Origin of the sequence: Vallitalea pronyensis, from assembly GCF_018141445.1 — a bacterium.
Classification (GTDB): Bacteria; Bacillota; Clostridia; order Lachnospirales; family Vallitaleaceae; genus Vallitalea; species Vallitalea pronyensis.
This window is the reverse complement of sequence record NZ_CP058649.1, coordinates 1416102-1877474: the sequence shown is the minus strand read 5'-3', so window position 1 is coordinate 1877474 and position 461373 is coordinate 1416102. Positions and strand designations below refer to the sequence as shown.

The window sequence follows — 461373 nt, the reverse complement described above, 5'->3', positions numbered from 1 at the left end:
GTTCTTATTACCATATCACTTACTTTTATATTTATTATCTACAATGTTTACATGTCATCCATCAAAAAAAATACCGACTACTTCAATAAAAATTATTTGCACCAAGTCATTAAAATGATGGATAGCCAAACATCAGCTATTAAACATGCTACCAAAACACTCTACCTGCATCCAAAAACATTTTCGCTTTTAAAAATGTCAGATATAGCCAGCCCTGAGGACCAATATACGTTATTGCAAATACAAGAGAACCTTAAAATGCATAATCTATCCAATAATCTTATTGAATCCATTCTTATCTATGCCCATAAACCCCAACTGTTGATTTTTGGGGATAGTTATTATCGGGATAAGTACTTGGACATCTTTACACAAGAAAAATACCAAATGAACAGCGTTCAATTTAAAAGATTGATGACCCAAGATTATGATGATGGAAAGATCATGCGACTGAGCCATCTGCATCCAGATATTATCCACGATAAGAAATATCCAACCACGGATGTCCTTTTTTACATACAAACATTTCCCAAATCATCTCTAACTGCTCGAGCAACCTTACTTGTCATCTTTAATGAATTCATGATTTATGAGATTCTAGAGCATGCGAAACCATTTACTTCTCAGGGTGCCCTTATTATCACCGATGAAAATAACCAATTGGTCTTTTCTTCTAACGAAGCTGTTAACCCTACTATACTCACAGAAAACATCAATGATCATGGGGCTTATACCATTCAAACCCATCACCTTCAGGATTATGCTGTCTATTTGGATGATTCCACAGAAGACCACTGGCATTATTACTGGGTGATTCCACTGGCTGTACATCAAGAAAACATTAACTCTCTGAAAGCCATCACTTTGCTTACCATCCTTTTTTTAGCATTATTTATGACTTTACTGGCTTATTATTTTTCCCATAATTCTTATAAACCTGTTAAACAATTAATGCGTACCATTGAAAACCCCTCCATTACGCATACAAGAAATGAATTTGAATACATTGCCTCTGTTTTTGACTTTGCCAAGAATAGAACCAAAAAAATGGAAACCATCATCGCCTCACAATCCAATACCTTGCTCAATAACTTTTTAATCAAGCTCCTTAGAGGGCACTACTTTGATACCATGACCATTCATGACAAACTAAAAGAATATGACGTATCTTTTACAGGTAACGTGTTTTGCTGTATTGTTTTTGATTTCCATGATGACAAGCTACCTGTAACGGATCAGCAATTGAATGCATTTATCATTATGAATGTATTTAGTGAAATCTTAAAACCCAAGTACACCTGTTATATGTTAGAGCTCACAAAACATATCGTCTGTCTCCTCAATTACACCACACAGGGTTCGTGTCTTGACCTGATTGAGCATGAATTGTACACAGGTATTGACTTAATAAAAACCCAGTTGCATATTGGATTAAATATCGGTATCAGCAATGAATACCACCATCTTAATGGGCTTCCCACTATCTACAAGGAAGGTGTTGAAGCCGTTAACTACAGCCGTATGATTAGCTTACACCAAGCCATGCGATACGATGAGATGCAATCCTTTACATCAAGATATGACCTTGATTTTGACATGGAAACCCGTCTCCTAAATACCATACGGCTGGGTCATACCATGGATGCTACACGGCTTGTGAAGAAGATCATTGGGATTAATTCTAGGAAACAATTACAATACGATACCCTGCAATGTATGATGTTTGATCTCTTTAGTATCATCATGAAGTCTTCTACTAGTACAGAAACAACCATGCCCCCTATCACCAAGATGATGCACGCTAATACCTTAGATGAGATGCAAGGTATACTTGAGACAAGCATCATGAATGCTTGCCATCATCATGCAGAAAAACTTAAGCAGAAAGATGACAACAAGCTATCTCACGAGATTACCGCTTACATACTTCGTCACTATATGAATCCCGACTTAAACGTTGCCCATTTGAGTGATGTTTTTCATCTATCCACTGCCCATCTATCCAGAATATACAAGAAAGATGTGGGGACTAATTTAAATGATGCTATCAGTAACATTCGGCTTGATCGAGCTAAGGAAAAACTGTCCACCACCCACATGACCATTAATGATGTTGCAGCATCCGTTGGCTATACCTATCCCAATGCCTTCATTCGGTTTTTCAAGAAAAAAACGAATATTACACCTGGTCAATACCGCTCTTTATATGCTAAGAAGTGATGATATGCCCATACTGAATCACTAAAAGTAACCCTCTTCTCATCATGGTCTTAGCCTTTTACAGCACCAATCATAACGCCTTTAACAAAATAGCGCTGTAAGAAAGGGTATACAAGGAGTATGGGTACTGTGGAAACAACAATGGTTGCGTATTTAATGGTTTCTGCAATGTTCACCGTGTCGATAACATCTTGATTAGCGGTCATGGACGACGTATCATTGGCAATTAATATCTCTCTTAGAACCAATTGTAAAGGATACAGGTTTCTATCGGTTAAGAAAACAGATGCCCAAAACCAACCATTCCAGATGGCAACACCATAATAGAGTACCATAACAGCTATGACGGGTTTACTTAGTGGTAAAATAATCTTAAACAAGATTGTCCAATGCCTTGCACCATCAACTTTTGCCGATTCCTCTAACGAATAGGGTATAGCTGCAAAAGACGTTCGCATAATAATGAGATTATATGCATTGACTGAAAAGGGTAAAACCAGTGAAAACAATGTATCTGTCAGATGAAGGGCCTGTACTTGTAGGAAAAACGGTACCAATCCTCCTTCAAAAAACATGGTGAACACAATCAACATCATGATGATATTCTTCCACTTGACGTTTCTTCTGGATAACACATATGCTCCCAACGACGTCATCATGACCATAAACGTTGTACCCAGAGTCAGTACCATCAGGGTATTCCTGTAACCAATAAATATATTGGGATTGTTAAGGACTGCCTTAAAAGCATCCACATTTGCTTTTCCAACGGGTTTAAATAGAAAGCCTGTATGGGAGACCAATGCTGCACCATCACTAAAAGAAGCTGCAATCACATAGATAATGGGGTATATTGTGACGAAGCATAAAGCCATAAGGATCATCCCATTAAACACTTGAAATAGACGATAGCTTTTTGATATCTTCATATTATTTTCCATATATGCTTTAACCTCCTACCACAAACTTGTTTCACTATAACGCCTGCTTAGACGGTTTGCAACAAGTATAAAGCTAAAATTAATGACTGCATTAAATAGCCCAATAGCTGTGCTGTAACTAAAATTCATTTCTAATAAACCTGTTCTGTAAACATACGTTGATATAACATCTGCAACACGATAGGTTGCTGGGTTATACATTAAAATGATTTTTTCAAAACCAATGGTCAGTATTCTACCCATTCTTAGAATGAGTAAGATAATGATGGTTGAACGAATACTCGGTAAAGTAATATGTATTGTTTGCTTCCATCGATTGGCACCATCAATACGGGCGGCTTCATATAACTGTTCATCTATTCCAGATAAGGCTGCTAAATAGATAATGGAATTCCAGCCAATGGTCTGCCATACCTCCGACGATACATAGATGGTTCTGAATACATCTGGTTTTTGTAAAAGAGCATTAGCTTCTCCCCCAAAAAAAACAATGATATCGTTAATTAAGCCGTTGGTTGATGTAAACTCCTTAATCATACCGACAATCACCACCATGGATAAAAAATGAGGAAGATAGGTCATTAATTGAATGCTGCTTTTAAACCACTTGGTTCTAATTTCATTGAGAAGTAGAGCAAAAATAATAGGGGCAGGAAATCCCCATAGTATGGTTTGAAGACTAATGATTAACGTATTCTTAAAGAGCCTGATAAAATAAACACTGTTAAAGAATCTTGTAAAATGTGTAAAACCTGTCCATGCACTACCGGATATGCCTTTAACAGGCACATAATTTTTAAATGCAATGGAAGCCCCATACATAGGCATATACTTGAATAGAATAAAATATAGTATAACGGGTAGAATCATCAAATATAAAGTACGGTTCATTTTAAAATCTTTTCTAACGCCTTGTAGAAACAATACGATTCCTTTCCCAGTTATTGACCTCTTTACTGATCGCACATTATTACACCCTTTCAAAACCTATGTAGACGTCAAGGATACCTCATCGTCACTTGACCCCTACATAGCTAACGATCTATCGACTTATCTGTTATTAAAACGTTCTAATGCCTTGGTATATAATTCAATCACTCTATCAATGCCCATATCTCTAATATTCTGCACATAGGTATCATAAGTGGATAACTCTTCCAGACCAAGAATATACAGTGTCTGCATTTCATCTCTATAGGTATTCACTTCACTGAGAATGGATGCAATCTCTGCACTTTCTTCTGGGGTTGGCGTTATATTCGGTAACGTATACTTTTCCGTTTCGGAAATTGTCCAGTTCTCTTTACTGATGACCTGCTGTTCGTAACTGTTACCATATTGCTCGTTATACTCTCGCATTTGAGGAAAAGGACCACTATAGGTGGCTCTCACATACTGACCCAATACTTCCGCTACAGGCTTTTCCGTATTTTTCATAATGAATTCTTTGTAAGTTGGGTAACCATCAATCATATCATAGGACTCGCCTTCTATACCAAAATTATGAAACATTTTTCCCTCTTCACTATAGGCATAATCAAGGACACGCATAGCTGCTTCCACATCTGTACAAGTGGTGGAAATATAAGCCCCTTGACCCGTTAACGGGAATGATCGCTGAGTGAATTTTGGTATGTCCCCTCTATGTTCGACGGGGTATTTAACACCAATGAAATCAATATCCGGGTTATCTTCTGTTGATTTAAGCCATACCCCTAGGCGGCTTCCAGTATAGCCCATAGAAGCACCTGACTCCCCAGTGGTTAACTTGGCTGCTACTTGATTTCGATCCACACTGGCAAAATCCGAATCCAGTAAGCCTTCTTCATACCATTTTGCAAAAGTTGCTAAGAATTTTTTATAGCCTGGTTGAATGGAACCGTATTGTATGTCACCGTTTTCATCCATATAAAAATCTTCTGCAATACCAAATGCGCCGATAAATGGACTACCCGTAGACGTGTTTAATAAGGCAGGCTCAAATGTAAGGGGTGCCGTTGCGCCCATTTTTTCCTTAAAAAGTGTTAACATGTGATACCAATCATCCATTGTTTCTGGGTAGTCTAAGCCCAATTTTTCTAGCCATACATGGTTCACCACAGGTCCAAAATAGACTTTCAAATAGTCATCGGTACGCACAAAAGGAAAAGAATAATAGCGACCATCATCTGTTTTGGATAACTTATCATATTCAGGATTCTCTTGATAAAATTTGTAAAGATGAGGTGCGTATTTAGGAATGTAGTCTGTAATATCCATGATCACCCCGTCTTCAAGGGCTTTTGCAGGACCTCCAATATAATTTTTAACAATGTTGTATTCCATAATATCTGGATAATTCCCTGAAACAACCAATAGATTAAACTGCTCTTTGGTTTGGCCTATGGTTGGGTGAATAAATTCAATGTCTGCCCCTGTAAGTTGTTGTAGATTCTTCGCAAAAGCTGTATCCCCTAAGTTAGAAAAATTCTGTGCAACAGATGGCGTTAATTCTAACCACCAAGTTAAATCAACATCTTTCATGGGATAAGAAAAAGCTTTATCGTCTGTAGACTTATCCTTTTTCATGTGGTCTGCATCTTGTGAAACAGTTTGTTTACCACTTCCTTCACCTGATTGACCTTGATTACCACATGCTGTCAATATATGCGTCATTAATGAGAAAACCAATATTAATAGGACTATCTTTTTCAATGTGATTGCCTCCATCATCTATCAATGTTTTTGCAGTTCCGGACTACTTAGTCAGTATACTAAATTAAAAAAGAACTGTATATGAACAGTTCTCTGCTTTGATGAACAAAATCGTAGACTATACACCATTGTTCATGGATGTTATGGATTGTTATGCATCTGCCTGATAACCTATAGCTACCCTTATCTAATGTTTTTCTTGTACTTGTTTTCTAAACACACTGGGTGAAACACCCATATAACGTTTAAATACTTTTGTAAAATATTGACTACTGGAAAATCCAACCTCAAATGCGATGTAAGTCATGGATGCCTTGGTTTCTTTTAAATGTTTAATGGCTTGTTTAATACGATACCTCTGAATATATTCACTGGGTGTCTGCCCTGTATTTATTTTAAACAAATGATACACATATGTCTGTTTTTTCCCAAGTATATTAGCTATGTCTTCAACCCGAATATCCTCCATGTAATGTTGTTTAATATAGTCATGGGATTTCATATAATCATCGGATAGATCCCTTGATTTAACGGTACTAAAGCATCTAGCCGATTGTAAAATAATTTGACAAATCATGCTATGTAAGGATGGCAGAATGAGTGTTTTATCCTGACTGGCATGGTATAATGCACATTCATCATGTAATGCATGTAACGTGGCTGACATATAGGGTGTAATATCTGATACGCCGTTACCTCTCTCAGAAAATATCTGATTCATCGCAGCAAGACTGGCTTGGGAAAAAGGTGTGTTCACATGGCTCTTCTCAGCCAAAGGTTGAAACACCATCCAAAACATATCGCAAGGCAATGTGACATTTTCTAAACCTCTATGGGATACATGGGGCGCCATCAGTGACACTTGATTACTCAAAACATGATGGGTGCTGCCATCTTCCAACTCCCAAATAACACTGCCTTTTGTCACAAAGGTTAACTCATACCCTTCATGGTCATGCCATCCCAGATAATTACCTTCTTCAAAATGATTATAGCCAAAGGATCGGACAAGAGGTAGATTAATATTAGCATCTAACCTATATTTTTTTTGCTTCTTATTCATGTTACCATCCCCCATTTTCTATGCATGTAATCTTATGGATCACCCATGCTTAGACGGTTATAACTAAATAATAGGGATTAATTGTGCTTATGTCAACCATGAATGGGTATTGTTGGTTTCTTTCATGAGATACTCTATCTGTTGGTTAATGTCCATACACTTCGCACATGGTACCTTATCTTCCCATTGCATTATTACAACATATACACTTATAATATATAAAGCACTAAATATCCTATTTAATTGTCTACAACGTTTGATACATGAAAGGACCATAAAATGATTAAAAAAAAGAAATCTTTGCTCATAGTAATATTTATTATTATTCTAATAGGTTTTATCTTCAAACCGATTAGATTGATGAACTATTCCAACATTGATAAGGTTGTCATTACCAACGAAGCAGCATGGGGACAATCACCCCTAACGCTTAATGATGATGATCTAACGAAATTGAAGACGGTTTTAGGTCATTATAATGTAATAGGTTTTACTATGTCTATTGAAAAAGCTTTACGTAATCTACGTGTAGATTTTTATAAGGATAATAAGATAAAATATTCTATGGGTTTTTATTCGGCTGATATGGCTAATCAGGAAAGAACCGTTATTGCCTTATCCCCCCAGTATTATACGATTAATCCAAGGGTAGCTAAAATATTACATGAAATACTGGAAGATAATGATTTTTCAATGGAGCCATACTAAAGTAACAATCTATCTATCATTAGATGTTTATTACCATGTGAATTAAAACAATACAAATAATATAAAAACCATCCACTGATCAAAAATCATTTCAGTGGATGGTTTTTACATGTCTATTAATATAAGTAGATACTACATTACTCTAATTCCTTCAAGGTAAATAGATACTTAAATAAACTAGCTAACACCTTAACAAGTTCAACTTTGTAACGATCACAATCTCCTTAATCAATCCTTATAAATAATCGTACCACTTTCACCTTTAATAGCTAACGGTGCTTTTTCAAGGGAAGCAATGACGGCTTTTCGGCCCTCTCCAGCTTTTACGAATGAGATGGCAGCTTGAACTTTTGGAAGCATGCTGCCTGATGCAAAATGACCTTCTTCACAATATCTTTCTGCTTCTTCTACAGACATTTTGGGCAGGTCTTGTTGTTCAGGTGTTCCAAAATGAATAGCCACCCGATCAACTGCTGTAAGGATAAACAAGTAGTCGGCATGAACAGATTCTGCTAATATACCCGATGCAAAATCTTTGTCAATGACTGCGGACACACCATGGTAACTGCCGTCCTCTTCTCTTACAACGGGGACACCGCCACCGCCGCAGGTCACCACAATAAATTCATGGTCTAACATGCTGACAACTGACTCTTTTTCTAGAATACGCACAGGTTTTGGGGAGGGTACCATTCTGCGGTAACCTCGGTTTGCATCTTTCTTCATCACCAAGGATGGGTCCGATGCCATCATGGTTTTTGCTTCTTCTTCTGTATAGAAACTGCCAATAGGCTTGGTTGGGTTTTTAAAAGCTTTATCTTCCTTATCCACTTCAATCTGTGTGACGACTGTTGCTACATACCATGGTTTTTTTTGAGCATAAATCTCCGCTTGCAACGCATTTTGCAAATGAAACCCAATGTAACCTTGGCTCATTGCTGTACATTCTGGTAAATCAAAGGAAGCAATTTTGTCATTATGCTTTGAAGCCTCTTCAAAAGCTATATTAATCATACCAACTTGGGGACCATTTCCATGGCTGATGATGATCTCATTCCCTTGTTTAATCAACTCAATTAGAGATTTTGCTGCATTTCTGACTTTTATCTTTTGCTCCTCAGGTGTTTTACCTAATGCATTGCCGCCTAATGCAATGACAACTCTTGGTATTGCGTTTTTGTGTTTCATAACAATTCCTCCCATAACATGTATTCGACGCTAGTCAATATCTGCTTCTTGTAACTCAACGGTTTGTCTAAATACCCCTGGGGTCATTAATCGCAGTTTTAAGAAATTGCGTGTAAAGGTTTTTGATGTATTATAACCCACCTCAATGGCTATATCCGTAATGCGCATATCTGTGGATAGTAATAATTCACTTGCCCGATTAATACGAACAGCATTCAAAAAATCTTCATAGTTTTTCTCCACTTGATAGAGCAGAATTTTATTCAGGTTTTTAACGGATATATTAAAGTGATCCGCAACAAGTTTGGGTGTCAGCTCTTCCATATAATAACGATAAATATAGTCAACAATCTCAAAAGAAGCCTTTGTCTCCTTTATCTTACAAATATCATTTACCTTTTGATAGGTTTTTCGATACTCATTGGCTTTCATGCCAATTCTGGCCATAAATACTTTACTAATATGTGCTCCATCCACAAAACCCAGTATTTCTGCAAGTTCTTCCATGGTAAAATCCGTGTACAAAAGGAAATTAATGGTTTTACCTATACGCATTTCGTTAAGCAAATCAAAAAAAGACAGTCCAGTGGTTTTATTAATATAATGACTGATGGACGACTCACTTAGATAGAAAATACGGGATAATTTCTTCAGGGTCAGTTTATCACTAAGATGATTATAAATATACTGTATGATTTCAGCATTATCAATGGTATGGGATGTCTCATGGTTCTCTTCCATATTATCTTTACCAAAACGATAGAACTGAATCATGATCTCCACAATTTTATTAGTTAAATAGATATTGCTTAAATCTTTTCCCTGTTTCGTATCAATGGTGGATTCCATACCAATTTCACTATGAATCTGTTTGAAAAGCTGATGCATGATGCCCCCTTGTTCCTTATCACAATGGATAACCGGCATATTGGTTAAGTCATTGGTGATATGAATAGGATCATTGCTGTTGTTGTAAAAGGATTTCATGATGTTATTGACACCATCAAAATAATATTTTAACAGAAAAAACTGTAATGGTTCGGTCACTTCAAAAATGTCAGAGGTTTGCCATGGAAGTATGGAAACCACGGTTCCTGGCTCTAATACATATTCTTTTCCCTGTAACCTTAAATGCCCATGTCCTTCATTAATTAACAAAAATCTAGACATTTGGTGTATTAATGGTTTTGTTGGCTCTTCAATGACTTCCACATCAAAACTGCATATGGAACGATGGTCATATTCTGAGCGATATTGACTTTGTATATTAATGATATTTTTCATAACAAACACCTCGATCGACTGTTTAATTTCACTATATAGGAAGGATGATTTCTTGTCAATTTTCTATGGGACATTTGGATGTTTGTTTCTTGTATTTCCATAGCAACCTGTTATCCACTTACTATTCATCTATTTAGCTAGATGGCCTAATATCACTTATTACCCATTTATTTTATGCGGTAAATTACTCAAAAACGGTACCAAAAAATACCATAGACAATCACCTTATACCTTTTATGTCAACATGAAAATACATGAATTCTATTTTCTAATGTCTAACATAGGGTCCATTTTTTTTATATACTAAGTGCAAGTCATATCAACCACCAGAAAGGCTGGCTTGAAGATATGAAATCAATAGATGATAAGGAGATTAAACATGGCTATTTCAATTAAAGGTAAACATTTTTTAACACTGCTTGATTATTCCCAAGAAGAGATTCGCTATCTCTTAGATTTATCTAAAAACTTTAAAGACTTAAAGCGAAGCGGTACACCTCACTGTTACCTACAAGGAAAAAACATGGTTTTACTTTTTGAAAAAACGTCCACCAGAACACGCTGCTCCTTTGAAGTGGCTGGTATGGATCTTGGCATGGGGGTGACATATCTTGATCCCAACAGTTCTCAAATGGGTAAAAAAGAAAGTATCGCCGATACAGCAAAAGTATTAGGACGCTTATACGATGGTATTGAGTATCGAGGATTTAGCCAAGACATTGTGACAACACTTGCAAATAACGCAGGCGTTCCTGTATGGAATGGCTTAACGGATGATTTTCATCCCACACAAATGTTAGCAGACTTGTTAACCATTGAAGAAAAATTTGGTACACTGCAAGGGCTTCATTTCACCTATATGGGTGACGCAAGAAATAACATGGGTAACTCTTTAATGATTGCATGTGCAAAGATGGGTATCCATTTCACCGCTTGCTCGCCTAAGGCACTCTTCCCAGATGAGGCATTGGTTGCTAAAGCAAAAGCATATGCAGCAGAAAATAATTGTACCGTTCACTTAACTGACAATATTCAAGAAGGTTCAACGGGAGCAGATATTATCTATACCGATATCTGGGTGTCCATGGGTGAACCTGATGATGTATGGGAAACGAGGATTAAATTACTGAAAGATTATCAAGTCAATGCTGATGTGATGAAGTATGCGAATGAGCAAGCCATTTTTATGCATTGTCTACCTGCTTTTCATGATACGAACACAACCATCGGCCATGCAATGGCCAAGAAATTTGGTATCACGGAAATGGAAGTCACCAATGAGGTCTTCCAATCCAAGCAATCTGTTGTGTTTGATGAAGCTGAAAACAGGATGCATACCATTAAAGCTGTTATCTATGCCACATTAAGTTAACCAGGAGGTCTCTTATGGGTTGCATTCTTGAATGGATTTAGATGGGATAAAAGATATAAAGCTTATGGATAGTCATCATGAAAAGACTTCTTTTGGTCATCATATAACCAAAGGAGGTCTTTTAATTGTTACCATTTAGATCGTAATGATTTTCATGGTGTCTTGTATATTCTTTAATGTTTCATGCTCATTCTCCCATTGTGTGCGATAGTTTAAGCATCTGCAACTGTATTCTTGATTATGTTTTAATAAACCAAAACGATAATGGACATGCCCCATAATAATGTGTTTGACATTTTCTTTAAACAAGTGACCATATTGCTCACTGCCCAAATACGCATTAAAATATTCCCATGTGTCGTTTGGAAGGGGCACTGTAAAATTTGAATCCGTCACCATATGGGTCACAAATATGATGTTTTTATCTTGATGTTGGGCTATTTGCTTGGCTAATTTGTCGTAGAGCTCCAAGGTTTTTTCCTGATCGGACATGTGCCAATGAATATAATTCTTATCTTGCCATTGTCGTTCTTGATGATAACCTACTTCGTATACGGTATGGTCATAATTATCGCTACCAAAACTGTAATCATACCAACCAATATCACCAATAACAACATAGTCTTCATTTAATGGATAAGGTTTTCCGCATAGACAACTGTCATGGGCTTGAAACGTATTATATATGTCATCTGTATGGGCTATCTCTTCATGATGGATATTCCATAGGTCGTGATTACCTGGTACAAAAAGGCATTTACACCCTGTTTTGCTTTCAATATAGTCAATGACCTGGATACTCTTGGTGTAGTCATTGGAAATATCACCTGCAATGATCATCACATCAATGGACATATCCTGTATCACTTTTATCAGGGCATCTTCTATTGTATCGTTTTCTTTGTAATTGATATCCACATGAATATCGGATATAACGCCTATCTTCATCTTCATTCATCCTTTCTGCTAATCATATAAATGACAGCATACATGGTGGTTTTGATTCAGTTGTCTTGCTATGGGTTCTATGTCTTTACATTTTCCTAAAGCTTCTGGACATCGATTATAAAAAGGACATCCTGTGCCTATTTTTTGATGCCTATTAATCTCACCGGCTATAACAGCTTTGTCTGGATTGCCCCTATCATGTATGGAAGGAATAGCAGCCATTAAAGATTTGGTGTAGGGATGCAATGGATTGTCATAGATATCCTCCACATGAGCCAGTTCAACAATTTTTCCTAAATACATCACCCCAATACGGTCACTCATATATTCTACCACATTTAAGTCGTGAGAGATAAATAAATAGGTTAAGCCATATTGCACTTGCAAGTCCTTCATAAGATTAAGAATGGAGGATTGAACGGAAACATCTAGAGCTGAAACAGGTTCATCTGCAATAATGAACTTCGGATTTAACATGAGTGAACAAAGAATACTCATACGCTGTCTCTGCCCCCCAGATAATTCATGGGGATACCTTTTGTAATAGGTGTCATCAAACCCAGCTTCTTCTAACATATGATTTACCCGCATTCTTCTTTCTTTTCGTGATAAGGACTGGTGAATCTTCAAAGGTTCTTCTAGAAACCAACCAATTGTCTTTCTAGGGTTCATAACCCCAAAAGGGTCTTGAAAGATCATTTGAATGTTTTTTGTCACAGCATTCCTTTTTTGCTTGTCTTTTATATCCACAGGGATACCATCAAATAAGAGATCACCTTCTGTTTTGTGAACAAGATTAGCAATAAGCTTAGCCGTTGTGGATTTGCCACAACCCGATTCTCCAACGAGTCCAAAGGTTTCACCTGCATAGATGTCAAAAGAAATGTCATTGACTGCTTTTATGGTTTTAGGCTGTTGAAAGAGCTTGGTTTTAGGTAACGTATAATATTTTTTTAGGTTCTTAACTTCCAGTATTTTTTCTTTCTTCATCATCATTAGCCTTTCTCTATCTCACATTCAGGATAAAAACATCTAACAAAATGGCCGTCGGCTACTTCGATAAAATCAGGTAATGCCTCTTGACATTTTTCAGTGGCTTTATAGCACCTGGTGGAAAAGGGACACCCCTTTGGTCTTTCATGAATATTAGGCACTTTACCTTCTATAGCATATAACCTTTCTTGTCTTTTCTTAGGATTAGGTATGGATTGTAATAGTCCTATGGTATAAGGATGGGATGGGGTTTTTAATAATTGATCCACATGGCCTTTTTCAACAACATAGCCTAAGTATATCACAAGTACTTGGTCACATACTTCTTTAATGACACCTAAGTCATGGGAAATAAAGATAATGGCTGTACGTCTGGATTTATTTAATGTTTTCATGAGAGCTAGTATTTGTGCTTGAATGGTTACGTCCAAGGCTGTTGTGGGTTCATCAGCAATTAAAATACTAGGGTTACATATCATAGCCATAGCAATCATCACTCTTTGTATCATACCTCCTGACAATGCATGGGTATAGGCATTGAACAAGGATTCCACATGTTGCAGTCCTACTTTTTCCATCATATCAAGGGCTTTCGTTTTAGCTTCATTTTTGGATAAGCCCTCATGAAGAACAAGCATCTCCACAATTTGCGGTCCTACCTTCATCAGAGGATTTAACGATGTCATAGGCTCTTGAAAAATGATGGAAATATCTTTGCCTCTAATCTTAGACAACTGGTTATTGCTTAGTTTTCTCAGATCCTGACCTTCAAAGGTCATGTCACTGGCACTCACAATAGCTGAAGGGGGCAATAAACCCATAAGGGACATGGCTGAAATACTTTTACCACATCCTGATTCGCCTACAATCCCTAGTACTTCATTTTCATGTAACGTATAAGACACATTAGAAACTGCTTCAAGAATACCTTTTTTTGTTTTGAATTCAATTTTTAAATCTTTTACTTCTAATATTTTCTTCAACTGTCAACCTACTTTCTAGGATCTCTAAGATCACGTATACCATCACCTAATAAATTGAACCCTAGGACTGACAAGGTTATCATTAACCCAGGTGCTAACGCATAATAAGGGGCTTTTAAGATATAAGTCTGTGATTCACTTAGCATTCTTCCCCAACTTGGATTGGGAGGCTGTACCCCTAAGCCTAAGTAAGACAGCCCTGCTTCTGCAAGAATGGCAGATGCAAATCCAATGGATGCAGCAACGATTAAAGGCGAAATAATATTAGGAAGAATGTGCACAAACATGATTCGAAAGTGTGACACCCCTATGGTTCTTGCCATATCCACATAGGTTAAATGCTTTGCTTGTAAAAAACCGCTTATTGCTATTCTGGCAAAACTGGGAATAGCTAAAATACCCAGCGCAATCATGGTATTCACAATACCAACACCTAAAACAGCTACAAAAAGTAATGCAAATAAAATGCCTGGAAAAGACATCAGTGCATCCATAATGCGCATAAGAATCTCATCAATCATACCGCCAAAATAACCTGCAACACTACCGATGATGACACCAACAACGCATCCAATCGTAATGGAGATAAGCCCCACATAAAAAGCTGTCTGAGAGCCTTTCATAATACGACTAAAAATATCTCGGCCAAAGTGATCTGTTCCTAGTAGATGGGCTATATTTGGTGACATGAGCTTATCCGATAGCTTCATTTCGGTTACACTATAGGGTGTATAAAAAAAACTAAGCAGCATGAGACCTAATAATAAGCTTACAATCACTAAGCCTATATAAAAATTCATTGACTTCTTTTTTGTGTTCACTTATTAACACCTTCCTATGTGATTAAATCGATTAAGTCATTTTAATTCTTGGGTCAATCAAATGGTAAATCATATCAATCATAAAATTGACCAGGATAACGATTGTGGCAATGTAGAGTACCATGCCTTGAATTAAAGGGTAATCTCTATTCGAAATGGCCATGATGAGCAATCGCCCAATACCAGGTATGGTAAAAACCTGCTCAATGATTAAACTGCCTCCAAGTACATCGGCAATGATCATACCCATAACTGTTATGACGGGTATTAATGCATTCCGCAATACGTGATAATAGATGACCCTATTTTTTTGTAAGCCTTTCCCATATGCTGTTCTCACATAGTCAGCACTCATCTGCTCAACAATGGCATTTCTTAAATACCTGATAATCGTAGCGATTTTAGGTATGGCTATAGCGATTGCAGGAAAGACCATATACGTTATACCTTCTACAAAGTTATCACCGATACTTATGTATTTACCTGGTATAAACAGCTTCAACGTAAGCCCAAAAAGAAAGGTAATCATGATACCCAGCCAAAAAGAAGGAAGGGCCATGCCTAATTGTGTGATCATGGATGTGATCACACCAATTATTTTGTTGTTATACTTTGCTACAAAAATACTTAAAGGAATGCTGATAATTATCGTAATCAGTAACGCCAGCATGGCTAAAATGGCCGTTACTTTCATTCTTTCATTAATCAATGCTGCAACCGGTTCGTCAAATCTTATGGATTCTCCTAAATCACCATTTATGGCAGAAAGTATCCAATTTTTGTACCGTATATGTGCGGGTTGGTTAAGGCCTAATTCTTTAATCAATACTTCAACCTGCTTTTCATCCGCTTCTATGCCAAGTTTGGCAGTGACTGGATCACCAGGAATAATTTCAAAAATACCAAATGTAATGATGGACACAATCAACAGTGTGACCAGAACCGATCCTATTTTTCTAAGGGTATATCCCATACTATATCATCCTATCTTTTCACAAGGGGCTGTTTTATGAAACAGCCCCATCATCTATTAGTTTACTCAAAGTACATAGAAGATAAATCTTGCACATATAGGGGATATAATGCATACCCTTTTAAGTTACTTTTTAATGCTACGATGAAATTGGGGTCCATGATATACACAGCAGGTACTTCATCTGCTAGTATGACTTGCGCTTGCTTATATAATGCAGCTCGTTTTTCTTCACTTGTTTCTTTAATGGCATCTGCAATCAACTTATCATAAGCTTCATTGGAATAGTTCATGTAATTTCGACCATACTCCGATTCATAACGGACAAGAATGTTATGGGGGTCAAGTTTACCCGTTAAGCCAATAATGGTCATCTCATAATCGCGACCTTTGTATACATCTTCAAGCCAAACACTCCACTCAACAGACTTGATACTTGCTTGAATACCTACAGCTTTTAATTGTTCTGCTATCACTTCTGCTGTTTTTACATGGAATTCATAATTGGATGGTACCGTTATACTTGTCTCAAAGCCATTGTCATAACCTGCTTCTTTTAACAATTGCTTCGCTTTTTCAATGTCCACATTGTATTTATCTTCTAGACCTGTTTCATGATAAAAGGCCATAGCTGGTGACATGTTAGAGCCTAATTTTGTACCTTTACCATCTGAAACACCATCAATGATCATGTCCACGTCCACTGCATAATTAATGGCTTGTCTCACTTTAACGTTATCTAATGGTTTAACAGCATTGTTAAAGGACATGAGCTGCACCATATTCTGCATACCTTCAATGTAATAAAATTCATCCGTTAGCATATCGATATTTTCTGTACCTACTCTAGGATACATATCTACTTCTCCAGCAAGTAAACTCATCAATGCTGTGTTGTTATCTGCAAATATTCTAAATTCAACATCTTTAATCGCTACAGGTTTACCCCAGTAACCATCAAATCTTTTAAGGGCTACCTTTTGTGATGGTACATACTCGGTAAATGCATAAGGACCTGTACCAATGGGTTGTTTATTGTGTTGTTCTTCGTCAAGTCCTGCTGGAATAACCGCTTTGGTTAGATTAACAATAAAACCTGAATTGGGCTCCGTTAAGGTAAATTCAATGGTCTTATCATCTATAACTGCCATGTCAACATTTTCAAAGGCTGTGGATACGATATCGTCTCTTATATCACCTTTTATTCTTTTATAGGAGTATTCAACATCTTCAATGGTTACCAAGTCACCATTATGGAATGTAATGCCATCTCTTAATACAAACGTGTACTTTAAACCATCTTCAGAAATGGTATAGTCCCCTGCAACAGCAGGTAATAATTTGCCTGTATGGTCTGGTTTTAATAAGCCTTCAAACACATTAAACATCATTTCATAAGTTCCAGAAGCCGCTGCCAAATGTGGGTCTAAGTAATCAGGGTCTTGAGGTACCGCTACAACAATATCATCTTGAACCACAACTTCCTCTGGTTCTTTTTCATCATCTTTCTGACCTTGATCTGTTTGCTCTTGTTCTGTTTGATTGTCTTCCCCTTGATTGACTGTTGATGTGTCATCATCAACAGCCTTGTTTGAACCGCAGCCTGTGAATGCAATCGCCATAACACATGTTAATATAATAATCATGATTTTATTTTTCATAATGTCCTCCACTTTTCTGTTATAATGTTAGGTTATTAGGTTCTTAATCTATATAAAGTCAATAATTCTCATTATCGACGCATGACCATTTGAGTGGATACCACCACATCTGGATGAGCTAAATCAATGGCTGGATGACCTAAGTCAAGCATACCATCTAATATGTCTTGATTATCCCCATAAGGGGGCAGGTGGGTGATTAATACACGCTTAGGGTTAGATTCAAGGATTAATTTTTTTACATCTACAATAGCCATATGACCTGTGATACCCTTCTTTGGCTTGTATAAACTGCATTCACAAACTAAGAGATCACATCCATGGCTAAAGTCAATTAGGCTTTGTGTCACTTCGGAATCCGATGTATACACAATTGTTTCCTTACCTTTAATAAGCTTTACTGCAAGGCCATAGATACTATGTTGTGTTTCCATAAATGCAATGGTGATGTCTTTGATGTGAATGATGGAACTCCCGTCAAGCTTTTTACTCTGTATATAATCCTTATAGGTTAATTGAGGATAATAAATAGGGTCATCAGGTCCATAGATGGTGAGTTTCTTATCCATGATACCAAGTTGGCTTTTTATCAGCACAGCATGTTGCAAGCAATAAACATCCGAAAAATGATCGGGATGATAATGGGTGATAATTAATGCATCCAGCTCCTCTATATCAATATACTCTTGCAGCTTAGATAGGCTTCCTGCTCCTAAATCAACAACGATATTCACACCTTCTTCTTGAATGAGATAACAGGAAGTTGCTTCTCCAGCTAGAGGGTAGGCACTTCTGCTACCAATTACTGTAAACGTCATGGTTCCACCTCTATTTCCAATTAAATTTAAGATCAAATAGTTCAAAAATAGCTTCAATGCCATTCATATTGTCTTTGATATCGTCTGTTGATTGGTAGGCGATTTGTTTAATTAATAAATTCATGATGGCTAATGGTGCCACATAAGAATCCAGAAACCCATCGGATCGACTTATGGCAAGGAATGCCTCATCGGCTAATTCATAAAAAGGTGATAATTCAGAATCCGTCATACTAATGATCTTCACATTTTTTTGCTTAGCTATTTCACAGATACGTATAGAGTTCTTACAATATCTTGGAAATCCCAGGCATATTAAAATGTCTTTCTCTGTCATGTAAGCACCATATTCTGCTAACTCCCCTTGAGGAATTAAGGTTGCATTACCCAATAAATAATTTAAAATATATGTAAATGGACTTGTAATGGTAAGACCTGCTCGCCAGCCAGCTAAGTAAATTCTTTTTGCAGATAGAATCATGGTTGTAGCACTTACGAATTGCTCTTCTTTGTTAAGTGCCATGGTCTCATGTATACTGTTTATTTCTTTCATAAAATGCTTTTCGTACCAAGAAGGCTCTTCTTCCTTATGCTCCACAAATTGATTGAAACGATTAATGATTCTTTTTTCATAGACATAGTCCCGCATATCTTTACACATAGACACATATTTATCATAGCCTAAACTTTTAGATAAGCGATGTAAGGTGGGTTCACTGGAACCACATCTTGAAGCAATCTCTTTTGCAGACAAAAAGGCAACGTCGTTAATATGATATTCAATAAAATGAGCCACCTTTTTTTGTGCCGGGCTTAATGAAGCAAAATTTTCCGTAATTTTATCCATAATCATAGGTATGCTTTCACCACCTCACCAATGTTGGCGTAAGCTTCACAGCTTAACTCTTCAATACCTGTACGTCCAAATCGATTAATTAATTTTCCTTCTATCCCTACTCGCTGGCAGCCTACGATGTCATCATAATAATTGTCCCCTACATAGATACATTCTGATTGATGAAGCCCTGTCTTCTCAAGGGCCATAGCAAAAATCTCTTTGTTTGGCTTGGTTATATTGACCTCGCTGGATATAATCACCTCATCAAAAAGCTCTAGCAGCTTCAATTCTTCTAGAATACGCCTAGCTGATGTATCCCAATTGGATAAAAGGCCTATACCGATGTGATGATCTTTTAGCGTGTTCAATACATCCAATGTAAAATCGTATCGCTGCCAAACAGGCGCTACTTTTTCTTCTTGATAAACGTGTACCATATCTTTATAACTGATGGGTTGTTGTGTATCTAAAAAGTGATTCAACTTCAATAAGTATTCATCCATGTACCCATGAGCACTTCCATTGAAAAAACCTAACTTTTCTCTCATAAAATACTTGTCTGTCAGATGAAAGGCTTGTTCAATTTCATTTTTGTTCTTATGTATACCGAGGCGATTCAATAATCGCTTATAGGGTTCTTCTCGTTCTAAATATATCAGGGTATATCCTAAATCAAACCATACAAATTTCATGCTATTTTCCCTTCCTATAGATGCCAAACTATATTTTTGTTTTTTTGTAGTTTATCCTTCACAACCATTCTAGTACAGTTATGTTAACTTTAGTTAATTAGGATGTAAAAATCATATATAAATCTTGTAAAACATAAAGCTACTCTTTTCCTAAATCCAGCTATGCATGATTATTGATTGATAACAGCAAAAAAAGGATACTGCCTCTGCAATATCCTTGCTATTCAACAACTGCTTTATCTGGTTTTCTTTATATAATCCTTCTTCTCTTTTATGTTGCCTCATGATGCTGTCTATAGACACTGGGAGAATAACCTGTTGCTTTCTTAAAGGCATGTGCAAAATAATGTTGATTGGTATACCCTACACGTTCAGCGATCTCATTAATCCGCATGTCACTTTCCTTAATCAATGCTATAGCCCTCTCCATCCGCAATTGGATCAGGTATTCCTTAAAACTAATTCCCAGTTCTTTTTTGATTAACCGGCTTAAATGGCTAGGTGATACGGCCAATTCATCAGCTATTTGATTCAAGTCCATGGTATTATTGGCATAATCACTTTCAAGTCGATGTATAACATAGCGTATATTCTCAGATAAGTCTGCATTTACTTTTGTGTCAAGCTTCTTGTATAGCTCATAACAATTGGATAAGTCGGTTTTCACCAGGTGTTTAACGACACGTACTTTTTGCCCCAAATATTTAAAGACTGCTTCTTCAATGGATAGGTCGATATCTTGCCAAACATGTTGGTCCTCGATGGCCGTTAAAACAAACAATTGATCCTCAAAGTCTTTTGAGACAATGGTTATTGGACCAAGATTTTCAAGTAATTCCGTTATGAGATTCTTATATGCAAAGTACAATAATTGCTCAGACCATTTCATAGCAGGTGAGAGATGCTTAACATGCTTAATGAGTAACAAGCCTGGATTTTCTCCAAAGTCAAGCTCTACTTGGCGGCATTCACTACGTATAGTATCTGTATGGTCAAAACCTCTTGTCACTAATTTATGGACAAATTTATGCTGTAGTTCAGACAGATGATTCTGCATTTGCATGTTCAGGAAGTTAATTCTTTCTTTTTCTTTTTGACCCGATAGTAATCGCTCTTTTGCACCGAGAATAATGGATAACAGCTTGGTCTCATCAATGGGCTTCACCACGTAATCATAGACACCTAATTGAATGGCTTGATGTGCATATTCAAATTCACTATAGCCTGATATAATAATATACAGCATATCTTTGTTGATGCTGTTTAACTTCTTAATCAGTTCAAGTCCACTTATTTTTGGCATACAAATATCAAGCAAAAAGATGTCTATTTCTTGATGTAACGCTAACGTGTATGCTTCTTGACCATTCTTACAGGTTCCTACACATTCTAGACCATGTTTTTCCCAATCAAATGCCTCTCTTATGCCTTCTCGCATCATCTGCTCATCATCTGCAATAGCAATTTTTATCATGGGGCACCTCCCTTAGTAACTTTTTGGAACGCGGACGGTTACTTTTGTTCCACGACCCCATTCACTCTTAATCTGTACACCATAATCCACACCATGCACCAGTTGTATTCTTTGATGCACATTCTTCATGCCATAACCAACATACGTTTTGTCCGTATAGTGAGAAAAATCTTTCACAACCTTGGCTAAACGTTCCTCCTTCATACCTTGTCCATCATCTTCTATGGTTAAATAGAGGTATTCCCCTTCCAGATACCCACTTATAACAATCGTACCTTTCTCTCCTGATTCTTTGATGCCGTGATACAAGGCGTTCTCCACAAAAGGCTGTAAAATAAGCTTTAGTACTTTATAGCTTTTTAATGAATCGTCCACCCTTATTTGATAATCCAATATATCTTTGTACCGTATTTTTTGTATTTTAAGGTAAGAAGCCACATGGGTTAATTCATCTTCTAATGGAATCATTTCTTTACCTTTGGATAGCCCTACCCGAAAGAATGTGGCTAAAGCATTGACTGTTTCTGCAATATCATCTGCTTCATATTTTTTTGTCATCCACCGAATGGTTTCCAAGGTGTTATAGAGAAAATGTGGTTTAATATTGGATTGTAACATACCTATTTCAGCAATTTTTTTAGCTTGTTGCTCTTTTTTCACTTGGCTGATTAATTTCTTGATTTCACGAATCATTTTATTAAATCCCGTACCAAGTTCATGTACTTCGTTATTAACAGTCTCTTCATATTGTACATCTAGATTACCATTTTCCACCTTTTTCATTAACTTTTGTAAGGTCTTAATTGGTCGAACAATCAAATTGGAGAAGATGGCTATAATAGCTACCAGAACAATGATGGTCACAAGGAATAGTTTGATGAGGTTGTTGCGTAGAAGGTTGATTTTTGATAACACTTGATTAATAGGTTTTACCACATGGAGGGTCCAGCTTGTTCCTTTAATAGGCGTACTATTGGTTAAATAGCCTGTCTGATTAACCTTACTTAAGGCATTGCTTGCAACAGGTGTGTAGACAACTTGATGCTGTTCATTCATGACATAGAAATAACCACCTCCACCCAAATCCACATTCCGAACAGCTTCTTCAAAAAGGATGGAACTCATCATGACATCAATGATCCCTGATTCTTCCTCACCAACATGGACACGACTCATGAAGTGTATCGTATCAATAAATTCCGATTTATCGGATATAATTGGACTGTGACCAGGCATATAATTTGAAAGCATTGTAAGACCATTGTTGCGAAGTACTTCCTGATAGATGGGTGACGATAGAAATGCATGATCCAAGTAACTGCTATCATCGCTGGAACCATATATAACGTTACCTTGCCATAGGTTGATGGATAAAACATAATCCACTTGATGACGATAACCATTTAATAATAATGGCATGTTAGCTTCTTCCAGAACATCACCATGTAGAAAATCATGTATTTGCTTATCTTTACGTAAAAACCCAATCATATACATACCTTTTTTTATGGAAGCAGCCATATTATCTTGAATCTGAGCTTGACTTCTTGCTAAAGATTGTTCTTCCACTTCAATGATACTATCGGAGTAAACATTAATAATATAGATGCTTATAATCATGACTGGTATAAGCGTTAAAAAAATTAAAGTCATCAGGAGTTGATTACGAATCTTATGCTTTGCCATACGGCCTCACCATCACCTTGTCATTATTTTCAACTTAACAGAACCTTTCTATAAGCCAAAAAAGAGCATCGTCTGCTCGTACTTAGTTCCTTTATACCATGAATTGCTTCATATGTGAAGGGAAATGCTTTCATATTATGCTATTGGTCATGAAAGCATGTAACATATAAGGGGCTAAATAGAACATCCCCCTTATATGAACCTGCATGATTTATCTTATTCCTTTTAAACAATACCCATCTCTTACTTGTAATTGGGTACGTCTTTTTTTAGTACGGGTAAGTAAGGAATATATACATTCTTATCCACTGTTTCTCCCATGGCTACACTGAGAGCTACTTCCACAGATTTGGCTCCTTGTCCTTTGGCATCTTGAAAAACAGTTCCATTCATCTTATCTTCTTCAAGAGCATTAAGGGCTTCTGGTATAGCATCAATACCATATACTTGAATCTCACCAAGTAGACCTTTTGCTTCTATTGCCATTAAAGCGCCAAGTGCCATGGCATCATTTTGTGCCACTACCGCGTCAATCTCTTTTCCAGATGACAACCAGTTTTCCATGATGGTCATACCTTCTTCTCTTGACCAATTACCTGTTTGTTCTGCTACAATTTTAATGTCTGGATAATTCTTTAGCACATTGTTTAAACCTTCATACCGTCCAATCTGAGCATCATGTCCCATTTGCCCAAACATGACCACAATGTTCCCTTTACCTCCTAAGCCATCTGCTGCAAGCTGCATTTCAATTTCACCTGATTCAATGGAATTGGAACCCACATAACTGGTAGCCAGGTCTTGATTGGAGACAATGGAGATAAGGGTAATAATGGGTATACCAGCTTCTGAAGCTGCTGCTACAGCTGGCGCACAACCATCCATGGAAATAGGATTAAGCACAATGGCATCTACTTTCTGAGCAATAAAGTTTTCAACTTGACTGATCTGCTTCTCTGCACTCATCTGACCATCTGCAATGAGAATATTAACACCTAATTCTTTTGCTTTCGCATCCACGGCTTCTTTTAAGAAGACAATGTATTCATCGGATAAACCTTGAAAACTATAACCTATGGTAATATCCTTTGCTGTTTTTCCTCCACTTGGTTCTTCTGTTTGCTTTGCTGTTTCTTTTTCATTTCCTTCCTTTTTTTCACCTTGACTACATCCCACAAAAACATTTAAAACAAGAACCATCATTACTAACCATGCTAATACTTTTTTCATTTACCTTCCTCCTATTTTTTAATCGTCTTAGCCTTAAGAAAAACCCAGACGTTATGCTTTAACTTTTTTTGTATTCACATCAAAGAAAACAGCAAAAACAATAATCAATCCTTTTATAACCTGCTGGACATAGGGTGATATATTGAGTAAATCAAGTCCATTGCTAACCATTGCAAGCATCAGAGCACCCATGACGGCACCGTATACTTTACCTATGCCTCCGGTACTGCTTACACCCCCAATAACTGCTGCAGCTATGGCGTCCAGTTCAAGTCCCTGACCCATAACGGGTGTACCGGATTGAATTCTTCCAGCTAGTAATAAGCCTGCAAATCCTGATAGGGTACCACCAATGACATAGACAATGAGCTTAATTTTCACAACATGGATACCTGATACATAGGCTGAATCTTCATTCCCACCTACTGCATAGATATGTCTGCCTAATTTTGACTTATTTAACAGCATATAGGCTATGACTAAGACAATCAACATCACAAGAATAAGATTGGGTATACCATATAATTTACCACTTCCAAGACGTATATATTCTTGTGATAACCCAAAAACAGGTCTGGCTTTGGTGACAATGAGCGCCATACCTCTGGCAATTGTCATCATCCCTAAGGTTGCTATAAAGGGTGATACATGACCTTTTGCTATAACGATACCATTTAATAAACCACACAATGCACCAACAGAAAGTGCAATGAACAATGCAATAATAAAGGGATATTCTCCTGGCAGCCCAAACATGGCGGAACTGACACCTGCTAATGCTGCTACGGATCCAGAAGATAAATCCAGCCCACCAGAAATCAAGATGAAGGTGGTACCTATTGCAATAACTGACGTAATGGACGCCTGCTTAAGAATGTTGATGAGATTGGTTACGGATAAAAAAACGGGATTTGAAAAAATCAATACGATAAAAATCAGTAAAAAAGCAATATAAATTCCGAATGTTGATAAACACTTCTTCAGCGTTAAACATTGCTTTTTTTTAGGCATTGTTTCACCTTTGATACCTTCCATAAAAAGTGCCTCCTATATGATTAACTTTGTTGATGATTTGTTGCGTATGCCATAATTCTTTCTTGTGAAAAAGCTTCTCGCTCTAGGATTCCTGTCACTTTACCTTCATGCATGATTACCACTCGGTCACATAACCCAATAATCTCGGGTAATTCTGAAGAAACCACGATAATGCTTTTTCCTCGCTTAGCAAGTTCCAGTATAATGGCATATATCTCATATTTTGCACCCACATCAATGCCCCTTGTTGGCTCATCCATGATGAGGATATCCGGTTCTGTCATCAGCCACCTGCCAACAATGACTTTTTGTTGGTTACCTCCTGATAAATGGGATACTTTTTGATGCCTTGAAGGGGTTTTAATATTCAGGCTGTTAATCTGCTGGTCTGCATATTTTGCTTCCTTTGCATGATCTAAGAAACACCTAAGTTGACATAATTGATCGAGACTTGTGATGGTCATGTCTTTCATAATGGACGTTTTTAGATTTAAACCTGTTTTTTTTCTATCCTCTGTGACCATGGCAAAACCATGCTTAATGGCTTCTGAAGGTGACCTGAATTGAAGCCGATTGCCTGCCATTTCTAGAACCCCTCCAGTTGCCTGATGTATGCCAAAAATGGTTTCAACAACTTCACTTCTTCCTGCGCCCATAAGACCTGCGAACCCTAATATTTCTCCTTTTTTTAATTGGAAATTAACGTCTTCAAACACACCATCCAAGGACAAGTTCTTCACCTCTAGGATGGTCTCACCCACTTGGTTATCTTTTTCTGGAAACATCTGGTCAAGCTTCCTTCCAACCATCAATGCAATAAGTTCTTCTTTTGGTAAATCTTCTGCTATCTTTGTAGCAATATATTGACCGTCTCGAAAGATGGTGATACGGTCTGCTATCTGATAGATTTCCTTCATTTTATGAGAAATATAAATGATGGCAACCTGTTGCTTTTTTAGACGTTGAATAATGTGAAAGAGATTCTCCACTTCTCGTTCCGATATGGCGGAAGTCGGCTCATCCATGATAATAATGTTTGAACGGTAAGAAATGGCCTTTGCTATCTCGATCATTTGCATTTGTGCAATGGATAGATCCCGCATTTTGGTGTTGGGGTCAATCTCTACATCAATGGATTTTAATAAACTGCTGGCTGTTTCATTCATCACTTTACGGTTCACAAATCCCATGCTACCCGGTTCTTTTCCAAGGGAGATATTTTCTGCCACGGTCATATCAAGAATGGTATTAAGCTCTTGATGAATCATGGAGATACCCATATCAAGGGCTGTTTTGGGCGAGTCAAGAGATATAACTTCACCATTATAAATCACTTCACCATGGTCTTGCTGGAAGATGCCTGCTAATATTTTCATTAAGGTGGATTTGCCTGCGCCATTTTCACCCATTAACACATGCACCTCACCGGGTATTAAATCAAATGAAACCTGATCAAGAGCAAGAACACCTGGAAAACGTTTTGTAATCTGCTTCATTTCTAATATGGTATCCCTCATAGGCATGCCTCTTTCGTTGGATGACTGTCGTATACCCTGGCAATCTCTTCTCTCACAATCTCAACCCATCGTGTGATGTTTCTCTTATTGTTACCTAAGGTATGGTTGTCTTTCATGATCAATTCAACCACACAGCCTTTCGTATCTTCTATGATTTTTCTTAACTCTTCTCGTACTACCGCTTCATTGAGAACAGGCCTGGAAAGAGGTGTGGGTGAGGGTTTAGCGGATATAATATAATCTCTACCCAGTTCTTTTGCCATGATGGCTTTATCTGCCCAAGGGGATGCGGAGACACGGCGTAATCTTGGAATGGTCTTCACATAATCCCATCTGACATGAATGGGTTCACAGCACCCGTAACAATTTAATCCAAATCGACTTAGAATCTTTTTTTGATAGGGTAGTATAAAGGTATTAAACATCTCTGGGCTAACGCCCACTGTTTCTTGACTCTCACAAAAGCCCCACATATCCTGGGTACGTACTTTTCCAATAATATCCCCTTGCTTAGGTAATTGACTGGTAAAGCCAAACCCTCCTGAACCCACATAGGTGCCTTCCGTATTTGTATGCAACAAGTTGTGTTCTTCTAAAAAATCTAAGCGTTTTAAGTAACCTTCTGTGAGGAAATCCATCATCTTATGTACCCATTCAGGATAGAGTATCAAATCCATCATGAATTGGTCTAACCCTCTCAGATTAATGAAATCCCATGTCATACCCAACGTCCACCACCAGATGGTTTTCCTTCTCACTTCTAGAATACCACCAAATACGTCTTCTGCCAGACGATACATGACGTCTGAGGTCTCATAATCCACCACGATTTCTGGAAACTCTAATTGCTCAAAATCCCTTTCATAATCTTTGACTGGAGGAATCACATGGTAAGCACCACCGTCTTTTCCACCTTCTTTTTTTAACGGTAAGCCCCATCCTGTATCCGTATAGCAATAAGGTACGTCAAAATAATGCTCCACAACTTTATCATCTTTTATTTCTTTTGCCCAATAGATCTGCTTACGTAAAAACATTTCCCATACCCTTGCAAGTTGGTCCACACATCTTAATTCAGAAGCATGAATAATTTCATTCCAGCCATTTTCTGGATCAGCAAACACAACAGGTTCTTGACTTATAAGATTGTTAAGGGCCTGCCACTTCATTATCTTTTGCTTATTGATATCACTAGAAGCTATCTCAGCCACTTCTTTAGCCAATTTCCTTAAAATAGCTATTTCTTCTGGTGTGAACTTAAAATGTGTGTGGATGTCTTCTATAAGTGGAAATCCTGCTGCCGTTTGCATGGTTGCAGGTTCTTCATTGGATTTAACATTCACAGACTATCCCCCCTATCGGTTTCTTTTATGCAGCCTTGTTATTCCTTCATGATAATCCTATTATATAAGATGATGACTTGACTGTATTTGTAATTAGATGATTAAAATGTATAATATTCTGCTAAAAATCACAAATATGTACAAAAAAAAAGCTGTCTCATAAAAGCCAAATAAAGAAACCTCTATCCTGCTACTTTTATGAGACAGCCTTTTTCTATTGATTGGACACCTGTTATGGATGGCACAAACCGCTAAACGGTTTGTATAATGGCATCATTATAGGTTTGTGTGATGGTCTTACCAAGGGGGAACCACAAGAAATTCATTGTCATCCCATTCCCCGTTTAACAACTTCATGAGCAAAATCGTACTTCCACTGACTTCATCATATTGCCAATGTTTTTCATCTGCTTCTTGTTTCACTTGTTCTTTGTAGTGTTTGAAATCCCCTATGTTTGTATCAATGTACGTGTATTGACTATAGTTCTTAAGCCAGTTGCCCATTGTATCCATAAGAAATTTTGCATTGTCCTCACCGTATTGTTCTACATATTCTAAATAGGTTTTATTAATGCCAAGTTGACCTGTGACACTTTGATCTGTATCATTTGGGTTTGTATCTCTTTCTATCCATCCTGTGGATTTATAGTAAGCACTAGCATGTTGGGCATGATAGGCTTTATACCTCTCCTTAGAACCCATTAACAAGGTAATGCAATCATGAGCTCTTGGAACTACCATGGGTAGAGAAGCCTTTAAACCAATAATGCCATTATTGCATAGTCCATATCCCAATAAGATTGCGTCGTATTTGTCTACATCTACCTCATTCAGTGCATTTTGCAATCTGTTTGACATATTATCTGAACCGATATCATGGAGTCCCTTTGATAAAAAAGTAATATCGACAATATGCTTGCATTGGGCTGCACAATGATAGATTTCTCTGGATAATATTTCACAAGCGATTAATTTATACCGTTTGGGTGCTATCATATCACTATTCCTTTCACATGCATACGCCACTAATAAGGTTTACATGTCAGTTGATACTTTTGTAGGATGGTTGCTTTTGAGTATCCCGTAAAAGAAATTGTTAAATACTATATTCATCCTTTTCATAGGATCTGGATAGATTTCAATAACTCTTTGATCTAAGTACATCTCTTGCACACTACCCAGAAGGTACATAAAGAATTCAAAGGTTACTTCTTCATCAATATCTCCTTGTGTGATGGCATTGTTATACATGGTCAATGCCTGTTCCCTAGATTCTTTTTGCATCTTGATAATCATGTCATTAAGCTCGGGTATGGTCCCTTCATATAAATCTTTTAAAAATCGGTTTCCATATTTTTCCATAAATTGCATTTTTACAACAGTAATATGCTTTAGTAGTGCCTCAAAAGAAACGCCGTCTTGGATAAGCTTAACGAAATCCTTAGAACTCTCTTCAAAGATACCTTTAACAATATGAAGGACGAGTTCAATTTTATTCGAAAAATATTTATAATAGGTGCCTTTACTCACACCTGACTCTTTGCATATTTCTTCAACCGTTACTTTTTTAATACCGTATTCGATAAACAGGTTCGTGGCACACAGCACCACATCGTCTTTTTTAGTTCTTTTCATATCGTTTTCCAAAGAAGGCAAAATAACCGATAGCCAGTCCTACAATTATCCAAATGATGGACATAAATGCAGGAACTTGAGCTGGATTATTATTTGCCTGTAGTCCAAGTTCTGGTACGACTATAAGTACCACACCTTTTAGGGTATACATCAATCCTAATAACGTCACCGCTATTTGAAGGGGCTTTTTCCATTGAAAGTGATTCACAAGAATTGTCATACCAATAAAGAAGTGTGTCATACCGGATAGATTAATTAAAACCGGGTCTGTACCTGTGTGAGAAATCATTTTTGTGTAATAAGCACCTGATACGAGAAAACCAAGACCTGTAATCAGTAAATAAACAGACACAATCTTGGCGATACGATATGTTTTGCTCATTGAATGTTCCATCATAAAACCTCCTTTGTCATGCGAACAAAGCGACTACACCCCATCTTGGGAAGCAAGTTGTTTCGTTAAAAAAGTATTCTTCAACATATGAAAAGCCTTCTATTTCATATGCTAAATCATGGTCTTTCTACAACATAAAAAAGTGAACGATTATAATAAAATTATACCATAATCGTTCAATAAAATCAATAGAAGGCTTATATAATATTCAAGTAATAGGCATCACTTCAAAAGTTAATACGTGTGAGAATACGGATACTTTTGTCATCCAATTTTTTATGACAGATAATACGTGTTTGAAGGGGTTTACAGGGTGTGTGATAATCATCGTCATCCGCAACATCTTCAACAGCTGTAACGGCTATACCTTCAAATGTGATATTGGATAAGTTGCCATCTTCAAACACAACAACATCATTCACCATGTGGGAATCGGTCAATTGACACTTATCAAAAACACCCAGCTCTATATGGATGGATACATATCGATGAGGGTTGTCAACATGCAACTGGTCAATTCTTTCAATATAATTGTTTGTAAAGGTATATGTAATCGTATCTTGAATCCCAAGGTGTTTGGTGGGAACGTGACCATCTATCACACATAATTCATCTTGCATATAAGTGAGTACAACGCCACAACTTGTTTCTTTAACTTCCACATGTTTGCTGTATACGATGGGAGCTATACGCTTACCATCTGCCATCTGTATCATAGGTACCATATACATACCACGGGCATTGGCTGGTCCCATCATCAAGTCAATACTTGATGGAATCGGTAAATAAGCCACATGATCATACCAGTTTCTGCTGCCATTGATAACAGGTAACATCACTACTCTACCAACCATGCGTTTAATAAAAAGGCATCGGTCATATTCATTTTGTTGAAATGGAATCATATGATATGGAGGTAAGGCTGCACATTTTTTTTGGTAGACATGCTCCTCACAAGGCTTTACTTTATGCCATCCCAATGCCTTCAGGCATTTATTTGCTCTAATCATTTTCAAGGACATATCTAAGTTCACTTCAAGTATTCTATGCTTGCCCCTATAACCGTCTGTGCGTCTGCCATCATCCCATAGATTGAACATACCTCTCTTGGGATTGAACCAGAATTCTGACATGCGCTTGCCTGCTTCCATGATGATTCCATGTAGAAATGCCAAATCATCATGTAAACCGTACTGCATGGCAAGGGGCATAATCTCTAGAATGGCTCCTGTTGCATTTGCCCCTACACTTCTTCCATAGGTAAAACCTACCCCTTGATTACCAGCCAATAGCATATGTGTTGCCATGGATTGCTTTAACATCTGTTTCAATTTGTCTGGTAAGGGGCTTCTTGTCAATCCATGGAGTTCACACAACTCACTGGCTATGGTAAATGAATACTTATCATATCGCCCTTCATCGTCACTTTCATCCATAAAGATAGAGCCGTCCGGTCCAGTATGTACATGCTCAAATAACCGATCCAGTAACACACTACTGGTTTTTTGGGTATCCCATTCAAAAAACTCTCTTAGTAACGCTATGCGATAGGCAACACCATAATAGTTATTTGCCCTAGGTCGTTTGAACCTCATGGTTTTTTCATCAATAAATACGTTCCAATGAAGATTCTTCTTCAACACCACTTCCAAATCTTCATCCACAATCTGCTGATAAACACCCATTGATTTTAGTTCATATATACTTAACAGAAATTCCAATATGCCAAAGGTGTTCATGAACTTTCCTGAATTCTTTTGAATCATTGTCTGGGTCATCGCTAACCATTCTTTATATTCTTGGGTATTCTTTGGCAAAGATTCCATAACCTGAACGAATCCACTTATAACCGTGCCATGAAGAAAATCCTGACCTTCTGGGAAACAGGTGATACCATCAAGTGTCATGGTATCACCTTCCCAATAGATTCTCCTGCATAATTCTTTCACATGTGGCAATATCTTTGTATCTACAATATCATGGAATGACTTCATCTAATCCTTATCCTTTCAATGTATTGAATCATATGGTATCCATAAGGATGCTTGTCATAAAATGTACCTTATCCTTACATAACCCATTAACAGTTGATCATAATGATAACACATGCTAGCCTATCCAACCATAGACATTATTTTTATAGCTATGCGAATCTTAGATGCCCTAAAAACATAGCCATTCCAGACCATATACAATAATTATTGTAAAACTTAAAACCTAACTTTCTTTTTTAAGCCAACCTTCTTTCACAATATAACCCCCTAAGTCACCACCTTCTGGTCCCATCTCAATCACCCAATCTGCTTGTTGAATCAGTAGAGGATGGTGCTCAATGACCATGACAGTAGCGCCATTATTGGTTAGTTCTTTTAGGATATAGATGACTTTTTTTACATCTTCATCGTGAAGGCCGGTTGTAGGCTCATCAAGAATATAGAGAACACCCTTTGTTTTACCTAGACACAACTCTTTGGCAAGTTTAATACGTTGTGCCTCTCCTCCTGAAAGGGTTGTTGCGCTCTGGCCCAGTTTAATATAGGATAACCCTACTTTATCCAACATATCAAGTATGGCAAAAATCTTCTCTTCATCTTTGAATAGCGCTTTTACCTCACCAATTTCAAGGTCCAATACATCGGCAATATGATGTTCTTTATAAGCCACTTCAAGAACTTTCTTTTGATATCGCCTACCGTTACATGCTCCACATGGGATATAGATATCTGGCATAAAATGCATGGGAACGGCTATTTGTCCAGCCCCTTTACATTCAGGGCACTGCCCCTTCTTACTATTGAAGCTAAAATGTTCCTTTGTTAATTTCATCTTTTTTGCTTGATGTAATGTTGCGTAGAATTCTCTTATCAAATCAAAAACACCTGTATAGGTTCCAGGATTGGATCTTGGTGTTTTACCGATTGCTTTTTGCGTCACATGGTAAATCTCTTGAATATGCTCCGTCCCCATGATTGCTTTATAATGCCCCATGGTATCCGTTCTCTTACCAAGTGCCTTGCAAATGGCTGGATAGAACGTTTTAGATACCAAACTACTTTTACCGGACCCACTAACACCCATGACACAGATAAGTTTTGATAGAGGCACCTTCACATCTATATTTTTTAGATTATGGGTTGATGCACCTTGTAATGTGAGTGCTTTATCCATGTGAATGCTATCACCTTTTAATGAAAACCCATAGACGTGTTTATAATCTTCTTCATGCTGTTTATGTGTATCTATTTTTATGTCTTGATTACTTAACTTCCGTTGATGCTGGCTTACTTCCTCCGCTCGTATTAATGCCCCTCCATATTTTCCTGCTCTTGGACCTATTTCCACCATATAATCTGCCATGTTGATAAAAGCCTTTTTATGTTCCACCATGATAACGGTATTGTGCATCTTTTTTAAGTCTTTTATGGTTTCTATGAGAAAACCATAATCTTTCGGGTGAAGGCCTTTAGAGGGTTCATCCATAATGTAGAGAATGTTTGTTAGCCCTGAGCCAAACTGTGTCGCAATCTTTAACCGTTGAGCTTCTCCACCTGAAAGGGATGGCACACTTCGATTCAAGCTTAAATAACCCAGTCCCACTTGATCGATTTTCTTAAGTCGACTTAAAATCTTCATAAAAATAGCTTTTGATTTATCTCTATCTTCTGGATTCAAAGCATTGTATGTCCTATGACACCATGCCCTTAGATGTGTAATGGACATTGATGCTGCTTCTGGATACCTTGTCCTATTTATTTTGACCAGACGCCCTTCTTCTTTTAGTCGCTCTCCATGGCAACGACTGCATTTCTTTTTTACAATGAAACGTTCAAGATGGGCTATGGACTTTTCTGATTTGTTATCCTTCAGTAGACGGTATATGGTATTCACCACACCCTCAACGGGTCTTGTAATGGTACCTTTTCTGCCATTGGAATTTTTGAAATTTAGGCTCACTTCTCTACCATGTGTGCCATAAAGCAGTTGTTCTTTAAAGCTATCCGAAAGCTCCTTAAAAGGCACTTCCAAATCTTCTTTCATGTCATCAGCTAGAGCAAGTGCTTCACCTTTCATCCAATTTGCATTGGGCTTTTCTCTGTGCTTTCTTAGATTTCCCCAATAGATAGAAGCCCCATCTAAAATGGATTTTTCTGGGTGACTGATAATAAGATTAATATCCACTTGCAATTCTTCTCCTAGCCCCTTGCAGACGGGACACATATAATCTGGGTGGTTATAGCTGAACAGCGCTGGTGTCAATGAAAAAAAGATGGTACCACATTGACTGCAAACAGAATGATCGGATACAGGAACATGACAATGAGGACATAATCTTTCACCAATGGTTGCAAATAATAATTTTAGATAGTCAGCCGTTCGAGACACCGTTCCAACAGTTGATCTTGGATTCATCCCTAGATTTCTTTGCTCAATAGCAATAGATGGCTGTAATCCTGTTATTTTTTCTACCTTAGAATCATTCAGGTCATCCCCTATAGGTGAACCACCTGAAACCAAATCAATGAATTGCTTTTGGCTCTCATGATAAATGGTATCAAAAGCTAAACTGGATTTACCACTACCGCTAACACCAGTGATGACTGTAATCTTCTCTTTGGGAATGCTGACTGAAATATCCTTTAGATTGTGAATGGATGCATGCTCAATGACAATTTCGTGAGCATTGAGCTTAAGGTCTTCCGTACTGCTTTCACCCTCAAGCTCTTCCATGAAGACTGTTTCTTCATCTTTGCCCATGTCTGCCTCAATAGGCATGATGTCAATCTGGCCCTTTGCTTCTTCAAACACTTTATAATCCGTCCAGTGTTCTACCCACTTGGGTACACGGGTGTCATCAAAAATGGGAACTTCATCATAAGGCATCATTTGTAAAATCATCGTATGTTCAAATCCATCAAATCCACTGACTCTCAGAAAATGATTGTGCTTATCCACAGCTTCAACCTTTACCACTGTTGACGCAAGAGGATTGGGTCTTACTGGAGAACGTGTAGCAAAAATACCGCACCTTGGAGCATGTTCATAAGGCGGTTTACACATACGATTTTTACGGTATTCTGCCTTATCAAATCGATCAAACCACCAAATTAATCTTAGATAATCGCCTTCTTGTACCTTTTCTAATGTAGATTCTATTTCAAGGCTTGTCAGGGATTCTGATTCAGAAAACTGGATGATTCCTTTGTTGTTAACATAGAGATACTCACCAATGGGATTGCCGTGAAACAAAAGGGCTGGATCTTTGAGCTGTTTAACTGGCTTTTCCAAACGTTCTTCACAGGGAAAATAAGGTTTTATATCCATTATTTCACCTTCTAGACCTTCATCAATGACCATTTGACCTTTTTTTTCGTCAACCTCTCTTATTTTTGTGCCATAACAAAAAAGCTTATCCTTCGTTTGGGTAAAAATAAGGCAATGACTAAAATGATCTAAATTAATCAAGGCTTTTTCAAAACCCTCTTGTAAACGAATTATCGTACCTTTTTCTTCTCCATCTTCTGGGTGTATCCTGTGATAATCACCAATGGGTTGACATGTTATTTTCTTCACTTCATGATTCCTCCTTATGAAAGAGGAGTTATTGGAATGAAGATATCAACCATTCTCTCCTCTTTGCCTTCACCATAATCCTGAGGTGGAAAATACTCAAAAAACATACGATCATCTGGTACACAGCCACTTTCTGGAAGCCATTTTGATAGCATATAATTCCATGCCAGTTGATACGCATCATCTTTTAATAAAAATCTTCCAACGGCATATTTCCCACCTTCTAGAATCATACTGCCATATTCACCTTCTGTTTCAACCCCTTCATGGGTAGACATGCAAGCACTGACTCTCAGCTGTTCTTCCATGGTCAGATCACCAAAATCGTGATAAACCGCATACCATTTTGAATCACTTTTTACATAATCCTTTAATTGGGCATAGGTATATAACTTGGTAAACAAACTTTTAAAAAGAGCGCTGTCTCCCTTATAAGGACCTGTGTGCCGAACATAAACCACATGGGTAGATGCCATGGTTTGGACAGATAATTCTATAGGTATAGTATACTTAATTTTTTCATCATATACTTTTCCATTCTTGCTAACATCTGCTTCTTGTATCTTATTACCATTTTGACCGTCATCAAGGCGTCTGAATTCTGATGCACTCTTTCCAAACTTTCCTTTGAAGGCTTTAGCAAAAGATGCTTGATTAGCAAAACCAAGGGATAAGGCAATATCTTGAATAGACCTTTCCTTATTACCTAATAGAAGAAATACAGCTTTTTCAAGACGTAGTCTTTTAATATAGGCATAGAGACTCTCTCCCGTTATCTGACGATAAATCCGTTGAAAGTGAAAGGGCGAAAAGGAAGCTATTGCTGCAAGTTGTTCAACAGTTAATGCTTCTGCCAAATGCTTTTCAATATAGTCTTGTGCCAGATTAATCTTATTCATGTAAACCTGTCTCGATGTATTCAGTACATAACGCATCCTATCTACTCCTTAACAATTATACTTTCTATTCCGTTTATGTGCTATTGCATTCATTATACCATAAGGAAAATAGTATGACCCTTGCACTTATGAAAATGCTACTATGTTATATGGCTAAATTATGAAAACTTTCTTCATAAGAAAAAAAGGCATCTCACCCTAGATTCTTCTTTGGGTAAGACTGCCTTTTGCTCTATCATACCATAGGCTATGCTGCTATGGTTGTATGATACTGTCTAATAGTAGGATGTCCATTAGATTACTCCACAATGAATGTGTAAGGTTTAAACTGTAACTCATCTAACGTGTTATAAGCTTCGTTAATGTTGATGGTATCCGCTAAGGTTAATGAATATCTAAACTCATTAAACCCTGCCAGATTGAGATTAAAATTCGTTTCCCAAGTATTGTTCATGATCCAAGAATAAACGGGACGCTGATTATTTGCCTCTTGATTATCACATAATTGGATGGCATGATGCTTCATGTCACCCATATAAATCATCAAGGTATCAGGTGTTGAAATCAGTACACTGCCTGCCTTGGATGTGTAGACCAAGCCTGTATCTGTACCATAATATTCCATACATGTTCCAGGTATCTGGTCAACACCAGGTCTAAAAGCTTCTGTTCCTTTTTTAATATAAACCTGCTTATCATCCAGTTCTAAAGATAATGGCATATAGACACTTTCAATGTCCGTGGAGATGGTCTTCCCTAATTGAAGTTTAAAGTCAATCTTAGGTATGTCATTAAAAAACTTCACAAACACACAGCAATGGATTGTCCCTGGCAGATCATATACAAATTTAATTGTTGTAAACACATCTCCTCTTTCTACAACACTAATTTCTTGCATCACACCGGCATGACACTGGGCATGTTTACCACGAATATTCCGCCCTAGTATCTGCCTTTCCATAAAAGGACTGCCTGTGGGGTTATCGTCAGATACTCTGGCAGGGGTGCATTCATAAATAGGGGTGAAAAAGGGTATGGTATTCTCCACAAGCATATCTTTTCCTGTCTGCTTATTGATAAAACCAGTAATACCTTTTTCATGATCATAGGTCAACTTAAACCACTGGTTTTCGAACCCATAAGGTAATGTATAGCTGATAGAATCGTAGTCATTCACAATATCTCTAACCCGTTCTGACCCAATATAAGCTCTCCTTGTGTTGATGGTTTCTGAAGGCTCAGGCTTATAGGTATAACCGTATTCTTTTGTTTCATGAGCCGTGAATGTATCCATAAACGTAATCAGTACACCTCTTGGATGGGTTGATAATTGTGAGATTACCTCTTGTCCTGTGTCTGCATTGGTAACTTTTACATCCTTCATCAGCCCTGTTTCAATATAAAATTCAACAGGCATTTTACCGGACAGGTTTGTTGGATTAACCACTTTAATTTTACCCTCAACATGATAATAACGCATGATATCGCCCATGTCTTCCGCCACACGATTGAGTAAGAAGGATGCATACTCATGGGCTTTTGACCCATAGCTGTTTTTGCGAATCTCCAAATTGGATATCATGGTTTCGTATGGGTTGGATACGGTGGCTGAATGACCACAGGTATGTTCTGCATATAAGAGTATATTGTCTTGTGCTTTTCGCGCTTCCACAGGGTATTTTTGGCATATTTTTTTGTCTAGACGCTTGCATAGATGGTAATTTCTAACGGCATCTTTATAGTGCTTTACAAGATACGGGGCCGCATTAGCACCATTTGCCCACCAATCGGTTAAATCACCACGATAAACAGGAGCATCTGCAATTTTATCTTTAATTAAAGCATATAATTCTTGTAAACTGACCATTTGTAAACGAACGCCATCCGGATACTGTTGGTTGTATTGATCAATGATGTGTATGATTTCAAGGTCTGGAGGGGCATTATCCGTGAATGCTCCTGAAACAGAGGCAACAATGAAGTCATAATCGTAGCCATTATCCTCACATTCTGTTACATACTTCTCAAGATTTGTATAGACCATATCCACAGGTTTTGAGAAATCTGTTTTTTCTCCTTGATAGAGGTTAGCCATATAGGTGTTCATTTGATTAGGTTTTATACCTAAAACATTACCTAAATTATAATGTTCCCCACTCCAAACCAACAGACTTTTGCCTTCTTCATTTTCCCAACGAAATGGGATTTGATTTTGATAGAGTGGGTACATGCCGTGATGACAATGGGTATTGGTATAGAAAAATTCAATACCGTGGTTAATCAGCGCATCCCTATGACCCATGGAAATACCGTTCACATCTGCAATCATAGCCGTTCTAGGCGTTGTACCTTCTTGTTTAAACATGGCAACCATCTCATCTAAACGTTCATTAATCACTTGGGTATCCACTAAATCATTGAAATTCAAATAGGTAGCAGATAAACCAATTTTATCTTCTTTCACCCATTGGAAAAAGGCCTTCTTTTGCTCTTCTGTGGCTCTCTTTAAAAAGACTTCTACACAAAAATAGGTTTCACAATTCCAACGAAAGCCTTCGTTTTCACGTTGTTTCATCATCTCCAAAACCGTGTTCAAGTAATTTGCTTGCACATCAATAATACGCTCTTGCAAATCCGTGTAGCCAATGTCTGTGTGACTATGATGGACAACGTACATGGTCTTAATGGTGTGTTTCATGATGTGTAACCTCCTTATATCTTCAATAATTAACGTCTATAAAATGCCATATGTGGCAAAGGCATCTGTTGCTGTCATGCCATTTTCAATGGCTTGTCTGACCACTTTTTCGCCTCTTGCTTTTTCCAATGCTTTTGTAATGGTCTCTTCAATCAAGTCTTTGGGTATGACCAAGACACCGTCTATGTCACCAAAAATGAGATCACCTGGCTCAACCCAAACCTGTCCCACTTCAATAGGGCAGCGAAAATCAACCACCTTGGTCCTTACGGAAGAATCTTGTGCATAACCGCCACGGGAAAAAACAGGCCAATTTTGCTCCAAAACTTGTGGTGTATCCCGATGAAAACCATTGATGACTGCACCTGCTGCTTTTCGTGTTTTGGCAGTAGCTGTTAATATTTCACCCCAGTATGCACAACGCATATGTCCCCCTGAAGCGATATAAATTTCGTTTTCTTTCAGTTGGTCCAAGGCTTCTGTTAAATAGCCAAAAGGTTTGCCTTGCTCACCGTATACATCAATCATGAGAACCGGCATGGCATAGCCAACCACTTGCATATCCTTTTTCATTGGCTGCACTTCCTGAGGTAAAAATTGATGATACAACCCTTTGCTATCTAAAATATCCCCAACAACAGGTGTATACAGCTCTTGTTTAATCAGTTCAAACATCTCTTGGTCTGAATTCCATAATTGTGTCATATATGCTCTCCTTTTATCACAATCATTTTTAGGTACTTTTTATGGTACTTTATATACTCTTAATACCTTAACAAATTTTCTTTATAGCCTCCATCCACATACAGGGTGGCACCTGTCATATAAGAAGATGCTTCTGAAGCTAGAAAAATAGAAGGTCCTATCATTTCGTCGCATGTTCCTGGGCGCTGCAAAGGTATCCACCGATCAAAATCCATCTGTTCTATTAAATCTTCATTCATACTGGTGGCTATAGCACCAGGTGCTAGATTGTTCACCCTTATACCTTCTTTTGCAAGTTCAAGGGCGGCTACCTTTGTATACATGGCCAATGAAGCTTTGGACATGCAGTAAGATGAATTGCTTCTCACAGGTACCACATCATGGATAGACGTCACATTAATAATGGACCCACTGGATGATTTTCTTAGTAAGGGTAACAGGGCTTGTACTAAAAAATAGGGGGATTTGCAGTTGACTTGATAAATGCTGTCCAGATAGTCATGATCCCCTTCTTCAATACTCTTATAATACTCCATTCCAGCATTATTAATCAAAATATCCACTTTCGTTTCAATGGCTTTCACATCATCGACTAGCTTTTGATAGCCTTCTTTCGTGGATAAGTCACCATAACTATAGGCATAACCATGCTGTTCAGCCTCTTGTCGTGTGAAGGCTTCCTGAGACCCATGTATCCATACCTTGGCCCCTGCATCTTTTAAGCCTTTCGCTATGGCAGCACCGATTCCTTTTGTACCACCGGTTACAACAGCCACTTTTCCTGTGAGATCAAACAAGTTATTCATGGACAGCCTCCTCATCTAAACCCTTTAACCCACTTCTAAGTGGACCTGAAAGGATGTTACAGCCATCTTTTAAGATGACAACATTATCTTCTATACGTATGCCACCGCCAATGGCGTCACCATAGATACCCGGTTCAATGGTGATAACCATACCTTCTTTTAGCACCTGATGATTATCAGGTCCAATAACAGGTGTATAATCATGATAACGAAAACCCACACCATGACCTAAAGCATGGGTAAAATTGGCTTCATAACCCGCTTCTTTGATCACATTCATTGCTTCATCATAAATCTCTGAACAAGCAACACCTGCTCTTAGCTTAGCAATGGCTTGCATTTGGGCTTTTTTTATGATCTGGTACATAGCCTCTGCTTGCTGGGTTGGGGTTCCAACATAACCTGTTCGTGTGATATCGCACCAATACCCATTGACACATACAGCGAGTTCCAGCAAGACAAAATCACCCTCTTGTAAGACATTGCCAGTAGCCATGTTATAACGGCCTGACATGGTTGTATGCTGTCCTGCTTGAACTTGTGCAAACCCAGAAGCCATAAACACATCGTCACGGTTACCTTCTAGGGTAATGGCATATTCAATACAGGCTTTTATAGAAATCTCTGTTTGACCTGCCTTCAACTGACCATAAAAAGCATCTATACCTTTTTGGGTAACCTCAAAAACTTTTTTAATGTGTTCAATGTCCCTTTTGGTTTTATAGGCAAATATCTGCTGGATGCTATGGGATATATCTACATAACCTGCTTTTGATAGGGATTCTAATCCCTCTAACCACTCATTAGTAAACGGTAAACCTTCTGCTACAGTACCTGTTATAGAAACTTGTGATGCATCTTTAACCAGTCCAACAGGCAAAGTATGATTACCATATTGATTAAAATCAGCTTTTATGGTATTCATGAAAGCACCCATGGCATCTGTACCCATCTGGAAGTTTATCTTTTTAATGTCCGGTTGTTCATCCAGAATACGATCCAGAGGCTCATATTCGGATACATAGAGAATCGGTCCATGATTCCTATAGAAAACAGCCATACCTAAACCCATATGAGGGTGATACCCCATTGACATAACCAGTGCTTCTGGCCGATAGAGGACCAAAGCAGATAAATTGTGTTCTTCTAAATAATCATGGATGATTTTCACCCGTTCTTTATGCATCCTTATCACCTTCCTTTAACGGATTACCTTGAATACTATGCATGGCTGCACGCATATAGCCTAATGCAAATGCCATGCCTGCATGCCACGGTGCGTCACAATGTATTTCAGGTGTATGGTCTGGAATGAATACACCGTCAAAATCGTATTGATGAAAGATTTTCAGCGCTTTTAACATATCAATATCCCCTTCATCAACGAATACTTCTCGATAATCAGGGACTTTTCCTTTGACATTTCTAAAATGCACATAGCTGATGCGACCTTGTGATGCGTATTGTTCAATAGCTTCATAAATATTGGAGCCTTGCATTTCCTGAATGCTTCCCATGCAAAATTCAATGGTGTTAGCTGGGCTCCTATTTATATCCATTAACTTATCATACAGCTCTTGTTGATACACTAATCTTGGTGTTTTTCTAAGCATTGGCATGGGTGGGTCATCCGGGTGGAGTGCCAGTTCAACACCTGCTTCTTCTGCTACAGGCAGCATCTCATCTAAAAAGCGTTTTAGTCGGTCCCAAATCCCATCATAACTGATGTCTTCCATAAAACCTTTTTCAGCATCTGCATCATAGGTCATGTTCCATACCTGTCCATTTGGAATAGGTGCATCAAGGTTCAGCTGGTCTGCACAAAAGCAATTACTCATGGCTCCACCTCTTGCAGCAGCTGCTTTCATATGCCCCCATACACCAGCTAAGCTAAAATTATAACCAAAGGCTTTAAAGCCTGCTTTCCCTGTGTTTCGAATAATCTCTTTTAAGTATGCCATTTGTTCATCCCTTTTGGGACCATCTAATAAAACATCATACCAATCCGCTGGGGCAAAGTTCTCAATACCGTATACGGTTAAACCATAGTTTTCTGCTTCTTCTTTTATACGTAACATACTATCCAATGACCATATGGGGTCTTTTGTCTTCGATACGCCGTAATTGGTCTGATCATCTGTTGCCGTAACAATCTGATTTTTATAATAATCCGCTAAATGAATGATAAGATGGGTACAGCCACATTGTCTTGCAAATTGATAGTAATCTTTATTGAGCATGTGACGGTATAGCCCAAGTCCAAGTTTCATCATGTTCATGCCTCCTGTGTCATCGCCAAAGGGTCTCTATTTTTTTTTGCAGGCTATGATAAAATTCATTAGGTATCGGTATCTGAGCAAAACCTTTTAGGTGTGCATCTCTTCCTTCCGTAATCATAACGGTGGTATCCTGATCCATGGCAATATTATGCCAAACCATTTGGGGTACGTTATAGGTTATGCCTTGTTGCATCACTGTCAAATACCCTTTTTTCGTTTTTTCATCATAGGTTAGCAACACTGCTCTTCCTTTAACTAATGTAAATGTTTCATCTGTAAAGTCATGTTGATCAAGCATCTTAATGTTCTCAGGGTATTGGGATTCACATGTGTTGAGTTGTGCTAATTGCCATTCTTTGGTGAGAACAAGAGGCTTATAACCTTCTCCATCATGATACAATGCTTGTAATGCCATAGAATATCTCCTTTACATGGTTTATTCATTGTCTTTCTTATGGTTTCATGGTATCATTATAAAAAAAATACTGCAATTACTTTTATATGTCGTACAAAATTATAAATTCTATCCTTATTAATAAGCTAGTGACACCTATTGTAAGCTGCTTAAAAGGAGGCTAAACCATGGATCATCCTGTGAAATGGCAAGACAGTTATGTTGCATCAAAACACATTACCATATTGACTGGTGAACAACTTAAAATTCCAGGTGTGCGTGTATTTGGGAAGCAACATATGACCAGTGCTGTATCCCCTTTATCTACCCATTATCATGAAAACGCCTATGAATTTGTCCTGGTATCTGAAGGCTCTTTTACCTTCACAGTAGGGGACGAAACATATGACGTATCTGGTGGTGATGTGTTTCTGTCCTTTCCAAATGAACTCCATAGTACTGCCCAATCGCCATTATCCCTTGGGGGATTTTTTTGGATACAGTTGGATATATCTGTCATGGACAACTTTCTATTTTTGTCTGAAGAAGCAAGGGGGCATTTAATAGAGGCATTAAGCAGTATGACAGCTCATGTGATTAAAGCAGAAAATTCAGCATTAGTTAGCCTATGTAAAAAAACATTTAAACTGGCTTTGGAAAATGAAGCTTATGCGGCGGCCAGTCACTTCGTATATTTAATCTATGCTATCTTAGAGGCATCAAAAAAAATATCCTCAGTACGCACTGAAGATATTCAACAAGTAATTAACTATATACATGATCATGTAACCCATGACATATCCCTTTATGATTTGGCTCATTTAAGCAATCTATCCCTCTCTCATTTTAAGCAAAAATTTAAGAAGCAGATTGGGGTTTCCCCAAGGAACTACATCAATATACAAAAAATAGAACTTGCCAAAAAGCTCTTAAAAGAGGGAAAATCCAAAACAGAAACGGCTATGTTACTAGGCTTTAACACCAGCAGTTACTTTTCCTCTGTTTTTAAAAAATATACCACGAAGACACCATCTGAGTACACGAAGTGATTTTCTTCGTTATATGGTCTTGATATAGGATAGGGTATAATCACGATTACCCTTATCTTATATTTTCTTTGTTCCTTATAAGAATTAAGTATGTCATTCCTATTAATTGTTTAAATAAATGTCATGTCAGGCTCATGTCGATTCATTGTTTGGGTTACATTCTCAGGATAGCCTACAATGATTGGTGCTACGATATCATCCTCATGGCCAATACCTAATGTTTGTAACATTTCTGGTGATTCAATGGCTGTTGCAAAATTAATCCAGCAGGTACCTAAACCTAAAGAAGTGGCTGACAGCATAAAATAGCTGGCAGCAAGGGCACAGTTTACCTTTGTATTTTTTAACTTTTTATCCCCTACAATAAAAACAACAGCAGGTGCATGATAAAAAATATGATACTGCTCATTCAACAGCATTTTTTCATATTTCTTAGCATAATCATTGGGGTTTAATGCTATCCGATTCAGTATGGTGTTTTTTGCTTCGTCAGACATGGCTTTCATGAATGCCTGATCTCTTACAACAATAAATCGCCAAGGCTGTTCATTGCCTGAGCTTGGTGCATATGTACTCTCTTTGATGAGTTTTATGATCAGTTCCTTTGGTACCTCTTTGTCCTTATACTTTCTTACGGACCGTCTTTTTAAAATTAGCTCCTGATATTCCATACTAACGCCTCCTATCATGGCATGATGATAACGTCATAGCTCTTTTCCAATTACTGGTCACATACCATCTATTCTCTTAAGATTATTTTACAATATTATGTTAGAATAATCAAAAAAAGCTCTCTTGCATGGCTGATTCTATTATAAAAGGAGCTATACATAAAAGCATAAGTTAAGCTTTTATGTATAGCCCCTTAGTGAGTTTGTTATGAGTTATTCAGCATCTATCTGAACAGTCAGTTCTTCTTTTAATACATAGTCCTTACCACAGATGGTTATAGCTATCTCTGGGTCCTTCATGGTCACATTCACCACTTTCACTTCCTGATGGGTAACCGTTATGTCAAGGCGGTTACCTTTCCAGTATATAGGATAAACCAATCGATCCCAATGCTTAGGCAGTCTTGGATGAATCAATAGACGTCCACCGAGCATGCGCATACCGCCAAATCCACTGATCATGGATTGCCAAAGTCCTCCTTGGGCAGCCATATGAATACCATGGTCGCTGGTTTGCATGTTGGTTCCCATGTCAATTTCAGTGGCTTTCCTAAACAACGTATAAGCCATCTCTGGATGATTCAAATCATTAGCTAAAATGGCATGAATGGCTAAGCTAAGGGATGAATCATGAAGTGTTAAAGGCTCATAATAATCAAAATTAATCTGCTTTAAAGCTTGGTCAAAACGATCTTCTAATAAATAGAAAAGCATCATGACATCCGCTTGTTTGGAGACTTTCATTTGATTTACCTGCTTGAGTGTGTAATCCTTAAACAACGAACCAACGTTATCCTGCGCTTTGTATTTGGTTAAATCAATTTCCTTTAAGCCAAGATAGGTGTCATTCTGTGGTATAATGTTATCCTCGTTTGGTTGAGGAAGATATACCTTGTCCAATCGATCCTTCCAACGTTGATAGGTAGCTTCTAAATCAAGTTTTTTATTTAATTTCTTAAATAAATCCATGTTATTGGCTTTTACAGTGTCATAGTATTCAATAGCCAGCTCCATATTCCAGTGAGCCAGATAATTGGTGAACGCATTATTATCAATGTGTTCTTTGTATTCATCAGGACCAACCACATCGTTGATATGATACACCTGAGCGTCATTGTTCCATTCCAGCCTAGAAGCCCAAAACTTAGCTGTGTCAAAAATCAGTTCATAACCATACCTATCCATAAAATCTTGGTCTTGTGTGACTTGGTAATACTGCCAAGTAGCGTATGCAATATCCGCTGTAATGTGCTGTTCAATAAAGCCCGACCATATTTTGACCATTTCACCACTGATAGGGTCTTGTCCTCCCCACTCTGGGGTTACTTCACCGTCATCTAACCACGCGGACTCCCATGGAAATTGAGCACCTTCATAACCATTGGCCTTAGCTTTGTCATGGGCTCCTTTAAGGGACAGATAGCGATATTCTAATAGCGACCTTGCCACATCTTGATTGGAGAAGGTAAAAAATGGCAGGACAAATATTTCTGTGTCCCAAAAGTAATGCCCTTTATAACCTGGTCCAGATAAGCCTTTTGCTGCAATGTTCATCCGATTATCATGCCTGGGCGTCATGCTGTTAATATGGTAGATAGCAAAACGAACCGCCAGTGAATCATAATCCGCATTCCCTTGAATATCAATGCTATAGCGATCCCAGATATGCTTCTCCCAATAGTGGGCACTTTCATTCAGTATGCCTCTATATCCCTTGGCTGCTTCTTCCTTTAAGTATGTCATGGATGCTTTCTTAAGGTCATCCAATTGATAATCAGGCTTATCCCATTCTTGATCTCTTGACGTATGAATAGACGATACTTTTTCTAAGGTTAAGTCTTGGCCTTTTTCTAAGGTTAAGGTATAATGGCATCCAATGCTTCGAACGCCAGATGCCATGACCTGACCTGGCATAAAGGGGGCATGGTCTTTGTAAAAAGTATGGGTCGTATTCACCACAAAATCAATACCTGATTGGGTTGTTGTTTCAACCAGCTGAAGTAACTTGTGTTCATAAAAGCGTACGGACTCAATGGTGTAGTGTTGTGCGCCTTCGTTGGTTACCTTGCCATCAATACTGGAGTATAAGCTAATCTGTAAATCCTTATTCAGTGCTTTCATGGATACAGATTGGGCAATGGTATGTAATTGCTTCATGGAAACAACCCGTCTAAACTTAAAAGCAACTTCGTCACCTTTTGGTGACACCCATATGATATCTCTGGACAACTCGCCCTGCTTTAGATTCATTCGCCTAGAATAGTGCCGTATTTCCCCTTCTGTTAAAGTAAAATCTTCCCCATTAATGGTTATGGCCATATTAAGCACATCCGCTACATTAGGCAACTCCGTTACTTCATATTTAGAAGCCTTATTAAACGTTCCTGCCACAAAACAATTTCTGGTTTCTTTTATATAGGATTCTTCTGTTGCGGAGCGCACACCCATATAGCCATTAGCAAGACACATAATGGACTCGCATTTACCTAAGGTATTTTTATTAAATGCAGTTTCTTCAAGAATCCAGTTTTTCCATTCTCCTGTTCCATAGTTGTAATTGATCATGTTCTCTACCTCACTCATCGATTAAATTCAATTGTTTCATATATTATTTTCCACCTGTAAATGTTACACCTTCAATAAAGTAGCGTTGTGCAATAAAGAATAGAATGATACAAGGTATAATAATCACGATATCCGCAGCCATTAACAGATTCAGTTTTGTGGCATACTGGTTCTGAAAGGACATTAAGCCCAAAGCCAAGGTTTTATACTTATCACTGTTAATGTAAATGAGCGGATCAAAGAAGTCATTCCATTTACCCATGAATTCAAATATTGCAACGGATATAAGTGCAGGCTTGGACAGTGGCATGTAGATTTTATACCATATCTGAAAGGCATTACAGCCATCCATTCGAGCCGCTTCACTTAAGTTATTAGGTAATCGCATGTAAAACTGCCTTAATAAAAAGACAAAAAAAGCATTGGCAAAAAAAGATTGGATAAAGAGGGGATACAGTGTATCAATCCACCCAATATTCCTAAAAAATATAAACAATGGTACAATCCTAACCTGCCCAGGAAGCATCATGGTCGCCAGCATTATCACAAAGAGTATACTGGAACCTGGTGCTTTTATTTTAGCAAAGCCATAGGCTACCAACGAGCAGGATATAATGGCTCCTATAATACTTAGTACGGTTACCAAGACGGTATTTTTTAAATAAGTTAAAAAAGGAAACGTGTTGATTGCTTCAACATAATTGGACCATTGAGGGTCTTTAAAGAAAATATTAATGCCGGGTCGATAGATATCATTCATACTTTTCAAAGACGTTGACACCATCCAAATAAATGGAAAGAGGAACAACATTGCCCCTAAGCTAAGTAACACATAAGCCATGATTCGTCTTCTTTTATCAGCCTTCTTTTTTGACATACTACGCATCCTTTTTCACCTTCTTTCTCTTCTTATCCTTCATTAACTCTGACTCATAGAATACCCATAAGGATGAAGATTTTAATACCAGTAAGGTAATGGCTAGAATAATGAAAAACAATATCCATGATAAGGCTGCCGCATAACCCATATTAAAATACTCAAAAGCATTCTTATAAATATGGAGCACAAAGAACATAGAAGCTCCATTAGGTCCACCTTCTGTCATCACATAGGCTTGTGTAAATGTTTGAAGTGAACCAATAATACCCATGATTAAATTAAAGAACAAAATAGGTGTCATCATAGGAATCGTAATATTTTTAAACTTATGAAAAGTGGTAGCACCATCAATCTCTGCTGCTTCATAGAGTGATCGTGGTATGTCCTGCAGTCCTGCAAGGTAGATAATCATACTGCCACCTATACCCCACAAGCTCATGATGACTAATGCCGGCATGACCGTCTGTTCATTATTCAGCCAATCAGGTCCTGAAATACCAAATAGCAATAGGAAGCGATTAATCAAACCAAAATTACCATTAAAAATCCACATCCATAACACGCTGACAGCAACCCCTGCAACAAGGGTTGGCAGATAGTATATGGTTCTAAATATAGCGATGCCTTTCACTTTTTGATTCATGAGCATAGCCACTAAAAAGCCTAATACCAGCTGTAAGGGAATACTAATGATGGCATAATAGAACGTAACACCTAGTGATCCATAGAATATTTTATCGTTAAAAAAGGCTTGTTGATAATTGTCCAGGCCGATGAACACTTTTTCGCCAATGAGGTCCCATTCAAAAAAAGATATATATAAGGAATAGCTCATGGTTCCCAATGTAAAGATAATAAATCCAAATAGCCAAGGTGCAATAAATGCATAAAAATCTTTTGTTTCTTTTGCAATAACACCAAACCTTCTCAACAACATAAGCACCATAAAGTACAAAAGGACAGCTGCTGCAAAAACCGAAACAGGTGCTAAAAATTTGGCTATACCTTCACCTACATACATCGTTAAAAAATCGAAAATCTGTTCAATAATGGGATTCATCGTGGCTACTCCTTCTTATGACATTTAGATTGATCAAGGCAATCTATTACCCTATTCTTTTCATTACTTCTTAAAAACATACCTCCACTTAAGCTCAGACCCGCTAAACACACTATTTAGGGGTCTGATTAAGGTCATGAACTAATTTAGAATGGCATCCATTTCTTTTTTTACTTCTTCCAAAACAGTCGCTACATCCTCTTTTCCTGAGTTACCCAGTTCTGTTCGATCAAATAACGCTTTATAGAATGTCCCATATACCTCTGGTTCTGTAATCATAGGTTGTGGCACTTCATAAGTCATGGCTTCAAAAAATGCTTCTAAGTTTTTATCGGGCATTCTATTGACAAAGACTTCTTTTGCATCGTTGGTAACAGGTAAGTTAGCACCATTGGCAACAACACGCTGTGCTTCTGCACTGGTGGAAACAAATGTCACAAAGGCTTCTGCTGCTGCTTTGTTTTTTGTTTTACCGGAAAGAGCAATACCAACGATTTCCATTTCACCACCTTGACCAGCTGGTGATGTAATATCCCAATTAAGTGATGTTACTTCTTCTAACAAAGGTAAGAAATATGGACCAAAATCCCCTTTAAATCCTACATATCCACCTAAGAACATATCCATCATATTCACACCACTAGACTCTGCAGGTGATGGTGCAAAACCATGTACTTTATATGCATCAATGCAATACTGAACCGCATCAATCACTTCTTTTGAATTTGCTAAAGACGTTTTTCCATCTTCTGTGAAAAGTCGACCACCATGTTGATAAATAACTTGTCCTGCCCATAAGGGGTCGGAACCATAAATCTTAAGACCGTCACGGTCAGGTAGTTTGGACACATCTGTTGCTAGCGTTACAAATTCATCTAATGACACATCTCCTACTGGTATATCAACACCTGCTTCTTGTAGTAAGTCCATATTATAAGCCATCACTTTGGTATTGACACGTTTTGGTAACGCATATTGAACACCATCTATACTTAAACCTTTGACCAATGTGTCTGAAATATACTTGGATGTATCTACATTATCCATTGTAATGGGTTGGAATGCCGCTTGGAATGTTGCAACATGACCTCCCCCAATTGCCATGACATCAGGTGTTGTGCCACCTGCAATCATGGTTTGCAGTTTTTGTTCGTAGTTGCCATCCACGTGAATATATTCTACTTCCACTTCTGGGTAAGCTTTTTTAAATGCTGCAATCATGTCTTCTTCCATTTTCTTTTCTTCAGCATTTCCCCATGCACTATAAACAATTTTTCCACTGATTGCTTCACTTGGTTGATCATCATTTGTATCTTCGTTTGTATCTTCGTTATCCACTTCATTAGTCGTACCGTTATCATTTGCTTCTTGATTCGTATCTGCTGAACCATCTTCTTTCTTTGGTTCACTGCTGCATGCTGCTAGTAAAAATACCACCAACAATAATGAAAATAACCTTTTGCCGCCATTTATAAGTTTCATAGCTACCTCCACAGAATTAATATTTTTTGATAAACCCATTATATTCCGAAACGCTTCGGTTGTCAAATAGTTTTTAAAAAATGGTATATTTTTATAATTTGTTGTGCATATTCACGCATAAGAAAGGGAAACTTATGGTCACATTTTAGAATACAATGGCTTTATATGCCATATATAATTCGAAACGCTTCGGAAAATAGATACGGAAATGCATTATGCCATCCTCAACATTTTAAGTGGATTCTCGATCAATGATCTCACATGGTACAACCTGGGTGTATGGCACCTCATTGTGTTGTATGATGTCCAAAATCAATTGAGCGGCTACATAGCCCTTTTTATAGTAATCCTGCTTTACGGTGGAAAGAGGTGGATTCGCAAATTCACTGATGACAATATCATCAAAACCAATAACTTTAATATCTTCTGGAATGCTTTTTCCTGCATGCTGTATGGCTTTCATGCAAGCTATTGCCATGGCGTCACTATGACAGAAGATACCATCTATTTCAGAATGGTTGGCTATTAATGCTAAGGTTTTATCATAGGCTGTTTGATAATTAAACATGGCATTCACCACATAATCGGGATTATACGTTATGCCTTGTTGGACAATGGCCATCTGATAGCCTGCCTTTCGTTCAATGGTCACGCTGGCATGATCATGACCACAGAGCATACCAATATGTTGACAGCCCTTTGTTATCAATAACTCAACGGCTTTTGCCGCATAGTAGGCATTGTTGATAATCACACAACCCTTATTCTCACCCTCAATAGGAATATCGTTCACAACCACAGGAAAATCTGACTTAATCAGTTCCAGATACCGTTCATCATCAAATGCCATCCCCATGACGATAACACCTGGAATATTCCTTTGCTTGCAGTAATCTGCATAAGGAATTTCAAAGTTATCCACCAAATGTAAGACTGGTTCCCAATCTCTATTGGTGAGACATTCATTCATACCTTTTAGAAAATTGACCAGCATGGTACCAGAAAACTTATTATTATCATTGATGCCTTTATGGAATAATGCTATTTGATTTGATTGTTGTGTTGCCAGTCTTTGGGCGGCAATGTTCTTCACATAACCCATGCGTTTAGCCGTTTCTAATACAAGCTTTTTTGTTTTATCACTCACATCATCTTTACCATTTAATGCTCTAGAAACCTGGGTCATGGAAATACCGCAGGCTTTTGCAATATCTTTTAAACCAACCATGTGTATACTCCTCTCTAACACTACTGCTTATGATAGTATTCTAAACTGAAGCGCTTAGGAAGTCAATAATGGATTGGTGATGGTCCCTATGAAATTAGACTCCTAGGGATATATAAAAAACAACCATATAGCGTTATCATAAAACACTTATTGCTTGCTACTCTCAATAAATTAGAGCATAACAAATTTAACATGTGTATAGGATAACGCTATATGGTTTTACTGTTTGTTCTCGTCAAGTGCATATGATGTGATGAACAGAGACTTCTATTATGATTAATGGTATTGCATTACATAACGAATGTATGAAATGAATGAGGTGCCAACAGGACAGTGTATACATCCTCTTTGTGTTTTATAGCTAGTTTCCTTGAATACTGAACATGATTGGCGACAATGACCACATGACTGCCATCTGGATTTTTGAAGGCTACTGCTGCTCCTGACCAGGGTCCTTCTACATCCAACCTTACAGCTCCTCTGTCTACAAATCTTGAAAAATGTTTCATCACATAAAACTCAGGATTATAAATAACTTGAGCTGTCTCTGGATTAATTGTAATTAAGGCGTTCTGTTTCCATCCCCAAGTACTGCTGCCACCGGGTTCTAGTACCATGTTCCAATAGGTATAACTGTTGACACCATTCCTTAAGTAATGGCGCATTAAGTTAAAGACGTAACGGGCATATACCCAACTGTTTTGCCCATCACCACATTCATTTTCTGTCTGCATGAGCTTAATATCTGGATAACTGTCACGGGTACGTTGAATGGCTTCACGTCCTGCCCACTGATACCCAATACCTTTAATGTATTTTTTAGCTTTTTCATCGAACATCACATGATCCACATAGTTGTCAAATAAATTGATTATGATTTGTCCAGGTCCAAATGACATTTGCTCAGGACCGTTAAGGGTGCCTAACCAAATCTCAGTGTCCATACCTTCTTTTGCAAACAGGGGTCCTAGGTATTCACCAATAAACCTGCGCATCTGCTCCCCTGACCATAAACAAGATGGAAATTTCTGATCTGCAAAAGGTTCATTTTGAACATGTATCTGCCCTATGGTCAAACCTTCCTCTGCATAAGCTTTGACAAATTTTAGGAAGTAAAGGGCATAAGCTTTTAACACTTTATCATCCATGATTAAACGGCCATGGTTATAGGCTTTGGGCTCCTTCATCCAAGTAGGGGGACTCCATGGTGAAGCAAACAGCTTCAAATGGTCTACATGCTTTTTTGCCTGCTGAATATAGGGAATTAAGTAGTCATAATCCCTGCTAATAGAAAACTGCTCCATGGCAAAGTCGTCATCATGCTCATTGTGGCTGTACCACTGAGCTGCATAGTCACTGGCACCGATGGGTAATCGGCAGAAGTTAAATCGACAGCCACTATCTTGGTCAAAAAGTTCCTTAATAACTGTTTGACGTACTTTTTCATCCACCTTTTGAAGCGCTATCCATCCAAGTTCATTAAAACACCCACCAAAGCCGTCCATGGTCTGACCCTGGTTATCTGTAATCCTAAGTGTCTGTATGTTCTCATCTGTTGATTGTGTGGCTTCTAATCGCTTTTCTTGCCATGGTTTATGTTCTGTTGTTTCTATCCATAATTTCTTCATGGGGGTACCTCCTCTATTCTATCCTTTAACCGATCCTGCCGTGATTCCTTTTACAATATGTTTTTGAAAAATCAAGTAAAAGATAACCAGTGGTAACGATGTCATGAGCAAGCCTGCAAGCACACTTGTCCAATCGGCTTCATATTTACCAAAAAATTTATTAGCGGACAGAATGAGCGTGTAATTTTTCGAGTTGGTAATCATCAAAAGGGGCAGTAAAAAATCATTCCATATCCATAAGACATCTAGTATGGCAATGGTTGCAGTAATGGGCTTAAGCAATGGGAATATAATGTGCCAGTAGACACGAAAGGGGCCACATCCATCGATAACTGCTGCTTCTTCTAATTCCATGGGTATAGTTTTCACAAAACCGCTGTATAGAAAGATAGCCATGTTTACGCCTAAACCAATATAAATGGTAACGGTTCCTAATAGGCTGCCTTTTACTCCTAGGTTAATGGCTGTACGTGTTAGTGAAATCATAATCGAATGGAATGGAATCAACATGGAAGCTACAAACAGCAGGTAAAAGAACCTTGCCGCTGGCAATTTACTTGTGGTTATTTTGTAAGCTGCCATGGAGCTGGTGATGACAATCCCAATGACCGATAAGGAAGCAATGATAAACGTATTAAAAGTGGTCCTCAAAAAGTCAAGCTTTCTAAAAGCAGTAATGAAATTATGAAAGCTCAGTACCTGGGGCAGTGACAAAATAGACCTAGCCATTTCCCCATCTGTTTTGAAAGCATTGATAACAGCTATATAGATAGGAAAAAGGAAAAATACGGACATGATTAAAAGCATAAACACTTGCACGCTGTTGACTACATTTTTTTTCATCATACCTTAATCTCCTTCCTCCTAGTAAATTTCAGCTGTATAAGGGTTATGACAAGGACAAAAAGGAACAGAATAATCGCTTTTGCATTGGCATAGCCATAACGATAATAACTGGAAAATGCTTCTTCATACACATTAAGAGACATGACCTGTGTGGACCTGCCAGGACCTCCTCCAGTTAAACCGTAAATCTGATCAAAGGCTTTAAAAGAATTATTGAGCATTAAGAACAGATTGATACTTACAGCATGCATAATCATGGGTAACGTTACTTTAAAAAATACCTGTAACCCACTAGCACCATCTACTTTAGCCGCTTCTTTATATTCAGCTGGCACACCTTGAAGCGCTGCAATATAAATCACCATCACATACCCTACACTGGTCCACAAGGACATCATCACAATAGCCCAAAAAGAAAAATTAGGGTTACCAAGCCAAGGCTGATCCAAAAATCCCAGTAGGTTATGACGGGCAAGCTCCCCTAAAACTTTTCTGAATATAAACTGCCAAATATACGCTCCAATGATAAAACTGATCATATTGGGCAGAAAAAATATGGTACGAAACATGTTCTTGGTCTTGATGCGCTTATCAATGAAAACTGCCAATAGAAGACCGATGACATTGGTCAGCGTGACCATAACAACCACATATTTTATGGTAAACTTCATGGAATCCAAAAAATATTTATCCCTTGTTAAGGCATCAACAAAATTCTTTAACCCCACAAACTGATAGTCAGGGTTCAAACCATTCCAATCTGTAAAGCTATAGGACATACCCATGATTACTGGAACGACCATAAAAAGGGCATAAAATATCAGAGAAGGCAGCAGAAAGAGCAGCAACACCTTCCATTCTTTTCTCTTATTTTTCTTAATCATAACGACTCTCCTTGAGGGACATCTTACGTAATGGTTATCTACCCCGCTTTCCATTATTGGTTAATTTCATTAAACATCTTCCAAGCTTCATCCAATGCCATGATGACATCTTCTTGGGTAGCAATACCTGCATAGTAGGATTGCAACACTTTACCTGCTTCATCCTTAACGGCAGGAGGAATGCTTGCATCCACATAAGATTTTCCTTGTTCCACATAGGCAATGGCCTCATTAACCCAAGGATAGATCTCAAAGGCATGGATGGATGATAAGGGATTAAACTGAGTTGCTGTAAAGAAATCCGTGGATGTGTCAGGATTAAGAAAATAAGCCACTAAATCTTTTGCAACTTCTTTGTTTTTACTCAAGGCATTCACCGCAAGTGATGTGGAAACAGATGCATTAATCATGGACGCATCGGCATTATCATTCACAGGCAGGGGCGCTACACCTATATTAAAATCAGGATCGGATTCCAGAATGGTGGATGAAAACCAAGGTCCTTGAACCCACATGCCATAATCACCCGATGCAAATTCCGCACAACCATCTGTACCACCAATTTCCAGTCCATCTGTATTGGCATTTTCATGGACCAAATCAATGATATGAAACATGTCTTGAATATCAGAAAAAGAAGCCTGATCTGCGTTCATTTGCTCTACAAAATCCGTGTTGCTTGTGTTAGAGAAAGCACCTACTGTTAAGGATAAGAAAAGTTGTGGAATCCATGCTTCATTGTAAGAGGCCAAAAACGGCATTTTACCTGCTGCTTTTATAGCCTCTATGTTACTTTTCATATCAGTCATGGTTAAAGCAGGTTGAAGTCCCAACTCATCAAATAGATCTTTATTATAGAGTATACCCCATGATAAACTTTCCAGTGGAAGAGCTATTACCTTATCATTGACCATTACTGCTTCTCGCGCACTATCGTATAAACCTTCTACCCATGCTTCACCGGATAAATCTTCTAGATAACCCGCTTTATCGTATTGTGCTTTATCATTAATGGCATGAATATTAAATATATCTAGGTCATCACTGGTTGATAGTCTTGTTTTCAAAATTTCACCTGCTGTATCTGCACTTGGCATTTCTAACTCATACGTAACCTTTATGCCTTTCTCCGCTTCATACTTTTCCACAAAAGCATCTAAATAGGTTTCATATTGCTCTCTAAAGCGTGGTTGAGCAATTAATAAGTTTAACTTTACCTTTTCAGGCTTGCTCTCGTTAGAACTGCCACCACCATTGGTATCTTCCTGAGACGTTTTTCCTGCACACCCTGTTACAACCAATATAACAAGCATGATACCTACTATCAGTTTTTTCATTGATTGTCCTCCTTATATTCCTAAATGTCGTATTTAAGATAATGTATCTTATGGTTACATTATAATGACTTGGAAAGGGATAATCATTCAAACATATTAATGTATGGGACTGTAAAATATTAATCTTCACATCTATGACTTATATTCACCCGGTGTACAGCCATAATATTTCTTAAAGACTTTATAAAAATAGGTAGCCTCTTTATACCCCAGCTGTTTTGCAATTTCTTTATGAGGTACGTCTATATGCAATAACTGGGCCGCTGCTTCCATTTTTAATTTCAGAATATATTTACCTAAGGTTACCCCATACTTGCTTTTAAAGGCATGGCTCAAATATTCTTTGCTGACAAAGAAACGCCCTGCAATACCACTGAGGCTTATATCTTCTCTATATGCTTCATCCACATAGTTTTTCACCAATTCCACAACATGTTTTTGACTGTTCATAATTAACTGTTTACGGTAGGCAATACCTTGCTTTATTAAGGTTTCAATCTCCCCCATGTATGACATAATACCACTACCTTTTTCTACATAACGTTTAAGGCTATCAAATAGCTCTTCTGTTGGTTTGTGGTGTTGTAAAACATCCATCATTTCTTCTCGAATAGCAGATAGTAAATAATCATGAAGCAGTCGTATAATAAATAATTCTTCTTCATCCATAGCACATAATTCATGGGTAAGTCTCTTGATCCATGAGGTCACTAACTGATCATCCGTTCCACTTAATAGAGGTCTTAATGTCTTAACTTGATCAATAATCTGTTCTAAGTTTTGCTGACTAATAAGGTCATAAAGAGCCCGTACAGGGGTATCATGCTCATGACTTAACGCCTGAACACAACGTATTAATGCATTGTTTAATTCAACTGGGTCCACTGGCTTTAATATATATTCAAAGACTTTTGAGCGTATGGCCTGTTTCATATAGTCAAAATCATCATAGCCACTGATTACAATAATTTTGAAAGCTTTATCGGACGCTTCAAGGGTTTGTAACAAAGCCACCCCATCCATATTGGGCATCTGCATATCTGTGATGACAATATCAGGCATTTTTTCTTCAATGAGTTTAAGACCTTGTAATCCATCATCTGCATGCCCTACAATTTCAATGCCGTAAGCTTGCCACTTCCCAAAATTGAGAATAATTTTTCGTGCCCATTTTTCATCATCTATAATCACCGCTTTTAACATCCTGCAACTCCCTTTCCTTTGATAGCATTCCCATTGACATAGTAACACACGTTCCCCATTCTTGGTTACTTTCAATGCATAGCCCATATTCTTTTCCAAAATAGAGTTTAATGCGAGCCTCAATATTTTTCAATCCTAGATTTTCTGAATGACCAAAGATCGTACCTGTTTCACTTCTTAAGTCTCCTCTTATTTGCAGTAATCTATCTTGCTGTATACCTTGTCCATTATCCCTTATTTCAACCATTAGTTTTTCTTCCCTTTGATATACCTTGATACCAATCTGCCATTCTTGTTCTGTCTTCTTAAAACCATACTTAAAGGAGTTCTCTACCATAGGCTGGATAGATAGTTTGGGAATCAAACAGGAATAAAGCGCTTGATCTACATCATAATGAACCGTTAGTTTTTTATCAAAACGTTTATCTTGTATTTGAAGGTAATGGCGTACATTTTCTAATTCTTGTTCCATTGTCACCATTTCTTCTGTCAGCTGCATATTATATCGAAGCATCTTGCTAAAAGCACCAATCACATCATAGATTTCCAATACACCTTTATCCACTGCCATTGATCCAATCATCTGAAGGGTGTTGTACATAAAATGTGGATTGATTTGAGCTTGTAATGCCATAAGCTGTGCCGATTGCATTTCAATTCTCTGTTTGTATTCCTCATCAATAAGATTCCTAATCTTTTGCATCATAAACAGATAACTTTGCTCCAGCACTTTAATTTCATCATGGGTCTTCACAATACTTTTGGGTATGGTATCTCCTTTTAGAATCACCTCTACATTTTGCATGGACTGTGTTAGGGAACGTACAGGTTTGGTCAACTTCACGCCGATGAATAAGGTTAGCAGAATAATTAAAAATCCCGTAATAAAAATAATATCCAATTGGGATTGAAAGGTTTTGAGATAGAAATTATGAGCAACACGGACAGGAATGGTTTTAATGACATACAGGTCATCTAATACTTCTTGAAAAAAAACATAATCATCATCCAATATGAATCGACTGCCTTCATCTAATCCTTTTACGTGATGCATTATTCTTTTCACTTGATAATCATCATATTGTTTTTCTACATATGGGAAAATAACCTGTCCTTCTCCATTACAAAAAAAGATTTTATTTCCTTCATCCGCATCTAAGAGCTCCACTGCTTTCTCAAACAGATTCCAATTTAACTTGACCACCAATGCACCGATGATACTTTGGTCTTCAAAACGCTTATATATTTTGGTGACATATGGTCCATCAAGTCTGTTCCTTCCTTTAGCATCTTGTAAATAGAACATTTGACCATGTTGATTAAAAAAAGGATTTTGATACAATTCGTCATCGCTTATATCTTCAGCAAGGAAATTTTCTTCATGAGATACCATAAAAACCAGCTGACTCTCAAATGTATAAAATTGCACTTCTGTGAAATCTCTATAATTCGCATATAAAAATGCATTAAGCTTGGTCATAAAAAAAGCATTACTTTTTGCCTGCCAGCTTTCACTTAGTTTTAGCTTAGAAATGTAATATTTGATATTGCTATCAAAATAAAAGGCCGTCATGGATTCTTTAATACGATTGGAATCTTCATAAAACTCCTTGTCTACCCATTCCAATTTTATATCATTCTGCCGAAAAATCTCTTTTTCCATAACATCTTTTGAATGATGGCTGAACCTTACCGTAGCCATAACAAGAGGAGCAATTGCAAGAATTGTTGTCAGTATCAAAAATTTCATACGGATACTGCGTGTTAACGGTGTCAATAGATGTTTTTTTACGAAATACTTTATCTTCATATACCATAACCTCACATCTTCTGTCTTATGCATATTATCCATTATGCCATGCATTATCTATAGTATACTATTTTACGTAAAAAAGCACCATCTTTGGCTATAACTTTCTTAGTCACTGAGCAGTTGGTGTCTAAGGGTACGTCTTCAGATTGTGCAATCAATGCCTTATTTCCCCATTTACACATTGCCAAAATTAGCCATATAGACTAAAATATAAGGGTATAAAATCTATTCCGAAAATCGGATTGAAGGAAGGCGTTTATGATGCGTAAAATACTCATCACCTATATGACCAAAACCAATACAACAAAAGAAGTCGGAGAAGCGATTGCTAAGATTCTTACTGAAAATAACCTAACTGTAGACCTATTACCTATGAGCGACGTAACCAACATGGACATGTATGATGGTATCATTGTCGGAGGGCCTATCAATGGTATGCGATGGGTGCCAGAAGCAACATCATTCATTAAAGAAAATCAACAGGTGTTAAGTCAAAAGAAAACGGCTCTTTATTTTGTTGCTTATCTATTACATGATGGAAGAAAAATATGGAAAAAAGCCATTAAGTCTAGTTTAAACGCATCGAAGAAGCTCATAAACACATCCAAAACAGGTATGTTTGGAGGTAAAATAGAAGACATTTTCCCAGGCATTGCAAGATTTATGTTTGGGGTTAAAAAGAATGCACCATTAGAAACGATAAAATGGGATAACGTTCGCAGATGGGGTGAGGAATTAGCTGATTATTTTGGTAGTAACTGAGAAGCCAAGACGATTTATTTGTTATTAATGGATATTAATAATTATACTCTTTTATGGCTTGCCTTTTCAATTTATGCAACTAAAAAAGGGCTTCTCACACTCATATCTATGAAGAGATAGCCCCTTTTATTAAATTTTTATCTATACACACATATTCATCATAAGTTCTATTAACCCATCTTTAACTTGCTCATCTTGAAACAAATCACAGATTAAGATTGTCATCTCTTTATATTTTAACTTTTTACCAACCAATAAATCTTGAAACTTTAAAAATGGTTCATCCAGTAGTGCATCTGTACTGATCATGCAATTTACAATGATGCCGTTTTTTATGGCCATTTCAATGGAGAAGTGGCCCCATGAAAAGCTTTTTTCGTGTTTTACAGTTGCTTTGGGACTTTCTGCAAAGGTCCAGTCCCAATCGTTATACTTGACCACATAGGGTGCTAGCATTTGGCTAGTAGGCATTTGGTGATGACTTAGTATCCCATTATATGTCTGGTCAAAGGCTCGTACCAATTGGTCCTTTAGATTCGCTACTGTAATTGTGGGGTTAAAAGCTTTTAAGTTGGTAACCCTTGAACGAACGGAATCAATCCCTTTACTCTGTAATTTCAATGTGGGTGGTGTCAAATATAAGCTCAGTTCATCTAATTTGGCATCCACTAAAAGTGTTCCATGATGGCAGCTTACATGGTCTTGATGCATAAAGGCATTCCCTGAAAATTTCATTTGGTTCACGGTTAAATCATTTCTACCTGTATGACAACCGTTAATACCATATTCTTTTAAAGCCCTTAGAATCACAAGAAACTGTTTTTTTTCATCATAATGTTTTTTATGGGCTATAAAGGTAAAGTTCAAATTATTAAGATCGTGAAAAACAGCACCTCCACCGGATTTTCGTCTTATGAGATGGATATGATCATCTTTCATACGCTTCATGTGACATTCTTTTAATGGGTTTTGATGCTTTCCAATAACGACTGTCTTTTCGTTCTGCCAGAGGTACATGATGACCTCATTTTCTTTGCATGTAGCCATCAAATATTCTTCGGCAGCAAGATTCACAGCTGGGTCAAAACCATTGGCCATATAAACAGTTTTATAGAGCTTATCCAAAGTGTATACCTCGATCATCAGCCATAAGGAGTGCTTCATGAATACTTTCTCCTAAAGTAGGATGGGCGTAGACAACTTTCAACGCTTCTTCAACTGTTACCTTGTCTTGTATTAGTTGGGTAATGGTTGCAATTAAATCGGTGCTGTGAGCGCCTACGATAGCACCACCAAGAAGTCTTTTGTCTTCTTCAGCTACAATTAATTTAACAAAGCCTTCTGGTTCATTCATGGCAATGGCTTTACCACAGGCAAAAAAGGGAAATTTGACAACGTTAACGGATTGTTCTTTTTCTTGGGCTTCTTTTTCACTGAGTCCAACCGTTCCCACTTCTGGCATGGTAAAGATAGCACTAGGAATCACATCATAGTGCATCTCATGTGCCATCCCTGCAATATGTTCTGCTGCAATCATACCTTGATGGGATGCTACATGGGCTAATTGAATTTTATTGGTGATATCCCCAATGGCATATATATCGTCATTGGATGTTCTCATGAATGGGTCAATGTCGATACCACTACCTTTTTCATTTAACCGCACACCTAGCTTGTCATAATCCAAACTTTCCAAATTCGCTCTTCGCCCAACTGCCATTAACACTTTATCGGAGCTAATGAGATAGCTTTTATCGTTGATATCAATTTCTGTTATCATTTTATCATTCATGGTTTTACGAATACCCATGGCTTTTGCACCATCATATATATGGATGCCTTTTTCAATAGCAGATTGACGTACCACATCACTAACATCATGATCAAGGCAAGCCAATATGCTGGGAAGATACTCCACAACACTTACTTCAACACCTAATGCATTCATAATAAAAGCTATTTCCATACCAATGATACCCCCACCTATGATGGTGATGGATGTTGGAATCTCTTCAAGTTCCAGTACTTCCTTACTTGTAAGGACTTCACATAAATCACTGCCAGGAATAGGAATTCTAATGGGTACTGCACCTGTTGCAATGATCATTTTCTGGTAATGAATGGTGGCGTCCAGTTGTTTTGTTTTCACACCTATTGTCTGATCATCTTTTACATGTGCTTCACCGTGGATGACCCGAATATGGTTATTATCCATTAAACCTTGTATACCCGACACCAGCTGCTTAACCACATCATTCTTTCTTCCCATGACTTTGTTAATGTTTATCGTAACGTCTGGCACATCAAAACCATAGTGGCTTGATTCTTTAATATGCCCTAGCACACTTACACTCTGTACCAAAGCCTTTGTGGGTATACAGCCATAGTTCAGGCATGTACCGCCTAATTTGTCTTTTTCAATAAGCACCACTTTCTTCCCAAGTTGTGCGGCTCTTATTGCTGCAACATATCCTCCAGGACCTCCACCAATAATCAGTACATCACATGCTATCTTTTCTTTGGCTGGTGTATGAATACCAAAGGAATAGGCTTGTTTTTTAGGTGCTTTTGCTGTAGATGCTTCTTGCTTACATTGATTTTCATCACCCTGTATATGGCCGACAACTTGATTTTTCTTAACGGTGTCCCCTTCATCAACATCAAGAGACTCCAAGACGCCTGTATACTTGGATGTGTACTTCATGGTTCCTTTACCTGATTCAATGGTAAAGAGCACGTCGCCTTTAGCAATGTCATCGCCAGCTTGTTTATATATTTTTCCGATAACACCTTGCTGTTCGTGACCCGAAAGTTTATCAATTTTTAGTTCTATGCTCATTGTCTTCAACTCCCTAGTCTGTTCAATTACTTAAAATCCCCTTCAAACTCATCAATGCTCTCTTTTAATAATGTAACGGAATAAGCCATAGAAGGTCCACCACCAAATGCAACAGCTACCATAGCACTTTCAATAATTTCTTGCCTTGTTGCTCCTGCTTCAAGAGCTTTATAGGTATGATAAACAATACAGTATTCACATCTGTTATAACAACCAATAGCTACACTGATGAGCTCTTTTGTTTTTAAATCAACTGCTCCTGGTTCATAGGCTGCACCAAGTAACCCCATAAATGCATTGACTGCTTCTTCATTTGTTTCACCCAAAGTACCTAAACCACCTACAAAATCATTTAACATTTCTCTTACATTATGCATTAAAAAGTCCTCCTTTAATAAAATAATTTTATTTGCTGTACATATATTTGTTATGCATATATTTGCTTATGCAATCATTAGTATAACAAACATCCTCTGTTAAATCAATAACAATCTTCTATTTCTATACTAAATTCCAAGACTTTCATATAAGAGCATAAAAAAATAAGTAATAGGTCTATTACTTATTTTTTGGATCGTTCATCTTGCATAATATTATCAAACATCTTCTGCTGCACTTTTTGGAAGATATATAGTTCATCAGGGTCAATATCTTTAATCAATAACTGACTAAAATCATCACCTATTGGTAGAAGCTTAGCAATCAATTCTTCTCCTTCTTGGGTTAAAACCACTTTCATGACTCTTCTATCCTCATTACTTCTAACACGGCTCACCCAATGCTCACGTTCCAATCGGTCAATTAATCGCATGGCGCTGGAATCATTAATTTCCATAAGCATGGATAATTCTCTTTGAGATTGTGGTCCTCTCGTATAAATAAAATAGAGAGCAATCCACTGTATTCTCGTAATATTATCTTTTTCCAACCATCTGCCAAATGCTTCTGAAATTTTCTTTGTTCGATTACTGGAAATATAATTCACACATTTATTTAGATCAAAAGGCATAATGAACCTCACTTCAGGATTTTTTATCAGTATAACAGATTTTGCTTAACACAGCAAGAGAATCCGTTATACTGCTAACGTCTGTAATCCATTATACTTCTAACACTTTTTCAATAAATATCATGCATAAACCATAAGGCAGAACCCTTTTTTATCGTTATACATCTATTATTTTTGCTTAACAGGTATCTGAATCTCAACCCTACCATAATCTTTTTGTTCATCCCAAACCATATATTTCTCATTGGTTGGCAGATTCTGTTTTACGTAATTACTATTGGGTAAAAATTCCTCTAAGATCCTGTCCCATGTGTTCACTAAAACAGTTATAACGGTTTTTTGATTAATTCATTGTTGACGTGGGGTTTACACCATGTTCTATACTCACTATGGCATCTGGTATCTTATAATAATTTTATGTTGGAGGTTCTTATGAAAATTTTTAAAAATGAAAACAATGATGTACGTGTTGGATGGAAAATAGTGATGTTATTAGCTGGTTCAATTATTGGTTCTTTAGTTGTAAGTTTAATCTTTACATTACTTATTGGAGATGTTACAGAAAATGATATAATGACGCATATTCTCTTTATCTTTCAAAAAATTGTTACTATATGTGTTGTTGTTCTTTTGTGGAAGTTGCTTGATAAAAAAGATTTAAAAGGATTGGGTTTACCAAAAATAAATACTTACGCTATGGAACTCATTAAGGGCTTATTGTTTGGAGCAGGGGCAATTTTGTTAGTATTTTTTATCCTTATCATGACAAACCAGCTTAAGCTTAATCATACTATTCGTGATTTAAATTTTAGTTGGTTAATGCTTTGGAATCTAGCTAGTATGTGTTTTGTTGGTTTCACAGAAGAACTTTTTTCAAGAGGGTATTTAATGAGTATTTTAAGAAAATCAAGTGTTTTAATCATTTTCTTAGTACCAAATTTATTATTTTCAATACTGCATGCACTTAACCCTAATATAACATTACTATCATTTATTAATATCTCATTAGTTGGTATTCTTTTATCTTACATGTTTTGGGTAAGGGGTAATCTATGGATGCCCATTGGCTTTCACATAACATGGAACTTCTTTCAAGGTAGCATTTTAGGATTTTCAGTAAGTGGCACTGATACGCCCAGTATACTATCAACGAGACTATTAAAAGAAAATCTTTTTAATGGAGGAGCTTTCGGACCAGAAGGTGGATTTGTTACAACGATAGTCGTACTATTATGTGCATTCGTTATATTCTTAGTTAGAAATAATAAAAATAGTGTAGGGTTTAAGTTCAATGAAACGTATATGAATACCACCAACGACAAGAGGCATTAACATACTTTAGACTTTCACATTCCATCATACAAGAAGTGAATTCCACCATCTTTTGATTTAATGATAAGATCATTAAATAGCAGATGGTGTTTTTTTACCTATTAAGCTATGTGCAAAGACTTTATCTCCTTCTATAAAGAAATCCTCATACTTTCCATACTTTTCAGCCGGAGGCAACAAGTCTGAATTGTACGAAGCTATCATTTCGAACCCTAATTCAGATAACTGATTGGTAATATACTTTATTGTATATTTGTGTCTACAATCTGGTGGAATGACAGGATGAGCTTTAGCGTATTTTTCAAATATTAGATAGTTGCCAATAATGGTCACATCATCCTTAAGCAGATACTTTAGATCACTCAGTAAAAAATTATCTTGGTACTCTTTTTTTGCATCAAACATAAAATTGGATGTACCTACAATATCAATGATATAATCGATGGATTTTTCTTTCAATGGTATATCATGAAACTCAGAGCTTATAAAAAGTAATTTCTTTTTAACATCATCGTGTTCAATGATTTCTTTTAGTACGATATTCAACTCATTATTATAATCCACACAAATATAGGTTGTATCCTCAGGTATTAAATCGTATATCGCTCTTAAAAAAATACCTGCTCCACTTCCTAACTCTAAGATGGTTTTACCTTTCATGTTATCAAAGTTAATTTGACTCTTGCACCATTCAAAACCTTGATATATTCTTTCAAAGTATTCTGCTGGTATCTGTTTCACATACTCAGCAAACAGAAATTTATAATTTACATCTGTCATTGAATTTAGCAAAGATGATTTCTGATACGTGATGACAATGCCATTTTGTATCTCTAGAGATTCCTCACAGCTGTTGCATTCTAGATTCCCAGTTATCATGTTATTGTCAATTATTTCTATGCTATTTGGCGATAAATTACTTTTACATAAAGGACATGCAAGTAGATGCATTGTGCTGATAGGCAGACCTATTACTCGCTGATTACTTGTTGTACTTGCATTAATCTCTCTTAATTTATACTCTAGCTTCTGGTGTGCTGTTTTTAATTGAATGATTTTCTTTTCAGTTTCGTTCATTTTATTCATAATCAAGTCATTATAAAATTGCTCTTTTTGCATTGGTTTTAAACGACATAAACGTTTATAGAATTGAAATGATCGAATTTCCTGTAATGAAAATCCTAATTCTTTCAATTCTAAAACGATTTGCATGTCCAAATAACAGTCCCTATCAAAATGATAATACCCGCCATCTTTTACAGGTAGTATCAATCCTGTATCCATATAATGCCTGACAGTATCTACTGTTACATGACATATTTTTGAAAATTGTCCTATTCGCATAATTGACTCCTTTTATGTCCATCAATTTTGTCTTTCGCCATTATCATGAATACCTTCACGGTCATCCACTCTAAAAAACGCTCAATAATCAAATGCTATACTGGAAAAACATTTCCCAGTATAGCAAACAATTAAATGCATAAAATCCTCTATTTACCTTTTGCCAATATATCCTTAATCATCTCTAAATTCTCGGTCAAATCACTTAACACCATCACTGCTTGACCCATCTTATCATCACCTTTTACCAGCTTGTTTTTCACAAATATCTTCTTGATATCATCCCATCGCTTTTGTTCATCGCAATCGATGCAACCCACAATTTCTTTCCACTTAAGCATATTGGCTTCTGCTCCAGTTGTCAGTGTTTGAGAGTCGTTTTCATAGCTTGCTAGTACCCGTTGGGACAATTCTTCTTCATTCATGATGGCAACAATCTTTTCTGCAATCTTATTCATGTTTCGATAAGAACCTTGTAGTTTAAAAGGTGGTTCATTACGATAGGCGTCTGCTTGAGCTGCGGAATAGATGTATTCCATGTTGACTTTTAATACCACATCCCTTATGACGAATAGCTTCTCAATGACAGCAATGTATTCACTAAGCTCGTCCATGGAATAGGTGCCTTCTAAGTTAACACTTTCTCTCTCCGCCCCATTAGCCATGTCAATAAGACCGTAGAGATCCTTTTGACTTCTGCCAGCTAATTTACTGAGTACAGGATTAGAGGTTAAGCTGTTCTCAATATAGCTCAGTTTGAAAGCTTCTTCATTCTCCCTGAGCATATCTCCTAGATTATAGACATCAGCCCGGTTGGAAAGCATATCGGGTATCTTGAACTTTTCGCCACTTTCTGTATAGGGGTTACCTGCCATGACAACAGCAACCTTCTTGCCTCTTAAGTCATACGTCTGTCCGATACCGTTATAGACCCCTTCAATCTTACGCTGACCATCACATAAGGAGATGAATTTCTGTAAGAATTCTGGGTGACAGTGCTGAATATCATCCACATAGATCATCACATTGTTACCCATCTTAAGGGCCAGATTAAGCTTCTTTAATTCATCACGGGCACTGGTGTTATTGGCCTTAGCTGGGTCTAAAGATGTGACTTCATTCCCTAGAGAAGGACCGTTCACTTTCACGAGAATGATACCCAGTCTGCTGGCAATATACTCCATTAACGTGGTTTTACCATAACCTGGTGGTGAAACCAGTAACAACATCCCCATCAAATCGGTACGTTTGTCCTCACTTACCACACCAATTTGTTTCGCAAGATTATCGCCAACTAATGGCAGGTAAACTTTATCTATGAGCTTATTCCGAACAAATGACGACAATACCTTGGGTTTAAAATCATCCAGATGAAGAGCATCCCCCATCTGTTTAATAAGCATTTTCTTCATCTCTTGGAAAGTGGTATAATCCTGAACAATCACTTCACGATAATGCTTTAGTTTATACATGAATTTGGTATAGGCTAATGTATAGGTGCCACCATCAATAACGCCATGGGTACCTACCAATCCCTTAATGGTTGTTTTGGCATCAACACTCATCACTCTGCCTGAACCGGCCTTATTTTCGATTAATAGCACAATGACTTCATCCAATATACCCGGTAGTTCTTCTTCATCTAAAGCTTCAAAAACGTTGATTGTCCCAATAGCATCCTCTGAATCTTGAGGTTTATGACCTGTTATATCCAATCGATAAGCATTTATCCATTCTTTCATCAAGTAAAAAAGCCCTTCAGCATCTTCATGACTGTTTTTTATAGATAGCGCGAATGTATCCTGAGCGTCTTTATCCTGCAAATAACCTATAAAGCCTTCATACACCTTTTTAGCTTCCCTGCTGACAATAAAATCTTCACCTTGCATAATCTCCATGCAAAGGTATTCCGCAGCAGCAGGGATATATTGGTTATCAAAAAAAGTAACATCCTGATAACATCCTTGAAGCTTCTCAATGATGTAAGGTACATAGCTCTGTAGATTAGGTGATGCCTTAAAGTACAGACCTACCTTAGCCAGTTCTTTTAACCGAAGCATGAGTAAATCCTTCGTATCTTTATCTGCTAAATGATGCCAGAATAATCGGGCTAAAGCTCTGGCTTCATTACTATAGGTCAATAAATCAATATTCTGGTGGAGATCAAGTAATGCCTTTAATATCTTGGCTCCATCTTGGTCATGTACCCCTTTGGTGTATCCCTCTTGATAGCGAGGTTCCATGAACTTCTGAATGACTTCAACTAATTGCGTTTCAGTCCTGCCATATAAGACATCTAAGCTTTCAAGCTCGAGCTGGCGTGCTCCTTCAAAAACCAGATACGCTAGGTACTCAGCTCGATACACATCCCTGTTCTCCGATACCACACTCTGTGAAAAAACGTGCTGATAGTTGTCTATATCTTCATGAACCACCTTATCCCAGAAATCTGTTCCTGTTATATGGTAATACAAGCCATCGTCTTTTTGTACAATGGATAAATCAATGGCTTTTGTATTCACCGAGAAGTGATGTTGACCTAATTTGATGACATTCTCACCACTTACATACAGCTCTTGCTTGTCCTTTAACTGTCGGATGGCGTCTTCTCTTAGCCGTTTTAACCTGGAGCTGATTTCATCTGCTTTAACCGTGTCGCCTAGCTCTCTTAGCTTAGAGATCACATCCCTAACCTTCTCAGCCATGATATCTGTTGCAAGGTAACCGTTAATGGCTTCTACGGAATCAAAGCTCGTTAGCCTGTTGGTTATACCACTCATAATACGTTCAGATGAATTAAATAAAGCAGTCATACGCTTATTTAACTTATCAAGTAGGGCTTGTTTTTTACTTTCAAAAGCATTATAAAGCTCTTCTCTTTTTTCAGTAAGCTGTAAGACATAATCATCAAATTCAGCAAACTTGCCTTCAAGTTCCTGTATCTGTACCATAACCTTATTCAGATATTGGTCACATTTTTCTACGGTGTCTGAGACATCGAGGTAATTGACAACCGCTTGACTGAGCAGTTTCATTTGTGAATTAAACTGTGTGGTCATTTCGCTCTTTGTGAATTCTTCTACCCTTGCTTTTAACCTTGCCTTAGCGTTATTCAATAGGGAGAATAAAGAGGAAATTTTTTCAATGATAGCCGTTGTCATGGTAGGGTCTTCTATTTTAAAGTTACCCACAATATCAATTAGAAGTTCTAAATCAGCAGATGTGTTATCCATTTTCTCAGCCAATTCTTTACCTTCTTTTGATTTATTCACTTTCTGGATGGTATCTTGCAGCTCCTGCACTTTATCAGCGTAAGGCTTAAGACCTTCTGGTTCGATTAAAAACGTCACACATTTTTTAGAGAAATCTTCATTTTTTTCTTTTACGCGGCTGTCTAATGAATCAACAATGGCCAGGTCTGTGTATCTTAGATCCCTTAAGGATACAATCTTACCACGGAGGTTTCGTATATCCGCTAATACCCGCACATATTCATCCACCGTGTCAAAGGTACCATACTCCAATTTTTTTAAGAGTTCTTCCGCTGTGCCTGATACATCCGTTATCTGCTTTTTGGTGGCATTCTTAATACGGGTCACTTTTTCAAATTCACCAATAGCAAAAGCAGAGGACTCTTTGATGTTTTGAAGGACTTCTTTTAAGTTATAGGTTTCTGCTTTATCTAGCCAAAAATACGCATCCATTATTTGTTCAGCTTCTTTTACGATGTCCACATAGATACTCTGATAACCTTCACCTTTTTGAATGAGTTTGTATACCACCTTACAATCCGCCATACAGTTGACGATATCCTTATTACCAATTTTAAATAAGATGGAATCGTTGTCACCTGCACTGACATAGTTCTTGCCCACATAAGGTGTTTGCCATATCTGAATCATATGATTTTTTCGTGGTTCATCTTCATGCTTGAACACGATCATTTCACCATTATTGAAATGGGAGTAACCGCTGCAAACAATGGGTGTATCAATGGTTTGCTCAATGATATTGTACGAATAGATCAGGTAAATGCCACTATCCATGTTATAGAAGATGTATTGATAATCTTCACCATTCGATGAACTGATTACTTGATCAAAAACACAGTTTTCAGCAGGTACATCGAATATTTTATATTCGCCATTTTGCAGGTAATAGCCTTTTGGGAAAATAAGTCCATGGTTACCTGGTAGAAGTCTGCATGTATCTTTAATGGAATCAATGCGTACAACACGCTTTAATTTGTCGTTAAAAATAAAATATCGGTCATGGTTTTCTTTGTAGGGCCGAATCTTTAAAATGATAATCTGACCCAGGTCCACATAAGCTATATCTGCATCATCAAGGTTCTGGTCTTTATCTTCCACATCTTCTGAATAGATTCCCTTACCTACAGCGGTATTATCCTCAACCTTAATGGTCAAGTCGCCACCTATGGTTTCAACAAAGACCTTATCCAGAATGGATACATGGGGATGGACACCACTGCGTTGATCATCACGTGTAACTTTCACAAAATCAAAGGCATTCTTATCTGTGAACTTCACTTCATGTTCACTTCGGCAATCCACATAGGTAAGCTTACCGCCTTCAATCAACCACTTAAAAACTTTAATATCCGTAGCATGCTTGCCTGTTTGAAAAATCATATAAAAGTAAGGTTCCGTTATGGTAAACTTTGCAAAAAAGGTGTGCTTATAATACTTATACAGCTCATCAAAATCTTTTAAGAACTGCTCGTCATTAATGAGATGAAGTGCCTGCTTTTGAAAAGCATGATCCTTATAATGATAGATAGAAAATACGTCACTCAGTTCAACCTTGGATTTCAGACCCATGTGCACATTGTACCCAAAGATGAAAGAGTCATCTACTGGTGCCATATCTCTGGGTATACAATTGTGCTCAGTGATCATACGTTCACTGCCAAGAAGCTTGGTATCAATTGAACCAAAGACTTCTTTTCTCACAGCGTTCAGCTTTTCAGTACGTGCCTTCAAGTCATTACCATGTTTTACAAGACGATTTTTAATTACTTCATATGTGCCATTTTCCATGGCTTTATTCTTATTTTTTGTGTTTAACCCTTTATCATCTCTAACATCCAATATTATCTACCTCATTTACGTGTATCCATCATTTTTGCTGGTAAATTAGCAACCCCTGCTTTATTCACTGTTTCTAATAGGTTACCTAACATGGTCTTATCTGCTCCATCAGCATGCTTCATCATTTTATTGACTGCACCAGCTATGGATAAGTTTTTCAAATCTTCTGATGTGATGTTAAATCTGCCTATTAACTCTTGTAATTGTTTCTTAAAGTACTCAGGGTCACCTGTAATAAATGTTTCTTTAATATCCGTGAGTACGTCACTGTTATCCACTAGACGGTCATAGGATTTACCTTGAGCAATAGAACCGATAATCTTATCAAAGAACATGGTTTCCCCACCAACAATATCAATCTTAGCGGATTTAAGGGCTTCACGAATTACAGAAGCTTGTGAGTCAGCAATCTCTTTCTGAATATTGATGTTAGCCAATTCAATTTCTTTTTCTTTTTCAAGTTTAAGTTTGAATTCCTCATGGCCTCTACCCACTTCATCTAATGCCTTCATGCTGGTCGCTTTCTCTTTGATACCTTCTGCTTCAGCCATGTATTTTTTCTTTAAGATATCTGCTTCTACCGTTCCTTCTTTTTCTTTTACTTCAACGCGAGCTGTATCTCCTTTTGCTTGTGCTAGCGCTTTTGCTTCGATAACGTTTGCCTGAGCGATTCCACTTGTTGCTTCTTCTTTCACTTTAGCGTCAACAATCACTTTGATGGATTCTGCTTCTTTTTGGGACGCTTTCAACTTAGCATCTGCATCAATGACGGTTTTCTCTGCTATTTTTTCTGCTGCTTGCTTGGAAGCATCTGCTGTTTTCACCTTAATAATAAGGTCTTTTTCTGCTTGTTCTTCTGCCTTTTTAATGGCTACTGTTTTATAACGCTCTGCCTCTGCAATGGCACGTGTATCTTTTATTTTTTCTTCTTCAACAACAGTGTCTTTCTCTACGGCTACTCTTTCCCTGATAACCCCTTGAATATTTTTCTTTTCCACTTCTAGATTCTTCTCTTTTTCAATAACAGCCAATTCAACCAGTTTTTCTTTTTCTGTTCGTTCCAGTAATCTTTTTCGATCCACTCTTTCTGTTTCAACAGCTTCTGTACTTTCTTTGGCTTTTAATGCAACGATAACTTGTCTCTCTTTATTCTGCTCTGCTACTTCAATTTCTTCATCGGTTTTAACCCTTGCCATCTCTGACTTAAATCGTTCTTCTTGAGCCACTTTTTCTGCTTCTGCTGTTTCTCGAGAATTGATAATGGCAATTTCTCTTTTTTGCTTGGCTTCTGCTTCTGCATTTTGTTTTTCAAGCTCAAGGATGGCTTCTCTGGCAGATACATCTTGTTTCTTAATGGTTTTCTGCTTGTCTCTTTCTATTTGATTCGCTAGAATACGCTGTTCTGAGGTCAATTCTGTAATTTTCTTAATACCCTCTGAATCTAATATATTGCTGCTATTAAGTAGGGCAACATCCGTCTGCTCCAAATAATCAATGGCCGCATCATCCATCACATAACCATTGAGGTCTGTACCGATAATCTGAAGAATCTCTTCTTTAAAGGTTTCTCTTTCGGTATAGAGCTGAACAAAATCAAATTTCTTACCCACTGTTTTTAGGGCTTCTGAAAATTTGGCGTCAAAAAATTCCATTAAGGTTGTACGGTCCGATGCCTTCTGACAGCCTAATAATTGAGCTACTTTTAATACATCTTCCCGTGTTTGATTGACACGAACGAAGAATGCAACCCTGATATCTGCTCTTAGATTATCTTTACAGATCAAACCGTCTTTACCTTCCCTGGCTATTTCAACACGTTTCACTGAAATATCCATGATCTCGTATCGGTGTATAATAGGTACGACAAAAATACCACCAAAGGATACGATGGGGCCGCCAACACCATTTCTTACGATAACTTTCCCTTGTTCCACCTTATGATAGAACCTAGAGAATAAAGCCAATAACCCTATAATGATGACAACAACTGCTCCTATACTCACCAACATAACTTGTGTTGCATGATCCATTGTATTCACTCCTTAATTTTTATTATATAATATACATTTTTTTCCTCATCTTTTCTGCTAACGAATGCAACCTCATCTTTATTAAAGGACTCTCCATCAAATTCTGACTTGACATTAATGACGATTGACGCGCCATCCCTCTTAATTTTTGCCTGACCTAAACGTCCATTGTTCACGTTGCAGGTCAGCGTGCATAGTTCTTCTATGACCCCATTTCCTCTCTCATCTTGCATGTTGCTATACTTAAATATACCTTTTAGTGGCATGGTCACAAACTTCGTTATCATCATACTCACACCGATGGCTGGTATAAACAATAAGCCATTAAGTAAACCTCCTACAGGTACAGGTATATAATACATAAACATAGCTAACATCCAGAAAATCAAAACCAACAGGCTAAAAACTAACATAAAGGGCAATTCCGCCACATTAAGAAACGCTAATATCCCATAGAATGGACCCTGTTCAGCACCGTCTAAGTCTAAGTCAATGTCTAAAAAGTCAAAATCAAGTGCACCAATAATAGCAATAATCCAGTATAACAATACTAATCCTAATAACACAGTAGGTATAACATTTACACCTGTAAAAGCATATTTTAGCAACTCTAACATAACACCCCCCCTAACTCTAGAGCAAAGCGACTACGTGGCGCCTTGCGAAGCAAGCTGTTTGTTCAATTCAAAAAATTGAAAAATATGTATCAGCAAAAATAAACAACAATAATATATATATATTATATATTTAATTTTATTACTAACTCTGTGCTTCGTCAATACATATTCATGCGTTGAAACATGACGGAACATGTAATCTTTGCTATGAATTGCATCCAATTATGGCATGCAAATAGTTGGATGCTGAACACCTCTAATTGCGATAAGCCTTAGGTGATTTTCCTGTATGTTTCTTAAAGGTATTGGAGAAATAAAACGCATCACAAAAGCCTAACTGTTCTGCGATATCTTTCACTTTCATGCTTGGTTCCGTTGTGAGCAGCATAGCGGCTATCCCTATTTTCACCTTCATGGCATAGCTGGCAACACTTGATCCAGTCTGTCGTTTAAAAGCTTTAATGTACGCACTGCGACTCATATTTGCCATATCTGCCAATGTATCTATTTTATAATTCATATGATAGTTTCTCTCTAAGCACTCTATGGAATAGAGCAGCCCCTGCTGGTGTTTAACGGCGCCTTTCTTATAAAAGCCAGCAATTTCAATGAGAATTTGCTTCAATAATACCTCCGCCTTTAACATGTTCATGTCATCATGGGAAGAAGATAAGTATAAAAGCTCATTAAACATATAATAGATGGTGCTATGTCCATTCATATCATAGATAAATGGAAGGTGTATGTTTCGTTCTAATGCTGATGCCAGCCTTTTATCGACAATATGTTCCCTCATATGACGGGTTGTAAATTGAATATTAATGGCCTTGGTCGTTTTTAGGTGGCGATAGGATGTATACGGTTCATTTGCACATGAAAACATCATATAGCCATCCCCAATATGCTTTTCCTTACCTCGTATCATAACGTGCCTGTCTGCTTCAATAAAATATTGAAGCAAATGTAATTTAGGTGTAAATAGGAAGGGCTTATCCACATGATCTTCAGGCTTTCTGTTTACAAATACTGCTCCGTTTATCTGTACCCTATCATCAATAGCATATTGAATTGTAGGCATAGAACACCTCCATTCCCCTCAATCATTATACCATAACATCTCTTTTCCTCAATCAATTTTAACACCATTCCACATGTTTCTAAATATTTACTCATTCTATTCTGCTATTCATGTGTGATAATATAGCGTAAAAGCAGATAATAAAGCAGACGGAGGTTATTATGAAAAAAAAACCAAATGTAATGGTTATCTTAACGGATGATCAAGGCTATGGGGATTTAAGTAGAACTGGAAACACCAATCTTGCAACACCTCATATTGATGCACTTGCAGAAGAAGGGGCTGTTTTAAATAACTTCTTTGTTCAGCCACTCTGCGCCCCAACCCGTTCTGAATTTTTGACAGGCAGATACTATAGTCGAACGGGTGTGAGGGGTGTAACGAGGCGAGCTGAACGAATTAATCTGGATGAAAAAACCATTGGGGACCTATTCTTAGAGAATGGCTATAAGACAGGGTGTTTTGGCAAATGGCACAGCGGACTGCAATACCCTTATCATCCTAATGGACGGGGATTCGAAGAATTTATCGGTTATTGCTGTGGGCATTGGAGTCATTATTTTGATAGTACCATTGAGCATAATGGGAAAGAATATCAATCAGAAGGTTATCTGACAGATGCCCTTACCGATGGGGCTATTGATTTTATTAAGCAAAATAAAGACCATCCCTTCTTTTGCTATATACCGTTGAACACACCTCATTCACCGTTTCAAGTGCCTGACAAGTATTTTAATCGATTCACCAATGAAAATGTCAAACTTAGAGCAGATGAACCTGAACGGGAAGACTTATTACGTACCCGCTCTGTACTTGCCATGTGTGAGAACATTGACTGGAATGTTGGCCGTCTTCTGCAAACCCTTGATGACCTAAAGCTGATGGAAGACACCATCATTGTCTATTTTTCCGATAATGGCCCCAATACCGTTAGGTGGAATGGCGGTATGCAGGGTATCAAAGGTGATGTGGAAGAAGGTGGTGTAAAAAGTCCATGTTCCATTACTTGGAAAAATCATATTCCAAAAGGGTTATCCATTGATGAAATAGCTGGTGCCATTGACTTATTACCTACTTTAACCAGCCTAACGGCAACCCCTCTAACAACCCACAAGCCTTTGGATGGGTTTGACATAACACCCTTACTTTTTGGTAAAAAAGAGTTGTATCCTAATCGTTTAATATTCGCTAAAAAAGTCACGTCTACCCATGAACAATCCATCATAAGTGTAAGGTCTAACACCTTTCGAGCAGGTGGTCGTCTTAAAGGCTTATATGACATGACAAAGGATATAGGGCAACATCAAGATATATCCCAAGAACACCCTGATACATTTGCCACTTTAACCCGTGCAATCAATGACTTTGACAACAGTCTTCCAAAAGAAGTGTCTGATCCATCCATTCCAGTAGGGTATGAAGCCTTTCCATACACGGATTTACCCGCACAAGATGCTGATCTAAAAGGTAAGCTTACATGGAGTTCTATCCACCCTAATGCATCCTATATTGTTCATTGGCGTGACATAAAAGATACCTTATCATGGGCTATTGATGTACAGCAAGCAGGTCATTATCTAGTGGAACTGAAATATACCTGTGAAAAAAGCAGCATTGGTACAGCGCTCCAATTAACCTTTGGTGATCATACCCTTCAGGGTAGGTTATTAGAAAGCTATGAATCTGAAATAAAAGACCAAGAGGACCGTGTTATGCGAGAAGAATCTTATGACAAAGCATTCTATACCATGGTTCTTGGCTCCATCTATCTTCCCCATGTAAAAGGTTTGTTAACCCTTCAAGCCACATCCATGACCGGTAACCATGTCTGTGATTTGAGAGGTATTCGCTTGGTGTTGCAATCAAATAACGCCATCCTATAGTTATCTTATGATTACATTTAGCAGATAATCTTGACCAATATAGCAGTCAATATTGACCCTATGTTTAAGTGTCACTTCCATTATGCTACACTCAACGTATGACGACTGAAGGAGGTCATGATAATGGAAAAAAAATGGTGGCACAAAAGTGTTATATACCAAATATACCCCCGATCATTCAAGGATACCACAGGTTCAGGTACTGGTGATCTACGTGGTATCATTACCAAACTGGATTACTTAAAAAAACTTGGTGTTGATATCATCTGGTTAAGTCCAGTGTATGCATCACCCATGGATGATAATGGTTATGATATCCGTGATTATTATGCTATTGATTCTCTTTTTGGAACCATGGAAGATATGGAGTGCCTTATTCATGAAGGTAAAAAAAGAGGCATTTATTTAATGATGGACCTTGTGGTCAATCATACTTCCGATGAACATCCATGGTTTCTGGAATCAAAAAGCAGCCTAGACAACCCAAAACGAGACTGGTATATATGGCGTTCTCCTAAAGAAGATGGCTCCCCACCCAATAATTGGGGTTCTTATTTTACGCGATCTGCTTGGGAATACAACGATACCACAGGTGAATATTATTTGCATCTATTCAGCAAAAAACAGCCGGACCTGAATTGGGCTAATGAAGACGTTCGACAAGCAGTTTATGACATGATGCACTGGTGGCTTCAAAAAGGTATTCGAGGTTTTAGAATGGATGTCATTAATATGATTGGAAAACCCATTGACTTTCGTGATGCTTCCATCATGGATGAAGGCGTTCCTGGATGGGAGTACTGGGCTAATAATAGCCGCACACATGAGTATTTAAGAGAAATGCATGATCAAGTGCTGCAACATTATGACATTGTAACCGTTGGTGAAACACCTTATGTGACACCAAGAGAAGGAAAATTTTATTCCCACCCCCATCGTAAGGAATTGGATATGATCTTCCAATTTGAGCACATGAACCTTGATAAGTCAACCATGCTATCTGCTAAAAAACCTCTTGATCTAATTGCATTAAAATCTGTTCTAAGCAAATGGCAAAATGAACTTCATCTAAAGGGGTGGAATTCCAATTATTGGAGCAATCACGATCAAGCAAGGACAGTTTCCAGATTTGGCAACGAAGGCCCCTATCGGATAGAAAGTGCTAAGATGCTGGGTACTTTATTGCACTTTATGCCAGGAACACCCTATGTCTATCAAGGTGAGGAAATTGGTTTTACCAATACCTATTATGACACCATTGAGGACTACAATGACCTTATGGATCATCATAAGTATGATGTGATGGTTCACGATTATAAGCTCACTGGACAAGAAGCATTAAAGCGCATCCAACCCTTTTCACGTGATAATGGCCGTGTTCCCATGTGTTGGGACAGCAGTGAAGGTGGTGGTTTCACCAAAGGCAGCCCTTGGCTCAAACTTAATCCCCATTACCAAGCCATCAATGTGAAGCAGGCACTGGATGATTCCAACTCGGTTTTTTATTATTATCAACAACTGATTCAATTAAGAAAAGACAGTGTGTATTCCCCTATAATCGTCTATGGTGATTACACACTCATCATGCCCGAACATGATACCATCTTTGCTTACATCAGACAATACCAAGAGCAGAGGCTACTTATTCTCACCAATTTTTCTGAATCTGAAACACAACTATGCCTTCCCTATAGGGCTAGCCAAGTTGTCATTAGTAATGATAACATAACCCAAATACCAGACCTATCCCATTTAACCATGAAGCCTTATGAAGCACTTGTTGTAGTCATCTAAGTCTTATCTGCTCGTAAAAACCCCCTCAATGAACGACTTAATTGAGGGGGTTACCTATTTTAATTGATGCAGCATGGCTTTAATTTTATTGATTAATTGCTCACGGTTTATCTCATTGTTTAAAAACTGCTCAAAGAATTGGTACATCTCATTGGGACTGCCTGGTGGTAAAGACGTCCAACTCCATCCATATACTTTTCCTTCATTATAATATGCCTCAATTTCAGAAGCGATGTCTCCAAGCTGCTTGCTTTTATAGTGTACATGGTTGAAGGCTGGTATGAACTTTAATTCTTCAATCATATACTGTTTACCCATATCAGATGTGACCAGCCAATTCAAAAAATCTTTTGCCTCATCTTTGACATGTGATTCTTTGTTAACCACCCAGTACATGGGCACACCATAAGGAATGGCTGCACCATCCTTTTGACCAACAGGTATAGGCATTAAACCAACGTTCAAGTCAGGATTTAGTTTGTCCAATTGAATCTGAATCCAATTCCCCTGTTGAATAATGGCAGCTTCTTCCTTTGCAAAGGTTTCAACTTGCCTGGAATAACTTGTCATAAATGGATGTTCTTGACCATAAACCATTGTTATTTCAAGTAAATCCAGCCATTCATGCATCAATGGGTCCTCCATCAAATCTATCTGGCCCGATATGATTCCCTTGATAAATGCCTCAGGGTTATGTCGATTAGCAAGAACAGCATTAAACCCATGATGGGTGATAACCCACCACTCTTGATAGCCGTTGCAAAATGGCTGATACCCCTTCTGCTGTAAGATTTTTGCAACATCTTCCAGGGCTTTTGGGGTGGTTGGCAAGTCATCTATCCCACAGGCTTTGAAGATATCCTTATTATATAGAAAGCCATATCCTTCCATATTATAGGGCATGCCATAGATGTGACCATCCTTTGTAACGGGTTCAATGGCCTCTTGATGCACATGATCAATCCACGGTTGATGGGTCAAGGGTTCCAACTCATCCAACCATAAATCTAATTCCCGTTCACCACCACAATTAAAAATATCCGGTTCATCACCCGATGCAAATTCTGATTTAATGAGTCCCTGATAATCATGCCCTCCATAGGTAGTAATTTTAATTTCAACATCTTCATGGCTGGCTTCATAAGCCCTAGCCAGTTGATCCAGTTGCTCAACGATTTCGATTTTATATTGAAAAATATGAATCTGCTTTTTTTCTACGACTTCAGAGCCTACTGTGACCCCTTGTTTTTTATCGGTCATGAACGGTTTACACCCAGTGAATACAATAGCAAATAAACCAATCCATATGATTATTTTATGGTAAAGTGTAAACCGTTTCATCTTACTCCCCCTTATTTTATTGCGCCTGAAATAACACCTTTGATAATATACTTTTGTGCAAATATGTAAAAGATGATAATGGGTATAATGGCAAGATTCAGACCTGCCATTGCCAAATGCCAGTCTTTGGAAAAAGCACCAAAAAAGTATTGTGCCGCCAAAGGTATGGTACGTATGGCTTTATCTTGCAAAACAAGTGACGGCAGTAAAAAGTCATTCCATATCCATATACCATTGAGTATGGCTACGGTCACTGAAATAGGCTTGATTAATGGCAGTACGATATAAACAAATGTTTGTACAGGGTTACAGCCATCAATGGATGCAGCCAATTCCAAGTCCAATGGAATGGTTTTCATGAAACCATGATACAGAAAAACTGACATACTGGAGCCAAACCCTATATACATGATGATTATACCCATTCTTGTATTGACAAGATTCAACTTATCAACACCAAAGAGGTTAACCAGCGGCAGCATGACGGATTGAAATGGAATCATCATTGCAGCAACAAACAGTAGAAGAATGGCGTTGCTAATCTTTGTCTTTGTTCTCACCAATACCCATGATGACATGGAAGAAAACAGAATTAATAACAATAGACTGAGAACTGTAATGATGAGTGAATTAGACAATGATTTCAGAAAATCCATCTTCTCCATGGCTCTTGGGTAATTCTCAAAACCTAAGGTTTCGGGCAGCCCTATGGTATCTACCAGTATATTGCGTTTGCTTTTAAGACTATTTGTCACAACCACATAGAAAGGTACAAGATATAATATGCCTAATGCTAAACCTATGATTTCCATAACAATCAATCGTATTCTTCGTTTCTTCATTACATCTCCAACTCCCTTTTCTTAGAAAGATATACCTGTATGATTGATATTATAGCGATAATCACAAAAAACAGTACGGCTTGTGCCTGCCCTTCTCCAAAATTGGATTCTTTAAAGGATTTTGTGATGATTTCCATAGCTATTAGCTCCGTACTTCTAGCTGGATCACCGTTGGTTAAGGATACATTGACATCATACATCATAAAGGACCTTGATAACGTTAAAAATAAACTCACTGTAAAAGCTGGTGCAACCAACGGGAAAATAATGGCTTTCGTTCTTTGCCATGCATTGGCACCATCAATTTTTGCCGCTTCCAGCAATTCCTGAGGTATACCTTGAATGGCTGCAATGTAAATAATCATAATGTAACCACCCATCTGCCATGTGGAGACGATGGCCAAGGACATAATAGCTGTTGATGATTTGGCTAACATGTTCATATCTGTGTTAAAAATAATGGGGACAATTTTTATGAAAACAAACCGCCATACATAACCTAAAATTAATCCGCCAATAAGATTCGGCATGAAAAATATGGTGCGAAGCAAATTGGCTGTTCTAAATTTTTGAGTGACCAGTAATGCCAATGAAAACCCTATGACATTAATGAGCAACATAGCAAGTAAACTGTATTTGATGGTTACCCAAAAGGACTTAATCACTTGTTCATCACTGAATATTTTACTATAATTACTACTGCCAATCCACGAAATAGCCTTACCGGGAATGCCATTCCAATCCGTAAATGAATAATAGATACCTACAAAGAATGGTATAATGACAACCAAGAAAAAAGCTGCAAGTGTTGGCGTTAAAAAGGACCAAAATAACACATGCTTTTTCATCTTCTTATTCATAATCTTACCTCGATTTCTATCCATATATAAACAATCCATTGAACGGTTGCCATCCTCTTTAGCAAATGAGGTAATAAACCTACTCAAGGGATTTCCAGATTTCATCCAGATAAGGGAATATGCTTTCTTTATCCAATTCACCTACATAATATTTTTGAATGGTCTCTTTTACACCGGGATCTGTAAACCCATCTGGGGCATACATCCACATCCAAGGTACTGTCTTACCTGCTGCACTATAGTCTTGAATAGCTGCTGAAAGCATGTCTTTTGCCGCCAATGTGACGTTACTAAATGGTGGAATAAAGCTGCAGTCTTCAACTAAAAACTTAGCACCCCGTTCTGTAGAAGCGATATAATCTAGAAACAGCTTTGCAGCTTCTTTCTTGTCATCTGTGGCGTTCTTGTTAACTGTCCAATACATAGGCACACCAACAGGGATTGTATCGTTCTTACCCCTTGGGTCATCATTAAGGGGTATTGGAAGATAGGCAAGGTTCAGTTCAGGATTAATTTCATTCAACATACCTATTGTCCAGTTTCCTTGATGCAATACTGCTGTCTTTTCAAGTGCAAAATTCCCTACTTGATCATCATAGGATACATTCATAACGTCCTCATAGGTATACTCAAAATATAAATCCAGTAAGTTGAGAAAATCAACAAAGCGATCATTCCCAGCTATTGTCTGGGTACCATCATAGATACCCTCCACAAACGCCATGGGGTCTTCTTGATGAGCAAAAGGTAAATTTATCGCATGAATTGCTGCTGTCCACCATGCACTACCACCAATTGAAAAAGATAGAACGGTATCAATACCCAGTTCCTCTTTTTTGCTATCTAGGGTTGAAAAGACTTCTCTCAAAGAGGATAACGATGTCACACTGCTAGGATCAATACCAGCTTGTTCAAACATATCCACATTAATCATAAGACCATATCCTTCAATACTGTAGGGCTGCCCATACACTTCATTATCAATGGTCACCATATCCAATGTCCCTTGATAAGCATGATTAATCCATGGTTGATTTGTCAAAGGTTCAAGAAAATCAAACCATAAATCCAGATCAACAGGACCGCCTATGTTGAACACATCGGGCTCACTCCCTGAGTTCATTCTTGCCTTGAGTGCGTCGCCATAACTTTGGCCACCACCTACTGTATCAATCTTGACGTCAATGTATGGATAAACAGCTTCAAAATCTTCAATGAGTGCATCTAGCTGCTCAACAATTTCTACTTTATATTGTAGAATATCAATGGTTACGTCATCTTTATCTTTTACTGCCTCTACACTTTCATTTGTGTTGTTCTTATCACCTGTTCCATTTTTTTCGCTAGGGTCTCCAGACTGGTTGGTGGTTGTTTTTCCACACCCCACACTACTAAATACAACCGTTAATACCAATAACCATGCTATCATTTTTCGCATTTTATTATCCTCCTATTTTTTATATGTCCGAAAAAACGAACCGCTTATTGACCTATTTATTATAGGTTTCTTAAGGAATCATTGGAACAGACAATCATGACATAATAGGGGTATAAAATTGATATTATAACTTTTTTCTGAAATTTTTAGGTGTTACGCTAAATTTATGTCTAAACACTTTAGAAAAATATTTCTCATCCTCATAACCTACCTGATTGGCAATCTCTTTTATTTTAAGATGCTGAATCTGTAAGAGCTCTTTTGCTTTATTCATACGAAGGTTTGTGATGTATTCCGTTACGGTGACACCTATTTTTTTTCTAAAGTTACGGGATAAGTGTTCTTTGGATAAATAGAATTTTCGAGCGATATCTTGTAGACTTATGGTTTCGGTATAATGCTCATTCATGTAGTTGACGATAATGTAGACCAGATCTTTTTTTAGATTATTGTAATCATGGAGGTATTTGCACAATGTGACTAAATCTTCAATCATAAAAGCTTTTACATCCTCCAAAGGATGATTCTCTATGTGTTTCAAGGATGTCACCCGTTCATCTAACACCAGTGAATTTGAATCTTTAAGGAGCGTTTCTAAGAGATAAACACGTAATATTTTATACTCGTCAATGAGTGCCATTAACATACCTACTGAAAAATAATCTTCTTGGCAGATGTCATCAAAAATAGCACTGACATATTTGGCCACTTTTTTGCTTTGTCCTAATGAAAATGCAATGGCCAAGTCCATCTTAATGGATTGAAAATAATTTCTTTCAGACGTAAACTGTCGTTTGTAAGTGGTCAAATACGTTTGATTGTCATTTAGATTTCTCTGCTCTAATGCATGCTCCGATTCACAATTAGCCCTGTAAATACGCTTTTTAAAATCATGTTCTTGACTTAGACCACAAAATAATTGACTTTTATATAAGCGTTTTACCGTCTTACAGTATTTTTGTATAAAATGTAACATACGGTTATCAGATTCCCAGAAAATAACTTTTACACTGCACCGATCCGTGTTATCGTAAAAAGCATAGGCGTGTAAATGTTCAATAACAATCCATTCTCGGCATATGTTGGTTAATGCAAAATACAGCGTCTGCATATGACCTGCGAACTGCTTCTTAACAGTAAACGATGCACCATCAATTCGTGCTGTTAAGACGAAAACAGGAGCAGTATCAGGAATATCAAATTGCTTCTTAATGTCATCCACTTCTGTTTTAATGGGATGCAGGACATGCAGCATGTTTAAAAAAAGTTTATCCCAATACACATGTTCTTTCTTATAGTGATTCAAGATTAGCTGGGTTTGCTCTTTCTCTTTCATGACCTTCTTGACTGCAAGCCCCATGGCTTTTTCAAGCTGTTTAACATCAATGGGTTTCGTGATATAGTCAACACCACCATGTCGAATGGCGTGCTGAACATAATTGAAGTCACTATAGCCGCTAATCACAATCACTTGGGTAACCCTTGTGTGCTGTGAGATCCAAGTCACCAGTTGTTTCCCATGCATATTGGGCATCATCATATCCGTAAGGACGATATCCGGTTGTTTCTCTTTTACAATTTCTGTTGCTTCTTTACCATCACATGCATCGTAGACCTCTGTAATACCATAGGATGACCAATTAATAATCATTCTTATGGCATCGATGACATGTTTTTCATTATCAACAATTAATACCTTCATCTAATCACCTACCTAGTGGTATGGTTATACGGACTGTCAGTCCGCCATACTTATTATGGCTTACGCTAAGCATTGACTTATCCCCATAATGATAATGAAGACGTTTTGCAATGTTTAATAAACCAATGGACTCGTGATGCTGTTTATGGCCTATTACTGCCTTAAAACCTTGATTCAACTGTTTTATCATGTCTTCATCAAGCCCTCTACCATTATCAGCCACATCCAATATACAATTTGATGCCATTTTAATAACGGTAATGATAATGCGTCCTAAGTTTTTAGCCTCACGAAAACCATGAACAAAACAATTTTCTACTATAGGCTGTAAAATCATCTTGGGTACATTGACATCGGTCATATCATCATCGACTTCTATATGATAACCAATGCCTTGGTTAAAGCGATGTGCCTGTAAGCTCAAGTAATTCTGGCAATAATCTAACTCATCCGAAATCTGTACAATCTGATCTTGATTCCTCATGCTGTAGTTCATCATGTTACCCAGTTGCACAATCAAGTCATAGACCTTTCTATTGTGTGATTTAATGGCTTCTGTTCCGATGGATTGAAGGACATTGTTCATAAAATGAGAATTAATCTGACTTTGGAGTGCTTTTAGTTCTGTTGTTGTATTCTCTATCTTGAGTTTATATTCCAGCTCAATATGTTCATTAATGGAGTGCATCATATGATTAAAATGCTCTTCCAACTCCCCAAATTCATCTTTTCTTTCCATGACAGCAACCGTATCTAAATGGCCATTGTTCACTTGCTTAATGGCTTCTAGCAATCGTTGAATGGGTTTTGTAAAATAGAAGGAATTTCGCAAAGATGATACAATACTGACAATAATAATCAGAACCAGCAAAATAATGATGAAATGGAGCATTTCATTGATTTTTCCATCTATTTTATTCACAGGAATCTGTTTAATCATCATGAGGTTCATATAAGGTTTTTCTATGGTTTCAATAACACAAATACCTTCAAAGGCATCTTCTGACCAGGGAAAATTATAGACCCCCTTTTCAATATGGGTTAATGATGCGTTAAGCAAAGAGGCATTTAAGGATTGACCAATCAATGTGGGATCCGATGCGTACCATATCTGAGCATCGGACTGATTGATAAGATAAAAAGACTCACTGCTGGCATCGTATAAATCTTTTAGCAGCACATCAAATATATCCACATCCAAATCAATGACCAATTGCCCAATTTGGGTGTCTTTTGGTACTTCATAAATATTACGTACAAAAGAAATGACGTGCTTATGTTTGTTAATCATATGGGGTATGTGATAATCCCGTGTTGGATGCAAGGATATGACACAAGCTTCAACATCCGTATCATAAGCATAACCTTCATTTATGATTGTATTGGCCATCATATAATCTCTAAAAAGAAACGCCCTGTTAATGTTCTCCATATACAGGTAAATCTGAAAAATGGACTCTTCAAAATCCTTAATGGTACTTATGGCATCCATAAAGAACCAATCGGATTCCATATCATAATGGGTTTTGATGACGGTTGTTAAACTTTTGCCTCGAAATTGACTTTTATAGATATTGTGGGATGCCTGATTCACCCGATCAAAATAGCTGGCAATGTTTTTTCTGCTTTCTCGAAAAGTTTGCTCAATGGCTTCGATCATCAATTCTTTAACCACTTTTTTTGAGTAGGTGTACATATAAAAGGAAGAGGCAAAAACAGGTAAGGCTAATGTAATCATAAATGTGATAAACAAACGTCCTTTTATGCTGCTTTTTTTCCATTTCATAGGACACCTACCTTTCGTCACAAAGAGGACATGTCTTTAGAGATTATGTTTAAGCTGTTGATATTCCTTCACAATTTTGACACCTGAAGACGTACCAATTCTTGTAGCACCTGCTTCCAGAAAAGCCATGAATTCTCTAAGGCTGCGTATTCCGCCAGATGCTTTTATTTGTATACCCTCATCTGCATACTGCCTCATGATGGTCACATCTTCAATACGTGCTCCATATTCTCCAAAACCTGTGGATGTTTTAATAAAATCTGGCTTAATGTCATTAGCAATCTGACATAGTTGTACGATTTCTTCTTTGGTTAAGTAACATGTTTCAAAAATCACCTTGGACACCACTTGATGTTGTCTGCATATATCCACGATAGATGCCATTTCTTTTTTAATATAATCATGATTCTTATTCTTGAGCTCAACCATATTAATGACATAGTCCACTTCACCTGCACCTTTTTTAATGGCATCTAATGTTTCAAAACATTTTGTCTCCAGTGTGCATTGTCCTAATGGAAAACTTACAGCAGCATCTACCAATACATCCGAACCTTCCAACGCCTTTTTACAAAATGCAATACCTGCATTGTTAATGGCAACGGTTTTAAAACCATAAGTCATACTTTTTTGGCATATATCCAACCAATCATCATTAGAAATAAAAGGTTTGAGTACGGTGTTATCAATCATCTTTGCTACGTGTTTAACTTGAAGATTATCTAAGTCCATGTTACGCTCCCCTTTCGGATGCATGCTGTTCAATTGCTTCTACCATACAGTCAATTTCTTGTATTGTTTCTTTTGGCATTTCCCATTCTAGCGCTTTTACATTAGCAGCCAATTCGTCCTGATTCATAACGGTAGCAATAATGGACGTTACCTGGTCTTTTGCCATAAGATAGTTCATAGCAATTTCATTAAGTGCTTTGTCTTTGAGTGGCTCTAAGTTTCTGATTTTATCTAAGAGTGTCAAATACTTCATTCTTTCCTCACCATGCAGCTTAGGATTATTATGTCTCACGTCCCCTTGGCCAAAAGTGGTGTCCTCTTTAATTTTTCCCACTAACAAACCTTGAAACAAAGGGCTATATGGGAAGAACGCCATACCCTTTTCTTTTACATAAGGGAATATTTCTTTTGATACTCTGTACTGGAGGGGTATGTTATGGTATGTGGCAGCATTTTGCTCAAACATATTGTACAATCCCTGCATGGATACAATATCGACTATGGCCGATGCCTTTTTTATATCACTCACCGAATAATTGCTTAATCCTATGTAGTTGGCTTTGCCGGAATCCTTTATGGCTTTCATAGCAGTCATTGTTTCCTCTAAAGGTACACCACTATCCGTCGGCCAATGGACTTGTAAAAGATTCACATAGTCTACCCCCAGCCGTAACAAGCTGTCATCTATTTCTTTCAAAAGACTGTCTGCTGATACATCATTTCTAGCTTCGCCTTGATCATTCCATGGGATACCTGCCTTGGTTGCAATAAATATATTGTGCCGATTACCTTTAATGGCTTTACCTAGAATCGTTTCTGCATAGCCCATCCCGTATATGGGTGCTACATCAAAAAAGTTAACACCCAATGCCATGGCTTTCTGGATGGCCTTCATTTGGTCTTGGTCATGATGATTGGACCAGCTGCCTTTTCCTGATGCACCCCAACAACCATAACCGATTGCACTAAAATCAAAATCAATCTTTTTTACGCGTTTATACTTCATTTTTTCCTCCTTCTAACCATCATTTGGTTATACTCGATTACTTTTTTTTAACATCAACCCATCATATGCAATTTTCTATGTTCTTGCCATGATGTCATAAACGGGTTCCAGGGCACGATACAATGCCTCAAAAACCTCTAGTCTACTGTTATACAGCGCCACTTGTTTTTTTCTTGGCTTAAATCGCTTGACAACCTTAATAAAATCATGGATTTTTTCAAATGAATCATAGATACCAATACCCACACCAGCCGTTACAGCAGCACCAATGGATGTGGCTTCCTCGATATAATTCGGTACTAGGATATCCGTGTTATAGATATCTGCAAATATTTGACACCAGATTGGGCTTTTGGCACCACCACCTGTCATCATCACCTCTCGGGTATATTGCCTATTAGTCACAATATCCAATATGATCTTAAGATTAAAAGTAATACCTTCAAATACGGACCTTACCATCTCCTCTTTCGTTGTATCCATCTTAATCCCAATGAACCCTGCCCTTGCGTTGACATTCCAACGGGGACTTCTTTCACCTAGCAGATAAGGCATAAAATACACACCGCCCGAACCCGCTTCAACATGAGAAATCATGTCATTAAGAATGTCATAGACATTGGTGCCTGTAAGCTTTGCTTCTTGAGATTCCATTTTGGCTAACTGTTTAACAAACCAAGATAGTGAAGCTCCTGCCGCCTGCATGGTGCCACAAGGCACATATTTACCTGGTACAACATGCACCCAGTTAAATGTCCTCAATTGTGCGTCATATATAGGCCGATTAGCTGTTGTCGCATTCCACGCAGATGTTCCAAGGGTACAAAATACATCCCCCTCTGCAATACATCCAGCTCCCAGGGCTGACATGGAACCATCCCCTCCACCACATACAACGGGTGTTCCGCTGAACAGCCCTGTATCCCGTGAAGCGGTTTCTGAAACACTGCCAACAACATCTGTTGAACCATGTATTCTTGGCATCTTATCCATATCGATCTCAACAGCATCAGCTATTATTTTGGACCATTCCAATGTATTGATATCCAGCAAATTCGTTGAAGACGCGTCGGAATAGTCGGTTACGAACTCGCCTGTTAATCGGCTAATGACATAGTCTTTTGCATGAAGTACTTTGTATGTCTTTTCGTAGACTTCTGGCTCATTGTTTTTAATCCACATGAGCTTTGCTAACGAATAGGATGCACGGGGGCGATGACCTGTAATCCGATAAAACTCTTCTTCCTCAAAAAGCTCTTTTATCCTGCATTCTTCCTTCGTACTTCGCATGTCTGCCCATATAATAGCCTGTCTTAGAGGTTTACCATGCTCATCAACGCATAGACAACCCATCATCTGCCCACTAAAAGATACACCAATCACATCTTGTGGGTTAACCCTGCTTAGAATACGTTTTGTGGTTTGACAGACTGCCTGATACCATATCTCCGCATCCTGTTCAGCCCACACACCGTTAAACCATTGTGTCTCATAAGCATAAACTTCACTGTCCAGTAATTCTCCTTCCGTAGAGAAAAGTGTCACCTTATTGCCTGAAGTGCCTAAATCATGGGCAAGTAAATACTTCATCCGTTACTCCTTTCATGAACCGCTCATAGGGAACCGGTTCCACACGCCCTAAAAATTTTTATTGACCGTGTTTCTTCATTTTTTCAGATCCTCTGGCAATCAATTTGGGTTCTATAATTATCCGTTGAGGCAGTTTTTTCTCACCTGTATGCACCATACGCGCTAAAAGAAGCTTCATCACTTGTCTACCCATATCAATAGGGTCCCGTTGTGCTACAGAAAGCTTTACATTCAAGGTTCTTAGCAATTCAATATCATCAAATCCTACAAGACTAATGTCATCAGGTATCCGATAGCTGTCTTCAATCAATGCCTGTAAAATACCAATAGTCGTTAAGTTATTCGGGGAAAAAAGTGCTGTTGGACGTTCTTCTGACTGCATCATCACTTTCGTCAGCTGATAAGCTTTTTCCGTTGAAAAATCGCCCTCAAAAATGAATGTCTCATCCACTGCCAAACCAGCATCAACCAAAGCGTTCTTATAGCCCTTTAATCGGTCTTGACCAATGGGTAAATCTAAATTACCTGTTATGGTTCCAATCTGTGTATGACCGTTTTCTATCAAGAGCTTCGTACACCCATAGGCACCTTTGATATTGTCTGTAAAAACACCATCCCATTCGGTAAATTCTACACCACGGTCAAGGAGTACAATGGGTGCATTGAGCAGTTTAACACTGTCGATAAATTGCTTCTCGTAGGCAGGGTCTTTTAATCCTCCTGAGGCGGGCGTTATAATCATGCCCTTAACGTGATAAGTACGAAGCATTTTAAGTGCTTTCATTTCTTTATCCGGTTGATTATCGGTATCACAAAACAAAATATTCATATCCTGCCCTTCTGCCACGTCACTAATTCCTTTAAAAATTTCAGCAAAGAAGGGGTTACTGATTTCTGGTATGACAACACCTATAACGTTACTGTTTTTTGTGGATAGACTTCTTGCTGTCTCAGATGGCACATAATTCAATGCCTCAATCTTAGCTGCAATTCTTTCTGCAACCTCCTGAGATACATACCCTGAACTGTTCAAATACCTAGAAACGGTTGCTTTGGATACGTGACATGCATCAGCAATATCTTTGATTGTAACACCCATGAATTCTTCTCCTCTATGGCATTCGTTAACCTAAATGATAGCATCAATATTTTGAATTGTCAACGACGATCATGAGAGGAATATGGCTTGATGAATAAAAAAATCCAAATCTTCTTGACACCATGTGGGTCTTGATATTTTACTAAGAATATGAATTCTAAAGTGCTTTGTCTTTCATTTTTTCACTTCACTTTTTTATGATTTCATGGAATATTACATTATTTCCACAACGCATAGGGTGTGAATAGTAAATAAAAAACCGTTATAACCCCTTATATTATAAGGGCTTATAGAAGCATAACGATTCAAATAAACACAAGTTTTTTAGACCTTTTGTATGTTTTTAATATATAACCCCCTATAAATTTGTGCAGTATTACGGCTAGTTTTTATATTGCTTTTGAATTATAATCGAAATTGTCATATACTTTCAGAAAGGCGGTGGAATGTATTTTAAAATTTAGATAATTGAAGGGAGGTCTTCGTTTTCTTTTAATGGGCAAATAACATACCGTAAGATTTTAGATGTTTTTATGAATAGTGTTACACGAATGAGGCATTCATTTTTTGAAAAAAATAGGTGCTGTTATACGCACTGAAAAGGAGAAATAGGATGAAAAAAACATGTAAATATTTTAGTTGTATACTGACTTTATTATTCGTATTGAATGCAATCTGTATGAACAATCAAGTCGTATATGCTTCTTCTGATGTCAATGTTTATGATAAATTTACCACGCTAAACCAATGGGACATATCTAACCAGTATGATTGGATAATTGTCAATGGCATCGCTTGCAACATTAATTGTACCGAAGAATCAACACTAACACTCTCTCAATCATTCCATACACTTGATCGTAAAACATTAACACTTAGATTTGATCTTAGAACCATTAACCTTGATTCTGATGAATATCTAGCGGTGGATGTTTATGATGGACAGGGGTGGATTCCCTTACAAGAATGGAACGGCACCGTTGATTGGAAAACCGTTGATTTTAATTTAAAGGATTACGCAAATAGCGAATTAAAAATACGCTTTAGAGCAAAAAAGGACAGCCCTTTTGCGTTCATAGGTATTGACAATTTGACCATTACGGATCGCTATGGAACGGTTCCAGCCCCAGCATCTCTTCCAAATATTATAGCTGGTGATCATTGGAAAAACCATTTTATCCATGATGTTAAACCTTTCTGGACCACGGATATTGCCATGGGTGAAAATGGAAACTTCCCCACTTATCGGGAAATGGATGGTTCAATCCCTGACCCCATTATTCACGAAGATGGCACAGATCGGTCACTCCGTTATGTACGTATGCTTTCTCGCCAAACATATGCTTATGCTATGGGCTATCTCCTAACAGGCGATGAAGAACTCTTAAAGTTATCTAAAAAAGGTTGTAATTGGATTAAAAACCATGGTAAAGATAATGTGAATGGGGGTTGGTATATGACCCTTAATCAAGATGGTACACCTGCTAACCCTAATGAAGATAAAGATGCCCAGAACTTATCCTATACTGCTATGGGTTTTGGATCTTATTATTTTGTGACCAGAGATGAAGCAATGGAAAACGAAGTATTAGGCATTCGTGATTTAATGTTTAATAAGTATTGGGATGCAACCAACGAACGTATGATGGATGGTCTGGATTACACATTAACCAACGAAATTGATTTAAGAAATGATAATGCCTATGAGCTTGTTGCAGCATTAGATAATATCAATGCTTATATGCTTATTGTTCAACCTGTGCTAAGGGATTATACGCGACGAAATCAATTCCTATCCGATATGCAAACGTTATCTGACTCCATGATTAAACACTTCTATCAAGATGGTATCTTCTGGGGAACAAGTGGTAACAAAGGCATCTACGACGGTAAAGATCATAATGATTTTGGTCACAGTTTAAAAACGTACTGGATGATGTTACAGTTGGATAAAAGGTTACCCGACCACCCCTATCATGCCCTCTTAACAGAAGGTGACAACAGTGTTAATAAATGGGTTAATCTTGCTTATGATGACAACTATGGCCGCTGGGCTCAGTATCCTACAAGCCAAACAACCCACAATGAAGATGGTGTGTCATGGTGGGTATATTGTGAAGAAGACCAGCTTACTGCAACATTAAACTTAGCCAGTCAAGACTATTCAAGTATATTAGAAAACACCTTGGACAATTGGCGTACGGATTTTGTTGATACTGTTTATGGCAATAACCGAGGCATCTTTGATGGTGTACAACGTGATGGTAGTGGTCATAATTGGCCAGCTGACAGCACTTCAAAAGCTTGGCATTGGAAAAATGCTTACCATGAAACCGAACATGCCCTTATTATGTACATCATAGGAAGACAAATGGAAGGCAAAAATGTGGAACTTTATTTTGCTGTCCCAGAATCACAAAAAGAAACATTCATCGCTAAGCCCTACATGTATGAAGGTAAAGAGGTCAATAGAGAGTATTTACATACATTTGAAGTGGATGGTCAACAATTACGCAAAGTAAAAGTAACCTTTACAGATGTTTACTAATATTTTTAACACCGTCGGGAAGTAAAAATATACATATAGCCCCTGATAACCCATTCAATGGTTATCAAGGGCTTATATTTATAATGACTTACTTCGTCATTATACCATACCTATGCATGTTTACTTTCTAACAATGAAACCAACTCACTATAGAGTTAATAGCTCTCATGCACCATTTTATTTCTAAGTGTATTATGTCAGTTCATCCATCCATTCAATACACAGTCTCATCCAACTGGCCACATGGGGTAGTACGCCGTCCTTATTTTCCGCCACCTCTGTATTGGATAAGGATAATCCATGAGAACCCTTTTGATAGACATGCATTTCAAAAGGTACGTCATATTGTCTTAATGCTGTTGCATAGATTAAAGAATTTTCTACGGGAACTGCCTTGTCCTCTACAGTATGCCAGAGGAATGTAGGTGGTGTACTCGGATGTACGCACTTATCCATGGACATGCTCATACATGCTTCTTCCTTGGCATCTTCCCCCAATAAATTTGCAAAAGAACCTTGATGCATATGTTTGCCATAGACAAGGACGGGATAAGCCAGAATGGAACCCTTGATCATCAGCTCATCCAAATGGATGCCATGTGCTTCTTTTACCCATTTTTTAGTATAGAGGTTGGAAAGACTTGCACATAGATGACCGCCTGCGGAAAAACCACAGAGGAATATCCGTGATATGTCCACATGCCATTCCTTAGCTCTTTCTTTTATAATGGTCAACGCCCTTGCAGCATCCAACAAAGGTGCAGGATGCCTTCTTGGTGCTACACTGTAATCCACATAGACTGCATGGTAACCGGCATCATTGAATGCTACAGCCACAGGCTCAGCTTCTCTTGGAGATGTAAAACCATAGCCGCCGCCAGGAAAGATGGTAACTATTCCCCGTCTCTTGTTTCCCCCTCGGATGTAAGTGGTCATCTTGGGGCGAAACCCATCATCCATTTCCCCAGAATAGTTAAGTCCTTCCCATAAATCAATTGTTGTACATATCATTATTCATTACCTCCTATTGGACCAACTCTATCTATACGATTTGTCCAAATATAGCCAGTAAAACCTTTTGGTATTTTTTCTAGCGATTCCTTGGAATCAAATCCTTCTGACCATTTGCCATTACCCTCCACAATAACAACGGTTGTATTAACAGCGTTCATTCGCTCTACAAATTTATGGGGCCAGCCCCATAAGTACTTTGCATAAGTTAAAGGTATGTGAAGTTCCATGTTATGTATGGCTTTCGGAACATAACCTGTCCACCCTATCAGCTCATATTGCAGTAGTGCCTGTTTCAATTTTTTCTTGGATAAGACCCTGAGGGTATTGCTTTGCTCTCTCAAATAGAGCATACTGCCATGACTACCATACACGTTTATCTGATTTAAACGTTCAGGCGGCTTATCCTTAAGATACGTCCATAGTATTTTAGCCGTCTCCAAATCCCCGTCTTTTAGATCAATCAATAATGCTTGATCTGGGAATTGTTCCAAGACTTCTGTTAATTCGGGCATTAAACCAACACCCTTTCCTCTAAAAGGGTAGGTTTCACCACCATCTGCTGTGTACCCATAACCAATATCCAATTGCTTTAATGCATCCATGGTTTTATCCTTCACCATACCTGAACCATTGGTTCTCATGGCTAAATCGCTATCGTGAAATACAGCCAATTGGTTATCTTTTGTTCGCTGAATATCACATTCAACCATATGGGCACCGTGTTCAAAGGCCTTTATCATGGATTCTAGAGTATTCTCTAGATAGTGATGTTCGGGTTCATAGATGATGGCAGCCGTATTGGTATCCCATTCAACTTCTGAAATGTCAAAGGTCTGAGCCAGCCCTCTATGGGCTAACCACTTGTGTGTCCCTGTCTTATCTGAGAAGAGATTCGTATTATTTAACCATACCAACATCACAAAAATGACAAAGGCAATAAGAAACTTCCATCTTTTTTTTATTTTCTTCATGATGACCTCGCTTATGGTATCCTTGATTATTTTTATTTCTTCATGATTTTCATAATAACATAGCTTATATCCTTTACTGGATGTCTCTATAATAGGTTTACATGGTTAAACTGCATTTGTCAAGTCGTATTTTATTACGGGTAACCTGATTCCGTATACTTTAAGTTTGAATGAGATTATAGGTGAACATGCAAAAAGCATTGAAAACAAGCTTATTTTCAATGCTTTTTGGGTACTCATTTGCTATGATTATTCTATAGCTGCCTTTTTAAAGCTTAGGAAATTATATGAGCTTATGGTAACGCCAACCGATAAAAACCACTGGATATAACCGAGCACCAAAGGACTTTTTTATCAACCCGATCAAATTTAACATCCGATACTTTATCTGGATTACCAATGCCTGTATTGATTTTAGTCCATTTTTTTCCACCATTCTTTGTTAAATAGATGCCTGGATTCAGACTGTCTATCTTACTTGCTTTTCCAACATGGACAACGGCTCTGTCATCGTTATTTGGATCAACAAAGGTTTCGATAACATAGGGCATATGGAAGATCTTCGTCCAAGTGACACCCTTATCATCACTGGACCAAACACCACCATTTTCTTGTTCGCCATCGGCCGTCCCACAAGATATAAATATTTTTCCACTGTCTTGTATGTGCACATCATTCACAGAAACAATGCCTGCTGGAAGGGTTACTTCTGACCACTGTTCACCTCCGTTAGTTGACTTGAACAACCCTCCAATAGAAGCTTGACTTCCAATAACCGCTGCATACAGTGTATTTTGTCTTTCAGGATCCATTGCAAGAGCATTTACATTGGCAATCTCTGGAAGTCCTTTATTCATTGTTACCCAGTTAAGTCCACCATCTGTTGTTTTATACACCCCATAATCTTCATCGTTCATATGGGAACCGTTGACACCACCCCCTGCATCATTGATAACGGATTTTGGTACTGTAAAATACATGGTATCTGGTTTATTTTTATTGATTTTTAATGTATAAGATTTAACTTTATGCTTAACGGTCATAGGAATAGGATGGGATAATACTTCCCATGTTGCACCAGCATCTGTTGATTTCATGAAATCCCCTGCATGCTGTAAACGTTCACCGACCGCATAGAGAATATTCTTATTATGAGGATGAAAAGCACTTGCTGCAGGGCATGGCAACGTATTACTTCGATCTAACCGTTTAACAGGAAGGGACTTGGTATCAATCGTATGTACTTTATTGGAAAGGGTCCAGAAACTTGTCTCTCCTGCCATAAAGTACGGCTTATTGGTCTTTGGCTGGATAAGTACGTGTTTTCCTGGTACATTACTGTTACCTCGTCCAATCCATATGTCACTATCCGGTTCCAATTCAATGGCGTCCACCTGTTTCCATGTACGTCCATTATCCCTTGATAGCAAACGGGACTTAAAAGCATGAACCATAAGATTTTTACCGTCTGGGCTAATAGCCAGATATTGATAAGCTAGCATAGGGTACCTTAATGCATATAACCATGACCAATACTTCTCACAACCAACCTCCATATTCTGTGTGGTCAAATTCACATCTTCTGGCGAATACTGAGAGCGCCAATAAGCATCTTCTGTATAACCAATACCCGGTCTTGTTGAAACAAACCAGTTAGCGCCGCCATCCTCCGATATCCATACGCCTTCTGGACCAAAGGAATTCTCTTTACGCCCACAATTAACAATGTAAATCATATTAGGGTTCGTAGGATTTATCTCCACTTCTCTGAAGCTGGGTAATATAGCTGTTGGTACATCAAAACGCTCTTCAGCTTCTGTTTGGGTTATACCAAACCATTTAGCCATGATTTTATAGAAGCCGTAGCCACCTGTAAGCATCTCTTCATCACCAATAGCGTTAAGGTCTACACTTAACTTGTCATTGACAGATACCCAATTTTCACCTTCATTGGTGCTTTTATACACACCTCCTGAGGAAAGAACGCCTTTTTGACCATCATCTTCCCACATGGTTAACTCAACAGCATAGAAAATAATTTTATTCTTTGTTTTGTTGTAATGCATAGCAACATCTCGTAGAATACCATTATCCAATCCATTGTTTCTTAATGTCCAGCTTTCACCACCGTTATTGCTAAAATAAAATCCTCGACTGGTTGCTGCATATACTTTGGATGGCTTGTTAGGATGTACAAAAATCTGTCCAATCTCCGCCTCTGGATGCATACCACTATTGCTAACCTGCCATGTCTTTCCTTTATCAGTGGATTTCCATATTGTTCCTGTTACTTTTAAACCATCTATGGATTTGTATGGATTTTTCTGGGTTCTTGGATCAATGTTTTTCCAGAACGACCCTGAACCTACATAGATAATGTTATCATCTGTTGGATCGAAGCAAACAGCTGATAATGAAATGGTATCTGGTTCTGGGAAAACATCCAGTGATGCACGTTCCCAACTGGCACCTTTATCGGTGGTTTTCCATAGACCCAGGATATTGACTGCCAATCCAAAGGTTTCATCCTGTCTAGAGAAGTCTATTTGATAGGTTTGGGCAAGGTTATAGCGATAACCTCGACTATCATCACTGCTATTGGATTTCCACGTATCAAAACTTCTCATGCCGTCTGTTGAATAATAATTCTTTTTCATGTTCTGAGAAATGTACACATAATCCGCATCTGTGGGGTGAAAAATGGTTGAATCTGCTCCTCCTTGACTGCCTGGTCCCACTTGAACCCACTCAATGCTTTGCAAGGATTTTACTTCTCTTGACTGAAGTTTCTTAAAATAGTCAGGTATGTCGGGGGTTGAAGATGCAAGTACTACGTGTTCGGATACAATCATCAACACGGACATGATAACCACCACTAATGTTGTTGCTAGACACTTTTTCATCGGTACTTTCATATTAATCCTCCTCATGATTCAACTGCTTATTTATGTTACTTCATCTTTTAAGCCTTCACATGATGTCTTTCATGAGTCATTTTCCAGTTAGGATTAGGTTTATAAGATCGTATTGTGCATCATCCATTCATCTTGATATGATTTCTTAACGTTTCATATGTTTATCATATGTCTTTTGATAAATGGATAACATCTCATGAAGTCCCATTTTTTGAAGCTCTTGGAGGTATTTATCCCACTGAGCATCAATATCCACATCCGATACCACAAATTCAGCAATTTTTTCTTCCACATATTCATTAATGGACGTGGTATATTTTAATAACTCCGATGTGTCTTCTTTTTCAAAAACAAGCATAGGCAGAATCATGTCTTCACTTGGGAAATAAGGTACCTGCTTATTTTTTGTTTCTTGGTAGAGTTTCGCTTCAATATTATCGGAGGCATCTGTATATCGACCTAATCGTAGCAATGATGGTCTATAACTATTGCCAATATTGTTCCAAGCGGTATTAGGGTCTTGTTTGGCAAAAGGTATGATTTCTTCCCATATGGCTTTTTCACCATTAATCCCTTTTTTAGTATCATCATCAATATAATCCCAAGTGATACCTTTTGGTCCTAATGTGTTACTCAAACTATACACCTCATCATATAACAAATCAGCCAATGCAAACGCAACTTCAGGATAGGCACATTTGTCAGTAATACTAAAACCTGGAGCCACTGCTCGATAGGGATCATAATGGGCATACCTTGTTCCATCAGGTCCTTTAAGAGGTGAAATGGCCACATAATCTTTCCACCTATTGCCACTTAAGTCCAATGCTGTTACTGGAGAACCACCTGGAAAAACACCCAAAATAACTTCTTCAGGATTTTCTCCCATTTTTTTCAAGCCGTCTTTTGCCTGAGTGAAACTTTCCTTAGCCAATAGACCTTCTTGACGCAGCATTTGAAGGTATTTCATACCTTCTTTCCAGCCCTCTGTGGCATAGGAGGCTGTGACAACCCCTTCATCAACAAATAAGCGTTTTGTACCACCTCTTGAAACCGTTGCATTGTAGACAAAACTATTCATCAAAAAAGCTTCGACTTGTGATTCCCATCCTTTTACAGACCCTGCCATTGGTATTTCATCCTGTTTACCATTCTCATTAGGATCTTGAGTTGCAAAGGCTTTTAACACCTTATAAAAATCTTCTGTTGTTTCTGGCATCTTTAGACCTAACTTATCCAGCCATGGTTTATAAATCCATAATTTTTGTGTGGATTTACAATGATAACAGTCGCTGATTTTTGGAAGGTTATAGATATTGCCATCGGTCATGGTAATCACGTCTAAAGCAATAGGAAAGTCTTCAAACACCTTTTTGGTATGATCACCATATTCTTCTATCATATCATTGAGTGGCAATAATGCCCCCAGAGACCCATTAAGTGCTTGTTGAGCTGTGTTTAACTGGGGTCCTAGAATTATATCTGGATAATTATCCGTTGCCAGTAAGAGGTTTAACTTTTCTTGGGCTTTATTTTCTACAGCAACCACAAATTCCAGGTTAATATTGGTTTTTTCTTCCAGTATTTTTGTAAAAACATTATCCTTATAATTATCCACATTGGGTCTTGTACAAACAAAAGCAGTTAACGTAATTGGCTTTTCAAGTGGAAAGGTCACTTTATCTGGCAACTTATCGCTTTCTACGTTAACACTTGCATCCTGATTATTGGATTGGATTTTGTCCTTCTGCTTATCACCATTTGAACACCCTGTCATCAAGACACTGATTAATAATACGCTAACCATCACCCATAATCCTATTTTTTTCATGTCTTCTTCGTCCTTCCATTCTATGATTTTATTGTGTTAAATTGTTTCAGCTTATTACCCTTATATTCTTTTTTAAAATGGTCTAATCGATTTGAATCTTCACTGTCACTGGATAAATGGTATCATATTTATCATCGATACTGAGATGCAGCCCATCTTCATTTCTAATGGTGTTAACATGATGGTCAAAAGCTAACAAGGTTATATCTTTTATGATACCTTTGAAGTGTTTACTGCCTAAAGCAAAGGACTTTAAGGTTACTTTTCCATCCTTCGGCCATTTTAACACATGGGCATACACATAGGGTGCTTTATAAGTATACCTTATATCACCTTTTACATAACCTTTTGCTTGCCTTTCCATTTTTTGACCTTCAATAATTGCGGTGGGACCTTCACCAAAAACAGACCAATAGGTGGAATCATAGAAAGCTTCCCCATTTTTTTTGAGCCATTCACCAATGGCCCGTAATATGGCTGTTTCTTCATCTGTAATGGTGCCATCTGCTTTGGGACCTACATTGAGAAGCATTGCGCCATTCTTACTCACAATATCCAGCATATCACAGACAATGTTCTCAGGTTCTTTAAAGACATTGCCTTCAGTATACCCCCATGAGTTCTTGCCAATGGCTGTATCCGTTTGCCAAAATCTTGGATTAATCTCTGCAAGCTGACCTCGCTCCACATCAAAAATGGCTGTTCCTTTTGCGTAGGCATCGTCTTTGTAGTTAATGGCCACATCTATCCCCCATTGGACAGCACGATTATAGTAATAGGCAGCAAATTTTTTAAGATACGGTTTAAAGGCTATGTTCTGAATCCACCAATCAAACCATACCACCTTAGGCTGATATTTATCTACCAATTCACAGGTTCTTGCTAACCAATCTTCCAAGTGAGCTTTTGGAATGCTGTCACCATAATCTTGCTTAGGTGTCGGGTTTGCTATGGTACCGTCTACCTTCACACGGTAACCATAAGGTTCAATATACCCTTCTGAGTCTAGTCCTGAGTCGAATGCCATAGCACCATTGCAAAACCAAACGTTTTCTGCTCGATGACTGGATGCAGTAAATACCAAGTCTTGATCTTCAACCGCTTTCTTTAAATCACCCATCACATCTCTTTTGGGTCCCATCTGTACAGCGTTCCATGTTGAAAGGTCACTGTCATACATCTGAAAACCATCATGATGTTCTGCTACCGGCATCACAAATCGTGCACCAGCATCCTTAAAAAGCTTAGCCCATTCTTTAGGCTCATAGTTTTCTGCCTTAAACATGGGTATAAAATTCACATATGGAAATTCTTTTGGCGATCCATAGGTTTTTACATGATGAGCATATACCGGATGTTCAGGTTGATACATATTTCTTATATACCATTCACTGCCAAATGCTGGCACAGCATAAACACCCCAATGAATGAAAATACCAAACTTAGCATTTTTATACCATGCTGGCTCTTTCACTTTAGATAATGAAGCCCAATTATCTTGATAGGGTCCCTCTTCAATGACTTGATCAATTAATGTTAAGTATGCTTGCACTTTACTCATATGATTTGATGAGCCAATTCTGTCTCTCACTTTGGCTCCTCTCCCTCCTCTTATTTTCATATTATACAACTTGAATGCTTATCTTTTCTTCTTGCAGCCCCTCACCTTCTACGGTTAATTTCACTTCACCAGCACAACGAGCGGATTGAATAATCCCTAGACATTTCCCACCTACTGTTTTTACACAATTGCCTTTGTAAGGGTATGTATTTGTAGGACTTCCATTATCAACGCCTATCAATTGTCCTGCCCCTTCTACATGAAATGTTAATGTATCATCCATATGGGGTACAAGGTGACCATCTTCATCAACCACCTGTGCAATGACATAGACGATATCCTGCATACCTGCCTGAATGGCATTCCGATCAGCTTCAAGCACAATTCTCTTACCTGCCCTTGCTGTGCATATGCTTTTTTCTACAACAACTTGGTCATTGTTCTTAGCTACTGCTTTCAATTCTCCTGGCTCATAGGCGACTTGCCAAGCAACATGCAAAAGGTCTGATTCATCAACCACTTTTTCGCCTAATGACTTACCATTCAGATATAACGTAACACGTTCACAATTGGTATAACACCAGACTGGGATGAGGTCACCTTCCTTTCCTTGCCAATTCCAGTGTGGAAACAGGTGCAGCATGGGTTCATCTGTCCATTGGCTCTGGTACATATAATAAGCATCTTTCGGTATTCCACATGTATCAATAACGCCAAAATAAGATGATTTAGAGGGCCATGCATAAGGTGTAGGTTCACCAATGTAATCAAATCCTGTCCATATAAACAACCCACATACAAAGTCTAGCGCTTTGGTTACTTTCCATGAATACTCCGCATGCAGATACCGATCAATGGCTATAAGTGAGGTGACATCGCCTTTAGCTTGCATCACGTCTTCATAGGTTTTATCCAATAGACCCGACTCAATGAAATCCTCATAGGACCCTCTTCTTTCAAAAGGAGAAGCTGATCTGGTTTCGCTGCCAAGAATCACCCGATTAGGATACTGAATATGTTGTGACTCGTACATGTATTCCTTATAATTGTAACCTGCAACATCTAATAAATCAGGAATACCAAGCCTGTCAGCTGCCTCAAAATGTACAATACCTGCAACGGTAGGTCTTGTTTTGTCATAGCGTTTGACAATCTGACACAGTTCTTGTGTGATGGTTGCCCCTTCTTCCCATTGATGTTCTTTGATTTCGTTACCAATACTCCACATGAAAACAGAAGGATGATTGCGGTCACGTATGACCATGGATGATAAATCCGTCTCATGATCCTCATCAAAGTATTCTGCGTAAGCATAAATAGGACGTCTGACTTGGGTACCAGACTCTGTCTCACCATCAAATACACGAGGGCATTTACCATTGCGATATTCGTCAAAAGCTTCATCCATGACCAGCATACCCATACGGTCACATAGATCTAACAACGCTGGAGCTGGCGGGTTATGACTTGTACGAATAGCGTTACATCCCATAGCCTTGAGTATCTCAATCTCCCGTTCAAATGTTCGGTCAAAGCAAGCTGCACCAAGTGCACCACCATCATGATGCATACAGGTTCCTTTAATTTTTAGGGGTTTCCCATTGAGTAAAAAACCTTTTTGGGGAGAAAACACCATTGTGCGCACACCAAATGTGGTCCAATAATCATCCATGGGCTGTCCATTCAAATAAATGGTTGTTTTTGCTCCATAGAGATAAGGTGTTTCTACCGACCACAACCTAGGGCATTCTATACTAAGGGACTGATGAACAACACCCGTTTCTCCTGATGGAATGGTTATTTCTGTACTTGCTTCTGCTACTTGTTGATGTGCAGCATCTATAATCTCCGTTTTTAATAACATATGGCTGTCACTTTTACTGGCATTGACAATGGAGGTTTCCACATGAACCCTGGCCATTTCCTTGGTGACTTCAGGTGTTGTGATATACGTGCCCCATGGTGCTACATGAACCTGTTCTGTCACGATTAGTCGTACATGACGATATATACCTGCTCCAGAATACCATCTGGACCCAGGTTGTAAGGATGTATCCACTTTGACGGCCAGTAAGTTATCCCCTTCACAATCTAAATAAGGTGTCAGGTCGTATACCAGTGAAGAATACCCGTAAGCATGCTTTCCTATCCGTATGCCATTTAAGAAGATAGAGCTGTTCATATAGATACCATCAAAAACAATCATCACACGCTTGCCTTTGAAATCTTCACCATGTATATGTTGACGGTACCACCCAATGCCTGCGGGTGCATAGCCCCCTCTGGGTCCGCTTGGATTATCTTCTAAAAAAGGGCCAAAAATACTAAAATCATGTGGTAGATGAACAACTTCCCAATCACCATCATCTATTCGGTGATCAAAACCTGCTATATCCATACCTTTTTTAAATGTCCAATCTTGGTCTAAGGGTATCATTTTTCTATTATTTAACATGTCTGTTTGCGTCATACTTGATGTTCCTCTCTTTCTTACTTCTATCCTTTAACAGAACCAATCATGATGCCCTTCACAAAATATTTTTGAATGAAAGGGTACATGATGAGTAGTGGCAAACTGGATACCACAATCAACGCGTATTTCAGCAGGACGGCAAGATTCTCCCTTACTGAGATGGACTCTGGGTCCAGGGAAGTAATCATATCCATGGATAGCTGATTTTGTACAAGAATATCCCGTAATACAATTTGCAAGGGCACTAATTTTTCCGAGTTTAGATAAAGCATGGCATCAAAGAAAGAGTTCCAATGTTGAACGGCATAAAACAGTGAGATGACTGCCAAAATAGGTTTGGATAAGGGCAGCACAATTTTACCTATAAAATTAAAATCCGTACACCCATCTACTTGAGATGCTTCTAGCAGCTCATCAGGTATGGTGGTTCTAAAATATGTAATGGTAATCATCACATTCCATACATTTAATGCCTTGGGAATAATCATAACCGCTCGTTTATCAATTAAGTTAAGACTATCGATTAAAAGGTAATTAGGGATAAGTCCTGCATTGAACATCATTGTAAAAATCAATAGTAAGGTAATGGCTTTCCCACCATAAAATCCTTTCCTGGATAAGGGATAGGCTAACATCACCGTCATCATCACATTGACACAGGTGCCAACAATCATATAAAACATGGAATTTAGAAAGCCTGTTACAACCGCACCATTTGCAAAAACTGCTTTATAACCACCTAATGAAAAATCAACGGGTAGTAATTTGACCCGCCCTTGAATTATAGCAGTGGGAGAACTTAGGGATGCACTCACCACATAGATGAGCGGATAAGCGACGACAATGAATATGAATGCTAAGATAATACCATTTACAATATTGAATACCTGATCCGTACCTGTATTTTTATATTTCATACTTTTCCCCCTAGAATAAACTGGATTCTGATATTTTTTTAGATAATTTATTAAAGGTTAAAATGAGAATTAAACCAATGACAGATTTAAATATACCAATGGCAGTGGAATAGCTAAACTGTGGTATGGCTGATGCAAGCCCAACTTTATACACATATGTAGTAATAATCTCCGATAGCTTAATGTTAATGGGATTCTGCATCAGCAGTACTTTTTCAAAACCTACATTCAGTATTTTCCCGAGGTTCAATGTTAATAACACAATAGCGGTAGGCATAATGCCAGGTAAATCAATGTGCCACATCCTCTGTAATTTATTAGCGCCATCCATAATGGCAGCTTCATGGAGTGCCGGGTCAATACCTGTCAGTGTGGCGATATAGATAATTGAACTAAAACCGAGATTCTGCCATATCTGGGACCAGACATACATATGGGGAAAGGTGCCGGCTGTGCCAAAGAAATCAATTTCTTCCATACCAAGATACGTAAATAATTGATTCACCATCCCTGTTCTCGTTTGAAAAAATTGCATGAGCATCCCCACAATGACAACCGTGGATATAAAGTGTGGTGCATAGGTTAACATCTGTATGGTTTTCTTGATTTTTTTGTTACCAAGATAATTTAAGGATAAAGCAAACAGGATGGGTAAAGGAAACCCTGCCACTAAACCATACACACTAATGGTCAAGGTATTTCGAATAACCCTCCAGAAATTATAATCATTAAAAAAGTTAATAAAATGTTTAAATAAAGGATTTGCCCATTCACTGCCAGTAATACCTATTCTGGCAACATAATCCTTTAGAGCTATTTGAACGCCGTATAAAGGAACCAATTTGAATACAATAATGTAGATGACTGGAAGAGCAACAAGAAGATACAATTGCCAATCCTTTTTTATGCTATTCAACTTCCTTTGGTTCAAAAGCCTCGTCTTTAAAAGAGCTTTCATGCCGTTTTTCATCCTTTCGAAGTAGTTTTTACACATGCATCATGATGGTCACAACGTCATCATAAATCCTTAAGACAGATATGTAAATGTGATAGATTCCATATGATAGGAATACTTCCATATTAGGCTTTGTTCCATTTTCCAGCTAGGGTGACACGTGGATAAAAAAACACCTGACAACATTGTGTCAAGTGTTTCACTTATCGTATTACTCCTTATTTTTTTCTCGAAATACAGAAGCACTCACACCATGGTGGCGTTTAAAAGCTTTTCCAAAGGAGTTGCTTGAATTATAGCCGCAAGCAATGACAATATCACCAATAAACATATTCGTGTTGATTAATAATTCTTCTGCCTTCTTCATTCGGATGGTTTGAATATAATGGATAAAACAAGTTTCATTATAATCTTTAAAAATCTGAGAAACGTACTTATAGGATAATTTAAACTCATCGGCAACATCTTGTAAACTAAAATTAGGATTACTCAGGTTTTGCCGAAGATATGCATTGATATTATCCATGACTGAGTTTTTCTTTTCCTTACGCTCAACAGCATAGATGTCTGTTACTTTTAGCAAGGTATTTCTAAACAATTGGATTTTCTCAAGGTCTGTACAGTCATACATTTCCATCACTGCACTTTGGATAAGGTTATTCATGGTATGATTGGTGCCTATGGCTCGTTCTCTTATTCGGTTAAAGATGCCCCATATATCGTGAATAAATAACCGCATAAGGTGAATTTTTAAGTTTCGTTCCACAAGATTTTTCTTAAATAATTCCCGCAGAATCTGGGTTACTAGCTGGCTGTCTCCTAATTTGACACCATTATATAATCGATTTTCAAGTTCAAAAGGAAAATAATAGGACTCTGAATTTTCCTCTATGGATTCATACCATATGATACGGCCTTCTTCACTACCAACAGATACAGCTAAGGCATCTACAGCATGACCTAATGACAATGGAAGGGCCATTATATCGTCACAGATACTACCAACGCCGTATCTTATACTTGTGAGTTGACTGGTTTTCATGGCTTCTCCTAATGTCTCTGTCTTATGTTGGATGTCTTTTTTAAAAGCCTCTACATCCCCAACCCGATCAATAAAAATAATGGCTATCTTGTCATAATCAATATCATGTACAAAATCAGACTGAAACGTATTTTCAAAAATAACATCTTTTACTTCAACCCGTTTCATCTCTAATTCCTGGAGCAACCTGTCACCATCTTCTTCAAAAATATGCATATGCTCATCGTAATCAATGACCATCACACCATAATACATTCCCGTATAATCCGTATTAAGAAGCTTGGTAATGGCTGATATTTCTTCTAAATTACTGTATTCCCCTTTTAATAGTCTTTCAAGAAAAGTCGTTTTGATATAAGGTAATTGATGATTGACTCTTTCTGTTAACTGCTCATTCCTTGTCATCAACTTGACAACGGGTGCTGAATTTCTTTTTGCCATCCATATGGATATACTAAAACCTAATACAATCATTGACAGGATGCCGATGATCGCTCGTCGTCTTAATACATGAATATCATGAAACACTTTTTCTTTTGATTGGACTAAAATGTAAGTATATGGTATCACATCCGAATTCGTTCTAACCATAACGGCATCTTCCTCAAGGAGGTTATAATCAATGCTTCCATCTTCTGATACACCATATGCTGTATCATAGCTCATCAGCATGTTATCTTGTTCATCCACTATAAAAAAGTTACCATGAAAGCTTTCTGCAAATACCGTCATGCTGTTTTTTAATTTGTCACCATCCATGATCATCAAAATAACAGCAAGGGCATCATCCATACCATGACCTAATGTAGTAACGACAGGTATCCCAACAAGGCTATTTTCATAATATTTCATCTTATTGGCATACAAAACATGACCTGAATAATACTTCGAAAACAGATCTTCCCACAGTTGTTCTTTACTTACGCCTTCAATTTTAAGGGCTTCATCATTAAAACTCTTATAAAAATACACTTCAATAGGATTAGCTACAATGGTTGATTTCTCAAAAAATATAAAATACCCTCTAATGATTTCATTTTGAAACCATTTATCTTGTAATTCATTATATAAAGTGACAGCACTATAATAATCCTTATTGACAGATGCATAGCTTTTTTCTTTAAACGCTTTAATGGTTGAAAACTCCCGTAGCTGAAAAGAAGCATCAACGGTTTCTCTAAACCTTCTATCAATAACGGATTTACTCTGGTCAATATAAGATTTCTGCATGTTGACAGCATTATGCTCAATTTCATTAAAAGCTGTCACGTAGGTAATAGAGGCAAAGACAAAGATTAACATAACAAACATTAAGTACGGCACAAAGAATTTTATAAAAAGTCTTAAAAATCCTTTATTCATGTTATCCTCCCCCGACTTCCAAAATCATAGGCATATGTTTTAATATATCTAATATAACACATGCCTATTTAAAGCTCAATCCGACATAGATTAGCTCCCTCATTCTACTCTACTTCTATCCTCTATTCATGACACACTCTGCCTATAAATTGCTCTAATTTATCTGCTAATAAGGCATGGGTATCCCCATAGGCATCTTTCCCTATGAGGTTATGTTCTTCATAGGGGTCATCCAGGACATCAAATAATTCTTCAATAACAGGTTCACATTCATAATACCGTATATATTTGTAGCGTCTTCCTCTGACATACTTGGAGCGAATGGATTGATAACGTGAAGGGTCTTTCACTTCATTTTTGGCTAAAAAATTATTATTAAAATTATTTTCACCATACACATAATCATGAATCTCATCCCTTTCACCATCAACAAGCCCCTTAAAACTTACGCCTCTATAGGCTGGATATGGCTCAATGCCTGCATAATCTAGTATCGTTGGGGCGATATCCACATGAGAAATCAGACCATCTACGGCTACATGCTGTCTACTTTTATCCAGTCTAGGATCATGCACAATCATAGGCGCTTTAATGGATTCTTCATACAGAATTGATTTGCCGTGAATCTGTCTTGAACCACAAAACATGCCATTATCTGATGTGTAGATTACTATTGTATGATCAGCAATGCCTAGCTCTTCTAAAGTATCACGGATTTTACCAACGACTTCATCAACTCCTGTAATCAAGGCGTAATATTTCTTTATGTCTGTTTGATAGTTTTCCTCTATTTCCCAAGTACCTGCTCCAAAGTTCTTCCACTCTCCCCTATTGAAATAGTACTCTGGATTACGACTTTTCTTTCGAACCACCTCTGGTAATAAATTAAAATGTTCAGGTGTATCGTTGTATTGTCTAGGCACTTGAACGTTCTGATACTTATCTAAGTGTCTTTGCTCAGGCGTTAAAGGATTATGGGGTCCTTTAAAGCTAATGGACAGGTTAAATGGTTTACCTGTTTGACTGGCTCTCTTAATAAAATCAACTGCCTTACAGCCGTTAAATGCCGTAAGATGTTTGGCATCATATGGGTTGGCATGGCCATTAAATGTGCCGTCTTCTAAAGGAAAATACCGCCCTTGCCCTGTATTGCCATACCATTCATCAAATAAGTCTTTGGGCATATTTTCTTCCAAGTCTTCTTGGGCATTTGTCCTCACATAACCATCTGCATGTATTCTTTTTCCAAGTACTTTTTCTGCATTGGTTTTTTTCTCATCTGTAACTGCATAACCAAATTTACCGATAAATCCTGTATAATAGCCTGCTTCTCGTAACAATACAGGATAGCTCTCCATGAACTCTTGTCTTGTAACCGTTTTATCTGTGGGCACATCAAATCCACACTGATGATCACTGATATACTTACTCATATGTACCGCAGCACGACTGGGCATACAGATTGGCGATACATGATAAGCCTGATTAAAACAGACACCTTCTGACGCCATTTTATCCAGATGAGGTGTTATCACAACACCATCACTTTTAAAACCAAAGGTATCGTATCGCTGATCGTCGGTCATCATAAAAATAATATTGGGTTGCTTAACCATAACAAATCCTCCCTTTCATCGTTCATGCTTATAAAATCATCATACAACTAGCCCACTTTCTCAATGTCCACATAATAGGCAGCTGTAACACATGCTTTATCATCACCCAGAAAACGACATACCAGTCGTCCTTCACCTTTTTCAAGGGATAGCACAAAAGATGCTTCACATGACGTGTCATCAATGGCTGTCACATGGGATTGTCCTTGAATTTGTATCTCTCCATAGGCTATATCTAATGGCTTCCCACCTGAATAATAAGACCAGTCCTGTGGTAGAATATACCCTTTCTCAAATACCACATCCTCATGATCGATGCCCTCTCTAATAGGTATGTTGACGACCTTTGGCCAGCGGCGTAATGAAAAACGATAATCACCTGGAGTTTCAACGTCCACTTCATAATAGCCGTCAATCCGCATACCATCACGAATCTGTTTTTGATTCCAAGCTGTATGACATTCTTCATTACGTAAATCATGACAGTTTATCTGTATGGGTTCATCACCAATAGAAAATGGAATAAGGCTATCGTACTGCTTGGAAACAATGTCCCACCACTTATCATATTCTCTTCTTAATCCTTCCACAACATCAGGGTGCTGGTAACTTACATCCTCTCTTTGCTCCCTGTCTTCCTGAATAGCGTAGAGTTCCCTACCATTAACCAGCCGCCAGTTGAAAGTCATAACAGCACTTTTTCGCCATTTCACTGGATACGCCACACGCTGAGAATCTGTTACCAGTACTCTATCCTCTGGCTTTTTTTCCTCTCGTAAATAGGGTGCTAAGCTCATACCATGACAGTGTAAGCTGTCATCTGTCACACCGCATAAATCTAATAGGGTGGGCATAAAATCAACATTAGCTGCAAGCATATCAAAATCTTTTCCATGTCCAATGCCGCCTTCTTGCCATTTCATAAAAAATGGTACGCGATGACCCCCATCATATTCAGAATTCTTGCCACCACGAAGTCCTGCATTATAGCCGTCTACTACAAATCCACTTGCATCACTGTACATACCGCAACTGGTTCCATTATCTGTCATAAATATAAATATGGTATTGTCCATGACATTTAGAGTTTCTAATGTTTCTCTTAGTTTAGCAAAATTATCATCAATATTCGTAATCATACCATAAAATCGAGCCCGTTCTGGATGGGTTTTATCCTGATAGGGCTTCGCATAGGTATCCTCAACATTATACGGTCCATGAGGTGCATTGGTTGCAATGTAGCAAAAGAAAGGCTCATCTTTATGCCGCTTTATAAAATCCAAGGCTTCTGAAAAAAAGACATCTGTACAATAGCCCTTGAATGTCTTTTCTTCTCCATTCACATAGTAGGTATCATCAAAATAATCATTTCCCCAACAATCAGGGGTTTGACTAATGCCGCCACCACCATGAACGACTGTTTCTTCAAAGCCTCTATCCATGGGACGATAGGGATACGTATCCCCAAGATGCCATTTGCCGAATATACCTGTTCGGTAGCCTGCTTGACGAAGTGCAGATGCTAAAGTCACCTCATTTTTTCTAAGTAAAGAACGCCCGCCAACAGTGTGCCACACTCCTGTACTATTGGCATAATGGCCTGTCATTAAACCAGCACGTGTTGGTGCACACGTGGGACCCACATGAAAATCAGTTAAGCGCACACTTTCTTGATAAAATTGATCGATGTTGGGTGTTTTGACTATTGAATTTCCTGTACAGCCAAGGTCGCCATACCCTTGATCATCGGTTAACACAAATACCACATTGGGTTGTTTATTCATTATATTTCTATCCTTTCGGTGAACATGTTGATATACCTTCGTTATGCCCTAGGCTCAACTTATGGGCTTTATAAGCGACAGTAAAAATCAACGTTGATTCCTTCATAAATATATGATAAATTAAACAGTATAAATATATCAATGAATAATTCACATAAATCATTGCACAAATCACAGATTGAGGTGTACTATGAGTTTTTTGAATAACATAAAGGTTCACATTGATGTGGTGAATATGGGAACTGTTTCATCGGAATGGTCAAAAAAGCGCTTTCCCTACCCTCATCATCGCATCTACTATGTATTTGATGGGGAAGCCACCCTCACACTTAATCATACTAAACTTTTGCTTCAACCAGGCTACATGTATTTATTGCCAGCGTTCAGTATGGTTGAAACCCTTTGCGAAAATTTCTTATCCCATTACTTCATCCATTTTCGTTTGCATCATCATGATATTCTTGATATTTTTACCACCTATCAACCAGCTATCCAAGTAGAGGCCCTCGCCGACTTTGTGGGTATATTTAATACACTACAGACACATTTTAAACGGGATACACCCTATTCTGTTATGCTCACTTATAGTTCGATCTACCAGTTACTTGCCCCTTTTTTTGAACATTGTAAAAAACCTTCCCATGATTTGCTACGATTTGAAACGGTACTCAATTACATTGATTATCACCTAGATACCAAATTAAGCAATGCTGTCCTAGCAAAAATTATGGATTTGAATCCTGTATATTTCTCCAACCTATTTTCAAAAACCTTTCACATGTCACCTAATCAATACATTATTAAAAAACGCCTGGATAAAGCCCAGACACTTCTTACCACAACCAATTATAAAGTAAACGCCATTGCTATTCAGTCAGGTTTTGATAACAACATGTATTTTTCCCGTTTGTTCAAAAATAGAATTGGATTAACACCGACTGAGTACCGACTAAAAGCTAAGTATGAAAATGGACAACATTAAAAGACTTTCAAGTTTTCGTTTGAAAGTCTTTTTTCGAAATTGGTCCTATTTTCTCATGCGATTTTTTAACTTAACCCGTTCAAGTCCCTCGTTAAAAATTCTTGTATTCTTCTCTATAGCCAGTATAATAGGCGTTGCCAGAATCACAATAACAGCTGCTATGAGATAGGCATGTGGATCTACTAAATACGTAATCCCTTCATATAAAACATTGATGATGAAATAGATAAGGATGATTACACCATAACTTACCAAAAACTTTAGCAGGCGGCTCCACTTTGAACTTATTAAGAATCGTGTATAAATGTACATGGTAGCAATGCCTGAAAAAACGCCGATAAAGACTGAATTAATCGAGCTATCAAATGTAATCTCTATAGGTAGTCCCATTAACCATTGATTCACTAATCGAACAATTAAACCGATTAAAAAAGACCCAATGATGACTTGCGCATAGTATTTTTTCATGTTATCACCTAATCCCTAAAAATTGCTTGAATTTGCTGACGTAGTTTTTGGATACTTCCACTTCTTTGTTAGAATCTACGAATTTTATGAGTAACCTGCGATTAAACCAGGGAATAATTTTCGTCACGTTGTTAATGTTAACAATAAATGACTTACTAATCCGAATAAAGTCTTCTCTTGGCAGCGTTGCTTCTAATTTATAGAGGGTATTACGCAATTGGAAGGTATCACTGACTGTATGACAATACACTTTGGCATCATAAGCTTCTATGTAGAGGATATCCTCAAAAGCAATCATACAGTATTCCTCATTTAAGAGACCAATTAATTTATGACCATTGGTAGGGGGCAGTATATTTTTAACCAACGCAATCAATCCCTCAATATTACTTTTTTGAAAAACAACACAAGGCATATACGCTTCTTCCAGACCCTCTTGTACCAAATAGAGGTCTGCATCTTGAAAGAAAAAGATACCCAGGTCATCAAATTGGTCTACAATACGTTTGCGTATGTCTTTTTCGCAGATTAAACTAAGCTTCATCCTACTTCTCCTAAGTCTGGCTACTATTTTTTTTATTTCTAAACAAGATCGATAATACCACAAACATTAATATGATTATATCACATAAGAGCAAGTATTTACCCACTACATGATAAATAGTCTTCTTACCTTTCATGGGTACTTGCCCTCGCATAACCCAGTTGTCGCTGGTAAAATGATTCATTTGCTGCAGAACTTGACCATGAGTATCTGCAATCATGGATGTGCCATTAATGGTTTGTGTGACCGTATTCACCCCATTTTCAATACCTCTTATCTTACCAACAATACTATGATAAGGTGTTATCTGCTTCCAATCTGCGGATGGTATAAACAGAATATCAATGTTTTTTTCACCAACTTGACGAATGGTGTGAGGAAAATCTTTATCCCAACAAATAATCCCTGATAGACGACCATATGGGGTATCCACATATTGAATCACTTCATCACCCTTAACTGTACCTTCAAAAATATTGCCTCCGTATTTATAATGGGTTATGACAAGCTCTCCATCTGGATTTATGACATGTAAGAAATTTTCATCACGTTTACCCTCTGGATAATCCACATAAGGGCATGAAACAATATATACCCCATAATCCTTAGCTGCTTTTTTGAGAGCATCTATATAGGCAGCGATATCCTGATAATGTATATAGGGGGATACTTCCGCATGTACGATGATTTTTGATCCCATTTTGGCTTCCTCGATTGTTTGAGCTACCAATAGATTTGCAAGCTTGGTGGTTTCTTCTCTGAATCTTTCTTCATCTGTATCCATAAGTGCTAGCATATCACCGGTTTCATCCTGACGCAAATCATAGACATGAATACCAGATACTTGAACCGTGGCAGCATCTTGCTCCATCTCTAATCGATACGTTCCCAACATCAACATCCCCAGAAGACATACACCCAGTATAGCTGCATATCGCCTTCCCTTCTTTTCATGATTAATGAAAATGACCCAGTAAACAACTGTTGATGTCCAAGTTACAACGAATGTGATGCCAACAACACCAATCACCGATACCCATTGTATCATGGGCAGAAAATCGTGCTGAGAGTAACCAAGAATACCGAATGTGCCATTTGGGCTAAGGTATGAGATGGCGAACTCATATAGAGCTAAAGAGGCAGGAAATATCAGTGTTGCTATAAAGTGTTTACTCTTATGAAAGGCAAGTTTTTGAGCCCAAAAAGGTATGACCATCACAAGCCCCATAAAAAAAGGTATGTAGAACATAAAGTTTCCAGGGGAGCGAGACGAAAAATATAAAAAAGAAATTTGAAATGCAACACCACAAATGATGCATAATACAAGTACACTTTTTTTGAGCCCTATGGGATGCGTAGCCATTAAAAATCCTAGAGGAAATAGCCAAGCCGCATAAGCTTGAATATAGTGACCATTACTAAGAATGAGTAAGAGTGATGATAACAAAAGTAATAAGATGGTTTTAATGTTGTTTATCATTTTATCGTTCATCATTGTATCCTTTCTTAATCCATTTAAAACGTTAAAGAAAGTATATCAAAGTAATGGATACATGTAACGATATATCCATGAAAGGGACATAATCGACCATAAGAGGTCCGTTATTAAAAATCTACCCACATGGTCTAACAGTGATGTATGATGGTACTCTGTTCCAAGGTTATCCTAATGAAAAAGACATGAAAAAAGAGACTATGAAATTTTACATTTCTAACAGCCTCTTTCCTTATAACAGTTATATATACTTTCTAATGTGTTAACAAATCGTTACGATTTCCTCATGATACATACAGTCACTGTTACAACCAACCATTAATTTCACCTGACCCGGTTCTAAGACAAAATCCATGTCATAATTGTAAATAGACAATTCTTCTATGCCCACACTCAACGTTACTTGAACAGATGTGTTTTGAGGAATATGTATCTTCTTAAAATCTCTTAATTCCTTAATTCGCCTTGTAATACAGGATTCCATATCGTATATATAGAGCTGAGCAATCTCCTTAGCATCATAGTCACCATCATTCCTTATGTGAAAACTTAGGTTAAATCTTTCGCCTTGTTCTAAGGCATGCTGTGATAAAGACTTGTGATTGAGCGAAAAATGCTGATAGACAAAACGTGTATAACTGAGTCCATAACCAAATGGATATAAAGGCTTAGCTTGCAGATCCACATAAGGGGTTTCATCTTTGCGATTATAATAAACAGGTAATTGAGCCGATGATACGGGCATACTGATGGATAATTTTCCACTTGGCACAACCTTGCCAAAAAGCATCTCACCAATGGCTTCGCCGCCTTTTTCACCCGGATACCAACCGCACAAAATCGCATCTGAATGCTGTGCAAACCAAGGAATGGCATGGGGGCGTCCTTGTATCAATATGGTAACCAATGGTTTATGAAGGACCTTTAATGCTATGGCAAGGTCTTGTTGGACACCGCCTAATGATAAATCTGCCAAATCCACCGCTTCCCCACAATCAATCTCTGTGGTAAATGCATCCATAAATAATGCTCCATTATCTTCAAAGGTCATGTTGGCTTCTCTCGTACTGCTGCCACCAAGAACTAAAACAATGACATCGGCATTTTTTGCCACCTGGATTGCTGCATCAAATTCACTTTTATCCATCCCACGAACAGAACAACCATGGGCATACTTAACGGATACATCTTTTGGTGCATGGGTGATTATACCCTCTAATATTGTAGTGACTTTTCCCTCTTCTTGCCACTGGGTATAATCGCCTAAGCTATTATAGACATGATGGCTGTTGGGACCGATTACAGCAATCTGCTTGATATGCTCATCAAAAGGCAGTATGTGATCATTTTTTAGCAATACAGGTACTTCTCTTGCTATACTTAGTGCCATGTCTTTGGATGCTTCTGAACCGATCACAGCATCCACAAGGTGTTCATCCATATAGGGTTTTTCAAATAAGCCTAACTTGAATTTTACTGCCAGTATGCGAGCAACTGCCACATCTAAATCCTTTTCTGTCAAATGGCCACTATGGATGGCAGACTCAAGTACAAGAAAGGATTCATTCCATAGATTAAGGTCTACACCAGCTTTTAATGCATAAGCACCTGATTGTTCATAATCCCCTGTAATGGTTAAGAGCCTATCAACGCCCAAACCATCGGACATGACAAAACCTTCAAATCCCATGGACTCTCGAAGAATAGTCGTCAGCAGGTGTTTATTAATATGACAGGGCACCCCATCAATATCATTGTAAGCAGCCATGCATCCTAGTGCTCCAGCCTTTGCTGCTTTTTGCATACCTAGCAGATGTATTTCATGTAACTCCCGTTGACCAATGTTGGTGGATTTACCGTTGTGCCCTCCAATGGTAGCACCTTGTGCACAAAAATGTTTGACAACAGCGATCACTTTATCATGATTTCTTAACCCATCACTTTCAGTGCCCTGGAGTCCTTTTACAGCACTTTCACAGAAGCAACTGGCCAAATAAGGGTCTTCACCATAACACTCTTCTGTACGACCCCATCTGGGGTCTGTTGCAATGTCCAGTGTTGAGATTAAACCCAGATGTCCTCCTCTGGCTCGCATCTCCTTTGCCATCACACCACATACTTGTTCATATAAATCAGGATTCCATGATGAACCTATCCCGATGTTTGTTGGAAATGTAGTGGCTTCTAAAGCTTCATGCCCATGTGGACATTCTTCTGATAAAAGAACAGGGATGCCTAATCGTGTATGTTCAATGACATATTGTTGGATTTCATTAGCAACCCGTACACTATCTTTTGGCGATATACCCATGGTAATATGGCTATTCCACCCATCAGCACGAAATAGACCATATATTGCCCCTAGTCCATCACCAAAAGCAACTTCCTTATGAAATGCTTGGGTGAGGATAATGTTATCTTGTTCGCGTTTGTATGCATTCCACCCAAGCATCTTTTGATTAAGTTGTCCAATTTTCTCTTTTATGGTCATTTTTGACAATAAATCATTTACTCTTTCATTTACGGGTTTACTGCTATCTTTATAAATATCCATCAACATGCCACCTTAATTCATATTTTATAACAACAGTATATATTGTCAATTGTCTATTGTCAACAATAATTAAGGTCCTGGTTTCTCCAGTACGTCAATCCATCCTGCTTGGGGTATTGATAGCAATGTCTCCTGTAACATAGGATCATCTATGGCTTTCATCCAGTCTATTAACTGTCTTTGCAGGTATGTTTTTTCTTCTGTGTAGGCTTCATCTGTTGCTTTGTTGTGGAGTTCATAAGGGTCCATATCCAAATCATAAAATTCATCTTTATCTTGAGGGTTATAGACATATTTAAAGCGTTCACTTCTAATGGCCCGAATGATAAAACGCATACCGTTATATTTTTCATACATGCCATAAACCATATTCTGCCAATCATGAGGCGGTTCTTCCTTTCCAATGAGAGACATGATATTCCTGCCAAACATGGGCTTTTTCGTCTCATGATTCATCATATCAAACAGGGTTTTCCCCAGATCAATTAAGGACACATATCCTTTTTGTATGGCAGGTTTCTCCTGAGGCATTTTTATCATTAAGGGTACTCGAAAGACTTCATCATAATAATAAGGCCCTTTATCAAAGCGGTTATGAGCACCACACATATCACCATGGTCAGATGTAAAGATAACAATGGTCTCATCAGAAAGCCCTGTTTCATCCAGTGTATTAAGTACTCTACCTAACGCTTGGTCCACTAACATGCGATGCATGCCTGCATAACGAATGACTTCCAGCCAATCCTCTTGGGTTAATGTTGAAGTATCCATGCTGGGCCACCAAGGGACGTTATGGAACCAAGGTTTATCTTGAAAATCATCCCTAAGGTTTTCGGGTAGAGTGACAGGAAATTCTTTTATTTTATCAATGAATTCTTTGGGTAGATAATGTGGAAAATGAGGGTCATTCACCGATACGGTTAACATAAAGGGTTGCTCTTTATCACCTTGTGCGTATTCTCTTATGAATGCACATCCTTTTTCAGCTATCTTATAGGGCAATGTTTCTTCTATGGACATACGCGTATCCCCATAAAAGTGATGGTTACTTTTTAATAATGCATCTGCTCTTTTTTTATAATTCATTTTACATGCTTCATAATTATAATCACTCTTACCAACCATATAAGGTTTTGAATGAGGCTCAATGTCATCAAAATGTTTTTTTGCTCCTCTTATGATGGGTCCATTAGGTCCCAGATGCCATTTGCCGTAATACCCCACATGATAGCCTGCTGCAACAGCCCCATCAACCCAAGTTTCTTCTGTTTGTTTTAAAGGCTCTTGTGTGGAATAACCGACGCCCATGTTATCCTCTAGTCCAGTCTGGGTATTCCATCGTCCTGTCAATAAAACACTTCTTGCTGGTGAACACAATGGGCATGTGGTAAATGCATTAATAAAATTTGTACTTTCACTAGTCAGACGGTCCATGTTGGGTGTTTTGATGGCTGCACCCCTATGACTAAATGCATCTGAAGGCCATTGGTCCACTAATAAAAACAATATATTTTTTCTCAAGTTCATCGCTCCAATCCTACTCTTGCTTATTATGTCTACTATCTTCTTTATTGTTACCCATAAAAAGTGAATTCTCTTATGACTTTTTTGAGAACTCACTTCTTATTCTATCCTTTTATAATATGGTCCGATAGGTTAATCTTATGGTTCATACGTTACATCTATAATGCGAAATACGCCTGCTGGTACTGTGACGTGAATACGGTTATTCTCAATAGCAAGGTTTTGTCCATTTAACATATCTTGACAACCTAGAGCTTCTACACTGTTTACAACCACTGTGGCTTTTTTTCTTGAGGGATTTAGGTAACCCGAATCAATAAGATAGATTCTAGCATGTGTCTCATCCACTTGAACAACATTCCAAGCCACATCACCTTCAACATAAAAGGGTAGTTTTTTCCTGGCTTCTTTCAATTTTGAAACCACTTGCCTTTTATAAACATTCGCCTTATATGCCTGCCCATTTTCATCGTAAAAATATTTTCCATCGGTGGTTATTTTGTCCTTAAAACGACTATTGGTTATATCAAAATCATCAGGAATAATGGGCATGAATCCATAAGGTGTGGTAGGCATAAAATTCAGTGCTCTTTCACGAATCCCATAGCCGTACGAAGAAAAATCATGGCTTTCTACAGGTGCTCCTGACCAATAGGAATCCAAACGGTCAAACACCATTTTATCAACTTTCTGTGAGTCATAGGTATTAATCTTTGCATGGGTTACACTGTGTTCAAAAAATGTTGGGTCAGGTTCCCGCATGGCTAAAGCCACATCGGTTATGGATAGTATGTCCTCTTTTTCCGGTACAAGCAACAAGCCCTTATCTATCATCTTATAGACCATTGCACATGGGTCACCTTCTGGTTCTCCTTTTGGATTCATGTAGGTTGACCCCAATGAAAAATTGTACACCATGTTGCGTATCCAAGCATTTTTTTGAACTTGTGTTGCCCAATGAAATTGTCTGTTGTGAACAGCATTATCTTCTACCGTTCTGCCACTCCAATCTTCCACCCGATCCGTCAACCATAACCCCACTCTACCAGCTAAACTCATCTCCTGGGTACGGCAGGTCGTTTCCTCCATGGATGGAATAATCACATCTTTATACTTTCCATTAAAAAGCGGCCGCCATCTTTCAATGTAACAATCCGATGCCCAAAAGGCAAATTTGTTTCGGAAACAGATTTTTGTTTGACTGCCCTTTGCTTGACAATAATCGGCTAAGGGTATAAATAGATGTTCAATGGCATACGTTGTGTTCTCATCCTCAAACAAACCTATCTCTGGGTAAATAAACATTTTACAATGATTAGGTGCCGCATCCATGATACCTTTTAAGGTGGATAACTGCATATAAAAGGGATCTTGCCCATGTCCAGCCCATACGGTGAAGTCTTCGCCTCTTGCTTCATAAGCCCTAGCCTGTTGGATGATTTCTTCAGCTGTCATATCGTATTTTCTTCGATTATCTCTTTTATTAGCCCAAAAATCTGACAAGACAGTTCGATCAAAATCTTCAGACCAACGCCACTCCAATGTAGCGAAATCAATGGAGCCATTTTGAACTGCATCCATTACTTCTGGAGCAAAGACACTTTGGGTTAACGAAATACCCGAAGAAGATGCTTGTTGATAAGATGGCTTGACAAAACGGTTCACTTGATTGTTAATACGCTGTATGTTTTGCTGTATCTGTGAGCTTCTGCCGATGGATTGAATCTCTTGGAACTGTTCAATCAAGCTGTTGATACCATTTTTACAATCAAGGACATAAATGGCATCGCCACCAGATGTTTCACTACCTATGATGAATTGATGGGTTATGGCATCGTAAGCTGCATTGGTGTATGCCATGGGGGCATTATACACACCGATTAATGTACCGTCTACTTTATGCACAACAATCTGATGTAACAAAAACCCCACAATATATGTGTCATTGGTTATTGGATCCACTACCTTGGTAAGAAAGTTCATTTTGTAATCCCGACCTCTCATGGTGGTCGTATGATCATATCGCTTCTCAGATAATGTACCATCTGGCTCATATACTCTTATTTTCCCTACACTTTCATCGAATCCTTGCTTCTTTAGGACTTTATTGGGGTTAAGTAAGATTTCTACTTGGTGATCATCATCAATATCTTCTAAAAGAAATCTGCCAATAAACTTTTGTGATACACCTTTTTGCATGAATACAGACCATCTCATGGATAGATCACTGCCATTGTAAAGCTGTAGATAATCCGTGTTATTGGCGCGATAAGTGGCTAGTGCAACAATGTTATGGGTCCCATCTCCATCGGTATCACCTGCTTTTAATTCCCGAATAACATTGGTTCCCTCAGCATAATCAGGTAACAAGTCTCCTTGTCCATTAAGCTTGTATATAATCCGGCTTATACCTCCTGTGTAGATGAAGGGTTCTCCATCATGGGTCGTTATGCACACGGTATAAAGTGGTGGTGCTGTTTTGGGTCTGGGCATCCCTGCCACGGTCCAAAAATCTGCATATTGATTGGCCTTAGGATCGAATATAAACAAAGTTTCACCATTATCATCGATGGTATACAAACACCCGTCAGAAGATGCCATGCACACTTCATCCAATCCATCTAAGTCAATATCCCCAACGGTTACATCATAGGGAAAACTTTTATTATCCTTGTTTTCCCATAGCTTAATGCCGTTAGCCGTATACGCAGCTACCGTACCGTCATAAGCTGCCCCCACGATTGCACGTCCTGCATTGTCTGGTAATTGTGCATGGGAGGTATGGATACCGCCTTTTAAGGTTACAGGTTTCACATGGTACATGGTATGTCCTGTTTCAAATGCTTGTGTGGCATTGTGTTCGCTATGACTTGTTTTAACGCTTTCTGTATGACTTGCCTTTATCGGTCCTGAATGACTTACCTTCATGCTTACTTTTTGGTTTATTGTATCACTTTTCTTATGACCATGGGTGATATCAAGTATTCGAAATACACCAGCTGGTACCGTCACATGGATTTGATTGTCTTCAATGGGCAGGGTTTCACCGCTCAAAATATCTTGACAGGTTATTCCTTCAATGGTTTGTAATCGGACACGGGCTTGACGTTTCTTAGGGTCTGCATAACCAGAATCCATCAAGATAACTCTGACATGTTGGTCATCGATACGGATAACATTCCACGCCACTTGACCACTTACAACGACAGGCATCTTTCTTCTAGATTTTCGCAACAGGTTTTGGACCGTACTTTTATAGGCTTCTGCTGTATGCCTGTTACCACTTTCATCATAAAAGTACTTTCCATCTGTGGAAATCTTATGTGTAAATCTAGTACCTTCAATATCATAATCATCTGGTATGATGGGAATCATGCCATAAGGGGTAGTGGGTAAAAAGTTAACCGTTCTGCTTTTTACACCATAGCCATAGTTTGAGAAATCATAATCCGCAATGGGATATCCTCCCCAATAACAATCCAGGTGGTCAAAGACATAAGAATCGTTATCTTTTCCATTAAAAGCATTTAAATAATGACCGTTGGTACCGTGTTTGATGTAATCTTCGTGAGGTGTCCTCATACCTAACGCCACACTGGGTATGGACAACACGTCTTCTCTATCAGGAACAACCAGTGCTCCTTTATCCACCAGTTTATAAACCACTGCTAACTGATCTTCTTCTGGTATAGAAGGATTGGAGTTATGAAAATACTTGGCTCCATAAGACAGGTTATGGACCATGTTTCTAATAAATGCCGTCTTGGTCATTTGAGCTGACCATTCAAACTGCCTAACAAAGGTATTGTTATCCTCTATTAATCGACCGCCCAATTCATTTACTTGTCCCGTTAACCATAGTCCTAATCTTCCAGCAAAATTCACTTCCTGAGAACGGCAATTGGTATCCTCCGTTGAAGGCACAATCACATCCTTGTACTTATCATTAAATAAGGCTTTTCCAAAATCTAAATAATATTGGCCTGCCCAAAATATATATTTATTACGCATTAAAATCTTCGTGTTGCCCTGTTCTTTGCAGGCATCTGCTAGTGGTACCAGTATGTGGTTAATAAAATATGCCGTATCTTCATCCATGGTTTCCATCTCAGAAAAAATAAGCAGTTTACAATGATTCGGCGCAGCCTTTAATATACCTTCATATGTAGACACCTGCATGTAAGGGTCTTTACCATGTCCTGCCCATATGGAAAAATCCTGTCCATTGGCTTCAAATGCTGCTGCGGCGGCAATGATTTCTTCGGCTGTCATGTCGTATTTTCTTCTCTTATCTTTGTGTTCTAAGTAGAAGGTGTCCACATCATCTGGGTATTTTTCTGACCAAACAGCATAAGCTGAAAAGGATGTGGAACCGTTGGTAACTGCCTCATAGGATGCTGGAGCAAAGGAACCTCTTACAACCACATTCCCTTTAGATATGGCATCTTGATAAGCAGGCATGACGAAGTTGTCTAATTGTTGGTTAATGACTTGTATGTTCTGGCGAATCTCAATGATTCGACCTACCTGTTCTATATTTTCAAAAGCCTCTCCCCAATCTGCTGTATCTAACTTCAAAGCATATATGGCATCGCCACCTGATACATCGCTTGCTATGTAGTAGGTATTGGTAACAGGGTCCAATGTACCGCTTGCAAAGGCATGCTTTGATGTGTAGATGCCTTGCTCTTGTCCTTCTAAATCGTGAACAATGATCTTATTTTGAAAGAATCCTAAAATATATTCCTCTGACTGTGAGGGTATGTTCACATAGGACAGAAAGTTCATCCGATAATCTTTTCCTCTTTCTTTTGAGGGGTTATCAAATGTCTTCACATACTCCCCGTGACAGTTAAAGACAATCACGTCTCCAACTGCGGTTTTACCACAAGGTAATAAAATTTCACTTTTACCGTCTTTATCTAAATCTTGAATGAGCATCTCACCAATATACTTGTACCTGGTTTTTATATTGGGTCCAAAGTCAACGGTCCATAGAGGGTTATCCATATCATCTGGGTCAATTAAGGACAAGGAGCCGTTGCTGTTATCTCGAATGACACTCACAACGACTAAATATTCTTTTCCATTCCCAAATAGATCAGCTGCCTTGATATGACGTATCACCGTTTCTTGACGCTCCGTTGCTACACCTGATAGGATAGATGAAGTACTGATGACTTGACCATCCTTGGACAACTTGTAAAGGGTCTTATCTACCCCGCCTATAACAATGTATTTCTTGCCATCACTGCCATTTAATGTGGCTACATTGTATAAAGGGGCTTTTGTTTCAAAAGTCCATAGACTATGACCTTCATGGTTCAACACATAAAGGCTGCCATCACTGGATGCTACCATGGTTTCATCGTAGCCATCACCGTCTAAATCATCAACTGCCATGTCAAATGGTATATGACCACCGGTGTTAGCCCGCCACTTCATACGGCCTTCTTCCGAATAACTGAGAATTTTGCCATCATAAGATGCTGCGATAAGTGCACGACCATGATTGTCAATGGTTGCAGGCTTTACCAATAGAATATGATGACCTGTCTGAAACCCCTTGACCCTTGACCGATTTTCTACAGGGGTATGCTTGGTAGTTGATTGACCTTTTTCTTGGGTGCCCTCTTGAAGGTATACACCTTGGTTCTTCGCCACTACTTCTCCATAGACAGGATGAACATTTAACAGGGTCAGGAGTAACGCCATGCCTAGTATTTTTGAAGCAAAATGAATCACATGATTTTTCTTTTTAACATCTAACATTTGTCAGACTCCTCTCATAAAATCTAGTTTTCATAACATCACAAGATATTTATTTGGGTCCATCACAATGTTCAACGTTGATGTCTGTCATCAGTTTATCTTAATGCTCCATGGGTTAAGCCCTATTCAGCCAAACACTCATATCTTCTTCTGATCGGTTTGCCCATGCAAAATAAGGAATGAGACGAACGGGAACCTTCTTATCTTCAACAGGTGTTCTTGGATGGTATAACCCTTGGCCTTTTGGTTTATAGTACATATGGGTTTTTAAACCAATCATCTCATAAGGTAACTCATCAATAACGACTTCTTCCATGCCTTCCTCAACAGATAGGGCAAGTTCATCCATGGCATATGCACCTTCAATATCATGCCCTTCAAGACAATATACCACGGGACCTCGTTTAACTGCCACCATACCGTTTGCTTGTTCAACCATGGGGTTGGCTTCATAGAAGACTGCTTCCATAGGTAATTGAAGGGTTATCTTGTCTCCTGTTTTTACCACGGCCTCATAAACGCCAGGGTCCTTAGCATGACCATTAACCTTAGCCTTGGAACACCAACTGGGAATGAGGTATTGAAGGGTCATCCCATCTGTTGGGGCTTGTTCAATCATGATGACCACTTCTTTATCCCATGGATAATTAGTCTCCATGACTACTTTAACAGGTTCACCATTGCGCAGCTTGGTATCCAATTCACAGCCTGTAAATAAATTAATGGACACCCCTTTATCAGAGACAGCATATACCCACCTTGGCATACCAGAAAATGTACGCCATAATTGAGGTGGACAACACCAGCAGGTAAATGTCTTGAATCGTTTATTGGGCACATGTGCATATTGATTGAAAGTTGGCTTAATGTGCTCTTTTGCTCGATGGGCTAACGGGTTAGCGTAAAAGTAACTTGTCATGTCAAGACTTGCCCCCGAGATGCCTGCGTTATACAAAATGTTTTCCATCCAGTCCCCATAGGTGGCTTCACCTGTCAGGTTATACATCCTTCTGGCCCACATGGCTATACCAATATTGGCACACGTTTCGTTGTAGGCAATACGATGTGGCAAGTCGTACTCATCCCCAAAAGCTTCATGAACATTGTCACCACGTTCAGAGATACCTGAATAAAGTGGGCATACACCACCTGTGATATAAATGCGTTTATTAATCATATCCTGCCATATTCTTTCTAGTGATGTGAATAAGGTCTTATCTTGTGTATAACCATAGACATCAGCAGCACCAGCATAAAGATATGCTGCCATAACCGCATGACCCACAGGTTTGGATTCCTTTCTAAGAGGCACCCGATTCTGATTAAAATCGCCTTTTGTTGGTTTCATACCCCGCATGGTGATAAATGTATCTGCTAATGTGAGATAGTCCTCATTCCCTGTGACATCATATAAATCCATAAGCCCCATGATTTGACTTGGATTAAAACCAAAGTCAGCCAGTTCTTCATTAATGGGTAAGAAAACAGTGCACAGATTGTCTGCTGCTTTTATGGCAACGTCAAGGAGTCGCTTATCGCCTGTAGCCTCATAATAGGTCACTCCTGCTGTAAACAAATGTCCAAGATTATAGAGTTCATGATGCTTAGGGTCTTCCCATCTTTTTATATGGGTCAAAGTTATCTGTGTATTGATATAACCATCATGTTCTTGCGCTTTTTCAATCCATGGTATGTATGGCTCCATTAAGTCTGTAATCCTTTGATCCCCTGTCACTGCATACTGATTGGCACAACCTTCAATGAACTTATAGCAGTCACCGTCTGACCAATCATTACGATAAAATGCCCCTTTTGCTTCACCTGCTGCTATGGCAAAATTAATTAATCGGGCAGCATTTTTATCGTCTAACAACGTGTTTTCCATGCTCTGAATAATGTGCATATAATTTTCTGTCCGCTCGAACCAAAATCCTGAAGTAAGCTTTGACTCACCGAGATTAGGCGGCTGATATTTTTTTATTGTTTTCATGGTTTATTCATCCTTTCATCTAGCTGTCCGTACCATATCATGCAAGCAGTATTTTACGTCGATAGGTATAACATTGCTCTACCACTTAAACAGTCTATTCACTGATAAAATCGTTATAACGGTTTTGATAGATGTTAAGCATCTCTTCTATCTTCATTTTTTTGAGTTGCTTGATATAGCTGTCCCATTCTTTTTCAATACCCCCTTCAAGCATCCAATGAGACGTTTTTTCATTAACAAAGGACAAGATATCACCTTTTAACTCTGCAATTCTGGATGAATCTTCTGGGCTTAAGTAGAAGGGTGGTAAAAATGTATTGGTCTTGTATTGTTCGTAGATTTTATCATAGCCCCTTTTTTCTAGAATACCTTTGGAAACATTGACATTCTCATAAAAGGCATTGGTTAACATGTGAAAACTGTTGGCTCCAGGTGTTTCTGCATGCCTAAATTCATCATTACTTATTCCTTCTGGAATGGGTATTGGCTGATAGATGCCTTGATCATCCTTCTCATAGATTAAGCCTTCCAGAAGTTTGAAGCTTACCTCTTGCTGTGCCATATAATCCGCCCATTTAATAGCTACCACAGGGTTTTCACACGTCTCTGTTATTAAAAAGGAACCTTTTCCTGATAAGAATGATGCATTCTTATACATGTAACCTTGATGCCCTTTTGGTCCCTTTAAAGGCGGCATAAATACATAACCGGCATCTTCATGCTGATCGCCAAACAACCAATTAAGGGACCACATGTTGGTAACACCTACATTTTTATTGGATACTTTGGCTTTAAATATAGGCATATTCTGTGAAAAGGACTCCACATCCATTAAACCTTCACTAAATAATTTATGAAAATATTGAACGGCTTCCTTATAGGCTTCTTCCATTGGTGTAAATAATACTTTATCTTCCACAACCGTAAATTTGGTCTTGTTATCCACTAAACCAAAGGACCCAAACATCCCATTAAGACCTAAAATATTGTTGTCAAATCGGAAGGTGAATGGTGTTTGTTCATTGCTGCAAATACCTTTAAACGCTTTTAGCACGTCATAAAGTTCATCGGTGGTTGTTGGTATATCCATGCCCACTTCATCTAACCATGCTTGATTAATAAACTGTGCACTTACAGCTGAACTTGCTGTTTCATTTATAGAGGGCAGGGCATATATGTGCCCATCTGGTGCCGTTATGTAATCACGCAGCCCTGGTGTCTCATCTAAGATTTTTTTAATGTTTGGAGCATGTTGGTCGATTAAGTCCTCTAGGGGTATGAATATGCCATCTGCAGCAAACTTAATGACCTCATTGTTTTCGATGATGTAGTTCCCCCAGAACACATCGGGCCAATCACCACTGGCAAGCATTAAATTTTTCTTTTCCTGCCAACCATTAATGGGCGCTACATCCCATTCAATATGTACATTGGTTGCCGCTTCAATTTCTTGTAATACGGCCAGATCTTTAAATGGTTTTTTGACGGTTTCTCTTTTCTTTGCTGCTACTTTTAGGGTAACAGGCTCATTGACAATGGGTAGTCCTGCTGCATTAATGTTAGCTAATGGATCCTTGTCAACATCCTTATCTTTTATGTCACTTGTCACTTCTTTTTCCTTTGTTTGATCTGAAGTTGTTTCCTTTACATCCTTCTTCCCACAACCAGCTAAAGCTGTCATGAGAACGATAACAATCACAAAACCCATGGTTACTATTTTTTTCATAATCCTTCTCCTTTTTTTGTTATGTCATCCTAACCTTTTACGGACCCAATCATCACACCTTGCACAAAATACTTTTGTAAAAATGGATAAATAATGAGAACAGGTAAACTGGATACGATGATAATGCCGTATTTAATAAGCTCCCCAACATCTTTTTGATTTAATGCACTGACATCATCCATCATGGCATCCTGCATCTGATTTTCTATAAGAATTGTCCTAAGGACCAGCTGTAAAGGATATAAACGCTCCTTAGTGATGTACATTAATGCTGTAAAAAATTCATTCCAATGGGCCACGCCGTAATAGAGAAGCAATACGGCTAATATAGGCTTTGATAACGGTATCACAACCCGCACTAGGAATTTGGCATGTGTACACCCATCAATAATGGCTGCTTCGTATAATGATTTTGGAATATTGCTCCGTAAAAATGTTCTGGCAATAATAACATTAAACACGTTGATGGCATTGACCAGTACCATAACCAGCCAATGATCAATGAGATTTAATTGTTTAATGATTAAATATTTTGGAATTAATCCCCCATGAAAGTACATGGTAATGAGAAGAAAAATCATCACATACTTTCCAGCTTTAAAATCATCTCTTGATAAGGGATAAGCTAACAATAGGGTTAAAACGAGATTCAAAGCTGTGCCAACTACTGTATAGATCATTGTATTTCGATACCCCACCCAAATCATTTCATCCTGTATGATACGGCGGTAACCTTCAAAATTAATCCCTTTAGGGAGCAACCAGACTTTCCCTGTATTAACCGCTGCTGCATCGGATATTGAAGCAATGACAATGAAATACAACGGATACAACACCAATAATAGTGCTAATGTTAAGGTGATGATTTTTACTGCATCAAAGATCTTATCTTCATCGATTAACCTTCTTTTCATTATCTTCCTCCTACCACAAACTATTTTCTGATAATTTTTTTGATACTTGATTGGCAAGAATTAGCAGTATGACATTAATGATGGTATTAAAGAGACTAATTGCTGTGGAATACTCGAATTCCATTTGTAAAATCCCCGTTTTGTACATATAGGTCTGAATAATCTCAGAAGCCTCTGCGTTCAAATCATTTTGCAGCAACAGGGCTTTTTGAAAACTGACGTTCATGATGCGTCCAACATTCATAATAAAGAGAATAACAATGGTAGGCATAATACTGGGAAAATCCACATGTCTTATGATTTTTAACTTGGAAGCACCATCCACTCTTGCTGCCTCATATAACTCAGGGTTGACACCAGCTAGAGCTGCTAAATAGATAATGGTACCCCACCCTGCATTCTGCCAAATCCCTGAAAAGACAAAGATACTTTTAAAGTACTGAGGCATACCTAAAAAATAAACAGGCTTATAACCAAAGCCTCGAATCACATTATTAATAAGTCCGGTACTTGGGGATAAAAAAACATGAATCATTCCCACCAGCACCACAATGGAAATAAAATGTGGAATGTACGTCACCGTCTGCACTAATTTCTTAAACCGCTGATGCTTCACTTGGTTCAAAAACAGTGCCATGATTATGGGAATAGGAAAACCTGCTAACAGCTGATACAAACTAAGCCCTATGGTATTTCTTAATAAACGAAAGAACTGATAAGAGTTAAAAAACTTCTCAAAATGTCGAAATCCTTCCCATGGACTACCTGTAATACCTAGTTTCGGATTGAAATCCTTAAAAGCTAATTGAATACCATACATGGGTGCATAGTGAAAGATAATGAAATATACAATGGCTGGTAAAATCATCAAATACAATTGATACTGGCGTTTAACATGTCTTACAAATTTACTTCTTAACCTTTGTTCCTCTTGACGTAAATGAGCATGTTGCAAATCTGTTCTCATGATCTTCATCTCTCATTCCTCTCTGGTCTTTATCAATATTTGTCTCTTGACTATTCATCATGGGTCTAAGCTTATATGCAAATCCTATTGTGTTAGAGGGTACATGTTTATGATTTTTATGCCTTATTTCTAAGCTTTTATACCGTTTCTTTATGGCATATCATGCTTACTGTATTGGATGCTATACCTAATGTTTCAGCAAATGCCTGAACCTTAATTTCTCCTGGATTACTGCCTTGAACAATTAACAAACATCTTCCTTCGCTGGTTACGATGGTGTCACTTTGGAAATCAGACACATTATCTGGATGCCCATTATCGATCCCTAATAGGATGCCTGGTCCCGTACATGTAAACGTTACTTGTGTATGGAGGTCACGAACAGAATTACCTTTTTCATCCATTAATTGAAGGGTAATATGCGCAACATCATCCGCACCACAACTTATATTTTGCCGATCGGTCTCTAGGAGAATGGCTTTGATGGGACCTGTTGTTTCTAAGTACGTTTCGGTGACCTCTTGCCCTGTTTTGCCTTTTGCTACCAGTTTTCCATGTGCATAAGGTACCAGCCACTTGAAGATCCGATCCTCAACATCTTTCAAATATTTAACGCCTAATGATTCACCATTCAAGAAAAGCTCTACTTCATGACAGTTTGAATAGATTTCCACGATTACAGGTTCATCCTCTTGATACTTCCAATAGTCGTTAACCTCCTGCCAAGCCCAAGATCGTCTCTCCCAGCTCTCACCTGGTTTATAGGCTAGATGTCCTTTATCATCCAGTTGATACAATGACTGCTCAAGGGGTACGGTGAACATTTTTATATGGGGTGCATCTGTCCATAGACTTTTAAACATGTGGTAAGGGGGCTTTGGAAATCCTGCTAAATCCAATAAGCCTAGGTTGGAGCCTTTTCTAGGCCATGGTTTTTCAACCCAAGCCTCGCCCATATGATCAATACCCGTCCATAAAAAGACCCCGCTGATAAAGGGTTTATCCAATACCGCTTTCCATTCATGCCACTGTCCTTTATTCTCTGTTCCCATTATAGGCTTGCTGGGGTAGTTTTCGTGGCAGTCATCATACATGACACGGCGATAACTATAACCCACCATATCCAGAGCATCAATATAACCGTTTTCATAACTGACGCTGGGTAAAATACAGTTGGCAATGACGGGTCTGGTGGTATCCATGTCTTTTGTCCATTGGGCTAATTTTGCAGCTGTCTTACCAACGTCATCCTGTTCTTCTGGAATCTTTGAAACCTTTTCCCGAATGACCTCTTTCTTATGAGGTGCTGTCTTCCAAAAACGATACCTGTTGCCATCATCACCGAAAAAACCAGTAGCGTGATTGTATTTTGGATAAGTCCATTCAATCTCATTACCAATGCTCCATTGTATAATACACGGATGATTGATATCCCTTTTCACGGTGTTTTGCAAATCACTTTTTGCATAAGCTTTAAAAAACTCTGTATACCCCCGTGTGATATAATCCACTGTCCGTTCATGGTTATTGCGTCGCTTATCTTTTGGGTTATCCCACTCGTCAAAAAACTCTTCTTGAACTAAAAAACCCATGTCATCACATAAATCAAGGAAATCTTCTGACATGGGATTATGTGCTGTACGGATGGCATTGCACCCACAAGACTGAAGCATTTTCAGTCGCCGCCGCCATACATCTTTTGGAACAGCTGCTCCAACACATCCTGCATCATGGTGTAAGCATACCCCCTTAATCAAGGTGTTTTTTCCATTGAGGAAAAAGCCCTTATCAGGACTAAAATGAATCATACGCACGCCAAATCTTTCACTTTTCTCTTGCACCACCTGCCCGTTTATCATTAATGTTGCAGATAGGTTATATGTATTACCTTGGTATACATCCCATAGGTTTGGGTTGTCGATCTCGAATTCAAAAGGGATTTCCTTGGTTTCATCTTTTAAGAGATGCACGTTGTATTCCTGCTCAACAATCCTATGTTGTGTGTCATCGGTGACAGCTATCTTTAGTAAAAGGCTTTCTGCAACACCACGTGTATTGCATAGGGTCGTTTGCCCTTTCATATAAGCCCTATCACCGTCTAAACGTTCTGTAAAAGCAGACATGCCCCATACAGGTATGTGTATAGGAGGTAATATATGTAGCGTCACTTTTCGATAGATACCCGAACCTGTATACCAGCGGCTATCTGCATATCTGGAATGATCAATGTTAACAGCCAGAATATTTTCATTTCCCACGGGATTTAAGTAATCTGTTACATCCACTAATACCGGAGAATAGCCGTAGGGATGAAAAGTAACCAGCTTTCCATTACAATAAATATGGGCTCGATTGTACATACCATCAAAGTTTAGGATAACCCTCTGATTTGCCATTTCTTTCTTTGTGACAAATCGTTTTCGATACCAACCAATTCCACCTGTAAGGAAACCTGTACAGGCCTCGCCTCGCTCTTGATCAAAGGAAAACCCTACACTCCAATCATGGGGCAGTCTTATATCTCTCCACTTGCTGTCAGGCGTATCAAGCAAATGTGCTCCTTCTGGTTCACCCAGATAAAATTTCCAATCCTTGTTAAAATCTATACCTCGCATAAGTCGTCCTTTCCTTTGTATTGTTATTTTTGGTTATTTGTATTATACTATCCATATAGCGCTCAAACTGTAATGATATTGAGTTTGATTATAAGGATTCCGACCTTTTTGGTTAAATATATGATATCTGATATGTCATGCAGTAAAAGGTTACCTTTAAGGAGGTCTACCATATGATACCCCGTCCCAAACAACAGCATATCACCCTTAATCCTTCCTTCCCCATTAAATCACGCAGCATGTATTCAAAACCTGACCGGGATCTATTCTACTGCCATTGGCACCCGGATATTGAGTTAATCTATGTGGAAGAAGGTATGATTGATATGCGTATTGATAAACAGCCTTATACCTTGTGTAAGGGTGACATCTGCATGATTAATGCTAATCAAATTCATCATGGCATTACCCGTGATCATGTAAACAGTCGGGTGCATCTGGTGGTTTTCTCTTATGATGTTTTAGGACAGGGCATGGATAGTTTTGTTTATAAAAAATACATAGCCCCTCTCAAAAGAGGCACCTTACTCTTACCTAACATCCTTACATCACGTCAAAACAAGGATGCAACTCCCACATGGATTCATGCATGTCAAGACATTGTTCAACAATTATTGAACTGCAGCGACCGTCATTTTATTGGAAGAGAATTATTGATACAAGGCTACTTTTTTCAGTTTCTTTCCATCTTGTATCAACATGATTTATTCAACAAAGGAAAAAGAGGCAAAAAAAAGGATCTCCTAAGACGCGAAATTGCTATTCTGACCTATTTCAAAAATCATTTTACAGAGGACATGAGCGTACCTGTCATTGCTGACTTGTTCGGATTTAATGAAGATTATTTCTATCGATTATTCAAAAACATTACGGGACAAACACCCATTCATTATATGCATCATCTACGTATTCAATATGCCAAACAGCTTCTTGAAACAACGGATCATTCCATCACTGAAATAAGCTCCAGTGTGGGATTTGATTCTGTTAGCTATTTTTCTAAAATATTTAAAAAGCTGGCAGATATCACCCCTCGTGCTTATCGTAAGCGATTCTATGGTGAAAATGCTTTATAAATTAGGCTGTTTAAGGAGAATATGGCTACACCTCATCTACAGAACGATTTGTCGTTAGGACCTTGCACAAATGTGAACCCTTCTATTCATTTGTTACATTGAGAACATTCCTATTAAGAATAAGAAAAAAAGACGATTATATTACCGTTTGGTAATATTAATCGTCTTATTTTTGATCGTCATAAGGCATCTATCATCAATAGGCTCTATTAAAAATGAACTTCTAAAGCTTTATCTCATCTATCAATAACACCCTTATAAAAACCTCCACTGCTGGTTGTACTCCATATAATATCTGGATTCTTCAAATCAAAAGCCATATCCATAACTTTTGAAGAAAGTCCTAATCCTTTATTGATTTTTATCCATGACTTACCGCCATCTTCAGATAGATAAATACCTGAATTTACATTAAGAGGTCTTACATCACTTACCGCAACAAAGGTCATGATTCGATTGGGGTCTAATGGTGAAACGATTGTATTGACTACTTTTGGCATGTGGAAGATTTTTCCCCAAGTTTCCCCATCATCATCACTAACCCAAATACCTCCTCTTGAAGCTTCTTCGTATCGTTCCCCACCTGCGACATATATTCTGTTCGTATGAGGGTCAATGTTGATTTGATTGACTTGGATAACCTCTTCTGGGAATGACGCAACCACATTCCAGTTTGCACCTGAATCGGTTGTTTTATACAACCCGCCCTTTGTTCTCAGTATAAAGCGGTCATAAAAAACCCTGCCAGTACCTTCAGTTTTATAGCCACCTATTGTCACAGTTGTTTCATCTGCTCGTGTTGTAAACGAAACGCCTTCTGATAGATACTCTGAATGGGCACAAGCTGTTTCCCCAAGAACAGTACCATCTAATCCTTTCACCATAAGCTGACCAGTTTCACCAGCATCAGCTTTTACACAGGCGGAGAGGAAATATGGCGTATTGGGTTGTAAACCGGTGATTTTTTGTTCAAATCCAACCCCCTTACCAATAATGATGGCCGCATTTTGGGTATCGCGTTTACCGATGATTGCCTGATTCATATCATCTTGATTGCCTGTTAACGTCCAGTCAAGAAACTTAGATTCAAAGCTTGCATTCTTAATGGAAAGATTTCTTCCACTTGTCACACCAGCATATAGAATACGAGAATCTTTTGGGTCAAATTCTAAATCATTAACACTCTCACCATAGGGCAGACCATGGTTTACACGCTTCCATGTATAACCCCTATCTGTTGTTTTATAAATCCCTTTATTATCACCCTTAAAAGGATGACCTGCAGGTCCATTCACTATAACATCCGGTGCACAGAAATACATGGTATCTGTATCATTTGGATTAATGATAAGGGATTCTACATATATACCATTATAAGGTAAATTGGGTACTGGTGTCGAAATCGTTTCCCATGATTCCCCTCCATCAACTGATTTCATGAATTCCCCTCTATGGAGTTGTCTAAATGGTATCGTGTATAATTCATTTATATTATCGGGTGATATGGCTAAGGTTCCAGGTGATTCAGCTGCCCCTTGGAGGTATTTCACTGCTGCAGCACCTGGATAGATGCTATCACCATCCTGTGTTTTCTTCCAAAGTCTATTTTCACCGGATACGAAATAAACCAATTCAGGGTCTCGCGTATCCGTTATAATATTGCGTCCTGGCACATTACTACCACCTCGACCGACCCAGTTACCAGCTGGTGTACCATAAGAGTCTATTTGCTCCCAAGATTTACCCTGAGTATTTGATTTCACAAATGTGCGATACATGACATATATATCACCATCAATACTGATATCCAAATCTCTTGCACCTTGGGTAGTATAGATTTCTGGATAATGCATATCTCCTACATGATGATACCCAACATTCACGTTTGTTGGTTGATCTGGATTTCTTTTCGTCCAGAAATCATCATCTCTCTCCCAGCCTTTTCCTGTTCTTGTAGCAACAATCCACGTGTCACCACCATCTTCTGTCATCCATACATCACCAACGAAAAATGACGCATCATGCTTTGCATTGTGTGCAACAAAAATTCTGTCTGGATTGGTAGGGTCAACCACAATACGGTTAAAATTCTGTAGGATATTTGTTGGAAGCTTCGGGTATTGTGTTCTTGCTTGCTGGTCACTAATGCTAAAATTTAAATATTTACGTAAGGAAAAGTAGTACCAATTTTTAACATAATTGGATGCTGAAGTCTTCAAAACCGATTGTTGAAGTGCCTCTATATCCATAGCTAAATCGCCTGTTATACTCGTCCAACTGTCTCCTAAGTCCGTACTTTTGTAAATACCGCCTTTAGCTATAAGACTACCGTTGTTATCTCCCTCATATCGCACTTGGTTGATAATATAGATGGTATATTGCTGGGTTGTTTTATCGTAATAAAAAGACATATCTCTTACTAAATCATAGTCTTCACCATTACCAGATTCAATGGATTCTATTTTCGTAAAATTTGCTCCTGCATCTATACTTTTATAAAGTCCATAGGTAGTCACAATAAAGATCATGGATGAATCCTCTGGGTGGATGTAGATTTTACCGAACTCAGCTTTTGGATGAATACCTGTTGAATGAAGCAATGTCCATGTGGTACCTTGATCAGTAGACTTCCATAATTTGCCTGGATTCTTAGGATTCTTGCCATGCTTTTTGACATGGTTTCTATGGTTGCCTTTTACATCCCAAAAAACACCAGAGCCTAAGTACCATATGTTATCATCCTTAGGATCAACGGCAATAGCTCCTAAACAACTGCTTCCCCATTGATTTAATATGCCAAAACTGCCTTCTTTCGTGTAGTCATTCATGGGATGACCTTCCCAACTTGCACCTTTATCATATGTAATCCACAAACCTGCACGACTTGCTGCCATGCCAAAATTCTCATTTTGCCTAGAAAAATCTAAATCATAGACTCTTGTAATGTGATTTAAGTTACGTCCATCATCATCATCACCGTTGACTAAGTGGAAGGATTCTCCTCTATCTGTTGAACGATAGGAGTTGAACATATCTGGAAAATTAAACACCACATCAGGGTCTGTCGGATGTGTAAAGACAAATTCTGAGTACCCAGCATTACCAGGTGCAAATTGTGTCCACGTTACTGATTCATCTGATATTTTGGGTGTCGTAATAAGTTCCTTAAAGTATGGTGGAATGTTTTCAGCATGTGATTGCATGCCAACAAGTGTGATGAGCATGGTTACTGCTAGAAACCTTGAAAACCATTTTGAATACTTAATCTTACTTTTCTTCATATCCTATTACTCCATTCATATTATTCACTTCATTGTACACGCCAATTAAATATTCTTACAATTAAATGAACGTACACGAAATAGAGGTCAATTGAACTGTCCAATTACCACTTTGTGAACACGATAGCTACTCGAATTCTTCTCATATGACGTTCTAGTTAAGCACGCTAAGATAACCAGATTGACCGGCTGAAATATACACATCCGTCACTCTTATCAACAGAATATTATTTATGACAATGTACCATTAATAGTATATAGAAAACATTGTGAATTGTCAACAATAAACAATAGTAAGATAGACGCTTGCATTTTATTCGTGGTTTTCACTCCAGCAAAAAGCATTAGCCCATGTATTGACTTTACGCTTATAGGTTTCAACTATATGTTGATAATCATCTTGCTGACTTAAATCATGCATTTCTTTTACATCTTCTTTCATGTCAAACAGCTGGTATCTTCTTTCCCCATTAACATCATAGCGGATTACTTTATAGTTTTCATCTTTGTAAGCTTTCTGACAATCCAGATAAGCAAATTGAAGATGGTTTCTCTTTTCTGTACCATATAACGATATACCATCTACCGTCTTTGGTATAGGCAGATTACATATATCACATAAGGTTGGGAAAATATCCAATAGGTAGCACAAGGTATCATTTCGTTTACCTTTTTCAATCCCTGGTCCTTTCATGATCAACGGTACTCTTATACTGTGCTCATAGAGACTCTGTTTGCCCATTAACCCATGCTGTCCCACAGCAAGACCGTTATCGCCTGAAAAGATAAGGAGGGTATCTTCATATATGCCTTTATTTTGGAGTGCTTTGACAATTGCCCCCACGGTATCATCAATATGGGTTATCATGGCATAATAATCGGCAATGTGTTTTCTTATGGCCCTTTTTCGCCTTGGCCACCATTCCAATTTTTCATCACGACTATACAAATCCCCATTGTCAAAAGGATGCATGTCTAGATAGTTTTCTGGTAATGGGACGCTTTCAGAAGAATACATGTCTTCATACTGATCCGATGTCTGTCTAGGGTCATGAGGTGCTACCAAAGAAACATACATAAAAAAGGGTTCTTCTTCCGTTCTTTCCTCAATAAATTCAACCGCCGCATCCCTGAAAATGTCATTGGAATGCATACCGCAAACAGCTTGTCTCACACCTTCCTTATGCCCATTTTTATCAAGGATATAAGCGTTTTCATGTGGATAGGCACCTGTTGGGTCATAATCATGTAATGGGATATTAAAGTGGCCACCGTAGTTTTCATACCAGCCATTAGCGAATCCAAATATACGTTCTGCCGTATCAAAACTCCGATTAAAAGAGGCCCTATCTTGATGCCATTTTCCAATACCATGACTATGATAACCATGGTCTGAAAAATACCTTGGAAACGTTACATGTGCTTCTGGGATAATGGCCCCATTTCGACGGCCTTCCCCATGAAGATGATGTAGTTCTCTGCCTGTCAGTAACATGGCTCGGCTGGGCATACAGACTGCTGGGCTGGTTGCCCCCATGATATGAGCATTGGTAAAAGCCTCTCCTTCTCCACATAATTGGTCCAGATGAGGGGTCTTAATGTCATGGTTTCCTAAGCAGTTAATGGTATCTAACCGCTGATCATCAGCAAATATAAAAACAATATTAGGCTTTTTCATACCTGTACGATCTCCTTTCGACAATCCTTCTGTTTCGTATTAATCTTAATGCCTTCATAGTGTAGACCCTTGACATTTCTTGCAAATAAACCACTTGCAGGAAGATCACCTTCATATGTATAGGCTTCTGCTCGTGTATGTCCAAGATAAGGAATCTGTCTTTCTTCATAGGTACTGTTCCCGTAAACGGTATAATGAATATTTCTTAAGACAATATCTTCAATAGTATTTCCAGGTTCAGCATCTATAATCATACAGTTAGGCAGTGCATTATTATCGAAGGTTGTTGCATAGATATCACTGACGGTGATGCGACTAAGCTGACTTTTTGTGTTAATGGGTTCATCTGCATAATTTACATTCTCCCGATAATGGTTTAATGTGATAAAAAAGGGACGCCTCACTTTATCCATACTCAAATGACTGCAATGAATGTGATGAATCAAAGCACCTTCAGAAGATTGAATCTTAAGACCACTGCACGCAATATTTTTAAAGGAACAGTTGGATACAAAGACATGTTCAATAACCCCTGTACTTAATAAACCAATACGAATGCCTGCCCATTTACTTTCAAACACGTTATGGTCGATAAAGATGTTGGCACATGCATGAGATGTTGAGGAGTTTTGTACACAGATACAATCGTCACTGCAATTAAAGGTGGAATGATGGACAAACACATTTTCACAAGCATCAAAATCAAGCCCATCACCGTTCTTATTGGCTCGACTATGGATATCAATGTGACTAATTCTAATATGCTTGCACTGTATAAAGGCATTGGTCCAAGACGCAGGGTTGATCATTTTCACTTCTTCTATTCGGATATCCTCACATCCAAGATATCGGAACATCATTGGCCGATCACCCTTAAACGTTTCTCCTTGTCCGTCAAAAACACCGCCTACTATAGAAATGTGCTTGCAGTCTTTGGCAAAAATTAGACACCGATCCATATGGGTTTCATTTCTATACATCTGTTTATGGGTATCCTGGGTGTAATCGTTGATAGAAGCACTGCCTTGAATTATGGTTCTGTTGTCCAACCTAAGATGTACATTAGATTTTAAGTAAATGGTGCCGATAGGGTATACCCCAGCTTCAAAATAAATATGACCACCCCCATTATGACTACACGCATCGATGGCCTGCTGGATATCTTTGGTTCTTAATACCGAATTGCCCTTAGCTTTTAAATTAATATCCATTAGATTCCCCTCCATTTTCTATTGAATAACATGTGCATGCATTTTTTTTATACATACTTGCACTGATACCATAATACTGCCTAAAAGCCCTTGAAAATGCACTAATCGAGCTGTAACCAATGGCATCTGAAATCTGTGAAATGTTTTTATCTGTTTCTAGTAACTGTGATGCTGCATATTGCATCCTTATCTTCTTCAGATAATCGGAATAATTCTCACCTGTATGCTCCTTAAAGTATTGGGATAAATAAGTTTCTGACATATTAAACGTTAAAGATAACTTATTAAGATTAAGCATGGCGTCCGTGTAATTATCCTCTAGATAGGCTTTAATGGCTATTATCAAGGATTCATTTCGACTGTTTTTTCTTGCTTCCACAATATCACACAATTCATCATAATAACGAACAACTGGTTCACATTCATAGAGATCTGCTTTTCTTTGATGCTTGTGCATATGATTCACTCTACTACGGATACGGGTTAATACATGATTATCTAGAATGGACATGTTTTCAGCACACTTTAATATTGAACTGTAAACATTATACACGAACAGTTGGATCATTTCATAAGATAATGCCTTGGCTATAAAATTCTCTTCATATAACCCCTCCACAAGTTCTTTTATGCTCTCCTTATCACCGGATGCTACATAATGAATAAGCTTTGTATCTGTATCAGAAGGATAATAATATACGTGATTATTTCTTATAATATCCGATGAAAACATTAGAATGGTTTGATTACTGTATTCAAGATAATTAATGGCTTGATTGGCCTCTTCGTAGGATTTGGACATATGAAGCAGACTATCATAGACTTCTCCTACACCAATATACACACGATGTGCGATATACTCACTGTTTTTTATATGGTGAAACCCCTCCCGCAGTTCATGAATAAACCTGTCCTTTTCCGATCCTGCATAACTATGAATAACGGTTATTCTTCCCGTTTCCGATTGGTGGATATGTTTGTTGCCTTTTATATACTTATTAATTAAGTCTTCTAATAGTAATTGCTGTAAATTCAAAGCCTCCACCTTCTTATCCATGCGAACATCTTGTGTTGTATTCATCACAAAAGTGGATACTGCAAAATAATGACCACTTATGTTAAGATCCATATAGTCTGCAACCAAATTGATTTCTTCTAAAGAGTGACTATTACCTTTTAAGATATTTTCAAAAAAAGCACTTCGAATTAAGGGGATCTGATTGTCTAAACGTTTTGTAAGAGCCGCATTGTTCTGTCGTATATGGTCTAAATACTTTTCTAATGTATGATAAACATTACCTGATTGCGCACCATGCATTGGTGCTTGTTTACTTTTAATACAATCTAAGATATTTTGCAAAGGTTTAGAACGTTTATATGCAACAGAAAATGAAAACATCATACCAACAATGAGATATATCATTAAGGCTAGCATCATAATTTTTCTAAAGTGAATAACTTTGCTATGTACAATCTTTTCAGGCTGAGCAACGATAAATTCCCATCCTCGATTCTCAGATATGACCTTCGTGACAATCATTCCTGTTTTATTATCCAAATCTTTTGTTACATGCTCGTTACCATGATATGCATGATTAACATCTTGTGAAGGTAACTGTATCCATAATCTTTCTCGATCATCTTTTACATGGATATAACCACCATCTGAAATATCAACACTGCTAAAAAGATTTTTGATATGGGCAGTATCCAATAAGAATACAATGGCATCATTGTTACGGGAATGAAAACTTATTTTATGAACAAAGGCCAACACATCTTTCTGGACCCCGTCTATACTTACCTTACCCATAGGGATAAAACCTCTACCCTTAATTAACGCTATTTCATCCATTAGCTGCTGATATGTGATGGTAATGTCATCAAAATACGATGCAAAGAAAGTCTCCCTCTTATAGATGGTAGTTGGTGTGATGATGGCGTTATTCTCTTGATACATAATAGAAAAATCTAATACCAACTTATTATAGATCTTATATTTTTTCATCTTCTCCGATAACCCATAAAGTTTGATGACGTTATGGTGTAGAAAGGGCTTGCTAATAAATCTCAGATTCTCGATATCTGAATCGTTGCTTATACGGTATGCCATATCATATATTTCCGTCATATCATCATCTATAATTTGACTGATTTGTTCTAGGGATAGTTTATTGTTCTTAACAACCTCTTCTTCCATCATCTTCAGGGTACTATGATAGAATATCATATACGTAAAAACAGATAAGATGAAAATCAGTAAGTATGGAATAATAAATCTTAACAGAACTTGATGCTTTACATCTATATCTTTCATAGAATCCTCCTTACCATACATATCATAAAGGTTCAGCTCAAACATAAAAGGTTATGGCTAAAAAGTCACAAACAACGTTCATTGTGTTACATCATTTCTGAAAGATATTTGATTTTTCTATGTATAAACGTTAGGAGTCTTCCATGATATCTTCTTTGACAACTTCTAGGCGACAATCTTCTTTCTTGAGCCTAATCACATTGTTCTCTAAAGTGATATTTTTCCCATGGCGAAGGAAGAAACCATATGCAGGTAATATGCCAAAATTTCCGAATTCGGGATATCTATCCTCCATTTCAGGTACTTGATACGCTTCACGAATCGTTTTTACCCCTCCAGGCATGGACAAGTCACATGAACGTATGATAATATCTTCTACAGGTTGTTCCAGTATCCCCGAAATAACAACACATCCTTTGGCATCATCCAAACCGTTTGTGCCGTTTCCAACTGCTTCAATGACATCGCCGCAAACATGTTCAATGATGACTTGCTTAATGGTTCCTGGCTCTGAACGGGCTTCATTAAAATAGGTGTTTAAGCGGTTACCTGAAGCAACAAAAATGGGGCCTGTACATCGAAGCAAATTGATTCTTCGGATTTTGACACCTTCCACATGTCCACCATCTACTGGTACGATTTTAATTGCACAGCCTTTAATATCATAAAAAAAACAGTCTTCTACTTGAATATCTCTAAAATCACCGACTGATTCTGTACCTATTTTAAACCCGCTCCAGTGAGATGAGATAACACAATGCTTAACCACAATATGCTCACAGGGCTCATCCTTGGTTGTCTTCAAACATATGGCGTCATCGCCAGTATTAATATAACAGCTTTGAATCAGAACATGACTGCATGCATCAATATCAATGCCATCATTATTGCGATTGACATGATTATCAATGGTTACATGGCTGATGGTAATGTTCCTGCTACTGTGAAGATGCAGGCACCACGCACCTGCATCCCTTAGAGTGATACCCTCTATGTCAATATCTTCACATGCTATAAATCTTACGAGGAAAGGTCTTATAGGAAAGCTATCTTCTTCTGGTACAAAACCATGGCCTCTACCACATATACACCCTTCACCTTTTACATGAACATCCTTCACCTGAAACCCAAGCAGCAAACAACGTCCTCTTTTCTGTCCAACAGCATCGGTAAAATCTGCCTGGGTCTCTACATAATCATTGATGACATCACTCCCCAAAAGAACAGCATGTTGTTTGATGTTCAGTGTCATTTTGCTTCTTAGATACACCGTACCACATTGATAGACACCCTGTGGTATGATGACTTCTCCATCTGTGTTGCTGCAAGCGTCCATGGCATCTTGTATGGCTTGCGTATCATCTGTTAGGCCATCACCTATTGCCCCAAAATCTCTAACGTTATATATCATGTTATACACCCCTTGATTTTTTATGGTGTTATCAAGACCTTCGTCCTATACATGGTTGCCTGTTACGCCTAGCTTATTACCTAGTCTCGTTACTATTCATATTAACAGAGACTTATCTTTAATTCAAATAATTGTCTAACTTTTTTACTTCCCATAGCGTTGATTGTAAGCATCTTGTACGATTTCAATATAGCGCTTTAAACCAATGTTCTCTAATTCTTGAAGATAGTTATCCCAATCTTTCTTAATATCCGCATCATTAAACACAAATCGAACCAGCATTTCATCCACATATGTCTTGATATTGGTTTGAAGATCCACTAACTCTGTTGCAACGTCTTCAGGGTAGATTAAATCCCTTGGTAGCATTTCACCATCATCCGCTGCATAGGGAAGGTAATGTTCTTTTGTTGCACGATAGAGAATCGACTCAATATGAGGTAGATCAAAAACTCTTCCAATACGGAAGGATAACGGTTGTAGTTCTGGTATGGATTGAGCCCATGTTGTGTTTCTCTCAGGTGTTTGCATAATTTTGATGACACCCTGCTTCCCATCTAACCCTTGTTCACCGTCTTCAGCATGTCGCCAATCTGTACCTTCGATACCATACTGGGCCATACGATTCACATCTTCTCTTAATAAGAAATCAATCACTCTAAATGCCACATCAGGGTGTTTGCATCTATCCGTTATGTAGGCTCTGTACTGGTCAAAGGCTGTTTCATTATAAATATTCTTTCTTCTGCCAGTTGGACCTTCAAGAATAGGGACTGGTACATATTCCAGCCATCTTCCACTATCTCCATTCACCTGTGTAAACTCGCTTACTGCTCCAGCTGCTGCTGCTCCAAGTATAGGGACTTCACTTTCTCCCATGAGTTTTAATTGTTTGCTATCTTGCGTACAGCTTTCAGGTGCAATAAGTCCTTCATTGTATAATTGATGCATATACTCAATACCCTGTCGCCATCCTTCTGTATTAAAAGATGCATAAACGGTGTTGCCATCTAAATATAAGTTATCTCTACCGGATGTATTGTTAAAAGCGAAGGCATTCATCAGAAATTTATCCACTTGGGTTTCCCAACCTTTCGCTGCGCCTGCAAGGGGTACTTCATCAGCTATACCATTACCATTGGGGTCTTGTTCTTTAAATGCCTTAAGTACATGATAAAATTCTTCTGTTGTTTGAGGTACCTCAAGGCCTAAAGTGTCCAACCAAGGTTTATAAATCCACATCTTATTTTTTGCTTTTGTATGGAAAGACTCCACAAAATTAGTAATACCGTACATGTTACCATCGTTTAATGAAAGATAAGCTATAATCTCTTCTTCTGAACCATATTCTTTGATAGCAGCTTTTATACCATCCCCATAGGTTGCATATAAATCATTCAATGGTATCAGCATACCATCTTGTGCATACATGGTCTGCTCTGCTCGAGGTATATCCAATCCAAGAATAATATCCGTATAATCACCACTGGTCATCATAATGTTAAATTGTTCTTCAGAATCGACATGATTTAATACATTAAACTTTAGACGAACACCCGTCTGTTCTTCAAGATATTTTGTAAATACATTGTTTTCATAATCATCTGTATTTTTGTTATGGACGGTTACGGTTAATGTGACTTCTTCACCTTCTTTTACAATGGGAAACACGCCTTTAGGTGTACATATTGAACCCTTATCACCGGTCTCTTTTTTTTGGCTGCTGCTTTCTTCTGTATGTCCACCACACCCTGCAAGTATTAATACCATCACCAGCAGTACACTTGTTAAATCTGTTAATCTTTTTCGCACTTGTACGTCCTCCTTATCTATTACATGATATTTCTTATTACGGTTAAAGCATATAGCGCCTCAAGCTTCCAACCGCTATCTTACCCTTTTAATGAGCCCACCATCACGCCCTTGACAAAATGTTTTTGTACAAAGGGATAAATAATGAGAACAGGAATGCTTGAGACAATCATGAGTGCATACTTTAATAACTCCTGTAAGTTCTGCTTCTCAATCATATTCTCTATATCTGTAAACATACTTTCATCCGTTTGATTCTCAACTAATATTTGTCTTAATACCAGTTGCAGCGGGTATAACTTTGTATCTTTTAAATATAACATCGCACTGAAGTACTCATTCCAATGCCCTACTACATAGAACAAGGTTATGACTGCAATAATTGATTTGGATAAGGGCAGTACGATTCGCCATACGAACTGAAAATCATTGCACCCATCTAATTGAGCCGATTCTAAAATTTCTTCTGGTATACTATTTTGAAAAAATGTTCTGGTGATAATGACGTTGTATACCGATAATGCACCAGGTATTAATAAAGCCCATCTTGTATGGTGAAAGAGCTTTGTCACCAGCAAATAAGTTGGAATTAAGCCTCCACTAAAAATCATGGTAAAAGTCAATACAAACATAAAAAAATTTCTGAACCTAAAAGACTTTCTTGATAATGGATAAGCCGCTAGAATAGTAAAAACCACATTAATGCTTGTACCTACACCAGCATAAAAAATGGAATTAGCATAGCCTGTCCATACGCCATGATGTTGAAGGATGGTTTGATAACCTTTTAACGTAAAACCTACAGGCCATAAAAAGACCTTTCCACTAATGACAGCTTCAGCGGAACTAAAGGATGCACTCACCACGTATAGAATAGGGTACAACACGGCTAAAAAAAACAATGTTAATAGGATGAAATTAACGATTCTAAAAATCCGGTCACCTTTTGATTCTTTACTCTTTACAAGCATCTCGTTATCACCTCCTGTTGTTTACCATAAGCTGGTTTCACTATAGCGTTTTGCAAAACGATTAACAAGTATAAGAATCACTAAACTAATGACCGATTTGGATAGGCCTATGGCCGTCGCATAGCCAAAATCTGGGCGACCAGCTTGCAAGCCTACTTTATAGACATAGGTAGCAATGGTTTCAGATGTTCTTAAATTCATGGGGTTTTGTAGCAACAGGATTTTCTGGAACCCTACATCCAGAATATGTCCCATCCGCATAATTAAAAGGATAATCGCTGTGGGCATAATACCAGGAATATCAATGTGCCTAATCCTTTTTATCAAGGACGCACCATCCATAATAGCTGCTTCATGGAGTTCTGGGCTGACACCTGCCAAAGCAGCCAAATAAATAATGGATCCATAGCCTAGATTCTGCCAAACGCCTGACCATACATATACGCTTCCAAAGAGACCTGGTTTACCCATAAAGTCAATGCCTTGACCACCCAAAGCAACGATTAGTGCATTCACCATACCGTATCTTGGATTGAGAAATTGCAAAATAATACCTACCATGACCACCACTGAAATAAAATGAGGCATATATGTGACCATCTGTACCAATTTCTTGTACGTTTTTTTTCGTGTATAATTCAGACTGATGGCCAATATAATGGGTAATGGAAATCCTGCAATGATGGCATATAACGATAACCTTAAGGTATTAAACACGACTCTATTAAATTGATAAGATTTAAAAAAACGCAAAAAATGGTCCAATCCAACCCACTCACTACCCCAGATTCCTTTCGATAATTTATAATCTTTGAAAGCTATTTGAGTACCCAACATGGGATAATACTTAAAGATCAATATATACATTAATGGTAATAGAAACATAACATATAGTTGCCAAGAAGACTTGAAGGACATGAATATCTTGTTGAGATATAGCTGCTTCTTTTTTGATCCTTGACTGAATGGTACAATGTGTTGATTCATTTGCATCACCCCCTTTTATATTCTCTGGACACATGGTGCATCCTTGCAATGTAAGTATATGTTAGGGTTATGCAAAAAAGCTAGAGACAATAAGATTATTTTTTTACATTACTTCATATGGCCATCATATAGCTTTTAACATGTTCTTCAGACTTTTGCATTTCTTAGGATTTTAATCATTTAGTAGAACAAACATGCTTAACGCCTAAAGATATAAGCATCAAAAAAAACGTCTCTCATCTATAACAGAGAGGCGTCAGTTAAGATACAGCAATAGCCTATCCTATGAATAGGATAGGCTATTGGTAGTTGGATATTATTTTTTAATCATTAATCAACAACAAGACCCATTGTGTTGACTCACTGGGTAAGGTCTTTTCCAATGTCTTTTAAAATAATCATCTTCATCTAAAGACGTTGTTTTATCGACTATCTTGTCCATATTAGCTTCATAGATGGATTCAACAATCCTTTTTTGCATATAGGCATCAAGTTTTTTGAAGATGTCCATGTTTTCTTGGGTATAGGCAAGATTAACCTGCTCATAAGGGTCTTTGTTTAAATTGAATAACTGTGTTAACCCCTTCTTATACCGACATAATTTCCATTCATTCATTCTTGCCATATACCCAATATCTGTAGCACCAAATAGCATACGTTCTTCGGTACTCTCCTTATAGCAGGATAAAATTTTTGAATCCTCTGTCTCAATATCTTGAATGCCTTCTATACCTGCAATCTGCAAGATGGTTGCCCGAATATCCGTCAGATTGACCACCTCTTTTTTCCTTGTGCCTGATGCTTGTACTGTAGTATCTTTAATAATTAGAGGTACATGAATAGATGGTTCATAATAATAGTGTTTGCCTATTAAACCAAAATCACCGACGAAATCCCCATGGTCTGAGGCAAATATAATCACCGTATTATCATAGATGCCTTTTTTCTTCAATGCTTCAACAATATAGCCCACACACACATCAACATCATGGATACAAGCACTATAATGAGCCTTTACTTTTTTCTTTTCTTCTTCCGTGAAAGAGGAGTAATCCACCTGAGCCCAAGGTTTTTTATAGGCGTTGACAAGACGTTCACGAAAAGACATGCTTTCAGGTGTTTCTGGCACAGAATCGGGCATTTCAGAAGATTGAAAGTGTTCAGCAAAAGATACATCTGGGTCATAGGGGCAATGAGGGGATAAAAAACCTACCATCATGGCAAAGGGCTTGTCATCACTAGAGGCTCCAATGGTGTCACATGCCTGCCTTGTTATCCACTGGTCCGCTTGATCTTCCAGTTTAAAAGGATTCATCATGGCACCCTTTCCTTCTGCATACCCTTCACAATCTATTCCTCTGTATTTTTTTAAACCTTTTGATGTCAGGTAGTCTGCATAATCATCTTCTACAAGATAATGCCTTTTATCTTCACTGATAATGCGCTTATCAAAACCTTCCATTGTATCCCATGGATAAAAGTGCATTTTACCCACAGCAATGGTATCATACCCATTATCCGATAGTATCTGTGGCCATGTTTCAATACCGCATGCGCCATGATCGGGTCTTAACCAGGTGCTGTTTTCCAATACACCATTTACAATCGCATTTTTTCCCGTTAATAATGACGCTCTTGCTGGTACACATAATGGACTGGTTGAACAGGCATTTTCATACACAACACCTTCACCAGCTAATTGGTCAATATTAGGGGTTTTTGCAAAATCTGCACCATAACACCCTAAGTAATCCGCTCGCATTTGATCTGGAAAAATAAAAACAATGTTTTTCATGATCCGTCACTTCCTTTCATTGATATAGTACAAAAATCATCCTACCTACATATAGGATAGATTAAACAGTATACATATATCAATGAATAAATCACATAAATTATTGCACGAATTACAGGTCAATGATGGTCATCCATTACTCTTCTGGACTGGCGCTTTTCCATGCCTTATCCAGTACATCTGAATCCATATCAAGATCAAATGTCATCAATTCTTCAAGATTTTCCATTTGCTGCTGATATACAGAAATATAGTTGTCCATATCTTCTTGGTGTCTCTTATACAGTTCTTGAACCATGTCTTCATTATGCTTTCTAAAAATCCTCATCAAACGATAGGCATCATATGGGTCCATACCTAACAGTTGCAAGATGTCCTGTCCTAACATTAAAGCGCTGCCAAAAGACTCTCTTCTGATCTTATCTACATGGATATCCATCAGTTCATATGTTGCTTCCAAATCCGATGCATTGGCTACAATTTTTAAATTTGGATAGTGCTTGTGAACAATATCCACAAGTTTTTTTGTGATTTCCACATCCCCCATTGTCAAAATCAGCAGTTCAGCTTCTGGTGCTCCTGCTGCTTTTAATAAATCAAGTCTCGTAACATCCCCATAATAAACCTCAAAGCCGAATTTTCTTAAGACATCTACTTTGGCAGCATTATTATCCAATATGATGGGTTTGACGCCTGCTGAAATCAGAAAACGTCCGATATCCATGCCAAGCTGTCCAAATCCTGCCAGAATAACCTGTTTTCCTTTTTCATCAATGACATCCATTTGTTGGTTAATTTCATCTGTCTTTCTAGAATACAAGAACTTTTCATTTACTTTGAATAAAAGGGGTGCTAAAAACATGGATATGACAACGGCTGAAATAAATGGATCTGTGATCTCTGCTCCCAACACACCATTGGTTTTTGCGAATTGGAATAACACAAATGCGAATTCTCCACCTTGGGCCAGTGACACTGCAAAAATAATTCTGTTCTTTTTAGCTACTTTAAAAACATAAGCAACAAGAAGCAATATCACAAATTTAATCACCATTAGTCCAAAAGCTATACCAATAATCATAAGCATATTGTCACCTATTAGTTTAAAATTCAAACTTGCACCAATGGATATGAAAAAAACGCCAAGTAACAATCCTTTAAAAGGTTCAATGTCACTTTCAAGTTCATGCCTATACTCATTATCCGCCAAAACAACCCCTGCGATAAAGGTTCCAAGTGCTGGTGACAGTCCAACAATGGTCATTAGCAAGGAAATTCCCACAACCATAGCCAACGCTGCACCTACAAAAATTTCTCTTACATGAGTTTGAGCAATGACTCTAAAAAGCGGTCGACTTATATATTTCCCAACAACAAAAACAATCAAGAGGGATGCTAAAATGATGATGAACTGAGAGGTTCCCGTAAATTGAGAAATGTCAATGAATAGTGTTTTGCTATGACTTGCTTCTTGACTTAAATCTGTGGCTAAAAAAGGCATAAGAGCAAGTATGGGTATAAAGGCTAAATCTTGAAGCAACAGTACAGAAAATATGGATCTGCCTGCTGTCGTGTTCATCATCTGGTTTTCTCTTAGGATCTGTACGACAATAGCTGTTGATGACAAAGCTAATGTTAAACCAACTGCTAAAGCTTGCTGCCACGGTAAAACCAAAAAGGTCACGGATCCTATAACAAGGGCTGTGACAATAACTTGAGCACCACCTGTCCCAAGAATAGGCATACGCATTTGCCACAACATGGAAGGTTTTAACTCCAGTCCTACCAAAAACAGCATCATCACAACACCAAACTCCGTAATATGCATGACCGATTCTACATCAGCTATGAGAGATATACCAAAAGGACCAATGACAATTCCTGCGCTCAAGTATCCTAGAACCGAACTAAGACCTAGCTTTTTAGCAATGGGAACAGCAATGGCTGATGTAACAAAGAATATGAACAGTTGCAATAAGAATACTTCCATGGTTTACTCCTTTCCTATAATGGCGTCTAAATGGGTGCTGCAGCATGGTATCTCTTTTGCCATATCTAAATTCAAACGGTTATCCCTTAACGCGACAATAAAACGGCGATAATTTTCTGCATGAAAGCGGATTTCTTCATCTGGTAATCCTCTATGAATACCCAATATAGTAAAGGGTGAAATGGATGCCATCTTACATAGGTTGGCAGTGGCTCTAAAGGGTGATGTTAACTCTGCAATGGTATATCTGTTCATACCATCTGCTTGATAGGATGCCGCATCTCCCCCTGCTGTCAACGTTTGAACAAAAAGTTTATCTTTTAACGCAGTTGCCATGGCACCGTATGCCCAACCGTGTTCCAATACCAAGTCAAACCACTCTTTGACAATAGAAGGTGCTTGATACCAATAAAAGGGATGCTGAAAAACAATCACATCATGTGCTTCACATAGCCCCTGTTCTCTGCTAATATCAATCATAAAATCCGGATAATGATCGTAGAGATCATTAATCGTAACACCATCCAGATTTTCCACCATCTTCCTTAAAGCTATATTTATTTTTGATTTTGATTTTGCTGGATGTGCAAAATTTATTAATATCTTCTTTGTTGTTTTCATAAGGTAATCTACTTATCCTCCTTTATCAACAAATGCATCATAAATGGTTATACAGTACCATTATATAGATATTTTTAAAGGTGAACAAGTACTGAGATGATGACATGTACTTGTTCACCTTCATAGATAACACTTTCCAGTAGGATGTCTTTTATAAGTTTACCTTATTTTATGAGGGTTAACACCATATATACCTTACATTAAAATAATTTTTGGCTGCTGTCTCATTTAATCATATATTTTTTTGAATGATTTAACATCTGCATAGGGACAGCTATCTTAACTTTATTTTTTTATACATATTTTCGTGAATTCTAACATCAGCTTCTTTTACGAGCTGATCAATCAATTGTTGGTATGTTTCATCTATATAACTTGACTGCACGTGATACATGACTTCATCCAAAGGGCGATAGCCCTGAGGTTCAATAGCCACAACTTTAATGATGGCTACCGAATCTTTATCCTCTATAATTGAACTCACTTGACCGATTGTTAATGTTTTGCTGATGTCATATACATGGTCCACACGCTCTTGAAGATTTGGGTCATTTTTATCAAATGTGACTTCTTCATATGTCATGTCTAAATGATCCGTATGCTTATATTTATTTAAAAAATCATCATAATAGACACCATGAGCCCATTGGTCTTTCATTATCTTTAACTGCTCTTGGCTTTTTTCCTTAATCTTTTGGTCATCATGTCCTGCTTCATCAAGTAGTGAGATGGCTATTTTATGTATCCTTATCTGGTCTTCTAATCGATAGGTTTCTTTTCTGTCTTCATAAAAATGTCTTAATGTTTCCATGCTGATGTTTTCTTCCATCATGAGCTGCTTCACTCTGAGAACCATATTGGAATGGATATATTGAAAATAACCACTTTCACTATATGTGGTTGGTCCGTAGATCACCTGATTGTTGGCAACAGCTTCTTGCCTTCTTTTATTTTCATTTTTTAGTTTCTTTAAAAAATGGGCATCATGAATATTATCCATCACCCCTTTTTCTCTTGCTAATAGCTGCTCAACTTTTATACGAACGATGGTATCTAACGCACGTTTTCGAGCAATTTCAATGGGTACTTCTCCCTCATAGTTATGTGTCCAGAAATCCTTATTATCGCTGGCACCGTATTTTCGTTGAAAATAGCTATACACGTCACTTCGTTGTTTGGATAATACTTGCTTAAATTCTCTTTGGGTAACCGGTTCATGATTAACGGTCACAAGGGTTGCATCCCATCCAGAATAACTCACGCTGTTAACCCTCCAAATGAGTATCATCACTGTAAACATACTGATGGATAAGACGATTATTTTTTTACCACTTGGTATTGTTTTCATATAAGACTCCTTAGTGAATGCGTTAAAATCGAATAAACAGACCCACCTCATAAAGAGGTTTGTCTGTTTACGCATCATTTTTAGTGGGTTATAACCAAGGTTGGCTTATTAGCCGTTGCTTCCTTACTGTTGTATTTTCCATATACCAATGTAGCAGCAGGGTCATTAATACCTATGGTCACAATTGAATCGCCTGATAGCTGGTTGTTCACATAGGATGTGATATCCCATACCACATATTGTCCAGCACTTGACACCGTTGCAGCTGTTATACTTCCTCCCAATGCAGGTGCATTATTCCACGTTATACTGCTCTCTGCCCAGCTGTCATCATGCACCTCATAGGTTGTAGGTGCATATGTACCACTGGTGGAATTGACATAAACTTTCAGCTTAGCACTTGTTATGGTACTTAATCCTTTACCATTTAAGTCAAACTTGAAATAAGCTTTTCTGCTATAAGAGTCATTGGATGGGGATTGCTTGATTTGAATTTCTGCATCTGCCCCATAATTCTGAGTGGCATATTGACCACCTCTTACATAAGCATCTTCATCTGCTATAAAGCTCTCTTCAGAAGGTGGGGTACTATCACTGGGGTACTCGTGGGCACCTCTATCCGGTGCTCCTTTATATAGAACGTTACCCCAATAGTCTTTCCCTCCATTATCAGCAATACTTATGCCAGAATTGATAGCAGGAGAACTGCTGGTTAATTGATAGCCATCACATGAATCAATGCCATATGTTGCTGATCCAGGGTTGACAAATAGTGGATCGACTGTTAGCTTATGGGTGTCGTTGGGTTCATTGGATGGATGATTGCCATAATAAAGGTTGTAATCAATGGTTCTATTATAATCGTTATTAGCCGTATAAAAATCATACGTAGCTGAAGAGCTTTCATTATAGATAATGTTATTCATAAAAGAATATTTTCTTGGTCCATTACCGCCCTTGTGTCTTTCATAGAGAATGGTTGGAGAGCGGTGAGCACCAATATACACCGTATTATTGTAGATGTCGATACCATTATTAGGGTAATTTACCACAAAAATACCGCCTTTGTCATTTTGACTGATGTTATAACGAACTTTGATACCACTGTCATTTACTGCTGTACAAGCCCAAAATAAACCATGATGATTGTTGTGGCTATAACTGTACTGCCATATTGTATTGGGGCTTTCTAAATCCGCATCATACATACAGCCATCATAGTTACTGGACCCGTTATCATATCCTTCATTATATTGCATCACTGTACCTGTACACGTACGGGTAAAAATACTATTACCTGTAAGGGACCGAACAGCATTATCTGAAACAACATTGTATTCCACTAGACCGTTTTCATCATTTCTTAAGATGATACAGTTTTTTCCAATATCATGGATGATGTTATTGCGAATAACCAAATTGGTGAATTTTCGTCTTTCAAAATTCACTTGCCCCGGATAGTTCAATGCACTTGGATCGTCATTATGAATATCCACCGTTTCCGTGACAATTCCTTGATTATCCACCGTATAAATATGGCAACCTTCAATGAGAACACCATCATATCTTGTATCCACCAGATTATCCGCTGTAACACGAATGGATATGCCTGCTGTCCTTTTCGCTTCTTTCGTGCTTCCAGTCATGCCTTTTACATGATGAATGGTAAGGTTTTTTAGGTGGACATGATGCAGTAGTCCTGCATTGGCAGCTTCCACATAGACACCTCTTCTGTCTCCTTCAGAAGCAGCATTATTGGTAATCTCAAGGTTATTAAGCTCAATGTATTCTGTATTATAGAGATAAACAACACCTTCACCAACCAAACCATTCCCATTAATTAAGGGCTTGTCTCCTGAACCATATTGATCAATGACGATGGGATTCATACTTGTTCCAGAATCATCCAATGTCAGTTGTCCAGTCCATATGCCTCCTGCTTTAAATAAAATCCTATCACCTGGATTGAAGTTCATGCTGTTTACTTTTTGAAGGGTTTTCCAAGGTGCAGAGGTTGACGTGCCGCTATTACTATCATTACCACTGGCAGAATCCACATAATAGGTGCTGCCAGCTGCATGACTTACAACAGGTATCACTGCACCGTATAAACTAAAAATTAAAACAGTCCCCATCAATAGTGAAAGAAATTTTCCTTGACCCTTTTTTATTATTCTTTTCATTGTTTCAACTCCTTTAGATTCATATTGTTATCCCTTTAAGTGAATCTCTTTGAGTCATTTAAGCCTTTTCTGTCTTATGTATGCCATTAACATGTCCCTTATCTCAGAACTTAAGATGCCTTAGTCCCCCATCACCTCTTAATATAATAGAGGATAATGCCATTGTAAGGATAATCTTCTTTTGTTCATTACGCTTCTCCTTTCTTTTTATAACAACTCTCACTTGAGAGGTTGCTTCAGAAAGCATCTGGCTTAATCAAAATTCATTCCCGATTTATCTGTAAGAAAAGCCCCCCTTATAAAAGAGCGCACCTTGATAAGCCATGGTCCAGCCATAACGTTTTTGCTTATCATCCTACCCTGATTATAACCGTAGCGTGTAAGGATAAAAAGTATATAAAATACAGATTATGGGTATACATTTTTAATCTATTTCCTCGTATGTAAGGATATGTCCTTATAGAACTTTCTTAAACAAAAAAGCTTCCCGTCAAACAGGAAGCAATAAACTGGTTTCTTCTCTATGTATACGCTTTAAAATCTCTTCATACCTCTATTGATTCTTAGAAGCTTAATGTTTAAATACTGTTAAAATCCGTATGTTCATAGGATGTGACAATATCCGTACTCTCTTGTCCAAATCTATCCGTAAAATCCTGTAAAGCTTTTTCCATAATACCTTCACTTCTACTCCCTAATTCCTGTTGAATCACATCTTTCATGGTTTTGTAGGTATGCCCACAATGGTATTCCCAATGCTTGATGACCTTCTTCCCTAATTTTATATACTTTTTATACATAAACTTTAACATGTTTTTCACATTCATGTGACCTTCCTTGAAAATAAGATCACAATAATCAGCACCATTAGGTTTGGTTTGTAAAACATCTACATGCAAGTCTTTATTAAACCCTTTAACCACACCTTTATCCACCTCCAAACAATAGAAACGACCATAGGGCATGAGATTATTTTCTTTCCATACATCATGGAATGGGCACTTAAATACATGGATCCTACTATCTGGCATCTTTTCCACTATCTTTTGATCAAAATCCCCTTTTTGCGCTACCCACTCTACATAAGTATAATAACTGTTCATGGTTAATGCATCACCATTCATTCTTGCTCTTTGAGCCATCCTTCCACCTCTTTGCATGGCATAGATTTTAGTAGCTTTTCTAATGATACGTTCACCTTCGTCATCACCTATTTCTTGCACAACAGCTCGATTAATCCATGCAATTAACAAGGCTTGATGTTTACAATTAAATTTACTCATCCTAATCCTCCTTCTAATGAATGACTTATTACCCTCTAATATCAAAAAGTCTTATGCGTATTATTGTTAATGACTATCATTATCAATAGTTATGTTCACCCTATCACCACTAAAGATGAACGATAGCCACCCTCTATACCTCATACCAACATTATATTAAGCGCCTATATCAATATGACTATTTTACGATATTCATTCTAATTAAGCTTTCAACCAAATCCAAGTATCCCTTATCATATTCAATAACACTCTTAGGTATCAATAAAGCTAATCCATGGACTAAGCTCCACATGGTTAATGTCTTTTGCATATATAGCCCTTGATCTAATTGAATTTCTTTAAAATAATTTTCTGCAGTATCCCTAAAGACTTTGAATGCAGGACTATTTTTATTGGAACTTATTGTCGCTTCATTAATTTTAATTTCAAGTCTAACAGGAAAAGTACTGTCGGATAAAAACATTAATTTTAAGTACTCTGGATTTTCCACCAAAAATTTTACATATTGTTTTCCCATTTCCACTATTTGCAACGCAGGTTCCTCTGGATATAAGTCAACTCCTTTTCGTAATGCTAAATAAAATTGATGCCATATTTCGCTAATAATGTCACGAATAAGCTCATCTTTATCTTTAAAATGCTTGTAGGGCGCATTATGACTAACCCCGCACATACTTGCTACTTTTCTTAAAGAAAAGCCTGCTATGCCCTCTTTATCTAATAATAATAACCCATTATGGATTAATTCCTGTTTTAAATCGCCATGGTGATACGTTGCTTTATCCACTGTCTATACGCTCCTATTTCATCTATTTCTATAAATTATATCATTAAATGTTGACAATGTAAACTTTGTGCTGTATAATTTTCCTATGTTTACACTGTCAACTTTGCTCGTTTTTATTACACTAACCATATTCCAGATTACAAAATGCTTTTTAAAACAATAATCATAAGATTGGAGAGAATTATATGAATATCGTGGTTTTAAATGGAAGTCCCAAAGGTGATATCAGTGTTACCATGCAATATATCCATTATATCCAAAAGAAATACAAACAGCACAGATTAACAATCATTAATATTGCTAAAAACATACATAAAATAGAAAAGGATAAAGCCTATTTTGAGAATATCATGGATGCCATAAAATCCAGTGATGGTGTATTATGGGCATTTCCTCTTTATGTTTTTACGGTTTCTTCAAGTTATCAGCGCTTCATTGAACTCATTTTTGAAAGAAATATGACGGCTGTCTTTAAAGAAAAATACACATCTTTACTGGCTACATCCATACATTTTTATGATCATACAGCTATCAATTATATGCATGCCATTTGCGATGACTTAGATATGCATTATGTGGATGATTTTTCACCACATATGTATGATTTAGAAAAAGAAGCTATAAGAAACAATCTATTATTATTTGCAAAAAACTTTTTCGATGCCATAGAAAACCAAGTCACAACACTGAAAGCCTTCAATCCAGTAAAACATGCACCAATTAACTATGTATCTGAAATTCAACAGGATAAACTAGATGCTTCCAACAAAAAAATAATAATTGTAACCGATTCTTTGGAAAACAGTAATCTAAAAAACATGATCCATGCATTTAAACTATCATTTGTCCAGTCTATTGAAGTGGTTAATCTTCAAGATTTAGATATAAAAGGAGGATGTTTGGGGTGTCTAAAATGTGGTTATGATTATACGTGCGTTTATCATGATAAGGATGATTATATACGTTTCTATAATAACACATTAAAAGCGGCTGATATCATCATCTTTGCTGGTACCATTCAACATCGATACTTATCCTATAGATGGAAAATGTTTTTGGATAGAGGCTTCTTCAATACACATACCCCCTCTCTATCCAATAAACAGTTTGGCTTTATCTTATCTGGTCCTTTAAACCAAGTACCTAATTTAAGACAAATTTTGGAGGCCTATGTTCAATGGCAAGGTTCCCATTTGGTTGGTTTTGTAACAGATGAATATGCTACCAATAGCGAACTGGATAATCACCTATATGCATTAGCCAATAATCTTATAAAATTATCCGATTGCAATTATCGTAGACCCACTACATTTCTTGGCATTGCTGGTATGAAATTATTTCGAGATGAAATATGGGGAGAATTAAGATTCCCATTTATCGCCGACCATAAAGCATATCGAACACATAACGTCTATGATTTTCCTCAAAAATATTATACATCAAGGATAAGGAATTTTGTATTGATGTTGATGTGTAAAATCCCTTTTATACGGAAAGAAATTTATTCCAATAAAATTAAACCCGGCATGATCGCATCCTTGGAGAAGATTGTTAATAATGATTCGGTTAGTTGACCTAAAAAGGGGATGACGGAAAATAATTTTCCGACATCCCCTTACTTTTAAAGCAAACACACTATCTCTTTCAATCAGCTTAGATTCCAGATTAAACTGCTGATCATAATTTGCTAAAATTCCTTCAATATTATCTAATAATACTTTTGCTGCTGATATTCTTTATGTTATTTTTTTTGAACACAATTATCTGGTTCATAAAACCACCTGCATTTTTTACAAGATATACATGGTTTATAATTAAGATCTGTTAAAGCATGATTAATGAAATTAGCATCTGCAAGAAAAGGTCTTCCAAATGCAATTAATTCAGCTTTTGTATGTTTTAAAAGATTTTCGGCTCTATTTAACGTCCTTATTTCATTTGAGAAAATCGTCGGTACTTTAATATGCTCTGATGTGCGTATTGACATTTTTACCACATCAAAATATTCTGCAAAAGCATTCAGTTCAATATGTTTAGGTTTTGGAATGCCATAGGAATAATGAATTGAGTCGATTTTCATTTCTTGAAGAAATTGAGACATCTTTATATTCTCAACTTCATCATTAGAAAGCCCTAATCGATATGTAAGCATTTTATCTCCTAAAAATGGTCTTACACTTTCAATAATTTCTTTCAAAAACGTATAGCTCATTTTTCCTAGACCAAATTGATCCTTCCTTTTATTCGTTTCAATAGCGTTCATCATATTCATAAAATAACCATGGGCACCATGTAATTCTATCCCATCCACATCCCATGTTAACAATAATTTTATACAATCAATATATTTATTTTTAAGCTCTAACAATTCCTCTTGAGAATAATTTGTGACATCCACAAAGCCGTCTTCATAATAGCTTGGACTATCATAGGATAATTGTATAACACATTTTGTACCATGTTTCTTGCAATTTTCATTTAACGCTTCTACAAACCAATGATAGGTATCTTCGAACTTCTCCATTGCTACACCTAATTTGGGCACAAAAATGGATTGACTCACCAGCATTCCAATAGGATTTTCTAATCTTTCTTGGTAGTACTGCATGATTTTATCTTTGTTACTTTGTTTATGATCAAGATGATACGTAACCATCGGCGCCATAACGATTCGATTTTTCAATACTTGTTTTCCAATTTTTACTGGTGAAAAGAGTTTCATGTCTTCACATGCTTGCAATGATTCCATTTTTGTACCACCTTTTCTTAATTTATGTTAATTGTATCAGGTTAGCTTACTATTAGCAATTAAGATAGTAGTCATAAAGGATATTTCTATCATCTAATAATTACATTAAACTGCTAGTAAAAAGCCCTATCTCATTGTCGAGACAGAGCATAATTATGATTTTGTCAATTCAGTGACCCTGTTATCAAATTAACGCTTCACTGAATTTATGTTACGTTTTGAATAAATCCTTATTAAAACTAATGATAAGATACTCATCATTGTACAGGTTGTTAGTCCGTGCTGAACAGAAATATCCGCTACCTTACCAATAATAATATTTCCAATTGATCCAATCAATCCGCCTATCATTGAATAGATAGAGAGTATGGTAGCCCTATCACTCCCCTTAATCATCTTATTTTTTACATCCAATTCAATGGGGCCAATAACAGATATACTTAGAGCAATCATCACAACACATATTACACTTAACACTGGGTTAGAGGTTAGTATTAACAATAAACCACTTACAGTTATGACACTAATAAGCATACTTATTGAAGACATGTTTCCAAACTTTTTACTTATAACATTTGCTTTAGCTGATAGCAAGCGCATACATTGGATGCCTGCTAGAATTAATCCAAAATATTTTGGGTCAATGCCACTCCTTACATACTGAGCTTGATTTAAAAAAACTGTTATCGCTTGCACTACCTCAACAACTAAGGCAATTGCCAAAACAAATATAATGATGGTTTTATCCTTAAAAGCCACCTTAATATTTGACAGAATGCTTATCTTTTCTTTTTTTTCTAATTTAACTTCAACTAAAAATAAGGTCACGATCACGGATATCCCATAAGGAAATATTGTAAACAGAGCGGTATTTTCTAGGGATACAGATACAATAAATGTTGATAAAACGGATGCTATTAGAAACCCCAAAGTTCCAAAAGCACTATATTTACCAAATACCTTTTGTGCTTGAGATTCATCTATTGATTCATATATGAGTGCTGTATCACATCCTGACATCCCAGATACAACGATGGACAGCATGACACGCTCAAGCAAAAATAATTCAAAAGAATGGGCTGAATAAAAAACAATCTTCGATACAAAAAATAATGTATTAACGACTACTAACGTCTTCTTATAGCCAAATCTATCTGAAATCCATCCCCAAGGCACTTCTAATACAATAACAAGTAGCCAAGCGATGGACTCAATCATAAAGATTTCAGACATAGAAAGACCCCTAGCTTGTCTAAATAGAGTCGCTACGGGACCATAAAAAACAAAACCTTGCAAAAAAACAATGATGTACATGAAGTACACATTTCTCGTACTATTCAATTTAGTTACCTCCGAATTTTTTAATCAACAAAAAATTGCTAATGTCATTTCTCTAGCATTTTAAATATAAATTATTAAATTCGTAGGAATCTAAATTGGACGATACATGTTGCAAGTCTCCTTATGCGTTTAGTTTTTTATATTGTATATCTAATTTCATCATTAGTCAATAAAATTTTTGTCACGATGACTGTGCTTTTCCTTAAGCATCTCTAATAGTATTCATCGAAAAAACGCTTAATTAAACACTACTACAAAAGAACGGAGCTGTACACTAGACACATACTCATATCCAGTGCAACAGTTCCACTTTATTTTACTCTCCGCAACCAGCGGCTACAAATTCAATCAACGCTTCAACAGCTTCAACTTCATCATTGCCCTCAGCTGTAATTTCTATAACAGAATCTTTATGCGCACCAAGTGCCATAATATTTAATATTGATTTAGCAAATCCAGAATTTCCTTTACAGGCAATCTTAATTTCCGATTTGTACTTATTGGCTATTTTCACAAATAGCGAAGCTGGTCTTGCATGTAAACCTTCTTCATTTATAATTTTCACTTCTTTTTTATACATAATTGCTCCTTATTCATTTAGCATGACTCATTATTCTGCATCTTCGTATAGGGCTTTTCCATTGGTTTCAATGACTTTTTTGTACCAATAAAAAGATTTCTTCTTATACCTTTCCAATGTACCTGAACCATCATCGTAACGATCAACAAAAATATAACCATATCGCTTCTTCAACTCGGCTGTGGAAGCACTTACCAGGTCAATGCACCCCCATGATGTATAGCCCATCACCTGAACACCATCATGAATGGCTTCATGAACCTGGACTAAATGCTGTTTTAGATAATCAATGCGATAGTCATCTATTACTGTTTTATTGCCTTGTGCATCAACAATAAGTTCATCACAAGCTCCAAGACCGTTTTCAACAATAAAAAGTGGTTTTTCATAGCGGTCATATAACTTATTCATGATTAACCTTAACCCTTTTGGGTCGATTTGCCATCCCCATTCAGAGGCATCCAAATAGGGGTTTTTAACACCGCCCATGATGTTGCCTTTACCATTTTTTTTGCTTTGGTCCAATGTATCGCATGTACTCATATAATAGCTGAAAGATATAAAATCAACGGTATTTTTAAGAATTTCTTCGTCACTTTCATCCCAATCAATCTGAATACCTTTTTCAGCAAACATCCGTTTGGCATATGCTGGATATTTTCCTCGTACGTGAACATCTGCAAATAACATATTCTCTCTTTCTGTTTCAAAAGCTTTAAAAGCATCATCTGGATGACATGTTAAAGGATACACCGGAATGGCAATAATCATACAGCCTATTTTGGCTTCGGGCATGATTTCATGTCCAATTTTTGTTGCAAGTGCGCTGGCCACTAACTCGTGGTGTATGGCTTGATAGAGCTCCTTTTCTTCCAGAGCTTCTTTCGGTGTCCATATACCGCCACTGATGTATGGTGCGTGAATAATGGAGTTGATTTCATTGAAGGTCAACCAGTACTTGACTTTGTCCTTGTATCTTGTGAAAATTGTTCTGACGTACCGTTCAAAAAAAACAATCATCTTACGATTGATCCATCCATCATATGCTTTAGCCAGATGTAAGGGTGTTTCATAATGAGAAATAGTCACTAAAGGTTCAATGCCATATTTGTGACATTCATCAAAGACACGATCATAAAATGCCAGTCCAGCTTCATTTGGCTCTAACTCATCACCTTTTGGAAAGATACGGGACCATGCAATGGAAAGACGAAACACTTTAAAACCCATTTCAGCAAAAAGCTTTATATCTTCTTTGTACCGATGATAAAAGTCAATGCCGATTAATTTCATGTTATCATCTGTTGGTTCATCTGTTAGTGGGGCTAAGATACCTTTAGGTAAAATATCCTGAATACTTAGTCCTTTACCATCTTCGTTATAAGCGCCTTCAAACTGGTTCGCTGCTGTGGCTCCTCCCCACAAAAAATTATCTGGAAACTGTTTTATCATACTATACTCCTTTACTCTGTCAGTTTAATGGCTTGATTGATGACATTTTCTGCTCTACCCATACCATAATCAATAGCATTGATTACATCCACGGGTTTTTCCGTTTGCTTTTTAACATGGTCTAGTTGATAGGCAATTTGTGGACCTAATAACACCACATCAAATTCTTTTTCCATTTTATCAAGCATATTCACTGGATGTGCCTCAATTCTCCAGTGTGCTCGGTCGGTTCCTTCTAAAAATTTAAGCATTTTTTTTACTAATATTCCTGTAGAGGCACCAGCTGCACATACTAATAATATATTCATCATAAACTCCTTTCAACTCTTGCATCCCGGCGCTTAGGTACTACATCCGTCGTTTCCATATAATACTTTAACGCCACCTTTTCAAATTCATGGATGAATGAAGCGTAAGCTTCATTTTCTATTTCATTGTTTAACTCGTAAGGATCCTTCTCAAGATCATAAAACTCATTTGTTTCATATAATCGGTAGACAAATTTATAGGATTTGTTTCGCACCATCAATGCTTTGGTATGACCAGGGATTTCATTCTGGACGACGGTTCTTGCCCAATATTCATTACTTTTAGTATGCCCTGAATCCGTACAATGCTCCTCACCTTCTATGCGACCACCTTCAGTAAAGACGAAATCTCTGTGTTCTTTTTTCCCTTTAAGGATGGGCAATAAGGATTGACCAAAGTGGGTATGATGGGCTTCAATATCTGCCATGTCATAAATAGTTGCCTGCAAGTCAATCAGTTCAACCAGTGCCTCTTCTCCAAGCTTTGATTCAACGTTAAAAGGCGGTTTAATGATGAGAGGCACATTGGTTAACACATCTTCAAATGTATTTTGAGATTTCTCCGCAATTTCAAAATCACCTGTATAGTCTCCATGATCACTAAACATCATGATCAAACTGTCATCATACATCCCCTTTTCTTTGAGTGCATGCATTAATTGACCAAATCCGTCATCCAGCTTCGTTCCCATGGCCAAATAAACCCGCTTGATTTCTTTTAATTCCTCATCTGACATATCATAGAGTTTCTGATTTGCCCGAATACCTCTTTCCATAGCTGGTTTCATATCAAGCTGTTCAGGTGTCAACCGAATGGGTTTAGGGATTTTATTCGGATCAATTTGATTGTAATACTTCTCATCCACTTGATACGGCGGATGTGGCAGTGCTAGTGCAAGATACAGCATCAGCGGTTCTTCTTCGTCATAATGACGAATAAACGTGATAGCATCTTGTATTTCGAGCATATCTGCATCTCTAAATCCAGAAATATCTTCAACACCATAATAGTGTGAATAGCGGAACCGCTCTGGTCCCTTCATCCGCTTTTCCCTTTCTTCTTTCATATGCTTCAACACTGTTTTTGTACGCTCACCTTTGTTATCCTCTGACATACCTCTATATGCATTGAACATCGCTTCATAACGGTTATTTCTTTCATGACAATACGCTCTTAAGTCCACATCTTCACGTAAAATATCATTTCTACCACCCCAGTATACATGATAACCATTATCCTTCATATTCTTCAGCAAGTTCGGTTCGTCACTCCCTGCCAGATGATGCATGGTACGGTAACCTTTTACATGGGGATAATAACCTGTCATAAAACTGATGCGACTTGGTACACAAACTGTATTTTGACAAAAAGCATGTTGGAAACCTAGGCCTTCCTCTGCTAATTGATTAAAATTGGGCGTCACTGCTGCTTCACACGAACCGTATCCTATTGAATCCATTCGATACTGATCGGCAACGAACATAATCACATGTGGTTTTTTCATATTATTTACACCTGCCTTTCCTTTTACATTATTTCTTTACAACGCTTATTAAGCAGCTTCCTTTTCCTGTTTTATTAATTGTATATCGTACATTTTAACGAATGGTATATAGATAAGAATCACAACAGCCGTAATGACAAACCAGGCAACAATAGCCTTCCAGTCTGTTGTTGATAAAAACACACCCAAGAACGGCGGTATAAATGTAGGTACTTGGAACGATGGCATACTTACAAGACCTACAGCAAATGTCATATATCCTAATGTTGTAGAAACCAATACGGCAATAATTCTAGCTATGGCAAGTGGGGGATTTAATACAATCGGTGCACCAAACCCAATTGGTTCCGTAATATTGAACAACATGGGTACAAAACCTATTTTTGCAACTGTTTTCAAATGGGTTGATTTAGCGACGATCAGCATTGCCAAAGCCATACCAATCAACGGCATAATATAAGCAGCGTAGAATCCTACTGTAAAGATATTGGTAGGTTCAAGACCTTGAGCGATCAATTCCATATTTTCTGTTGTATTCTTAAGCATAAACGGCATAGCAATGGGCATAACCACAGCCCCTCCGTGAATACCTAAACTCCATAAGAAATGCACTAAGAAGGCTATGAGTAAAATCCCAGCAAGAGAACCTGTAAATTGTACCAGCGGTTTGAAGATTGTAACGATTAAAGATGGAACTGTTAAATCAAATAATCCTAATATCATATTGATAACGATACCTACAACAATAATAATAAATGCTGGGATTAATGCTTCAAATGGTCGTGCTACCATATCAGGTACAGATTCTGGAAAACGTAATGTAATGTTTTTGTCTTTCAATACTTTTATTAAGAATACCGTTAATACGGATACAATCATGGCTGTAAACAATCCGAAAGAACCAAAATTTTCAATACGAATACCACCTTCAAAGGGTACGTAAGTAAAAATCATGAACAACGTACCAGCACTAATGAGATTACTTAACGCATCCTGCTTCAGTTTATTTGATAAAACTGTCGTAATACTAAATAATGTCCACAAGGATACAAGATCCATGGTGGCAAACTTAATGGCGCTAAGAGGTCCCCCAAATCCTGCAGCGATCTTGTGCCAACCCAATGCAATACCTGTAGCTTCTTCCATGGTTCCTGGAGGTGATGCTAACAAGGTAGCAAATCCACCAATAATCAACACAGATATTGTTGCCATAAAACCTCTTTGAATACTTTTAACAACCACGTTCTCAGAAAACTTTGCTAACATTGGCGCTACTTTTTTTAGCATGGTGTCAACAAACTTCTTAAACATTATTTCTCCTCCTTAGATTCATAGATTTCAATGAGTTCTTTAATCATATCAATGGCTAACATACCAGTCATCAAATGATCTTGAGCATGTACCATCAAAATGTTCATTTGAACAAGTTCACCTTTTGCTTCCATTGACAACAAACTGGTCTGAACTTTGTGAGCATCGAGAATTGACTGGTCTGCACATTTCATTTTTTCCTTAGCCAAATCAAAGTTCCCTTTTTTAGCTTCCATTAATGCTTCTTGTGCATTGCTTCTTGCCTGTCCTGAAGAAATAATCAACGACATAATCTGCTGTTCTTGTTTTGTATTGAATGCTTCTGCTCCCATAATCATACCTCCTGTTTATTCTATTTCTATCATAATGCCTAATTAACACATTGTCAAAATAGTTTTTTTGTGTATTTTTCACATTTTTAGATAGTATACTGATATTTCCAATAATGAAAATATGCATTTTATCACAGATAATTAATATCATGCATCTTATTATGTATATATCCACTACCACAACAATAAATTTCACACATCTTATATATTTTTCTCACTTTTATCTTTATCTGTGTTATTTTTATTTTTTTTTATTGATACACCAAGGGAATAATGTTATGATTAACTTAACTAAAATAATGTTTATGTCTGAGGTGATAGGATGAAAAAGGCAAAAGACAGCATATTAAACTATTTAGAAACCCATTCTAAGTTGACGGCAAATCAGCAATCAACCCCATTTACAACGAAAGAAATTGCTGACACACTTTTCCTTGAACGTAGTAACGTTTCCCGAGCACTCAATGCATTGCATAAAGAAAATTTAGTCCTTAAAGAGACAGGAAAACCTGTTATTTACCGTCTAAACCACAAAAACTATGTATCTACCGATCAATCTTTTCGTTCTCTCATTGGATATAATCAATTGCTCAAATCTAGGATTAAATCATTAAAAGCAGCGGTTAGCTATCCACCTTATCCCTTACCCATTTTTATCAGTGGAATGGAAGGTACTGGTAAAACTTTGGTTGCCAACTGTATATACTCGTATATGAAAGAAAAGAAGATCTTTGATGATGACAGCACTTTCCAAATCGTAAAGTGTGAAACAATAGAATCCAATAACCCACTAGATACGCTCTTTGATAATCTGCCTAAAGGATTGATTTTATTTGATCATGTTGATATGGCTCCAAATAGTTTCAACGCCCAGCTCATGAATAAAGTTAAACAATACTACGCCCACTCTTCTTATGCTGAGCGAAAAACGCACTTTGTGTTTATTTCAGAAGATAGCTCTATTCCTTTGTTTCAGCTTAACATCGGGATTTCTATTCGATTACCGAATATTCATCGCTATTCCCTTCATGAACGCTTTCAATTTGCCAAAAAATACTTTTTGATTGAAGCCAAAAACCTAAGAAAAGATGTGGCTATTGAAAGCAGTTTACTTGCTCTATTTCTATTATATCTTCCTCCCCAAAATATGACGCAATTGGCAAATGATATACGCACCAGCTGTGTCAATGCCTATTCTGGAAACGAAGATGATTCTCTTATGATTAATGCCACCCATTTACCAACAGACGTATTGAAAGGTTTTTTTGATTATTCAAAGATGAAAGAGCATCTGGATGACATCATTCGTCCAAAAATGCTGTATACTTTTAATGCTAACAAACAGGCTATGATCATTCATCAAAACAATTCATACAAGGACCTTGTCACTTATGCGCCTCATATGATTCATTCACAACTTAGGGTTAAATCCGTTAAGACAAGTATCCAAGTTATCATGAATCAGCTGCTTGAATCTACTAGCCAAATCTTAACCAGTCAACAGTTAAAAAGAAAAATTGGTGAACGCTTATACCGTATGGTTACAGAATTCTTCGACGCTTGTCAGGATCACTTTCAACAGTTGTATAACCAAAAAAATATTTTTGCCTTATCCATGATAGTGGATAGCAAAATACGACAAGACAGCCCTATAAAAGAACTGAATAATGACCAGTTCAATTATGTTCTCTCTCACTATCCGGATGCATTTAAGATGACAACGGTATTTGCCAAACAATTGGAAAAAATATTTGATATGACCTTTACCCTAAAGGAACTGGCTCTTTTATGCCTTACCATCTCATCCCAACATCCCACGCCCAACGACATACCTCATCCAGGGCTTTTAATCGTCATGCATGGCTCTAGCAGCGCTAAAAGCATTGCAGACGTGGTCAATCAACTTTTAAACATTGATATCGCTTACGCTTATGATATGCCGTTAAATGAATCCGTTTCAAATGCATACGAACATATATCCGACATAGTTCAGCAAATTGATCAGGGCCTGGGCGTCCTCATACTGTCTGATATGGGGTCTTTATCTTTCTTTGGCAGCATACTCTCAAAAGAGTTAGATATTAAAACCCGTACTTTGGAAATGGTATCCACACCAATTGCTCTGGAATCAGCTCAACGTATCCTTAAAGAAAATGATATCGACATTATTTATCATGATCTCATTCATTATAATTTCAAGAACTCTTCTTTCCAAACAAGCCTCTATAAACTTAACAAACCTAAGAAGAAGAAAGTGATCATCACCCTCTGTTTAACAGGAGAAGGAAGCGCCATTAAACTAAAGAATATGATTGAAGACAGTGCGACAATCGACTCTACACATATCGATATCATTCCTTTATCCATTCTTAATCATAAAGATGCATTACAGCATATAAACAAAATAGCTAAGAAGAAAGAAATTCTTGCTATCGTTGGAACCATCAATCCGAACATACACAATATACCTTTTATCTCTATTGATAAAATGCTTATGAACAATAATTATTCGGAGTTAAAACATATCATTGAAAATAATTTAAAAACCATACCTGATACAGACACCGCAACTGACGAAGAAATCTTAATCAATGTCAAAGATTATCTTGCAAAAGAGATGTCCTCTTACCCGTATACTAAAATCCATGACAAAATCATCGCTTTCATTTCTTTTTGTGGAAATCGGTTTGAAAGAGATTATTCCATTGATAAGCAAATCGGGCTTATCGTCCATATGGCCAGCTCAATTGAACATATCATACGCAACACCCATGAGAACACCATTACTAACATGTCATTATACAGCAAAGCATATAAAAAAGAACTATTCCTCATCAAGAATAGTTTATATGACATTGAAAAAACATTACACATTCAATTTCCAGAATCCGAAGTTATATATCTTCTCATCCTATTGTTAGAACTAAAGGGAGATTGATTGTAAACATTAACATTAAAAATTATATGTTACACATTAAGTACAAAAATTATTTATATTTCTGTTTCATTTTTCTACATTTTTTTAATATTTTTTATGTTATAATATTTTCCTAAAATAAGTTAGCGAAAAACAAACTTTAGGAGGAACAATTTATGAAAAAAAATATTTTATCTATACTTTTAATTGTTAGTTTAATCACTTTTGGTACAAGTACATATGCAAATAGTCATTATACTAAAACCATTGAGTTTGATCTTAGTGGATCCAGTGATCATTTTGTTTTTTACTTTACTCCCCAAGACATACAAGGTAATGATGATTTAATTTTAAGCTTTAACATCTTTGATAGTTCTACAGATGTTAGCCTCATTTATGTTCTAGTAGATATTACAGATCCAAATAATTTGAAATACATTAGTACTGGTTCTGGTATTAAAAGTTCAAAAACTATTGTAGAGTACGATGCATTTAAAGATTATCAACCTTCTGATAATGCAGTATTTCAACTTGGAGTAGCTAACAATGGCAACGATGCTCAAGGGAAGGTTACTATTCAAGTATATTAATTAATACATATCGCTAACTTCCAAAAGCTACCTATTAACGATTGTAGGTAGCTTTCTAAATGATTAATTACATGGCTCTTGAAAAATAAACAAGCTACCCTTTTGGATAGCTTGTTGGTTATTGATAACATAGCGCTAATACCTGTTCCATAAATAAGCGTTACATTATTGATATTTTTGCTTAAGAAATGGTTTATTTAATGATTTTGGCCCCGTTGCACCACCTATAAATAAGCCTAGCACAATAAGTGTAATCACATATGGCAATAAACTTAATAAATCAATAGGAATATTAATGCTGTCAGACAATTGAGCTTGAATCTTTAATGCTTCAAAAAAACCGAACAACAAGGATGCCATGACTGTCCCTTTCACACTCCATTTACCAAGAATCATAGCTGCTAAGGCTATGTATCCACGCCCTGCAATCATATTTTCTTGGAATCTATCGAGATCACCGATTGTAAGAAAAGAGCCTCCTAATCCTGCTAATCCTCCTGAAACCATCATAGCAATATACCGAATTCTCCATACATTGATCCCAACACTTTCGGCTGTTTTGGGGTCTTGTCCAACACTCATTAATCTTAAACCTATAGGTGTCTTATTGATAATATAATGAGCAGCAATAACCACGACAATGAAAATATAGATAAAGATACTTATATCTGCCAAGTATTCACCTACTAATGGAATGCCTTCCAGGAATTCGCTTGTCTTAGGTGTATTCACTTTTGGACTGCTTCCTTTTTGTCCAAAAATTGACTCTAATAAAAAACTTGTTGCACCTGTTGCAAATAACGTTATACCTAAACTACTAACGGGCTGAGGTCCACCAAATTCTACTGTTATGACTGCATGAATGAGACCAAGAATCAATCCACCTAAAATACCACATATGATACCTATCAGCAGATTACCATTGGAATAATATGCGCCTAACACAGATGTAAAGGCGCCCATTAACATCATACCTTCTATACCAATATTAACGATGCCACTTTTTTCATTAATGGTTGCACCAATAGCGGCAAAGCCAATAGGAATCATCAATAAGACTGATGAATACAAAAGCACACCAATATTCATTCCTTTACACCTTCCTTTTTAACGAGTCGATTTTCTGCTATTTTTTTTATCAAATATCTTATGACAAATTCACTTGCGATAAACAAAACAACTAATCCTTGAATGACTGAAATAACGCTTGTTGAAATACCTTGACTCTGCATTTCTATTGCCCCTGTACTCAATATACTAAAAAACATAGCAGCAAAGACAACACCTATAGGACTTCTTCTGCCTAGCAATGCAATGGGTATACCACTATACCCATAGCCAGGTGAAAATCCTGAAATTAATCGATATTGACGACTAATGACTTCAAGTCCTCCTCCTAGCCCGGCAAGAGAACCAGCTAAAACAAGACCTAATAACGAAAGAAAACCAATGTTTATTCCTGAATAATTGGCAGCAAATCTATTACTTCCTACTGCTTTTATTTTAAAGCCAAATGCCGTGTAGTTTAAAACAATATAAGTGATGACAACAGCAATGAATACATAGATAAATGCTGTTGTTATACCAAATGGCATTTTTATAACAAAGGGTAATCGAGCACTCTCTTTTATTTTATCGGTCGCTACAATGAGACCATCTGTTCTAAGGGGACCATTAACCAAGTAATGAATCAATGGTATGGCAAGGTAATTCAATAGTATTGTGGATATAACCACATTAACGTCTCTTTTTTCTTTCAGTATAGCAGCTATAAAAGCCCATGCTGCTCCACCTATAAGTGCTGCCAAGATGGCAACAAGGCTGTGTAGGAATGGTGGTAAATCTAAAAATAATCCTACAAGGGTTGCAAATAAAGCACCTACATACAACTGCCCCTCTGCCCCTATATTAAATACACCAACTTTGCTGGCAAAGGCAACTGACAAGCCTGTTAATATAAGAGGAAGCGCATTGTTAAAAGTATCTGCTAATGCATATTGACTGCCTAGAGATCCCTTTAACATAGCACCATATGTAACGAATGGATTTCCACCTGCAAATACAATAAAAATACTACCTACCAACAATGCACCAATGATGCTGTAAATGGTATAGAAATACTCTTGGTGATTTAGCAGTAAATTTTTGTTATTCTTTTTCATCATTTTCCTCCACTTGGCCAATCATCATTCTCCCAATCTTTTCTTTAACAAAAGCATGCCTTTCAAGTTCACCTGTAATTTTCCCAGCACACATGACAATGATGCGATCGCATAAAGCAATTAATTCATCAAGTTCAAAAGAAATAACTAAAATCCCTTTATTCTGATCTCTTATATGAACTAATTTTTCATGAACAAATTCAATGGCTCCGATATCAAGTCCCCTTGTTGGCTGAGCCACCAGAACAAAATCTGGATGATCCGCTACTTCTCTTGCAAAAACAACTTTCTGTTGGTTCCCGCCTGATAACATGGAACAAGGCTTTGACTCACTCGTTGTTCGAATATCATAATCATGAATTTTGTCTAGTGCATTTTTTTTAATGGCTCTTTTATGAAGTAACCCATATTTATTTCTAAACATCTTTTTATCTTCCATGCCTAGTAATAAATTGTCTTCAATTGAAAAATTAAGTATTAAGCCTTCCTTATGACGATCTTCTGGAATATAGCCAAAACTGTTATCACGTCTTTCACGAATGGACATACCTTCAACAGATTTTCCATTGATACTCATGTCACCTGTATGACCCTTATAAATACCTGAAATTAGATTAATTAATTCACTTTGTCCACTTCCATCTACTCCAGCTATACCAACAATTTCGCCATATTTCACATCCAAGTTAATGTCATGGATTCTTTTCCCTTGTTTGCTTACGAAATTCAAATCTTTAATTGTCAATGCGGATTGATTGCTTTTAGATAATGTCCGTTCACTTTTACCACCTAGCTGGACTGCTCGACCCACCATCATTTCAGTTATTATCTCAGGGGTCGTTTCTTTTGTGACCAAGTCACCAATCTTTTTTCCTTGTCTAAAAACGGTGATGTTATCCGTAAAATCCATAACCTCTTGAAGTTTATGTGTAATAATGATAATGGTTTTTCCCATTTTTTTAAGCTTATGGATAACAACGCCCAATTCTCTAATTTCTTGGGGTGTTAACACAGCAGTTGGCTCATCTAGAATTAACACTTTACTGCCTCTATAAAGTACTTTTAATATCTCGACTCTTTGCTGTTCTCCTATTGAAATATCCTTCACCTTTGCATCTGGATTGACCATCAATCCATACTCTTCTGTTAATTTATAGATAGCTTTTGATGCTGCTGCCCTATTTAAATATGTTTTTTTACCTGGCTCCATACCTAATATAATATTTTCAGTTACTGTAAATTCAGGTATAAGTCTAAAATGCTGACTGACCATACCCACGCCTATATCAATAGCATCTTTTGAGCCTTTGTAATCTACTTCTTGTCCGAAAACAAAAATTTTACCATAATTCTTTTTTGTAATGCCATATAACATATTCACAAAGGTAGATTTTCCAGCACCATTTTCACCGACGATGGCATGCACAGAATTGGTTTCTATTTCCATGCTAATATCTTTATTTGCAAAAAAACTATCATATTTTTTACTTAGATTTTCTGTTTTAATAGCTACTGACATTTTGCACCACTTCCATCTAATTTTTACCATAGCAGGTTGTATAAAAAATAAAATGATTATACTTTATTCAATAAATGATGCTACATTAATGTCACCATTTATAATTTGTTGCTTTAATGCTTCAATCTTATCTATAATCTCTTGTGGAATCTCAATATTGTTTTCTGGGTTTTGTGGATTATAGCGAAAGTCTACACCCATTTCTTTTAAACCGTATTTAACGATGCCATTGGTAAGCTTTTCGCCATTAGCAAACCTTGTAATAACACTCTCCGCTAAATCATCCACTGATTTTACGTGAGAAGCCACGATGGCATCGGATTTATCAAATTGGCCCGTAGCTGCTCCTAGTGCCGTGAAACCAATATTTTCTGCTGCCTCAAACATACCTAAGTTACATGCTCCTGCTGCTGCAAAGATAACAGTTGCTCCATTAGAATGTTGTGCTTCAGCAGTTTGTTTCCCTAGAGCTGGATCATTGAAAACACCTGTGTAAGAAACCAATACATCCGCTTCTGTTCCACCTACTGCTTTGGCTCCTTCAACAAAACCTACTTCAAACTTTTTAATAACTGCAATATCCATACCGCCAATAAAACCAATTTTATTGCCTTCACCAGCATAAAGCTGTGCAAATGCTCCTGTTAAATAAGCTGCTTCCTCTTCATTTGCCTTAATGGATTGTACATTATCATAGTCATCAATGTCCCCATCAATAATCACAAAGAAGGTGTCAGGAAATTCTTTTGCTACCACGAGAACCGCGTCACCTAATGAAGCAGCCCCTGCAATGATGAGGTCATTTCCCTCTCGCGCAAGTGATCTTACCGATGTTTCAAGTTTTGCTGCATCCCCTGGTTCTATTACCGTTAATTTTACGTTATCAAGTGCTGTTTCAGCCTTTTTTGTCCCACTGTGTATTGCATCATTAAAGGCTTGATCGCCAAGTCCTGTTTCGCTTGTTACAAAACCAACGCGAACACTTTTCGTATCAGATTCATTGGACCCATTATCGTTATTATTGTTTGTACAACCTGTTACAAAAATCATGAAGCTCACGAATAATAATACCATTACTCTTTTTTTCATTGTGCAAAACCTCCAGTTTTTTCTATTTAGTCAACATTTATATATACAATATAACAACGAAAACAACCACCGCATAGGACATGTGTCCCCATTGAAACGTTTTTTAAGAATACCATTAACTTTTCATTTAAACCCAAGCATTTTTTTCATATTGATTCATAGCTCATACCTCATCCTTATTATATCCTTACAATCTTTACTAATTCCACTTAACTTCGTGTTTATTGACTTTTATATGCTTTCTGATAAAATAGGTATCATAGAATTTTAATAAATCTTGAGAGGATATTGCCATGATAAACCTTCAAAACCTTTCCAAAAATTACCCTCATTTATCCTATACCTTCAATCGCATGCCATCGTATGTTTCTGATAATAGCTTCTTAAAACATTATAACATCGGTGACTGCATTCTTAATAAAGGTGGTAAACCGGACCATGTTTATTTATTTTGTAATGGCAGTATAAATGTACAAAACCATTTCGAAAACGGAAAATACTATATTTTAGAAGAAAATGCCAACTTGTTACTCTTCAACAATATGCCAGACTTTATTGGTAGTCTTGCTATTCTTGCAGAAGCTGCAACGTTCTCCATTACCGTTACTGCTAGTTCAGCGTGTCAAATGATTAAAATCCCGCGAAAATATTTCTTAAAATGGTACAACGATGATATTGAACTTGTAAAAAGTGTGGCTCTAATACTCGCTAAATACCTGTATAAATCTACAACCAACACAGGATTTTTAATTTCCCATTCCGTTTTATATTTACTGACCCGCTATATTATCTCCACAAATTCATTAAAAAAAGAAGCGAAAAATCTGTATGTGATTCCAGAAACCCGTCAAGCACTGGCGGATCATTTTTGTGTAACCGTTCGTACCATCAACCGAAACATTAAGAAATTGAAGGAAGATAACTATATTTCTGTAGCTAATGGTAAAATAACGTTTAATAATCAACAACTGGATCGATTAAAGAAATTTATAGAAACCATTGATTAATGCATCCCTTTGCTATATTTCTTGAATCCATGATTCACTTTTTATAAATAGCGCCTTTGCATGTCAGGGACTTTACCACTTACTTAAGTCGTTAAAGTCATCTACTTTTTTTTGCTCCTGCAGTAATCCTTTGAGCATCTTTTCCTTTATTTCAACGTATTCTTCCTTCTGTGCTAAATTGTTCATTTCATAAGGGTCTTCTCCTAGATGATATAACTCGTCAATCTGTCCTTCAAATTTGACATATTTATAATCACCTTCAACATACATACGACCTTGTATGCGCTCTACATAGCCATGTCCGAATGTCTCACTCATCAACCCTGTTCGCCAGGATTTCTTTTCATCCAAGATGAGATCTAAGAGACTCATCCCATGAACTTTATTGGTGAATGATAATCCTGCTGCATCTAATATGGTAACTGGAATGTCCATATTCGAAACCAGTTTTTCTTGTTTTTGATGAGGCTTAATGACTGAAGGCCACTTTATTGCCATAGGAATACGCATAACCTCTTCAGACATATAGGAACACTTATCAAAATGTCCACCATGACTTGCAATTGCATCACCATGATCTGTTGTCCATATGATTATTGTATTTTCATCCAGCCCTAGTTCTTTTAGTTTGTTGATAATCATGCCTCCTGCATCATCAATCATTGTTTGATGCGCATAAGCTCTGGCTAATATCTGTTGCCAATCTTCCCATGGTATTGGGCTTGGAACAATTAGCTTACTATCTTTATTACTTATTACGCGATTAACATCCATTTGATGGACTTCAGCTTTATCTGTTAAATCATCAAAGTGATTACCATATACTTCTATGTCACTGGGGTTATACCTATCTAAGTATTCTTGAGTGGGGAAAAAGGGCTGATGAGGTCCCCAAAAATCAACTCTTAAATGAAAGGGCTCATCCGATTTGCTATTGGCTATGTTTTCTAATGTCTCACAGGCTTGATGGGCTAAGAAAAATGCTTCATGGGTTTCTTTGGGTGTCACTGTGATGCCAACGGCATGTTCCCCACACCAAGTATCTTCACATTGATAGTCCACGCCCACATCTAATTTCTCAAAAAACTCACTTTGTGCTTCTGGATGAAAGTTATAATCAATTCGATGTCTGGCTTGGGGTAAATTTAACTTTTTGAGATATTGTTTATAGGCATCGGTAATATATGGATTTCCATAAGCTTCACAACTAAATCCTTTACACTGATGCTCTGTAATGGGTGTACCTGGTCCAGCATGCCATTTCCCAAAATAATAATTATCATACCCAGCTTTCTTCAACAATCTAAGATAACTTTCCTCATCATAAGGGCTCTCCGAATCATTAAAGTATTGTTTATGGGTATGGGCATAGAGTCCATTTAACATGGTTCGTCTAACTGGACCACATAATGGTGTTGCACAATATGCGTTTGTAAATGCTACCCCTTCTTCTCCTAATTGATCAAAATGAGGTGTTAACGGCTTAACGCCCCCGTCCCAACCATGTCTGTAGTAAGCTTGATGATCGTTGAGGATAAATACAATATTAGGTTTCTTTTTTTCCATTGGCCATATTCCTTTCTACATGTAAGATACAAATAGTATAGAATTATAGCAACATTGCATAAAGGACATGCGTCCTACCCCTCCGTATGACGTAGATATATACATAAAAAAAGAGTGGCATGCATATAGGACCACTTATTCAGCAGCCCTTCATTTATGATGCCACTCTATTCATTATTCTTTGATACAGAAAATCCCTAAGAGAATCCTCTTTTACACCTGAACATGCTACATGATTCTTTCGTCAAGAAATTCTATTCCATATATCCGCCCTTCATAGCAGACACGGCATTTTTCTTAAAAAGTCCTAATACCCCTTTTTCCCTTTTTACAGGCAAAGGTTTCCATTTTTTTCTTCGTTCTTCCAGAATAGCGTTCATGCTATCTTTTGTCAAGATTTCACCTTTTTGACCAATGATATTAAGGCTTCTTTTTTCAATATCAATTTCAATCATATCATCTTTTTCAACCAACGCAATGGGTCCGCCTTCCGCCGCTTCTGGTGATATATGGCCAATAGCTGGGCCTCTTGTAGCGCCTGAAAACCTTCCATCTGTCATTAAAGCCACTGATGAAGAGAGTCTTTCATCCGATGCTATGGCTTCCGTTGTGTAGAACATTTCAGGCATGCCGCTTCCTTTTGGTCCTTCATAACGAATAATCACGCCGTCGCCCGCCATAACATTGCCGTTAATCACATCATGAAACGCCTCTTCCTCACTGTCATAAGGTCTAGCCCTAAGGATGACTTTTCTCATGGCATCATCTAAAGCAGCGTGCTTAACGACTGCACCATCAGGTGCTAAATTTCCCTTCAAAATGGCTATTGCCCCATCTTCTCTCATTGGATTTTCAGCACTAAAAATCACATCACTAGCCTTAAAGTCCAAATAAGTAAAGTATGCTTTTCCTTTGCTATAATGATTAGATGCTTTAATTTTCTCCAAGTTTTCACCAAGGGTTTTGCCGGTAACGGTCATCACATCTAAATGCAAATAGTCTTTTATGGCTTCCATGACACCTGTGGTACCACCTGCATACCAAAAGTATTCGCTTGGGTATTTCCCACTGGGTCTTACATTGGCAATATAGGGAATCGACTTATTGATTTCATCAAATAATTCTGCCTGTAATTCAACATGAACTTCTCGTGCAATTGTGGGGAGATGTAACAAGGCATTGGTAGAACCACCTACTGCGGCATGTACCATGATGGCATTTTCAAAGGCTTCATATGTCAAAATATGACTTGGTCTAATATCTGATTTCATAAGATTTTCAAGGGTCTCAACACTTTTGTGAATGCCTTGAGCAATTAAGTTATTATAAGCAGGCATGGCACTGGTTGTGGGTAATGATAAGCCTAGAGCCTCTGACATGATTTGCATGGTTAAGGCCGTTCCCATAAAGGCACATGCACCACATGTTGGGCATGCATGATGTTGGTAGTGTTCAAAAGTACCTTGGGAAATTTCTCCTCTTTTAAGCTGTGCACTGTACATACCGATTTGTTCCAGGGTCAAATCCCCTTCTCCAGCTTTCATCACACCTCCTGGAATAAAAACAGAAGGCAGGTCTAATCTTGCAAGGGCTATAAGATGGGCTGGCACGCCTTTGTCACAACTTGCTATAAACAGAGCCCCATCAAAAGGTGTTGCCATGCCTTGTATTTCAATCATATTGGCAATAAACTCTCTTGAAGGCAGTGAGTAATTCATGCCGTCATGGCCTTGTGCGATACCATCACATATATCTGTCACCGTATATTTAGCACCTTTCATACCGCGTTTGGCGATGGTTTCATCTGCTAGCTGTACATATTGATTCAAATGGACACTACCTGGATGACTGTCTCCCCAAGTACTTTGAATCATAATTTGTATTTTACTCAAATCTTCTTTTGACCATCCCATACCCATTTTAAGCGCATCCATCTCCACTGCAACAGATCGCATCTTTTGACTGTTATATTGCATGTTATCACCTTTCTTAATCTATCTCATCATCTGACAAAGCTTCATGCTGTCTACTGTTTATCTTATTATACGTCAACTGGAACATGATAACTACAGTTTTTTCTAATTCGGTCATATTATTCCTTTCATTTTTTCCCGTCAAGATAGGAGTCTATATGATTCTAAATTGCTTTGATTCATTCATGCATTCAATATGTATCACAAGTGTCATATTTCGTTTTACATCTTTTGGAACTTATAGTAAAATAAATACAACTAACATTGTTACAGTATATGAGGTATTATGATGAAGAAGTATTTACAGATTCTACAAGCATGTCCTTTATTTCACAATAAGGACAGACAAGAGATTACATCCATTATAGAGCAATCAAAGCATAAAATATGTGCTTATAAAAAGAATGAATATATCTGCCAATGTTGGCAATCCTTCCCGTATCTAGGTATTGTTCTGGAAGGTAGTCTTGAAGTACATAATAATCTTGAGTCTGGTAAGATCGTTCATGTTTTATATAAAAACAAAGGTAACGTTTTAGGTGGTGCGATGGTTTTTTCCAAAGATTATGATGGTCAATTTGATGTCATTGCTAAGGAAACGTGTAAACTTCTGTTAATTGAAAAGAAGAGTGTTTTTAACGTTCTTTTAAAAGACAGCGTCATTGCTTCTAACATTTTAGACCTTTTTTCTAGAGAAATTATAAACCTCAACAAAAAAATAGTCCTGTTTTCTTATTCCCTTATAAGAGAGAAAATAGCCTATTTTTTATTGCAGAACATTGAATCTAATGCTGCCTCTGTTATTCATTTGCCTTATTCCAAAAAAGCCTTATCAGAGCATCTTCATGTATCTCGATCCACTCTTTCTAGAGAATTAAAAAAGCTTTCTACTCAAGGTATTCTTGAAATTAACCATAAGACGATTGTTATTTTAAATAAACAAAAACTAGAAGCTATTTTAAATAATAATGAGTAATTACAGAGTTCCGATAAAATCTCTTGACAAAAAAATCAGCTAAGACTATAATGAACAAGTATAAGGAATTTCGTTATATTTTTCCAACAGAAAGGGGTTTCCATCATGAATGACAAACGACTGGACATTATATATACGCAACTAAAAAAATTGGTTGACCTTATAGAAAAAGACATTATGAAAGAAATTACGGATATGGAAATTGGGAATCTTACCATTGCTGAAATTAGTATCATGGATGCCATTGGATTTCATTCTGAAAAAACGATCAAAGAAATTGCTGAACAACTAAAAGTTGCCGTAAGTACACCTACTAAAACCATGGACCGCCTTGTAAAGAAGGATTATATCATCAGAAAAACAAGCGCTGAAGATCGAAGAATGGTGGTTTCATCTCTTACTAAAAAAGGGCATATGGCATTAAGTAAAATCAATGAAATGCGACATGATAAAATCTCTGAAATAACCCAAAAGCTCACAGAAGACGAAATCAATTACCTGTTGAAAATGATTAATAGACTTATATAAATCATTTTTTTAGTTAAATATAACGAATTTCGTATTATACGAAAATACTTATTAACGAAAAGGAGATAATTATGAACAATCAAGAAAAACCATTATTACAACCAATCAAAATTGGTAATCTCACAATTAAAAACCGGGTGGCTATGGCTCCAATGAATATGAACTATACTGATCCTGGAAATTTTGTAAGCAAACAACAATGTGCATACTATGCTGCAAGAGCTATGGGTGGAACTGGAATGATTATCGTAGAAGCTATGAAAGGAACGGGTCATGAGATTAGTAATAACTACAAAAAATACAATAATCTAGCCATCTATAATGAAACCTATGTACCTAAGTTAGCTAGTTTTGTCGAACATGTTAAATCCTACGGTGCTAAAATCATCGCTCAAGTTTCCATTGGTCCTGGTGCTCAAGGCACCCGGGATGTAGGTGCAGTCCAACCAGTTGCAGCCTCCCCTATCCGATATCGTATCGTGCCTAGTAAGCTCATAACAGGTATGGGGTCACCTACAAACATTAAACCAACCCTTGCCCTTGCCAGAACGCTTGGTTATCAAGAAAAAATCAGCACGGATCTGACAAAAGCATTTGAGCAAATTGTCAATGTATCTGGCATGCATATGGTTGGTGAAATGCCAAGGGAAATAACAAAAGAAGAGATCAAAGAATTAGTTAATGATTACGGATATGCAGCAAAATGCACTAAGCTAGCAGGATTTGATGGTCTTGAAATTCATGCCCCACATGGCTATCTATTACATTCTTTTATCTCTCCAAGGTTAAACCAAAGAACGGATGAATATGGTGGTTCACTCGATAATAGACTTAGAATTATTAAAGAAAGTATTGCTTCTATGCGAAAGTATGTGGGCCCAGATTTTGTTATTGGGGTTAGAATGAGTGCATCTGTGGAAATCAGCGGGGATATAACACCAGAACACACAAATGAATCAGCAAAAAAACTAGCATCCTATGGTGCTGACTTTATTCATTTATCAGACGGTTCTTACGAATGTATGAGTGACTTCCTTCCAAATAAAGATGGGCAAGTCATAGCAAAAGCAAAAATAATAAAACAAGGACTAACGATTCCTCTCATCTGCCCTTCTGTACATGATCCTAAGTTAGCTGATGAAGCAGTAAGAAATGGTGACGTGGATATGATATCACAAGGCAGACAACAAATCGCTGATCCTGAATGGGTTAACAAATATGCTGAAGATAGAACAGAAGACATTGTTCGTTGCACACGCTGTAATGAAGGCTGTATTAAACGATTCATGGTTGCATTACCTGCACGTTGTACTGTAAATCCAGTAGTGGGTCATGAAGAAGATATTGATGTTTATGCAAAACGGTCTCCGGAATCTCTTAAAAACCGTCATTGGCAAACAATTGCTCAGATTGGTAAAGAACCATCCGCTTAATTGAGAGGAACTTTCATATGAAATATGTGATTACCGCTGGATATCTGATTGATGGTATGTAGAATATTCTTCAACACAATAGTACATATATGTTGTTCACCTGAACATTTCACTCCTTATAATCTAAAGAAAGGAGGAAGTATAACCATCAGCTTCCCCCTTTTTTTACTTCATTATCCTAACAGATGCGTCTTACTATCCAATTATCATTACTATGTGTATACATTACATAACTTCTCCAATTAAAGAACTTTAATCATTTTTTATATGTATTCTACGATGATTTGTTTAAACTTATAGTTCAATAACCAATCTACATTTTTCGCTTCCTCTTAACATAGATTCTTTTAAATCCACTTTAACAGGTTGGTTAAACAAGGTTTCGAATATAGCTTTTGTATAACCCATGGTACAATCACATAAAACTGGGTTTAATTGATTCATGGATTCTACTAAAGGACATCCACAACTGTGGTATTCTAATGTAATAACCTTCCCATCTTTTTTCAACCTATTGGAGTTTTGATAGTATTTATTTTTATAGGCTTGATATATCTGGTCTATTGATGAATTTTCAGGTAATTCTTTTCTTAATGCCTCAATTTGTGCAGGTGCATCAAACGAACTACAACATGAACGTCCACATCGTTCCAAAATTGCCTTTCTCTTTTTCTCCTCTAGTTGACTCACTTCATCTAACATGGTGTTTACCCAGTTTTCTACTTTACTTCCAGTCATTATTACCCTCCTTTAATTTACTTACAACAGTTATGTAACTCTCTTTTTTATTTAGACCGTTACAACCAATTAAAGTATAGCATAATCATCTACCCACGTCAATATCTTGACATTCATATTTATGGTAAATATAATAAAGTATACTGGATGGCGTATGAAAGGAGCAATCAACATGGACTTCTTAGTCTTTGATTTTCTTAATAGTCAATGTTTTAATGAAAAAAATAATATGGACGATGCAACTAGAAAAGAAAAAATAAATGACTTTTTAAATTACTATCATATAACGTTATTTGATATTAATTCTAAACAGTTAAGTGAATTATATGTTCTATACAATTGGATATTTGAATTGCTAGAGAAAATAACATTGCATGGAAACTTAACAAAAGAAGATATGGATAAAATAAATTTAATATTACAAAAAGAAAAGGCTACTAGACAGTTAATCAAAAAAGGTAAAGATTATATCATTGAAACGAAAACCAAAGGCTCTGGATTAGAACATTTTATACATGAAATCGTTACGTCCTTTGCCGTTACCATTGCAGAATATGATCAAGATAGAATAAGGATATGTGAGAATCCTCAATGCAAATGGGTATTTTATGATAAAAGTAAAAGCAAAACGAAGCGACATTGCGATTCCCGATGTGCCAATTTAATGAAAGTACGCCGCTATAGAAAAAAACAACTGAAAGACTAAAGATTAAGCGTTCTTTCCTATATCTAGATATGCACTTGTAGTTCTAGCCCATCTTCTAATCGGAGTACCTTATTTGATTGAACGCAGGAACCTATGGCTGAATGCTGCATGTTATTTCTGATTTGACTTCGATCATAACAGATTTTTGGTCCGTTAATCTTTCTGTACGTCTATCAGGTTGCCCTGTTCCGATAAAAATTCTATAAATGCCTTTGTATAGTGTAAAAACACCTTCCTTATTATAGAGACCAAATGCTTTTGTGGGTAATTCCATCTGGATTAACTGAGACTCCCCTGCCTTCAACCTTACCTTCTTTAAAGCTTTAAGCTGAGGATTGGGGGTATCACTTTGCATGCATTTAACATATACCTGAATGCTTTCCGCACCATTATATTTTCCTGTATTACGAAGGACCATCCTAAGAATCATGGGATTTTCCGTCGTTATGGCTTTATGACTAATTGAAACATCACTTAATGACCACTCCGTATAACTTAGGCCGTAGCCAAATGGATAAAGTGGTTCTTCAATCATATAACGGTATGTTCTATTCTTCATACGATAGTCTGACATATCCGGTAGTTCCTCAGTTGTTTTATAGAAGGTCACAGGTAACTTCCCTTCTGGAGAATACTCACCAAAAATAAGTTTTGCAATAGCTTTTCCACCTTGTGCTCCTGGGTACCATCCTTGAATGATAGCAGGTACATGGTTCTCTGCCCAATTAAGTGCCATGGCACTACCTGAAAGCATAACAAGTACTACTGGTTTACTACTGGCATGGATGATCTCAAGAACCTCCTGCTGGAGCCCTGGTAGGTTCAGGTTTGGTTTGTCTCCACTATCAAACGCATTACACTGGTCACCTTGTTCACCTTCTAAGTCTGCATCAAGCCCCAAACAGGCGATGATTATATCACTTTGTTCACAGACTCCTTTAACTTCTGATAGTCGGTCGTTGACGTTAGCAAGACTACTTGTACGGTCCTTATATAAATGGCAGCCTTCTGAATAGTGAACGCGTACATCATCACCCACATAATCCTGAATCCCTTCAACCACCGTAATATATCTAGAAGCAGTACCTTCATAGTTCCCCACTAGAGCTTTTCTATTGTTAGCATTAGGACCTATAATACCGATGGAGCGTATTTTATCCTTACTTAACGGTAAAAAGTTATGCTGATTCTTGAGAAGCACAAGAGATTTCATTGCCACTTCCAAATTAAATTCTCGATGTTCTCTACAATCAACAACTTCATATGGAATGTTATTATATGGATTATCCGAAGCATCTCCGATAATGCCTAATTTCATCTTGGCTACATATAAATTGATTACAGCCTCATCCAGCTTTGTTTCTGATACAAGACCTTCTTTAACAGCTTTCTCTAAATACAGGAACTGATTACCGCAGTTCAAGTCACAACCATGTTTAAGAGCCATAGCTACGGATTCAACGGAAGACCTAGTAACCTTATGGTACTCATGTAAGTCAGCTATACCACCACAGTCTGATACCACATGGCCTTCAAACCCCCACTCATCTCTAAGTATGTCCTGCAAAAGAGTCTTGCTGCCGCAGCAAGGTTCTCCATTAAGTCTGTTGTAAGCTCCCATAACTGCTTCTACCTTAGCCTCTTTGACACATTCCCTAAATGCTGGCAGATAAGTCTCATACAGGTCTTGTTTCGATACGACAGCATTAAAAGAATGCCGTTCATGTTCTGGACCTGAGTGAACGGCAAAGTGTTTAGCACATGCTGCTGCCTTTAAATATCTACCATCATCCCCTTGCAACCCTTTGATAAACCGGACACCCATACGTCCACTTAAGAAAGGATCTTCACCATAAGTTTCATGACCTCTTCCCCATCTAGGATCACGAAAAATATTCACATTGGGTGACCAAAAGGTAAGGCCTTTGTAGATATCTCTATCACCATATTTCTGTTGCATGTTGTACTTGCCTCGTCCTTCAGTACTAATAACATCTCCCACTTGTTGAAGTAAATCTTCATCAAATGTAGCTGCTAATCCAATAGCCTGTGGAAATACCGTTGCTACCCCAGCTCTGGCAACACCATGAAGTGCTTCATTCCACCAATTATAGGCTTTAATTCCTAGTCTCTCAATGGCCGCAGAACTGTGTATCGTTTGAAGCACCTTTTCTTCTAAAGTCATTTGACTGACCAGCTCTGCTGCTTTTATTCTATATTGTTCTTGTCGATCCTCTTTTTCTGTTGTATGCATCATATCCTCCTTGAGGTATACCTTTTTCTTAGCCACTTAAACCATGTCTTTTAGTACTTCTACTACCTCATATAAACACGCTATTCCTTTTGTTTTTCCTGAAGTTTCTTTAAGGTTGGGAAGAAAAACTGCTCCAATGTCAGCATGGACACTGTAAGAAATGATGGTATGCCGATAGCGTAGAATAACATGCCCTGATTCATGTAGATGAATATCAAAAGTGAATCAAGAACAACTATAATCAATGGTATATAAAACTTAGTTACCATGAACGTTAAGGTTAACTTTAAATTATCTATCAGCCTTAAGGATAGTTTCAGATTTAGAGCCAATGAAAATGTTAGTATGGCTATACTCATAAACGAAAGCATCATAAAACTGATGAGCAGCACAATGTATTGGCTAAATTCCAATAAATCCAGGTTGGCATCCATCAAAAATAAAGCGTAGCTACCGGATATGATCAACGCCAATAAAATAAGCGTCAAAGGTATGCTCTTTACCATATTGGACTTGTATATGTCTAAAAATACTTTAAACATTTGCCATGGATTCGCATTAGAACGCTCATGTATAAGCTGGTACACAGCTATTGTTGCAGGTAGCGCACCAAAGATAATCAGTCCCAATACTGTAAAAATGATAAAGTATATATTAAGTATAACGAGTCTATATGCCCAAAATCCAAATGTAAGGGCAGAACTTCTTAAGGAATCAACCATTTGTCTTATTACCTTTACTTTCTATCAAAATATTGTACATTTTATCAGCTGCAATGTATGGATTGTTTTCGAATAACAATATATGAAACTGCTTCTCAAAATCCTCATCAACACCTGCACCTCCGACTACTAAACGTTCGCAAAGTCCACTAGCCTGTATTTTACTCATTCGCCCAAATATACCTTTTCTCTTCCATGGCAACGTCATGCTGAGACAGATGAAATCTGCATCTTCTCTAATACAAGTATCTATCACATCTTGTTCGTCAGTATCAATACCAAGATCAATAACATGAAATCCTTTAAGTTTCAATGCCAGTATAAATATATTCTTGCCAAAATCATGAAGGTCATCTTTGTTACACGCTACAACAACCTTACCCACTGCCAGATCTTCATTGGTTTTTATAAGCGTTAATAACCGATTATACCCCTTCGTAAAAATCTCTGAAATCTTAAGCATCTCAGGTATAAAAATCATCTTTTTCTCACAGATCTTTGACACCTTTGTCATGCCAACAATCAGACCCTTATTCAACACTTCTAAAGGCTCGAATCCTCTTTCTAGAGCTGATTCTATTCGAGCCATAAATGTCACTTCATCTGATTCAATGAGACTTGTCTGAATTTTCTCGAATATATCCATGGCCAACCTCCTAAAATGCAAATATTGCTATTATACATGGGACATTAGGTTAGTAAAGGCACCCTCTCTTTCAATATAGGAGAGTACAGGCTAATCGAATATCACTCTAATGATCGATAACCCTCTAGCCTTAGCTATCAGAATAAGCTTATTCTCATTATAATTTGTTAGCTCTTGTAAAGCGTTTTCTAATACGTCAGAAAGGTAAGCCCCTTTAATTGTTTTTGGTAGTCTTAATAAGATCTTTTCATCTTGATCACTATTTAAGTAGAACTTGATGATGATGCCTTCTCCGTTTTGTGCCTTCTTGACAGAGGTAATTATTATGCTTGTTGTATCCAAAGACATAAACGACTTGTTCAACGGAAGTTGCCCTGTTTGATTAAGTGGTATATTTACAGATTCCACTGGTATATTAAGGAAACTTGCCTCCCTGTAAGCATCTGTAATGTCACCTGTTCCTATAATAAAATCTGTCAAGTGCGTCCCATTTTCCGGATGGGAATTAGGGCTTCTAGAACTACGAATGAGGCTCAGTGCCATAGAGTTCTCCAAAGTACGATAACCATATTTTGAATCACTACATACATACAGGCCACAGCTAGAAGGCTGATTAGCATAAGCGAAGTCAAGTCCTGCTAAATCATCATTTGCAGGCTCTCTATCCACAAGACCCATTGGAACATTAAAACTATATGTTTTACACGGATTCTTAAGGTCAAGTTTATATTGAAGCTGCGGTGTAAAACCCTCACAACCTATTTCATTCCAATGATTCTTTACATGTACATGAATATGTTGATCATCGCACCCGATTGTATACATCACTTCAAGAATGGACCCATTCACCTTCATTTTGAAGCTAGCTCTGGCATAAAGTGCATTGTTTTCAAATTTTCTTTCTGTTACTTCTTTCAAACAATTGTCTACCGTAACATAATCTCCTATAACCCAAGCACTGGCAGTTTTGCTGTCTTCCTTAATGTATCTAAAATTAGACCCTTTTTCTGATAACAATTCACAATCCTCTAACTTTGAGTATAACGATATAATATCCATAGTCACCGGATCAAATGTCACGCTAATATAACGGTTTTCCAAACAATATTTAGGTGGTGTTTTTGTACGAGAATCCGTGTCTATTTTAGATTTTTCATGTCCTTCCCCATCAGAAGAGATTATAATAACCTCGTAACCAAAAGCTGGTATCTCTGGCTTTACAATTAGTTTTGTAAACCAATGACCCCAGTACTGATTAAAATGGGAACCTTCAATGATGAAGTCTAATACCTTACCTTGACTATTGTAAATACAGATTTTGTCAAGGTCTTCTCTGTAATCCCAGAGCACGATTTCCACGTTTTCATGCCTTGTGTACTGTGTATGATTGAATAAGGTATATAGTCTTGTTCCACCGCTGTATCTACCTCTTTGCGTCAGGCCTGTTCCATAGGATATACCTTTGTTATCCACAAGTGCTCTCAAATCAACTCCAAATCCTGCTGACTCAGCAGTTCCTGTTTCTGCAGTCTCATGACGGATATGTCTCGTATCTATATTAGAAGCAATGGCTTCAAGTGCTTTTCGTTTAATCACATTGTTGACAGCCAATATTTCTTGAAAATTACCCAATGCATGTTCAAGTGTAAAATTTATCCCACACCCAGGTAAAATGTCATGGAACTGGTTGAACAAATGTTTTTCCCAAGATGACTCAAGACCTTTGAAATCATAAGGATGTTCATTGATTTGATTCGCCATAGTCGCAGCAAATTCTGTGCTCATGAGTGATTTTTCCCCATACTTATTTGCCATCTTAATCCTTGATGTGGAGGTATAACAGCCCGTAAAAAGCGGATTGATTTCACCTTCTACCACAGGAAGATAAGGTTCCCGCTCTGCAACAGCATCAAAAAAGTTTTTGTAGGTACTAAAGACAAGGTTAGGCATTAATGGCCAAGAGCTTATGTCTCTTATTCGTTGTATATCCTGTCTACTTGGTCCTCCACCGTGGTCACCAACACCATAAACAAACATGGTCTCATTGATGCCTATTTCTTTAGCAAGCATAGGGATATGGATAAATGACCCAGTTGTTATGGAATTTCCATACCATACAGGTTCTGAATAACCAATGATAGATGCCCCACTTGGCGAAATCCACTTATAAAGGTATGTATCATTAAGTCCTCTACAATGATAATAATACTTGATGCCTGCTTGACTTAAAACATCAGGTACAAAAGCAGAATGCCCAAAAGTATCCGGTTCAAAATCAATGGTAAAATCCTCAGGCTTCATATCAAATGTATCACAAAGATAGTTTCTTGTGTATAGGAGATGCCTGGCAAAAGATTCACTACCCACCATGTTCTTATCGTGCTCCACCCAAGTTGACGCTGATATTTCAAAACGCCCTTCTTTTACATATTTTTTGATCTTCTCTAAAAGGTTTTGGTCATAACGTTCAACGATTCTGTAAACAGATGCCTGAGATTGGGAAAACGTGAAATCAGGATATTCTTCAAGGAGATTTACCATGGTATCCAGGGTTGCAAGAACCACTTCTACTGTTTCATGAAATCCCCACATCCAGTTCATATCTATATGGGCATGGCTAACACAGTGAACCTTAATGCCTTTCAGGGGTCCTGACAATACTGTAAGACGTTTTTCTACCTCTTCACAAACCTCTTTCGAAACATAGGCATGTTTCTCCATGTATTCATTGACATAAACTGCTGTTTCTTCAACCAGATCACCATAACGATCATCCATGTGTTTGACGTATTCACCAGCCATCTTTAGCTGTTGCAGACACCGGTCTTCCCAATAAGGTTTCTGTTGTCGTTCAGGATTGTATACCTGAACCATCTGTTGCCAGTGGTGTCCTAAATCATCCCTTTTCTTCATTAAATGATTATAAGCTCTCATAAATCGTCTCTTACCTCCTTTCTAAAGGACTTACCGTAACTGTCTTTTTGTTTTATAACTCTGCCAACATGGCATTAACCCAGCTAAATGAAGGTCTTGTAAACGGATAAGGATTATCACCATTGATTGTGTTATATATGTAGACCTATAAAAAATATATTTTATAAGTCTTAATTTCATATGGTTTAATGAAACCATGAATGTTATCACCTATAGTCATCTCACCTATTTCACGCTCTATGATATTGGTTTCGACGAATCGTTCAATCCCATAGTCACTGGTCAATTCAAATGCACCAGAACCACCTTTATACTCATGAAAACGAAGAATAACAGCATCTTCATTTTCACATTTTTTAACAGCATCCACATAAATACTCTCTGAATTAAATCTAAACAATTGCCTTGATGGTGCAACCGCATTAAGCGCTCTAAGTGGATTGTTCAAAACCCATGAACGTTGTTCCACATTTGCATCACGCCAAGTGCCTGCATGTGGCAGTAAGGAATACGTAAATGTGTGTCCTCCCAGATCTGCTTCTGGATCAGGCATGATACCTGACTTAATCAGTGTTATACCAATCTTGTTGTCAAAGACATCAAAACCATATTTACAATCATTCATTAAGGCAACACCGTAATGATAATCACTTAGATCAACCCATTTGTGAGCAACCACCTCAAATCTTGCCCAGTCCCATGATGTGTTCCAATGGGTAGGACGTTCCACATTGCCATATTGAATATCAAAAGAAGCCTTCGTACTACGAATATCTACTTCAAAAGTAGACCTAAGTAGTCTTTGTGACTGCTGCCAGTCCACTTGAGTCTTAAAGTCAATGCGACGATCATTTGCGTAAAGGATCATGTCTTGTACAATGGTAGAATGAATATGCTTATACTCAAAACGCACAACGAGTCTTAGACTGCTATTTTCAATAATCTCTACATTTCTTAAATCGGATACGGCCTTACTTTTTTCCTTGTAATAAATATCAATATCCCATGCATCCCATGCTAAAGGTTTATCTTCAAAGGATTCAAGCTTATTGAGAACGTCACCTTCTCTTATGACGTGCCTATTGTTATCCAAATCAAAAAGGCTAGTAATACGTCCCCATTGGTCATAATTGATGACATAAAACGGTGTCTTAATTGTTCTGCCATCCACGTTGAAAAGGCTCTCATTATCACATGTCTCACCTGCAACGAACTGGAAGGATGTGAAGGCCATTGGTTTCAATTCTTTAAGCTGAACCCTATATTTTTTACCATCAAAGTAACTTATCAACTTCTCTCCATTTTGATAAAAAGTACCTTGTTGTTCTCTATCAATTTCAACAAGTCCATCTACTAAAAAATTGGAACTGTTATACACACAATAAACATCTTCTGATGAAATCGTCAGAACATCTAGGGCCTGATTGATTTCTTTTTCTACAATGGTTTGGGATGCTTCATACGTTTCAAGTGCATCTTCATAGACATCTTTGATTGAGGACCCTGGAATGATGTCATGAAATTGGTTGAGTAGTATCATTTTCCAACCTTTTATCAATGTATCGTTATCATATCCGCGCCACTCATGGCTTTCAAGGGCTGCTTGTGTGGCAAGAATTTCACAGTCTCGATACTTAAACTCTAATTGACGATTGAATTTCTTTGTAAAGGCTTGGGATGTCAATGTACCTCTGTGAAGTTCAAAGTAAAATTCACCATCCCATGTGTGAACATAGCCATCATGGTTATCTGCACGCTCATTCAATTTGGTAAAATAATCACCTGCTTTGCCAAACGCCACATGAGGTAATCCAGGCATCTCATCAAAACGTTTAACCATCTCAATGTTCTTGGCTGTAGGACCTCCTCCACCATCTCCAAGACCGAACTGGTACAAGAAACCATCCATGATGTCTTTATCCTTATATTTTTCCCAGCCGTTGTGCATGGTCTCTGCTGTCATATCCATAAATCCTACATCTTCAATAAGATGCGTCATTACTTTCGTTCCGTCAATCCCCTTCCAATATAAAGAATTAAAAGGAATTCTGTTGTACTGGTTCCAACCCATCTTTGTTGTCATAAAGGTATCGACATCACACTTCTTTAAAATCTGTGGCAGTGCCCAAGAATAGCCAAAAACATCAGGCATCCAAAGATATTTCGACTCAATACCGAATTCTTCTTTCATGAACTTTTTCCCATATAGAATCTGTCTTGAGAAACTTTCACCACTGGGTATATTGCAATCACTCTCCAGCCACATAGCGCCATCAATTTCGAACCTGCCTTCGTTGACACGCTCTTTAATCTGTTCAAAAAGAGTAGGATAATCTTCTTTAAGATACTCAAAAAGCTGCGGTTGAGACTGCATAAAAATAAATTCCGGGTACTCCTCCATTAATCTTAAAACAGTGGAAAAAGATCGAGCAATCTTCTCTCTTGTATGTTTAATGCGCCACAACCAAGCCACATCAATATGCGTTTGACCAACAGCTTGTACATGCACATTAGCGTTCTTCTTAATTTTAGACTTCTCTTCTACGTACACCTTATAGGCACGATACAATTCATTCCTGTAGGCTGATACATCTGTCAGTTCCAACGTGTCATCTATGACAGCATATGCTTTTTCCAAAGCTCTTAACAAGAGATTGGATTCTGTTGAATTGGATGCCTTGATTACTTTAATGGTATCCATAGCAGCAAATGCATCATAGTAAAAACTGTTTATCGTCTCATCAAGGATGCCTACATGATAGGCTTTAATCGTATGGATTGCTCCTTTAGGACCTTTCTTAGCTGCAAAAAGATTACCATCAGAATCATAACGATACTCATTAGGAACCCCGCTCCAACTTCTCAAATGAAAGACTGTTTCAGAAGTTAGCAACTCAGGTTTTAAAAGAACCTCCATATGATTGGAATCTACCCCTTTATAAGGCAGTCCGTTTACATATAGTAATGTCTCAGCACCAATGGTGAGACCTGCTTCTGAAAATCCAATATCAAAAGTGGCATACACTTTTTTATGGCGCCATTCCTCAGGAAAATCATGACTGAATCTAGTCCATAGGTATTCATCAAGGTCTCCCCATTTTCTGCCTATATTCATCTTCGTATATCCCACATCTGGAATCTGTGGGTTGACGTCATCCTCTTTTCGAATAAGTCCATCAAAGTCTTTAATAGCCACTTTTTTTAAGAAGCGGTAGTGATATAGTTTTTCGATAAATCTTTCAATCTTGTTCTCCGTATAAAAAATGTCACTTTTCTTACTTAAAGGCATAATAAACTCCTTCTAACTTAATATACAAATACAGTCGTTAGGATTAGCAGACTTCTAAAAGGGCTAATCATCTCTTCTACTGTTTCATTGACGAAGCTACTTAACAGAACCGATTGTTAAACCACCTACAATGTAACGCTGGAAATATGGGTATGCCAGAACCAGCGGTAACGTTGAAACAACCATCAAAGCCATCATAAAAGACTGCTTTGGCAGGTTCTGAACCATTGACTGTGCTTCTGGACCAATCAATGAAGCATTTTTTATCAAGAAATCAATGTTTGCTTGAATCCTAATAAGCAAGTATTGAAGGCTATTCAGATAATCCACATCAATATATAACATGGCTTCAAACCAACTATTCCAGTATCCAATCGTTGAGAACAAACCTATTGTTGCAATGACAGGCAGTGATACAGGCATAACAATTTTTCGGTAAATGGTCATCTCAGTGGCACCATCAATTTTGGCACTTTCTATAATTTCCTTTGGAACCGTCATCTGGAAGAACGTTTTGGCGATGATAATCCAATAGGGATTCACAAGGGCTGGAACAATAAGAGCCCATACTGTATTCTTAAGGTTAAGTACCCTCGTAATAATCATATAATTCGGAACCATTCCAGCACTGAACAGCATGGTCAAGAATACATAAAAGGTCAAATGTTTACTCCATCGAAAGTCCCTTCTAGAAATGACGTAACCATAAGTGGTCGTAATCAACAATACAAGTACCGTCCCTACAACAACAACAAAAATGGTTGTCAGATAGGCATTCCTAATCTCCGTACCAAAAAGACTCAGAATCTTATAGGACTCTAAGCTAAAGGCGGACGGAATCAACTGATATCCATACATATCAATGGAACTCTTTGATGCAAAAGATATCAAAAAGGCGATGAGATATGGGGTGATACAAGATATGGCAATGATTCCAATAATCACAGAGACGACGATGTTGGATCTTTTTGAAATAGCAACAACATTAAAATCATACTTTTTCTTTCTCAATTGTATTCCCTCCTTAGAATAATGATTTTTCTTCATCAATCTTCCTAACAATGGTATTGGTAATCAATACAATTAGGAAACCGACGACTGACTTGAATACACCAGTTGCGGCAGATAGTCCAACATTTCCAGACACAAGGAATGTCTTGTATACGTATACATCCAGAGTGTGTGTTGCAGTAAACAGAGGTCCACTGTTCTTTGGCAAATGATAAAAAAGACCAAAATCAGAGTTAAGAATACCACCCACAGCTAGAATGGTCAAAATAATCACTAATGGTTTAAGAAGAGGCAGGGTTATGTACTTAATCTGGTCCCACTTCTTTGCACCATCAATGGCTGCCGCCTCATATAATGACCTGTCGATGCCTTTAAGGGCTGATATGTATACAACTGTACCATATCCAATACCTTTCCAAATGTTGGCAACAACAAGGATGAATGGCCAATACTTAGGTTCGAAGTAAAAGGATATGGGCTCTTTACCTATCATAACGAGAAAATCATTAATGATCCCTGAATCTGATAAGAATGATAATGCAATATAACTGATGACAACCCATGACAGAAAATAGGGTAAGAACATAAATGTTTGGAATACTTTTTTAACCGTTTCGCCTAACATTTCATGTATCATAATTGCCACCGTAATCGTAACAACCAATCCAACGAATATAAAAATTATATTGTATCCGATGGTATTTCTGAACATCAGCAACGTATCTCCACCGGAAAACAGGAACTTAAAATTATCAAGTCCAATAAACTTACTATGAAACATATTATAGAAGAACCCACGACCCTGATGTCTGAATTTGACAAAGGCAAGATACATACCTGGTAGAGGAAGATACTTAAGAACAAATATAAGAATGATTGTTGGTAAAGCCATAATGAGCAATCCAATGTACTTTCTAACATCTCTTACAAAATGCTTAACCCATTCCATGGCCCGCGACTTATTTTTTTTGTTATTAGTGGATACTTTTATGCCATTCACATCGAAATGCTCCTTTCATAATGTAGCAAGAACCACCATGTATACAGTGGCTCTTGCTGGGAGGATAGATATCTATTTATTCGCTAAAAATTCTTTATACTGTTTATTAATTTCTTCAATCAACTTTTGTGCATTCTTATCATCTTTAAGTGCTTCTAATTCTGCCCATTTTTCTTCGAAATCAGCATTATCCAAGAAGAATAGGTTGTATTTTTCATACTCTGAAGCGAAGGCTGCAACAGCACTTTGCATATCAGGACTTGTTAAATCTAATCTAAATCCGCTAGACGCTGAGAAGTTAAGCCCTTCAAATGGAAGTTTGCCTGTTGTGTTTGGTGTATAATTTGCTAAGAATACTTCCCACTTGTTAGCAGGTTCACCTTTTTGAAGTGGTAATACAAAGAAGTTACCTTGTGTATAAACACCTACAGCATAGTCTGATTTACCTTTTTCAGTTCTTTCAAAGTAAAGTTTATCTGCTGCTGTGTATGAATTGCCGGTAATGTCATCTGTATGATCGACGTAGTTCCAGTGTACGCCTTCTACACCGTAAGCAACTGTTGTACGAACTTCTTGATCTGTATTAACAAGTTCAATAAATTTAGCGGTTTCTTCTTTGTTCTTTGAATGTACAGGAATTGCTGTTACAACCCCTGGATCTGAACCTCCAGTCCATGCAGGAACAAAACTGTATTGGCTAATTGTTTTTGTGTTTCCCTCAGAACTGTAATCATTTGTTAATTGTACACCCCAATATGGGAATGCTGCTCTCGTCTCAAATAAGAATCTGTGGTCTTTTCCATTAAACGCTGTATCATTGGTATTATATACTCTTACATCGCCACTTTTGATGAGTGTATCTAATGAACGAGCTGTTTCTTTAGCTGCTTCATATAAAGGATGCGATGTGTCAACAAGCATTTTGTATTCGGATGCATTTTTGTCAAAAGCGTTAATACCAATAAAGTTCTGAGCTTCTGGAATGGCATCAAAACCCCCAACTATATCGGCAAGGGCTGTTTTTGCACTGGCTTGATAAACGGTTACGTAATTAGGATCATTTAAGTTTGTATTACCGTTAACAACTGTAACACCAAGAGCACGATAAGCGTCAACTGCTGCATTAACTAATGGATGTATGAAGTCTTTGATACGAAGTTCAGGCGCAATTGCATGAATTCGATCTTGTACAATATATTCGGCAAATGTAACTTCTGTAGCACTACCATCAGCTGCAATTTTGTTAGCATTTGTCAATGGCACTTTTACATCACCTGAATCAAGAAATGCCACTTCTTCCTCAACGATAAATATGTAATTATCCCAACCAACTTCTTTGTTAGTAGATATGCCGTAAAGAGCACCATCAAAACTTGCACCTGTTTTTAGAGCTGGATTGACAAGGTCAATTGTTTCAGGCATATACTCTTTAAGTGTGTTTAAGTCAACAAAATAACCATCAAGTGCATTTTGAGTGAAGTTTGCTGCCCAGTTTGCTGCAAAGACCATATCCATGTCATCACCGGCTGCTAGCATCGTTCCTATCTTAGCAGTATAATCACCGTAACCAATGTGACGAATTTCAACGTTAGCACCAATTCTGTCACGCACTAAGTCACTAAGACGTTTGTTAACTGATGGCAAGTCTGCTGGTGCATCGCCGATATTGTACCAGACTACTGTTGGCAAGTCTTTTGCATCTTTGGTTTTACTTGTGGTATCTTTTTCTCCGTCATCTGTTGATTTATCTGAGCTACATGCAACAAATGAAAGTGTTAATACTAATGCAAGTAACAAGATAGATAATTTTTTTAGCATAATTTCCCTCCAAATTTAATATAAAGTTAAGTAAGCAACACAAAGATACCATCAAAATTACTTTGTTACAACAACTTTTAAAGTCTTGAGCAATATATTTAAAGACTATGGCACAATTCTTACATTATCCGTATAAATCATTGCGTAATATTTTCATCTCAAAAGGTTTTATAGTAATACTAGCCAAATCAACAGGTTCAAAAAACAACATTTTTCATCATATTTACTTCGTCTATAGGTACGACGTAAGTGTTGTGCTTTAACTCCATTTGTTTCTATGAAGTTTTCTATAATCGTTAGGCGTACAGTTATTAGCTTTCTTAAAGTGGTAGAAGAAATTCACTTCTGTATTGAACCCTGCATCAATAGAGATTTGGAAAATACTCTGACTGGTGTTCTCCAATAGAAACTCTGCATGGTTGATTCTCTTTCTAATCAAGTACTGTATTGGGGTCAACCCTGTTATTTTCTTAAACTCCTTTGTAAAGTAGTATTTGGATAAATTGGCTACCTTGGCAATATCTTCAACATGAAGATCCTCACTAAATCTTTCTTCTATAAAGGATTTGGCCTTAGAAATTAACTTCTCATTTAAACGCTTCTCCTCTACGGCCTCGACGATATCAAGTTCGGATAGGATAGTAAAGATATGTGCTGTCAGCTTATATGGCTGATACCCTTTTTCAAGAGATGCTTTAATGCGCGAATATACAACGCGAACTTTTTGAGGATTCATAACAGAAATTAGACCTTTTTCTTTATTCTCCGTTACCTTCTCAATAATCTCATCAACGGATGGCCCGTCTATATGGAGAATATAATAGGCACAATTATGACTAGAAACCTTTAGTTTCATACCTGCCTTAATAACAAGAATATTATTCTGATGAAAGTACGTGTATTTACCATCCTTTACCAGAATACCTTGTCCATTCTTAAAAAAGAACAACAGATAACCCTTCCTAAAATCTTCAGTGAAGTCAAATATATACTCATCTGTGGAGTAAACGTCTCTAAACTCCTTGACAAATAGTTGACTACCCGTTACTACCTGTGGGTTTTCGGGTTTTATATGCTTACAATATTCCTTCATTGAAACACCTCCTAAACAATTGTTTACTCACATTATACGCATATAAAGCAATATTTGAAAGTATTTGTGCATTTTTCTTAATTGATTAACCATCACACCAAGCATATAATAGTTTACAAAAGTAAATTAATTTTAACATTTGTATTGGAGAAAAACGATGACAATTATTGGACAACCCTTAAAAAACATTCCCTGGGAAGAAAAACCCGAAAACTGCAACGAACCCATGTGGCGTTACTCTAAGAATCCTATTATCCCCAAAAATGCAATCCCCTCTTCCAACAGCATCTTTAACAGTGCTGTTGTTCCATACGAAGATGGATTTGCAGGGGTGTTCCGCTGTGATACAAAAGCAAGGCTAATGAATATCAACGCAGGTTTCAGCAAAGACGGTCTTAACTGGCAAATAGAACATCATCCCATTGAATTCAAACAAGCACCTGGACATGACTTTATCCATTCTGATTACAAGTACGACCCCCGTGTTGTACAATTAGATGATAAATACTATATTCAATGGTGCAATGGTTATCACGGACCAACTATTGGTATGGGCTATACAGAAGACTTTAAAGAATATTATCAGATGGAAAATGCCTTTATGCCTTATAATCGAAATGGGGTTTTATTTCCAAGGAAAATTGATGGCATGTATATGATGTTATCAAGACCAAGTGACAATGGTCATACTCCTTTCGGCGATATCTGGCTGAGTAAATCTCCTGATCTGAAATACTGGGGGGAACATCGCTTTGTTATGGGTACTGCTTCTTTTGAAGAAAGCGCATGGCAGTGCACGAAGATCGGTGCAGGTCCTGCTCCAATTGAAACATCTGAAGGCTGGTTATTATTCTACCACGGCGTACTTCATTCGTGTAATGGCTTTGTCTATGCTATGGGCGTTGCCTTACTGGATATTCATGATCCTTCAATAATTATTGCCAGAAGTAAACCTTACTTGTTGACACCAGAAAAAGACTATGAATGTGTGGGCGATGTACATAATGTAATTTTCCCTTGCGCCGCTTTATCAGATGCTGAGACTGGACGGATCGTTGTTTATTATGGCGGTGCGGATACCGTTGTCGGTTGTGCTTTTTGTAAAGTTGATGAGCTAATTCCTTGGCTTTTTGAAAACAATTTGTAAAAAAGTATCAATATTCATTTACTCATATTGTACATCTGTAGTCAATGTGCTATATTGAATAATGATAAAGTATTAACTTACATATTTAACAAAAAGGAGCGAATTATGGGAAAAGTTACAATGCAGCATATAGCCGATGCTCTCGGTATATCACGCGTAAGCGTGTGGAAAGTATTCAACAAACAGTCCGGTATATCCGAAAAATTGAAGAACGATGTTCTGGCAAAAGCAGAAGAGCTAGGATACTTCAGAAACATGGTGTTAAAGGAGACAGCACCTCAAAGAAACAAAACCATTGCTGTCATTGTAGCTCGGCCTGAATCCGCAACTTTCTGGACTAACATTATCTTTCAGATATCTAGCGAACTAAGCCGACATAATATAAACCTTATGTATGCCACTATTCCATCTGAGTTCTCAAGCAGCTTTTCACTGCCTAACATGCTGACAGACAGAACCATTAGCGGTGTAATCGTTTTAAACATCTATGACACAAGAATTCTAAGTGAAATTAATAGGCTATCACTTCCAAAGGTTTTTCTTGATATCACCCCGGATTTTCCTATTAGAGAACTTTCAGGTGACCTGATACTTTTGGAAGGTTATGAGACGATCCGCAAAATTACTTCATCCGTTATATCAAAAGGTTGCAGTAAAATAGGGTTCATCGGTGATACACGCTATGCTAAAACGAACCAGGACAGATATAAAGGATTTGTCCGAACTTTAAAAGAAAATAACATTGAATTTAAAAAAGAATATTGCCTTATTGACCACATTGACATCTACAGTTACTATGTGCAAATGACTAAGTTCTTCGACTCTTTTAATGACCTGCCTGAAGCTTTTATCTGTGCTAATGATCATATTGCAAGTTTTCTATACCAATATTTTAGCGAGCATCCCGAAAGGCTGACCCATGATATTATGGTAACCGGCTATGATGGAAGCAGTGAATATCTTAATGTTTCAGGCCTTCTTACAACAGCCTTCGTAAACACCGAAGACCTTGGACGCAGGCTAGCTTATCAGATAAGATTCAGAGAAGAAAATCCAGCTGCCCAATATGAACTGACGTACATCTATCCCGAAATCATCTATCGGGATTACAACCTTTCACCATAGTTTACAAATATATTATGTCTAACCATATAATTTATAAGGAGACTAAATACATGGACTATAAAAATAGTAATTTATCAGTAGAACAACGTATTAATGATCTACTAGCACGAATGACCCTAGAAGAGAAAGTTGCCCAACTGGATATGTGCCTTGCCACAGATTTTGCAACAAAACCATCCAAAAAGCATATCTGCAGTATTGATGAAGATAGTGAATTCGATTACGAAAAATTGAAGGATCGGTTAGCCCATCGAGGTATCGGTTCAATGACTTCTGTATACACTGTTCCAGCAGTAACGAATCGGCTCCAACGTTACTTTGTTGAAGAAACCCGACTAGGTATACCATGCCTTTTTACAGGGGAAGGCCTTCATGGCATCGATGGTCTTCGAGGAACAGTCTTTCCATCTTGTTTAGGAATGGCTGCAACCTTTAATCCCGATCTCGTTTATCGTATAGGCGATGCCATTGGGAAAGAAACCAGGTCACTGGGCATACACGAAGTACTATCACCTAATCTAGATATTGCTAGAGAATTGCGTTGGGGACGTGTTGAAGAAACCTTTGGTGAAGATACATATCTTGCTTCAAGACTTGGTGTTTCTATTATTAAAGGTCTTCAAAAAGGTGATATAAGCCGACCAGATTCAGTTGTTTCAGAGCCGAAACACTACTGTGTCTATGGTATTCCAGAAGGAGGCTCCAATTGTTCACCTGCCCATGTAGGGCGTCGTGAAGTTAAGAGCGTATATCTACCTGTATTTGAAGCTGGAATCAAGGAAGGTGGCGCATACAATGTCATGGCAAGTTATAACAGTGTTGATGGTGACGTTATGATGTGCTCCAACAATTATTTAGATAAAATTCTCAAACAAGAGCTTGGTCTTAAAGGCTACTCGCGTTCAGATTGGGGTGGTATCGGTAAAATTAAGGGACGCCACCATCTTGTTACCGAAGATAGTGAAGCTATTCGAATGGCAATCGGTAACGGGTTAGATGTTCAAGGTCTTGATTACCCTAATGATATTTTTGAACCAACCCTTGTTGATCTTGTGAATAATAACGCTATACCCATGTCACGCATTGATGATGCGGTTAGCAGAGTTCTTCGAGTTAAGTTTGATCTAGGACTATTTGATAACCCTTACAGCAATGAAGATAACTACCTGAATTGGATACGTTGCGAAGAGCATCGATTAATTAGTTTAAATACAGCCAGAGAATCCATTACATTACTTAAAAATAACGGTGCTTTACCTTTGGATAAATCGGTTAAATCAATTGCTCTCATTGGCCCTAACTCTGCTTCTCCAAAAATTGGCGGCTATTCATCCATACCTACAGGTTATACCATTGCGTCTGTACTTGATGTGCTTAAGTCATCCGTTGGCGAAGATGTAACCATTCGTCAATGTAACGGCTGTTCAATAACTGAAGGTGAGAAAACAGAACATATAATAGACGGTCATCCTCATTTATACTCTGAGGGTGAAGATGAAATCCTTAACACTTTAGACGAAGCCGTTATGATTGCATCTGAATGTGATGTCATCATCATGGTAGGCGGTGATAACTCACTCACATCAGGGGAATGCCATGATCGAACAGAACTAACGCTGCCAGGCAAACAACGAGAGCTGATTAAAAAACTTTCTGAACTTAACAAACCATTACACCTAGTTCTACTTAATGGAAAAGCATTTGATCTTTCTTTAGAATCCCAACTCTGTGATAGCATCATGATGGCATGGTTTGGAGGCGAACATGGTTCTCAAGCCATCGTGGAAGCTCTTTTTGGCGAACTCAATCCTTCCGGTCGATTACCTCTTTCATTTCCACAAAGTTCCGGTCGGATTCCATGCTATTATTCTATGCTTCCTGGTGGTGATTTTGAGTTCTTTGAAGGTACCAAAGAGCCTATGTACTCTTTTGGTTACGGGTTATCCTATACTACTTTTGATTACAGCAATCTCCAAGTTTCAACCATAGACCAAAATACCTTTGAAGGTACAGTAACGATAGATATTACAAATACAGGAGATACTTCAGGTGATGAAGTCATCCAGCTTTATGTTAACGATCTTCAAAGTAGTGTTGCTACACCAATGAAGTTATTAAAAGGCTTTAAACGCATTCATTTAGCACCTCATGCATGTAAAACTGTCACATTTGAACTGAACTTTGACACTTTTAAATTAATGGATTTAGACTGTCAATGGGTTGTTGAGCCAGGAGACTTCAAAATAATGGTTGGTGCTGCATCAAATGATATTCGATGTGAAACTATTATTACACTCTAAGGTACATCAAAATCTAAAGATGAGCTTTGAAGATAACGCTTTAACAAAAGAAGTATGTTACATAGGAGGCTAATGTAAATATGATTAGAGCTTCTTAATTCTAGATGTAGATAATCTTGAGAAAGTAATCGTTACCACTATATTTTACCCATTATAATGAGGGCTGTCAACAGATGTTGACAGCCTATGGTTTACTCTTCTGTTGATATTCTATTTTTCCCCAACATTTGCTGTAACCATTTCTCCTCACCATATTGCTCTAAAAGCATTTGGTTTTCTATCAAATCCTGCCCATACTTCTTCCAACTCTCAGCGAATTTTTTGAATCTTGAACATGGGAAATTGTTACATTCATAACAGTAATTAAGTCCTTTTTTTTCTACACAACACATATAAATACTTTTACATTTTCTGGTTTTACAATGTGTTTCAGCACCTAGACATTCATTTTTCTTGCCTGATTTATAGCGATAACAGCCTCCACAATAAATACCACAGGGAGGAATAAACCCTTTATATTTTTTCATATACATCACCTTTTATCCATTATGTTTTTATTCTATGTCGCCTAAAAACCTATCAACTATTTTACTGAATTCATTCGGTAGATCATTAAACGGCATGTGCCCTGCACGATCCATCACCACATACTTTGCATGTGGAAAAACATCTAGATATAATTGACTTGCTTTTTCATCTTGAACAAAGTCATTGCCTGTGTGTATGATTAAAGTTGGTACTTTTACTTTTGAAATGCTTTCCGTATAATCGTATTTTTGTCCCATACTTAAATAGATAGCTTGCACCATCCACCCTCCTGCTTTAGCATTTTTGGGCGGTGTAATGCCCTCACCTTTTTCATATGCCTTATAGAAATAAGTGCCTAACTCATTGTTTAGTGCTACTAATTCTTCTTCTGATTTTTTAAATAGATTCTTATAATCAAAATATCTTTTTAGAAAGTCCGAATAATCATCAATATCCTCTTCTTGTAACTGCCCTTCTATGTTATCAAATAGCCCAGGTACTTCCAAGGGCATTTTAAGCAATGGTGCTGGTGCTACAAGAATTAATGACTCTACATTTTCAGGAAATTCAGTAGCATATAGTGAGGCGAGGACTGCACCAAAAGAATGTCCAATTAATGTGAGTTTTTCTTCCCCTAAAATTCTTCGTATACGTTCTATATCGGCTATTTGGGCAGTTAGACCCAAAGTTGATTCCAGCTCCAACATATTTTTGTAGTAATTTTTGGATGAAAACGTATTGATTGGACGGGTTGACGAACCGCTTCCTCTTTGGTCATAATAAATAAAGCGATGTGTCTTAGAAAGTTCATCTAAACCTTTCCACTCTTCTGCATAGGGCATACCAGGTCCACCATGTAATATTAATATATTATCACCTGTTCCTTGAGTAAAATAATTCAGTTTGATATCTTCTTCAACTTGAAAATACCCAATGTTGCCTGATTGGATAGGAGGTTCAAGAGGTGCTCTTAGATTTATCTCCTTTTTCACATTACCTATCGTATATAACGGCTTCCCTGTCATTCTTATCATGATAAATGCTACTACCCCTATTACTATCATCAATATAATACCTATAAATAGTAGCTTTTTTTTCATTAATTTTCACCTTCCGTCTCTACAATTGGAATGATTATTTCTGTGATATATTTATGGGGATTTCCTTTAAAGATCATACCTGGACCTTTAATATAAACTTCTCTCGTGGGCGTAGTCGTTTCTAAATTGTTCTGCTTAGCATAATCTAGCAACGCTTTATAGGCATGGCTTGAATTTTCATAACTCCCTTTATGAATGGTGCTAATTGCTTTGATCTTAGGTACCTTTCTGCAAGAAATCTTAGGATTATTTACATCTTTTTTTACAGGCACACATGTTTCAATATCTGCTATTTCAGCATACTCACTGTCATGATATAGATTAAAACATTCACCGCCAACATTGCCTTTTAGAGCTTTATAAAGTTTGCCTATATAACTTCCACAATTTTCATATCTATCTTTGTATCTTATTGAAGCCACTTTAATTTCTGGAATATCTTTTATGGTAATCTCATAACGCATAGTAACATCCATCTCCTTATTCTTATGGTCAACCGAATCCATTATTTTTTGAACAAGCTTTTCTCTAACAGCTATCTCCCTTTGAATCTGTTCCTTCTTTTCCTTCAAAATATAGTGTAAATCAGCTTCATTATGACATAAGGTTAATACGTCCTTGATTTCAGAAATTGAAAATTGAAAATCTCTTAGTTTCTTTATAAGGATTGCTGTCTCATAATTATTGCTGTCATAAAATCGATACGCACTACCTTCTTCCCTTTTGGCTGGGACTAAAATACCTTCTTTATCATAATACCGCAAAGTTTTGATGGTCATATTGGTTATCCTAGAGAATTCTCCTATTTTATACATATTAACCTCCTTGAAATAAAGTATAGACTATCCCCTGTAGGGGAGTGTCAAGCTATTTATTATAATTATTTCTTATATTTTCGAGATGATAAAATAGACTACATTAATAAGTTTAAGTTATATCTGTTCTTTTTACTATAAAAAATTATATATTAAAAATCAATTGGATTAGTCAGTACATTTATTTTACCATTAATCGTTACTGCTATGATTATTTACTCTTAAATCGACAATGAATCTACTATCTACCTAAAATCTCATAGCATAAGAAGAAGCGGTGTTCATACTACTATGAGTATTATCCACCGCCCATCTTTATCTGTTTCCGGAAAAGTCATTTCCTACTCTTATTAAATCCTTTCACCATAAGCCAAACTGCTAAAAAGATCTCATTTAAAATCACAGGTAATATGAATATGTCTATAATGGTTGTGTTAATGCCTGTAAGTTTAATGATTGCCATTACAATAAGTATAACCGTTGAACAAATACCCCAAATAGAAATAAATGTTGGAATAACACGTATTCGATAAAGTAAAATGTAAAAAAACAATGCGCCTATGATAAAAAAGTAAATAAAAATATCATCATACAGTATGGTTCTAAATCTGACAAGGGTAGGAAAAAGAATGGATATTCCTCCTATAAGCACAAGAATTCCTTCAAGAACTTTACTACCTAAATATATAAAATTAAGATGCTGGTTACCTGTAACATTGAAAACCGGGTACATAAGGACTGCTGTGCCAATAACAGCTAATCCGCTTACTATATCAGTAATCACCCCTAACATGATATGTTCGGTAATGGTGTAAGTGAGCATGCTGTAAGCTGCAATAATTAATATTCCCACCCATATGGCTCTTGATTTATATTGCATATTCCTTAACATCATAATTCTCTCCTTTATTTACTATTATTTAAATAATTAAATGGACATATAAAATAGCAAATCTCCTTTCATCCTATACCAAAGTTTTCATCCTATTACTCCACCTTCACTTCATAATCGAATACTTCTCCAATCTTAACTTCAAATGCATCCGCTATGCGAAAAGCAAGCTCCAATGAAGGAGAATACTTCCCAGCCTCTATTGCCCCAATGGTCTGTCTTGAGGCTCCAACCTTTTCGGCAAGCTGCTGTTGTGTCATTTCATTGGCAAAGAAACGAAGTCGTCTGATGTTGTTTGTCATTTGAATTTTCTTAGCCATTTTTAATTCCCCTTCTGTAAAAGTAAATCTGAGTTAATCCCTCAAACAGTGATCCAACACTGAAAGAAATAAACAATACATTAAGCAGTACTGCTGGCGAATAATTTAAAACCTGTGTTGCCAACGATACGACAAATCCTATACCAGAGATGATTAAGAATAATCGCATAGATTTAAGTTCAATAAGCTTATCCCTTTCATCACTTACCATTTCTGCATCAATGGTTTTTTCAACATCCTTATCATCACACATACCGTTGGTTCTCTTTTCTTGTATGGCTATTCCAACGGACAGTATAATATTAAAAATAATTTGAACGACAATTGTAACGCCTATGGTTAAGCCAATAAAAACAAGCATGATGCCAGCCCAGGCTTTCATATCACCTGAAGGGAGGTCGCCTGATTGATATTTTGAATAAGTATAAATGCAATAAGCTGCCAATATAAATAATTCTGTTATGATGATAACAATGGTTCTCTTTTCATGGTATGACATATATATCACTCCTTATGATGTATGATTTCATATACATATTGTATTATATATTTTACTTCATGTCAAATATTTTTTACATCCAAGATATAATAAGCTCTTTCAGGGTAAAATACAAAGATGATATCCCCATTTGCAACACTACCATCCAGTTACAACTGTAAGTAACCTTTTTATATATGAAATGCAAAAAACAGGATTTAATCGGTATCATTAAATCCTGTCTTTTATTATTAATCATATAACTTCTATGTGTAGACATGCCTACTTTTTCTAAGTACGTACTTCAATGCCAAATATTATGAGGCTTAATGCTACGGTTGTTGAATTATATAATAATTCTCCTATAATTTCATCAAATAAAAATCTCACTATCCTAGCTGGTACTGTAGCCACTACAATCTTTAACCATAGATTAATTGTCTCTTACCTTTCTAGTCTTAAAAGAATCAAATGGGTTTTATTTCGCCTAATTCCATTCTACTGTCTCTTATATAAGATTTTATTATTTTAAGTTCATTCAGTTACTAATTTTGAATATTGTCTTCAAAGTTTTCATAGTAATTATTAGATGCTAAACCTGTAACTTATATAAATTTAGGGAGGGAATTAAACTTGATAATACCAATTCTATTATTTCTCATTGGCCTAATATTAATTGTAAAGGGAGGAGATTTATTTATTGACTCATCCATTAATATAGCCAGAGCATATCATCTACCTGAAATCTTTATCGGGGCTACAATAGTAAGTATAGCAACAACAGCTCCTGAAGTAATTGTCTCTGTCACAGCCGCCGCTAATGGCCATACTACCATGAGTATAGGTAATGCGATTGGATCTACAATATGTAATACAGGTCTAATCTTAGGTATCACTAATATTATAATGCCTAGTACTATCAAAGGGAAATTCTTTAAAATAAAATCTATTGTACTCTTACTTTTCTTTATCGTTATTTCTTTTTTTGCATATGATGGTTTAATCACTAAAGATGACTCATTAATGCTTATTATGCTTTTACTAGGATATATGATGTTAGATACTTTTATATTAAAATATAAAAGAAAGCAAACTTCTCAACACAACAGAGAAATATTTTGTTTTAGCAGAAAAATTAAAATACTATTATTTTTTGTTATCGGTATATTTAGTATCATAGGAGGATCTAATCTTCTTATTAACAATGGAGTACAGATAGCCGAATTTATTGGTGTTCCAGAGTCTGTTATCAGTCTGTCCCTGATCGCTTTTGGAACTTCTTTACCTGAATTAACAACTGCACTGACAGCTATGAAAAAAGGACACACATCATTATCTGCAGGAAATATAATAGGAGCTAATATTCTAAATATAACCTTTGTAATTGGAAGTTCAGGATTAGTATCTCCACTTACAATTGAAAAGCAAAACATCTTTTTAGATTTTCCAGTATCCTTTTTATTGATACTTGTTCTTACTCTTCCTTGTTTGTTTAAAAGTAAAATTAGTAGAATCCAAGCTATTATTTTATTGATTATATATGTTACATACATAACTATATTATATCGACTATACATATAACTCATACTCCGCTAATTTAACAAGTAATTTTACTAATTAAATGGAGTTTCAAATAATTATCCAGTGCCTCTATATTATTAGAGCAATATTTACCTATAGATAGTTCACTTGAAGTCCAATTGTCATAATACTGTTTCCACCCGTCTATTTGCTTTTGTTTACCCATATTAAAAGACCATCTTGAAATTTAATTTTATTAAATCACATTATTATCTATTATGCATATCATAATTGTGAGATTAGAGGAATTTTAATAAGGGGGATTATAATGACAGAAGCACTTTTAATAGCTATAGCTATTTGTATTGACTCTTTTGCATTAGGTATAACCTACGGTATTAAACAAATAAAAATATCAAAAACAGCTATTTTAATACTAAATCTAGTGACCATTAGTATTTTAGGAATATCTATTTACTCTGGTCAACTAGTTAGACAATTTATTTCAGAAAATACTTCTTCTTTGATAAGTTGTATTATATTAGTTAGCTTAGGCTCTTTTTTTATGATAGAGGGTTATATAAAATATAAAATCGAAAAGAAAGAAGACAATAGGTTAGCTAAATTTTATATACCTAAGCTAGGAATAATAATTGACATTGCTCTAGATTCTACCAAAGCAGATATGGATGTATCAGGGGATATAAATATAAAGGAAGCTTTATATTTAGGACTTATTTTATCAATTGATGCCCTTGGAGCAGGATTTGGGCTCTCTTTAGATGGTATTAATTATCTTTACTTTCTACCTTTAGTTTTTTCTTTTAACATTATATCTATATTATATGGTCACTACTTAGGAACTAAGATAGAAAGCTATAATACTAGTTTAAAAACTTCATTATTACCTGGTGGAATCTTAGTTTTTGTAGGTCTTCTGAAATGGATGTAGCTAAACAACTCATAAAGATATTAAGTATTATCCAACTTGTTTTTTCTTATTCCTACAACGACCTCCACATGTATCGACTCCGTTATAGGAATACACAATATCATCTTTTATTACCGTGTATTCCATTAGGCTACAGTACAATCCTTCTCTAATTGCAGACCTGTTTTAAAAATAAATGTTACTGAATAAGGATTTCTTATACCTGTCTCATCGACTTTTCCAATGATGACTTTGTCGATGACATTCTCGAATATTTCTCTATCAAATTTTTCTAGTAATTGATTTTCTTCTTCTTTGAGCTTTCCAATTTCAGATGTTGTACTATGATATTTTTCTTCATAAGTTTCTTTATTAATTATACCATCAATCTTTAATTCAACAAGCTTACTGAGCTTATTTTATAAATTATAGATGTCTTGATTTATCTTCTTTAACTTCTTAGTGAGATTACTTTGACCAAATCAAGATAAACTACCTGTTCATCATCCTTAGTAATATTGCTAACACTAAAAAAGGATAACACATTGACTGAATTATCAATCAATGTGTTATCCTCACTACCCTCTATGATTGTTTTTATAGAATACATTTTACCATCTTCCTGCTCTGTCTCTATTAGTTGTCTAAACTCATTTTGTAATTCTAGCATTACGCTTTGAATGGATACATCGTTATTATCATTATATAGACTAAAGAATATATAATCAGTCTACTAATTGCCTTCTCATCAAAGCATTATGAAGTTCCACACCTCTTATCAGTACTCTTTTTTTCTTAATAATACAAAAGCCAAACTTTTCAAAGAATCCTTCTGCTGCTAAGCTCACATCAGAGGTCAATTCAGGAATCCCTCTAATTTGAGCTTGATGAATAATATGAGTCATCAACGCTTTACCTATTCCCTTATTGGATTGGCCTCCTCTAACAAAAAAATGATCAATATAACCATTATCCTGCAAATCTGCATAGCCTAAAATCACACCGTTATCAATAGCAACAAAAGGATTAATCCCTCCAATTCGTGTTACCCACAAATCAAAATCCATATCAGATGGAGCCCACGCAACTAATTGCTTTTCATTATAGTAAGGCTTTGCATTCTTATGAACAGACGAAATAAAAATCTCCATTAACTCTAATTCTTCCCCTTTTCGATACTTTCTGATTACCATTCTGCTTCCTCCAAATTTCAATTGGCTCATATTAATAGTAGCTGAGAATTTAATATAACTTAAATATTTAAGATACTAAACAAACCCACTATATCTACGCATACATATCCCATTACCAAATAAGGTACTAGACCAAACTTACTATTATAACTCAACTTTTTATACATAAAGTATAACATATTTACAATTATTGCAAAAGCAAGTCTAAAAGAAGTTCCTATAACTCCTCCTGATATCCCTAAATAAAATGAACAAGCCCCCGCTAACTTGATTATTAATATCATCACATCTCGATCTCACCATCTAATAAATCTTCATCCCGCTTGGTTGTTTCATTAATGGTATTTTCAAGCTGGTTTAAAAATGAATAGTCGTTATAAAGCCATTCTGAGTATATCTGTGTTAACGGGTATTGTAGTTTATTAAGAATTTCAAGTTTTTATTCATCTAGCTCGGTATGTTGGAATAGCATGACTAACTCTTCTTTAATCGTTATCTCATAGGCTTTTTCAATAATTTCCTCTGGCTGTAATTTCGCTATTTTATCGAGTCTACTGTCAAGCTCATCTTGCATCTTTTTATAGACACTTTTTTTCACTTCCATTTCCATCACCTTGTACTTCATATTTTTTAATACCGTTGCTAGATTTCTACATGTTGTACTCTTTGCTGTTCCTCCTTTTTGACTTGCTACTGCTATGACTTTGCACTTTTTTAAAACTCCTTGCAATTAGCTGTTTTCTTTTTCTTTAAACGCAAAAAGACAGGATTTGATCGGTACAATCAAATCCTGTCTTTTATTTATTAACATGTCTATTTTTATTAAGTACGCACTGCAATGCAAATTTCAAGCTCAGAGGTAGACAATTTATTCTTAAAATCACGCCCATCTTTCACAAACTTAAAATCCTTCAAAGCCCTTGTAAATACTGCTACTTCGTAGATTTTACTCTTTGTATGATGGTGTCAAGTTAGGACAAATTTTTATTTTGCTCAATAATATCAATTAATACATTTCCTAACTCTTCATTAATTATTCTGATTAATGATTCTTCACTCCTATTAGCACCTAATATATCTATGCCTACGTACCAAACAATCTTATCGTCTATTATCATAAATTTATGTTTATTTTTACTGATCTGTATAATATCTAATCCTTTATTGCTACTACTCTTGGTGATAATATTTGCATTGATATTAGGTATACTAGAGTCTAATATTTTATCTTTTTCGATTAGTCCTTTCAATCGTGCAATTTCTTATCTTTTCTTATTTGTCCACTCATTTTCTTCTAGAAACACATCAAAATCATCTTTTTTATGTATCATTAAGCGATGTTGATTATACTTTTCATATTCTTTTAGAGCTAATCCCTTTGCTACAGCATGTGATATATTTCCTGCATTTGTTAAGATCTCACGTTCATTAAATCTTAGAAAGACATTCAATTTTTCTTCCCATTCCTTCATGTGCATTGGATTTCTTCTTTCTGCTTGATCTTCTGCATAATCTAAATACATTGTAACAATTCTATTCAAGGATTTTAATTCTTTTTCCGTTAGATAATTCTTAGCAACAGTAACATCAGTTTTTCTGATTTTTTTACCCTTCCACGTAGTTTAACCCATATTATCTTTTGATGCATCTGCCCTTGTTTCAATCAATTCAGCAGCAGTATGTCCATGAATTGCATAATGTAGTTTGTTCTGAACTGTTGCAAAGAAGGTTTTTGCTTCGTCTGATTTAGGATTATAGTCTATCGACAACGCATAAATATCTGTAATTTTCTTATAAAACCTCTTTTCAGAAGCTCTAATATCTCTAATGCGTTCAAGTAGTTCATCAAAATAATCATCGCCAATATTTTTCATGTCCTTCAATCGTTCATCATCTATTGTAAAACCCTTAACCAAATACTCATTTAATCTTTCTGTTGCCCATCTTCTAAACTGAGTACCTCTATTCGATCGAACTCTATAGCCTATAGCAATAATCATTTCAAGGTTATAAAATTTAACAGACCTTTTAACCTGTCTATTTCCTTCATTTTGAACTATTCGGTTTTCCCGAATAGTTCGTTCTTTTTCTAATTCTCCTTCATCATATATGTTCTTAATATGCTCATTAATAGTATTAATGCCTTTTTGATACAGCTCCGCAATGGCTTTTTGTGTCATCCACACCGTTTCGTCTTCTAGCCTAACATCAATCTTTGTTCTTCCATCTTCCATTTGGTAAATCAAAATATCCGTTTTATTCTCCATAGGATTACTCCTTTATTCAAAATCTATAATGTATATCTAGAATACGCTAACTCCTTTATTTACATTTTTATTATACTGCATAAATAGCACCTCAACCATATATTTTTATTATAATCACTTTAAAGATAAACATCCCACTATAATATTGTAAAATGGGACGTCTGTTTTATTGACTATATTTACTCAATTAATAATTTGTCCTAGTTTACCAGCACCTTGATTTTGTTCAGTTAGGACAAATTACAATTTTTGTATTCCTACAACGGTCTCCACATGCCTTGTCACGTCTAGAAAGGTAGTATTTATAAGAATTGACATGTTTTTTTATGTTTCCTTTACAGTCTATTTTTATAGGTTGAGATAGTAAAAAGAATATATTTCTTCTTTTAAATTACAAATGTGTATTAATAATACATTGAATACATATCTATTAATAATTTTTCAGCTTTACTCTCATCAGGATTATCAGGAAGCTTAGTTTTGCGTGCCGCTTCTCTGAATTTCACTTCATATTCATCTACCATTTTATAAATGTCTTTATAGCTGTATTTCCCTAAACGGATTGCCATCAATAAATCTTTTTCAGTTTTTCTATATGTTTTTATTCTACCTCTCTCTAATATCTCAATTCCTGTGATTAATAATCTTATTAAATGCATGGTAAGCGGCAAATATGCCCAAACCACCACCCGGCTCACCGGCGATGCCACCATCACCCCTGCCCCGGTCAAGCAGTACCATGACAAGCTGGGACGATTGGTCAAAGCAGAAACGGACCATCACGGCAAAACCTATCAAACCACCTACAACTATGATTACGTAGGAAACAAAACAGAAGGAAAGGATGCCAGAGCCTACGACGAAGGCTGGAGCGAGCCTACCGTCACTTATGAATATGACCATGCCAATCGGGTGGTGAAAGAAACCAACACGATGGGCCAATCCATCCATACCGTATACGATCCACTGGGCAGGGTCAAAAGCAAAACCGATTACAAGGGCAGCACCACCACCTATGGCTATGACAAGCTCGGCAGGCTACTCAAGGTGCAAGCGCCCGTTGCAGCAGGACAATTTGCCCTGACGAAATACGATTACGACAAAAACGGCAATCAAACCGCAGTCAAGCAGCAGTGCAATAAACCGGGACAGCCCGAAGCATGGCGCACCACCGGATACGGCTATGACAGCCGCAATCGGCTGGTCAAGGTGGTAAAAAACGATACCGATGGCAGCCAAAGCATTGCCCAATACCACTACGACGGAGCGGGCAACAAGACCAAGATGTTTACCGGACTCAGCGCAGCGCTGGATACGTCGTCCGAAACAGGCCAGGACACGGACTTTGCGGTCACAAGGTACGGCTACAACCACCTGAATCAAATGGTCTCCATGACCGACCCGTTGGGGCAATAGAGTAGAGCAATAATAGCTAGTATTACTGCCCTCTCATTGAACCGTACGTACGGGTCTCGTATACGGCTCTACAACTTATATTCCAACACTTCCTAGATAATATTGTAAAGGATTGAGCAAACATGCTCCGTCCTTTACTTTTGTTTCAAGTAATTTTGGACTTAATATAAAATTAACTATATTCATCCCACTTCTCTTGTACCATCCAAGTCTAGAATTTGCTACTTTAATAATAGCTTCATGATTAAACCCATTATTATATTTTCTATTTAGGTAGGACAAATTTTTATAGATTGTCTTAGGTTTCTTCCATTGTTTTATGAGAATAACCCTTATTTTATGCCTTAACCATCCTCCAAACTCTTCTATAAATCCTTTCATCATTCCAATTCTAAAGTAATTTATCCACCCAACAACCATTTGATTTACCCTCTTTATTGTTACTACTATTGAGCGCGATACTGCTTTACCTCTTTTTAAGTATTCGCTCATCTTTTTATATAAGGCTTTCTTCTTTTCTGTTGTTGGTTTTACTTTCCATTGTCCTCCATTTTTTAGAAATGTGAACCCTAGATATTTACTTCTAGTCGGTCTAACTACTTTTGATTTTGTCGCATTTACTTTAAGAAATAACTTTCTTTCAATCCAACCACTAATGGACTTCATGACTCGGTTTGCAGCCATTTCGCTTTTTGTGAATATGAGCACATCATCTGCGTATCTTACGAAACGCAGTCCTCGTTGCTCCAATTCTTTGTCTAACTTATCTAAATAGATGTTGGATAGTACAACGGATAACGGTCCACCCTGTGGAACTCCTGTCTTTGTTGCTTTTATTAGTCCTTGCTCCATTACTCCTGCTTTTAGATATTTACGAATTAGGTTTAATGTTGCACTGTCATTTACTTGCTCTCTAAGAATTTGAATTAATTTATCATGATTTACTTTATCAAAGAATTGTTCAATATCAATATCTATCACCCACTCATAATCATCATTTAAATAGACTAATGCTTGTCCTATTGCATCATGACAACTTCTGTTTGGTCGAAATCCATAACTGTATTCACTAAATATATCTTCGTAAATATCTGATATTGGCCCCGCTATTGCTTGTTGAATCGTTCTATCAAGGGCAGTTGGAATTCCCAATGGTCTCATTTTTCCGTTGCTTTTTGGTATATAAACTCTACGTACTGGTTTCGGAAAGTAGGTTCTATCCCTAATAGAATTTACTATATCATCTCTATTAGTCTTAATGTAGTTCCCTAGTTCCTCTACCGTTATACCATCAATCCCTCTTGCACCTTTATTTTCAACAACTTTCTTATACGCCCGATTTAAATTCTCTTTTGTCGTTATCATTTCAATTAATTTCATTGTTGTTACTCCTCTGTTTATTACAAAATTTATACACATCACCCCTCTAGATATAGATAATATCCCTCGGTTACGTTCCTACTTTTCTTATCCATCTGATTTCTGGCTTGTGTATTATTTTATTAATAACGATTTGTACTATAAATCGTTTCAGTCCTTCGGTTATTACACCTACTATGACTTCATCTGACTCCCTCCCTAAACCTTTTTCGACCATATCTTTTGATATGTGGGTAGGGTCTCCCAGGGTAAAACACTAATCTTTCATTCCACAACCTCTTGATTTACAACTTCGGTTTACGTTTACCTTTTGGGCTTAAGTTTGTCTTGCAACCTCACCCACCTAATCGCCTTATCAAGTTTCTGTTCGTAGGCTCAAGAATTTTGCTACACCACTTCCTTCATCTATACCATTACTGATACCAACTTGTGGTTCGCTACACTTGGCGGTAAATACCCGTGGCTAGACTTTCACTAGCTAGATTAGTGCCATGCCTGGCACACAAGCACAGCCTACCGGTATGAGGCAGGCAATGTCATAGCGCAAACGGACAGGATGGGCAATATCACCACCTATGCCTATGATGGACTCGGCAAGCTGCTCAATCAAAAAGTCACAAAAGACGGGCAGCCCCAAACCACTGCCTATACCTACGATATCGTGGGGAATCGGAAAACCATGACAGGTACGGCAGGAACAACGTCATATACCTACGATGACCTGAGCAGATTGGTGACAGAAACGAATCCGGGGAATATCACAAAAGCCTATACCTATGACGCGGCCAACAACCGCAAAACATTCGTTTTAAAACAAAACGGCGTAGAAAAGCAAAGCCTTTCCTATACCTATGACAAGCTGAACCGGCTGCAGGAAATCAAAGAAAACGGACAGACCGTCGCCACCTACGGGTATGACGACAACGGCAACCGGGAAAGCTTGACCTACAATGCCGGCGGCAGCAGCACGGCATACCAATATAACCTGGCCAACCAGCTGACGCAGATAACCAACCAAAAAGGACCGGCAGCAGTATCAAGATTTACCTATACCTATTACCCGGACGGCAACCGGGAAAGCAAAACAAACTTATCAGGAAAAAAACAAGCTACGGCTACGACGGACTGGGCAGGCTGAAAACCGTAGAAGATGCCGGAAATTTAACCACTTACGCCTATGACGATTACGGCAACCGGGAAACGATGACAATCACCGGACAGCCCACGGTCACCTATGCCTATGACCGGAACAACAGGCTGCTCACCGAAACAAAAGCCGCAGCAGATGCCACGGAAGTCACAAAATACGGCTACGACAACAACGGCAATCAATTATGGAAAGCCAAAGAGACCCTCAAGCCGGCTCCCGGAGGTGCCGCCAGCTTCAATGTCTACGTCGCAGGACAAACGCCGCGAGACGACATCGAACTCTTTGAATACGACGGCTTCAATCAACTGACTCAATCCATCGTAGGGGACAAGACCACCACCTACAGCTACAACGGAGATGGGCTAAGAATCACAAAGAACGTCAACGGTACAGTCACAAACCACGTATGGGATGGCAGCAGCATTGTGATGGAATTGAACAATGCAGGAAGCATCACAGCAGAGTACCTAAGAGGCATCAACCTCATTGCAGCAGATATGGCAGGAAACAGGAATTACTATCTGTACAACGGCCACGGTGATGTGATACAATTGACCCAAGCGGACGGAACGGTTATCAAAGATTACGACTATGATGCGTTTGGGAATGAGAAGAATGCTAACCCGGCAGATATTAACCCGTTTAGGTATTGTGGAGAGTATTTCGACCAAGAGACGGGGACGTATTACCTACGGGCTAGGTACTACAACCCTGGTGTGGGTAGGTTTATCACGGAAAATAGTTATTGGGGTAGCATGGATGACCCATTGAGTTTGAATCTGTATACCTACTGCAAGAACAATCCTGTAGCGTATATTGATCCGAGTGGACATTTTGCTTTAGCACCTTTAATTCCTGTCGCTGATGAAGCACTTAAAGCTGCAGTAATTTATGGCGGAGCAGCACTAGCAACAGGAATTGCAGCTAAAGAGGCGGGCGAATATTTAGGACCGTGTCTTGGGGATGGTTTAATCCTTGATCCTGCTGAACAACAGAGTGGAGTCTCAATGGCATCAATGCCCTATAGTGGTGAACCCTCAATAGGTTTGACTACGTTACCCTTAAAACCACAAACAGTTGAAGACAGTATTCGTTCAATTCCGTTGGAATTACAATCTCAAATGAAGATTCATGTGTTACCAATGGAAGCTCAGGATAATAATATGATTATTTATTCTGAGGGGCCGGGTAAGACTACATAAGATTATCAGCCTTTAAAAACTAAGAAAGTTAAAGATAATTAACAAAAAGGTATTGATGCTCAATGAAGTTAAAACAAATGCTTTGGGTACAAATAAGGGTATCACTTGATATGACTTATATGTTGACAAAGATACAGATCAACTATGGGTTTATAGAAAAGGTGAAAAAGGTGAAGGTATCCCTACTGGTGAGTTTATTAAATAGAGGAGGTTTTAATTTCTTGGATAAAACAAATATTAGAGTTGATTTAGAATAGTAGGAAATTAATTTGAGCCTAAGAAATAACAACAGAATTATTAATATCACCTTCTTTTGCATGGAAAAAAGGAGAAAAATTCATAAGACGTATAAGTACAGGATATGAAGAATCCTATGATATTAGTATTCAACTAGTTTCTGTTATTGTTTCAATATTTAAAGGAATTTAAAAAAGAGAGATTAATACTTGAAGCATCTATGTTGCTACTCAAATTTATAAACATATTAAAATATGTTATCTAATAACTGATAATACTTTTGTAAAAAGAAAAATACGTTAAAAGGGATTATGCTCTAGATATGTTAAGAAAACCAAATGATGAAGTTGAGCTAAAAAATTTTTTAGAAACTAGTAATGAATGTTCCAAACACTAGTTAAGCGAGTGTAAATTTCTTGATAAGTATAAGTGTTGCATTGTTTAATATAATAGGAGTTGAGAGTTTGATAATGATAAAACAAATAATTAGAATAAACGAAAAAACATTAGTAATTGATGATACGAAATACAAAAGAGTTAGAAATCTTGGGAGAGGTAAATCTGGTTATGTAGATTTATATGAGTCAAATGGTGAACTTATTGCAGTTAAATTTTATGAATATGAAACGGATGATCCTAAGATTAATCCAATTCCAGAAGAGGAGATACTAAGCTATGAAGTCTCGGTGTATGAAGAATTAGTAAAGCTTGATATACCTTTAGCTCAGCTTTTAGGATATGATTCAAAATTAAAAATATTAGTCAAAGAATATATTAATGGATCAAATATTATTGATTTAGTGGCTGAAAACAAAATAGATGATGATATTTGGAAAAAAATATTTAAAATATCGAAAACGTAACTGAAAAAGGGAAAAATATAGACTATTTTCCAGCAAATTTTATTTTAAGAGATGGAAGTTTAGTTTATGTAGATTATGAATTAGAAGACTTCGACTCGGAATGGAGTTTTGAAGATTGGGCAATTTTTTATTGGATCAATGGAGAAGGGATTAGAAAATTTTTAGAAACAGGAAACGGTGACTTTATTAATAAACCTGGAATATTTAGACCTTATGATGACATTAGATTTCAAAAGAAGAGGAATATAATTTTAAATAACCATAAGTAATTATAGCTTATAGTTTAATAGGTAGAAATGAGAGTATAAGCATTTTTGTGTAAACCTCCTATGAGTAAATCGTGAATAGGTTGTTTATATTTTAGAAGTAATAACAACATCTATTTTCACACATGATAAATAGGCTGTCAACAGATGTTGACAGCCTATGGTTGATACCATCAATAAATCCCTTGCTCTGCAAGGGAAACCAAATATCGAAGACAAGTGATATACGGAAAGATTAAACAAGATATAGGGAAAATATTAAGAGAGCTATGTGAAAGAAAAGGAGTAGAGATCATAGAAGCAGAATGTTGCAAAGACCACGTGCACATGTTTGTAAGAATACCTCCGAAATTTAGTAGAATCTAGGGGACAGGTTCCTTGATTTTATAAAAAACATGTAATATAATGCTGTCAAGTAATATAAAGTGCCAAGAATAACAAGTGTAAAAGTGGGGTATATCATATCATGTTAAGAGAATCAATCGGCAGCATTTGTTTGAAGATGAATGAGGATAAATAAAAGTTTATTGCAATGTTTGCGCACTATAAAGAAAAGAGTAGGTACATTATTTATGTTTATTGCTTGATGCGTAACCGTGTTCATATATGATTGACGGGATATCGGTAATACGGATAGCAAGGATTACAAGACTAACTATCATTCGGTGCAGAAGCTGTAAATTAAGGAACCTGTCCCTGCGATTTGTGGTTTACACAAAGAATGAGACACTACTTTAATTTGTTCAATAATTGCCATATATCATATATCTCCTTTTTTATTGGCATGATGTCTATGGTGGCCAGCTTACCTTGATGGGCTAGTATGAGTACTTGATTAAGATTAGAGCCTAGTTTAGATAATTGATAGGTATGCTGCTTAAGACCTTCATAAATAGTAATATCCCTCTCAAGGGCTTGGAGTTATCCTATTCTTTGAAGTATAACATTCTATACAAGTTTCCGTTTTCAGGGTTTGGGAGCAACGCTCCCAAGTATTTAGAGGGCATGGGATACCTCCCATCAAGCTACTTTGTTAAACAAAGTAGCTTGCCCACAGGAAGGCAGAGCCTTCTGAGGACTGCGGTTTTGTTAGGTTATTGAAAAGATATTATCATTACTTCTTAATACAAGGAATGTAATAATCCAAAATTAAAACATTCTGTCCATTACTCTTAGGTACTCCGAATCGTGCATCCGTATATACTTCACAGGCAAAGTAATTTTGCCAATCAACTTCATATCCATATTTATTAATCCCTTGAACTGTTAGCTGATGTGCATTTGAGAATATGTCATATTCTTCTCCTTCTATCCATGCTTTTGCAATAGTGCAAACTGGAATTTCATAAGAAGAATAGCCGTTTGGAACAGGGTATGCGTCAAATAATCCCCACGTTGAAAGAGATGGGGATCATATGTCATAAAATATTATTCAGTTTTACAGTTTTGCGGTATGGATTCAGACCATGGAAGGAGTGTATTTAATTCTTCTGAATTATTGACATCGATATTTGGAAGTTGTTCAAAAAGATAGGTAAGATACGCTAATGGTTTTATTTTATTGGCTTTGGCTGTCTCCACAATACTTTGGACAATGGCACTGGCCTGAGCACCTTTTGCTGTATTGCAAAACAAGAAGTTCTTTCGATTGATCACAAATGGTTTCACCATTCGTTCGGCTCGATTATTCGAAATTTCTAATCTGCCATCTGCTAGTATAGTAATTACTTTAGGCCATTGATTGATGGTGTATTGGATTGCACTGCCGAGGGCACTTTTGGATAAGGCAACTTTCTTCATATTTTTTGCCCATGCAAAGAAGGCGTCAAGAATTGGTTCCATTTCTTCTTGTCGCTTTTCATGTCGATCTTCTGGAGAAAGAGCCTTCCACTTCTTTTCCAATGCAAACAGTTGATTGCAGTATTGAAGTCCTTCTTTTGCTTTGGTATGGCTAGTGGATTCCACATCTTTGATGGCAGTAAGGGCTTGGCTATACTTTCTGCGAACATGGGCAAGGCAGCCAACCAGTTTAATATTAGGGACTACATTGTATCCTGCATATCCGTCCGTATGTAAGTACCCGTTAAAGCCATGAAGGAAGTTTTTTGCATGTTTACCGGCTCTTGTGGTTCGGTAATCATATAGACAAATCCCTTCATCTGTATGTCCAGTGGCATAGACCCACATCTTAGAGACCTTATTGGCATCTCGACCATCTTCATATCACCTACTATTGCTCCATTAATATTACCGACAACAGTACTTATGGTATCCATAATAAACTCTAATAGTTTTTCTTTTGAACCTATATATCTCATGATCGCCTCCAAAATAAATCATCTACATATTATATCAAAAAATCATTGATTTTTGAATTGATTTTCAAAATTAGGGTGCCTAAATTTTGTTGAAGAATATTATTCCAAAAACTGATATTCTAAAGTTTAGAGCCTAATGCTTGTACCAGTTTGCATTAAAACTCGCTATTGCTCAGACGATTAATGCTTTTCTGCAGCTCTAACAGGCTCTAAACTTTTACATAAAGTTATTTCAATAATATTCATCAGCTAAATTAAATACACCCTTAAAATTATAGTCTCAAAATAAAACCATTATTTCAAATCTATTCTAAAGTTCAACAATTACTTCTGTAAAAAATGTGCTGCCGATAACTCTTATTATATAATTTATTGCATGCGAGTTTGTAAAGCCCTTATAAATACTAGCCTTCACAAAATTAATTGATACCTATTACATTTAAAAATTCACTGGTAAATTTATTATTGTAATGTATTATTTATTTTTCAAATACTTGTACTATTATACAAAATTAGTAATTATGTTCACTCATTCCACCTCATAAAAATCCCAACTATGCAAACATAATCCCCATACCTAATCTCCGTTCCTGACTAGCTTTACACACGTCTCCACATGCCCCGTATGTGGAAACATATCCACACACCTCACATTCTCTAATTGATACCCTCTGGCCAAACACAATGACGTTTGTTTCCCCTAATCATTATATAATAATAACCGCTACTACTTCTTTTTCTACTTACTCTTGGCGTTTTTTTATCAAATTGATATTGTCGTGTCAATAAGAACCGTCCCTAATGGTTCTAATGGTTCCTGATGGTTCTTAAGTAAACATTTAAATTAATAATTCTAATCTGTACAGCATATTATGTATTAATTGAAAAAGTAACAAGGAGGTAATTTTATGAGAAGTACACATCAAATACCCCCAGACATTTTAGCAACAGCTAAAAAACTTAATCGTTTTGCGACACTTCCAAATAAGCCAGGGTCAGGAATCGCTATAGCCAGCTATTTTATAGGTGACCAATTAAAAGGTATAATGTATTATTTTGCTACAGTCAAAGCTAATGATGGGAAATATTACTTGGTGTATAATTTTGTTGATGATACATGTGTTAATCTTTTGGCAGCAAACATTGTCATACAGTCTCCTTTTCAATATAAGATATGGGATGAAAATGGTGTCATTCGTCAATGGACTGCTGGACAAAATTATCTTTGGCCTACAGGTCAACAACCTTTTATTTAATAAACTCAAATATTTGTTTAACTCAGTTATTTCAGTGTTATCTTAGCTATAGTTTCTACATGTACCGTGTGCGGAAACATATCCACACATCTCACCTTATCTAATTGATACCCTCTTGCTAACAAGACTTCAAGATCCCTCACCAAAGAAGTCGGTTTACAAGACACATACACAATCTGCTCCACACCAAAATCAATAATCTTCTGCAATGCCTTGGGATGAATACCATCTCTTGGCGGGTCCAGTACAATAATATCAGGCTTATCCTGTAATGAATCAATGACTTTTAGGACATCACCAGCTATAAATTCGCAGTTATCAAGTCCATTTAATTTAGCATTCTGTTTAGCGGCCTCTACAGCCTCTTCTACAATTTCTACACCAACAGCCTTCTTGGCAACAGGTGCTAATATCTGGGTGATGGTACCTGTTCCGCTGTAGAGATCAAAAATTATTTTATCTTTCGTCTCACCCACATAGTCACGTACTACAGAGTAGAGCTTCTCTGCACCTAATGAATTGGTTTGAAAAAACGAAAAAGCGGATACGTGAAATTTTAGGCCCAGTAACTCCTCCGTAAAGTAATCTTTGCCATAGAGTTTTCTAATCTCATCTGCTTTTACCACATCGGCTACAGAATCATTAATGGTATGCATGATGGATACAATCTCACCCTTTAGGGGAACAGTACTTACTTTTTCTACCCATGCTGTAAGATCAATAGACATTTGAGAAGATGTTACGAGATTAATCAGTATCTCTTTTGTTTTAGTCCCTTTACGTACGACTAAATGACGCAAATAACCTTCATGGGACCTTTTAGCATAATAAGGTATATCTTTATCACCAAAATAAGCAAGTGTTGTTTTTAAGGTGGTATTAAAATCTTCATCAACAATCTTGCATGCATCCACGGTAACAATATCATGGAATGCGCCTCTTTTGTGCATACCAAGGGCTAGAGGACCATTTTTAAATGCATCACCAAAACTATATTCCATCTTATTGCGATAATGATATACATGAGGACTAGGCGTTATGCCTTCATATTCATAAGGTACGTTAAGTGTATTTAATAATTCAATGACTTGTGATGCCTTTAATTTAAGTTGTTCTTCATAAGGTAGCGATTGATAGAGACACCCTCCACACTGACCAAAAACAGGACAAGGTGTATCCTCTTCTAGAGATGATTTCTCCACGACCTCTAGTAGGCGTCCTTCAATTTTGTTTCTTCTCTTCTTAGTGATTCTGGCTTTGATTGTCTGCCCTGGAATGACGTTCTTAACAACAACCTTCTCACCATCTATATCCATCACACCCTTATTAGGGAAGTTTACTTTTGTTATAAGTCCTTCAACAACATCTTTCTTTTTCATGCTTAGAAATCTCCTTAGGTATAGCATACTGTGTTAATAATATAATCTAAAAAGTAACTGCACTTGATGTGGTAAGAAATTACCTTAATCAACTTACACCATCGTTATGTAACCTTATAGTCATTGCATATGGTTTATATAATCCATAACTTAAAGATAGCGGAGATATAATCTCCGCTGTGATTTACTCTTCTTCAGTTTCATATTCCTGATCTGTAGAGTCCTCAGATTCTTGGCTGTCTTGGTTCTCACTGTTGTTCTCATCATCTTCGAATTCTTCAAATTCTTCATCGTCAAACTCTTCGAATTCTTCAAAGTCTTCTTCTTCGAAATCCTCGAATTCGTTTGGTGCAAGTAGCTTATATAAAGCAAATGCGCCGGCTGCGATGACCACAGCACCTACTGCTACCCAAACCCAAACTTTCCACTTACACTTCTTCTCTTCCTCTTTACCCCTGTTGAACTTCTTAAGAAAGTCATTGACTTGTTTTATATTAAGCAGCTCTTCTTTCTTGAATTTCTCGATCATACTTACACCAACCTTTCATAGATATTTTGTATAATTATACCACTATTTTGTGCATATTGAAACGCTTTTTATTCTTATTTTAATAAAAAATTTAATTATGCTTTTTTCAGATTTGCAAGTCTTGCCATAAGCTTTTTAATTCCTGCACTTGGGAAGTTGACTGTTACTTCAAAATCTGCCCCACCTGGCGCTATGTTCATGACTTCACCAATACCAAATTTCATGTGTTTAACGATATCGCCAACGCCATAATCTAATTTTAGATGCGTTGGTGTTGGCATGGTGTGAACATTTTTCTTAACAGCATAGGGTTTTTCACGTAACGTGGGTCTGGCACGTTTTCGCACTTGTTCTAATGCTTTTGCATGGGCATCGTTTATTTCACTCATTTTTGGCATGTATTCTTCTAGACCCAACAATTCATCATTAATTTCTCGGACAAACCTGGAGATGGGGTTATACTGGGTCATACCTCGAATCATACGTGCACTAGCTCCCATAAGATAGAGCTTCTCTTTTGCTCTTGTGATTCCTACATAGCATAGACGACGTTCTTCTTCAATGTCTTCTTGTAAGCCAGATGATATACTCATGTAACTTGGAAAAAGTCCATCTTCCATACCCGATATGAACACATATGGAAATTCAAGCCCTTTGGCACTATGCATGGTCATCATGACAACCACATTGGTATCTTCATTATAGTTATCAATATCAGCTACCAATGCTACCTCTTCAAGAAACCCATTTAGTGTAGGTTCTTCTGCATTATTTTCATATTCTGTTAGCTTAGAAATCATCTCTCCAATGTTCTCAAGACGATTCTTAGCTTCATCGGTGCCTTCAGCTTCTAACTCTTTTATATAACCAGTCCGGTTAAGTACCTCATCGGTTAATTCTACGAGACTCATGGTCTGCATTTCAATCCGAAGACCTAATATAAAGTTGGCAAAACCTTCTACTTTCTTTGCTCCACGAGATATGCTGGGTATCTGACTAACTTCACTGAGAGCTTGGAAGAAACTGATATCATTATTATATGCATAATCTTCAATTCTATTAATGGTTGTTGCACCAATACCTCGTCTTGGTACATTAATGATACGCTTAACAGCAATATCATCGGTACTGTTATTAATGGTTTTAAGATAAGCTAGAATATCTTTTATTTCTTTTCTCTGATAGAAAGAGATGCCGCCTACAATCTTGTATGGAATGTTTTGCATGATAAAACGCTCCTCAAGTACACGTGATTGGGCATTGGTACGGTATAGAATCGCATATTGACGATAGTTATAACCGTGGTCTTCTACACCTGTTATAATTTTATTGGCAATAAAGGCTGCTTCACTTTTTTCATCAGGCATGCACCGATAATCAATACGTTCTCCCTCATCATTATCTGTAAATAACGTCTTGCTTTTTCGACCCATATTATTGCGAATAACTTGATTGGCGGCTTCTAATATATTTTTGGTAGAGCGGTAATTCTGTTCCAGCTTAATGACCTTAGCATGACCAAAATCTTTCTCAAAATCAAGTATGTTTCGAATATCTGCTCCTCTAAAACGATAGATAGACTGGTCATCGTCTCCGACAACACACAGATTACGGTATTTACTAGCCAATAAGCCAACAAACATATATTGTACATGATTGGTATCTTGATATTCGTCCACCATGATGTATTTGAACTTTTCTTGATAACTGGCTAAAACATCCGGACATAGCTTAAACAGTTCTACCGTTTTAACCAAAAGATCATCAAAATCAAGGGCATTATTTTTCTTGAGGCGTTCTTGATACAGCTTGTACACCTTAGCAACGACTTCTTCACGGTAGTCACTGGCTTGTTTTTCGTACTTCTTTGGGGTTAATAATTTATCTTTTGCTGAACTAATACTGCCAATGATGCTACTTTCCTTGAATTGCTTAGGATCAATATTAAGCTGCTTCATACATTCCCTCACAAGCTTTTTTTGATCATCAGCATCATAAATGGTAAAATAACGGTCATAACCAATTTTATCAATATGACGCCTTAGTATACGCACACATGAGGAATGAAATGTACTGACCCATATATCCTGACTACCATAACCAATAAGATTATCAACTCTTTCACGCATTTCTTTAGCTGCTTTATTGGTGAAGGTAATGGCTAAAATGTTAAATGGGGGAACATTTTTTTCTTCTATCAAGTAAGCAATACGGTGGGTTAACACCCTTGTTTTTCCTGACCCTGCTCCAGCTAATATGAGGAGTGGGCCTTCTGTATATAAAACAGCTTCTTTTTGTTTATCGTTCAGTGAATCGTATTTTTTGTCCATTATGATTCATCACCTATTCTAATATCATTTATGTATTGTCGACAACTATTTTTTCTATCTTACCATCATATCATATGGAACATAAATTCGCTAGTATTACCTACAACGAATTCACCTATTCGTCCTTCATAAGTTTATAGTTATCTAGGTATATCCCCTAGTTCCAAGATAGTCATTGCTTTAGTATCATGGAAATAATGTCTATCTTTAAAAGTAAAGTAATGCTCCGTATGTAATGGTACTCCATGAACAAATTCTTTTTTACCTTCTGAAACCCGATATAAGCTACTAACTGGTGATGCTGATGATGTGTAACCATTTTCATAATCAGATCCGTTCACCCCATATTTTGCTGATAAAAAATAGATGGCATCACCTAATCTTCTTATAGCCGTAACAGTACTCTCATCAATAATTGTCACATCATGTTCATTTCCACTTAGTGACTTGGCATATAGAGATGGTTCTATACTTCTATTATCGATGATATATAAGGTATCCTTAAGGACTTCATATTCTACATTCACATGATTGGCTACTTGTTTGATACACCCATTGTCATAGCAATACAATGTATACCTATCACTGGCTAGTTGGTAAAAAATCTTACCGTCTCTTAATTTTATATGATAGACAGGACCTTGGGCTATAACTTGTTTTTCACCTTGTTCTCTATCCAGTCTGTACAAAGTTCTTGTCTCTTGATCTGTATAAATGATGGTTGTGGAATTATAGTCATAATCATAAACATCGTCACCAATTTCAGCTAACAATGTCTCTTGTTCTTCTATACTCATTAAATGGTTTTTGTGATTTATGAAGTATAGATCATGGTTGGGCTGCTCTAATATATCCGATGTGTTTAGATTTTGAGCATCAATAGGATTCACTAACGGGTCTTCATTATCACTTCTTATTTGCTTACTTATCAAAGTATGATTATCTTGTACAAATTGTTTCCCATCATAGAGGATATCTTTTACTGTGGGCATCTTCATCTTATGAGGCTTAATATGATTTAATATATCGTACTCAAAAGTCAGCCAAGTCTTGTCCTTAGCATATATAAAATCGTATTGAAAAGCAACAGCCTGCAATTCGGGTAATATTGTCCGATGTACTTCACCTGTGACAGGGTTAAACTTGAAGAGTCTACCATACTGATTCTCATCAGCTACTTGCATACCGTATAAGCATCCATCACGCACATAATACTGTGTCATGGGTCCATCTTCTAGTGCATATTGATTCTTGGATTTGTTGTCCATATCCATAACAATAAGTTGGTCATCCTGTACTAAATAAATATGCCTGTTTTCTACGCCAATAACTTGATAATTACCTGCAATAACCTGTTCCTTTAGCTTGTTATCTAAGTGCATACAATAAACCGCTTTATCTGTGGCATAGCAAAGATCACCATCTACCATGTAAGCTGAATATACCTTATCTTCACTATCTAAAGTATAATCGGTTTTAGTAGACACATCGAAATAGCTTTGGTTATTATTCCCTGTTAAAATATAGCCATTATTGATACAGAATCCTTCATATGTATGGGCTTTAATTAATCTATTTTCATCCTTCGTTAACGCATATATACCTTTAGTGGTCATATAATATAAGCCATGAGGCGTTGTCAATTCTTCTTTACTTTCATCATGATTGAATACATGGTGATGTCCTGTTCTTGTATCTATCCCAACGAGCCCTGTTTCGCAGCCATAACTAAATATATCATACACTTCCCCATAATAAAGAATATAATCTTGATAGCTTTCGCCATGAAAAAGCTCTAATGCGTTATATGCATCGCTATCTTGATTAACTTGTTGAGGAGAACTTATTTCTTTAAGAGCTTTATCTTTTCCTTGGCATCCAGATAAAATCAAACTTATCAAACAAACGATACTCCCTAATCTCCTAATAGCCATATTACCCTCCTTATGTTTATACAGTTCTTCCACAGACATACCATAAAAAGACGCATAATTGCCCATAAAATTGACAGGATAATCCCTCTATTATTATCCTGTCATCTGTGCTTACTCCCTTATACTACTCTCATCAAAACAACCTTATTTGTTGACCCTCATCTATCATACACTACAAATAATACAATTATGTTACATAATAATTATAATTTAATATCAAATACTATACCTTTTTTACCATTCTCATGCTGTATGGTGCTAATTAACTATTTTATTTTTCATTAAGAGGTCAGAAGTCTGTACTATTCACTATCTTTTGCTAATTTCGCCTTATATTTTTTTCTATTATATGGTATAATACAAAAATTACGAAGGGAGACTTTGACAACTATGAATAAAAGAAATGACATGCTAAGTAATGAAAAAATCAGTTCCTTATTATTCAAATTATCTTTGCCTGCTACGGTAGGTATGATTGTCAATGCCCTCTATAACATTGTAGATGGTATTTTTATTGGACAGTTCGTGGATACAGATGGGCTAGGTTTAGGCTTAGCAGGTGTAACAGTAGCCATGCCCATTCAACTTATTGTCATGGCCTTTTCGCTACTCATCGGTATTGGGTCTGCTTCCGCCGTTTCACGTGCTTTAGGTGCAAAAAATGCTGATAAGGCTAATCATGTAGCTGGTAATGCTTTATTATCCATCGTCATTATTAGTTTCTGCCTATGTCTTATTGGTTTTCTATTTACAAATCCCTTGCTCAAAGCCTTTGGTGCAACGCCAAATAACTATCAGTATGCTTGGGATTATATTCGTGTTATCTTCATTGGTACCATTTACTTCCCATTTGTTATGGCCGCCAATAACTTGATTCGTGCAGAAGGTAATGCGAAAGTTTCTATGATGATCATGGTTATTGGTACAGGTCTTAACCTTATATTAGACCCATTATTCATTGGTGTATTTGGTTTAGGCGTTGCTGGTGCGGCTATTGCTACAATTATTTCGCAATTTGCTTCCTTTGTGTATATTATTGTCTATTTCGCCCAAGGCAAGAGTACCTTGACTATTAAGCTCCATCACTTTAAACCTGACTTTTCGCTATTATGGGAAATCATATCCGTTGGTTTTTCATCCTTTGCAAGAAACATTGCAGGAAGTATCGTTGCCATTGTACTGAATAATTCATTAAAAGTATATGGTGGAGATGCTGCATTAACCGTTTATGGCATTATAAACCGTGTAATCATGTTCTTATTCATGCCTCTATTTGGCGTGGTGCAAGGCATGCAGCCCATTGCTGGGTTTAACTATGGGGCAAAACAATATAAACGTGTAAAAGAAGTGCTTAAGCTATCGATGATTACAACAACCGTTCTTGCAACTGCTGGAACAATTGTAGGTATGTTGATTCCCCAGCTGATTATCAAGCTCTTTAAAAATTCAGACATCATTATTAATGACGGTACCGTTGCCCTGCGTATTATCCTCATTGCTATTCCTATCATCGGTATACAGATTGTTGGTGCCACATTATTTCAGTCTCTAGGTAAGGCTGTGCCATCCTTGATACTCTCCTTATTACGGCAAGTTATTATCCTCATTCCTTTAATCATCATACTTCCCCCACTTTTTGAGGATAAATTATTAGCTATTTGGATAGCATTCCCTATATCGGATGCTATTTCTACCCTCATTACCATCTTCCTTATACGATTGCAACTTAAATCACTATCTAAAGAAGAGAGTGAACATGAAGAACTCCAAGTTATTTCACAAACAACTTGATAAGTAGTTTTATATACTATATAATGATAATGTTAAGGAAAGCAATGATTGAAGGTCTTTCACTTTTGAAAATACATGATAAAAAAGTTCTATATATTTCAGGATAGAACTTTTTCATGGGTTTATCATCATTTAAACATGATGATTGGTTTTAAAGTATCACGCAATCTATTAGGGGTGTAAAATATGGATTATTCCAAGTATATAAAAAAAATAATAAAAGATCTTGAAACAACTGATTATGTGTATTCAAAAGACATTCCTAATATCAGTTTATATATGGATCAAGTAACAACCTTCATGGAAGATAATCTAGGACGCATGAAGCGTAAAGAACATGATAATATACTAACGAAAACCATGATTAATAATTATAGTAAGAATCATATTCTACCACCACCTATAAAGAAAAAATACACTCCCGATCATATGATGATGTTGATTTTTATCTATTACTTTAAACATGTGTTATCCATTACAGATATTCAGAAATTATTATCACCGATTATTCATAAAATAGAATCAGATGATCAGTTTTCATTGGATACATTCTATGACACCTTGTTAAATATACAAAAAGATGAATTTGATGACTTTAAGGAGCATATTGATAATACCATTCATATTGCCAGAAATAAAATTGAAGGCTTAGATACGGAAGATAAAGATATACTGGAGTTGTTCAGCATCATTCATTTACTTACTTTACAAGCGGCAGCACAGAAACATATTGCTGAAAAACTCATTGATCAATTCTTTAAAAAGCCATCTGAGAAAGCAAAAGAAAAAAATAAAAGCTAACGCGTGTGCGTTAGCTTTTCATTCTGGAAAATACCATATCATAGCCGTCATTACCATAATTAAGAGAGCGGTTAACACGGCTTATCGTTGCTGTAGAAGCCCCCGTTTTCTCAGCAATTTCTAAGTAAGTATGCTTTTCTCTTAACATTTTAGCTACTTGTAATCGCTGAGCAAGTGATTGTAGTTCATTTACTGTACAAATATCTTCAAAAAACAGATAACATTCATCAGGATCTTTAAGATTCAATATGGCTTCAAATAATTTATCTAATTCATGCGATTTAATGCTTTTGCTCATATATCCTTCTCCCTTTCTAACTTAATAACAACTCCTCAATCAAATTTTACCACTTTGAAATATTAAAGTAAAGCAAAATTTAACCCTTTAAGAAGCTTTTTAATTTTTGTATTGTTGTGTTCATTATCAGTTCTTCTGGGAATTCAATGGACGCCAACAATGGTATAGCATAATTAAAATTACCGACATCATATGAGATATGGGCATCGCTGCCAACAACAATCGGTACATGCAGTTGTTTACACTTTTCCAGCATACATAGGATGTTTTCTCTCCCCTTACGAAATCCTTTTGGGTTCATGGAACTGTTATTGACTTCTAGTAAGACCTTATGCTCTTTGGCAGCCTGAACAACACGGTCATAATCCAGTGGAAACCGTCCATCATCAGGGTGACCAATAATGTTCACATAAGGATTTTGCATAGCACCAATAATGGCATTTGTGTTTTGTTCTATATCACCAAATTGAATACATGGCGGGTGTAAGCTTGCAATAACAATATCCAGCTGACTTAAAGAATAGTCATCAACATCAATCCCACCTTCATAGTTGATAATATTCGCTTCAATACCCTTTAAAACGCGAACACCTTCAATATAATCAGGCACCACCGATATGTTATTGAAATAAAAAATATGTCCAGCTCCTGGCATGGCTGGGGCATGGTCTGTTATGGCAACTAATTCTAGTCCTTTTTTCACTGCTTCGTGAACAATTTCCTGGATGGTGCTGTAGGCATGTCCACTGACAATGGTATGGGTATGTGTGTCTAAAACAAACTTCATCTAATCATCCCTTCAAGAGAAGCATTACCAAATGATAATGCCAATAATGCCAGCTGTTACAATGTAATATATCGGATGTTTTTTATATCGTAAGACGGCGTATAAGCTAATAGCAAATAGAATAAGTGACTTAGCATCCACAAGGGATAAAAGTTCTTTCTTCTCTTTATAAGCTTGAACATCAACAATCGATACCATGGCCACGTTAACAATGGCTGTTAAAATTAATCCAATAACTGCCGCTCTTAAACCTATAAATACAGCTTTAACGATTGGTTTTTCATTAAAATGATGTAGAAATTTTGCTACAATAAATATAATGATAAACCCTGGCAGTATCACACCAATTGATGCAAATAGTGCGCCTAGAACCCCTGCTTGATCATACCCCACAAAAGTTGCCATATTAATAGCAATTGGTCCTGGTGTGGATTGAGATATAGCAATCATATCTGCAAACTGCTCCTCTGTTAACCATGCAAATTGAACAGCCTTTTCTTGCAGTAAAGGCAACATGGCTAATCCACCACCATAAGTCAATAATCCAATCTTAAAAAATTCATAGAACAATCTAGCTATTATCATTATTTTTTTCCTTTCTATAGTAGATAGCGATACTTAGAATTGTGGCACCTATAATAACCCATACAGGTGAAATACCCACAATTAAAACACTGATAAAAGAAAGGGTAGCTAGAAATATGCCCCATAGATCATGTACAATCTTTTGAATCATTTTGTAAATCGATAAAATTAATAAAGCAAGTACAGCTATTCGAATACCACGAAAAGCATTAGCAACTTCACTTACCTCTCGAAATTTGGTAAAGAAGACAGCAATGATGGTAATGATAATAATGGATGGGGAGATAACACCTAATGAGGCTGCAACAGCCCCCCAAAAGCCTTTCCACTTTATGCCAAGTAACGTTGCCGTATTCACAGCAATAACACCAGGTATGGATTGAGCTAATGCATAGCTATCCATGACCTCTTCATCTGTGGACCATCCGTGCTTTTCAACTATTTCTTTTTCAATCATTGGTAACATGGCATAACCACCGCCAATGGTTAGTAAGCCGATTTTAAAAAATACCATATAAAATTGTAAAATTTCTTTAAAGTCTTTCTTCATGTTCTTGTCACCTTTTTTTGAAAATTGTTCTTCACAGTCTTCGTGAGACAATTTCCCAACATATTCTAACATATATAGACACACTTGAAAAGGTTTAATTGACTTTATTAATAATATGACGTCACTTTATTAATAATATTTTCTTATATGCATTAATATGTTCATAAAGTTTACTTTCTATGTCGAATATCCAATTACACTTATTAAAAATCTGCAATCCATATCTTGATTTTTCATTATAACATTCACTTGATAAGGTGTAGCCATTAATTGAGCTAAGCTATTGGGTAACAGGTACAATCTCTCTTGCATACTATAATCCCATAATAAGCAAGCAGCACTTGCTGTTTGTTGCATGCCCACTATTAAGGAGGATTTTTTCGTGAAGAAAAAATGGCTTAGCATCATTGTACTTATGCTTGTTACCATGACAACCCTACTAAATGGGTGTAATCGTAACACAAATCTGATAACCGTCAGACTAAACGAAGTTGTGCATTCTATCTTCTATGCACCACAATATGTGGCTATGGAAAAAGGGTTCTTTAGAGATGAAGGACTGGATATTGAACTAACAACAGGATGGGGTGCAGATAAGTCCATGACAGCTCTCATTTCTAATAATGCTGACATTGCTTTTATGGGACCCGAAGCTTCAATTTATGTGAAGAACGAAGGCAAAGAAGATTTTGTGATTAATTTCGCACAATTGACTCAACGAGCTGGTAATTTCCTTATTGGCCGCACACAAGAAGATTTTGATTGGGATACGATAAAGGGTAAGACTATTATTGGTGGTCGACCAGGTGGTATGCCACAGATGGTTCTTGAGTACATACTGAAGATAAATAACATTGACCCTCACGCAGACGTAGAGATTCTGACAAACATCGATTATACAGCTACAGCTGGTTCCTTTATCGGCGGTACTGGCGATTACACCGCTGAGTTTGAGCCTTCAGCTTCTAAGATAGAGAACGAAGGCAAGGGTTATGTTGTTACTTCTCTAGGCATTGAGAGTGGTTTGGTGCCTTATACAGCTTATATGGCAGAGCGCAGTTATATGAAAGCCAATCCGGATGTTATTCAAAAATTTACCAATGCTATCTATCGAGGTCAACTATGGGTTGAAGAACATACACCAGAAGAAATCGCTAAGGTGATTAAACCACAATTTAAAGATACAGACATGGATCTATTGGTTCAAATTATAGACCGATATAAGCGTCAAGATACATGGCGCAAAGACCCTTATTTTGAGAAAGCTGGCATGGACCTGTTACAGAATATTTTAGATACTGCTGGCGAATTAGATGCTCGTGTAAAGTACGATGAGATTGTAACAACAGAATTTGCGGAAGAGGCTATTAAAAATATAGAATAAATAGAATGGGGTAGTTTATAGGGGGCTGTCTCATAAAAGCAAATTGTTGGCTAGAGGTTTCTGGCAACTATAAGAGGTTAAGCTTTTCAGACCCCTAAACGTCCGTGTTTAGTAGTGCAACATGTCAATGTTGCTTGAACAGGGGTCTCGCCGTCCATGGCTTCGCTTTACGCTTAACCTCTTATAGTTGCCTACGATATTGACGTTATTTTGCTTTTATGAGACAGCCCCCTTAACCTATACCAGCCCAATGAGCAAAGGGACCAGTATTGGGACAAGTAGTGAAAGAACAACACCTGATATAAATGCCACAACAGCCGTTTTGGAATCGGTGTATTTCGTAATAATGGGTAACGTTGTATCCATAGCCGTGGCCCCTGGAGGAGCAACACTTTCCATATAACCGATATATTTAGCTATCAAGGGTATGGCCAGTATGGCTATGATTTCACGCATAACATTACTTAGAAAAGCAATAGCTGATATCTCAGTGGAATAATCGGATAACAAAACCGCTGATATGGAATACCAGCCTAATCCTCCGCCAATGGCAGATGACTCATTCAATGGCATACCAATAATCGTACCCCCTACAATGGCGCCAACGATACTGCCAAGAGCTATAAGCAAAGGAAGTAATATAATGGAGAAACCCATTTTTTTGATATCTTGAAGGACATTTTTTTGACGACCAATATCTATCCCCACTAAAAGCAGTAAGAGACAGAGACCAACGTCCATAATGTAGTCTGTATACGATAACATATCCACAGGGAAGAGCAAATATCCAAAAGCTATCCCCAAAAACACCGCTAGCATGATGATAACTGTCATATGCGTTCCCCTCTCTTATTCATTTTCCTAAATCTTCTTAGTAATCCTACAAACAAGACACTAAAAGCTACAGCAAAAAATGTGATGATAAATGCCTTCAAGCCAAGATTACCCACTTGCTTTATGACTTTATCATCAGCACCAATCCGAATGCCCATGACAAACAACAAGATGACCAATGCCCCTAATTGCAGCTTGTCCATACGATCCAATATTTTTTTATGGGACATACCCTTGAAACCAATGATTATACCGATGCCTAACATGCCTAGATATAATAGAAAACGTAAACCCATTTCTTCACCTCTTGCCTTTTTTTCTAAGTTTATTGATAGCGTATTCCATAACTTGTATAGAACTTTATCTGTTTATTCACACACATTGGTAGGGGTTGTAATAGAATATAGTATAATTCTAAGCTCAGGAGGTTCAACATGTCTCCTTTACTAAAAATTGAAGATCTATCTTACATCTATCACACACCAAAAGGCGAAACGAAAACCCTAGACCATATTTATTTAGATGTATATAAGGGGGATTTCATAAGTATCGTTGGTCCTAGCGGGTGTGGTAAATCCACGCTTTTATCCCTAATTTCTGGTCTCCTTGAACCTTCCCATGGTCATATCACCCTGGATACATCTCTTCTTAACAGTGAGTCGCATAACACAGGGTATATGCTTCAAAAAGACCATCTTTTTGAGTGGCGAACAGTCTATCGTAATGTTCTGCTGGGTCTTGAGATTAATAATCAATTAACCCATGAGAGTCTTACGTATATTGATGGGTTATTAAAGCAATACGGTTTATATGATTTTAGGAACTACAAGCCTTCTCAATTATCAGGCGGTATGCGACAACGTGCGGCCCTTATTCGTACTTTAGCACTGAAACCTGATATTCTCTTACTAGATGAACCTTTTTCAGCTCTGGATTATCAGACCCGTTTATCTGCTGGAGATGAAATAGGAACCATAATCAAGCAAGAAAATAAAACCGCTTTATTGGTTACACATGATATAGCAGATGCTATATGTCATGAACAAAAAAGCAGTTTTATGTTGTCCCATTCCATACCGTGTCTAGCTTACTTAAAACGCTCTTATCTTACCTAATGGCCATAAACGCAGAACCACTTTACCTTCAATTAAACTTTGGTCCACACATCCAAAATTTCGACTGTCATTACTGGCTTTTCGATTATCGCCAAGAACAAACACCTGATCGTCAGGAACCTCTAACGGATATTCCATTTGTGTCCTTGCATCCGTATAATCCCCTTTTATATAGGGTTCATCTAATGCAATATCATTCACATAGACTTGTCCATCTCGAATATCCACCTTATCCCCTGGTACACCAATCACACGCTTAACGTAACGCATTCTTGGCATGACCCTTTTGTTATATTTATCTTTTTTAAACTTATTCTTTATGTCATCAATGGTAATACCTAATGGGTTACCTTTAAACCCTTCTGGTCTTTCTTCAAGAAAAACAACCACATCACCTAATTTGGGCTTTGTCACATGATAGCTCAGTTTCTCTGCAAATAAAAAATCATTTTCCATTAATGTATTTTCCATGGAATGTTGCTGCACCTTGGTGGATGTAATGACAAAGCTCTGTACAACCAACACACTGGCAACAACGACAATGACAAAAATAACTAATTCCTTAACATCTTTATAAAATTTGTTTGAACCCATATTAATTCTCTCCTACTCTACAATAACCTCTTATTATTTGTCTTCTTTTATAAAATCGCGATATAATAGACTGGGCTGTATCCCCTCATTATTTTGATACTTACCGCTATTATATGTGGTATAATCACCATCAATGGTGTGATAATATATCTGACACACTTCAACCTGTGGGTATATCCTAATCGGTTGCACACAAAAAATCTCAAGAGTCCAAAAACCACTGAATCCAACATCACCAAACCCAGCCGTTACATGTATAAAAAGCCCCAATCGTCCAATGGATGAACGTCCTTCCAACATGGGTACATAATTGTCTGTTTTCGTGTACTCCACCGTTCTACCTAAATACAGCTTTCCAGGCTCTAATAATAAACCCTCTTCTGGTATGACTATTTTTTGGGCTTGATTCACTTTTTTCATATCTAGCTCTTTATTTTCATAAACCAATAACTCATGATGCAATCGAAGATTATAGCTGTTTGGATTCAGCTGATCCTCATGAAACGGTTTAATATGTATGGTCTTACCTAACTGATTCTTTATCTCTCGTCCTGATAATATCATGCTCCTAACCCTTTCTTTTGTCTCCTTACGTGCTTACTATGCCACTTTTGAAATCATCTTTATGTCAATCGTTTTAGATAGCTATTAAGTATGGTATTATGGCTATCCTCTTCTCCAGCATAATAAAAAGCAATGGATCCTCCATGTTCACTGAAGCTCAGATGCTTATTCGTTAATACCCTCTTTAAATGACGAATCGTTCCAAGATTCCCATCATACACCTTAACATGCTCAGGTACAATTTCTTGTATAAACCTTTTAAAATATGGAAAATGCGTACATCCCAGTACAATAGCACCATATAAGTCAAAATCAAAGGGCGCTAAAACGTCTTGTAAATATGCCATGACTTCTTCTCGCTCAAATGTATTTTGCTCCGCTAACTCCACCAGCTTAGGTAATGCCAAAGAATCAACACGTGCCAGCGCATCATGTTTATTCACAAGATGTTGATACTTCTCTTCCTTTAAGGTCAGATCCGTCGCCGTCACAAGAATTCGCTTTTCTTTTTCTTGTTCCAATGCATACTTCACTGCCGGTTCCATGCCAATAATCGGAAAATCATAACGCTCTCGTAACTCTTTCACAGCGATACTTGTAGCCGTATTACAGGCAATAACCAATACATCAATCTGCTTCTCTTCTAGAAATTGAACAACCTGCTCAACATAATCTTTAACTTCCTCTTTTGGCTTGGTACCATAAGGCGCATGTTCTGAATCCGCATAATAAATAAATTCCTCATGAGGCATCACCTTCAATGCTTCATGCAAGACAGTTATACCGCCAATTCCTGAATCAAATATACCAATCTTCAATACAATCACCCTTTGAAACTTTATTTATATTGAACCCTAATGCCATCTTACAAAGACAACCTCAATATAAATTAACATCATGTATACGTATTCTATTCATTATATCATGTTCTATAAGAAAGTTGAATCACTTTCTTATTTTCTTAGCTCCGTTTTTTAACATCCAAACTAATCCGTTTTTACCCATCACGTTAATGAATAGAACCCCTATCCACTATAATAACCAATTTTCATCACAACCCATAACATTTACTCTCCCCTTTCCATACTTATCTTCACAAGGCACTACAATTAACCCTGAACCCCTAGCCCCATCAATACCCCAGTAGATGAATAGGCATGGAAGAAAACAGTGCCTTTTAAATAATGATTAGTAAATCTTAGTGATTGAAAAGGTGAATGACGTTCAAAACTTAAGTGTCTGAGCTTGCGAGTTCTTAAGTTTTAGTCATTCACCTTTTCAAGAGCTTAGATTTTCTTTCATTATTTAACAAAAACTGTTTTCTTCCATGCCTATCCATCTACGGATGTCTTGCACCCACCTACAAAAAACTATCTTATGTCCTACCCTACCAATAAACTCCCCTCTACACCTATCTTCCAAAAAAAACAACACCTACCTATCCTTCCGCCTCTTATACCCCCCCTTTATCTTCCTCTTCTCCTCCAACCTTAACCGTTCCAACTTCTTCTTCTCAATAAAAGCCAACTCTTTTTCAAGCTTACGTAAATTATCCAACCGTTCAACAGATAATTCCCCATCCTCAATAGCCTGCATCACCGCACACCCAGGCTCTCCCGAATGACTACAATCACTAAAACGACACTCGGCAGCTAATATCTCTATATCACTAAACACATCCTGCATACCATGTTCATCACCATCCTGCCACAAACCCAGCTCTCGCATACCCGGCGTATCAATAATCATACCACCATGATGCATACAAACCAGCTGTCTATGAGTGGTTGTATGTCGTCCACGATCATCATCTGCCCTTGCGGCATTCACTTTCAGAATGTCTTCACCACAAAGTGTATTAATCAATGTGGACTTTCCTACACCAGAAGAACCAAGAACAACTGCTGTCTGCCCTGCCATACAATATGGCTCTATATCCTCTATACCTATTCCTTCAATGGAGCTAATGGCATAGACTTTAACACCAAGTGCTACGGATTTAACCTCCGCTACTTTATCCCCCACATCTTCGCATAAATCCGCTTTGCTTAATACAATGATTGGTTCTGCGCCACTATCCCAAGCAACCGTTAAATAGCGCTCCAACCGTTTTATATTAAAATTTTGATTCAGTGCCGTCATAATGAATACATAATCAAAATTAGCAGCAACCACTTGACCTTCTATGGTGTTACCTGCCATCTTTCTAATAAATTGGCTTTTTCTCGGTAATATATGGTGTATCACACCCTTTTTCTCACCTTCTATGGGAGACACTAAGACCCAATCACCCACAGCTGGTAAAGCCTCTTTACTCATGTCATAATACAATTTGCCAGGGATAATCCCTGTTACCTCACCTGCTTCAGTCATTAAGCTAACATGCCCCCTGTGCTCAACCAATACACGGGCTGGCATATACCCTTTTTCTTCATACTCTTGTAAATATTTTTGGTGCGTGTTATTCCATCCATATGTCTCTAACTTCATTAAGTTTATGACCATCCTTTTCTTCCCAGAAAAAAAATCTAGCACAATATGATTTATTGCGCTAGATTTATGATAAGATATAGACTATCCACTATATCAAAAAAACATGCATGATAACGAAAGCATCTAACTTACCCTATGATAATCATTAAGTCACGATGTTTTCTTGTACAGCACATCCATATTCTCTTTAATAAGAATGTGGCCCGTGCATTTAACTTCGATAACCTTATAGATAAGCATACTTTATCGTTACTAATAAAATAAAAACCTAGGCAATAAATGATACTGCTCTAGGTCAATAATATCCTATATCATTGTATTTTCCTGGGAGCAGTTATTGTTTGAAATTGTCGAGTTCCATTGTTTACTACATATACTTTTTTTGTCATAATCAACCGCTCCTTTCAATATTTAATATGGATATATATTATCATATATTATTTACAATTACAAACATATAATATACTCTAGGCATATTATTTCTATTTAAGCCCAGAATATAATATGTACAACTTAATATTAAGCATTTTTAGTTACTTCATTAGATATACAATTGGTAATATTGTCATTAAAAAAAATGGCATATACATTTTCAACGTCAAGCTTTAGGATACTTATAATTTTGGTAACTTCTCTTAAATTAAAATCAACGATTCCTAATTCTTTTCTGTTGTATGTTTTCTGTGTTATGGATAACATTTTAGCCATTTCTACCTGTGTATATCCCATTGACGCTCTGGCAGACTTTAATTTATATGTATTCATACCTTCACCTCCAGCACTTACCATCCAAACAACACAATCGTACCATACCATTTGGTAAGTGTCAACCAAAAATTTGTATCTTTGGTAATACAGATTTTAATTTTGGTAAGTAAGTATTATACTATTAATGAAATATTGCGAAGGCTACGTAATTAGTGCATAAAGGGGAAAATTCACTCTAAATTGAAGAAATAAAAATCTGTACATTCAAATGCTTTACATTGTACATGGGTTTTAGAGAGCTTTTCCTGTAGTATAAAAAAATAATAAAGTGGTGTATGACATGAACAAAAATTCAATTGGTTATCGCATATTGAACCTTAGAAAAAAAAAGCAATTGACACAAAGAGAGCTGGCTGTAAAGGTGAACGTCACCGAAGCAACCATGTCTCGCTATGAAAATAATCTTAGAGAACCAAAAGGAGAAATTATCAATCGGATTGCACGAGCCCTTCATACGACCACCGATTATCTTCTAGGGAGGAGTAACCACTCTATTCCCCTTAGAGAACCGAAAGACCATAAATCCATTAATGTGGATCTGGATACCATTATTGAAAAATTAGAAGAAGTAGATGGTTTAGAATACCACGGCGAGCTGATGGATGACCAGACCAAACGCATTATATTAAAAACCCTTAAACATACAAGAGATATTGCAGAAGATATGCATAAAAACAAAATCATGCAAAATAAATAGCACATCTAAAATTACTGCTTATATGGAGGCATCTGTCATATAGTATTAATAAGACCCTATGATAGGATGATACTCATTGAATATAGCCATCTATTCTCGAAAATCTAAAGCTACAGCTTCTGGCGATTCCATAAAGAACCAAATCGGTCTTTGTCAGGAATTTGCTCACGCACATTATGACGTGTCACATTTACACATTTATGAGGATGAAGGTTTTTCTGGGAGCCATACAAAAAGACCTGGATTTCAACAAATGCTCTTAGATGTGAAAGAAAAGAAATTTGATGTATTGATCTGTTACCGCTTGGATAGAATCAGTCGTAATGTTCTGGATTTCTCATCTATTTTGGAATTATTAACAAAGCATCATATTGAATTTGTCAGCATACGCGACCATTTTGATACATCCACGCCTATGGGAAGGGCTATGATGTACATTGCTAGCGTTTTTGCCCAATTAGAAAAGGAAACCATTGCTGAACGTATTCAGGATAACATGTACAAATTAGCTGAGTCTGGTCGGTGGCTAGGTGGTATGACACCTCTTGGTTACCGATCACGTCGTACCCATACATCAAATGGTAAGTCCCATGCTGTTTTAGAGCTGCTACCTGAAGAAGCATCACATGTAAAAACAATATTTAATACCTATGAGCAATGCAAATCCCTACAAGAACTTCAAACCTATACCCGGAGGCACCATATTAAAAGCCGTCGTAACAACAACTTTAGCCTTAGTGCTCTTAAAAATATCTTAGCAAATCCAGTCTATATGACAGCAGATTTACAAGCTTATAACTATTTTTCTCATCACAAAGCCTATATGAACCCTAATCTTACCCCTGCATCCTTTACTGGCAGGCAAGGTATAATGGCTTACAACAAACATCTTGAAGAAAAGCATAGAATATCTAAGAAATCCCTAAGTGAATGGATCATTGCCATTGGTCATCACACACCCATCATACCTTCAAAACAGTGGATTTCTGTTCAGTCCATACTCCACCACGCTAATCCTAATCCTCCATTATGTCATGAAAAAGCTCTTTTCTCACAGCTGCTTCATTGCAAAACATGCCAGATTCCCTTAGAAACAAAAGGGATCTATCAACATCATCAGCTACGCTACCTCTATTATCAATGCCCACATAAGAAAAACCCCTCATGTGGTCTTCTCAATTTAAGTGGTTTTAAGGCAGAGCAACAGCTGTTCCAATATTTTGACCAGCTGATAGGCATCCCTTGCGAAAGAACAGGTCTTGAACAATTGCTTTCTTATACAGAGAAAAGAAGATTACTCATACAGCTCATTGCTTCTATGACATGGGATGGCCATACCTTAGAAGTCATCTTGCGTTAATATAAGACTTTGTTTGTTACATATAGCAGAAGCTATTAGTATGGCTGACAAAGTTGTTGTGCTGAGTAAGCGGCCGGCAACGATTAAACGTATATTTGATATTCAGCTTTCCATTGATCATCGAACACCTTTTACTTCTCGAAGTGCTCATGAGTTTGGTGATTATTTTAATGCTATTTGGAAGGAGATGGATGTTAATGACTAATCAAGTATCTCCGGAACAAACACGTTATTTAAAGAAAGCCCTTAAAAAACGCCGGCTCATTACCTTTTACCAAGTGCTTATACTCATTGTACTTATCATTGCCTGGGAAATAGGAGCTGTCACAGGTATCATTGAACCGTTTATATTCAGTTCACCTCGCCGTGTGTGGGGCGCTTTTATTGAGATGGTCATGGATGGTTCCATCTTCTATCATGTAGGCGTTACCCTTTATGAAACCATTATCAGTTTTGCTCTTGGAACGGTATTGGGTATACTCATTGCTACGCTGCTATGGTGGAATCGGCAACTGTCCAAAATCTTAGAACCCTACTTGGTTGTCTTCAATAGTCTTCCCAAGACTGCATTGGCACCCATTATTATTGTTTGGTTAGGACATAATCAAAAATCCATTATTATTACGGCTCTTACTGTGGCTATTGTGGTAACCATTATTAATGTATTTAATGGCTTTATTCATGTATCCAGTGAAAAAATTAAGTTAATTTACACCTTTAATGGCACAAAAAAAGATGTGCTGACAAAAGTGGTCTTTCCTGCCAATATCGCCAACATTATCAGTACCATGAAGGTCAATATTGGTTTGTCTTTAATCGGTGTGATTATTGGAGAGTTTATTGCAGGTAAGCACGGCCTTGGACATCTTATACTATATGGCAGTCAAGTCCTTAAAATGGATTGGGTAATCATGAGCATTATTATGTTAGCCATGGTAGCTACAGGACTGTATGAACTCATTGTTTTTTTTGAAAAAAGAGTCAATCGACAACCACATCATTTACGGTCAAGAAAACGTCAATTTTTCAAGATGTTTAAACGTAAAAAATAGGGATAGAGCTACTGTTTATCAACATTTAATTGATAATCTTATAATAGCATCAAAAAACAGCCAAGAACCTTCGTCAAGGACAAACTAATTCTTGGCTGTTATCACCACCATATGTTATTTGGAAGGTCAGCTATATATGAGGTACCTTCTTAGTAGGCAATCACAATACCGCCATCATTAGCATAAACACTGGATATACCTCGCATTTCTACAACAAATATATCTTTAAATCCGTATAAGACCTTTGCTTTTTCTTTTATTGCCATGGCACGTTCAACACAGTTACAATGTGCAATCACAAGAAATTTCTCTTCTAAATTTACTTTTTTGTCATCAATTATCTCTATCATTTTATTGATAGCTTTTTTGATGCCTCTTGCTTTTTGCAGCATGATAATCTCACCTTTACCGTTAGATGCTAAGATAAGTTTAATATTTAAGACATTGGCAATAGCCGCTTTTACCAGACTCATACGGCCTGTTTTAACAAGGTTATCTAATTTCTCTAAAACGAATATTGTCTTCATTTCTTTAATATATTGTTCAATGCTGCTAACAATCTGAGAATAGGTTTTACCCATTTTAGCTAAGTAATCCACTTTCAATGTTAATAAGACTTGGCCTGCTGATGCACTTAACGAGTCAAAGACATGAATCTTTTTCTGTCTATTTTCCCCTTCATATATTTCTTTGGCAACCTCAGCACTGTTATAGCTGCCACTCAGTTTACTGGATAAAGTAACAACAAATACATTATCTTCCTTACCTTGGTAAGAATCCATATATTCTGCTGGTGATGGACATGCCGTCTTAGGTATAGCATGACTTAAGTTCATCTTCTTTACAAAGGTTTTTCCATCAAAGGTATCATCATCAATATGACGATCCCCTTCAAATTCAATGGTAAGCGGCACAAGCTTAAGAGACATCTCTTCAATCATCTCTTTATCAACATCACAGCCACTATCTACTATAATTTTGTAATCCACGAAGCATCCTCCTCAATGTAATAACTACGACAAGTAGTATCTATTACTACATACATCATAGCATATCTGTCATGTAATTAAAACCCCTATTTCTATTTACACCCTATTTGTTCATCTTTCTTGGTATCACATATAATTGAACTTGGTTAAATATGATAAAAATTATTAAACATCTGATCCATCACCACTAAATCTTTTATACCTATTAATTCCCGTGTTGAATGCATAGCCAGCATGGGAAGACCCACATCTGCTGCTCTTACTGGCACATAGGAAGAGATAATAGGTCCAATGGTTTTTCCTCCTAATGCCCCAGAACGATTAACAAACTTCTGATAGGGTAGATCTGACGCATCACATAATTGTTGTATAGCAGCCGTTGACTCACAATCTGTGGCATAACTTTGTTTGGCACTAAGTTTTAATACAATACCTTTATTGAGTACTGGGCGGTTTGTTGGGTCATGCTCCTCTTGTGCATTCGGATGAAGGGCATGGGCACCATCTGCTGATATAATAAATGATGTTTCAAACATACGTAAATGTTTGGCTTTACTGCGATTAAGTGCAAGAGAAAGACGTTCCAAAATATTGGCAAATAAGGCCGAATCTGCCCCTGCTTTTGTACCACTGCCAATTTCTTCACTGTCAAAACATGCTGCGATATTAATACCATCATAACACTTGGACTGAATGATGGACCTTAGGCTACCATAGACCATGGCTAAATCATCCAGCTTAGGTGCTTGTAGAAATTCATTATCAAATCCTATCATATGCCCTTCTTCAGCTACATACAGATAGAGATCAAAGTCTAGGATTTCTTGAGCATCTACCTTCATTTCTTCTGCCAGATAATGCAACAAATAATTCTCTTTTTCCAAGGCATCATTGATTTGTCCAACCAATGGTAATGTATGTTTTTGAGGATGTATTTCAACACCTTTGTTTACTTGACGGTTCATATGAATGGCCAAACTTGGTATGGTCAATAACGGTCTCTTAAAATCCACATAGCTTATTTCTGGCTTTAAAGGGTTCTTGGATTTTAAGGCAACCTTACCAGCAATGGATAATGGACGGTCGAACCATGTGGAGAATATAGGTCCTCCATAAACTTCCGTATTTAAACTCATATAACCGTCACTCACTATTTCAGATTTTGGTTTTATTTTAAAGCATGGGCTATCTGTGTGGGATGCAATGATTTTGAAGCCCACATGGTCAATAATCTCTCCCACATCTATAGCAAATAGCGCTGTTGGATAGGGGCTGACATAGTATTTGCCATTTCTCTGTATGTGCCATTCCTGGCCCATTTTTAATTCCCTGAATCCTGCTTCTAAAAGCATACGTTTCCCTTCCATGACACTGTGATAAGGTGATACACTTTTGTTAATAAATGCCAATAAATCCTTGGCATAATCCATTGAATTTTGACGCATTTTAATCATCCTCCATTATCGTATTGATGGTTATCCATAAACTGCCTGTTACTTATTTATATAAAAACGCCAGAGATAGTCTGCGGCTTCTTCTGCATAATCAATGTTAATACGTTTGGCTTTATGTATAGCATATCCTTTTTCTTCCCCACTATCATAAAAATAAAATTGATCGGACAGAAAATCCATGCCATTTTGTTCTTTTGTAAGACCTAAGGCAAGACATAGCTTACCGGGTCCATTGGAAAAATTCTTTTTCTGGTAATTGGTAAGTGTGTCGTATGATTTCTGGTATCGATTCAGACACATCTGCTCTCTATTTTTAACGGGTACGGCTCCTCTTATTAACACGGCGCAAGGGTTACCCGCTTCTTCTGTCACCACATTTAAACAAGCGTACATGCCGTATATCAGATAGATATAAGCATACCCAGCCTCACCCCACATGACTTCTGTTCGAGGGGTTCGCTTACCACCGTAGGTATGACATGCTTTATCATGAATGCCCGTATAAGCTTCCACATCCGTAATCTTGACCACTAAATCAACGCCATTATGGTTATAGACCATGTATTTGCCAAGCAGCTCTTGAGCAACGACTAAGGTATCTCTTTGATAAAAACGTCTATCCAGTTTTTTCATACATCTATCCTCACGCTCTTCTAATCTTCATTCTTTCATTTATCATTTTTCGCATTTTTTTTACTTTATGACATATCCCTCTACCATATTACAATAAAAGCATTGAAAGTTCTACCTCTATTTTGTATCATATAACATAGAGAATGGGTTCATCTATCATACATGCCCATGGAAGGAATGTTAAATCATGATATCTTTTGAAATAACCGATATAAAATGCTTCATGAAAAACCTCTTAAAAGAGCAGATGTTTGATGATTTCGAAGTTTCTGGTGTGGATATTACCACCTTTACAAAGTTCAGTATCACCTGTGATATAAATGATAAATACCTTTCCTCAGATGAAAAAGAAATACTGGATAAGCGTTCCCTGGTCACTTGGTCAGAAATTAAGGATGTTCTATATCACATTATTAAAGGAAATCGGGTACCTACCAAATTTAAAATTATATTTGTCTTACCTAAAGACCGTACCAGACAGCTTGTTGAAAAGAATCAACTGCCAGTCAAAGAAGATGGTGTTCATGGTTTGTTTATCAACATTAATTTTGAAGATGGTCTCCTTAAATGCACCACAGGAACTTCACTTAAAGTTTTCACACTGGATAAAATTCTAGAAAATTATTGGGATGATACGGTTAAAAAGTTTTTTAAAAAGCATGGAATCGCTTTATAACCCCAATTCATGGGAAAAGTACCCGTTACTTTTTCCTTCTTGTTAGCACTCCTCTTAGTTGAGTGCTAGTTTTTTCTTGACAAGTGAAATATTTCGATTTATTATACTATATAAGGTGGATAAGCATCATTGTACATAACACACATCATGATGAAGAAGATTCACCTCCATAACATTAATCCAGGTATGTTGAAGGATTGAACTTACGATGTTGTTTCAGCATATAAATATATATTTACTTAGGAGGCGTTTAAATGAATACAGAAAAAGGTAATCTATCCATTCATAGCGAAAACATATTTCCCATTATTAAGAAATGGCTTTATTCTGATCATGATATTTTTGTGAGAGAGCTTATTTCCAATGGATGCGACGCTATAACAAAATTAAAAAAGTTAGAAGTTATGGGTGAAACCACACTTGCTGATGATAATGTTTTCAAAATTGAAGTGATTGTGGATGATAAGGCAGGAACCCTTACGTTTAAAGACAACGGTATCGGTATGACTGCTGAGGAAGTGAAGCAATACATTAATCAAATTGCATTTTCAGGTGCTGAAGATTTCTTAAGCAAGTATAAGGACAAAGCAAATGAAGATCAGATTATCGGACATTTTGGTCTTGGTTTCTACTCTGCTTTTATGGTAGCGGATCAAGTACAGATTGATACTTTATCCTTCAGTGAAGGTGCACAAGCCGTAAGATGGATGAGTGATGGCAGCAGTGAGTATGAAATGAGTGACGGTGACCGTACAGAAAGAGGTACAACCATCACCCTTACAATTGGTGAAGACAGTAAAGAGTTTTTAAATGAATATACTGTACGCAGTACCATTCAAAAATACTGTTCCCTAATGCCCATAGACATTTTCTTAATGAATCCAAATAAAGAAGAACCTAAAGATGAAAACGGTGAGCCAAAAGAGCCCGCTGAACCTACACCACTTAACGATACACACCCCCTTTATCTTAAAAAGCCTAATGAATGTACCGACGAAGAATATAAAGAATTCTATCGTAAAACATTCATGGATTTTAAAGAGCCATTATTCTGGATTCATCTAAATATGGACTATCCTTTTAACTTAAAAGGTATTTTATATTTCCCTAAATTAGGCAACCAATTTGATACCATGGAAGGGCAAATCAAGCTCTATAATAATCAAGTGTTCGTTGCAGATAACATCAAAGAAGTTATTCCTGAATTCTTGCTATTATTAAAAGGTGTACTGGATTGCCCAGACCTGCCACTGAATGTATCAAGAAGTTTCTTACAAAACGATGGTTTTGTGAAAAAGATTTCTTCCTACATTACCAAGAAGGTTGCTGACAAACTTAATTCCTTATATAAAAACGACAAAGAGTCCTATGAAAAATTCTGGGATGATATTCACCCCTTTATCAAATTTGGTTGTTTAAAAGATGACAAGTTCTTTGATAAAACTAAAGACATTATCTTATACAAAACCACAACAGGTGATTATGTGACGCTTCCTGAATACCTTGAGCGTAATCGCGAGAAGCATGAAAATAAAGTGTACTATGTGACGGATGAATCACTGCAAGCACAGTACGTTAAAATATTTAAAGATCATGACATGGAAGCTGTTATCATGAATACAACCATCGACCAGCCTTTCATTTCTCATATGGAAACGAAAGAAACGGAAACTAAGTTTGCTCGTATCGATGCAGACCTTACGGATACACTAAAAGACGAAGATGACACCAGTGAAGAAGATAACAAGCAGCTTGTAGAAGAAGTACAAGAGATCTTCAGAAAAGCATTAAGCAATGAACAACTGAATGTATCCCTAGAAAACCTGAAAGCTGAAGATATCTCTGGTATGATCCTTTTACCTGAGGAATCTCGTCGTATGCAGGATATGAGTAAAATGTATGGTATGTTTGGTATGGATAATGCCATGATGCCAACTAATGAAAGCCTGCTTCTTAATAAAAAGAATAAATTGGTTAAATATATTATTGATAACAAAGACCATGAAAACACAGCTATCTTCTGTGAACAGATATATGATCTTGCTATGATTAGTCATAAGCAATTGGCACCTGAAGCCATGACTAAATTTATTGAAAGAAGTAATAAAATTCTACAGAAATTAATTTAATGGTGTTTTGGCGTTGACAAATATCACATGAGATGATATGATAATAATCAAATTTAATACGGTATGGTAGAGGCGCATGTTTCATGAGTAAGCAATTGGATTCGTACAGGCGAAAGAGAAGATTGGTAAAAGGGTAACATGCCGAAGAAGAAAATACCTGTTTCTATTTTCTGTCTGGGTATATAGTGAATAACTATATAACTGTCATAGACTAATGATGGCTATGGTGTGCTACTTGTGATTCTTTAATAAAACTCACAGTCGGCATACGTATGCCGACTGTTTTTTATATCTGCCAATACCTACATGAAGCAGCATTATATGTATTAGGGAATGCCCAATAAGAACTCCCCATAATATACTATAGTATCACTATCTTTTGCATACGATAGGTTTAAGAGCTTTACTTATTGATGTTTAGCCCTAAAAAAGATATACTATAGAAGTTGAATATAATAATATACGTTCATGCATGAAGTATTATCACTTTCAGTGAGACGATTAGCGTAAGATAAAACAGGATATACATTGGGAGATTACCTACAATTAAATGATATGACTCTAGAGGAGGTTTTTAAATGGCTATTTTTACAGGATCTGGTGTAGCGATTGTCACACCTTTTACGAAAGATATGCAAGTGGACTATGCAGGTTTAGAAAAACTAATTGATTTTCAATTGGATGGTGGTACAGATTGTATCGTTATCTGCGGTACAACAGGTGAAGCATCCACATTGAACGATGAGGAACATCTAGAATGTATTAAGGTGGCTGTTGATCGTACAAATAAACGTGTACCCGTTATTGCAGGTACCGGCAGCAATGATACAGCTCATGGTATAGAATTATCTAAGAAAGCTGAACAGTTAGGTGTGGATGGTTTGCTTCAAGTCACACCTTACTACAATAAGACAACACAAAAAGGTCTTATTCAGCATTTTACTTCCATTGCAAATAGTGTAAATGTACCCGTAGTCTTATATAATGTACCATCCCGTACAGGTCTTAATATTAATGCTGCAACTGCTGCTGCATTATCTCATGTGGATAATATTGTTGCTATAAAAGAAGCAAGTGGTAATATCACCCATATTACCGATTTGATGCACAAGTGTGAAGGACGCCTTGATCTCTATTCTGGTAATGATGATCAGATAGTACCTCTTCTCTCACTAGGTGGTAAAGGGGTTATTTCTGTTATCGCTAATATGCTTCCACAGGAGACACATGATATTGTCATGAAATACATGGAGGGTGATACAAAAGGCAGTCTTGATTTACAAATGAAACTGCATAATCTGATGGGTGCCCTATTCTGCGAAGTTAACCCTATTCCAGTAAAGACCGCTATGGGTTACATGGGTCTTCCAGCTGGTCCATGTCGCTTACCACTAACAGATATGGAGCCTCAAAACATCCAGATTCTGAAAAAGGCTATGCAAGACTACGGTATCAATATCTAATCCATAAAGCTAACCACTGGGTTCATTTAAGAAGCATCATGCGTCTATGAATGGCTCAGTGGTTCTGTTATAATAAGGTTAGCCTATCGTAAAATTTATTCTATGGATTGACATACATGAAACTAGATATACATGAAGACAAAAATGGTTACATGATGAAAGGAGTATTACAATGACTAGAATTATTATGCATGGTTGTAATGGTAAAATGGGACAGGTGATTTCAGGGATTGTTGCAAACGACCCGGAAACATCCATTGTTGCTGGAATTGATATTTCAGACCATATGGATAATCCCTACCCTGTATATACGCGTATAGAAGATCTTGATGTGGACGGTGATGTAATCATTGATTTCTCTATTGCAAGTGCCGTACCCACTGTACTTAACTATGCAAAGTCAAGAAAAATCCCTCTTGTGCTCTGCACAACAGGGCTTACAGAAGAACAGATTGCTACGGTTAATGAAGCCAGTAAAGAAATTGCTATTCTATTATCAGCTAACATGTCACTTGGTGTTAATCTGCTTCTTAACCTTGTAAAAAAAGCGGCTAAGACATTAACCGGTGCGAATTTTGATATTGAAATTGTTGAGAAGCATCACAATCAAAAGATTGATGCGCCAAGTGGTACTGCTTTGGCTTTTGCAGACTCTATTAATGAGTCACTTAATCATGAGTATACGTATAATTATGACCGTTCCACCAGTCGTGTGAAGCGTGAAGGTCAGGAGATTGGTATTCATGCTGTAAGAGGCGGGACCATTGTTGGGGATCATGCTATTATATTTGCAGGACAAGATGAAGTGGTTGAACTTCACCATAGTGCATTGTCAAAAGATATTTTTGCGGTTGGGGCTGTGAATGCTGCTAAGTTTTTGAGTCAGAAGTGTCAGGGAATGTATGATATGCAGAATGTGATTGAGAATTATTGATTTGTGATATTCAATAACAAAAACTACAAAAATCAAAACGCCCAACGGAAGTATTGTAAAACCATATAGCGTCATCATACTCTCTCGTTGCATTTGTTGCTTTTATCTGTTTAATAAGGTGAGCAACAAGCTGCAAAAGTCGATATGATGACGCTATATGGTTTTTTGTGTTGCTGCCACTTTGATGCCGGTAGAACCGCTTAGTAAGCCTGTAAAGTGGTAATATCTAGTGATTCTATGGAAAACCGTTTTTTTATATTGTTAGCCTTAACTTATAGGATTAGATTACCTGAATTACAAAGTTGGGTGTTATGTAATTAATGGTATTGTAAGTTTTTTGAGATGCTAATGGGATGCTTACATCATGTAGGGATTATTTTACTTTGGTTCCGAATGAAATAATGAGGCATAGTGCTTTTAGGATGGATAGATTGTGTTGATGTTCTTTTATATACTGGGTTATTTTTTCTTCGTCTAGTATATAGGACTCGGCTTCTTCTCGTGATGTGCCTCGGTTCATAAATAAGGTGATTATCTTTTCTTTTTCTTGTGGGGATAGTGTGTGACCATGGTGATTTGCTTGTATGAATTTTTCTTTGGTGGTATGGTAGGAGGCTTGTTTTGGGGTGATAAATTTGACTTTGTCGTTCATGCGTACATCAATATCTGTTAGACCTAGGTCTTGCATGTAGAAGGGTAGTTTCATACCGATAGCATGATCCCGTCCTTCTGATGCCATTTCACAGTGCCATAGTTTATGTAGGGCGTTGTTTTTGCTGAGGGAGTTAAAATGCAGACCATCCAAGTACATACTGGCATTTTCTAAGGCACGATTTATTTCAATACAGATGACTTTGCCGCCAATGGTTACACTACTTATCATTTTCTTTAAGATCTCATAAGGATTGTTTATGTGTCGTAGTACAGCTTGGCAGATAGCTATATCGTAATTTTGATTTGTTGTGACTTGGTTAAAATCACCTTGAATAAAGTGGGTTTTATATGGGCTATCTTTGAAGTTATGCCTTGCTTTGGTAATTAAGGTCTCACTGGCATCTATACCTGTATAGCTGCTCCCCTTAGGTAATAATGGCAGCATAAGTTTGCCTAAATAACCATAACCGCATCCAAAATCAAGGATGCTAACTGGCTGATGAAGCCTCCATACCTGTTGTATAAGGAATGCCATATAATCCTCATTCCATAGTTCATCCCTTGTTTGTTGTAAATATGACAGCTGATTATCCCAGTGTGCTACTGTTTTTGTTGTACGGTAGATGTAATCGCTTTTGAGAGGCTCTAAACCTAACAGTTGGTCTACAGACACCTGAAAGTAGCTTGCAAGCGCTGGCAGTAAGCTGATATCTGGTAGGGTTGTACCATTTTCCCATTTACTGACGGCTTGGTATGTTATACCGAGATAGTCAGCTAATTCACCTTGCGTAATGCCCTTTTCTTTTCTTAATTGAGTAATGGCTAATGTAATCTGCTTCATATTATCCCCTCCTGTACTTTCTAAGTCTATTCTAAAAGATTGTAACAGGATTCACAATAACTTTACTGTGGAATTTATTCAACCAGGGATTTAGTGCTGGTTCATTTCTTTATCTATAAAAGCTTCATATCGTTCCTTTATATCTTTATTTTGATTCATAAAAGCATTAAAACACTCTAGGTGATGTAACAGTTCTGGACGTATATAGTGCTCAATTAGTTCTGTATCTTTAAGAACGCTACCTTGATTCCCTATAAGTTCTAGAAATCTTTCGATGACGTGATGACGATGATAGAGATATTCTCCTAGAATTTTACCTTTTTCAGATAACTCAATGAGCCCATATTTTTCATAGTGGACCAAGTCAAGGGCGTTAAGCTTTTGAACAATCTTGGTGGATGATGATGTGCGCACATTTAATTTTTCAGCAAGTTGATTCATACGTACATAGGGACTATTCATACATAGTCTATAAATCATCTCCATGTAATCTTCCATACTTGGCGTCAACTTCTTTTTTTCACGATCAAGTATTTCATAACCTCGAAAGGTGTGAAAATCAGATAAATGCATCCCTAATCCCCTCCTTCTTATTCAATCTATTATCGCCTATTCAAAATTATGTCTATCATATTCTTTCCTCTTTTTGCCTTGTTAGAAGACCTGGGTTATCTATCACGAATAGCCTTTAATTTGGACTATTTCTTCAAGAAATGCTGTACCCACGAAAAGCAAGCGCTTACTATGTGTATGGGTAAACTGAAACTGTTATACATGATTATAAAAATATCAACAAATAGCCCATATTTAGTACATTATAATGTCTCAATTAATTATCTCGAACAACTTATTTTTTTGTTTAATGCGCTCTATGCCTATCACGTCTAAAGATAATTCAGTATGATAGCATTCACTTAATACAATACTCATCTCTTTTAGTGCGTAAGAACACCATAAGTCATTATTGTATGAAAGTTGCCCATAATGGTCATCTTTTTCATATAATTCCTTAGCTTGATTATAATATTTAAGAGCTTCATCATGATCTATTAGTAAATAAACATCACCTAATAGTTCAATATTCATTGCATAAATATAAGCGAACTTAGGGTCAGTATTTTTATATTGGGCTATTATGCTTTTCTGAAAAGATGCATTATACTGCGCTAATATACTAGCGTATTCATTATGTATATATTTATAATAGTAACAACCTACATTAATTAATGTATTAGCATGGTAATTGCAAGTAAGATAGTTATTAAAAAATAGTTCATTCATATTTCTATAATGCATTCCAATAAGTTGATACATAGATGCTAATTCTTCATACTTGCGTTCACTCAAGAATCGACTTCTACTATTGTTTATAAAATCATCTAAAGCAATTGGATAAATCAAATCATTATCTATAGCTTCTTCAGACCCTTTAATTAATGCATCTAGATAAGCTTTATAATAATCTCTATCTATATTAGTTATATTTTTATTCATTACATTATCACCCACTTATATATTATAAATAGAATTATATATCACCTTGTAGAACTGTACAAGATGGTATAATTTATTTAAATTTCACCTATATCTGATTATTTGAAAGGAAATAAAAAAGCCACAACCATATTATAATGAAAATATATCAAAGATAAAAAATATCTCATAGATAATTTATCTACCTATATTTTTGTTAATGCGTTTCTCAATTATCTCATTCAATCTATTATTACCTATTCAAAATTATGTCTATCATATTTTTAGAAAAAAGAATAGTACGTGCACACATTGAGTTGTACCCTCCATATAGTATTAAAGACAGTTGAAAAAGTTTCTTACGGCTAACTTTTTCAGTTATGAATAATGAAATTAGAGGTGACTCGGTTTATGAATCCATTGATTTCCCTTGATAAACTATCTGTTGGCAAACATGGTACCCTTCGACAATTGCTAGCTGATGGTGTTACAAGAAGGCGACTCCTTGATTTAGGATTAGTGCAAAATACACCTGTTAAGGCCCTTTATAAAAGTCCTGCTGGTGATCCTATTGCTTATGAAATACGTGGTACAGTCATTGCGCTTCGCTCGGAAGAAGCGTCACAGATCATGGTTGAATGTCAAATAGATAAGGAGGAAACAATCTAATGGGACTTACAATCCAATCCACGGGACTTAATACATTAAAAGAACGCTTTGATGTTGACCTGCATTCACCTGATGATGTGGTAATCGCCCTTGCTGGTAACCCTAATACTGGCAAGAGCACTGTTTTTAATGCTTTGACGGGACTTAAACAGCATACAGGAAACTGGCCTGGAAAAACCGTTGTTAACGCCCGTGGTACATTCACACATAAGAGTAAGAACTATGTTGTTATTGACTTGCCAGGTACATATTCTCTCTTATCCAATTCTGTGGAAGAAGAAATTGCTAGGGATTTTATATGCTTTGGTAAACCCCATGCTGTTGTGGTGGTAGCAGATAGCACGTGTCTTGAAAGAAATCTTAATCTTGTTTACCAGATTCTTGAAATTACCAACCAAGTGGTTCTATGTGTGAACCTCATCGACGAAGCTGCCAAAAAAGGCATAACGGTTGATTGCAATGCACTTTCAAGGGAATTAGGAATTCCTGTTATACCTACAAATGCTAGAGAAGGGAAAGGTCTTGATCGTCTAAAAGATACTTTACATACCGTAAGTCATAAGCCTATAACGCATTCACCTGTTACCATCCATTACCCTCCTAGCATTATACAAGCCATTGATGAACTGACGCCTTCTGTTACTGATATTTTAGGAAACAGTGGACTTGATCCTAGATGGACAGCTCTTAGGCTACTTGATGGGGATACAACGATTATCAAGACCATTGAAGCTTATCTTGGCATTACGTTGTCAGATAACGAAACGTTAATGAAAGAAATCCATGCCATGAAAGAAAATCTAATCCATGAGCATGGTCTAGATATGAATCATTTTCGTGAACAGATTGTTCATAGCATTATAAAAAAAGCTGAAAAGACAGCAGCATCCGTTGTGTCCACAAAAGAAAATAAACGTCGTGATTTTGACCGAAAAATTGATAAAGTGATTACCTCTAAGCTGTTAGGGGTGCCTATTATGCTATTGTTGCTTGGTTTAATTTTCTGGATAACCATCATCGGTGCTAATTACCCATCTGGACTGCTATCAAAGCTGTTTTTTAACATTGAAGACCAGTTAACTGCCTTTTTTAACTGGGCAGGTTCACCTGATTGGCTCCACGGTATTCTTGTCCTTGGTTTGTTCCGTACGTTGGGTTGGGTTATTTCCGTTATGCTGCCACCTATGGCTATCTTCTTCCCTCTATTTACCTTGTTAGAAGACCTGGGTTATCTACCACGAATAGCCTTTAACTTGGACTATTTCTTTAAAAAATGCTGTGCCCACGGAAAGCAAGCACTTACCATGTGTATGGGTTTTGGCTGTAATGCAGCAGGTGTTACCTCTTGTCGCATTATTGATTCACCAAGAGAGCGTCTTATTGCCATAATCACCAATAACTTTGTGCCCTGCAATGGCCGTTTCCCAACCCTCATTGCATTAGCTACGATTTTTATTGTTGGTATTGGTAGTAGATTCTCCTCTGTGATTGGAACCCTTGTCATTCTCCTAACCATTATATTAGCTGTCATGATTACATTCGGTATATCAAGACTACTATCAAAAACACTATTAAAAGGCATGCCCTCTTCTTTTACACTGGAATTGCCGCCTTATCGAAAGCCTCAGATTGGAAAAGTCATCGTGCGTTCATTAATAGACCGTACCTTATTCGTACTTGGTCGAGCCATTGTGGTAGCGGCTCCAGCAGGTATTCTTATCTGGGTGCTTCAAAACATAATGTTTGGTGACATCAGTATACTGACCCACTGTGCCAATTTCCTTGACCCATTTGCCTCACTCATTGGTTTAGATGGTTATATCTTAATGGCTTTTATACTTGGATTTCCTGCTAATGAAATTGTTATCCCTATTCTCATTATGAGTTATATGTCCACTGGCGCTATGTTGGAACTTGACAGTTTATCCGCTCTGAAAGATCTGCTGGTGAATAACGGTTGGACTTGGTTAACGGCTGTATGTACCATGCTATTTTCCCTTAACCATTTCCCTTGCGGCACGGCCTTATTGACCATAAAAAAAGAGACGAAAAGTACCAAATGGACCATTCTCTCTTTTATCATCCCTACTGTTACAGGTATTTTAGTTTGTTTTATCGTTGCTCAAGGAGCTCGATTATTGGGTTTAGTATAAGTGGCATAGTAAATGAGGCTGTTTCTATAATAGCCTCATTTCAATTCTCTTCCACTTCACTTTCGCTTTCTTCTTCATATTTTTCTATTTTAGAAATGGACACTTCATAAGCTATTTTACTGATGCTATCTGTTTCACTGACTTTCTTTTGATACTCCCTGCTTTGAATGCGTCCCCATATTTTTATACGGTCACCTACTGTAAATTTTTCTGCAAAACGAGCGTTACGTCCCCAACATATGGAAGGAATATAATCGGATTTATTATATGGGCGATTGACTGCCAGCAATATATCCGTAATTTCACGTCCAAATGGTGTTGTACGATACATAGGCGGTTTACATATGTACCCATCTAAGTATATGTAATTGGGATTACGCTTAATTTCATCTTCATTTAATATATCTATTTCTCGAGCAAAAACAGTTAAAACCAACCTATTTTTGCCATCTATCTGCCTGTTATAAGAGCGAAACTGCCCTTGAAGTTCAACAAATTGCCCTCGCATATCCTGTGTGACATCCAGTAGACGTTCTGATACCATGACAGGAATTTTATCGGAGTTATCGCTTAACCTAGATATTTCAACTACAAAATTATAAAACCCTTCCCCATATACTTCATGACTAAAATCAAATGTTGAGTATATTTTCCCAATGAGGTTAACCTGATTGTTTCTGATAACATTATCTTCCATAAACCTTATCTCCCTTCTTCTTTATCGAATGACTAATTGTAAGGTTTCTCTTTATCCTTGTGCATTCAATAAATTTCCTATGTTAAAGTTTTTCTATATCTATTTTTATTCCTATTGACTGATTTTTAGAAGTAGATTTTGGGGATTTATCCTTCCTTTATGGAATTTAACTTATCATGAATTTGCCGATTTATGAGCATGGCTGCTGTTACTGCTGACATAATATTATAGACATCGCGACCCCAAGAAGCCTTGATAAATACAGGGAATTCTTGTGGTTCTATGAGTCCATCACCTTCACCTATTTCTCGCTGTATGCAATAGATCATCGTTTGATTGGTATCACTATCGGCTTCAAGGCTGGATATGGTTACACTGGATTTCTTATTCAGTCCAAGTGTAATAAACCTACAAAGAGGAATGTGCTTTATAGGTATGTGTTCCAACTTATTGTCCACGTTAGCAATTGCGTAATAGATAGAGGACTTCTGCTCATCTGTCACATGAATCATCAGTGTCTTATCTGTTAATATTTCGATATGGTATTCCACATCGATTATGGCTATAATGTCTTCAAAAATGCTGATTAATTGAGATACTTTATTCATGCCCGTGATGAGGATTTTCTTCATGGATAGCAACCTACCTTTAATCTTATCAATCTTTAAAAATCACTATAGCATTATTATGGTCGAATTTCTCATGTATCATCCAATTAAATCATTATTTTCTTTTTTCGATCATCATTTTCCACTTACCAATGGGCTCAAATCCAATACGGTGATACACACTTCCAGCGTCTGGGTTATGATAAAATAGACATAGTGTTTTACCTTCATCCAACACTTCACCACATAATTTGGATAAACAGCGTCCCATATAACCTTTTCTACGATAACCTACTTTTGTAGCCACACCTACAACCATGGCTGATTTACTGTTTTCTGCTGTGGTTTGAGCCAATGAAACCATGTCACCTTGTTCGTTTTCTATATAATACATACGCCCTGTTTGATGTTCCATGTTAAGCCTAATACGCTGGACGCTATTGGTATCTGTCATTAAAAATTCTTCAATACTTTGTAAGAGTTCATATATCCTTGGGGCATCTTCTAATCCTGCTCGCTTAACACCTTCTTCATAGCTTAAAAGTTTATCTTTATGGGTTATTTCACAGAAATAAGATGATTTTACATGACAGTCATCCAGTACACCTTTGAAACGATCCACCACATCTTCTTTGCCACTTATCATTTTTCGGCAGTCATAAGACTTAATAATGTTCACATACCCTTGTATATCACAACTCTTATCTTTAAAATAAGGGATAAAATTCTCATTGTATCTTAGCAAGACACCTATTAACTGATCATGGTCATCAAAAGAGCCCCATACTTCTTGAAAATCTTTATCAAAACCGAATTTCTCAATATCACCAATGATAAACAGGTTAATGGATGGTTCCTCACTAACAAATGCTAGAACTTGCTTTCTATCATTTTCTGTTAATTTTCTCAACATATACATCATCCCTTCATTTTGTTTTTCCTTCTATTGTATTACTTTTTCAGACAATGTCAATACTTTTTACAAAAAAAGAGTAACCCACTGGCTACTCTATTTATCTATATCATATGTTGCTGTATCTTCTGCAATTTCCTTGACGTGTTTTAATGATTTTATGATAACCCTTCTGGTACGTTCTCTAATGGGTTCACCATGGAATAGAAGATCATCATCAACTTCTAACTTTCTCACTAATTTATTCAATTCTTCATCAATCTCTTTGTTATCATGCAGCTTGGCTACTGGTGTAGAATGTTCTGTAATGCCCATGAGATAATCCATGGATACATTAAAAAATTTAGCTAGCTCTTTTTTCGTATCGTCATCAGCTTGCCTAGCATTACGTTCATATTGAGATATATTATTTTTTGATTTTCCAACGATTTTTCCTAATTCTTCTTGGGTAAGTCCCTTATTCAATCTTAACAACCTTAATCTATCATGGAATCCTGGCATGCAAACCACCTCTCATTTATTTTAGAGTCCATGAACGCCACTGTAAATACTAATAACCAATAAGATAACCAAAGATAGAAGAAACTATTGACAGTAACCATCGTGTGTACTATAATATAAGTACACATTTTGGTTATTTTTGTGGCAACACATGTATTATTAGTATTGTTTTTGTGTATTTTTATATACTTTATAACTTCTTCCATTTAATAATTAGCATGTAAAGGGTATGTAAGAGGGTTCTACCCTTTTACAACATCAATACGTATTAAATACTCTCCCCTTATCATGTTTAATTATAAAATTACCACCTCTTATATAGGTTGAACAATATAATCAGTTTCTAAGATTAATGATTGCATTGAGGGCTTCAACGTATATAACAAGGTAATCATGTTGAATGAACAGTGTAAGAAAAGCATGTCCAATTCAATATGAGCATGCATCACCCAGTGAATTCACAACCAGCATCCAGTGTACATCAGGTTACATGAAACAGATCTGTCATACATGTTAAACAGCTACCAGCATGGTACTTATATAGACTGTTGATAAACTCCCAAGAAATGCCTAAGAAATGTAATGCCTATACACATTTCTCTATCTTTATCTACACCTAAGTATGCTGGTAGCTGTTGATATGATCATGTATACCTGTTCATTCGGTGACCTCTTGCAAATCCAATTAATACAATACCCGATGCCTGTGCTGTATCAATGGCTACATTGGTAGGTGCAGAACGTGAGACGAGTATGGGTATGGCCGCTTTAGCTACTTTCATCACAATTTCAGATGTGAGGCGACCTGTGGTTAATACCATCTTGTCATGTAAAGCCATCTTATCTAACATGCTCTTACCGATGATTTTATCAAGGGCATTATGTCTTCCAATATCCTCTTGAAATAGCAATATCTTCTCTGTATCACATAGCGCACAACTATGAACACCACCTGTTTGGTTAAAACGTATGGATTTTTTACTAAAGCTTTTCATCAGGGTCTGGATTTGTTCCATATGGACGGATTGATTTTGAATAACCGTATGTGTTGGCGGTGTATCCATGACTTGATAAGCGATGGTTCTGGCTTGACCACATGCAGTGGTGACGGTCTTTTTCGCACTTAAGTATTGACCAATATAATCAAACTGTTGATCCTGTAACAATTCTACGTATGCTTTGCCCCTTTCTAGATTGACAGTTAGTGACTTGATATCATCGGTGGACTTAATGACACCTTCTGCATAGAGAAAGCCCACAACCAGTTCTTCTAAGGCTTGTGGTGTACACTGCATGGTCACAAAAGCTCTATTATGTAACATCATGGTTAGGGAAAATTCAATAATCACATCATCAAAAACCTTTATTTGTTCTTGTCCATTAAATTTTATTATAGGGTAAGTTTTAATGCCATCCATTGCCTACACATCCTTTTGCCGTTGATATTTTTTTACTTGTTCCATGGTGTTAAGGTTAAGAAACATATTCAGTTGAGGACTAAAGTGTCGTGCTTGCTTTTCATCCACCAAATAGGCTTCACATTGTGCTATTAAACCACATACAGACCTCTTGTCCTTAAGTAAATATCTTTCTATCTTTTTCACCATGCTCTTGGCATAAAAAGCGTTAAAAGGTTCCATCCTTTTACTCTCGTGTTGTGTTAGGCAGACATCCACTTCATGGATGCCTATCCTTTGTTGCATATACCGAATATAAGCCCTATTGATGTGGGGCATATCACATGCTAACACATACGTATATTGGCTGATTGCATGCTTTAACCCCACATGAATGCCTGCTAAAGGGCCTTTTTCTTTCAGCTCGTCACATACGGTTCTACACCTAAGGTTTTGATAATAATGGGGATTGTACGTAACGACAATGATGTCCTCAAATAAATGGGATAACTTTTCAATTTGTTGGTCTATTAATTTCATATGTTTAAAGCTTAATTGCTGTTTATCAAAACCCATCCGCTTACTTTTACCACCAGCTAATATCATGGCACTCCCAAATCTATTCATGCATTCTCACGTATTTCTATTGGAGGAAGCACTTTTTCCAAACGGACTGCACTTACCTTTAATTCCGGTATTTTAGCGATGGGGTCAACAGCCGTATTGGTCAAGTAATTGGCTGCCCCATCTGCAAAATGAAAGGGCATGAAACACACATCTTCTTCAACAATATCCGTGATACTTGCTGTGGTTATCACCTGTCCCCTTCGGGACGTTACTTGGACACAATCACCATCTACTAACCCCAAGCGGTTAGCTGTGGTTGGGTTAATCTGAATAAAGGAGTGTGGGTACATGGCTTGAATGGCCTCAACCCGTCCTGTCATGGTTTTTGTATGGAAATGATAAAGCATACGGCCTGTGGTTAGGATATATGGGTAATCTGCGTCTGTTACCTCAGCACTTTCCATGTAATCTGCTGGTTTAAATAGACCTAACCCTCGCATACACGTATCTTTATGCAAATATACGGTTCCAAGATGCTCCTTGGTTGGACAAGGCCATTGTAAACCTTCTTGTTCAATTCGTTCATAGGTTATGCCCCCATAAATGGGTGTAAGCGCTGCTATTTCTTCCATGATTTCCGATGGATGATTATAGGTCTTAGGGTAATCCAGTTTATACATCAGGTCCATGATAATCACCCAATCAGGTTTACTGTTACCTATAGGATTAATGGCTTTTCTAACCCGCTGAATCCGCCTTTCTGTATTGGTGAATGTGCCTTCTTTTTCTGCAAAAGATGCAGCTGGTAATATCACATCTGCCATCCGAGCCGTTTCCGTTAAAAATATATCTTGAACAACGATGAAATCAATGGTTTCCAAGGCTTTCTTCACATGATTGATATCCGGGTCTGAAATCATTGGATTTTCACCCATGACATACAGAAACTTAATGGTACCTTCTTCACCTTTTTTTATCATCTCTGTCACGGTAAGACCTGCTTGATCAGGTAATTTCTTGCCCCAATGTTTTTCATATTTATCGATAACATGATCATGATAGACCTTCTGATAACCGGGTAAATCCCCAGGCAATGCGCCTAGATCACAAGCTCCTTGAACATTATTTTGCCCTCTTAATGGGTTAACACCGGCTGATGCCTTCCCAATGTTCCCACATAATAAAGCAAGATTAGACGTTGCCATGACACCATGGGTACCTGTTGTATGTTGGGTAACCCCCATGGAATAAAAAATACCCGCTTTGTCTGCACGTGCATATAAGCGTGCGGCTTCTTCTATGTCTTCTGGACAAACACCACAGATATCAGCTACATATCTTGGGTTATAGGACGCAACGGTTTTCTCTAATGCTTCAAAATTCTCTGTTCGGGTGTCCTTATACTGCTGATCCATGAGACCCTCTTTAATGATGACGTGCATCATACCGTTAAATAGAGCCACATTGGTGCCTGGTTTAATCTGTAAGAATACATCTGCTTCTTCAGCTAATTCAATTCTTCGAGGTTCTGCTACAATGATTTTAGCCCCTTTATCTTTTGCTTGTTTCATAAATGCACCAATAACAGGGTGGGTTTCTGTGGTATTGGAACCTGTCACGAAGATTACATCCGCCCCCAGTACTTCTTGAATGCTGTTGGTCATTGCACCACTGCCTAACGTGGTTGCAAGACCTGCAACTGTAGAAGCATGGCATAGTCGAGCACAATGGTCCACATTGTTCGTACCTAGAACAGCCCGCATGAACTTCTGAAAGAGATAATTCTCTTCATTGGTACATCTGGCAGAAGATAAGCCTGCAAATGCTTCTGAACCGTATGCTTCTTTGGTGGTTTTAACCTTCTTAACGATTAAAGCTAAAGCTTCTTCCCACGACGCTTCTTCAAATGTTCCGTTTTTCTTAATAAGGGGACTTGTAAGACGGTCTGGATGGTTAATAAAGCCATAGCCAAACTTGCCTTTTACACAAAGCAAGCCTTGATTGGGTACTTCATGACGAGGTTCCACACCAACCACTTGCTGACCTTTGATTAATAAATCCATCTGACAGCCTACACCACAGTAAGGACATGTGGTCTTTACACGTCTTACATCCCAAGTTCGGTATTTCACCTTTGATCTAGGTGTCAGTGCGCCTACTGGACATACGGCTATGCAGTTGCCGCAAGACACACAACTGGACGCTTCAAGACCGTCTTCAAAAGGTGTGGTCACATGGGTTACGAATCCTCTTAAGCTACGACCAATGGCACCATTTTTTTGAAGTTCATGGCACACCCTCACACAATTACCACATAGAATACATTTATTAGGCTCATAGGTATAGAAACGATTGGTGGTATCCATGGGTAAATTTCTTACCTGACCATGAGCAAACCTGGATGTTTTCACATCGTATTCATAACAATAATCTTGTAAACGGCAATCCCCTGCTTTTTCACAAGTCATGCAATCAAGGGGGTGATTGGCTAATAATAATTCTAAATTAAGCTTACGGGACTTTATTACCCGTTCTGTATCCGTATGTATGACCATCCCATCCCAAACAGTTGTTGCACAAGCTGGTAATAAACGATTTCTTCCCTCCACTTCCACAACACATAAGCGGCATGCTCCACCCTTTGCTACCTCTAGTAATTCACTATGGCATAAGGTTGGAATAAAAACATCCCCTTGTTTTGCAGCCATTAATAGGGTGAAATCTTCAGGGACATATCGTTCTTGCCCATTAATGGTAATCTTCACCTCATTCATCTATTACACCTCCCTCTATTGTCTCTGGATAGCATTAAATCCACATGTATCATAGCAGATACCACACTTATCACATTGTTCTTGATGGATAAAGTGAGCTTTTTTTACAACACCTGTTATGGCCTGAGATGGGCATGCTCTGGCACAAGCTGTGCAGCCAATACATGCATGGCTATCAATGGTATAGGTTATAAGAGCTCGACAATATTTTGCTGGACATGCTTTGTCCACTACATGAGCCACATATTCCTCATAGAAGTTCTCCAAGGTAGATAAGACTGGATTCGGTGCTGTCTGCCCCAAACCGCAAAGGGATGCATCCCCAATCATATGGGATAATTCTCTGATGGTGTCTATATCTGCCATGGTGCCATTACCTTCTGTAATTTTCTCCAATAACTCATATAGTCTTTTTGTACCTTCTCGACAAGGTGTACATTTACCACAGGATTCTTCTACGATAAATCCCATGTAGAATTTGGCCACATTGACCATACAATCTTCTTCATCCAGAACAATCATACCACCTGATCCCATCATGGACCCTGCTGCAATGAGACTGTCAAAGTCAATGGGTGTGTCCAGATCCTTTTCTGTCAGACAACCTCCTGATGGCCCTCCCGTCTGAACAGCCTTGAAGGCTTTTTCATCAATAATACCGCTGCCTATATCAAAAATAACCTCTCTAAGTGTGGTACCCATAGGCACTTCAATGAGTCCTACATTTTTAATCTTACCAGCTAAAGCAAATACTTTCGTTCCTGTTGAATTACTTGTACCGATATGACTAAACCATTCGCCGCCTTTTTGTAAAATAACAGGAATGTTGGCTAATGTTTCTACATTGTTCACGTTGGTGACCTGTCCCCAGTACCCAGCTTCAGCAGGAAATGGCGGTTTCATGGTTGGCTCTCCTCGTTCACCTTCCATGGAATGAATCAGAGCTGTTTCTTCGCCACATACAAATGCACCTGCCCCATATTTTATCTGAACTTGAAAATGAAAGTTTGTTTGAAAAATGTTTTGACCAAGCATACCATAGGACGTGGCATCATCGATTGCTTTTTGTAAGCGTTTTATTGCCAAGGGGTATTCTGCACGGATATAAACAATCCCCTGTGTGGCTCCAATGGCATAACCACATAGGGCCATGGCTTCAATAACAGAATGGGGATCACCTTCTAAGATGGAACGGTCCATAAAAGCACCTGGGTCACCTTCGTCTGCGTTACAGATCACGTACTTCTCTTTGGATGTATTCTTCTTAGCAAATGACCATTTTCGACCTGTTGGAAAACCACCACCGCCCCTGCCTCTAAGCCTGGATTGATCTATTTCTTTAATGACTTCTTCTGGGGTCATCTTCGTCAATGCCTTATGGAGTGCCTGATAACCATCATGGGCTATGTAATCCATTATCTGATTAGGGTCGATAACACCACAATTTCTCAGGGCTACCCGCATTTGCTTTTTATAAAACGTCATATGATCAGAATCTGCTATGACATCTGATGTCTCTGGGTCCACATAGAGTAGTCTTGTTACTTTTCTTCCATGACATACATGCTCTTCAACCAGCTCTTTTACATCTTCAGGTTTAACTTCCACATAGAATGTATTGTCGGGTATCATTTTAACGATCGGTCCTTTTTCACAAAATCCAAAACAACCGGTTTGGATAACCTTTACCCTATTTTCTAAATGGTGGTGTTTGACTTCTTTTTCTAACTGATGAATAATCTGGTCGGCACGAGACGATTTACAACCTGTTCCACCACAAACTAAGATGCTTCGTTCGGTTTGGGCTGCTTCCTTCATAACCTCTCGTTTTATGGCTTGTAACATAGCTAATGATTCTATTTTCACGTCTCGTCACCTCCTTGTTGATGCTTTGACAGCATGTCAGCTACTTTTTTAGGTGAAACTTTCCCATAAACCTGTTCGTCAATGACCACGACTGGAGCAAGCCCACAAGCACCGACACATCGCAAAGCCTCTAGTGAGAACTGTCCATCCACCGTGGTCTCACCTTCATGAATACCCAGTAGTTTTTTAAATTGCTCCAATACTTTTTCTGCCCCTTTCACATAACAAGCAGTACCCATACAGACTGCTATGCGATGCTTCCCTTTTGGTATCATGGTAAAGAAAGAGTAAAATTGCACGACGCCATACACTTTGGACACTGGAAGCTTTAACTTCTCTGAAATAAAAAGTTGAACGTCTTTTGGCAGGTAACCAAAAATGGTTTGTGCTTTGTGTAACACGGTAATGAGTGCTCCTTGTTTTTCATGTAATGCTTGTATGTACGCTTCTAATTCATCAAAACCTTGCTCTAAACCCTTTGAAGTATCCATGCGTTACCCCCTTGTTTATTAACACTTACGCGCCTTTTTTGACATAATCTTCATACTTAGAGTATTCTTCTTTGCCCTAAGTAATCCTTTTTAGGCGGGTTATATGTTATCGGTGTATTCTATCCCAATAGAGACATTTTTTGAAATTAATTTGGATAATTACCTATATTATCCATTCTCTTGAACTAATTTTTATTTTCCAACATTTTATGCTATAATGTGACCATGAGTAAAGATGACAAATACTTTCCCATGTACAGATTAACATACCGTAAGTAAGGCAATTATACTAAAATGCCTCTAACCCAATATAAATAATGCCCTTAACATGTTACTGCCAATAGGAACAATACAAATAGAAATAATTATAGGAGTGGGCTGAACAATGCGTGATAATATGATAAGATTCTACGACACATCTGGTAATGAAATGTATGTTACAAAAGAAAAATATATTGAAACGATTTTACCACATAACATCCAACAATCTTGGCATAACAGCGACAAACTTTATCAATTAATCGTTATGTCACTTACGGATGAAATATACCAAGAAATGATTAAGCCTGCTAAACGTTTAAAGGCGATTGATACCATACCTGAGAGAGCTTACACCATACTGGGTATTGTCTATATGAAAAACAATCAATTAAAAAAAGCTGAAAAGATACTCAAGAAGTATTGTAGAAAATATGAAGAAACAGGCTCTATTCTTACGAACCTTGCGAAAGTCTATTATGAGATGGGTAACGAAGCATTAGGGATAACCACTTTGGAAAAGGCTATTCAAATAGATCCTAATCAAGATAACGGTTTGGCTTGGTACCTGTCCATTCTCAACCAAAAATATGATAAGGCATATGTTCAATCGGTTTTAGAAACACTATGTGAACTACCTAAAGCATGGCGTCCTAGACTCTATCTTGGTTCCAATAAGTTAGCAGATGGTCAATTGGAAGAGGGTTATGACATCTTCCAATCCATTATTGAGGACAAACATATCTATCCTGAATCCTTGAAGGTTATCGCTGGAGAATTGGGTAAAGCGAAGCTATACGAGGAAGCTCTTGAATTGCTTGAACCCATATACAACATTCAAAAACATGATGTAGCAACAGGACTTAACATGCTCAATATCTATTATCATTCTAAACATTACAAAAGTGCGCTTATTCTCATCGATAAACTTAGAAATTCTGGCAGGGTAGATCTGTATAAGTATCTGGATGAATATCGTGAGAAGATTGAAAAGGAGCAAGAATAATGATGTGATATGGAGCACTAAATGTCTTGTACCAAATCCATCATTTGACTAAAACTTACCTTATGGTCATACCTGATTTCTCTATCAGCCCCATAATCAAAAGAATTATTATTGGATGCAATAATCACCTGAATACCTCTTTTCTCATTCCACATACGTCTAATTGTATCCATATCTTGTTGAGGCATACCTGTTGTATCCACTAAATCAATGATATCCTTATCTTGTAACTTTTTACATGTGCTCATAAAGGCATCAAATTCACTACTCAATGTATCGTTAATAACTTGTTTGATAACCGTTATCCCCCCAAAACAAAAGGATAGTTCAATAACTTGTCCTATGACTGCAACAACGATATATTGTGTCTCATATCCCCTTTTTTCTGCTGCTGCAACGGCTATAGGTCCAACGTCAATATGAATAACAATGCCAAAATTAGCTTGATATAAGGACTCCTCAATTAAACGTTTTCTCAGGTTAGAATGTAAAGAGTCGATAATAAAGAGTAAAAGACGATTTCTTGTGGTCAGTAACCTTCCGAGAGAACGTGGGATGCGTTTCATTATGGCTTTCATGACATGAAATAGCACTTCCGGTTCGTCAAATATATCCTTAAAACCCCAAGGTAATTGATCAGGATAATAATCTTTGATTTCAAAAACTTGTAATGGTTGCTGTTTAACTTTAATAAGTACATGCTCATGGGTCATGAATGCGATACCGTTATGCTTCATAGGGCTTCTCCTTATTTTACTTTTTTATAAATTATTGCATTATATTATTATGGTTTATTTTGTTTTAAGCTATACGTATTGAAGGCTTAGAGATTAAAGTAATTTTAATAATTTATAACTTAAAAAAAGGAGCAACGTAATCGCTGCCCCAATAAATGTTTCTTAAGATTTTCTTTTAATTGATTTCAACATGACAATACATGTAATTTCTATAAAAACTATGTACTTCCTTTCTATTCCTTTTTCATCTGCCTACCCGTATGATCCATGTAATAATCATCCCGAATAATGATTTCAGAAATAGGCACAATCTCATAACCTTCATCTTGTAATCCCTTTAAAATAGCTGGTAAAGCTTCTGGTGTATACTTGGCATCATTATGGAATAAGATAATGGAGCCATTACCAAGGGCTTTGTGTTGGAGGACTGTTTTTACTTCATGGTCAGCGCCGTATTCTTTCCAGTCAAGACTATCAACATCCCACTGAATCGTATAATACCCACAATCCTTAGCCGTATCCACTAACTTATCATTATAGTCCCCAAAAGGTGGCCGAAATAGGTCCATCTCATACCCTGTAAGATTCTTGACCGCATCATGTGCATCCATTAGTTCTTTTTTTATACCCTCTTCTGATAACTTTGACATGTGTGGGTGTGTGCTGGAGTGATTACCTATGTCGTGACCCGCTGCAATCATTTTTTTAACATCTTCTGGGTATTTATCCACCCACATCTTAACTAAGAAAAAGGTGGTCTTTACATTGTATTCATCTAATATGCTGAGCAAGACATCTGTATCATCATTCCCCCATGCTGCATCAAAGCTTATAGCAACTTTCTTTTCATCCGTTTCCACACAATATATGGGTAATGATTTTTTACTTGCTGACAAGGTAGCAATTGTCTTTTCAATTAATAAATTACTAAGCATCATAATAGCTAAAACAATGAGTAGTATACCTATCACTTTGGTTATGGTTCTTGTATCCAGGTTTGTTTTCCTCATAATCCTATCACACTCTATAAAATCTTTATTATATTCTATTCCTAGGGCATGAAAAACATTAATAAAAATGTTCGTAATAAGAAAATAAAGGCATTATATAAGAAAGGGGCTGTCTCATAAAAGCAACATAACATTATTATTGTTCCAAAAACGTCTAACCTGCAAAATTACTTTTATGAGACAGCCCCTTAAGAAAAATATTTCTATTACCTTTTTTTATGATTTCATCTAATGATACCCATAAAGGCCATGATTAATCAAATAATTGTATAGAAGGATCGCCAAATACGGTCCACGTGTTGAAAGTTAGTATATCGCTGTAGCCACCATTATCTAACATTTTACTACCACCTAAATAACAAAGGCCGCCAAAGGTTCCTATTGTTTTATTGACAATTAAATCGTTTATAGCGTCTTGCCCTGTCATTGGTGGTACCCAAGGTTGGTTGACTGTTGACATATACGTTCCAATAGCCCCAATAGGTTCACCTTGATTATCTGTTGACCGAAGCCATACTTCAGCAAAACAAGTTCTATCAAAGAATTTACCATTGACACATGCAACGCTGATGATAAATGGCAACATGTTATCATTGTCTAAATTTCTTATATCGTATACATTGAATCCTGTTGTTGAAAAAGATGTGGTACTGCCATGACCACAGTAATTAATAATGCCTCTTCCTGCATTCAGACCATTAGTCACCGTTGAAGCTCTTGCTCCTGGATCATAGACACGGTCGATTGCCGTATAACCAGCACCTAATAGCTTACTTCTAATATTATCAATATGCTGATAATCATACTCATTGTTGTGTCCTGGTCCTTCATTTGAAGCAATACCGATGCCTTTTTTGAACCAAGACATTTTGTTATAACCATTTTTTTCAAAGTCTAAGGTCCGTTCTACTTGAGTTTCTACATCAGCAACGGATTCTGCTGAAAAACGTCCTACAAAGATATCTGGGTAATTATCATTACCTACAATCTTCGTATATTCAGGGTCAGACACACCATAACCGTAGCTAGGTGAAGAGATATGGGCATAATCACCCACTAATAAAACATACACTAAGTCATTATTTTGATTATAATAGTTCTTAATATAATTCTTTATTTCTGTAGAGGAATTCCTTGAGGATACCTGAGAGATATTGACCATTTCCGTATCAATGCCTTTTTGATTCTTCCAATTAACAAATGGTTCCATGGCTGTTCGATAAGCATCATTGGTAATGACCAACATTTTTTCATTACCTGGGGCTTTCGTTGGCATTGATTGATAATTTAAAAACAGATAATCATACATACTGTCAAACTCTTTATTCACTTGGCTTTTTGTAGCATTTAGCACATTTTTTGAAGCTGAATGTGTTTTAACAACCTCAACAGTAACCGTATCATATACCCTTAGTGTTTGGGTTGATGGTTGATATTGAAATGCATGAACATAGACCGTAGCACCGCGTACATCGCGCATGATAAAAGGTTCACTTAATTGCGCTAGATTTTGTGGATACCATTCTGTACTATTATAAATATCGTTAAATTCATAGGGTACAGTTTCAGGATTAACGTCCCTTGTTATGGTTCCTTTGGAAGGCACAATAGGTGTTAGGGTGTAATCCGTATACACCGCTTCCACAATATTTAACTGTACATCGGAATCATTTGGGATAATAATATTACTACACAGACGTGGAAGTTCTGGAAAACCAGCTTCATCCATGAGTCTCGTATCTTCACATTTAATTTTATAGTAGCTTTCTTGATCAATCATGACGGGTTCTATTGAAAAATTCTTAATATCAAACGTAATCACTGTACGTGCATCATCGGATGCCTTAACTGTCGCTTCAATATCATTTTCATGATTTATACTTGTCCCAGTTTCTCTGGAGTGTGCATCTGATGTTGAACCATGAACACCCATTGATAATTGAGCAAAGATGAACACCCATACACTCATAATAACTAAATTTTTAAACCATACTTTTTTTCTTAACTTAAAAAACATTGATAGACTCCTTTTCTAATATGATAAAATGACGTGTTAAAACAACCCTCCTATCCTGTTAAGCCGTGCTAAAACACTGGAAATCACTTCAAATTAAATTTCCAATAACATCATATGTAAAAGTTATAAAAAGCGTTACTTTTTTGATAAATTATTACATTATAAAAAAAATCAAATGATTTGGTATCATTTGATTTTGGTGGAGACTCTTACCCCAATTATATGCATATGTATATCCTATACTATTAAGTAATTACATGTAGCTGATGATAAATAATAAGATAACTACTAATACGATAATAGGTATCATTTTAGGCAATAAAACGTAAACAAACCATTTCTGAAAGTATTCGTTTAACCGATCACGGTATGTTTTTTTATTAAAATATTGTATGTTATCATTCCTGTTTTTACGTTTATTTTTTTTACCACCTTGGAGCTCTTCTATTTCTTTTTGGAAATTTTTTTGGGCATCATTTTTTTTCACTTTATCACCTCATTATGTTAATTCATTATACCATAAGTTAAGCTCATACGATAATCAATAAACCTAGTTAAACCATTATTTAATGAAATGATACGTGTCTTTTAATAAAATCAATGATATAGATAATGTTTAATGCTGGATTAATAATCATACTGAAAGCAATGAGCATTATAATCTGTTGTTGATTCATCTTATTCATCATTATATTGCTCTTTTCACGGTACATCATGCCTATTTTTTTATTATACTTTATCTTGGGTTGATAAAGACGTCTAAAAATAAGCCACATGCTTAACAATAATGCAGCATGTACGCCATTGATGAACGCTATTAAGACGGCATACTTTATGGAATCCCATTTAGTGGTCACGCTTAACTCATAAACCAACATGATGATCGTGATGGATAATATAACGATATAACCATATTTTGCCCACTTTAATATCCTGATGACATCTTCACCTGAAAGTTTATAAACCATGTATGAAACGGATAGTACAACAATCATGAAAATAACGATAAAGAGTATCTCCATTCTATCACCCCTTGTATCTCTTTCATTTCTAGATCAATAAATTTATAACAATTAGAAGTTATAAGCCATATACATAATGCTACTTAAACCTTTATGTTATTTAGTATGGTGCCCACTTAACAAAATATACTTCTTTATGACTTGGAAACAAGTTGTTCACTTACACATATAGAGGTAAATGTCTATAGAATATTTTACTATAAGATAAAAAATGGAACAGGTCTTCACCTGTTCCATTCATCACGCTGTACACATACAGTTCTACTATGCAATTCTAACATATCCTGCTCTTCTTAAAACGGGTATGATAACTGTTGCCGTAGATGCTGCAAGAATAAGTAATACAAAGTCTTTTAGCATATATAAGCCCATTGTATTAAAAACAGCAAACAGTGTAATTGGTTTTTTTAAGTACAGATTTAATACACCGTAGAAATATACATTACCAATGATATAAACCGCTAAATAACCCATAACGGATACAGTTAATATTTTTATAAACGTTACTTCCTTCATATGGTCCACCATGAGTCCAATGATGAATGCAGCAAATGCAAAACCAATAATGTATCCAAAAGTGGGTTTGAGTACATAATTAATGCCACCGCCAGCTGTAAAGACAGGAAGGCCTGTAAACCCGATTAAAATGTAGACAATCTGTGATAATAAACCTGCCTTAGCACCTAATAATAAACCTGCATACACGCAGAAAAATAATTGAAACGTAATGGGTACGCCAAAAGGTGTTGGTATACTTAACGTTCTAGCCGATACAATCATAAGGGCTGCAAAGATACCACTCATAATCATTTGTCTAAGTTCTATTTTCATGAAACGCTCTCCTTCTCGTCTATGTATTGTTACCTCTTAATATTATAAGGTTTACAATTTCAATTGTCAACCACATTCTTTAATCAGTTAACATCATATGTTTTTTTCTACAGGTTACCATTACATAGACACTGAATCTTAGACTCATCTATATCCTCTGTAGCGGATGCTACTTATTATGCACTACCTCTAGCGCTTTCATTAAGCGCTTTATCCATCCCATCGTCAATCACTCGGCTATTTCTCTCAAAACGATTAATACCAAGCATACCAATGGTGGATATACCCACTATTACTGCACTTACTTTCCATGCAAAGGCAAAGCTTGTTGCTTCCAGGACAGACCCCATCACAAGGGGTCCTGCAGTAAAACCGAATCCCATGATTAAGGGTAAAACAGAACTCATACGTCCTCGATGAGATGAGGGTGTATGGTTCATAATAAACGGCATGATACTTGTAGCCTCTAATATTTCCCCTAGTGTAAAGATGAAGACACATGCAAAAAATGCTTCATATGTGGATATAAAACCTAACAGACCAAAACCTAGAAAAAATAGTATCCCCGCATAGATGACACGTTTTACATTGGTTTTCTTTCTAAATAACGCTGTTAATAATGGGGTTAAACAGACAACAATAACTGCATTGAACGCACCCAGTGTACCATATAACATGGGTCCTGCTTCTTCACCAAAATTAAATGCTGTATGAAGTGGCAGCATAAATGACCATTGAGAGTAAATAAAGCGATAACCAAATAGTGCAACGGCAAACATAATGAGTATCGGTCTAGAAAATAACACTCTGAAAACAGAGCCCTTTTCAGATTTCTCTAATACACGTTTTTCTTCTTTCTTTTCCTTTGCTGTTTCTTGAATGGTTTCACCCACAAATAAACCAATTAACGCAACACCTATTAAAGCGGTTACAGCATCTATAATAAAGAGCAATTTCAAGTGATGAGCAAATAAATATCCTGCAAATAATTGTGCAATGGCATAGCCAAAGTTAAAGCCTAAGTAGTTAAGTGAATAGGCACCTGTTCGTTGTTCCGGTGTGGTAAGATCGGCTACCATGGCATCGTGTGCAGGTCCAGCAATACCAAAAAACACACCCGACAGAATAAGTAAATAAGCCATTGGTATACCAGGTTCTAGCATAAAGCAAGAGCCGTAACAGAATATGGCCAATGTTTCAAATATGATAATAACCTTTTTTCGTCCAATAACATCAACAATTTTACCACCGATTAAGCTGGATGGGATAACCAATATACCACTTGCTGCAATATACACCCCTGCTTCTGCTTCTGTGAGTCCAATTTTTTTCGTTAGCAACAATGTCAAAAATGGAAAGACAAATGCACCCATTGCATTAATGGTTCTTGAAATAAAAATAATATAGATTTCTTTTCTTAGGCCTACATATGGTTTGATTAATTTTTTCAGCATCCTTTTTCTCCTTTGTGTGTCAACCCTTGTCCATTCCAACCTTATATGTATCTTAGATCACATACCGTTCCATGAAAAGATAGTTTACGAGTCATCTCATTTTGTGCGCAAAAAAACCATGTGGCGTTTATCTACGCTCCATGGCTGACCTATCTACTCAATGCTTCAAATAGACGAATAATTAACATCACAATAATTAATCCCATCTATCCTGCATAATAGAAAGCAATATAAAAGCCACAGATAAATACCTGTGACCGAATAAATATCATAAACTATCATTTCTAAACTACGACACAGGTTGTTTGCGTATGAAGTTGCATGTTATGAAGTCTTGAATGATGTTTATCATTTCTTATATTATTGTTACTTAACATGCAGACAACCTCCTTTTCGTATCAATATTAATTCCTATAAAAGTATATATAATTTCATCACGTCTGTCAAGAATTTTTTGTACACCATCAATAATCCATTTCCTAGCTGGTTATACTATCTAATACTGACATAATTTTACACCAATCATAAAGCTTTCGCATAATGGTATAGTATAAATAAATCTTAGGAGCATTCTATGAACAAATCATTGAACCCATACCTTATTGTTATCAGCATCGATGCACTTAATGCTCTCGATTTTGATTATATAAAGACGCTGCCCACATTTAAAACATTCTTTGATGAAGGTTCTTATGTACGACAGCTTATGAGTATCTACCCCAGTTTAACCTACCCCTGTCATACTACCATGATCACTGGTATGTATCCTAATCGTCATGGTATCGTATCCAATAAAATAGCGCAACCCAGTCGTTACTTGCACGAATCCTGGTATTGGTACTATAACTATATAAAAGCACCCACCTTATTTGATTACGCCATGAAAGGGGGCTATACTTGTGGAGCCATCATGTGGCCTGCCATGGCAGGTGCTCCGATTACCTATAATCTGCCGGAAATATGGCCTGTAAAACTCGAAAATTTCATCAAGGTTTATTTAAAAAATAGTACCAAAAACTTGTTTTGCTCCATCCTGAAAAATTTTAAGCCTCACTTAAAGATTCAGCCTGGAGTGGATAATTTCTCGGACAACATTGCCAATGAACTTATTATACGAAAACAACCCCACCTGCTATGTATACATTTTACAGAGCTTGATCTTACAAGGCATCAGCTGGGTCTTTACAATGATAAAAATAAAGCCATCTTAAGAACAATGGATGGACGTCTTGCTAAAATTATTGCCTCAACCAAACAAGCCGGTATCTATGATAAAACCACCTTTATGGTTCTTGGAGACCATGGAACAAGCAACTATAACAACTATATTTGTTTGAATGGTCTATTTAAGAGGAAGGGTTGGATTAAGACCAATCCCAATAAAAAAATCATATTCTGGAAGGCATTTGCCAATGCGTGTGGCGGTTCCGCTCATATCTATGCCCGTCCACAAAACGATACCACATTTCTCAGTAAGGTATACCAGACCCTTACTGGGCTATGCGCTGATCCTCGAAATGGTATTAAATGTGTGTATACCAATGGTGAAACCAATGATCTTTATGGCCTAAACAATGACTTTCAATTTGTTTTAGAAGCTGCTGATGGCTACGCCTTTCGTAACAATATTTGCAACAGCCTTGTGGTACCTATTTCTCACTTTAAACGATCCAATGTAGCGGATCATGGTTTTCTGCCTAGCCATCAAACCATGCGTACCATGCTTTTAGCCAAAGGAAGGGGTATATGCTCCAACATCATGATACCAAGAGCTAGTCTCATAAATATTGCACCTACAATAGCAAAGCTTCTGCACCTTCCCATGAAAAATATGGCAGGTACTTCTCTGAATAAGCTTTTAACCTAAGTTGTATACTAAGACACATCATGGGTGGCTGTCATTCATACACGCACAAGTGTATTTGCATAAAAAAAGCTATTTATTCTGTAAGCTGTAACAAGTTAACAAACCTGTTAGCAGCCAGAATAAACAGCTTTTGTTGTACTATTTAATAATTATCACATAACACTTCAAAATAAGCTTTTGGATGGGCACATGCAGGACATAATTCAGGTGCACAAGTACCTTCATGGATATAACCGCAATTACCACATTTCCAGAGAATAGATTCTTCCTTTTTAAAGACCGTATCCTTTTCAATATTACTTAACAACTTTCGATAACGGGCTTCATGATGTTTCTCTACTGAAGCAATCTTTTCAAATACCGTTGCAATGGCATCAAAACCTTCTTCCCTTGCAACTTTTGCAAAAGCTGGATAGAGATCATCCCATTCTTCATGCTCACCTTCTGCGGCTGCTAGAAGATTATCCATGGTATTACCAAGGGTAACTGGAAAATCTGCTGTTATGTTAATGGCCTCATGCTTATAGGTTTCTTTTAAAAACTTAAAGAAACGCTCAGCATGCTCTTTTTCATTATCTGCTGTTTCCATAAATAGACGTGATATTTGAACATAGCCCTCTTTTTTGGCAACTGAGCTATAGAAGGTATAACGGTTTCTCGCCTGTGATTCGCCTGCAAAAGCCTTCATTAAGTTCTCAGCCGTTTTTGTTCCTTTTAATGATTTCAACACATTTCCCCCTTAGATATTATTATAAATCTTTTCGCCATAAACCATGGATGTTACAGTATTCTCTCGCGCTCACTTGATCTGCCTTTGGCACCTTAAATGTAGCGATAGGTTTATCTGTTGGTGATAAATCTTGTCTATAAATATGATGACCAGCTACCAATTCAATAAATTGAATATAATGATCTTCATTCATTGGATGCTCTTGATTTTCACCAATTCGAACCGTATAACCATCTTCAGTTTCTTCAATAAATGGTACATGTTTTTCCATGGATGTATCTGCTGTTTGTTCTTTAAGAAGTTCCATTTTCTCACCACAACATACAATAGGTGCTCCATTACCAATCATAATTTCAATGATATTCCCACAATGTGTACATCTGTAGATTTCAAGTTTCTTAGTCATCTTATTTCCTCCTATTTTTTTAATGCAAGTTTCAATGAACAATGCCTACATTATAATATTCTCGTAATAACCTATAATATCCTCTTATTTTATCAACTATTTTTTTCTTTTTCCATGGCAAAATATTGATTTTACCTATACATCATCATGCTACATGGATGATTCCACATGTAATGTAACAATAAACCTTGCCCCACCCTTTTGATTATTCGCCACTTGGATATCGCCTCCCAGCTTATGAATAATGGACTGGGTAATGGTCATACCAAGACCTGTACTACCATTACTCCCTTTATAAAAACGTTCAAATAAGTGAGCCAAATCTTCATCGCTGAATCCTTCTCCATCATCATCTATGATGATTTGACATGTGTTTCCTCTTCGTACTAAATCCACATGAATATGCGCTTTTGCATGTCTTATACAGTTGGATAGGATATTAATAAAAGCTTGAAGGAGTTTATCTTCATCTGCTTGTATATGGATGGTCTCATTAACCTGAAACTCAATACTGACGGAATCCTTCAATGCAGAACCCTTCACTTTCTTAACCGCATTGTTTAATAAATGGCCTAAATCACATGTTGTTATCTTAAAAAATTCATGGGTTGTCTCTACTTTGGATAAGAAAATAATCTGCTCAACTAATTTTTTTAACCGCAAGCTCTCATCCATAATAATATCTAGGGCTTCCTCCTTGTTTTCAAAAACCCCATCTTTTAAACCCTCTGCATAACCCCCTATGGAGGTAAGAGGTGTTTTTAATTCATGGGATGCGTTCTGCAAAAATCTTTTTTGAGCCAGATCGTATTGTTTAAGTTCCTCAGCCATGTCTTCAAGGGATTGACTCAGTTCCTGAATTTCATCTTTCGTGTGAATAGGTTCTATGGCATCAAAATCTCTTTTAGATATACGATGAGCTCGGTTTTTTAATTTGATAATAGGTTTTGTTATAGATTTTGCAAACAGGATAGCCATGATAGTAGCTATAAGACCAACAATGATCATGATTAACATGTTCAAGCGAAAAATATTATTCGTAAAGGCAGAGACTTCTTTGGTGGATGTGTAAATAATGACCCAATGTTTTACCTTTCTATTGTTTTCAATGATTCGGTTAATGGGCATTGCCGCTATATAATATTTATAATTGTCTTCATAACTGTCCAGAATAATCTTATCTTTTCCTTTTTGCAAGCGATTGACAATCTGCTTCAGCATCTGTTCATCAAGCTGGGATTCTTTGGCTACAGATTGAAGGGTATTATTGGGTAATTTTTTGATGATTTCTAACTGACTCTCGAGTCCTATTCTATTCAATCGACGGGTACGAGCTACAGCTTCTTGATAGACCTGTTGATTAATTTGTCTTTCGTCACCTAATTCACTAAATAAAAAATTTCTTACAATGACAGCTTCATTTTTAAGATCTTCCATGACCTCTTTTTGCATATAGATTCTTGTAACAATATTTGAAATGATACTGCTCACCAGCAATGCTCCGATAATAAGTGGTATATAGAGTAATATCACTTTCTTAGTTATGTTTAATTTCATAAGTCACCTCAATCAACAATTTTATAACCATAACCCCAGACGGTTAATATCTCCACCGTTGAATTCACAGACCTTAGCTTTTTTCTAACCCGTTTGACCAGATCATCAACGGCTCTGTCTTCCCCAAAATAATCATAGCCCCAAATATTATTGAGTAATTGTTCTCTTGAAAAAGCTTTGTTTTTATGATTGACCATAAAATGCATAAATTCAAATTCTTTGTTGGTCAGTTTTAGGTCTTGATTATTGGCCACTACTTTTCTTTCACTTGTCATGACCATGACATCTTTAAGGGATAAAGGTTGTTCTATGGGTTCAGGTACGGTGTTGCTTCCAGATTTATCCATTCTTCTCAATATATTTTTCACCCGAACAACCAGTTCCCTTGGACTAAATGGCTTGGATAAATAATCATCACTTCCTAACTCTAAGCCAAGAATTCTATCAATTTCATCGTCCTTTGCGGATACCATCATAATGGGTATATCACTTACTTTACGTATTTCCCTGCATAACCCATAACCATCCATACCTTTCATCATGATATCAATAATCATCATATCACATGTTGTTCTATGATATGCGGCTAATGCCTCTTCACCACTTTCATAAGTTTTAACGTGATAACCTTCTTTCACTAAGTATGCCTTAATTAAATCACGTATACTTTTTTCATCATCCACAACATAAATTAACTTTTCGCTCATATCGTCTTTACCTCTCTTATGTATGTTATGTTTTTTTCCTATGTATTTTATACATCTTGTTAATCAACTTACTTTTTTACACACTTTTTACACATTTTAAATAATCTTTTGCCATAATTTTATTTTACACTATAACTGTAAACAAGTTAAGCAAAATATCGAAAGGATGATGAACATGAAAAAACTATTAACCATGATGCTAATGATGGGGATGCTAATCTTTACAGGTATAACTGTACTTGCTGAGAGTGACCCCACGGATACGGCGACAGAAAAAACCAAAGCAGAAGTCCCTGAAAACATTAAAACATTGAAAGAAAGCATTAAAACAATCAATGAAAGTATCAAGACCGTTAAAGCAAACATCGGTGATATCCGCTCGACAAGAAAAGAAACTTTTAAATCACAAGCAGGCGGTATTAAAGACACCATTGGTTCTAAAAGAGAAGAAAACAAAGCATTACGCGAAGAATATGCATTGGCGAAAGAAAACTTTATGAGCTTAAAATCAAGTTTGACAGAGCAGGTGAAAGCAGCCAGAGAAGCTGGAGATACAGAAACAGTAGAAGCTTTAAAAGCAGAAATAGAAGCTGCAACCCTTGTATTTGAAGCTACAAAAGCAGACTATCTATCTAAAAAAGTAGGTTTTGATGATGAAAAATTGGCCTACCAAAATCTAAAAGCTGAATATAAGGCTTTAAAAGATGAAGTTCTACCCTATCTTGAAGCAATTAGAGAAAAACATGCTCAAGTTGTATCCCTAAGAGATGAAGCAAAAGCTGCTTTATCCAATCAAGATTTTGATACACTTGAAGGTATCCTAACTGAAACACTAAGTCTTAAGGAAGCTATTTACGACGATATGTTAACACTTCAATCTGTTGTTGAATAGTACACTTCTAAAAGGCAGTCTCATCACCTGTTGATGAGACTGCCTTCTTTTAGGTGATTTTATATGTCATGTAGGGTGATTTCACCGTCACCATGTTCACCATAACACAGCCCATGGTCCACAATCTCAACTACCCCACTGGTCAAATCCATCATTTTCTTAACAAATGCTTCATGACGTGGATAGTCCACCAATACTTTGTAGACAACTTGGTCAAGATACGCTGTATGATGGATGGTATAATCCTCTTGAAGCAGTTCATATTGGACTTTGCCGCTTAACGTATAATCTACTTTTATGTCCATGCAATAATACAGTATATTTTCAACGATAGCAGCTGTAGCAATGGCTTCTTTTGTACTGCCGCCATAAGCACGGACAAGACCTCCGGTACCTAGTAACGTACCGCCAAAGTACCGTGTAACCATGACCATCACATTACGAAGTGCATGACCTCGAATGACTTCAAGTACGGGCATACCTGCTGTACCACTAGGCTCACCATCATCACTACAGCGCTCGTATGGCTGTTTTAAACCAATGGTATAAGCAAAGACATGATGATTGGCATCCCAATACTTCTTTCGAAAGGCATCCAGAACCGATTTGACCTCCTCTTCCGTTTCCACATGCTTGATAACTGCTATAAAACGCGATTTTTTCTCCACAATTTCTGCTTCGTGATCTTCATATATGGTGGTATATTTTTCTACCATATGACATAACCCCTATCTATCTGTCCATTAGAATCCTAATTCAAGTATCCACATGGCTAAATCATCCATCATCTCTTTCTGTCTACCTTTGATAATGGATTCTTTTAAATGATTTGCAAGACTTTTGGCTTCATATTTTTTATCCACAAAAAATACTGGTAATTCTTCAATAAATTCTTGATCAAGAGCATCTGAGTAGATGGCTACATCTTTAATCATGGCATTTTTAACATTGAAGTGTAACTGAACCTCACCCCAAGGAAAGCGTATTTCATGTAAAATATCAAATTTAGCACCCTTGCCAAAACGCCAATCCCATGATGCGTTCTTTTCGTAAAGCTTGTTGATGGCTTCCTTGTGAAACCATACAGGGTCTATCTCAATGGGTATCTCCATACTATTCTGGCTATAAGCTTCCTGGAAGCTCTCTATACACTTCTGAGTGATGATATCCGTGTCTAACCCTTCATAATAGTTACTTAAATTAGTAACACGGGATTTGACCGATTCAACGCCTTTTGAGCGCATTTTAGCCTTGGATGCCGTTAAATATTTACCTAAGTTCGTCATATTTTCATTAACCAGTAAGGTACCATGATGCAAGGAGACATCTGATCCATGATAAAAGGCATTACCAGAGAATTTCTTTCCGTCTACCGTTATATCATTACGTCCTGATAATTGACCTTCTATGCCAAGTTTCTTACACATGTTTAATATGACTTCCATTTGGCGTTTCACATCATAATCTTCCTTTGGCATAACAAATGAAAAGTTGATATTACCAAGTCCATGGTACACAGCTCCTCCACCTGTCATTCGTCTAGCTAACGTGACATGCTCCTTCTCTAATAAGGACATGTTGCACTCTCGCCAAGGATTTTGATGTTTCCCAATAACAACGGTTTTATCATTTTTCCATAAGAAGAGCGTTACAACCCCTTTTTCAAGCTGACGTACGAGATACTCTTCTATGGATAGATTTCTCCATGGGTCCAGACCCGTACTGATTACAATCCTTGCTCGTTTCATAAAATATCCTCCTACATGATAAACATTCATTCAACCTATCACCATTGTAAGGGTTTTATGTATGAAATACAAGCTGCTCATAAGAAAACTACCATTAAACAAGGATGATTTCATATGCTAAAATCAATAACTTTCATATAAAACAAAGAAATAATGCAAGTCATTTTATAGAACTTGCATTATTTCTTTAATTTTCGTTATTCTACTTTTACATATTCTCATATTTTCAGCGAGCATAATTCATCAATAGCTATTACCATACTCATTGGTGTAACCGTATTTGCGATTAATTTGTCCATGATTTGCATAGCTTCATCTTTATGGCTTGTTATTTTTTGAACAATATCAGTCTCTACCTCTCCGTTAAATTCCTTCATAATCTCAATGCCATATGCGGTATTAGATGTGCCCTGTTCAACATAATTGGTTTCTACTAAGTAATACTCAAGGTTTAAATAATGGTTGTCCTCTGTGATCACTTGTCTAGTGCCTTTTAGCAACTTCTTCATAAAACCATCCCCGCTTTCTGCATAATATGATGGACATGTTCAAATTATCCCCTAGCATATAAGAATAATCTTCCCAATAATTCAAAAAGCACAATATATTGTAGTTCTATTTTTTTATCACAATACATATTGTAGTTTCATGCCTCAACATTATTATATATAACATGCATGGTTTTATCTATATAAATATATCGCATAATCTTAATATAAAACACTTCTTTCGACGAAAGACCGCATATCTCCTAACCATCTCTGTATAATACCGTCATATCAATGATATTACTGCGATATTTTTTTTTGCAATTTATTCGATGAATCCTTGCTTTTTGTTCATAATCTCAGTTACTTTCACTTTATTGTAGTAGCAATCAATGTCTTTTCTATGACAAATGACCGGATATTTGGAATTTTTGACTGCTAAACTGGTGGCTAACATGAGTTTTGCCATCTTCTCTTGCTCATATTTTCGTTCAACAGCTATGGCAAATGCTCCAACAAGAGCATCACTGCTGCCAATACCATCTAGAATTTCCATAAATCCTCGTATATCCACGTGACAGATTTTATTTTTAGAGAGCATGTAAATACCTTCATCGCCAGCATCATAAACCAGATAATGAATTTTATGTTTAATTAGTACTTCATGCAATGACCTAATGATATACTTCGTATCGTCATTGATTGGGTCTAACTGCACCAAATCCATAACTGTATCTTTATTAACTTTCACCCCATATGGGCTCAACTCCAAAGCTTTTCTCAACTCTTCACCTTTAAGGGAACATATGATTTTAAGCCCCTTTTTATTAGCCATGGCAACACTTTCTTCAATAAGACTAAATTCAGCCCCAGAAGGCAAATCACCACCGATAACCATTACTTTTGCATCATGGATGTGGTTTTGCAATTTGTGTTTTAGATTCTTAATATTCAGCTCATCAACGACCATCCCATTATCCAACAAGGTCGTCTCTGTGCCATGGATAGAGTCCACAATGCGGTAGATGGACTTGCTTTCTGCCAAATTAAACACCAAATCAGATTTAATACGGTTCTTGTCCATAAAGTGCTTAATATATCTGCCTCCAATACCACCTAGAAATCCTATTACATGAGGTTCACCTTGGAGCAATTTGATAATATAAGCCGTATAGATGGTGCTTGCACCAAGACACATACGGTAATCCTGTACCGTATTAATACCATTCACTTCAAGTCCATCAATAACAGCCAGTTTATTAACTGATGGATTAAGTGCTATTGTAACAATCATCTTTTCACCTCATAAGACCTTTCTAAAATCTTCTTATCAACGTCAACATAACGAATTGAATATATCTAAATATTATAACAGAACTCATGAAGATAAACAAATACATTCTAAAATCATACAATACCCATGGTTTTTAAATGACAAAAAACAAAACCCTTCAATCATGATTGAAGGGCTCTTTTCATCATATTACACTCTAAATAATAATTCGTCGTATGTTGGGAATGGCCATTTATCTTTTGCCACGATTCTTTCAAGTTCATCACAAGGCTTCCTAAGAGCTTCCATAGCGAAGAAGACCTTTTGACGATAAGCAAATGCTTGTTCTTCAATATCCTCAATTTCTTTGGCTTCTTCAATGGTTTGATCAAGAGCTGCAACCTTCACGCGTACATCAAATAATAATCTTGAGATATTGGATACAATCTCTTCTTGTACAGAAAAATCGACTGTAGGGCAAACAGCTTTTACCTTACTAATGGATTCTGCTACGCTGGTCATATACTCAATACATGCTGGCATAATTTCTTGTTTTGCCATCTGTGACATGGTCAAACCTTCTATATTAATTACTTTTGCATATTCTTCATACACAATCTCTTTACGAGACGTAATCTCACAACCTGTAAATACACCATGTTTTTCAAATACTTCAACAGATTCAGGGCGGTCAAAATGAGCATAAGCCTCAACTGTAGAAGCTAAGTTAGGTAAGCCTCTCCTTGCCGCTTCTTGTACCCACTCATCGGAGTAACCATCACCATTGAAAACTACTTTTTTATGATCTTTGATTAATTGAGCAAGTATTTTTTTAAGTGCTTCTTGGAAATCATCTGCTTTTTCTAACTCATCAGCAACACGGTTCAAATATTCAGCAACGATGGTATTCAGCACAATGTTTGGTCCTGCAATGGATGCAGATGATGGACACATACGGAACTCAAAACGGTTACCAGTAAAAGCAAATGGTGATGTTCTATTACGATCCGTTGCATCTTTTGGCAATGTTGGTAAGGTGGATACCCCTACTTTAATTACCCCTGCGTCCTTCGACCCGTTTAAGTCACCAGCTTCAATTTGCTCAAATATGTCCATTAACTGGTCACCTAAGAAAACAGATATAATGGCAGGTGGTGCTTCATTTGCTCCTAATCGATGGTCGTTACCTGGATTAGCTGCTGATAAACGTAGTAATGGTGCATACTCATCAACTGCTGCAACGATCACCGCTAAGAATAATAAAAACTGTGCATTTTCATGAGGTGTTTTACCTGGGTTAAGCAGGTTAATACCATCATCTGTTGCGATTGACCAGTTATTATGTTTTCCTGAACCGTTGACACCGGCAAAAGGCTTTTCGTGAAGGAGACATACTAAGTCGTGACGCATGGCTATCTTCTGTATAACTTCCATCATTAATTGGTTATGATCTGTTGCAATATTCGTTGTAGAGAAGATGGGTGCTACCTCATGCTGTGCTGGTGCAACTTCATTATGTTTTGTCTTAGCTGAAACACCTAATTTCCATAACTCTACATCTAACTCACGCATAAATTTAGCAATTCTTTCTTTTATACTACCAAAGTAGTGATCATCTAATTCTTGACCTTTAGGTGGTAACGCTCCGAATAATGTTCTACCTGTGAAGATTAAATCTTTACGGGACTGATAGTATTTCTTATCCACTAGGAAATATTCCTGCTCTGCACCAACAGTGGTCAGCACTTTTTGAGAAGTCGTATTTCCAAATAAACGAAGAACTCTTAAGGCTTGCTTTGAAATAGCTTCCATGGAACGAAGTAATGGTGTCTTCTTATCCAATGCTTCGCCTGTATAAGAATAAAAAGCTGTAGGTATACATAATGTGACCCCTGCTGAATCTTCTTTTAGAAATGCAGGTGATGTTGGGTCCCAAGCTGTATAGCCTCGTGCTTCAAATGTTGCTCTAAGACCACCATTTGGAAATGAAGAAGCATCTGGCTCACCTTGAATTAACTCTTTACCGGAGAATTCCATGGTTGCTCTTCCATCAGATGTTAATGAAATAAACGCATCATGTTTTTCTGCTGTTTTACCTGTCATAGGCTGGAACCAATGGGTAAAGTGTGTTGCTCCCTTTTCAATGGCCCAATCTTTCATGGCATTAGCAATCACTTCTGCCGTTTCTTTTTTTAATGGTTCACCAAGTTCTGTTGTCCTTTTTAAGGATTTATACGTTTCCTTTGGTAATCTTTCTTTCATCACACAGTCGCTAAAAACATTCTTTCCAAATATTTCTGTAATACTTTTCATCATTCATATCCTCCTATTCAACAATTATACTTAATAGCACTTATCTGACTTTCATCTTATAGCACTTTATCCTTCCTTATTGGAAGATGCGAACCCGTCGCTCTTATCTTTATATGTATCTCACTTTATGCTCGCAATACTTTACCAGTGCAAAGTGATAAATGATTTAGGTAATAAAAAAGCGTACTAAGGGAACTCCCTAAGAACGCCATTGCTCTTTAAAAGTTTATACTTATCATGGACGCCATTGTCCAAATGATATTATACAATATACCACAGATTTTACACTTATGCAAGTGAAAAATACTAGACCATTATCATTCAGAATCTTCTGCCTTCAGCTGTATTTTTGGATAATCTCTTTTGCTATCATTTCTTTTGAAAAGCCTCTATTCATACTTTCTCTCAATATGCGTTTATGGGCTTCACCTTCTGTCAAATGCAACTGTTTCATCAACAGCTGCTTGGCATGATCAAGGATGGTTTTACTATCTTGCTTCTTCTTGAGATGTTTCACTTCTTTTTGTAAATGTTGAATATTTCGAGACGTTTTAACCATGATATCAATGGTACTCAATAAAACCATTCGATTAAGGGGTTTGACTAGTAATGTAAAACCTGCCTCTTGACTTAAATTCAAGAAATAATGCTGTTCAGCAGATGTCACCATGGTAATAACAGGACATAGATTATCTGAAATAATCACTTCACTGACCTCATGACCATTTAATCCTTTCATGTTAAAATCCAAGATACATAAATCAGGATACATGTCATGGACTTTCCTCAAAAAATCATAACCATCGGTTGTTTCACCTATTACATTATATCCCTTTTCCTTAAGAAAGTGTGACAACTGCTTCACGATATTCTGTTTTGATGACCCAACGACGATTCTCGCACCCATAAGCAACACCCTTTAATCTAACTCTTAAGCTAACGACTAATATCTTGCAATGTATTTTTTAACTTCCCAAGGATGAACCACTGAAATATATTCATCCCATTCCATACTTTTTGCTTTCGTATATCGACGATATACATCACCCAAAGCTTCTTTTATGACTTCATCTTTTGATAGTTCAATAAGCGCTTCCTTAAGGCTACTAGGTATAACGGATTCAACATCTAATGTATGGAGAGCTGATTTTAATTCCTTCTTCTCCATCATCTTAGGCGGATCAATCTTACGTTTTATACCATCAAGTCCTGCCTTTAACATAGCTGCTATAGCTAAGTAAGGATTACAGGATGGGTCGGGACTTCTAAGTTCAATAATAGGATCTTTTTTACGCACACTTGGTACGCGAATGAAAGGACTGGCATTGATGGTTGACCATCCAATACGCACTGGGGCTTCGAACCCTGATACCAATCGTTTATAAGAATTAACCGTTGGATTTGTCACTGCCGTCAATGCTTTTGCATGCCTCAGTAAGCCACCAATAAAATAGTAAGCCTCTTTTGATAACTGTAATTCGTCATCAGGGTCATAAAAAATATTATTGCCTTGACGATCATACATGAGCAGGTTACTATGCATACCCGATCCACTCACACCTTCTATAGGCTTCGGCATAAAAGTAGCATGCAAACCATGTTTTCGTGCAATGACCTTTACCACTAATTTAAACGTCACAATGTTATCTGCTGAGGTTAATGCATCACTGTATTTAAAATCAATTTCATGTTGTCCTGGTGCTACCTCATGGTGAGATGTTTGAATATCAAATCCCATTTCTTCAAGTGTGAGAACAATATCACGCCTTACGTTCTCCCCTAGATCAATGGGTCCTAAATCAAAATAACCTGCATTATCATGGGTAATGGTAGTGGGCTCACCGTTTTCATCCATATGGAATAAAAAGAATTCAAACTCTGGACCCATGTTAAAATTGTAGCCCATGTCTGCTGCTTCACTAATCACTTTTTTTAACACGTAACGAGGGTCACCTTGAAAAGGCTTACCATCTAAATGGTAAATATCGCATATCATGCGAGCCACCTTACCTTGATGAGGGCGCCATGGAAATATCTCAAATGTATCTAAGTCAGGTCTAAGATACATATCCGATTCTTCCATTCGAGCAAAACCTTCTATGGATGAACCATCAATCAATATTTCATCATTTAGAGCCCTTTCAAGCTGTTCATCTGTAATAGCAACATTTTTTAAGGTTCCAAGTATGTCGACGAATTGTAGACGTATAAATTTTACATCTTCTTCACTCACGATTCGGATTATATCATCTTTGGTATATTTGCTGTTCGTAGCTTCCAACATCGCATTGCCTCCTTTTCACATAATTATCTCTTTTTTCTATTTTATTTTTTGCTCTTAAATTATCTTTAATCTATTTTATCCTTTTAATAAATATAGTATAAAAATAATATTCTGGCAACACTTTTCTGTTTTGAGTGATGTAAAATAATGTCTACATACTTAATGAATAGGCTCTTAGACAAGCTTTAATGGCACACTTTTTTGTAATTTTATGAAAGGTTGTAGTTGTTGATTTTATGGGGTGTCGAAGTGTTTTTACTACTTTGGATGTATAAATATGCATGCTTAATTTTAGTGATTGATGGGTGATGAAAATATTTTGTGCATTTATTGTGGTGGAATAGGCTTAGCGTGCTTGCTTAAAATTTGGTATATGGTTTTTGGTGCACTTATTGAGTTTCCGTAGATATAGGGTTAGATAGAAATGCGTTCCTGTTAAAGAATGAAAGAAATGCTAAACTCATCCTTAGATAACGACCTAAAACTTAAGAACTCGCAAGCTCAGACACTTAAGTTTCTTAACGGTCGTTATCTAAGGATTCATTAAGCGTTTCTTCTTCATTCTTTAAAAGTCACGCATTTCTATCTAACCCTATATCTACTAGGCTATTAGCAAGGGTTGGGTATAGCGGTAGTAACCCCTTAGCACTAAAACCCTGGTCGATTCACGATACCAGTTGGGGGTGGAACAGCCCAAGTTAAACCCTTAGCCCTAAACTCCCGTTCAATTCACGACACCAGTAGGGGGTTAGGTATACCATTGTAGCTTCATTTAAAAAATGAAATAGAAATACTTAGTGAATGGCATGATAAATTGCGTTAAGAAACTTAAGTGTCTGAGCTTGCGAGTTCTTAAGTTTTAGCAATTTTTCATGTCATGAGCTTAGTATTTCTTTCATTATTTAACAGAAGCTACAATGGTATACCTAACCCCCTACGGCGTCTTGCACATAACATACCATAATACTAACTAACCTCCCCCATAAAAACCACTGGTATAGAAAATGCTACCTATTTTTCTCCATACCTAAGAAAAATACCTAGCATAAATCTACCAATTAATATAGATTAATCTAACCTTATCTTTAACCCTTAACTGCTCCAGATGTCATCCCTTCTACAATATGCTTTTGCAGTAATAGGTATAAGGTTACAATGGGAATAACCGTTAGAACAAGAGCCGCAAAGACATAATGCCAATTACGTGAGTACATACCAAAGAACCCATAAACCGTTAACGGTACTGTCCACTTACTTGACGTTCCAAAATAATAAAGTGGTATAATAAAGTTATTCCAAACACTAATGGTGGTGATTATGAGGTTTGTAATCATAATCGGTTTAAGAATTGGTAGTAAAATATGAATGACTAAGCGAATGGGTCCACAACCATCCACAATAGCTGCTTCATCAATTTCCTTAGGTACCCCTTTTACAAAACTGGCAAATGTCATAATGGTAAAGGGTAACCTGACTGCCACAAAAATGAGAATAACGCCGATATACGTCCCATATAATTTCAGTACTTTTAACAAGGCAAAGGTGGTTACCGTTTGCAAGGTCATGGTCAGACCGAAAACAAAGAAATAATAGAGGGCATTACCCTTCCAGTCTTTCCTTCGTGAAATGATAATCCCTGCAAAAGAACCAACGATTAACGTGATAATCACGGCACCCCCTGTTGTGATAATACTGTTAATATAACCTCTTAGTATGTTTCCTGTTTTAAAAACATATGCATAGTTGGAAATCAACCATTCCTTAGGTAAACTCAAATCAAAAAGCAGTGCTTCTCCTTGGGTCTTAAAAGAGCCTAAAACCATCAATAAAATTGGAATAATATAGACTAAAGATACCAGCGCTAAGATGACAATGAGTACGATTTTATTGACTAATTTTTTATTCATTACATTTCAACCTCCTTGGACTTGAGTTTTAAGTTTAGAATAAATGAAATGGCAACGACGATGATGGATAAGATGATGGCAGATGCAGCTGATTCCCCAAGTAAGCCTAATCCAAATGCTCGATACGTATACGTATTCAATACTTGTGTATCAAAGCCAGGACCTCCATTGGTTAAGACATAAATGAGGTCAAAAACTTTCAGTGCACCGGATATATTCAGGGTAATAACCACAGTAAAAGAAGGCACCAGCAACGGTAAGGTTATTTTAAAGAACTGCTGGAATTTGCTGCAACCTTCAATATCCGCACATTCATAATAATCTTTTGGAATGGCTTGTAATCCAGAAATAAAAATAAACATACAAAAACCAGCCCATATCCATGATTCAATTAAGATGACCGACGTGATTGCCGTACCATAACTGCCCAACCAGTTGGTGGCCACTTGTTCTAATCCGATGGCTCCAAGAAGGTTATTCATTAAACCATCCGTATCCAATATTGCTGTAAATAGAACACCGATAACCACTGTACTGAGTACACATGGTAGATAATAAAGGGTCCTTAAAATACTGTTGCCTCTAAATTTCTTAATCAGTGCTAAAGCAAGAAGTAATCCAAAAACTGTTTTTAAAACAGTTGTTGTAGATGCAAATAAGAGTGTGTTGAATATGGCCTTAACAAAGATGCCGTCTTTAAATAGTATGATGAAATTTTTAAACCCAACAAAGCTGGGCGACATAATCCGATGTAAGTTCCAGTCTGTAAATGAGAGAAATAGTGATAAAATAACTGGAACGATAAAAAACAACGCATATATGACAACAGCTGGTGAAACAAGCCACATTGGATAAAATCTCTTGCTAATATCTTTTTTCATTAAATTTCCCTCCACATTTTGCTGACATTGAAATGGTTTGTACCTCTCTATGGTAACCCGTCACCATAAAGAGAACAAACCATATCTATTTCAAGGATTCTTAGAAACCTGGTGCTTGTTTTTCTTTCATCAACTTTTCAACATCTGCTTGAAATTTTTCAAGTAACTCTGCACCATTCATTCCTTTTCCAGGAGCATCTAAGTAATATACCCATAGAGTGGATCTGTATAATGGTTGAATAGGTGTTAAGAGCTGATTCATCTCTGGTACTGTTTTACCTGTTTCAATATAATCTCTTTGAATATCTAACATAAAGGCATATAATTCTCCACCATCTACATCTTTAAATGCTGGGAAACCTGGCTTTGTTTCAAAATAAAGATTTTCATATGCGGGTGTGGACCATAGTTCTAAGATCTTTTTCGCTGCGTCCATTTCTTTTGCATTTTTGTTAATCACTAAACCAACAGAATAAGCAGCCACACTGACTAAATCTTCTGTTTGATAAGGCATTTTGGGATTACACATGTTAATTTTTGCATCTGGAAAAGCTTCAACAATGGAGTTGGCAACACCATTACTGCCGTAGAGCATAGCTACTTCGCCCTTCGCTAATTGATCCAATCCTTTATCTAAACTTGCAGATAGATAATCTTCGTTCACATAACCTTTATCAAACACTTCGATGTATGTATCGATAACTTGAGCCAGCTCTGGATGGTCTGTGAATTTGGTCTGATTGGTTAATAATTGTTCTGCAAATTCTTCTACTTTGTCTTGCCCTAATGCTTTCGAATAACCTGCTGTCATCCATATTTGAGGCACCCATGAATCCTTTGGTGAGAAAAATGGTGTAATACCTTTTTCTTTTAAGATTTCACATGCAGCTAATACATCATCCCACGTCTTTGGCACTTCTATATTATTTTTTTCAAATACTTCCGTGTTATAAATGATGCCTTGGAATCCTGTTAATTCAGAAAATGGAAATGCATATATCTTATCATTAAATCGTACATTACTATCATTTTTTAGCTTGGCAACCCATGGTTCATTGCTTAAATCCTCTAGATTTTTTTCTGCATCAACAACACCATAGATAGCAGGCACATTATAATCAATGATGTCTGGTGCCTCTCCTGTAGCTAATTTCAACGTCATTAAATTATCGTATTGATCATCTGGAATGATCTGAGCCTCTAAAGTGATATTTTCCTCATCCTTAAGTTTTTGAATCATGTTTTTAAGTCCTTCTGTGTATCTTGACTGCATGATCATGGCTGTAACCGTTACGGGTTTGTTATTGTCCACATTAGGCGTGTTACCCCCACTTTGATTGTCATTAGAATCAGTCGTATCTTTTGAACATCCCATTAATGTTGTTGCTAACATGAATACAACCACGATGATCGATAAGACCTTAAATCTACTCTTCTTCATAACGCTACCTCCTCTTTTTTGTAATGTTATTTTACTTTATCTCTGATCATTAGGAAATGGACTATTCAAAAATGCAACATGGAATTTTTTTAAATGTTTTATGGAATCCTTAATATATCTAGACTTTCACTTGTTTTTAATCACAATATACTTTATGATGAATATACCTTATTCAGCAAAGGGTGATGACCATGATCCATGTGTTTAAGAAAATAAAATTTCAAACAAAGGTTTTTTTATCTAATGTCATCATGATTTTTATCATTATGATATTCTTTACCACATACTTCTATTCATTTGTTGTCCAAGTTGAATTAGACAAAGCCCAAAAGAACCTTAATGTTTATGCTTCTAAAGTATCCGATCAGTTAAATGACATGGTTTATAGCATGGATCGAACAGCATTGCAATTGGCTTCTAACCCTTCCATCATTCAACTTTTTAACGATATGCCAAAAAATCCATCATCCAATTATTTTGCAAGAGAACCCCATATAACAAAACGTTTAACGTCACTGGTGACGTCTTATAATTCAAAAAAGAACTTTTTAGGTCGGATCTGCTTATATAATGACTACAATGATTTTTTTTATAGTGGTCATTTAGCTGCTAACCAAGACCATATTGATGCCTTTTTTTCTGGTGATGGGTTTTTAGCCATACAAGAACAATTTCGTAACGGTTCCTATAGTTTGTTTATCCCTCCCCGAGAAGACCCTTTTAGCGTAAAAGGTTATAATTATGACGATAGCCCTCTATTTTCTATTGTGAGGCAAATTATTAACTTTACACTTTTTGGCACACCTACTTATGGCTATGTGGAAGTGCAGCAGCCCATAACACGCATTACTGAGATGTTTGGTTTTCTACCTGCTTCCATTAATGGGTATGTTCTAGATGATACTGGAAGCATTATTTATCCAGGTAACTCCGAACAAGACGAAATGTCTGATGCATTGAGAGATATGTTAGAGAAGGCTTATGCAAAGAGTCAAGCCAATACACCTGCTTCTTCCTATCCGTCATCTCAATATTTAGGTGCTTATTCCAACGTCACTGAAATGGAGGGTTTAGTTGTCTTAATACAGCCTTCTAATGAGGTCATTGCTTCTTTAGTCAAATTCAGAACGCTCATTCTATTGACGGCAGTACTTATTATAGTCTTTGTTACAGCCACCCAGTTTCTCATTATTCGGAAACTAACGACACCCCTTCGGGATCTGCGGCAATCCATTAATGAAGTGAACTTAAATAACCTATCCATTCATATTGAGCATGATGAAGGGTATAACGAACTTAATAAATTGAATATCGCTTTTAATAAAATGTGTGAAAAATTAAAGGAATCCATTGATGAACGGGTTAAAGCTCACACCAGTGAATTAAAATCCCATTTGTATGCTCTACAATCCCAAATGGACCCTCACTTTTATCATAATATATTAACGGTCATCAGCATCATCGCCGAAGAACATGATGTGATGGAAATTACTAAAATATGTAATAAGCTATCCAGTATGTTAAGATTTTCAACCTCCTATAACATATCCCATAGTACCATTCATGAGGAGATACATCACACCATCAATTATCTGGAGTTGATGAAAGTCCGGTATGAAAATCTCTTTACATTTGATGTGACCATGGATGAACAGTATAAGGATATTGTTGTACCCAAACTCATCATACAGCCTTTAACAGAAAATTGTTTTGCTCATGGTTTCAAGAATAAAAGACCCCCTTGGCATATTGGCATTCATATGTTTACTGCTGAAGATAAATGGGTCATTGAAGTGGTGGATAATGGGACAGGGTTTGATAAGGATTCCCTGGCATCATTAAATACATTTATTTCAGAATTTAATATCGACCAAACCTCTGTGCTACTGGAGGACCTGAATATTGGAGGGTTATGTTTATCCAATATCTATGTCAGACTCAAAATCTTGTACGGTGATGACATGCTTTTTAACATCACATCTGAAAAGGAACAAACAAAAATGACGATTGGAGGAAAATTACATGTATAACGTACTCATTGTTGAAGATGAACCCCCTATACTAAGAGGTATCTGTAACGCTGTTCAACAAGCAGACTTAGATTTTACCGTTGCTGCAACAGCATTAAATGGACAAGATGCTGTAGACCTATTAAAAGAAAATACCTATGATTTAGTCATTACAGATATTAATATGCCCATCAAAGATGGCTTCTATGTCCTTGATTATATCGCAAAAAACAACTTAGATACGGTATCCATTATATTATCCGGTTACCAAGAGTTTGACTATGCCAAAAAAGCCCTTAAGTACAAAGTCTATGACTACTTAGTAAAACCCATTGATAAACAACAGTTAAAAAAAATACTCGTGTCAATTGATCAGTATATCTGTGCACAAAACAAAGAAAAAAAGCGAGAAAAAATGTTTTCTTCATTACATACCAATGGGTATATGAACCATATGAATGAAGCACTGGCTGAAAAATGTTTTATGCTTTTATTGTGTGCAGGCTCTTTTCCTATAACTGGTTTTGATTCCATGACACCAGGCAGCAGTTTATGGCATAAGTATCATCTTGAGTCCATACTCCATCATATGATAGACGATAATTTTACTTGGGTGATTAATGGTATAACCCCTGCTGAACAAATCATGATTATTGCAGGTAATGCCACCACATGCAACAGCTTATCAAAAAGCATCTTTAACGTCCTTACCCAGCAAGAAATACCCATTACAATGGCGATAAGCAAACAGATTGATAACTATTCCCAAATCTATGCTACCCAGAATACCTTAAGAAACTTTATGTGTCAGCATATGATTTTTGGAAACTCTTCCATTATGCACTATAATCCAAATACGGAAACTCCTGCCCCATTGCCTCTATTTGATGAGCAGAAATTACGCATTGTACTGGATTACAATGATGTGACTAAAACAAGAAAAGCTGTTCATCATATTATAGCCACATTCAAAGACAAACAAATTACGCAACAAGAAATGCAGAATGAATTAAGGAAAATTCTCTATCTCATTCATGCATCTTCTGACCATAGTAAGCTAAACATCGAAACCGTCTTAAATGAAGTCATCGTCAATTCATTTAACTATAACTCTTTAACCAAAAATATGGATGTCCTTATTTGTAGCGCTTATAACAAAACAACCCTTTATTCTTCCGATAAAAAGATTCTTGTGAAAGACATTCAATTATACATTGAAAAGCATTTAGCCGATCAAATAAGCAATCAAATACTTTCTGAAAAATTCGGGCTGGTACCATCCTATATCAGTACAATCTTCAAATCCTTTACCAACACAACCCTTTCAGAATACATTATTAATAAACGTGTTGAAAAGGCAAAAGAACTCCTCTTATCGGATGCTAACTTGCTGGCAAAAGATGTAGCTAAACTTGTGGGGTATACAGACCCGTTGTATTTTTCAAAAGTTTTCAAGAAAAAAACAGGTTACTATCCATCCAAATACAAAGATAGGCATTAAACCTTATATGTGTTTAGTGCCCTCTTCAAATAAAGAAACTTTTGCCATGTATGCACTTGGACTAATCCCTTCAAAACGTTTGAAGGTTTTACTGAAATAATAAGGGTCACAAAAATGAAGCTTTTCAGCGATATCTTTCATTTTTAATTGCTGTTGAAGAATCATTTCCTTTGCGCGATTTATTTTGGAACGGTTAATATAATTCATCAACGTTTCACCTGTGGTCTTTTTAAATAAAGTGGATAAATAATCTGGTGATACCTTGAATGTTGAAGCTAGCTCACGTGTGGTTAATTTTTCTTGAATATTGTCCTGAATATAGCCCATGATGGCGTCCATTTTTTTGCCTTTGCCAAAATGATAGGCATTTTCAAAGAGCACTTGATAAATGGTAGCCAACAAGACACTAAACAAACCATTATAGTGGACTTTGTGAAACATATCCTTTTGTTGATAGATTGCATGGATCTGGCAGAAGTAGTTGATTATCATCTGTTTATTGGGCAGTAAACTATGATACGGCAGGGGCAGCTTATCACTGCCTATCACTTCCCAATGATCATTGACATAGTCAAGGTACGTATAACTAAAATGAATGGCATAAAAGCGTAGAGGATTCTGAGGGTCACTCTTTATGGCGTGTTCCATACAGGGATGAAAATAAAATAACGCCTTATCCATAGCCTTATAGACCTCCCCATTCATCATCACTTCGCCCTTACCTCCCGTAACATAGACCAATTCATGATCAGGTATGGTACGTTTTTTTATAGCCCATGGTTCTGTTGGACATTCACGGTAAACACTATATCGTATATACGCAGATATATGATGGTTTATATGACTTATCATAGCACATCAATCCTTTCCTCTTCATATATATATCAGAATAATACATGTGTCAAGGAAATACCCATTTATTTTACGTGTTTATTTGTGTATACTACCCATAAAATAGTAAATTCGTTGACCTGTTAGGCGAAAATTACTGTGCAGATGGAAAGTTTAAGAAACAGAATTTTCCATGGCATAAATAAGGAGGATACTTATATGAAATGGACAAGAGATGCTTATATTGAATTGATGACCTTTGGGGATGTTCCAAGGCAAATGTTTGTGGAATTATTTGGACCTTTGGTTGGCTTAGAAGATGAATGGTTAAAGCAAGGAGCAACCCACGAAGAACTGACGCTTACTGGCTTTGATTTTGATTATGTGCATCAAGTGGATTGTGGCGGCAATTTTAATGTGCTAAGTGGTATTAAACCATCCATCATTGAAGATACTGATACATATACCATTAGTATTGATGAATTTGGAAGAAAAACCAAATTAATAAAGAATTCTGCTACCATACCACTTCCTCTCAATCATCCGGTTACAGATATGGATAGCTGGTTGAAAATAAAACATTGGTTTACCTTCTCTGAGGATAGGATTAATTGGAAGCAAGTAGAAAAAGCCAAGCATGAGCAAAAGCATGGCGCACTTATTACAGCCGGTATTCAAGGCGGTTTTGACTTACCCAGACAGTTAATGGGTGAAGAAGCCATTTGTTTTTGTTATTACGACCAAAAAGAGTTAATGCAAGACATGATGGATACACTGATGGATACAACCATAAAAGTTTTGGACAGAATCAGTGACCATCTTGTCATTGATAATTTATGTGCCCATGAAGACATGGCTGGTAAATCAGGACCTCTTGTTGGACCAGGCATTGTCCATGAATTCATTAAACCTTATTATGCCAAGGCTTGGGATGTGGTCTCCTCAAAAGGTACACGGTTATTCAGTCTAGACAGTGATGGTAACATGAATGCTATTATCGACCCCTTATTAGATGCAGGTGTCAATATCCTATACCCTATAGAACCTGCTGCCGGTATGGATATGGTAGAACTCCGTTCAAAATATGGTAATCGACTAGCCTTCAAAGGCGGTATTGATAAATTTGTTCTATTTAAGAACAAACACGCTATACGTCAAGAACTGGAATATAAATTACAACCCTGTATGCAAAAAGGTGGTACTGTTTTTGGCATAGATCATCGTATTCCTAACGGTGTCCCTCTTGAATCTTATCGCTATTATGTAAAAACTGCTAAAGAAATATTGAACATTCCAGATAAAAAGAATGGTCGTGGTTGGGCAAGAATGGCATTTTAACAAAAACAACCCTCTCTTGGGAGATTCATTTGGTGATTATGATTTGTTTGAGCAAAATAATCCAAAAAAAGAAAAAATAATACAACTAATAATTTTAGAAGTATGATAATATAGATATAACTACTAAATGCATACATATAAATAGGTGATGAACATGCATGATTTTTTTCAATCTGAGGAATTAGATATTATAAAAAAGAATATGGAGTTATTCTATAAAATAACGGAAATTAATTGTATGCTCATTAATGATACAGGCGATATGATTTTTCATGAAGGCGAACTCTTTAATTATTGTACCAAATTTATGGAGTTAACAGGTGATAATTCACCTTGTTCTGGCGCTCATCTTTATGCCAGTAAACAATCAGAGTCCCTTGGTGAATCCTATATCTTCTTCTGTCCTGGTGGATTGGTACATATTACCTCTGCCATTGTCATTGGTAATGTTTTTCGTGGTGCTTTAGTTGCTGGTCCTGTACAGATGAATATTACAGACCCCTATGTGATTGATAACTTAATCAAGGTGTATAATATACCCATATCTGCAAGGGGTATCTTGCAATCTTATTATAAGATAACCCCCATTATTGCACCAGAAAAAGTGCGCTACATTGCTAATCTCCTCCATATTCTTACTAAGGATATTGTAGGGGATCAGAAATATGAACTTAAAAAGAAAAAAGATTTCTATATGGAGCAGAAAATAATCAATGAAAACATCCAAGAAATAAAAGAAGAAGAAAACATATCAGAAAAAACATATCCCATTGAATTGGAGCGAGAATTAAGCGGTAAAGTTAGAAGAGGCGATCTTGAAGGTGCAAAAGCCATTTTAAATGAAATCCTTGGCTATATTTTATTTAAACACAGTGGCAACAATGATATGGTGATTTCTTATATTATTGAGTTGGTGGTTGTCATGTCCAGAGCGGCTGTTGAAGGTGGCGGGAACTTTGAAGAAATATTTGCACAAAATATTAAGTTCTATCAAACGGCCTTTAGCACACAAAGTATGGAAGAACTATGCGTGTGGATTATTGGGGTCTTAGAGAAATTCACGGAGCTTGCTTTTAAATTAAACAAAGACAATGTGGAAAGTACCCATGTGATTAAAAAAGCTTTACAGTATATTAATCAGCATTTTGATACGAATATATCTCTGGATGAAGTGGCGAAGCATGTTAACCTCAGCCCCACTTATTTCAGCCGTTTTTTTAGTAAGGAAACGAACATGAAATTTTCTGAATACCTGAATATGGTAAGGATTGAAGAAAGCAAAAAATATTTGCTTGACCTTAATTATAGTATTAGTGATATTGCTGTTATGATGGGTTTTAGCGATCAAAGCTATTATACAAAAGTATTTAAAACATTTGAAAATATTTCTCCTGGGAAATACCGTAAGATGTATAATTAATATAAGAAAGGAACAGACCCATATTATAAAAGGTGATGCTATGAATAATACATTAAACGAAATATCCAAATATCTTCAAGAAGGTCAATCCATAAAAGTTCGTGAATTAACCATTGCTGCGCTGGATAATGGTTATGATTACAAAAAGATACTTGATACACTCATTGAAGCCATGGACATCATCGGTAAAAAGTTCAAGAAAAATGCCATTTATGTGCCAGAGGTACTCATTGCATCAAGAGCTTTTAACATTGCTTTAGATATCATCAGCCCCCTAATAGACCCTAACACAAGAACCTATTTAGGAAAAGTTGTCATCGGTACCGTCAAAGGTGACTTACACGATATTGGTAAAAATCTCGTCAAGATGATGTTTACAGGTATGGGATTTGAAGTCATTGACTTAGGTGTTGATATCTCAGAGCGGCAATTTGTTGATGCAGTTAAAGAACATGAGGCGGATATATTAGCCATGTCTGCTCTGCTGACCACCACCATGGTGAATATGAAAAACACCATTAAACTCTTAGAAGTTGAAGGACTTAGGGATCAAGTTAAAATCCTCATCGGGGGAGCCCCCATCACTTCCAATTATGCCCGAACAATTGGAGCAGATTATTATACCACCGATGCAGCCAGCGCTGCCGAGATGGCCAAAGAAATCATGAACAACAACCTTGGAACATAGGTTGTTTTTTTTATGACACAGTACATCTTAGGATAATTTTCCATGAATTATTCAGCAATAATCTTGTTAAAAGATAAAATAGTACAAAATTAACTATGATTTTTCTATAAATATTTCTCAGAATCCTATAATCTATTACTATAAAACAACTAAAAAAGATAGGGAGTGCTATTACATGAATGAATTATTACAATCAATATCTGAAAAACTGCAACAAGGAAACATGCCTGAAGTTGTTACGTTAACAAAGCAAGCTGTATCAGACGGTTTACAACCATCTGACATACTTGACGGATTACTTAGTGGTATGGGTATCATCGGAGAAAAATTCAAAAACAACGAAGTTTTTGTTCCAGAAGTGTTAATTGCAGCAAGAGCCATGAACGCAGGTCTTGATGTGATTAAGCCTTTATTAGAAGAACAAGGTGTTGAACCTATTGGTAAAGTAATCATTGGTACTGTAAAAGGTGACTTACATGACATTGGTAAGAATCTTGTAAGAATGATGATGGTTGGTGCTGGTCTTGAGGTTATTGACTTAGGCGTTGACGTATCACCTGAGAAATACATCGCTGCTGTGGAAGAAAACAACCCAGATATTATTGCTATGTCTGCTCTACTTACGACAACCATGCCAAATATGAAATTAGTCATTGAAGCTCTTGAAGAAAAGGGTCTAAGAGACAAAATTAAAGTCATGATTGGTGGAGCACCTGTAACAGACGATTATGCGGCAGAGATTGGTGCTGATCGCTATACCGTGGATGCTGCTTCAGCTGCAGAAGTTGCTAAAGAATTAGTCCTAAGCTAGAAACCGACTTCATGTCAATACATGATTGAGCAACATCATAAATAGAAAGGTAAAGGTGTAATAATGACAGGGAAAGAACGAATACTCACGATTATGCAACATCAATCAACAGATCGTATACCTTGGGTTCCATTTGTCGGCGTTCACGCAGGATCCATTAAAGGTTATACCGCAGAAGAAGTACTAAAAGATGCCGATAAATTATATGACTCTTTAATGGAAGCACATAAATTATATCAGCCAGATGGTATGCCCGTTATATTTGATTTACAAATTGAAGCAGAAATACTTGGTTGTGAACTCGTATGGGCAGACGATTGTCCCCCATCTGTAAAAACACATCCATGTGAAGAAGAAGCAACCCTTCCATGTAAATGTAAACTCCCTACAAAAGAAAGCGGCAGAATACCTCTCGTATTAGACGTTATGAATAGAATGAAAGCATCTGTTGGTGATACCACTGCCCTATACGGCTTAATCTGTGGACCTTTTACCCTTGCTTCTCATCTTCGAGGTAATAATCTTTTTATGGACATGATTTTGGATGAGAATTATGTAAAAGAGCTCATGGAGTTCTGTACAGAAGCTGCTTTAAAAATGATTGATTTCTATACAGAAGCTGGCATGGACATCATCGCTGTTGTTGATCCACTTGTATCTCAAATATCACCTGAACATTTTACATCTTTATGTCATGAGTCTTTCACGACTATATTTGACTACATAAAAATGAAAGGCGCAAAATCATCCTTCTTTGTTTGTGGTAATGCTACAAGACAAATTGAGGTTATGTGTAAAACAGAGCCGGACTCCATATCCATCGATGAAAATGTGGATATTCAAGCAGCAAAAGAAATTACAGATAAATATAATATTACAATCGGTGGTAATATTCCATTAACAACCCTTATGCTTCATGGTACACAACAAGATAACATGAAGTATGTGGTGGATATGATTGATAACTTGACCCATGATAATCTGATTATCTCTCCAGGTTGTGATATGCCTTATGCTGTACCAAAAGATAACACCATTGCCATTGGGCAAACTATTCGAGAGACAGATTCCGTAAGGGAAATGATTAAAAACTATGAAGCAAAAGATGAAGAAATTGATGTTGAATTACCTGATTATGACCATTTAGAAAAACCATTTATTGAGGTATTCACATTGGATTCAGCATCTTGCGCGGCATGTACTTATATGATGGCTGCTGCTGATGTAGCCAAAGAACATTTTGGTGATAAGATTGACCTTATTGAGTACAAATTCACAGAAAAAGTGAATATTGCACGATGTAAAAAAATGGGTGTAGCCAACCTCCCTTCTATTTATATCAATGGGCAATTAAAATGGTCATCCATTATACCAAGTAAAGAAGAATTATTTAATGTGGTGGAAAGTTATCTAAAATAAACATCATGCATCAATGAATTTCTGTTATATTTAAAGGATTGTAAAGTGAATGTTTTTCATGTTTACAATCCTTTCACATATACGTTTATATTAATCTATATCATGAATAATGTGGATTATATTGATTAAACTTCATATATCGTATAAAATAACAAGGAAAGTATGCTTGATAGAAGGAGTATCCCCTTTCCCTCTATCATACAAGAATAATCTAATCAGCTTTTAGAATTACATAGGTGATAATATGAAAATAAAATTAGAAAAGACACAAAATAAAAAAATAGTCATGGATATGATGCAATGCTATGAAGACAGTCCTAATTATTCGGAGTATAGCCAAATCTATGATGATGTGATAAAGGAAACGCTGGAGCATATCTCACCTGTAGGCTACTATACGGAACGGGATAATGAAGACTATATCGACAGTTCATGTGAGAAAGTTATTTTTTGTATCGTTTCACTTGGCTGTTATTTAGATGAAAAAGTTAAAGAATACTTTGCTGATAACGACTTTTTAAAAGGCATGATGTTAAATACCATTGGCGATCAGATGCTGTTCGACAACAGTAGTTCACTTTATAACCGGCTTAAAAAAGAATATACCCGTCAAGGTATCCATCTCACATCAAGGGTTGAACCGGGTACATGCGAAATAGATATTAAATTTCAAAAACATATTTTAGATGTTATCAACGAAGAAGAAAACACGGACATTGACTTGACATCTGGCTATATGTTTTCCCCTGGAAAAACCCTCTCCTTTTACTATGGTGCCTCTGCTAATATAGAACCAAGCCTCATTGACCATGATTGTCGCAAGTGCAGCAATACCACCTGTGCTTTTAGGAAGATCACCTTAACCATTAGACAGGGTCAAGAAGTGCATGAGCTGCAAGTAAAAAAAGGTGTGAATCTATTGAACATATTACGCACGCATGAGTTCCCTATTGATGCTTATTGTAGTGGAAAAAAATCATGTGGAAAATGCAAAGTAAAGCTTTTAAGTGAACCTATGCCTTTATCCGATGAGGAGAAAAAATTATTAACGGATCAAGACATGGCACAAGGTATTATACTGGCATGTTTTCACCACCTATATGAAGATACCACCATTGAAATCAAGCCCAAAAAAACAGCATCCAAGATTCAAAGTGATTATCATATCAACGCTACAGCTCAACCCAAATATACCTTATTAAACGTTCCTGGCATAACTGAAAGTGCTGATAACAATAAAAGTGCAACAGCATTAATCAACGCATGTTTACAGCATCCTTATGACTACACATTACATGGCTTAAAAGATCTTTCTCATATTAAAAACTTAAAAAAAGATATGCAACTGTTATGTCGAGATAATCAAACCATTTTAAGGGTTCATGATGAAACCATCCGTGCTTATGGCGTAGGTATTGATATTGGTACAACAACTGTTGTGATAACCCTTATTGATTTGATTCATCATCAAGAGATCGGTATCTATAAGCATGTTAATCCACAAGCCCCCTATGGTGCAGATGTTATCAGTCGTATCAATTATGCTGTCAAAGACCCAGAGTCTATTCAAACATCATTAATACGTAAAGAAATAAGTTCAGGTATCCATACATTATTAGAAAAGCACCATATAGCATCAGAAGACATTGTTGATATAACCATCAGTGGTAATACCACCATGCAGTATTTATTAATGGGTCTTAATCCCTATAAACTCTCTATAAGCCCTTTTACAACCATGGATTTATCCTTACAACAATATCACACAAAAGAACTCTTTGAGGATAAAGACCTTGATTGTCAAGTCACCTTATTACCTGGTATATCCGCTTATATTGGTTCAGATATTACATCGGGTTTTTATTACAGTGACTTACTTCATCAAAAAGGTAATGTTCTTTTTATTGATATCGGTACCAACGGTGAAATTGCCTTAAAAACAGACCATAAGATTCTGTGCGCTGCAACAGCTGCAGGTCCTGCTTTTGAAGGCGCAAATATTAAGTGTGGTATGGGCAGCATTGAGGGTGCCATATGCTCCATCACATCTGATAACGATACCCTATCTTATGATGTGATTGGTCATAGCTCCCCCAAAGGCATATGCGGTTCAGCCCTTGTGGATATCACTGCGGAATTACTGAATAACAACCACTTGGATACAACAGGTAAATTAGTCGATAGCGATAAGTTCGTGATCTATAAAGATCATGATACAGAAATAGCCCTATATCAAGAAGATATACGGCAATTACAGCTTGCCAAATCTGCTGTAGCCGCAGGAGTCAGTGTCCTTGTTAAAGAAGCAGGTCTTACTTTTGACCAGATTGATACACTGCTATTAGCTGGAGGCTTTGGCAGTAATCTCAATGTAGCCAATGCTGTAACCATCGGTCTCATTCAGAAGGAATTAATAGATAAAACTCGAGTCATTGGAAACAGCTCACTAGGCGGCAGTGTGAACTACATGATTGAACAGAACAGCGACGATATATTTGATGTCATTGCTTCAAAATGCCATTATATTGAATTATCAACAAACATGGTATTTAACGAAGAATACATCATGAATATGTACTTTTAAACACCTATTAGTACAAAGCGACTCAATTATAAGGGGCTAATCTACCAAACATTCTATACGATGTTTTGTTGATTAGCCCCTTTTCTTTTAAACTGACTATGAAACCATTCAGCCTATTAACTGTTATCTCAATACAAACTAAAAAATAAATTCAACTTGGGATAAACGTCTATAAATTTCGTCAATAACTTTCTTCTCTTCATCTTCTCCATTGGCAAGGAACGTCACTGAAAACCTTACAAAAGCCCCTGCATCATCCCAAGGCACTGTGGAAATTAACTGTTCACGAATGAGATACTGTGAAAAATCTTCAGCAGTCTCAAAAGTAATACCACCTTTAACACCTTTCGGAATCTTCACATACAGATAAAATGAGCCCTTTGGCTTCTTCGCCTTGAATCCAAGCTTATTCAGTACCTCCACAAGCATATCATGCTTTCTTGAATACTTCGTAGCTGTAGCCTCTGTAATCTCTGTATGCTGTAACGCGTAAATACACGCTTTTTGAATGGCTTTGAACTGACCTGAATCATTATTATCTTTTACTGCTGCAAAGGCACTAACAACCTTCTCGTTACCCACAACAAAAGCCATACGCCATCCTGTCATGTTATAAGCTTTCGATAATGAGTGAATCTCTACACCAACCTCTTTTGCCCCTTCAATACTTAAGAAGCTCAAAGGCTGATACCCATCAAAGGTTAAAGCTGCATAAGCTGCATCATGAACAACCACCAGCTGGTGCTTCTTCGCCAATTGAACAACCTTCTCAAAAAATGGAATCGTAGCCACAGCACCCGTAGGATTATTAGGATAATTTAAGTACAATAACTTGGCACGGTCTAAGATGTCCTCAGGAATAGCATCAAGATCCGGTAAGAAATTATTCTCCTCTAACAACGGCATGTTATATGCTTCGCCACCAAGCCATTTGGTCATAGTACCCATTATGGGATAACCTGGAACCGTCATTAAAGTCACATCACCCGGATTAATAAATGCCTGTGCCATCATCGCAAGAGCTGGCTTGGAACCAATAGCGTGGTTCACTTCTCTAACACCATCAATACCCTTGACACCATATACACTCTCCATGTACTTGGCAGCAGCCACCTTAAACTCTGGCACACCGTTATCTGCATAATTACGATTCTCCCACTTAGCCGCTTCCTCTGCTAACGTACGAACAATCCCTCTATCCGCCATAGCATCCGGCTCTCCAACACCCATATCAATAATCTCCATATCCGGATGTGCCTCAACAGCCGCAGCCTTCGCTCGCTTAATCTTCTCAAACTTATAAATCACCGTACTCTTCCCAAACTGATTCCCACCAATTCGCTCAGCAATCAATTCCTGAATATATGTCTCCATTCCTTTATCCTCCTTATTTTATGTCATCATCTATATCTTCAATAATGATATCCATTATCAAATCTCACTATCACACTCAACTATAGCACATCAATCTCATAAAATCCACAACTAAATTTTTATTACGATATAGCATAAATTTATTATCATCATCAGCTAACCCTATTAAACTCATATAATTATCAACCACTACTATCAAGTACCAAATGTACTAACTAAGAAAACATAAAAACCATAATAGTTGCTACTTCACCACTCTACCACTAACTAACATTGTTCACTAGCCCAGTAAGTAGATAGGTATAAAAAAACAGAGAAGTTTAAAAATCGTTAGCACATCTTAGGGCGGCGATATAGCCTATGCCGTTAAAAAACTTAATTGTCTGACCACCGGGAGTTTTAAGTTTTAGGTATAGGGTATGTCGCCACCCTTAGATGTTCTTCGATTATTTAACCTGAACAGTTTTTTTATACCTATCCACTTACGAACCTCCCCACTAAACCAATTTAACCCAACATCCACTCCCCCTCAAACACCGTCACAGCAGGACCACTCATAAACACATGATTACTGGCTTCATCCCACTCAATAATCAAATCACCACCTAATAACTTAACTGTCGCCTTACGACCAACCTTCTCATTAAGCACCCCAGCAACCAACGTCGCACAAGCACCTGTACCACACGCCAAGGTCTCCCCTGACCCTCTTTCCCAAACACGCATTTTAAGGGTCTCCTGGTCAACCACTTGCACAAACTCTGCATTTACTTTCCTAGGAAACTTCTCATGAACCTCAATAATTGGACCAACCTCTTCTAATGGAAAATGATCCGTATCATCCACAAATGTAATGGCATGAGGATTCCCCATGGACACACATGTAAAGGCATAAGCAGTCCCTAACGCTTCTACAACCTCACCCACAACAGGCTCAAGTGCACTAACAACGGGAATATCTTCTGCCTTCAAAATAGGTTCGCCCATATCTACTTTTGCATATGTAACCTGACCATCTTCTACTGTCATATCCAATATTTTAACCCCTGCTAACGTATCAATGGTAATATTGGTTTGATCTGTCATCTTCTTATCATATACATACTTACCCACACAACGTATAGCATTGCCACACATCTCTGCCTCTGAACCATCTGCATTAAACATACGCATTCTAAAATCTGCTTTTTCTGAAGGAAGTATGAGTACAATACCATCGGAACCTACTCCAAAATTACGATTACTCATCCTAATGGCCAGTTCAGATGGGTCAGCTACATCTATTTCAAAACCGTTTAAATAAATATAATCATTTCCACAACCATGCATTTTTGTAAATTTCATATGAACACCTCACTTTGCACTTTTTATAAGACACTTCTTATTATATATGTAATAAAAAACCAAAGCCACAACCAAATAGTAGTTCTAATTACAAATACTATTTAAATTATACCTAAAAACCAACCAAATTTCAATAACTTTACCTCATTTAATTACAATATTTTTTGTATTCCTAATCCATGGCACTCATTTATTCACTCTTACATAGTTTATAGTAGAGCATAACTTTGAAAGGAATATCCTATGTCAAACAATAATATCGAAATAGATTCTATCTGTTATCCTGAAGATGATTATCAACCAAATGCTTTTGATGACGATTTAGGCATCGCTAATTGGCAAGATACTTTGGCGGATTCCGGTCAAGACCCCAGTAAGCACCAAGTTTGTAAGCACCACAAAAACCAATACCATGCTTGCTGCTGTAAAAAAAACTTTGCCCAAGTTCTAGACCCTAATTTATCCACAGCTTTATCTGCTGCTGGTCCTATTCCATTAGCAACAGACCATCAATCACTCTTACAAGAGGGCGGCTTTACCCTGTCTACCCATACCGTAAAAAATGACACGTTTAACTTTCCATCTGCTGGGGTTTATTTAGTTACCCTTAATGTACGCTATACGTTTCTACCACCGACTTTCATTGATCTTGGTCAATTTTATCAAGTTGTCGTTCACATAGAACCTGTCAACATTGCTAACGTCTTGCCAAAGCTTATTCGAGATACCGGTATTGTTACCAAAGGGACCATTAGTGATAGCATCACAAGCACTTTTCTTGTCAACATGACGGAATCGTCTGCTGCCATTAGACTCAACTTCGTTAACTTTAATTATAATGTTTCTTTTAACCAAACCATTGCCTTTAGTCCTATTATAACCGTTACAAAATTAAGTGATAGACCACTTACCTAGTATACGCTACATGGAAGGTAAGATGAACCACACTAAACAACGACAAATAGACAATATAAGAGGTTAAGCATATGCGCTGCCCACTCATGGTGACAGCTACCCCACTATATATAGGGGGTATTAAAAGCTTAACCTCTTATATTATTTAACACCTTATATTGATAAAAACCTAATCACATCTTTTTATATCATAAACGCTTACTAATATTTATTGAACTCTCCTGGAGCAACATCCAAGAGATTACTTCCCGGTACATTCACATAGTTTGGTGGTACAACACCATTAATGACTTGATCAACTAATGTTACCTGTTGGGTAACGGTCACTTTTTCTGAAGCTAATGGAACCACCACTTGCATGGTTGTTTCAATATTCAACCAAACACGGTGATTTAACTGGTTAATACCTGTGGAACGAAATTCACGGTCATAATTAATGGTAGCTGTGCCATAAGGCATAATCTGTACTTTTATGTATGGTCCTGTATTCGCAAAAATACTTGCACCTATTAGATTACCCGAAGGTATTGGTATACTTTCATCTGAATAACGATCCACTTCTTCAGATATTTTATGTATGACTTCTGCACAGATTTGGTTAATCCGAATGGTATCAATACCACTTGATATAATCTCGCCTTTTTCATTGTAAAAGTACTTTACCAATTCATCTGTGTCGATGTTCTTTTCTTCCAAAGTTTTTTGAACAGCATCGTTAATGGATTGGGTTGCTATGGTCTGAATCTTCATCTGTGACATGGCCACGACAATAGGTAATATTTTATCATCTAGATATTTATACGTTAACACAAATAGAAAACAACTTAGTGAAAGAAAAAGGAATACATAGGCTAGGATACGCCTCTTTCGACTTCGACAACGGGGCTTTACCCCTTTTATATTTCTTCTCATATACTACTCCTATGTCATTGAAAGGCTGTTATCACAGTCATTTCAAAATTTCTTATACTAAGTATATGATAGCCATACGGATTATGTGTCTGTCTACATGATGTTCATTCAATTATATTTCATATGATAAAGCCTTCAAAACGGCTATTTTTCAGGTTTTACGGCCATTTCTTAACGTATCATTAAAACTTCTGTCACATTATCGTATACCACCTGGTATCCAAGTTGCTCTAATTGTTTCAACCCCCTTATAAACGGCGGGTTACGGCGGTATTGCTAATATATGAATAACATTAAATAATTATTAAATTTATACCAAATTGCCTGAATCCCTTTCTATATAGCCTTACATTTGATATAATAGCTTCTGTACAAAGGAGGCAAATTATGAATTTTAGTAAGGAATCAAACAAAAAAAAGCAGAAGTCCCTTGATTCTAAAAAGAACAAGGCATCCAAAACCGTCAGTACATCATTTGTAAAAATTTTGGCTTTTGCATTTTTACTCTTTATCATCGTCGGTGTTTGTGCAGGCATAGGTTTTGTGAAGTCCATCATTGACGCAGCCCCAGCAATCAGTGTGGATGACATTGTTCCAGAAGGTTATGCATCTTTTGTTTATGATCAAAATGGTAATGAAATTGCCAAATTATATGGAACAGACGCAAACCGTATACCTAAAGAGCTTGATGAAATACCTAAATATCTTCAAGATTCATTTATTGTTATTGAAGATGAACGCTTCTGGCAACATAACGGTATTGATTTAAAAGGTATCTTTAGAGCCATTTTCACCAATTTAAAAGAAAAACGTTTGAGCGAAGGTGCGAGTACGATTACTCAGCAGCTTATTAAAAATAATGTATTAACCAACGCAGAAACTTTTGAACGTAAGATACAAGAACAGTATTTGGCTATGGAAATAGAAAAGAAATCCTCTAAAGAACAGATACTGGAAAATTACTTAAATACCGTAGCATTAGGCCGAGGTACCAATGGTGTACAATCTGCAGCCAATAAGTACTTCAATAAGGACGTTAGTGAACTCACCATTGCAGAATCAGCTGTACTTGCAGCCATTACCCAGCGACCTACTTATTATGACCCTGTGATTAACCCAGAAAATAACAAAGTACGTCAATCCATTATTCTTCAAAAGTTATTGGATTATGAAAACATCACACAAGCAGAATATGATGCTGCCACGAAAGAAGATGTGTATAATAACATACAAATTGTAAAAAATAACATGCCTTCTAGTTCTACTCAGTCCTATTATGTGGATGAGGTCTATAAAAGAGTCAAAGAAGACCTTATGATTCAAAAGGGTATTACAGAAGCGCAAGCAGAGAACCAAATATATCGTGGTGGACTCAGTATCTATATTAATCAAGACCTTGAAATGCAGAAAATACTTGATGAAGCTTATACCAATGAGGATAATTTCCCTAAAAAAAATGAAGATTATGGTATTCGTTTGCATTATTCTCTTTCTGTAAAAAAAGCAGAAGGTACCAAACATTACTACAAAGAAAAAGAATTTGAAACTGATCAAGAGCTTGACGCTTTTATAGAGCAGTATAAAAAAGATATGATCGGTCCTAATGATGAAGTGGTAGGAGAAAATAAGACATTAATTCCTCAGCCACAATCCGCTATGGTCATCATGGACCAATATTCCGGTGAAGTGAAAGCCATGGTCGGTGGGCGAGGCAAAAAGGAAGGGAACTTAATCCTTAATCGAGCTACTGATTCACCTAGACAGCCTGGTTCAACCTTCAAAGTACTTGCAGCTTATCTTCCTGCTATTGATACAGCAGGCTATACCCTTGCAACCGTACTGGATGATGTACCCACTAAATTCCCCGGACAGAATAAAATCTGGCCCAAGAACTATTATAAGCAATTCAAAGGTTTATCAACGGTTCGTGAAGGTATTGTCCATTCCATGAACATTATTACCGTTAAAACCTTACATGACATAGGACCACAAACAGGCTATGACTACTTAATAAAACTTGGTTTTACAACACTTGCTGACCGTGAAGAAAATAATGGTCAGATTTATTCAGATAAAGTTTTACCTTTGGCTCTAGGTGGTATTACACATGGTGTAACTGTGCTTGAATTAACAGCTGCTTATGCGGCAATTGCTAACAATGGTGAATACATCGAGCCAACATTCTATACCAAAGTTTTAAATCATGATAATAAGATTATTTTAGAAAAACAGCCTGCTAGACGACAAGTCATGAAAGAAACAACGGCGTTTCTTCTAACAGATGCTTTAGTGGATGCTGTTGTAAGGGGTACAGGTAGAAAAGTGAATTTTAAAACCCAACCCATTGCAGGCAAAACAGGCACCACATCTGATGATAAGGATATCCTCTTTGCAGGCTATACCCCTTACTATACGGCTGTCGTATGGCAAGGTTTCGATTATGCTAAAACATTAGATTCCTATGCAGGCTATCATAAAACAATGTGGCGTTACGTCATGGAACGTGTTCACAAGGATTTACCGAGAAAAGAGTTTACTAGACCTTCAGGCATTGTAACTGAAACGATTTGTACAGAATCTGGTCTGAAAGCCGTTGAAGGGTTATGTGATTTAGACCCAAGAAAGGGTACTGTTCGTACAGAATACTTTGCAAAAGGGACTGTGCCTAAAGAGGAATGTACAACTCATTATAAAGTAACCATGTGTAAAGTATCTGGCTTACCTGCTTCTGAGTATTGTCCGGAAGAAGATAAAGTTGATCAAGTATTCATACAGCGTGACCCAGCTGTTGTCATCTGGGATCCTAATAACCCTCCTGACATTGCAGACCTTGGCTATGAAATGAAGCCAACCATGATTGGTGAAATCTGTCATATTCATGGACCTGTTATTGAACCACCTATTAATCCTCTTCCTCAAGATTTAATTGATGATGGTAATGAAGGTAATACCCCGCCAGACAATACAGATCCACAACCCTTTAATCCTTTAGAGCCAAATGATCCAGTAAGTGTCAATGAACCTGAAAATGATGACGATGAAGAAGATGATTAAATGATTACACACGGTGAGTAATTATACCAAAAAGATAATGAAATGGTCTATCTTCAAAATTTCATTGAGTTGTTTTAAAACTTAATACAATATAAGTGGTTGTTAGCCATAACAACCTAGCAAAAGGGAGCAAAATTAGTTTTGCTCCCTTTTCGTATCCATATTTTTTAAATCACCAAGTAAAATCATATGTTCGTTTTTTAAAGATTGATTGTGTATGATACCCTGTTTTCCAACTATAAAATCCCTCTACCGTCTTATCTGCAAATTTTTCTTCTTGTTTTCCCACTCACATTGCTCCACCTTATGACAACTATAGCAAGTTCTGGACATCTTATCTCCTCGATACAAATAGCCTGCTAAATTTTTATGTTCCTTAACTGAAGGGTTACAATGGGATAAAATGGCTTCTTGGATACATGCTATCTCTTCTTCGTTAAATTGACACGCCTGTAGAATAGGTACACATATGGCTCCACCCGCTTTATCATGAGGTACCTCTTCTTCATATTCCATGTGCCTGCCAATATCATGTAGTAATGCTGCTGCATAGATATATTCTTTGTTAATGGCTACATCCTCTTCAAGTGTCAAAATATAAGTAATCCTTGCCACATCTAGAAAATGGGTCAAATCATGTTTACAATGGCTCCTGTCTTTTTCCCATGCTGCAATCTTATCATAACATTGCTTATATGTAGGATTCTGTAATATTAAGTTAATTCGCCCTGTCATGTCAATCACTCTCCATCTCATTCATTCATTAAGACACATTCATTTTGTATATGCTGACTTATTCTTATGACGTCACCTGTGTAACATCATCTTATTAATGATTCATGCATAAATTTCGTACTCACCTCTTTCTAGTATACTGAAAAATACAGGAAAGAAAAGTCCTAAATGAAAAAAATCTGGTCAAAGAATGAATCCCAGACAACGGATGAATTCTTGAATAATACAATCTAAAAAATGCCATCCTTTTACTATACAGGAAAAATCATCTTATGTTGTTGAAGGAGCGCCCGTTTATGAACTATGGTCATGATTCTAATCACAAAAAAGAAAAGAATTTGGATTCAAAATCCACTAAAGTAAAAAAGTCAATCAGTACATCGTTTATACGTATTGTTATCCTAACCCTTCTTTTCACCCTTGGGCTTATGGTGTGTGCGGGTATTGGGCTTACCATGGCTATTATTGATTCTGCTCCTACGATTGACTATGAAAAAGATTTTTTACCAGAAGGCTATACAACCTTTGTTTATAACCAACGTGGTGATGAAATAGCTAAACTGCATGGAGCAGATGCCAATCGTATCTATGCACCAATTGATACGATGCCCCTCCACCTCCAAAATGCTTTTGTTGCCATTGAAGATGAGCGCTTTTACGAACATGGCGGCATTGATATGAAAGGTATTTTTCGAGCCATTATTAGCAACATAAAAAACAAAGACTTAACGGGGGAAGGTGCCAGCACCATCACCCAACAAGTTATTAAGAACAATGTACTTAACAATGACCAAAATTTTAAGCGTAAGATTCAAGAACAATATCTAGCAATAAAACTGGAACAACATGTGGACAAAGACACCATCTTAGAATCTTATCTCAACACGGTAGCATTAGGGCGGGGCACTAACGGTGTACAAGCTGCAACTCATCGTTATTTCAATAAAGATGTATCGGAGTTGACCTTAGCAGAATCCGCTGTATTAGCGAGTATTACCCAATACCCTGTAAGGTATGATCCTATTTCCAACCCTGAACATAATAGAGAAAGACAGGTACTTGTTTTATCAAAGATGTTAGAACAAGGGCTCATTACGAAAGAAGCGTATGATGCTGCATACGCAGAAGATGTCTATGCCAATATTCAAGCGGTATCGGATAACCATACCAGCCAATCTAAATACTCCTATTTTGTCGATGAAGTCATCGTTGGTGTAAAAAATGATTTGGTAGAACAACACGGTTATACCTCAGAAGAGGCCTATGACCTCTTGTACCGAGGCGGATTAAGCATCTATATTACACAAGATGTGCATATGCAAGAAATCGTGGATCAAGCCTTCCTAGATGAAAGTAATTACCCGCCAGCTCACGAGGATTATTCTGTGAAAGTGATGTATAGCTTATCTGTGAATAAAAAAGATATCGGAACCAAACATTATTATAAAGAAAAAGAGTTTGATACTAATCAACAAGCAGATGCTTATGTTGAAGAACTGAAGAAAACGTGGGTTGAAGAAGGTGACGAGATACTTGAAGAATCTAAGATTCTTGTTCCCCAACCCCAAGCAGCCATGGTTATACTGGATCATCATACGGGCCATGTAAAAGCCATTGCGGGAGGTCGTGGGGAAAAATGGGGCAATCAGCTTCTAAACCGAGCAACCCAAACCGCAAGGCATCCTGGTTCTACTTTTAAAATATTAGCAGCTTATCTGCCTGCTCTTGATACAGGCCGCTATACATTAGCAACTATCCAAGATGATGTACCCTTTTCTTATGCACCCTCCCCTAATAGTGAGCCTTGGACAGTGCATAACTGGTATGACAGCAGTAAATATAAATATAATTATAAAGGGTTATCCACCGTAAGAGATGGTATTACATGGTCCATGAATATACATGCTGTTAAAACCTTATTGGATGTTGGTGTGGATACAAGCTTTGATTATCTAAAAAAATTAGGGTTTACCACCTTAGTTGAACGCGAAGTCATAAATGGAAAAATCTACACGGACAAAACACCTTCATTAGCTCTAGGAGGTGTAACCAAAGGTGTTAATCTCTTAGAATTGACAGCCGCTTATGGTGCCATAGCCAATAACGGCACGTATATTAAACCCATATTCTACACAAAAGTCTTAGATCATGATGGGTCTATCCTAATAGAACATACACAACCAGAAACAAGGCAAGTCATGAAAGAAACAACTGCCTTCTTGCTTACAGATGCCATGACAGATGTTATCAAAAAAGGTACTGCAACCATTGCAAAATTTAAAAATGTCAGCATGCCCATTGCCGGTAAAACGGGTACCTCAACCCTAAAGAAAGACCTAGTCTTCTCAGGGTATACCCCTTATTATACAGCTTGTATATGGATGGGCTATGATACACCAAAAGGACAAGTGTACAATCGCAGTTATCATAAACTGCTATGGCGTATAATCATGGAGGAAATCCATAAAGGACTTCCCCGTAAAGAATTTGAACGACCTGCTGGTATTATACGTGCATCCATATGCAGTGAATCCGGTAAGTTAGCTGTTACGGGTTTATGTAATCGTGACCCCAGAGGTTCTACCATACGTCAAGAATACTTTGTAAAAGGCACCGTACCCACTGAAACATGTGATGTCCATATAAAACACACCATGTGTTCAGCTTCAGGACTCTTTGCCAATAAATATTGTCCTGCATCGGATAAATACACCAAAGTCTATATCAAACGACCAGATCCTCTTGTACCATCTACTTGGGACCCACGTAAGCCACCAAGAATACAAGATCGCAGATATGAGCTTCCCTATAGTATGACAGGCGAGTATTGTCATATCCATGGTCCTCAAGTAGCCAAACCCGACATTAAATTACCAACAGACTTCTATGAGGAAGCTTTAGAAAAGAATGAAGACCATTATTTTATCCCATCTGAGGATAAAGAACCGGATGACAATGTTATACCACCTTATCTGAATAATGATTATTATTCACCACCACCATTTATATATAATGAATAGTCATTAAGACGACAAAAAATAGGGCTATTCTATCAAGTAACTTAAGGAAACTGTATCTTGATAGAATAGCCCTTATTTAGATGGTTAACCCACTATCAGTAAGGATAACTAAACTTGCTACAAGCTATAATATACCCTAATAACTTTGGCAACAACATCTTGCAGCAAGGTGTATTAAACTGCTTTTTGTGTGGTTTAACCCTAGGTTTCTTACTTTGTATCTTTTGGATTAAATAAAATAGCAGCCAGATATCCGAATATTAATGCGGCAGTAATACCTCCTGCCGTTGCTGTTAACCCACCGGTAAAAACACCTAGAAAACCTGCCGTTTTCACTTCTTCCATGACACCAACACCTAGAGCATAACCAAATCCAATAAGGGGTACCGTTGCTCCTGCTCCACCCCAATCCACTATATATTCATACAAACCAAGACCTGTAAGGAAAGTACCTACGGATACGTAGATGACTAATATCCTTGCTGGTTTAAGTTTTGTTTTATCCATGAGTATCTGACCAATGACACAGATAATACCACCCGTCACAAAGACTTTTATATAATCCATCATATTATCCCTTCTTTCCTAACCCTTGTCCGTTTTCAATGGCAACTGCATGGGCGATACCAGGTATGGTTTCTCCTTGAAAATTACTGATAGGGCTTAATAAAGCACCTGTTGGTACAAATAATATTCGATTAAACGTACCCTTTGCCATTTCTTTTAGAATATAACCTGTTAACGTAACGGCTGAACAACCACACCCACTGCCACCAGCATGGGTATCTTGTTTCTTATGGTCAAATATTTCCACACCACAATCTGTATAGTTCCTAGATAAATCATAACCTTCTTTTTGGACTAAATCTTGTATTAAGACCTTACCAACACTACCTAAATCCCCTGTAGCAATGAGGTCATAATCCGTTGCTGTTCGACCTGTATCTTTAAAATGCGTAATAATGGTATCTGCTGCTGCGGGTGCCATGGCAGCACCCATGTTCATTTCGTCTTTTATACCTAAATCAATAATTTTACCTGGTGTTACATGGGTAACCCTAGGACCTGTGCCTGTTTGACCTAATACAACTGCTCCACTACCCGTTACGGTCCATGTGGCTGTTAAAGGTCTCTGGTTACCTAACTCTAATGGGAAACGAAATTGTTTCTCAGCGCCACAGAAATGACTGGATGTAGCTGCTAAAGCATAATTCGCATAACCGGCCTCAACTGCCATGGACGCTAATATTAAAGACTCGCCCATAGTAGAGCATGCACCATAAAGACCAAAAAAAGCTCTGTTCATATCCCGAATAGCAAAGGTACTCGCCGTTAACTGATTGAGTAAATCACCTGCAAAAAGATAACGTATATCTTGCTTTGTTATTTTGGCATTATCAATGGCTAACTGAATAGCTGTTTTTAGGATTTTACTTTCTGCTTTTTCCCAAGTTTCCTCTCCCCACAGTGAGTCTTCAAGTATTTGATCAAAATATTGCTTTAATAAGCCTTCTCCTTCTTTTGGACCAACTACATTTCCATAGCCAACGATAATCGGTGGTTTTGTAAAGCCAATGGTTTGTTCGCCCAGTTGACTACCCATATACTTCATCCTTTCTTACCAAGTTCTTATGTTATAATGCGCAAACTATTCATGTTTATCTGTCAATTCAAGTTAGACTACCAAATAATAACTTATCAACCATCTATTTTTTCAACATCGTATTATGTCTATTTGTATACATCATTATACCCCTACCATAAAATAGATAAGACCAACAATAACCGACGATAGAACACCGTATAATATAACCGGTCCTGCAATGGTAAAAATCTTAGCCCCTACACCAAATACATACCCTTCTTTTTTGTACTCTATAGCGGGTGAAACCACAGAATTGGCGAAACCTGTGATAGGGACAACAGAACCTGCTCCTGCCTTTTTACCAATACTGTCATAGAGATCAAGACCTGTTAATAAAGCACCTAGAAAAACTAATATAATACTGGTAAAAGTAGCAGCTGTATCTTTTGATAAGCCAGCATTATACATCAACACATCATTGATGACTTGACCGATACAGCAAATAAGTCCCCCAACACCAAAAGCCCATAAACAATTTTTAAATAAATTAGGTTTGGGTGATGTTTGGTCCACTAACTTTTGATACGCTTTTTTTTGTTCATTGATATTTGGCATTTCCTCTATCTCCTCTCATAATATATCCTTTTATTTTTTCAGGGAATAAAACCCCGGAATGATAAAATATAATAAAGACCCTGTTAACTTACCAATAGCTAATGCAACAATAAAATAGGCCATACCTACTTTTAGGCTTAAACGCCTTGTAATAATGGGTATAACATCAAGTATCTCAGCAAGTGATACTGCTAAACAACCAATAAAGATACCTGCGAAAAAACCATATAGAGCAGCAAAAAAATGACCTAACATAACCCGAAGCCCCGAAACCATAATAATGGTTCCAAAAACACCGCCTAACATAATAGCGTCTTCATAAATGGAAATGCAGTCTTGCGTTTGTGTCTTTTGCGCGAGACGAGGTACAATACCAATAATGGCTATGAATGCAAAAACACCTCCAGAAACAATGACACCTCCACCAAACCCCATAATGATTAATATAATATAGCCTAAGTACCCCATTACTGCTCCCTTTCTTGGTTAAGATTTTGAATGATACAATCATCGACATCTCTTTCATATAGTCGCATCTCTACTTCAATAGGTGTTGGATCATCTGTTAACCGTTTTGATGAAAAATGATTAAAGAAAACAATGATACCAGTAGCTATACCGATTGAATAAGGTATCTCAATAATAATTGGATTAAGGTTTTCATGTCCTAAGAATAAACTATAGAGTCGTACAAAAACATCAGGAACGGCTGCATCAGTATGAAATGTCATAATAGCAATACCACCACCAGTAAATAAAATCAGACAGACGAATGCAACCTTCACCACTTTAATCAAAAGCTTATGTTTGGATTCTTTTTTAAAGGGACTGTAGGAAATAATCGTCTCCTCTTCACCCACATTATGAATGGCTGCATCAGGAAAAACCTCTTGGATCTTTTTAATGATTTGTAAAATGGACAATAAATAATTCTTTTTTTCATTCCCATTTACCTTCATTATTCTTAATTTATAGATACGATCCACAACTTCTTTTTTCCCTTCAATCTTTGCTATATCTCGTATAAGAACATCTTTTGTGCTAATAATTTGTACTTTCCTATCAGCTTTAATATAAATATGATCCATTGTCACCATCCCTTACAAGATGCGGCATAAAAAAGTTCCTTGGTACGTAATATTGGTCTCCCTCTGCATATAATAATAAGTCACTATGGATACCATAATGAGTAATAACATAAGCAAAGTAATCCATATTTTTTTATATTTCATTTTCTCCACCTCTAATTTAAAAAATAGACTATTAATATTTTTTCTATGTTTCAAGATTCCTATTCTGGTAATAATAAGAAACCATTTTTCGTATATTGATAAAACAAAAATCACAAAAAAAAATCTTTGATAAACAAAGATTTTTTTATGCTTAGGTTAATCCACAAAAGGTAAGCATGACTATAACTGCTACAAGATATCGTATGCCCCAAAACTTTGGCAACACGATACTTATAAATAAAAGTCATACACAACTAATTTTTATGGTTTAAGTTGTACTTTACGATAATTTTTCTTTTATTTGGCTGAGTATTTTTTTCTCTAGCCGGGATACTTGTACTTGTGAAATACCAATTTTCTCAGCAATTTCTGTTTGGGTCTTATCTTTATAATATCTTAGAATAATAAGTTCCATTTCTTTTGGTGATAATTGACGTATCACTTGACGAAGGGCTATCTTATCAATCATTTTCACATTTTCATCAAAATTTTTCTCTAATTTGTCAATTAAAAAGATAGGATGTCCATCTCCCTGATGGATGGTTTTGTAGAGTGATTCTACTTCTGCATTGGATTCCATTGCCATGACAATTTCTTCAACGGACGTACCTATTTCCTCAGAAATTTCATCGATGGTAGGCTCTCTGCCTAATTTTTTATTTAAGATATCTTTATGAATACGTACCCGATTGGCGATTTCTTTTAGTGAACGACTCACTTTAATCATACCATCATCACGCATGAATCTTTTAATTTCACCCATAATCATGGGTACAGCATACGTAGAAAATTTTACATCATAAGATAAATCAAATTTATCAATGGCTTTTAATAAGCCAATACTACCTATCTGGAATAAATCATCAAGATCATAACCTCTATTGGAAAATCGCTTTACGATACTCCATATTAAGCCAATGTTCTCTTCTACAATCTGTTCTCTAGCTCTCCCATTCCCTTCTTGGGATTTCTTTACTAATTCGAGTGTGTGATCCATTTTTACACCTTCTTACACATTCTCTATGCTAGCGATTTTTTTTCTCATGATGATTTTAGTCCCTACGCCTGCCGTTGTTTCTACTTCCACTTCATCCATGAAGGTTTCCATCACGGTGAAGCCCATGCCTGATCGCTCTAATTCAGGTTTTGATGTATAGAGCGGTTCTCTTGCTTTTTCAATATCGCTAATACCCTTGCCAAAATCTTTTATTTCAATGTATACCTTGTTATCTGTTATTTTACAATACATATGGACATGACCATGATATTCGTCATAACCATGAATAATGGCATTGGTTACAGCTTCTGATACGGCTGTTTTTATATCCGATAGTTCTTCTAGGGTAGGATCAAGCTGTGCCACAAAAGCAGCGATAACAACCCTAGCAAAAGATTCATTCTGTGACTTACTACTGAATTCAATGTTCATTTCATTTTCGTATTTCATTATTATCCCCCTAAACTTCATATTCCTATAGTTCATACCTGGACCTGCTCATGCAGGTTATTTTATCCGTTATATTTATTATAACATGTCCTAGGATACATCATTCAAGGCTTCTTTTACGTTTTCGTAGCGATTAATGATGCGGTATAGACCTGACATATTGAAGATCCGGTCCATCCTAGGTCCCACACTGGCTACGACAACGTTTCCCCCTCTATTTTTAATATTCTTGTACCTGCCAATGATAACACCTATACCCGAACTATCCATAAATTTTGTATGGGAGAAATCAAAAATAACGCATTTTATATTCTCTTTTACAACGATTTTATCGATTTTATTACGAATGATTTCAGCATTATGATGATCGAGTTCTTCGGATACATGGACAATTAGATTTCGTTTGATGATTTTGCAGTTCATCCCCACCATTTCTCCTCCTTATTGTAAAATTTTTACATATTCATATATTTCACCATTTATTTCCATTTTCCTTTTTATTTTCTAATCTTTTTAACAAAGATACCCCAGATGTTAATTTTCTACTGGAAAAACCCACTGAAAGAACCATGGTGCAATCACAATCACCCATAAACCAAGGATAAAATAGGTTAGAAATGTACCCATTAAACTTGTAGACAGTAGATCAATTAACATGGACTTTAACAGTATAAGCATATTAATGCCAAATAAGTATTTAATCAATTGCTGCCATAATTTGCCTTGAGGATTATAATGAATATATGTGGACTCAATCATGTAGCCCATAATAAAACTGATTAAGACACCTGCGGTTTTATAGAAACTCTCTGTTCTAAAAATAAACATACCAATGATAGCAGGTATTGCAAACAAATATAAGATGTTTTTTTTACCGGATTCAAACATATAATTCATTATTCTATTGACAACTAGCACCCAAATAACACCTATGATAATACCTGCAATACAATCTATTAAACGATGTACTCCTAGATATAGGCGTGAAACCAGAACCAGAAAAATCATGATTGATCCTACAATAGTAAACCATTTTCTTCTGCAATAGAGCATCATGGAAGTAAAGAGTGATGTGGCCCTCTGAACATGACCGCTGGGGAAGGAAAACCCCTGAGCTGTTTCTAACCTGAGGGAACGTATGCCTGGTTCCCCAACAGGTCGAGGTATTCTAATGATCTCTTTTAAATAGACATTAAGCATAACGTTGGTAATATAAGCAAACCCAAGTTTATAACCCATTTCTTTATTCACACACCAAAAAAATAGCGTCATGACAAGGAAGAAAAACGTATCTTCTCCCATCATCGTAACCAGCTGAAAAAACTCATCTAAAAATGGATTAGAAAATGATTGAATAAATTTAATAAGTTCCATATGTAACAACACCCTTTCCTCTCATTACCGCATATAAATAGCATTAATTTTATGATGTCATCCTATTGGGGCATAAGCCAACGACTTAAGAACCTGCATAGAGACTTTTTGTATACTATATATATATAATAATATGAGAAAAACATGTATTATACTTATCAATTACCCAAAAAAGCTGTCTCATCATACATGACGTTACAGCCCTATGTCAAATTATCATCTGCCTTCCCACTTCACACATTTTTCCGATGGTTCATGACATGTGCAGCAAGATAAGCAATAATAGATGTCTAAGCAAAATTTACCAGTGCATATGGTATGATTGGAACCAATGGCAATAAGCTCTACTCTTTCCATACAAGACACAGACATAACCCGCTCTTTATAAGGTAATACCATCATGGTTACTTGTTCTGGGTCACCTTTTCGAGTAATGGTAATTTCCATTGCACAATCAGATGTATTCACAACTTTAATGTTACCTGATGGATCGATACCAATAGCTCGCCATAATACCTGTGAGCCGGTATTGGCTTCTTGATGTATAGCGCCCTTGATCACATCTTTAATTAAATTCGATTGACATTCTGTTTTTTTATAGACCATGGTGATGCCTCTTCATTCTCCGTACTTACTATACCATATTCATATGGTTTGTATTAAGATACTCCTTTACTTAAATTATTACTTCAACAAATGTTCCTACCATTAGTTAGATAATGCATAATTGCAGCGCCATCATTGTGGACCAAATGACGCGTATTACAAAGCATATTATATAAATAGATACGATAGTATTCATTGTAACATTAGAACCTGATGATATATTGCTGAAAGGGCTGAGTCACAAGATAATCCAAATATCTGTTTGTGTTTATCGAATCTATTTATAATCCTGTTTTGCCCTTTTATCTAGAAACCCTTTCTATAATGCTATGATCTATACATGTGTAACCCCTTACACGATAGCTTGTCTACTTAATGCCAAAACCCTTGGTGAAAAGCAAGCCACCATACAAACTCACTATCCCAAAAGCTTTTCTTATCGGTCTTAACAACTTTTTCTAATTTGGGTTTTCTCTTAAAGCACATCTTTATCTCCCCCTTTCCGTACTTTCCTCAGCTTGTCCCCAACCCCTTCTCTGTCTTATTAGGGTTTCTAATATACTATATGTATGAAAAAACTATGTGTTACAACTTGGCCATTTTTATGTCAGACAATTCAACGAGTCAAAGCTCTGCTATCGGTGTCTCCCTAGCTCCATAATCCCTTGTAACATGGTCGCTTGGAATATGTACTACCCCTACGTATGGGATCCATTAATCTTTACGCATTAAAAAAGCCTATTGTACATTTCTGTACAATAGGCTTTCATTTATAGGATTGAACACTTAATTGCTTTGTAGTTGATTGAGGAAAAACTGCGCATCCTTTTTATACTTAGAGTCTGGATAATTGGTTAACATTTTATTGTAGTAATCAATGGCTTGTTGGTTTTCTCCTAAGTAACCATAGCTTCTTGCAATAAAATACATCACCTTATCATCAATATCCGAATGACTGCCAAATCGATGGGCTGCTTGAAGTTGCACCAAAGCTTCTTCAAAATAACTGTTATTTCTGGTTCGCTTTCCAGTACTATAGAGCTTATAGCCTTCATTATAGCCCTTTACAGCAACTTTGGGATAGGTTTCTGATACGAGTTTTTGATAAAGTTCTTTGGTTGCTGTGGATGTTAAGTCATTGGTATTAATCTGAATAAGTTCATTGGCTGAAGCTAACAAATCATTCCCCAAGTAATAAGCCGTAGCTTTTTGAAGATAGTCCACAGCATCATAGAAAACATCTTTTTCTTGTAAGGATGCGATAAGTGCTGTTTTCTCATCCACATCTTTCTTAAGTTGTCCATTTTCATTGGTTAATGTGCCCACTTGCTCTTCATATTCGGTTTCACTGGAGGCAATAAGTTTCTTTAAATCATCAATCTCTTTGGTTTTTCCCTTAACCTGACCAGGATTAATTAAAAATATAGCAACAGCTAATCCGATAACCACGCCAAAAATGACGTAAGCAATCTGCATGATGGACGTACTCATTCTATTTTCTTTTTTTGCTGTTGGTCGGGAATAGGCAACTTCTTGTTTTTTCTTATCTGGTCTATGATGCAATGCTTCATCTGCATCTTCTTCATCTATTGTAATGGATTCATAATACTTAAGGGCCACATAATTATTCTTATCAATAGACAATACTTTTAATAAATAGCGTTTTGCTTTGCTATGACTATTCTGATGGATATAACATAGTGCCAAGAGACAGTACGCTTTTACAAAGTTAGGATTAAGACTAATGACTTTTTTAAGTTGAATAATGGCAAGGTCTTCACTCTGCTGTTGAATATAAAGAATCGCTTGGTTATATTTCTTAACCGCTGTATTTAATGTATCCAGCTTATGTTGATTATGATGAATACGTTCAATATAGCCTACAGCAATATTGTCTGTTTCCTTCATATGCTTGCTAATAACCCATTGCTGAAGTGCTGATACCACTTCTCCTAATTCAAAGTATATAAGACCTAGTAAGTTCCTTGCATCAATGTTGTTCTTATCTAATTTCAAACTACGTTTTAATATATCAATAGCGCCACTTAAATCCCTAAGTTTCGCTTTCTGTAATCCTTGGTTATACAATAGTTTTGAAGCGTTTTGTATTTTCTCATAGATGTCGATTTTCAAACCACAGTTTGTGCATACACGGTCACTATCCAATTTATTCCCACATTTTAGACATACATCTTTCATTATAATCCCACCACTTTACTTATCATCATTTTTAATTTCCCGAATCATTTCTTGTAAAATATCCGATACGTCTTTTGAATCATAGGCATATATGGACTCTTCCGCTTCTTCAATTTCTAAACATGGTTTAAACTTTTTAATTTCTTCCTCAAAATTAATCATTGTCAATCCTCCTCTTCAATTTCACCCTTGATATAACCTGCCAGATAGAGTGAGCCTATACAACACACCATAGAACCTTCTAGACTTATTTGTTTTACATAGGCTAATGCTTGGTCAATCTGTTCTATACACTGAATGTCCAAGAAACCTTCTTTTTGGAAAACATCTTTTAGTTCATCCACAGAAGCTGCTCTATCATTTTCTATCTGCGTTAAAATCACCTTATTAATATTATGACATTTTTTTAGTTCCTTAATCATGTCAGTATATGGCTTGTCTTTCATACTAGCAAATAAAATGGTCAATTCTTGGTTTTTATAGTGTGTATTTATCTCATGGGCAAACATACGCATACCTAATGCATTATGAGCCCCATCTATTAGAATATTATCTGTTAAAAATTCCATTCTACCAGGCCAAGTAAATGCAGCAAGACCTTCTATCACTTTCTCTTCTGATAATGATAAACCCCAGTCAATCAACACTTTTACTGCTGTAAGAGCTATAGATACATTAATCAATTGATAATGGGCTATCGTTCGTAAATAAACCTTTTCATACTTATAATACTTGTTATTTATGGAAAAATCAATGTTTTTCTTGTTTATTTTCAAAATATGGTACTTAAAATCACCATAACTATATAATTTTGACTTTTTTTGTCGACACACCCTTGAAACCACATCATAAACTACCTCTTTGTTATAATACAGAACAGTCGGCCGTCCCTCTTTAATGATGCCAGCCTTTTCTTGCGCGATAGCTTCTATGGTATCTCCTAATACAGCCATATGGTCCAGCCCAATAGGTGTAATAATGGTTAATACTGGCTTCTCTATTACATTGGTGGAATCAAGCCGCCCACCAACACCCGTTTCTAAAACAGCATAATCCACTTGTTCTTTTTTAAAATACAGCAACGCCATGGCTACTAAAACCTCAAAAAAAGTAGGGTGATTATGACCCTTCTCAACCATTTCTTGAATTTTCTCATAAATTTCATGAAACACTTGACAAAACATATCATCACTTATATCATCTTGATTGATTTTAAGGCGTTCATTGATTTTCATCAGATGCGGTGATGTAAAAAGTCCTGTCCGATAACCATGAGCAGTTAAAATATGGGATAACATGCTGCAAACCGATCCTTTTCCATTGGTCCCTGCAACATGAATAATTTTAAAATCTTCCTGAGGATTTCCTAATAACTCTAGTAAAACACGTATGTTATCAAGTCCAGCTTTCACAGCGAATTTCGGAATATCGAGTATATAATTAACTACCTGATTATAGTTCAAAAGTCGTTACCTCCAAGTCAATGATAAACCTCTATGTAAATGGTATCATATACGTACTGAGGTTTCAATATGTATAAGTAACTATAGGATTAAGATTTGATTAATTTAACGCATTATGTTTTTTAACATTTTGTGTTAGTGAAAAGATATGTGCTCAACAGATGGGTTGTAAAAAGCATATAGCATGTTCATATGCTCTTATTATATTTGTTGTTTTGATTTGTTTTAGTTATTGTGGTATAGTGAGGTTGTTTTTACCCAACGGATGGGTCGTAAAAGCATATAGCATGTTCATACACTCTCGTTGCATTTGTTGCCTTGATTTGTTTTAAAGGAATGGCAACAAGCTGCAAAAATCGTTATGAACATGCTATATGCTTAGTGAATTACTGCCACTTTGTAGCCATTTAAAAACCGCTTATTATGCCTGTGGAAGGATGATTAAACTTAGCTAATCGATGAAGATTATTTGTTTTCTGAGAATAGGTATAGTACCCATTATACTTCTTCCATCTTTCTCTTATAGTTCTTCTTATTAAGTATCTCTTCGTATTTCTCTAACATCTCTCTACCTTACTTTTTCACTTAACTAAACCATTCTATATGCTATATACACGGTTCTTACTCACTCGAAAGTGGCACCCAATACAATAACCCTATATCATGTTCATAACGACTTTTGCAGCTTGTTGCTCTCCTCTTAAACAGATAAAAAGCAACAAATGCAACGAGAGTGTATGAACATGATATAGGGTTTACACATAAGTTCCGTTGTCGATTTTAACACACAATTAAACATGGCTCTACAATAAAACATAACCTCTAATAAAACATAACCGGTACTAACAGCTTACTTCCTCAAATGCACCAATCTCTCTTTCACCTGCTCCATCATACTCGAATACTTCTCAAGCTTAGCCTTCTCCTCAGCCACAACTTTTTCAGGAGCTTTACTCACAAAACGCTCATTGGCTAACTTCTTGGTTACACGATCAAGTTCACCTTGAAGCTTCTTCTCTTCGCCCTCTAAACGCTCAATCTCCTTCTCAATATCCACAAGTTCAGCAAACGGCATAAAAATGGTTGCATCATTAATCACTGCAGATACAGCGTCCTCATCAATACCCTCTTCACCTGCTTGAATCATCACTTCATTAGCATACCCAAGGGTAGCAAAGAATACTTTACCTTTTTCAAAGGTATTTCTTACATCTTCTTTATCGGAAACTACAAACACTTTTGCTTTTTTAGAAGGAGGCACATTCATCTGTGCACGGACATTACGAATACTACGTACTGCCTCTTTTATCAGCTCAATCTCACCTTCTTCTGTCTTGAAACTCCATTCATCTTTGTATTCTGGCCAACTGGAAATCATAATGGATTCTTCTCTATCTTGTATAAATGTAAAAATTTCTTCTGTAATAAAAGGCATGTATGGGTGTAATAACTTAAGAGATGTAATTAACACTTGCTTAAGGGTCCATAACGCGGCTGCCTTGGTGGTATCCTCATCGTTATAGAGTCTAGGCTTCACCATTTCAATATACCAATCACAGAATTCTTCCCAGATAAAATCATATAACTTGGATACACCAATACCTAAGTCATATTTCTCCATGTTGTCTGTAACTTCTTTCACTAAGCTATTGACCTTAGATAGAATCCAACGGTCTGCTGGTATTAATTCGTCAAGCGCTACTTCGCGATGTGTATGATTTTCAAAATTCATAAGGATGAATCTTGATGCATTCCATACTTTATTGGCAAAATTTCTACTGGCTTCTACTCGTTCATCATAATAACGCATATCATTCCCTGGTGCATTACCTGATATCAATGTTAAACGCAGGGCATCGGCACCATACTGATGAATGACTTCTAATGGGTCAATACCATTTCCTAAGGACTTACTCATCTTACGCCCTTGTGAATCCCTAACCAATCCATGGATAAGAACGGTATTAAAGGGCACGGTTCCCATAAATTCCATAGACGAGAAGACCATTCGCACTACCCAGAAGAAGATGATGTCATAACCTGTTACAAGAACGTTTGTTGGGAAGAAATACCCCAGTTCATCGGTGTTTTCTGGCCATCCAAGGGTTGAAAAGGGCCATAAGGCTGAACTAAACCAAGTATCCAATGAGTCTTCATCTTGACGGAACTTGGTAGAAGAGCATTTTCCACAGGTTGTAGGTGCTTCTTTACTGACCACAACTTCACCACAGTCTTCACAGTAATAAGCTGGAATACGATGTCCCCACCATAACTGTCTGGAGATACACCAATCACGGATATTCTCTAACCAGTGTAGATATATCTTCCCGTAGCGCTCTGGTACAAACTTTAACTCACCGGATTTTAATGCACGAATAGCAGGTTGTGCCAACTCTTCCATTTTTACAAACCATTGTTGTTTAATGAGAGGTTCAATAACCGTTTTACAACGGTCATGCATGCCTACATTATGCGCATGGTCTTTAACTTTTACCAGTAAACCAAGGGCTTCAAGATCTTTCACCATACGTTTTCTAGCTTCATAACGATCAAGACCTTCATAGACACCACCATGTTTATTAATGGTTCCATCATCGTTCATCACATTCACTTGAGGTAAATCATGTCTAGTCCCAACCTCAAAATCGTTAGGGTCATGGGCAGGCGTAATTTTTACAACACCTGTTCCAAAATCTTTATCTACATATTTATCTGCAATCACAGGAATTTCTTTATTGACTAGTGGTAAAACCACTTTTTTACCTATAAGGTGTTGGTATCTTTCATCTTCTGGATGAACAGCTACGGCTGTATCACCCAGTAATGTTTCGGGTCTGGTTGTAGCGATTTCTACAAAACTATCTTCCCCTACAACAGGGTACTTAATATGCCAGAAATGTCCATTCTTCTCCTCGTGCTCCACTTCTGCTTCTGAAATGGTGGTTTCACAAACTGGACACCAGTTCACTAATCGAGCGCCTTTGTAGATATAACCTTTTTTATAATAGCGGATGAACACTTCTTCTACAGCTTTTGAACACCCTTCATCGAGGGTAAATCGCTCACGATCCCAATCACAAGATGAACCTAGCTTTTTAAGCTGATCTACAATGACACTACCATACTCTTTTTTCCAATCCCAAGCACGTTCTAAAAATTTCTCTCGTCCCAGGTCTTCTTTTGTCAGACCTTCTTCAGCCATCTTCTTAACAATCTTAACTTCAGTAGCAATACTGGCATGGTCAGTTCCAGGCTGCCATAATGTGCTATAACCCTGCATTCTCTTAAACCTTATTAAAATATCTTGCATGGTATTATCAAGAGCATGTCCCATGTGTAACTGACCCGTAATATTTGGTGGGGGAATGACGATAGAAAAAGGATCCTTTGTTCTATCTACTTCTGCATGGAAATATTTTTTCTCCATCCATTTTTCATATAATCTTCCTTCAACCTTGGAAGGATCATAGGTTTTGTCTAGATTTGCCATAACGTCCTCCTTGTATTTTAATGGATATATTGTATAACCCATTCTTTTATTTCCTTTTAATATGGTATCTGATTACTTCTTTATTGAAATGCTAGAATCATAATTGCTCCAGCTACCACCAATAGAGCACCAATGACTTTGGTCACAATAGCCCCATTGTTTAGTAGCGTTAGAAACTCATCATTACCTGCTTTGTCAGGGTTAAATTGTCCCTTCTTTTTGCTTCTTTTATACATGAGCATGGTGCCAAAATAGATAATAGCACCAACAACTACTAATATCATACCGATTATATCCATGTTATCACCTCGTTGGTATTTATTTTATACTTTGCTTTGTTCTTATCATGGCGTATTTTACAAAAATCATTCATTCTAGCAATACATGAAAAAAACAACTTCATTATAATGGACCCATGCTGCGTATCCATTACACATTTCAATAAAAGAACAGAGCGACTACGTCGCGTCTTGCGAAGCAAGTTGTTGCGTTAGGAAAGTTTCCTTGAGGCATATGAAAACGTTTCTGTTTCATATACTAAGTTAAGAGGACTTTCCTAACAGAACAAAAAAGGTCTTATCATCCTTAGATAAGGACGATAAAACCGTGGTACCACCTTAATTCTTATATGCATCACATATAAGCACTCTTATACTTGTAACGGAGCTACCCGACTCATCCTACTACCATGTTCAGATGAACTGCTAAAAAGCTACTTCTGTTTGTCATCTCCTAGAAAACCTCTCAGCAAAGATTGAATCTCCAGTTTTCCTCTCTAAAGGCTGTTACAAACATACTCCTCTTTCTAACTGCATTTAATCTGCTTGTATATGCATGGAACATACATGATTCACTCATATCGTATAAGTCAAACACTTTCTTAATCTTATTATATGGTATAGTAATCCGATTTATTTGTCAAGGTTAATTCTTTTGTTTTATCTATGGCTTGCAGCCGCTACTTCACTTTTTGCAAGCCGTTGCATAAATTCCCCATTCACCACATTATTTTCTATTTTATACGTTGGTATCATCTTAGCCAATGCTTGTCTAATCCGTTCCCGATTATCTGCTGACATGACTTCCAACAAGCCATCTAACCCTTTAAATAAAAGGTCATAATCCACATGGGATGGCTTTCCAATGAATATCTTTTGATGAGCCGTTGATGATAGACCTTCTTCCATCATTAAAAGCTCCTCATATAATTTTTCACCAGGTCTAAGTCCTGTTATTTCAATAGGAATATCAATATAAGGTTTTAATCCTGACAATTTAATGAGGTCTTTCGCTAAATCCATAATCTTCACAGGTTCGCCCATATCTAACACAAATATTTCACCACCCTTGGCCATGGCTCCAGCTTGTATCACCAAATTTGCGGCTTCAGAAATCGTCATAAAGTAGCGAATAACATCCTCATGGGTTACTGTAAGGGGTCCACCTTCCGCTATCTGTCGTTTGAAGAGAGGAATCACACTGCCGTTACTACCGAGGACATTTCCAAAACGTACAGCAACGTATTCCGTTTTAGAACGTTTATTGATAGCCTGAATAATCAGTTCACAAGCCCTCTTAGTGGCTCCCATAACATTGGTAGGGTTAACGGCTTTATCTGTTGATACCAAGACAAACCGATTCACCTTATAGGTATCTGCCGCCTGGGCTACATTAAGGGTGCCAAATACATTGTTTTTTATGGCTTCTGAAGGGTTATCTTCCATAAGTGGCACGTGTTTATGAGCCGCTGCATGAAAAACCACATCGGGTTTAATGGCTCGAAATATCTTATCTAACCGTTGCCGGTCACGGACAGAAGCAATGATTACCTTTAAGTATATTTTACCTTGGTGATAGACTTTTACTGTCTGATCAGGGCTGACCATTTCCACATCATAAGTCCTGCACAGTTCATGCTGTAAATCATAGGCGTTGTTTTCATAGATATCCAGTATAATTAATTCTCTAGGGGTAAAATTAGCAATTTGTCGGCATAATTCTGAGCCAATAGAACCGCCTCCACCTGTTACAAGCACTTTTTTGTTTTTCAAGTAACTGCTAATACCATTCATATTGAGTTTTACTTGTTCCCTACCAAGTAAGTCTTCTATTTGAACGTCCCTTACATCACTTAATTTGACTTCCTTATCCGATAAAGTATATAAAGTAGGTAACATGCTTAATTTACACTTGGTACGTTTGCATTCTTCAATAATGGCTTTTATATCTTGATTGTCGGCTGATGGTATAGCAATGATAATTTCATCAATTTTTTTCTTGTATGCCACACTTGCTATATCCAGTCTCTGCCCCAATACAGGTACATTATTAATGACTTGTCCTTGTTTTTTTATGTTATCGTCAATAATCGCTACGGGTTTTCCTATGGGATTATAATTATTTTTAAGCTCTTTAATCAGCATAGCCCCAGCATCACCTGCACCAATAACCATAATCTTTCTGGTTTTATCCCTGGATAAGGCCGAACGCTGATTGATACGTCGCATAATACGGTAAGTGAATCGTACACCACCTATTAACATGATTTCAATAATGGGCACTAATATAGAGATGGATCTTGGCATGTGCTGTGGTTGAGACAACATATAGGCTAGTACCACTATATTGCCTACAAGGACACTTACCACCACTTGCAGTAACTCTTCTATACTTGCGTATTCCCATAAACTTTGATAGATTTTAAATAGATAAAGTACCGTTAACTTAATCATCATGATAATTAATATATTTGTTAAGTATACATCTATATAGGTTGGATCTGTCTTCCATTCAAATCTTAAATGAAATGCTAAAAAATATGCTAAATGTATGAACCATGCATCGCATAACATAAATGCTATTACTTTAAATCTTTTCATGGACATTCTCCTCCATCATTACCTGTTTAATCACCTTTTGTCTTTTTATTGTACGAATGCTTATCTTTTAAAGATGATTAATCCTTTAATTTGGTGAACATTTTTATCACGTTTATTATATCTGCTTTACTTATACATACTAAATTAACTGCCTTCAAATTATAGGTATTTTTAAAATCAATGAAAAAAGCCAGCCCAGCAATGGTATAAGAAAGAATGGATGAAGCCGCAGCGCCGTACATGCCCCACTTAGGTATGAGCAGCATATTCATCCCTATATTGGCAACAACGGATAAGGTTAATACCTTAGCGTAAAATGCCCACTGACCTTTTGCAATATATAGGGTGCCTATTATCTTGCAGTAAATCATACTATAGATGCCAATAAAAATAATAACGGTTACCGCATACGCTCCTCTAAAAGCTGAACCAAATAGAAGCGTTAATATCTGCTTGCCAACAACACTAATCACTATAAATACTATTATCATCATGGTAGATGACATACGTAATGAAAATGTCATGTTTTCTATATCATCTTTCTTAGCTGTTTTATTGATCATGACATCTTTAAATATATCCGGTATCAGCCATCCATATTCTGCTAAGGAAACCCCAACGGTATAGAGCCCAATTTGAATCAAATGCACATCAAAAAGCTTCAGCAAAATAACATCCACTTTATAATTAATGGATATCAGCAACGTGGTGTACATAGGTATCAACCCAAATTTAATAATGTCTTTCCATATGACCATGTAACCTTTTATGCTGTTTAACTTAACCCCTAGATTGCATAATGAAAAAACTATGATGATCATATCTTTGGCTATGTAAATGAAATAAGCTATGATAATATTGGTGTCTGTCAATAAAAAAACAATCAAAAACATGGCAGCATTTCCTATGGCAGAAACGGTTGTAATGATACTGTGATACTTAATATTTTCTACAAGATTTATATAATTTAACTGCATTCTAAAAACACTCACTGTGGTCATGAGGCACACAAAAAATAGTCGTATATTCTGGATAAAAAAACCTAAGCATACCGTCAAAATGAGTAATATCACAAATTCAACCATGACTAACGATAAAAAAATAGGAAGATAATCCAGATCCTTCCTTCTCTTGAAGTTTGGATACGATAATGTGATGCCCATATTGAATACAACCACAAGTATGTTGACCATGCTCAGTACGTAAGCATACTCGCCTTTAATGGCAGGACCTAGATATCGATTCAATAAGGCTGTTGACAGTATGCCAAAGGCGATGACGTTACATTTTTTTATGAAGGAGCAGGTATACGCATTGGAAAAAAGTTTGTTTATAAAAGTCATCATAACCCTCTTTTTCTAAATCTTATTCAATTCTACATGTTTTTTATGGATTACTTGTCTTTTGGTCAGCTTATTAAGAGAATAAACACCTAAAAACAGTACTAAATTCATGCTCATATCATTAATCATATTCATTGTATTTTGACCCATAAAAAACCCTAAACGGACAATGGCCAGATTGACAAAGTAAAATATCTCAACACTTTTTGTTATGGCTACTTTCTTTTCAAAATAATAGTGTAAACGAATAAAAAACAATGAAAAAAGCGGCGCTAATATAAAGCCGAAAAAAAGATTGCCTTGTCCAATCATGGGTAGTATTTGTGACCTTCTATCAATATCCAACCACAACCGTTTATTATAGAAGATATTGGAATATTGAAAGGGTAACTCCTTCACTAGAAAATTAACACCAATCATGGGTCTGAATATATCAAAAAATAATACCGATACATCATTCGCCTCAGGAAAGTACGACTTGGTCTCTACAGCAATAGCTACATTATATGGACCACCTGTATAGACTTGAAATGTATCTGTTATGTCTAATAAACCATTAGTATGACCTGAGATACTTGCATTGTCCCTTGCACTTGTCACCAGCATGATCAGCAACACTAATGCTATACTGCCTAGGGCAAAATATTTCTTCATGATTTGACCATATAGCTTGTAAAGTAAGAAAAATGAAACGATAGCAGAAATAACAATATCTGAACGATTGGTTCCAAAGTATGTCAGTATGTTCAATAAGGCAACCAAAAAATTGTAGGTGATGTATTGATGCTTCTTACTTTGTTTAAATAAATAGAACAGCTTTTTGGTAACCATGATAAATAACAGTTGTTTAAACACCACCACAAAGTAAATGACTAGATTTTGTGTAAAACTGTACTCAATGCTCTTAGCAAATACATTTGGGATGATAAAATTAATGGATAGCAGTACGGTAGGATGTGTTACAACACCTACGACGGTTAATACGCCAAAGCATATATAGCCTATATCATACCCTTTAAGTGCCTCAAAGGATGTCTCAATGATAGGCTTCTTTATGGCTCCCTTTTTTCCCTTTCTCCATTCCTTAAACCCTATAAATACTGAACATACAATCAGTTCATAGTTCATGAGCAAAATCGCTTTCAAAAAAGATGCTTGGTCCGGTTCAATAAAGGACCGACCACCATAATGACCGGATAAGACAATCAGCAGCGGTAAGACAACATATCTTATTGAAGCGATACCCATAAAAACCATAAAAAATAACTTTTTATTCCCTTGATGTATTTTTTTACTTAATACGAACAGGTAAGCGATGCTAAAGGTAAGTGGATGAAGAAAAAGAAGTTTATACCCATCATGGCTATGATCGAACCATATGATAACGCTGGTTATGATGCATAGACATACAACAATTGTATTGACAAATGCTATCCGGTACCCTTTATTTGTTATATGCGTCACACTTCCACCCTCTTCCAACACGATGCTTATTGTAAAGTCTTAATGATTTTAGCCGGTACACCTCCTGCAAAGGTGTAGTCTGGTATATCTTTTGTTACAGATGAACAGGCGCCTATGATGCACCCCTTTCCAATCGTGCAGTTCATGGAGATGGTACAATGGCTTGTAACCCACGTACCCTCCCCGATGTGGATTGGACCATTTTCTGATTGACTATTGCTGATGGCACCATTGTCATAAACATGTTTTGTTGTGGCTATCACCACTTTCGGTGACACAATAACACCATTTCCAATGGTTAAACCACCTGTGCCGTTTATCCATACATCATGGGCTAGATACACATCATCACCTATTTCAATATTTCTTGGATAATTAATAACAATCCCCTTAGCAATCTGGAGATTTTTACCACACTTCTTAAAAAATGGTTTGACCAAAAACCCTCTGATACGATTGGATATCTTCAGATTAGGCAGAATGGCTGTGATGCCTAATATGGCTTGCATCAGTAGGATATAACATAAAAAATTAAACGCTTTTCTAAACATCCTGTTAACCTCCATGTGGTGTTGATTCACAATGCCTTCAATTCATGTTGGTTTTGCCTAACACTAGTTTTAAATTCATGTAAAAAACGATGCCTTACCTTTTCAATTCGAGGCTTATAGTACTGTTTAGCGCTTTGAAAATTAATCATGGCTTGATGAAGCATGGCTTCTTTATCGCTTATTAAATGCTTTATTTTTGTGGCTAAATCCCGATAATCTTTTGGCGATATAAGCCATGGGTCGTCTATTAACTCACGGATGCCGCCAACTTTGGAAGCAATAACAGGACAACCGCGACTCATGGCTTCAATAATGCATCTTCCTTGGGCCTCAGCAGTACTTGGTTGCAATGCTATATCAAGGGTATCCATCCACGCAAAGACATCTTTACCACTGGGCAGCGTTCCCATAAATGTAACATGGTCCTCAAGGGAACATGCCTTAATTAAGGATTCCCATCTGGAAACATCGCCTTTGCCAACAAACTCTATGGTGAATTCAGGGATTTCTTCTTTAATCAGCCCAAGTGCTCTTATGACGGTTTCATGACCTTTATAGTCCACATTAAGAGAACCTATTAAGCCAAATTTCAAGTTGTTTTTTTGACCATATATTTTTTCTTTACGACGTTTAAGGGTTTCTGTTTCCACCCAATCAATAACCACATTAGGGCAAATAACAGACTTTCCTTTGGAAGGATATCTGGACTGTAAAAATTTTTTTGTAATATAGATGGTATAATTGGATTGGGCAATATAACATTTATAGGTCATGGCTTCATAAGGTGCAATGATTTTGCCAAGTACTGACCCGTGATTCATATTTGCATCCCAAGCACATCCAACCACCTCAATTAAATAGGGCTTTTTATGGTGTTTTGCATATTTTACCGCCATTTTTCCAATGGAGCTTGGTAAGCGTGCAATCAGACAATCACAATCTGCTATTTCTCTTTCAACAATTTTACTTGCTTGATGTATGGTATGTAACTTTTTAAGTGATCTAAAATTAGGCACACCAACAAAGACAACACCTTCTGTGGAGGCTAATGACATATTGGTTGGCATCTCTTCTAATGCTTTTTGTCTGGATAAAAACCTTACTTCACGAAATATTGTCGTATAACGCTGTAATACCATTTTGGAAAAAGACCCGTTACTATAATAATGATGATGATAGTGATGCATCACATGGTCATGGGCATAAGCTACTTTCAATCCATATCCCTCCCTTCACTAGATATTATCTCGATACCAATTGACGGCTTCTACAAATCCTTTCGTAAAATTCCAATCTGGATGATAGCCTATACATTTGCTGGCTTCTGATATATCTGCTAAACTATACTTGATGTCCCCTTCTCTTTCTTCAACATATTGAGGACTGGATAGGATACCTAACTGCTTACACATCAGCTTGTACATCTGATTGATGGTACAACACTGACCATAAGCAATGTTGTAACTCTTTCCACATGCTTCTTGACTTGCCAAACAGGATTTTAAGTTGGCTTCTATAACATTGTCGATGTACGTAAAGTCTCTTGACTGCTCACCATCACCATGTATGTCAACTTGTTCCCCAGAATAGAGCGCTTTCACAAATTTCGGGATGACTGCTGCGTATTGGGAATCTGGATCTTGTCGTCTTCCATACACATTGAAATAACGAAGGCCAATACAGCCTAACCCATAGACTTCTGTGTAAAGTTTCCCATACTGTTCGTTCACCTTCTTGGTCAATGCATAAGGTGATAAGACATCACCTTCTTGTCCTTCTTTTTTTGGCAGTGTGGAAGAATCACCATAAACAGATGAGGAGGATGCATAGACAAATCTTTTAACGCCTGCCCTTCTAGCCGCTTCCATCATATGGGATGTTCCTTGGATATTATTACTTTCATAGATTAGAGGCTCCTTCATTGACCTTGGTACGGAGCCAAGTGCCGCTTGATGCAGAATATAATCAACCCCACTTGATGCCTGTAAACAGACCTCATAATCCCTTATATCACCTTCAATAAAGTCATAGTTGGGATGATCCATAAATGCTGCTACATGTTGTTTTTTACCTGTTGCATAATTATCAAGACCTCTCACTTGATAACCTAACTTTAGTATGGTCTCCACTAAGTTGGAACCAATAAAACCTGCTGCACCTGTGACTAAAAAAGTTGTTCCTTCTGGAAAATTAATCGTGTTATATCCCATACTTACAATCTCCAATACACAACATTCATGTTTTCAACTTCTTCTTTATCAAATATGCCTTTTACATCAATTAGGACTGGATTATAAGGAGGAGAAGTTGTCTCAGAGGTTATGGCTACTTCATCCATTAGCTGGGAGTCGTGTTCCCTTGTGGTGCGATACATTTTAAGGGTATTTTCTATTTTGATGGCTTTAAATGCTTCATGAGGAACAGCAAAAATCAGTGCATCCATGTCCTTAATTTCATCCATGGGACAGGGATGAATACGATATTCATGCCACAAATCTTCTTTATCAGCTATGGGGTCGACAACCTTCACATCAATACCATATTTTCTTAACTCGTTAATGACATCCACTACTTTTGTATTTCTCACGTCCGGACAGTTTTCTTTAAATGTCACACCGAATATGGCTACTTTTGAACCTTTTATTTGTTTATCTGCTTTTATCAGCATCTTGACTGTTTGTTCAACAATATATTTGCCCATGTCATCGTTGATTTTTCTTCCTGACAATATAATTTGAGAATGGTAACCCATTTCTTCAGCTTTGTACGTTAGATAATAGGGATCAACGCCTATACAATGGCCTCCTACTAAACCCGGGATAAAATTAAGGAAATTCCATTTTGTTCCTGAAGCCTTAAGAACCGATTTGGTATCAATGCCCATTTTATTGAAGATAATGGAGAGTTCATTCATGAAAGCAATGTTGATATCCCTTTGAGCGTTTTCTATCACTTTAGCAGCTTCTGCAACTTTTATACTTTCGGCGCGATGGACACCAGCTTCAATAACCATCTCATACACATTGGCAATTACCTCTAGTGATGCTTTATCCATACCGGATACAACTTTTATAATGGTTTCTAACCGATGTACTTTATCCCCTGGATTAATTCTTTCTGGTGAGTAACCTACTTTGAAATCAACACCGCATGTAAGCCCAGATTCCGCTTCGATAATGGGCACACATATGTCTTCAGTAACGCCTGGGAAAACAGTGGATTCAAACACCACAATGGAACCTTGCGTTAGATTTCTCCCAACGGTTCTACTGGCTCCCATAACAGGTCTAAGATTAGGGGTTTTATCCTTATTAATGGGTGTTGGTACAGCTATAATATGAAATTTACAGTCTCTCAGATATTTCTCTTCCCATGTGAATAGAGCTGTTGTTTCCCTAATGGCTTGATCCCCAACTTCTTTTGTCACATCTGTTCCCTGTAAGTATTTTTTCACTTTCGATTCACAGATGTCAAAGCCTACTACATGAGCTTTTTTAGCAAAAGCAATGGCTAGTGGCATGCCAACATAACCTAAGCCTACAACGGATATTTTTTCTTCTTTTGATTTGATAGCATTGTCTATACGCATATATCAATTCTCCTTACAATTATCTATTTCTTCAAGGTAAGCATTCATTACAATCCTTCGATCAAACACTTTTTCCATTTTTCGACGACCAGCTATTCCCATGGCTTTTTTTTGTTCATAAGGTTTCTTAATAAATGTCACCATGGCTTCTACTAAACAATCAACCCGTTTGGCTTCAAAGCTTATACCGCTGATAGCATCATCAAAGGTTTCTATACAGCCAGTAACGTTTGAAGCCAATACAGGTCGTCCTGATGATGCGGATTCCAGTAAGACATTGGCCATTCCTTCATGGTGTGACGGCAGTATGATGGCATGAGCACGTTTGATAAAGGGCTTAACATCTTTTTGTTGGCCATGGTATGTAATGATACCTAAGATTTCATGTTCCACTAATTGCTGAAAATAATCCTCTTCACTACCACCAACTAAATCAAAATGCACATGTGCATACTGCATCTTGACTAGTTTAGCCGCTTCCAATAATTCATCAATACCTTTAGCTTTCATCATACGCCCTATAAACAAGAAGTTAATCTTTTCTTTATCTTCAGGATAAGGTTCAAACCCATACTGTGACACATTCACACCTGAACCAGGAATTAATCTTGTCTTACTTTTAATCATCTTTCTATCCATAAACAATTGTTTATTGGGTTCATTTTGGAAAAAAATGCAGGATGCTTTTTTGAGACCTATTTTATATAACGCAAGTGATAATTTTTGTATGAAACCTTTATTTTCCACGGATGTACCAAGGCCTGTAATGTTTGTTATGTACTTTTTATGGGTTATCCTGCATGCTATACCCCCATAAACATTGGGCTTAATGGTATAAGTCAGTACAACATCTGGTTGAATACGTCTTATCAAATGTATGTACTTCAACAATAGTCTTACATCCTTAAGGGGGTTAGTTCCCCTTCTATCCACAGGGGTTTTGACACATTTACAACCTATTTTTTCTAACGCTGAGACATAGTCATCATGGGGAAGTGATAGGTATACCTCATGACGTTCATTGATCAATGCCTCAAGCAGTTCCTTTCTAAACTTGAAAAGACCCATACCAAAATTTGCTAGAACAAGTATTGTCATCCCTCTACTCTCCTCACCGGTGTCCCTACATAAGTTCCCGACTTATGAATGTCCTTAACCACTACAGCGCCTGCACCAACTTTGCAACCACTGGTAATGATGATATTATTGATCACCACACTTCCAGTACCTAACCATGTGCCTTCCCCAATATGTACGGTACCGGATATGTGTACCCCTGGTGATACATGTACATAATCATCTAGAACACTGTCATGGTCGATTGTAGCTCCCGTATTAATGATGCAGCCATGCCCTATTTTTGTACAACAATTAATCACGACGCCCCCCATGACTACTGTCCCACAAGCTAATATAACCTGCTTGCCTATAACCGCTCTGGGATGTATAAGTGTCGGCATGCTGACACCTTCTGATTGCAGCGTCATCATGATGTTTTTTCTGGTTTTATTATTACCGATAGCAACAAAAATGTCATAGTCTTCTATGTATGTGTGGTAATCCTTTATCGTCCCAAGGACATGTAATCCCATGGGTTTTTTAGTATTCTCTTGGTCATCTAAAAAGGCAATCTCTTTCCATCTATCCATCTTTAAAGCGATATCTGCCACGACTTTTGCGTGACCACCAGCACCAAAAATTAATAACTTATCACTCATTTCTTAGCTTTTCCCTCATTTCTTCTCCTTTCCCTCATACTTCATGAGCATTTGACATTTTATCTTGACGATCTTTTTTTAATGATGCATACTTTTTTTCTTGATTTCCGTTTGGTTGTCGTATTGGTAGTATTGGTAGTAGTATTTGCTATTCTTGGACATATCAGCTTTGGATAAAACAACACCCAGTATGTTGGCATGTATTTTGTCAAGTAATTTCCTAGCTAATCGAACGGATTCTATGTTGGTTTCTCCAGAAGCTACAACCAGTATAACGCCATCAACCTGGCTTGAGAGAATGGCTGCATCTGTTACGCTGCATATAGGTGGCGTATCAAACAAGATGGTATCATAGGTCTCTCGTAAATTAACGATAAGTTCTTTCATCACTTTGGATTCTAATAATTCGGTTGAATCCGGTGGTATAGGTCCTGCTGTCATGATCTCCATATTGGGTAACTCTTTGACCTTCTGAATCACATCTTGAACAGGCACTCTTTCAACAATCACATTCACGATACCCTTGGTATTGCTTACATTAAACATCTTATGTACTCTTGGTTTTCTAAGGTCACATTCTACAATCAGCACACGTTTACCTGTTTGTGATATGGTGAGGGCTAAGTTGGCTAAGGTGGTTGTCTTCCCTTCTCCTGGATTGGAACTGGTGACAACAATGGTTTTATATCTTTTATTAATATTAAGGTAATGCAGATTAGTCCTTAGCATGCGATAGGATTCCGATACTTGGTGTTTGGAATCGTTGTACGTAATAAGATTATCATTCATGGCTATCGTTCCCCTCCTTTGAATTTAGGTATAACACCAATAACCGTTAGACCAAGGTGTCGTTCAACATCTTCTTCGCTTTTCATTGTATGGTCAAAGAGCTGGATGATGAAAATGATGAGTAGACCAACCATGATGCTTAGAGCACCTGCTATGGCAATATTCTTCCTCTTATTGGACTGAATAGGTGCACTTGGTTCTAAGGCTTCATCAATGACTTGCACATTTTTGACATCAATAATCTGAGCCACTTTCTCCACCAGTACAGTAGCAATCTCATTAGCTACGTCAGTGGCTACCTTGGCATTAGCATGTTTTACTTTAATGGTAAATAGGCGTGAATCTTTTACTGTACTTATGGATAAATTGTATCGAAAGGTACTAATTGGCATGTTTAAACCAAGGTTAGTAATCACCTCTGTAGCGACTAGGCGACTCTTGGCTATCTCCCGATAATCTGTAATTAACTTACTATTTAGCTGAAAATCACCAATGGATATACTTCCGATATCTCCCTTTTCCTTCCCGATGAAAAGAGACGTTCTTGCTTCATAGACAGGCTGTATGTACTTGGTTGTGATGATATATGTTGCTACCGTACCAACGACAAGGCATAAAACAATAATCCACCATTTTTTCAGTATGACCGATAGGAGCTTTCTAAGCTCTATTTCTTCATACTCTTTTTCCATTAGCTAACCCCCTTTACTCTTGTCATGTAATGGTTATTCGGTATAATAATTTCGTCATAGTATCTAAGGACCGTTAATGGATTAATCATAACCTGTGTAATGTCTTTATGATAGAAAATATGATTGAGACACATTTCAACCTCATTGACATTGGATAATGTTCGAAAATGGGTTGTACCAGAAAATCGGCTATTAATCTCAAATATTTTAACTTTCCTTCCAGAAATTCTAAACTGTAAATTAACTGGACCGTAGGGTTTCAGCTTTTCAGCAACTTTTTCAACATATTTATTTAATGGTGAATAAGGTTCTGCATAGGCTCGAAAGGTGTTGCCATCACGTAAATCTCTTCTCATGATAATGGAGGACTTAGCCATGTCATTAAACACAAGGACACCTGCTGTATATTCACTATCATCTGTTCCCACACACTCCTGAATGATGGGGTTCTTAACATCCTTAATGGCAGCCTCCAAGGCTTTTATCGTATTGACCTTTTTCACCGATACCGCTCTAGCACCAACTCTGGGCTTGACAATCAAGGGAAATCCAACTTTTTTGACAAGCTCTATTTCACCACCTGGTAAACAAGATTCAGGATAGTCTAGCCCATTATTCTTTAGAAAATTGTACGTAAGCCATTTATCATCTGCAATTTCAATAACGGATGTATCGCTTACAATAACTTTTGTTCCAAAGGTCCTTTCTATTTCTTTCTTGTATTGAGCGTATATCAATAATTCCACGTCTGTCCCAATGAATAAGACATCTGGTTTTTCTATTTGTAATATTTTATAAACTTCATCCATATACCTAGGTTCCACAGCCATTGGTACTAAATAGTGTTTATCGGCCCAATACAGACCTACTGCCAGTGGACTAGGGTCAACTGCTACTATCGTTAAATCAATGTGTGAACTTTTAAGTGATTTTATGATTGCTTGTCCCAAAACTGCTCCTGCACCTGTTACTAATATTTTCATTGTATACACTCTCCTTTTTACCCCAATTGTATAATTGACTAATTAGCTTCGTGCAACTCCCAATATTTTCTGCTTGATGAGCATCTGATCCTATTGATATTTTAGGATTTATTTCGCCACAGACTCTCATGAAATCAAAAGTATTCTTTATGTACTTTGAATTCAGTTCAATCGCTTTGTCATAAGCATTGGCTGTTATCATCATCTCTTTTAAATACCCAATAGGATATCCTCCATACCTTGATGAATACATACCCCCTGGATGGGCCAATACATCGATAGGCGATTTTTCTAACATCTTGATTGCCAATTCCAATTCAATAGATGCTAATGCCTGTGGTGTTAATGTAGCAAAATCAAAAAATCCTCCTTTTCCATTTGGTATTCTATGTACACTCCCTAATACAATATCGCTTCGATAAAGAACCTTATCCGATACATCCAGGTTCCCTTTTCTATCCAAAACTTTTGTTTCACAGCCTACATATATCTTAATATCTGAGTAGCGGTCTGCTGATTCACGTACCCTGTCAGCAAATGCATCAAACCACATGGTATCTTTTCGAACATGTTCTGTGAAAGCGATCTCAGCTATATGGTAAGCTCTTGCTTTTTTTATCATCTCTTCAATGGTATCTAAACCATCTGTTTGATCCGTATGCAGATGATAGTCAACGTTAAAATCCTTTGTTGTTAAATCATTAAACCGTTTCAAATTAACTGGCATCACGTGCTCCTAATTGCTTCTGCTCACTACCTTCAAAACTGGGCATCATCTCATCTGATAAGGTGTTGATACCAGATCTCTTGAAAACTTTATACAGGGTGAAAAAAATGATTTTCCAATCCATAACAAAGCTTAAGCCATCCACATACTGCACATCTAATTTGAATTTTTCCTCCCAGCTAATGGTATTTCTGCCATTGATTTGGGCTAGTCCAGATAATCCAGGTCTTACGTTATGACGTCTTTTTTGTTGTGAGTTATAATGTGGTAAATATTTCACAAGCAAAGGCCTAGGGCCGATGATGGACATATCACCTTTTAAAATATTAAAAAGCTCTGGTAGTTCATCCAAAGATGTGGCTCTTAGGGTCTTTCCAAACTTTGTCAATCGCATATGATCTGGTAATAATTCGCCCTGCTCATCTCGCGCATCTGTCATGGTTCTGAACTTATATAACGTGAAAATTTTTTCATTTAGCCCTGGGCGTTGTTGTTTAAAAATTACTGGACTACCTAGTTTACATCTCACCAAAGCAGCTAGAATAACCAAGAATGGTGATAGTATCGTAAGTGCTAATAAGGACAATATAAAATCCATCGGTCTTTTTATGAATCTCATATACACTTTCATCTTAACACCACAATTCTTTGATTGTATTGACCACAGTGAACAAGGCTTTGTCGGTCATCTTTGAATCACTGGGTAAACAAACACCACTTTCATAGATTTCTTTGGAAACGCCATCACCAACATAATGATATTTTTCAAAAAATGGCTGCATATGCATGGGTTTCCAGATGGGCCGACATTCAATGTTTTTTTCTTCCAATGCCTCCATAATGTCCATTGGTTTTACTTTACCTTGTACGGTGATACAACTTAACCAATAATTAGGTTCATCCCATGGATTAATAGGCATCATGCTGATATCTTCCATGTCGTGAAATGCATTCTCATAATAAGCATTGATGTACCTTTTTTTTGTTATTCTACGCTCTAATACCTTAAGCTGACCTCTTCCAATGCCTGCTACGATATTACTCATTCTATAATTAAAGCCAAGTTCACTATGCTGATAGTGTCTTGCTTGATCTCTTGATTGCGTTGCCCAAAACCTTACCTTGGCAATACGCTCTTCATCATTAGAAACAAGCATCCCCCCACCCGATGTGGTAATAATCTTATTTCCGTTAAAGGAATAGATGCCGTAATCGCCCAGTGTACCTGTATACCGACCTTTATATTTTGAGCCTAGGCTTTCAGCAGCATCTTCAATAAGCGGTACGTTATGCTTCTTGCAAATTGCCATTATTTTATCTAGATCTGCTGATAAACCATATAAATGGACCACGATCACTGCTTTTGGTGTGTATTGTTCAAATGCCTTTTCCAAAGCTTCAGGACACATGTTCCAAGTTTTATGATCACTGTCAATAAAAACAGGTGTGGCATGCTGATAAATAATGGGATTAACTGTTGCAGAAAATGTTAAGTCTTGACAAAAAACAATATCACCTTCTTCAACATTCACAGCTCGAAGTGCCATGTGTATAGCGGCTGTTCCTGCTGATAGAGCTACAGCTGAACTAATGCCTACTTTTTTTGCTAACTCTAGTTCAAATCCATCCACGTTCATACCAAGAGGTGCAATCCAATTGGTATCAAAAGCCTCCTTGATATAGGCCATTTCGTACCCTTCATAGCTCATGTCTGGTGATGAAATATATATCCTATCTCTCATAAAAAACTCCCTTCCATCTTAGATTTTGTAAAAAGCATGCCCCAATTCTCTCTAAAAACGATTTAAGCATAACCTTCCCGATTGGAAGTCATTTAATACATCTAATGCGTCATTGATTGTATCATCATTGCAACGGCCATCACCCCTTATATCTTATGACATATTCTCTAAAATGTCGCCTAACGTACCTATATTGTACCAACTTTCTTCTAGACAGTGAAATCATATCATTTCCACTTTATCCCTTCACCGTATAGGCGTGTTAAGCGCTACTTTATTTTCTCTTCTTGTGCCATCATAGGGTAGAAGAGTATGTCACCACTATGTTTGGTCAGTTATAAATTGTCTCACAATTTGTCGACTAATAATAATGTGCAAAATAATTGCTGGTGATGGAAATTATTATAGTATGCAGCCCTATTATTTGTCAATGATACATATGAAAATATAAAATAAGTCAAACATTCAGATTGTTTTTGGCTATCTTTTGATTTTCCCCAAAATATTAAGTATTTTTTGTCCATTTTTAAATAGTGCAAATTCAACTATTATCAACATTATCTAAGCTGAGCAACCATCTTTATACCTTATTTTTATTGCATTCTCATCCCATTTTAATTGTCGCGATTTTATCGATCCATTAAGACACATATCTGATACAAATCAAGCCCTATGTAGCTATTCCATTTCTTAATACGTATGATGATTATCTTTTGTAGATATTTTACTATAAAAGTATATATTTAAAATAAATATTATAAATAAATTTTTTATTTAATTTATAATCAAATATTCATAATTAAATTCTCTAGGAACAACAAAAAAAGTTCATCCAATGTATAATTACATTTTATGAACTTCTTATAAAAGGTTAGCCCTAAAAAAATGACTTACCGGCATGAAGTTTTCTACTTAAATGAAATGTTTTTTAAGATTATCAACTGTAACAAAAATATTGCTATTTTTTTTAAGAATTTTCTTTTGTTTTTCATAACATATAATCCACGTGTGATTTAAATAATTGTTTACTCTTTTTTCATCTTATGATAAATTAAGTCGCTCAATCATCTTTGATATTGCTTTATCGTTGCTATCATCTTTTTCTTTTACATCTTCCAATAATTTGGTTATTAAAAGTATCTCTTTATCGTATTCATCCATGGTGTTTCTTAAGGTTTTTATGTTGTTCTCTATTTCTTGCTTATAGGCATGTCGTTTCGTTTTAGAAACATGGTATTGAATATCATCAAAAAACGGATCATCTACCTCCACTTGATGTTTGCTTAACAACTTTCCTATGTCTTCTTCTGCTGAAATGATGTTTCGCGATATGTGATGTATATGATGTTTATCTTGTTGATTTTGATGGTAATGATGATACCGTTCCTCAAGCATATCCCCACTTTTGACTTTATACTTCTTATATGCATATGCTAAGAATTGTTCATGGTGAACATATTTCACTTTTATTTTATTCAGTAGTTCCACAGCTCTTTGCCTTAACATATTATTTTTCTTCATTTCATGTGCCACATATCGTCTAAAAATGTAGATCCACATTCCAAAAAATCCGATAATCACCATCATGGTGATGGATGGTATCATGATATCTATATCATTTGTCTTATATAACGTAGCTAATATAAAAGCTGACAAGGCAAAAACCATTAAGAGTATAATCATCAGTATCTTAACCGCCTTTTGTGTCTTAACGAGACGAAGGGCTTTATAACCTAATTCTGCCTTTTCTCCTTCTATGCTATGTATGTCATTCTTAACGGCTCTCTGCTTATCTTCTATGTGTCGTATGTTCTCAATAACATGAGGTATGTCCTCATCATAATCCTCTAAATAATTAAGTTCTTCTCCAACACCTTTAATACGATTAACATATTCATCTTTATGTTTTGAGGTATCCATATACGTATGGGCATACTTTTCTAATGCAGCGAGGGTTTTTTTGGGTAGACCTTCAATTTGTTGAATGCCCGAATACTTTTTTACATTTTTCTCGTATTCTTGCACCACGCGTTCTTTATCTCGTTTGGCAGATATCAGTTGTTGACATACCTTATATGTGTTATCAGCATCATTGTAAACATCTTGAATATTGACGCCCAGGTAATTTTTTTCATCAATATGTTCAAGTTTTCTTTGAAATAATGCTTTTATCTTTTTCAGTAGGTTCATATACTTACCTCGCTTATCTCTTGTAATACGCCCCGACATATTCAGCTAAAACTTTACACGTATCATCTACATTCATTATAAAATGCCCTAACTCGTGTGTCAACTTCAATTCAATAATTAGCCTTTTAGCCCTAGAGAGTACTATGCCCACCTTGCATTTTTAATGGGAAAAGGTATAATGATAGTAGTTTATGAATTCATCAAGAAGGATGTGAAAACGATGCCCTCAAAAAAAAGCCATTTTCATGGTAGTGATATAGAGAAAATTGCATCAATGTATGATATACAGATCAGTGATGTGGTTAATTATAGTGCTAATGTTAATCCTATAGGCTTATCACCTACACTGGTTAAAGCATTGGCTCAGAACGTATCCGTTATTGAATCCTATCCGGATCGTGATTACACAAACTTAAGACAACATCTTAGTGACTATACAGGGACACATATGGAGCATGTTATTGTTGGAAACGGCTCAACAGAGCTCATTGCACTCTTTATCCAAAGCGTCAAGCCTAAGAAGGCTTTGATTATAGGACCAACCTACTCGGAATATGAACGAGAAATCACCTTAAATGATGGTACGGTAGACTATTTTGCTCTAAATGAAGCCCATGGTTTTCGTCTGGATATAGATGGGCTAAAAGAAGCCCTTAGTGAACATGTTGATATTCTCATTATATGTAATCCCAACAACCCTACATCTACCACCATACCAACTTCTCTTATGGAAAAGATTGTGGCCATGTGCCACGAAAAAGCCATTGATGTGATGATCGATGAAACTTATATTGAATTTACTGAAGATATGAGCCTATATTCATCATCTTCACTGATTGATACCTATGATAACTTGTTCATCATTAGAGGTGTATCCAAATTTTTTGCAGCACCAGGATTAAGGCTAGGATATGGTCTATGCGGTAATACAAGGTTACTTTCACACATGAATCATGTAAAATTTCCTTGGACCATTAACAGCTTAGCCAGCTACGCTGGTGAAGTGATGTTCACCGATAAAGCTTATATGAAGCAAACCAAAGAGCTTATTATAGAAGAACGGAAACGCTTATACGACATCATGTCCAAATGGAAAAGCGTACATGCATACGAACCAACAGCGAACTTCATGTTGGTCAAACTTTTAAGAGATGATATAGATGCTAGGGATGTATTTGAATACCTCATTGCTCGTCATATGATGATAAGAAATGCCTCCAGTTTCAAGTTTCTTGATGAGCGATATTTTCGATTTTGTTTCATGAAACCTGCTGATAACGACCGCTTAATTGAAGCTTTAAAGGCTGTATTAAGTGAAGACATGTAGCCAAAAAAAATACCAAAAAAAAATTTTTTATTTTTTGTATATAAAGTGGTCTATTGGATATAATGAATATTACAGGGATACAAAAGATTGATATATGGAAGCTTTTTTATGGATAATAAATTAGCCTTTATATATGGATCAAAACAACCTGATTCTGGTCTTTATATAAAGGCTAGTTATAGATTGGTTGGATAGTAACATTACTAATGTATCCCTGTTTACAATATGTTCTCCCCCACATAGAATACTACGGAAGTAGTATTCTTTTTTTTATGAACAAAGGGCTTACGTTGCGTCTTACGAAGCAAGTTGTTTCCTTAGGAAGTTACCTTAGTACAAATGTGAATGGGCCTATTTCATTTGTTAAATTGAGAACTTTCCCATAAGAACAAGAAAACTTGTCTATTCATATACTAAAAGTAAGTAATGTGGCATAGGTAAGTTATGCCCAAATAGTGAGGAGAATTATGAGAGCAAACAGAATGTATCCTGCTGAAATGTCAACGCAATCCCTTGGAAAATTATCTGTTAATGCAGTTACTCAACTAGGTTTTAAACCCATCACCAATGCTAAGGTAACCATAAAAAAAACCACACCTGGTAATGAAACTGTTGATATATTGGAAACAAATGAATCCGGGCAGACAGCTCCAATTGATTTAGAGACACCGCCTCTTGAGTATAGTCTAGAACCAGGTAGTCCTAAGCCTTATTCAGAATATAATCTAATCATAGAATCCCCTGAATTTGAAACGGTTAACATTGCTGGTACACAATTATTACCTAATGAATTAGCTTTACAAGATGTCTCCATGATACCCATTGTTGAAGTATCATCAAGAGGTATTCGTAACCAACAAACTGAAGAAGTCGTTATTGGTCCCCATACCTTATACGCGGATTACCCACCTAAAATTCCTGAAAGTGAAGTAAAAGAGGATGTGGAAACCAGCTTAATTGTATTGGAATCTGTTGTGGTCCCTAGTACCATTGTTGTTCATGATGGAGGACCCGATGATACCAGCGCACCAAACTATTTTGTGCCATTTACAAGTTATATTAAAAATGTGGCATCTTCTGAAATCTACTCCACATGGCCAGAAAGTACTATTCAAGCTAATGTATTTGCCATATTATCCTTTACACTGAACCGGGTCTATACAGAATGGTATCGAGGTAAAGGCAAGAACTTCACCATTACATCTTCAACCGCTTTTGATCATAAATGGATCTATGGACGTAATTATTTTAAAAACATCGCCGATATTGTGGATCAATTGTTTATTAACTATATTTCACGCCCAGGTATTAAGCAGCCCTTGTTAACCCAGTACTGCGATGGTATTCAGGTACAGTGCCCCAACTGGATGACACAATGGGGCAGTAAGTTCCGTGGTGACTTGGGTGAAAACGCCATCGAAATACTTCGCTATTTCTATGGTAGTGACGTCTTTATTAATACAGCTGGGCAAGTATCAGGCATCCCTTCTTCATTCCCAGGCTTTAACCTGCAACGTGGGTCTACAGGGGGACCTGTAAGAACAATTCAGCAACAAATAAATGGTATTTCCAATAACTATCCTGCCATTCCTAAATTAAGGGTTGATGGCATTTATGGACCACTTACCGAAGCATCCGTTGAGAAATTTCAAGAGGTTTTCAACATGCCTGTAACAGGTATTGTGGATTACCCTACGTGGTATAGAATATCCGATATCTTTGTAGCTGTTACTAGATTAGCGGAATTAGTATAGCATCAGATTTATTCAGATAAACGCATCAAAAGGGGCTGCCTCATCAACTATTCTTCGTGAATGATTTGGAACATATGAACTTCCTATGTTCCATCATTCATAAGATATTTGATGGGGCAGCCCTTGTTGGCTTAACTTTTAATCCTCTTGATTACCGATGCCAAATCTTTTTTCCAATTCGCTTGCTTTTTCCTTGGTTAACAAAGCGTCTATGTCACAGTTTTTAAACTTAACAATATACGTCCAACGTCCATAAATGGATATGGTGGATATCTTATCAATACGTAGAATATAGGACTTATGACTACGTATAAAATCATCCTCCGGTAAGATATGTTCCATTTCTTTTAATGTTTTATTGGTGACATATTTGGCTTTATCCGTTATAATCACCGTTGATCGGTTCTCTCTTTCAACCAATATAATATCCTCTGGTTTTAACAGAACCATACCATCTTTTAATTTAAATAGGAGTTCGTGTTGATGGACCTTCTTAGGTATATCTGATTGCCAGGTATTTTCCATCAGTTCTTTTATACGATTAATTGTCTTATGTAAACGTTCTAATTTAAAGGGTTTTATGATATAGTCGTAAGCATAGAGTTCAAATGCCTGTGACATATAATGTTCATGTGCCGTGACAAAAATAATCTTACACCTTGGTCGAATATCTAAGATTAACTTTGCTGTTTCTATACCATCTAAACCTGGCATATCAATATCTAAAAAAGCCACATCAATCGCTTGTGCTTCTAAAAGACCTACAGCTTCATGCCCTGTTGTTGCTTCTGCCACAATCTGAATATCTTCTACTTTATCCAGGGCTTTTTTTAACACAAACCTCATATGCTTATCATCATCTGCGATCATTATTCTTATCACGATGGTTTAGCTCCTTTTTTCGTAAGCTGACAGGTTTAGAAAGTATCTCATGCATCACAACGGCTTTTTTTAAGTCTTTTTTGGTTAGATTCTTGATGTTCATGGAATCATCCCTTTCTATTCGTCTGTACTGATGGCTTCTCGCATGGCTGTATCTGCTTTGACATTTTCAATTTTATAATAATCCATTACACCAAGATTCCCCTTCATAAATGCTTCTGAAATAGCCAATGGAATCTTCGCCTCTGCTTCTACAACTTTGGCTCGCATCTCTTCTACCCGTGCTTTCATTTCTTGTTCGCGAGCAAATGCAATGGCTCTCCGCTCTTCTGCCTTGGCCTGAGCGATTTGCTTATCTGCTTCTGCCTGTTCTATCTGCAATCTTGCACCAATATTTTTACCTAAGTCAATATCCGCAATATCAATGGATAAAATTTCAAATGCTGTCCCAGCATCCAAACCTTTTCCAAGAACCCTTTCCGATATGGAATCTGGATTTTCCAAAACTTCTTTATGGGATTTTGCTGAACCAACTGTTGTGACGATACCTTCACCAACCCTTGCAATGACCGTCTCTTCGCCGGCACCACCGATAAGTCTTTCCAGATTTGCACGTACGGTTACCCGAGCGATGGCTTTTACCTCAATACCATCTTTGGCAACGGCAACAACGGGTGGTGTTTCAATAATAATGGGCTTTACACTCATTTTTACAGCTTCTAGCACATCTCGTCCTGCTAAATCAATGGCTGCTCCACGTTCAAAACTAAGTGCCATCTCTGCCCGATGAGCTGCAATAAGAGCATCTACAACCCGATCCACATTACCACCTGCTAATAGATGTGATTCCAGCTGATTCACTGATAATCTTAACCCTGCCTTGGTGGCTCGTATAAGTGGTAACACGACACGGCTAGGCCGCACACGACGTAATTTCATACCAATTAACGTAAACAGACCAACTTTTACATTAGATGCAATCGCTGCAATCCATAACCTGACAGGAATAATACTTACAAATAAAGCAATAAATAAAACAATAGCGCCAATAACAATTAAGATACCTTTTAATTCTTCCATACATAGTCCCTCCTAATTATGATATGTTAGACTCCTTGATCTCACTAACAATAATACTATTACCTTTTACCTCACCTACAACAACTGGGCACCCTTTTGGGATAAATTGCCCCTTTGTTATGACATCGATACTAACGCCATCAAAATCTGCATGACCACTAGGTCGAAGGGGTGTTTTGGTTATACCTTGTTTGCCTAAAAAGAATTTTAAATCATCTTCTTGTTTATCCCATTTTAAGTCTTCATGCAGTATGACAGACCTATTTTTTTTCTTCAATACTTTATAGATAATAATTAACAATAAGATGGTAATGACTAGGATAATCAAGAAGGTGATGATACCTCCACCAATGGATTTTGCAGATATAACAACTCCCGCAACAATGGAAACAATACCTAAACCACCTATTATTCCAAAATTAGGGACAACAATTTCTATGGTTAATAAGATAATCCCAAGAACAATTAACCCAAACGAAATGATACTTATCGTATCCATTTACTCACCTCCTATGCTTGTGCCTATAAGCATGTATATTGACTTACATCTTATAAGCTTATCATACGCTTTCACCATTAACTTTCAATCCTTTTTGTCTGTGTTATACATTTTATTGCTTGTAATGTCAGGTTTTGGCACCTGCATAACAAGGGAGGTATGGGGACTTGTATGATTAATGGATACTTCGCCATTGTATTGCTCCAGTACACTTTTAACAATGTATAACCCCATACCGTGCTCTTCTTGATTATTTTTTGTTGTCACACCACGTTCAAACATAGATGCTAAGAGATGTTCCCCTATAGGGTTACCCGTATTGCTTACCGTCAAGATATAATCCTTAATGTTCTCTTCTATGTGTATGGACACCTGCTTACAGTCATGGTATTGGAGGGTAGCTGTAAAAGCATTGTCAATAAGGTTGCCCAAACATCGGCATAATTCCCAATCGGGCATGACCAGATCGCTTAATCTTGAACGTATAGAAACTTGGTAAAGGATATGTAAACGTTGTGCTTCATTTGCTTTCGCCTGAAGTAAAGCATTAATGGCAATTCTATCTGTTTTTATATTCTCACTTAGCTTACCTATATGTTCATATATTTTGTTTAAATAATCGCGGCAAGCTTCATATTCCTCTAATTCATTAAGGCTATAGATAATCTGAATATGGTTAAGAAAGTCATGACGCTGCATTCTAAGGTCTTGATTAAGCTTTTGCACGTAATCATAAGCCTCATCTTTCATCTTAATCCGTTCTTTCCATCGTTTCAAATCCACCACATCTTTTATGACGAGATAACCATTAATAAGCATTAAAAATGCAATAAATAAGAGGACTATATCCATGTTTATGCGCCAGTTGAATCCAAGTTTTATAAAGCTATAACGACTAAATAAACGATACAGCACCATGGCAATGAGTAATAACACTTGAATCAGATAGAGTAATTGTATGTATTTCCCAATATTCGATAGCTGACGTTTCTTTCTGTTTTTTATAGCCATAACCCCCTTATCTAAAAATATGTCATTTCTATTATAAAGCACTAGTCATGATAAATCAAAAGCTTATGTTGTACACCACTCTATATTCTATTTCATGTTTCAAGATAATATCAGCTTCCGATACACTTTTATACTTAATACTCATATACATAGTATAAAGAGTTATTTTAGGGGATATTGTATGGGTATTTTAGATGATACAGAAATGGTATCGCGTTTTTTTGTCAACACAGACCCTTGTACAAGAGATTTTGTTTTTCGACTACCTGCCGATTGGTGGAGTAGGCATTACGAATACATTTGGACCAGTCATTTTATCCAAGAAGATGATATTTGCTTGGATGCAGCCTGTGGTGTCATGCATCCATTAAAATTTTATCTAAAAGATCATTGTAAAGCGACCTATGCGTGTGATTTGGATAATCGGTTATTTAATGAAGCGGTGTTAAAATCAGAAATTAACCGTTACTTTGGCAGCAGCGGTTTAACATTATATGAGCAAAAATATAGAAAGGGTATACATTACAGTAAGCAAAGTATAATCAACTTAGATTATGATGATCAGACATTTGATAAGGTGTTTTGTATCTCTGTCTTAGAGCATTTGGACCCTTCTGATATGGCTTTATCCCTTCAATCCTTTAAGAGGGTTATGAAGGATGATGGTCTATTGGTGATTACCTTGGATTATCCCACAGTGAATTTGAATGGGTTTGTTGGGATGTTGCAGGCAGCAGGATTAAAGTTTGCTGGAGATTATGATTTGACTTTGCCAGTTGATGCTATTTATACGCGTATTCTTGGAGGTTTGTATTGTTTTAGGGCTGTTTTGAAGAAGGATTTGTAGTTTTAGAAAAGTAATCTTTGGGTTAGGGGTGTTGGGGGCTATCTTAGAAAAGCAATTTTTGGGGCTAGGGCGGGTGCTATCTTAGAAAAGCAATGGTTTGGGCTAGAGGGTATCGGGACTATCTTAGAAAAGCAATGGTTTGGGCTAGGGGGTTTTTGGAAAATATAAGGGGTTAAGCTTTTCAGACCCCTAAACGTCCGTGTTTAGAGGGTCTGCGCTTCGCCGTCCATGGCTTCGCTTTACGCTTAACCCCTTATATTTTCCTATGATATTGACGTAATTGCTTTTCTAAGATAGCCCCTGTTGTATTTGACGTTGATTGCTTTACTAAGATAACCCCTGCTGTATTGACGTTGATTGCTTTACTAAGATAACCATGCTGTATTGACGTTGATTGCTTTTTCTAAGATAGCCCCTGTTGTATTAACGTTGATTGTTTTACTAAGATAACCCTGTTGTATTAACGTTGATTGTTTTACTAAGATAACCCTGTTGTATTGACGTTAATTGCTTTTACTATCATAACCCTGCTGTATTGACGTTAATTGCTTTTACTATGATAACCCTGTTTTATTGATATTGATTGCTTTTACTATGATAACCCTGCTGTAATGAAATGTTTATTGCTATTACTATGATAACCTCTACGAGATATGAAAAGAGTATCACAGGGGTAACTGTGTCTTATTATCTACTGTCCCCGATACATTTCATAGTACTTATCAATCTTCTTTTTCATTTCATCATCAATCAATACTTTACCTAAGACTTCTCGATTCCATAGATGCTCAACGACTTCGTCCATGGTGACGATGGCACAGGTTTTCATTTGAAATTTGTGGGCTAACTCTTTTAGAGCGCTTACTTCTCCTTGCCCTTTTTCCATCCGGTCAACGGATATGATTAAGCCTTTTACATCTACGTCGCCGTTAGCTTTAATAATAGGCATTGTTTCATAGATAGATGTTCCAGCGGTGGTCACATCCTCAATGATGACAACTTTATCGCCATCCTTAAGCTTGCTGCCTAATAAAATCCCTTTATCTCCATGGTCTTTAATCTCCTTACGATTCGAACAATAAGCCACTTCCTTATCATATGCCTGACTTAAAGCAACAGCCGTTGTCACACTAAGAGGAATCCCCTTATACGCCGGACCAAACAACACATCAAAATCCCCTTGAAATTCCTCCATAATTGCTTTCGCATAAAAAACACTCAGCCGACTTAACTGACTACCGGTACGATAATTCCCCGTATTCACAAAAAACGGTGTCTCACGTCCACTCTTCGTCACAAAATCACCAAACGTCAACACACCACACTCCACCATAAATTCAATAAAATCCTTCTTATATTGCTCCATATCCTAACCTCCTATATCAAACATTGTCATTATACTTCACTATTAATCTATCTACTATCCATTTTACTCCATATAAAAAGTTATTATTCAACTCTCATAATAGACTTCATTTGCACACAGTATGATGAATCATAGCATACTAAACAATTATATTTCTTTACCAGCAAATGAAAATTATCCCACTTAACCCTATCTATCTTTCTAACCAAACCAACCCTATCCTTCACGACAAACCTCATACACCACAACCCCAACCAACGTAGCCCAGTAGTTGAATATAGGGGTATAAATAAAGCGATTTTTAATGGGTTATTAGAAAATCTTAGTAAGTGGAAGTCATCATTTCCGTTAAAAACCTTAATTGTCTGACCGTAGGGAGTTTTAAGGTTTAGGAAATGATGACTGGAACGTACTTAGTTTTTCTTATAACCCATTAACATGAGCTGTTTTATACCCCTATATTCAACTACGACTGTCTTGCACAATACTCTATATTCCACTACGACCGTCTTGCACAATACTCTATATTCCAATTCCACTACGACCATCTTACCCTAAACCATAACTCCTTCAAATCTCAACAAACCTACTATAATCTACTCCAAAGCCCCAATCAACTCACGCACATCTTCAACCCCAGTCTCATCCATAAACCTCTCAATACCCTCAATCACATCAACTGTTGCCCTAGGATTCATAAAATTAGCAGTTCCGACAGCCACCCCCGTAGCCCCTGCTAACATAAATTCCACTGCATCTTCACCCGTACATATACCACCTAAACCTATAATCGGTAACTGAATACTCTTATACACCTGATGCACCATTCGAACAGCCACGGGCTTAATAGCGGGGCCCGAAAAGCCACCAACCCTATTGGCTAGAACAGGTCTTCGCTTATAAATATCAATCTTCATCCCCAGTAACGTATTAATCAAAGATACCGCATCCGCACCACCAGCTTCAACAGCCTTGGCAATCTCCGTAATATCCGTTACATTAGGACTTAACTTCACAATCAAAGGCTGTTTTGCATGCTTTTTCACTTCTTTGGTAATGTACTCTGCCATACCCGCATCTGTACCAAAAGCTACACCGCCTTCTTTAACATTAGGACAAGAAATATTCAATTCAATCATATCTATATCTGCCTGTTGTAACCGTTTTGTCACATCCACATACTCTTCCACTGTTTTTCCAGCAATATTCACCACAATATTGGTATTGTATTGTCTCAAGAAAGGAATATCTTCTTCCATAAATACATCCACCCCAGGGTTTTGCAAACCAACAGCATTCAACATGCCCCCATAGGTTTCCGCTATACGAGGTGCAGGGTTTCCTAACCATTCTTTGCTGGCAACCCCCTTGACAATGATGCCACCAAGTCCATTAAGGTCCATATATTCTGCGTACTCTTTACCTGAGCCAAAAGTACCCGATGCGGTCATGACTGGATTATCAAATGTTACACCTGCTATGGTCACGCTTGTATGCATCATAAAATCACCTCCTTAGCATCAAAAACAGGCCCATCCTTGCATACTTTTTTATAGGTAAATCCTGATTCCGTATCTGTTTTTACCTTGCACACACAACCAACACATGCACCAATACCGCAGCCCATCCGTTCTTCCAAGGATAGCTGTGCAGGTATGTCTCGCTCATTAGTCCAAGTCTTTAAGGCGGCTAACATAGGTTTGGGTCCGCAAGCATATACTTGCTGTCCCTTAGCACCTACAGCATTCATTAGATCAATCACTGTACCTTGTTGACCAACAGACCCGTCATCTGTTGCGATATAGACCTGAGCATATTGTTTAAAAGCATCAACAAGATAAGAACCTGTCCGAAAACCTAAGAAAACATGTTTTGTACCTGGCAGCTGTTTTACTAATTCCAGTAAAGGCGGCGTGCCAACACCTCCACCCACAAGAATGCTCTCTTCACATGCAACGGGACTAAACCCATTACCTAATGGCCCAAGAACGTCAATGGTTTGGCCTGCTTGTAAATTGGAAAATTCCTTGGTTCCTTGTCCAACAACCATATACACAATGGTAACAAGACCTGCCCTAGGCTCTACTTGGCAGATACTAATGGGTCTTGGTAATATGCGACTATCAGCCTGACAATACACATTAACAAATTGACCTGGTTTTGTTCGTTCTGCAATCTCCTGCTCTCGAAAAACCATCTGATAAACACCTGCTGCTATTTCTTCGTTGGCTATAATGGATACTGTTTTCTTGGATTTTATATTATCTTGGCACATAGTTCCTCCTAGTTATTAAATTTACCTGTTATATGTTCAATGTCTATTTTCAACACATTTGTTTTTTGCCATGCTTCATCAATGCCTGTATCCTTAACAGCTGGAAAGAACCGTTGCATGAGTGCCATAAGGGCATCTTTCTTTTCTTCTTCCTCATGAACCGTTTTAGCTTGACCAAACAAGATAACACTTTCATACTCTGTGGATATTTTTTCTTCTATGGTATCATAAGCTGTAACAACACAAAAAGACACGTTGGCATGATCCGAGATGTTATCAATCTTATGCCCTTCATAAGCACAATGTAAATAAATACAGGATTGATGATAGACATAATTCATAGGAACACCATAAGGATAACCTTCATCACCTACGGTGGATAGAACACCATACTCACCTTTTTTAAGAATCTCCATACATGCTTCCTTGGGTAATTCTCTTTTGGCTCTTCTCATCTTTCTAAACATATGACCCCTCCTATTTATTTTCTTACATTATAACACATGTACCCTATAAATTATTGTTTACACTGTATTATAATGATAACTCGACTGCATTACGTCTGCAAAGTAAGTTGTTACGTTAGGAAATTTTCTTAACACATTGAGAACACTCCTATCGCATTTGTTAAATTGAGAACTTTCCTTAAGACCTAAAAGTATGCTGTATATATGTTTTAGACAGTATAAAAAGGTATCATTCATTGCCAGCAAGATGCCATATTTTCCTATTATATTTAAATCATCATCAGATGTATTTCATGAGCTTTAGAGACCTAGATTATAAATCTGAGTAGCTTCATGTTGTAAATTGGCTTGTAGTATACCTAATAACCCGTTTGCCGTATCCAGTGATGTTAAGACAGGTACGGAAGCTTCAATGGCAGCACGTCGAATTCGGAAACCGTCTCGGGTCACGTCATTCGCTTTTGTTGGGGTATTAATAACAAGGTCTATCATACCGCTACGTATAAGATCTAGGATATTGGGTACACCTTCACTTATTTTCTTCACTTGATTGACGGATATACCATGTTGTTTCAACAGCCTAGCTGTTCCTTCTGTGGCTACAAAACGATAGCCTTTTTCTGCAAACCCTTTTGCTAAAGGTATAAATTCTTCTTGATCATGAGGTTTTATGGTTGCTAAGATGGTGCCGCCTTCTCTGGGTATACGCATACCAGAACCTAAAAACCCTTTAAATAATGCTTCTTCAAAGTCCTTACCTATGCCGAGAACTTCCCCTGTTGAACGCATCTCTGGTCCAAGACTGACTTCAACATCGGGTAGCTTCTGAGTGGAGAAAACAGGTACTTTTATAGCGACCAGGTCTGCTTCTTTATATATACCAGTACCGTATCCCATGTCTTTTAGCTGCTTACCTAACATGGCTTGTGTAGCCAGATAAGTCATGGGAACACCTGTTACTTTACTAATATAAGGTACAGTTCTTGATGATCTTGGGTTGACCTCAATGATATAAAGTGCTCCTTCATATTCAATATACTGGATGTTAATCATGCCAATCACTTTTAATGCTCTTGCTATCTCTCTGGTTTGTTTTAAAATCTTGTCTTTCATATCATCTTGAATATTTTTGGATGGGTAGATGGAGATACTATCACCTGAATGGACACCCGCTCGCTCTAGGTGTTCCATGATACCTGGTATTAATATATCTTCACCATCGCATATAGCATCCACTTCAATCTCACGCCCTATTAAGTAGCGGTCAATTAATACAGGGTTTTTAGCATCCCGTTCAAAAGCTTGTTTCAGGTATCTGGTTAATTCTTTTTCATGATAAGTAATCTCCATCCCCTGGCCTCCAAGGACATAGGAAGGTCTTACAAGAACAGGATAACCTAACGTACTGGCTTCTTTTAACCCTTCTTGTAAGCTCCATACAGCTTTTCCCTTTGGCCGGTCAATACCCAAGGATTCCATGAGTTCATCAAATTTCTCACGGTCTTCTGCTTCATCAATTTGTTGAGGCTTCGTCCCAAGTACGTGGACACCCATGCCATCTAAGTAGTTGGCTAGTTTAATAGCTGTCTGACCACCAAATTGAAGGATAACGCCTTCTGGTTTTTCTTTTTCAATAATGTTCATGACATCTTCTTCTGTTAATGGCTCAAAATAAAGCTTATCAGCTGTATCAAAATCTGTACTGACTGTTTCTGGGTTATTATTAACAATGATGGTTTCTATACCTTCTTTTTTAAGAGCAAGAATACAATGGACGCTGCTGTAGTCAAACTCTATGCCTTGCCCAATTCTTATGGGTCCTGAACCGATAACCATTACTTTCTTATGATTGGATACAGCCACTTCATCGAATTCATCGTAGGTAGAGTAGTAATAAGGGGATACCGCTTCAAATTCGCCCCCACAAGTATCCACCATCTTAAAGACAGGTTCAATATGGTATGCTTTTCTCAGCTGATAGACTTCTTGAGATGCACAGCCTGCAAAATCAGCGATGGCTTGATCCGAAAATCCTTTTTTCTTAAGGGTAAGCATCCACTCTCTGTCCACGTCTAGAATACCTTTGGTACGGAGTTTTTCCTCTTCATCGACAATACCTTTAATCTTGTTTACAAAAAATGGATCCATGCCTGTAATACGACATACTTTATCCATCCGGTAATTTCTTCTTAGCATTTCCGCTAAGTCGAATAACCGTTCATCATCTGGAATCTGAACCCGTCGCTTTAATTCATCAAGACTTCGTTTAGCCGCTTTCTTATGGTATAAACCGTATTGGCCAATTTCTAGTGAACGCACAGCTTTTAGAAGGGCTGATTCAAAATTATTTCCTATGGCCATGACTTCTCCTGTAGCCATCATCTTCGTTCCCAGTGTTTTCTTAGCCCGTCGGAACTTATCAAATGGCCACTTAGGAATTTTAATAACACAGTAATCAAGGGTTGGCTCAAAACAGGCTTTTGTTTTCTTTGTTACAGCGTTGCTAATTTCATCTAACCCATAGCCAAGAGCAATCTTCGTACTGACTTTGGCAATGGGATACCCTGTTGCTTTCGATGCTAGTGCTGAGGAGCGACTAACACGAGGATTAATCTCAATAATGGCATATTCAAAACTGTCTGGATGCAGGGCTAATTGAACGTTACAGCCGCCTACGATGCCTATCTCATTGATGATATCAATGGATGCTTTTCTAAGCATCTGGTATTCCACATCAGATAAGGTCTGGGAGGGTGCAACAACAATACTGTCACCAGTATGTACACCTACCGGGTCGATGTTCTCCATGTTACATACAGTAATACAATTACCATAAGCATCCCGCATGACTTCATATTCAATTTCTTTCCATCCTTTGATGGATTTTTCAAGAAGTACTTGACCCACTCGGCTTAGCTGTAAACCTGTAGCAAGGATTTGCTTTAATTCTTCACGATCTTCGGCAATCCCACCGCCACTGCCTCCAAGGGTATAGGCTGGTCTTACAACTACGGGGTAACCTATCTTGCTGGCAAAATCAACGCCTTCTTCCATACTGGTTACAATACGACTTTCTATAATGGGCTGACCTATTTTTTCCATAAGTGCCTTAAAATCTTCTCGGTCTTCCCCTTCTTTAATGGCTTCAATGGATGTACCAATAACCCGTACATTGTATTTATCCAGTATACCACCATCATATAACTCCACAGCTAGATTCAATCCTGTTTGACCACCCATGCCTGCTATGACGCTGTCTGGGCGTTCTTTTTCGATGACTTTTTCTAAATACTCAATGGTTAAAGGTTCAATATAAACTTTATCTGCTATTTCTTTATCTGTCATGATTGTCGCTGGATTACTGTTTACCAGAACCGTCTCAATTCCTTCTTCTCGTAATGCTTGACAAGCTTGGGTTCCAGAATAGTCAAATTCTGCCGCTTGCCCTATAATAATCGGCCCTGAACCAATGACCAATACCTTTTTTATACGTCTATCCTTAGGCATGTTATTTCCTCCTTATACGCATGGTTAACTATTATCCCTCATTTATTGATTATGCTTCATCACGTCTACCATTTCGTCAAAAATACCATCCGTATCATAAGGTCCTGGACAAGCTTCCGGGTGAAACTGGATACTAAAGATACCTTGATCTTTTAAAGCCATGCCTTCTACGGTATCATCATTCATATTCAGGTGGGTAATGGCTGCTCCCTCTGGTAAACCATCTCTTGTGACCACGTAACCGTGATTTTGTGATGTAATCATAATACGGCCAGTATCCATGTCTTTGACAGGATGGTTAGCACCTCGATGACCGAATTTCATTTTATCTGTATTACCACCAAGGGCTAATGCAAGTAATTGATGGCCCAAGCAAATGCCTGTTATGGGCCTCATTCCAATCAACTTTTGCACCTCTGTTATGACCTCTTCCAGATCTTTTGGGTCCCCAGGTCCATTGGACAAGAAGATACCATCTGGCTTATGAGCTAGAATATCCTCTGCTTTTGTAAAAGCTGGAAATACGGTTATTTTACAGCCTCGCTTATGGAATGAATCAATGATATTCTGCTTAATACCAAAATCCATGATGGCGATATGTAACCCTTCACCCTCTAAAGCTTTCACATGATTTGTCGTTACCTGCTTCACTGCACTTTTATTACTGTAACCATCCAGCTGCATCTTGATTTGACTATCTGTTAGGTCTCTAACCGTAATAATGCCTCTCATGGTTCCATGATTACGAATTAACTTGGTTAAAGCCCTTGTATCAATTGCTTCAAGTCCTAGTATCCTATTTTCTTTTAGATAAGTATCCAGTTCGAACTCACAGCGCCAATTACTAGGAAAATCACATTTTTCTCTAACAATAAAGCCTTTTACTGTGGCTTTTTTTGACTGCATATCATCAAGGTTAATGCCATAGTTACCAATTAATGGATAAGTCATGGTAACAATCTGACCATAATAAGATGGGTCCGTTAACACTTCTTGGTAGCCTGTCATGCCTGTATTAAAAACAACTTCACCCACTGTTTCCTTAAGGTAACCAAAGGCTCGCCCATGAAAAACAGTCCCGTTCTCAAGAATTAATCTTGCTTTCATCTGTTAACTCCTATCTGTACTAGAAAAAATTGTACGTTATAACCAATTAATAGCATCTCTCTATGCTTTACCTTACTCTATTCAGATCATTTCTCATGGCAATGACTGCTTTTCGAGCAGCGCTTCCAAACTCTTCTGCCTTGAATGTTTTCTTATACTGCTCCTTTGTATAAGCGGCTATGATACCTCGAGATGAATTGACAATAGCACCTAATCCATCTTTGTTGAAGCATCCTGCTAAGTCTTCTGCGGTAGCACCTTGGGCACCGTATCCAGGCACTAAGAAGAAGGTCTTAGGCATCACCTTACGAAGTTCTTTGCTTTGCTTAGGGTGTGTAGCCCCTACTACAGCACCTATGCGACTATAACCAAGCTCACCCATTGCTTCTGTGCCCCATTGATTGACCAATTGTCCTACTTTTTTATAAATGGTATCGCCTTCTACAAGAAGGTCTTGTATTTCCCCACTATTCGGGTTGGATGTTTTGACTAAGATAAATAATCCTTTGTCATAGGTGTTGCAGTTACCTATATAAGGTTCAATGGAATCGTATCCCAAATAGGGATTCAGTGTAATAAAATCTTCTTTATACACCTCAAAGCATTCATCTTCCACTGTAACCCTTCCAATATGACCGTCCGAGTAAGCCATAGCCGTTGATGCAATATCACTTCGCTTAATATCACCAATAATGACAAGGCCTTTTTCTTTAGCATACTGTATGGTATCCATATAAGCTTGTAAGCCTTCTACACCGTATTGTTCATACATAGCCACTTGCGGTTTAACGGCTGGTACAAGGTCATGAACATGGTCGATAATTGTTTTATTGAATTGTAATAGGGCTTCTGAAGCACCCTTTAATGTCTTGCCATATTGTGCATAAGCTTGTTCTTTGATGTGAGATGGCACAAAGTTCAATCTTGGGTCTAGTCCCACTACTGTAGCGTTATTTTTCTCTTGGATACTTCTAATTAATTGATCAATCATGATAATTCCTCCTATTTTACTTATTTATTCTCTCTATATTAACCTTACTTGTTAGGATATTTCTTTCTGCTGTTTTATCTAAGTGACAGAAGTCAATGTACATGTCTACACGACTACTTGTATAAGCTTACAGGTTGCCATCGGTATACACCATTTGACCTGCTACGATGGTATGTGTAACTTTTCCCATAACTTGCTTTCCATGAAATGGACTGTTATGGCTTTTTGAGTGAAACTTGTGCACATCAATGGTATGTTTAGCACTAGGGTCAATGATGGTGACGTCTGCTATCTTACCTTCTTCCAGCACACCTTTGTCAATACCTAGCATCTTCGCTGGATTATATGTTAGCGTCTTGATAAATGCCATAGGGGATAGGATATCTTCTTCCACAAGTTCCGTAATACCCAGTGGTACAGCCGTCTCTAACCCAACAATACCATTTGCCGCTTGTTCTAATCCTCCTGCTTTATCCTCTATAGCGTGAGGTGCGTGGTCCGTGGCTATAATGTTGATGATACCGTCTTTTATCCCTTCCTTGATGGCTTTTAGATCCGCTTTACTTCTAAGGGGTGGATTCATTTTAGTGTTGGTGTTATCTGCTGTCACAGCTTCTTCTGTCAATGTAAAATGGTGTGGGCAAACTTCTGCTGTCACATCCATGCCTTTTTCTCTGGCCTGCCTTAACAAAGCTACACTACCAGCCGTACTGATATGACAAAGATGTAACTTCGCTCCTGTTAGGTTAGCTAATAGGATGTCTCTTGCTACAATGATATCTTCTGCTTCTGAAGGAATACCTTTTGCACCTATGGCCTTAGCACGCTCGCCTTGATGCATGCAACCGCCTTTTGCTAGATTAATGTCCTCGCAATGGGACAAGATAGGCAACCCCTCTTCTTTGGCTCTTATCATGGCATCATATAACACTTTTGAGTCCATAACCGATTGACCATCTTCACTCAAAGCACATATGCCTACTTGGGCTAAAGCTTTTACATCAACGACGGTTTTCCCTTGTTGCCCTATGGTAATGGCACCTACAGGCAGCACATGTACATGGCTTTCTTTTTTTATTTTAGCGTTTATTTCTTGAACAAGCCTGGCATTATCCATAACTGGCTTTGTATTGGGCATGGCACATATGGTGGTAAACCCTCCTGCTGCTGCACTCATGCTTCCTGTTTCTATGGTTTCTTTGTATTCAAATCCTGGTTCTCGCAAATGCACATGAACATCGATTAACCCTGGTGTTACCCAACAGCCTTCTGCATCAATGATATGCTCTGCTTCTTGATTGATATGGTCAGCAATTTCTTTCACACAACCTTCAACAATCCATACATCTTGTTTTTTCTGAAATCCTGTTCTTGGGTTGAACACGGTTCCATTTTTGATTAAGGTCTTCATTTTCTTCCTCCTTATCTAGCCTCTTAGGAAAGCCACCAGAAACATAGCTTTGTTTCCTTAACATGACAAAAGGGAATATACACGATATCTGCATATCATGTATATTCCCCATATAGATTCATATTTTTCAATTCAAAAGGAGGACAGTGTTTTTCTTTAACACCTGTCTCCATGCGGTTCATTATGAAGTGGTTATTTGTGTATTTTTGTACACAATAAAAGAACGCATTGATGTCTCGCATCATAATTCCTCCCTTGCTGGTCTCTCTGTACCAAATTAAAGGTCGACTTGCGTACTGTCGAATGTCTGTTATTAATTTTATATAGAATAGCATATTTTTATAGCAAAGTCAAATGTTTATGCTATTTTTTCATGGGTAAAGTTACACTTATTTCTTCTGCATAAATATGCTATGTACATGAATGATACACCATTGTCGGGTACATATAAATATACTGAAAAAGTGACTAGCCATAAATAAGCTTTCTTCCTTTATTTTCGTACACCATGACTGCGATAAATAGGTACTGTAAACATAATGCCTTTGCCTGTTTGACCTTTGCCGATGTTTAGCACTTCTTCCATTTCATCCATGACCTTAAGTACCATTTCTTCAGAAGGTAAGGCTACAAAAATGGTTTTATTGTATTTCTTATTATCAACATTACCTAATGACCCAAGGACCATGGACCGATGAACACCACAGCTTTCTAAGGCTGATACACCAAAGGTATCGATCATGGTATATCTGGATATATCCAACTGAGCTAATTTCTTTTTAACATGCTTAACTTTTTTCACGTCATTCATAACGATAAATAGAATATACTTACATGCTATCATATAAAACCCTCGTTTCTATACCATTCTAATAATATTCACTTTCAAATTCCTTAGCCATAACCTTTTTATTCTCACGGCTCTCAATATGGCGTTCAAGCTCTCCACCACGCATATGTGTCACAGGTAAGACAAACATGATACCTTTATTGGGCCGCTTCATATCGCCACCTAATATTTTTTCAATATGATTCATAGCAAGTTCTACTTGTTCTTCACGCTCTATCACTGAAAAAATGGTTTTATTATACTGTACATCACCATCTATACTCTTCATGAGACCACCAATAACGGGTATGTTATAGATGTCCTTATTAATGGCTGTTGCTCCCATACTATCAATAATTGTTGCGCCTCTAATACCTAATTGCTTCATTTTAAACAAAACCTCTGATAAGTATTCTGTTTCATTTAATACGATAAACAATACATACACCACAATCACTCCTTTACATCATCATCTATGCGTATCTAAAAGCCTTAGTGGAAAGTCTACCTTTATGAAGTACCCTTTTTACGAGATGACTTCCTTGGTATGGCTTTTATTTAACTCTTTCTAATATGCTATCCTGTATTATACCATAAATAGTCAAGGATACCTACGCTTTTTAAAAAGTAATTACACTATTCTCCTGAACAGACTTCAACAGGTTTTTCACCCTTAAATAAAATTTTCAGAAGAGGGGGTGTCACAATGGTTGATATGACAACCAGTAAAACCACACTTGTAAAAGTCTGATTGGTAATAATATGGCTTTTGAGTCCTTGGTTGGCCACAATCAAGGCGACCTCAGCTCTTGCAATCATACCAATACCTATCTGCATGGAATGCTTGCCGCTGAAACCTGATAGTCGAGCGCCAAGACCACACCCAATGATCTTTCCTCCTATGGCTAAAAGAACAATCACCAATGCATAGCCTAAATATTTCACAATATCACTGGTGATAACAGCACTAAGACCGATGCTGACAAAAAAAATGGGTGTAAATAACGCAAAAGCAAATGATTGGATTTTGTTAACCACACGATGACGATAGGGTGTTGCTGCTAATGCTACCCCTGCAAAGTAAGCACCTGTGATGGCTGCTACACTGAATAATTCCGCTGCAAATGCCAAGGTGAAGCATAATATAATGGCAAAGGTTACAATACGGTCTCGCCATACAGAACCCTGAGCAAATCGTGTAATACCTTTTGAAACAATGGTACCAATCACAATGGATAATATAAAGAATGAGACGATGTTAATCATCAGCTGTAAGACACTTGTATGGGAGTTTGGGTTCACCATACCGGATACAATGGCTAATAAAATGATACCAACAACATCATCAATGATAGCTCCCCCTAAAATGGACACACCTTGACGACTTCCCATTTGTTTAATATCCCGAAGTACAGACACAGATATACTCACTGATGTGGCCGTTAAAATCGTTCCTATATATAGCGCATACATAAAATGCTGACTCTCTGTACCCGCTGGTAAATACTGGGTAAAAAAGTATAATGGGACGAATGTCCCAAGAGCTAACGGAAAGACGACTCCCCCTAATGCTATCATGGAAGCACCTTTCCCCGATGCTTTTAATTCTTTTAAATCTGTTTCTAAACCTGCTAAAAACATAAGAAAAACCACACCAATCTGTGAAATCTTATGTATAATATCATTATTACCATCAACCAGATTGAAGACCGTTGGCCCAATCAAGATACCTACTAGGATTTGTCCAAGAACCGGCGGCATGGATATCTTGGCGGCTAGCCATCCTCCAATTGAAGCAGCAATTAATAATATTGCTAACTGTAATAAAAATTCATATTCTCCTGCATGTGCCCACATAGCTGCAAAGTCCATGATTATGCCCCCTAAACGTATTTTATAAATTGCACTAAATATGATTCTACTCCTATTATGATCATTATGCAATGGTAATAATGTTGATAATGACTAAAAATACATGTTTTTTTTGTACATAGTATACAATATATAGGTTCTGTATGGCTACTTTACAAATTTTTAACCCATGAGCATCTGCGAACTTTAGGTGGTACATAGCGACTACGTTAAGCCTTACGAAGTAAGTTGTTTCGTTAAGAAAGTAACTTTGACGCTTATGAGAATACTTCTATTTCATATGGTAAATTCAGAGAACTTCTTATAAGATAAAAAAAGAGCTCCTAAGAGCTCTTTTGCTTAAATTACTTTATTGGTTTTGCATATTCTTTAATTTTTCAGCCTGATCTGCTGTGATTAAACTATCGACGATCTCTTCAATATCTCCATCTAGGATACTATCTAAGCGGTGTAATGTCAATTTGATACGATGGTCTGTGACACGCCCTTGTGGGAAGTTATAGGTTCGAATCTTCTCGCTGCGATCACCTGTACCTACTTGACTTTTACGGTTATCGGCTTGCTCCCTTTGTACCTTCTCTTGTTCAATATCGTATAAACGTGATCGTAATACTTTTAAAGCTTTGTCTTTGTTTTTCAGCTGGGATTTTTCATCTTGACAGCTTACAACCAGTCCTGTCGGCAAGTGGGTAATACGCACGGCTGAGTCTGTGGTATTTACACTCTGTCCCCCATTACCAGATGAACGGAATACGTCTATACGCAAATCGTTCATGTTAATCTCTACATCCACGTCTTCTACTTCCGGCAATACAGCCACCGTTACTGTGGACGTGTGAATCCTTCCACCTGACTCTGTGACAGGTACTCTCTGAACACGATGTACACCACTTTCATATTTTAGTTTGGAATAGGCACCATTTCCTTGGATCATAAAGACGGCTTCTTTAAAACCACCTATACCACTTTCACTAAGGGATATGGTTTCGACTTTCCAGCGGCTTCGTTCAGCATAACGGGAATACATACGAAATAGAGAAGCTGCAAATAGAGCTGCTTCATCCCCACCTGCACCCCCACGAATTTCAACAAAAACGTTCTTGTCATCATTAGGGTCTTTTGGAAGTAACAGCACTTTTAGTTCTTCTTCTATCTGCTCTATACGCTCTTTACTTTCATTTAATTCCTCTTTTGCCATTTCTTTCATTTCTGGATCATCTTCCTCATCCAGAATGGCTAAACTATCTTCTATATTTTGTTGCGTATCCTTATACGCTTTATATTTTTCAACGACAGGCGCTAGATCACTATGCTCTTTCATTAATTTACGCCATTTATCTTGCTGACTAATGATTTCCGGATCATTAATCATGTGGGATATTTCTTCAAACTTACTCACGATTCCATCTAATTTACCAAACATGCTTGACACCTCACTGTATTTATATTCGGTTTGTTTTACTTTGATACTTTTCACCTGTGACAACCCGATTAATGCCTGCTAAATCCTTTATTATCTTTACATGGGTATAACCTCGTTCCTCTAAAATGTCTTTTACTTCTATACTTTGATTATGTCCTACTTCATAAAAAATATAGCACCTATGACTGGCAACCTCCATCACATCCGTAGAAATTCTCCGGTAGAAATCTAATCCATCCATACCCCCATCCAGGGCCCTCATGGGTTCATGATCTTTTACTTCTCTCATTAACCCTTGAATATCTTCTCGCTTAATATAGGGTGGATTGGAAATTATCAGCTCATACCGCTTGGTTTTATCCACCTGTTGCAACAGATCACTATGGATGAATGCTATACGATCTTCTACACCATGTTGTCTTGCATTTTCTTTTGCCACCTCTATGGCCTCCTTGGATATATCCACTGTGGTCACCTTAATAGTGGGGCATGCGTGACAAAGGCTGATGGGAATACACCCACTGCCAGTTCCTATTTCCAATATATGTGTCACTTTATTTTTTTGTATACATGTGATCGCTTCTTCCACAAGAATTTCTGTATCTTGTCTAGGAATTAACACATGTTCATTGACTGTAAAATTAAGTCCCATAAATGCCACATGCCCTATAATATATTGAAGGGGTTTTCCCTTGGCACGTAACATAATACCATGACGATACAATTTATATGCCTGCTCTGTTATCACTTCATCATCATGAATAATAACATATACCCTATCAATATCCAAAAGGTGTTCCAGTAATAAAGTGGCATCAATCTTGGCGTGGGTTATGTGATTGTCTTGTAAGGTTTTGATGCCTTCACTGAGCACATACCTGATGGTCTTCTTCATCTTTCTCCAAGACCTCCTTCAGTGCAGCTATGGCTACTTCTATCTGTGAATCGTCTGGTTCTCTTGTTGTTAAGTTCTGTAACCACAAACCTGGAACAGCGATTATTTTAGCAATTTTGGACTCTGACCGACCTAACCATTTGATAATTTCATAGGAAAGACCTGCAATCAGTGGTAAACATAATAAACGCACACCAAGCCGTAACCAAAATGTTCTTACATCAATAATCATCAATACAATGATACTCATCATCACAACGATTAGCAAGAAATTGGTGCCACAACGCTTGTGTAAGCGTGAATGTTTTTTAATGTTTTCCACGGTTAAAGCTTCCTCATGTTCCAAACAGTTGATACTCTTATGTTCTGCCCCATGATATTGAAATACCCGTTGTATATCCTTCATAAGGGATATAATTTTTAAATAGGACAGAAAGATTACCACTCTTACAACCCCATCAGCAAGGTTAATGAGGTTCGGATTTGGTAAGTAATCCTTTAATAATTGGGATATAAAAAGTGGTAACAAGATAAATAAACCCATAGCTAATAAAATGGATAACACCACGGAAAAGCCAATCACCACTTTGTCTAATTTATCACCAAATACTTTATTAAAAAACTTATCCACCTTACCAGGTTCTTTGTCCTTTTCATCTTCTACTTCAAAGAATTCGGCTGAATAAGTGAGTATTCGCATACCGATAATTAATGATTCAACAAATGCAAGCATGCCACGAAGTATGGGAAGTTTAAACAGTTTTACTTTTTCTGCAAAACTCGTAAACTCTTTTTTGTCAATAACAATCTCTTTGTCAGGCTTTCTAATAGCTACAGCATAGGCACTTTTCTTTTTCATCATAACGCCTTCTATAACAGCCTGTCCTCCTACATCTACAGGTTTCATATGACCACTTCCATCTTCACATATTTTTATAATATTATTGTTATAGATAAACAAAAAGTTGAGGAAAATCCTCAACTTATGATTAATTATTTTCTTGTTCAATACCGTATTTACGGTTGAATTTATCAATACGTCCACGTGCAGCTACTGCTTTTTGAGTTCCAGTATAGAATGGATGACATTTTGAACAAATTTCAACATGGATGTTCTCATCTGTAGAACCTGTAACAAACTCGTTTCCGCAGTTACATTTCACTGAAGCTTCATGGTATTTTGGATGAATGCCTTCTCTCATTTGTTTCACCTCTTTCAACAGCCTTTAATATTATATGCCGGCTATTGCCGATCTTATATCTCTAAACAGCTTTTATATTATATCATATGATAATACAGTATGCAATACTTTTCAAGGCTTTTTTATAGATTGACGCAATTTGCCTTTATATGTTATACTTCCAACTTCCAATTCATATCATCTTTACATAAACCTTTTCTATCCCTATGTATACGGGTTTACATATATTGACTGCATACCGTTATTAATCTCTAGCGGTATTTCTCTAATAAATTGCTATTAATGGTTTTAAAGAATTCCCCATTGTTATTGGACTTAACAAATACACGTAAAATACTCTCAATGACTTCATCTGAGCGCATGTTACTGCTTGCTTTTCGTAAGCGATAGATGGCATCCATTTCTTCTCTTGTGTAGAGTAAGTCTTCTCTTCTGGTACCTGATTTAGCAATATCGATTGCTGGGAATATACGTTTTTCAGATAATTTTCTATCCAGCACTAATTCCATGTTACCTGTACCTTTGAATTCCTCAAAGATAACTTCATCCATCTTACTTCCTGTCTCAACAAGAGCCGTTGCTAGGATGGTAAGGCTGCCGCCTTCTTCGATGTTTCGTGCTGCACCAAAGAATTTCTTAGGCATATGAAGTGCTGCCGGATCAAGACCTCCTGATAAGGTTCTGCCACTTGGTGGAATGGTTAAGTTGTATGCACGTGCTAATCGTGTAATACTATCTAATAAAATAAATAAATCTTTCTTCTGTTCTACCATACGCTTAGCTCTTGCAAGGACCATTTCTGAAACACGTTTATGATGATCTGGTAATTCATCAAATGTGGAATAGATAACTTCTACATTTTCACCATGTATTGAACGTCGAATATCGGTTACCTCTTCTGGCCGTTCATCAATTAATAAGACAATCAGATGGGCATTGGGCTGATTTTCCGTAATGGCATTGGCTATTTTTTTAAGTAAGGTTGTTTTACCTGCTTTTGGTGGCGCAACAATCATACCCCTTTGACCTTTTCCTATAGGGGCTACGAAATCAATCAGTCTTGTTGAATATTGGGAAGAAATGGTTTCTAGACGCACTCTTTCATTTGGAAATATCGGTGTAAGGTCTTCAAAATTAGGTCTTCTAGCTGCATTAGCTGGCGAATCACCATTAACGGACTGCACATAGAGTAGTGCCCTAAATTTCTCATTTTCTTTAGGCACACGAATGTTACCAATGATTAAATCACCTGTTTTTAAGTTAAACCTTCTAATTTGTGATGGGGATACATAAACGTCATCTTCACCAGGTAAGTAATTTTCACAACGAATGAATCCAAACCCATCAGGAAGCACCTCTAAAACACCGTAGGCTATTTCACCACTATTAAGGTCTTGAAAGTCAGATGGTACCGTTTTAGCTGGTCGTTCACGTACAACTTCTCTTTTTTCCGGCTCTTCTGCGCGTTTTTTATCGTCCACACGATTGTATTCCACTTTTTTCTTGTCTTCTGTTTTCTTCTCAGCAACTCCCTCTACCTTTTTATTCACAAATTTCTGTTGGGTGGGTTGCTTTTTCTCTACACTTGTTTTGTTCTCAGCTTTTTGCTTATAGCTTTCTTGTTTCACTTGTGGCTTTACTTCTTTGGTATTTGATACATGAACCTTTTTGGTTTTTACTTCTTTTGGTTTGGCCTGGACAACCTTTGATTGAGGCTTTTCGTCTTGCTGCTTATTTTTTTCCTCTACTACAACAGTCTCTGTCTCTTGTTTTTCTTGTTTCTTTGCTTCTATTTCTGTCAGAATCTGTACAAGCTCTGCTTTCTTGAAAGTCGTTATACTACGAATGCCTATTTCTTTTCCTAACTGTCTAAGCTCAGCCAACTTCATCTTCTTGAAATCTGTACTCATATTACGAGCACCCCTTCCGTTTTCTTTTTTCCCCTTCATCTGGCTAATGTAATTTAGCCTATCACCTCGTAGAAATCATTCTATCAGGCAAGTAGTCCTATTCCCTTGAATATATCTATCAGGTTTCATCCTTTATTAAAGGAATATACGTCATATGCATTTCAATTATTAGTAAGCATCTTCATTCAATAGTGCACACCTACGCATTATAGAATAAGCTGCTAGTACTCTAATAATATGATTTAATCCTACAAAAATAAAAAACAAAATTTTTTATATTGGGAATATTAATGATAAGTCTCACGAATACAATTAGGATATGCTATAATGAATGGACCTAATGGTTTGAGAATTCTCTCACTTATAAATGTATCACAGCAGGTAAAAGAATTCAATGATTTTCTGAATTGAATTGTAGATTTATGTATATCTTTTTCTATTTACTTATAATAGAAGGGACTATTGCATGAAAAACATCTTGTTTAGTAAGTTTTTGGATAACACTTGTGTGACATTTTCATTATCCTTTCATCATGTCCAGGATGCTTTTCATACAACAGCCCCTTACTTATCTATTCATCGTGGTTCTCTTATATGCTACCCATAAATAGAAGCATTATACACGGTCATTACTACCGAACATACGAATTTTGGTTTTTACAACTTCTTTAACAGCCTCTGACGTTGGTTGTAACATTTTTCTTGGATCATAAACATCTGGTTTTTCTTTTACCACCTTGTGCATAGCTCTTTGGAAAGCTTGGCGCAGGTCCGTATCAATATTGATTTTGTTAACGCCTAATGAAACAGCTTTCTTAATATCTTCTTCAGCTACACCGGATGCACCGTGTAATACGATTGGCATGTTTAAACGAGACTTAATATCTTTTAGACGATCAAAGTCAAGTTCCGGGTCACCTTTATAAACGCCGTGAGCTGTTCCAATAGCAATAGCCAGATAATCAACGCCTGTTTTTTCCACGAATTCTACTGCTTCTGCTGGATCTGTCATGGTAGCATCTTTTGCATCTACTTTTACATGATCTTCAACACCACCGATTTTACCTAGCTCTGCTTCAACCGTAACGCCCATAGGATGAGCAATGGCGATGACTTGCTTGGTGATGTCAATGTTTTGTTCAAATTCATATTTTGAACCATCAAACATCACAGATGTCCATCCATCTCTAAGGCATTTCATCACAACATCCCAATCGGTACCATGGTCAAGGTGTAAAGCCACAGGTACAGAAGCTTTTTCAGCTAATTGTCTTACAATCATAGCGATTTCTTCACTACCCGCATACGTAATTGCACTTTGGCTTGTTTGAATAATAACGGGTGATTTTTCTTCCTCTGCTGCCTCAATAATTGCTCGAGTCATTTCAAGATTACTTGTATTAAAAGCACCTACAGCGTATCCTTCTTCATGAGCTTTTTGTAATATTTCTTTTCCTGTTACTAACATATGTTTTCCTCCTCATAAGCATATTGTTCCTTTATTTATGGTATAGAATAAGCATGTTGGACATACTTTTCTTGTCATGTCATGTGTCATGTTTTATTATCATTTAATGAAATAATTCTCTATAATACTAGGTAAAATTCCCTTTTTTGACTTATTATCCAAGTTATTGTATCACAGTTAACTTTTATAATCAAATATTTCTATGCCAAAATTAAGGTAGCTATACGGAAAAATATTAGTAATGTTGTTACATCCACGATGGTGGTGATTAACGGACTTGCCATAATGGCTGGGTCAAGCTTTAATTTTTTAGCAACTATTGGTAATGTACCGCCGATAATAGCTGCAAAAGTTGTGGTACAAATTAACGTTAAACCGACCATAACAGCTCGATAGATATCACCATTAGTTATAAAAATCCGAATACAGTTAAGAACACCTAAAGTAGCTCCCACCATAAGCCCTACACGTATTTCTTTCCATAACACTTGAAAGAAATCTTTAAATTTGATATCCCCTAATGTGATGCTACGAATGACCAATGTAGCTGATTGTGCACCTGCGTTACCACCTGTTGACATGAGCATAGGTGTATAGATAGCTAAAGCAAATTGGACAATTAAATGATTATTGCCGTTCATGACCATTTCGGTTAAATAAGCCGAGAACATCAAGATAACCAACCAGGGTAGACGCTTCTTAGCCAAAACCGTTGTAGATGCTTCAAGATAATCAATCTCTGTTGGTTCGATGGCAGCCATACGTTGAAAATCCTCTGTTGTTTCTTCTTCAATAACATCCACGATATCATCAATGGTGATGATACCCACTAGACGGTTTTCATTGTCTACGACAGGTAGGGATAAAAAATCATATTTTTTAAATACTTCTGCAATATATTCTTGGTCATCATGGGTATTTACAAAGATAACATCTGTTTCCATAATATCCCCAATGATAGCTTCTGTATCACTAAGCACTAAGTCTTTTAGGGATATAATACCTTCTAGAGTCCGTTTATGTCCTGTGACATAACTGGTATAAATGGTTTCTTTATCCACACCGGTTTGTCTAATTGTTGCCATGGCCTTACTGACGGTCATCTCTTTTTTTAACCCGACAAACTCGATGGTCATTAGACTACCAGCGGAGTCATCTGGATAGTTAAGGAATTGATTGATGAGTGTTCGCTCGGTGTCGTTTGAGTGTTGTAAAATACGTTTTACCACGTTAGCAGGTACTTCTTCTATTAAGTCAATTTTATCATCGAAATTAAGTTCATCCATGAGTTCAATTAACTCTTGATCACTGACCAGTGACGATAATTTGGACTGTCGATCCACGTCTAAAAATGAAAAAACTTCTGCAGCAATCTCCTTAGGTAATAGTCGAAATACCAACAGCGACTCTCTTATACGAAGATCTTCTAATAATTCTGCAATATCTGCTTCTTGCATATCTGAAAGTTGATTTCTAATCTCGGAAAATCGACGAGTGTCCAATAAATCTTGTAATGTTTTAATATCCATTGTTTTCAGCCTCCCTTTATGTATTTCTACCATATTTACGCATCAAAAAGATACCAACATAAAAGAAGTTACATTGTTTAATACTTTTTCTTACGGGATGGTAGAAATATGCTTATTATATGACTACTACTCCCAGGTCCTGAATCCATACTACCATCTCCTTTTTTCTATGAGCTGTTATGACAAGTTTTACACGCATAAATTAGATCACACATGTTTACATAACAGTCTTGTTATTATTTCCTTTTCATTGATACTTTACTACACTCTATGCTTAATGTCTAGAATTGTTTTCTTTTATGGTCAAAAAATAATCAATCCCCAATGATTTTATGGTATAATTTAGATAAATATGTAACATTTGCTTACCAATATACAGCACTAGAGGGGGTAGCCTATGCAGTTTTTCATCACGATTTTTAAGAATCTACTAGGATATGACGGTTTAATCCTATTACTGGCTTTAGGTAATGGTTTTTATTGCTTGCCAAAATTAAAGCATACCACGGCGTTACTGGAGCATGGTTTGAAACCAACCATATATGTACCTATACAACAAATTATACTCATGATTCATCCATCCAATAAATCTGAATTAGATTTGCATAAATTACGCAAACTAAAGGAAAGTGAAACAAAACAGTATCACCGTTTCGCTTCCATAACAAATATGTTTCCACTTATGGGCATACTTGGGACCATTATTTCACTCCTAAGACTGGCATCCCTTTCCAATGACAGTATTATGTTTAATTTCACAACAGCTCTGACTTCGACTTTTTGGGGGCTTGTATGTGCCATTGTCTTCAAAGCAATTGACGGTACCATCTATCCTAAAATAGCACTTAATGATGATAGCTTTAACCTTCTCATTAATCGAATCGACCAATATACAAGTAAGGGTGATGCAGATGAAGCAAAGAACATTTCTTGATCTGACACCATTATTGGATGTGGTACTTATTCTACTCTTTGCTTTTATGTTAAATGTGAATGCCGCCAGTTCAGAGACAGAAGCCCAACTGGAAAATGAGACTGAAACCAGTCAGAGTCTACGCCTTCAGTTAGATGAGAAAGATAATGAGATAAAAAAACTCCAAGATGAACTAGAGCATTCACAGGTAAAAATAGCAGCTCTAGAAGCATCATTGGATGACTTGCAGTCGGCTATGACTGTTGAAAAAGAGACCCTTACAGCTATTACCCATCAACTGACCAAATGGTTTGGTCGTCAGCCGCTTAAAAAAATAGCCAACACAAAAACCATTGATAAATTTTTAGATGAAGCGTCTGTTTATGAACAACTATATAAGTATGATACGCTATCCAAGCGCTACTTTTTTGTAGACATAACCTTACAAACTTCAAACAATCAACTCTCCATTAATGATGAACGTACTGGTATTTACATTACTTTTGATGATGTATCCAATGATGACCGGAAGCACCTTAAAATGGAACAAATAAAAGAAAGCATAGAAAAAGTTCTAGAAAACCGTGAAGGTGGTTATACCTTTGTGCTGATGACATTAAGTGAAGAAGGCAATGTATACCGCTACGCTTATAATCTGGTATGGGATGCAATCAAAGAAATTGAAGCCAAATATGGCGCGGATAAAATGTTTAAGACCAAATATAAATCACCTAAAATGACCACTTCTGAAGCTGATTAAGTAAAAACTTCCTAAAGATAAGAAATCTTACGCAAGAAAGGATGAGGAAACATGTCAAGATACCGTCGTAAACCTCGTAAAGGACCTCGTTTATTGATTACGCTTATTATACTCGGATTATTGGTAGTTCTAGGGGCTGACAACTTTGGATTTGATTGGTTTAATTTCAAGTATGATCTCAATAACGCTTCTAACTCCACAGAGTCCATCCACAGTCCTTCCGATGATGACTCCAAAAAAACATCTAACAGTCAATATGTCAACATTGTTATAAAAGATGATGACATTACGCTTAATGAAACGGCTATAACACAAGATAAATTATCTGAAGCACTGGCTCAACTAAACAAGGACAAAACCATTGTGAATCTTATGGATAATGGTGCATACAACACGGCTTTTACAGACGTTGAGGACCTAATAAAAGAAAAGAATATGAAATACATTGTATCAACCATCAAAACACAGTAGCGATCAGGGAGGATTGTCAAGTTACTCATGCTAACATATTTTCATAAAGACATGGTCAAACGCTGGCAGATAGTGTACAATGAAGGAAGAAGATTATCTTTACAAAAGTTTGTTTTATAAAAATATCCCAAGGAGTGATAAGAATGAATGTGAAAATTATTACCGATAGTGCTTGTGATTTACCGCAAAATATTATAGAACAATACAATATAGATGTCTTACCCATTGTCGTTTTTATGAACGATAAGGAATATAAAGATAGCGTGGATATTCAACCCAAGGAACTTATGACCTATATGCGGGAAGGTGGTATGACTAAAACCGCTCAGGTAACTTATGAAAACATTGATAAAATGTTACGTCAGTATGTGAGTGATGGTATACCTTGTATCTATATCGCTTTTTCGTCAGAACTGTCTGGTACATATCAAACGGCTAAACTTGTCGAACAAGATATTAAAGATGAGTTTCCCGACTATGATTTAACGGTAATCGATTCTAAGTCAGCTTCTCTTGGCTTTGGTCTCATGGTCTATCTCATTGCTGAATTAGCCGAAAAAGGTGCTTCCAAGGATGAATTGATTGAGAAGATTAATTACTATAAACAACATATTGAACATATTTTTACCGTTGAAAACCTGGAATACCTCTATCGAGGGGGACGTGTATCTAAGACCGCAGCTGTGGTGGGTTCTGTGCTTAATATTAAACCCATTCTTCATGTGGATGATGGTAAACTTATCCCAATTGAACGTGCAAGAGGACGAAAAAAATCCCTCAGTCGTATGATTGATATCATTGGCGAAAGAAGTGATAGCAGCATTAGCGATCAAGTGATAGGCATTAGTCATGGTGATGACCTTAAGGCTGCTCTTTGGGTGAAAGAAAAAATTGAGGCAACCTACGGTGCCAAAGAATTCATTATTCGTGATGTGGGCTGTGCCATTGGTGCCCATTCGGGTCCAGGAACTTTAGCTATCTTTTTTATTGGTAAAGCATAATAAGAAAATTAACGTGTTATATCAAAGTTAAATGGTAAAACAGATTAAGTATTAAGGCTTTAAAATTGGAGGGGCACTTACAGCCCCTTCATTATTTGTCCATTTTTGACATGTTACCCTCTTCATTTATCGTTTTTGATTCTTAGGTACATTGATATGATTGGTCTGCGCATCTACATTATTCTTATAGTAATTTACTTGTCGTCGTACTTCCTTAACCTCATTTAAATGGTCTCTTTTTGTCACACCGGTGTCATTACTGAGATGCATAATACCACTCCTTTTATTTTAATCCTGTACTATTAGTATTGATTTTTTTGCCTTATATATTCGGTTTAATCCATACCAATAAATGATATAGACGAATCTATCACTTGCATGTGTAGCTGTAATTTTTTCATGCATAGTTGCCTCTGATTTTGGAGAAATTAACATTATGGTTAGCATATAAAAGATTATTTTTTATGTGACCAAAACAAAAGAGGTTTGCCTCTTTTAATCATTATCTATTATAAAATTATTTGAGAGGAGCTTACTAATGGATTTAAACAATAATGCCAACACAAGTATCGGATGTACAGTCAATGAATGTCGTCATCACACAAACAACGATTACTGTTCACTTAATCACATTAACGTTGTAACATCTTCAAATTCTAGTCATGCTGATACCATTCAATGTACAGATTGCGCTAGTTTTGAAAAAAAATAATGATTCTACAAGAAGGGACTGCCATGGTAGACAGTCCCATTTTCTAGTTATTCAAAATCATCAGGGCTTAACTCTTTTGCAAACTCATCATAATCCATATCCGTATCAGGATGATGGGATTTTTTATCCCACTCATGATGTTGTTCTTGATGATGCCCTTGCTTATACTTATTATCTTTTTGACGCTTATCTTTATTATCTAACATATTATGACTCCTATCTCATCAAATTCTTAGAAAGTTACCTTAGTATTTTATCCAATTCGCCTTATATTATTACCTGCATCTTGCTATAAGAAAGTGTGAAAATAATCATATTTTTTTAGAAATAACTTATCCCACTTTTATAGGCTTTTCCATATGATGAATTAGGAGGTGATTTATGTGAGTCCTAATTTAAGAATTAATCAAAAACAACAAAGAAATCATGGTAACGGGCAAGCTAACTTTAATCCTTGGAGCATGCCTCAAACTCCACCACCTATGCAAGCTGCTTATTACCAATCATCAAAAAATTTCAAAAATCCGTTTAAGCCGCCACCTCAAAAATCAAAACAAACACCTCAGTACCCACCTAGCCAACAACCTCAGTATCCACCTCAATACCAACCCATGCAACCTCCTCAGCAACCACCGCAATATCAGCCCATGCAACCTTCTCAGCAGCAACCCCAATATCAACCCATGCAACCATCTAACCAGCAACCTAGGCAACAACAGCCTCAGCAGCCACAAAAGCAACATGATACTCAGCCTCAACAACCCTTTGACCCATGGCATGTTTTTACAGGATTAAGACCTGTGGTTCCACCAGAGTATGGGGCTCCTCCACAGCCTAAATACCCTAATCAACCGGAACCACCAGAAGCGTCACAACCATCTCAGCAACACGAACAAGCACCTGACCAAATGCCTTTTAATCCATGGCATGTATTACCTGCTTTTGGAGCACAGCAACCCGTACAGCAAGAACAACCAAAAAAGAGTAAAAATACCCAAAATAGTGGGTTAACCATTCAAAAGATTCAAGAAAATATAGGGAAAGTTATTGGTACTTCAATTGCTGGTTATGGTAGGATTAATGTTCATGTAAAAGGTGTCGATCATCAAGGGATGGTGCATCTCGTTCTTCTTGATACAAAGCCAAATGACTACATTCATATTCATAATTCGGATATGGTTGGCATTTATCCACCTACCTTCTAAAAAACGTGTGCTTCAATAGCACACGTTTACTCTATGTATAATATTATTTTTTTATATGGTTCTGACAGTATATGGCATAACAAGGTATGACGCTTATATTAACCGTTATTGCGGTATCATGATAAAATTTCACAAGCCCGAGGTATAACAAGCTACATCCGTTATTGTGGATTAGACATATATAGCGTACAATGATATCATAACCGCTACTATGAAAGGAGAATTTATCTTATGCAACCATTAAATATAGGCATTCTTGGCGTTTCCAATCATTTTTTCAAACGCTGTTTTACACCCTTAAAGCATTCCAAGATGATTCATGTCTATGCCATTGCATCCCGAAATGAAGAACGTGCTAGAGAAGCATCCACAAAGTGGCACATACCTAAGTACTATGATTCATATGAAGCTTTGATAGCGGATAAAAACCTAGATGCTGTTTACATACCACTACCTAATCACATGCATTTAGCGTACATTAAAAAATGTGCTGATGCTGGCAAACATGTTATCTGTGAAAAACCGATAACCCTTAATGCTGATGAGGCAATAGAGGCTAGTCATTATGCAGATAAACACGGCATTAAACTGATGGAAGCGTTTATGTATCGTTTTCATCCCAAATGGCAACGTGCGAAAGAACTGGTTATGCAAGGTGAGATTGGCCCAGTTACATCCATTCACACCATTTTTTCTTATCACAATACCAACCCTGACAACATACGAAATGTAAAGGCTTATGGTGGTGGTGCACTATACGATATTGGCTGTTATGCCATCTCTACTGCTCGCTTTATAATGGACAAAGAGCCTATTCGTGTTATGGGACAAGCTCATATTAATCCAACGTTCCATGTAGATGATCTTACGTCGGGCATTATGGATTTTGGTGGACCACGTTGTCTTTTTACAGTAGGTACGCAGACCTTTCCTGAACAGGAAGTGACGATTCATGGTACAGCTGGTACAATTACTGTTACTATACCTTTCAATGATATTCCTGAAATACAAGGTAAGATTCTTGTGAAAACAAGTGCCGGTGAGCGGGTTATCACCTTTGATCCCATTGACCAATACCAGTTAGAATTTGAAGCTTTTGCCAAAGCTATAAGAGAAGATTTACCTGTCCCTCTTAGTCCCACCGATAGTATTGGTAACATGAAGGTCATTGATGCTCTCTTCCAGTCTGCCGAAACAAGTCAATGGGTTACGCTGTAAAACTACTTTCATTATTTGCCACTAGCCTAGTAGATAGGCGATAGGTGTCTCTAAAGTTGTGATTTTTAAAAGAGTCTTAGTAAAGCTTAGTAAGTGTAAGAAGTATTTCCGTTAAAAAGCTTATTTGTCTGACCGTAGGGAGTTATAAGCTTTAGGAAATACTTCTGAAACGAACTTTAGCTTTTCTTAGACTCTTTTAACTTGAACCACTTTAGAGACATCTATCGCCTATCTACGAACGTCTTCCTCTTACAATATCATATCATCAAAATCAAATTCCTCTGCATATGCCATAATACGTTCAAGCATAACCACCCCAGCTTCTTTAACCTTATCAAAATCCATATGAGGTATATATAATGTCTCCATATAATCATGAGATTTCTTCGCATCATGAATTGTACGAATAGCACTATCTAATAATTCACTATAGACCTTGAAGTCATATTGTAACACATCAAAATATTGGTCAATAATGGCATAGTTCAAATATTTATTCATGTCAATGCATTCTGCATCCACCACATCTATATTGTGAAAATCATTAGTGGTTATAAAAGCAACACCTAACTTCTTAATGACAAGGTGTTCAAGTTTATTAGCTGGGTCTATTGGACAATAAAACGCTTCAACATCAAAGCCTTTACTTATAGCACTTTCCTTAACCAGTTCTAATAACTTAGACGTCTGTGTACCAGGCTCTCCTATCACCCTATAGATGGTTTCATTACCGCCAATAACTGTCTCTAAATAGTTGACCAGACCTTTTGGTGTAATGGCGCTGGCAAAAAGTTTTCTCACGTAACCTGGCTTGTTACTTGCCTTATGTTTTTTAAGATGTTTGTTGATCACTTTTTCTGCTTCAATATAAACGCCTGAGTGATCAAGGGCTTCATCATGAATGGTAGCCATATCATCATAGACTGGTTTAGCCGCTTTCAGGTAGCGATAGGCTCTGGCGAAGAGCTTTCCTACAACTTTGTTGACCAGTAGTATTTGCTTACGGTTTTTTCGGATGCCTTCTTCGTTCCAGTAGTCTCCCAGGTGGATGATTTCATCCACTGCTCCTGGATTCTTAGGGTCAACCACATGAGGTGCTGTTCCATCAATAAGAGCCACCTTAATCTGTGGGAAAACCACACCATCTAATGAATGAGGGTCTGATGAGCAATGCATATATTCCACTTCAAAACCTTTTTCCTCCATGGCAGTACCAAGACGTTTCATATAGGTTGATTTTCCTACACCTGGGCCACCTTTTAAACAGATAATACGAGTCGCTTCTTCTTGCGGTAAAATATAATCATAGTATGAAAAAAATCCCCTAGTTGTATTTCCCCCTGGAAAATAATGCCTAACTTTACATGACTTTTCCATAAAATTAACCTCTCTATATTTATTATTATAGTAATAATATTATTAGAGAGGTTGTGTTTATGTGTATAGAAATATAAAATTGTTATGTTGTTGTGGATTATTGACTAATAATCTACCTCTAAAAAATCCTCTAGTTATATAAATAACTCATACATCCGTCTGATGGACTGTATTTTGATTTCAAAAGCATCTTAATACTCAATGATGAAAACATACAAAAGGTTCATTGATTTTAGTTTTTTATTGCTATATACTTATATTATGATACATATAGTGAGTAACACGATAAAAAGGAGGCGTTCCGTTTTATGTCCTATAAAATATTACCTATAAAAGTACCTCCCATTATCACTTATCAATTTCATGCTTTTCCATTATCCGTTTTGCTATGTTACGAGGACGCTCATCCCTGGATTCATAGTAATTATGTTCAGCTTTACTGCAATAAAAATTTACATAGAAATATCGATGACTTTTTCCTTGATTTCTATCTCCCTGAACAAATTATGGGCACGGGTGATTATATCGTTAATATACCTTTTTTTCACGTTAAATGCTTAGATAAAGATATTCTAGATACATTTAATTTAGATGTTAATACATTTATTATCAACTGTTTAAATCAGAACTACTATGTGATGACAGTGGTTGATGAATACTATGTAAATTATAGTTATCATTATAAAAAAAAGCATTTACTTCATGATATTCTTATACATGGGTACAGTGACGAAAATGCTTGTTTCTATACATCTGGGTTTAATAAAAATGCCCAGTATAAAATAGACCATTCATTAAACTTTATATGTTTCAAACAATCATTTGAGAATAACGCTAATAAATTAGGTAAAATGAGTGACCTTACTATTTTTAAATATCAACCAGATCCTCTGAGAAAATATACTTTTGACATACATAACGTTATTGACTTACTAGAGGATTACTTGCATTCAAAAAACACTAGTAATCGTTACAGAATGTATTACAATCCTATAGAGAGAGGCTTTGGCTTAGATGTTTATCACTATTTTATCCACTATCTACAGGCATTAATTGATTGTAAAACATTTAAGAACGTGGACATAAGAGCTTTTCATTGCTTATGGGAACACAAAAAATGCATGTTATCACGCATTGAATACATGCAAAAACATGGCTATCTTCACGCTGAAGATATACTGAGTACATATCAAGAGATTGAAAAGAAATGCTTACAATATCGTAATAAAATTCTGAAATATCATTTCACCCATCATAAAAAAATTATAAAAGATATCGTCTTATCTTTGTCAAATACCTTAGAAAAAGAATATGAAGTATTAAACCATTTATTAAACAGTATTAAATAATAGTACTACTCTACGCAATGGACTTGTGTCAACAAAACTGACATAAGTCCATTTTTCATGATACATCTATCATTTAATAAGATACCCTATTATGGCTATTACAAAAGTATTTCTAACATAAAATGTAGATAAAAATAAAATTTGTATAAAGCAAGTTAAATCCAACTATAACATTTGTACATCTAATAATTATTGAATATTTAAAATATATAACCAATAGGTATATAATGGATGTACAAGCAAACCACTACGCTATAGCGGATATTAACAAGTCGGTATGCTTTTAAAGAAAGGGGGTTCGTTTTAATTAAACTCTAAAGCGTAATATGACAAATTGAAGAATGAAAATAAAGGTTAAGAAAGGGATGGAACATGAAACGTTATTTTGGTAGTAAAAACAGAATGAAATTAACTGCAATAATCATATGTTTTACTTTAATGATGACAACCACGCACCTTAACATCTTAGCTGCGTCAAAAAAAGTGGGAGACCCTCATGTAACTTTTGGTCCAAATGATAGTCGCTATAATACCTTAATGAATAAGTGGAAAAGCGCCGGCGTAGACCCGGGTATTCCTTTTGAAAGCAGTATACGCAATAACGTAAAAGTGACACTTACTGGTGGTAACAGCCGTGCGATTAACAATGCCATAACAGAAGCTAAAGGAAAAGGTGGACATGTATTACTTAAGAATGGTAACTACAACATTGATGCTGCCATAAAAATGAAAACAGGTGTTAGCATTGTTGGCGAAAGTAGAGATGGTGTCATCTGTACCATTAATAAAAGCATGACAAGAGGTGGTGCTTTTGAATTCCTAGAAGGTGTTCATAACAGTGGTATTTATGATATTACCATTAAAGGCGGTTGGTTCATTATGAACAACGGCAAGAAACAATTTTATCCAAAACATAAATGGAATATTGGTTCAAAGACTGAAAACAATGAGTTAGATGGTAATTCTACCCGATCTGTATCCATGGTGAAATGCTATAACTGTTGGTTAGATAATGTTAAAATATTGAACAGTGCTGACCATCCACTATGGATTAATGCCAACCATAACACCATCCGAGACGTGAACATTAAAGGGGCTTTTAATAAGCATGGGGGCTGTCATGGATACTTCATGGTAATGGGTGCTTATAATCTCATTACAGGTTGTAATGCAACCCAAATCCGCCATATATCCATACAAGGTCAAGGTGCAGAATATAATGTGTTCTATAAAAATGATTTCAAACAAGAAATCAGTTTCCATACCCATGATAAAGGGAATAACTTGGTGGAGAAAAATACCATTACATTACCAGCAGATATGCCTGCTGGCAATGGCGTCCCTAACTACTATGCCATTATGGGCCCATGGTCAATAAATCACCAATTATCAACCAACAAAAGTTTTGTCTATAAAAATACCGTTAAAGAGCTAAATCATGGTGGGGCTACACCTTGGTCCGATAATAGCGTTGTGTACAAAGGACCCCATTATGTCAAACCAGCTAATCCATTAACCAATTTCAAACCAATCGCAGAAAATTTATCACCCCAAGGGGGTAGCTTTTACCCTGTAAGATTAAACTAAATATTGAACCTTATTGCAAAATCTTAGTACCATCTGACACGGAAAGAGAACATTCTTTGTTCTCTTTTCATATGTTCTTTCATACAAGCAGTGTTTTCATGTGTAATAAAAAAGGCTTTCTTATAATAGGAAAAATTCGCTTTTTGGAACGAGGCTTAGCCTCTATTGTTCTCACAAGAGTAGATGATCTAAGTGCCTTGTTCCTCCTTTAGCCTATCCAAGCATCGTTGACACCAATACATATTATTGCTATAATTATAATAATATTGCTATTTATTTGCAACATTTGTAGATATTTGTATTTATTTGAATAGAAGTCATTCATTTATTCATGCAATATTTCTAACTCAATGAATCAAGGAGATTATATATGAATTGTAAAAAACTACCCATTACTAAACCTCCAATTATCGGCTATGTTGTCCATGCCTTCCCATTATCCATTATTTTTAATTATGATAAATGTCTGCCTTGGTTTTATAACAACTATATGCAATTAGTCTGTCATAAAGGGCTTCAAAACAACTTTTTTGATTTTTTTTCATTGTGTATGCCCATTGAAGACATTCAATGGGTTAATTCGGTATATCCTGGTATACCATGGCTCAATACGCATACAATGGATAATTACTTATTGATTGACTGCAATATTGATATAAAACAAGCCATTATTCATGCATTAAAGCGAGAAAACTATATGGTGTGTCATCTGGATGAATTCTATGTACCTAATCGGATTTCATTCCAAAAAGAACATTATTTTCATGAAAATATGATTTTTGGTTTCGATCATCATAAAAAGGCATTTGATATATTAGGTTTTGATCATAAAGGAATTTTTAGAAGTAGTACAATAAGTTATGATTTATTTGACCAAGCTTCCAGTCAACTGGCTTCAAATAACCATGACCTAAAGTTTTTACATTTGAAGGATGATTTTATATATGCATTGGATTTAACGTGTATTAAAAATGGACTACGTGACTATCTGAATGGCGAAAACTCTAGCCAGCAGTATACGATTATCAGAAATCCTACCCATAACTATGTATATGGTATGGATATTTATAACCAGTTAATTCTATATCTTAAACGGTTATATAACCTTGCAGCAGTAAGTGATATTCGACCTTTTCATCTCTTATGGGAACATAAAAAATGTATGGTTCTAAGAATTGCATACATCCTAGCTGAATATAATGAAACAATTACGGATTTAGAAGAAATCCATAACACTTATTTAACGATTCAGCAAACGAGCCAATCCATTCGCAACTTATTCTTAAAATATAACTTAACAAGACGTGGTGACATTATAGAAAGAATTATACCTTTATTACAAGATATGTGTATGAAAGAAAAAACAATCTTACCTAAATTTATTTCCGTAATAGAGGGCTTAGAAAAAAGAGGAAATCCTAAATAGGAATGAAAGAAAAGGGTTACAGGCCCTAAACCGCCTTAATCGATCATCATATGTATGTGATCGATTAGGTGAGAATAGGCAGTATGTTATAGGGCTGCTTTATTTTTTTTGTTCTTCAACCCATTTTATTAATTTTAACCATCTTTCATGTCCAACGCCGACACATCCAGAGACAACGTTATCATGATCAAAATGATAGGTTTTACTAAACTTGTTGCCGTGGTAATTAAACGAAGCAAGAGCAATCTCTCGTCCATCAATATGTACGATTAATTCTCGCTTCATGTGATTCATTAACTGGAATTTCTTCCATGCCTTCAACTCACTATCTGAGCCAAAAAAATGGTCAAAAGCCGGTTGTATGGTTGCTTCCTTATCTATGGTTAAGATATATTGAAACAACCATTCTTCCATCTGTTTTAAGCAGTTCCTGACGTATGATTCTGAACCAATAAAGATACACTCTCTAACGTTGAATTCCCATACATGCTGTAATCCATCATGATCTCCGCCTTCATAGCGATACCCTTTTGCTTTTGCAGTGAGGCAGAATGGTTCTGATATAATCTGATTTTCAAACATAGGATAGACATGCAGACAAACAGCTGGTGTTAAATAGAACTCACTTAATTGTGACGTTTCATCTGTTATATTACCTTCTTTTTGAATGTGATCATATTTATTTGGATGAGCCACTGCAACGGCAGTTAGCTGCTGTTGACTATTACGAAAATAGCCGCTCTTTTCAAGGATTTCTCTTGTGATAAAGGTAGGTATTGTGATATTCTTAGCTTCAAATACTTTCAAAAATTCACAGATTTTGTTATCCAGGTCTTCAACATAGCGTGTATCTTTTTCGTCCAAACAAAAGTATTCATGATGGAATATACTATAATCGTTATGCATATACAAGACTCCTTTTCTTATAAGCATGATCCTTTACATGTTAATCACTCGATCGGCTATTGCCAATGTGGATTCCCTGTGGGTAATGGCAATAATACATTTCCCTTGGTCTCTAAGTTCTTTTAATGTCTCTAAGATTATTTTTTCTGAAGTGCCATCCAAGGCAGCAGTTGGTTCATCCAGAATAATAACGGATGCTTCCTTTAATAAACTCCTAGCAATAGCCACTCGCTGCTTCTGCCCACCTGATAGATTCATACCCTCGGCACCAACAGCATAATCAAATGCAAGTTCTTCATAAATGGCAGCCTTTGATAAGGCCTCCATAATCTGCTCATCGTTTGCTTCAAAATCCCCATAAAGAACGTTCTCAATGACTGTCCCTTCAAATATATCTGATTTTTCTGGTACATAAGAAACCTCTTTCCGTAACTCTTGTATAGAAAAATCTCTAATATCAACGCCTTTAAACAATATCTTGCCCGTATAGTCTGCAAAACCAAGGAGCGCCTTCATTAAACTTGTTTTGCCACAACCGCTTTGACCACAGAACATGACAATTTCACCTTCACAAAAATCCAAATTGACATGATCAACAATGCATTTTTCTCCATAGAAGACACCCACATTTTCATACCTTAGTAACGGTTCACTGTCATTTTGGTACATGAAAGCCAATTGGTTGTTTTCATCATCAATATCCATCATGTCTATAACGCGGTCTAAGGATATTTCATGAGATTTTAAATTCGATACCGCTCTACCAAATCCAGAAATATGGACCACAATATCCCGACATAGCTGGGTCACCAAAATCACTTCTGGAATAGACATATAGCCTCTAGCACTAAATAGGCATGCCACAGGAATCATCAGCGTAGCACATATGGAGGTAAATAAATCTAATGTAATAATCTTATAGGATTCCAGTTTACCGATTTTATCTTCCACCCCTTTTAGTGCCTCTGCCCTGTCTTCTAACATGGAAGAAATCTTTTCCCCAGCATTAATCAAACGTATACTTATTTTCCCTCGAATGGTGTTTTGATACAAATTCATGAAATTGGACTCGGCATGTAAGTGCATACGATTTAGCTTTCTATGGCGTTCAACAAAATACTTGTTAAAGAAAATAATCAGCGTACCTAGAACAAAAACCATTAAGCCGATATAGATATTCACCAAAAAAATAGATACAATATAGCCTAAGCCAACAATAATGGGGTAGATGGATGCAACTACATCATCTGACACCATGGCTGCAGCTAAATCCGAGTCTTTATTATACCTTGTCAATGCTTCACCGTTATCATATACAGATGTTTCCATGACTGAACCATGCTGCATTTTTGTATAGATTTCCTGCTGTATGTTGGTTCGTGCAGATAGTCGGAATAGTTTTATCAAAAATGCTGTTATGTACTCTAATAAATTGGCAACCAGTAATCCTACAAATACCAAGCCTAAGATAAAGACAATATCGCTTATGGTAATGCCAGATTCTTCCAGCTTATTCACATATTCTTTAAATCCATAAGCATAAATCAACCTAGCAACCAAGGTTGTCACGGGATAGCCTAATATACCAACAATCCAACGTATTGGATGCTGTTTAATCACTCTTATCATTTTTTTAATTGTTTTCATCCACATATACCTCTCTACTCATCATCTATACTTAAAATCATCACATTTCTGCAAACATCTTGCCATACTCTTCATTATTTTCCATCAGTTCCATATGTGGTGCATAACCTGCAATCCCAGCATCCTTGATATATAAAACACGATCAAACCGTGTAAAATCAATACCACTGTGACAGATTGCTATAAACGTCTTATCCTTTAAATCTTCAAAGAAAACATCCATCACCCCATTGGTATTTTCTTCATCTAGGGCTGATGTTGGCTCATCACATAGATAGACTTCACTATCCTTTAAGAAAGCTCTTGCTACATTCAGTCTCTGGTTTTGGCCATTGGATAACATATGTTTACCACTACCTATATCTGTATCTAATCCATTTTCCAAAGTGTCTATGTCATCACTAAGCTGGGCTTTATCTATAGCATCCTTCACATCATCCAGTCCTTTGTGTTCATCTACAATACGTATATTATGTAAAATGGTATCATCTAAAACAAAGTTTTCCTGAGTTACAACAGCTATCTTCTTGTAGTATGCTTCCTTACTCACCCCTTTAATCCCTTTACCCATGAAGGCTATGGAACCTTCCTCTGGTTCGTAGAGATTACATAAGAGCTTCAGTAAAGTGGATTTTCCACAACCACTTTTCCCTACAATGGCAATCTTTTCACCTTTGTTCACATGAAAACTAATATTTTTGAGAACATGCTCATCCTTATAGCCAAAAGATACACCTTTTATATCATATACTGTAGGGTTCGTATCCTTAGCCACAAAACTTTCTTCTGAGTACTCTTCTTGTTGCTGGTTTTTTAATGCTAACAGACTACTTACTCGGTCAACAGATACCTTTACTTTTTGATAATTGGTGGGTATGGATTGAACAATGGAAACACCTTGTCCAAAAATATCCATTAAAAACATCATGGATACCAACTGCCCTAACTGTAACGTACCATTGATAATATTCTTAGCCCCTAATCCTAACACAAACAAAAACATAAAATAGCCATTCATGACACCATAATAATTCATAATCCTTTGAAAAACATACGCCTTACGTTCTGATTTTTTCAAGGCATTTAACTTGACACGATTGTCCTCTAAAAACTTTTTTTCCAGGTTATAGGACTTGATCATCATCCTAAAATTTAAGGAATTAATGAAATAATTGATCACATGTCCTTTATGTTCCCTTTCCTTCATGCTCAGAGCATACAATCTTTTTGCCCAGATATTGTTAAGGAGTAACGAGATAACAAATAGGACGAGGATGGCTATTAAATCCATTAAACGCCAGCTCCTATAAAACATAAAAATGATATAGACAAAACAAAAACCCATTTTTACAGGTACCTCTCCCAAGACAAATAGTGTTTCAAACCAATGTTTAAAGCCTTCCACATCTGCTGACATGATGGATAATATTTTTTCATCATCCTGAGCTTCAATTTCTTTATAGTCTGCATGACACATTTTCTTTGTCACTTTATTTCTTAGCCGATATAAAAAATTATTTTGTACACGAAAAGAAATTCTTTTTTTCATAAAACTGGTGAGAACTTGTACGATAACAGCAATACCAATAAGAACGGTATTCCACAAAATTTCCTGATCATTAGCTAAATCTATGACAACACCAATTTCGTATGTATAAAAAAGCTGTGCCAAGGCTGAAATAAATGCCCCTAAAAAAACAACTGCCAACATCCTTTTATAGCTTTTACCGTATATTTTAGATAGTTGATAACTTACTCCTTTTTTCATATGCACCCCTCTGACTTATCATTATTATTTAGGATAGTGAAATAGATGAGGTTAAGCATTAAGCTAGTCACAAACGGCAGCGTACCAACGTTATTTAACATGTTACACAACTGTACTGCCTATTTCATATCTAAAAAGCTTAACCTCTTATATTAAATATTTCTAGCTAAACTGTTTTATAAGACAGCCTCTTGGTTATTATCTTTGTTTCTTATGACTAACGCCACAATGGTTGCTACATCTTTATAATTTTCCATACCATAATCTTCATCTGAAACTTCAAGATCGAAATTCTCTTCGATGAATAAAATGAGCTCTACAACAAAAATTGAACTAAATTCTCCAAGTTCTTCCAGCTCCGTTGTATCCGTGATATCATCCACTTGAAGTTTTTCTTTGATATACGCTATTAGTTTTTCTTTCATTTCATCGTGATTCATAGTCCTTCTCCTCCCTAAAGTGAGAAACGCAATTATCTCTCTTGGTACAACGTTACCTAGTTAAGTCAAGTTATGACCACATTAAAACAAAGCGACTACGTCGCATCTTGCGAAGCAAGTTGTTGCGTTAGGAAAGATTCCTTGACGCATATGAAAACGTTTCTATTTCATATGCTAAATTCAGAGGACTTTCCTATAAAAATGAAATAGTCTTATTGACTTGATGACTGTTTTCTAATGCATCTGATACAAAATTACCGATGGTATCTTCTGCTTTCATATGCGTCATGTGTTGTAATATGTCCAGATACGTATGGATGAATTCTTGAACCTTTTCTTCTCTAAATGCTTTGGTGAAATCAACTTTCAAGACCAAAGAAGCATTCTTATTGGTGATTTGAATATCCATATCGTATTTAGCAAAGCTAATGGGAAGGACAATGTCCCCAGAGCCTCTTCTTTCCCCCTCTACAATATCCATATTGGGGCTTTCATAATCAAACATGATATTAAACAGATTAGAACTGCCGTCTTTATGGGCCTTTTTATAAGTATCCACCATCTTATCATAAGGATAGCTTTGGTTAGCGAGGTCATGATGAATGGACTGTTTAACCTCAAGTAGAAAATCACAAATCTTCTTGTCTGCCACCGGGTAATTCCTCATTGGAAGTGTATTGGTAAACATACCCACAATACCCATAACATCCTCGTGAACACGTCCTATACAAGGCACACCTAATACAATATCTTCACTTGAATCAAACACATGTATCGTTAGATTAATCCCTGTTAGAAACATGGAGAATAAGGAGGTATTATTATTCTTCGCCACCCTTTCAAGGTTTTGAATAAGTTCATGGCTAAGGGTCAAACTGAAGTTACCATCATGGTCTTGCAGGGTATCTGTCCTGAAGTCTTGCAGGTAATTCTTTCTAACATAACCTTTTAAACGTTCATGCCAATAGCCTTCCATTTCCTTATAGGCTGTGGACTTCACAACATCTTTTTCATAAGCCACGTAATGGTGATATTGATAGGCCACTGGTGCCATAGGCGTATTGGTAATGATATCATTCAGCTCTCGATTAATAATACTGGACGAATAGCCATCAATGATAATATGATGCATATCAAAAAACAGGACACAACGACCATCCTTAAGTTCAATAATGGATACTTTGAATAATGGCGCTTTTTTCAAATCAAATGTTGTCACCAATGCTTGATAGTCAATATCCTCTATACGCTCTTGATAATAATAGGTTATATCCGGCTCTACATGCTCTTCCACTCTTTGACAAACAGATTTTCCATCAAAGTAAAAGCTTGTCCGCAACACATCATGACGATCCATTAATGTCTTAATACAATGATAAACATCCTCTTTGGACTCCATTTTATCTAACTTAAAGGCAAAAGGATTATTGTAGATGTTCTTGTTCTTACTCATCTTGTAGACCACATACATCCTTTTCTGTGCAAAACTCAATTCACCTGTCATAGGGGTATCTAAATATTTACCCAGCATCCCTATGTCGATAGTCTCTTCCTTCACTTCAGGGGTAGGTGACTTTTTGAGTAATTCTTGATGAATATATTCTGCTAATGTGTAGATGGAGGTATATTCAAATAAATTAGCCACGTTGACCATGTCTGGATACAGGCTGTCAATATAGCCATGCATTCTGGTTAGTAAGATGGAATCGCCACCCATTTCAAAGAAATTATCATAGATGTCAATTTCATCATATCCGAGAATTTTGGCGTATATTTTACATAAGTTTTCTTGAATATCTTCCACATTATTCGAAAGGTTGCTCCCTACATGCCAGTCATGCTGGAAATCGAAGTTTTTGTCTTTTTCGCTATGGGGTAATATGAGCAGCTTTCCTTTTTTTACTTGGGCTACTTCGCGGCCATCTTCCGTAAGTAAACGATCTTCATGATCATCGTGCTTATAGATTTCCTTTAACTGATCCATCTTCTGTTGAAGGTCTACGGCAATTCGGTTTCGGCTGTAATCGCTGATGGTCAATAAATTTTTGTTCACATTATATTGCCCAATGATAACTTTCCTAACAGAACTCTGCAACAATTGATCAAGATGGTGTATGGCCTGTTTAGTGGTGATTGCTTTGGTAATGGTATCTACATTGATACCATACCTTACAGACATCCCTGTCTCTTTCCAAGACACCCAATTAACCACATAGGTCCTATCCCCTCTGGCATTGCGAAAATCAGCAAAGGCATCTAAGAATGCATTGGCACCTACATAGTCACTTTGTCCTGCTTCACCTGAATAGGTAACCGCTGAGGAATACAGCATCATAAAGTCCAACGGTTCATCTTGTGTGAGTTGGTCCAATATCCACGTTCCTCTAACCTTAGGCGCTAATACGCTGGCAAATTCCTCTTTGTCTTTTCTCACAATAAAACCAGCACCAGCAATACCGGCGGAATGGAAGATACCATGAATGCTACCCACTTCATTTTTTATCTGTTGATAGACCACTTGCATACCTTCATCATCTGCCACATCAACGGCGTAGATAAAAACCTGAGCACCATTATCTTCTATTTCTTTTAACATCGCTGCTTTCTTTTTATCCACATCATCCAGTTTAGGTGATTGCCAGTCTTTTCGAGGATGAAAACCGTTTCGTCCTAGTAAGGTAATACTGTTACATCCTTTTTCAGAAAGGTACTTGGCTGTCTCTATACCAATATCACCTAAGCCCCCAGTAATGATATAGTTACCATCTTCTCGTATACAATCTGTCTGAGGTACGACTGTTTCTTCAGTAAAACATTCCACATAACGTATGCCATCTCTAAAACCAATAAGATAAAGCTTTCTATCCATTCTTAGGATTTCATCAACGACACGTTCAAGGTCTCCAGCATCTTGAATATCCATGGCTCGACATTCAATATTTGGGTATTCTTGTTCAATGACTTTACCAATGCTTAGTACAACCGCATGCTGTGGGTTCAGTCTTGTTTCCTTTTTCGTGATACCATAAGTCCCTTGGGATATAATAATGAATTCAAGGTTTCTGCTGTAATGGGTACTTATCATGGCTTTTACTAAGTTGATAATGTTATAAAAACCTTTTTCAATGCTATTGTCAATGGTTGAATAATCGGATAGATGATTGTTACCTTGGGCTTGTATCTCTTTATCTTCATCAATGGACGCAAGATGGATCATTTTATCAATATCATAACCATAAATGGCTTCAAAAAGTTGTTCACAGGATGCTAATGAGCTGCCTATGACATAGCGTTCATCATCTATTTTTTCATAGGCTTCTCCCAGATAGACCTGAATCACATGGATGCCTCGTTCCACTAAAATATCTGAGATTTTATGCAAGGCTGTGTGACTGCTGTGGAATATCATATAAGTTTTGCCCATCTGGCTATTATCCAGATTAATAGCCTCTTCCTCTTCTTCCATCCACTTCATGGTGTAATAAAAACCATCAAAATTAATACGCTCTATGGCATCCAACGTAGTAGGTGGTGCCATCCAGCAGTGTTCCTTCTTATAGGGATACGTTGGGAGGTGCAGATGATAACCTTGTTGACAATATAGCTGATGCCAATCGATATCAGCACCCTTTGTATATGCCTGCAATAAGGCATCCGTGCGCTGTACATCCTTATAATCTGTGATGCTTTCAACAAGTTCTGCTGTAGCCTGATTTAACGCATTATGCTCTTCTACCGTCATTTCATGGTCTTCTCTATTTTTTTTGTTTTCAGAGACAATGGCATAATGCCCCTGATAAATCGTATGGGTATCTTCATCAGCAAGATAGGCCTCTAATAATGTCTTTAGTTCTGGTATGCTGCCAACTTGAAAGCCTACCCGATAATGATAATGCTCTCTTCCAGTTGCAAGGGTATATAGGATGTCGTATAGATGACTGTCTTCGTGTTTATATAGCCATGCAAGTAAATGACTTGCAATAAGTCTTAAACCCTCTTGGTATTTTGCTGAGATGATACACATGGTGGGTATGTCCTCCATGATATCTTCATGGTCAACCTCTGGCGGTTCTTCAAGGACAATATGACAATTGGTTCCGCTCATACCTAAGCCAGTAATCCCTGCTCTTCTAGGGATATCACCTGTTTCCCACACTGTTCTTAATGTGGACATATACACGGGTGAGTCCATGAAATCAATGTTTTGATTGGGCTCTTGGAAAAATACTGTGGGAGCCAGCTCCTTGTAACGCATCATCATAAGTACTTTTATAAAACCACTAATACCCGATGCCTCATTCAGATGGCCTATATTGGGTTTTATGGTGCCTAAGGCACAAAACTGTTTTTGATCGGTAAATACTTTGAAGGCATGGGTAATGCCTTTTACTTCAATGGGATCCCCTAGTGCTGTGCCTGTACCATGGGCTTCTATATAGCTGATTGTTTCTGGTTCTACTTCTGCTTGCAACCAAGCCTTCTGTATCACTTCAGATTGAGCCAGGTAATTAGGAGCAGCTATACCAAAAGAACTGCCATCCTGATTAGAAGAACTTCCCTTGATGACACCGTATACATTATCCTTATCCTCCAGCGCTTTGGACAATGGTTTTAATAAAATAGCTGCAACACCTTCCCCTACTGCTGTACCCATAGCACCTTCTGAAAAGGATCTTGTCTTTTCTTCCAAAGATTCAAAACCGACTTTGAACCCGCCAGCTAATGGGGCCATGGTAATGGATGCACCTCCAACTAAGGCCATATCACACTCACCATTGCGTATGTGCTGGCATGCTGTATGAATAGCAACCAATGACGAGGAACAAGCTGTATCAATAACCATACTCGGTCCTTTTAAATCATTGACATAAGCAATACGGCTAGCTGCCATACTGACTTGATTAACGGGTAGGGATTCTCCGAATAATCCTGCATCAATTTCATACAAAATACGGCTGTACAGGTTACCCAGATTAGCTGTGTAACCAAGAAATACGCCAGTGTTACTCCCTCTTATCTTCAAGCCGCCATAGCCTGCATCTTCAATGGCACTATGACTGCATTGTAAAAAGAGCCGATTAATGGGATCAATCAGTTTAGCCTCTCTTGGTGACATGTTAAATAACCCGTAATCAAAGGTATTGATTGCATCTAAGTAAGCACATTTATTAAAGATGATATCCTCTTTATCCATGCCTAAATAATAGAAATGATTCTTCAAATCTTTCGCCCTGTTTTTTGGTATGTCCCTGACCACGCTGACACCATTAACAATCAGCTCCCAATACTCATCCACGTTTTTTGCACAGGGTAAATCAAGTCCTATACCAATAACAGCAATGTCTTTTTCACCATGATGCACAGGCATTTTATTAACCCGTTCTTTGGATTCTCTATCCCGCTGTGAGGCTACATTTTGTTTTGAACTCATGTATTCCGATAACTGTCTGACACTTGGATACGCAAACAAATCCGTTAATTGCAACTGGTCAGGGTAATCATCGTTAATGTGTTTAAAAATATGTCCCATAAGAATCGAATCTGCACCCATCTCAAAAAAGTTATCATGAATATCGATTTCTTCATAGCCTAATACTTCTTGACATGCATGAGCAATTTTAACTTCAATAGCCTTATACGCTGAATCACCACTATAGCTTATAGGTGGTTGGGAAGATGCCTGCTTAACCGTATCTTTCTTATTCTTTGCTTTCAAAGCGTCTAACTTGTCCATGATGTAATCGGAATACTTAACGGGATAATTATGCAGCATCAAAGCTATTTGGCTCTCCAGATTTAACTCACCTATAATAACGGCTGTTTCATCACAACCTAGCACATCTAGGAAGCCTTTTATACCATCTTTTATGGTAATGGTTTTAAATAATGTATCAATGGTAAAGCTATGTTCCACAGACATACCTATTTCTGACCATGTTGCCCAGTTAATGGTATATGTTTTACCACATCGATTAGCATGCCGATACTGACAAAAATAATCAAGGTACGTATTTGCAGCCGTATAAGCTGATAATTCAATGCTGCTAAAAACAGTGGCGATAGAAGAAAACAATACAAAAAATAGTAGATCGTCTTCTTTTGTCAGCTGGTCCAAGTTCCAAGCACCATATACTTTGGACTGAAGCATGGCATCCAAATGCTCTGTTGTAGTACTTTCAATTAACTGACCGCCTCCAATGCCAGCCGCGTGAATGATACCATTAATTTTTCCATACTTCTGCCTTGTGGTATCTATAATCTCTTTCATTATATCATATTGGGATACATCCACACTGTAATACTCTATATTTTTTGACAAATGACGCAATGCAGTATATCTCTCGTATTTTTCCCTCACCTTATTGTCTGCTGATGCCATGTCCGTATTAAATGGCAACTTCGTCCGACTTATAATAATGAGTGTCACGTCTTTTGCCAGTTCGCATATTTTCTTCGCTGTTTCATACCCGATACCACCCAAACCGCCGGTTATGATATAAACACCTGAATCAACCAGTAATGCTGAACTATCTTGTCCTGTAGGTACAATTTCTTCTAAACACTCAACATATCTCACATGATCTCGGTACACAACAACTTCTTCTTTATTTTCTGAATACACTTCATCCATCACATGTTTGAATGCTGTCGCTTCATCATAATCCAGATAACAACATTTAATATGCTTAATCTCTTTAGTGATACATTTGCCTAGTCCCATGGCTGTGGTGTTTTGTGGGTTCAGTAAGGCTTCATTTCCTGTAACGGATAGGCTATTCATCGATAGTATCACTAACTTTACTTTGGATTTACTATCTTGCTTTTGTATCCATTGAGACAATGTCAGTAATGTATGCAGATTATTTTGCTGCATACGTATGAGCTTCCTGATATCTGTTTCTTCTGAATCACACCCGTATAATTGAAAAATAATATGGGACGTTTCATGGAGTTTTTCCATGACTTCTTCTTTTTTCTGAGCTAGTGTATCCACATCCTCTAATAAGATGGTTTCCACATTGCTTCCGTGCTGGGCAAAAGCTTGCTTCAGCTCTTCTAATGCTTGCTGGTGCCAAGCAACTATCAAAGTCCTTTCTGCAACCTCTGATTGATGGATCATGTGCTCACTTTTAAAGCCTTTTTTATAGAATAATTTCTTCTTACTGTTATAGACCTTCTTAGGTAACCATAATCGGGTGCGTTGAAATGGGTATACAGGCAAGGGTATATGTGTCCCTTGATAACCATCATACATAAGCTCCCATTGCGGTGTCCCACCTAAAACAATCTGTTGACAGATGTTTTCTAAGTCATGGATTTCAAGATTCACGGACTTTAGCATCTTATTTAACCCATCGGTTAAAGCTTGCATTTCCTTTAATTGCATTTTACGACTCTGATAATCACGATTATCCCTTACAATAGCATGATGGTATATCTTCTCTTCTGGATAATCGCTTAATCCATGCTTGTGAACCCACTGCAATTTATAACATAACTCTTCCTTGTTTTTAACTGTAAAGGCAATCCTTCTATCATACATATCGTTATACCGATTAATGTTATAACAAAAATTGTAATAATCTAACGTATTATTATTTTCCTCAACATAATGTACGTATTGATTAATTTTTTCACTTAAACTATCATCTGATTTTGCAGAAATACTTATGAGAGTTGGTTTATTCTCTGCTGTTACTTCCTCTTGTTTTGGCGGATCATATGCTTCCACCACAACGTGACAATTAGTACCACTTAAACCAAAAGCACTGACACCAGCAATACAAGATTTACCTTCCCTTTTATCCCACCTCTTTGCTTCTGTGTTCACATACACAGGAGAATTAATAAAATCAATGTTGGGATTAGGGGTTAAAAAATTAATGGTGGCAGGAATGGTTTCGTGTCGCATGGACGCAATGACTTTTAACAGAGCCGCAATACCTGCACATTCATACAAATGTCCCAGATTACTTTTGGATGACCCAATAGCACAGAACTGCTTCTTATCCGTAAAGCGACTAAAGGCTTTTTGGATGCCTTGTATTTCAATGGGGTCTCCTAACCCTGTAGCCGTACCGTGTGCTTCAATATACTGGATATCTTCTGGGTTAATCCTTGCTTTGTCCCAAGCATCCATAATGACTTCCGACTGTGCTGCGGGATTCGGTGCTGTTAGACCTGAAGCTGTACCATCGTGATTAATGGACGTTCCTTTGATGACAGCATAGATAATATCCCCATCTTGTTCAGCTAAGGTTAAGGGTTTTAGTAATACCGTACAGCATCCTTCTCCCATGGAAGCTCCATCTGCTCCCGAATCAAATGTTCTTGTTTTACCATCAAGGGATTCAATACCAAGTTTCATTGTATCCAAGATGATGGGCAGTACATTTAATTTCATGCCTCCAGCAACAGCCATTTGACAATTACCTGACAGAATATGTTCGCAAGCCTCATGAACTGCAACAAGAGATGACGAACAAGCTGTATCCATGACCATGGTTGGTCCAGTCAGATCAAGTAAATGGGAAATTCTTGAGGGGATTAACGGCGCCATATTGCCAGTCATCGAATAGGGTAATAGCTCTGGATGATTAAAAGCAATATCAACAATATAGTTATCCTTTAAGGATGAAGCTGTGTAGCCCAAAAATACACCTGTCTTGGATTGTTTCAAGCGCTCTGCCGTATAGCCAGCATCGTCAAATGTATTCCTAATTGTTTCTAAAAATATACGCTGAACAGGGTCCATTAAGGAAGCTTCTCGTGGTGAAATATTGAAAAACTCATGATCAAATTCGTCGATTCTTCCAATATAGGAGCCTTGATAAAATGCAGGGTCTTTATCGCTGTCATGGAAGATGTTGACTAAACCCTCAACTTCCTCCTCCCTATATTTTGGGAAATCTTCAATACAGCCAATTTTATGCTTGATGATTTCCCAATACTGTTCCAAATCTCGAGCACAGGATATCTTCAACCCAATACCGATAATAGCGATGTCTCTGTTTTCTTCTTTCATTTTACTAGCCATACTTTTCTCTCCCCTAGCTGATTAGCGTTTCAGATTCTTTTCTTCCATCTACCTTTTCCACAATGTGTTCTGCCAGTTGTTCGATGGTTGTATATTCAAAAAGGTCCGCAATGGAAATACAATCACCATATTTTATATTGATTGCCATATGTAATTTTGCAATTTCCATGGAGTTCAAACCCATTGAAACAAAGGACCCGCTATAGTCAAGATCATGGTCCACAACTTCTGATAAGGTTTTAGCCATAAAATCCCCTACGCTGGATGCATCACAGTCGATAATTTGGTTTACTTTATCCATTTCTACAGCCAGTTCAGATAATTTTTTATCATATTCTCCATTGAGATAATTTTTAAGAAGCTTATACCGCTGTACCTTCCCGCTTACTGTCTTTGGAATAACATCCACTAAAACAAAATCGTTAATATAGATGCCCAGTACATTGTTAAGCTGGGATAACACCTTTTTAATTTTACTCACAATAGTATCCATATCACGGCAGCCTTGAATAAAGCAAATCACACTATCGTTCACATCGTCTATATGTTTACGATACCCATGTATAACAACCCGTTCATCTTGAAAAACACCTAACTTATGGATGTATTTTTCTATATCATTATCATAATAATTTTTACCGTTATAGATAAACATCTCTTTATAGCGGGCAGTAATATAAAGCCGTTCATCATGAATAAACCCAATATCCCCTGTATTAAACCACGTATCAACAAAATTTTCATCTCGTTCTAAATTATAATAATTCTTTAATACACATTTACCTGCAATGTATATCAAACCAAAATGTCCATCCTTCAATTGATTACCAGCCAAGTCAACAATTTTGAGTTGAAATGCTGGAAGTACCTTTCCAACACTAATAATATCTGAGGCTAATGGATCATCATCTGAGACAATCTCTAAAGGCTGACCGATGCCCATACTCTCCTTATTAACGGATAATTTCTGTGCACAATCGTCATCTGTTGTAGCCGAAACAGCTAATGTACCTTCTGTAAGCCCATAAGCTGGCGCCAGTGCTGAGCGTCTAAACTTACACCCTTTCATATAGGCTGCAAATTGATTACATAAGGTGATGGAGATGGGTTCTGCTCCTAGGAACATGGAATGGATACACGATAAGTCCCAATCTTCTCTAATACCTTTTTCCTGTAACAATTTAATAATAAAGTTAAGGTAGAAATTCGTTCCAGACGTGACGGATCCTCTCACTTTATGACAGTAATCCAGATAGAAAACGGGGTTTTTTACCACATATTTTGTGTCTATAATATGAGCATTTTGCTGATAGCGTATAGGCATGAATAAATTGAAGAACAAACCAAAATTGTGGTATAGAGGAATCCACGTCACAAATGTTTCTTCGCCATGTATATCCCGACTTCCAAGAAGGTTATCCACATTGGTTAAGATACCCAGGTTGGTTATCCCCACACCTTTTAAACTACTTGTTGATCCGGAAGAAAATTGAATATAAGCGATGTCCATGCCACTTTCTTCCTCTGATAAGACAAAGGTATCTCTTTCAGTGGGTGTATCTTGTGGTGACCCACCCATATTTTCTAACATGTCTAAATCCCAACATATGCATGTTTTAAATCCAAGGGCTTGCTGATTAATATGTTGGTACATCTCTTGATTGTCTGTAACAAAAACCCCCTGATGACAAACCTCCAAAACACCTTTAAGTTTATCCAGGTCATCAAGGCTAAAACTCAAGGGTACAGCAATAAAATCACCTAATAAACAAGCCCAAAATGTGATATAAAAACACTCTGTGGTATCCGTTGTTATAATAACCTCATCGTTTTTTCTAACACCTTGATGACATAAATATTCCTTCACACAAGTAGCTTTTTTAAATAAATCCTCATAAGACATAAAATGAACGTGTTCATCGGAATGAACAAAACTTACACCTTTTTCTTTTTCCTGACGCATACCATATAGCAGTTCTTTTAATTTTTTCATGTGATACCCTCCTACAATTTTAGAGCATTGCATGTTACCTTAATTGATGGCTATCCACTTAGGCATTATGCAAACCTCTTAATTTTATTTGTAATAATATGAATCGTATCTTCCATGTTTTCCAGATGAAAAAAGTGTCCTCCCTTCACCTTACATATCGTGCACGTCCCACTGGTGGTCTTCTGCCATTCAAAGAGCTCTGCACTTGTAATCGAACTATCTTGTGTTCCGCTTAATACCGTAATATCACTTTCAATTAATTGAATGTCTGTAGGATTTTGATAGTGATCAATGATGTTAAAATCACTTCTTAATATTGCTAAATACTTATCTAGGAATTCTGTCGTATTCATTATTTTGTCACTGGTACCACCCATTTCCTTAATGCTCTCCAAAAATTCTTGGTCGGTCATTTCTGTACTTTTAAGCCCTTCCTTATGGGTTAATGGGGACCATCTGCCAGAAAAAAACAGATGTACGGGTGGTTTCATGCCTTTCTCTAGCAATCTAAAATACAGGTGATAAACCAACCAACAACCTAAGCTGTGACCGAATAATGCATATTCTTCTTCTGGGTTATCATGAAGGATATCATCCACCAAATCGTCAACCGCTTCATGAAAATCTTTATAGAGTGGCTTATCTGATTTGGAGCCCCTACCTGCCAATTCCAGAGGCACAATTGTGATACCCTTCATCATATGCAATTTCCATTGATAATAATTAAGTGCTGAACTACCAGCATGAGGCACACAGTATAGCAGCATACTCATCCGTCCTTTCCAATGACTTACACATAGTATTCCTTCAGCAGGTAGTAATGGCTTGTTTCGTCCAGCAGTCGTTTAATCCAGCTCTTTTGTTCATTCTCTGGTACCATTTTTGTCTTCATGATATTTTCGAGGTACTGAAGAGCTATTTCCATATCGGTTTTTAGAACCTTACGATTGGTATCTTGAATGTCTTTTTGAATCTTTTTAATGGCATTATAGTTATCCACGACGCCTTTTTGATACGCTTCTGTGGATGGATTAGCATTTTTTGTGGCCACTGCAATACCTAAACACCGGCTCATAAAATCTGGAATATCCTTTTTATAGCTTTCATCCGCTATAAATTTCTCATGAAAGTGCTTTCGATCCATTTTTTTGCCGAAGCAATAAGCTGTCATATCCGGTGCAATATTGCCAACAAGGTTCGTGACCAGATTTTTAGGTCCCATTTCTAAGGCAATGGACACACCGTACTTGTCCATGCACTCTATGATTTTCTTCCACTTAACAGGATGGGTCAAATGCTTGGACATCACCTCTGGAATCAAATCAGGGTCACTAAAAGGTGTGCCGTATAGATTGGTTATGACAGGTATTCTAAAAGGATAGAATTCAAAGCCACATAAATAATCATAAAATGTTTTCTCAATGCTTCCCATTAAGGGACAATGCATGGGTGTACTTGTGATCAGTGGGGTTATTCTCGCTTGATGGTCAAGAAGCTTCTCTTGAATCATCTCAATACCTTCATCCGTTCCACTAAGTAATATTTGATTATGGGAACTCTCACAAGATATATAGACATCCTTATGTAGCTTAGACCCTTCTATTAATCCCTCCACTGCTGAATAATCAATCTCTTCCGCAATGAGCATCGTACCCACATGTTGATGATAAACTTCCTCTAACAGTTCGCCTCTCTTCATGAGTATTTGAATACCATCTGAAAAACCAATAGCACCTGAAACAATGAATGCTGCTATTTCCCCTACGCTATGTCCTGCACAGAATTGTGGCGTCATGCCATACTCATAAAAGTAAGCACGAGCAATGGCTACACAGGTGGTTACAACGGACAATTGCATATTTTTAATCTGACTTAAAGCACCAAGGCTGCTTTTGAAACACAACTGTGCAACATCCACACCAGATATATCACTGGCTTCTTCATAAGTCTGTCGACATACTAAATAATTATTGTAAAACGATTCTCCCATTCCCACATATTGGGTCCCTTGTCCAGGAAAAACCAACGCTATTTTATCCATGTTTCCTCCTTATCTGGTCATCCTCATATACCTCTAGCTCTGACAGTAACTTAACATAGTCTGGCATTTTTTGTATATGACCAAAGTCATTGTGCATTAATATATAGTCATCTTTTTTCTCAAAGATTTTAAAACCTGCTAAGTTGTAGGTGAGCTGCATCATCTTATTCTTGGACGTGGTAATAAACTTCGCATATAATGCCATGTTTGAACGGTACGCCACTTCCATGATGTGATTTAATAAGATGGTTCCAATACCTCTTGACATGACTCTGCATGACATAATAAATAATTCCAATGTCCATCGATCCATCCTTGTATCGATTAGAATAATACCTATTTTCCCATAGGTGCCATACTTATCATCCAATCCAACAATTAATAACTTATGGGTATCGGAATTCTGCATGGCTTTTAATTGCTCATAAGAATAGGTATAGCCCGTTGTATTTAATTGATTGGTGCGCTCTGTTAATTCTATGACCCGATCTAAATCACTATCTCTTGCATACGCAATATGAATATGCATATCTAAAGAAGCTAAGAAATCTTCATGAGGTCCTTGATATGCATCCTCCACTTTTTTGCGCTTATAATCTGCCTGATACATTTCTCGTCTTCTCATGGTATCCTTTGTGATAAAATCTGGATTAAACATATCTTTTTTAAGTAAGTTCACTACTTCACATGCATCAAAGCATGCCACCTCAGGTACAGCACTCTTTACCTCATCCCGTTCAAAATGCTGATCATCAATAAAGGCAATGGTATCGGCTCCAATGTTTAAACAGCGAATAATTTCTTGTACAGCTTGGGACTTACTGCTCCAACTGATCTGCGGATACAAAAAATACTCTTTGATACCGAATGCTTCTAATTTCATCATGGCATCTTCATAATTGTTTTTGCTTGAGATGGACTGAAGAATACCTCGATGGTCAAGCTCCTGCATCACATCCAGGATGTAACTTTTTAAAGTCACTTCTTCGTCCTCCACAAGAACGCCATCCCACAACGTATTGTCAAGGTCCCATATGACACACTTTATTTTTTTCGTTTTTTTGGACATCTAAGGACTCCTTTCTACTAAATATCGATTATCGTTGGCTTATTTTTTTATCAATTGTATCCACTATTTTATGTAAGGTATTAAAATTATCCATGTTCAATTCTGCCACATCAATGGTGACATCAAATTCACTTTCAATAAAGGTGATAAGCTGCATGGCAAATAGTGAATTCACGAAGCCCAGTTCAAAAAAATTATCATCATCCCCTAAGGATTCAACACCTTTTTCACCAAAAAACTTACCTAAAAACGTTTTAATCTTTGTACGAATTACATCCCTATTCATTGTCATTTCTCCTTTTTATTATTTATAGTTATAGAAGCCTTGCCCACTTTTTCTGCCAAGCAGTCCTGCACTTACCATTTTCTTTAATAAGGGACACGGTCTATATTTACTATCACAATAGCTGTCATATAATACTTCAACTGAAAACAAAATTGTATCAAGTCCAATTAAATCAGCTGTCTCCAATGGTCCCATCTTGTGTCCAAAGCATTGTTTAAAAATCTTATCCACGTTCTTAGGTTCTGCTACTCCCTCATGTACCAAATAGATGGCTTCATTAACCGTTAGCATTAAGACACGGTTGGATACAAAACCAGGCAGGTCATTGACCACAACACCTTCATTGTTAATACTCTTTAATAAATCAAGTGTCAGGTTAACAGTTTCTTCAGATGTGTGGTACCCCTTGATGACTTCCACCGTAGACTTGATGTGTGCAGGGTTCATATAATGAGAACCTATTACATTTTCTGGTTTCTCCATAAGGGCACCAACCTGGGTAATGGAAAAACAAGAGGTATTCACCGCATAACGAGTGTCTTCTCCACATATCGCATCTAGTTTTAGATAAACATCTTTCTTAATATCCCAATTTTCAGTTACATTCTCAATGATATATGTACATGCCTCTACATCCTCCAGTCTTGTTGTTAAGGTAATACGCTTTAGTATATCTTCAATTGTATCGTTACATTTCTTACCATACATGCCTTGAAAGCGATAATCTATCATGATTTGCTGCTTGGCTTCTTCCAATACGGATTCTTCTATATCCACTAAAACAATAGAATGACCATACTGGGCATAGGCTAAAGCAACACCTCGCCCCATGACACCTGCTCCAATAATGCCAATGTTCATAGGCTAAACTCCTCCTCTATTTGTTTGTAATACATGTTGTCTTTGAATAGTCTATCTAATTCAGCTTTTGCAAAGGGTGAGAGACTATTAAAATACATCTTTGACTTAATTTCTAATTTCTTACACTCTCTTTTATCTTGCAAGAGCTCTAAATCTCTTATTTTTAGATGAATATAGTAAAAGATCGCTCTCACAGATAGAAGGTGAGGGTTATAGTCCCTAACCAACTGGTCAAATTCGCCTTTGGTATGCCACATACTAAAGCTGATATTTCGTTTTAATGGTGACTTTTTACCATAAGCTTGATGATTTTTCAATGCAATCCGCATCCCATCGACATACATGATGTCAATGTTTTTTCGGAGGGCAAAGTTAAATGCTTGTTCTATATTATTGATAATGGGTTCTCCTTTATCATTTAAGGATGTGTTACATATAATGGGAACGCCTGTCCTATCGTAGAAACTTTCCATCACTTGAACAATTTTCTTCTGACGGCTTGTTCCATCAATGCTTTGAAGCCTTGCTGTCTTGTCCTCATGGACGATAGCTATGACTTCATTATCCTTATCTTCCTTGATCTTTGACGCATGAAGCATATATGGTGACTCATAAGGGTCCTCAAACCATTCATGTATCTTATCCTTCATCACAATGGGTGCAACGGGCCGCCACCACTGCCTTTTCTTAATATGGTTAAGTGCATCTTTGGTTTTCATGGTTCTCGGGTCCCCCAGTAAGCTTCTTGCGCCAAGGGCCCTGGGTCCAATTTCAGCACCATTCTCAATCCATACAATGGGATTTTCTATGATATCCTTAGCTGCTTGTTCAGGATCAAATGAACTTGTGCCTTTTATGAACGCATGAAAACAATCCATATTAAAGGCCTTTAGGTCATTCTTATCTCCCCAATAAGCATCTTGTAACGTGAAATTAAAATCTCCTTTCAACCGATCATAGAACACATACAGACCAATGCCTAAAGCCATACCCGTATCGCTGACACATGGTGGTGCAACAAACCCTTTGAACTGGTATTTATTCATTAGATGGGTATTGCACGGACAGTTCAAAGCAAATCCACCTGAGACGGCAAGATAAACATCCTTGGTATCCATGTTATATTTTTTTATAAATGCATCAATATTGTGATCCATGATGTTCTTAGACATTTGTTCAATGATTTTCATCACCATGCTGATTTTGTTTTCTTCCTCACTAAACCGTTCATCAAAATAATTAAACTTAACCCCTGCATCCTCATGGGTGAGGTTATCAACAAAAGCTGTTAAGTCAAGAATACGCTCATGGACATCCTTGGGTACTTGTATGTTGCTGTGTAGTAAGATATCTTCCATGGGATAATAGGCAACACTCTTACTGGCACTAGCAAGTGCCATCAAGCTGCCTTCCCGCATGGTAAAGTGAGAACTCATAAAATCCCATAAAATAGCAGGCGAACACACAGATTCTAATGCAAACTGTCCTTGCTGATAGTCCGAATAGCACCCTACAAATGGATGACGTGTATGGGCTTCTGTATCCGACACAATATCTGAGCCTCCATCAACAGAAAATGCCAATACTTTTTCATGATGATAGATGTTGGTATCCATCAATAAACAGGAAGCAAGATGACACATTGAATGATAGGAGAACTCTGGATAACGCTTAATGGACATATACCCTTCACCATCACCCAGTTCTGGTGTGCCCCATACTTCTACAATATCTTCCATGCTTAATCCATAAGGCTCTAGTAACCCGTCCATTAAGGCATTAAATTGATGTTTGTCAAAAAATGAGTACTGATGTTTCTTTACACCACTTAGTCGTTCAAGTTCCCAATAATGAATTAACTGGACTTCCTTCTGTTGAACCTGCCATAATGCAATATTTTGGTCATGTCTATGAGCAAATTTATATATATTACCCAGCTGATCAATTTCTACATAAGCTGATAGATAATAGCCATCTAATTGTGTTTTCATCTCTTACCCTTCTCTCTTATCATTCATGGTATAGTCTTCTTCTACTTGGTGAAACTGCAATTCTTTTTCTTTTATATGCTGGAATATGCCATAAATGAACTTCATTTTTTGCTTTCTAATAGGACCTACCTTATTCATAAACATCTTTGTTTCAATGACACTTCTCATGGCATCTTTTTTATTATCAGCATCCATAAGTCGTTCCATGGGCAATCCCCATATGATTCTCGTTACCATTAACTCATCATTCACGTTGTGGGGATTATACTGTTGATATAATTGCATGTATTCATCCGTATTTTTCCATATACTTAAGGTTAATTGTCTGGGTAATGGTTGTGTGCCTGTATAATTTTTATGATTTTTTAATTGGATGCGATAGCCGTTCACATACATCACATGTATATTTTTTCGCAAAGCAAAATTGAAGGCTTCATCGATGCAATTAATAATAGGCTCTCCCTTATCGTTGAGAGACGTATTGCATAGGATGGGTACGTCTGTCATCTTATAAAATTCTTCCATAAGCTGATAGAGTCTTATCTGTCTCGTCTCCTTATCCATTGTCTGTAACCTTGCGGTGCCATCTGCATGGGCAATGGCTATCACTTCATTGGCCTTTTCATCCTTTATTTTTATAGCATGCAGCATGTAAGGTGACTCAAAGTTGTCTTGGAACCAATCACCCACATACTCCTTTAATACAATAGGTGCAACTGGTCGCCACCACTGCCGCTTTTTAATCTTGTTAAGGGTATCTTTTGTGGCCTGTTGTCTTGGATCTCCTAATATACTCCGTCCGCCCAAGGCCCGAGGACCAATTTCCGAATGACCATCAAACCATACAATGGGTTCCTTCATCAAGTCCATAGCCGCTTTTGCTGGTTCATAGACATCCATGCTATGAATAAACTGATCAAATGTGTGCTTTTCCAAAAAGGCTTCTAAGCTGTCTTTCTCACCATAATAGGCCGACTCCAATTTAAAATGAAATGCACCATTTGTCTTGCTATAAAATGCATACAACCCTATACCTAAGGCCATGCCGCTATCACTAACACAAGGTGGTGCTATAAAACCTTTAAAATGGTACTTGTTCATTAAATGGGTATTACACGGGCAATTCAAAGCAAATCCACCCGACATGGCTAAATACGTTTCTTCTGGCTTGATATGATAGGCCTCAATAGCATGCTCTATATTCAATTCCATAATGTCATAGGACATTTTCTGTATAATTTTCATAACCATGCTGATTTTGTTTTCTTTTTCACTAAATCGGGTATCAAAATAATTAAATTTGACACCAGCATCTTCTTGGGTATAGGACTCAATTTCCTTAACAAGTTTTAAGATTTCATCTTCAGCATGATCTGGGCTTTCCAGTGGGCAAGCTTTATTGGAAAGAATATTCTCAACTTCCAAATATGCCTTACTTTCACTTGCCTCAGCAAGAGCCATTAAACTGCCTTCTCGCATATCAAAATATACAGCTAAGTATAACCAAAAGACGCCTGGTGAATAGGCTGGATATAGGGACATATCCTTGCTTCCCTCCATTGAATAAGCACCAACAAATGGATACTTATCAATCTCACCTATCTCATCTTCTTTTTTGTAGGCATCAACGGTACAGTCTGAACCACCATCCACATTGAAACCTAGAATGCTTTCTTTTTTAAACAATTCAGTATCCATAAACATACAAGAGGCTAAATGGGACATGCTATGATAGGAATACTCCGGATACTGATGCTTGGATAAATAACTATCATCTGCTAACAATTGGGGCACACCCCAAATTTCGATAATATCCTCTAATGTCAGCCCGTCTTTTTTTAAAAGATCACCAAGAATCTCTTCGCAATGTTCTTTGTTATACAACGCAAAGGCATTCTGTTTATGCCCTGTTAAGCGTTCTAGCTCCCAATAGCGTATAAGTTTCACATCTAAATCTCTCTTTTCCCATAGAGCAACACAGTTATCATGTCGAACGCCAATAGAAAACACATTACTGGCTTCATCAATTTCTAAATACGCTGATACATAATATCCATTTTTCAATGGGCCTCCACCTTTCTAACTAACGTTTTTTTTACGATTCATGTTGGCATTCGTTATTCTTGTGAGAAGGATCTGCTTATTGAATAATTGATCTTTTTTAAGGAGTTCTTTTATACGCTTTGCAATATCCTTCTGCTTTTCATCATCTAATTGAAACAATTCAATGCTTTTATTCAAATTGGTGAAGATATACACGTAGATTTCTTTTGCAGAAATATGATAGGGGTTATATTGGTCAATCAATGCTTGCTTTTGGGACGGGTCTTGCCATATTTCCATGTTAAGTTTTCTCTCTAGAACATCTTCCTTTTCATACTGTTCGTGGTTCTTAAAGCAAACGCGATAACCATTGAAATAACCCACCTTAATGTGTTTGCGTAATGCAAAATTACATGCTTCTTCCATGCGATTGATGATGGGCTCTCCTTTATCATTTAATGAAGTATTACAGATAATGGGAACACCTGTTTTTCCTTCAAATGCCTTCATCACTTGATATAAGTACTTTTGAGGGCTATCTTCTCCAATGGTTTGCAGCCTTGCTGTACCATCTTCGTGGATGATTGCCGGTACGGCTGCTCTTTTATCTTCTAACACCTCTAGTGCATGTAGCATAAAAGGTGATTCATACCCATTGTGAAACCAATCACCGATTTTTTCTTTCAGAACAATAGGCGCGACAGGCCGCCACCATTGTCTTTGTTTCACTTCGTTCAGCCGATCTTTTGTCCGTTCCCAACGAGGATCACCAATTAAGCTTCTAGCTCCTAAAGCTCTTGGTCCAATCTCAGCACTTCCCTCGAACCACATGACAATATCTTCCTGCATATCCTTGACCACTTGGAACGGATCAAAGGCTTCAACACTTTCTATAAAGTCACTAAAGGCTTTTTCTTCTAAGAATGCTTGGGTATTGTAGCCATCACCATAATAAGCATGACTCAATTTAAACTTAAAATGCCCATGGGTTCTCACATAGAAAGAAGATAATCCAATACCCATGGCCATACCAGAATCACTGACACATGGTGGGGCGATAAATCCTTTAAAATGGTATTTATTCATTAAATATGTATTACAAGGGCAATTCAAAGCGAAACCACCTGACATGGCTAGATAAGTATCCTCTGGTAGAATGCCAAATCGCTCAATAGCATCATCAATACTCTTTTCCATAATCTTATAAGACACTTGTTGAATGATTTTCATCACCATACTGATACGATTTTCTTTGATACTGAAACGTTCATCAAAATAGTTAAATGTCACCCCCACGTCCTCTTGGGTATAGTGGTCAATTTCATCCATCATATCAAAAATCCTCTGACGAATGGTTGTCCCCATGATGTATTCATCAAAAGGAAACAGTTGCTCCATATCATAGTAGGCTTCACTTTCACTAGCGGAGGCCAGTGCCATCAATGAACCTTCTCTTATGTTGTACCGGATTAATGCCCATCCCCATAACACGGCTGGTGACACAACTGGGAATAAATTCAATGCATGATCCTCTGCTTTTGAATAGCACCCAGCAAAATGGTAACGGTCATATTCACTTCTACCTTGTCTATCATAGGCATCTATGTATGAATCTGAACCACCATCTACAGAAAAGGCTAATATTTTTTCATGCCGAAACAGGTCCATGTCCATCAATAGACAGGAAGTCAAATGAGCCATGCCGTGCAATGTATATTCTGGAAACATGTGCTTTGACAGATAACTGTCATCCTCTTGGAGTTCTGGTACGCCCCATATCTCCACAATATCATCTAAGGTAATGGCATAATCCTTTAATAAATCATTGATGATGTTCTTAAACTGGGTTATATCAAAAAAAGATAGCCTTTGTTGTTTTAGACCTGTTAATCTTTCCAATTCCCAATAATGCACCAGAGATACGTCCTGTTCTTCCTTTTTCCATAAAGCAATACACGCATCATGCCTGTGCCCTGCATGATAAAGATTACCCAGTTTAGAAATATTAATATAAGCAGAGATATAAAATCCATCCTTCATAATGTTTAACCCCTTTCACAAATTTTTATATCATTTATAGTGCAAGTTCTTGTAATATATGTTCTCCTTTATCCACTATCACATAATCTGCATATTCGAATATGGGGGCATTTTTGTCAGGATTAACAGCAATGATCAGCCGTGCTCCCTTTATCCCAACCACATGCTGACTTGCTCCTGATACACCAAATGATAGGCAGATATCGGGACTAATGCTGATACCCGATTGACCAATTTGACGATTCTCGTGGATCATTTTTTCCTCAACGGCTGCTTTGGTGCCTACAATGACTGCACCATATTTTTGTGCAACAGTCTGACACAGGTCCATACAGTGTTTCATGCCTCTGCCAACAACAAAAACAATTTTGGCTGACTTAATATCCACCCGCTCTTTCAGATTCAATGCCTTTCGTTCTAACACCTGAACCTTTCGCATGGCTTCTTTTTCTTCATAGGTATAATCAGCTATATTCCAACATATCTCATTGGTTACAAAAGCTGAATCAAAAATATTTTCTTTGATGGTACACATTTGTAATTTATCGTTAATACATGTTATCTCAGCTAACACGGATTCACTCATAGCAGGTCTGATAAATACATACCTGTCCATGTCATGATCATACTGTATATCTGTGCAGCAAGCGGTTAAACCTGCCCGATAACGTACGGATAAGATTGCAGCGGTTTGCTTTCCTGTTATAGATGCCGGAAATAAAATCACATCCGGTTGCTTATCTTTCAACAGGCTTGCTATACATTCTACAAAAAAAGATATACTGTATTCTGATTTTTGTTCACAAAAAATAATGCGATTAGCGCCGTATTGAAACAAGGTTTTGAACTGTTCTTCTCTATTGAGCCCAACACAAACCACGGATACTTCATCCTCTTGACTTTTCTTTAATTTAAGGGCTTTATGTAAGATTTGCAGCACATGCTCCGTTGCATATGCTTCATGTTGATCGCTAATAATCCATAGTTTTTTATTCCCCATATAGACATACTCCATTGTCTTTTCCTAATATGATATTCTTAACCACATGAACCGTATCCTTAATGTCACCATCCAATATGGTTTGCTCTTTTTTTATAATGGCATGATGCTTTTTCACCGATTGAACAATGGTCTTAGACCCCTTTTGTCCACACATGGATGGATCAATCTGCAAATCGTTCATATTCCAAACAACAATTTTATGGTTTTGTGCACGCTTTAATCGCAATAGATTTATTTTTTTATAGATGGTTGTACAATTCCTGTAAGAAATGACTGCAGGTAATCCTACCTGTATCTTTTCAGAACAATCACCATTCACCCGTTCAATGGATATTGTATCTTGATTCAAGTCCGTTATGGACTCTACCTGAGATAAACAAGGTATGTTAAGTTGTTCTGATAAAGCATAGACAACTTGTCCTGTTTCCCCGTCTACTGTTTTTTGCCCACAACATATGAGGTCTACATTACCTATCTTTTCAATGGCTTTTTTTAGAACATAAGAGGTAGCAATGGTATCAGCACCAGCAAAATGCTTATCACTTAACTGAATGACTTCATCAACACCAAGTGCAATGCAACGTCTTAAGGTATCTGTAACAGCCTCTGGTCCCATGCTCATACATATCATTTCTGTACCTTGTTTTTTTGCTTCAATGATGTTTTGCAATGCATACAAATCATATGGGTTCATGACGTAATTTTCCTGATATTCATCTTCTTGATAGACAAGTTCTTTCTTAACCGATTTAATACACATAACGATGCGCATAAGTCTTTTCATCCTTTCGTAATCCTAGAGTCATAATCTTCCTGATCTTATCTACAAAGCTCGACTACGTATCATGTTATAAATGGTATTTTTCTGCATTTCATTGGTACCAGAATAGATGCTACATGCCAATGCATCTCTTAATTCCCGTTCAATGTCGTATTCACAGGTATACCCGTATGCACCAAATATCTGAAGGGCATCTCTACATGTCTTGATGTAGTTTTCACTTATATATAATTTAAAAATAGACGTTTCCATAAAAGCACTTTTACCTTGATCCTTAAGCCATGCTATTTTGTAAAGCATTAACCTAGACAATTCAATGCTTACCTGCATGTCAGCAATTTTATGAGAAATGGCTTGATTATCACCAATGAATCGGCTAAATTGCTTTCGACTATTGGCATGCTCGATACACCTTTCCATGATTCTCTGCATGACACCCACATGAGGTGCAAATTCATAGCACCGCTCCCATTCAAGAGCTGCTGTTAAAATATTCGCTCCCATATTAAATGTGCCTAGAACATTTTCCTTAGGAACCTTACAATTGTCCATCACTATTTCTGATGTAGGACATGCCCCAAGACCCATCTTTTTAATATCTTCACACACTTGAAATCCTTCAAAATCCTTCTCCACAACAAAAGCTGTATAGCGTTTAAAACTATCTTCACTTGTCACAGCAAAAACAATAAAAATATCTGCTATAGGACCGTTGGAGATAAACATTTTTGTACCATTTAAAACATAATAATCGCCTTTATCCTCTGCATGGGTTGCCATGTTCATGGCGTCAGAACCAGCTTCTGCCTCTGTAATGGCAATTGCACCAATTTTTTGTCCTGCAACCATGATGGCTAAATACTTATCTTTCAAATGCTTGTTTCCATAGAGATAGATCAGGTTTTGACTTACCCAAATATGATTGTTGATGACAAAAATAAATCCATTATTATGGCAGGCATATCCTAATCCTTCAAACATTAATGCAGCAGTAAGATAGCTCTCTCCTAACCCTCCGTACTCTTCCGATACTGTCACACCTAATAATCCAAAATCACATATCGCCTGCCACATGTCCTTTGAAAATGTTTCCATACTGTCTTTGTCATTTAAGTGATTTTTTGCAAATGTCATCATTTCCTTTTTTAGCATGATTTGTTCTTCTGAAATCAAAAAATCCATTGTATCCTCCTTTGTCATAAATAATCCTAGGCATATCTGACGTCGATATTTAAGGTTTCTTAAAACACCTATTACCACTGTTAGTAGGATTTTCTCTTTTGATAATTATTCAATTTTAGGTAGCCATTTGATAAATTGGGAGAAGGGGTTCTAGCTGAACCTATCAGAAGCCCATGCCTATGGAATAAAACCTATTTGGTCATAAGTTTTTCCTATTACAAGCAACTTAGCATGGCACTTAGATCCTTCAAGTAAGAAGCAGTAGCCCCATTGATGTTAAAATATAGAAACATGTTGTCACTAGAAGTGTATTTCATTGAATTTATTATATTAATGTAATAATATCATGAATTTATATATTTTTCAATGTTTATCATATTTTTAAATATATTTAGTTTGTTTTTTGATTTTAACCTGTCTATTTCTACAAATTTCTAAATTAAAAGTATATTTTAGGCTATTTTTGATATTTTCACGACCACTGGCCTGCTTTTTTGTAAGTTTATGCCATAAAATAGGAATTTATAGCTATAAATACTGTTCATGACCATGTTGTACCGGACTATCCATTATGCTTATGATGAGAAACAAACCATAACAAATCCTTGGTGCTGACCAATAAAAAAATAGCATGCATATCATAGCTCATGATACACATGCTTTCTTTATTAATAGAGATAGATACCCATTAAAATCAGTATGATAGAAAATAGAATAACGCCCATATTGAGCTGTGCCATCTTTTTCTTATGATTTAATGTATTTTTTGCAAAAGTACGAAACTTATTATAATTAAAGAGGATGACACTAATTTTGATAAGTGTAACGGTGGTTAGGGCTGCAATAATCCAACTGTTCCCTATATCACTATCAAAGACCTTATACCATGTGAAACCAACTAATGCATAGCCAAGTAAACCAATAAACGTTAGGATTTTTGGTTTGTCTTCTGAATAAGCACTGTTCAGTTCCCAAGTTTTCCATTTGTCACCCATAATACCCATTATGATTCTTGAACCTACCCCTATAAGAGCCCATATGAAGCAAATAACTTGAAAATAATTTAATGTCATGGTTTAACCCTCCTTGTCCGATTTAAGATGATTTCACCCTTCATTTTGGTATTATCGTTCCTTACACATGTAGGGTACTTTATAATTACCAAATACACATGACCATTAGTCATATGACTTATAGTCATATTATTGCATAGTTTGTATCCAATGTCAAGTGGATACAAAAAAGAAAGTCATATTTATGATGCTCATTTACCAAAAAAAGCCAACAGATGATGCATCTGTTAGCTTAGATAGTAAGTTTTGTGCTGTATTTAATAAACTTAGAAAAAACAAGGTTAAGAGGCACTATAAAGCTTCTCGATACTTCTTAGGGCTTGTTCCTGTAATGCTTTTAAACATCTTACTAAAATGACTTTGGTCGTGGAAGCCAACGGCTTCGGAAATATCGGCCAGAGACATGTCTTTATCATTTAAGAGTTGCTTGCTATTAGCAATACGTACTTTATTTAAATATTTATTAAAGGTAATACCCATTTCATTTTTAAAAATCCTACTAAAATATGGAGGACTAAAGAAAACGTGTTCCGCTACTTCTTCAAGGGTTAATTTTTGCATGTAATGACGCTTTATATAATCCATGGCTTTGTAAATAGCATCTGTATGTTTTGCTTCACCAAACTTAAAGACACTATTGGTAAAGCGTTTACAAATCTCTGAAAGCCAGCAGCTTAAATCATCCACAGAATGATAGTGATGAATATCGTTAAGGTAGGAATAATTCAAACCAAATATTTCTTCTACTTGAGCACCACCTTCTAGAGCTGCTCTGGATAGGAGTACAACCAGTTCCAAAGCCCGAGATTTGAGTTTATCAAAGTTTGTACGGTAGCTGATGTAAACATGAGCCATGATTTCATTAAGTAATCGGTTAGCCCCCTCTTGATCCCCAATAGATATGAGCGATAACAAGTCTTTTTCTTTATCTAACGGGTAATCTTCACCTTCTGGAACGGTTCCCCCCATGGTTTTTAAATACCCTATATAGTGTACAACCTCTGATCGCTGTGACATGAGTTGTTTAGCCTTGTCAAACTGTTCATGTTGTTCAGGAGACGTAAAGGAATTACTAATAAACAGTAAGTCCGCAAGGTATTTGACCCTTTTCGTTGGTACGTATGGAACCTTAGCCATGGATGATTTAACTGAAGTAAGTTCTAAGGTTTGATCCAGACTTTTACGAATAATGGTTTGATAGAGATAGTCATCAGGAGCCATCATTAATAAAGGTCCACCTACAAATGCACCAATGATGTTTTGATGGTGCATAATGGGCGTGGTGAAATACACCAACCCATAAGGACCAAAAAATATATACGATCCTCCAAACTGAACAGCTTGATAAGCACTATAAGCAAAACTCTCTTCATTGGGTTTTTCATCCAGGCTTAGTTTGCCATATAAAAATTGACATTTGGGGTTCACATGATGGATGGTTTTTCCATCTTCATCAACAAGTCTGCACTCAATATCTGTGCCATAGGCAAAACTTTCAAGAATAAATACCGCTTTCTCATAATCATACACAAGGTTTTTCACACTTGACCACTCCCACCGTCTTTTACGGTTCTACAAACACAATTACTGAGATTATATCATATCTATGACTTTTTCATCTCATCAATTAATGGAAGAGGTTGATACCTCTTCCATTATTAATAGGGTACTTCTGCTATTGATCGACTCGTAAAATGCTCTACATTCATTTCTATTGTTATTATAAGTCGTATTTTTTAGGATCAAATTTACCCGATGTACTTGTTTCAATCATCTCTTGGGTAAATGCGTCATCATCATCTGAAATGGATTCAATATCATTTTGAATCATATCCAACCAGGATAATTCCTTATCATCAACCATAACAGCATCCTGCTTAATGGCCTCTCGTATTTCATTTACGGCTTCGTTTGCTGCAATCTTGCTTCTTTCAAAATGTGTTTTCCCTTGAACAATTTTATCGCTCAAGCGTAATACCACATCTGGCCTTAATACATAAGCTTGCGGATCAAAGCGACTATCGGACTCGACCATCCAATCCCTTAATCTTATGGCATCCTCAAAGCTTGAGTGCTTCGCTGTATTCATCAAACGACAATCATAAGCCAATTGTTCCATGGAAATCGTAGGTGCCATACCACCTAATAGTTTCACATTTTGTACCGACTCATTACTCCATAAATCTGCTACTGCCCCTGCAATGTTGCCTAATGGGCTAAGATGAGCACATGCACTGGATTTACCTTCCATGGAAATAGGGGTTCCTGTGATGGCTTTGATATAAACACCTTCATAACCACAATCTTTATGGGGTCCACGAGCACCTTCCTCGTAAGCAACGAGACTTCTTACTGCTGCTAGGACTCTTATGATAGCTGAGAATACTTTTGGAATGTATCCTTTATCTGCCAATACCATAGCTGTATTAGCAAAACCACAAGCGGTATCACCTGCTGACACACGACCTGTTTTATTCGCTATGGAGGTTATTGAAGACCATAACTTGGACATGTCCATACAGCCTAATACACCAAGTCCAAAGATGGCTTGTTTCATGTTACAAAACATGATAGCCTCATCATGGACATCTTTACCGCCAATGGATTCAATGGATAAAAGATCAGCACCTGCTAAAGCACCTTTTTCAAAAACAGTCATGACTTTATCCCAATATGCACCATGCCACATATGTTCTGATTTTAAATCCTCACGAATATCAACGGGTGTTAAGCGTAAAGCGCTTTTCAACTGATGCTTTTCTTCATAGTGCCACATAATCTCTCTTACAACTTTGGTTATGTCAATTCCCCACTCAGGATTATATGTGGCTTGAGGTAATAGTTCAATCTCTGCAACAAAACCAGGTACAGATAATTCTACTGCCCTCTTACATGCATCTTCTATAATACTCTTATATTGTTCAAGTACCTCTGGCATGGTATCTGCATTAATGCTCATACTGGGTAATGTGAAATTAAGTTCTGGATATATCTGTCCACCGCCAATGGTTAAACCATTTTTAAGTGTGACTGGATGAATGGACTCACCATAGATAAACTGATTCAAATCATAGACCACTTTCGAAAAGCTCTTAGACATAAAACCACTCCTTTTTTTGTTTCTTATCATGGTTTTATTATAGTTGATTCGCCTATTATCTTATAGGATATCCTTATGAACCTTGGTATATTTTTGTGTCCTACTATTGTGTCTACATGTGTTGGTCGTATTTAAAATGCTTATAATCGCAAAAAGGGCTGTGTTTATCAAAGTAAAATTAACGTCAATATCATAGGAAACTATAAGAGGTTAAGCGAAAAGCGCAGCCACGGACGGCGAAGCGCAGACCCTCTAAACACGGACGTTTAGGGGTCTGAAAAGCTTAACCTCTTATAGTTTCCAAAAACTTCTAGCCAACAAAATTGCTTTAATGAGACCACCCTCTTTTTTATCCTATTTACTTATTTCATAATAACATCTTTTTGGTGAAGAGATAATCGCTTCATCTTTTAGCTTCTTAATAATATTACCCACTTCTTTTTTATCTACCCCTGTTGCTTCTGCCACTTCACCTGCTTTAAGTGGTTGTCCCGCTTCTTCAAATGCTTTGATGATTATTTCTCTGTTATCCATTGTTCCTTTCCTCCTTTTTTTTGTCATGTTGAAACAAATTATAAATACGCCTATTCTGTGTCCTTACTTTCTATAACGCCTAGCTAAGCCTTTTAGGAAATGCCTAGCGTACTTATCACCACATACTTTATAATGCTTATGCCCTTCTTTTCTAAACAGTGCACCTAATTCTCCTTTTGTCACATGAATACCAGCTATCTTAAATATGTCAAGCATATCTTCACTGGTTAACGACAAGGCAACCTTGACTTTCTTTAGTAATATGTTGTTCATACCTTCACTATTTTTGATAGGCGGTGTTGGTCGTGTTACTTGTCCTTGTTTGGTATCTTGTTTACCTCTTTTAAAGGTGATAAAACCATTCAAAAATGCATCAAGATCACTAATGGTACATGTAAGATTTTCTTCTTTTTCTTCCACTAAGTCCAAGTCATCTCTTTCATCGTCATAAGCATCCTTAGATTTTATAAGCATTTTTCTCACATGTTCTTTTGTGATGGTTATGCCACCTAACTTAAATATATCTACCATATCTGTATCTTTTATATCTAATGCATACCTTAATCGAATAAGTCTGTCGTTATTATCCATTATGATCCTCCAACATTGTCTATTATACCCATATATTATAGCATATAATGCTTATTTAAACATCTTCCAAACACCATGAAATTTCTTAAGTATATAATATAGCTATTACTTCGTTCATTATACCATAGCTTCTACAGACAAGACATGCTCTAAGCAATATAGGCTTATGCTGTCTTCCCTTTTCTTATAAGAAATAATTGACAGTCTCCCTATTACAAGGTATCATCTATTATGTTGCAGTTATTGATGCGTATATATACAGAGAGAATGACTCATCATAATGACTAAGTTCTCTTAATTTAAACATAAAGGAAGATGAAACATGGCAGATGATAAATTTAGCTTTACCCAAGAGGTGGAAAGAAGAAGAACCTTCGCCATCATCTCTCATCCAGATGCTGGTAAAACCACCTTAACAGAAAAGTTTCTTTTATACGGAGGTGCTATTCGTTCAGCTGGTTCTGTGAAGTCAAGGCGTTCTCAGAAACATGCTGTATCGGATTGGATGGAGATTGAGAAGCAAAGAGGTATTTCCGTTACCTCTAGTGTGATGCAATTTGAATATGATGACTTTTGCATTAATATCCTTGATACACCAGGGCATCAAGATTTTAGTGAAGATACTTACCGCACACTGATGGCAGCCGATAGTGCTGTCATGGTTATTGATTGTTCAAAAGGTGTAGAAGACCAGACCAAGAAGCTCTTTCAAGTATGTAAACTTCGTGGCATTCCCATCTTTACGTTTATTAACAAGATGGACCGTATGGGTAGAGACCCTTTTGACTTATTAGAAGATATTGAAAAAGTCTTGGATATTAAGTCTTGTCCCATGAATTGGCCTATCGGTTCTGGAAAGGACTTTAAAGGTGTCTATAACCGTTACGACAATCAAATTGAGTTGTTTATGGATGGCAATCATGGTCAATCCATTGCAAAGGCAGTGAAAGGCCAGCTGGGTGACGAAAAATTCAACCCGTTAATAGGTCATGATTTACATGAACAATTGTTAGGTGAAATTGAACTCTTGGATATCGCTGGTGATCACTTTGACCAAAAAGAAGTGTTAAAAGGTAACTTAACACCTGTTTTCTTCGGTAGTGCGCTGACCAACTTTGGTGTTGAACCCTTTCTTCAATCCTTCTTAGACATGACACCTCCTCCATTAGCACGCTTAAGTAATCAAGGTAATATTGACCCAAAATCAGAGAACTTCACAGGATTCATCTTCAAGATTCAAGCCAACATGAACCCTGCTCATCGAGACCGTATAGCATTCCTTCGTATATGCTCTGGTCAGTTTGATAAAGGCATGACCGTTAATCATGTTCAAAAAGGCAAAAAGGTCAAATTAGCTCAACCTCAACAATTCGTGGCGCAAGACCGTGTCGTTGTGGATTCCGCTTATCCTGGTGATATCATCGGTATTCATGATCCTGGTATTTTCAATATTGGCGATACCTTATGCAAGGATGCTTCCAAGATAGAATATGCTGGCATCCCACAATTTGCACCTGAACATTTTGCTAGAATCTCTACAGTGAATTCTCTTAAGCGAAAACAATTCTTAAAAGGTGTAACCCAGTTAGCTGAAGAAGGTGCCATTCAAGTATACCGAAGACCTAATATGGGTGTAGAAGAGCTTATTATTGGTGTGGTCGGTGTGCTCCAGTTCGAAGTACTTGAATATCGTCTCAAACATGAGTATGGTGTGGAATTGTCCATGCAGCAGTTACCTTATCGTTACCTGCGTTGGATTGAACAGGATAGCTATGATGTGACAAAATTGGCTTTGCCAATGGACACCGTCTTAGTGGAGAATAAACATCAGCAGCCTGTACTTCTCTTTCAAAATGAATGGTCCATTAAACATATCTTAGATCGTAATGAAGGCATCGTTCTAAAAGAACATTCTTAGAAAAATATTACTTTTTCTATCACATATAAAATAAACCTTACAAAAGCATGTATCCTATATGCTTTTGTAAGGTTGTTTATTTCTGCTGTAACGATATTTTTCTATTATCATTTCGCCTTTTATTCGCTTAATCAATATCTCCCACACATATAGTAAAATTTTTAAGCATCGATATTGACAAAATTAAGAAATAGGTGTAACATATACATATTCCCATATGTGCATATGACAATATAGAAAGGTGACGCTTATGAAACTAACCCCTATATTTAAATTACTATCTGACGAAACAAGACTGCGTGTCATTTTATTAATTAGTCGTGAAGAACTTTGCGTATGCGAGCTATGTGGCATACTTAATGAACCACAACCAAAAATATCAAAAATACTATCCAAATTAAGGGACATGGATTTGGTGTCCGACCAACGGAAGGATAAATTTGTTTTTTATATGATTAAGGATAACAATAAGCTACTCAATCATACCATTCAATTTATATTGAATAATATGGATGCTTATCCAAACATTTTAGAAGATCAATCCAGACTAAAACATAAAGAACAATATATTGACAAATGTGCTCTCGAAGCACTTAGAGACATATCATAAAGAAAGGACTTATCCCTATGCAAATTGGAACGATTTTTAAATGGCTCAACGATCAATTCCTTAAAATGGATTGGTTGTCACATCTGATAAAACGCTTGGTTGAAGATGTCTTTGGTTTAGACATCACAACACCATTAGGTGGCAGTATTCATTTTTTCATTTACGATGTGATAAAAATATTCATTTTGTTGTCCGTACTTATATTTGCAATTTCCTATATTCAAAGTTTTTTTCCACCAGAACGAACTAGGAAGATATTAGGCAGGTTTAATGGTATCACTGCCAATATACTTGGCGCTTTACTAGGTACCGTGACACCCTTTTGTTCCTGCTCCTCCATTCCTCTGTTTATTGGCTTTACAAGTGCTGGGTTACCCATAGGTGTTACGTTTTCTTTTCTTATATCTTCACCCCTTGTTGATCTTGCATCGGTTTTATTGTTAGCAAGTATTTTTAATTGGCGTATTGCTATCACTTATGTGGTTGTGGGTCTCATATTAGCTGTTATCGGCGGCACATTAATTAGCAAATTCAAACTTGAAAAATATGTTGAACCCTTTGTATTTAAAAACAAACTTATGGAAATGGAACAAGCCAGTTTAACTAAAAAAGACCGTGTTGTCTTTTCCAAAGACCAGGTACTGAGCATCATAAAAAAAGTATGGTTATACATACTCATTGGTGTGGGTATCGGGGCAGCCATACATAATTGGATTCCCGAGCCTATCATTAGTGCTGTTCTTGGTCAAGATAAATGGTATTCTGTACCCCTGGCTACAATAGTGGGTATACCAATGTATGCGGACATTTTTGGTACACTGCCTATTGCTGAAGCACTGGTTCTTAAAGGTGTTGGCATTGGTACCGCGCTAGCTTTTATGATGGCCGTTACTGCTCTATCCTTACCATCCATGATCATGCTCAAAAAAGTTGTGAAAACTAAATTACTTGTTATTTTTGCAACCATCGTTACCATTGGCATCCTTATTATCGGATTTGTCTTTAATGCCTTTGGTTATCTATTGATTTAACAGATTTCAATCTTGATTAACGAGCAACACCGTATCTTTATAACCCAAATACCGCATGTATTGAAAGGAGATTATAATGATTATTAAAATTTTAGGAACAGGATGTGCAAATTGCAGAAAGCTAGAAGCCAATACCAAAAAAGCTGTTAAGGCCCTTGGTATAGAAGCAACCATTGAAAAAGTTGAAGATCTACAAGATATTATGGCTTATGGTGTGATGAGTACACCAGCTTTAGTGGTTGATGAGCAAGTTAAAATAATGGGCCGTGTCGCTTCTCCAGACGAAATTAAAAAGCACCTCTAAACATGCTAATACCCTAACACTTCCTTATGCTAATGATAAGAAAATGTTAGGGTATCTTTAACGATGATCATTGATCGCATTTAGTTTTCTTTTGTTGCATAACGCAGAAACATATCACAAAACTGTTGATACATCTGTTCATAAGGAACATGCTCTGTCTCTACAACCATTAAAAAGTGAGTTCCCTCAAACCACCCCAAAATCATGTTGGCAGCTACATCAGCATCAATAGGTCTAAACTCTCCCTTTTCAACTCCCGTTCGAATGATACTTGCAAAAGTGTCTTTAAGTTTTCTATAAAAACCATGTAACACTTTAGAAATAGCTGGATTCGTCTTAGAAAAAACAAATATTTCAATCCAAGCCCTTGTTAAATCAGCACCAAAACTTTCAAAACTATATGTCTGAAATGCTGACTCTATTTGAGCGATACATGAATCATGTTTATTTATATCCTCTTGAAGCCTGCTCACATATTCATCCATCAGAAAATCCACAGTACACTTAATGAGACCCTCTTTGTTACCAAAATAATGACGTAAAATACCATGATTGCATCCAACTGTATTGGCAATTTCACGGATGGAAGCATTAGCCAGCCCTTTTTCTGAAATTACCTCTAAAAAAGCATTCATGATTTCTTCTTTTCTTATCTCTTCTATACTTCGTCTACTCATCTTTAACATTCCTCATTCTTATTATTTAGATACGATTTGTGATGGTTTTACATAATCCTGTTCAATTTGCACCTTCATACCTAGCCGTTTTATATCTTCAACATACCGCTCAGGATCAACATGATGACCCATGATGATAACACCGGGTTCTTTAATAGACCCATCCAATAGTTGAAGCACACCAGCAACCGTTGTAATAGCAGTACCTATCAATCCATCTTCATGGCTTATGCCGACTTTTAGTTTTGCATTATAGTGATTCACTTTACCCCTAGCTTCCATCAAGGCAATTGTGATATAAGGTGGCTTTGAGTATTTTTTTATGGTTCTAAGAATCCATTTTGCACCTAATTGCCTGCTCCAGTTAAACTTATGTAAACCTAAACCCATAACTAAAAATAAGATGATATTGGCAACCTTATTTAGACCCGCAACATAGAAATTGACTTCTTTAAAACCCAGATCGTCCGGTAAAGATCTTAATTCATTTGCATCCATAGGGTAGCATGTTATATCCTCAAATGTGCAACCAAAATCGATTTTTTTAGAAGCGGATTTGGGGACTACACGCCATTCACCATTTTTACATGCATACACTGGATCTGCTGCATAAATGAGTAGATCCACAACACTGCCATAAGTGGCATGCTTATCCTTAAGCATGCCAGCAAAATCCAAGCGGTCTAAAGAATCCAGTTGTTTAGCTGCCAAAAATGCCATGACAGACAACACACCGGGTATAAATCCAGCCTCAATCATAAAATATTTTCCAGAATTTTTAATTGGCTTTTCCAATTGTTTTAGTAATCGCAGTTTATCATTATCCCAACATAAATCAATATAATGAATATCCGCGTCAAAGGCAGCTTGAACAATACCTCCTCCAATGCCTAAGGATGTTATAGGAATACATGACATGACGATATCGCAGTTTTTAAAAGCCTGCCTTAATGCTTTTTCATTGGATGCATCTACTTGCATACCCTGTACCCGATCCCCATTAAATTTGGTATTAAGTTCTTTTGCCACCCTATTGGCTTGCATATGGTTTCGACCTGCTAGAATAAGATGTAAGTCCGTTTCCTGTAGTAGTAGTTCCGCAATACACACACCAGCACCGCCATATCCTCCAAGAATCATCATTGTCTTACATTTCATTTCTTATCGTAGTCCCCCTCTATTCATATAATCATTTAAAGTTCCCTCGTGTTATATATTAGCATTATTTATACGTTTGTATTATTTATTATACGTACGTATAATTTATCATATAAAGACAAAGCTGTCAAGTTCATTCACCTGTTTAATTTATCAAAATATACATTATTCCGCCCATGCTATCTCTTTTTATTGAATGATTCAAAGATATTATCATTCTCGTTCATTTATGTTATAATTTTTATAGAACATTTGACTTGTATTTTTTGTAATACTTTGATATCAATCAAATTCTATGGATTCAAACTTAAGATACTATTGTTTTTTGGGGATCCTTAAAAAATATATGGTATGATGTATATTTGTAAAAAAACGTAAAATAAAGGTATATGAAAGAGGCTTTAAAAATGACGAATAAGCGTATTTATTTTAATAATATTATAAGGTATATAGAAGCTCACTTATACTCGCCAATAACCACACAACAAATTTCTCAAGTAGGTTTTATCTCTTTAATGCAACTGTATAGAGACTTTTATGCTTATACAGGTCATTCCGTTAAGGAATATATTCGAAAGCGTAGGCTCTCTAATGCCCTTGCGTTAGTTAAATCTTCAAAAATGACCCTTGCAGATATTGCCTATTACTGCGGTTATAGTTCTCAACAAGCATTTCATAAGCAAGTTAGATCAACAACTGGTCAAACGCCTCTTCAATATAAGAAAAGTGACCACTATTACTATTATCCACCCTTTAAAGGCCCTTTCAAAACTTATATCAACGTTGCAAAAGAAAGGATTCCAGCCACCATATACTTGAAATTTTATGACAGTCAACTTAAAGGTATAGAAAACAGAGCTATTGAACATCTTTTTATGTTATTACCAGATTTCCATGGAAGACTATTTGGTCGTAATGGAACACAATCTAGTCATAAATTCACTTACGAACTTTATCTTGAATTGAATGATGATACTCAGCATTTGGTAAATCTAAACGCATCATATGGAGACTTAATTTGCTATGGTAATACATATCATCATCCCGTTCATACATATGCAACAACCACCGTTAACAATCATGAAGAAGCTATTCATCAGGCTTGGGATTATCTATACACGGATTGGCTACAATCAAGTATGTTCCAGCAAGCTCATGAAAACTTTTTTGAAGAATACATCATTAAACATGGTAAACCTATAAAATTAAAACTTTACTTACCTGTTAAAAAGAAATCAAATCCTTATGAAATTACAATAAAGCATGCACATCAGATGACCTTTCTTACTGCTCAACAGGAGGGTATCTATGCAGAAAAAAAAGCATCTAAACAGATTGCTCATTATTTTGGCATTTACTATCCAGATATTCTAGAAACAGCTCAGAATTTCATTGTCTCTAAGCATAAAGATAGGTATCTGTGCGGTATTCAGATAGATAAGCATCAAATTCATTTCCCTCTACCAACATATATTCAAACCTTAACACTTGCAGAAGGGTATTATGCTATTTTAAAAGGAGATTCTTGTGTGAATAGTTCCATATATGAACAAAGACTTATTTCTTGGCTTAATGATAATGGTCTATCAACACATTCTAGAACACCATTTACACTCTATCATTCTTCTTGCAGCAAAAATAAGTATGTGAGCATGTCTATATACTGCCCTTTAAACATGTTAAAAACGGATAATACAGTTGTATAAATCTACTGTAAAATAGTCCATAACATCATTAACCTAGACATTTGATGCTGTAAAATAGAAACAATACGAGAAAGGTGGAAATAAAAATGAGTACCGCAAAGAACCAAAAACCTCAGCATACACCAGAAGGATATCGTCCTAACAATACACCAACCATTATAAATATGGTAAAAGAAATAAAAGATAAGCAAAATGTAAAAGAAGTGTTTATTGAACAAATCAATCCACATACCCATATCGTCGATAGGGTAGAAACCAAAATTGTTGGTATTAAAATTGTTTTTTCTGCTGAGAGTAGAGGCTTGCCCATGCGTATAGGTACTAATACAGATAAAACCATGGCAGAAAAATATATTAGCAATGGTACTATTAAACTTTTATCAGATATTATAAAAATTGAGAATCCTGAAGTGATAGGTGTACGTACACATATTGAAGGTGCTGGTGCTTATCATTTAATTATCGGCATCGTTGTAGAAGACTTTGAACAATTACCTGAGCATTTACCAGAAGACACGGTTACTTTTGTTTGCCCACCATGTCGATATGCTAAGTTCAACATAAATGAACGAAATCTTAAACACAGAACAGGTTATGGCGAACGTATGATGGCTGACGAATATTTTGTGAATGGATTTCGAACTGACACAAACTACGTATACAATAAACAAGGATTTCCATTTTATGTGTATGATGACACAGGTGATGTCTTAATGAAATATGAACCCATCAAAACACCAAAAAGTCCTGCTGAAAAATTTGACAGCACGATTTTTAAAGTTGTAAGTATACCTGACATACTCTGTGCTTGCAGTATGACTCCGCCTGATTCAGAAGAGGATGTCATTTTCAAATATTTTAGTATACAGAATCAAGTTTCTAAGCTGGAATGTTCATATATGTATAATGATGATTATTATGGTTTTCCAACAAACACGCCTATAAAGGGCAAATATAATAGTTATTTTGGCAGTCGTGTTAGTAGCTTCGATGGCTTACCTGATACTGTTGAAAAAATGATTATCTCTGGTGGCATCTATCTTCACATCAGTCAGCTAGAATTTAATGGTGATAATCCTATAATGCTTTATAACATTGCATTCAATCATCTCGTAGAGTTGTTTTTAAATAAAAATCCTGATTATGAGCAAGATCAGAGCAAACATATTTTCGCTCGCTTTCGACAGGCAAATGCTGCCTCTATATTTGTACCATTAACCTATAAGAGCGTATAATAATAACCCTTCTACCATTCAATATGTATGGCATGCCTATATAGGTAGGAGGGTTGTTTTTTTACAATCTTATGACGTCCTTGCACTTAACTCATAAACAATATTGAGCAATCTGTTTAATGCTTCCAATTGAGAATTATCAAACAACCCTAAGATGCTTAATAATTCCTCCGAAAGCTCCTGATTATCATTACCTGTCAGAATATACTCTGTTGTAACACATAATCCTTTTGCTATGCGGTATAAAGTATCGGCAGAAAATCCCTTTTGTCCTGTTTCAATTTCATAAAGAAATTTTGGAGAAATATCAGCTATCTCAGAAAAAGCTTCTCGTGTCAAGTTGTTTAATTCTCTAAGCTTCCTAATCCTTAATCCTGCTTTCTTATAAATATTATCCATCATTACCACTCTCCCATTAACATCTTAAGTGTTTTGAACTGAAAACAAAACGGCCTATAGTGCCAATATTGTCAACTTATAGCAGCAATAGTCTGTTTATGTTTTATTATATCAATTATATAAATGCTTTATTAGAATTTATTTATCAATACTTTATGAAAGAGTTTTTTTGTAAATTATTGTCATTATTTATATAATTTAATTATGTTATTTCAGTATTTAATATTACATTAATATATAATCATTTTATTATTTTAAAAATAATGTAAGTTCACCATTTGCATATAAGTTATGATGAACATAAATTTTACATTTGACATAATAAAAGGGTTTTTTTATACTCACCATGCTACATTTAACATGAATGATATCCTTAGGTAAAACTGCTTTTCTAAACTTAGCGTTATGTATACCTACTAAATAAGGCATACTGTCATGATGGGAATCCAAGAATAATCCACAACTGGTCTGAGCCATTATTTCGCATAAAATGACGCCAGGAACAATTTGTTTTGAAGGAAAATGTCCTTTAAAAAACCATTCATTGCCTGTAAAAAAGTATTTACCAATGATACTATCATCTTCTAATATATTGATTTCATCAATAAGTAGCATTGGCTCCCTATGTGGAATTATTTTTTTAATATCTTCCTTATATAAAGTTTTCATTAGCTAATCCTCCTTACATTATTATCCTATGGCATCCTAATAAGGCATTTCATGTAATCCTATACACATTTTCTTTTTTAGAGGTGATACATTCTTGAATATAGACCCCATATAATCTGCACTTACTAGACCTTGATGGTATAAGCCTTTTGAAGTTAAACCGTATCCATCTTTATTTTCATAGATAAGATTTTTACTTATTTGATTGTTAATCTGACTAGAAAATTCATCTGTTACCCGTGTATGAAACGTTTTGAAAAACATTTCTTTGGATACAAAACCCTTCCTGAAACCAATAACCATTGCTCTTTCCTTTTGTTGTGTGTAGGTTATTTTTGGACTTATTCTTTCTATGGGTAGTTTATTGTCCCTTACTTTACTAATATAACCATTAATCGTCCTTTGATTTTGGTAGCAATAGCCATTGATATAACCAAAACTAGAAGAACCAAATGATATATTATTACCATAACCATCATATATTAAATCCCAGAATTTCACCGTCTTCCCCTTTTTACTGTATTCCTGAGTACTTTGAATGCTATAATTATGGTTTAATATATACTCATGGGATTTGCTAAACATGTCATACATTTGCTCTTGTGTGGGCAGGGACATCTTTTTGTTTTTTTGAATATCTTTATATAACTTGGTATAAGCAAATAGAGTGAGTTTATAAATGGATAGATGTCCTAGGTTCAACGCAACAGCTTTTTTTACATCATTTAAAAAATATGCTGTATTGGTTTCTGGAAATCCAAAAATTAAATCCATGGATATATCGTCAAAACTCAGTGTCTTTACCTTCTCAAACCAATCCATGATAGCATGACTACTATTTTGTATATGCAATCGCTTACGCATATCATCATTAAAGGTTTGAACACCTGTACTTACTCTGGTTATACCTAAGTTTTTTAGTCGTTTAAGCTTTGAATAATCAGCATTATGTGGGTTACACTCTATACTCATCTCACAATGATTAATATTGAAACATTTTTTTAGTGTGGTTATAATGCTATAAAGTTGTTTTTCCGATAATACTGTTGGTGTGCCTCCACCAATAAAAACAGAACCGATTCTTTGTTCTTTTATATAATCATGAGATGCATATAACTTTATTTCTCGAATTAAGGCATCTACATATGACTGAATCATATCTATTGACTTAGGTTTTAACATCCTATTGTAGATACAAAAATCGCACAGGCTATCACAAAAAGGTATATGTATATATATAGGAACCTCAACATCTTCTTGAATGGGTTGTTCAAATATGTTTCGAACATGATGGTCAATATTGGTTTTATTAAACAATGGATAATTCATAACTGCCACATCATACGTATTATAATTCATCTTTTCACCTTCTATTTTCAAAAATAACAGCTTGGGCCATGTTGCCACCTGCGGACATAACACTAAGCCCATATTTTGAGTTTCTCCTTAACATTTCATGTATTAATGTGATGTCCATTCTTAGTCCAGTTGCACCAATGGGATAACCAAGAGCTAGATTACCACCATTAACATTTACCTTTGATTTATCTAAACCTAAGCTATCAATGGTTACCATGGCTTGCACAGCAAAAGACTCATTGATTTCATACAAATCAATATCTGATTTTTTCAAAGCACTCTTTTTCAAAATACGCTCCACACACTTAGCCATTGCATGGCCCATTCTATCATTTGCTACACCAATCGTTTCCATTGCATGTACAACTACAAGAGGGTTTAATCCCATATGTAACGCTCTATCATATTCTGCTATTAACATAGCTGCAGCACAATCACACATGGTTGCAGCATTATATTGTGTCAGTACGCCATCTTTTAAGAACATTGGAGGAGCACTTATGATGTCATGCTGGGATCGATCACTTAACAAGAGTTCGTCCATATACAATTCATGTTCTTGCTTATCTTTCTTGTACCTTATTGGTACAATTTCATCTCTAAAATGCTTTTGCTTATTTGCATGAATCGCTTTTTTCATACTATCGATTGTATACTCATCCTGCATTTGTCTTGTTATATTATGTGTTCTTGACAAACGCTCACATATATAAGTCATATCGTTTTCAAGAATATTATGACGGATATCATTAAAAGTAGGCATTCTATTACGTATTGTTTTTTTAATGTTTTTCTTCATATAGTGAAGTGCATATGATGAGTTACTAACTTTTTCTATGCCACCTACTAACATGGTTTTTTCATTTTCACATTGTATTTTATGACAAGCAATAGCTAATGCTTCATCAGATGATGCACATGTTTTATTAACTGTTGTAGCGCTAATTGTAGGGGGTAATCCCACAGATAGTATCGCTTTTCTACTCAAGTTATCTCTTTCAATAGGAAAACTTGAACCAACAATTGCTTCATCAATCGTTAAAGGTTTATTTATCTTTATAACAGCTTTAAATACTTCTGCTAATAATTCTATTTCTCCAATATAATTGAGCTCCCCTGGTATCTTACTGATTGGACTTCTACATGCTGCAATCACCGCTGCTTTTTTCATGGCTTTCCCCCTTTTCACAGTCTATTATTTATATCGATACTTCCCATACCTTGATATTATAAAAATTGTAACATCTGATTCAGCGAATCCACCATTGTCACATTATACGCATTCACGTCATGATCTCTGTTTACCCATATGGCATTGATTCCTTGTTGTTTAGCACCTAATATATCTTCTTGTAAAGAATCCCCCACCATTAATAGTTCATTGTTCTGCATATGCATGTCCTGAAGAGCCTTATCAAAAATAGCCTTTCCAGGTTTGTTACACCTTGCATCTTCAGAAGATATCACATAATCAAACGCAAAACCCTGACTATCCATGGATTCATACAATACATCATTATCAGCATTGGTAATTAGCGCCACCATGTATTTATCTTTTAATTGTTCTATGGTATGTCTTGCGTCCTCATATGCTTGAGGTGATCGAAACAAATGATAAACAAATGTATTAAATGCATGCAAGGAATGTTCTACATTGTATTTTTCACAAGTTCTACGATAGCTTTCTTCTAGTATGCTACTACCTGTCATAAAATCTGAATGACAAATATATTTCGCTCGTTGTTTCGTAAAGCACATGTTAAATTGTTCAACTGATATTTGGTCATTCTTACTTTTTAGAAATCTCTCAAACCAATTTCGAATATCAGTAAACGGTTGACCAATATTGACCAGGGTATTATAATAATCAAAACAAATAGCTTTTATCCCTAAGAACTTCATTTATCCTCCTACCAAAATTCCTGCTTAACTTTTCACTTCTCTGATCGTTAAATAAAATAGACTCTGACTGAAACTCATTGGACATGTTATCCAATCGTCTTAATAGTCTTTCCATTATTTTTCTATCTTTTCTTGTGATTTTATCCATAACTAATTTACCTGGTAAAGACTCTACCAGAATAAGATGATGTCCTTTAAAGTGAAACTTAAGCATATCCAAAAATTTTTTACATTCATCGCGATATATCGTAGACTCAGCCCATGAGGTAATAAATAAAAATAGGGGCTTATCTTTAAAATAATGCTTATTTGCATGACAAAAATCAATAACGCTTGCCATAGGTTTACCTATAAAAATAGGGGTACCTATAATGAAATAATCAACATTATGTTTCATTCTTTCTGTTATGTGGTTGATCGTAATCTGGCCTATGGTAATTTCAGATACAATCCATTGACATACTTGTTTCGTTGATCCATATTTAGAATCATAATATAGCATACCTTTCATCTATTTATCCTCACAATTTTTTAAAATAGTTTATTACCCTATTTAAACGTTCTTTAGAATTAATTTTATGTATTAACTCAACATACTTTTGTAAAAAAACCTTTTTTGTCATATGGGGTAAATCATATAATAAAGAGAAGCCATCGTAATCACTCCAAGTTGATGATAACGTTTGATTTTTCTTCAAATTATTATAAAAGCGCGTACCTGGAAAAGGTGTCGCTATGGTTATATTGGTACCATATATACAGGTATCTATTATAAATTCATATAAGTCATCAAAGGTTCTTTCATTATCTTCATGAAGACCCAATACAAAACTTCCAATGACGCCAATCTTATGTTGTTGTATGGTATGAATTGCTTTTTTATATTCTAGTCTCTTAGATGCTTTAAATCCTGAGCTATTTAATTCAATGAGATTCTTATCATTTAAGCTTTCAAAGCCAATAAGAAGTTTTCGACAGCCAGATGGTGCCAAACGATGTAACAGATCTTGTTTCCTATAGATTGAAATATCCGTGAAAGCATACCATTCAAGCTTCAATTCCTCCAGAATATCCAGAACTTGGTGACTATCATGTTGGCTAACCAAAAAGTTATCATCTGTAAAAAAAATAAAGGGATTTTTCCATAGTTTTTTTATAACTGTTAATTCATCTCTAACTTGCGCCATATCTTTTCTTCTAATCATTTTTCCGTATATGGTGGAAGATAAGCAAAAATTGCATTGATGGGGGCACCCTCGAGAAAGCTGAACTGGAACACTTTTGTAAGGATACTTTCTGGCCAATTCATACATGGGTACGGGTGATTTTTTTAAATCTGGCTTAGCGGTTGATACATACATTGACTGGATGCTGTTTGTGGTCAAATCATGCATAAAGCTTTCCATTGAATCTTCTGCTTCTCCGATAAAAATTGCGTCAGCATGTGCCAAAGCTTCATTTGGCAACATCGATACATGTGAACCACCCATGAAAACTTTTATCCCCCTGCGTCTTAATTTGTTGGCATAATCATATGCTGTTAGCGCTTGTGATGTTGTAGGTGACATGAAAACAAAATCGACGTTATAGGACGCTATTTCTTCATAATTCAAATCCACATAATCAATGTTATGACTAATTTTAGATAACATACTTCCTATGGTTAATAGTCCAAGTTGAGGTGTACTCCAAAGACGATTTCTGGATTTAAATTCATAAAGTGTCAAATCGTAAAGACTTGATGAACAACTGGAAAGACTTGGTAAAGCTAATAGTAATATTTTATACATCATGTTACTCCCAAAACTTATTTATGGATACTTTATAGACACTGTTTTTTATTGTATCTGAGAAAACAAATTCTTGATTTGAAATCGATACAAGAGCTCCGATATGACAAAGCTTGTCATAGCCAAATTGACGCCATTTGTGATTATCTAATATTAATTCCAAGACTCTAGATCGTTGATGAAAAAGATATATCTTTCTATGTTCACTGATGTAAAGATCACCATCTTCATCAACGGTAATAGCAATAGGCGTAAAATCACTTCTAACAGTAACACCATGGCCATTTGTTTTTACATCAAACCATACAATTTGCTTATGACCCGTATCCGTTACATAAAGGATACCCTCATGTAAGTATATACCATAAGGCTTGCTGCATTTTATTTCTTTTAAGACGGATACTTCTTCCTTCAAGTTTATTTTGCATATTCGATTATGAAGAAAATCAGAAACATAAATATTTCCCTCAAAATCGCTTGCTATGCTTCCTGGTAAATTAATGGCTTTTTCCATGTTATTCGTTATGTTTACTTCTTCCCAATATTCATGGGCATATTTAAATATACAATGATGTGCTGCATCTGTTATGTGTAATTTATTGGAACGATATGCGATTGCTAATGGCTTTTTCAAGCATAATTTATCACGATTACACATAACGGGTAGTTCTTCAACTACCTTATTATGATACTTGATCACACGTTTGTTTTGCATATCTGTTATAAACAATGTATTGTGCATACCATCGTAACATATTCCAGATGGATTGGATAATCCAGCATCTTTATTAATCAGTAATTCAATCTGTAGAATTTTACTCATTTTCTATACAACTTCTTACTAAATCTGCAAACGAAGCGATATCTTTTATTTTATCCATATTTAAATCGCTATCATCAATTTCTATGTCATAGGCTTCTTCAATCTCAACCAAAATAGATAAGGCTAATATAGAATCTATACCCAGTGACAATAATGGTGTACTATACGTTAGGGTTTTAACTTTTGCTTTATCCTTTAATCGTGATACGATTATTTCTTTTACCTTTTCCTCAATTTTCATTCCTATTCTCCTCTCAAAAAAGTTAATTTTATTTTACAAATACGATTATTTCCACCATCCAAAATATACAGCATATTATCATATACCGCTAATCCATTAGGATTTGTAAGTTTATATGTGCGAATATCTTCTCTTTGTCCTGTTCCGCTACCACACCCTCCTACTAACGTCAATATTTTATTTTCCTTTTTGCTTACCACACGAATACTACTATTACCTGCTTCTGCAATATATAGATTACCTTCAGAATCAAGACATACTGCAACTGGACGATTTAACGATGACAATAGGGGATCCTCATTATCTACAGTGTCATGAGATAGACCATTTCCTACACATGTTTCAATGATATTGGTATTTAAATCAACTTTCCGAATTCTATGATTTAAATAATCGACGATATATAAAAAATTCCCTTTATTATCAATCGCTATATTATAAATTTCATTAAAAGATGCATTAGAGGCTAAACCACCGTCACCACTAAATCCAAAACGACCATTTCCAGCGAAGGTTGATATGATTCCATTGGTATCTATTTTTCTTATGACGTTATTTGCAATGTCATTGATATATATATTATTTTTTTTATCCACTACTATACCACCTGGTTTATTTAACTTTGCATAGACAGCAAGCCCACCATCGCCACTATATCCTGCTTGACCCCTACCACAAATAGTCGATATTTGATTGGTTATTAAATCGACCATGCGAACAGCATCATTACCTGTATCGGTAATATACAGTTTTTGATCCCATATACATAATCCAGTTGGTTTATTCAATTGGGCTTTATCCGCATAACTGCCATCTCCGCTATAGCCATAGGTACCATTACCAGCAATGGGGCTTACATAACCATTATGGTAACAAAGTATCTGATGATTATTTTGATCGGCAATGAACAAGTTACCAAGTCCACCCATAGCAATGGCTTGTGGCTCCCACAATAAACATGTTGAAACAGGTGTGGGCGTATGCGTATGACCTATTTCACCCCATCTACCAATGATTGACTTGATTGAAAGGGATTCATTGAATAGGATTCTATTAACATGATCCTCTGTGTTCTCCATATAACACGACACATGATTTCTTCTAAGTGATTTTGCTAAGAATAATGCGGTCACTGCTTTTTTACATAAAATATCTTTCCCGCCATTTTCAGGAAATGTCGCTATCCCTGCACTAAAAGTCATTCTTACATGTTTATAATCTTCTCCTAAATGTGTAAGAAATCTTTCTTTTTTGAACCTTGTTAGCGTATGATTAATTCGTTTCTCGGTACTCCTAATAGAATGATTATGTAAAATAATTGCAAATTCATCGCCACCTAACTCATAAAACACATCTTCTGTTTCAAACGCTTGCAAGAAAAACGCCATGATGTTATTCATGGCTTCATGGCACTGTTCTTCAGAAAATCGTATGCAATAACGAATAAAAAAATCAATATCAATTAAAGCAATAGAAAAATGATGATCGATTTTAGACAATGCTGTTTCTAACTTATTGAGTAATTGTTTCATGTCTCACACCCACACTTCTCGTAGTTTGTTTATTTGCCTCTTAACACATTTGTATTATTTCGCTTTTAATCAAAACTCTGATAGAATTGCTGTTCATCATTGGTCATCTTTTTCGTACCAAAAAAACTTAAATAACGATTTATCTTTTTCTGCAACTGATTAGTAACCCATGGCGTATTCACTTTATCATAGGTAAACTTAGACCACTCTCCTAAAGAACTTGGGAATAACATGCCATATTCCTTGGCAATATCATAGAGTGGGGTTCCTAAGTAAGGTGAAAAGATAAATAAAAGTATTTCTGTTTCGCTATATAGCGTTTTTATTTTCTCAATAAGTGAAATCGTATGTTGGGTATCCTTTTCGGGATGCCACGGAAAACCTACCATAAAGGATAGCGATGGGAATAGTCCAAATTCCTTACACCTTTTTATAAGTTCTAAAATTTGTTTATTGGTATGCTTTTTATTTATCTTCTTTAATACCTCTTCATCACCTGACTCAACGCCAACAATGATACGATAAAAACCACTTTGCTTTAACATCTCAATTTCCTGTTGCGTAAGTTTTAAAAACTGATTGGTGACAATGGTGCCATCCCATCTTAGCTTTAGATTATTTTTAATAAAAAGTTTAGCTATTTCCATAGCTCTTTTTTTATGCACAAAAAAATTATTATCAAAAAAGTGTAATGCATCAATATGATAATGATCCTTTAGCCATTGAATATCATGAACTATGCTTTTTGCTGCTAAACCATACCACTTTCTGTGATAAAGTGCGCTAATGGAACAAAAGCTACAACTGGATGAACAGCCTCTACTTGATTCATAGCCCAATAATCGTTGATTTCCCCATGCCTTGTGTATATATCTATCAATATCGACGCACTTATACCCATCTTTCATGCTATGGGGTATCTGAGAGCTATTGAATACCATCTTATATGTTGTTATACACTTACCATCCTTGGTTTTATAGATTATATTTGGTACGCTATCTAAATGCTCATTATTCTTGATACACTTTGCAAGTTTGGTTATGGTGTGTTCGCCTTGTCCAATAACAACAATATCCACTAGCGGATGTTTAATTGTTTCTTCAGGCATTAAACTAGCGTGCCAACCGCCCCATATAATTTTAATTTTTTTGCTATAGGATCTTACTTTTTCTGCGAATTGCAGCCCGTTAAGTATCTGGTAGCTGGTTGTAGCACTAATACCTACCATAAACACATCGTGCAATTTTTCTATAATTTCCTCCTCTTCGTAGTGATCTAATCGTTCGTCAATAACCTCTATATCATAGTTGTTATATAACTGAGAAGCTAGTGCAATGATTGATAATGGTAAATCTGTATATAGGGTTTTTTCACCTTTATTAACTAAAAAGGACGGATAGAACAGGATCACTTTATTCATACTATCTCTCCTATCAAGAACTGTTTAGTGAGTTTATTTAGAATACGATACATGTAATCATAGTCAAGCTTATTATCAAGTATCAATGATTGAATATGTACAACGTCACTGATAAGGGTTAAAAATATACCAAAGGCAATTAACGCATTGTATGGTATATGCTGGTATCCCATATCTTGTACTATGTGGGTAAACTCCGCTATGTAAAAGTTATAGATTGTTTTTAATCGCATCTTAATGTACTCGTCCTGTTTATCTTTTATCAGTTTCCATAAATCAATATACGTTGAAAGGGACTGTGGATACTTTTTAGATCCCATGGTATAACCATAAATAAGTGTATTCAGCTTTTGATCCTTATTCGGCACTTTATGTATGCTCGCTTTTATTTCATGCACCCATTTTTCACCAGCATATTCGATAACATCCATCAAAAGTTCCTTATCACCAAATAGAAAAAAATCATTAAGCCTATCCTCGTTCAACCCTGTCTTCTGTGCCATCTTTTTTATTGTAATGTGTTCAATACCTTTATCTAGCATCTCACTTAATGCTATTATAATGATTCTTTGCTTTATCATCATTCACCAACCATCTCTCAAAAAATTGAATAACATAATCATCATACTCTTTGCGGAGTATGGTTCTGTTTGTCATATGATGTGCTCTTTGTACTGTAATAAGTTTTGATTTATTAGCGTTAAGTGTTTGATAGACGTACTCAGCATTTTTATAAGAAATAGTACGATCCCGCTTACTATGTATCATTAAAATGGGTATGTCATCCATGCTGAGCAATCGCTTCTTCATCCTTCTACTCATTTTATAGAAACCTATGACGTATAGATAATAAAATAAAAAGACGATTCTCCTTATAGGCTCTTTCACTTTTTTACTTCTTAATACATGATTGAAATACTCTTTCACAAATATAAGGGGTCCACTATCAACCATAACTGCAGCTATTTCTGATGTTATATCAAGAGCACTTATTGCTACGGTAGCACCCATTGAAAACCCCATAACACCATAGGGACCTTTTATATCTAATGCCTTTAATTTATAAAAGAATCGTTTCATATCATCTTCTAATGTATATTTATTACCTCTTCTTGATTCACTTTCCCCATGGTTAATGTAATCAAAGCTTACAACAGTATAATTTTCTTTCAATAGTGGTTCAATATAGGCATATATGGATGTTTTAGAACCACCTAGATAATGACAGGCAATAATCGTTCCTTTAGGCTTTTGATCTGGTATATATTCAATGGCCCACATCTTAAGATTATCTTGTGATTGAAAAGTAAATTTTCTATATCGATAAGGAAGGTTATTTTCATTAATTAAATGGCATCTATTTGGATGACTACCTTCATATACCAGTTGATAACCTTTTATCACATTATGTATTATATAGATGATTAAAACTGCCAAACTTATTCCTACCATATTACATCACAATTCCTTTCAATTATCACACACTACTTTTCTTATGGCATTATTTCCATAATCTGCAATATATAAATGCTGTTTATGTTTGATAATCCCAGCTGGTATATTCAATCTTGCATTGGCTATATTAACCCGCTCATCCACATAACCCGGTTCACCATTACCTACGATAGTCGTTATGATTTTGGTTGACAAATCAATCTGACGTATACAATGATTATTTGCATCTGCAATGTATAATTTGTTATCATATATGCAAAGCCAATAAGGTCCATTTAGCTTTGCCTTATAACAACTATCATGGTCACCAGAATAACCTGCTTCACCATTACCACACAATGTTTCTATGATACCGTTTTCTAGATTCACTTGACGTATACAATGATTGCCATAGTCTGCAATATACAACATTTTCCCATCAGGTTTGACACATAGCCCGTAAGGTCTATCCATGCTAGCCTCCACAGCGCTAAAGTGATCACCTGTATAGCCATAGTCACCATTTCCAGCTATTGTTGTAATGACGCCATCCACATTAATTTTTCTAATTACATTATTTCCATAATCATTGGTATATAGATTACCCTGGTTATCAACTACAATACCCCCTGGTCTATTTAAATTTGCCTCTAAAGCATTGGCTCCATCCCCACGATAACCACTTTCTTTATTGCCAGCCACAGTAAATATGACATCATTTTCTATTTTTCGAATACAGTGATTACCTGTATCCGCAATGTATATCTTACCTGATTTATGTACGGCTACACCGCTAGGTTTACAGAGTTTAGCATATATGGGGTTTTGTCCATCACCATCATACCCACACGCTCCACATCCTGCTATAACATGTACTCTACCATTTGTCACTCCCTTAACCTGATGATTGGACCGATCAACAAATAATAAACACTGATTCACATCCATATCCACACCATAAGGTTGAGCTATTGATGCTAAATAAGCCATGGTCTTATTCCTTGATTGACCTTTTAGACTTCTCCCAATAACTGTTGTACAAACGCCTTCATGCTTAATAAAGTGCATTTTTTTAGCTTGAGAAAAGGCTACTCTATTTCTCCCATTTTTCTTGGCACTTAATAAAGCAATCTCAGCTGATTTTAGCAATAAAAATGTACCATTTAACGCTGTTGATGATAGGGCTACACCCATGCTAAATGTTAAAGGTACTTTTTCATATGGCGATACATGAATAAATTTTGTTTTTCGAAAATCCTTTTTTAAGGTATTCACATGTTCACGAATAAAGGTATCCTGTTTGTTGACATAGAGTATGCCAAATTCATCCCCACCATATCTGGCAACAAAAACGTCTTTGTCTTTTGATAAAAACGCTCCGATTTTCTTTAATACATCATCTGCATTCTTCTTGCCAATCTTTTCATTAATATTTGTAAAAAAATCAATATTCAATAGCGCAATGGCTATATGATGCTTTTTCTGTAATGATTTACCGATGAACTGTTCTACCCATACCTTATTAAAAAGGCCTGTTAGTACATCATGATTTTTTTGCATACTATATCCCTCCCCCACCATCAAGGGTTATTACCTGACCCGTTAAATACGGAGGTGATAGCTCTTCATTTGCGAGAAAATTAACTGTCATTGCTACTTCTCTAGGTGTACACATCCGTTTCATAGGAATACTTTTCAGTAATTTGTCCAGATGCTCTTTGGCTAAGCCTTTTAGCATGTTTGTTTCTACTGGTCCTGGGGCAATGGTGTTTACACATATATTGTAGGTGGCTACTTCTTTTGCAAGTGCCTTTGTAAATCCTATGATACCTGCTTTTGAAGACGAATAATTGGTCTGACCCGCCAACCCACTTATACCACTTACTGAACCCATGTTTATGATGCGTCCCTTACGTTGCTTTAATAAATATGGCATAGCTGATTTTACAACATTAAATACACCGGTTAGATTAGTATTCATCACATCATCCCAGTCTGAGGGCTCCATATATAATAGCGACTTGTCTTTTTTAATGCCTGCATTATTAACGATGACATCTATGTGTTTATATTCTCTTATCACCTTATTGATAAGCTCTTTGACATCTCGATAATCTTTCACATCAACACCATATGCTTGTATATGACCTGCATTACCACGACATGATGCAACTATTTTCTTTGCATCCGCCTCATTTTTAAGATATGTAAAGACCACATTTGCTCCTTTTGCAGACAATAATTCCACGACTGCTTTTCCAATGCCACATGAACCACCTGTAATGATTATTGTTTTGTTTACTAAACTCATTTCTTCTTCCATAACTCCTTTAAATTCTATTTTATGGTTTTCCTAAGTTATATTTTTTAAGCCTCTTAGGCAACTCTTTTGAAAATACAATTTGAATGAATGGTATTAATTGAAATCTATTCAATACACCTTTATTGATGATCGCTTTTGTTTTTTGCAATGTGGGAAATGCATGTTGTAATAAATCTGTTGCAAATGATTGAACGAAATCTTCTACACAACCATTGTCTATTATATGATTTATTATCCCCATATCCTTTGCATCTTGGGCAATTATTCTCTCATTGGTCATGCCTATCCTTTTTGCATTAGGGATGCCTACTGTCATTTTAATGATATCTAGCCCACCATCAGCCAATAGGCCCCCATACTGAGGATCAGGTAACCAAAACCATGCGTTTTTATGTGCAAATATAAAATCACAAGCCATAACAATGGAAACAGCTGAACCAATGACAGCACCGTTTACGGCTGCTATGTATATTTTCTTGGAGTTCATTATCTGTTTAACAATACCATGAACACACCACACAGCCTTAAGAATGCGTATCCTCATTTCTCTGCTCTTACAATCTGTCAAGCTACTTAAATCAAGTCCAGAGGAAAAAATGGTCCGACACTTACTTGTCATGATGACACACTGAATGCTATTATCATTTTCTATGACTTTTATGTGGTTACGCAGTTCTTTTAAAAACAATAGATCCAATGCATTAGATGGTTGTCTATCTAAGGGGAGTATTTTAATTCTGTCATTTGAGATGTAGGCATGCATCTTTATTTTCACCACCTATATATGGCACATGTTTATTGATGCTATTCATGATAGAATGACTATCAAATTTTTCATAAACCACATCACAGCTAATGTTATAAAACGTTATGCCTTTTTGTTCAAAATATGCTTTGAATTGATGGATGGTTTGAGGCAAGAAAGAACAATTGTGGTGTGACAGATTGATGACAATCTCTGTATGCGTTTGACGCATCATATCATGTATCTTATGTATCCTGCGATGGGTATTATAAAATAATGATTGCTTTATTTTTTCTGTTAATGCATCAAAAAAATTATCTTGGTATAGCTTATAATCTCCAAACATCCACATTTCTTCATAAACAAATTTGCAATGGGTATATTTTTCTATTTTGGTTAGCATATTGTTATCCGATAATGGTATAAGACCCATCCAACATATAGTGGGTTTATTATCTTTTTGATATGTGCTTATGTTCTTTTCAATACAGCTTAATAGTCCTTTTAATACATAGGTTGCACTATCTTTCCCAAAATCATTTTCTATGGGAAATATTTTTAAGCAGTCATCACTTCGTATAATACCAGGATATTGCATTCTATAATGATCTATTGTCTTCTTTAAGTCATGGGCAGCATTTGATCGTCTAACCACATCTTTGATATCCTCTATCACTTGATATTGACTTGATAAATAATCGTGAACATCTTCTAAATCTTTTCTTAATTGCCGTAATGATAGATAAAAAATAGGAATTTTATAGGTGTTATGCAGATAGTCACATAGCTTCACTGCATCCTTACAAGGGTATCTAACAGCAATTATCATTTGTGGCTTTGGGATAATCTTTTGTTCAATAAGTTTAAGAAAAGCTTTTTGATAAGAGCATATACCGTGATGAAGTGGTGTCGTTGTATCCTTATCTAACATATTCATGCCAACAGCAAGCCCTACTAGACGTTCTATATAAATCACTTCTACATCATAGATACATGCTAACTCAGAAGGAAAATAGTATGTACTGAGAATATAGGGACTACCGTTATAGATATTTTCCAACGCCTTGAACTGAGATTTTATATAGGTTGATATGAATTTTTTATCCGTATTTTTCATGAATCGAATGGTTAAATCCAATTTATTTAGGAATTCATCCATTTTCCCAAGCAATTAAAGCCCCCCCTAAAGCACCTGTAATCTGTGGTTCAAAAGGCACTTGTATAGTCGTAAACTTCCTTTTCATAGAACTGGCAACCCCTTCATTCTTAGCAACGCCTCCCGTTAGCACCACATCACCAACATAATCCATTGAACCCACCATAGCCTTGATACGACTCACAATGGACTCATATATACCTGCAATGATATCTTCTTTTGCAACGCCTTTTGCAATGCCAGATATGACCTCCGATTCAGCGAAAACGGTACATGTGCTACTTATTCTATAAGGTCTACGTGACTTCATCCCATAGGATGAAAATTCTTGCATATCCATCTTCATAACACCTGCCATAACTTCTAGAAAACGTCCTGTACCTGCTGAACATTTATCATTCATCATAAATGTTTCCACAATATTATCTTTTGAAAGCTTTATAATCTTGCTGTCTTGTCCACCAATATCAATGACTAATGCTGCATTGGTATATAATGCCCGCACACCTATAGCATGACAGGTTATTTCTGTCACTGTTTTATAGGTATCTGGTACATTCCGTCTTCCATAACCTGTTGCCACTATCCTCTTAATGTCTTTTCGATGAATGCCGGTTTTCATACAAATCGTTCTTATTATACGCTCTACGGACTCTCTATGATCGTATCCACTGTAATCAATCACATAATCCATGATTTTTTTGTTACGGTCTATCAGTACAGCGTTGATTGATACAGAGCCAACATCAATCCCCATATACATATCTTCTCATCTCCATACTCTCTGAAAATGCTTCCATTCTTAATTTCATTTGCTCCGACGAAAAACTTTCGTCATCTATACAATCACCCGATAGCTCTAAGAATGGCATTTTTATTTCCTTAGCAATTTGCCGTATCTCCCAGGATGAACCGGGAATTGCACGACAGCCTTGATGCATAAACATAACCATACCATCTATTCTATAAGCATGAATAATGCTTTTGTATAGACGAATCCTTTTTGATACATCTCCTAGATAAAAGTGTGACATTGCTTTTATTGCCATACCATGAACTGGATTATCCTCACTTAACTTATCCCAATATATATAACCCGTAATATCAAAGGCAATCACACAGTTTAAGGTTTCTTCAAAAAAACCCATGATATCATTTGCATACAGAGGTGCAAAGTGAATCCATAAAATTCGATAAGGTTGCTTATCCGTCATATAGCTATTTGAACGCTTTTCTTTTATTTCCATTAATTGATGATAATAATTTTTAGTTACTTCTCTTCCAAGTTCTGAACCAAATAAGAATGTAGCACCATATAAATTACGAATAGCTAAGTTACCATAAAATAATGTATCTTTTTTTCTAAGATTATTGGCTTCTTGCATATAGTTTCTTGCTTGATTCGATAAGAAAATAGCTTTCTTTAATTGGTGACGTTCAATGGATTGGTTCGTATACTTTTCAAGAATAACCTTTGCTTCAACTAGTTGATTCATAACACATGCGATATTTTCCTTAGTGGTCTTATAGGGAATATCTATTAGTAAGACTTTTGTGTTGAATCGTCTCTCAAAATATCTGATCATACCTCCCCCTCCATCACATATATGGGATGAAAAGATGGCTATTTTGGGTGGAGGTATATGACCACATTCCAGAGCACCTATTACAGCTTTATGATATGAACAAAGATTACGATTATAACCCATAGCATGAGCATGGGTAATGTATTTGCTAGATAGTTTTAACGTTGCTAGCCAACCTGCAATAAGCTCTGTGTTAATGGGAATTAATGAAGCAGCATAGAAAAGTTCTGTTGGCATAACCATATTCGTCCAAACAATACGGTTATGTTCTTCCCACATTTTTTCCAGATATATATGCAGTTGGTTTTTCACAATTAATTGTGCTGACCTAAGCTCCATATACTTACACATATAGCTAGACATCTGTAACCGTCGCATAAAAGGATTTATCATTTATAATTTTTCTCCGTTCTTAATCGTCAAGCATTCTTTAAACGCTTCATATCTTATCTTACTTCTCTCTGATATTCTGAGGGTAAATTCTTCCTCTACATATAAAACATTACAAGCATATTTACTGCAAATTCTTTTTAATTCAGGGTATAAAAACATGCTATGATCACATCTTCCAACCATCATAAAAATTAACCCTTTTACCAATGGAATCCTTTTCTCAAACCACTGATAGTAGTTCATCATCCTAGGACATGATACATCACTACGTTTATTACTGCGTAATTGATCGCCTCGATTTTCGGATGTACAAGTATCAAAAATAAGACTGTTCTCATGAAATAGTTTTATTAAATCTTCCTTATAGTTTTTATGCATTGCACTTGAAATAACCCAAATATGCTCCTTAGTATAAGGTTGATTTTTAGGTTCTATTCTGTTATCACACCCTATCTTGATGCCAAAATGCTGAGCTAATTTAACCATTAAATCATCAACTTGTATGGATGGATGATGACGAGGAATTTCCATCATGTATGTAAATATATTGGGATAATAATAGGTCACATAGTCATATAACCGTTGCATACTATTACAGCAATTCGTAAAAATAATGCCATCATATGCTAATACATCCATATGTTGACAATAATTCACGAAACTACAGAGGTTACCCGATAGTTTTAAATTACCCGTTACGGGTTGTTGTATATCTGCAATATTGATCATGTCAAAACCTGCACCTTCTAAAGTGCCATAAGGCACAAAGGAACACATATATAAAATCTTTTTTTTCATCTGCTCTTACTCTTCTCTTTATATATTTCTTTGAAATAATCTAATTTATTCTTTTCGAATGCTTTGGAGTTAACCGTCATAATAAGCTCCAAATATAGCTCATTTAACTTATCTATGGTTAAATGATTCAATGCCATGACAGGTTGAAATATCGTATAATAATCCCAGTTATACGTCAGTATTTTATTTTTTCTTTTCATGTCATGAAATAGGCGTGTACCAGGATAAGGTGTTACAATTGTAATGTTTGCACCGTAGAGCTTGGTGTCATATATAAACTCTGCTAGATATTTGAACGTATCCTGGTTGTCATGTAATTGTCCAACCATAAAACTCCCTGTTACCCCTATGCCATTGGATTGAATTTTTCTTATGTATTCCTTATATTTTTTTAAATAACCATATTTGAAATTATCTTGATCAATATGGTATAGATTATGATGTTCAACACTTTCAAACCCTATTAAAACTTGTCTTAACCCACTTTTGTAGGCTGATATAATGTCCCTTTCATCATTAGCAAAAGAAATATCTGTATTGGCATACCATGATAGATGATGATGTTTAAGCGTATCTATTAATCGGTTAAAATGACGCTCATTGCTAAAGATATTGTCATCTGTCACATATACTCTTTTTGCATATGGTAAGTTGCTAACATCACTTAGTTCTTGTTCAATCTGCTTTCTACTTTTATGACGAAATGTATTGCCGTACAAACCATTAACATTACAAAATTTGCAATTATTAGAACACCCTCTAGCTGTTTGAATAGGCACTAAATGTTGTTCATGTTTTTGTAACTTATGATAAGCAGGAATTGGGGAATAGGCCATATCCACTTGATTTCTTTCTTGCACATATATTGATTTTTGTATGCCTTTTCGAAAGTCATGTAGAAAATCGCGAAATATGTAGTCCCCTTCACCAATCATTAAGGTATCGCAATACTGCATACTCTCCTCTTGCATGAAAGTGGCATGGACACCGCCAAGAAGAATCCAAGCACCTTTTTTACTGAATTCTTTTGCGTACCCATAAGCTCTTTTTGCTGTTGGTGTTACTGTATATATACAAACAATATCATAGTGTTTATTTACACGAACATCTCTAAAGTCTTCGTCAATGATATCAACTTTATATCGTTCACTTATAGCAATAGAAGCCAATAATAAAATAGATGGGGTTATAACCTTCCATCTATTCTTTTGAATTTTGTCTTGTATAGCTTTAGACCAATATGTATTATATACATAATTGCCTCTCGGCCCATTCATTTTAGGAACGAGCAACAGAATTGTTTTCATTACCATTCCTCCGCTTACAGTAAAGATGCTTAAAATGCTCAATCCGCTTTGCAGCAGCTTCCTTAGAATAAATACTCTTTAGAACATATTCAAACCCTTCTTCAAGCTCCTCTTTGCTCATATTCTTAGGTTTTACCACCACATTCCATAAAGTATAACTTCCCCAATGTTTTGTTAATATTCTATTAGCTTTATCAAGCTGATTATATAACTCGGAGCCAGGAAATGGTGTAGGAACAGATATCATAGCACCATATAAATTGTTTCCTAATGTAAAATCAATGACTTTTTGAAAAACGTCTTTATCATCGTTATCCAGTCCAACGATAAATGTACCCCAAACACCTATTCCATAGGACTGTATCTTTTCTATTGCATGACCATACTCTTGTAGTTTGTTATACTTCCATTTTTCAAGTTTTTCTAATGATGCTGGTGTAATGCTCTCAAATCCAATAACAAGCTTTCTACAGCCTGAAGCATATAACAGTTTTAGTACATCTTCATTATCAGCAATACCAATGTCTGTATGTGTCATCCAGCGTATCCCCATACCTTGTAACGAACTAATTAACGCTTTTGAAAATGCTTTTGATACGAGCATGTTATCATCTGTGAAGTAAATATGGGGATTCTTTTTTAATGTTTGTATATACTTGACTTCATTGATTACCTGTTCTACACTCTTATGTCTATATTTGGGGCCATATACTTTAGTAGAAGCACAGAAAGTACAATTATGGGGACAACCTCTTGATATCTGTACAGGTATTGTTTTGTAAGCATCCATTTTAAGAAGATCATAGCGTGGCATAACCACTTTTTCCATGTCAATAAGCTGATTATTTTTATAGATTCTTTTTGGACAGCCTTTTTTGAAATCCGTGATAAATTGATCCCATGTATCTTCACATTCACCAACAAATACCGTATCAAAATATTCTAATGTCTGATCTGGTAAATTGGTAGGATGCATACCACCAGCAATGATATAACTACCAAGTTTCTTAAACTGTACACTTAATTCATAAGCTCTTGAAGCCTGTTGTGTCATAAATGACATACCAATCACATCATAGTACTTTGAAAAATCAATGGCTTCAATTTCTTCATCAATATAGATAACATCATCAAAATAAGGTGTTGCCATAGCTCCTATGGTTAACAGTGGTGAATTAGGGCAAGCCATTAACTCCTTGAGAGATTCTATATTTGAGAGTTCATTATAGATACTTTCTGTCTTTTTATTTTCTTCCTGACTTCCCATACCAATACCTCTGGGAGAGATTAACGCAATTTTCATAAACTCATCCTTTACTCTTCAGATTATAGCGTGTTACTCATGTTTTTCATGGTCT

At 36.8% G+C, this 461373-nt stretch carries 377 protein-coding genes, 2 pseudogenes, 1 riboswitch and 1 other annotated feature (2 of these 381 running past the window's edge); of the genes and pseudogenes, 78 read left to right on the top strand and 301 right to left on the bottom strand.

Features of this window, described 5'->3' with window-relative positions; genetic code table 11:
• On the top strand, positions 1-2220 hold the 3' portion of the coding sequence (locus HZI73_RS07805; RefSeq protein WP_212697686.1) for a helix-turn-helix domain-containing protein. Its footprint begins 45 nt before the window's first position; only the last 2220 of its 2265 coding nucleotides appear in the window; the start codon falls outside the window, past its left edge; it ends in the stop codon at positions 2218-2220.
• A 50-nt stretch (positions 2221-2270) separates the two neighbouring features.
• Here HZI73_RS07805 and HZI73_RS07800 read toward each other — a convergent pair whose 3' ends face one another.
• The 4 genes from HZI73_RS07800 to HZI73_RS07785 form a co-directional block, all read right to left on the bottom strand.
• On the bottom strand, positions 2271-3161 hold the full coding sequence (locus HZI73_RS07800) for a carbohydrate ABC transporter permease (protein WP_246552398.1): 891 nt from the start codon (positions 3159-3161) through the stop codon (positions 2271-2273).
• 15 nt (positions 3162-3176) lie between these two features.
• Positions 3177-4127 carry an ABC transporter permease gene (locus HZI73_RS07795; RefSeq protein ID WP_330619705.1) on the bottom strand — a complete coding sequence of 317 codons (951 nt, stop codon included), beginning with the start codon at positions 4125-4127 and terminating at the stop codon, positions 3177-3179.
• Between the two features lie 84 nt (positions 4128-4211).
• Positions 4212-5855, bottom strand: coding sequence for an extracellular solute-binding protein (locus tag HZI73_RS07790; protein ID WP_212697685.1), 1644 nt, complete (start codon positions 5853-5855; stop codon positions 4212-4214).
• A gap of 187 nt (positions 5856-6042) precedes the next feature.
• Complete coding sequence (locus tag HZI73_RS07785; RefSeq protein WP_212697684.1) at positions 6043-6918, bottom strand: AraC family transcriptional regulator; 876 nt, start codon at positions 6916-6918, stop codon at positions 6043-6045.
• 360 nt (positions 6919-7278) lie between these two features.
• Between HZI73_RS07785 and HZI73_RS07780 the strand changes: the two genes are divergently transcribed.
• Positions 7279-7626, top strand: a complete 348-nt coding sequence (locus tag HZI73_RS07780) for a hypothetical protein (protein WP_212697683.1) — start codon at positions 7279-7281, stop codon at positions 7624-7626.
• 228 nt (positions 7627-7854) lie between these two features.
• Here HZI73_RS07780 and arcC read toward each other — a convergent pair whose 3' ends face one another.
• Positions 7855-8814, bottom strand: a complete 960-nt coding sequence (arcC, locus tag HZI73_RS07775; RefSeq protein WP_330619704.1) for a carbamate kinase — start codon at positions 8812-8814, stop codon at positions 7855-7857.
• Between the two features lie 30 nt (positions 8815-8844).
• Complete coding sequence (locus HZI73_RS07770; RefSeq protein ID WP_212697682.1) at positions 8845-10098, bottom strand: helix-turn-helix transcriptional regulator; 1254 nt, start codon at positions 10096-10098, stop codon at positions 8845-8847.
• A gap of 379 nt (positions 10099-10477) precedes the next feature.
• On the opposite strand from HZI73_RS07770, the gene argF reads away from it, so the two are divergent.
• Positions 10478-11470, top strand: coding sequence for an ornithine carbamoyltransferase (gene argF, locus HZI73_RS07765; RefSeq protein WP_212697681.1), 993 nt, complete (start codon positions 10478-10480; stop codon positions 11468-11470).
• 135 nt (positions 11471-11605) lie between these two features.
• Here the strand turns inward: argF and HZI73_RS07760 are convergent, their stop codons facing one another.
• The 27 genes from HZI73_RS07760 to HZI73_RS07630 form a co-directional block, all read right to left on the bottom strand.
• Positions 11606-12418 (bottom strand): metallophosphoesterase, encoded by an 813-nt coding sequence (locus HZI73_RS07760; RefSeq protein WP_212697680.1) that lies wholly within the window; start codon positions 12416-12418, stop codon positions 11606-11608.
• An 18-nt stretch (positions 12419-12436) separates the two neighbouring features.
• The gene (locus HZI73_RS07755; RefSeq protein WP_212697679.1) at positions 12437-13414 is read right to left on the bottom strand and encodes an ABC transporter ATP-binding protein; all 978 of its coding nucleotides are present in this window, start codon (positions 13412-13414) and stop codon (positions 12437-12439) included.
• The gene (locus HZI73_RS07750) at positions 13414-14394 is read right to left on the bottom strand and encodes an ABC transporter ATP-binding protein (protein WP_212697678.1); all 981 of its coding nucleotides are present in this window, start codon (positions 14392-14394) and stop codon (positions 13414-13416) included. Before HZI73_RS07750 ends, HZI73_RS07755 begins: the two co-directional genes overlap by 1 nt.
• A gap of 8 nt (positions 14395-14402) precedes the next feature.
• Complete coding sequence (locus tag HZI73_RS07745; RefSeq protein ID WP_212697677.1) at positions 14403-15194, bottom strand: ABC transporter permease; 792 nt, start codon at positions 15192-15194, stop codon at positions 14403-14405.
• Positions 15195-15246: 52 nt separating this feature from the next.
• On the bottom strand, positions 15247-16188 hold the full coding sequence (locus tag HZI73_RS07740; protein ID WP_212697676.1) for an ABC transporter permease: 942 nt from the start codon (positions 16186-16188) through the stop codon (positions 15247-15249).
• 62 nt (positions 16189-16250) lie between these two features.
• Positions 16251-17849 carry an ABC transporter substrate-binding protein gene (locus HZI73_RS07735; protein WP_212697675.1) on the bottom strand — a complete coding sequence of 533 codons (1599 nt, stop codon included), beginning with the start codon at positions 17847-17849 and terminating at the stop codon, positions 16251-16253.
• 71 nt (positions 17850-17920) lie between these two features.
• Positions 17921-18667: an MBL fold metallo-hydrolase gene (locus HZI73_RS07730; protein ID WP_212697674.1), complete on the bottom strand. Its 747-nt coding sequence runs from the start codon at positions 18665-18667 to the stop codon at positions 17921-17923.
• A gap of 10 nt (positions 18668-18677) precedes the next feature.
• Positions 18678-19514 (bottom strand): MurR/RpiR family transcriptional regulator, encoded by an 837-nt coding sequence (locus HZI73_RS07725; protein WP_212697673.1) that lies wholly within the window; start codon positions 19512-19514, stop codon positions 18678-18680.
• Between the two features lie 2 nt (positions 19515-19516).
• Positions 19517-20197 carry an HAD family hydrolase gene (locus tag HZI73_RS07720; RefSeq protein ID WP_212697672.1) on the bottom strand — a complete coding sequence of 227 codons (681 nt, stop codon included), beginning with the start codon at positions 20195-20197 and terminating at the stop codon, positions 19517-19519.
• Between the two features lie 271 nt (positions 20198-20468).
• On the bottom strand, positions 20469-21671 hold the full coding sequence (locus HZI73_RS07715; RefSeq protein ID WP_212697671.1) for a response regulator transcription factor: 1203 nt from the start codon (positions 21669-21671) through the stop codon (positions 20469-20471).
• 12 nt (positions 21672-21683) lie between these two features.
• A complete protein-coding gene (locus HZI73_RS07710; RefSeq protein WP_212697670.1) occupies positions 21684-23357 on the bottom strand; it encodes a sensor histidine kinase in 1674 nt (557 codons plus the stop codon).
• Positions 23358-23600: 243 nt separating this feature from the next.
• Positions 23601-24587 carry a sugar ABC transporter substrate-binding protein gene (locus tag HZI73_RS07705; RefSeq protein ID WP_212697669.1) on the bottom strand — a complete coding sequence of 329 codons (987 nt, stop codon included), beginning with the start codon at positions 24585-24587 and terminating at the stop codon, positions 23601-23603.
• Between the two features lie 51 nt (positions 24588-24638).
• Positions 24639-25622, bottom strand: coding sequence for an ABC transporter permease (locus HZI73_RS07700; RefSeq protein WP_246552396.1), 984 nt, complete (start codon positions 25620-25622; stop codon positions 24639-24641).
• A 20-nt stretch (positions 25623-25642) separates the two neighbouring features.
• Positions 25643-27139, bottom strand: a complete 1497-nt coding sequence (locus tag HZI73_RS07695; RefSeq protein WP_212697668.1) for a sugar ABC transporter ATP-binding protein — start codon at positions 27137-27139, stop codon at positions 25643-25645.
• Positions 27136-28482, bottom strand: a complete 1347-nt coding sequence (locus HZI73_RS07690; protein ID WP_246552394.1) for a uroporphyrinogen decarboxylase/cobalamine-independent methonine synthase family protein — start codon at positions 28480-28482, stop codon at positions 27136-27138. Before HZI73_RS07690 ends, HZI73_RS07695 begins: the two co-directional genes overlap by 4 nt.
• Positions 28483-28779: 297 nt before the next feature.
• Positions 28780-29478 carry a DUF1638 domain-containing protein gene (locus tag HZI73_RS07685; protein WP_212697667.1) on the bottom strand — a complete coding sequence of 233 codons (699 nt, stop codon included), beginning with the start codon at positions 29476-29478 and terminating at the stop codon, positions 28780-28782.
• A gap of 39 nt (positions 29479-29517) precedes the next feature.
• Entirely contained in the window at positions 29518-30117 is a 600-nt protein-coding gene (locus HZI73_RS07680; RefSeq protein WP_212697666.1) for a TetR/AcrR family transcriptional regulator, read from the bottom strand.
• Positions 30104-30514 carry a hypothetical protein gene (locus tag HZI73_RS07675; protein WP_212697665.1) on the bottom strand — a complete coding sequence of 137 codons (411 nt, stop codon included), beginning with the start codon at positions 30512-30514 and terminating at the stop codon, positions 30104-30106. Before HZI73_RS07675 ends, HZI73_RS07680 begins: the two co-directional genes overlap by 14 nt.
• A gap of 224 nt (positions 30515-30738) precedes the next feature.
• Positions 30739-32505 carry a hypothetical protein gene (locus tag HZI73_RS07670; protein WP_212697664.1) on the bottom strand — a complete coding sequence of 589 codons (1767 nt, stop codon included), beginning with the start codon at positions 32503-32505 and terminating at the stop codon, positions 30739-30741.
• Positions 32506-32728: 223 nt separating this feature from the next.
• The gene (locus tag HZI73_RS07665) at positions 32729-36082 is read right to left on the bottom strand and encodes a TrmO family methyltransferase domain-containing protein (protein WP_212697663.1); all 3354 of its coding nucleotides are present in this window, start codon (positions 36080-36082) and stop codon (positions 32729-32731) included.
• Positions 36083-36096: 14 nt separating this feature from the next.
• Entirely contained in the window at positions 36097-37017 is a 921-nt protein-coding gene (locus HZI73_RS07660) for an AraC family transcriptional regulator (protein WP_212697662.1), read from the bottom strand.
• 262 nt (positions 37018-37279) lie between these two features.
• Positions 37280-39679, bottom strand: coding sequence for a glycoside hydrolase family 38 N-terminal domain-containing protein (locus HZI73_RS07655; protein ID WP_212697661.1), 2400 nt, complete (start codon positions 39677-39679; stop codon positions 37280-37282).
• A gap of 36 nt (positions 39680-39715) precedes the next feature.
• Positions 39716-40384: an RraA family protein gene (locus tag HZI73_RS07650; RefSeq protein ID WP_212697660.1), complete on the bottom strand. Its 669-nt coding sequence runs from the start codon at positions 40382-40384 to the stop codon at positions 39716-39718.
• A gap of 59 nt (positions 40385-40443) precedes the next feature.
• Entirely contained in the window at positions 40444-41190 is a 747-nt protein-coding gene (locus HZI73_RS07645; protein WP_212697659.1) for an SDR family NAD(P)-dependent oxidoreductase, read from the bottom strand.
• Positions 41183-42376 carry a M24 family metallopeptidase gene (locus HZI73_RS07640; protein WP_212697658.1) on the bottom strand — a complete coding sequence of 398 codons (1194 nt, stop codon included), beginning with the start codon at positions 42374-42376 and terminating at the stop codon, positions 41183-41185. The genes HZI73_RS07645 and HZI73_RS07640 overlap by 8 nt, the downstream gene beginning before the upstream one ends.
• Entirely contained in the window at positions 42369-43463 is a 1095-nt protein-coding gene (locus tag HZI73_RS07635; RefSeq protein WP_246552392.1) for a mannonate dehydratase, read from the bottom strand. Before HZI73_RS07635 ends, HZI73_RS07640 begins: the two co-directional genes overlap by 8 nt.
• Before the next feature lie 16 nt (positions 43464-43479).
• Positions 43480-43884: a cupin domain-containing protein gene (locus HZI73_RS07630; RefSeq protein WP_212697657.1), complete on the bottom strand. Its 405-nt coding sequence runs from the start codon at positions 43882-43884 to the stop codon at positions 43480-43482.
• A 167-nt stretch (positions 43885-44051) separates the two neighbouring features.
• On the opposite strand from HZI73_RS07630, the gene HZI73_RS07625 reads away from it, so the two are divergent.
• A complete protein-coding gene (locus tag HZI73_RS07625; protein WP_212697656.1) occupies positions 44052-44912 on the top strand; it encodes an AraC family transcriptional regulator in 861 nt (286 codons plus the stop codon).
• Between the two features lie 110 nt (positions 44913-45022).
• Here HZI73_RS07625 and HZI73_RS07620 read toward each other — a convergent pair whose 3' ends face one another.
• From HZI73_RS07620 to HZI73_RS07565, 12 genes are all read right to left on the bottom strand, one after another.
• Positions 45023-45583: a nitroreductase gene (locus HZI73_RS07620; RefSeq protein WP_212697655.1), complete on the bottom strand. Its 561-nt coding sequence runs from the start codon at positions 45581-45583 to the stop codon at positions 45023-45025.
• Between the two features lie 213 nt (positions 45584-45796).
• Complete coding sequence (locus tag HZI73_RS07615; protein WP_212697654.1) at positions 45797-48166, bottom strand: glycoside hydrolase family 65 protein; 2370 nt, start codon at positions 48164-48166, stop codon at positions 45797-45799.
• A 25-nt stretch (positions 48167-48191) separates the two neighbouring features.
• Positions 48192-49025, bottom strand: a complete 834-nt coding sequence (locus HZI73_RS07610; RefSeq protein ID WP_212697653.1) for a carbohydrate ABC transporter permease — start codon at positions 49023-49025, stop codon at positions 48192-48194.
• Between the two features lies 1 nt (position 49026).
• Positions 49027-50088 (bottom strand): carbohydrate ABC transporter permease, encoded by a 1062-nt coding sequence (locus tag HZI73_RS07605; protein ID WP_246552390.1) that lies wholly within the window; start codon positions 50086-50088, stop codon positions 49027-49029.
• Positions 50089-50229: 141 nt separating this feature from the next.
• Positions 50230-51570, bottom strand: coding sequence for an ABC transporter substrate-binding protein (locus HZI73_RS07600; RefSeq protein ID WP_212697652.1), 1341 nt, complete (start codon positions 51568-51570; stop codon positions 50230-50232).
• A gap of 232 nt (positions 51571-51802) precedes the next feature.
• Positions 51803-52798, bottom strand: coding sequence for a LacI family DNA-binding transcriptional regulator (locus HZI73_RS07595; protein ID WP_212697651.1), 996 nt, complete (start codon positions 52796-52798; stop codon positions 51803-51805).
• 290 nt (positions 52799-53088) lie between these two features.
• Positions 53089-54426: a glycoside hydrolase family 30 protein gene (locus HZI73_RS07590; protein ID WP_212697650.1), complete on the bottom strand. Its 1338-nt coding sequence runs from the start codon at positions 54424-54426 to the stop codon at positions 53089-53091.
• Positions 54427-54444: 18 nt separating this feature from the next.
• A complete protein-coding gene (locus HZI73_RS07585; protein ID WP_212697649.1) occupies positions 54445-55272 on the bottom strand; it encodes a carbohydrate ABC transporter permease in 828 nt (275 codons plus the stop codon).
• Positions 55269-56156: a carbohydrate ABC transporter permease gene (locus tag HZI73_RS07580; protein ID WP_212697648.1), complete on the bottom strand. Its 888-nt coding sequence runs from the start codon at positions 56154-56156 to the stop codon at positions 55269-55271. Before HZI73_RS07580 ends, HZI73_RS07585 begins: the two co-directional genes overlap by 4 nt.
• Before the next feature lie 53 nt (positions 56157-56209).
• Positions 56210-57493, bottom strand: a complete 1284-nt coding sequence (locus tag HZI73_RS07575) for an ABC transporter substrate-binding protein (RefSeq protein ID WP_212697647.1) — start codon at positions 57491-57493, stop codon at positions 56210-56212.
• Positions 57494-57625: 132 nt separating this feature from the next.
• Complete coding sequence (locus tag HZI73_RS07570; RefSeq protein ID WP_212697646.1) at positions 57626-58696, bottom strand: response regulator transcription factor; 1071 nt, start codon at positions 58694-58696, stop codon at positions 57626-57628.
• Entirely contained in the window at positions 58671-60506 is a 1836-nt protein-coding gene (locus HZI73_RS07565) for a sensor histidine kinase (protein ID WP_212697645.1), read from the bottom strand. The genes HZI73_RS07570 and HZI73_RS07565 overlap by 26 nt, the downstream gene beginning before the upstream one ends.
• A gap of 261 nt (positions 60507-60767) precedes the next feature.
• Between HZI73_RS07565 and HZI73_RS07560 the strand changes: the two genes are divergently transcribed.
• Positions 60768-61271 (top strand): flavodoxin domain-containing protein, encoded by a 504-nt coding sequence (locus HZI73_RS07560; RefSeq protein ID WP_212697644.1) that lies wholly within the window; start codon positions 60768-60770, stop codon positions 61269-61271.
• A 141-nt stretch (positions 61272-61412) separates the two neighbouring features.
• On the opposite strand, the gene HZI73_RS07555 is transcribed toward HZI73_RS07560, so the two are convergent.
• The 5 genes from HZI73_RS07555 to HZI73_RS07535 form a co-directional block, all read right to left on the bottom strand.
• Positions 61413-62435 carry a lipoate--protein ligase gene (locus HZI73_RS07555; protein ID WP_212697643.1) on the bottom strand — a complete coding sequence of 341 codons (1023 nt, stop codon included), beginning with the start codon at positions 62433-62435 and terminating at the stop codon, positions 61413-61415.
• Positions 62389-64110: a dihydrolipoyl dehydrogenase gene (gene lpdA / locus HZI73_RS07550; protein WP_212697642.1), complete on the bottom strand. Its 1722-nt coding sequence runs from the start codon at positions 64108-64110 to the stop codon at positions 62389-62391. Before lpdA ends, HZI73_RS07555 begins: the two co-directional genes overlap by 47 nt.
• A 26-nt stretch (positions 64111-64136) precedes the next feature.
• A complete protein-coding gene (locus HZI73_RS07545; RefSeq protein ID WP_212697641.1) occupies positions 64137-64487 on the bottom strand; it encodes a carboxymuconolactone decarboxylase family protein in 351 nt (116 codons plus the stop codon).
• Positions 64488-64672: 185 nt separating this feature from the next.
• Positions 64673-65119, bottom strand: coding sequence for a MarR family winged helix-turn-helix transcriptional regulator (locus tag HZI73_RS07540; RefSeq protein ID WP_212697640.1), 447 nt, complete (start codon positions 65117-65119; stop codon positions 64673-64675).
• Between the two features lie 168 nt (positions 65120-65287).
• The gene (locus HZI73_RS07535; RefSeq protein ID WP_212697639.1) at positions 65288-65437 is read right to left on the bottom strand and encodes a GyrI-like domain-containing protein; all 150 of its coding nucleotides are present in this window, start codon (positions 65435-65437) and stop codon (positions 65288-65290) included.
• Between the two features lie 114 nt (positions 65438-65551).
• On the opposite strand from HZI73_RS07535, the gene HZI73_RS07530 reads away from it, so the two are divergent.
• The gene (locus HZI73_RS07530; RefSeq protein WP_212697638.1) at positions 65552-66451 is read left to right on the top strand and encodes a CPBP family intramembrane glutamic endopeptidase; all 900 of its coding nucleotides are present in this window, start codon (positions 65552-65554) and stop codon (positions 66449-66451) included.
• Positions 66452-66523: 72 nt separating this feature from the next.
• Here the strand turns inward: HZI73_RS07530 and HZI73_RS07525 are convergent, their stop codons facing one another.
• The 5 genes from HZI73_RS07525 to HZI73_RS07505 form a co-directional block, all read right to left on the bottom strand.
• Positions 66524-67795: a MerR family transcriptional regulator gene (locus tag HZI73_RS07525; protein WP_212697637.1), complete on the bottom strand. Its 1272-nt coding sequence runs from the start codon at positions 67793-67795 to the stop codon at positions 66524-66526.
• A 149-nt stretch (positions 67796-67944) separates the two neighbouring features.
• A complete protein-coding gene (locus HZI73_RS07520) occupies positions 67945-72906 on the bottom strand; it encodes a DNA repair ATPase (protein ID WP_246552388.1) in 4962 nt (1653 codons plus the stop codon).
• Positions 72907-72917: 11 nt separating this feature from the next.
• Positions 72918-74936: an SPFH domain-containing protein gene (locus tag HZI73_RS07515; RefSeq protein ID WP_212697636.1), complete on the bottom strand. Its 2019-nt coding sequence runs from the start codon at positions 74934-74936 to the stop codon at positions 72918-72920.
• Between the two features lie 5 nt (positions 74937-74941).
• Positions 74942-75553, bottom strand: a complete 612-nt coding sequence (locus HZI73_RS07510; protein WP_212697635.1) for a hypothetical protein — start codon at positions 75551-75553, stop codon at positions 74942-74944.
• 256 nt (positions 75554-75809) lie between these two features.
• Positions 75810-76631, bottom strand: a complete 822-nt coding sequence (locus tag HZI73_RS07505; RefSeq protein ID WP_212697634.1) for a helix-turn-helix transcriptional regulator — start codon at positions 76629-76631, stop codon at positions 75810-75812.
• A gap of 161 nt (positions 76632-76792) precedes the next feature.
• Between HZI73_RS07505 and HZI73_RS07500 the strand changes: the two genes are divergently transcribed.
• Both HZI73_RS07500 and HZI73_RS07495 read left to right on the top strand, forming a co-directional pair.
• Positions 76793-78514 (top strand): arylsulfatase, encoded by a 1722-nt coding sequence (locus HZI73_RS07500; protein ID WP_212697633.1) that lies wholly within the window; start codon positions 76793-76795, stop codon positions 78512-78514.
• Between the two features lie 123 nt (positions 78515-78637).
• Entirely contained in the window at positions 78638-80308 is a 1671-nt protein-coding gene (locus tag HZI73_RS07495) for a glycoside hydrolase family 13 protein (RefSeq protein ID WP_212697632.1), read from the top strand.
• A gap of 54 nt (positions 80309-80362) precedes the next feature.
• Here the strand turns inward: HZI73_RS07495 and HZI73_RS07490 are convergent, their stop codons facing one another.
• The 10 genes from HZI73_RS07490 to HZI73_RS07445 form a co-directional block, all read right to left on the bottom strand.
• Complete coding sequence (locus HZI73_RS07490) at positions 80363-81649, bottom strand: ABC transporter substrate-binding protein (RefSeq protein ID WP_212697631.1); 1287 nt, start codon at positions 81647-81649, stop codon at positions 80363-80365.
• An 11-nt stretch (positions 81650-81660) separates the two neighbouring features.
• The gene (locus tag HZI73_RS07485; protein ID WP_212697630.1) at positions 81661-82491 is read right to left on the bottom strand and encodes a carbohydrate ABC transporter permease; all 831 of its coding nucleotides are present in this window, start codon (positions 82489-82491) and stop codon (positions 81661-81663) included.
• Positions 82491-83375, bottom strand: a complete 885-nt coding sequence (locus HZI73_RS07480) for a carbohydrate ABC transporter permease (RefSeq protein ID WP_246552386.1) — start codon at positions 83373-83375, stop codon at positions 82491-82493. The genes HZI73_RS07485 and HZI73_RS07480 overlap by 1 nt, the downstream gene beginning before the upstream one ends.
• Before the next feature lie 55 nt (positions 83376-83430).
• Positions 83431-84789 carry an ABC transporter substrate-binding protein gene (locus HZI73_RS07475; protein WP_212697629.1) on the bottom strand — a complete coding sequence of 453 codons (1359 nt, stop codon included), beginning with the start codon at positions 84787-84789 and terminating at the stop codon, positions 83431-83433.
• 124 nt (positions 84790-84913) lie between these two features.
• On the bottom strand, positions 84914-86491 hold the full coding sequence (locus HZI73_RS07470; protein WP_212697628.1) for a response regulator transcription factor: 1578 nt from the start codon (positions 86489-86491) through the stop codon (positions 84914-84916).
• A gap of 4 nt (positions 86492-86495) precedes the next feature.
• On the bottom strand, positions 86496-88277 hold the full coding sequence (locus tag HZI73_RS07465) for a sensor histidine kinase (protein WP_212697627.1): 1782 nt from the start codon (positions 88275-88277) through the stop codon (positions 86496-86498).
• A 36-nt stretch (positions 88278-88313) separates the two neighbouring features.
• Positions 88314-89009, bottom strand: coding sequence for a deoxyribose-phosphate aldolase (gene deoC / locus HZI73_RS07460; protein ID WP_212697626.1), 696 nt, complete (start codon positions 89007-89009; stop codon positions 88314-88316).
• 1 nt (position 89010) lies between these two features.
• Positions 89011-90015, bottom strand: a complete 1005-nt coding sequence (locus HZI73_RS07455; RefSeq protein WP_212697625.1) for an aldo/keto reductase — start codon at positions 90013-90015, stop codon at positions 89011-89013.
• Between the two features lie 75 nt (positions 90016-90090).
• Positions 90091-91605 (bottom strand): xylulokinase, encoded by a 1515-nt coding sequence (gene xylB, locus HZI73_RS07450; RefSeq protein WP_212697624.1) that lies wholly within the window; start codon positions 91603-91605, stop codon positions 90091-90093.
• 58 nt (positions 91606-91663) lie between these two features.
• A complete protein-coding gene (locus HZI73_RS07445) occupies positions 91664-92704 on the bottom strand; it encodes a LacI family DNA-binding transcriptional regulator (RefSeq protein WP_212697623.1) in 1041 nt (346 codons plus the stop codon).
• Between the two features lie 613 nt (positions 92705-93317).
• On the opposite strand from HZI73_RS07445, the gene HZI73_RS07440 reads away from it, so the two are divergent.
• On the top strand, positions 93318-95252 hold the full coding sequence (locus tag HZI73_RS07440) for an AGE family epimerase/isomerase (protein WP_212697622.1): 1935 nt from the start codon (positions 93318-93320) through the stop codon (positions 95250-95252).
• Positions 95253-95444: 192 nt separating this feature from the next.
• Here HZI73_RS07440 and HZI73_RS07435 read toward each other — a convergent pair whose 3' ends face one another.
• From HZI73_RS07435 to HZI73_RS07385, 11 genes are all read right to left on the bottom strand, one after another.
• A complete protein-coding gene (locus HZI73_RS07435; protein WP_212697621.1) occupies positions 95445-96263 on the bottom strand; it encodes an alpha/beta hydrolase in 819 nt (272 codons plus the stop codon).
• Complete coding sequence (locus HZI73_RS07430; protein WP_212697620.1) at positions 96263-97237, bottom strand: glycerophosphodiester phosphodiesterase family protein; 975 nt, start codon at positions 97235-97237, stop codon at positions 96263-96265. Before HZI73_RS07430 ends, HZI73_RS07435 begins: the two co-directional genes overlap by 1 nt.
• Before the next feature lie 293 nt (positions 97238-97530).
• Entirely contained in the window at positions 97531-100152 is a 2622-nt protein-coding gene (locus HZI73_RS07425) for a VPS10 domain-containing protein (RefSeq protein WP_212697619.1), read from the bottom strand.
• A 145-nt stretch (positions 100153-100297) separates the two neighbouring features.
• Positions 100298-101983, bottom strand: a complete 1686-nt coding sequence (locus HZI73_RS07420; protein ID WP_212697618.1) for a type 2 periplasmic-binding domain-containing protein — start codon at positions 101981-101983, stop codon at positions 100298-100300.
• 82 nt (positions 101984-102065) lie between these two features.
• On the bottom strand, positions 102066-103544 hold the full coding sequence (locus HZI73_RS07415) for an alpha-L-fucosidase (protein WP_212697617.1): 1479 nt from the start codon (positions 103542-103544) through the stop codon (positions 102066-102068).
• A 61-nt stretch (positions 103545-103605) separates the two neighbouring features.
• Positions 103606-106014, bottom strand: a complete 2409-nt coding sequence (locus tag HZI73_RS07410) for a glycoside hydrolase family 2 TIM barrel-domain containing protein (RefSeq protein ID WP_212697616.1) — start codon at positions 106012-106014, stop codon at positions 103606-103608.
• Positions 106015-106040: 26 nt separating this feature from the next.
• Positions 106041-106934 (bottom strand): carbohydrate ABC transporter permease, encoded by an 894-nt coding sequence (locus HZI73_RS07405; RefSeq protein WP_212697615.1) that lies wholly within the window; start codon positions 106932-106934, stop codon positions 106041-106043.
• 10 nt (positions 106935-106944) lie between these two features.
• The gene (locus HZI73_RS07400) at positions 106945-107892 is read right to left on the bottom strand and encodes an ABC transporter permease (protein WP_212697614.1); all 948 of its coding nucleotides are present in this window, start codon (positions 107890-107892) and stop codon (positions 106945-106947) included.
• Between the two features lie 208 nt (positions 107893-108100).
• A complete protein-coding gene (locus tag HZI73_RS07395) occupies positions 108101-110293 on the bottom strand; it encodes a helix-turn-helix transcriptional regulator (protein WP_212697613.1) in 2193 nt (730 codons plus the stop codon).
• 122 nt (positions 110294-110415) lie between these two features.
• Positions 110416-111909, bottom strand: coding sequence for a sulfatase-like hydrolase/transferase (locus HZI73_RS07390; protein WP_212697612.1), 1494 nt, complete (start codon positions 111907-111909; stop codon positions 110416-110418).
• A gap of 47 nt (positions 111910-111956) precedes the next feature.
• A complete protein-coding gene (locus tag HZI73_RS07385) occupies positions 111957-113693 on the bottom strand; it encodes an arylsulfatase (protein WP_212697611.1) in 1737 nt (578 codons plus the stop codon).
• 199 nt (positions 113694-113892) lie between these two features.
• On the opposite strand from HZI73_RS07385, the gene HZI73_RS07380 reads away from it, so the two are divergent.
• Positions 113893-114675: a helix-turn-helix domain-containing protein gene (locus HZI73_RS07380; RefSeq protein WP_212697610.1), complete on the top strand. Its 783-nt coding sequence runs from the start codon at positions 113893-113895 to the stop codon at positions 114673-114675.
• 45 nt (positions 114676-114720) lie between these two features.
• Here the strand turns inward: HZI73_RS07380 and HZI73_RS07375 are convergent, their stop codons facing one another.
• The 11 genes from HZI73_RS07375 to HZI73_RS07325 all read right to left on the bottom strand — a co-directional run bounded on the left by HZI73_RS07375 (position 114721) and on the right by HZI73_RS07325 (position 135247).
• A complete protein-coding gene (locus HZI73_RS07375) occupies positions 114721-115143 on the bottom strand; it encodes a hypothetical protein (RefSeq protein WP_212697609.1) in 423 nt (140 codons plus the stop codon).
• A 4-nt stretch (positions 115144-115147) separates the two neighbouring features.
• On the bottom strand, positions 115148-115687 hold the full coding sequence (locus tag HZI73_RS07370) for a LytTR family DNA-binding domain-containing protein (protein ID WP_212697608.1): 540 nt from the start codon (positions 115685-115687) through the stop codon (positions 115148-115150).
• A gap of 10 nt (positions 115688-115697) precedes the next feature.
• Positions 115698-117167 (bottom strand): nitrilase-related carbon-nitrogen hydrolase, encoded by a 1470-nt coding sequence (locus HZI73_RS07365; RefSeq protein WP_212697607.1) that lies wholly within the window; start codon positions 117165-117167, stop codon positions 115698-115700.
• 277 nt (positions 117168-117444) lie between these two features.
• Entirely contained in the window at positions 117445-119736 is a 2292-nt protein-coding gene (locus HZI73_RS07360; protein WP_246552384.1) for a glycoside hydrolase family 3 N-terminal domain-containing protein, read from the bottom strand.
• 69 nt (positions 119737-119805) lie between these two features.
• Positions 119806-121260 carry a sulfatase-like hydrolase/transferase gene (locus tag HZI73_RS07355; RefSeq protein WP_212697605.1) on the bottom strand — a complete coding sequence of 485 codons (1455 nt, stop codon included), beginning with the start codon at positions 121258-121260 and terminating at the stop codon, positions 119806-119808.
• A gap of 141 nt (positions 121261-121401) precedes the next feature.
• Positions 121402-127035, bottom strand: coding sequence for a hypothetical protein (locus HZI73_RS07350; protein ID WP_212697604.1), 5634 nt, complete (start codon positions 127033-127035; stop codon positions 121402-121404).
• A gap of 115 nt (positions 127036-127150) precedes the next feature.
• Positions 127151-129025 carry a glycoside hydrolase family 127 protein gene (locus HZI73_RS07345; protein WP_212697603.1) on the bottom strand — a complete coding sequence of 625 codons (1875 nt, stop codon included), beginning with the start codon at positions 129023-129025 and terminating at the stop codon, positions 127151-127153.
• Positions 129026-129119: 94 nt separating this feature from the next.
• The gene (locus HZI73_RS07340) at positions 129120-130751 is read right to left on the bottom strand and encodes an extracellular solute-binding protein (RefSeq protein ID WP_212697602.1); all 1632 of its coding nucleotides are present in this window, start codon (positions 130749-130751) and stop codon (positions 129120-129122) included.
• 29 nt (positions 130752-130780) lie between these two features.
• Complete coding sequence (locus HZI73_RS07335) at positions 130781-131665, bottom strand: carbohydrate ABC transporter permease (RefSeq protein WP_212697601.1); 885 nt, start codon at positions 131663-131665, stop codon at positions 130781-130783.
• A gap of 10 nt (positions 131666-131675) precedes the next feature.
• On the bottom strand, positions 131676-132641 hold the full coding sequence (locus HZI73_RS07330; protein WP_246552383.1) for an ABC transporter permease: 966 nt from the start codon (positions 132639-132641) through the stop codon (positions 131676-131678).
• A 128-nt stretch (positions 132642-132769) separates the two neighbouring features.
• Positions 132770-135247 (bottom strand): glycoside hydrolase family 2 TIM barrel-domain containing protein, encoded by a 2478-nt coding sequence (locus tag HZI73_RS07325; RefSeq protein WP_212697600.1) that lies wholly within the window; start codon positions 135245-135247, stop codon positions 132770-132772.
• 173 nt (positions 135248-135420) lie between these two features.
• On the opposite strand from HZI73_RS07325, the gene HZI73_RS07320 reads away from it, so the two are divergent.
• On the top strand, positions 135421-136323 hold the full coding sequence (locus HZI73_RS07320; protein ID WP_212697599.1) for an AraC family transcriptional regulator: 903 nt from the start codon (positions 135421-135423) through the stop codon (positions 136321-136323).
• A 236-nt stretch (positions 136324-136559) separates the two neighbouring features.
• Here HZI73_RS07320 and HZI73_RS07315 read toward each other — a convergent pair whose 3' ends face one another.
• The 15 genes from HZI73_RS07315 to HZI73_RS07245 form a co-directional block, all read right to left on the bottom strand.
• On the bottom strand, positions 136560-139604 hold the full coding sequence (locus HZI73_RS07315) for a WD40/YVTN/BNR-like repeat-containing protein (protein WP_212697598.1): 3045 nt from the start codon (positions 139602-139604) through the stop codon (positions 136560-136562).
• A gap of 313 nt (positions 139605-139917) precedes the next feature.
• Positions 139918-141282 carry a sulfatase-like hydrolase/transferase gene (locus HZI73_RS07310; protein WP_212697597.1) on the bottom strand — a complete coding sequence of 455 codons (1365 nt, stop codon included), beginning with the start codon at positions 141280-141282 and terminating at the stop codon, positions 139918-139920.
• Entirely contained in the window at positions 141279-142493 is a 1215-nt protein-coding gene (locus HZI73_RS07305; protein ID WP_212697596.1) for a glycoside hydrolase family 28 protein, read from the bottom strand. Before HZI73_RS07305 ends, HZI73_RS07310 begins: the two co-directional genes overlap by 4 nt.
• Entirely contained in the window at positions 142483-144810 is a 2328-nt protein-coding gene (locus HZI73_RS07300; protein WP_212697595.1) for a helix-turn-helix domain-containing protein, read from the bottom strand. The genes HZI73_RS07305 and HZI73_RS07300 overlap by 11 nt, the downstream gene beginning before the upstream one ends.
• A gap of 130 nt (positions 144811-144940) precedes the next feature.
• Positions 144941-146221 (bottom strand): glycoside hydrolase family 28 protein, encoded by a 1281-nt coding sequence (locus HZI73_RS07295; RefSeq protein WP_212697594.1) that lies wholly within the window; start codon positions 146219-146221, stop codon positions 144941-144943.
• Between the two features lie 144 nt (positions 146222-146365).
• Positions 146366-148033, bottom strand: a complete 1668-nt coding sequence (locus tag HZI73_RS07290; RefSeq protein WP_212697593.1) for a type 2 periplasmic-binding domain-containing protein — start codon at positions 148031-148033, stop codon at positions 146366-146368.
• An 80-nt stretch (positions 148034-148113) separates the two neighbouring features.
• A complete protein-coding gene (locus tag HZI73_RS07285; protein WP_212697592.1) occupies positions 148114-149004 on the bottom strand; it encodes a carbohydrate ABC transporter permease in 891 nt (296 codons plus the stop codon).
• 21 nt (positions 149005-149025) lie between these two features.
• The gene (locus tag HZI73_RS07280; protein WP_212697591.1) at positions 149026-149991 is read right to left on the bottom strand and encodes an ABC transporter permease; all 966 of its coding nucleotides are present in this window, start codon (positions 149989-149991) and stop codon (positions 149026-149028) included.
• Positions 149992-150325: 334 nt separating this feature from the next.
• On the bottom strand, positions 150326-151786 hold the full coding sequence (locus tag HZI73_RS07275) for a sulfatase family protein (RefSeq protein WP_212697590.1): 1461 nt from the start codon (positions 151784-151786) through the stop codon (positions 150326-150328).
• A 136-nt stretch (positions 151787-151922) separates the two neighbouring features.
• Complete coding sequence (locus tag HZI73_RS07270; protein WP_212697589.1) at positions 151923-153776, bottom strand: monovalent cation:proton antiporter-2 (CPA2) family protein; 1854 nt, start codon at positions 153774-153776, stop codon at positions 151923-151925.
• A gap of 3 nt (positions 153777-153779) precedes the next feature.
• Entirely contained in the window at positions 153780-154397 is a 618-nt protein-coding gene (locus HZI73_RS07265) for an NAD(P)H-dependent oxidoreductase (protein ID WP_212697588.1), read from the bottom strand.
• A gap of 274 nt (positions 154398-154671) precedes the next feature.
• A complete protein-coding gene (locus HZI73_RS07260) occupies positions 154672-155745 on the bottom strand; it encodes a foldase protein PrsA (RefSeq protein WP_212697587.1) in 1074 nt (357 codons plus the stop codon).
• An 80-nt stretch (positions 155746-155825) separates the two neighbouring features.
• A complete protein-coding gene (locus HZI73_RS07255; RefSeq protein ID WP_212697586.1) occupies positions 155826-157928 on the bottom strand; it encodes a CBM96 family carbohydrate-binding protein in 2103 nt (700 codons plus the stop codon).
• A 578-nt stretch (positions 157929-158506) separates the two neighbouring features.
• Positions 158507-159211 carry an L-2-amino-thiazoline-4-carboxylic acid hydrolase gene (locus tag HZI73_RS07250; RefSeq protein WP_212697585.1) on the bottom strand — a complete coding sequence of 235 codons (705 nt, stop codon included), beginning with the start codon at positions 159209-159211 and terminating at the stop codon, positions 158507-158509.
• A gap of 178 nt (positions 159212-159389) precedes the next feature.
• Positions 159390-159998: a TetR/AcrR family transcriptional regulator gene (locus HZI73_RS07245; protein WP_212697584.1), complete on the bottom strand. Its 609-nt coding sequence runs from the start codon at positions 159996-159998 to the stop codon at positions 159390-159392.
• A 185-nt stretch (positions 159999-160183) separates the two neighbouring features.
• Between HZI73_RS07245 and HZI73_RS07240 the strand changes: the two genes are divergently transcribed.
• Entirely contained in the window at positions 160184-161572 is a 1389-nt protein-coding gene (locus tag HZI73_RS07240; protein ID WP_212697583.1) for an NAD(P)H-dependent oxidoreductase, read from the top strand.
• Between the two features lie 167 nt (positions 161573-161739).
• Here HZI73_RS07240 and HZI73_RS07235 read toward each other — a convergent pair whose 3' ends face one another.
• The 8 genes from HZI73_RS07235 to HZI73_RS07200 form a co-directional block, all read right to left on the bottom strand.
• Entirely contained in the window at positions 161740-162747 is a 1008-nt protein-coding gene (locus tag HZI73_RS07235; protein WP_212697582.1) for an oxidoreductase, read from the bottom strand.
• A gap of 189 nt (positions 162748-162936) precedes the next feature.
• The gene (locus HZI73_RS07230; protein WP_246552524.1) at positions 162937-164061 is read right to left on the bottom strand and encodes an MFS transporter; all 1125 of its coding nucleotides are present in this window, start codon (positions 164059-164061) and stop codon (positions 162937-162939) included.
• Between the two features lie 343 nt (positions 164062-164404).
• On the bottom strand, positions 164405-164668 hold the full coding sequence (locus HZI73_RS07225) for an HPr family phosphocarrier protein (RefSeq protein WP_212697580.1): 264 nt from the start codon (positions 164666-164668) through the stop codon (positions 164405-164407).
• A 30-nt stretch (positions 164669-164698) separates the two neighbouring features.
• A complete protein-coding gene (locus HZI73_RS07220) occupies positions 164699-166120 on the bottom strand; it encodes a glycoside hydrolase family 1 protein (RefSeq protein ID WP_212697579.1) in 1422 nt (473 codons plus the stop codon).
• Positions 166121-166131: 11 nt separating this feature from the next.
• Positions 166132-166431 carry a PTS sugar transporter subunit IIB gene (locus tag HZI73_RS07215; protein WP_246552382.1) on the bottom strand — a complete coding sequence of 100 codons (300 nt, stop codon included), beginning with the start codon at positions 166429-166431 and terminating at the stop codon, positions 166132-166134.
• Positions 166428-167933, bottom strand: coding sequence for a sulfatase-like hydrolase/transferase (locus HZI73_RS07210; RefSeq protein ID WP_212697578.1), 1506 nt, complete (start codon positions 167931-167933; stop codon positions 166428-166430). The genes HZI73_RS07215 and HZI73_RS07210 overlap by 4 nt, the downstream gene beginning before the upstream one ends.
• Positions 167934-167981: 48 nt before the next feature.
• Positions 167982-169244, bottom strand: coding sequence for a PTS sugar transporter subunit IIC (locus tag HZI73_RS07205; protein ID WP_212697577.1), 1263 nt, complete (start codon positions 169242-169244; stop codon positions 167982-167984).
• The gene (locus tag HZI73_RS07200; RefSeq protein ID WP_212697576.1) at positions 169244-169576 is read right to left on the bottom strand and encodes a PTS lactose/cellobiose transporter subunit IIA; all 333 of its coding nucleotides are present in this window, start codon (positions 169574-169576) and stop codon (positions 169244-169246) included. The genes HZI73_RS07205 and HZI73_RS07200 overlap by 1 nt, the downstream gene beginning before the upstream one ends.
• A gap of 322 nt (positions 169577-169898) precedes the next feature.
• On the opposite strand from HZI73_RS07200, the gene HZI73_RS07195 reads away from it, so the two are divergent.
• Both HZI73_RS07195 and HZI73_RS07190 read left to right on the top strand, forming a co-directional pair.
• The gene (locus HZI73_RS07195; protein ID WP_212697575.1) at positions 169899-172514 is read left to right on the top strand and encodes a PRD domain-containing protein; all 2616 of its coding nucleotides are present in this window, start codon (positions 169899-169901) and stop codon (positions 172512-172514) included.
• 155 nt (positions 172515-172669) lie between these two features.
• Positions 172670-173083: a hypothetical protein gene (locus HZI73_RS07190; protein WP_212697574.1), complete on the top strand. Its 414-nt coding sequence runs from the start codon at positions 172670-172672 to the stop codon at positions 173081-173083.
• 165 nt (positions 173084-173248) lie between these two features.
• Here HZI73_RS07190 and HZI73_RS07185 read toward each other — a convergent pair whose 3' ends face one another.
• From HZI73_RS07185 to HZI73_RS07170, 4 genes are all read right to left on the bottom strand, one after another.
• Complete coding sequence (locus HZI73_RS07185) at positions 173249-174172, bottom strand: ABC transporter permease (protein ID WP_212697573.1); 924 nt, start codon at positions 174170-174172, stop codon at positions 173249-173251.
• Entirely contained in the window at positions 174169-175248 is a 1080-nt protein-coding gene (locus HZI73_RS07180; protein WP_212697572.1) for an ABC transporter permease, read from the bottom strand. Before HZI73_RS07180 ends, HZI73_RS07185 begins: the two co-directional genes overlap by 4 nt.
• The gene (locus tag HZI73_RS07175; RefSeq protein ID WP_212697571.1) at positions 175232-176764 is read right to left on the bottom strand and encodes an ABC transporter ATP-binding protein; all 1533 of its coding nucleotides are present in this window, start codon (positions 176762-176764) and stop codon (positions 175232-175234) included. Before HZI73_RS07175 ends, HZI73_RS07180 begins: the two co-directional genes overlap by 17 nt.
• 63 nt (positions 176765-176827) lie before the next feature.
• A complete protein-coding gene (locus HZI73_RS07170) occupies positions 176828-177853 on the bottom strand; it encodes a BMP family lipoprotein (protein ID WP_212697570.1) in 1026 nt (341 codons plus the stop codon).
• A 293-nt stretch (positions 177854-178146) separates the two neighbouring features.
• On the opposite strand from HZI73_RS07170, the gene HZI73_RS07165 reads away from it, so the two are divergent.
• Positions 178147-178860 carry a Crp/Fnr family transcriptional regulator gene (locus HZI73_RS07165; protein WP_212697569.1) on the top strand — a complete coding sequence of 238 codons (714 nt, stop codon included), beginning with the start codon at positions 178147-178149 and terminating at the stop codon, positions 178858-178860.
• Between the two features lie 72 nt (positions 178861-178932).
• Here the strand turns inward: HZI73_RS07165 and HZI73_RS07160 are convergent, their stop codons facing one another.
• Both HZI73_RS07160 and ilvD read right to left on the bottom strand, forming a co-directional pair.
• Positions 178933-180426: a sulfatase-like hydrolase/transferase gene (locus tag HZI73_RS07160; protein WP_212697568.1), complete on the bottom strand. Its 1494-nt coding sequence runs from the start codon at positions 180424-180426 to the stop codon at positions 178933-178935.
• 254 nt (positions 180427-180680) lie between these two features.
• The gene (gene ilvD / locus HZI73_RS07155; RefSeq protein WP_212697567.1) at positions 180681-182402 is read right to left on the bottom strand and encodes a dihydroxy-acid dehydratase; all 1722 of its coding nucleotides are present in this window, start codon (positions 182400-182402) and stop codon (positions 180681-180683) included.
• A gap of 286 nt (positions 182403-182688) precedes the next feature.
• Between ilvD and HZI73_RS07150 the strand changes: the two genes are divergently transcribed.
• The 3 genes from HZI73_RS07150 (at position 182689) to HZI73_RS07140 (ending at position 185336) form a co-directional block, all read left to right on the top strand.
• Entirely contained in the window at positions 182689-183375 is a 687-nt protein-coding gene (locus HZI73_RS07150; RefSeq protein ID WP_212697566.1) for a Crp/Fnr family transcriptional regulator, read from the top strand.
• Positions 183376-183480: 105 nt separating this feature from the next.
• On the top strand, positions 183481-183903 hold the full coding sequence (locus tag HZI73_RS07145) for a MarR family winged helix-turn-helix transcriptional regulator (RefSeq protein ID WP_212697565.1): 423 nt from the start codon (positions 183481-183483) through the stop codon (positions 183901-183903).
• A gap of 71 nt (positions 183904-183974) precedes the next feature.
• A complete protein-coding gene (locus HZI73_RS07140) occupies positions 183975-185336 on the top strand; it encodes an oxidoreductase (RefSeq protein ID WP_212697564.1) in 1362 nt (453 codons plus the stop codon).
• 294 nt (positions 185337-185630) lie between these two features.
• On the opposite strand, the gene HZI73_RS07135 is transcribed toward HZI73_RS07140, so the two are convergent.
• Positions 185631-186074 (bottom strand): DUF6144 family protein, encoded by a 444-nt coding sequence (locus HZI73_RS07135; RefSeq protein ID WP_212697563.1) that lies wholly within the window; start codon positions 186072-186074, stop codon positions 185631-185633.
• Positions 186075-186228: 154 nt separating this feature from the next.
• Between HZI73_RS07135 and HZI73_RS07130 the strand changes: the two genes are divergently transcribed.
• Positions 186229-186780 carry a CGNR zinc finger domain-containing protein gene (locus tag HZI73_RS07130; RefSeq protein WP_212697562.1) on the top strand — a complete coding sequence of 184 codons (552 nt, stop codon included), beginning with the start codon at positions 186229-186231 and terminating at the stop codon, positions 186778-186780.
• Positions 186781-186871: 91 nt separating this feature from the next.
• On the opposite strand, the gene HZI73_RS07125 is transcribed toward HZI73_RS07130, so the two are convergent.
• The 9 genes from HZI73_RS07125 to HZI73_RS07085 all read right to left on the bottom strand — a co-directional run bounded on the left by HZI73_RS07125 (position 186872) and on the right by HZI73_RS07085 (position 201547).
• On the bottom strand, positions 186872-189034 hold the full coding sequence (locus HZI73_RS07125; RefSeq protein WP_212698718.1) for a glycoside hydrolase family 3 C-terminal domain-containing protein: 2163 nt from the start codon (positions 189032-189034) through the stop codon (positions 186872-186874).
• 80 nt (positions 189035-189114) lie between these two features.
• A complete protein-coding gene (locus tag HZI73_RS07120) occupies positions 189115-189756 on the bottom strand; it encodes a DUF624 domain-containing protein (protein ID WP_212697561.1) in 642 nt (213 codons plus the stop codon).
• Positions 189749-190402 carry a cobalamin B12-binding domain-containing protein gene (locus HZI73_RS07115; protein WP_212697560.1) on the bottom strand — a complete coding sequence of 218 codons (654 nt, stop codon included), beginning with the start codon at positions 190400-190402 and terminating at the stop codon, positions 189749-189751. The genes HZI73_RS07120 and HZI73_RS07115 overlap by 8 nt, the downstream gene beginning before the upstream one ends.
• Before the next feature lie 90 nt (positions 190403-190492).
• Entirely contained in the window at positions 190493-193315 is a 2823-nt protein-coding gene (locus HZI73_RS07110; RefSeq protein ID WP_212697559.1) for a glycoside hydrolase family 38 N-terminal domain-containing protein, read from the bottom strand.
• A 166-nt stretch (positions 193316-193481) separates the two neighbouring features.
• Positions 193482-196625: an alpha-mannosidase gene (locus HZI73_RS07105; RefSeq protein ID WP_212697558.1), complete on the bottom strand. Its 3144-nt coding sequence runs from the start codon at positions 196623-196625 to the stop codon at positions 193482-193484.
• A 96-nt stretch (positions 196626-196721) separates the two neighbouring features.
• On the bottom strand, positions 196722-197636 hold the full coding sequence (locus tag HZI73_RS07100) for a carbohydrate ABC transporter permease (RefSeq protein ID WP_212697557.1): 915 nt from the start codon (positions 197634-197636) through the stop codon (positions 196722-196724).
• Between the two features lie 13 nt (positions 197637-197649).
• Complete coding sequence (locus tag HZI73_RS07095) at positions 197650-198636, bottom strand: ABC transporter permease (RefSeq protein WP_246552381.1); 987 nt, start codon at positions 198634-198636, stop codon at positions 197650-197652.
• 72 nt (positions 198637-198708) lie between these two features.
• A complete protein-coding gene (locus HZI73_RS07090; RefSeq protein ID WP_212697556.1) occupies positions 198709-200454 on the bottom strand; it encodes an extracellular solute-binding protein in 1746 nt (581 codons plus the stop codon).
• A gap of 259 nt (positions 200455-200713) precedes the next feature.
• Entirely contained in the window at positions 200714-201547 is an 834-nt protein-coding gene (locus HZI73_RS07085) for a helix-turn-helix domain-containing protein (protein WP_212697555.1), read from the bottom strand.
• A gap of 157 nt (positions 201548-201704) precedes the next feature.
• On the opposite strand from HZI73_RS07085, the gene HZI73_RS07080 reads away from it, so the two are divergent.
• The 3 genes from HZI73_RS07080 to HZI73_RS07070 all read left to right on the top strand — a co-directional run bounded on the left by HZI73_RS07080 (position 201705) and on the right by HZI73_RS07070 (position 206119).
• Positions 201705-202694 (top strand): glycoside hydrolase family 130 protein, encoded by a 990-nt coding sequence (locus HZI73_RS07080; RefSeq protein WP_212697554.1) that lies wholly within the window; start codon positions 201705-201707, stop codon positions 202692-202694.
• 105 nt (positions 202695-202799) lie between these two features.
• The gene (locus HZI73_RS07075; protein WP_212697553.1) at positions 202800-203819 is read left to right on the top strand and encodes a substrate-binding domain-containing protein; all 1020 of its coding nucleotides are present in this window, start codon (positions 202800-202802) and stop codon (positions 203817-203819) included.
• Between the two features lie 50 nt (positions 203820-203869).
• The gene (locus HZI73_RS07070; protein ID WP_212697552.1) at positions 203870-206119 is read left to right on the top strand and encodes a glycoside hydrolase family 3 N-terminal domain-containing protein; all 2250 of its coding nucleotides are present in this window, start codon (positions 203870-203872) and stop codon (positions 206117-206119) included.
• 191 nt (positions 206120-206310) lie between these two features.
• On the opposite strand, the gene HZI73_RS07065 is transcribed toward HZI73_RS07070, so the two are convergent.
• From HZI73_RS07065 to HZI73_RS07040, 6 genes are all read right to left on the bottom strand, one after another.
• Positions 206311-206646, bottom strand: coding sequence for a DUF3795 domain-containing protein (locus HZI73_RS07065; RefSeq protein ID WP_212697551.1), 336 nt, complete (start codon positions 206644-206646; stop codon positions 206311-206313).
• 27 nt (positions 206647-206673) lie between these two features.
• Positions 206674-207747: an alpha/beta fold hydrolase gene (locus tag HZI73_RS07060; protein WP_212697550.1), complete on the bottom strand. Its 1074-nt coding sequence runs from the start codon at positions 207745-207747 to the stop codon at positions 206674-206676.
• Positions 207747-208562, bottom strand: coding sequence for a MerR family transcriptional regulator (locus tag HZI73_RS07055; protein WP_212697549.1), 816 nt, complete (start codon positions 208560-208562; stop codon positions 207747-207749). Before HZI73_RS07055 ends, HZI73_RS07060 begins: the two co-directional genes overlap by 1 nt.
• A 334-nt stretch (positions 208563-208896) precedes the next feature.
• Entirely contained in the window at positions 208897-209457 is a 561-nt protein-coding gene (locus HZI73_RS07050) for a DUF4386 domain-containing protein (protein WP_212697548.1), read from the bottom strand.
• Between the two features lie 92 nt (positions 209458-209549).
• Positions 209550-209756 (bottom strand): helix-turn-helix transcriptional regulator, encoded by a 207-nt coding sequence (locus HZI73_RS07045; protein ID WP_212697547.1) that lies wholly within the window; start codon positions 209754-209756, stop codon positions 209550-209552.
• 10 nt (positions 209757-209766) lie between these two features.
• Positions 209767-210273, bottom strand: coding sequence for a hypothetical protein (locus HZI73_RS07040; protein WP_212697546.1), 507 nt, complete (start codon positions 210271-210273; stop codon positions 209767-209769).
• 612 nt (positions 210274-210885) lie between these two features.
• Between HZI73_RS07040 and HZI73_RS07030 the strand changes: the two genes are divergently transcribed.
• Entirely contained in the window at positions 210886-211833 is a 948-nt protein-coding gene (locus tag HZI73_RS07030) for a calcium/sodium antiporter (protein ID WP_212697544.1), read from the top strand.
• A gap of 190 nt (positions 211834-212023) precedes the next feature.
• Positions 212024-212725 (top strand): sporulation membrane protein YtaF, encoded by a 702-nt coding sequence (gene ytaF, locus HZI73_RS07025; protein WP_330619755.1) that lies wholly within the window; start codon positions 212024-212026, stop codon positions 212723-212725.
• A 430-nt stretch (positions 212726-213155) separates the two neighbouring features.
• On the opposite strand, the gene HZI73_RS07020 is transcribed toward ytaF, so the two are convergent.
• The 6 genes and pseudogenes from HZI73_RS07020 to HZI73_RS06990 all read right to left on the bottom strand — a co-directional run bounded on the left by HZI73_RS07020 (position 213156) and on the right by HZI73_RS06990 (position 216823).
• Positions 213156-213374: a hypothetical protein gene (locus tag HZI73_RS07020; RefSeq protein WP_212697542.1), complete on the bottom strand. Its 219-nt coding sequence runs from the start codon at positions 213372-213374 to the stop codon at positions 213156-213158.
• A 55-nt stretch (positions 213375-213429) separates the two neighbouring features.
• Positions 213430-213897, bottom strand: a complete 468-nt coding sequence (locus tag HZI73_RS07015) for a GNAT family N-acetyltransferase (RefSeq protein WP_212697541.1) — start codon at positions 213895-213897, stop codon at positions 213430-213432.
• A gap of 439 nt (positions 213898-214336) precedes the next feature.
• Positions 214337-214627 carry a DUF3848 domain-containing protein gene (locus HZI73_RS07010; RefSeq protein WP_212697540.1) on the bottom strand — a complete coding sequence of 97 codons (291 nt, stop codon included), beginning with the start codon at positions 214625-214627 and terminating at the stop codon, positions 214337-214339.
• Between the two features lie 241 nt (positions 214628-214868).
• Positions 214869-215147 (bottom strand): phospholipase D-like domain-containing protein, encoded by a 279-nt coding sequence (locus HZI73_RS07005; protein WP_212697539.1) that lies wholly within the window; start codon positions 215145-215147, stop codon positions 214869-214871.
• 12 nt (positions 215148-215159) lie between these two features.
• Positions 215160-216077: pseudogene (locus HZI73_RS26515) on the bottom strand (virulence RhuM family protein).
• 491 nt (positions 216078-216568) lie between these two features.
• Positions 216569-216823 (bottom strand): hypothetical protein, encoded by a 255-nt coding sequence (locus HZI73_RS06990; RefSeq protein WP_212697537.1) that lies wholly within the window; start codon positions 216821-216823, stop codon positions 216569-216571.
• Here HZI73_RS06990 and HZI73_RS06985 point away from each other — a divergent pair.
• Positions 216822-217580: an RHS repeat domain-containing protein gene (locus HZI73_RS06985; protein WP_212697536.1), complete on the top strand. Its 759-nt coding sequence runs from the start codon at positions 216822-216824 to the stop codon at positions 217578-217580. The two genes, HZI73_RS06990 and HZI73_RS06985, sit on opposite strands and share 2 nt — an antisense overlap.
• A gap of 75 nt (positions 217581-217655) precedes the next feature.
• Here the strand turns inward: HZI73_RS06985 and ltrA are convergent, their stop codons facing one another.
• Complete coding sequence (gene ltrA, locus HZI73_RS06980; protein WP_212697535.1) at positions 217656-218960, bottom strand: group II intron reverse transcriptase/maturase; 1305 nt, start codon at positions 218958-218960, stop codon at positions 217656-217658.
• A 556-nt stretch (positions 218961-219516) separates the two neighbouring features.
• Here ltrA and HZI73_RS06975 point away from each other — a divergent pair.
• From HZI73_RS06975 to tnpA, 5 genes and pseudogenes are all read left to right on the top strand, one after another.
• Positions 219517-220098: an RHS repeat protein gene (locus HZI73_RS06975; protein ID WP_212697534.1), complete on the top strand. Its 582-nt coding sequence runs from the start codon at positions 219517-219519 to the stop codon at positions 220096-220098.
• A 65-nt stretch (positions 220099-220163) separates the two neighbouring features.
• Positions 220164-221312, top strand: a complete 1149-nt coding sequence (locus tag HZI73_RS06970; protein WP_212697533.1) for an RHS repeat domain-containing protein — start codon at positions 220164-220166, stop codon at positions 221310-221312.
• Positions 221313-221374: 62 nt separating this feature from the next.
• Positions 221375-221569, top strand: a complete 195-nt coding sequence (locus HZI73_RS26935; RefSeq protein WP_246552380.1) for a hypothetical protein — start codon at positions 221375-221377, stop codon at positions 221567-221569.
• A gap of 444 nt (positions 221570-222013) precedes the next feature.
• Positions 222014-222412, top strand: a complete 399-nt coding sequence (locus HZI73_RS06960) for a hypothetical protein (RefSeq protein ID WP_212697532.1) — start codon at positions 222014-222016, stop codon at positions 222410-222412.
• Positions 222413-222882: 470 nt separating this feature from the next.
• Positions 222883-223035: pseudogene (gene tnpA, locus HZI73_RS06955) on the top strand (IS200/IS605 family transposase); the annotation flags it as partial.
• A 372-nt stretch (positions 223036-223407) separates the two neighbouring features.
• On the opposite strand, the gene mobC reads toward tnpA, so the two are convergent.
• Together mobC and tnpC are read right to left on the bottom strand one after the other, a co-directional pair.
• A complete protein-coding gene (gene mobC, locus HZI73_RS26855; protein ID WP_408648284.1) occupies positions 223408-223572 on the bottom strand; it encodes a plasmid mobilization relaxosome protein MobC in 165 nt (54 codons plus the stop codon).
• A 534-nt stretch (positions 223573-224106) separates the two neighbouring features.
• Complete coding sequence (gene tnpC / locus HZI73_RS06945; RefSeq protein ID WP_212697531.1) at positions 224107-224865, bottom strand: IS66 family transposase; 759 nt, start codon at positions 224863-224865, stop codon at positions 224107-224109.
• A 1039-nt stretch (positions 224866-225904) separates the two neighbouring features.
• Between tnpC and HZI73_RS06940 the strand changes: the two genes are divergently transcribed.
• Positions 225905-226252: a hypothetical protein gene (locus tag HZI73_RS06940; RefSeq protein ID WP_212697530.1), complete on the top strand. Its 348-nt coding sequence runs from the start codon at positions 225905-225907 to the stop codon at positions 226250-226252.
• 26 nt (positions 226253-226278) lie between these two features.
• On the opposite strand, the gene rlmD is transcribed toward HZI73_RS06940, so the two are convergent.
• From rlmD to HZI73_RS06920, 4 genes are all read right to left on the bottom strand, one after another.
• Positions 226279-227631 (bottom strand): 23S rRNA (uracil(1939)-C(5))-methyltransferase RlmD, encoded by a 1353-nt coding sequence (gene rlmD, locus HZI73_RS06935; protein ID WP_212697529.1) that lies wholly within the window; start codon positions 227629-227631, stop codon positions 226279-226281.
• 184 nt (positions 227632-227815) lie between these two features.
• On the bottom strand, positions 227816-228160 hold the full coding sequence (locus HZI73_RS06930; RefSeq protein WP_212697528.1) for a DUF4366 domain-containing protein: 345 nt from the start codon (positions 228158-228160) through the stop codon (positions 227816-227818).
• 95 nt (positions 228161-228255) lie between these two features.
• Positions 228256-230490: a DNA helicase PcrA gene (gene pcrA, locus HZI73_RS06925; RefSeq protein WP_212697527.1), complete on the bottom strand. Its 2235-nt coding sequence runs from the start codon at positions 230488-230490 to the stop codon at positions 228256-228258.
• Positions 230491-230630: 140 nt separating this feature from the next.
• Positions 230631-232424: a hypothetical protein gene (locus HZI73_RS06920; protein ID WP_212697526.1), complete on the bottom strand. Its 1794-nt coding sequence runs from the start codon at positions 232422-232424 to the stop codon at positions 230631-230633.
• 390 nt (positions 232425-232814) lie between these two features.
• On the opposite strand from HZI73_RS06920, the gene HZI73_RS06915 reads away from it, so the two are divergent.
• Both HZI73_RS06915 and HZI73_RS06910 read left to right on the top strand, forming a co-directional pair.
• Positions 232815-234215 carry an MATE family efflux transporter gene (locus HZI73_RS06915; protein WP_212697525.1) on the top strand — a complete coding sequence of 467 codons (1401 nt, stop codon included), beginning with the start codon at positions 232815-232817 and terminating at the stop codon, positions 234213-234215.
• A gap of 186 nt (positions 234216-234401) precedes the next feature.
• Positions 234402-235016 (top strand): DUF1836 domain-containing protein, encoded by a 615-nt coding sequence (locus tag HZI73_RS06910; RefSeq protein WP_212697524.1) that lies wholly within the window; start codon positions 234402-234404, stop codon positions 235014-235016.
• Positions 235017-235026: 10 nt separating this feature from the next.
• Here the strand turns inward: HZI73_RS06910 and HZI73_RS06905 are convergent, their stop codons facing one another.
• The 4 genes from HZI73_RS06905 to HZI73_RS06890 all read right to left on the bottom strand — a co-directional run bounded on the left by HZI73_RS06905 (position 235027) and on the right by HZI73_RS06890 (position 237308).
• Positions 235027-235314, bottom strand: coding sequence for a YerC/YecD family TrpR-related protein (locus HZI73_RS06905; protein WP_212697523.1), 288 nt, complete (start codon positions 235312-235314; stop codon positions 235027-235029).
• A gap of 79 nt (positions 235315-235393) precedes the next feature.
• Positions 235394-236101 carry a phosphatase gene (locus tag HZI73_RS06900; protein WP_212697522.1) on the bottom strand — a complete coding sequence of 236 codons (708 nt, stop codon included), beginning with the start codon at positions 236099-236101 and terminating at the stop codon, positions 235394-235396.
• 24 nt (positions 236102-236125) lie between these two features.
• On the bottom strand, positions 236126-236686 hold the full coding sequence (locus HZI73_RS06895; RefSeq protein WP_212697521.1) for a chromate transporter: 561 nt from the start codon (positions 236684-236686) through the stop codon (positions 236126-236128).
• Positions 236673-237308 (bottom strand): chromate transporter, encoded by a 636-nt coding sequence (locus HZI73_RS06890; protein ID WP_246552379.1) that lies wholly within the window; start codon positions 237306-237308, stop codon positions 236673-236675. The genes HZI73_RS06895 and HZI73_RS06890 overlap by 14 nt, the downstream gene beginning before the upstream one ends.
• A gap of 283 nt (positions 237309-237591) precedes the next feature.
• Between HZI73_RS06890 and HZI73_RS06885 the strand changes: the two genes are divergently transcribed.
• The gene (locus HZI73_RS06885; RefSeq protein WP_408648279.1) at positions 237592-238620 is read left to right on the top strand and encodes an ABC transporter substrate-binding protein; all 1029 of its coding nucleotides are present in this window, start codon (positions 237592-237594) and stop codon (positions 238618-238620) included.
• 237 nt (positions 238621-238857) lie between these two features.
• On the opposite strand, the gene HZI73_RS06880 is transcribed toward HZI73_RS06885, so the two are convergent.
• Both HZI73_RS06880 and HZI73_RS06875 read right to left on the bottom strand, forming a co-directional pair.
• Entirely contained in the window at positions 238858-239454 is a 597-nt protein-coding gene (locus HZI73_RS06880) for a lysine exporter LysO family protein (protein ID WP_212697520.1), read from the bottom strand.
• Entirely contained in the window at positions 239451-239750 is a 300-nt protein-coding gene (locus HZI73_RS06875; RefSeq protein ID WP_212697519.1) for a LysO family transporter, read from the bottom strand. Before HZI73_RS06875 ends, HZI73_RS06880 begins: the two co-directional genes overlap by 4 nt.
• 138 nt (positions 239751-239888) lie before the next feature.
• Here HZI73_RS06875 and HZI73_RS06870 point away from each other — a divergent pair, with 138 nt between their 5' ends.
• Positions 239889-240569 (top strand): ABC transporter ATP-binding protein, encoded by a 681-nt coding sequence (locus HZI73_RS06870; RefSeq protein WP_212697518.1) that lies wholly within the window; start codon positions 239889-239891, stop codon positions 240567-240569.
• Here the strand turns inward: HZI73_RS06870 and lepB are convergent.
• From lepB to HZI73_RS06845, 5 genes are all read right to left on the bottom strand, one after another.
• Positions 240546-241163 (bottom strand): signal peptidase I, encoded by a 618-nt coding sequence (gene lepB / locus HZI73_RS06865; protein ID WP_212697517.1) that lies wholly within the window; start codon positions 241161-241163, stop codon positions 240546-240548. The genes HZI73_RS06870 and lepB overlap by 24 nt on opposite strands.
• Before the next feature lie 33 nt (positions 241164-241196).
• Entirely contained in the window at positions 241197-241727 is a 531-nt protein-coding gene (gene dcd / locus HZI73_RS06860) for a dCTP deaminase (RefSeq protein WP_212697516.1), read from the bottom strand.
• Positions 241728-241786: 59 nt separating this feature from the next.
• Positions 241787-242545: a glutamate racemase gene (murI, locus tag HZI73_RS06855; protein WP_212697515.1), complete on the bottom strand. Its 759-nt coding sequence runs from the start codon at positions 242543-242545 to the stop codon at positions 241787-241789.
• A 616-nt stretch (positions 242546-243161) separates the two neighbouring features.
• On the bottom strand, positions 243162-244232 hold the full coding sequence (rsgA, locus tag HZI73_RS06850; protein ID WP_212697514.1) for a ribosome small subunit-dependent GTPase A: 1071 nt from the start codon (positions 244230-244232) through the stop codon (positions 243162-243164).
• 507 nt (positions 244233-244739) lie between these two features.
• Positions 244740-244985 carry a helix-turn-helix transcriptional regulator gene (locus HZI73_RS06845; RefSeq protein WP_212697513.1) on the bottom strand — a complete coding sequence of 82 codons (246 nt, stop codon included), beginning with the start codon at positions 244983-244985 and terminating at the stop codon, positions 244740-244742.
• A 283-nt stretch (positions 244986-245268) separates the two neighbouring features.
• Here HZI73_RS06845 and HZI73_RS06840 point away from each other — a divergent pair, with 283 nt between their 5' ends.
• From HZI73_RS06840 to HZI73_RS06825, 4 genes are all read left to right on the top strand, one after another.
• Positions 245269-245685, top strand: coding sequence for a helix-turn-helix domain-containing protein (locus tag HZI73_RS06840; protein WP_212697512.1), 417 nt, complete (start codon positions 245269-245271; stop codon positions 245683-245685).
• Between the two features lie 76 nt (positions 245686-245761).
• Positions 245762-247045, top strand: coding sequence for a recombinase family protein (locus HZI73_RS06835; protein ID WP_212697511.1), 1284 nt, complete (start codon positions 245762-245764; stop codon positions 247043-247045).
• A 40-nt stretch (positions 247046-247085) separates the two neighbouring features.
• Complete coding sequence (locus tag HZI73_RS06830; RefSeq protein WP_212697510.1) at positions 247086-247250, top strand: hypothetical protein; 165 nt, start codon at positions 247086-247088, stop codon at positions 247248-247250.
• Positions 247243-248097 carry an ABC transporter permease gene (locus HZI73_RS06825; RefSeq protein ID WP_212697509.1) on the top strand — a complete coding sequence of 285 codons (855 nt, stop codon included), beginning with the start codon at positions 247243-247245 and terminating at the stop codon, positions 248095-248097. Before HZI73_RS06830 ends, HZI73_RS06825 begins: the two co-directional genes overlap by 8 nt.
• A gap of 149 nt (positions 248098-248246) precedes the next feature.
• Here the strand turns inward: HZI73_RS06825 and HZI73_RS06820 are convergent, their stop codons facing one another.
• The 3 genes from HZI73_RS06820 to HZI73_RS06810 all read right to left on the bottom strand — a co-directional run bounded on the left by HZI73_RS06820 (position 248247) and on the right by HZI73_RS06810 (position 251173).
• The gene (locus HZI73_RS06820; RefSeq protein ID WP_212697508.1) at positions 248247-249086 is read right to left on the bottom strand and encodes a DegV family protein; all 840 of its coding nucleotides are present in this window, start codon (positions 249084-249086) and stop codon (positions 248247-248249) included.
• Positions 249087-249232: 146 nt separating this feature from the next.
• Positions 249233-250531, bottom strand: a complete 1299-nt coding sequence (locus HZI73_RS06815) for a M18 family aminopeptidase (RefSeq protein ID WP_212697507.1) — start codon at positions 250529-250531, stop codon at positions 249233-249235.
• Between the two features lie 48 nt (positions 250532-250579).
• Complete coding sequence (locus HZI73_RS06810; RefSeq protein WP_212697506.1) at positions 250580-251173, bottom strand: DNA-3-methyladenine glycosylase; 594 nt, start codon at positions 251171-251173, stop codon at positions 250580-250582.
• 223 nt (positions 251174-251396) lie between these two features.
• On the opposite strand from HZI73_RS06810, the gene HZI73_RS06805 reads away from it, so the two are divergent.
• From HZI73_RS06805 to dapB, 4 genes are all read left to right on the top strand, one after another.
• Entirely contained in the window at positions 251397-251849 is a 453-nt protein-coding gene (locus tag HZI73_RS06805) for a DUF5721 family protein (protein WP_212697505.1), read from the top strand.
• 254 nt (positions 251850-252103) lie between these two features.
• A complete protein-coding gene (gene htpG, locus HZI73_RS06800; protein ID WP_212697504.1) occupies positions 252104-253978 on the top strand; it encodes a molecular chaperone HtpG in 1875 nt (624 codons plus the stop codon).
• A gap of 59 nt (positions 253979-254037) precedes the next feature.
• Positions 254038-254220: riboswitch (Lysine riboswitch) on the top strand.
• A gap of 336 nt (positions 254221-254556) precedes the next feature.
• Entirely contained in the window at positions 254557-255441 is an 885-nt protein-coding gene (gene dapA / locus HZI73_RS06795) for a 4-hydroxy-tetrahydrodipicolinate synthase (RefSeq protein ID WP_212697503.1), read from the top strand.
• Between the two features lie 172 nt (positions 255442-255613).
• The gene (gene dapB / locus HZI73_RS06790; RefSeq protein ID WP_212697502.1) at positions 255614-256375 is read left to right on the top strand and encodes a 4-hydroxy-tetrahydrodipicolinate reductase; all 762 of its coding nucleotides are present in this window, start codon (positions 255614-255616) and stop codon (positions 256373-256375) included.
• Between the two features lie 373 nt (positions 256376-256748).
• Here the strand turns inward: dapB and HZI73_RS06785 are convergent, their stop codons facing one another.
• From HZI73_RS06785 to HZI73_RS06775, 3 genes are all read right to left on the bottom strand, one after another.
• Complete coding sequence (locus tag HZI73_RS06785; RefSeq protein ID WP_212697501.1) at positions 256749-257870, bottom strand: methyltransferase domain-containing protein; 1122 nt, start codon at positions 257868-257870, stop codon at positions 256749-256751.
• A 90-nt stretch (positions 257871-257960) separates the two neighbouring features.
• Positions 257961-258443: a metal-dependent transcriptional regulator gene (locus tag HZI73_RS06780; RefSeq protein WP_212697500.1), complete on the bottom strand. Its 483-nt coding sequence runs from the start codon at positions 258441-258443 to the stop codon at positions 257961-257963.
• Positions 258444-258695: 252 nt separating this feature from the next.
• Complete coding sequence (locus HZI73_RS06775) at positions 258696-259364, bottom strand: hypothetical protein (RefSeq protein WP_212697499.1); 669 nt, start codon at positions 259362-259364, stop codon at positions 258696-258698.
• Between the two features lie 390 nt (positions 259365-259754).
• Here HZI73_RS06775 and HZI73_RS06770 point away from each other — a divergent pair, with 390 nt between their 5' ends.
• Together HZI73_RS06770 and feoB are read left to right on the top strand one after the other, a co-directional pair.
• The gene (locus tag HZI73_RS06770; RefSeq protein ID WP_212697498.1) at positions 259755-260012 is read left to right on the top strand and encodes a FeoA family protein; all 258 of its coding nucleotides are present in this window, start codon (positions 259755-259757) and stop codon (positions 260010-260012) included.
• Entirely contained in the window at positions 260012-262165 is a 2154-nt protein-coding gene (gene feoB, locus HZI73_RS06765; protein ID WP_212697497.1) for a ferrous iron transport protein B, read from the top strand. The genes HZI73_RS06770 and feoB overlap by 1 nt, the downstream gene beginning before the upstream one ends.
• A gap of 40 nt (positions 262166-262205) precedes the next feature.
• Here feoB and HZI73_RS06760 read toward each other — a convergent pair whose 3' ends face one another.
• From HZI73_RS06760 to HZI73_RS06720, 9 genes are all read right to left on the bottom strand, one after another.
• Positions 262206-262862: a single-stranded DNA-binding protein gene (locus tag HZI73_RS06760; RefSeq protein ID WP_212697496.1), complete on the bottom strand. Its 657-nt coding sequence runs from the start codon at positions 262860-262862 to the stop codon at positions 262206-262208.
• A gap of 146 nt (positions 262863-263008) precedes the next feature.
• Positions 263009-263470, bottom strand: coding sequence for a hypothetical protein (locus HZI73_RS06755; RefSeq protein ID WP_212697495.1), 462 nt, complete (start codon positions 263468-263470; stop codon positions 263009-263011).
• Positions 263471-263585: 115 nt separating this feature from the next.
• Positions 263586-264383, bottom strand: a complete 798-nt coding sequence (locus tag HZI73_RS06750) for a GNAT family N-acetyltransferase (protein WP_212697494.1) — start codon at positions 264381-264383, stop codon at positions 263586-263588.
• A gap of 96 nt (positions 264384-264479) precedes the next feature.
• The gene (locus HZI73_RS06745) at positions 264480-264884 is read right to left on the bottom strand and encodes a helix-turn-helix domain-containing protein (protein ID WP_212697493.1); all 405 of its coding nucleotides are present in this window, start codon (positions 264882-264884) and stop codon (positions 264480-264482) included.
• 644 nt (positions 264885-265528) lie between these two features.
• Positions 265529-266302, bottom strand: a complete 774-nt coding sequence (gene fdhD, locus HZI73_RS06740; protein ID WP_212697492.1) for a formate dehydrogenase accessory sulfurtransferase FdhD — start codon at positions 266300-266302, stop codon at positions 265529-265531.
• 3 nt (positions 266303-266305) lie between these two features.
• The gene (gene mobA / locus HZI73_RS06735; RefSeq protein ID WP_212697491.1) at positions 266306-266908 is read right to left on the bottom strand and encodes a molybdenum cofactor guanylyltransferase; all 603 of its coding nucleotides are present in this window, start codon (positions 266906-266908) and stop codon (positions 266306-266308) included.
• A complete protein-coding gene (gene fdhF / locus HZI73_RS06730; protein ID WP_212697490.1) occupies positions 266905-269622 on the bottom strand; it encodes a formate dehydrogenase subunit alpha in 2718 nt (905 codons plus the stop codon). Before fdhF ends, mobA begins: the two co-directional genes overlap by 4 nt.
• A 15-nt stretch (positions 269623-269637) precedes the next feature.
• Positions 269638-271440 carry an NADH-quinone oxidoreductase subunit NuoF gene (locus HZI73_RS06725; protein ID WP_334300231.1) on the bottom strand — a complete coding sequence of 601 codons (1803 nt, stop codon included), beginning with the start codon at positions 271438-271440 and terminating at the stop codon, positions 269638-269640.
• Positions 271441-271484: 44 nt separating this feature from the next.
• Positions 271485-271979 (bottom strand): NADH-quinone oxidoreductase subunit NuoE family protein, encoded by a 495-nt coding sequence (locus tag HZI73_RS06720; RefSeq protein ID WP_212697489.1) that lies wholly within the window; start codon positions 271977-271979, stop codon positions 271485-271487.
• 385 nt (positions 271980-272364) lie between these two features.
• Here HZI73_RS06720 and HZI73_RS06715 point away from each other — a divergent pair, with 385 nt between their 5' ends.
• Positions 272365-273243 (top strand): tetratricopeptide repeat protein, encoded by an 879-nt coding sequence (locus tag HZI73_RS06715; RefSeq protein ID WP_212697488.1) that lies wholly within the window; start codon positions 272365-272367, stop codon positions 273241-273243.
• A 17-nt stretch (positions 273244-273260) separates the two neighbouring features.
• On the opposite strand, the gene HZI73_RS06710 is transcribed toward HZI73_RS06715, so the two are convergent.
• From HZI73_RS06710 to HZI73_RS06680, 7 genes are all read right to left on the bottom strand, one after another.
• The gene (locus HZI73_RS06710) at positions 273261-273980 is read right to left on the bottom strand and encodes a hypothetical protein (RefSeq protein WP_212697487.1); all 720 of its coding nucleotides are present in this window, start codon (positions 273978-273980) and stop codon (positions 273261-273263) included.
• Between the two features lie 233 nt (positions 273981-274213).
• Entirely contained in the window at positions 274214-274990 is a 777-nt protein-coding gene (locus HZI73_RS06705; RefSeq protein WP_212697486.1) for a polysaccharide deacetylase family protein, read from the bottom strand.
• Between the two features lie 253 nt (positions 274991-275243).
• On the bottom strand, positions 275244-277007 hold the full coding sequence (locus HZI73_RS06700) for a C25 family cysteine peptidase (protein ID WP_212697485.1): 1764 nt from the start codon (positions 277005-277007) through the stop codon (positions 275244-275246).
• 253 nt (positions 277008-277260) lie between these two features.
• Positions 277261-277494, bottom strand: a complete 234-nt coding sequence (locus HZI73_RS06695; RefSeq protein WP_212697484.1) for a hypothetical protein — start codon at positions 277492-277494, stop codon at positions 277261-277263.
• A gap of 79 nt (positions 277495-277573) precedes the next feature.
• Entirely contained in the window at positions 277574-278002 is a 429-nt protein-coding gene (locus tag HZI73_RS06690) for a hypothetical protein (RefSeq protein ID WP_212697483.1), read from the bottom strand.
• A gap of 291 nt (positions 278003-278293) precedes the next feature.
• On the bottom strand, positions 278294-278860 hold the full coding sequence (locus HZI73_RS06685) for a biotin transporter BioY (RefSeq protein ID WP_212697482.1): 567 nt from the start codon (positions 278858-278860) through the stop codon (positions 278294-278296).
• Between the two features lie 176 nt (positions 278861-279036).
• Positions 279037-280314 carry an MFS transporter gene (locus tag HZI73_RS06680; protein WP_212697480.1) on the bottom strand — a complete coding sequence of 426 codons (1278 nt, stop codon included), beginning with the start codon at positions 280312-280314 and terminating at the stop codon, positions 279037-279039.
• 574 nt (positions 280315-280888) lie between these two features.
• On the opposite strand from HZI73_RS06680, the gene HZI73_RS06675 reads away from it, so the two are divergent.
• Entirely contained in the window at positions 280889-282181 is a 1293-nt protein-coding gene (locus HZI73_RS06675; RefSeq protein WP_212697479.1) for an alkaline phosphatase family protein, read from the top strand.
• A gap of 142 nt (positions 282182-282323) precedes the next feature.
• Here HZI73_RS06675 and rbr read toward each other — a convergent pair whose 3' ends face one another.
• From rbr to HZI73_RS06655, 4 genes are all read right to left on the bottom strand, one after another.
• On the bottom strand, positions 282324-282908 hold the full coding sequence (rbr, locus tag HZI73_RS06670) for a rubrerythrin (protein WP_212697478.1): 585 nt from the start codon (positions 282906-282908) through the stop codon (positions 282324-282326).
• Positions 282909-282930: 22 nt separating this feature from the next.
• Positions 282931-283317, bottom strand: coding sequence for a desulfoferrodoxin (locus tag HZI73_RS06665; protein WP_212697477.1), 387 nt, complete (start codon positions 283315-283317; stop codon positions 282931-282933).
• Between the two features lie 150 nt (positions 283318-283467).
• The gene (locus HZI73_RS06660) at positions 283468-284874 is read right to left on the bottom strand and encodes a sensor histidine kinase (protein WP_212697476.1); all 1407 of its coding nucleotides are present in this window, start codon (positions 284872-284874) and stop codon (positions 283468-283470) included.
• Between the two features lie 8 nt (positions 284875-284882).
• Entirely contained in the window at positions 284883-285581 is a 699-nt protein-coding gene (locus HZI73_RS06655) for a response regulator transcription factor (protein ID WP_212697475.1), read from the bottom strand.
• A gap of 175 nt (positions 285582-285756) precedes the next feature.
• Between HZI73_RS06655 and HZI73_RS06650 the strand changes: the two genes are divergently transcribed.
• On the top strand, positions 285757-286473 hold the full coding sequence (locus HZI73_RS06650; protein ID WP_212697474.1) for a hypothetical protein: 717 nt from the start codon (positions 285757-285759) through the stop codon (positions 286471-286473).
• Between the two features lie 59 nt (positions 286474-286532).
• Here the strand turns inward: HZI73_RS06650 and HZI73_RS06645 are convergent, their stop codons facing one another.
• The 10 genes from HZI73_RS06645 to HZI73_RS06600 all read right to left on the bottom strand — a co-directional run bounded on the left by HZI73_RS06645 (position 286533) and on the right by HZI73_RS06600 (position 298808).
• A complete protein-coding gene (locus HZI73_RS06645) occupies positions 286533-287189 on the bottom strand; it encodes a YigZ family protein (protein WP_212697473.1) in 657 nt (218 codons plus the stop codon).
• 27 nt (positions 287190-287216) lie between these two features.
• Entirely contained in the window at positions 287217-288221 is a 1005-nt protein-coding gene (locus HZI73_RS06640; protein ID WP_212697472.1) for a lipoate--protein ligase, read from the bottom strand.
• Between the two features lie 218 nt (positions 288222-288439).
• Positions 288440-288730 (bottom strand): DUF6514 family protein, encoded by a 291-nt coding sequence (locus tag HZI73_RS06635; protein ID WP_212697471.1) that lies wholly within the window; start codon positions 288728-288730, stop codon positions 288440-288442.
• A 304-nt stretch (positions 288731-289034) separates the two neighbouring features.
• Positions 289035-290003, bottom strand: coding sequence for a PfkB family carbohydrate kinase (locus tag HZI73_RS06630; RefSeq protein ID WP_212697470.1), 969 nt, complete (start codon positions 290001-290003; stop codon positions 289035-289037).
• 189 nt (positions 290004-290192) lie between these two features.
• The gene (locus HZI73_RS06625; RefSeq protein WP_330619696.1) at positions 290193-292298 is read right to left on the bottom strand and encodes a glutamine synthetase III family protein; all 2106 of its coding nucleotides are present in this window, start codon (positions 292296-292298) and stop codon (positions 290193-290195) included.
• A 334-nt stretch (positions 292299-292632) separates the two neighbouring features.
• Positions 292633-293202 carry an ANTAR domain-containing response regulator gene (locus tag HZI73_RS06620; protein WP_212697468.1) on the bottom strand — a complete coding sequence of 190 codons (570 nt, stop codon included), beginning with the start codon at positions 293200-293202 and terminating at the stop codon, positions 292633-292635.
• A 36-nt stretch (positions 293203-293238) separates the two neighbouring features.
• Complete coding sequence (gene glnA / locus HZI73_RS06615) at positions 293239-294579, bottom strand: type I glutamate--ammonia ligase (protein ID WP_212697467.1); 1341 nt, start codon at positions 294577-294579, stop codon at positions 293239-293241.
• A gap of 1085 nt (positions 294580-295664) precedes the next feature.
• Positions 295665-296486, bottom strand: a complete 822-nt coding sequence (locus HZI73_RS06610; protein WP_212697466.1) for a carbohydrate ABC transporter permease — start codon at positions 296484-296486, stop codon at positions 295665-295667.
• Positions 296486-297367 carry a carbohydrate ABC transporter permease gene (locus HZI73_RS06605; protein WP_212697464.1) on the bottom strand — a complete coding sequence of 294 codons (882 nt, stop codon included), beginning with the start codon at positions 297365-297367 and terminating at the stop codon, positions 296486-296488. The genes HZI73_RS06610 and HZI73_RS06605 overlap by 1 nt, the downstream gene beginning before the upstream one ends.
• Positions 297368-297467: 100 nt before the next feature.
• On the bottom strand, positions 297468-298808 hold the full coding sequence (locus tag HZI73_RS06600) for an ABC transporter substrate-binding protein (protein ID WP_212697463.1): 1341 nt from the start codon (positions 298806-298808) through the stop codon (positions 297468-297470).
• A gap of 200 nt (positions 298809-299008) precedes the next feature.
• On the opposite strand from HZI73_RS06600, the gene HZI73_RS06595 reads away from it, so the two are divergent.
• Both HZI73_RS06595 and HZI73_RS06590 read left to right on the top strand, forming a co-directional pair.
• Positions 299009-300838, top strand: a complete 1830-nt coding sequence (locus HZI73_RS06595; RefSeq protein ID WP_212697462.1) for a sensor histidine kinase — start codon at positions 299009-299011, stop codon at positions 300836-300838.
• A complete protein-coding gene (locus HZI73_RS06590; RefSeq protein WP_212697461.1) occupies positions 300831-302318 on the top strand; it encodes a response regulator transcription factor in 1488 nt (495 codons plus the stop codon). Before HZI73_RS06595 ends, HZI73_RS06590 begins: the two co-directional genes overlap by 8 nt.
• Positions 302319-302321: 3 nt before the next feature.
• Here the strand turns inward: HZI73_RS06590 and HZI73_RS06585 are convergent, their stop codons facing one another.
• A complete protein-coding gene (locus tag HZI73_RS06585; RefSeq protein WP_212697460.1) occupies positions 302322-303170 on the bottom strand; it encodes a helix-turn-helix transcriptional regulator in 849 nt (282 codons plus the stop codon).
• Between the two features lie 198 nt (positions 303171-303368).
• On the opposite strand from HZI73_RS06585, the gene HZI73_RS06580 reads away from it, so the two are divergent.
• The 6 genes from HZI73_RS06580 (at position 303369) to HZI73_RS06555 (ending at position 311409) form a co-directional block, all read left to right on the top strand.
• A complete protein-coding gene (locus HZI73_RS06580; RefSeq protein WP_212697459.1) occupies positions 303369-304487 on the top strand; it encodes a uroporphyrinogen decarboxylase family protein in 1119 nt (372 codons plus the stop codon).
• Between the two features lie 154 nt (positions 304488-304641).
• Positions 304642-305907 carry a helix-turn-helix domain-containing protein gene (locus tag HZI73_RS06575; RefSeq protein ID WP_212697458.1) on the top strand — a complete coding sequence of 422 codons (1266 nt, stop codon included), beginning with the start codon at positions 304642-304644 and terminating at the stop codon, positions 305905-305907.
• 40 nt (positions 305908-305947) lie between these two features.
• A complete protein-coding gene (locus tag HZI73_RS06570; protein ID WP_212697457.1) occupies positions 305948-306595 on the top strand; it encodes a cobalamin B12-binding domain-containing protein in 648 nt (215 codons plus the stop codon).
• Positions 306596-306770: 175 nt separating this feature from the next.
• The gene (locus tag HZI73_RS06565; protein ID WP_212697456.1) at positions 306771-307406 is read left to right on the top strand and encodes a corrinoid protein; all 636 of its coding nucleotides are present in this window, start codon (positions 306771-306773) and stop codon (positions 307404-307406) included.
• 63 nt (positions 307407-307469) lie between these two features.
• The gene (locus HZI73_RS06560; RefSeq protein WP_212697455.1) at positions 307470-308825 is read left to right on the top strand and encodes a uroporphyrinogen decarboxylase family protein; all 1356 of its coding nucleotides are present in this window, start codon (positions 307470-307472) and stop codon (positions 308823-308825) included.
• A 244-nt stretch (positions 308826-309069) separates the two neighbouring features.
• Positions 309070-311409: an ASKHA domain-containing protein gene (locus tag HZI73_RS06555; RefSeq protein ID WP_212697454.1), complete on the top strand. Its 2340-nt coding sequence runs from the start codon at positions 309070-309072 to the stop codon at positions 311407-311409.
• A 138-nt stretch (positions 311410-311547) separates the two neighbouring features.
• On the opposite strand, the gene HZI73_RS06550 is transcribed toward HZI73_RS06555, so the two are convergent.
• Both HZI73_RS06550 and dapF read right to left on the bottom strand, forming a co-directional pair.
• Entirely contained in the window at positions 311548-312783 is a 1236-nt protein-coding gene (locus HZI73_RS06550) for an LL-diaminopimelate aminotransferase (protein ID WP_212697453.1), read from the bottom strand.
• 507 nt (positions 312784-313290) lie between these two features.
• Positions 313291-314127, bottom strand: coding sequence for a diaminopimelate epimerase (dapF, locus tag HZI73_RS06545; RefSeq protein WP_212697452.1), 837 nt, complete (start codon positions 314125-314127; stop codon positions 313291-313293).
• Positions 314128-314370: 243 nt separating this feature from the next.
• Here dapF and HZI73_RS06540 point away from each other — a divergent pair, with 243 nt between their 5' ends.
• Positions 314371-315042, top strand: a complete 672-nt coding sequence (locus HZI73_RS06540) for a hypothetical protein (protein WP_212697451.1) — start codon at positions 314371-314373, stop codon at positions 315040-315042.
• A gap of 201 nt (positions 315043-315243) precedes the next feature.
• Here HZI73_RS06540 and yunB read toward each other — a convergent pair whose 3' ends face one another.
• Entirely contained in the window at positions 315244-315954 is a 711-nt protein-coding gene (gene yunB / locus HZI73_RS06535) for a sporulation protein YunB (protein ID WP_212697450.1), read from the bottom strand.
• A gap of 387 nt (positions 315955-316341) precedes the next feature.
• On the opposite strand from yunB, the gene HZI73_RS06530 reads away from it, so the two are divergent.
• Positions 316342-319008, top strand: coding sequence for a transglycosylase domain-containing protein (locus HZI73_RS06530; protein WP_212697449.1), 2667 nt, complete (start codon positions 316342-316344; stop codon positions 319006-319008).
• 249 nt (positions 319009-319257) lie between these two features.
• On the opposite strand, the gene HZI73_RS06525 is transcribed toward HZI73_RS06530, so the two are convergent.
• Entirely contained in the window at positions 319258-319743 is a 486-nt protein-coding gene (locus tag HZI73_RS06525; protein ID WP_246552374.1) for an HD domain-containing protein, read from the bottom strand.
• A gap of 296 nt (positions 319744-320039) precedes the next feature.
• Between HZI73_RS06525 and HZI73_RS06520 the strand changes: the two genes are divergently transcribed.
• Entirely contained in the window at positions 320040-322763 is a 2724-nt protein-coding gene (locus HZI73_RS06520) for a transglycosylase domain-containing protein (RefSeq protein WP_212697448.1), read from the top strand.
• A gap of 210 nt (positions 322764-322973) precedes the next feature.
• Here HZI73_RS06520 and spoVAE read toward each other — a convergent pair whose 3' ends face one another.
• The 31 genes from spoVAE to HZI73_RS06365 form a co-directional block, all read right to left on the bottom strand.
• Positions 322974-323333 carry a stage V sporulation protein AE gene (gene spoVAE, locus HZI73_RS06515; RefSeq protein ID WP_212697447.1) on the bottom strand — a complete coding sequence of 120 codons (360 nt, stop codon included), beginning with the start codon at positions 323331-323333 and terminating at the stop codon, positions 322974-322976.
• A 1-nt stretch (position 323334) separates the two neighbouring features.
• Complete coding sequence (gene spoVAD / locus HZI73_RS06510) at positions 323335-324366, bottom strand: stage V sporulation protein AD (protein ID WP_330619695.1); 1032 nt, start codon at positions 324364-324366, stop codon at positions 323335-323337.
• 144 nt (positions 324367-324510) lie between these two features.
• Complete coding sequence (gene spoVAC / locus HZI73_RS06505) at positions 324511-324963, bottom strand: stage V sporulation protein AC (RefSeq protein WP_212697445.1); 453 nt, start codon at positions 324961-324963, stop codon at positions 324511-324513.
• A 30-nt stretch (positions 324964-324993) separates the two neighbouring features.
• Positions 324994-325431 (bottom strand): stage V sporulation protein AB, encoded by a 438-nt coding sequence (locus HZI73_RS06500; protein WP_212697444.1) that lies wholly within the window; start codon positions 325429-325431, stop codon positions 324994-324996.
• Positions 325431-326051 carry a stage V sporulation protein AA gene (locus HZI73_RS06495; RefSeq protein ID WP_212697443.1) on the bottom strand — a complete coding sequence of 207 codons (621 nt, stop codon included), beginning with the start codon at positions 326049-326051 and terminating at the stop codon, positions 325431-325433. The genes HZI73_RS06500 and HZI73_RS06495 overlap by 1 nt, the downstream gene beginning before the upstream one ends.
• A gap of 424 nt (positions 326052-326475) precedes the next feature.
• The gene (gene sigF, locus HZI73_RS06490) at positions 326476-327192 is read right to left on the bottom strand and encodes an RNA polymerase sporulation sigma factor SigF (RefSeq protein WP_212697442.1); all 717 of its coding nucleotides are present in this window, start codon (positions 327190-327192) and stop codon (positions 326476-326478) included.
• Between the two features lie 12 nt (positions 327193-327204).
• Entirely contained in the window at positions 327205-327642 is a 438-nt protein-coding gene (gene spoIIAB, locus HZI73_RS06485; RefSeq protein ID WP_212697441.1) for an anti-sigma F factor, read from the bottom strand.
• 90 nt (positions 327643-327732) lie between these two features.
• On the bottom strand, positions 327733-328074 hold the full coding sequence (gene spoIIAA / locus HZI73_RS06480) for an anti-sigma F factor antagonist (protein WP_246552373.1): 342 nt from the start codon (positions 328072-328074) through the stop codon (positions 327733-327735).
• 102 nt (positions 328075-328176) lie between these two features.
• On the bottom strand, positions 328177-329016 hold the full coding sequence (locus HZI73_RS06475; RefSeq protein ID WP_212697440.1) for a phosphatase PAP2 family protein: 840 nt from the start codon (positions 329014-329016) through the stop codon (positions 328177-328179).
• Between the two features lie 216 nt (positions 329017-329232).
• Complete coding sequence (locus tag HZI73_RS06470; protein WP_212697439.1) at positions 329233-329622, bottom strand: S-Ena type endospore appendage; 390 nt, start codon at positions 329620-329622, stop codon at positions 329233-329235.
• 786 nt (positions 329623-330408) lie between these two features.
• On the bottom strand, positions 330409-331821 hold the full coding sequence (locus tag HZI73_RS06465) for a tetratricopeptide repeat protein (RefSeq protein WP_212697438.1): 1413 nt from the start codon (positions 331819-331821) through the stop codon (positions 330409-330411).
• Positions 331822-331836: 15 nt separating this feature from the next.
• Positions 331837-331983, bottom strand: a complete 147-nt coding sequence (locus HZI73_RS06460; RefSeq protein WP_212697437.1) for a hypothetical protein — start codon at positions 331981-331983, stop codon at positions 331837-331839.
• Between the two features lie 2 nt (positions 331984-331985).
• The gene (locus HZI73_RS06455) at positions 331986-333284 is read right to left on the bottom strand and encodes a bifunctional folylpolyglutamate synthase/dihydrofolate synthase (RefSeq protein ID WP_212697436.1); all 1299 of its coding nucleotides are present in this window, start codon (positions 333282-333284) and stop codon (positions 331986-331988) included.
• A gap of 850 nt (positions 333285-334134) precedes the next feature.
• Positions 334135-336774, bottom strand: coding sequence for a valine--tRNA ligase (locus tag HZI73_RS06450; RefSeq protein ID WP_212697435.1), 2640 nt, complete (start codon positions 336772-336774; stop codon positions 334135-334137).
• An 80-nt stretch (positions 336775-336854) separates the two neighbouring features.
• Positions 336855-337073, bottom strand: coding sequence for a hypothetical protein (locus HZI73_RS06445; protein WP_212697434.1), 219 nt, complete (start codon positions 337071-337073; stop codon positions 336855-336857).
• A gap of 289 nt (positions 337074-337362) precedes the next feature.
• Positions 337363-337593, bottom strand: a binding site (T-box leader).
• Positions 337594-337712: 119 nt separating this feature from the next.
• On the bottom strand, positions 337713-339653 hold the full coding sequence (locus tag HZI73_RS06440) for a polysaccharide biosynthesis protein (RefSeq protein WP_212697433.1): 1941 nt from the start codon (positions 339651-339653) through the stop codon (positions 337713-337715).
• Positions 339654-339730: 77 nt separating this feature from the next.
• Positions 339731-340999, bottom strand: a complete 1269-nt coding sequence (locus HZI73_RS06435; RefSeq protein ID WP_212697432.1) for an MATE family efflux transporter — start codon at positions 340997-340999, stop codon at positions 339731-339733.
• A 12-nt stretch (positions 341000-341011) separates the two neighbouring features.
• Complete coding sequence (locus HZI73_RS06430; protein ID WP_212697431.1) at positions 341012-342460, bottom strand: hypothetical protein; 1449 nt, start codon at positions 342458-342460, stop codon at positions 341012-341014.
• Between the two features lie 26 nt (positions 342461-342486).
• On the bottom strand, positions 342487-343011 hold the full coding sequence (locus tag HZI73_RS06425; protein ID WP_212697430.1) for an acyltransferase: 525 nt from the start codon (positions 343009-343011) through the stop codon (positions 342487-342489).
• Between the two features lie 26 nt (positions 343012-343037).
• Positions 343038-344228, bottom strand: a complete 1191-nt coding sequence (locus HZI73_RS06420; protein WP_212697429.1) for a glycosyltransferase — start codon at positions 344226-344228, stop codon at positions 343038-343040.
• Between the two features lie 18 nt (positions 344229-344246).
• Positions 344247-345221 carry an NAD-dependent epimerase/dehydratase family protein gene (locus HZI73_RS06415; RefSeq protein ID WP_212697428.1) on the bottom strand — a complete coding sequence of 325 codons (975 nt, stop codon included), beginning with the start codon at positions 345219-345221 and terminating at the stop codon, positions 344247-344249.
• Positions 345222-345223: 2 nt separating this feature from the next.
• Positions 345224-346600, bottom strand: a complete 1377-nt coding sequence (locus HZI73_RS06410; protein ID WP_212697427.1) for a nucleotide sugar dehydrogenase — start codon at positions 346598-346600, stop codon at positions 345224-345226.
• Between the two features lie 3 nt (positions 346601-346603).
• The gene (locus HZI73_RS06405; protein ID WP_212697426.1) at positions 346604-347698 is read right to left on the bottom strand and encodes a glycosyltransferase family 4 protein; all 1095 of its coding nucleotides are present in this window, start codon (positions 347696-347698) and stop codon (positions 346604-346606) included.
• Positions 347695-348318, bottom strand: coding sequence for an acetyltransferase (locus tag HZI73_RS06400; RefSeq protein ID WP_212697425.1), 624 nt, complete (start codon positions 348316-348318; stop codon positions 347695-347697). The genes HZI73_RS06405 and HZI73_RS06400 overlap by 4 nt, the downstream gene beginning before the upstream one ends.
• 78 nt (positions 348319-348396) lie before the next feature.
• Entirely contained in the window at positions 348397-349107 is a 711-nt protein-coding gene (locus HZI73_RS06395) for a CpsD/CapB family tyrosine-protein kinase (protein ID WP_212697424.1), read from the bottom strand.
• Positions 349108-349109: 2 nt separating this feature from the next.
• The gene (locus HZI73_RS06390; protein ID WP_212697423.1) at positions 349110-349799 is read right to left on the bottom strand and encodes a YveK family protein; all 690 of its coding nucleotides are present in this window, start codon (positions 349797-349799) and stop codon (positions 349110-349112) included.
• A complete protein-coding gene (locus HZI73_RS06385; protein WP_212697422.1) occupies positions 349799-350782 on the bottom strand; it encodes an ATP-grasp domain-containing protein in 984 nt (327 codons plus the stop codon). Before HZI73_RS06385 ends, HZI73_RS06390 begins: the two co-directional genes overlap by 1 nt.
• Positions 350721-351509: a PHP domain-containing protein gene (locus HZI73_RS06380; protein WP_212697421.1), complete on the bottom strand. Its 789-nt coding sequence runs from the start codon at positions 351507-351509 to the stop codon at positions 350721-350723. Before HZI73_RS06380 ends, HZI73_RS06385 begins: the two co-directional genes overlap by 62 nt.
• On the bottom strand, positions 351499-352128 hold the full coding sequence (locus HZI73_RS06375) for a sugar transferase (RefSeq protein WP_281418867.1): 630 nt from the start codon (positions 352126-352128) through the stop codon (positions 351499-351501). Before HZI73_RS06375 ends, HZI73_RS06380 begins: the two co-directional genes overlap by 11 nt.
• Positions 352129-352141: 13 nt before the next feature.
• Positions 352142-353251 (bottom strand): DegT/DnrJ/EryC1/StrS family aminotransferase, encoded by a 1110-nt coding sequence (locus HZI73_RS06370; RefSeq protein ID WP_212697420.1) that lies wholly within the window; start codon positions 353249-353251, stop codon positions 352142-352144.
• Between the two features lie 1041 nt (positions 353252-354292).
• On the bottom strand, positions 354293-355441 hold the full coding sequence (locus tag HZI73_RS06365) for a hypothetical protein (protein WP_212697419.1): 1149 nt from the start codon (positions 355439-355441) through the stop codon (positions 354293-354295).
• Between the two features lie 220 nt (positions 355442-355661).
• Here HZI73_RS06365 and HZI73_RS06360 point away from each other — a divergent pair, with 220 nt between their 5' ends.
• Positions 355662-356768: a pyridoxal phosphate-dependent aminotransferase gene (locus tag HZI73_RS06360; RefSeq protein WP_212697418.1), complete on the top strand. Its 1107-nt coding sequence runs from the start codon at positions 355662-355664 to the stop codon at positions 356766-356768.
• Between the two features lie 467 nt (positions 356769-357235).
• Positions 357236-358522 (top strand): peptidoglycan-binding domain-containing protein, encoded by a 1287-nt coding sequence (locus tag HZI73_RS06355; protein WP_212697417.1) that lies wholly within the window; start codon positions 357236-357238, stop codon positions 358520-358522.
• A gap of 138 nt (positions 358523-358660) precedes the next feature.
• Here the strand turns inward: HZI73_RS06355 and HZI73_RS06350 are convergent, their stop codons facing one another.
• The 5 genes from HZI73_RS06350 to HZI73_RS06335 all read right to left on the bottom strand — a co-directional run bounded on the left by HZI73_RS06350 (position 358661) and on the right by HZI73_RS06335 (position 361994).
• The gene (locus HZI73_RS06350) at positions 358661-359404 is read right to left on the bottom strand and encodes a LytR/AlgR family response regulator transcription factor (protein ID WP_246552372.1); all 744 of its coding nucleotides are present in this window, start codon (positions 359402-359404) and stop codon (positions 358661-358663) included.
• On the bottom strand, positions 359379-359507 hold the full coding sequence (locus tag HZI73_RS26645; RefSeq protein WP_281418866.1) for a hypothetical protein: 129 nt from the start codon (positions 359505-359507) through the stop codon (positions 359379-359381). Before HZI73_RS26645 ends, HZI73_RS06350 begins: the two co-directional genes overlap by 26 nt.
• Before the next feature lie 14 nt (positions 359508-359521).
• Positions 359522-360484, bottom strand: a complete 963-nt coding sequence (gene floA, locus HZI73_RS06345; RefSeq protein ID WP_212697416.1) for a flotillin-like protein FloA — start codon at positions 360482-360484, stop codon at positions 359522-359524.
• A gap of 16 nt (positions 360485-360500) precedes the next feature.
• On the bottom strand, positions 360501-360983 hold the full coding sequence (locus HZI73_RS06340; protein ID WP_212697415.1) for an NfeD family protein: 483 nt from the start codon (positions 360981-360983) through the stop codon (positions 360501-360503).
• 84 nt (positions 360984-361067) lie between these two features.
• The gene (locus HZI73_RS06335) at positions 361068-361994 is read right to left on the bottom strand and encodes a sensor histidine kinase (protein WP_212697414.1); all 927 of its coding nucleotides are present in this window, start codon (positions 361992-361994) and stop codon (positions 361068-361070) included.
• Positions 361995-362175: 181 nt separating this feature from the next.
• Between HZI73_RS06335 and HZI73_RS06330 the strand changes: the two genes are divergently transcribed.
• Positions 362176-362841 carry a class I SAM-dependent methyltransferase gene (locus HZI73_RS06330; protein ID WP_212697413.1) on the top strand — a complete coding sequence of 222 codons (666 nt, stop codon included), beginning with the start codon at positions 362176-362178 and terminating at the stop codon, positions 362839-362841.
• 691 nt (positions 362842-363532) lie between these two features.
• Here HZI73_RS06330 and pyrE read toward each other — a convergent pair.
• From pyrE to mgtE, 18 genes are all read right to left on the bottom strand, one after another.
• The gene (gene pyrE, locus HZI73_RS06325) at positions 363533-364207 is read right to left on the bottom strand and encodes an orotate phosphoribosyltransferase (RefSeq protein ID WP_212697412.1); all 675 of its coding nucleotides are present in this window, start codon (positions 364205-364207) and stop codon (positions 363533-363535) included.
• Between the two features lie 596 nt (positions 364208-364803).
• The gene (locus tag HZI73_RS06320; protein ID WP_212698706.1) at positions 364804-365706 is read right to left on the bottom strand and encodes a dihydroorotate dehydrogenase; all 903 of its coding nucleotides are present in this window, start codon (positions 365704-365706) and stop codon (positions 364804-364806) included.
• Positions 365706-366482 (bottom strand): dihydroorotate dehydrogenase electron transfer subunit, encoded by a 777-nt coding sequence (locus HZI73_RS06315; RefSeq protein ID WP_212697411.1) that lies wholly within the window; start codon positions 366480-366482, stop codon positions 365706-365708. Before HZI73_RS06315 ends, HZI73_RS06320 begins: the two co-directional genes overlap by 1 nt.
• An 8-nt stretch (positions 366483-366490) precedes the next feature.
• Positions 366491-366949, bottom strand: a complete 459-nt coding sequence (locus HZI73_RS06310; RefSeq protein WP_212697410.1) for a pyridoxamine 5'-phosphate oxidase family protein — start codon at positions 366947-366949, stop codon at positions 366491-366493.
• Positions 366950-367249: 300 nt separating this feature from the next.
• Complete coding sequence (gene carB / locus HZI73_RS06305) at positions 367250-370456, bottom strand: carbamoyl-phosphate synthase large subunit (RefSeq protein WP_212697409.1); 3207 nt, start codon at positions 370454-370456, stop codon at positions 367250-367252.
• A gap of 42 nt (positions 370457-370498) precedes the next feature.
• Entirely contained in the window at positions 370499-371563 is a 1065-nt protein-coding gene (locus tag HZI73_RS06300; RefSeq protein WP_212697408.1) for a carbamoyl phosphate synthase small subunit, read from the bottom strand.
• Positions 371564-371630: 67 nt separating this feature from the next.
• Positions 371631-372554 carry an orotidine-5'-phosphate decarboxylase gene (gene pyrF, locus HZI73_RS06295; protein WP_212697407.1) on the bottom strand — a complete coding sequence of 308 codons (924 nt, stop codon included), beginning with the start codon at positions 372552-372554 and terminating at the stop codon, positions 371631-371633.
• Positions 372555-372681: 127 nt separating this feature from the next.
• Complete coding sequence (locus tag HZI73_RS06290) at positions 372682-373965, bottom strand: dihydroorotase (protein ID WP_212697406.1); 1284 nt, start codon at positions 373963-373965, stop codon at positions 372682-372684.
• Positions 373966-374458: 493 nt separating this feature from the next.
• Positions 374459-374809: a P-II family nitrogen regulator gene (locus tag HZI73_RS06285; protein ID WP_212697405.1), complete on the bottom strand. Its 351-nt coding sequence runs from the start codon at positions 374807-374809 to the stop codon at positions 374459-374461.
• Between the two features lie 25 nt (positions 374810-374834).
• Positions 374835-375242 carry a hypothetical protein gene (locus HZI73_RS06280; RefSeq protein ID WP_212697404.1) on the bottom strand — a complete coding sequence of 136 codons (408 nt, stop codon included), beginning with the start codon at positions 375240-375242 and terminating at the stop codon, positions 374835-374837.
• A gap of 188 nt (positions 375243-375430) precedes the next feature.
• Positions 375431-376666, bottom strand: coding sequence for a cation:proton antiporter (locus HZI73_RS06275; protein WP_246552370.1), 1236 nt, complete (start codon positions 376664-376666; stop codon positions 375431-375433).
• Positions 376667-377015: 349 nt separating this feature from the next.
• The gene (prfA, locus tag HZI73_RS06270) at positions 377016-378089 is read right to left on the bottom strand and encodes a peptide chain release factor 1 (protein WP_212697403.1); all 1074 of its coding nucleotides are present in this window, start codon (positions 378087-378089) and stop codon (positions 377016-377018) included.
• A 19-nt stretch (positions 378090-378108) separates the two neighbouring features.
• On the bottom strand, positions 378109-378984 hold the full coding sequence (gene prmC, locus HZI73_RS06265) for a peptide chain release factor N(5)-glutamine methyltransferase (RefSeq protein WP_212697402.1): 876 nt from the start codon (positions 378982-378984) through the stop codon (positions 378109-378111).
• Entirely contained in the window at positions 378953-379891 is a 939-nt protein-coding gene (locus tag HZI73_RS06260) for a DUF1385 domain-containing protein (RefSeq protein WP_212697401.1), read from the bottom strand. The genes prmC and HZI73_RS06260 overlap by 32 nt, the downstream gene beginning before the upstream one ends.
• Before the next feature lie 82 nt (positions 379892-379973).
• Positions 379974-380186, bottom strand: coding sequence for a 50S ribosomal protein L31 (gene rpmE, locus HZI73_RS06255; protein WP_212698704.1), 213 nt, complete (start codon positions 380184-380186; stop codon positions 379974-379976).
• Positions 380187-380437: 251 nt separating this feature from the next.
• The gene (gene rho / locus HZI73_RS06250) at positions 380438-382096 is read right to left on the bottom strand and encodes a transcription termination factor Rho (RefSeq protein ID WP_212697400.1); all 1659 of its coding nucleotides are present in this window, start codon (positions 382094-382096) and stop codon (positions 380438-380440) included.
• 616 nt (positions 382097-382712) lie between these two features.
• The gene (locus HZI73_RS06245) at positions 382713-383564 is read right to left on the bottom strand and encodes a class II fructose-1,6-bisphosphate aldolase (RefSeq protein WP_212697399.1); all 852 of its coding nucleotides are present in this window, start codon (positions 383562-383564) and stop codon (positions 382713-382715) included.
• A gap of 200 nt (positions 383565-383764) precedes the next feature.
• Positions 383765-385093: a magnesium transporter gene (mgtE, locus tag HZI73_RS06240; RefSeq protein WP_330619692.1), complete on the bottom strand. Its 1329-nt coding sequence runs from the start codon at positions 385091-385093 to the stop codon at positions 383765-383767.
• A gap of 397 nt (positions 385094-385490) precedes the next feature.
• On the opposite strand from mgtE, the gene HZI73_RS06235 reads away from it, so the two are divergent.
• The 4 genes from HZI73_RS06235 (at position 385491) to HZI73_RS06220 (ending at position 388238) form a co-directional block, all read left to right on the top strand.
• Positions 385491-386027 (top strand): MotA/TolQ/ExbB proton channel family protein, encoded by a 537-nt coding sequence (locus HZI73_RS06235; RefSeq protein ID WP_212697398.1) that lies wholly within the window; start codon positions 385491-385493, stop codon positions 386025-386027.
• Positions 386005-386766 (top strand): coiled-coil domain-containing protein, encoded by a 762-nt coding sequence (locus tag HZI73_RS06230; RefSeq protein ID WP_212697397.1) that lies wholly within the window; start codon positions 386005-386007, stop codon positions 386764-386766. The genes HZI73_RS06235 and HZI73_RS06230 overlap by 23 nt, the downstream gene beginning before the upstream one ends.
• Before the next feature lie 51 nt (positions 386767-386817).
• Entirely contained in the window at positions 386818-387237 is a 420-nt protein-coding gene (locus HZI73_RS06225; RefSeq protein WP_212697396.1) for a hypothetical protein, read from the top strand.
• A gap of 143 nt (positions 387238-387380) precedes the next feature.
• Positions 387381-388238 (top strand): DegV family protein, encoded by an 858-nt coding sequence (locus tag HZI73_RS06220; protein ID WP_212697395.1) that lies wholly within the window; start codon positions 387381-387383, stop codon positions 388236-388238.
• 126 nt (positions 388239-388364) lie between these two features.
• On the opposite strand, the gene HZI73_RS06215 is transcribed toward HZI73_RS06220, so the two are convergent.
• Positions 388365-388508 carry a hypothetical protein gene (locus HZI73_RS06215; protein ID WP_212697394.1) on the bottom strand — a complete coding sequence of 48 codons (144 nt, stop codon included), beginning with the start codon at positions 388506-388508 and terminating at the stop codon, positions 388365-388367.
• A 268-nt stretch (positions 388509-388776) separates the two neighbouring features.
• Here HZI73_RS06215 and HZI73_RS26850 point away from each other — a divergent pair, with 268 nt between their 5' ends.
• Entirely contained in the window at positions 388777-388950 is a 174-nt protein-coding gene (locus tag HZI73_RS26850; protein WP_212697393.1) for a DUF1540 domain-containing protein, read from the top strand.
• A 47-nt stretch (positions 388951-388997) separates the two neighbouring features.
• Here HZI73_RS26850 and HZI73_RS06205 read toward each other — a convergent pair whose 3' ends face one another.
• The gene (locus tag HZI73_RS06205) at positions 388998-389156 is read right to left on the bottom strand and encodes a hypothetical protein (protein ID WP_212697392.1); all 159 of its coding nucleotides are present in this window, start codon (positions 389154-389156) and stop codon (positions 388998-389000) included.
• 177 nt (positions 389157-389333) lie between these two features.
• On the opposite strand from HZI73_RS06205, the gene HZI73_RS06200 reads away from it, so the two are divergent.
• A complete protein-coding gene (locus HZI73_RS06200) occupies positions 389334-390155 on the top strand; it encodes a hypothetical protein (protein WP_212697391.1) in 822 nt (273 codons plus the stop codon).
• A gap of 231 nt (positions 390156-390386) precedes the next feature.
• Entirely contained in the window at positions 390387-391373 is a 987-nt protein-coding gene (locus HZI73_RS06195; RefSeq protein ID WP_212697390.1) for a Gfo/Idh/MocA family protein, read from the top strand.
• A 249-nt stretch (positions 391374-391622) separates the two neighbouring features.
• On the opposite strand, the gene HZI73_RS06190 is transcribed toward HZI73_RS06195, so the two are convergent.
• Complete coding sequence (locus HZI73_RS06190) at positions 391623-392750, bottom strand: PRK06851 family protein (RefSeq protein WP_212697389.1); 1128 nt, start codon at positions 392748-392750, stop codon at positions 391623-391625.
• A 308-nt stretch (positions 392751-393058) separates the two neighbouring features.
• Between HZI73_RS06190 and HZI73_RS06185 the strand changes: the two genes are divergently transcribed.
• The 3 genes from HZI73_RS06185 (at position 393059) to HZI73_RS06175 (ending at position 397112) form a co-directional block, all read left to right on the top strand.
• Positions 393059-394099: a hypothetical protein gene (locus tag HZI73_RS06185; RefSeq protein ID WP_212697388.1), complete on the top strand. Its 1041-nt coding sequence runs from the start codon at positions 393059-393061 to the stop codon at positions 394097-394099.
• Between the two features lie 372 nt (positions 394100-394471).
• Complete coding sequence (locus HZI73_RS06180) at positions 394472-395686, top strand: hypothetical protein (RefSeq protein WP_212697387.1); 1215 nt, start codon at positions 394472-394474, stop codon at positions 395684-395686.
• Between the two features lie 370 nt (positions 395687-396056).
• Complete coding sequence (locus HZI73_RS06175; protein ID WP_212697386.1) at positions 396057-397112, top strand: hypothetical protein; 1056 nt, start codon at positions 396057-396059, stop codon at positions 397110-397112.
• A gap of 99 nt (positions 397113-397211) precedes the next feature.
• Here HZI73_RS06175 and HZI73_RS06170 read toward each other — a convergent pair whose 3' ends face one another.
• From HZI73_RS06170 to HZI73_RS06065, 22 genes are all read right to left on the bottom strand, one after another.
• Positions 397212-398018 carry an aminoacyl--tRNA ligase-related protein gene (locus HZI73_RS06170; RefSeq protein ID WP_212697385.1) on the bottom strand — a complete coding sequence of 269 codons (807 nt, stop codon included), beginning with the start codon at positions 398016-398018 and terminating at the stop codon, positions 397212-397214.
• A 33-nt stretch (positions 398019-398051) separates the two neighbouring features.
• A complete protein-coding gene (locus HZI73_RS06165; protein ID WP_212697384.1) occupies positions 398052-399665 on the bottom strand; it encodes an ABC transporter ATP-binding protein in 1614 nt (537 codons plus the stop codon).
• Positions 399666-399705: 40 nt separating this feature from the next.
• A complete protein-coding gene (locus tag HZI73_RS06160) occupies positions 399706-401433 on the bottom strand; it encodes an ABC transporter ATP-binding protein (protein WP_212697383.1) in 1728 nt (575 codons plus the stop codon).
• A 176-nt stretch (positions 401434-401609) separates the two neighbouring features.
• Positions 401610-401873: an acyl carrier protein gene (locus HZI73_RS06155; RefSeq protein WP_212697382.1), complete on the bottom strand. Its 264-nt coding sequence runs from the start codon at positions 401871-401873 to the stop codon at positions 401610-401612.
• Between the two features lie 193 nt (positions 401874-402066).
• Positions 402067-410910 carry an SDR family NAD(P)-dependent oxidoreductase gene (locus HZI73_RS06150; RefSeq protein ID WP_212697381.1) on the bottom strand — a complete coding sequence of 2948 codons (8844 nt, stop codon included), beginning with the start codon at positions 410908-410910 and terminating at the stop codon, positions 402067-402069.
• Positions 410911-410923: 13 nt separating this feature from the next.
• Positions 410924-412903: a non-ribosomal peptide synthetase gene (locus HZI73_RS06145; protein ID WP_212697380.1), complete on the bottom strand. Its 1980-nt coding sequence runs from the start codon at positions 412901-412903 to the stop codon at positions 410924-410926.
• A gap of 65 nt (positions 412904-412968) precedes the next feature.
• On the bottom strand, positions 412969-413676 hold the full coding sequence (locus HZI73_RS06140; RefSeq protein WP_212697379.1) for a thioesterase II family protein: 708 nt from the start codon (positions 413674-413676) through the stop codon (positions 412969-412971).
• 17 nt (positions 413677-413693) lie between these two features.
• The gene (locus HZI73_RS06135; RefSeq protein ID WP_212697378.1) at positions 413694-414944 is read right to left on the bottom strand and encodes an ACP S-malonyltransferase; all 1251 of its coding nucleotides are present in this window, start codon (positions 414942-414944) and stop codon (positions 413694-413696) included.
• On the bottom strand, positions 414937-416013 hold the full coding sequence (locus HZI73_RS06130) for an HAD-IIIC family phosphatase (protein WP_212697377.1): 1077 nt from the start codon (positions 416011-416013) through the stop codon (positions 414937-414939). Before HZI73_RS06130 ends, HZI73_RS06135 begins: the two co-directional genes overlap by 8 nt.
• Before the next feature lie 28 nt (positions 416014-416041).
• Positions 416042-416299, bottom strand: a complete 258-nt coding sequence (locus HZI73_RS06125) for an acyl carrier protein (protein ID WP_212697376.1) — start codon at positions 416297-416299, stop codon at positions 416042-416044.
• An 18-nt stretch (positions 416300-416317) separates the two neighbouring features.
• Complete coding sequence (locus HZI73_RS06120; protein ID WP_212697375.1) at positions 416318-417160, bottom strand: 3-hydroxyacyl-CoA dehydrogenase family protein; 843 nt, start codon at positions 417158-417160, stop codon at positions 416318-416320.
• Positions 417157-419151 (bottom strand): carbamoyltransferase C-terminal domain-containing protein, encoded by a 1995-nt coding sequence (locus HZI73_RS06115; protein WP_212697374.1) that lies wholly within the window; start codon positions 419149-419151, stop codon positions 417157-417159. The genes HZI73_RS06120 and HZI73_RS06115 overlap by 4 nt, the downstream gene beginning before the upstream one ends.
• A 3-nt stretch (positions 419152-419154) precedes the next feature.
• On the bottom strand, positions 419155-421215 hold the full coding sequence (locus HZI73_RS06110) for a carbamoyltransferase C-terminal domain-containing protein (protein ID WP_212697373.1): 2061 nt from the start codon (positions 421213-421215) through the stop codon (positions 419155-419157).
• Positions 421216-421230: 15 nt separating this feature from the next.
• Positions 421231-423234 (bottom strand): carbamoyltransferase C-terminal domain-containing protein, encoded by a 2004-nt coding sequence (locus HZI73_RS06105; RefSeq protein ID WP_212697372.1) that lies wholly within the window; start codon positions 423232-423234, stop codon positions 421231-421233.
• Positions 423235-423268: 34 nt separating this feature from the next.
• Positions 423269-424234 carry an electron transfer flavoprotein subunit alpha/FixB family protein gene (locus HZI73_RS06100; protein ID WP_212697371.1) on the bottom strand — a complete coding sequence of 322 codons (966 nt, stop codon included), beginning with the start codon at positions 424232-424234 and terminating at the stop codon, positions 423269-423271.
• On the bottom strand, positions 424224-425021 hold the full coding sequence (locus HZI73_RS06095; RefSeq protein ID WP_212697370.1) for an electron transfer flavoprotein subunit beta/FixA family protein: 798 nt from the start codon (positions 425019-425021) through the stop codon (positions 424224-424226). The genes HZI73_RS06100 and HZI73_RS06095 overlap by 11 nt, the downstream gene beginning before the upstream one ends.
• 39 nt (positions 425022-425060) lie before the next feature.
• Complete coding sequence (locus HZI73_RS06090) at positions 425061-426200, bottom strand: acyl-CoA dehydrogenase family protein (RefSeq protein WP_212697369.1); 1140 nt, start codon at positions 426198-426200, stop codon at positions 425061-425063.
• A 668-nt stretch (positions 426201-426868) separates the two neighbouring features.
• Positions 426869-427273 carry a hypothetical protein gene (locus HZI73_RS06085; RefSeq protein WP_212697368.1) on the bottom strand — a complete coding sequence of 135 codons (405 nt, stop codon included), beginning with the start codon at positions 427271-427273 and terminating at the stop codon, positions 426869-426871.
• Between the two features lie 291 nt (positions 427274-427564).
• On the bottom strand, positions 427565-428815 hold the full coding sequence (locus tag HZI73_RS06080; RefSeq protein WP_212697367.1) for an AraC family transcriptional regulator: 1251 nt from the start codon (positions 428813-428815) through the stop codon (positions 427565-427567).
• 178 nt (positions 428816-428993) lie between these two features.
• A complete protein-coding gene (locus HZI73_RS06075) occupies positions 428994-430373 on the bottom strand; it encodes a methyltransferase MtaB domain-containing protein (protein ID WP_212697366.1) in 1380 nt (459 codons plus the stop codon).
• A 354-nt stretch (positions 430374-430727) separates the two neighbouring features.
• Positions 430728-430907 carry a helix-turn-helix domain-containing protein gene (locus HZI73_RS06070; RefSeq protein ID WP_212697365.1) on the bottom strand — a complete coding sequence of 60 codons (180 nt, stop codon included), beginning with the start codon at positions 430905-430907 and terminating at the stop codon, positions 430728-430730.
• Between the two features lie 63 nt (positions 430908-430970).
• Positions 430971-431498, bottom strand: coding sequence for a YehS family protein (locus tag HZI73_RS06065; protein WP_212697364.1), 528 nt, complete (start codon positions 431496-431498; stop codon positions 430971-430973).
• A 322-nt stretch (positions 431499-431820) separates the two neighbouring features.
• Between HZI73_RS06065 and HZI73_RS06060 the strand changes: the two genes are divergently transcribed.
• From HZI73_RS06060 to HZI73_RS06045, 4 genes are all read left to right on the top strand, one after another.
• Positions 431821-433416, top strand: a complete 1596-nt coding sequence (locus HZI73_RS06060; RefSeq protein ID WP_212697363.1) for a peptide chain release factor 3 — start codon at positions 431821-431823, stop codon at positions 433414-433416.
• 250 nt (positions 433417-433666) lie between these two features.
• Positions 433667-434026, top strand: coding sequence for an ArsR/SmtB family transcription factor (locus tag HZI73_RS06055; RefSeq protein ID WP_212697362.1), 360 nt, complete (start codon positions 433667-433669; stop codon positions 434024-434026).
• A gap of 17 nt (positions 434027-434043) precedes the next feature.
• Entirely contained in the window at positions 434044-435057 is a 1014-nt protein-coding gene (locus HZI73_RS06050; RefSeq protein WP_212697361.1) for a permease, read from the top strand.
• Between the two features lie 76 nt (positions 435058-435133).
• Entirely contained in the window at positions 435134-435361 is a 228-nt protein-coding gene (locus HZI73_RS06045) for a thioredoxin family protein (RefSeq protein ID WP_212697360.1), read from the top strand.
• Positions 435362-435441: 80 nt separating this feature from the next.
• Here the strand turns inward: HZI73_RS06045 and HZI73_RS06040 are convergent, their stop codons facing one another.
• Complete coding sequence (locus tag HZI73_RS06040) at positions 435442-436038, bottom strand: TetR/AcrR family transcriptional regulator (protein WP_212697359.1); 597 nt, start codon at positions 436036-436038, stop codon at positions 435442-435444.
• Positions 436039-436059: 21 nt separating this feature from the next.
• Positions 436060-437196, bottom strand: coding sequence for a saccharopine dehydrogenase family protein (locus tag HZI73_RS06035; RefSeq protein WP_212697358.1), 1137 nt, complete (start codon positions 437194-437196; stop codon positions 436060-436062).
• 407 nt (positions 437197-437603) lie between these two features.
• On the opposite strand from HZI73_RS06035, the gene HZI73_RS06030 reads away from it, so the two are divergent.
• Positions 437604-438902, top strand: a complete 1299-nt coding sequence (locus HZI73_RS06030; protein WP_212697357.1) for a helix-turn-helix domain-containing protein — start codon at positions 437604-437606, stop codon at positions 438900-438902.
• 86 nt (positions 438903-438988) lie between these two features.
• Complete coding sequence (locus HZI73_RS06025; RefSeq protein ID WP_212697356.1) at positions 438989-440137, top strand: GyrI-like domain-containing protein; 1149 nt, start codon at positions 438989-438991, stop codon at positions 440135-440137.
• 69 nt (positions 440138-440206) lie between these two features.
• Here the strand turns inward: HZI73_RS06025 and HZI73_RS06020 are convergent, their stop codons facing one another.
• The 23 genes from HZI73_RS06020 to HZI73_RS05910 form a co-directional block, all read right to left on the bottom strand.
• Positions 440207-440539: a helix-turn-helix domain-containing protein gene (locus HZI73_RS06020; protein ID WP_212697355.1), complete on the bottom strand. Its 333-nt coding sequence runs from the start codon at positions 440537-440539 to the stop codon at positions 440207-440209.
• A 246-nt stretch (positions 440540-440785) separates the two neighbouring features.
• Positions 440786-441205: a 3-hydroxyacyl-ACP dehydratase FabZ family protein gene (locus HZI73_RS06015; protein ID WP_212697354.1), complete on the bottom strand. Its 420-nt coding sequence runs from the start codon at positions 441203-441205 to the stop codon at positions 440786-440788.
• Positions 441206-441241: 36 nt separating this feature from the next.
• Positions 441242-442636: a radical SAM family heme chaperone HemW gene (gene hemW / locus HZI73_RS06010; RefSeq protein ID WP_212697353.1), complete on the bottom strand. Its 1395-nt coding sequence runs from the start codon at positions 442634-442636 to the stop codon at positions 441242-441244.
• A complete protein-coding gene (locus tag HZI73_RS06005; RefSeq protein WP_212697352.1) occupies positions 442569-443735 on the bottom strand; it encodes a thiolase family protein in 1167 nt (388 codons plus the stop codon). Before HZI73_RS06005 ends, hemW begins: the two co-directional genes overlap by 68 nt.
• A 56-nt stretch (positions 443736-443791) precedes the next feature.
• Positions 443792-444466, bottom strand: coding sequence for an HAD family hydrolase (locus tag HZI73_RS06000; protein WP_212697351.1), 675 nt, complete (start codon positions 444464-444466; stop codon positions 443792-443794).
• Positions 444432-444977: a flavodoxin family protein gene (locus HZI73_RS05995; protein WP_212697350.1), complete on the bottom strand. Its 546-nt coding sequence runs from the start codon at positions 444975-444977 to the stop codon at positions 444432-444434. The genes HZI73_RS06000 and HZI73_RS05995 overlap by 35 nt, the downstream gene beginning before the upstream one ends.
• Positions 444978-444987: 10 nt before the next feature.
• Positions 444988-446259 carry a B12-binding domain-containing radical SAM protein gene (locus HZI73_RS05990; RefSeq protein WP_212697349.1) on the bottom strand — a complete coding sequence of 424 codons (1272 nt, stop codon included), beginning with the start codon at positions 446257-446259 and terminating at the stop codon, positions 444988-444990.
• Position 446260: 1 nt separating this feature from the next.
• Positions 446261-447079 (bottom strand): NHL repeat-containing protein, encoded by an 819-nt coding sequence (locus HZI73_RS05985; RefSeq protein WP_212697348.1) that lies wholly within the window; start codon positions 447077-447079, stop codon positions 446261-446263.
• On the bottom strand, positions 447072-447320 hold the full coding sequence (locus tag HZI73_RS05980; protein ID WP_212697347.1) for an acyl carrier protein: 249 nt from the start codon (positions 447318-447320) through the stop codon (positions 447072-447074). The genes HZI73_RS05985 and HZI73_RS05980 overlap by 8 nt, the downstream gene beginning before the upstream one ends.
• Before the next feature lie 2 nt (positions 447321-447322).
• Complete coding sequence (locus HZI73_RS05975) at positions 447323-448852, bottom strand: NHL domain-containing protein (protein WP_212697346.1); 1530 nt, start codon at positions 448850-448852, stop codon at positions 447323-447325.
• Positions 448853-448917: 65 nt separating this feature from the next.
• Positions 448918-450273, bottom strand: a complete 1356-nt coding sequence (locus HZI73_RS05970; RefSeq protein ID WP_212697345.1) for a B12-binding domain-containing radical SAM protein — start codon at positions 450271-450273, stop codon at positions 448918-448920.
• Positions 450270-450857 carry a TetR/AcrR family transcriptional regulator gene (locus tag HZI73_RS05965; protein WP_212697344.1) on the bottom strand — a complete coding sequence of 196 codons (588 nt, stop codon included), beginning with the start codon at positions 450855-450857 and terminating at the stop codon, positions 450270-450272. Before HZI73_RS05965 ends, HZI73_RS05970 begins: the two co-directional genes overlap by 4 nt.
• The gene (locus tag HZI73_RS05960) at positions 450817-451725 is read right to left on the bottom strand and encodes an alpha/beta hydrolase (protein ID WP_212697343.1); all 909 of its coding nucleotides are present in this window, start codon (positions 451723-451725) and stop codon (positions 450817-450819) included. The genes HZI73_RS05965 and HZI73_RS05960 overlap by 41 nt, the downstream gene beginning before the upstream one ends.
• Before the next feature lie 18 nt (positions 451726-451743).
• Positions 451744-453267, bottom strand: coding sequence for an NHL domain-containing protein (locus HZI73_RS05955; protein WP_212697342.1), 1524 nt, complete (start codon positions 453265-453267; stop codon positions 451744-451746).
• Position 453268: 1 nt separating this feature from the next.
• Entirely contained in the window at positions 453269-454018 is a 750-nt protein-coding gene (locus tag HZI73_RS05950; RefSeq protein WP_212697341.1) for a 3-oxoacyl-ACP reductase family protein, read from the bottom strand.
• Between the two features lie 31 nt (positions 454019-454049).
• A complete protein-coding gene (locus HZI73_RS05945) occupies positions 454050-454793 on the bottom strand; it encodes an enoyl-CoA hydratase/isomerase family protein (protein WP_212697340.1) in 744 nt (247 codons plus the stop codon).
• The gene (locus HZI73_RS05940; RefSeq protein ID WP_212697339.1) at positions 454771-455946 is read right to left on the bottom strand and encodes a 2-hydroxyacyl-CoA dehydratase family protein; all 1176 of its coding nucleotides are present in this window, start codon (positions 455944-455946) and stop codon (positions 454771-454773) included. The genes HZI73_RS05945 and HZI73_RS05940 overlap by 23 nt, the downstream gene beginning before the upstream one ends.
• Positions 455927-456688, bottom strand: a complete 762-nt coding sequence (locus tag HZI73_RS05935) for an acyl-CoA dehydratase activase (RefSeq protein WP_212697338.1) — start codon at positions 456686-456688, stop codon at positions 455927-455929. Before HZI73_RS05935 ends, HZI73_RS05940 begins: the two co-directional genes overlap by 20 nt.
• Positions 456678-457868, bottom strand: coding sequence for a 2-hydroxyacyl-CoA dehydratase subunit D (locus HZI73_RS05930; RefSeq protein ID WP_212697337.1), 1191 nt, complete (start codon positions 457866-457868; stop codon positions 456678-456680). Before HZI73_RS05930 ends, HZI73_RS05935 begins: the two co-directional genes overlap by 11 nt.
• 42 nt (positions 457869-457910) lie before the next feature.
• Positions 457911-458708 (bottom strand): 2-hydroxyacyl-CoA dehydratase family protein, encoded by a 798-nt coding sequence (locus HZI73_RS05925; protein WP_212697336.1) that lies wholly within the window; start codon positions 458706-458708, stop codon positions 457911-457913.
• Entirely contained in the window at positions 458705-459985 is a 1281-nt protein-coding gene (locus tag HZI73_RS05920) for a B12-binding domain-containing radical SAM protein (RefSeq protein WP_212697335.1), read from the bottom strand. The genes HZI73_RS05925 and HZI73_RS05920 overlap by 4 nt, the downstream gene beginning before the upstream one ends.
• A gap of 1 nt (position 459986) precedes the next feature.
• Positions 459987-461318, bottom strand: a complete 1332-nt coding sequence (locus tag HZI73_RS05915; protein WP_212697334.1) for a B12-binding domain-containing radical SAM protein — start codon at positions 461316-461318, stop codon at positions 459987-459989.
• A gap of 23 nt (positions 461319-461341) precedes the next feature.
• On the bottom strand, positions 461342-461373 hold the end of the coding sequence (locus HZI73_RS05910; protein WP_212697333.1) for a B12-binding domain-containing radical SAM protein. Its footprint extends 1276 nt past the window's final position; the window shows 32 of its 1308 coding nt (coding positions 1277-1308); its start codon lies off the right edge, out of view — the gene reads right to left on this strand; the stop codon is at positions 461342-461344.

Excerpts from the sequence above, each read along its gene's own strand:
- HZI73_RS07800 (WP_246552398.1), bottom strand. The coding sequence starts at position 3,161 with ATGGAAAATAATATGAAGATATCAAAAAGCTATCGTCTATTTCAAGTG.
- HZI73_RS07785 (WP_212697684.1), bottom strand. The coding sequence starts at position 6,918 with ATGAATAAGAAGCAAAAAAAATATAGGTTAGATGCTAATATTAATCTA.
- HZI73_RS07780 (WP_212697683.1), top strand. The coding sequence starts at position 7,279 with ATGAACTATTCCAACATTGATAAGGTTGTCATTACCAACGAAGCAGCA.
- arcC (WP_330619704.1), bottom strand. The coding sequence starts at position 8,814 with ATGAAACACAAAAACGCAATACCAAGAGTTGTCATTGCATTAGGCGGC.
- HZI73_RS07770 (WP_212697682.1), bottom strand. The coding sequence starts at position 10,098 with ATGAAAAATATCATTAATATACAAAGTCAATATCGCTCAGAATATGAC.
- argF (WP_212697681.1), top strand. The coding sequence starts at position 10,478 with ATGGCTATTTCAATTAAAGGTAAACATTTTTTAACACTGCTTGATTAT.
- HZI73_RS07760 (WP_212697680.1), bottom strand. The coding sequence starts at position 12,418 with ATGAAGATAGGCGTTATATCCGATATTCATGTGGATATCAATTACAAA.
- HZI73_RS07755 (WP_212697679.1), bottom strand. The coding sequence starts at position 13,414 with ATGATGATGAAGAAAGAAAAAATACTGGAAGTTAAGAACCTAAAAAAA.
- HZI73_RS07745 (WP_212697677.1), bottom strand. The coding sequence starts at position 15,194 with ATGAATTTTTATATAGGCTTAGTGATTGTAAGCTTATTATTAGGTCTC.
- HZI73_RS07740 (WP_212697676.1), bottom strand. The coding sequence starts at position 16,188 with ATGGGATATACCCTTAGAAAAATAGGATCGGTTCTGGTCACACTGTTG.
- HZI73_RS07735 (WP_212697675.1), bottom strand. The coding sequence starts at position 17,849 with ATGAAAAATAAAATCATGATTATTATATTAACATGTGTTATGGCGATT.
- HZI73_RS07730 (WP_212697674.1), bottom strand. The coding sequence starts at position 18,667 with ATGACGTTTACAGTAATTGGTAGCAGAAGTGCCTACCCTCTAGCTGGA.
- HZI73_RS07725 (WP_212697673.1), bottom strand. The coding sequence starts at position 19,514 with ATGGATAAAATTACGGAAAATTTTGCTTCATTAAGCCCGGCACAAAAA.
- HZI73_RS07720 (WP_212697672.1), bottom strand. The coding sequence starts at position 20,197 with ATGAAATTTGTATGGTTTGATTTAGGATATACCCTGATATATTTAGAA.
- HZI73_RS07715 (WP_212697671.1), bottom strand. The coding sequence starts at position 21,671 with ATGATAAAAATTGCTATTGCAGATGATGAGCAGATGATGCGAGAAGGC.
- HZI73_RS07710 (WP_212697670.1), bottom strand. The coding sequence starts at position 23,357 with ATGGCAAAGCATAAGATTCGTAATCAACTCCTGATGACTTTAATTTTT.
- HZI73_RS07705 (WP_212697669.1), bottom strand. The coding sequence starts at position 24,587 with ATGAAAAAAGTATTAGCATGGTTAGTAATGATGGTTCTTGTTTTAAAT.
- HZI73_RS07700 (WP_246552396.1), bottom strand. The coding sequence starts at position 25,622 with ATGGAAGGTATCAAAGGTGAAACAATGCCTAAAAAAAAGCAATGTTTA.
- HZI73_RS07695 (WP_212697668.1), bottom strand. The coding sequence starts at position 27,139 with ATGAGGGATACCATATTAGAAATGAAGCAGATTACAAAACGTTTTCCA.
- HZI73_RS07685 (WP_212697667.1), bottom strand. The coding sequence starts at position 29,478 with ATGATAGCACCCAAACGGTATAAATTAATCGCTTGTGAAATATTATCC.
- HZI73_RS07680 (WP_212697666.1), bottom strand. The coding sequence starts at position 30,117 with ATGAAAAGAACTAAAAAAGACGATGTGGTGCTGTGTGCCACGAACCTG.
- HZI73_RS07675 (WP_212697665.1), bottom strand. The coding sequence starts at position 30,514 with ATGATGGAACATTCAATGAGCAAAACATATCGTATCGCCAAGATTGTG.
- HZI73_RS07670 (WP_212697664.1), bottom strand. The coding sequence starts at position 32,505 with ATGAAGTCATTCCATGATATTGTAGATACAAAGATATTGCCACATGTG.
- HZI73_RS07660 (WP_212697662.1), bottom strand. The coding sequence starts at position 37,017 with ATGCGTTATGTACTGAATACATCGAGACAGGTTTACATGAATAAGATT.
- HZI73_RS07655 (WP_212697661.1), bottom strand. The coding sequence starts at position 39,679 with ATGAAACACACCATTAAGACCATGTACGTTGTCCATCATAGTCACACA.
- HZI73_RS07650 (WP_212697660.1), bottom strand. The coding sequence starts at position 40,384 with ATGACACAATTATGGAATTCAGACCAAGAGATGTTTGAACTGATTAAA.
- HZI73_RS07645 (WP_212697659.1), bottom strand. The coding sequence starts at position 41,190 with ATGAATAACTTGTTTGATCTCACAGGAAAAGTGGCTGTTGTAACCGGT.
- HZI73_RS07640 (WP_212697658.1), bottom strand. The coding sequence starts at position 42,376 with ATGCATAAAGAACGGGTGAAAATCATCCATGATTATTTAGAAGAACAC.
- HZI73_RS07635 (WP_246552392.1), bottom strand. The coding sequence starts at position 43,463 with ATGATGAAACTTGGACTTGGGCTATACCGTCACATGCTCAATAAAGAT.
- HZI73_RS07630 (WP_212697657.1), bottom strand. The coding sequence starts at position 43,884 with ATGGCATTACAAGCATTGTATCATGATGGAGAAGGTTATAAGCCTCTT.
- HZI73_RS07625 (WP_212697656.1), top strand. The coding sequence starts at position 44,052 with ATGGATCATCCTGTGAAATGGCAAGACAGTTATGTTGCATCAAAACAC.
- HZI73_RS07620 (WP_212697655.1), bottom strand. The coding sequence starts at position 45,583 with ATGGAATATCAGGAGCTAATTTTAAAAAGACGGTCCGTAAGAAAGTAT.
- HZI73_RS07615 (WP_212697654.1), bottom strand. The coding sequence starts at position 48,166 with ATGAGTGAGGTAGAGAACATGATCAATTACAACTATGGAACAGGAGAA.
- HZI73_RS07610 (WP_212697653.1), bottom strand. The coding sequence starts at position 49,025 with ATGTCAAAAAAGAAGGCTGATAAAAGAAGACGAATCATGGCTTATGTG.
- HZI73_RS07605 (WP_246552390.1), bottom strand. The coding sequence starts at position 50,088 with ATGAATCCCATTATTGAACAGATTTTCGATTTTTTAACGATGTATGTA.
- HZI73_RS07600 (WP_212697652.1), bottom strand. The coding sequence starts at position 51,570 with ATGAAACTTATAAATGGCGGCAAAAGGTTATTTTCATTATTGTTGGTG.
- HZI73_RS07595 (WP_212697651.1), bottom strand. The coding sequence starts at position 52,798 with ATGGTTGGTTTAAAAGATATTGCAAAAGCCTGCGGTATTTCCATGACC.
- HZI73_RS07590 (WP_212697650.1), bottom strand. The coding sequence starts at position 54,426 with ATGAAGAAATTATGGATAGAAACAACAGAACATAAACCATGGCAAGAA.
- HZI73_RS07585 (WP_212697649.1), bottom strand. The coding sequence starts at position 55,272 with ATGATGAAAAAAAATGTAGTCAACAGCGTGCAAGTGTTTATGCTTTTA.
- HZI73_RS07580 (WP_212697648.1), bottom strand. The coding sequence starts at position 56,156 with ATGATTAAGAAAAATAAGAGAAAAGAATGGAAGGTGTTGCTGCTCTTT.
- HZI73_RS07575 (WP_212697647.1), bottom strand. The coding sequence starts at position 57,493 with ATGAAAAAACTGATAGTAGGTATCATGCTTGTTATATTGGTTGTAACA.
- HZI73_RS07570 (WP_212697646.1), bottom strand. The coding sequence starts at position 58,696 with ATGTTAAAAGCGGTGATTATAGATGATGAAAAATGGGCACGAAAAATT.
- HZI73_RS07565 (WP_212697645.1), bottom strand. The coding sequence starts at position 60,506 with ATGAAGATAAAGTATTTCGTAAAAAAACATCTATTGACACCGTTAACA.
- HZI73_RS07560 (WP_212697644.1), top strand. The coding sequence starts at position 60,768 with ATGATGCGTAAAATACTCATCACCTATATGACCAAAACCAATACAACA.
- HZI73_RS07555 (WP_212697643.1), bottom strand. The coding sequence starts at position 62,435 with ATGAAGCACTCCTTATGGCTGATGATCGAGGTATACACTTTGGATAAG.
- lpdA (WP_212697642.1), bottom strand. The coding sequence starts at position 64,110 with ATGAGCATAGAACTAAAAATTGATAAACTTTCGGGTCACGAACAGCAA.
- HZI73_RS07545 (WP_212697641.1), bottom strand. The coding sequence starts at position 64,487 with ATGCATAATGTAAGAGAAATGTTAAATGATTTTGTAGGTGGTTTAGGT.
- HZI73_RS07540 (WP_212697640.1), bottom strand. The coding sequence starts at position 65,119 with ATGCCTTTTGATCTAAATAAATGTGTGAATTATATTTCCAGTAATCGA.
- HZI73_RS07530 (WP_212697638.1), top strand. The coding sequence starts at position 65,552 with ATGAAAATTTTTAAAAATGAAAACAATGATGTACGTGTTGGATGGAAA.
- HZI73_RS07525 (WP_212697637.1), bottom strand. The coding sequence starts at position 67,795 with ATGCGAATAGGACAATTTTCAAAAATATGTCATGTAACAGTAGATACT.
- HZI73_RS07515 (WP_212697636.1), bottom strand. The coding sequence starts at position 74,936 with ATGGATCATGCAACACAAGTTATGTTGGTGAGTATAGGAGCAGTTGTT.
- HZI73_RS07510 (WP_212697635.1), bottom strand. The coding sequence starts at position 75,553 with ATGTTAGAGTTGCTAAAATATGCTTTTACAGGTGTAAATGTTATACCT.
- HZI73_RS07505 (WP_212697634.1), bottom strand. The coding sequence starts at position 76,631 with ATGCCTACAATTCAATATGCTATTGATGATAGGGTACAGATAAACGGA.
- HZI73_RS07500 (WP_212697633.1), top strand. The coding sequence starts at position 76,793 with ATGAAAAAAAAACCAAATGTAATGGTTATCTTAACGGATGATCAAGGC.
- HZI73_RS07495 (WP_212697632.1), top strand. The coding sequence starts at position 78,638 with ATGGAAAAAAAATGGTGGCACAAAAGTGTTATATACCAAATATACCCC.
- HZI73_RS07490 (WP_212697631.1), bottom strand. The coding sequence starts at position 81,649 with ATGAAACGGTTTACACTTTACCATAAAATAATCATATGGATTGGTTTA.
- HZI73_RS07485 (WP_212697630.1), bottom strand. The coding sequence starts at position 82,491 with ATGAAGAAACGAAGAATACGATTGATTGTTATGGAAATCATAGGTTTA.
- HZI73_RS07480 (WP_246552386.1), bottom strand. The coding sequence starts at position 83,375 with ATGGATAGAAATCGAGGTAAGATTATGAATAAGAAGATGAAAAAGCAT.
- HZI73_RS07475 (WP_212697629.1), bottom strand. The coding sequence starts at position 84,789 with ATGCGAAAAATGATAGCATGGTTATTGGTATTAACGGTTGTATTTAGT.
- HZI73_RS07470 (WP_212697628.1), bottom strand. The coding sequence starts at position 86,491 with ATGAAGGTATTAATTGTTGATAATGAAAAACATGTCATCGATGCCATA.
- HZI73_RS07465 (WP_212697627.1), bottom strand. The coding sequence starts at position 88,277 with ATGAAATGGAAAAAAAGCAGCATAAAAGGACGTTTGTTTATCACATTT.
- deoC (WP_212697626.1), bottom strand. The coding sequence starts at position 89,009 with ATGGACTTAGATAATCTTCAAGTTAAACACGTAGCAAAGATGATTGAT.
- HZI73_RS07455 (WP_212697625.1), bottom strand. The coding sequence starts at position 90,015 with ATGAAGTATAAACGCGTAAAAAAGATTGATTTTGATTTTAGTGCAATC.
- xylB (WP_212697624.1), bottom strand. The coding sequence starts at position 91,605 with ATGAAGTATTTACTTGCCCATGATTTAGGCACTTCAGGCAATAAGGTG.
- HZI73_RS07445 (WP_212697623.1), bottom strand. The coding sequence starts at position 92,704 with ATGGGTGTTACAATCAAAGATATTGCTGATGCATGTCACGTATCCAAA.
- HZI73_RS07440 (WP_212697622.1), top strand. The coding sequence starts at position 93,318 with ATGAAAAAAACATGTAAATATTTTAGTTGTATACTGACTTTATTATTC.
- HZI73_RS07435 (WP_212697621.1), bottom strand. The coding sequence starts at position 96,263 with ATGATATGTACAACAATTGATTTATGGGAAGGACTTAACTATTCTGGG.
- HZI73_RS07430 (WP_212697620.1), bottom strand. The coding sequence starts at position 97,237 with ATGAAGAAAATAAAAAAAAGATGGAAGTTTCTTATTGCCTTTGTCATT.
- HZI73_RS07425 (WP_212697619.1), bottom strand. The coding sequence starts at position 100,152 with ATGAAAGTACCGATGAAAAAGTGTCTAGCAACAACATTAGTGGTGGTT.
- HZI73_RS07420 (WP_212697618.1), bottom strand. The coding sequence starts at position 101,983 with ATGAAAAAAATAGGATTATGGGTGATGGTTAGCGTATTATTAATCAGT.
- HZI73_RS07415 (WP_212697617.1), bottom strand. The coding sequence starts at position 103,544 with ATGAGTAAAGTGCAAGCATACTTAACATTAATTGATCAAGTCATTGAA.
- HZI73_RS07410 (WP_212697616.1), bottom strand. The coding sequence starts at position 106,014 with ATGACGCAAACAGACATGTTAAATAATAGAAAAATGATACCCTTAGAC.
- HZI73_RS07405 (WP_212697615.1), bottom strand. The coding sequence starts at position 106,934 with ATGAAATATAAAAATACAGGTACGGATCAGGTATTCAATATTGTAAAT.
- HZI73_RS07400 (WP_212697614.1), bottom strand. The coding sequence starts at position 107,892 with ATGAAAGCTCTTTTAAAGACGAGGCTTTTGAACCAAAGGAAGTTGAAT.
- HZI73_RS07395 (WP_212697613.1), bottom strand. The coding sequence starts at position 110,293 with ATGAATAAAGGATTTTTAAGACTTTTTATAAAATTCTTTGTGCCGTAC.
- HZI73_RS07390 (WP_212697612.1), bottom strand. The coding sequence starts at position 111,909 with ATGGTTAAGCAACCCAATATTATTTTTATGATGACCGACGATCAGCGA.
- HZI73_RS07385 (WP_212697611.1), bottom strand. The coding sequence starts at position 113,693 with ATGAATAAACAACCCAATGTGGTATTTGTGTTAACCGATGATCAAGGG.
- HZI73_RS07375 (WP_212697609.1), bottom strand. The coding sequence starts at position 115,143 with ATGAAAAAATACTATGCGCAAGTCATCATTGGGTCTTTTTTAATCGGT.
- HZI73_RS07370 (WP_212697608.1), bottom strand. The coding sequence starts at position 115,687 with ATGAAGCTTAGTTTAATCTGCGAAAAAGACATACGCAAACGTATTGTA.
- HZI73_RS07365 (WP_212697607.1), bottom strand. The coding sequence starts at position 117,167 with ATGATAAACAACATTAAAACCATCTTATTACTTTTGTTATCATCACTC.
- HZI73_RS07360 (WP_246552384.1), bottom strand. The coding sequence starts at position 119,736 with ATGGATATTTATAAAGATAGCAGTAAACCCGTAAATGAAAGAGTAAAT.
- HZI73_RS07350 (WP_212697604.1), bottom strand. The coding sequence starts at position 127,035 with ATGTTAGATGTTAAAAAGAAAAATCATGTGATTCATTTTGCTTCAAAA.
- HZI73_RS07345 (WP_212697603.1), bottom strand. The coding sequence starts at position 129,025 with ATGAAAACAATAAAAAAATATCAGCCGCCTAATCTCGGTGAGTCAAAG.
- HZI73_RS07340 (WP_212697602.1), bottom strand. The coding sequence starts at position 130,751 with ATGAAAAAAATAGTAACCATGGGTTTTGTGATTGTTATCGTTCTCATG.
- HZI73_RS07335 (WP_212697601.1), bottom strand. The coding sequence starts at position 131,665 with ATGAAAAGAAGGTTAATCGATGAAGATAAGATCTTTGATGCAGTAAAA.
- HZI73_RS07330 (WP_246552383.1), bottom strand. The coding sequence starts at position 132,641 with ATGAAGATCATGAGAACAGATTTGCAACATGCTCATTTACGTCAAGAG.
- HZI73_RS07325 (WP_212697600.1), bottom strand. The coding sequence starts at position 135,247 with ATGCGAGGTATAGATTTTAACAAGGATTGGAAATTTTATCTGGGTGAA.
- HZI73_RS07320 (WP_212697599.1), top strand. The coding sequence starts at position 135,421 with ATGATACCCCGTCCCAAACAACAGCATATCACCCTTAATCCTTCCTTC.
- HZI73_RS07315 (WP_212697598.1), bottom strand. The coding sequence starts at position 139,604 with ATGAAGAAAAGTAAGATTAAGTATTCAAAATGGTTTTCAAGGTTTCTA.
- HZI73_RS07310 (WP_212697597.1), bottom strand. The coding sequence starts at position 141,282 with ATGAAAAAGCCTAATATTGTTTTTATATTTGCTGATGATCAGCGGTTA.
- HZI73_RS07305 (WP_212697596.1), bottom strand. The coding sequence starts at position 142,493 with ATGGATATTAATTTAAAAGCTAAGGGCAATTCGGTATTAAGAACCAAA.
- HZI73_RS07300 (WP_212697595.1), bottom strand. The coding sequence starts at position 144,810 with ATGAAAGATATAGATGTAAAGCATCAAGTTCTGTTAAGATTTATTATT.
- HZI73_RS07295 (WP_212697594.1), bottom strand. The coding sequence starts at position 146,221 with ATGATATATAACGTTAGAGATTTTGGGGCAATAGGTGATGGCCTAACA.
- HZI73_RS07285 (WP_212697592.1), bottom strand. The coding sequence starts at position 149,004 with ATGCTTGTAAAGAGTAAAGAATCAAAAGGTGACCGGATTTTTAGAATC.
- HZI73_RS07280 (WP_212697591.1), bottom strand. The coding sequence starts at position 149,991 with ATGAATCAACACATTGTACCATTCAGTCAAGGATCAAAAAAGAAGCAG.
- HZI73_RS07275 (WP_212697590.1), bottom strand. The coding sequence starts at position 151,786 with ATGAAAAACATTGTTTTTATTTTTCCAGATCAAATGCGAGCGGATTAC.
- HZI73_RS07270 (WP_212697589.1), bottom strand. The coding sequence starts at position 153,776 with ATGGAAGTATTCTTATTGCAACTGTTCATATTCTTTGTTACATCAGCC.
- HZI73_RS07265 (WP_212697588.1), bottom strand. The coding sequence starts at position 154,397 with ATGAAAACAACAAAGAAGATATTAATAAATTTTGCACATCCAGCAAAA.
- HZI73_RS07260 (WP_212697587.1), bottom strand. The coding sequence starts at position 155,745 with ATGAAAACAATACCAAGTGGTAAAAAAATAATCGTCTTATCCATCAGT.
- HZI73_RS07255 (WP_212697586.1), bottom strand. The coding sequence starts at position 157,928 with ATGAAAAGAATAATAAAAAAGGGTCAAGGAAAATTTCTTTCACTATTG.
- HZI73_RS07250 (WP_212697585.1), bottom strand. The coding sequence starts at position 159,211 with ATGAGTAAATTTAATTGTAAACATCAAGCCTTGTTAATTGCATGGATT.
- HZI73_RS07240 (WP_212697583.1), top strand. The coding sequence starts at position 160,184 with ATGAATATCGTGGTTTTAAATGGAAGTCCCAAAGGTGATATCAGTGTT.
- HZI73_RS07235 (WP_212697582.1), bottom strand. The coding sequence starts at position 162,747 with ATGGAATCATTGCAAGCATGTGAAGACATGAAACTCTTTTCACCAGTA.
- HZI73_RS07230 (WP_246552524.1), bottom strand. The coding sequence starts at position 164,061 with ATGTACATCATTGTTTTTTTGCAAGGTTTTGTTTTTTATGGTCCCGTA.
- HZI73_RS07225 (WP_212697580.1), bottom strand. The coding sequence starts at position 164,668 with ATGTATAAAAAAGAAGTGAAAATTATAAATGAAGAAGGTTTACATGCA.
- HZI73_RS07220 (WP_212697579.1), bottom strand. The coding sequence starts at position 166,120 with ATGATAAAACAGTTTCCAGATAATTTTTTGTGGGGAGGAGCCACAGCA.
- HZI73_RS07215 (WP_246552382.1), bottom strand. The coding sequence starts at position 166,431 with ATGATGAATATATTATTAGTATGTGCAGCTGGTGCCTCTACAGGAATA.
- HZI73_RS07210 (WP_212697578.1), bottom strand. The coding sequence starts at position 167,933 with ATGAAAAAACCACATGTGATTATGTTCGTTGCCGATCAGTATCGAATG.
- HZI73_RS07205 (WP_212697577.1), bottom strand. The coding sequence starts at position 169,244 with ATGTTTAAGAAGTTTGTTGACACCATGCTAAAAAAAGTAGCGCCAATG.
- HZI73_RS07200 (WP_212697576.1), bottom strand. The coding sequence starts at position 169,576 with ATGGGAGCAGAAGCATTCAATACAAAACAAGAACAGCAGATTATGTCG.
- HZI73_RS07195 (WP_212697575.1), top strand. The coding sequence starts at position 169,899 with ATGAAAAAGGCAAAAGACAGCATATTAAACTATTTAGAAACCCATTCT.
- HZI73_RS07190 (WP_212697574.1), top strand. The coding sequence starts at position 172,670 with ATGAAAAAAAATATTTTATCTATACTTTTAATTGTTAGTTTAATCACT.
- HZI73_RS07185 (WP_212697573.1), bottom strand. The coding sequence starts at position 174,172 with ATGAATATTGGTGTGCTTTTGTATTCATCAGTCTTATTGATGATTCCT.
- HZI73_RS07180 (WP_212697572.1), bottom strand. The coding sequence starts at position 175,248 with ATGATGAAAAAGAATAACAAAAATTTACTGCTAAATCACCAAGAGTAT.
- HZI73_RS07175 (WP_212697571.1), bottom strand. The coding sequence starts at position 176,764 with ATGTCAGTAGCTATTAAAACAGAAAATCTAAGTAAAAAATATGATAGT.
- HZI73_RS07170 (WP_212697570.1), bottom strand. The coding sequence starts at position 177,853 with ATGAAAAAAAGAGTAATGGTATTATTATTCGTGAGCTTCATGATTTTT.
- HZI73_RS07165 (WP_212697569.1), top strand. The coding sequence starts at position 178,147 with ATGATAAACCTTCAAAACCTTTCCAAAAATTACCCTCATTTATCCTAT.
- HZI73_RS07160 (WP_212697568.1), bottom strand. The coding sequence starts at position 180,426 with ATGGAAAAAAAGAAACCTAATATTGTATTTATCCTCAACGATCATCAA.
- ilvD (WP_212697567.1), bottom strand. The coding sequence starts at position 182,402 with ATGCAATATAACAGTCAAAAGATGCGATCTGTTGCAGTGGAGATGGAT.
- HZI73_RS07150 (WP_212697566.1), top strand. The coding sequence starts at position 182,689 with ATGAAGAAGTATTTACAGATTCTACAAGCATGTCCTTTATTTCACAAT.
- HZI73_RS07145 (WP_212697565.1), top strand. The coding sequence starts at position 183,481 with ATGAATGACAAACGACTGGACATTATATATACGCAACTAAAAAAATTG.
- HZI73_RS07140 (WP_212697564.1), top strand. The coding sequence starts at position 183,975 with ATGAACAATCAAGAAAAACCATTATTACAACCAATCAAAATTGGTAAT.
- HZI73_RS07135 (WP_212697563.1), bottom strand. The coding sequence starts at position 186,074 with ATGACTGGAAGTAAAGTAGAAAACTGGGTAAACACCATGTTAGATGAA.
- HZI73_RS07130 (WP_212697562.1), top strand. The coding sequence starts at position 186,229 with ATGAAAGGAGCAATCAACATGGACTTCTTAGTCTTTGATTTTCTTAAT.
- HZI73_RS07125 (WP_212698718.1), bottom strand. The coding sequence starts at position 189,034 with ATGCATACAACAGAAAAAGAGGATCGACAAGAACAATATAGAATAAAA.
- HZI73_RS07120 (WP_212697561.1), bottom strand. The coding sequence starts at position 189,756 with ATGGTTGATTCCTTAAGAAGTTCTGCCCTTACATTTGGATTTTGGGCA.
- HZI73_RS07115 (WP_212697560.1), bottom strand. The coding sequence starts at position 190,402 with ATGGATATATTCGAGAAAATTCAGACAAGTCTCATTGAATCAGATGAA.
- HZI73_RS07110 (WP_212697559.1), bottom strand. The coding sequence starts at position 193,315 with ATGAAGAAAAGGGATGATTTAGGACACCACTGGCAACAGATGGTTCAG.
- HZI73_RS07105 (WP_212697558.1), bottom strand. The coding sequence starts at position 196,625 with ATGCCTTTAAGTAAGAAAAGTGACATTTTTTATACGGAGAACAAGATT.
- HZI73_RS07090 (WP_212697556.1), bottom strand. The coding sequence starts at position 200,454 with ATGCTAAAAAAATTATCTATCTTGTTACTTGCATTAGTATTAACACTT.
- HZI73_RS07085 (WP_212697555.1), bottom strand. The coding sequence starts at position 201,547 with ATGAAGGAATATTGTAAGCATATAAAACCCGAAAACCCACAGGTAGTA.
- HZI73_RS07080 (WP_212697554.1), top strand. The coding sequence starts at position 201,705 with ATGACAATTATTGGACAACCCTTAAAAAACATTCCCTGGGAAGAAAAA.
- HZI73_RS07075 (WP_212697553.1), top strand. The coding sequence starts at position 202,800 with ATGGGAAAAGTTACAATGCAGCATATAGCCGATGCTCTCGGTATATCA.
- HZI73_RS07070 (WP_212697552.1), top strand. The coding sequence starts at position 203,870 with ATGGACTATAAAAATAGTAATTTATCAGTAGAACAACGTATTAATGAT.
- HZI73_RS07065 (WP_212697551.1), bottom strand. The coding sequence starts at position 206,646 with ATGAAAAAATATAAAGGGTTTATTCCTCCCTGTGGTATTTATTGTGGA.
- HZI73_RS07060 (WP_212697550.1), bottom strand. The coding sequence starts at position 207,747 with ATGAAAAAAAAGCTACTATTTATAGGTATTATATTGATGATAGTAATA.
- HZI73_RS07055 (WP_212697549.1), bottom strand. The coding sequence starts at position 208,562 with ATGTATAAAATAGGAGAATTCTCTAGGATAACCAATATGACCATCAAA.
- HZI73_RS07050 (WP_212697548.1), bottom strand. The coding sequence starts at position 209,457 with ATGATGTTAAGGAATATGCAATATAAATCAAGAGCCATATGGGTGGGA.
- HZI73_RS07045 (WP_212697547.1), bottom strand. The coding sequence starts at position 209,756 with ATGACAAACAACATCAGACGACTTCGTTTCTTTGCCAATGAAATGACA.
- HZI73_RS07040 (WP_212697546.1), bottom strand. The coding sequence starts at position 210,273 with ATGTCATACCATGAAAAGAGAACCATTGTTATCATCATAACAGAATTA.
- HZI73_RS07020 (WP_212697542.1), bottom strand. The coding sequence starts at position 213,374 with ATGCTAGAATTACAAAATGAGTTTAGACAACTAATAGAGACAGAGCAG.
- HZI73_RS07015 (WP_212697541.1), bottom strand. The coding sequence starts at position 213,897 with ATGGTAATCAGAAAGTATCGAAAAGGGGAAGAATTAGAGTTAATGGAG.
- HZI73_RS06985 (WP_212697536.1), top strand. The coding sequence starts at position 216,822 with ATGGTAAGCGGCAAATATGCCCAAACCACCACCCGGCTCACCGGCGAT.
- HZI73_RS06990 (WP_212697537.1), bottom strand. The coding sequence starts at position 216,823 with ATGCATTTAATAAGATTATTAATCACAGGAATTGAGATATTAGAGAGA.
- ltrA (WP_212697535.1), bottom strand. The coding sequence starts at position 218,960 with ATGAAATTAATTGAAATGATAACGACAAAAGAGAATTTAAATCGGGCG.
- HZI73_RS06975 (WP_212697534.1), top strand. The coding sequence starts at position 219,517 with ATGGGCAATATCACCACCTATGCCTATGATGGACTCGGCAAGCTGCTC.
- HZI73_RS06970 (WP_212697533.1), top strand. The coding sequence starts at position 220,164 with ATGACAATCACCGGACAGCCCACGGTCACCTATGCCTATGACCGGAAC.
- HZI73_RS26935 (WP_246552380.1), top strand. The coding sequence starts at position 221,375 with ATGAAGTTAAAACAAATGCTTTGGGTACAAATAAGGGTATCACTTGAT.
- tnpC (WP_212697531.1), bottom strand. The coding sequence starts at position 224,865 with ATGTGGGTCTATGCCACTGGACATACAGATGAAGGGATTTGTCTATAT.
- HZI73_RS06940 (WP_212697530.1), top strand. The coding sequence starts at position 225,905 with ATGAGAAGTACACATCAAATACCCCCAGACATTTTAGCAACAGCTAAA.
- rlmD (WP_212697529.1), bottom strand. The coding sequence starts at position 227,631 with ATGAAAAAGAAAGATGTTGTTGAAGGACTTATAACAAAAGTAAACTTC.
- HZI73_RS06930 (WP_212697528.1), bottom strand. The coding sequence starts at position 228,160 with ATGATCGAGAAATTCAAGAAAGAAGAGCTGCTTAATATAAAACAAGTC.
- pcrA (WP_212697527.1), bottom strand. The coding sequence starts at position 230,490 with ATGGACAAAAAATACGATTCACTGAACGATAAACAAAAAGAAGCTGTT.
- HZI73_RS06920 (WP_212697526.1), bottom strand. The coding sequence starts at position 232,424 with ATGGCTATTAGGAGATTAGGGAGTATCGTTTGTTTGATAAGTTTGATT.
- HZI73_RS06915 (WP_212697525.1), top strand. The coding sequence starts at position 232,815 with ATGAATAAAAGAAATGACATGCTAAGTAATGAAAAAATCAGTTCCTTA.
- HZI73_RS06910 (WP_212697524.1), top strand. The coding sequence starts at position 234,402 with ATGGATTATTCCAAGTATATAAAAAAAATAATAAAAGATCTTGAAACA.
- HZI73_RS06905 (WP_212697523.1), bottom strand. The coding sequence starts at position 235,314 with ATGAGCAAAAGCATTAAATCGCATGAATTAGATAAATTATTTGAAGCC.
- HZI73_RS06900 (WP_212697522.1), bottom strand. The coding sequence starts at position 236,101 with ATGAAGTTTGTTTTAGACACACATACCCATACCATTGTCAGTGGACAT.
- HZI73_RS06895 (WP_212697521.1), bottom strand. The coding sequence starts at position 236,686 with ATGATAATAGCTAGATTGTTCTATGAATTTTTTAAGATTGGATTATTG.
- HZI73_RS06890 (WP_246552379.1), bottom strand. The coding sequence starts at position 237,308 with ATGTTAGAATATGTTGGGAAATTGTCTCACGAAGACTGTGAAGAACAA.
- HZI73_RS06885 (WP_408648279.1), top strand. The coding sequence starts at position 237,592 with ATGCCCACTATTAAGGAGGATTTTTTCGTGAAGAAAAAATGGCTTAGC.
- HZI73_RS06880 (WP_212697520.1), bottom strand. The coding sequence starts at position 239,454 with ATGACAGTTATCATCATGCTAGCGGTGTTTTTGGGGATAGCTTTTGGA.
- HZI73_RS06875 (WP_212697519.1), bottom strand. The coding sequence starts at position 239,750 with ATGGGTTTACGTTTTCTATTATATCTAGGCATGTTAGGCATCGGTATA.
- HZI73_RS06870 (WP_212697518.1), top strand. The coding sequence starts at position 239,889 with ATGTCTCCTTTACTAAAAATTGAAGATCTATCTTACATCTATCACACA.
- lepB (WP_212697517.1), bottom strand. The coding sequence starts at position 241,163 with ATGGGTTCAAACAAATTTTATAAAGATGTTAAGGAATTAGTTATTTTT.
- dcd (WP_212697516.1), bottom strand. The coding sequence starts at position 241,727 with ATGATATTATCAGGACGAGAGATAAAGAATCAGTTAGGTAAGACCATA.
- rsgA (WP_212697514.1), bottom strand. The coding sequence starts at position 244,232 with ATGGTCATAAACTTAATGAAGTTAGAGACATATGGATGGAATAACACG.
- HZI73_RS06845 (WP_212697513.1), bottom strand. The coding sequence starts at position 244,985 with ATGAATACATATAAATTAAAGTCTGCCAGAGCGTCAATGGGATATACA.
- HZI73_RS06840 (WP_212697512.1), top strand. The coding sequence starts at position 245,269 with ATGAACAAAAATTCAATTGGTTATCGCATATTGAACCTTAGAAAAAAA.
- HZI73_RS06830 (WP_212697510.1), top strand. The coding sequence starts at position 247,086 with ATGGCTGACAAAGTTGTTGTGCTGAGTAAGCGGCCGGCAACGATTAAA.
- HZI73_RS06825 (WP_212697509.1), top strand. The coding sequence starts at position 247,243 with ATGACTAATCAAGTATCTCCGGAACAAACACGTTATTTAAAGAAAGCC.
- HZI73_RS06815 (WP_212697507.1), bottom strand. The coding sequence starts at position 250,531 with ATGCGTCAAAATTCAATGGATTATGCCAAGGATTTATTGGCATTTATT.
- HZI73_RS06810 (WP_212697506.1), bottom strand. The coding sequence starts at position 251,173 with ATGAAAAAACTGGATAGACGTTTTTATCAAAGAGATACCTTAGTCGTT.
- HZI73_RS06805 (WP_212697505.1), top strand. The coding sequence starts at position 251,397 with ATGAAAAACCTCTTAAAAGAGCAGATGTTTGATGATTTCGAAGTTTCT.
- htpG (WP_212697504.1), top strand. The coding sequence starts at position 252,104 with ATGAATACAGAAAAAGGTAATCTATCCATTCATAGCGAAAACATATTT.
- dapA (WP_212697503.1), top strand. The coding sequence starts at position 254,557 with ATGGCTATTTTTACAGGATCTGGTGTAGCGATTGTCACACCTTTTACG.
- dapB (WP_212697502.1), top strand. The coding sequence starts at position 255,614 with ATGACTAGAATTATTATGCATGGTTGTAATGGTAAAATGGGACAGGTG.
- HZI73_RS06785 (WP_212697501.1), bottom strand. The coding sequence starts at position 257,870 with ATGAAGCAGATTACATTAGCCATTACTCAATTAAGAAAAGAAAAGGGC.
- HZI73_RS06780 (WP_212697500.1), bottom strand. The coding sequence starts at position 258,443 with ATGCATTTATCTGATTTTCACACCTTTCGAGGTTATGAAATACTTGAT.
- HZI73_RS06775 (WP_212697499.1), bottom strand. The coding sequence starts at position 259,364 with ATGAATAAAAATATAACTAATATAGATAGAGATTATTATAAAGCTTAT.
- HZI73_RS06770 (WP_212697498.1), top strand. The coding sequence starts at position 259,755 with ATGAATCCATTGATTTCCCTTGATAAACTATCTGTTGGCAAACATGGT.
- feoB (WP_212697497.1), top strand. The coding sequence starts at position 260,012 with ATGGGACTTACAATCCAATCCACGGGACTTAATACATTAAAAGAACGC.
- HZI73_RS06760 (WP_212697496.1), bottom strand. The coding sequence starts at position 262,862 with ATGGAAGATAATGTTATCAGAAACAATCAGGTTAACCTCATTGGGAAA.
- HZI73_RS06755 (WP_212697495.1), bottom strand. The coding sequence starts at position 263,470 with ATGAATAAAGTATCTCAATTAATCAGCATTTTTGAAGACATTATAGCC.
- HZI73_RS06750 (WP_212697494.1), bottom strand. The coding sequence starts at position 264,383 with ATGTTGAGAAAATTAACAGAAAATGATAGAAAGCAAGTTCTAGCATTT.
- HZI73_RS06745 (WP_212697493.1), bottom strand. The coding sequence starts at position 264,884 with ATGCCAGGATTCCATGATAGATTAAGGTTGTTAAGATTGAATAAGGGA.
- fdhD (WP_212697492.1), bottom strand. The coding sequence starts at position 266,302 with ATGGATGGCATTAAAACTTACCCTATAATAAAATTTAATGGACAAGAA.
- mobA (WP_212697491.1), bottom strand. The coding sequence starts at position 266,908 with ATGAATAGATTTGGGAGTGCCATGATATTAGCTGGTGGTAAAAGTAAG.
- fdhF (WP_212697490.1), bottom strand. The coding sequence starts at position 269,622 with ATGAATGAGGTGAAGATTACCATTAATGGGCAAGAACGATATGTCCCT.
- HZI73_RS06725 (WP_334300231.1), bottom strand. The coding sequence starts at position 271,440 with ATGAAGGAAGCAGCCCAAACCGAACGAAGCATCTTAGTTTGTGGTGGA.
- HZI73_RS06720 (WP_212697489.1), bottom strand. The coding sequence starts at position 271,979 with ATGGATACTTCAAAGGGTTTAGAGCAAGGTTTTGATGAATTAGAAGCG.
- HZI73_RS06715 (WP_212697488.1), top strand. The coding sequence starts at position 272,365 with ATGCGTGATAATATGATAAGATTCTACGACACATCTGGTAATGAAATG.
- HZI73_RS06710 (WP_212697487.1), bottom strand. The coding sequence starts at position 273,980 with ATGAAGCATAACGGTATCGCATTCATGACCCATGAGCATGTACTTATT.
- HZI73_RS06705 (WP_212697486.1), bottom strand. The coding sequence starts at position 274,990 with ATGAGGAAAACAAACCTGGATACAAGAACCATAACCAAAGTGATAGGT.
- HZI73_RS06700 (WP_212697485.1), bottom strand. The coding sequence starts at position 277,007 with ATGTTTTTTAAGTTAAGAAAAAAAGTATGGTTTAAAAATTTAGTTATT.
- HZI73_RS06690 (WP_212697483.1), bottom strand. The coding sequence starts at position 278,002 with ATGATTGTTGTACTATCCGTTTCATACATGGTTTATAAACTTTCAGGT.
- HZI73_RS06685 (WP_212697482.1), bottom strand. The coding sequence starts at position 278,860 with ATGAAAATAGAACTTAGACAAATGATTATGAGTGGTATCTTTGCAGCC.
- HZI73_RS06680 (WP_212697480.1), bottom strand. The coding sequence starts at position 280,314 with ATGCTGAAAAAATTAATCAAACCATATGTAGGCCTAAGAAAAGAAATC.
- HZI73_RS06675 (WP_212697479.1), top strand. The coding sequence starts at position 280,889 with ATGAACAAATCATTGAACCCATACCTTATTGTTATCAGCATCGATGCA.
- HZI73_RS06665 (WP_212697477.1), bottom strand. The coding sequence starts at position 283,317 with ATGACTAAGAAACTTGAAATCTACAGATGTACACATTGTGGGAATATC.
- HZI73_RS06660 (WP_212697476.1), bottom strand. The coding sequence starts at position 284,874 with ATGAAATTAAACATAACTAAGAAAGTGATATTACTCTATATACCACTT.
- HZI73_RS06655 (WP_212697475.1), bottom strand. The coding sequence starts at position 285,581 with ATGAGCGAAAAGTTAATTTATGTTGTGGATGATGAAAAAAGTATACGT.
- HZI73_RS06650 (WP_212697474.1), top strand. The coding sequence starts at position 285,757 with ATGAAAAAACTATTAACCATGATGCTAATGATGGGGATGCTAATCTTT.
- HZI73_RS06645 (WP_212697473.1), bottom strand. The coding sequence starts at position 287,189 with ATGGTAGAAAAATATACCACCATATATGAAGATCACGAAGCAGAAATT.
- HZI73_RS06640 (WP_212697472.1), bottom strand. The coding sequence starts at position 288,221 with ATGAAACGAGCAAGGATTGTAATCAGTACGGGTCTGGACCCATGGAGA.
- HZI73_RS06635 (WP_212697471.1), bottom strand. The coding sequence starts at position 288,730 with ATGAAGAAGTTGCTAAAAGGCACTAGACAAGTGATCACAGAGGACAAC.
- HZI73_RS06630 (WP_212697470.1), bottom strand. The coding sequence starts at position 290,003 with ATGATTGTTACAATAGCACTTAATCCATCAGTTAATAAACTGGCTGTT.
- HZI73_RS06625 (WP_330619696.1), bottom strand. The coding sequence starts at position 292,298 with ATGATGAAAAGTATTACAGAAATATTTGGAAAGAATGTTTTTAGCGAC.
- HZI73_RS06620 (WP_212697468.1), bottom strand. The coding sequence starts at position 293,202 with ATGGGTGCGAGAATCGTCGTTGGGTCATCAAAACAGAATATCGTGAAG.
- glnA (WP_212697467.1), bottom strand. The coding sequence starts at position 294,579 with ATGTTGGAAGCTACGAACAGCAAATATACCAAAGATGATATAATCCGA.
- HZI73_RS06610 (WP_212697466.1), bottom strand. The coding sequence starts at position 296,486 with ATGAATAAAAAATTAGTCAATAAAATCGTACTCATTGTCATCTTAGCG.
- HZI73_RS06605 (WP_212697464.1), bottom strand. The coding sequence starts at position 297,367 with ATGAAAAAAGATATTAGCAAGAGATTTTATCCAATGTGGCTTGTTTCA.
- HZI73_RS06600 (WP_212697463.1), bottom strand. The coding sequence starts at position 298,808 with ATGAAGAAGAGTAGATTTAAGGTCTTATCGATCATCGTGGTTGTATTC.
- HZI73_RS06590 (WP_212697461.1), top strand. The coding sequence starts at position 300,831 with ATGTATAACGTACTCATTGTTGAAGATGAACCCCCTATACTAAGAGGT.
- HZI73_RS06585 (WP_212697460.1), bottom strand. The coding sequence starts at position 303,170 with ATGATAAGTCATATAAACCATCATATATCTGCGTATATACGATATAGT.
- HZI73_RS06580 (WP_212697459.1), top strand. The coding sequence starts at position 303,369 with ATGAAATGGACAAGAGATGCTTATATTGAATTGATGACCTTTGGGGAT.
- HZI73_RS06575 (WP_212697458.1), top strand. The coding sequence starts at position 304,642 with ATGCATGATTTTTTTCAATCTGAGGAATTAGATATTATAAAAAAGAAT.
- HZI73_RS06570 (WP_212697457.1), top strand. The coding sequence starts at position 305,948 with ATGAATAATACATTAAACGAAATATCCAAATATCTTCAAGAAGGTCAA.
- HZI73_RS06565 (WP_212697456.1), top strand. The coding sequence starts at position 306,771 with ATGAATGAATTATTACAATCAATATCTGAAAAACTGCAACAAGGAAAC.
- HZI73_RS06560 (WP_212697455.1), top strand. The coding sequence starts at position 307,470 with ATGACAGGGAAAGAACGAATACTCACGATTATGCAACATCAATCAACA.
- HZI73_RS06555 (WP_212697454.1), top strand. The coding sequence starts at position 309,070 with ATGAAAATAAAATTAGAAAAGACACAAAATAAAAAAATAGTCATGGAT.
- HZI73_RS06550 (WP_212697453.1), bottom strand. The coding sequence starts at position 312,783 with ATGGAGACATATATTCAGGAATTGATTGCTGAGCGAATTGGTGGGAAT.
- dapF (WP_212697452.1), bottom strand. The coding sequence starts at position 314,127 with ATGAAATTTACAAAAATGCATGGTTGTGGAAATGATTATATTTATTTA.
- HZI73_RS06540 (WP_212697451.1), top strand. The coding sequence starts at position 314,371 with ATGTCAAACAATAATATCGAAATAGATTCTATCTGTTATCCTGAAGAT.
- yunB (WP_212697450.1), bottom strand. The coding sequence starts at position 315,954 with ATGAGAAGAAATATAAAAGGGGTAAAGCCCCGTTGTCGAAGTCGAAAG.
- HZI73_RS06530 (WP_212697449.1), top strand. The coding sequence starts at position 316,342 with ATGAATTTTAGTAAGGAATCAAACAAAAAAAAGCAGAAGTCCCTTGAT.
- HZI73_RS06525 (WP_246552374.1), bottom strand. The coding sequence starts at position 319,743 with ATGACAGGGCGAATTAACTTAATATTACAGAATCCTACATATAAGCAA.
- HZI73_RS06520 (WP_212697448.1), top strand. The coding sequence starts at position 320,040 with ATGAACTATGGTCATGATTCTAATCACAAAAAAGAAAAGAATTTGGAT.
- spoVAE (WP_212697447.1), bottom strand. The coding sequence starts at position 323,333 with ATGATGGATTATATAAAAGTCTTTGTGACGGGTGGTATTATCTGTGTC.
- spoVAD (WP_330619695.1), bottom strand. The coding sequence starts at position 324,366 with ATGGGTAGTCAACTGGGCGAACAAACCATTGGCTTTACAAAACCACCG.
- spoVAC (WP_212697445.1), bottom strand. The coding sequence starts at position 324,963 with ATGCCAAATATCAATGAACAAAAAAAAGCGTATCAAAAGTTAGTGGAC.
- HZI73_RS06500 (WP_212697444.1), bottom strand. The coding sequence starts at position 325,431 with ATGGGGTACTTAGGCTATATTATATTAATCATTATGGGGTTTGGTGGA.
- HZI73_RS06495 (WP_212697443.1), bottom strand. The coding sequence starts at position 326,051 with ATGGATCATATTTATATTAAAGCTGATAGGAAAGTACAAATTATTAGC.
- sigF (WP_212697442.1), bottom strand. The coding sequence starts at position 327,192 with ATGGATCACACACTCGAATTAGTAAAGAAATCCCAAGAAGGGAATGGG.
- spoIIAB (WP_212697441.1), bottom strand. The coding sequence starts at position 327,642 with ATGAAATACGAAAATGAAATGAACATTGAATTCAGTAGTAAGTCACAG.
- spoIIAA (WP_246552373.1), bottom strand. The coding sequence starts at position 328,074 with ATGGTGGGGATGAACTGCAAAATCATCAAACGAAATCTAATTGTCCAT.
- HZI73_RS06475 (WP_212697440.1), bottom strand. The coding sequence starts at position 329,016 with ATGGAACTTATTAAATTTATTCAATCATTTTCTAATCCATTTTTAGAT.
- HZI73_RS06470 (WP_212697439.1), bottom strand. The coding sequence starts at position 329,622 with ATGGTCTATAAAAAAACAGAATGTCAATCGAATTTAATTAAAGATGTG.
- HZI73_RS06465 (WP_212697438.1), bottom strand. The coding sequence starts at position 331,821 with ATGAAAGATGTATGTCTAAAATGTGGGAATAAATTGGATAGTGACCGT.
- HZI73_RS06460 (WP_212697437.1), bottom strand. The coding sequence starts at position 331,983 with ATGATTAATTTTGAGGAAGAAATTAAAAAGTTTAAACCATGTTTAGAA.
- HZI73_RS06450 (WP_212697435.1), bottom strand. The coding sequence starts at position 336,774 with ATGGCAAATCTAGACAAAACCTATGATCCTTCCAAGGTTGAAGGAAGA.
- HZI73_RS06445 (WP_212697434.1), bottom strand. The coding sequence starts at position 337,073 with ATGGATATAATCGGTATGATATTAGTAGTTGTTGGTGCTATTATCTAT.
- HZI73_RS06440 (WP_212697433.1), bottom strand. The coding sequence starts at position 339,653 with ATGAAAAGATTTAAAGTAATAGCATTTATGTTATGCGATGCATGGTTC.
- HZI73_RS06435 (WP_212697432.1), bottom strand. The coding sequence starts at position 340,999 with ATGATGACTTTTATAAACAAACTTTTTTCCAATGCGTATACCTGCTCC.
- HZI73_RS06425 (WP_212697430.1), bottom strand. The coding sequence starts at position 343,011 with ATGTTTAGAAAAGCGTTTAATTTTTTATGTTATATCCTACTGATGCAA.
- HZI73_RS06415 (WP_212697428.1), bottom strand. The coding sequence starts at position 345,221 with ATGGGATATAACACGATTAATTTTCCAGAAGGAACAACTTTTTTAGTC.
- HZI73_RS06410 (WP_212697427.1), bottom strand. The coding sequence starts at position 346,600 with ATGCGTATAGACAATGCTATCAAATCAAAAGAAGAAAAAATATCCGTT.
- HZI73_RS06405 (WP_212697426.1), bottom strand. The coding sequence starts at position 347,698 with ATGACAATACTTGTTCTAGCAAATTTTGGTATGGGTCTTTTCAAGTTT.
- HZI73_RS06400 (WP_212697425.1), bottom strand. The coding sequence starts at position 348,318 with ATGAGTGATAAGTTATTAATTTTTGGTGCTGGTGGTCACGCAAAAGTC.
- HZI73_RS06395 (WP_212697424.1), bottom strand. The coding sequence starts at position 349,107 with ATGAATGATAATCTTATTACGTACAACGATTCCAAACACCAAGTATCG.
- HZI73_RS06390 (WP_212697423.1), bottom strand. The coding sequence starts at position 349,799 with ATGGAAAAAGAGTATGAAGAAATAGAGCTTAGAAAGCTCCTATCGGTC.
- HZI73_RS06385 (WP_212697422.1), bottom strand. The coding sequence starts at position 350,782 with ATGAAAATATTAGTAACAGGTGCAGGAGCAGTTTTGGGACAAGCAATC.
- HZI73_RS06380 (WP_212697421.1), bottom strand. The coding sequence starts at position 351,509 with ATGCCAGTTAATTTGAAACGGTTTAATGATTTAACAACAAAGGATTTT.
- HZI73_RS06375 (WP_281418867.1), bottom strand. The coding sequence starts at position 352,128 with ATGAGATTCATAAAAAGACCGATGGATTTTATATTGTCCTTATTAGCA.
- HZI73_RS06370 (WP_212697420.1), bottom strand. The coding sequence starts at position 353,251 with ATGAGAGATAGGATATATATTTCATCACCAGACATGAGCTATGAAGGG.
- HZI73_RS06365 (WP_212697419.1), bottom strand. The coding sequence starts at position 355,441 with ATGAACCTACTGAAAAAGATAAAAGCATTATTTCAAAGAAAACTTGAA.
- HZI73_RS06360 (WP_212697418.1), top strand. The coding sequence starts at position 355,662 with ATGCCCTCAAAAAAAAGCCATTTTCATGGTAGTGATATAGAGAAAATT.
- HZI73_RS06355 (WP_212697417.1), top strand. The coding sequence starts at position 357,236 with ATGAGAGCAAACAGAATGTATCCTGCTGAAATGTCAACGCAATCCCTT.
- HZI73_RS26645 (WP_281418866.1), bottom strand. The coding sequence starts at position 359,507 with ATGAACATCAAGAATCTAACCAAAAAAGACTTAAAAAAAGCCGTTGTG.
- floA (WP_212697416.1), bottom strand. The coding sequence starts at position 360,484 with ATGGAAGAATTAAAAGGTATCTTAATTGTTATTGGCGCTATTGTTTTA.
- HZI73_RS06340 (WP_212697415.1), bottom strand. The coding sequence starts at position 360,983 with ATGGATACGATAAGTATCATTTCGTTTGGGTTAATTGTTCTTGGGATT.
- HZI73_RS06335 (WP_212697414.1), bottom strand. The coding sequence starts at position 361,994 with ATGGCTATAAAAAACAGAAAGAAACGTCAGCTATCGAATATTGGGAAA.
- HZI73_RS06330 (WP_212697413.1), top strand. The coding sequence starts at position 362,176 with ATGGGTATTTTAGATGATACAGAAATGGTATCGCGTTTTTTTGTCAAC.
- pyrE (WP_212697412.1), bottom strand. The coding sequence starts at position 364,207 with ATGGAGCAATATAAGAAGGATTTTATTGAATTTATGGTGGAGTGTGGT.
- HZI73_RS06320 (WP_212698706.1), bottom strand. The coding sequence starts at position 365,706 with ATGCATACAAGCGTGACCATAGCAGGTGTAACATTTGATAATCCAGTC.
- HZI73_RS06315 (WP_212697411.1), bottom strand. The coding sequence starts at position 366,482 with ATGTGCCAAGATAATATAAAATCCAAGAAAACAGTATCCATTATAGCC.
- HZI73_RS06310 (WP_212697410.1), bottom strand. The coding sequence starts at position 366,949 with ATGTTTAGAAAGATGAGAAGAGCCAAAAGAGAATTACCCAAGGAAGCA.
- carB (WP_212697409.1), bottom strand. The coding sequence starts at position 370,456 with ATGCCTAAGGATAGACGTATAAAAAAGGTATTGGTCATTGGTTCAGGG.
- HZI73_RS06300 (WP_212697408.1), bottom strand. The coding sequence starts at position 371,563 with ATGAAAGCAAGATTAATTCTTGAGAACGGGACTGTTTTTCATGGGCGA.
- pyrF (WP_212697407.1), bottom strand. The coding sequence starts at position 372,554 with ATGATTGATCAATTAATTAGAAGTATCCAAGAGAAAAATAACGCTACA.
- HZI73_RS06290 (WP_212697406.1), bottom strand. The coding sequence starts at position 373,965 with ATGAAGACCTTAATCAAAAATGGAACCGTGTTCAACCCAAGAACAGGA.
- HZI73_RS06285 (WP_212697405.1), bottom strand. The coding sequence starts at position 374,809 with ATGATAGCATGTAAGTATATTCTATTTATCGTTATGAATGACGTGAAA.
- HZI73_RS06275 (WP_246552370.1), bottom strand. The coding sequence starts at position 376,666 with ATGGACTTTGCAGCTATGTGGGCACATGCAGGAGAATATGAATTTTTA.
- prfA (WP_212697403.1), bottom strand. The coding sequence starts at position 378,089 with ATGTTTGGTAAATTAGATGGAATCGTGAGTAAGTTTGAAGAAATATCC.
- prmC (WP_212697402.1), bottom strand. The coding sequence starts at position 378,984 with ATGAAGAAGACCATCAGGTATGTGCTCAGTGAAGGCATCAAAACCTTA.
- HZI73_RS06260 (WP_212697401.1), bottom strand. The coding sequence starts at position 379,891 with ATGAAACCTGTAGATGTAGGAGGACAGGCTGTTATAGAAGGCGTTATG.
- rpmE (WP_212698704.1), bottom strand. The coding sequence starts at position 380,186 with ATGAGAGAAGGCATTCATCCAAAATACCATGAAGCTTCAGTGAAATGT.
- rho (WP_212697400.1), bottom strand. The coding sequence starts at position 382,096 with ATGAGTACAGATTTCAAGAAGATGAAGTTGGCTGAGCTTAGACAGTTA.
- HZI73_RS06245 (WP_212697399.1), bottom strand. The coding sequence starts at position 383,564 with ATGTTAGTAACAGGAAAAGAAATATTACAAAAAGCTCATGAAGAAGGA.
- mgtE (WP_330619692.1), bottom strand. The coding sequence starts at position 385,093 with ATGGATATTAAAACATTACAAGATTTATTGGACACTCGTCGATTTTCC.
- HZI73_RS06235 (WP_212697398.1), top strand. The coding sequence starts at position 385,491 with ATGCAGTTTTTCATCACGATTTTTAAGAATCTACTAGGATATGACGGT.
- HZI73_RS06230 (WP_212697397.1), top strand. The coding sequence starts at position 386,005 with ATGAAGCAAAGAACATTTCTTGATCTGACACCATTATTGGATGTGGTA.
- HZI73_RS06225 (WP_212697396.1), top strand. The coding sequence starts at position 386,818 with ATGTCAAGATACCGTCGTAAACCTCGTAAAGGACCTCGTTTATTGATT.
- HZI73_RS06220 (WP_212697395.1), top strand. The coding sequence starts at position 387,381 with ATGAATGTGAAAATTATTACCGATAGTGCTTGTGATTTACCGCAAAAT.
- HZI73_RS06215 (WP_212697394.1), bottom strand. The coding sequence starts at position 388,508 with ATGCATCTCAGTAATGACACCGGTGTGACAAAAAGAGACCATTTAAAT.
- HZI73_RS26850 (WP_212697393.1), top strand. The coding sequence starts at position 388,777 with ATGGATTTAAACAATAATGCCAACACAAGTATCGGATGTACAGTCAAT.
- HZI73_RS06205 (WP_212697392.1), bottom strand. The coding sequence starts at position 389,156 with ATGTTAGATAATAAAGATAAGCGTCAAAAAGATAATAAGTATAAGCAA.
- HZI73_RS06195 (WP_212697390.1), top strand. The coding sequence starts at position 390,387 with ATGCAACCATTAAATATAGGCATTCTTGGCGTTTCCAATCATTTTTTC.
- HZI73_RS06190 (WP_212697389.1), bottom strand. The coding sequence starts at position 392,750 with ATGGAAAAGTCATGTAAAGTTAGGCATTATTTTCCAGGGGGAAATACA.
- HZI73_RS06185 (WP_212697388.1), top strand. The coding sequence starts at position 393,059 with ATGTCCTATAAAATATTACCTATAAAAGTACCTCCCATTATCACTTAT.
- HZI73_RS06180 (WP_212697387.1), top strand. The coding sequence starts at position 394,472 with ATGAAACGTTATTTTGGTAGTAAAAACAGAATGAAATTAACTGCAATA.
- HZI73_RS06175 (WP_212697386.1), top strand. The coding sequence starts at position 396,057 with ATGAATTGTAAAAAACTACCCATTACTAAACCTCCAATTATCGGCTAT.
- HZI73_RS06170 (WP_212697385.1), bottom strand. The coding sequence starts at position 398,018 with ATGCATAACGATTATAGTATATTCCATCATGAATACTTTTGTTTGGAC.
- HZI73_RS06165 (WP_212697384.1), bottom strand. The coding sequence starts at position 399,665 with ATGAAAACAATTAAAAAAATGATAAGAGTGATTAAACAGCATCCAATA.
- HZI73_RS06160 (WP_212697383.1), bottom strand. The coding sequence starts at position 401,433 with ATGAAAAAAGGAGTAAGTTATCAACTATCTAAAATATACGGTAAAAGC.
- HZI73_RS06155 (WP_212697382.1), bottom strand. The coding sequence starts at position 401,873 with ATGAATCACGATGAAATGAAAGAAAAACTAATAGCGTATATCAAAGAA.
- HZI73_RS06150 (WP_212697381.1), bottom strand. The coding sequence starts at position 410,910 with ATGGCTAGTAAAATGAAAGAAGAAAACAGAGACATCGCTATTATCGGT.
- HZI73_RS06145 (WP_212697380.1), bottom strand. The coding sequence starts at position 412,903 with ATGAAAAAATTAAAAGAACTGCTATATGGTATGCGTCAGGAAAAAGAA.
- HZI73_RS06140 (WP_212697379.1), bottom strand. The coding sequence starts at position 413,676 with ATGAGTATGCTGCTATACTGTGTGCCTCATGCTGGTAGTTCAGCACTT.
- HZI73_RS06135 (WP_212697378.1), bottom strand. The coding sequence starts at position 414,944 with ATGGATAAAATAGCGTTGGTTTTTCCTGGACAAGGGACCCAATATGTG.
- HZI73_RS06130 (WP_212697377.1), bottom strand. The coding sequence starts at position 416,013 with ATGTCCAAAAAAACGAAAAAAATAAAGTGTGTCATATGGGACCTTGAC.
- HZI73_RS06125 (WP_212697376.1), bottom strand. The coding sequence starts at position 416,299 with ATGAATAGGGATGTAATTCGTACAAAGATTAAAACGTTTTTAGGTAAG.
- HZI73_RS06120 (WP_212697375.1), bottom strand. The coding sequence starts at position 417,160 with ATGAACATTGGCATTATTGGAGCAGGTGTCATGGGGCGAGGTGTTGCT.
- HZI73_RS06115 (WP_212697374.1), bottom strand. The coding sequence starts at position 419,151 with ATGAAAACACAATTAGATGGCTATTATCTATCAGCTTATGTAGAAATT.
- HZI73_RS06105 (WP_212697372.1), bottom strand. The coding sequence starts at position 423,234 with ATGAAGGATGGATTTTATATCTCTGCTTATATTAATATTTCTAAACTG.
- HZI73_RS06100 (WP_212697371.1), bottom strand. The coding sequence starts at position 424,234 with ATGGGGAATAAAAAACTATGGATTATTAGCGATCAACATGAAGCATAT.
- HZI73_RS06095 (WP_212697370.1), bottom strand. The coding sequence starts at position 425,021 with ATGAAAAGACTTATGCGCATCGTTATGTGTATTAAATCGGTTAAGAAA.
- HZI73_RS06090 (WP_212697369.1), bottom strand. The coding sequence starts at position 426,200 with ATGGATTTTTTGATTTCAGAAGAACAAATCATGCTAAAAAAGGAAATG.
- HZI73_RS06085 (WP_212697368.1), bottom strand. The coding sequence starts at position 427,273 with ATGACATTAAATTATTTTCAAGTTATTTGCTTCATATGGGCTCTTATA.
- HZI73_RS06075 (WP_212697366.1), bottom strand. The coding sequence starts at position 430,373 with ATGTCTAAGAGCTTTTCGAAAGTGGTCTATGATTTGAATCAGTTTATC.
- HZI73_RS06070 (WP_212697365.1), bottom strand. The coding sequence starts at position 430,907 with ATGGATAACAGAGAAATAATCATCAAAGCATTTGAAGAAGCGGGACAA.
- HZI73_RS06065 (WP_212697364.1), bottom strand. The coding sequence starts at position 431,498 with ATGGATAATAACGACAGACTTATTCGATTAAGGTATGCATTAGATATA.
- HZI73_RS06060 (WP_212697363.1), top strand. The coding sequence starts at position 431,821 with ATGGCAGATGATAAATTTAGCTTTACCCAAGAGGTGGAAAGAAGAAGA.
- HZI73_RS06055 (WP_212697362.1), top strand. The coding sequence starts at position 433,667 with ATGAAACTAACCCCTATATTTAAATTACTATCTGACGAAACAAGACTG.
- HZI73_RS06050 (WP_212697361.1), top strand. The coding sequence starts at position 434,044 with ATGCAAATTGGAACGATTTTTAAATGGCTCAACGATCAATTCCTTAAA.
- HZI73_RS06045 (WP_212697360.1), top strand. The coding sequence starts at position 435,134 with ATGATTATTAAAATTTTAGGAACAGGATGTGCAAATTGCAGAAAGCTA.
- HZI73_RS06040 (WP_212697359.1), bottom strand. The coding sequence starts at position 436,038 with ATGAGTAGACGAAGTATAGAAGAGATAAGAAAAGAAGAAATCATGAAT.
- HZI73_RS06035 (WP_212697358.1), bottom strand. The coding sequence starts at position 437,196 with ATGAAATGTAAGACAATGATGATTCTTGGAGGATATGGCGGTGCTGGT.
- HZI73_RS06030 (WP_212697357.1), top strand. The coding sequence starts at position 437,604 with ATGACGAATAAGCGTATTTATTTTAATAATATTATAAGGTATATAGAA.
- HZI73_RS06025 (WP_212697356.1), top strand. The coding sequence starts at position 438,989 with ATGAGTACCGCAAAGAACCAAAAACCTCAGCATACACCAGAAGGATAT.
- HZI73_RS06020 (WP_212697355.1), bottom strand. The coding sequence starts at position 440,539 with ATGATGGATAATATTTATAAGAAAGCAGGATTAAGGATTAGGAAGCTT.
- HZI73_RS06015 (WP_212697354.1), bottom strand. The coding sequence starts at position 441,205 with ATGAAAACTTTATATAAGGAAGATATTAAAAAAATAATTCCACATAGG.
- hemW (WP_212697353.1), bottom strand. The coding sequence starts at position 442,636 with ATGGGCTTAGTGTTATGTCCGCAGGTGGCAACATGGCCCAAGCTGTTA.
- HZI73_RS06005 (WP_212697352.1), bottom strand. The coding sequence starts at position 443,735 with ATGAAAAAAGCAGCGGTGATTGCAGCATGTAGAAGTCCAATCAGTAAG.
- HZI73_RS06000 (WP_212697351.1), bottom strand. The coding sequence starts at position 444,466 with ATGAAGTTCTTAGGGATAAAAGCTATTTGTTTTGATTATTATAATACC.
- HZI73_RS05995 (WP_212697350.1), bottom strand. The coding sequence starts at position 444,977 with ATGAAAGGTATGCTATATTATGATTCTAAATATGGATCAACGAAACAA.
- HZI73_RS05990 (WP_212697349.1), bottom strand. The coding sequence starts at position 446,259 with ATGATGTATAAAATATTACTATTAGCTTTACCAAGTCTTTCCAGTTGT.
- HZI73_RS05985 (WP_212697348.1), bottom strand. The coding sequence starts at position 447,079 with ATGAGTAAAATTCTACAGATTGAATTACTGATTAATAAAGATGCTGGA.
- HZI73_RS05980 (WP_212697347.1), bottom strand. The coding sequence starts at position 447,320 with ATGAAAATTGAGGAAAAGGTAAAAGAAATAATCGTATCACGATTAAAG.
- HZI73_RS05975 (WP_212697346.1), bottom strand. The coding sequence starts at position 448,852 with ATGAAACAATTACTCAATAAGTTAGAAACAGCATTGTCTAAAATCGAT.
- HZI73_RS05970 (WP_212697345.1), bottom strand. The coding sequence starts at position 450,273 with ATGAATAAAGTGATCCTGTTCTATCCGTCCTTTTTAGTTAATAAAGGT.
- HZI73_RS05965 (WP_212697344.1), bottom strand. The coding sequence starts at position 450,857 with ATGATGATAAAGCAAAGAATCATTATAATAGCATTAAGTGAGATGCTA.
- HZI73_RS05960 (WP_212697343.1), bottom strand. The coding sequence starts at position 451,725 with ATGGTAGGAATAAGTTTGGCAGTTTTAATCATCTATATAATACATAAT.
- HZI73_RS05955 (WP_212697342.1), bottom strand. The coding sequence starts at position 453,267 with ATGCAAAAAAATCATGATGTACTAACAGGCCTTTTTAATAAGGTATGG.
- HZI73_RS05950 (WP_212697341.1), bottom strand. The coding sequence starts at position 454,018 with ATGAGTTTAGTAAACAAAACAATAATCATTACAGGTGGTTCATGTGGC.
- HZI73_RS05945 (WP_212697340.1), bottom strand. The coding sequence starts at position 454,793 with ATGCATGCCTACATCTCAAATGACAGAATTAAAATACTCCCCTTAGAT.
- HZI73_RS05935 (WP_212697338.1), bottom strand. The coding sequence starts at position 456,688 with ATGGGGATTGATGTTGGCTCTGTATCAATCAACGCTGTACTGATAGAC.
- HZI73_RS05930 (WP_212697337.1), bottom strand. The coding sequence starts at position 457,868 with ATGTGTAAGTATATGGAGCTTAGGTCAGCACAATTAATTGTGAAAAAC.
- HZI73_RS05925 (WP_212697336.1), bottom strand. The coding sequence starts at position 458,708 with ATGAAAAAAAAGATTTTATATATGTGTTCCTTTGTGCCTTATGGCACT.
- HZI73_RS05920 (WP_212697335.1), bottom strand. The coding sequence starts at position 459,985 with ATGAATGGGCCGAGAGGCAATTATGTATATAATACATATTGGTCTAAA.
- HZI73_RS05915 (WP_212697334.1), bottom strand. The coding sequence starts at position 461,318 with ATGAAAATTGCGTTAATCTCTCCCAGAGGTATTGGTATGGGAAGTCAG.